The sequence below is a fragment of the Paenibacillus sp. LRG-1 genome (genome assembly GCF_057220305.1).
In genome coordinates, this window is sequence record NZ_CM170126.1 from 445,001 (window position 1) to 906,373 (window position 461,373).

Annotated in this window: 404 protein-coding genes, 2 tRNA genes, 5 rRNA genes, 2 pseudogenes and 5 riboswitches (1 of these 418 running past the window's edge); of the genes and pseudogenes, 281 read left to right on the forward strand and 132 right to left on the reverse strand. The window is 46.1% G+C overall.

Translation table 11 applies throughout. The annotated features are described in order from the left end of the window. Together ACUUJN_RS02000 and rrf (ACUUJN_RS02005) are read left to right on the forward strand one after the other, a co-directional pair. Positions 1–1,329 (forward strand): 23S ribosomal RNA (locus ACUUJN_RS02000); it begins 1,597 nt to the left of the window's first position. Between the two features lie 150 nt (positions 1,330–1,479). After that, positions 1,480–1,596: ribosomal RNA gene (gene rrf, locus ACUUJN_RS02005) — 5S ribosomal RNA — on the forward strand. Between the two features lie 178 nt (positions 1,597–1,774). Here the strand turns inward: rrf (ACUUJN_RS02005) and ACUUJN_RS02010 are convergent. Continuing rightward, positions 1,775–1,933, reverse strand: coding sequence for a hypothetical protein (locus ACUUJN_RS02010; protein WP_179085475.1), 159 nt, complete (start codon positions 1,931–1,933; stop codon positions 1,775–1,777). A 294-nt stretch (positions 1,934–2,227) separates the two neighbouring features. On the opposite strand from ACUUJN_RS02010, the gene ACUUJN_RS02015 reads away from it, so the two are divergent. The 5 genes from ACUUJN_RS02015 (at position 2,228) to ACUUJN_RS02035 (ending at position 8,509) form a co-directional block, all read left to right on the forward strand. Then, positions 2,228–3,559: an extracellular solute-binding protein gene (locus ACUUJN_RS02015; protein ID WP_023986661.1), complete on the forward strand. Its 1,332-nt coding sequence runs from the start codon at positions 2,228–2,230 to the stop codon at positions 3,557–3,559. A 228-nt stretch (positions 3,560–3,787) separates the two neighbouring features. After that, positions 3,788–4,678, forward strand: coding sequence for a carbohydrate ABC transporter permease (locus tag ACUUJN_RS02020; RefSeq protein ID WP_023986662.1), 891 nt, complete (start codon positions 3,788–3,790; stop codon positions 4,676–4,678). Positions 4,679–4,683: 5 nt separating this feature from the next. After that, a complete protein-coding gene (locus tag ACUUJN_RS02025) occupies positions 4,684–5,517 on the forward strand; it encodes a carbohydrate ABC transporter permease (protein ID WP_370671150.1) in 834 nt (277 codons plus the stop codon). 30 nt (positions 5,518–5,547) lie between these two features. Further along, positions 5,548–7,344: a sensor histidine kinase gene (locus ACUUJN_RS02030; RefSeq protein ID WP_023986664.1), complete on the forward strand. Its 1,797-nt coding sequence runs from the start codon at positions 5,548–5,550 to the stop codon at positions 7,342–7,344. Beyond that, a complete protein-coding gene (locus ACUUJN_RS02035) occupies positions 7,325–8,509 on the forward strand; it encodes a response regulator (protein ID WP_023986665.1) in 1,185 nt (394 codons plus the stop codon). Before ACUUJN_RS02030 ends, ACUUJN_RS02035 begins: the two co-directional genes overlap by 20 nt. A gap of 72 nt (positions 8,510–8,581) precedes the next feature. On the opposite strand, the gene ACUUJN_RS02040 is transcribed toward ACUUJN_RS02035, so the two are convergent. Next, positions 8,582–9,487: a LysR family transcriptional regulator gene (locus ACUUJN_RS02040; RefSeq protein ID WP_053324464.1), complete on the reverse strand. Its 906-nt coding sequence runs from the start codon at positions 9,485–9,487 to the stop codon at positions 8,582–8,584. 160 nt (positions 9,488–9,647) lie between these two features. Between ACUUJN_RS02040 and ACUUJN_RS02045 the strand changes: the two genes are divergently transcribed. The 6 genes from ACUUJN_RS02045 to ACUUJN_RS02070 all read left to right on the forward strand — a co-directional run bounded on the left by ACUUJN_RS02045 (position 9,648) and on the right by ACUUJN_RS02070 (position 16,361). Beyond that, positions 9,648–10,238: a UbiX family flavin prenyltransferase gene (locus tag ACUUJN_RS02045; RefSeq protein ID WP_339201318.1), complete on the forward strand. Its 591-nt coding sequence runs from the start codon at positions 9,648–9,650 to the stop codon at positions 10,236–10,238. A gap of 28 nt (positions 10,239–10,266) precedes the next feature. After that, entirely contained in the window at positions 10,267–11,685 is a 1,419-nt protein-coding gene (locus tag ACUUJN_RS02050; protein WP_484669211.1) for a non-oxidative hydroxyarylic acid decarboxylases subunit C, read from the forward strand. A 41-nt stretch (positions 11,686–11,726) separates the two neighbouring features. Beyond that, on the forward strand, positions 11,727–11,951 hold the full coding sequence (locus ACUUJN_RS02055) for a non-oxidative hydroxyarylic acid decarboxylases subunit D (RefSeq protein WP_053324466.1): 225 nt from the start codon (positions 11,727–11,729) through the stop codon (positions 11,949–11,951). Positions 11,952–12,022: 71 nt separating this feature from the next. Beyond that, a complete protein-coding gene (locus ACUUJN_RS02060; RefSeq protein ID WP_075153601.1) occupies positions 12,023–12,484 on the forward strand; it encodes a pyridoxamine 5'-phosphate oxidase family protein in 462 nt (153 codons plus the stop codon). A 164-nt stretch (positions 12,485–12,648) separates the two neighbouring features. After that, positions 12,649–13,809, forward strand: a complete 1,161-nt coding sequence (locus ACUUJN_RS02065) for a serine hydrolase domain-containing protein (RefSeq protein WP_209940841.1) — start codon at positions 12,649–12,651, stop codon at positions 13,807–13,809. Between the two features lie 215 nt (positions 13,810–14,024). Continuing rightward, positions 14,025–16,361 carry an Ig-like domain-containing protein gene (locus ACUUJN_RS02070; protein WP_484669212.1) on the forward strand — a complete coding sequence of 779 codons (2,337 nt, stop codon included), beginning with the start codon at positions 14,025–14,027 and terminating at the stop codon, positions 16,359–16,361. Between the two features lie 70 nt (positions 16,362–16,431). Here the strand turns inward: ACUUJN_RS02070 and sdaAA are convergent, their stop codons facing one another. After that, on the reverse strand, positions 16,432–17,331 hold the full coding sequence (gene sdaAA / locus ACUUJN_RS02075) for an L-serine ammonia-lyase, iron-sulfur-dependent, subunit alpha (RefSeq protein WP_264454269.1): 900 nt from the start codon (positions 17,329–17,331) through the stop codon (positions 16,432–16,434). Beyond that, positions 17,321–18,010, reverse strand: coding sequence for an L-serine ammonia-lyase, iron-sulfur-dependent subunit beta (gene sdaAB, locus ACUUJN_RS02080; RefSeq protein ID WP_013308430.1), 690 nt, complete (start codon positions 18,008–18,010; stop codon positions 17,321–17,323). Before sdaAB ends, sdaAA begins: the two co-directional genes overlap by 11 nt. Before the next feature lie 211 nt (positions 18,011–18,221). Then, positions 18,222–18,337, reverse strand: a riboswitch (glycine riboswitch). 214 nt (positions 18,338–18,551) lie between these two features. Here sdaAB and ACUUJN_RS02085 point away from each other — a divergent pair. The 8 genes and pseudogenes from ACUUJN_RS02085 (at position 18,552) to ACUUJN_RS02120 (ending at position 27,187) form a co-directional block, all read left to right on the forward strand. Beyond that, on the forward strand, positions 18,552–20,141 hold the full coding sequence (locus ACUUJN_RS02085; protein WP_053324470.1) for a DUF6359 domain-containing protein: 1,590 nt from the start codon (positions 18,552–18,554) through the stop codon (positions 20,139–20,141). 325 nt (positions 20,142–20,466) lie between these two features. Continuing rightward, complete coding sequence (locus ACUUJN_RS02090) at positions 20,467–21,498, forward strand: ABC transporter ATP-binding protein (RefSeq protein ID WP_053324471.1); 1,032 nt, start codon at positions 20,467–20,469, stop codon at positions 21,496–21,498. After that, a complete protein-coding gene (locus tag ACUUJN_RS02095; RefSeq protein WP_028541233.1) occupies positions 21,476–22,402 on the forward strand; it encodes an ABC transporter ATP-binding protein in 927 nt (308 codons plus the stop codon). Before ACUUJN_RS02090 ends, ACUUJN_RS02095 begins: the two co-directional genes overlap by 23 nt. 13 nt (positions 22,403–22,415) lie before the next feature. Then, the gene (gene opp4B / locus ACUUJN_RS02100) at positions 22,416–23,384 is read left to right on the forward strand and encodes an oligopeptide ABC transporter permease (RefSeq protein WP_068941018.1); all 969 of its coding nucleotides are present in this window, start codon (positions 22,416–22,418) and stop codon (positions 23,382–23,384) included. A gap of 28 nt (positions 23,385–23,412) precedes the next feature. Continuing rightward, positions 23,413–24,321, forward strand: coding sequence for an ABC transporter permease (locus ACUUJN_RS02105; RefSeq protein ID WP_023986676.1), 909 nt, complete (start codon positions 23,413–23,415; stop codon positions 24,319–24,321). Positions 24,322–24,363: 42 nt separating this feature from the next. Next, positions 24,364–26,184 (forward strand): oligopeptide ABC transporter substrate-binding protein, encoded by a 1,821-nt coding sequence (gene opp4A / locus ACUUJN_RS02110; protein ID WP_484669213.1) that lies wholly within the window; start codon positions 24,364–24,366, stop codon positions 26,182–26,184. Between the two features lie 160 nt (positions 26,185–26,344). Beyond that, a pseudogene (locus ACUUJN_RS02115) lies at positions 26,345–26,425 on the forward strand (LysR family transcriptional regulator); the annotation flags it as partial. A gap of 6 nt (positions 26,426–26,431) precedes the next feature. After that, positions 26,432–27,187, forward strand: coding sequence for a LysR family transcriptional regulator substrate-binding protein (locus ACUUJN_RS02120; RefSeq protein ID WP_254664456.1), 756 nt, complete (start codon positions 26,432–26,434; stop codon positions 27,185–27,187). A 27-nt stretch (positions 27,188–27,214) separates the two neighbouring features. On the opposite strand, the gene ACUUJN_RS02125 is transcribed toward ACUUJN_RS02120, so the two are convergent. The 4 genes from ACUUJN_RS02125 to ACUUJN_RS02140 all read right to left on the reverse strand — a co-directional run bounded on the left by ACUUJN_RS02125 (position 27,215) and on the right by ACUUJN_RS02140 (position 30,220). Beyond that, a complete protein-coding gene (locus ACUUJN_RS02125) occupies positions 27,215–27,865 on the reverse strand; it encodes an amino acid ABC transporter permease (RefSeq protein WP_028541230.1) in 651 nt (216 codons plus the stop codon). Positions 27,866–27,879: 14 nt separating this feature from the next. Further along, a complete protein-coding gene (locus ACUUJN_RS02130) occupies positions 27,880–28,539 on the reverse strand; it encodes an amino acid ABC transporter permease (RefSeq protein ID WP_023986681.1) in 660 nt (219 codons plus the stop codon). A 71-nt stretch (positions 28,540–28,610) separates the two neighbouring features. Next, positions 28,611–29,441 carry a transporter substrate-binding domain-containing protein gene (locus ACUUJN_RS02135; RefSeq protein ID WP_028541229.1) on the reverse strand — a complete coding sequence of 277 codons (831 nt, stop codon included), beginning with the start codon at positions 29,439–29,441 and terminating at the stop codon, positions 28,611–28,613. Positions 29,442–29,482: 41 nt separating this feature from the next. Then, complete coding sequence (locus ACUUJN_RS02140) at positions 29,483–30,220, reverse strand: amino acid ABC transporter ATP-binding protein (RefSeq protein WP_028541228.1); 738 nt, start codon at positions 30,218–30,220, stop codon at positions 29,483–29,485. A 327-nt stretch (positions 30,221–30,547) separates the two neighbouring features. Between ACUUJN_RS02140 and ACUUJN_RS02145 the strand changes: the two genes are divergently transcribed. Then, the gene (locus ACUUJN_RS02145) at positions 30,548–31,015 is read left to right on the forward strand and encodes a cupin domain-containing protein (protein WP_013308442.1); all 468 of its coding nucleotides are present in this window, start codon (positions 30,548–30,550) and stop codon (positions 31,013–31,015) included. 89 nt (positions 31,016–31,104) lie between these two features. Here ACUUJN_RS02145 and ACUUJN_RS02150 read toward each other — a convergent pair whose 3' ends face one another. The 4 genes from ACUUJN_RS02150 to ACUUJN_RS02165 all read right to left on the reverse strand — a co-directional run bounded on the left by ACUUJN_RS02150 (position 31,105) and on the right by ACUUJN_RS02165 (position 36,601). Continuing rightward, entirely contained in the window at positions 31,105–31,620 is a 516-nt protein-coding gene (locus ACUUJN_RS02150) for a class D sortase (protein ID WP_484669214.1), read from the reverse strand. Continuing rightward, positions 31,512–31,769 (reverse strand): hypothetical protein, encoded by a 258-nt coding sequence (locus ACUUJN_RS02155; protein ID WP_484669779.1) that lies wholly within the window; start codon positions 31,767–31,769, stop codon positions 31,512–31,514. Before ACUUJN_RS02155 ends, ACUUJN_RS02150 begins: the two co-directional genes overlap by 109 nt. A 110-nt stretch (positions 31,770–31,879) precedes the next feature. Beyond that, positions 31,880–35,395 carry a collagen binding domain-containing protein gene (locus ACUUJN_RS02160; RefSeq protein WP_484669215.1) on the reverse strand — a complete coding sequence of 1,172 codons (3,516 nt, stop codon included), beginning with the start codon at positions 35,393–35,395 and terminating at the stop codon, positions 31,880–31,882. A gap of 193 nt (positions 35,396–35,588) precedes the next feature. After that, positions 35,589–35,669, reverse strand: a riboswitch (cyclic di-GMP riboswitch). Positions 35,670–35,719: 50 nt separating this feature from the next. After that, positions 35,720–36,601 (reverse strand): AraC family transcriptional regulator, encoded by an 882-nt coding sequence (locus tag ACUUJN_RS02165; protein ID WP_023986686.1) that lies wholly within the window; start codon positions 36,599–36,601, stop codon positions 35,720–35,722. Between the two features lie 593 nt (positions 36,602–37,194). Here ACUUJN_RS02165 and ACUUJN_RS02170 point away from each other — a divergent pair. After that, positions 37,195–38,451, forward strand: a complete 1,257-nt coding sequence (locus ACUUJN_RS02170) for a DUF445 domain-containing protein (RefSeq protein ID WP_068941032.1) — start codon at positions 37,195–37,197, stop codon at positions 38,449–38,451. A gap of 33 nt (positions 38,452–38,484) precedes the next feature. Next, positions 38,485–38,865: a TIGR02328 family protein gene (locus ACUUJN_RS02175; protein WP_023986688.1), complete on the forward strand. Its 381-nt coding sequence runs from the start codon at positions 38,485–38,487 to the stop codon at positions 38,863–38,865. 104 nt (positions 38,866–38,969) lie between these two features. Here the strand turns inward: ACUUJN_RS02175 and ACUUJN_RS02180 are convergent, their stop codons facing one another. After that, the gene (locus ACUUJN_RS02180) at positions 38,970–39,644 is read right to left on the reverse strand and encodes an NAD(P)H-dependent oxidoreductase (protein ID WP_028541224.1); all 675 of its coding nucleotides are present in this window, start codon (positions 39,642–39,644) and stop codon (positions 38,970–38,972) included. A gap of 189 nt (positions 39,645–39,833) precedes the next feature. On the opposite strand from ACUUJN_RS02180, the gene ACUUJN_RS02185 reads away from it, so the two are divergent. Next, positions 39,834–40,217: a winged helix-turn-helix transcriptional regulator gene (locus ACUUJN_RS02185; protein ID WP_023986690.1), complete on the forward strand. Its 384-nt coding sequence runs from the start codon at positions 39,834–39,836 to the stop codon at positions 40,215–40,217. A gap of 98 nt (positions 40,218–40,315) precedes the next feature. Here ACUUJN_RS02185 and ACUUJN_RS02190 read toward each other — a convergent pair whose 3' ends face one another. From ACUUJN_RS02190 to ACUUJN_RS02210, 5 genes are all read right to left on the reverse strand, one after another. Further along, the gene (locus ACUUJN_RS02190; RefSeq protein WP_023986691.1) at positions 40,316–41,563 is read right to left on the reverse strand and encodes a stalk domain-containing protein; all 1,248 of its coding nucleotides are present in this window, start codon (positions 41,561–41,563) and stop codon (positions 40,316–40,318) included. A gap of 236 nt (positions 41,564–41,799) precedes the next feature. Next, positions 41,800–42,543, reverse strand: coding sequence for a YcnI family copper-binding membrane protein (locus ACUUJN_RS02195; RefSeq protein ID WP_069080870.1), 744 nt, complete (start codon positions 42,541–42,543; stop codon positions 41,800–41,802). A 31-nt stretch (positions 42,544–42,574) separates the two neighbouring features. Continuing rightward, on the reverse strand, positions 42,575–44,293 hold the full coding sequence (locus ACUUJN_RS02200; protein WP_484669216.1) for a copper resistance CopC/CopD family protein: 1,719 nt from the start codon (positions 44,291–44,293) through the stop codon (positions 42,575–42,577). Positions 44,294–44,547: 254 nt separating this feature from the next. After that, positions 44,548–46,398: a bifunctional diguanylate cyclase/phosphohydrolase gene (locus tag ACUUJN_RS02205; protein ID WP_484669217.1), complete on the reverse strand. Its 1,851-nt coding sequence runs from the start codon at positions 46,396–46,398 to the stop codon at positions 44,548–44,550. 282 nt (positions 46,399–46,680) lie between these two features. After that, positions 46,681–47,274 (reverse strand): DUF5317 domain-containing protein, encoded by a 594-nt coding sequence (locus tag ACUUJN_RS02210; RefSeq protein ID WP_025723384.1) that lies wholly within the window; start codon positions 47,272–47,274, stop codon positions 46,681–46,683. Between the two features lie 202 nt (positions 47,275–47,476). Between ACUUJN_RS02210 and ACUUJN_RS02215 the strand changes: the two genes are divergently transcribed. The 5 genes from ACUUJN_RS02215 to nfsA all read left to right on the forward strand — a co-directional run bounded on the left by ACUUJN_RS02215 (position 47,477) and on the right by nfsA (position 53,023). Then, on the forward strand, positions 47,477–48,706 hold the full coding sequence (locus tag ACUUJN_RS02215) for a multidrug effflux MFS transporter (RefSeq protein WP_023986696.1): 1,230 nt from the start codon (positions 47,477–47,479) through the stop codon (positions 48,704–48,706). A 116-nt stretch (positions 48,707–48,822) separates the two neighbouring features. Beyond that, the gene (locus tag ACUUJN_RS02220; RefSeq protein WP_013308456.1) at positions 48,823–49,173 is read left to right on the forward strand and encodes a metal-sensitive transcriptional regulator; all 351 of its coding nucleotides are present in this window, start codon (positions 48,823–48,825) and stop codon (positions 49,171–49,173) included. 55 nt (positions 49,174–49,228) lie between these two features. After that, entirely contained in the window at positions 49,229–49,429 is a 201-nt protein-coding gene (locus ACUUJN_RS02225; RefSeq protein WP_013308457.1) for a copper ion binding protein, read from the forward strand. 113 nt (positions 49,430–49,542) lie between these two features. Then, complete coding sequence (locus tag ACUUJN_RS02230; protein ID WP_484669218.1) at positions 49,543–51,999, forward strand: heavy metal translocating P-type ATPase; 2,457 nt, start codon at positions 49,543–49,545, stop codon at positions 51,997–51,999. 280 nt (positions 52,000–52,279) lie between these two features. After that, positions 52,280–53,023, forward strand: a complete 744-nt coding sequence (gene nfsA / locus ACUUJN_RS02235; protein WP_023986699.1) for an oxygen-insensitive NADPH nitroreductase — start codon at positions 52,280–52,282, stop codon at positions 53,021–53,023. A 182-nt stretch (positions 53,024–53,205) separates the two neighbouring features. On the opposite strand, the gene ACUUJN_RS02240 is transcribed toward nfsA, so the two are convergent. From ACUUJN_RS02240 to ACUUJN_RS02260, 5 genes are all read right to left on the reverse strand, one after another. Continuing rightward, positions 53,206–54,078: a TatD family hydrolase gene (locus ACUUJN_RS02240; protein ID WP_075153605.1), complete on the reverse strand. Its 873-nt coding sequence runs from the start codon at positions 54,076–54,078 to the stop codon at positions 53,206–53,208. After that, the gene (locus tag ACUUJN_RS02245) at positions 54,071–55,021 is read right to left on the reverse strand and encodes an ABC transporter ATP-binding protein (RefSeq protein ID WP_053326524.1); all 951 of its coding nucleotides are present in this window, start codon (positions 55,019–55,021) and stop codon (positions 54,071–54,073) included. Before ACUUJN_RS02245 ends, ACUUJN_RS02240 begins: the two co-directional genes overlap by 8 nt. Positions 55,022–55,065: 44 nt before the next feature. Further along, a complete protein-coding gene (locus ACUUJN_RS02250; RefSeq protein WP_023986702.1) occupies positions 55,066–55,842 on the reverse strand; it encodes an ABC transporter permease in 777 nt (258 codons plus the stop codon). After that, on the reverse strand, positions 55,839–56,132 hold the full coding sequence (locus ACUUJN_RS02255) for an MTH1187 family thiamine-binding protein (RefSeq protein WP_016818835.1): 294 nt from the start codon (positions 56,130–56,132) through the stop codon (positions 55,839–55,841). The genes ACUUJN_RS02250 and ACUUJN_RS02255 overlap by 4 nt, the downstream gene beginning before the upstream one ends. Positions 56,133–56,550: 418 nt before the next feature. Next, positions 56,551–57,594 carry an ABC transporter substrate-binding protein gene (locus ACUUJN_RS02260; RefSeq protein ID WP_023986704.1) on the reverse strand — a complete coding sequence of 348 codons (1,044 nt, stop codon included), beginning with the start codon at positions 57,592–57,594 and terminating at the stop codon, positions 56,551–56,553. A gap of 191 nt (positions 57,595–57,785) precedes the next feature. After that, positions 57,786–57,895, reverse strand: a riboswitch (TPP riboswitch). Positions 57,896–58,165: 270 nt separating this feature from the next. Between ACUUJN_RS02260 and ACUUJN_RS02265 the strand changes: the two genes are divergently transcribed. The 6 genes from ACUUJN_RS02265 (at position 58,166) to ACUUJN_RS02290 (ending at position 65,786) form a co-directional block, all read left to right on the forward strand. Then, positions 58,166–58,600 (forward strand): pyridoxamine 5'-phosphate oxidase family protein, encoded by a 435-nt coding sequence (locus ACUUJN_RS02265; protein ID WP_028541212.1) that lies wholly within the window; start codon positions 58,166–58,168, stop codon positions 58,598–58,600. 219 nt (positions 58,601–58,819) lie between these two features. Further along, a complete protein-coding gene (locus ACUUJN_RS02270) occupies positions 58,820–60,922 on the forward strand; it encodes a bifunctional 2',3'-cyclic-nucleotide 2'-phosphodiesterase/3'-nucleotidase (protein WP_028541211.1) in 2,103 nt (700 codons plus the stop codon). Positions 60,923–61,196: 274 nt separating this feature from the next. Next, a complete protein-coding gene (locus tag ACUUJN_RS02275; RefSeq protein WP_028541210.1) occupies positions 61,197–62,258 on the forward strand; it encodes an EAL domain-containing protein in 1,062 nt (353 codons plus the stop codon). A gap of 396 nt (positions 62,259–62,654) precedes the next feature. Beyond that, entirely contained in the window at positions 62,655–63,668 is a 1,014-nt protein-coding gene (locus tag ACUUJN_RS02280) for a zinc-dependent alcohol dehydrogenase family protein (RefSeq protein WP_484669219.1), read from the forward strand. Positions 63,669–63,821: 153 nt separating this feature from the next. Continuing rightward, complete coding sequence (locus ACUUJN_RS02285; protein ID WP_484669220.1) at positions 63,822–64,979, forward strand: SMP-30/gluconolactonase/LRE family protein; 1,158 nt, start codon at positions 63,822–63,824, stop codon at positions 64,977–64,979. A gap of 18 nt (positions 64,980–64,997) precedes the next feature. Beyond that, positions 64,998–65,786, forward strand: coding sequence for an SDR family oxidoreductase (locus ACUUJN_RS02290; protein WP_430179541.1), 789 nt, complete (start codon positions 64,998–65,000; stop codon positions 65,784–65,786). A gap of 309 nt (positions 65,787–66,095) precedes the next feature. On the opposite strand, the gene ACUUJN_RS02295 is transcribed toward ACUUJN_RS02290, so the two are convergent. Next, entirely contained in the window at positions 66,096–67,187 is a 1,092-nt protein-coding gene (locus ACUUJN_RS02295; protein ID WP_068941051.1) for a hypothetical protein, read from the reverse strand. Positions 67,188–67,459: 272 nt separating this feature from the next. On the opposite strand from ACUUJN_RS02295, the gene ACUUJN_RS02300 reads away from it, so the two are divergent. Then, complete coding sequence (locus tag ACUUJN_RS02300) at positions 67,460–69,157, forward strand: glycoside hydrolase family 13 protein (RefSeq protein ID WP_484669221.1); 1,698 nt, start codon at positions 67,460–67,462, stop codon at positions 69,155–69,157. Between the two features lie 71 nt (positions 69,158–69,228). Here ACUUJN_RS02300 and ACUUJN_RS02305 read toward each other — a convergent pair whose 3' ends face one another. Continuing rightward, positions 69,229–69,996: an HAD-IIB family hydrolase gene (locus ACUUJN_RS02305; protein WP_053324493.1), complete on the reverse strand. Its 768-nt coding sequence runs from the start codon at positions 69,994–69,996 to the stop codon at positions 69,229–69,231. A 161-nt stretch (positions 69,997–70,157) separates the two neighbouring features. Continuing rightward, complete coding sequence (gene pdaA, locus ACUUJN_RS02310) at positions 70,158–70,955, reverse strand: delta-lactam-biosynthetic de-N-acetylase (RefSeq protein WP_028541204.1); 798 nt, start codon at positions 70,953–70,955, stop codon at positions 70,158–70,160. Between the two features lie 262 nt (positions 70,956–71,217). On the opposite strand from pdaA, the gene ACUUJN_RS02315 reads away from it, so the two are divergent. Both ACUUJN_RS02315 and ACUUJN_RS02320 read left to right on the forward strand, forming a co-directional pair. Next, positions 71,218–72,240 carry a methionine ABC transporter ATP-binding protein gene (locus tag ACUUJN_RS02315; protein WP_023986715.1) on the forward strand — a complete coding sequence of 341 codons (1,023 nt, stop codon included), beginning with the start codon at positions 71,218–71,220 and terminating at the stop codon, positions 72,238–72,240. Next, complete coding sequence (locus ACUUJN_RS02320; RefSeq protein ID WP_023986716.1) at positions 72,237–72,902, forward strand: methionine ABC transporter permease; 666 nt, start codon at positions 72,237–72,239, stop codon at positions 72,900–72,902. Before ACUUJN_RS02315 ends, ACUUJN_RS02320 begins: the two co-directional genes overlap by 4 nt. Here the strand turns inward: ACUUJN_RS02320 and ACUUJN_RS02325 are convergent. Both ACUUJN_RS02325 and ACUUJN_RS02330 read right to left on the reverse strand, forming a co-directional pair. Beyond that, the gene (locus ACUUJN_RS02325) at positions 72,899–73,273 is read right to left on the reverse strand and encodes a MerR family transcriptional regulator (protein ID WP_023986717.1); all 375 of its coding nucleotides are present in this window, start codon (positions 73,271–73,273) and stop codon (positions 72,899–72,901) included. The two genes, ACUUJN_RS02320 and ACUUJN_RS02325, sit on opposite strands and share 4 nt — an antisense overlap. Positions 73,274–73,372: 99 nt before the next feature. Then, the gene (locus tag ACUUJN_RS02330; RefSeq protein WP_068941055.1) at positions 73,373–74,353 is read right to left on the reverse strand and encodes an aldo/keto reductase; all 981 of its coding nucleotides are present in this window, start codon (positions 74,351–74,353) and stop codon (positions 73,373–73,375) included. Positions 74,354–74,628: 275 nt separating this feature from the next. On the opposite strand from ACUUJN_RS02330, the gene ACUUJN_RS02335 reads away from it, so the two are divergent. The 4 genes from ACUUJN_RS02335 to ACUUJN_RS02350 all read left to right on the forward strand — a co-directional run bounded on the left by ACUUJN_RS02335 (position 74,629) and on the right by ACUUJN_RS02350 (position 82,997). Next, positions 74,629–77,991 (forward strand): S-layer homology domain-containing protein, encoded by a 3,363-nt coding sequence (locus ACUUJN_RS02335; protein WP_484669222.1) that lies wholly within the window; start codon positions 74,629–74,631, stop codon positions 77,989–77,991. A 162-nt stretch (positions 77,992–78,153) separates the two neighbouring features. Next, on the forward strand, positions 78,154–81,297 hold the full coding sequence (locus ACUUJN_RS02340) for an ATP-binding protein (protein ID WP_484669223.1): 3,144 nt from the start codon (positions 78,154–78,156) through the stop codon (positions 81,295–81,297). 155 nt (positions 81,298–81,452) lie between these two features. Next, a complete protein-coding gene (locus tag ACUUJN_RS02345; RefSeq protein WP_076159093.1) occupies positions 81,453–82,604 on the forward strand; it encodes a response regulator in 1,152 nt (383 codons plus the stop codon). A 240-nt stretch (positions 82,605–82,844) separates the two neighbouring features. Next, entirely contained in the window at positions 82,845–82,997 is a 153-nt protein-coding gene (locus ACUUJN_RS02350) for a hypothetical protein (protein WP_167348614.1), read from the forward strand. A 162-nt stretch (positions 82,998–83,159) separates the two neighbouring features. Here ACUUJN_RS02350 and ACUUJN_RS02355 read toward each other — a convergent pair whose 3' ends face one another. Further along, the gene (locus ACUUJN_RS02355) at positions 83,160–84,929 is read right to left on the reverse strand and encodes an alpha-glycosidase (protein WP_484669224.1); all 1,770 of its coding nucleotides are present in this window, start codon (positions 84,927–84,929) and stop codon (positions 83,160–83,162) included. A gap of 151 nt (positions 84,930–85,080) precedes the next feature. Between ACUUJN_RS02355 and ACUUJN_RS02360 the strand changes: the two genes are divergently transcribed. The 5 genes from ACUUJN_RS02360 to ACUUJN_RS02380 are packed head-to-tail and all read left to right on the forward strand — an operon-like array spanning position 85,081 to position 89,603. After that, positions 85,081–85,755, forward strand: a complete 675-nt coding sequence (locus ACUUJN_RS02360) for a response regulator transcription factor (RefSeq protein WP_023986723.1) — start codon at positions 85,081–85,083, stop codon at positions 85,753–85,755. Then, positions 85,755–87,185, forward strand: coding sequence for a sensor histidine kinase (locus tag ACUUJN_RS02365; protein ID WP_484669225.1), 1,431 nt, complete (start codon positions 85,755–85,757; stop codon positions 87,183–87,185). Before ACUUJN_RS02360 ends, ACUUJN_RS02365 begins: the two co-directional genes overlap by 1 nt. Before the next feature lie 59 nt (positions 87,186–87,244). Then, positions 87,245–88,162, forward strand: a complete 918-nt coding sequence (locus tag ACUUJN_RS02370; protein WP_023986725.1) for an ABC transporter ATP-binding protein — start codon at positions 87,245–87,247, stop codon at positions 88,160–88,162. Beyond that, a complete protein-coding gene (locus ACUUJN_RS02375; RefSeq protein WP_023986726.1) occupies positions 88,159–88,875 on the forward strand; it encodes an ABC transporter permease in 717 nt (238 codons plus the stop codon). Before ACUUJN_RS02370 ends, ACUUJN_RS02375 begins: the two co-directional genes overlap by 4 nt. Beyond that, positions 88,875–89,603 (forward strand): ABC transporter permease, encoded by a 729-nt coding sequence (locus ACUUJN_RS02380; RefSeq protein WP_075153614.1) that lies wholly within the window; start codon positions 88,875–88,877, stop codon positions 89,601–89,603. The genes ACUUJN_RS02375 and ACUUJN_RS02380 overlap by 1 nt, the downstream gene beginning before the upstream one ends. A gap of 72 nt (positions 89,604–89,675) precedes the next feature. On the opposite strand, the gene ACUUJN_RS02385 is transcribed toward ACUUJN_RS02380, so the two are convergent. Beyond that, a complete protein-coding gene (locus ACUUJN_RS02385; RefSeq protein ID WP_023986728.1) occupies positions 89,676–90,632 on the reverse strand; it encodes an L-lactate dehydrogenase in 957 nt (318 codons plus the stop codon). Between the two features lie 537 nt (positions 90,633–91,169). Between ACUUJN_RS02385 and ACUUJN_RS02390 the strand changes: the two genes are divergently transcribed. The 3 genes from ACUUJN_RS02390 to ACUUJN_RS02400 all read left to right on the forward strand — a co-directional run bounded on the left by ACUUJN_RS02390 (position 91,170) and on the right by ACUUJN_RS02400 (position 93,194). Beyond that, positions 91,170–91,994, forward strand: a complete 825-nt coding sequence (locus tag ACUUJN_RS02390) for a MerR family transcriptional regulator (protein ID WP_069080456.1) — start codon at positions 91,170–91,172, stop codon at positions 91,992–91,994. A 144-nt stretch (positions 91,995–92,138) separates the two neighbouring features. Next, the gene (locus tag ACUUJN_RS02395) at positions 92,139–92,960 is read left to right on the forward strand and encodes a serine/threonine protein kinase (RefSeq protein ID WP_484669226.1); all 822 of its coding nucleotides are present in this window, start codon (positions 92,139–92,141) and stop codon (positions 92,958–92,960) included. Between the two features lie 114 nt (positions 92,961–93,074). Continuing rightward, positions 93,075–93,194, forward strand: a complete 120-nt coding sequence (locus ACUUJN_RS02400; RefSeq protein WP_013369112.1) for a hypothetical protein — start codon at positions 93,075–93,077, stop codon at positions 93,192–93,194. 179 nt (positions 93,195–93,373) lie between these two features. Here ACUUJN_RS02400 and ACUUJN_RS02405 read toward each other — a convergent pair whose 3' ends face one another. The 4 genes from ACUUJN_RS02405 to ACUUJN_RS02420 all read right to left on the reverse strand — a co-directional run bounded on the left by ACUUJN_RS02405 (position 93,374) and on the right by ACUUJN_RS02420 (position 97,431). After that, positions 93,374–93,559, reverse strand: coding sequence for a hypothetical protein (locus tag ACUUJN_RS02405; protein WP_071559410.1), 186 nt, complete (start codon positions 93,557–93,559; stop codon positions 93,374–93,376). A 92-nt stretch (positions 93,560–93,651) separates the two neighbouring features. Further along, positions 93,652–95,199: a gluconokinase gene (gntK, locus tag ACUUJN_RS02410; RefSeq protein WP_028541194.1), complete on the reverse strand. Its 1,548-nt coding sequence runs from the start codon at positions 95,197–95,199 to the stop codon at positions 93,652–93,654. Positions 95,200–95,241: 42 nt separating this feature from the next. Further along, positions 95,242–96,603, reverse strand: coding sequence for a GntP family permease (locus ACUUJN_RS02415; RefSeq protein WP_028541193.1), 1,362 nt, complete (start codon positions 96,601–96,603; stop codon positions 95,242–95,244). 132 nt (positions 96,604–96,735) lie between these two features. Next, a complete protein-coding gene (locus ACUUJN_RS02420) occupies positions 96,736–97,431 on the reverse strand; it encodes a GntR family transcriptional regulator (RefSeq protein ID WP_484669227.1) in 696 nt (231 codons plus the stop codon). Positions 97,432–97,624: 193 nt separating this feature from the next. On the opposite strand from ACUUJN_RS02420, the gene map (ACUUJN_RS02425) reads away from it, so the two are divergent. Beyond that, entirely contained in the window at positions 97,625–98,371 is a 747-nt protein-coding gene (map, locus tag ACUUJN_RS02425; protein ID WP_013308498.1) for a type I methionyl aminopeptidase, read from the forward strand. A gap of 328 nt (positions 98,372–98,699) precedes the next feature. Here the strand turns inward: map (ACUUJN_RS02425) and ACUUJN_RS02430 are convergent, their stop codons facing one another. The 3 genes from ACUUJN_RS02430 to ACUUJN_RS02440 all read right to left on the reverse strand — a co-directional run bounded on the left by ACUUJN_RS02430 (position 98,700) and on the right by ACUUJN_RS02440 (position 99,975). Continuing rightward, positions 98,700–99,197 (reverse strand): CcdC family protein, encoded by a 498-nt coding sequence (locus ACUUJN_RS02430; RefSeq protein WP_023986735.1) that lies wholly within the window; start codon positions 99,195–99,197, stop codon positions 98,700–98,702. A 165-nt stretch (positions 99,198–99,362) separates the two neighbouring features. Next, positions 99,363–99,839 carry a disulfide oxidoreductase gene (locus ACUUJN_RS02435; RefSeq protein WP_053324504.1) on the reverse strand — a complete coding sequence of 159 codons (477 nt, stop codon included), beginning with the start codon at positions 99,837–99,839 and terminating at the stop codon, positions 99,363–99,365. Beyond that, positions 99,823–99,975, reverse strand: a complete 153-nt coding sequence (locus ACUUJN_RS02440) for a hypothetical protein (RefSeq protein WP_023986737.1) — start codon at positions 99,973–99,975, stop codon at positions 99,823–99,825. The genes ACUUJN_RS02435 and ACUUJN_RS02440 overlap by 17 nt, the downstream gene beginning before the upstream one ends. A gap of 99 nt (positions 99,976–100,074) precedes the next feature. Here ACUUJN_RS02440 and ACUUJN_RS02445 point away from each other — a divergent pair, with 99 nt between their 5' ends. Next, positions 100,075–100,701 carry a nitroreductase family protein gene (locus ACUUJN_RS02445; protein ID WP_023986738.1) on the forward strand — a complete coding sequence of 209 codons (627 nt, stop codon included), beginning with the start codon at positions 100,075–100,077 and terminating at the stop codon, positions 100,699–100,701. Between the two features lie 106 nt (positions 100,702–100,807). Here the strand turns inward: ACUUJN_RS02445 and mprF are convergent, their stop codons facing one another. Beyond that, positions 100,808–103,450, reverse strand: a complete 2,643-nt coding sequence (gene mprF, locus ACUUJN_RS02450) for a bifunctional lysylphosphatidylglycerol flippase/synthetase MprF (protein WP_023986739.1) — start codon at positions 103,448–103,450, stop codon at positions 100,808–100,810. 212 nt (positions 103,451–103,662) lie between these two features. Here mprF and ACUUJN_RS02455 point away from each other — a divergent pair, with 212 nt between their 5' ends. From ACUUJN_RS02455 to ACUUJN_RS02465, 3 genes are all read left to right on the forward strand, one after another. Beyond that, a complete protein-coding gene (locus tag ACUUJN_RS02455) occupies positions 103,663–104,424 on the forward strand; it encodes an AAA family ATPase (protein ID WP_023986740.1) in 762 nt (253 codons plus the stop codon). A gap of 247 nt (positions 104,425–104,671) precedes the next feature. After that, positions 104,672–105,874, forward strand: coding sequence for an MFS transporter (locus ACUUJN_RS02460; RefSeq protein ID WP_028541191.1), 1,203 nt, complete (start codon positions 104,672–104,674; stop codon positions 105,872–105,874). A gap of 221 nt (positions 105,875–106,095) precedes the next feature. Continuing rightward, the gene (locus ACUUJN_RS02465; RefSeq protein WP_160788593.1) at positions 106,096–107,148 is read left to right on the forward strand and encodes a lactonase family protein; all 1,053 of its coding nucleotides are present in this window, start codon (positions 106,096–106,098) and stop codon (positions 107,146–107,148) included. 119 nt (positions 107,149–107,267) lie between these two features. Here ACUUJN_RS02465 and ACUUJN_RS02470 read toward each other — a convergent pair whose 3' ends face one another. Then, a complete protein-coding gene (locus ACUUJN_RS02470) occupies positions 107,268–108,224 on the reverse strand; it encodes an ArsR/SmtB family transcription factor (protein ID WP_023986743.1) in 957 nt (318 codons plus the stop codon). A 271-nt stretch (positions 108,225–108,495) separates the two neighbouring features. Then, positions 108,496–109,461: a hypothetical protein gene (locus ACUUJN_RS02475; protein WP_264454256.1), complete on the reverse strand. Its 966-nt coding sequence runs from the start codon at positions 109,459–109,461 to the stop codon at positions 108,496–108,498. A 273-nt stretch (positions 109,462–109,734) separates the two neighbouring features. Here ACUUJN_RS02475 and ACUUJN_RS02480 point away from each other — a divergent pair, with 273 nt between their 5' ends. Continuing rightward, a complete protein-coding gene (locus tag ACUUJN_RS02480) occupies positions 109,735–110,367 on the forward strand; it encodes an NAD(P)-dependent oxidoreductase (RefSeq protein WP_023986745.1) in 633 nt (210 codons plus the stop codon). Between the two features lie 33 nt (positions 110,368–110,400). Next, positions 110,401–112,116, forward strand: coding sequence for an NAD(P)H-hydrate dehydratase (locus ACUUJN_RS02485; protein WP_484669228.1), 1,716 nt, complete (start codon positions 110,401–110,403; stop codon positions 112,114–112,116). Here the strand turns inward: ACUUJN_RS02485 and ACUUJN_RS02490 are convergent. Next, positions 112,100–112,594: a hypothetical protein gene (locus tag ACUUJN_RS02490; RefSeq protein ID WP_484669229.1), complete on the reverse strand. Its 495-nt coding sequence runs from the start codon at positions 112,592–112,594 to the stop codon at positions 112,100–112,102. The two genes, ACUUJN_RS02485 and ACUUJN_RS02490, sit on opposite strands and share 17 nt — an antisense overlap. 170 nt (positions 112,595–112,764) lie before the next feature. Here ACUUJN_RS02490 and ACUUJN_RS02495 point away from each other — a divergent pair, with 170 nt between their 5' ends. Beyond that, positions 112,765–113,601, forward strand: a complete 837-nt coding sequence (locus tag ACUUJN_RS02495) for an HAD hydrolase-like protein (protein ID WP_484669230.1) — start codon at positions 112,765–112,767, stop codon at positions 113,599–113,601. Between the two features lie 171 nt (positions 113,602–113,772). On the opposite strand, the gene ACUUJN_RS02500 is transcribed toward ACUUJN_RS02495, so the two are convergent. Continuing rightward, positions 113,773–114,723, reverse strand: a complete 951-nt coding sequence (locus ACUUJN_RS02500; protein ID WP_025723691.1) for a beta-ketoacyl-ACP synthase III — start codon at positions 114,721–114,723, stop codon at positions 113,773–113,775. Between the two features lie 245 nt (positions 114,724–114,968). Between ACUUJN_RS02500 and ACUUJN_RS02505 the strand changes: the two genes are divergently transcribed. Together ACUUJN_RS02505 and ACUUJN_RS02510 are read left to right on the forward strand one after the other, a co-directional pair. Continuing rightward, complete coding sequence (locus ACUUJN_RS02505) at positions 114,969–115,649, forward strand: LexA family transcriptional regulator (RefSeq protein ID WP_025723692.1); 681 nt, start codon at positions 114,969–114,971, stop codon at positions 115,647–115,649. 115 nt (positions 115,650–115,764) lie between these two features. Then, the gene (locus ACUUJN_RS02510; RefSeq protein WP_075153623.1) at positions 115,765–116,571 is read left to right on the forward strand and encodes a patatin-like phospholipase family protein; all 807 of its coding nucleotides are present in this window, start codon (positions 115,765–115,767) and stop codon (positions 116,569–116,571) included. 180 nt (positions 116,572–116,751) lie between these two features. On the opposite strand, the gene ACUUJN_RS02515 is transcribed toward ACUUJN_RS02510, so the two are convergent. From ACUUJN_RS02515 to ACUUJN_RS02525, 3 genes are all read right to left on the reverse strand, one after another. After that, entirely contained in the window at positions 116,752–118,503 is a 1,752-nt protein-coding gene (locus ACUUJN_RS02515; protein WP_023986749.1) for a methyl-accepting chemotaxis protein, read from the reverse strand. 166 nt (positions 118,504–118,669) lie between these two features. Continuing rightward, positions 118,670–119,701 carry a ribonucleotide-diphosphate reductase subunit beta gene (locus tag ACUUJN_RS02520; RefSeq protein ID WP_023986750.1) on the reverse strand — a complete coding sequence of 344 codons (1,032 nt, stop codon included), beginning with the start codon at positions 119,699–119,701 and terminating at the stop codon, positions 118,670–118,672. A 20-nt stretch (positions 119,702–119,721) separates the two neighbouring features. After that, entirely contained in the window at positions 119,722–122,055 is a 2,334-nt protein-coding gene (locus tag ACUUJN_RS02525; protein ID WP_028541188.1) for a ribonucleoside-diphosphate reductase subunit alpha, read from the reverse strand. A 525-nt stretch (positions 122,056–122,580) separates the two neighbouring features. Between ACUUJN_RS02525 and ACUUJN_RS02530 the strand changes: the two genes are divergently transcribed. From ACUUJN_RS02530 to ACUUJN_RS02540, 3 genes are all read left to right on the forward strand, one after another. Then, positions 122,581–122,928 (forward strand): MTH1187 family thiamine-binding protein, encoded by a 348-nt coding sequence (locus ACUUJN_RS02530; protein WP_013308518.1) that lies wholly within the window; start codon positions 122,581–122,583, stop codon positions 122,926–122,928. A 73-nt stretch (positions 122,929–123,001) separates the two neighbouring features. After that, positions 123,002–123,073: transfer RNA gene (locus ACUUJN_RS02535), tRNA-Thr, on the forward strand. A gap of 256 nt (positions 123,074–123,329) precedes the next feature. Continuing rightward, positions 123,330–124,751, forward strand: coding sequence for a transcriptional regulator (locus ACUUJN_RS02540; protein ID WP_071559401.1), 1,422 nt, complete (start codon positions 123,330–123,332; stop codon positions 124,749–124,751). 318 nt (positions 124,752–125,069) lie between these two features. On the opposite strand, the gene ACUUJN_RS02545 is transcribed toward ACUUJN_RS02540, so the two are convergent. Together ACUUJN_RS02545 and ACUUJN_RS02550 are read right to left on the reverse strand one after the other, a co-directional pair. Then, positions 125,070–126,245 (reverse strand): MFS transporter, encoded by a 1,176-nt coding sequence (locus ACUUJN_RS02545; protein ID WP_071559400.1) that lies wholly within the window; start codon positions 126,243–126,245, stop codon positions 125,070–125,072. 24 nt (positions 126,246–126,269) lie between these two features. Beyond that, entirely contained in the window at positions 126,270–127,088 is an 819-nt protein-coding gene (locus ACUUJN_RS02550; RefSeq protein WP_484669231.1) for a MerR family transcriptional regulator, read from the reverse strand. A gap of 310 nt (positions 127,089–127,398) precedes the next feature. Here ACUUJN_RS02550 and ACUUJN_RS02555 point away from each other — a divergent pair. Continuing rightward, positions 127,399–127,459, forward strand: a tRNA-Thr gene (locus ACUUJN_RS02555). Between the two features lie 297 nt (positions 127,460–127,756). Here the strand turns inward: ACUUJN_RS02555 and ACUUJN_RS02560 are convergent. Then, positions 127,757–128,275, reverse strand: coding sequence for a DUF3231 family protein (locus ACUUJN_RS02560; protein ID WP_023986755.1), 519 nt, complete (start codon positions 128,273–128,275; stop codon positions 127,757–127,759). A gap of 293 nt (positions 128,276–128,568) precedes the next feature. On the opposite strand from ACUUJN_RS02560, the gene ACUUJN_RS02565 reads away from it, so the two are divergent. The 3 genes from ACUUJN_RS02565 to ACUUJN_RS02575 all read left to right on the forward strand — a co-directional run bounded on the left by ACUUJN_RS02565 (position 128,569) and on the right by ACUUJN_RS02575 (position 130,844). Then, a complete protein-coding gene (locus tag ACUUJN_RS02565; RefSeq protein WP_338533165.1) occupies positions 128,569–129,219 on the forward strand; it encodes a glycosyltransferase in 651 nt (216 codons plus the stop codon). Positions 129,220–129,709: 490 nt separating this feature from the next. Then, positions 129,710–130,591: a glycosyltransferase family 2 protein gene (locus tag ACUUJN_RS02570; RefSeq protein ID WP_484669232.1), complete on the forward strand. Its 882-nt coding sequence runs from the start codon at positions 129,710–129,712 to the stop codon at positions 130,589–130,591. Positions 130,592–130,736: 145 nt separating this feature from the next. Further along, a complete protein-coding gene (locus tag ACUUJN_RS02575) occupies positions 130,737–130,844 on the forward strand; it encodes a hypothetical protein (RefSeq protein ID WP_023986758.1) in 108 nt (35 codons plus the stop codon). 276 nt (positions 130,845–131,120) lie between these two features. Here the strand turns inward: ACUUJN_RS02575 and ACUUJN_RS02580 are convergent, their stop codons facing one another. Both ACUUJN_RS02580 and ACUUJN_RS02585 read right to left on the reverse strand, forming a co-directional pair. After that, positions 131,121–132,242, reverse strand: coding sequence for an SPRY domain-containing protein (locus ACUUJN_RS02580; RefSeq protein WP_053324515.1), 1,122 nt, complete (start codon positions 132,240–132,242; stop codon positions 131,121–131,123). A gap of 184 nt (positions 132,243–132,426) precedes the next feature. Then, on the reverse strand, positions 132,427–133,068 hold the full coding sequence (locus ACUUJN_RS02585) for a hypothetical protein (protein ID WP_023986760.1): 642 nt from the start codon (positions 133,066–133,068) through the stop codon (positions 132,427–132,429). Positions 133,069–133,491: 423 nt separating this feature from the next. On the opposite strand from ACUUJN_RS02585, the gene ACUUJN_RS02590 reads away from it, so the two are divergent. Then, positions 133,492–134,547, forward strand: coding sequence for an acyltransferase family protein (locus tag ACUUJN_RS02590; RefSeq protein ID WP_484669233.1), 1,056 nt, complete (start codon positions 133,492–133,494; stop codon positions 134,545–134,547). Between the two features lie 252 nt (positions 134,548–134,799). Here the strand turns inward: ACUUJN_RS02590 and ACUUJN_RS02595 are convergent, their stop codons facing one another. Continuing rightward, positions 134,800–135,807 (reverse strand): SPRY domain-containing protein, encoded by a 1,008-nt coding sequence (locus tag ACUUJN_RS02595; RefSeq protein WP_484669234.1) that lies wholly within the window; start codon positions 135,805–135,807, stop codon positions 134,800–134,802. Between the two features lie 376 nt (positions 135,808–136,183). Here ACUUJN_RS02595 and ACUUJN_RS02600 point away from each other — a divergent pair, with 376 nt between their 5' ends. Then, on the forward strand, positions 136,184–136,999 hold the full coding sequence (locus tag ACUUJN_RS02600) for a DUF2935 domain-containing protein (RefSeq protein WP_076158829.1): 816 nt from the start codon (positions 136,184–136,186) through the stop codon (positions 136,997–136,999). A gap of 134 nt (positions 137,000–137,133) precedes the next feature. Here ACUUJN_RS02600 and ACUUJN_RS02605 read toward each other — a convergent pair whose 3' ends face one another. The 3 genes from ACUUJN_RS02605 to ACUUJN_RS02615 all read right to left on the reverse strand — a co-directional run bounded on the left by ACUUJN_RS02605 (position 137,134) and on the right by ACUUJN_RS02615 (position 139,036). After that, on the reverse strand, positions 137,134–138,033 hold the full coding sequence (locus tag ACUUJN_RS02605; protein ID WP_071559398.1) for an alpha/beta hydrolase family protein: 900 nt from the start codon (positions 138,031–138,033) through the stop codon (positions 137,134–137,136). 77 nt (positions 138,034–138,110) lie between these two features. Continuing rightward, a complete protein-coding gene (locus ACUUJN_RS02610; RefSeq protein WP_484669235.1) occupies positions 138,111–138,476 on the reverse strand; it encodes a cupin domain-containing protein in 366 nt (121 codons plus the stop codon). A gap of 17 nt (positions 138,477–138,493) precedes the next feature. Then, on the reverse strand, positions 138,494–139,036 hold the full coding sequence (locus ACUUJN_RS02615; RefSeq protein ID WP_023986768.1) for a GNAT family N-acetyltransferase: 543 nt from the start codon (positions 139,034–139,036) through the stop codon (positions 138,494–138,496). Positions 139,037–139,196: 160 nt separating this feature from the next. On the opposite strand from ACUUJN_RS02615, the gene ACUUJN_RS02620 reads away from it, so the two are divergent. The 3 genes from ACUUJN_RS02620 to ACUUJN_RS02630 all read left to right on the forward strand — a co-directional run bounded on the left by ACUUJN_RS02620 (position 139,197) and on the right by ACUUJN_RS02630 (position 141,841). Then, the gene (locus tag ACUUJN_RS02620) at positions 139,197–140,051 is read left to right on the forward strand and encodes an aminoglycoside 6-adenylyltransferase (protein WP_254348743.1); all 855 of its coding nucleotides are present in this window, start codon (positions 139,197–139,199) and stop codon (positions 140,049–140,051) included. Next, positions 140,035–140,628, forward strand: a complete 594-nt coding sequence (locus ACUUJN_RS02625) for a dienelactone hydrolase family protein (RefSeq protein ID WP_254348744.1) — start codon at positions 140,035–140,037, stop codon at positions 140,626–140,628. The genes ACUUJN_RS02620 and ACUUJN_RS02625 overlap by 17 nt, the downstream gene beginning before the upstream one ends. 109 nt (positions 140,629–140,737) lie before the next feature. Continuing rightward, on the forward strand, positions 140,738–141,841 hold the full coding sequence (locus ACUUJN_RS02630) for a hypothetical protein (RefSeq protein WP_254348779.1): 1,104 nt from the start codon (positions 140,738–140,740) through the stop codon (positions 141,839–141,841). Positions 141,842–141,864: 23 nt separating this feature from the next. Here the strand turns inward: ACUUJN_RS02630 and ACUUJN_RS02635 are convergent, their stop codons facing one another. Then, positions 141,865–142,554: an ArsR/SmtB family transcription factor gene (locus tag ACUUJN_RS02635; RefSeq protein WP_023986772.1), complete on the reverse strand. Its 690-nt coding sequence runs from the start codon at positions 142,552–142,554 to the stop codon at positions 141,865–141,867. 125 nt (positions 142,555–142,679) lie between these two features. Here ACUUJN_RS02635 and ACUUJN_RS02640 point away from each other — a divergent pair, with 125 nt between their 5' ends. The 9 genes from ACUUJN_RS02640 (at position 142,680) to ACUUJN_RS02680 (ending at position 152,598) form a co-directional block, all read left to right on the forward strand. Beyond that, positions 142,680–143,300 (forward strand): flavin reductase family protein, encoded by a 621-nt coding sequence (locus ACUUJN_RS02640; protein ID WP_484669729.1) that lies wholly within the window; start codon positions 142,680–142,682, stop codon positions 143,298–143,300. A 152-nt stretch (positions 143,301–143,452) separates the two neighbouring features. Continuing rightward, on the forward strand, positions 143,453–144,745 hold the full coding sequence (locus ACUUJN_RS02645; RefSeq protein WP_264454245.1) for a homocysteine synthase: 1,293 nt from the start codon (positions 143,453–143,455) through the stop codon (positions 144,743–144,745). 191 nt (positions 144,746–144,936) lie between these two features. Continuing rightward, on the forward strand, positions 144,937–146,589 hold the full coding sequence (locus ACUUJN_RS02650; RefSeq protein WP_338533168.1) for a CoA-disulfide reductase: 1,653 nt from the start codon (positions 144,937–144,939) through the stop codon (positions 146,587–146,589). A 137-nt stretch (positions 146,590–146,726) separates the two neighbouring features. Continuing rightward, positions 146,727–147,056, forward strand: a complete 330-nt coding sequence (locus ACUUJN_RS02655; RefSeq protein WP_023986776.1) for a hypothetical protein — start codon at positions 146,727–146,729, stop codon at positions 147,054–147,056. Between the two features lie 339 nt (positions 147,057–147,395). Beyond that, positions 147,396–147,518, forward strand: coding sequence for a hypothetical protein (locus ACUUJN_RS02660; protein ID WP_023986778.1), 123 nt, complete (start codon positions 147,396–147,398; stop codon positions 147,516–147,518). A 100-nt stretch (positions 147,519–147,618) separates the two neighbouring features. Then, complete coding sequence (locus ACUUJN_RS02665) at positions 147,619–147,927, forward strand: hypothetical protein (protein WP_484669236.1); 309 nt, start codon at positions 147,619–147,621, stop codon at positions 147,925–147,927. Positions 147,928–148,711: 784 nt separating this feature from the next. Then, complete coding sequence (locus ACUUJN_RS02670) at positions 148,712–150,214, forward strand: HD-GYP domain-containing protein (protein ID WP_023986780.1); 1,503 nt, start codon at positions 148,712–148,714, stop codon at positions 150,212–150,214. A gap of 172 nt (positions 150,215–150,386) precedes the next feature. Beyond that, positions 150,387–151,832 (forward strand): ATP-binding protein, encoded by a 1,446-nt coding sequence (locus tag ACUUJN_RS02675; protein WP_028541154.1) that lies wholly within the window; start codon positions 150,387–150,389, stop codon positions 151,830–151,832. A gap of 46 nt (positions 151,833–151,878) precedes the next feature. Then, positions 151,879–152,598, forward strand: coding sequence for an NAD(P)H-binding protein (locus ACUUJN_RS02680; protein WP_069079818.1), 720 nt, complete (start codon positions 151,879–151,881; stop codon positions 152,596–152,598). 75 nt (positions 152,599–152,673) lie between these two features. Here the strand turns inward: ACUUJN_RS02680 and ACUUJN_RS02685 are convergent, their stop codons facing one another. Beyond that, positions 152,674–153,948: a DUF4179 domain-containing protein gene (locus ACUUJN_RS02685; protein ID WP_484669237.1), complete on the reverse strand. Its 1,275-nt coding sequence runs from the start codon at positions 153,946–153,948 to the stop codon at positions 152,674–152,676. Continuing rightward, positions 153,945–154,472, reverse strand: a complete 528-nt coding sequence (locus ACUUJN_RS02690) for a sigma-70 family RNA polymerase sigma factor (RefSeq protein ID WP_484669238.1) — start codon at positions 154,470–154,472, stop codon at positions 153,945–153,947. Before ACUUJN_RS02690 ends, ACUUJN_RS02685 begins: the two co-directional genes overlap by 4 nt. A gap of 262 nt (positions 154,473–154,734) precedes the next feature. On the opposite strand from ACUUJN_RS02690, the gene ACUUJN_RS02695 reads away from it, so the two are divergent. Both ACUUJN_RS02695 and ACUUJN_RS02700 read left to right on the forward strand, forming a co-directional pair. Continuing rightward, entirely contained in the window at positions 154,735–155,115 is a 381-nt protein-coding gene (locus ACUUJN_RS02695) for a RidA family protein (protein WP_013308546.1), read from the forward strand. A gap of 124 nt (positions 155,116–155,239) precedes the next feature. Continuing rightward, on the forward strand, positions 155,240–156,304 hold the full coding sequence (locus ACUUJN_RS02700) for an undecaprenyldiphospho-muramoylpentapeptide beta-N-acetylglucosaminyltransferase (protein WP_160788614.1): 1,065 nt from the start codon (positions 155,240–155,242) through the stop codon (positions 156,302–156,304). 98 nt (positions 156,305–156,402) lie between these two features. Here the strand turns inward: ACUUJN_RS02700 and ACUUJN_RS02705 are convergent, their stop codons facing one another. Next, positions 156,403–157,158 carry a TspO/MBR family protein gene (locus ACUUJN_RS02705; RefSeq protein WP_053324525.1) on the reverse strand — a complete coding sequence of 252 codons (756 nt, stop codon included), beginning with the start codon at positions 157,156–157,158 and terminating at the stop codon, positions 156,403–156,405. Positions 157,159–157,402: 244 nt separating this feature from the next. Between ACUUJN_RS02705 and ACUUJN_RS02710 the strand changes: the two genes are divergently transcribed. The 3 genes from ACUUJN_RS02710 to ACUUJN_RS02720 all read left to right on the forward strand — a co-directional run bounded on the left by ACUUJN_RS02710 (position 157,403) and on the right by ACUUJN_RS02720 (position 160,428). Further along, entirely contained in the window at positions 157,403–158,353 is a 951-nt protein-coding gene (locus tag ACUUJN_RS02710) for a bile acid:sodium symporter family protein (protein ID WP_023986785.1), read from the forward strand. A 250-nt stretch (positions 158,354–158,603) separates the two neighbouring features. Then, complete coding sequence (locus tag ACUUJN_RS02715; RefSeq protein ID WP_023986786.1) at positions 158,604–159,728, forward strand: NADH-dependent flavin oxidoreductase; 1,125 nt, start codon at positions 158,604–158,606, stop codon at positions 159,726–159,728. Between the two features lie 112 nt (positions 159,729–159,840). Continuing rightward, on the forward strand, positions 159,841–160,428 hold the full coding sequence (locus ACUUJN_RS02720) for a GNAT family N-acetyltransferase (protein ID WP_071559390.1): 588 nt from the start codon (positions 159,841–159,843) through the stop codon (positions 160,426–160,428). On the opposite strand, the gene ACUUJN_RS02725 is transcribed toward ACUUJN_RS02720, so the two are convergent. Together ACUUJN_RS02725 and ACUUJN_RS02730 are read right to left on the reverse strand one after the other, a co-directional pair. After that, positions 160,394–162,019 (reverse strand): response regulator transcription factor, encoded by a 1,626-nt coding sequence (locus ACUUJN_RS02725; RefSeq protein ID WP_484669239.1) that lies wholly within the window; start codon positions 162,017–162,019, stop codon positions 160,394–160,396. The genes ACUUJN_RS02720 and ACUUJN_RS02725 overlap by 35 nt on opposite strands. A 7-nt stretch (positions 162,020–162,026) precedes the next feature. Further along, a complete protein-coding gene (locus ACUUJN_RS02730) occupies positions 162,027–163,841 on the reverse strand; it encodes a sensor histidine kinase (RefSeq protein WP_340981590.1) in 1,815 nt (604 codons plus the stop codon). A gap of 208 nt (positions 163,842–164,049) precedes the next feature. On the opposite strand from ACUUJN_RS02730, the gene ACUUJN_RS02735 reads away from it, so the two are divergent. The 3 genes from ACUUJN_RS02735 to ACUUJN_RS02745 all read left to right on the forward strand — a co-directional run bounded on the left by ACUUJN_RS02735 (position 164,050) and on the right by ACUUJN_RS02745 (position 167,291). Further along, on the forward strand, positions 164,050–164,931 hold the full coding sequence (locus ACUUJN_RS02735; RefSeq protein WP_023986790.1) for a carbohydrate ABC transporter permease: 882 nt from the start codon (positions 164,050–164,052) through the stop codon (positions 164,929–164,931). Further along, a complete protein-coding gene (locus tag ACUUJN_RS02740; RefSeq protein WP_025721894.1) occupies positions 164,932–165,768 on the forward strand; it encodes a carbohydrate ABC transporter permease in 837 nt (278 codons plus the stop codon). It abuts the gene before it with no gap. Between the two features lie 227 nt (positions 165,769–165,995). Beyond that, positions 165,996–167,291, forward strand: a complete 1,296-nt coding sequence (locus ACUUJN_RS02745; protein WP_264454239.1) for an ABC transporter substrate-binding protein — start codon at positions 165,996–165,998, stop codon at positions 167,289–167,291. A gap of 82 nt (positions 167,292–167,373) precedes the next feature. Here ACUUJN_RS02745 and ACUUJN_RS02750 read toward each other — a convergent pair whose 3' ends face one another. Next, the gene (locus ACUUJN_RS02750; RefSeq protein ID WP_023986793.1) at positions 167,374–167,913 is read right to left on the reverse strand and encodes a dihydrofolate reductase family protein; all 540 of its coding nucleotides are present in this window, start codon (positions 167,911–167,913) and stop codon (positions 167,374–167,376) included. A 106-nt stretch (positions 167,914–168,019) separates the two neighbouring features. Between ACUUJN_RS02750 and ACUUJN_RS02755 the strand changes: the two genes are divergently transcribed. The 9 genes from ACUUJN_RS02755 (at position 168,020) to ACUUJN_RS02795 (ending at position 178,292) form a co-directional block, all read left to right on the forward strand. Then, entirely contained in the window at positions 168,020–168,973 is a 954-nt protein-coding gene (locus ACUUJN_RS02755) for a helix-turn-helix transcriptional regulator (RefSeq protein WP_340981589.1), read from the forward strand. Positions 168,974–169,130: 157 nt separating this feature from the next. Next, positions 169,131–172,256, forward strand: coding sequence for a DEAD/DEAH box helicase (locus ACUUJN_RS02760; protein WP_340981588.1), 3,126 nt, complete (start codon positions 169,131–169,133; stop codon positions 172,254–172,256). Positions 172,257–172,276: 20 nt separating this feature from the next. Continuing rightward, positions 172,277–173,002, forward strand: coding sequence for a phosphoribosylglycinamide synthetase (locus ACUUJN_RS02765; protein ID WP_484669240.1), 726 nt, complete (start codon positions 172,277–172,279; stop codon positions 173,000–173,002). 151 nt (positions 173,003–173,153) lie between these two features. After that, complete coding sequence (locus ACUUJN_RS02770) at positions 173,154–174,059, forward strand: M15 family metallopeptidase (RefSeq protein WP_023986797.1); 906 nt, start codon at positions 173,154–173,156, stop codon at positions 174,057–174,059. A gap of 90 nt (positions 174,060–174,149) precedes the next feature. Beyond that, a complete protein-coding gene (locus tag ACUUJN_RS02775; RefSeq protein WP_226887799.1) occupies positions 174,150–174,707 on the forward strand; it encodes a hypothetical protein in 558 nt (185 codons plus the stop codon). Continuing rightward, complete coding sequence (locus ACUUJN_RS02780) at positions 174,707–175,045, forward strand: hypothetical protein (RefSeq protein ID WP_023986799.1); 339 nt, start codon at positions 174,707–174,709, stop codon at positions 175,043–175,045. The genes ACUUJN_RS02775 and ACUUJN_RS02780 overlap by 1 nt, the downstream gene beginning before the upstream one ends. Position 175,046: 1 nt before the next feature. Continuing rightward, positions 175,047–176,480: a glutathionylspermidine synthase family protein gene (locus ACUUJN_RS02785; protein ID WP_340859059.1), complete on the forward strand. Its 1,434-nt coding sequence runs from the start codon at positions 175,047–175,049 to the stop codon at positions 176,478–176,480. 94 nt (positions 176,481–176,574) lie between these two features. Next, positions 176,575–176,988 carry a DUF350 domain-containing protein gene (locus tag ACUUJN_RS02790; RefSeq protein ID WP_053324534.1) on the forward strand — a complete coding sequence of 138 codons (414 nt, stop codon included), beginning with the start codon at positions 176,575–176,577 and terminating at the stop codon, positions 176,986–176,988. Between the two features lie 227 nt (positions 176,989–177,215). Beyond that, positions 177,216–178,292: a Gfo/Idh/MocA family protein gene (locus tag ACUUJN_RS02795; protein ID WP_053324535.1), complete on the forward strand. Its 1,077-nt coding sequence runs from the start codon at positions 177,216–177,218 to the stop codon at positions 178,290–178,292. A gap of 166 nt (positions 178,293–178,458) precedes the next feature. Here the strand turns inward: ACUUJN_RS02795 and ACUUJN_RS02800 are convergent, their stop codons facing one another. Next, positions 178,459–178,959, reverse strand: coding sequence for an NAD(+) diphosphatase (locus tag ACUUJN_RS02800; protein ID WP_028541137.1), 501 nt, complete (start codon positions 178,957–178,959; stop codon positions 178,459–178,461). Between the two features lie 135 nt (positions 178,960–179,094). Beyond that, a complete protein-coding gene (locus tag ACUUJN_RS02805) occupies positions 179,095–180,564 on the reverse strand; it encodes an MFS transporter (RefSeq protein WP_068941241.1) in 1,470 nt (489 codons plus the stop codon). 164 nt (positions 180,565–180,728) lie between these two features. Here ACUUJN_RS02805 and ACUUJN_RS02810 point away from each other — a divergent pair, with 164 nt between their 5' ends. Further along, the gene (locus ACUUJN_RS02810; protein WP_023986805.1) at positions 180,729–181,154 is read left to right on the forward strand and encodes a MarR family winged helix-turn-helix transcriptional regulator; all 426 of its coding nucleotides are present in this window, start codon (positions 180,729–180,731) and stop codon (positions 181,152–181,154) included. 94 nt (positions 181,155–181,248) lie between these two features. Here ACUUJN_RS02810 and ACUUJN_RS02815 read toward each other — a convergent pair whose 3' ends face one another. Further along, a complete protein-coding gene (locus tag ACUUJN_RS02815; protein WP_023986806.1) occupies positions 181,249–181,827 on the reverse strand; it encodes a TetR/AcrR family transcriptional regulator in 579 nt (192 codons plus the stop codon). 188 nt (positions 181,828–182,015) lie between these two features. Between ACUUJN_RS02815 and ACUUJN_RS02820 the strand changes: the two genes are divergently transcribed. After that, entirely contained in the window at positions 182,016–183,239 is a 1,224-nt protein-coding gene (locus ACUUJN_RS02820; RefSeq protein ID WP_254348751.1) for an MFS transporter, read from the forward strand. 17 nt (positions 183,240–183,256) lie between these two features. On the opposite strand, the gene ACUUJN_RS02825 is transcribed toward ACUUJN_RS02820, so the two are convergent. Both ACUUJN_RS02825 and ACUUJN_RS02830 read right to left on the reverse strand, forming a co-directional pair. Then, a complete protein-coding gene (locus tag ACUUJN_RS02825; protein WP_071559378.1) occupies positions 183,257–183,685 on the reverse strand; it encodes a DUF3995 domain-containing protein in 429 nt (142 codons plus the stop codon). 21 nt (positions 183,686–183,706) lie between these two features. Further along, positions 183,707–184,261, reverse strand: a complete 555-nt coding sequence (locus ACUUJN_RS02830) for a TetR/AcrR family transcriptional regulator (protein WP_068941247.1) — start codon at positions 184,259–184,261, stop codon at positions 183,707–183,709. 555 nt (positions 184,262–184,816) lie between these two features. Between ACUUJN_RS02830 and thrS the strand changes: the two genes are divergently transcribed. Then, entirely contained in the window at positions 184,817–186,730 is a 1,914-nt protein-coding gene (thrS, locus tag ACUUJN_RS02835; protein WP_160788622.1) for a threonine--tRNA ligase, read from the forward strand. Between the two features lie 159 nt (positions 186,731–186,889). On the opposite strand, the gene ACUUJN_RS02840 is transcribed toward thrS, so the two are convergent. Next, the gene (locus ACUUJN_RS02840) at positions 186,890–187,690 is read right to left on the reverse strand and encodes a GTP pyrophosphokinase (RefSeq protein ID WP_076158742.1); all 801 of its coding nucleotides are present in this window, start codon (positions 187,688–187,690) and stop codon (positions 186,890–186,892) included. Between the two features lie 276 nt (positions 187,691–187,966). On the opposite strand from ACUUJN_RS02840, the gene ACUUJN_RS02845 reads away from it, so the two are divergent. The 3 genes from ACUUJN_RS02845 to ACUUJN_RS02855 are packed head-to-tail and all read left to right on the forward strand — an operon-like array spanning position 187,967 to position 190,114. Then, positions 187,967–188,428, forward strand: coding sequence for an S-ribosylhomocysteine lyase (locus ACUUJN_RS02845; protein WP_007428584.1), 462 nt, complete (start codon positions 187,967–187,969; stop codon positions 188,426–188,428). A gap of 5 nt (positions 188,429–188,433) precedes the next feature. After that, positions 188,434–189,204 (forward strand): SDR family NAD(P)-dependent oxidoreductase, encoded by a 771-nt coding sequence (locus ACUUJN_RS02850; protein WP_023986813.1) that lies wholly within the window; start codon positions 188,434–188,436, stop codon positions 189,202–189,204. A gap of 25 nt (positions 189,205–189,229) precedes the next feature. Then, entirely contained in the window at positions 189,230–190,114 is an 885-nt protein-coding gene (locus tag ACUUJN_RS02855) for a MetQ/NlpA family ABC transporter substrate-binding protein (RefSeq protein ID WP_023986814.1), read from the forward strand. A 166-nt stretch (positions 190,115–190,280) separates the two neighbouring features. Here the strand turns inward: ACUUJN_RS02855 and ACUUJN_RS02860 are convergent, their stop codons facing one another. Further along, on the reverse strand, positions 190,281–191,120 hold the full coding sequence (locus tag ACUUJN_RS02860; protein ID WP_028541133.1) for an AraC family transcriptional regulator: 840 nt from the start codon (positions 191,118–191,120) through the stop codon (positions 190,281–190,283). 238 nt (positions 191,121–191,358) lie between these two features. On the opposite strand from ACUUJN_RS02860, the gene ACUUJN_RS02865 reads away from it, so the two are divergent. Next, on the forward strand, positions 191,359–193,542 hold the full coding sequence (locus ACUUJN_RS02865; protein WP_484669241.1) for an alpha-galactosidase: 2,184 nt from the start codon (positions 191,359–191,361) through the stop codon (positions 193,540–193,542). 242 nt (positions 193,543–193,784) lie between these two features. Here the strand turns inward: ACUUJN_RS02865 and ACUUJN_RS02870 are convergent, their stop codons facing one another. Next, positions 193,785–194,678 carry an AraC family transcriptional regulator gene (locus ACUUJN_RS02870; protein ID WP_028541131.1) on the reverse strand — a complete coding sequence of 298 codons (894 nt, stop codon included), beginning with the start codon at positions 194,676–194,678 and terminating at the stop codon, positions 193,785–193,787. Positions 194,679–194,835: 157 nt separating this feature from the next. Between ACUUJN_RS02870 and ACUUJN_RS02875 the strand changes: the two genes are divergently transcribed. Then, positions 194,836–195,741 (forward strand): DMT family transporter, encoded by a 906-nt coding sequence (locus ACUUJN_RS02875; protein ID WP_484669242.1) that lies wholly within the window; start codon positions 194,836–194,838, stop codon positions 195,739–195,741. Positions 195,742–195,797: 56 nt separating this feature from the next. Further along, positions 195,798–196,130, forward strand: a complete 333-nt coding sequence (gene csaA / locus ACUUJN_RS02880; RefSeq protein ID WP_053324545.1) for a chaperone CsaA — start codon at positions 195,798–195,800, stop codon at positions 196,128–196,130. Between the two features lie 267 nt (positions 196,131–196,397). Here the strand turns inward: csaA and ACUUJN_RS02885 are convergent, their stop codons facing one another. Then, positions 196,398–198,824 carry a UvrD-helicase domain-containing protein gene (locus tag ACUUJN_RS02885; protein WP_053324546.1) on the reverse strand — a complete coding sequence of 809 codons (2,427 nt, stop codon included), beginning with the start codon at positions 198,822–198,824 and terminating at the stop codon, positions 196,398–196,400. A gap of 311 nt (positions 198,825–199,135) precedes the next feature. Here ACUUJN_RS02885 and ACUUJN_RS02890 point away from each other — a divergent pair, with 311 nt between their 5' ends. Together ACUUJN_RS02890 and ACUUJN_RS02895 are read left to right on the forward strand one after the other, a co-directional pair. Beyond that, positions 199,136–199,987, forward strand: a complete 852-nt coding sequence (locus tag ACUUJN_RS02890) for a zinc ribbon domain-containing protein (protein ID WP_028541128.1) — start codon at positions 199,136–199,138, stop codon at positions 199,985–199,987. A 65-nt stretch (positions 199,988–200,052) separates the two neighbouring features. Next, complete coding sequence (locus tag ACUUJN_RS02895) at positions 200,053–200,841, forward strand: TrmB family transcriptional regulator (protein ID WP_053326527.1); 789 nt, start codon at positions 200,053–200,055, stop codon at positions 200,839–200,841. Between the two features lie 7 nt (positions 200,842–200,848). Here the strand turns inward: ACUUJN_RS02895 and ACUUJN_RS02900 are convergent, their stop codons facing one another. After that, complete coding sequence (locus ACUUJN_RS02900) at positions 200,849–201,481, reverse strand: NUDIX hydrolase (protein ID WP_053324547.1); 633 nt, start codon at positions 201,479–201,481, stop codon at positions 200,849–200,851. Between the two features lie 172 nt (positions 201,482–201,653). Here ACUUJN_RS02900 and ACUUJN_RS02905 point away from each other — a divergent pair, with 172 nt between their 5' ends. Both ACUUJN_RS02905 and ACUUJN_RS02910 read left to right on the forward strand, forming a co-directional pair. Then, positions 201,654–201,947: a hypothetical protein gene (locus ACUUJN_RS02905; RefSeq protein WP_023986824.1), complete on the forward strand. Its 294-nt coding sequence runs from the start codon at positions 201,654–201,656 to the stop codon at positions 201,945–201,947. 72 nt (positions 201,948–202,019) lie between these two features. Beyond that, the gene (locus ACUUJN_RS02910) at positions 202,020–202,721 is read left to right on the forward strand and encodes a histidine phosphatase family protein (RefSeq protein ID WP_023986825.1); all 702 of its coding nucleotides are present in this window, start codon (positions 202,020–202,022) and stop codon (positions 202,719–202,721) included. Between the two features lie 85 nt (positions 202,722–202,806). Here ACUUJN_RS02910 and mscL read toward each other — a convergent pair whose 3' ends face one another. Next, complete coding sequence (gene mscL / locus ACUUJN_RS02915) at positions 202,807–203,301, reverse strand: large conductance mechanosensitive channel protein MscL (RefSeq protein WP_023986826.1); 495 nt, start codon at positions 203,299–203,301, stop codon at positions 202,807–202,809. 151 nt (positions 203,302–203,452) lie between these two features. Between mscL and ACUUJN_RS02920 the strand changes: the two genes are divergently transcribed. Both ACUUJN_RS02920 and ACUUJN_RS02925 read left to right on the forward strand, forming a co-directional pair. Continuing rightward, on the forward strand, positions 203,453–203,896 hold the full coding sequence (locus ACUUJN_RS02920) for a carboxymuconolactone decarboxylase family protein (RefSeq protein ID WP_053324548.1): 444 nt from the start codon (positions 203,453–203,455) through the stop codon (positions 203,894–203,896). A gap of 18 nt (positions 203,897–203,914) precedes the next feature. After that, positions 203,915–204,874 (forward strand): sigma-70 family RNA polymerase sigma factor, encoded by a 960-nt coding sequence (locus tag ACUUJN_RS02925; protein ID WP_028541124.1) that lies wholly within the window; start codon positions 203,915–203,917, stop codon positions 204,872–204,874. Between the two features lie 56 nt (positions 204,875–204,930). On the opposite strand, the gene ACUUJN_RS02930 is transcribed toward ACUUJN_RS02925, so the two are convergent. The 4 genes from ACUUJN_RS02930 to ACUUJN_RS02945 form a co-directional block, all read right to left on the reverse strand. Beyond that, the gene (locus ACUUJN_RS02930) at positions 204,931–205,269 is read right to left on the reverse strand and encodes a DUF4870 domain-containing protein (RefSeq protein WP_023986829.1); all 339 of its coding nucleotides are present in this window, start codon (positions 205,267–205,269) and stop codon (positions 204,931–204,933) included. Between the two features lie 348 nt (positions 205,270–205,617). Beyond that, positions 205,618–205,899, reverse strand: coding sequence for a hypothetical protein (locus ACUUJN_RS02935; protein WP_023986830.1), 282 nt, complete (start codon positions 205,897–205,899; stop codon positions 205,618–205,620). Between the two features lie 31 nt (positions 205,900–205,930). Then, entirely contained in the window at positions 205,931–207,082 is a 1,152-nt protein-coding gene (locus ACUUJN_RS02940; protein WP_028541123.1) for an MGDG synthase family glycosyltransferase, read from the reverse strand. Positions 207,083–207,125: 43 nt separating this feature from the next. Then, positions 207,126–208,163 (reverse strand): serine hydrolase domain-containing protein, encoded by a 1,038-nt coding sequence (locus ACUUJN_RS02945; RefSeq protein WP_484669243.1) that lies wholly within the window; start codon positions 208,161–208,163, stop codon positions 207,126–207,128. A 365-nt stretch (positions 208,164–208,528) separates the two neighbouring features. Here ACUUJN_RS02945 and ACUUJN_RS02950 point away from each other — a divergent pair, with 365 nt between their 5' ends. After that, a complete protein-coding gene (locus ACUUJN_RS02950) occupies positions 208,529–208,717 on the forward strand; it encodes a hypothetical protein (RefSeq protein ID WP_007428354.1) in 189 nt (62 codons plus the stop codon). A gap of 105 nt (positions 208,718–208,822) precedes the next feature. Beyond that, on the forward strand, positions 208,823–209,605 hold the full coding sequence (map, locus tag ACUUJN_RS02955) for a type I methionyl aminopeptidase (protein ID WP_080751590.1): 783 nt from the start codon (positions 208,823–208,825) through the stop codon (positions 209,603–209,605). Positions 209,606–209,671: 66 nt separating this feature from the next. On the opposite strand, the gene ACUUJN_RS02960 is transcribed toward map (ACUUJN_RS02955), so the two are convergent. Next, on the reverse strand, positions 209,672–210,958 hold the full coding sequence (locus ACUUJN_RS02960) for a hypothetical protein (RefSeq protein ID WP_023986834.1): 1,287 nt from the start codon (positions 210,956–210,958) through the stop codon (positions 209,672–209,674). Between the two features lie 147 nt (positions 210,959–211,105). Between ACUUJN_RS02960 and ACUUJN_RS02965 the strand changes: the two genes are divergently transcribed. Further along, on the forward strand, positions 211,106–211,618 hold the full coding sequence (locus ACUUJN_RS02965; protein WP_071559369.1) for a GNAT family N-acetyltransferase: 513 nt from the start codon (positions 211,106–211,108) through the stop codon (positions 211,616–211,618). Here ACUUJN_RS02965 and ACUUJN_RS02970 read toward each other — a convergent pair. Both ACUUJN_RS02970 and ACUUJN_RS02975 read right to left on the reverse strand, forming a co-directional pair. Continuing rightward, positions 211,607–212,866 (reverse strand): DUF438 domain-containing protein, encoded by a 1,260-nt coding sequence (locus tag ACUUJN_RS02970; protein WP_075153692.1) that lies wholly within the window; start codon positions 212,864–212,866, stop codon positions 211,607–211,609. The two genes, ACUUJN_RS02965 and ACUUJN_RS02970, sit on opposite strands and share 12 nt — an antisense overlap. A 14-nt stretch (positions 212,867–212,880) precedes the next feature. Next, positions 212,881–213,108: a DUF1858 domain-containing protein gene (locus ACUUJN_RS02975; RefSeq protein WP_160788823.1), complete on the reverse strand. Its 228-nt coding sequence runs from the start codon at positions 213,106–213,108 to the stop codon at positions 212,881–212,883. A 235-nt stretch (positions 213,109–213,343) separates the two neighbouring features. On the opposite strand from ACUUJN_RS02975, the gene ACUUJN_RS02980 reads away from it, so the two are divergent. The 18 genes from ACUUJN_RS02980 to ACUUJN_RS03065 all read left to right on the forward strand — a co-directional run bounded on the left by ACUUJN_RS02980 (position 213,344) and on the right by ACUUJN_RS03065 (position 232,759). Further along, the gene (locus tag ACUUJN_RS02980; RefSeq protein ID WP_053324551.1) at positions 213,344–214,063 is read left to right on the forward strand and encodes a hypothetical protein; all 720 of its coding nucleotides are present in this window, start codon (positions 213,344–213,346) and stop codon (positions 214,061–214,063) included. Positions 214,064–214,104: 41 nt separating this feature from the next. Further along, positions 214,105–214,506 carry a GntR family transcriptional regulator gene (locus tag ACUUJN_RS02985; RefSeq protein ID WP_023986839.1) on the forward strand — a complete coding sequence of 134 codons (402 nt, stop codon included), beginning with the start codon at positions 214,105–214,107 and terminating at the stop codon, positions 214,504–214,506. Positions 214,507–214,547: 41 nt separating this feature from the next. Further along, complete coding sequence (locus ACUUJN_RS02990) at positions 214,548–215,483, forward strand: ATP-binding cassette domain-containing protein (RefSeq protein ID WP_034095140.1); 936 nt, start codon at positions 214,548–214,550, stop codon at positions 215,481–215,483. A gap of 2 nt (positions 215,484–215,485) precedes the next feature. After that, on the forward strand, positions 215,486–216,388 hold the full coding sequence (locus ACUUJN_RS02995; RefSeq protein WP_023986841.1) for an ABC transporter ATP-binding protein: 903 nt from the start codon (positions 215,486–215,488) through the stop codon (positions 216,386–216,388). Continuing rightward, a complete protein-coding gene (locus tag ACUUJN_RS03000) occupies positions 216,381–217,700 on the forward strand; it encodes an ABC transporter permease (RefSeq protein WP_209940907.1) in 1,320 nt (439 codons plus the stop codon). Before ACUUJN_RS02995 ends, ACUUJN_RS03000 begins: the two co-directional genes overlap by 8 nt. A 1,367-nt stretch (positions 217,701–219,067) precedes the next feature. Then, complete coding sequence (locus tag ACUUJN_RS03005; RefSeq protein ID WP_484669244.1) at positions 219,068–220,105, forward strand: hypothetical protein; 1,038 nt, start codon at positions 219,068–219,070, stop codon at positions 220,103–220,105. Between the two features lie 985 nt (positions 220,106–221,090). Further along, complete coding sequence (locus ACUUJN_RS03010; RefSeq protein WP_484669245.1) at positions 221,091–222,239, forward strand: pentapeptide repeat-containing protein; 1,149 nt, start codon at positions 221,091–221,093, stop codon at positions 222,237–222,239. A 39-nt stretch (positions 222,240–222,278) separates the two neighbouring features. After that, positions 222,279–222,803: a hypothetical protein gene (locus ACUUJN_RS03015; protein WP_316243258.1), complete on the forward strand. Its 525-nt coding sequence runs from the start codon at positions 222,279–222,281 to the stop codon at positions 222,801–222,803. A gap of 20 nt (positions 222,804–222,823) precedes the next feature. Further along, complete coding sequence (locus ACUUJN_RS03020) at positions 222,824–223,492, forward strand: hypothetical protein (RefSeq protein ID WP_484669246.1); 669 nt, start codon at positions 222,824–222,826, stop codon at positions 223,490–223,492. Then, on the forward strand, positions 223,479–224,903 hold the full coding sequence (locus tag ACUUJN_RS03025; RefSeq protein WP_484669247.1) for a phage baseplate assembly protein V: 1,425 nt from the start codon (positions 223,479–223,481) through the stop codon (positions 224,901–224,903). The genes ACUUJN_RS03020 and ACUUJN_RS03025 overlap by 14 nt, the downstream gene beginning before the upstream one ends. 27 nt (positions 224,904–224,930) lie before the next feature. Next, positions 224,931–225,365 carry a DUF4280 domain-containing protein gene (locus ACUUJN_RS03030; RefSeq protein ID WP_068941311.1) on the forward strand — a complete coding sequence of 145 codons (435 nt, stop codon included), beginning with the start codon at positions 224,931–224,933 and terminating at the stop codon, positions 225,363–225,365. 11 nt (positions 225,366–225,376) lie between these two features. Next, positions 225,377–228,460, forward strand: coding sequence for a phage baseplate assembly protein V (locus ACUUJN_RS03035; protein ID WP_484669248.1), 3,084 nt, complete (start codon positions 225,377–225,379; stop codon positions 228,458–228,460). 23 nt (positions 228,461–228,483) lie between these two features. Further along, complete coding sequence (locus tag ACUUJN_RS03040) at positions 228,484–228,939, forward strand: contact-dependent growth inhibition system immunity protein (RefSeq protein WP_146032465.1); 456 nt, start codon at positions 228,484–228,486, stop codon at positions 228,937–228,939. 211 nt (positions 228,940–229,150) lie between these two features. Continuing rightward, positions 229,151–229,555, forward strand: coding sequence for a hypothetical protein (locus tag ACUUJN_RS03045; protein WP_484669249.1), 405 nt, complete (start codon positions 229,151–229,153; stop codon positions 229,553–229,555). A gap of 11 nt (positions 229,556–229,566) precedes the next feature. Then, positions 229,567–230,169, forward strand: a complete 603-nt coding sequence (locus ACUUJN_RS03050) for a pentapeptide repeat-containing protein (protein ID WP_442435213.1) — start codon at positions 229,567–229,569, stop codon at positions 230,167–230,169. A 505-nt stretch (positions 230,170–230,674) separates the two neighbouring features. After that, entirely contained in the window at positions 230,675–230,953 is a 279-nt protein-coding gene (locus ACUUJN_RS03055) for a hypothetical protein (RefSeq protein WP_484669250.1), read from the forward strand. A 298-nt stretch (positions 230,954–231,251) separates the two neighbouring features. After that, positions 231,252–231,971 (forward strand): hypothetical protein, encoded by a 720-nt coding sequence (locus ACUUJN_RS03060; protein ID WP_484669251.1) that lies wholly within the window; start codon positions 231,252–231,254, stop codon positions 231,969–231,971. 362 nt (positions 231,972–232,333) lie between these two features. Further along, complete coding sequence (locus tag ACUUJN_RS03065; RefSeq protein WP_025719952.1) at positions 232,334–232,759, forward strand: MarR family winged helix-turn-helix transcriptional regulator; 426 nt, start codon at positions 232,334–232,336, stop codon at positions 232,757–232,759. Between the two features lie 266 nt (positions 232,760–233,025). On the opposite strand, the gene ACUUJN_RS03070 is transcribed toward ACUUJN_RS03065, so the two are convergent. Both ACUUJN_RS03070 and ACUUJN_RS03075 read right to left on the reverse strand, forming a co-directional pair. Then, positions 233,026–234,000: a bile acid:sodium symporter family protein gene (locus ACUUJN_RS03070; protein WP_484669252.1), complete on the reverse strand. Its 975-nt coding sequence runs from the start codon at positions 233,998–234,000 to the stop codon at positions 233,026–233,028. 115 nt (positions 234,001–234,115) lie between these two features. Beyond that, positions 234,116–234,997 (reverse strand): AraC family transcriptional regulator, encoded by an 882-nt coding sequence (locus ACUUJN_RS03075; RefSeq protein ID WP_484669253.1) that lies wholly within the window; start codon positions 234,995–234,997, stop codon positions 234,116–234,118. A gap of 136 nt (positions 234,998–235,133) precedes the next feature. Here ACUUJN_RS03075 and ACUUJN_RS03080 point away from each other — a divergent pair, with 136 nt between their 5' ends. Genes ACUUJN_RS03080 through ACUUJN_RS03090 form a run of 3 tightly spaced genes read left to right on the forward strand, consistent with a single transcriptional unit; the run spans position 235,134 to position 242,148 of the window. Then, positions 235,134–238,490: a DUF5107 domain-containing protein gene (locus tag ACUUJN_RS03080; protein ID WP_484669254.1), complete on the forward strand. Its 3,357-nt coding sequence runs from the start codon at positions 235,134–235,136 to the stop codon at positions 238,488–238,490. Then, positions 238,483–239,769 (forward strand): cellulase-like family protein, encoded by a 1,287-nt coding sequence (locus ACUUJN_RS03085; protein ID WP_028541090.1) that lies wholly within the window; start codon positions 238,483–238,485, stop codon positions 239,767–239,769. Before ACUUJN_RS03080 ends, ACUUJN_RS03085 begins: the two co-directional genes overlap by 8 nt. 21 nt (positions 239,770–239,790) lie before the next feature. Then, on the forward strand, positions 239,791–242,148 hold the full coding sequence (locus ACUUJN_RS03090) for a beta-galactosidase (RefSeq protein WP_341063484.1): 2,358 nt from the start codon (positions 239,791–239,793) through the stop codon (positions 242,146–242,148). 96 nt (positions 242,149–242,244) lie between these two features. Here the strand turns inward: ACUUJN_RS03090 and ACUUJN_RS03095 are convergent, their stop codons facing one another. After that, positions 242,245–243,228, reverse strand: a complete 984-nt coding sequence (locus tag ACUUJN_RS03095) for a glycoside hydrolase family 5 protein (RefSeq protein WP_053324578.1) — start codon at positions 243,226–243,228, stop codon at positions 242,245–242,247. A 473-nt stretch (positions 243,229–243,701) separates the two neighbouring features. Here ACUUJN_RS03095 and ACUUJN_RS03100 point away from each other — a divergent pair, with 473 nt between their 5' ends. The 5 genes from ACUUJN_RS03100 to ACUUJN_RS03120 all read left to right on the forward strand — a co-directional run bounded on the left by ACUUJN_RS03100 (position 243,702) and on the right by ACUUJN_RS03120 (position 249,654). Next, the gene (locus tag ACUUJN_RS03100; protein ID WP_023986876.1) at positions 243,702–244,268 is read left to right on the forward strand and encodes a 5' nucleotidase, NT5C type; all 567 of its coding nucleotides are present in this window, start codon (positions 243,702–243,704) and stop codon (positions 244,266–244,268) included. 121 nt (positions 244,269–244,389) lie between these two features. Beyond that, a complete protein-coding gene (locus tag ACUUJN_RS03105) occupies positions 244,390–245,184 on the forward strand; it encodes a Nif3-like dinuclear metal center hexameric protein (protein ID WP_053324579.1) in 795 nt (264 codons plus the stop codon). Between the two features lie 79 nt (positions 245,185–245,263). Further along, the gene (locus tag ACUUJN_RS03110) at positions 245,264–247,618 is read left to right on the forward strand and encodes a glycoside hydrolase family 2 TIM barrel-domain containing protein (protein WP_484669730.1); all 2,355 of its coding nucleotides are present in this window, start codon (positions 245,264–245,266) and stop codon (positions 247,616–247,618) included. Positions 247,619–247,856: 238 nt separating this feature from the next. Next, entirely contained in the window at positions 247,857–249,071 is a 1,215-nt protein-coding gene (locus ACUUJN_RS03115; RefSeq protein WP_445671566.1) for an MFS transporter, read from the forward strand. Positions 249,072–249,084: 13 nt separating this feature from the next. Beyond that, positions 249,085–249,654 (forward strand): sugar O-acetyltransferase, encoded by a 570-nt coding sequence (locus tag ACUUJN_RS03120; protein WP_028541083.1) that lies wholly within the window; start codon positions 249,085–249,087, stop codon positions 249,652–249,654. A 116-nt stretch (positions 249,655–249,770) separates the two neighbouring features. Here the strand turns inward: ACUUJN_RS03120 and ACUUJN_RS03125 are convergent, their stop codons facing one another. Beyond that, positions 249,771–250,322, reverse strand: coding sequence for a helix-turn-helix domain-containing protein (locus ACUUJN_RS03125; protein ID WP_023986881.1), 552 nt, complete (start codon positions 250,320–250,322; stop codon positions 249,771–249,773). Positions 250,323–250,435: 113 nt separating this feature from the next. Here ACUUJN_RS03125 and ACUUJN_RS03130 point away from each other — a divergent pair, with 113 nt between their 5' ends. The 7 genes from ACUUJN_RS03130 (at position 250,436) to ACUUJN_RS03160 (ending at position 260,324) form a co-directional block, all read left to right on the forward strand. Further along, positions 250,436–251,017 (forward strand): LysE family transporter, encoded by a 582-nt coding sequence (locus tag ACUUJN_RS03130; RefSeq protein WP_023986882.1) that lies wholly within the window; start codon positions 250,436–250,438, stop codon positions 251,015–251,017. A gap of 272 nt (positions 251,018–251,289) precedes the next feature. Continuing rightward, positions 251,290–253,029 carry an alpha,alpha-phosphotrehalase gene (gene treC / locus ACUUJN_RS03135; protein WP_484669255.1) on the forward strand — a complete coding sequence of 580 codons (1,740 nt, stop codon included), beginning with the start codon at positions 251,290–251,292 and terminating at the stop codon, positions 253,027–253,029. Positions 253,030–253,126: 97 nt separating this feature from the next. Beyond that, positions 253,127–255,085 (forward strand): PTS system trehalose-specific EIIBC component, encoded by a 1,959-nt coding sequence (gene treP / locus ACUUJN_RS03140; RefSeq protein ID WP_053324583.1) that lies wholly within the window; start codon positions 253,127–253,129, stop codon positions 255,083–255,085. A gap of 73 nt (positions 255,086–255,158) precedes the next feature. After that, entirely contained in the window at positions 255,159–255,908 is a 750-nt protein-coding gene (gene treR / locus ACUUJN_RS03145) for a trehalose operon repressor (protein ID WP_028541078.1), read from the forward strand. Between the two features lie 211 nt (positions 255,909–256,119). Further along, entirely contained in the window at positions 256,120–256,860 is a 741-nt protein-coding gene (locus tag ACUUJN_RS03150; RefSeq protein ID WP_071559341.1) for a LytR/AlgR family response regulator transcription factor, read from the forward strand. Position 256,861: 1 nt separating this feature from the next. Then, entirely contained in the window at positions 256,862–258,163 is a 1,302-nt protein-coding gene (locus ACUUJN_RS03155) for a GHKL domain-containing protein (RefSeq protein WP_484669256.1), read from the forward strand. Between the two features lie 121 nt (positions 258,164–258,284). Continuing rightward, positions 258,285–260,324, forward strand: a complete 2,040-nt coding sequence (locus ACUUJN_RS03160) for a serine hydrolase domain-containing protein (protein WP_484669257.1) — start codon at positions 258,285–258,287, stop codon at positions 260,322–260,324. A gap of 113 nt (positions 260,325–260,437) precedes the next feature. Here ACUUJN_RS03160 and ACUUJN_RS03165 read toward each other — a convergent pair whose 3' ends face one another. From ACUUJN_RS03165 to ACUUJN_RS03175, 3 genes are read right to left on the reverse strand one after another with little or no spacing between them, the layout of a single operon-like run. Next, positions 260,438–261,631, reverse strand: a complete 1,194-nt coding sequence (locus ACUUJN_RS03165) for a Ger(x)C family spore germination protein (protein ID WP_023986889.1) — start codon at positions 261,629–261,631, stop codon at positions 260,438–260,440. Continuing rightward, positions 261,624–262,727 (reverse strand): GerAB/ArcD/ProY family transporter, encoded by a 1,104-nt coding sequence (locus tag ACUUJN_RS03170; protein WP_484669258.1) that lies wholly within the window; start codon positions 262,725–262,727, stop codon positions 261,624–261,626. The genes ACUUJN_RS03165 and ACUUJN_RS03170 overlap by 8 nt, the downstream gene beginning before the upstream one ends. 24 nt (positions 262,728–262,751) lie before the next feature. After that, on the reverse strand, positions 262,752–264,431 hold the full coding sequence (locus ACUUJN_RS03175) for a spore germination protein (RefSeq protein WP_484669259.1): 1,680 nt from the start codon (positions 264,429–264,431) through the stop codon (positions 262,752–262,754). Between the two features lie 233 nt (positions 264,432–264,664). On the opposite strand from ACUUJN_RS03175, the gene ACUUJN_RS03180 reads away from it, so the two are divergent. From ACUUJN_RS03180 to nirD, 8 genes are all read left to right on the forward strand, one after another. Next, positions 264,665–265,675 (forward strand): LacI family DNA-binding transcriptional regulator, encoded by a 1,011-nt coding sequence (locus ACUUJN_RS03180; RefSeq protein WP_028541072.1) that lies wholly within the window; start codon positions 264,665–264,667, stop codon positions 265,673–265,675. Positions 265,676–266,088: 413 nt separating this feature from the next. Further along, positions 266,089–266,745, forward strand: a complete 657-nt coding sequence (gene rpe, locus ACUUJN_RS03185) for a ribulose-phosphate 3-epimerase (RefSeq protein ID WP_069079782.1) — start codon at positions 266,089–266,091, stop codon at positions 266,743–266,745. Positions 266,746–266,764: 19 nt separating this feature from the next. Then, positions 266,765–267,214 carry a ribose 5-phosphate isomerase B gene (gene rpiB / locus ACUUJN_RS03190; RefSeq protein WP_023986894.1) on the forward strand — a complete coding sequence of 150 codons (450 nt, stop codon included), beginning with the start codon at positions 266,765–266,767 and terminating at the stop codon, positions 267,212–267,214. 42 nt (positions 267,215–267,256) lie between these two features. Next, positions 267,257–268,216, forward strand: coding sequence for a DUF7916 family protein (locus ACUUJN_RS03195; RefSeq protein WP_023986895.1), 960 nt, complete (start codon positions 267,257–267,259; stop codon positions 268,214–268,216). Between the two features lie 141 nt (positions 268,217–268,357). Next, positions 268,358–270,217, forward strand: coding sequence for a beta-glucoside-specific PTS transporter subunit IIABC (locus ACUUJN_RS03200; protein ID WP_076295385.1), 1,860 nt, complete (start codon positions 268,358–268,360; stop codon positions 270,215–270,217). Beyond that, complete coding sequence (locus tag ACUUJN_RS03205) at positions 270,214–270,885, forward strand: DUF4867 family protein (RefSeq protein ID WP_023986897.1); 672 nt, start codon at positions 270,214–270,216, stop codon at positions 270,883–270,885. Before ACUUJN_RS03200 ends, ACUUJN_RS03205 begins: the two co-directional genes overlap by 4 nt. Positions 270,886–271,144: 259 nt before the next feature. Next, the gene (gene nirB, locus ACUUJN_RS03210) at positions 271,145–273,574 is read left to right on the forward strand and encodes a nitrite reductase large subunit NirB (protein WP_023986898.1); all 2,430 of its coding nucleotides are present in this window, start codon (positions 271,145–271,147) and stop codon (positions 273,572–273,574) included. A 39-nt stretch (positions 273,575–273,613) separates the two neighbouring features. Beyond that, a complete protein-coding gene (gene nirD / locus ACUUJN_RS03215; protein ID WP_023986899.1) occupies positions 273,614–273,943 on the forward strand; it encodes a nitrite reductase small subunit NirD in 330 nt (109 codons plus the stop codon). Positions 273,944–274,014: 71 nt separating this feature from the next. On the opposite strand, the gene ACUUJN_RS03220 is transcribed toward nirD, so the two are convergent. The 3 genes from ACUUJN_RS03220 to ACUUJN_RS03230 all read right to left on the reverse strand — a co-directional run bounded on the left by ACUUJN_RS03220 (position 274,015) and on the right by ACUUJN_RS03230 (position 279,794). Further along, positions 274,015–275,280: an exosporium glycoprotein BclB-related protein gene (locus ACUUJN_RS03220; RefSeq protein ID WP_341063473.1), complete on the reverse strand. Its 1,266-nt coding sequence runs from the start codon at positions 275,278–275,280 to the stop codon at positions 274,015–274,017. A 235-nt stretch (positions 275,281–275,515) separates the two neighbouring features. Beyond that, positions 275,516–279,406, reverse strand: coding sequence for an immunoglobulin-like domain-containing protein (locus ACUUJN_RS03225; RefSeq protein ID WP_484669260.1), 3,891 nt, complete (start codon positions 279,404–279,406; stop codon positions 275,516–275,518). 46 nt (positions 279,407–279,452) lie between these two features. Continuing rightward, positions 279,453–279,794, reverse strand: a complete 342-nt coding sequence (locus tag ACUUJN_RS03230; protein ID WP_023986902.1) for a phage tail protein — start codon at positions 279,792–279,794, stop codon at positions 279,453–279,455. Positions 279,795–280,032: 238 nt separating this feature from the next. On the opposite strand from ACUUJN_RS03230, the gene ACUUJN_RS03235 reads away from it, so the two are divergent. From ACUUJN_RS03235 to ACUUJN_RS03245, 3 genes are read left to right on the forward strand one after another with little or no spacing between them, the layout of a single operon-like run. After that, positions 280,033–281,733, forward strand: a complete 1,701-nt coding sequence (locus tag ACUUJN_RS03235; RefSeq protein ID WP_254349259.1) for a spore germination protein — start codon at positions 280,033–280,035, stop codon at positions 281,731–281,733. A 25-nt stretch (positions 281,734–281,758) separates the two neighbouring features. After that, positions 281,759–282,853 (forward strand): GerAB/ArcD/ProY family transporter, encoded by a 1,095-nt coding sequence (locus ACUUJN_RS03240; protein ID WP_028541065.1) that lies wholly within the window; start codon positions 281,759–281,761, stop codon positions 282,851–282,853. Further along, the gene (locus ACUUJN_RS03245) at positions 282,850–284,049 is read left to right on the forward strand and encodes a Ger(x)C family spore germination protein (protein WP_028541064.1); all 1,200 of its coding nucleotides are present in this window, start codon (positions 282,850–282,852) and stop codon (positions 284,047–284,049) included. Before ACUUJN_RS03240 ends, ACUUJN_RS03245 begins: the two co-directional genes overlap by 4 nt. A gap of 63 nt (positions 284,050–284,112) precedes the next feature. Here the strand turns inward: ACUUJN_RS03245 and ACUUJN_RS03250 are convergent, their stop codons facing one another. Beyond that, complete coding sequence (locus tag ACUUJN_RS03250; RefSeq protein WP_068941356.1) at positions 284,113–284,661, reverse strand: PadR family transcriptional regulator; 549 nt, start codon at positions 284,659–284,661, stop codon at positions 284,113–284,115. 166 nt (positions 284,662–284,827) lie between these two features. On the opposite strand from ACUUJN_RS03250, the gene ACUUJN_RS03255 reads away from it, so the two are divergent. After that, complete coding sequence (locus ACUUJN_RS03255) at positions 284,828–285,319, forward strand: phenolic acid decarboxylase (protein WP_013308656.1); 492 nt, start codon at positions 284,828–284,830, stop codon at positions 285,317–285,319. 103 nt (positions 285,320–285,422) lie between these two features. On the opposite strand, the gene ACUUJN_RS03260 is transcribed toward ACUUJN_RS03255, so the two are convergent. The 3 genes from ACUUJN_RS03260 to ACUUJN_RS03270 all read right to left on the reverse strand — a co-directional run bounded on the left by ACUUJN_RS03260 (position 285,423) and on the right by ACUUJN_RS03270 (position 288,036). Continuing rightward, positions 285,423–285,869, reverse strand: a complete 447-nt coding sequence (locus ACUUJN_RS03260; protein WP_023986907.1) for a hypothetical protein — start codon at positions 285,867–285,869, stop codon at positions 285,423–285,425. Positions 285,870–286,140: 271 nt separating this feature from the next. Further along, positions 286,141–286,530 carry a winged helix-turn-helix transcriptional regulator gene (locus tag ACUUJN_RS03265; protein ID WP_023986908.1) on the reverse strand — a complete coding sequence of 130 codons (390 nt, stop codon included), beginning with the start codon at positions 286,528–286,530 and terminating at the stop codon, positions 286,141–286,143. Between the two features lie 162 nt (positions 286,531–286,692). Next, a complete protein-coding gene (locus ACUUJN_RS03270) occupies positions 286,693–288,036 on the reverse strand; it encodes a glycoside hydrolase family 30 protein (protein WP_484669261.1) in 1,344 nt (447 codons plus the stop codon). A 210-nt stretch (positions 288,037–288,246) separates the two neighbouring features. Between ACUUJN_RS03270 and ACUUJN_RS03275 the strand changes: the two genes are divergently transcribed. The 7 genes from ACUUJN_RS03275 (at position 288,247) to ACUUJN_RS03305 (ending at position 294,110) form a co-directional block, all read left to right on the forward strand. Further along, positions 288,247–288,927, forward strand: coding sequence for a response regulator transcription factor (locus ACUUJN_RS03275; protein ID WP_028541060.1), 681 nt, complete (start codon positions 288,247–288,249; stop codon positions 288,925–288,927). Beyond that, positions 288,924–290,693 carry a sensor histidine kinase gene (locus ACUUJN_RS03280; RefSeq protein ID WP_028541059.1) on the forward strand — a complete coding sequence of 590 codons (1,770 nt, stop codon included), beginning with the start codon at positions 288,924–288,926 and terminating at the stop codon, positions 290,691–290,693. The genes ACUUJN_RS03275 and ACUUJN_RS03280 overlap by 4 nt, the downstream gene beginning before the upstream one ends. Before the next feature lie 24 nt (positions 290,694–290,717). After that, positions 290,718–291,227, forward strand: a complete 510-nt coding sequence (gene pssA, locus ACUUJN_RS03285) for a CDP-diacylglycerol--serine O-phosphatidyltransferase (protein WP_023986912.1) — start codon at positions 290,718–290,720, stop codon at positions 291,225–291,227. Positions 291,228–291,249: 22 nt separating this feature from the next. Continuing rightward, positions 291,250–291,744, forward strand: coding sequence for a DedA family protein (locus tag ACUUJN_RS03290; protein WP_013308662.1), 495 nt, complete (start codon positions 291,250–291,252; stop codon positions 291,742–291,744). A gap of 87 nt (positions 291,745–291,831) precedes the next feature. After that, entirely contained in the window at positions 291,832–292,248 is a 417-nt protein-coding gene (gene psiE, locus ACUUJN_RS03295; protein ID WP_025723919.1) for a phosphate-starvation-inducible protein PsiE, read from the forward strand. A gap of 54 nt (positions 292,249–292,302) precedes the next feature. Next, the gene (locus ACUUJN_RS03300) at positions 292,303–293,310 is read left to right on the forward strand and encodes an AI-2E family transporter (protein WP_023986914.1); all 1,008 of its coding nucleotides are present in this window, start codon (positions 292,303–292,305) and stop codon (positions 293,308–293,310) included. 242 nt (positions 293,311–293,552) lie between these two features. Then, a complete protein-coding gene (locus ACUUJN_RS03305) occupies positions 293,553–294,110 on the forward strand; it encodes an NADPH-dependent FMN reductase (RefSeq protein WP_264454199.1) in 558 nt (185 codons plus the stop codon). Positions 294,111–294,211: 101 nt separating this feature from the next. Here ACUUJN_RS03305 and ACUUJN_RS03310 read toward each other — a convergent pair whose 3' ends face one another. Together ACUUJN_RS03310 and panB are read right to left on the reverse strand one after the other, a co-directional pair. Then, a complete protein-coding gene (locus ACUUJN_RS03310) occupies positions 294,212–295,135 on the reverse strand; it encodes a ketopantoate reductase family protein (RefSeq protein WP_053324600.1) in 924 nt (307 codons plus the stop codon). Continuing rightward, positions 295,135–296,007 carry a 3-methyl-2-oxobutanoate hydroxymethyltransferase gene (gene panB / locus ACUUJN_RS03315; protein ID WP_068941424.1) on the reverse strand — a complete coding sequence of 291 codons (873 nt, stop codon included), beginning with the start codon at positions 296,005–296,007 and terminating at the stop codon, positions 295,135–295,137. Before panB ends, ACUUJN_RS03310 begins: the two co-directional genes overlap by 1 nt. 531 nt (positions 296,008–296,538) lie before the next feature. Between panB and ACUUJN_RS03320 the strand changes: the two genes are divergently transcribed. The 3 genes from ACUUJN_RS03320 (at position 296,539) to ACUUJN_RS03330 (ending at position 298,683) form a co-directional block, all read left to right on the forward strand. Next, entirely contained in the window at positions 296,539–296,910 is a 372-nt protein-coding gene (locus tag ACUUJN_RS03320; RefSeq protein ID WP_023986918.1) for an MmcQ/YjbR family DNA-binding protein, read from the forward strand. A gap of 140 nt (positions 296,911–297,050) precedes the next feature. Beyond that, positions 297,051–297,677, forward strand: a complete 627-nt coding sequence (locus ACUUJN_RS03325; RefSeq protein ID WP_023986919.1) for a nitroreductase family protein — start codon at positions 297,051–297,053, stop codon at positions 297,675–297,677. Between the two features lie 55 nt (positions 297,678–297,732). Next, the gene (locus ACUUJN_RS03330; RefSeq protein WP_340859135.1) at positions 297,733–298,683 is read left to right on the forward strand and encodes a ring-cleaving dioxygenase; all 951 of its coding nucleotides are present in this window, start codon (positions 297,733–297,735) and stop codon (positions 298,681–298,683) included. 128 nt (positions 298,684–298,811) lie between these two features. Here the strand turns inward: ACUUJN_RS03330 and ACUUJN_RS03335 are convergent, their stop codons facing one another. Both ACUUJN_RS03335 and ACUUJN_RS03340 read right to left on the reverse strand, forming a co-directional pair. Beyond that, a complete protein-coding gene (locus ACUUJN_RS03335) occupies positions 298,812–302,177 on the reverse strand; it encodes a DEAD/DEAH box helicase (protein WP_340859138.1) in 3,366 nt (1,121 codons plus the stop codon). A 166-nt stretch (positions 302,178–302,343) separates the two neighbouring features. Then, positions 302,344–303,294 carry a macrolide 2'-phosphotransferase gene (locus ACUUJN_RS03340; protein WP_340859139.1) on the reverse strand — a complete coding sequence of 317 codons (951 nt, stop codon included), beginning with the start codon at positions 303,292–303,294 and terminating at the stop codon, positions 302,344–302,346. 333 nt (positions 303,295–303,627) lie between these two features. On the opposite strand from ACUUJN_RS03340, the gene ACUUJN_RS03345 reads away from it, so the two are divergent. Next, positions 303,628–304,716, forward strand: a complete 1,089-nt coding sequence (locus ACUUJN_RS03345) for a site-2 protease family protein (protein ID WP_316243280.1) — start codon at positions 303,628–303,630, stop codon at positions 304,714–304,716. Between the two features lie 160 nt (positions 304,717–304,876). On the opposite strand, the gene ACUUJN_RS03350 is transcribed toward ACUUJN_RS03345, so the two are convergent. Next, entirely contained in the window at positions 304,877–305,791 is a 915-nt protein-coding gene (locus ACUUJN_RS03350) for an AraC family transcriptional regulator (protein WP_023986924.1), read from the reverse strand. A gap of 174 nt (positions 305,792–305,965) precedes the next feature. Here ACUUJN_RS03350 and ACUUJN_RS03355 point away from each other — a divergent pair, with 174 nt between their 5' ends. The 7 genes from ACUUJN_RS03355 (at position 305,966) to ACUUJN_RS03385 (ending at position 315,668) form a co-directional block, all read left to right on the forward strand. Beyond that, entirely contained in the window at positions 305,966–307,360 is a 1,395-nt protein-coding gene (locus ACUUJN_RS03355; protein WP_023986925.1) for an MFS transporter, read from the forward strand. A gap of 57 nt (positions 307,361–307,417) precedes the next feature. Next, complete coding sequence (locus ACUUJN_RS03360) at positions 307,418–309,424, forward strand: beta-galactosidase (RefSeq protein WP_484669262.1); 2,007 nt, start codon at positions 307,418–307,420, stop codon at positions 309,422–309,424. A 133-nt stretch (positions 309,425–309,557) separates the two neighbouring features. Continuing rightward, positions 309,558–311,357 (forward strand): sensor histidine kinase, encoded by a 1,800-nt coding sequence (locus ACUUJN_RS03365; RefSeq protein ID WP_484669263.1) that lies wholly within the window; start codon positions 309,558–309,560, stop codon positions 311,355–311,357. Further along, a complete protein-coding gene (locus ACUUJN_RS03370; protein ID WP_069079771.1) occupies positions 311,354–312,421 on the forward strand; it encodes a response regulator transcription factor in 1,068 nt (355 codons plus the stop codon). Before ACUUJN_RS03365 ends, ACUUJN_RS03370 begins: the two co-directional genes overlap by 4 nt. Before the next feature lie 219 nt (positions 312,422–312,640). Continuing rightward, positions 312,641–313,921 (forward strand): ABC transporter substrate-binding protein, encoded by a 1,281-nt coding sequence (locus ACUUJN_RS03375; protein ID WP_023986929.1) that lies wholly within the window; start codon positions 312,641–312,643, stop codon positions 313,919–313,921. Between the two features lie 38 nt (positions 313,922–313,959). Beyond that, positions 313,960–314,844, forward strand: a complete 885-nt coding sequence (locus ACUUJN_RS03380) for a carbohydrate ABC transporter permease (RefSeq protein WP_023986930.1) — start codon at positions 313,960–313,962, stop codon at positions 314,842–314,844. Next, entirely contained in the window at positions 314,841–315,668 is an 828-nt protein-coding gene (locus tag ACUUJN_RS03385; protein WP_013308681.1) for a carbohydrate ABC transporter permease, read from the forward strand. Before ACUUJN_RS03380 ends, ACUUJN_RS03385 begins: the two co-directional genes overlap by 4 nt. 235 nt (positions 315,669–315,903) lie before the next feature. On the opposite strand, the gene ACUUJN_RS03390 is transcribed toward ACUUJN_RS03385, so the two are convergent. Beyond that, a complete protein-coding gene (locus ACUUJN_RS03390; RefSeq protein WP_484669264.1) occupies positions 315,904–316,302 on the reverse strand; it encodes a hypothetical protein in 399 nt (132 codons plus the stop codon). A 173-nt stretch (positions 316,303–316,475) separates the two neighbouring features. On the opposite strand from ACUUJN_RS03390, the gene ACUUJN_RS03395 reads away from it, so the two are divergent. Beyond that, entirely contained in the window at positions 316,476–317,522 is a 1,047-nt protein-coding gene (locus ACUUJN_RS03395; protein WP_484669265.1) for a hypothetical protein, read from the forward strand. A gap of 261 nt (positions 317,523–317,783) precedes the next feature. Here ACUUJN_RS03395 and ACUUJN_RS03400 read toward each other — a convergent pair whose 3' ends face one another. Continuing rightward, complete coding sequence (locus ACUUJN_RS03400; RefSeq protein ID WP_484669266.1) at positions 317,784–321,083, reverse strand: DUF5695 domain-containing protein; 3,300 nt, start codon at positions 321,081–321,083, stop codon at positions 317,784–317,786. A 151-nt stretch (positions 321,084–321,234) separates the two neighbouring features. On the opposite strand from ACUUJN_RS03400, the pseudogene ACUUJN_RS03405 reads away from it, so the two are divergent. Beyond that, a pseudogene (locus ACUUJN_RS03405) lies at positions 321,235–321,872 on the forward strand (pentapeptide repeat-containing protein). A gap of 9 nt (positions 321,873–321,881) precedes the next feature. Here the strand turns inward: ACUUJN_RS03405 and pdxR are convergent. Continuing rightward, positions 321,882–323,396 carry a MocR-like pyridoxine biosynthesis transcription factor PdxR gene (gene pdxR / locus ACUUJN_RS03410; protein WP_484669267.1) on the reverse strand — a complete coding sequence of 505 codons (1,515 nt, stop codon included), beginning with the start codon at positions 323,394–323,396 and terminating at the stop codon, positions 321,882–321,884. Positions 323,397–323,511: 115 nt separating this feature from the next. Here pdxR and ACUUJN_RS03415 point away from each other — a divergent pair, with 115 nt between their 5' ends. The 7 genes from ACUUJN_RS03415 (at position 323,512) to ACUUJN_RS03445 (ending at position 329,144) form a co-directional block, all read left to right on the forward strand. Continuing rightward, entirely contained in the window at positions 323,512–324,123 is a 612-nt protein-coding gene (locus ACUUJN_RS03415) for a pyridoxamine 5'-phosphate oxidase family protein (RefSeq protein ID WP_484669268.1), read from the forward strand. A gap of 254 nt (positions 324,124–324,377) precedes the next feature. Further along, a complete protein-coding gene (locus ACUUJN_RS03420) occupies positions 324,378–324,962 on the forward strand; it encodes a TetR/AcrR family transcriptional regulator (protein WP_023986940.1) in 585 nt (194 codons plus the stop codon). A gap of 113 nt (positions 324,963–325,075) precedes the next feature. After that, positions 325,076–325,177, forward strand: coding sequence for a hypothetical protein (locus tag ACUUJN_RS03425; protein WP_023986941.1), 102 nt, complete (start codon positions 325,076–325,078; stop codon positions 325,175–325,177). A gap of 342 nt (positions 325,178–325,519) precedes the next feature. After that, positions 325,520–325,975: a MerR family transcriptional regulator gene (locus tag ACUUJN_RS03430; RefSeq protein ID WP_023986943.1), complete on the forward strand. Its 456-nt coding sequence runs from the start codon at positions 325,520–325,522 to the stop codon at positions 325,973–325,975. Between the two features lie 40 nt (positions 325,976–326,015). Then, positions 326,016–327,227 (forward strand): MFS transporter, encoded by a 1,212-nt coding sequence (locus tag ACUUJN_RS03435; protein ID WP_023986944.1) that lies wholly within the window; start codon positions 326,016–326,018, stop codon positions 327,225–327,227. 27 nt (positions 327,228–327,254) lie between these two features. Further along, positions 327,255–327,683 carry a universal stress protein gene (locus ACUUJN_RS03440; protein ID WP_023986945.1) on the forward strand — a complete coding sequence of 143 codons (429 nt, stop codon included), beginning with the start codon at positions 327,255–327,257 and terminating at the stop codon, positions 327,681–327,683. 42 nt (positions 327,684–327,725) lie between these two features. Beyond that, positions 327,726–329,144 carry an aldehyde dehydrogenase family protein gene (locus ACUUJN_RS03445; RefSeq protein WP_053324612.1) on the forward strand — a complete coding sequence of 473 codons (1,419 nt, stop codon included), beginning with the start codon at positions 327,726–327,728 and terminating at the stop codon, positions 329,142–329,144. A 112-nt stretch (positions 329,145–329,256) separates the two neighbouring features. Here the strand turns inward: ACUUJN_RS03445 and ACUUJN_RS03450 are convergent, their stop codons facing one another. The 3 genes from ACUUJN_RS03450 to ACUUJN_RS03460 form a co-directional block, all read right to left on the reverse strand. After that, on the reverse strand, positions 329,257–330,051 hold the full coding sequence (locus ACUUJN_RS03450; protein ID WP_076265259.1) for an SDR family oxidoreductase: 795 nt from the start codon (positions 330,049–330,051) through the stop codon (positions 329,257–329,259). Between the two features lie 162 nt (positions 330,052–330,213). Beyond that, the gene (locus ACUUJN_RS03455; RefSeq protein WP_023986948.1) at positions 330,214–330,564 is read right to left on the reverse strand and encodes a nuclear transport factor 2 family protein; all 351 of its coding nucleotides are present in this window, start codon (positions 330,562–330,564) and stop codon (positions 330,214–330,216) included. Positions 330,565–330,652: 88 nt separating this feature from the next. Further along, positions 330,653–331,564, reverse strand: coding sequence for a helix-turn-helix transcriptional regulator (locus ACUUJN_RS03460; protein WP_023986949.1), 912 nt, complete (start codon positions 331,562–331,564; stop codon positions 330,653–330,655). A 422-nt stretch (positions 331,565–331,986) separates the two neighbouring features. On the opposite strand from ACUUJN_RS03460, the gene ACUUJN_RS03465 reads away from it, so the two are divergent. After that, complete coding sequence (locus ACUUJN_RS03465) at positions 331,987–332,553, forward strand: NAD(P)H-dependent oxidoreductase (protein WP_484669269.1); 567 nt, start codon at positions 331,987–331,989, stop codon at positions 332,551–332,553. A gap of 178 nt (positions 332,554–332,731) precedes the next feature. On the opposite strand, the gene ACUUJN_RS03470 is transcribed toward ACUUJN_RS03465, so the two are convergent. The 3 genes from ACUUJN_RS03470 to ACUUJN_RS03480 all read right to left on the reverse strand — a co-directional run bounded on the left by ACUUJN_RS03470 (position 332,732) and on the right by ACUUJN_RS03480 (position 334,811). Further along, entirely contained in the window at positions 332,732–333,100 is a 369-nt protein-coding gene (locus ACUUJN_RS03470; protein ID WP_484669270.1) for a hypothetical protein, read from the reverse strand. Between the two features lie 321 nt (positions 333,101–333,421). Next, positions 333,422–333,928, reverse strand: a complete 507-nt coding sequence (locus tag ACUUJN_RS03475) for a hypothetical protein (protein WP_053324615.1) — start codon at positions 333,926–333,928, stop codon at positions 333,422–333,424. Positions 333,929–334,346: 418 nt separating this feature from the next. Then, positions 334,347–334,811, reverse strand: coding sequence for an AbrB/MazE/SpoVT family DNA-binding domain-containing protein (locus ACUUJN_RS03480; protein WP_023986953.1), 465 nt, complete (start codon positions 334,809–334,811; stop codon positions 334,347–334,349). A gap of 248 nt (positions 334,812–335,059) precedes the next feature. Between ACUUJN_RS03480 and ACUUJN_RS03485 the strand changes: the two genes are divergently transcribed. Then, entirely contained in the window at positions 335,060–335,974 is a 915-nt protein-coding gene (locus ACUUJN_RS03485; protein WP_484669271.1) for a transcriptional regulator, read from the forward strand. A gap of 115 nt (positions 335,975–336,089) precedes the next feature. After that, positions 336,090–336,461, forward strand: a complete 372-nt coding sequence (locus ACUUJN_RS03490) for a MerR family transcriptional regulator (protein WP_013308707.1) — start codon at positions 336,090–336,092, stop codon at positions 336,459–336,461. A 76-nt stretch (positions 336,462–336,537) separates the two neighbouring features. Here ACUUJN_RS03490 and ACUUJN_RS03495 read toward each other — a convergent pair whose 3' ends face one another. After that, complete coding sequence (locus tag ACUUJN_RS03495; protein ID WP_053324616.1) at positions 336,538–338,538, reverse strand: oxidoreductase; 2,001 nt, start codon at positions 338,536–338,538, stop codon at positions 336,538–336,540. A 207-nt stretch (positions 338,539–338,745) separates the two neighbouring features. Here ACUUJN_RS03495 and ACUUJN_RS03500 point away from each other — a divergent pair, with 207 nt between their 5' ends. Then, the gene (locus ACUUJN_RS03500; RefSeq protein ID WP_069080927.1) at positions 338,746–339,339 is read left to right on the forward strand and encodes a TetR/AcrR family transcriptional regulator; all 594 of its coding nucleotides are present in this window, start codon (positions 338,746–338,748) and stop codon (positions 339,337–339,339) included. Positions 339,340–339,472: 133 nt separating this feature from the next. Then, positions 339,473–340,237, forward strand: a complete 765-nt coding sequence (locus tag ACUUJN_RS03505; RefSeq protein ID WP_053324617.1) for a MerR family transcriptional regulator — start codon at positions 339,473–339,475, stop codon at positions 340,235–340,237. A gap of 98 nt (positions 340,238–340,335) precedes the next feature. Here the strand turns inward: ACUUJN_RS03505 and ACUUJN_RS03510 are convergent, their stop codons facing one another. Next, positions 340,336–340,812, reverse strand: coding sequence for a hypothetical protein (locus tag ACUUJN_RS03510; protein WP_023986958.1), 477 nt, complete (start codon positions 340,810–340,812; stop codon positions 340,336–340,338). A gap of 89 nt (positions 340,813–340,901) precedes the next feature. Beyond that, positions 340,902–341,381, reverse strand: coding sequence for a GAF domain-containing protein (locus tag ACUUJN_RS03515; RefSeq protein ID WP_023986959.1), 480 nt, complete (start codon positions 341,379–341,381; stop codon positions 340,902–340,904). Between the two features lie 341 nt (positions 341,382–341,722). Between ACUUJN_RS03515 and ACUUJN_RS03520 the strand changes: the two genes are divergently transcribed. The 8 genes from ACUUJN_RS03520 to ACUUJN_RS03555 all read left to right on the forward strand — a co-directional run bounded on the left by ACUUJN_RS03520 (position 341,723) and on the right by ACUUJN_RS03555 (position 351,444). Continuing rightward, the gene (locus ACUUJN_RS03520; protein WP_023986960.1) at positions 341,723–342,028 is read left to right on the forward strand and encodes a hypothetical protein; all 306 of its coding nucleotides are present in this window, start codon (positions 341,723–341,725) and stop codon (positions 342,026–342,028) included. A 218-nt stretch (positions 342,029–342,246) separates the two neighbouring features. After that, a complete protein-coding gene (locus ACUUJN_RS03525) occupies positions 342,247–342,843 on the forward strand; it encodes a GNAT family N-acetyltransferase (RefSeq protein ID WP_023986961.1) in 597 nt (198 codons plus the stop codon). Then, a complete protein-coding gene (locus ACUUJN_RS03530) occupies positions 342,827–343,585 on the forward strand; it encodes an energy-coupling factor transporter transmembrane component T family protein (protein WP_023986962.1) in 759 nt (252 codons plus the stop codon). The genes ACUUJN_RS03525 and ACUUJN_RS03530 overlap by 17 nt, the downstream gene beginning before the upstream one ends. A 157-nt stretch (positions 343,586–343,742) precedes the next feature. Beyond that, positions 343,743–344,330: an ECF transporter S component gene (locus tag ACUUJN_RS03535; protein WP_023986963.1), complete on the forward strand. Its 588-nt coding sequence runs from the start codon at positions 343,743–343,745 to the stop codon at positions 344,328–344,330. A gap of 56 nt (positions 344,331–344,386) precedes the next feature. Continuing rightward, positions 344,387–345,946, forward strand: a complete 1,560-nt coding sequence (locus ACUUJN_RS03540) for an ABC transporter ATP-binding protein (RefSeq protein ID WP_069080925.1) — start codon at positions 344,387–344,389, stop codon at positions 345,944–345,946. Between the two features lie 175 nt (positions 345,947–346,121). Beyond that, positions 346,122–347,636 carry an MDR family MFS transporter gene (locus ACUUJN_RS03545; RefSeq protein ID WP_069080924.1) on the forward strand — a complete coding sequence of 505 codons (1,515 nt, stop codon included), beginning with the start codon at positions 346,122–346,124 and terminating at the stop codon, positions 347,634–347,636. A 609-nt stretch (positions 347,637–348,245) separates the two neighbouring features. After that, positions 348,246–349,745 (forward strand): glycoside hydrolase family 68 protein, encoded by a 1,500-nt coding sequence (locus tag ACUUJN_RS03550; RefSeq protein WP_023986966.1) that lies wholly within the window; start codon positions 348,246–348,248, stop codon positions 349,743–349,745. Between the two features lie 106 nt (positions 349,746–349,851). Then, a complete protein-coding gene (locus ACUUJN_RS03555; protein ID WP_484669272.1) occupies positions 349,852–351,444 on the forward strand; it encodes a glycoside hydrolase family 32 protein in 1,593 nt (530 codons plus the stop codon). 175 nt (positions 351,445–351,619) lie between these two features. Here the strand turns inward: ACUUJN_RS03555 and ACUUJN_RS03560 are convergent, their stop codons facing one another. Beyond that, the gene (locus ACUUJN_RS03560) at positions 351,620–352,084 is read right to left on the reverse strand and encodes a MarR family winged helix-turn-helix transcriptional regulator (RefSeq protein ID WP_013369372.1); all 465 of its coding nucleotides are present in this window, start codon (positions 352,082–352,084) and stop codon (positions 351,620–351,622) included. 291 nt (positions 352,085–352,375) lie between these two features. Between ACUUJN_RS03560 and ACUUJN_RS03565 the strand changes: the two genes are divergently transcribed. Together ACUUJN_RS03565 and ACUUJN_RS03570 are read left to right on the forward strand one after the other, a co-directional pair. Next, positions 352,376–352,810: a hypothetical protein gene (locus ACUUJN_RS03565; protein ID WP_053324623.1), complete on the forward strand. Its 435-nt coding sequence runs from the start codon at positions 352,376–352,378 to the stop codon at positions 352,808–352,810. Between the two features lie 207 nt (positions 352,811–353,017). Then, the gene (locus tag ACUUJN_RS03570; protein ID WP_484669273.1) at positions 353,018–354,355 is read left to right on the forward strand and encodes an amino acid permease; all 1,338 of its coding nucleotides are present in this window, start codon (positions 353,018–353,020) and stop codon (positions 354,353–354,355) included. Between the two features lie 21 nt (positions 354,356–354,376). On the opposite strand, the gene ACUUJN_RS03575 is transcribed toward ACUUJN_RS03570, so the two are convergent. Next, the gene (locus ACUUJN_RS03575; protein ID WP_081047444.1) at positions 354,377–355,009 is read right to left on the reverse strand and encodes a LysE family transporter; all 633 of its coding nucleotides are present in this window, start codon (positions 355,007–355,009) and stop codon (positions 354,377–354,379) included. 317 nt (positions 355,010–355,326) lie between these two features. Here ACUUJN_RS03575 and ACUUJN_RS03580 point away from each other — a divergent pair, with 317 nt between their 5' ends. The 6 genes from ACUUJN_RS03580 to ACUUJN_RS03605 all read left to right on the forward strand — a co-directional run bounded on the left by ACUUJN_RS03580 (position 355,327) and on the right by ACUUJN_RS03605 (position 362,881). After that, positions 355,327–356,295 (forward strand): SIS domain-containing protein, encoded by a 969-nt coding sequence (locus ACUUJN_RS03580; RefSeq protein WP_053324625.1) that lies wholly within the window; start codon positions 355,327–355,329, stop codon positions 356,293–356,295. A 28-nt stretch (positions 356,296–356,323) separates the two neighbouring features. Continuing rightward, complete coding sequence (locus ACUUJN_RS03585) at positions 356,324–357,136, forward strand: PfkB family carbohydrate kinase (protein WP_028541027.1); 813 nt, start codon at positions 356,324–356,326, stop codon at positions 357,134–357,136. Positions 357,137–357,232: 96 nt separating this feature from the next. Next, positions 357,233–357,946, forward strand: a complete 714-nt coding sequence (locus tag ACUUJN_RS03590) for a GntR family transcriptional regulator (RefSeq protein WP_028541026.1) — start codon at positions 357,233–357,235, stop codon at positions 357,944–357,946. 135 nt (positions 357,947–358,081) lie between these two features. After that, a complete protein-coding gene (locus tag ACUUJN_RS03595) occupies positions 358,082–359,665 on the forward strand; it encodes an amidohydrolase (RefSeq protein WP_053324626.1) in 1,584 nt (527 codons plus the stop codon). A 2-nt stretch (positions 359,666–359,667) separates the two neighbouring features. Beyond that, a complete protein-coding gene (locus ACUUJN_RS03600; protein ID WP_340859195.1) occupies positions 359,668–361,098 on the forward strand; it encodes a YfcC family protein in 1,431 nt (476 codons plus the stop codon). Positions 361,099–361,210: 112 nt separating this feature from the next. Then, positions 361,211–362,881: a ribonuclease J gene (locus ACUUJN_RS03605; protein WP_484669731.1), complete on the forward strand. Its 1,671-nt coding sequence runs from the start codon at positions 361,211–361,213 to the stop codon at positions 362,879–362,881. Between the two features lie 282 nt (positions 362,882–363,163). Here ACUUJN_RS03605 and ACUUJN_RS03610 read toward each other — a convergent pair whose 3' ends face one another. Next, a complete protein-coding gene (locus ACUUJN_RS03610; protein ID WP_340859197.1) occupies positions 363,164–364,423 on the reverse strand; it encodes a BaiN/RdsA family NAD(P)/FAD-dependent oxidoreductase in 1,260 nt (419 codons plus the stop codon). 290 nt (positions 364,424–364,713) lie between these two features. On the opposite strand from ACUUJN_RS03610, the gene ACUUJN_RS03615 reads away from it, so the two are divergent. From ACUUJN_RS03615 to nadE, 3 genes are all read left to right on the forward strand, one after another. After that, on the forward strand, positions 364,714–366,453 hold the full coding sequence (locus ACUUJN_RS03615; protein WP_028541021.1) for a two-component system sensor histidine kinase NtrB: 1,740 nt from the start codon (positions 364,714–364,716) through the stop codon (positions 366,451–366,453). Positions 366,454–366,594: 141 nt separating this feature from the next. Continuing rightward, complete coding sequence (locus ACUUJN_RS03620) at positions 366,595–367,029, forward strand: BrxA/BrxB family bacilliredoxin (protein ID WP_023986978.1); 435 nt, start codon at positions 366,595–366,597, stop codon at positions 367,027–367,029. A 101-nt stretch (positions 367,030–367,130) separates the two neighbouring features. Further along, positions 367,131–367,940 carry an ammonia-dependent NAD(+) synthetase gene (nadE, locus tag ACUUJN_RS03625; protein ID WP_025722646.1) on the forward strand — a complete coding sequence of 270 codons (810 nt, stop codon included), beginning with the start codon at positions 367,131–367,133 and terminating at the stop codon, positions 367,938–367,940. A 211-nt stretch (positions 367,941–368,151) separates the two neighbouring features. Here the strand turns inward: nadE and ACUUJN_RS03630 are convergent, their stop codons facing one another. Further along, positions 368,152–368,979 carry an alpha/beta hydrolase family protein gene (locus tag ACUUJN_RS03630; protein WP_069080781.1) on the reverse strand — a complete coding sequence of 276 codons (828 nt, stop codon included), beginning with the start codon at positions 368,977–368,979 and terminating at the stop codon, positions 368,152–368,154. A 184-nt stretch (positions 368,980–369,163) separates the two neighbouring features. On the opposite strand from ACUUJN_RS03630, the gene acpS reads away from it, so the two are divergent. Both acpS and mutY read left to right on the forward strand, forming a co-directional pair. Then, on the forward strand, positions 369,164–369,568 hold the full coding sequence (gene acpS / locus ACUUJN_RS03635) for a holo-ACP synthase (RefSeq protein ID WP_023986981.1): 405 nt from the start codon (positions 369,164–369,166) through the stop codon (positions 369,566–369,568). 4 nt (positions 369,569–369,572) lie between these two features. Further along, positions 369,573–370,805: an A/G-specific adenine glycosylase gene (mutY, locus tag ACUUJN_RS03640; protein ID WP_340859204.1), complete on the forward strand. Its 1,233-nt coding sequence runs from the start codon at positions 369,573–369,575 to the stop codon at positions 370,803–370,805. Positions 370,806–371,055: 250 nt separating this feature from the next. Here mutY and ACUUJN_RS03645 read toward each other — a convergent pair whose 3' ends face one another. Further along, positions 371,056–371,949, reverse strand: a complete 894-nt coding sequence (locus tag ACUUJN_RS03645; protein WP_029515796.1) for a TetR/AcrR family transcriptional regulator — start codon at positions 371,947–371,949, stop codon at positions 371,056–371,058. Between the two features lie 125 nt (positions 371,950–372,074). Between ACUUJN_RS03645 and ACUUJN_RS03650 the strand changes: the two genes are divergently transcribed. After that, positions 372,075–372,653, forward strand: a complete 579-nt coding sequence (locus ACUUJN_RS03650; RefSeq protein WP_029515795.1) for a hydrolase — start codon at positions 372,075–372,077, stop codon at positions 372,651–372,653. A gap of 604 nt (positions 372,654–373,257) precedes the next feature. Here the strand turns inward: ACUUJN_RS03650 and ACUUJN_RS03655 are convergent. Continuing rightward, entirely contained in the window at positions 373,258–374,079 is an 822-nt protein-coding gene (locus tag ACUUJN_RS03655) for an AraC family transcriptional regulator (protein WP_348624361.1), read from the reverse strand. Positions 374,080–374,253: 174 nt separating this feature from the next. Between ACUUJN_RS03655 and ACUUJN_RS03660 the strand changes: the two genes are divergently transcribed. Together ACUUJN_RS03660 and ACUUJN_RS03665 are read left to right on the forward strand one after the other, a co-directional pair. Continuing rightward, positions 374,254–376,446, forward strand: coding sequence for an alpha-galactosidase (locus ACUUJN_RS03660; RefSeq protein WP_340859209.1), 2,193 nt, complete (start codon positions 374,254–374,256; stop codon positions 376,444–376,446). Between the two features lie 24 nt (positions 376,447–376,470). Continuing rightward, positions 376,471–377,904 carry a PTS transporter subunit EIIC gene (locus ACUUJN_RS03665; protein WP_340859211.1) on the forward strand — a complete coding sequence of 478 codons (1,434 nt, stop codon included), beginning with the start codon at positions 376,471–376,473 and terminating at the stop codon, positions 377,902–377,904. 192 nt (positions 377,905–378,096) lie between these two features. Here the strand turns inward: ACUUJN_RS03665 and ACUUJN_RS03670 are convergent, their stop codons facing one another. After that, entirely contained in the window at positions 378,097–378,588 is a 492-nt protein-coding gene (locus ACUUJN_RS03670) for a DinB family protein (protein WP_028541012.1), read from the reverse strand. Between the two features lie 134 nt (positions 378,589–378,722). Then, positions 378,723–379,337: a superoxide dismutase gene (locus ACUUJN_RS03675; RefSeq protein ID WP_023986992.1), complete on the reverse strand. Its 615-nt coding sequence runs from the start codon at positions 379,335–379,337 to the stop codon at positions 378,723–378,725. Between the two features lie 521 nt (positions 379,338–379,858). Here ACUUJN_RS03675 and ACUUJN_RS03680 point away from each other — a divergent pair. The 7 genes from ACUUJN_RS03680 to ACUUJN_RS03710 all read left to right on the forward strand — a co-directional run bounded on the left by ACUUJN_RS03680 (position 379,859) and on the right by ACUUJN_RS03710 (position 385,394). Then, positions 379,859–380,284, forward strand: a complete 426-nt coding sequence (locus ACUUJN_RS03680; protein ID WP_023986994.1) for a GNAT family N-acetyltransferase — start codon at positions 379,859–379,861, stop codon at positions 380,282–380,284. Between the two features lie 131 nt (positions 380,285–380,415). Continuing rightward, positions 380,416–381,000: a signal peptidase I gene (lepB, locus tag ACUUJN_RS03685; protein ID WP_068939422.1), complete on the forward strand. Its 585-nt coding sequence runs from the start codon at positions 380,416–380,418 to the stop codon at positions 380,998–381,000. Between the two features lie 93 nt (positions 381,001–381,093). Then, complete coding sequence (gene rnhA / locus ACUUJN_RS03690; RefSeq protein WP_023986996.1) at positions 381,094–381,531, forward strand: ribonuclease HI; 438 nt, start codon at positions 381,094–381,096, stop codon at positions 381,529–381,531. Positions 381,532–381,626: 95 nt separating this feature from the next. Continuing rightward, on the forward strand, positions 381,627–383,375 hold the full coding sequence (gene queG, locus ACUUJN_RS03695; protein WP_068939420.1) for a tRNA epoxyqueuosine(34) reductase QueG: 1,749 nt from the start codon (positions 381,627–381,629) through the stop codon (positions 383,373–383,375). A gap of 105 nt (positions 383,376–383,480) precedes the next feature. After that, the gene (locus ACUUJN_RS03700; RefSeq protein WP_013308742.1) at positions 383,481–383,735 is read left to right on the forward strand and encodes a YneF family protein; all 255 of its coding nucleotides are present in this window, start codon (positions 383,481–383,483) and stop codon (positions 383,733–383,735) included. Positions 383,736–383,789: 54 nt separating this feature from the next. After that, a complete protein-coding gene (folE, locus tag ACUUJN_RS03705) occupies positions 383,790–384,383 on the forward strand; it encodes a GTP cyclohydrolase I FolE (RefSeq protein ID WP_013308743.1) in 594 nt (197 codons plus the stop codon). A gap of 165 nt (positions 384,384–384,548) precedes the next feature. After that, positions 384,549–385,394, forward strand: a complete 846-nt coding sequence (locus tag ACUUJN_RS03710; RefSeq protein WP_023986999.1) for a lipoate--protein ligase family protein — start codon at positions 384,549–384,551, stop codon at positions 385,392–385,394. A gap of 20 nt (positions 385,395–385,414) precedes the next feature. On the opposite strand, the gene ACUUJN_RS03715 is transcribed toward ACUUJN_RS03710, so the two are convergent. After that, positions 385,415–386,794 carry a Fe-Mn family superoxide dismutase gene (locus ACUUJN_RS03715; protein ID WP_023987000.1) on the reverse strand — a complete coding sequence of 460 codons (1,380 nt, stop codon included), beginning with the start codon at positions 386,792–386,794 and terminating at the stop codon, positions 385,415–385,417. Positions 386,795–387,046: 252 nt separating this feature from the next. Continuing rightward, positions 387,047–388,084, reverse strand: a complete 1,038-nt coding sequence (locus tag ACUUJN_RS03720) for an alpha/beta hydrolase (RefSeq protein WP_023987001.1) — start codon at positions 388,082–388,084, stop codon at positions 387,047–387,049. Between the two features lie 298 nt (positions 388,085–388,382). On the opposite strand from ACUUJN_RS03720, the gene ACUUJN_RS03725 reads away from it, so the two are divergent. Beyond that, a complete protein-coding gene (locus ACUUJN_RS03725; RefSeq protein ID WP_023987002.1) occupies positions 388,383–389,126 on the forward strand; it encodes an IclR family transcriptional regulator in 744 nt (247 codons plus the stop codon). Between the two features lie 155 nt (positions 389,127–389,281). Further along, a riboswitch (TPP riboswitch) is annotated at positions 389,282–389,394 on the forward strand. Positions 389,395–389,581: 187 nt separating this feature from the next. Continuing rightward, on the forward strand, positions 389,582–391,426 hold the full coding sequence (thiC, locus tag ACUUJN_RS03730) for a phosphomethylpyrimidine synthase ThiC (RefSeq protein WP_484669274.1): 1,845 nt from the start codon (positions 389,582–389,584) through the stop codon (positions 391,424–391,426). Between the two features lie 123 nt (positions 391,427–391,549). Here thiC and ACUUJN_RS03735 read toward each other — a convergent pair whose 3' ends face one another. Next, positions 391,550–391,702, reverse strand: a complete 153-nt coding sequence (locus ACUUJN_RS03735; RefSeq protein WP_010348453.1) for a hypothetical protein — start codon at positions 391,700–391,702, stop codon at positions 391,550–391,552. A 506-nt stretch (positions 391,703–392,208) separates the two neighbouring features. Between ACUUJN_RS03735 and ACUUJN_RS03740 the strand changes: the two genes are divergently transcribed. Continuing rightward, positions 392,209–393,045, forward strand: coding sequence for a YitT family protein (locus ACUUJN_RS03740; protein WP_023987004.1), 837 nt, complete (start codon positions 392,209–392,211; stop codon positions 393,043–393,045). A gap of 266 nt (positions 393,046–393,311) precedes the next feature. Here the strand turns inward: ACUUJN_RS03740 and acnA are convergent, their stop codons facing one another. Next, on the reverse strand, positions 393,312–396,023 hold the full coding sequence (acnA, locus tag ACUUJN_RS03745; protein WP_023987005.1) for an aconitate hydratase AcnA: 2,712 nt from the start codon (positions 396,021–396,023) through the stop codon (positions 393,312–393,314). A 420-nt stretch (positions 396,024–396,443) separates the two neighbouring features. Between acnA and ACUUJN_RS03750 the strand changes: the two genes are divergently transcribed. The 14 genes from ACUUJN_RS03750 (at position 396,444) to ACUUJN_RS03815 (ending at position 411,135) form a co-directional block, all read left to right on the forward strand. Then, a complete protein-coding gene (locus ACUUJN_RS03750; protein WP_023987006.1) occupies positions 396,444–397,439 on the forward strand; it encodes an amidase domain-containing protein in 996 nt (331 codons plus the stop codon). A 72-nt stretch (positions 397,440–397,511) separates the two neighbouring features. Further along, positions 397,512–398,600 (forward strand): D-alanine--D-alanine ligase, encoded by a 1,089-nt coding sequence (locus tag ACUUJN_RS03755; RefSeq protein ID WP_068939418.1) that lies wholly within the window; start codon positions 397,512–397,514, stop codon positions 398,598–398,600. Positions 398,601–398,701: 101 nt separating this feature from the next. Beyond that, complete coding sequence (locus tag ACUUJN_RS03760) at positions 398,702–399,025, forward strand: hypothetical protein (protein ID WP_023987008.1); 324 nt, start codon at positions 398,702–398,704, stop codon at positions 399,023–399,025. A 138-nt stretch (positions 399,026–399,163) separates the two neighbouring features. Continuing rightward, on the forward strand, positions 399,164–400,165 hold the full coding sequence (uvsE, locus tag ACUUJN_RS03765; protein WP_254349235.1) for a UV DNA damage repair endonuclease UvsE: 1,002 nt from the start codon (positions 399,164–399,166) through the stop codon (positions 400,163–400,165). Between the two features lie 174 nt (positions 400,166–400,339). Beyond that, positions 400,340–401,206: an inositol monophosphatase family protein gene (locus tag ACUUJN_RS03770; protein ID WP_023987010.1), complete on the forward strand. Its 867-nt coding sequence runs from the start codon at positions 400,340–400,342 to the stop codon at positions 401,204–401,206. Between the two features lie 37 nt (positions 401,207–401,243). Then, positions 401,244–401,486, forward strand: coding sequence for a hypothetical protein (locus ACUUJN_RS03775; protein WP_076293115.1), 243 nt, complete (start codon positions 401,244–401,246; stop codon positions 401,484–401,486). A 124-nt stretch (positions 401,487–401,610) separates the two neighbouring features. After that, a complete protein-coding gene (locus ACUUJN_RS03780; protein ID WP_023987012.1) occupies positions 401,611–403,341 on the forward strand; it encodes a sensor histidine kinase in 1,731 nt (576 codons plus the stop codon). Further along, the gene (locus ACUUJN_RS03785; protein ID WP_023987013.1) at positions 403,319–404,878 is read left to right on the forward strand and encodes a response regulator transcription factor; all 1,560 of its coding nucleotides are present in this window, start codon (positions 403,319–403,321) and stop codon (positions 404,876–404,878) included. The genes ACUUJN_RS03780 and ACUUJN_RS03785 overlap by 23 nt, the downstream gene beginning before the upstream one ends. A gap of 175 nt (positions 404,879–405,053) precedes the next feature. Continuing rightward, positions 405,054–406,343, forward strand: coding sequence for an ABC transporter substrate-binding protein (locus tag ACUUJN_RS03790; RefSeq protein WP_484669275.1), 1,290 nt, complete (start codon positions 405,054–405,056; stop codon positions 406,341–406,343). A 238-nt stretch (positions 406,344–406,581) separates the two neighbouring features. Continuing rightward, positions 406,582–407,490: a carbohydrate ABC transporter permease gene (locus ACUUJN_RS03795; RefSeq protein ID WP_023987015.1), complete on the forward strand. Its 909-nt coding sequence runs from the start codon at positions 406,582–406,584 to the stop codon at positions 407,488–407,490. A gap of 5 nt (positions 407,491–407,495) precedes the next feature. Further along, a complete protein-coding gene (locus ACUUJN_RS03800) occupies positions 407,496–408,335 on the forward strand; it encodes a carbohydrate ABC transporter permease (protein WP_023987016.1) in 840 nt (279 codons plus the stop codon). A gap of 113 nt (positions 408,336–408,448) precedes the next feature. Then, positions 408,449–409,561 (forward strand): rhamnogalacturonan acetylesterase, encoded by a 1,113-nt coding sequence (locus ACUUJN_RS03805; protein ID WP_340859404.1) that lies wholly within the window; start codon positions 408,449–408,451, stop codon positions 409,559–409,561. A gap of 72 nt (positions 409,562–409,633) precedes the next feature. Continuing rightward, the gene (locus ACUUJN_RS03810; protein WP_484669732.1) at positions 409,634–410,668 is read left to right on the forward strand and encodes a glycoside hydrolase family 88/105 protein; all 1,035 of its coding nucleotides are present in this window, start codon (positions 409,634–409,636) and stop codon (positions 410,666–410,668) included. Positions 410,669–410,721: 53 nt separating this feature from the next. After that, entirely contained in the window at positions 410,722–411,135 is a 414-nt protein-coding gene (locus ACUUJN_RS03815) for a sensory rhodopsin transducer (protein WP_023987019.1), read from the forward strand. A gap of 94 nt (positions 411,136–411,229) precedes the next feature. Here ACUUJN_RS03815 and ACUUJN_RS03820 read toward each other — a convergent pair whose 3' ends face one another. The 3 genes from ACUUJN_RS03820 to ACUUJN_RS03830 form a co-directional block, all read right to left on the reverse strand. Then, on the reverse strand, positions 411,230–412,189 hold the full coding sequence (locus ACUUJN_RS03820; protein ID WP_071559300.1) for a DMT family transporter: 960 nt from the start codon (positions 412,187–412,189) through the stop codon (positions 411,230–411,232). Between the two features lie 207 nt (positions 412,190–412,396). Then, positions 412,397–413,713: a glutamate-1-semialdehyde 2,1-aminomutase gene (locus ACUUJN_RS03825; RefSeq protein WP_269465967.1), complete on the reverse strand. Its 1,317-nt coding sequence runs from the start codon at positions 413,711–413,713 to the stop codon at positions 412,397–412,399. A gap of 83 nt (positions 413,714–413,796) precedes the next feature. After that, positions 413,797–414,918, reverse strand: a complete 1,122-nt coding sequence (locus ACUUJN_RS03830; RefSeq protein WP_484669276.1) for an LCP family protein — start codon at positions 414,916–414,918, stop codon at positions 413,797–413,799. Positions 414,919–415,021: 103 nt separating this feature from the next. On the opposite strand from ACUUJN_RS03830, the gene ACUUJN_RS03835 reads away from it, so the two are divergent. Genes ACUUJN_RS03835 through bcp form a run of 4 tightly spaced genes read left to right on the forward strand, consistent with a single transcriptional unit; the run spans position 415,022 to position 418,161 of the window. Further along, positions 415,022–416,062 (forward strand): ABC transporter ATP-binding protein, encoded by a 1,041-nt coding sequence (locus tag ACUUJN_RS03835; RefSeq protein WP_075153730.1) that lies wholly within the window; start codon positions 415,022–415,024, stop codon positions 416,060–416,062. Beyond that, positions 416,055–416,849 carry an ABC transporter permease gene (locus tag ACUUJN_RS03840; protein ID WP_053324641.1) on the forward strand — a complete coding sequence of 265 codons (795 nt, stop codon included), beginning with the start codon at positions 416,055–416,057 and terminating at the stop codon, positions 416,847–416,849. Before ACUUJN_RS03835 ends, ACUUJN_RS03840 begins: the two co-directional genes overlap by 8 nt. A 4-nt stretch (positions 416,850–416,853) precedes the next feature. Continuing rightward, complete coding sequence (locus tag ACUUJN_RS03845) at positions 416,854–417,642, forward strand: ABC transporter permease (RefSeq protein WP_028540996.1); 789 nt, start codon at positions 416,854–416,856, stop codon at positions 417,640–417,642. Between the two features lie 42 nt (positions 417,643–417,684). Next, positions 417,685–418,161, forward strand: coding sequence for a thioredoxin-dependent thiol peroxidase (bcp, locus tag ACUUJN_RS03850; protein WP_076295350.1), 477 nt, complete (start codon positions 417,685–417,687; stop codon positions 418,159–418,161). Between the two features lie 206 nt (positions 418,162–418,367). On the opposite strand, the gene ACUUJN_RS03855 is transcribed toward bcp, so the two are convergent. Next, entirely contained in the window at positions 418,368–418,721 is a 354-nt protein-coding gene (locus ACUUJN_RS03855; protein ID WP_068939403.1) for a spore germination protein, read from the reverse strand. A gap of 156 nt (positions 418,722–418,877) precedes the next feature. Here ACUUJN_RS03855 and ACUUJN_RS03860 point away from each other — a divergent pair, with 156 nt between their 5' ends. After that, the gene (locus ACUUJN_RS03860) at positions 418,878–420,110 is read left to right on the forward strand and encodes an MFS transporter (protein ID WP_264454178.1); all 1,233 of its coding nucleotides are present in this window, start codon (positions 418,878–418,880) and stop codon (positions 420,108–420,110) included. On the opposite strand, the gene ACUUJN_RS03865 is transcribed toward ACUUJN_RS03860, so the two are convergent. After that, positions 420,111–420,767 (reverse strand): DedA family protein, encoded by a 657-nt coding sequence (locus ACUUJN_RS03865; protein WP_264454177.1) that lies wholly within the window; start codon positions 420,765–420,767, stop codon positions 420,111–420,113. It abuts the gene before it with no gap. Between the two features lie 145 nt (positions 420,768–420,912). On the opposite strand from ACUUJN_RS03865, the gene guaA reads away from it, so the two are divergent. After that, a complete protein-coding gene (guaA, locus tag ACUUJN_RS03870; protein WP_023987031.1) occupies positions 420,913–422,451 on the forward strand; it encodes a glutamine-hydrolyzing GMP synthase in 1,539 nt (512 codons plus the stop codon). A 474-nt stretch (positions 422,452–422,925) separates the two neighbouring features. After that, positions 422,926–423,543, forward strand: a complete 618-nt coding sequence (locus ACUUJN_RS03875; protein ID WP_053324644.1) for a Type 1 glutamine amidotransferase-like domain-containing protein — start codon at positions 422,926–422,928, stop codon at positions 423,541–423,543. A gap of 70 nt (positions 423,544–423,613) precedes the next feature. Here the strand turns inward: ACUUJN_RS03875 and ACUUJN_RS03880 are convergent, their stop codons facing one another. Then, a complete protein-coding gene (locus ACUUJN_RS03880; protein ID WP_076160657.1) occupies positions 423,614–424,744 on the reverse strand; it encodes a Gfo/Idh/MocA family protein in 1,131 nt (376 codons plus the stop codon). A 131-nt stretch (positions 424,745–424,875) separates the two neighbouring features. Here ACUUJN_RS03880 and ACUUJN_RS03885 point away from each other — a divergent pair, with 131 nt between their 5' ends. The 12 genes from ACUUJN_RS03885 to ACUUJN_RS03940 all read left to right on the forward strand — a co-directional run bounded on the left by ACUUJN_RS03885 (position 424,876) and on the right by ACUUJN_RS03940 (position 439,279). Then, positions 424,876–425,721 carry a LysR family transcriptional regulator gene (locus tag ACUUJN_RS03885; protein ID WP_076265274.1) on the forward strand — a complete coding sequence of 282 codons (846 nt, stop codon included), beginning with the start codon at positions 424,876–424,878 and terminating at the stop codon, positions 425,719–425,721. Between the two features lie 19 nt (positions 425,722–425,740). Continuing rightward, positions 425,741–426,412: an SGNH/GDSL hydrolase family protein gene (locus tag ACUUJN_RS03890; protein ID WP_338533237.1), complete on the forward strand. Its 672-nt coding sequence runs from the start codon at positions 425,741–425,743 to the stop codon at positions 426,410–426,412. Between the two features lie 159 nt (positions 426,413–426,571). Beyond that, positions 426,572–427,042, forward strand: a complete 471-nt coding sequence (locus tag ACUUJN_RS03895; protein ID WP_484669277.1) for a MarR family winged helix-turn-helix transcriptional regulator — start codon at positions 426,572–426,574, stop codon at positions 427,040–427,042. 21 nt (positions 427,043–427,063) lie between these two features. Further along, positions 427,064–428,002, forward strand: a complete 939-nt coding sequence (locus ACUUJN_RS03900; protein ID WP_053324647.1) for an NADP-dependent oxidoreductase — start codon at positions 427,064–427,066, stop codon at positions 428,000–428,002. A 40-nt stretch (positions 428,003–428,042) separates the two neighbouring features. Continuing rightward, positions 428,043–428,432 carry a nuclear transport factor 2 family protein gene (locus ACUUJN_RS03905; protein WP_076295347.1) on the forward strand — a complete coding sequence of 130 codons (390 nt, stop codon included), beginning with the start codon at positions 428,043–428,045 and terminating at the stop codon, positions 428,430–428,432. A gap of 223 nt (positions 428,433–428,655) precedes the next feature. Then, on the forward strand, positions 428,656–430,026 hold the full coding sequence (locus ACUUJN_RS03910; protein ID WP_023987039.1) for an NCS2 family permease: 1,371 nt from the start codon (positions 428,656–428,658) through the stop codon (positions 430,024–430,026). A gap of 449 nt (positions 430,027–430,475) precedes the next feature. Next, a 16S ribosomal RNA gene (locus tag ACUUJN_RS03915) occupies positions 430,476–432,031 on the forward strand. Between the two features lie 353 nt (positions 432,032–432,384). Then, positions 432,385–435,310: ribosomal RNA gene (locus ACUUJN_RS03920) — 23S ribosomal RNA — on the forward strand. A gap of 144 nt (positions 435,311–435,454) precedes the next feature. Next, positions 435,455–435,571, forward strand: a 5S ribosomal RNA gene (gene rrf, locus ACUUJN_RS03925). Together the 16S, 23S and 5S rRNA genes form the textbook arrangement of a ribosomal RNA operon. 214 nt (positions 435,572–435,785) lie before the next feature. Beyond that, the gene (locus ACUUJN_RS03930) at positions 435,786–436,778 is read left to right on the forward strand and encodes a ketoacyl-ACP synthase III (protein ID WP_076265178.1); all 993 of its coding nucleotides are present in this window, start codon (positions 435,786–435,788) and stop codon (positions 436,776–436,778) included. A gap of 129 nt (positions 436,779–436,907) precedes the next feature. Then, the gene (locus tag ACUUJN_RS03935) at positions 436,908–439,043 is read left to right on the forward strand and encodes a DNA topoisomerase III (protein WP_068938534.1); all 2,136 of its coding nucleotides are present in this window, start codon (positions 436,908–436,910) and stop codon (positions 439,041–439,043) included. 98 nt (positions 439,044–439,141) lie between these two features. Continuing rightward, entirely contained in the window at positions 439,142–439,279 is a 138-nt protein-coding gene (locus tag ACUUJN_RS03940) for a hypothetical protein (protein WP_023987042.1), read from the forward strand. A 184-nt stretch (positions 439,280–439,463) separates the two neighbouring features. On the opposite strand, the gene ACUUJN_RS03945 is transcribed toward ACUUJN_RS03940, so the two are convergent. Both ACUUJN_RS03945 and ACUUJN_RS03950 read right to left on the reverse strand, forming a co-directional pair. After that, entirely contained in the window at positions 439,464–440,624 is a 1,161-nt protein-coding gene (locus tag ACUUJN_RS03945; RefSeq protein WP_339201454.1) for a type II asparaginase, read from the reverse strand. 344 nt (positions 440,625–440,968) lie between these two features. Further along, complete coding sequence (locus ACUUJN_RS03950) at positions 440,969–441,097, reverse strand: DUF4023 family protein (RefSeq protein ID WP_023987044.1); 129 nt, start codon at positions 441,095–441,097, stop codon at positions 440,969–440,971. Between the two features lie 191 nt (positions 441,098–441,288). On the opposite strand from ACUUJN_RS03950, the gene ACUUJN_RS03955 reads away from it, so the two are divergent. The 5 genes from ACUUJN_RS03955 to purB all read left to right on the forward strand — a co-directional run bounded on the left by ACUUJN_RS03955 (position 441,289) and on the right by purB (position 445,693). Continuing rightward, positions 441,289–441,552, forward strand: a complete 264-nt coding sequence (locus tag ACUUJN_RS03955; protein WP_484669278.1) for a DUF1294 domain-containing protein — start codon at positions 441,289–441,291, stop codon at positions 441,550–441,552. A gap of 147 nt (positions 441,553–441,699) precedes the next feature. Then, the gene (locus ACUUJN_RS03960) at positions 441,700–442,134 is read left to right on the forward strand and encodes a universal stress protein (protein ID WP_023987046.1); all 435 of its coding nucleotides are present in this window, start codon (positions 441,700–441,702) and stop codon (positions 442,132–442,134) included. A 350-nt stretch (positions 442,135–442,484) separates the two neighbouring features. Next, a riboswitch (purine riboswitch) is annotated at positions 442,485–442,586 on the forward strand. A 148-nt stretch (positions 442,587–442,734) separates the two neighbouring features. Further along, positions 442,735–443,220, forward strand: coding sequence for a 5-(carboxyamino)imidazole ribonucleotide mutase (purE, locus tag ACUUJN_RS03965; protein ID WP_023987047.1), 486 nt, complete (start codon positions 442,735–442,737; stop codon positions 443,218–443,220). Then, positions 443,217–444,392, forward strand: coding sequence for a 5-(carboxyamino)imidazole ribonucleotide synthase (gene purK, locus ACUUJN_RS03970; protein WP_484669279.1), 1,176 nt, complete (start codon positions 443,217–443,219; stop codon positions 444,390–444,392). Before purE ends, purK begins: the two co-directional genes overlap by 4 nt. Positions 444,393–444,394: 2 nt before the next feature. Next, complete coding sequence (purB, locus tag ACUUJN_RS03975; protein ID WP_484669280.1) at positions 444,395–445,693, forward strand: adenylosuccinate lyase; 1,299 nt, start codon at positions 444,395–444,397, stop codon at positions 445,691–445,693. Positions 445,694–446,238: 545 nt separating this feature from the next. On the opposite strand, the gene ACUUJN_RS03980 is transcribed toward purB, so the two are convergent. Beyond that, positions 446,239–446,376, reverse strand: a complete 138-nt coding sequence (locus ACUUJN_RS03980) for a hypothetical protein (protein ID WP_264454174.1) — start codon at positions 446,374–446,376, stop codon at positions 446,239–446,241. A 114-nt stretch (positions 446,377–446,490) separates the two neighbouring features. Between ACUUJN_RS03980 and ACUUJN_RS03985 the strand changes: the two genes are divergently transcribed. Genes ACUUJN_RS03985 through ACUUJN_RS04010 form a run of 6 tightly spaced genes read left to right on the forward strand, consistent with a single transcriptional unit; the run spans position 446,491 to position 452,317 of the window. Further along, positions 446,491–447,372, forward strand: a complete 882-nt coding sequence (locus ACUUJN_RS03985) for a phosphoribosylaminoimidazolesuccinocarboxamide synthase (protein ID WP_025719826.1) — start codon at positions 446,491–446,493, stop codon at positions 447,370–447,372. A gap of 58 nt (positions 447,373–447,430) precedes the next feature. Beyond that, positions 447,431–447,676 carry a phosphoribosylformylglycinamidine synthase subunit PurS gene (gene purS, locus ACUUJN_RS03990; RefSeq protein WP_013308797.1) on the forward strand — a complete coding sequence of 82 codons (246 nt, stop codon included), beginning with the start codon at positions 447,431–447,433 and terminating at the stop codon, positions 447,674–447,676. A gap of 4 nt (positions 447,677–447,680) precedes the next feature. Continuing rightward, on the forward strand, positions 447,681–448,370 hold the full coding sequence (gene purQ / locus ACUUJN_RS03995) for a phosphoribosylformylglycinamidine synthase subunit PurQ (protein WP_023987050.1): 690 nt from the start codon (positions 447,681–447,683) through the stop codon (positions 448,368–448,370). Then, positions 448,348–450,591, forward strand: coding sequence for a phosphoribosylformylglycinamidine synthase subunit PurL (purL, locus tag ACUUJN_RS04000; RefSeq protein WP_076295800.1), 2,244 nt, complete (start codon positions 448,348–448,350; stop codon positions 450,589–450,591). The genes purQ and purL overlap by 23 nt, the downstream gene beginning before the upstream one ends. Further along, on the forward strand, positions 450,576–452,057 hold the full coding sequence (purF, locus tag ACUUJN_RS04005; RefSeq protein ID WP_484669281.1) for an amidophosphoribosyltransferase: 1,482 nt from the start codon (positions 450,576–450,578) through the stop codon (positions 452,055–452,057). The genes purL and purF overlap by 16 nt, the downstream gene beginning before the upstream one ends. Positions 452,058–452,083: 26 nt before the next feature. Then, a complete protein-coding gene (locus ACUUJN_RS04010; RefSeq protein ID WP_484669282.1) occupies positions 452,084–452,317 on the forward strand; it encodes a hypothetical protein in 234 nt (77 codons plus the stop codon). 143 nt (positions 452,318–452,460) lie between these two features. Here ACUUJN_RS04010 and ACUUJN_RS04015 read toward each other — a convergent pair whose 3' ends face one another. Further along, positions 452,461–452,646: a hypothetical protein gene (locus ACUUJN_RS04015; RefSeq protein WP_143757184.1), complete on the reverse strand. Its 186-nt coding sequence runs from the start codon at positions 452,644–452,646 to the stop codon at positions 452,461–452,463. A gap of 138 nt (positions 452,647–452,784) precedes the next feature. Between ACUUJN_RS04015 and purM the strand changes: the two genes are divergently transcribed. From purM to ACUUJN_RS04060, 9 genes are all read left to right on the forward strand, one after another. Next, on the forward strand, positions 452,785–453,825 hold the full coding sequence (gene purM / locus ACUUJN_RS04020; RefSeq protein ID WP_053324651.1) for a phosphoribosylformylglycinamidine cyclo-ligase: 1,041 nt from the start codon (positions 452,785–452,787) through the stop codon (positions 453,823–453,825). Next, the gene (purN, locus tag ACUUJN_RS04025; protein WP_484669283.1) at positions 453,825–454,439 is read left to right on the forward strand and encodes a phosphoribosylglycinamide formyltransferase; all 615 of its coding nucleotides are present in this window, start codon (positions 453,825–453,827) and stop codon (positions 454,437–454,439) included. The genes purM and purN overlap by 1 nt, the downstream gene beginning before the upstream one ends. 130 nt (positions 454,440–454,569) lie before the next feature. Continuing rightward, positions 454,570–456,117 (forward strand): bifunctional phosphoribosylaminoimidazolecarboxamide formyltransferase/IMP cyclohydrolase, encoded by a 1,548-nt coding sequence (gene purH, locus ACUUJN_RS04030; protein WP_075153734.1) that lies wholly within the window; start codon positions 454,570–454,572, stop codon positions 456,115–456,117. 70 nt (positions 456,118–456,187) lie between these two features. Next, positions 456,188–457,453: a phosphoribosylamine--glycine ligase gene (purD, locus tag ACUUJN_RS04035; RefSeq protein WP_023987055.1), complete on the forward strand. Its 1,266-nt coding sequence runs from the start codon at positions 456,188–456,190 to the stop codon at positions 457,451–457,453. 125 nt (positions 457,454–457,578) lie between these two features. Then, on the forward strand, positions 457,579–458,256 hold the full coding sequence (locus ACUUJN_RS04040) for a TetR/AcrR family transcriptional regulator (protein ID WP_075153736.1): 678 nt from the start codon (positions 457,579–457,581) through the stop codon (positions 458,254–458,256). A gap of 99 nt (positions 458,257–458,355) precedes the next feature. After that, positions 458,356–459,213 carry a substrate-binding periplasmic protein gene (locus ACUUJN_RS04045; RefSeq protein ID WP_025723274.1) on the forward strand — a complete coding sequence of 286 codons (858 nt, stop codon included), beginning with the start codon at positions 458,356–458,358 and terminating at the stop codon, positions 459,211–459,213. Positions 459,214–459,298: 85 nt separating this feature from the next. After that, on the forward strand, positions 459,299–459,946 hold the full coding sequence (locus ACUUJN_RS04050; RefSeq protein ID WP_023987058.1) for an amino acid ABC transporter permease: 648 nt from the start codon (positions 459,299–459,301) through the stop codon (positions 459,944–459,946). A gap of 14 nt (positions 459,947–459,960) precedes the next feature. Beyond that, positions 459,961–460,710, forward strand: coding sequence for an amino acid ABC transporter ATP-binding protein (locus ACUUJN_RS04055; RefSeq protein ID WP_080751596.1), 750 nt, complete (start codon positions 459,961–459,963; stop codon positions 460,708–460,710). A gap of 54 nt (positions 460,711–460,764) precedes the next feature. After that, positions 460,765–461,190, forward strand: a complete 426-nt coding sequence (locus ACUUJN_RS04060; protein WP_023987060.1) for an OsmC family protein — start codon at positions 460,765–460,767, stop codon at positions 461,188–461,190. Positions 461,191–461,373: the final 183 nt, after the last annotated feature.

Genomic DNA, 461,373 nt, shown 5'->3' on the forward strand with positions numbered 1-461,373 from the left:
GGTCATGATCTCAGACTGCCAAGAAAAGCCTCTAGCCAGGAGAAGGTGCCCGTACCGCAAACCGACACAGGTAGGCGAGAAGAGAATTCTAAGGCGCGCGGAAGAACTCTCGTTAAGGAACTCGGCAAAATGACCCCGTAACTTCGGGAGAAGGGGTGCCTCGGTAGGGTGAATAGCCCGAGGGGGCCGCAGTGAAAAGGCCCAAGCGACTGTTTAGCAAAAACACAGGTCTGTGCGAAGCCGCAAGGCGAAGTATACGGGCTGACGCCTGCCCGGTGCTGGAAGGTTAAGGGGAGTGGTAAGCCTTCGGGCGAAGCTATGAACCGAAGCCCCAGTAAACGGCGGCCGTAACTATAACGGTCCTAAGGTAGCGAAATTCCTTGTCAGGTAAATTCTGACCCGCACGAATGGCGTAACGACTTGGGCGCTGTCTCAACGAGAGATCCGGTGAAATTTTAATACCTGTGAAGATGCAGGTTACCCGCGACAAGACGGAAAGACCCCATGGAGCTTTACTGCAGCTTGATATTGAATTTGGGTACGATCTGTACAGGATAGGTGGGAGCCGTAGAACTTTGAGCGCCAGCTTGAAGGGAGGCATCCTTGGGATACCACCCTGATCGTATCTAGGTTCTAACTTGGTACCGTAATCCGGTGCGAGGACAGTGTCAGGTGGGCAGTTTGACTGGGGCGGTCGCCTCCTAAAGAGTAACGGAGGCGCCCCAAGGTTCCCTCAGAATGGTTGGAAATCATTCGAAGAGTGCAAAGGCAGAAGGGAGCTTGACTGCGAGACCTACAAGTCGAGCAGGGACGAAAGTCGGGCTTAGTGATCCGGTGGTACCGCATGGAAGGGCCATCGCTCAACGGATAAAAGCTACCCTGGGGATAACAGGCTTATCTCCCCCAAGAGTCCACATCGACGGGGAGGTTTGGCACCTCGATGTCGGCTCATCGCATCCTGGGGCTGAAGTAGGTCCCAAGGGTTGGGCTGTTCGCCCATTAAAGCGGTACGCGAGCTGGGTTCAGAACGTCGTGAGACAGTTCGGTCCCTATCTGTCGTGGGCGTAGGAAATTTGAGAGGAGCTGTCCTTAGTACGAGAGGACCGGGATGGACGTACCGCTGGTGTACCAGTTGTTCCGCCAGGAGCACCGCTGGGTAGCTATGTACGGAAGGGATAAGCGCTGAAAGCATCTAAGCGTGAAGCCCCCCTCAAGATGAGATTTCCCAATTAGTAAGACCCCTTGAAGACGACGAGGTAGATAGGTTGGGGGTGGAAGTGCAGTAATGCATGGAGCTGACCAATACTAATCGGTCGAGGGCTTATCCTAAATAAAACGCAAATGAGTTTCGGATCCAGTTTTCAGGGTGTAACCTTGAAAGTATGTACAAGTGACATACAATAAGCGCATGGCTATTCATTCACACGATAAGTGATGAACCGAATAACCATACGGTAGAATTTACGATGTGAATTCATGTTTGGTGGCGATAGCGGAGGGGTTCCACACGTACCCATCCCGAACACGACCGTTAAGCCCTCCAGCGCCGATGGTACTTGGACCGCAGGGTCCTGGGAGAGTAGGACGTCGCCAAGCAGATAAAAGAGCACAGCCTTAACGGGCTGTGCTCTTTTTCCTATAACCGATTCATTTATCATTCACATGAAAGATCATTATCGTGGATTCGGTCAAAAGTTGTATGGTATCCTGGTTGTCCTTTGTATAGTGGTGCTTAGTCAGCATTTTTAACTGAGGACAGTATTAACTGGGGAAGTTAATCTATTTCAACCTGTTCTGTCTGAAGGACACTCAAGGCTTGAAGTTTACGGGTAATTTCTTTTTGCCACTTTGTATCTCCGACTTGTACGGCAAGATTGAGAAGATCCAAATAATCATCAATATGCAGGGAGGTTTTATTAAAAGTTTCTTTCACTGCGGTCCTGCCTCCTTTAAAGTCTATGTGTATTTATCATTTAATAATGATAATCATTATCAAACTATGATCTTATTCATATTATGCCTGTGTTCTAGATAAATTGCAAGTTATGATATGAATGAATTTTGAAGCACGCAAATGAGGGCTTGAAAAAACAAACCCTTCTCCTTAAGTTCACGCATTGTTCACGTCTTTTCTATGGAACATAATGAAAAGAACAAGCGGGCATTGAGTGTCCACCAATAAGGAGGGCAAATTGCGCAATGCTTCAACAAGAGGAGGAAAAAGACCATGAGCAGAACAAAAATGAAAGCGTTTGCCATTGTGATGGCGAGCGCCTTGGCATTGACGCTGGCAGCTTGTAATAACGGACAAAGCGCAAGTCCGGGAAATTCAGGAGAACCGAGCAGAGGCACCGCAACGAAAGATGTTACGATTACCTTTCAGAACATTAATCCTGATCCGAGCACCCCTTCGTACAAAATGATTAAGCAAATTGTAGGTCAATACGAGCAGGATCATCCTCATGTCAAAATTGAATTGGATTCGCTAAATACAGATCAACAAAAGCTTAAGCTGAAAACACAGGCAGCGGCGAAGGAAGTACCTGATATCACGATTGTAAACCCGGCTGCACAGATGAAGCCATTCGTAGATGCTGGGCTGCTGGCTCCATTAAACGATGTGGCTGATAAAGAGGGGTTAAAAGATACGTTTCAGAATGGACTTCTTAATTACTATAGCTTCGACGATAAGCTCTATGCTTTTCCGGACGGTAACAATATAGAAGTGGTGTTTTACAATAAAGAACTGTTCAAGCAGGCGGGAATCCAGAAGTTGCCGACCACCTTTGACGAGCTGATTACGACGGTCAAGACGTTGAAGGCGAAGGGAATTACTCCGATTGCCATTGGGGAAAAGGATTCATGGACGGGTTCCCTCCTTTTTATGAATATTTTGTTGCGTACAAATGAAGGGCCGAATTTTCTCAATGATGTACTGGACGGTAAAAAGACGTTTAACGACCCAGCTTTTGTGGAAGCGGTGGATGCATTTCAGGAATTGGTGCAGGCAGGAGCTTTCCCGGATGGAGCTACATCTATTGACTACAATGCAGGTGGTAATATTTTTAAAACAGGAAAAGCCGCGATGTATATCATGGGTACATGGGAAACGGGGTCTATTGATGCTTCTTCGGTAGCGGGTAAGGTAGGAGCGTTTCAATTCCCTACGGTGAATGGCAAGGGTGATGTGAATGAGTATGTAATTGCGCCGGGCAGCGCATTTGCGGTATCTGCGAACAGTGAACATTTACAGGAGACGAAGGATTTTCTGCACTATTTTATTACGGAGATGCCCAAAATTCAGTTTGATCTGAAAAATGCGATTGGCAGTGGTCAGAAAATGAAAGGTGATCTGAAGGAAGCGGGCTACTCCGAGTTAGCGATTAGTCTTAATGAGCTGTTCAAGAATGTAAAAGGGGGCGATCTCGCTTTTGATAATACGATGAATCCGGCTATTGCGCAGGCGCATCTGAGTAGCATTCAAAACCTGTTCGTGCAAAAAGAAGACTCTGCACAAGTTGCCAAGGAACATCAGAACACTTTTGAAGCGAATAAATAAGTGAGGATTTTGCAAAAATCCAATAAGCGACTCCCAATGAACAATATATAGATCGAAATGGCCTAGTTCGTCTAGATATTGCACTTTGGAGCGACTGGAATCGAATTTTGCAAAATCCTGAAGTAGCTGACACTAGGGAGGGAGCGGCAGGCTCCTTCCCTGATTGGAAATCATGTAGGTTGTGCATCCTCAGAAGATGTTCAGAATCAACACAAAGGAGATTAGAGCATGAATGTACTGAAGGTGCCAGCACGTACCATTGCCGTTTTCGTGCTACCCTGCCTGTTGTTGTATACCTGTATGGTATTTGTTCCGATTCTGGTGTCGGTGTATTGCGGATTGCTGGATTGGAACGGAATCGCCGAGGCAAAGTTCGTGGGGCTGGCTAATTTTGAACGGATTTTTACAGCAGATTCAGTGTTCTGGCCGTCCGTGAAACGGACTATGATGTTCGCTGTGTTTTCCATGCTGGAAATTCCGTTTTGTCTGTTGCTGGCGATCTTGCTTAATCGTTATGTGCGTAAGGCCAATACGCTGGTTACGATGTATTTTCTGCCGGTTATTCTATCGGTGGTCATTATCGGGCAGCTGTGGAAGACGATCTATAATCCAGCTTCGATGGGTGGAATGCTGAACGGTATTTTGCTGGCGATTGGGCTGGAAAGCTGGACGCGCTCATGGCTGACGGAACCGCAGATAGCGATGTACGCCCTCTATTTTGTATCGTTGTGGCAGTATTTTGGCTATCATTTACTTATCCAGTTTACCGGTGTACAAAATATACCGAATGAGCTGTACGAAGCAGCCAAAATTGATGGAGCTGAAGGATTCAAAGCAGACCGCTATATTACGCTGCCGCTCATTGTACCTATTTTCAAGATATCAATTGTATTAGCATTTATCGGCTCCCTGCAATCGTTTGATTTGATCTGGGTGATGACGGGTGGAGGACCAGCTCATGCAACGGATACAGTATCTACGTATATGTACAATATGTCCTTTTTATCGATGAAATACGGATATGGCAGCGCATTAGCTTCAATTCTCGTAGTGATTTGCTTGTCATTTACAATTGTGATAAATTTTGTTTTCAAACGAATCGAAAATAAGGTAAGCTAAAGGAGATGGAACTGTTGAATGCCTTAAAAAAAACGGGAGTCTTTTCCTTATTGGCAATCTTAATTGTCACGCAGCTGTATCCACTCTTTTGGCTGCTGACCTATTCGTTGAAGACGAATGAAGAGATATTGAGCTCAAGCTTCTTTGCACTCCCTCAAGTGCCCCAGTGGCACAACTATCAGGAAGCCTATGAATCAGGGAGCTACTTGCGTTATTTAGGAAACAGTGTACTGGTGACTGGGGTTACGATGATTTTCGTCATTTTGTTAAGCTCAATGGCTGCTTATGCGATTACACGTTTTCGTTGGCGCTTCGGGGCTGTTGTGCTGACTTTGTTTCTGATCGGGATGATGATCCCGATGCAAGCTACGCTGCTGCCGCTGATGGTGATGTTTAAAAACGTCCATATTCTGAATACGTATTTCTCACTGATTTTACCCTACATTGCTTTTCAGACACCGATTGCGGTCTTCATCCTATCCGGCTTTATGCGGTCCATTCCCCACGAAATTGAAGAATCCGCTTACATTGACGGAGCAAGCATTTATCGTATTTTCCGCAGTGTAATCTTACCCATCTCGATTCCGCCTATCATGACGGTATGTATTTTAACTTTCATTAACATCTGGAATGAATACATTATGGCTGCCACCTTTATCTCGTCCGAGAAGCTCAAAACTCTCCCTTTCGGCGTATATACGTTCGTCAGCCAGTATTCTGTGAACTACGGTAATATTGGTGCTTTTCTAGTCATGGGTGCCTTACCGGTCATTATTATTTATTTTGTTCTGTCCGAAAATATCACCAAGGGCATGGTTGCGGGAGCGGTTAAAGGATAGGCGGCCGATGCGAAAGGAGCGCACGGAGGTATGCTGCGCCGTTTTCAATCCATTCAATACCGCTTGTTTGTTCTGTTCCTGTTGAGCATGTCCGGCATTGTGCTGGCGGTCAGTCTATTATTTTACAACCGTACTACGGTGCAGTTCCATGATAAGGTCAGCGAGCTGGCGCGTAAAAATGTATCCCAGACGGCAGGCCTGTTCGAATTGCTACTCGGCAGCTATAACAGTCTCTCCAAATCGATCAGCAACAATATGGATTTGGTTCGTCTGTTGACGACGGATAGTAGTGATTTACCTGCTGTCAATTACATCAACGAACGTACGATTACGAATATTCTGGGCGCTATCTATTATTCGCGTGAGGATCTGATTGGCATCCATGTCATCACAGACACAGGCAAGGTATATAACTATGGCAATTATATGAATGTCATTGATACTCATTACGAACATACGGAATGGTATAAGGAAATTCGAAAGTCGGCGGGCAAAATTGCATGGCTGGGCGTGTATCCTCACTCTGTCATTGATCAGGTGGAAACCAGACCCGTGTTTGCGTTTGGACGGCAGCTCTATGATCTGGATGAACACAAGCCGATTGGTATTGTCCTGTTTGAGGCTGAGCCGCGTTCTGTTTTGTCCGCTCTCCACAATTTGCGGTTAGGCACCAATAGTCAGGTATATTTGTTGGGTCATGAAAATCGAATTGTGTCGGCCACTTCCTCTGATCCGCCACCGGATTTGCAAAATCTAGAGCAGCAGGTACCGGAGGAGGATGTTATTGTAAATCGAAGTAATGAAAGAGTTGTAATCGCTTCCAAGTTGCCGTTTGCCGACTGGTCTGTGATTAGTGTGACACCTAGTGAGGATCTGAACGTGGAGTTGGTGCAAAATCAAAGGTACTTATTTATCGTGGCACCTATACTTATTATTGTGTCGGCGTTAATTGCATCTATCGTCTCCAGAGGCATTTCCCTTCCACTCAAGCGAGTCATTCGGGAAATGAAGCGGGTAGAGACAGGAAATTTCCGTCATACGGTAAACACCAAATCCTATGAAGAAATTAATCAGCTAGCTACTTCTTTTAACCATATGGTAAGACGGATTGCAGAGCTGATTGAGCTGGTGCGTATATCATCGGTCAGCGAAAAAAATGCGGAGCTGCACGCGCTTCAGACGCAGGTCAATCCACATTTTCTGTATAATACGCTGGATATGATCTATTGGATGCTGGATGAAAAGGGACAAGATCAGCTCGGAGAGGTGGTTCTCTCCTTATCCCATATGTTCCGTTACAGCAGCCATTGGGAAGAGGGGGCCGATGTAAGCCTTCGTGAAGAAGTGGAGCAGGTTGGGCACTATCTCACCATTATTCAAACTCGGCTGGAGGGTAGGGTATCTGTAGACATTAGCATTGATGAACGATGGATGGATATCCGCCTGCCGAAAATGACCTTACAGCCATTGATTGAAAATGCAGTGAAGCACGGACTGGAGCCTCTTCATGCGGATACAGGTGGCAAGCTGCTCGTCAGAGCGGAGGAATATGACGGTGTATTGAGCCTGCACATCATCGACAACGGTGCAGGGATGGAGTACGAACGATGGGAGGTGGTCCAGGTCGCTTTGGCAGAACCCGGCAAACAGGCGGGCAGCGGGCAGGCGGGAGGCATCGGCCTGCAAAACCTAAATTTACGGCTACGGCACATGTTCGGAGAAGAGTACGGCCTACGGATCTCTAGCGCACCTGGGGCCGGAACAACAGCCACTGTAAGTGTGCCTCTGCCACAGAAGGAGGAGAAACATGAATATTCTGATAGCTGACGATGAAAATATGATTCGGCAGGGGATTCGGCGTACCATTGGCCAAGCTCTACCAACCTGCGGCATTCATCTCGCTGCTTCCACCGAGGAGGCAGCAGGCATTCTGGCGGAGCATCCTGTAGATATTGTATTAACTGATATCCTGATGCCCGGTATGGATGGTCTGGAATTCATGCGTATTTCTAAGCGAAAGCATCCTCATCTGCAGTGGGTTGTCATCTCGGCCCATTCCGACTTCCATTATGCACAAAGAGCAGTAAAGCTGGGTGCCAAAGACTACCTGTTAAAGCCGATTGGTAAAAAAAAGCTGCTGGAATGCATTGAAATACTGGCAGCCGAAGCGCTTGTGGCCTCGCAGCAGGCGAACGAGGGTAGGCTTCTCAAATCCAATATGGTCTATTTGCGTGAAGCCGTTTTCCAACGCTATGCCCTTGGACTGGATACGGGCAAGCTGGATATACAGCCTTTTGTCGAAAATTATCCGGAATTCCATCTCTTCATGGTTCGTATGGAACCTGATCACAAGCAGACACATCTGGAGCATTTTATGATTGAAAATGTACTGTCCGAGCTCATTGAGGCAGGAGGCAGCGGCTTTGTCGTCAGTCTAGACCGCCATAGTCTGCTGGGCATTGCAAGGGTAAGAGATGAGGCAGAGGCCGCACGGCTAGAGACGTTGCTCGAATCCCATTTGAAGCGTTATGTGAAGGTGCCCCTACAAATTACACGTTCGGGTGTTCATCACAATTTTGCCTCCATACCTGAAGAGGTGGCGCGACTAAGACGTACGCCAGAGGAGATTGCAGCCGCAGCAGCGGATACAGGAGAATGTCTCCGCAAAGGAATGCATACGGTAGATGTGGCATTGCAATACATTCGGGCTCACTTTACAGAGGAGCTGTCGCTGGAGAAGGTGGCTTCAATCGTATTTTTGAATCCGGTGTATTTCAGCCAGTTATTCAAGCAAAAGACGGGACAAGGCTACAAGGATTACGTCATTTGCTTGCGTATGGAGGAGGCGAAGCGGCTGCTCAGTGATCCTCATCTGCGGCTGGCTGATATTTCAGAGCGGATCGGTTATCAGGATATGAGGCATTTTACACAGGTATTCCGGCGCAAATGTGGAATGACTCCAACCGAGTATCGACATCAGGGAGTCAAATAAGGCGGTATCAACGACCGAATGAAGGAAGTTCTTCAAGCATCAGACTGTTTCAGGAGTAGAGCGGTAGAGCATCTACTCGGGAACAGTCTTTTTCGTGTCTCCAGCTTGTAGCAGTTCAACAAATTTGCGAGCTGCATTGGATAAATAACGATCCTTGCGCCATACGACGGCAGGCTGTGTGAAGGGGAATGGCTCCTTAATGGAGAGTGTGCGAAATCTGTCCCCGTATTCTTGTCCCAAGCCAGCGTCTGGAATAATGGTAATTCCCATGCCTGTGGAAACGAGCGAGAGAATGGTCGATATTTCTGGACAGTCCAGTACGACGTGCGGAATAAGATGGTGTTCCTGAAATTTGCGGATGACGGTTTCGTATAGTCCGTGTCCTTCTGTTCGACGTCCCAACAAGAGGTCATAGCTGGCAGCTTCCTGTAAGGTAATTTCCCCACTGGGATGGCGATCTGCCCATTCACACGGAAGAACCGCAACAAAAGAAACGCCCTCCAGTTCAATCGTATGGTACGATTTGTCATCTACCGGAAGCAGCAGCAGGGCCAGATCCACTTTATTTTGGTGCAGCAGTTCTTCCAGATGATGTGTGTCTCCGTGTCCTATTTTAACGTATACCTCTGGAAAATCCTGATGAAAGCGGCTGAGTTGTTCAGTAATCAGAGACATACAGGCGGATGACGTGCCTATGGAAAGTGTACCAGTTACTTTGTTTTCAAACTCCCCAATTTCTCTACAGGTGTCCTCCATTTCAGCCAATAATCGCTTGGCGCGTGTATACAGTGTATATCCGGCCTCGGTTACCTCCCACTTCTTTCCTTCACGGTAAATCAGCTTTACGCCAAGCTCGTCCTCCATATTTTTGAGTTGTTGACTCAGCGGAGGCTGGGCCATGTTGAGCGTTCTGGCGGCCTTGGTGATTTGCCCTTCCTCCACGATGACGCAAAAGTAATGCAGATGCTTCATGTCCATTGGGATTCCTCCTTATTTCTAAACAACGCTTCAATTTGAATACTTTTAAAGTATGTATTCCATATATTATATATATTTTTCGTGTGCAAGGAACGGGCGTATAATTTTTGACAGTAATGCATGGGTGAACATAAAACGATGGGATGGAAGGAGGGGACATATGAAGAAAATCATTGTAGGAATATCGGGAGCGACAGGGTCGATCTTTGGTATCCGTATATTACAACAATTACGAGAGGCTGGAGTCCAAAGCCATCTGGTGCTATCCCCGTGGGCTATTGCGAACATTCCCTATGAGACAGGCTACACGGTGAAGGAAGTGGAGGCAATGGCGGATGCAGTCTACTCGTATAAGGATCAGGCTGCGCGTATTTCCAGCGGCTCCTTTCGAGTAGACGGCATGGTCGTCGCTCCTTGCAGCATGAAGACCCTTGCCTCTATTCGTATAGGTATGGCGGACAACCTGCTTACCCGATCAGCGGATGTGATGCTGAAGGAGCGAAAGAAGCTGCTGCTCATGACCAGGGAAACACCATTAAGCAGTATCCATCTGGAAAATATGCTGGAGCTGTCACGTATGGGCGTGATGATCCTGCCGCCGATGCCTGCCTTTTATAATCATCCTGCAAGTATCGAGGAATTGGTGGATCATATTGTTTTTCGCGCATTGGATCAGTTCGGTATTGTCACAACTGCAGCCAAACGTTGGGATGGAATGAAGCAGACTGACTCCAGTCTGCACCAGAATTGAGAAATCGAAAGACGAAGGAGAATGAAGGATGGCTTATAAAGACTTTCGCGATTTTCTACACACCTTGGAAAAGGAGGGACAATTACTCACGATCAGCGATGAGGTAAAGCCGGAGCCGGACCTCGCAGCAGCTAACAGAGCATTAAACAATCTTGGAGATAAGACGCCTGCTCTCTTTTTCAACAACATCTATGGATATACGGATGCTCGTATTGCAATGAATGTGATGGGCTCCTGGCCCAATCATGCCCTCATGATGGGAATGCCCAAAAACACGCCGCTCAAGGAGCAGTTTTTTGAATTTGCCAGACGCTATGAACAATTTCCGGTGCCCGTGAAGCGGGAAGAAACCGCTCCTTTTCATGAAGTCGAGATTACAGAGGATATTAATTTGTTTGATATTTTGCCGTTGTTTCGTTTGAATCAGGGGGACGGAGGGTTTTATCTGGATAAAGCAATTCTAGTTTCACGCGATCTGGATGACCCGGACACCTACGGTAAGCAAAATGTCGGTTTGTACCGGATGCAGGTAAAAGGCAAGAACCGTTTGGGCATCCAGCCTGTACCACAGCATGATATTGCGATCCATATCCGTCAGGCTGAGGAGCGCGGCGAAAATCTGAAGGTGGCTATTGCCCTCGGATGTGAGCCTGTGATTACAACGGCTGCTTCTACGCCGCTGCTGTACGATCAATCCGAATATGAGATGGCGGGCGCCATTCAGGGTGAGCCTTATCGTGTGGTCAAAGCGAAGAATGCAGATCTGGATCTGCCTTGGGGAGCCGAGGTCATTTTGGAAGGCGAAGTGTTAGCAGGTGAACGTGAGTATGAAGGTCCATTCGGTGAATTCACAGGTCACTATTCCGGCGGTCGCGCGATGCCAGTCATTCAGATTAATCGTGTATATCACCGCAAACAGCCTATCTTTGAGCATCTGTACATCGGGATGCCTTGGACGGAAACGGATTATATGATCGGTGTGAATACAAGTGTACCGTTGTTTCAGCAGCTTAAGGATGCTTTTCCTAATGAAATCGTAGCCGTTAATGCCATGTATACGCATGGGCTGGTCGCTATTATTTCCACGAAAACCCGGTATGGCGGCTTTGCAAAGGCTGTGGGAATGCGTGCGTTAACGACTCCGCATGGATTAGGGTATTGCAAGCTGGTCATTGTGGTGGATGAGGATGTCGATCCGTTCAATCTGCCGCAGGTCATGTGGGCTTTATCCACCAAGCTTCATCCAAAGCATGATACTGTCATAGTCCCAGGCTTGTCTATTTTACCGCTTGACCCCGGTTCTGACCCGGCAGGTATGACGCACAAAATGATATTGGATGCGACGACACCTGTAGCACCGGATATTAGAGGACATTACTCGCAGTCGCTCGATTCCCCGTTGGGTGTAGCAGAATGGGAGAAAAAGTTGAGCCAAATGCTTCGCTAAATATTTTTAAAAACAAAAAAAGATTAAAGGAGTGCTGACAGATGCATATTTGTCCCCGTTGTGAATCTAATCGTTCGGAGGTTGTTACCCGCTCGCCAGTTAAAGGCGCCTGGGAGGTTTTGTTGTGCCCTGTATGCCTGTTCACATGGCGGACCTCAGAACCGGATAGCATTACTGATCCAGCAAAGTATAAATCGGCGTTCAAGGTAAACCCCAAAGATATTCCGAATGCTGCTCATGTTCCTCCTATTCCAGAGCGGATATAGGGTCGTTCGTAAGCAGCCGTAAATTATGGTACTTTGAAGTTATAGGCCAAATGTAAAGGGGATTATACTTCATGCAGACACCAAGGATCGGTAAGGAACTGTTCACGCTACTGGACGGTAAGGTATTGGAGGACAAGCAGCATGAAGCAATGATGCTGCTGACGGTCACGGAAGATCAGTGGCCGCACATAGCGATGATTAGTGTGGGCGAAGTTGTAGCGCTGGACGAGGGGAATTTGCGTCTGGCACTATGGCCAGGCACGACCACGACGGGCAACATGATTCGTACCGGGAAGGCGACGCTTGCGGTGTTTACCGGGGGGAAGGCGCATTATGTGCGGTTGTCGCTGGAACATCTGCCTGCTTTGCCCGAAGCCAAGCATGTACGTGAGCGATTTGCGGCTCATGTTTTTGCAGCCAGAGAAGATTCGGCCCAATATGCGGATATCTTGACAGGTGTCACGGTCCGTCTCAAGGAACCGGAATTGGTGATCCATCGCTGGAAGGAAACGGTGGCCGAGCTGTTAATGTAAAGCCATCTGATTATGACAAATAATCTATGTATTTACCAAGTTTACCGTTAAAATAAATGCGGGGAATAAGCGCTTACAAGGGATCGCGCTGAGCTTGTTAGAACAGGAAATTAGAGCGCGAGGGGAAGGTTGTTTCTTTTGAAGTAAAAATAGGAGGGATGAATATGTCTCGTTTTGACAAGGTAGATCAGCTATTGAAACATTTCGTAGCAAATGGGCCAGCAGGTTGCGGTTGTGCCATTGCCCAGAATGGTCAAGTGTTGTATGAAGGATATCATGGATATGCTGATCTGGAAGCCCGAAAGCCAATCACTGAGGATACAGTGTATCGCTTGTTTTCCATGACAAAAGTTGTTGTCTGTGCGGCTGCACTTATGCTGTACGAACGCGGGGAATTTTTGTTGAATGAGCCTTTGTATGAATATTTTCCCGAATATCGTAATGCGCATGTATTCAAAACCGCTCCTAACGGATACACCTATGTGGATAAGGCGGAGAATCCCATTTTAATTAAGCATATATTCAATATGAGTGTGGGTCTTCCTTACGCTTCCGAGTCTTCAGAGACAGGACGGGCAATGCAAAAGGTCCTTAGAACGTTAAAGGAAAAGCAGGGGAAATATGATCTGCGCACAGAAATTAAAGCGCTTTCTGATATTCCACTTTCATTTGAGCCGGGAACACGCTGGTTATATGGATATGGACATGACCTGGTTGCAGGTCTTATTGAAGTGATTTCAGGTAAATCATTGGGGCAATTCCTAAAGGATGAAATATTTGATCCGCTTGGAATGAACAATACAGGTTACCGATATCGTGGAGATATTGAATCGCGAATGGCCTCCTTTTACCAACGAACAGACGCCGGAGAGCTAGAAAAAATAGAGGGTTTCTTGGATGAGTATCATCAACCAGATGCTATATATGAAAGTGGGGGCGCAGGTCTGTATTCGACAGTTAAGGAGTACCTTACATTTTCACAAATGCTGTCGAATGGAGGTATGGTAGATGGTGTGAGGCTATTAGGGAGAAAAACTATTGATTTAATGCGCACCAATCATCTGAATACAGATCAATTATTGGATTTTACTAATTCTTATCATACAGGTTATGGTTACGGACTGGGCGTGCGCACGTTAATTGATAAAGCGGCTGGGCATGCAAATAGTTCTATTGGAGAATTTGGCTGGACGGGAGTAGCAGGCACTTGGGTTTCTATAGATCCAAGCGAACAATTCTCCGTCGTTTATATGCACCAACTGGCTCCTAATATGGAAGAATACCATCATTTGAGAGTTCGCGCAGCAGCTTATAGCTGTTTGTAAATGCGAGGTTGTGGGTCTGTTGGGTAAACTCTTCACTATGGCTCTGAAGCTACACAAATTGTAATGTCTAATCTTTATCAGAAATGATCTAGTTAATAAGGACCAAATTTCCTTCGAAGCCTAAACTATTCTTTTCCATATGACGACATAAAACGTAGGTGTAAGGATTTTGCGAAATCCTTAATTTAAGTTTTGGAATGGGAGGGAATTAGATTTTGAAGAATAGATGGTCCGGTTTTCTGGCGTTGGTCATCCTGATTTCAAGTTTTACATCATATGCAGGGTTTGCATCTGCTGCGGATGCGGTGCTTTCCAAGATTGTCCTTTCCTCTAACGAGGTAACTTTGCAGCAGGGAGATACGGCTGCGTTGACGGCTACTGCTGTTTTTAGCGATGGGACAACCTCGAATGTAACCGTAAGCACGGATTGGAAAAGTGATAATACAGCTATTGCTACTGTGTATAACGGTACAGTTTCGGCCAAGGCTGAAGGGGAAGCCACCGTGGTTGCGACCTATAAAGAGAAGGTGCAATCGGTTCAGGTACATGTAACGAAAAAGGTTAAGGCGCTGACATCCAGTGTACAAAGCCTGAACTTGCGTTCAAGCGGTACAGGACAGGTTGATTTGACAGCGACATACAGTGATAATACAACAGCTCAGGTTTCGGGTGATGCTATTTGGACCTCCGATAATCAAAAGGTAGCCACAGTAGTTAACGGATTGGTTACCGCTCAGGGAGCAGGTACAGCCAATATTAAGGCCGTATATGGTCAACAGACCGTAACCATTGCTGTGCAGGTGGAGCAGGTTAAACGTCTCGATGTCAGTTCATCAGAGGTTTCTCTTTTGTTGAAGGATACTGAGAAGGTTAAACTTACGGCGACGTTCCCGGATGGATCGGTACAGGACGTAACAGAGTCCGCTGAATGGAGCTCCAGCAATGCAGCTGTGGCGGATGTACTGAAAGGCACCATTACCGGCTACAGCGCGGGAAAGGCGACAATTACAGGTAAATATGGCACGATGTCCGCTACGATTTCGGTAGATGTCGATCAAACGAATAAGCTGAAAGCCAGCGAATCCAATATTTTTCTCCGTCTGGATGAATCTAAAAAAATACAAGTTTCTGCCGTTTATCCGGATGGGACGGTAACGGATATCACAGATAAAGCTACTTGGACATCAAGCGATGAAAAAATTGCGACTGTGAATAAGGGAACGATTATGGCCATTGGAGCGGGTTCGGCTACGGTGACCGCTAAGTATGGAGATAAGACTGTTTCGATCAAGACAGATGTCGAAACCTCCAGATATTTGGATTTGAGTGAGGACAAGCTGAGCCTGAATGCCAAGGAATCCAAAAAGCTCAAGCTGACCGCAACGTATGTAACAGGTACGGAAGAAGATATCACAAGTAAGGCAGAGTGGAAGTCCAGCAATGAAGATATCGCTTTTGTCAGTGCGGGAGAAGTCACGGGTTATAAAACAGGTGAGGCTACGATCACCGCTTCTTATGGTGGCAAAACAGTTACAGCTACGGTATCCGTAAATGTACCCGGTGATCTGTCTCTGTCCTCCAAAACGGCAACGATTGATATTGATGAGGACTATACTGCAACTTTGACGGCTACTTATGCGGATGGGCGTAAGGAAGATGTAACACAGGATGCAGAATGGGCTTCAAGCGCGGAAGATATTGCTTCTGTGTCCAAAGGAACGATTACGGGTAAATCCGCTGGTAAAGCGGTTATTACAGCGACCTATAATGGCAAAAAACTGACGATTAACGTACAAGTAGGCCTTGTAGACCGTCTGGAAACAGACTCGCGTGTAATTGCGCTTGGTGCTCAGGAAACGAAGCAGCTGAAAGTAACAGGAGTTAAGAGTGGCGGTACAAAAACAGATGTAACCAAGGACGCCACCTGGACAACGAGCAATGTAAAAGTGGTTGAAGTTAGCGAAGGTTTGATCAAAGCGAATGGTAGCGGTAAGGCAACGGTGACTGCTTCATATGGCAAGCAAAACATTACGTTTACGGTAGAAGTGGACGTAGCGCAAAAGATTGAAGCGGATGCAATCGCGTTGTCACTTAAATCCGGAGATCAAAAAAACATCGCGATTGTGGTTAAATCGAGTGATGGTAAAGAAAAGGACGTTACGGCCCAAGCTGAATGGAAAACGTCTAATTATAAGGTAGCCACTGTTAAAAAGGGTCAGGTTACTGCGGTTAGCTACGGTAAAGCTAACATTCAGGCGAAGTTTGGCGGGAAGGTAATCAGCGTACCCGTGGATGTTGATACGCTTAAATATCTGCAAACAGACGAAGTTGCTTTGAATTTGAAGGCAGGACAGCTGGCCAAGGTTACGGCTACAGCCACGTATAAGGATGAGTCGGAGAAGGATGTTTCCAAACCGGCTGTCTGGTCCTCGTCCAGAATTGTTGTTGCGACCGTCAAAGACGGTAACATTAAGGCACAGGGCAAGGGCAAAGCAGTAATTACTGTGAAATATGCAGGTAAAATGACGAAGATACAGGTAACCGTTCAGTAAAAAAGAGAGCAAGCATACGTCCAAGGACGACATGCTTGCTCTTTTTTTTAAGGAGGCTACCGCTTATAAATTATGACTTATCCTTCTTGGTCGGTGTGTTGCGTGTAAGTGATTCAGTCAAACGCTTGCCAGTCGGCGTCTGGGCCAAGCCGCCTTTGGCGGTCTCGCGGTGCTTCGACGGCATCGCACTGCCGACTTCAAGCATCACGTCAATGACTTCGTCAGACGGAATAGCGCTGCGCACACCCGCCAAAGCCATATCCGCTGCGGCAAGCGCAGTCACGGCTCCCAGCCCGTTGCGCACGATGCACGGAATCTCCACGAGTCCGGCGACGGGATCGCAAATCAGGCCGAGCGTGTTCTTAAGAGCGAGGCCCACGGCGTGAACAGCCTGTTCAGGCGTACCACCACGCAGCTCGACCATAGCGCCAGCAGCCATCCCGATAGCTGAACCAATCTCAGCCTGACAGCCTCCCTCCGCGCCAGAAATGAAGGAGTTGTTGGCGATCACGTAGCCAATGGCTCCAGCGGCGAACAGGCCGTTCACCATATGCTCATCATCCCAGCCGAACCGCTCCTGCGCACTGATGAACACACCAGGGATAACCCCACATGAGCCTGCGGTAGGCGTGGCGACAATACGACCCATGGATGCATTTACCTCCGACACAGAGAGGGCATAAGCCATGGCGAGCGCGGAGGCATCGCCGGAGCAGGTTTCCCCTGACCGCAGATACTCGGCTAGGCGCTTGCCGTCACCGCCCGTCAATCCACTGCGGGATACGGTGTCTTGTGTCTGACCGCGATGAACGGCTTCCTTCATGACTTCATAATAATCAGACATTTGGCGAAAGATTTCTTCCTCCGTTGTATTCGTCTCTTGTACCTGCTCTTGAATCATCAAGCGGCTAATTGTGGTGGATTCTTCAGCGCATAAAGCGCTGATTTCATGCAGATGGCTAAACCGCATCGGATTCAGCTCCTTTTTTCAAATTAATCATCTTAATTTCATACATATGAGGTAAAGAACGCAGTTCCGCAATCAGTTCAGCTGGAGCAGAACTGTCCGTTTCAATGGCGGTGAGTGCTTCACCATCCCGGCCTTTGCGATCTACGTGCATATAGGCAATGTTAATGTGGGCCGCGCCCAGCGCTGAAGTTATCGCGCCCAATGTACCGGGCTTATCCGAGTGGAGAAGCACCAGCGTAGGCAGCTCCCCGGTCAGATTGACCCGGAATTCGTTAAGCTGCTGGACATGGATGCTGCCGCCGCCGATGGAGGAGCCCAGCAGTGTGCGCTGATCCTCGCCCTTCCACAGCTCGAAACGGACAGTGTTCGGATGAGGCGCGGGGAGTCCGCTGACGGCGAATTCCACGGCCATCCCGGCTTGCTCTGCCCATTGCTCGGCATCCGGAATCCGGTGATCGTCCGTATCGTAATTAAGCAGCCCTGCGATGAGCGCCAGGTCTGTACCGTGTCCTTTATACGTGTCGGCAAAGGAGCCGTACAGTGTCATGCGGGCACGGTCAGGCTGCGTCCCGAGCCAGTGCCGGGCAACGCGTGCGAGCCGCACCGCGCCTGCGGTGTGTGAACTGGAAGGTCCGGTCATGGCCGGACCGATAATAGAAAATACATCTTTGAAACGCATGGTGTGGCCCCCTGTATGTTCTAATACCATACTATATGGTATTTCCGCGTCTTTGCGCGGTTATGACGGTTCCTAATGCTGACGCACAATGTGAGCACAAAAAAGGACAGGATAAGGAAGTTTCCCTTATCTCTGTCCTCGTTACCTGAGAGTTTCGTGCGGTGTTCTTACCGCCTTACCCCTTGGGTGGCTTGCGCTCTCTCCAGAGTTGCGTCAGATGACGATACATGGACCTGAGAGATTATCCGTCAGCCGGGTGCTGACGTCTTGCTCCTTCGGTGCCGCCAGAGTGTAGGCTCCCTGGACAGACTCTCCCGTCATCTTCATTCGCGTATACCGTTCTACATGTCTTCCTTAGCGTAATGTATGCCGTGCACGGTGTCAATCACAGGTTTAATTTTTACATAAACAGGTGCGTTTCCAATAAAAAAGATTAAAATTTACATAATTATGGATGAAACCAGGAAGGAATTAGAAGATTGGCGGCTAATCTGATAAAGGACAAGTATATTTATGGAAATCATAGGAGGGATATTGACGTATGGTAAAAGGCTTGCGATTCACAGGTTCACGCTTAAAAGGGATGTTGCATCTAGCAGCGATCGTATCACTGCTGATTGGGATCTTCGTTCCATTCGGTCAGGTCAAGGCGGAGGGAGCATTGACAGTAGCCGAAGCACTTCAGCGCCAAAGCAGTGGAGGTACGGTGACGGTGGAAGGTTACATCGTCGGACATGCTACCGGATCGAAAACGGCTAACTTTTCTTCCCCGTTCGCGAATGATTTTAACGTACTGATTGCCGATCAGGCAAATGAACGTAATACGTCTAATCTGTTGGATGTACAGCTGACTTCAGCGTACAGAGGGCAATATGGGCTATCAGGCCATCCTGAGCTGATCGGCAGCAAAATTCGTGTGACGGGTACACTCGGCGCCTACAATAATTTTGGTGGAGTGAAAAGCCCAAGCGCTGTTGAACTGGTAAGCGGAAGCGAGCCGGGGGAACCAGGCGAACCTGGCAACCCGGGTCAACCCGGTACTACACTGCCGGATGGAAAAGGCAAAAAGGTGCTGTTCGATAATACGCACGCACAGACTGCTGGTGCAGCAGATTGGGTCATTGAAGGCGCCTTCTCCGACTTTGCTAATGGACTGCGTAATGTAGGCTTTACGGTAGACCAATTGAATCGTCCTATTCCTTTTACTTATGGAGAGCAGGCCATAACATATGACAAGCTGCGCCAATATGATGTGTTCATTATTGGTGAAGCGAATGTTGCCTTTAAGGCATCCGAGCAGGCTGCCCTGCTGCAATACGTGAATAGCGGGGGGAGCGTCTTCTTCATCTCCGATCATTATAATGCGGACCGTAACAAAAACCGTTGGGATTCCTCCGAGGTTATGAATGGTTACCGTCGTGGAGCCTATACTAATCCGGCCAAGGGCATGACTGCAGAAGAAGCTGCATCACCGGCGATGCAAGGATTAACAAGCTCCGATTGGCTGGCGGCCAACTTTGGCGTTCGTTTCCGTTACAATGCGCTGGGTGATGTGAATGCTACCGACATTGTAGCCGCAGATCAATCTTTCGGCATTACCAAGGGTGTGCGCTCGATTGCAATGCATGCAGGATCTACGCTGGCTATTATTGATCCTACCAAGGCTAAAGGCATTGCTTATATCCCTTCAGGCACGAAAAAATGGGGTAATGCGGTAGACCAGGGAGTTTATAACGGCGGGGGCCGTGCGGAAGGACCTTATGCCGCTATCTCCAAGGTAGGTCAAGGCAAGGCAGCGTTCATCGGTGATTCTTCCCCTGTAGAAGATGCTACACCGAAATATGTGCGTGAGGAAAACGGACAGTCGAAGAAGACATATGATGGTTTTAAAGAAGTGGATGATTCCACCTTCCTGGTGCAAACGGTTCAATGGCTTGCATGGAAGCAGGACTACACGAAATTGTCTGATGTGGCAGGTTTGACTCTGGATCAGCCAACGAAGCTTCTACCATTTGAGGAGCCTGCGGCTTCCACAGAACCGCAGCCTGAGCCTTGGTCTGCTCCAGCAGCAGGCTACAAATGGTACGATCCTAGAACGTTCAAGTCTGGCTCCTATGGAGCGGCTTCATAATTATCGCCAGAAGCTCAATGTGAGCTGGTATTAGTTAGTCGTTTGATCCCTGCAGAGGGATCAGGCGACTTTTTTTGTGATGAAAATTAACCTGTGGTTGGTTATTTCATTACATTTTGTGCCAGAAAGGCCGCGCTACTGCTGGATCATTGATTTTTTAAATGATGTTGATAGCATAATCTTAATTGATATATCCATATACTGGTGATAGGATGTATTCAAATTATTCCGACAAAAACGGTATGTAATGTTCATGAGAGGTTTTAAACATCAAACATGGTGAGAATAAGCGGGACAAGACCATGGAGAATGGAGGAAGCGCGCATTGAATACCGGACCCGTGTTGGAAATTAAAGGATTATCCGTATCTTTTCGCATCAAGGATCAATATCACCCCGCAGTCGACCATCTGGATCTGACGGTCAACCCCAATGAAGTGCTGGCTGTAGTCGGAGAATCCGGCTGTGGCAAAAGCGCGCTGGCGCTTTCGATCGCACAACTGCATGACATGGAACGCACGCGTGTAGAGGGAGAGGTCCTTTTTAAAGGCACGGACCTGAACCGTCTTTCTTCAGGGCAAATGAATAAAATCCGCGGAGCGGGCATTGGCATGATCTTTCAGGACCCGCTGACAGCACTCAACCCGTTAATGAGCATTGGTAAGCAGATTGAGGAAAATCTTGATTATCATACGTCACTATCTACGAAGCAAAAAAGGGAACGTGTGCTGGAGCTGCTGGAAAGCGTAGATATACCGAATCCTGTGCGTGTGTATGAGCAGTATCCGCATGAACTGTCAGGAGGGATGCGTCAGCGTGTGATGATCGCGATTGCCATAGCTTGCCGACCTTCTCTTATTATCGCAGATGAACCAACTACTGCGCTCGATGTAACGATCCAATCGCAAATTCTCGACTTGCTCAAACAGCTTCAACAGGAGAGTGGGAGCGGAATTATCTTGATTACGCATGATCTTGGTGTTGTGGCAGAAGTAGCCGACCGCGTGGTGGTCATGTATGCCGGAGAAATCGTGGAGAGCGCTGATGTTTTTGAATTATTCAGGCATCCACAGCATCCGTACACGCGTTCTTTGCTTGCTTCCATGCCGGGATCGCATACCAAGGGGGAATCACTGCATGTCATCGGCGGCATTGTTCCCTCATTACAAGATATTCCCCGCAATAGCTGTCGCTTTGCCCCGCGTATTCCCTGGATTCAGCAGGGAGTGCATGAAGACCATCCCCAACTAAATGAAATTTCCCCTGGACATTGGGTCCGTTGTACATGTTACCAGCATTTTCATTTTGAAGACGAGGCAAAGGGGGAAGCTGCTCATGGCACTACTGGAGTTAAATGATTTGAGGGTCCACTATCCGGTGCGCGGTGGTTTCTTCCAGCGTGTTATCGATCAGGTGAAAGCAGTGGATGGCGTGTCGATCAGCATTGAGGCAGGCCAGACATACGGGCTGGTGGGAGAATCCGGCTGTGGAAAAACGACGACAGGCAGGACGATCATCGGTCTAAATAAGCTGACGAGCGGACGGATTCTTTTTAAGGGAAAGGACCTTGCGGCTCTGAGCCGTAACAACCGTCATCCGCTGCGTAGAGACATTCAGATGATTTTTCAGGACCCCTACTCTTCGCTCAACCCGCGCAAGCGCGTATTGGATGTCATTGCTGAACCGCTGCGAAATTTTGAAAGGCTGAGCAGTGAGGAGGAACGGAGGAAAGTACAGACGTTGCTGGAAAAGGTCGGCTTGAACGCCGATGCAGCCTACAAATATCCGCATGAATTTTCCGGGGGGCAACGGCAACGGATCGGGATCGCGCGTGCGCTGACATTAAACCCCAAGCTGATCATTGCTGATGAGCCGGTGTCGGCACTGGACGTTTCCGTGCAGGCACAGGTGCTGAATTTTATGAAGGATGTGCAACGGGAATTTAATTTGACGTATTTGTTCATCAGTCATGACTTGGGTATTATCCGCCATATGTGCGACCAAATCGGTATTATGTATCGAGGCCGTCTAGTGGAGCAGGGGAGCGAGCAAGACATTTATGAGCGTCCACAGCATCTGTATACCCAGCGCCTCATTGCAACCATTCCCAATATTGATCCTACAAAACGGCTGGAAAATGCCCAAAAAAGGCGAATGCTTTTATCCTCCTACAAAACAGAGCTGCCCAAACATCTAGACGTGAGTGGAAAGCCGTTTGCACTAAAATCAGTAAGTCCATCCCATCAAGTCGCGCTACCATAAGGGGGGTACAGAAATGTGGAAATTTACACTGCGTCGGCTGCTGGTTATGATCCCTCAACTTTTTGCACTGAGCGTGCTTATATTTTTCCTGGCTAAGGCTATGCCGGGGGATGCACTGACAGGACTTATTACTTCGACACCCAATCTGAATCCGGCCGCACTGGAAGAACAGCGACAAAGACTGGGACTGAATGACCCGGTGTGGGTGCAGTATGGGAACTGGCTCGTCCAGCTTGCTCACGGGGATCTGGGCAAATCTTATGTACATAAAATTAGCGTTACCGATCTGATTGGCAGCCGTCTGGGAAACACGTTCTTTCTGGGCGTAGTAATTCTGGTTCTGACGTATCTGATCGCCATTCCGCTCGGCGTACTCAGCGGTCGTTATCAGCATAGTCTGCTGGACAAAACCGTAGTGGGCTATACCTATCTCAGCTTTGCGACACCTCTATTTATACTCGCGTTGTTGCTGCTGTACGTATTCGGATTCAGGCTCGGCTGGTTTCCAACCAGCGGCAGTGTGGATGTAGGCGTGGAGCCGGGGACATGGTCATATTACGTGAACAAGTCGTATCATCTCATTTTACCGGCGGTTACAGGCGCATTGCTCAGTACAACGGCTACGATTCAGTATTTGCGCAATGAGGTCATTGACACACGACTGAAGGATTTTGTGAAAACAGCGCGTTCCAAAGGGGTGCCCGAAGGTAAAATTTATTCCCGCCATATTTTCAAAAACTCTCTATTGCCGATTGCTGCCTTTTTGGGCTATGACCTAACGGGAGTAATTGCAGGCAATATTTTTCTTGAATCTATTTTCGGTTATCCGGGGTTAGGCCAATTATTTCTCCAGTCCATCACTCAACGGGATTTTTCAGTCGTGAACGCACTGGTCATGGTCTCCGGCTTCTTGGCGCTATTAGGGACCCTTTTATCTGATGTCATCCTAAGTAAAGTTGATCCCCGCATTCGAATCGAATAGCGAACAAGTCTAGAGAAAGGGAGGGATTATGGTGTCTATTCAGGTGGAGGAGGTCTTCACGCCGGAAATCATTCGTAAATCACCATCCAGTTGGTCTGTACTGCGTCGTGAGCTGGTGCGTGACAAAATGGCCTTGGTTTCCATTGGCTTTGTAATTCTGTTCTTGATCTTTATATATGCCTCTGTCCTGTTTGTAAATCAGGATGTAGTCACGACGGTGGATTTGGGCGCAATCCGTGAAGCTCCCGGCTCAGTGCATTGGCTGGGCACAGATCGAGCGGGCAGGGATATTTTTGGCCAGCTGGTCATTGGAGCCCGCAATTCCTTCACCATCGGCTTTACGATTACATTGTTATCCGCCGCTATTGGCTTAACGTTAGGTTTGCTGGCTGGTTTTTATGGGGGACTGGTCGATAACATCATCATGCGGATCATTGATTTTATTCTGGTGCTTCCGTTTTTGATGTTGGTCATCGTATTTGTCAGCATTGTACCCAAAAGCGGCATAGGGTCCTTTATTTTCATTATGACTGCCTTTTTATGGATTGGAAAAGCACGTCTGATCCGGGCCAAGGTGTTGTCGGAGCGCGAACTGGATTATGTGCAGGCTTCCAAAACCCTTGGCACACCCAATTGGAAAATCATCTGGTTTGGCGTGCTGCCTAATCTTAGCTCAGTCGTGATCGTCAATCTGACCCTCAGCCTCGCGGGAAATATCGGGATTGAGACGGGGCTTTCTTATCTCGGCTTTGGCTTACCGGAATCTACTCCAAGCTTGGGTACACTGGTGAGTTATGCGAATGACCCGGATGTTTTGCAGAATAGCTGGTGGATGTGGTTGCCTGCCTCACTGCTTATTTTGGTGCTAATGCTGGCGATTAACTTCATTGGCCAGGCGCTCAAACGCGCCACGGATGCCAGACAACGATTGGGTTAACTGAAGTTCAAGGATAAGGACAATGACAAGGAGGGATTTACAATGGTTAAACACTGGAAAAAAGGAATTCTGCCTGTTCTATCTACAATTTTGGTGCTTTCTCTGGCCGCATGCAGCGGTTCGCCTTCCGCTTCGAATGGAGGGAAATCGTCTGACGGTACAGGCGGCACAGGGTCCGACAGCAAGCAGGTGAATGCCACAGCGCTGGAGAAGGCGATCAAGAACGATAAGGCCCCGATTAAGGGTGGCATCATCAATTATGCACTCGTGTCTGATACCCCTTTTGAAGGTATTCTGAATCCTGTATTTTATGAAGGCAATCCTGATTTTGAAGTCTTCCAGTTTTTCTACCCTTCTATGTTTTCGATTGACTCCAATCTAAATATTGACAATAAAGGAGCGGCGACGATTTCCTTTTCCCCAGACAATAAGGCGGTGACTGTAAAAATTGATCCCAAACTGAACTGGACAGATGGTAATCCCGTAACGGCGGAGGACTATGCTTTTTCCTATGAAGTGATCGGTCATAAAGACTACGAAGGTCCGCGTTATGATAGCTTTATGACCAACATTGTGGGCATGGAGGATTATCACGCGGGTAAGGCCAAAACCATTTCTGGCATCAAGGTGCTGAATGAGAAAGAGGTTACCATTCACTTCAAGGAACCTAATCCTTCGGTGAAATCGGGACTTTGGTCTACGCCACTGGAGAAAAAGGTATTTCAGAATATCCCCGTGAAAGATATGGCCGGATCTGATCCTGTCCGTAAAAATCCGATTGGCTATGGACCGTTCAAAATTAAATCTATGGTCACAGGTGAATCTGTGGAATTCGTCAAAAATGGATATTATTTCCACGGTGAGCCCAAGTTAGATGGCCTTCATCTGAAGGTGGTGAACCCGAATGTCATTACCGAGGCGCTGAAAAGTGGAGAAGTCGATTGGGCCAGCTATCCAACCACCCGTTACAATGAGGCCAGTAATCCGAAAAATGTACAGTTTCTCGGTCAGGAGGAATTATCTTATAGCTATGTGGGCTTTAAGATGGGCAAATTCGATCAGGCCAAGAATCTAAATATCATGGACCCGAACGCCAAGCTGGCGAACAAGTCATTGCGTCAGGCCCTCGGCTATGCGCTGAATAATGAGCAGGTCGGCAAGCAGCTCTATCATGGACTTCGGATTCCAGCAACATCCCTGATTCCGCCTGCCTTTAAGGGATATCATGATATAAATGCAAAGGGCATCGCGTATGACCCGGACAAGGCGAAAAAGCTGCTGGACGAGGCAGGCTATGTGGACACCAATGGAGATGGATACCGTGAGGACCCTAAGGGCAAGGAACTGGTGCTCCATTATGCGGCAATGAGCGGAGATGCGACAGCTGAATCGCTGGCAAAGTTTTATTTGCAAAACTGGAAGGATGTCGGACTTCATGTCGAGCTGGTGGACGGTCGTCTGCTTGAGTTCAATTCTTTCTATGATCGTGTGCAGAAGGATGACCCCGGCATTGATATTTTTGGCGGCGCATGGAGTACAGGTACAGATGTAAACCCTAGTGGGCTGTATGGACGCGGAGCCAGCTTTAACTACTCGCGCTTTACCAGTGAAGAGAATGATAAGCTGTTGCAGGAAGGGGTGTCTGTGAAAGCCTTTGACGACAATTATCGTAAAGATATATACAATCAGTGGCAGGCGTATATGAGCGAGGAGGCGCCAATCGTGCCGACGTTATTCCGTTACTCGTTGGAGGCAGTGAATAATCGGGTAGCCAATTACGATATTACCCGTGGCAAGGAGTATGATGCAGACACGTTTGCGAATATTACGTTGACTGCGGAAAAAGCCGAAGTAGCCCAATAATCTAAAAAAGCGCAACAACCTGAAGAAGAAGCGCGAACCGGATGGATCCGATTTTGCGCTTCTTTTGACCTTTTAATGCAATCATTCTGGGGATTCTCGAAGGGAGAGAAGGAAGACGGAAATACGTCAGCTTCAATACTTCATTGCCGTATGCGAGGAACTGCATTTTACGAAAGCTTCGGAAAAGATCGGAATCTCCCAACCCACGCTTAGCTTGCAAATTAAGGCGTTGGAAGAGGAATTGGGCATGACGCTTTTTGACCGTGCAGGCAAGAAAATAAAAATGACAGATGCCGGGAAATTGTTGCTGCAACATAGTGCACATGCGCTCAAGGATTTACAGCAAGCGAAGGCTTCCATTGAGGAGTTGCGCACCGAGCAACGCGGGAGTTTGCGGATTGGTATCGCATTACCGGAGCTGGAGGAACCATTGCAAGAAATGCTTATCCATTTTCATCAGTCATTTCCTAAAGTCAGCCTGCACATCCATCCATCATTTGATGTAACAGAACAGCTGCTGGATAACCGAGTGGATGTTGGCATTACGCTGCATTCGGGTACGGATGAAAGGCTTGTCCAGCTTCCTCTTCGTACGGAGAAATACTGTCTTGTTGTTCCGGTAGAGCATGTGTTTTCCAACCGTACTTCCATTACGCTGGACGAATTGAGGCATGTACCCTGGGCGATGCAGCCAGAGTGTCATCCCGGCAGGAAACTGATTGAGAAGTGCTTCCGTGATCGCGGGTATCCCTTTGCAACCGTCTTGGAGACAAATTCCATACCTTCAATCCTGCGCTGGGTACAGGAGGGACTTGCCGTAACCCTACAGACGGAGTCCCTTGCGGCAGAATTGGATCGCTCACAATTTTGCACTGTACCTATTTTGTGCGGCGTGCTCCAGGGTCAGCTAGAGTTGATTTATCAGTCTGGCCGTTATCAGGGAGAAGCGTTGAAGCGATTGATTGAAAAGATACAAGCTGTACTAACAGTGCGTTCCAACTAGTGGCAACCCTGATGAGTATCAGGAGCTTTAATGTGTACGAACTTCCAGCCTGCGTGCAATCAGTGACATACTGTAATTGACAGCAAAGTACAGGAAAGCTGCGAACAGCAGGGCTGGAATGACAAAAGATTGATTTTGCCCACCGACAATCTGAATGTTATGCGTCAGCTCCGGCAAACTGATAATGACAGCCAGTGAGGTATCCTTGAATAGGGAAATGAACTGGCTGACAATCGGGGGCACCATGCGACGAAGCGCTTGGGGCAGAATGATATGCCATAAGGTTTGAGAATAGCTTAAACCGGAGGAACGTGCGGCTTCCACCTGTCCTTTATGGACCGAATTCAGACCGCTGCGCACAATCTCGGCGATCATGGCTCCCTCGAAGATCGACAGGCCTGTAATGGCTGCCCACTTGAGGGAAATCGAAATTCCGATGGATGGTAAAACCATGCCGATGAAGAAAATAATGAGCAATAATGGAAGATTGCGAATGAGATCAATGATAAAGGCTGCAACCTGTGAAATAACAGGTAAGCGGGTATAGCGCAGAATGCCGAATAAGATACCAAGAACGAAGCTGAACACGATAGAGTAAATAGCAACCTCCAGTGTGAGCAGGAAGCCCTCCAGTATAAAACGCACATTAGGCCACACAAACAATCCACCGAAATCCATACGGGCTTCCCTCCTTAGGATGTTTTGGACAGACGCCGTTCCATATAAAGTACAAGAAAGCTAAGCGGAACCGTCAAGATAAGATACAACAGCGCCGTGATGGCGTAGACTGTGATGGGCAGGAAGGTATCCGAGTTAATGAGGTCCGAGTAATACATTAGGTCCAGTCCGGCCACAATAGCCAGCACGGAAGAGTTTTTGACCAGATTAATGAATTGGTTGCCGATCGCAGGCAGTACAATTTTGATGGCTTGCGGTAAAATAATGCTGATCATCGTCTGGTTGTAACTCAACCCGGAGGACCTTGCCGCTTCAAATTGCCCCTTGGGCACAGATTGAATGCCGGCACGTATGGCTTCAGCAATAAAGGAGGCTGTGTATACAGTCAATCCGAGCGTTCCAGATACGAATCCGTCCAAAGGGATGCCCAAAGTAGGAAGCCCGAGATAAAAAAACAGTACGACGATCAGCAATGGGATATTGCGGATGACCTCTACATAGACGGTACCAATCCAGTTCAGCCATTTAAAAGGCGCAATTCGGAGGATGGCAATAATAGCCCCCAGAATAAAGCTTCCGATCAAGGCAATGACACTAGCTTGAACGGTATGAAGCAAGCCTTCTCTGAAACGGTCGCTATGATCGAAAAGTACGTTGATATCAAAAGTAAGCATCTGCGAATTTACCTCCTTATCCAGACTTAAGAAAGGAAGGAGCTCGCAATCGCGGCTCCTTCACAAGAATACTATTCGGGTTTAACCCCAAGCCATTGCTCGTGGAGCTTATTGTATTCACCGTTGCTTTTCAGTTCCTTGAGCGTATCATTAATAGCTTGTAGCAGTTCGGTTTGCCCCTTCTTCACTGCAATGCCGTAAGGTTCCTCTGTGAAGTTCCCGCCTACAAGAGTATAATTCGGGTCTTGCTGCTGCATGCCGAGCAGAATAGAGTTATCCGTAGTCAAGGCTTCTCCTTTACCTGCTTTGAGGGCGTTGAAAGCATCCTGATAGTTTTCGAATTCCAATATCGTTGCTTCAGGTGCTTTTTCACGGATATTTTTGGCGGAAGTAGAGCCCTTCACGGCGAGCACCTTGGTATTCGGGGTCAGAGACTCCAGCCCGGTGATGGGGCTCCCCTTTTTCACAAGCAGAGATTGCCCGGCGTTAAAATAGACGTCGCTGAAATCAACCTGCTTTTTACGTTCATCCGAAATGGTCATCGTCGCGATAATGGCGTCAATGTCCCCGTTTTGCAATAAGGTGATTCGTGTTTTGGACGTGACTTCTTTTAGTTCAAGTTTGGTTTCATCGCCAAAAATATGTTTGGCTACAGCCTTAGCGATGTCGATATCAAAGCCCTCTACTTTTCCGCTAGCCGGGTCTTTCAGTCCGAACAGCTTGGTATCGTATTTCACACCAACGACCAGTTTGCCACGCTGTTTGATCGCTTCCAGCCCGTTGGCTGCTGCCGGCTCATTCCCCGACGTTGCCGCTCCTTCTTTGCCTCCACAGCCTGCCAAGACGAGCAGACAAGATAAAGCTACCAGCACCAAAGTACTCCATTGAAATCTTTTTCTCATCAGAACATTCCCCTTTCGATTTACGCTACATTGGTAGTCTATTAATGATGAATCAGACGGCTCAGGAACAGGCGAGCCCGTTCTTCACCCGGATTCTGAAAAAATTCGACAGGTTGGCTGTCTTCCAAAATTTGTCCTTTGTCCATAAAAATCACGCGGTCCGCCACTTCACGTGCAAAGCCCATTTCATGAGTGACAATGACCATTGTGATGCCCTGATGGGCGAGCGAGCGCATAACATCCAGTACCTCTCCGATCGTTTCGGGATCAAGTGCTGAAGTAGGCTCGTCAAACAACATAATTTTTGGATTCATCGCGAGCCCACGGGCGATCGCGACCCGCTGCTGCTGTCCACCGGACAATTGGGCGGGGTAGCTCTGTGCCTTTTCTTCGATTCCGACGCGCTTTAGATAGGTGATGGCTGTTTGAGTAGCTTCTTCTTTCGAGATGCCCAGTACCTTCATAGGTGCCAGTACAATGTTTTCAATCACCTTTTTGTGGGGATACAGATTGAAATGTTGGAACACCATCCCGATATTGCGGCGGAAGGCATTAATATCAATCTTTTTGTCATGTACAGGGATCTCGTTAACGATCAGCTCCCCATCCGATATCGTTTCCAGACGATTGATGCAGCGAAGCAGGGTGCTTTTACCCGAGCCGGAGGGACCGATGATTACGACGACCTCGCCCTCCTTAATCTGAAGATTAATGTCTTTGAGTACATGGAAGTGACCGTAATGCTTGTTGACGTTGCGAAACTGGATCAGAGAGCTCACCCCTTTTTAGGCTTGGATACATAGCTTAGTAGACGGATTGACATGATCAAGCTCTATTAGAATTTAAAAATTTCTCTCATGATACTATAAGCTTACAATAAAAAACAAGATTTTATGTCACTAAACTTTACGTGTAATGTATTTTGGTGTGTTTTTTGCTAGTAAACTGTTATTTATATGTTGAAAACGAATAAATATCCGTAATTTTATGTTATTAAATTTGACATAAACTATTGATCCTCGACATGCCAAGGGAGAAACGTGACAAAAGCAACGCTATGTTTTACAGTAGGGAAGAAGGAATTTAGGGTAAAGGAAGGTTAGACAATGACGAAAGCTATTTCACCGCTAGTAACGGCATTGGGCATGGAGCCCCATCCAGAAGGCGGCTGGTACAAAGAGATGTGGAAGGCCCATTTCCAAATTCCGAAGCCTGTACTGCCGGATGTGTATTCCGGTCCGCGCTTTGCAGCTTCGTCTACGTATTTCTTGCTGCATCCGGGTGAGTTCTCCGAGTGGCATGTGGTCCATTCTGATGAGCTGTGGTTATATCATAGCGGAAGCCCTGTAGAGTTGAAATTGGGTGGAAGTGGAGAAGAGCCTGGTGAAGAAACTGTGATTATCGTCGGTGCGGATGTGGAGGCAGGACAGCATCCACAAGCACTCGTTCCAGGAGCAGTATGGCAAACGGCACGTCCGCTTGGGGATGAGCCCGTGCTGGTAACCTGTGTGGTTGCACCAGGATTCCACTTTGATGATTTCAAGCTGATTGCCAAGAATCCAACTGAATCATGATGTGAGCATTGGCGGGTGTATTTCTGTAATGAACAGGAATGGCCCGCCTGATTTATGTTTACTCATAGAAATAGGGCTTTAAAATAGCTTTAGGTGCTTAGTTTCGCCTGAACAATGAGACGATGGGTGGGGTTTACGAGAGGGTCACATGTAATCAGTGTAAGCAGCTTTTGTTTTTTGAAGCTTTTCAGAACAGACACGTCCGTAGGATCGACCACCTTCAGGCTATAAACGCTATATACATATTGGTTACCCCGAGCGTTAACAACAATCTTATCCCCGATCTTCAATTCATTTAGACGATTAAATAAACGTCCAGAGGTACGGGCTCGATGAGCAGCAATGGCGGCATTCCCTGCTTGTCCCAGCGTCCCCGTTTCCGGCATATGTACAGCCGCGTGTCTCATATTTATCCTCGTTGCGCCTTCCAATACAGGGAGCTTTAAAGCAATACGACTTATACTAATAGTGGCTATGGGAGTTTGTTCATTAGCGCTTACCATGGGAGCAGGGGATGGGGAAGTATTTTGTCGTGCTTCACTAACCGGAACTTCTGTAAGACGAGTGGACAAGCGAGCATAGCTGTCCGTAAGACTGGGGGCCATAGCGCGTCGCTTTTTCCAGATGGTAGCTCTGCTGCTTTTAATAGCTTGCTTTGTTCCTGATCCTCATTCCATTCCATCGCTTTAGGAAACAAAATAAAAAGTAAGCCTAACACAATAAATACGTAGGAAAGTTTACGCAGACTCAGCAATCTCGCCTCCCCTAAGCAAAGTACGGATTATACATATTTTTTGAAAAATGCCCCATTCCCGACTCATTCCAATCGGGAATGAGTCGGGAGATCAGGGCAGGTGATCGGTTTTATTTTTTGTTTGTTCGTGTGAATTTCAAAAATACGCCCCATATAACCATCGCTATGCCTGTCAAATAGAACGGAACGGGGCTGCCTTCACCTGTTTGGGGCAATTGGTGTACCGCAGGTGTATCCTCCGGATCTTCAGGTTCTTTTCCCGGAACCTTGAGACGGATCTTAGGTTCGGGATCGTCTTTCGAATCCACCGGAGGAGGAGGATCTTGATGAGGCATGACGGCTGGCGGCTCCGGCTCCGGCGGTATAGGCGCAGGTTCCTCCTGTGGAGGGACTATGTCCTCCGGAGACTTTGGCAATGACGGAGGAACGGTTATAGACGGAGTATCGGGTATTTCCGGATCTTTGTCATGTTTTTTACCTGAGCCTCCGGACGGGGGTGAAGGGTCTGGATGAGTAGGCGTTCCTGGTTCGTTTTTCTTTTCTTTACGATTGGTGATCACAACCCTCTTTACACCAGAGCTTTGTCGCAGTGTTGCGTCTATTTTGATCTCGAGCTTGCCCTCGGTGACTTTATAGCCCTCCGGTGCTGCCAATTCTTCCAAGATATAATCGTCATGAAGCAAGGAGGAAAAGATGATTTTGCCTTCCGCATTGGTGGTCTGAATGAGCGGGGCTCTTTTTTGACCTTTATCATAGAGCGCAAACTGTGCGCCAGGCAGTACCTTGTCAGGCATATCCTGATCTACCTTGGTCAGCTCAAGACTTTCGGTCACACCCCCGCCAGAACCGGAGCCGGAAGACGTTCGTACGATGATTTCCTGGCTGGTTTCCCGCATCTCTGTCGTCAAGCGATCCCCCTCAAAGGCAACCTTATTACTCACCTTGGCTTTGTCTTCAGCATGAATGAACGATTGGTATTCAAGTATAAAAGCAGTGGAAATATCCTTGGCAAAAGTAACTTCAAAAGTTTGCTGGCCTTGAGCGTCTGTCTTGATATACAGCTTGTAATCTTGGTTTCTAATCAACTCGGTGCTTTTGGTGGTATTTCCGTTGGCAGCGATTATTGTAGAGTACAAATGAAAGGAATCCTCAATTAGGATTTGATTGTTGCTAGGCTGATCTATAATTTTAGCGTTGGATACATGGGACTGTCCTTCATTGATGCGGATGCTCCAATCGATCTTATTTCCATTTTGTGTACCGACTTTAGATACATATTCTCCGCCATGAGGTACCGCGACTTGCGCTGCCCATTCAGAGACTGTTTTTTGTCCATCCAGTAGAAGGGCTTGATTGTGGATTTCTTTTTCAATCAGTTCTCCTTCCAATGAAGTTTGAAAGGTAATCCAGTAGGGAGTCTGTATTTGCTCCTTGAACTGGATACGCAATTCATTACCATTTTGCTCGGAGGGAGGAATAATGGTGTATTGATCTGCTGGGATTTCAGCCCCTTTTTGTACGCCATCCCCCCATCCCAGCAAGGTCATATCGTATACTTTTACGGAGGCGGGCAGTAACTTCTGACCTTGCAACAAGGGGTCTCTCACTTCCGCGTGATTCAGAATCTTGCGATTGTAGTTAGCTTTAATGTCCCAGGTAATGAGCTTGGAGGTTGCATTATAGCTTCCTTGCTTGGCACCGTTTCGTTGTGTCATAAAGTCCGGCCAGATCGGGCACTCCACTCCTTGCGATGATCTTTCTCCGTCTTCAAACTGGTATTCTATATGGGATTTATTACGAAACTCGGGCTTCGTCGTATCCGTTTTCCAGTCATTATTATAGGTGGTTGAATACTTGATTGTATAAGCCTTCTGAATGGCTTTATGAAAAATGAGCGTAAATCCTTGTTTATAGTCCTGTGATAGCGGAACCAGCTCATAATCCGTGGGCGCACGTAGCTCCGTTGTTCCGTCAACACTTTGAATTTTCAGGGTGTCCGGTAACAAAGCCAAGCCCCCGTTTGGAAACACATCCTGAATGACAATATTTTTCATGATGTACAAGTCTGTATTGATGGTAATCACCCAAGGTATGATTTTGGTGTTGTAATTGGGTGTGTCATACATTTTAGTCATAACTCCGCTTATGATTTCCGTCGATACAATCTTCTGCGTTCCATCCGAGGTTATGATGTTTATAACTTTTCCATTATCATAGACACGGCCTCTGGCTTGAGTCTGGTATCGGATGGTATAGGCTGAATCTACGTCGAAGTTGAATTGAAGTTTGAAGCCGTTGCGGTCCGGATAATCAACTGGGATGACAGTATACGCCCACGATGGGAGCTCCTCCAGTGTGTTTCCCTTAAATACTTTCAAAGAACCGGGCAGCAATTCTTGAGTTTTATTGAAATGATCAATTAAAAGAGCTTTGGCTTCGGGGATTTTTGTCTCGCTAAAGTTATATCTTATGGCCCACGAGAGTGTTTGTGTGGCATAATCATATTTTTCAACCTTTTTGGACAAAAATTCACCACGTTCCACCTGAACAGTAGCGGTAGCAACAACGTTCTCTATCGCATCTCCTGAAAGCGTTGCTGTGTTGGAGAAACGAGTTTTATCGCCAATAATACGCGTGGAATATTGAATCTGATAGGCCGTGTTAATGCTATCGTCTTGAAAACGAATCACAAACCCTGTCCCGGCTTGATCTGCTTCAATGGCATATTCACTTGCATTCACTAGGTCTCGAACAACGGTCGAGCCGTCGATATTGACTTGTAGATGATAGAGCCGGATAGAGTCTCTTCTGAGTTCCAGCCCTGAAGGAATTGGATCGGTGATGAGGGCATGCTTTACGGTGTTTAGTTGTTTGTTCACATCAATGGTCCAGTCGATCTGATTGGTGCCCTCTATTTTCCCTTGTTTGCTTAGGGTTGGCCCTGACTGGGGTTTTACATTCACGATGACCGTTTGTACCCCGCCTTTGATCGGAATCGCAATGATGATCTCTGTACTGCCTTTCACCGTTTCTTTCGTAAACTCGGTTTTAACTTGTAGTTTGCCGCTGACATTGGAGTGATTCTCTACATATTGGTTAAAGGTCATGATAACCTTGCCCTGACGATCTACTGTGAAGTATCCCACGGTTCCATCGGTAGTGACTAACGGAGATGAGATATCAGTGTAGATGACAAACTGTTCTGGTAAATGAAAGGTGAAGGTGTCCCCTGACTTATAGGTATTGTCAGGAAGCTCCCATTCATAGCCTAGTTGGATGGCTGATCCGATGTCGAATTGGCTGTCTGGACTATATACCGCATCAATGACACGCCCTGCTTCGTCGGTCAGGCTCAACTTCGTTAATATGCTCTGCGGAGCTGCATCATGTTGAGACTTTGAACTGACTGCTCCTTGAACGAAGGGGACCGTGTTTGAAGGAATCTCCCCAGGAGGTTCAAGGTTTGGGACAACGTATACAGCATCTGTAACGGTAGGTGTAGGATCAGATACAGCACTCTGCGGCAGTTCTGGGGCTGGAGCATCTGCGTAAGCCAGCGTTGCGCTGAAAAAGCTTTGGACAATGAGCAATAAGGCAATGATCATTACATTTATTTTTGTTCTCATGCTCCAAGTGATTCTCCTATTCATCGTAATATGGTAATGCTTCGTTCGAAATTAGTATATTCAGCATGCTAGGCTGACATGACTATCCCAATAGAAAAAAAGCCCTGATCATAGCGATCAGGGCTTTCTTCGAGAGAGGCATAGCAATTTGTGATGGATCTATGTAAAAAAGACATAATAAAAAGCTCGTTCATCTGGTAGCTGGCTGCCATCCGGATAGGAAGGCCCTATAGTTTTGCGTCACTGCCTTTCGACAGTTTTGCCATTAACTTGAATAGCTTGTGCGTCTATCATCTATCAAACTGATTTCATGTAACCTCTCATTTACAACTTGGAACGGTTCCCCCATTTTTTGCGGAAGGAATGAGGTGTTTCTCCTACATGCTCCTTGAATAGGTTAATAAAATGGCTCGTATTGGGAATCCCTACGTACCTTGCGATATCCACAATGGACATGTCACTGGTTTTAAGCCAGCTTTGAGCGGCTGTGATACGGACATTAATGAGATAATCAATCGGAGAGAAACCGATCTGCTTTTTGAAATTTTTAGCCAGATTAAACTTGTTTAATTCAAACATGTCTGCCAGCGAGTCCAGTGTTATTCGCTCACAGTAGGACTGATCCAAATATTGCTGTACCCGGCGTACTTCGCTGAGGGTTTCAGCATTCACATGCGGATGATCATAGGGATGTTGCAAAATGCACATTAGTATTTCACCAATGAGCCTGGACGTTAGCAGCTCAGCGGAAAGACTTCTGTCAGACTGCCCGCAAATCAGAGCATGGAGCTTATCCAATATAATATGCGGATTATGCATGGAAATGACCGGTTTATTATGCTTGGCAAATTGTTCGTAAAAATTTTCGATCAGGTTGCCATACAGGTACAGGCTGATATACTCCCAGGATTCATGACCGGAGGTGCTGTATTGAACATATTCCTCGCAATTAATAAAGAACAAATCTTGAGGTTTTATGATATATTTCTTGTCCCGGTACAGTAATTCTCCCTTACCAGACAACGTAAAGACAAGCAAAAAAGAGGCAAGTTCTTTCCTTTCCATCGTAAAAGCAGAAGTTTTTTGAAAGTAGCCTAATTCCTGGATATATAAAAGGGATTGCTTGGCAAAAGCGGAGGGAGTGCGTACAATTACGACCGGATCGCCATTCCAGAGGCCCACGTTGTTTTTTTGGTCTGTTGTCATATTCAATTCCTTTACAAAAAAGCAATTTTATCTAGCATATCTTGGTTTGATTTACCAATATATAATGGCTGATTAAACATGATTTCCTATTTATAAAAGTTTATTTTATCACAACAAATATGTCTATATATCAAATTATGTGTGTGAGCTTTATGGGAGTCTCGCTTTTTATGGATATTTAATCTGATAATCCATATGAAAAAGTCGAATGCTGTTGAAAGAATCTGGGGTTATCATGGATTCAAATCCTTTCTGAGGTCAAATACCAAAATGGTACTGAAAAAAGGTATCTTATGCCCATTCAACTTTCTTGTTCACTTCTCCTTTCGGTTTAAAAAAATTGGGACTTGGTTTTGTTAAAATGGTTCGTAAGGCTTATTATTGAAAATAAGAGTTTGGGCCCAGTGCTGTGATTTTGTTCACAAACATGAATGTAAAAAAGAGAGATATATGCATAAAAAATTACGCAAAAAGTGCCCTTGCGCGTTTCATCAAAAGTGCTTTCAACTTTGGAAATGACACGGGCAATGATATGATGGGTAATACAGGTATAGTGCTTTACTTACTCGACAGTCAGTTTGGAGGATTACAGGATGGGAAAACCAAAAAGTACGAAAACCGCAGCGGCTTGGTCGCTCGTTATTCTAGGGGCAGGCTTTGCAGCCACATTGCCCTTCCAGCAATATGGCTGGGCTCGTTTATTAGCCGGAGCTTTTGAGGCAGGACTTGTAGGGGGACTGGCAGACTGGTTCGCTGTCACTGCTTTGTTCCGTCATCCGCTAGGCATTCCGATACCACATACGGCGCTGCTTCCTAAAAATAGGGACAAGCTCACGAATGCATTGGTGAGTACCGTGGAAAATAACCTGCTAAACAAAGACAGCATTGCGTCTAAAATTGCAGATATTCGTTTGGCCGATTTGGTACTGGGCGGTGTGGAAAAAGGAATGCGCACGCCGGAGGCGGCGGCATCCATAGATGTTCTTGCCAAGCGTCTCGTCCAGTCGCTCCCGCTCGCGGAATTGGCTCCGGTCATCGTGGCAGAGCTCAAGCGGCAGGTGACTGACTTTGACACCGGACCGCTGCTAGAGGCGCTTGCTCGTCAGACCAGCGAGAAGGGCTATGATCGCCGCGCACTGGATTACACGCTGGAGCAAGCAGAGTCCTGGCTTTTGCGACCCGAAACGGGTTATACGCTGGGCACCTTAGGGATGCAGGCTGTTAGTGGTTTGCAGGTGAGCGGGCTGATGCAGTTTGCCTTGAACGCATTCCTCGGCTATCTGAACGAAGAGCGTATGGGTGAAATGATTCGTCATTTCCTGCTGGATCAGGTAGCAGAACTGCAAAGGGAAGAGCACCCGCGCCGCCAGGCCGTGCTGGATGGTCTGAGAACACAGGTGACCCGATTGGCGACGAAAGATACGGTTCAGGAAGGGTTGAACGGCTGGAAGGATAGCCTTGTTGAAGCCTGGGAAGGCGATGCGTCAGTGCTGGGCAAAATGGAAGAACTGCGTATACGCTTATTGGACTACATGGAAGACGGAAGCTATGTGCAGACCTATATTTTACCGCTATTGGATCGGATGCTGACTGATTTAAGAGGGAATACCGAGCTGCTGGACAAGATCAATGTGCGAATTGTGGAAGGTATTACTGGACTGGTGGAAGCCAACCATAGTCGAATTGGTAACTTGGTACGCGAAAATGTAGACAAAATGGATAACAAATCCCTGATTGCACTGATGGAGGACAAACTGGGACAGGATTTGCAGTGGATACGTATTAACGGCGCAGTTACAGGCTTCCTGATCGGCATTGTGCTGACAGGTATCCGTATGCTAATCCAATAGACCAGAAAAAGCTACAGATAGGGTTGTGGAAGCATGAGGCTTTGGCATGAACATTTAATCGACAGGTTACCCCGTCCGCAACTGTTGGGGCAACATCGTGAGTGCTGTGCCCTGCGCGGGAATGGGTGGGGCAAGCCACACGCCACCGTGAATTATGTGTTCGATTATCACCCAATGCTGCTGGTGCGCTATCATAGGCTCATTATGGACGAAATGAAAAGCAGAGGGTACAATGTTGATCCACTATGGGAACAGCCGTTGTATCGCGGTAAGCAGTGTGAGCCTTGGGAGGCGGAGCTGGGTGAGGAACTGGCAGGCGCGGGTGCATATGTGGAGCATGACGATGAGTATATGAAGGAGTGCCTGGATAACCTGGCTTCCAAGGGTATTTTAATAGAGATTGAAGTGACCTAAAAAAGACGGGCTGCGGTATGTTCATCATTCAGATGAAGTGCCGCAAGCCCGCTTTTTTGATGCTTCAGTGTTCAGTGCTTGGGGGAGAGACTCGGGATATTAGATTACAGAATCCAGCGGGTGACCTTTTCCAGCGGTTGTCTGGATTTTTCCCGCTTGGGTTCATGAGCGCGATAACCGAAGGCAGCAATGACTGAAATATCGAGCAGCCCGTTTTCTAGCAGTCCTTCTTCCTCCAAAATGGCATGCACCTGATCGTAGTTAAAGCCCTCAATTGGACAGGAATCAATACCGATCTGAGCCGCCGCTGTCATCATATTGCCTAAGGCAATGTAGGTTTGCTTGGAAGCCCAGTCAAATAACGTACGTTCGTTTTCCAGTAAGCGTTGATTTTCACCCTGGAAAATCTTATAGCGGCCTGGCAGTGAGGCAAAGTCCTCCTCAGACATACCTTTAACCTCTTTATACATATACTCCACGTAAGGAGAATCATAACGAACATCCTTGCGCGCCAAAATCAGGACGACGTGGCTAGCCGCAGGAATCTGCTTTTGACCGCCGCTGGAAACTGCAGCCAGCTTTTCTCTCAATGCCTGATTTTGTACAACTACAAACTGCCATGGTTCAAAACCAACGGAGCTTGGAGAAAGTCGCCCGGTTTCGAGAATGAACTGAAAATCCTCTTCTGGTATGATGCGATTGGGATCGAATTCTTTCGTGGCGTGCCTGAACAGAAAGGCGTCCAGAATTTCCTGTTTTTTAGCTGATGTATTAGACATAAAATGTACTCCTTTTGATATGGGTTTAGTTGGTACTCTATGGGTTTTCTGCTACTATAATGAGAGCTGATATCGAATATATAGTTATCATATAGAAAGCTTTTGCAGGGAACAAGTACGCACATATTTGTTCCTTGTCATACGTCTGGGGCTATTGGTTTACACATTCTACAGAAAGAAGGGGTATACATGGCACAGGAGATGGAACATGCAGTTAGCGTTAATTTTGGATGTCCGGTAGCGAAAACCGTCGGGGTTATAGGCGGCAAGTGGAAGGGAGTCATCTTGTATCATTTGACGACAGGACCGCGGCGCTATAACGAAATTCGACGGACCTTGCCTAATATTACACAGCGGATGCTAACCTTGCAGTTGCGTGAACTGGAGAGAGATGGCATTGTGCACCGTGAAATTTATAATGAGAACCCACCGCGTGTGGAATACTCGCTTACCCCGTTGGGAGATACGTTAAGGCCGTTGCTGGATTTTATGAGAGACTGGGGGATCTTCTATGGAGAACAGGGTTGCGAGCCTGTGACGACAACTTCCAAATCAGGCAAGCACTTTTGTTAAAGGGCATAAAGAAAGCCCGCCAAATGATTTCATAGAAGACGCATAAGAAATCATTAGCGGGCGGAATAAGGTCTGGGTTATTTAGATAAAATGTGCACTTATTTAAACTCGATGGCTTCGTTCATCTGCGCCCAAGCCGTTTCTCCAATGATGCCCAAGCGCCAGATAGCGATTCCTTTGAGGTCATAACGTTTGGCTAAACCGATCTTGGCGTTAACGGTGCTATCTTTTTCACTACCCATCGAAATCCCCAAAATGAGCTTGTCGCGCGAGGTTTCCTTCAAGGCCAGTTGTATGGCTTCATCCACTTTATCCAAAGGCTCAGGCGTAGCCTTTTGTCCGTAATCATAGGCCATGATGATCAGATCGTCCGCCAGATTGCCCAGCGTTTTGTAGTCATAGCCAGAGTAAGAGCTGTTCAGCGGATGTAGAACGACGGTGAGCTTGAGTCCAGCCTGATGCGCTTTGGCCGATAACTTTTGAATAAAGGCGTTGTAGTCTGAACGCGCTTTAGCTTTATCGCCGCTCCAGCCCAATCCTTCCAGATCTAGCGTAATGCCTTTAAATTGTTTGTCGGTGGCGGTACTGACGATTTGGGAAATGGTTTGTTCTTGAAGCTGCGCATTTTCCAAAACCTTGGTCAGTTCGTGATTGCCATCTCCGGAATAGACCATCAGGTAAGGGGAAGTCCCCTGGCTGTCTGCCTCCTGCACAATGGACTCCGGCGTTACGGTTCCAGCGGCTTGAGGCCATTTGTATTCCTTGCCGTTTGTCGTAAATTGTCCGTTCGTATCAATTCGACTCCAGCCGAAGGCAACTGCGTTAAAATCCGGTATTTTGGATTTTTGGTCAAAGGAAGACAGCGCATAGAAGCCTACTGTATACATAGCTTCACGTGGCGATGTAATGGAGACCGTCCGTGTTCCCTGGTTCCAGTTCACCGTGGCTCCAAACTGCTGCCCGAAAAAGCCCAGCGGAATCATGGTGCTGCCGTGCACGGTTTGCGGAGCGGCTGTTAGTTGAACCGTTTGTCCGTCCACTGTGGCATTGCGGCTACCCATCTTTAGAACCACCTGTTTGGTAGCAGAGCCTTGCGCTTTGGTAGCAGTGATGCTTTGGCTGGCTTGATCCCATTTCACTGTAATGCCGAGAGCCTCAGAAATAGCGCGAAAGGGAACCATGGTCGTGCCGTTCATCATGGCAGGTTGTACGGGGAACGGTAATGGATATCCGTCCAGCATAATGCTGATCTTGCCGGTCTCGGCTTGTGCCAAGGGGCTATAGATGCCCGCTGCGGTACTCAGGAAAATAGCGCTAGATAACAGAGCCTTATTTACGATTTTCATCCTATGATCTCCTATGCTCAATAGATTGCAATGCTATCATGTTAGAATCGTGAGGTATCTACCATTTTACCAAAAAAATGATAGAAAGGTGAATGTGAAATAATAGGATGAGATGAATTTGAATATGTATTAAAGCTGAATATTAATCGTGTTCTTTCATACAAAAAAGCTGACCCCTTTAACTAGGTGTCAGCTTTTTCTTTTTAAAACGATCTTAACTTCATTCGTAACCCAGATTACTTGCGGCGCTTGAGTGCAATGCCGACAGCTGCGGCACCAAGAACGACTGCAATGATCGAGAGGACGAGTGCTGTCGTTTGTGCAGTAGAGCTGGCAGGAGCAGAAGCAGCAGGGGCAGCTTCTACAGCATTGTTCGAAGCAGGTGCGGGACTGCTGCTATCTTTAGTCGTATCTGTGCTCGCGTGGCCTGCTGCCATACCCGCTGAATCGTGTCCGCTGTCTGCGGCAGGGGTTGCGGACGTGGCTTCCGCCGTGATTTCGGTAATGGAATGAGGGTTGTTACTTCCTTCGTCGCCTGTCCATTCCACAATACTTCCGTCACTATAATATTGGAAGGCGTCCCAGGCTGCTGCGGTATTCTGGTCTGCATTTTGCGCTACAAAGCTGAAACGCTGATACTGACCCGCTTGAATGCCGTCTTTTTCAGTCGTCCAGGTCACGGTGGTTACTTTGCCAGAGCTGTCTTTTTCGGTGGCTACCTTCCAATTCGGTACAGGCTCGTATTGTTTGAAAACGACCTCTTTCGGAATTTTCAAGGCGACTTTGGTGGTTGGAATGTTTTTTTCCACGGGTACTTTCAATGTGTACGTTTCCCATGCATTAGGTTGTGAAATAGAAGGCTTAACTGTCACATGTGCACTGGCCATGCCTGCAAAAAGTAAGGCACCCGCCGCAATTAGACCCACAGAGGTTGCAAACCTGGAAAATCTGGATTTTGCTGTTTGAATCGTTGTATTCATATTCATTTCGCTCCTTTTAAGTATAAAATAATTATTTTTTACCGCCTACATACAGGGTAAATTCAGCATCAACCGCATCGAGTGATGCCGTCAGAGCATGTACTTTTACCGCCCATGTTCCTTCGGAGGTCATCAATTCCTGACTGCGGAATGGTTGTTGCTGCTTTACGGGCAGAACAAATTCCTGTTGATCTTGGTCAGGGTCTGCTGGAGTGAGCGTTAACGTGACCTGCTGGATTCCCGAAACGGCAGCACCCTTGCTATCCTGAACGGATACCTTAAATTCATTGCTGCCCACAGCATTGGGGCTGACTGCCAGTGTAACGTTATATTCGCCCGTAGTGCGAGTCTCCTCAAACGGTACAGCAGGTGCCTGGCCGGGTGACAGGTGAGTGAGCACCGCGGTCAACAGCATCACGAGCAGGCCGACGGACAACTCGGCACGCAATCCCCCAGCGGCTCGCTTACTCGCCGCCGCTTGCCGTGCGCTGCGGAACTGGCTGGCCGCGAAGACCAGCATGACTAGCAGCAGCGCTGCTTTGCCGAGCAGAACGAGTCCATAGGACGTGTTCAGCAGCATGGAGGGAGCCGGAATGTACAGCACGGCTCCATATATACCGGTGGCGAGTAACGCTGCCACCATCGCAATGCCCCAGCCGGCGAAGCGGCGCAAGGCGGCTTGTCGCAGAGTTGCCCGCTCGGATACGGGCAACTCTGCTCCGGCAACCGGCAGGCACACGACCATGACGGCAAGTGAGCCGATCCAAAAGGCTGCTGCCGCGAGATGGACGAAGTCCGCCGCAATGGCTGGAGCTGGATGCGTAGCCGCTGCCGGATGGCCGACAAAGGCCTTGGACAGCATGAGGCATAGCGTTAGGAGAGCTGAGCTGTAGCCCCAAAGACGGCGCTGGCGATTCGAAATGCTGTGATCCAGCGCGTAAATCAGCGTTACGCTTAGGAGTAGCACGAGAATCATCTGGATAAACCAAATTTGTCCGGCTCCAGTAAACTGGAGAGCTTCTCCCAGAATCGGGAATGAGAAGCCCTTCCTGATGGAAACCCCGGCATCCCATGAAGCCTGAAGTGGCAGGCTGATCAGAATGGCGGCAGACGTTATGCCGTAGCCGCTCCATAGCAGCTTAGTCCAGCGGGGCAATGTTTCAAAGGGCCGCTGATTTTGCTTATGCTGTTCACTTCGATTCTTGTCTTGGCTTATGCTTGGTGAGATGAACAGCCGGAAACAAATCGCTCCAAAAAGCAGCGATAGTCCTATGTAAAGAAACCAACGGACAGCGATTAAGTCGATTCGTGATGTCCCTGAGCCTTCAGATGCGGTAGCTTGATGGGTAGGCGCATTGGAACCACTGCCCACTTGGAATGGAATAACTCCATTAACCGGATGTCCGTCTGCGGATAAAGCTCTCCAATTGACGGAGTAAATTCCATTTTTCATCCCTGGAATCAATTGAATTTCCATGGTGGCTTTGTGATTCGGGTCAAGCTGTGCTTTTCCTGTGTCGACCCGCTTGCCTGTTTCGTCGGTCACTTTGATCGACATGAAGGCAGATTGCAAATCTTCATTGAAGGTGATGGTCACCTGAGAAGGCGACTTGTCCAAAACCTGATTTTCGGTCGGACTGGATTCAATGACAAATGCATGAGCCCACGAAGAGTGAGGAAACAGGATCAGAAGGGGGAGACACAGCAATAAAAGACAAGCCACACGGGCTGGTCTGGACAGGTACAACATGCCTGTGAAGTCACCTTCTCTCGATTACTTGAAGCGAGGATATCCCCATTTGTAACATTTTATACGGACAAACCCCTTCCTATCTTAATCATAGTGCATATAGCGTGAATAGATGGAGCGAATTATGACATTTATATGAAATTTGAAATAATAAGCATTATACAAAATGCCAATCATATGAAAACCCCTAGCGTGGTTGAATTCAGGACGATTTCAACCACGCTAGGGGCAAAGAGGAAGAGCCTATGAAGGAACTAGAGCCCTGTTTCCATGAGATCCGTGAAAGCAGATTGCTTATGTTGAATATAATGGATAAAAATAGCCGTTAGTTTGGGATCGAATTGGCTACCCGAGCAGGCACGTAGTTCTTCAATGGCCTCCTCGAACGTTTTGGTGGGTTGATAGGGGCGCTCGGTTGTCATCGCGTCAAAAGAGTCGATGATCGTCAGCATCCGACATAAACGTGGAATTTGCTCGCCCTTAAAGCCAAACGGATAGCCTCCTCCGTCATAACGTTCATGATGCAGCTCCACAAAAGGAACCAAATCTATGAATCGTTCGTTGGCTTCGACAATACGTTTGCCCCACATGACATGCGCTTGCACCATCTGCCATTCCTCACCGGAGAGCTTCTCTTTTTTATTGAGGATATTCCAGGGAATCTCCAGTTTACCAATGTCATGAATGAGGGCACCTAGTATGAAACGCCGCTTATCCTCTGGTCCAAGCTGAAGCACATCGCTCATGTCTGCTGCATATCTGAATACCCGCTTGGAATGCTTGAAAGTGTTAATATCCTTGTACAAGAACAAATTAAGCTGCTGCTCGAGATCGCGAATATCCTGCCCCAGATCGACCTCGCGCTCCACTTCATTTAAACTTCCGTGCGTATGAACGATGTTTTTGCCCTGTTTCTTGGCGTAGTACAGGGCTTTATCCGCCAGATCGACCAGCTGTGACTTGTCGTAGATGTCAATGCGGCTTTGTGCAATACCTGCGGAGAAGGACAGACAGCCATGCGGAAAAATTTCAACACCCTCATAACGAGAATCATTTAATCTTTTTCGAATAGCATTGACTGTTTCATAAGCTTGTTCAGCGGTATGATCGGGCATAAGCAGGGTAAATTCTTCTCCACCATAGCGGGATACGGTGATGTGGGTGCCGGAGGTTTCCTTCTTAAGAAACTCACCGAGAAATCCCAGTAGCTGATCGCCTTTAAGATGACCGAAATGATCATTGTATTTTTTGAAATCATCAATATCAATCAGCGCCAGACTGAGAGGAGTATTCTCGGATCGGGATATATTCAATTCAGCTTCAAGTGTATTTTCAAAGTAGCTGTGATTGTATAGCCCTGTTCTGCGATCCATGTTCGCTTTTTCTTCGATTTCCCGATACAGCGTGAACATTTGCTTGAATGCGTGAGACAGGAGCATGCTTAGCCCAAGGAACAGCAAAAGTCCTAAAATGCCGTTGTTATAAATCAGTGTAGTCAATACCAAAGACAGAATGAGTGTACATAAGTATACGAGCAGGGATTCAGCCAAAAAAGCCTGTTTAAGCTCATTGAAGGACCCTTTGTATGCGATATAAAAGTAGATGCCCAGTGTGATGGTGTTCACCGCAAAGTAGCAAATCAACGCCAGCAGGTAGGAAGCGAAATGATCTTGGTTTAAAGCTCCCTGCGTTCCGCCGCTTAGTTCAAATACTGTTGAAGACAGGAAAATGGAAAGGGCGTAAATGGAAAAATTGACGGTATGCTTCCACCAGGACAGCTCTGTGTGCCGGAACATGGCAATGATTACATTTAACAACAAAATCAGAATAGCAATTTCGGTGCCATGCACAAAAATACAAGCCAGATACACGGAGGAATCCATGGACTGCTTGTTACTGGCCGGTGGTAGCTGGAATGTAAAATGCTCCAGAATCAGAACTGCTCCCAATAGGGAATAGATCGTGACCCACTCTGTTGTCGTATAGTGCAAAAAGGACCATTGGTTCGTATACAGGAGGACGATCACGCCTGCCAAACATATGAAAAACACATATATTCCCGTCGCGGTAACCCGTTCTTGCAGCTTTTTTATTATACTCATCATTTCTTCTCCTGCCTTGTCGTATCTTGATGTCAAAGCTACCAGGGGTGAATGGGATAATTTACAATTTTGTAATCGAAAATTTCACATGAAAAAACAGGCCGGAATCCAGCCTGTTTTGTTGAGCCTGTGCTTCCTTTTTTTCTTATCGGTGACTAGCCCCCGATTTTGTAACCGGAAGTCAAAGCAATTATGACAGAAGCTACGATAATAGCATTGATAATCACACGGGAGTATTTCAAGTTTTTCATAGGGTTCCCTCCCTTCCTTGGAATAAGGTGTGCACTAGGCGTGGCGGGGATTGGTTTCTTGCTGCTTATCCTTAGTTCTCTTCACGACCATAATGCTTTGGATAAACAGGAACATCCCGAAATTCATGACAACATCTCCAATACTAATTACCTGCGTGCGGGGATAGGGCTTGGAGAGAGGAATAATGTCACCAAGCAATGATAGACGCGTGCTCGCATCCATCATGTAATGTTTCGAGATGACACTTCCGGATTTAAGCATATCTGTATAATAGGGACCCAGCACCTCCGAAGCGCTCAACGAGACCGGCATCCTGCCGCCATTCACCGCCATAACGATAAAATTCATCAATACGCCGATTATAATAAGCTTGAATCCCTTATGATGTCTGTTCAACCAGAGAAATATCAATCCAACCACGTAGACTCCCATAAATAGATACCCGTTAATGGCTGCCAGCCAAGCCCACTTTTCCTGGAAATAAAAAATAATGAATTGTACCAGCAGCAGCACGGGGAACATCCAGCCGGCTATAAGGCGAATTTGACTGAAACGGATCAGACCTTGCCGCCAGCCTCCTCTGAACAGACCTACAATGAGACCTAGTAGCACTCCATCATAGACCATTATCATTCTCCAGATTCCACAAATTTTTTGTTTTGGTTACCGTATAATTCGACCTGAAATTGGTAAATTCCTGCCTGATATATAGCAGTTTTGAAAAAAAATTGCGGATTAGCGTGTAATTATTCGAAGCCAGACGAAATGAGTGATATCATGATACATTGAAGTAATTATTTATATTTTTTTGAAAAGGATGATTATTATTATGAACCGGTTATCCAATACTGTTATGGTTGCCGCAGATATGACCAAATCGCGAATATTATGGATCGCCTTTGTCCTGGGTGCATTGAGTGCTTTCGGGCCGTTGTCCATAGATATGTATTTGCCGTCGCTGCCTACATTAGCGAACAATTTGCATACGACCACTTCGCTGGCGCAGCTTAGTTTAACCGCCTGTCTGTTGGGACTGGCCGTTGGCCAGATCGTTGCTGGTCCGCTTAGCGACGTAAGGGGTCGCAGAGGACCGCTGGTGATCTCGCTCATTCTGTACGCTGCTGCTTCGCTGTTATGTGTGTTTGCGCCGAATATCGGTATGCTCATTGTGCTTCGCTTTATTCAAGGGCTTACGGGGTCGGCGGGGATCGTGATTTCCAGAGCTGTAGCCCGTGATCTATACTCGGGCAAAGAGTTGACACGTTTTTTCTCACTACTTATGCTGGTGAACGGCGTGGCCCCCATCGCTGCACCAGTACTGGGCGGTGTCATTTTGAACTTTGTTTCCTGGCGTGGTGTATTCATGGTGCTTTGTGTAGTCGGCGTGGCTATGCTGATTGCCGTCGTATTGGGTTTGCCAGAAACGTTGCCAACTAACCGCCGCTCATCCGGTGGCTTGAAGCAGACGCTAGGAACACTCGGTCACTTGTTTGCCGATCGACGCTTTATGGGCTATGCCTTCTCACAGGCGCTGATTACAGGAGCGATGTTCGCGTATATCGCTGGCTCACCATTCGTGCTTCAGGATATTTTCGGGGTTTCTCCTCAGACGTATAGCATCATTTTTGCAGTGAATGGTTTGGGGATTGTACTGTTTTCGCAGTTGACGGGTAGACTCGTGGGTCGCTTCAGCGAACGACAGTTACTCTTGTCGGGTCTGGTAATTGCGGCTGTAGCCGGAATTAGCTTGCTTACTGTAGCCTTTACCGGAGGCCAATTGTTTGCTGTTTTAGTTCCTCTGTTTTTTGTCGTTTCCTGCGTAGGGATTGTGAGTACAACGACGACTTCATTGGCAATGCAGAGTCAGCAGCGCTCCGCAGGCAGTGCGTCCGCCATGCTTGGTTTGTTGCCTCTATTACTTGGCTCCATCGCTTCACCGCTAGTAGGCTTGGGGAGTGGAACAACCCCCGTACCGATGGCGGTCGTTATAGCTATAGCCGAGGTTGGAGCGCTATTAAGCTTTGTCGTACTTGCTAAGGAAGCACGCGCGAAGGCTTAAAATAGGGCGAAAAAGTGACATTTTTCTGGAATGTTGACATACCCCACTGGGGTATATTATGATAGGGATATAACAAATGCATAAATGCATGTATACACCACACAGGAGGCTGATGTATGGCTGAGGAGCAACCTGTTTCCCACACTGAAGTCCATGAGAATCACTGTGGAACAGACGGGGAAAAGACAGTTAGAAAAAGTCATCATTCGGCAGAGTTCAAGAACAGCCTCGTATCCCGGTTGAACCGTATTGAAGGTCAGGTTCGCGGAATTAAGGGCTTGATTGAGAAGGATACCTACTGTGACGATGTACTGAACCAGATTGCGGCTGTCCAGTCCGCGCTGAATGGTGTTGGTAAGCTGCTGCTGGAAGGGCATATGAAAAGCTGTGTCATTGAGCGCATGCAGGCAGGAGAGCAGGAAGTGATTGACGAGCTGCTGGTTACGGTCAAGAAGCTAATCCGTTAAGAGTACTATTCATACACATTATGGGTACGGAAGTACCCCTGAGGAGGAAAAGAAAATGGCACAAGTTACATTGAACGTAGAAGGCATGAGCTGCAATCATTGCGTGAAAGCAGTAGAAGGGGCTTTGGAGAAAGTTGGCGCTACCGGCAAGGTCAGCCTCGAAACGAAGCAAGTGAATGTAGAATATGACGAGTCCAAGCTGAACGTTGAGGCTCTGAAAACAGCCATTGAAGACCAGGGCTATGATGTTGTTTAAGCTGAAGATGCTTTATGTGTGAACAGACTTGTTTCGAAGGAGAAGCTTCCATATTAGAAGCTTTTTCTTTTTGGATATGATATACCCCACTGGGGTATAGGAGGAGGATTACCATGGAAAACCGTGCGACCGACGGTGACAAGCAGACAACGCTTCATATTACGGGGATGTCTTGTGCCGCTTGCGCAAGCCGTATTGAGAAAGGTTTAAATCGAATAGACGGTGTGGCACAGGCTAATGTGAATTTGGCTTTGGAGCAGGCGTCGATATCCTATGATCCCAAGCAGGTGGAGATCCCTGAGTTTCGCGATAAAATTGCTTCTCTTGGGTTTGGAACTGTAAGTGAAGAAGCCAATCTGAATGTGACGGGCATGACTTGCGCGGCCTGTGCAACCCGGATTGAAAAGGGATTGAATCGGATGCCTAGTGTAACAGGTGCCACGGTAAATTTGGCGATGGAAACAGCTCATGTGGAATATGCAGCTGGGAGTATTGCGGTTGGTGATCTGGTGAGCAAGATTGAACAGCTAGGCTACGGAGCGATTCCGCAGAGCGCTGAGGACAATATTGCGGATGTGCGCAGTAAGGATATCCATCGTAAAAAATGGAAGTGGATTGTGTCTGCAGTGCTGTCATTTCCGTTGTTGTGGGCAATGGTGGCTCATTTTTCCTTTACATCATGGATTTATGTGCCAGAACTGTTCTTGAATCCATGGTTCCAACTAGTGCTGACAACGCCGATTCAGTTCGTCATTGGTTGGCAGTTTTATGTGGGCGCGTACAAAGCGCTTCGTAACGGCAGTTCGAATATGGATGTGTTAGTTGCACTGGGTACATCTGCGGCTTATTTTTACAGCTTGTACCTTACTCTGCGTCCGTCTGATGTCATGGAGGGAATGGCGGGAATGCCTGTCATGACCATGCCAGAGCTGTATTACGAGACAAGCGCGGTGCTAATTACGCTTATTTTGGTTGGTAAATGGTTCGAAGCGGTAGCCAAAGGGCGTTCGTCCGAGGCGATCAAGAGCCTGATGAGTCTACAGGCAACGACGGCACGTGTAGTACGTGATGAACAAGAGCTTGATATACCAATCGAACAGGTACGTGTGAAGGATATCTTTATTGTACGACCCGGCGAGAAAATTCCTGTCGATGGTGTGGTCGTGGACGGACGTTCGGCAGTGGACGAATCTATGTTAAGTGGTGAGAGTCTTCCGGTTGAAAAAGAAGCAGGTTCCGCAGTTACAGGGGCGACGCTCAATAAAAACGGGGTACTACGTATCCAGGCTGAGCGTGTGGGTGGTGATACGGCGTTGGCCCGTATTATTAAGGTCGTGGAAGATGCGCAAAACTCCAAGGCTCCGATTCAGCGGATTGCGGATCAGATTTCCGGTATTTTTGTCCCCATTGTTGTTGTTATCGCTGTGTTGGCCTTTATCGTCTGGTTTTTCCTTGTGACGCCGACTGATTTTGCAGGCTCACTGGAGAAAATGATTGCAGTTCTCGTCATTGCTTGCCCTTGTGCGCTCGGATTGGCAACCCCAACGTCTATTATGGCAGGATCGGGACGTGCCGCTGAATACGGTATTCTGTTCAAGGGCGGCGAGCATTTGGAGATGACCCGTTCAGTCAACGCAGTGGTATTGGATAAGACAGGTACAGTTACGAATGGCAAGCCAGAGCTGACGGATGTTATGGTTGGAGCAAGCGGCTTGGCTGAAAAGGATTTGCTGCGTTTGCTCGGTGCGGCAGAAAAAAGCTCGGAGCATCCGCTGGCGGAAGCCATTGTAAAGGGGATTGCAGATCGAGGCATTGAGCTGGTAGGACCGACAGATTTTGAAAATATTCCGGGTTATGGTGTGAAAGCGCATGTGGAAGGTAAGCAGGTATTGGCGGGTACACGCCGATTGATGAGCAGGGAAGGCATCGCGATAGATGACTCAGCTGAGCAGCATATGAATGAGCTGGAAAGCGCAGGGAAAACCGCGATGCTTGTTGCTGTGGATGGTGCCTATGCTGGATTGGTGGCCGTGGCGGATACGATTAAAGAAACGTCACGGGAGGCAGTTACCCGTCTGCGCGCGATGAACATTGAAGTGATCATGATTACGGGTGACAATGAACGGACTGCGCGGGCTGTTGCCACCGAGGCTGGAATTGAACGAGTGCTGGCGGAGGTGCTGCCTGAAGGAAAGGCTGAAGAAGTGAAACGGCTTCAGGAGCAGGGCATGATCGTAGCTATGGTTGGGGATGGTATTAACGATGCGCCTGCGCTGGCTACTGCTAATATTGGGATGGCGATGGGCACGGGAACGGATGTGGCAATGGAGGCGGCGGATATTACCCTCATGCGTGGCAACCTGAACAGCATTCCTGATGCGATCGAAATGAGCCGCCGGACCATGACAAACATACGGCAAAATCTGTTTTGGGCGCTCGGTTATAACGTGATCGGTATTCCGATTGCCGCTTTGGGCTTCCTTGCCCCATGGTTGGCGGGAGCAGCTATGGCATTTAGCTCTGTTTCGGTCGTGCTGAATGCACTGCGTCTCCAACGGGTGAAGCTGTAAATGTATGGATGTATTAGCAGGATAGCGTACTGTCGGACATCTGTTGCGAGATAAAGTTATTATCAGAGTATAGAGCAAGTACGCACAATTGGTGCGTACTTGCTTTTTGTTGCGTTTGTTTTTTTAAACCATTCAACTTTCATCACGTCAGGTTGCTTATCATTCGCGAAAGTTCCATAATATTTGTAGGAGTGCCAAGCAAGCATGCAAGAACTTCTTCGTATACTCACAGCTTGAAGTAGATAAAGAGCTTATATTATGGATTAGGAGTGAAGCAGTCATGAATGATACGATTTCCTTGTTGATGAACCACCGGTCTGTGCGAAAATTCAAGTCAGACCCCATTACCGACGAGCAGCTCGCAGCTATTGTGGCAGCTGGCCAAATGGCTTCCTCGTCCAGTAATGTGCAGGCATATACCGTTATTGCCGTTACCGAGCCTTCTTTAAAAACAAAACTGGCCGAGTTGGCAGGAGGACAGGCTTACGTTGAGCAATGCCCCGCGTTTCTGGTATGGTGCGCAGATCTGTACCGTCTGAAGCAGGTCACACTACACCATCAGCCAGGTCAGCCTTCCTATGAAGGTTCTGTTGAAAATTATACGGTTGCGACCATTGATGCCGCGTTAGCCGCACAAAATGCAGCGGTAGCCGCTGAATCACTGGGCCTGGGCATCGTCTACATCGGCGGCATTCGTACTAAAATAGCAGAGGTATCTGAGTTGTTAGGGTTGCCAGAGCTGGTGTATCCAGTGTTCGGTATGTGTATTGGTGTACCGGATCAGGAAACGGGCTTGCGTCCACGTCTTCCACTGTCCGGTGTTTTGCATATGAACGGTTACGACAAAAATCAGACGATGAAAGCTGTAGAGGTATACGATCACACATCAGCGGAATATTTGAAGGAACGTACAGGCGGTCAACGCTCTACGCCATGGTCTGAGCAAATGGCTGCGAGACTGACCGAGCCAGCGCGCTTGCAGTTGAAGCCATTTTTGGAACAGAAGGGTTTCTTGAAGCAATAAAAGCTGAGTGGCGACAAAAAACTCTGCAAAATACAAGTAGTATTTGAGCTATATACGTTTGAAAATACAAGAACCTCCTTATTTACGTATGATGAAGTCCCGCGTAAATAAGGAGGTTCTTTGCTTTGGTTGCATGTTGTGGTTGTAAACCTTCCAGTCAGTAAATAGCTGGTATGCCTTTATCAATCAGATAGTGAGTAAAAGCGTCTCGTATTTTCATAAAATAATTGACGGACGGCAGATTCATCTTGATGGGTCAGTTTGCTGTACGCACGAATGACGTCGGCAGTCATCCGGGGATGTGTCTCTTGTCCAGTAAAAGGTCCCTCGAACGGCCAAGGACCATCTGTCTCTGCCATGATCTGATCAGACGGATACTGTCTTGCCAAACTGCGGATCTCTTCTTCGTACAAGAGATCCGGTGTGAAGGAGACATAATAGCCGTTCCGGGCCATACGTTCGATCGTGGCGGTAGAGCCCTTGAACCAGTGAAAATGCGCCTGTGTGATGCCATGACGTTCCAAAAGGTCACAGGCGATGTCTGCGTCCTCATAAACGGCGTGCAGGACAATGGGCTTGTTATGCTTGCTTGCAAACTGGATAAAGCGCTCTAGTAGCACTATGTAGGGAGCGAGGTCAAAAGGTGAACCGCTCTGTGAGGCTTCCAGCCGATTGTAATAGGGCAAGCCGACTTCACCCACGGCGACCATCTGCTGTACATGTTCGTCCATCCAGTTGAACAAGAGTTCAAGCTCAGCTTGCGGTGGAAGAGCCTGTTCGGGATGAAAGCCAAAGGCTGGTCGTACCAGCCCGGGGTAACGCTTGGCTAACTGCAGATTGGCTCGGCTGGAGCCCAGATGCATCGACACGGCTATCACGGCTTGGACGCTGCTATTGGCAAGTGAAGCGAGCAATAATTCCTGTTGTTCGGGCGGGTAGCTGTCTACATGAATATGCGCGTCGATCAATGGAGCGGGTCCAATTGCGGTCAAATCCAAGCCTGGCTTTGTTTGGCTGTTCCATTTCAATGCACATCGAACTTTTACGTCACTCATGTCGATTCAATCCATCTTCTGGGATATTCTTGTGGACGCTCTGAGCATTGTCCATGTCGCCGTCCAGTTTATGTTTTTCCTCGCGCATCCAGCTGGTCATGGTCCGCTTCCATTCAATAAAGAGCGGATCGAGGGTGATTTCTTCCCTACGCGGGCGGGGAAAAGGGACATCTACGACATGCACCACTGAAGCAGGTCGCGCCGACAGCACATAGATGCGGTCGGAGAGCAGCAACGCTTCTTCAATGCTGTGGGTAATAAACAGCACAGAACGGCGGTTCTTTTCCCACATCCGTAATAACCATTGCTGCATGTCTGCACGTGTCAGCGCATCGAGTGCGCTGAACGGCTCATCCAGCAGCATTAATTCCTGTGGGCTGAGCAGTGCGCGAAGAAAGGCTGCGCGCTGTTGCATTCCACCAGACAGCGTATGTGGATACGCCTTGGCGAATTTACCAAGTCCAACCTGTTCGAGCCATTGCAAGGCTTCTTTGCGACGCTCGCGTTCACTGGCGTACTGAGGGGGTACTGCTGTATTTTTACGTGGAGCATTTTCCTGCCCAAGCAGTACGTTGTCCAGCGTGGTACGCCACGGGAAAAGGGCGGGCTGCTGCGGCATATAGCTGATATGCCCACGTTCACCAGTCATGTCCCGTCCGTGCATACGGATACGTCCCTGCTGTGGTTTGAGTAGCCCGCCGATGATGTGAAACAGCGTGCTTTTGCCGCTGCCTGACGGACCAATGAGGGAAACGAATTCTCCTGGCTTGACTGTGAGGGATACATCCTGCAGTACGGGCAGTAGGCTTCGCTTTTCGCGGAAGGCGAGGCTGATCCCGTCCAATTCCAAAGCAGGAGGAGCGGTTGAAGGACTCTGCTGTTCCCCGGTTCGTTGTTCATTAGCCACGTTGTATGATGATAAGTCAGTCGGATGCAGACTCATACGCGCCACGTCCTTTCTTTGCTGTATGTAATTCAAGGAGGAAGCTACTCTCGATCGGGTTTCCAGCGAACCAGCCATTTCTCCAGTAGTAAAATAACCACAAACATGAGTAAGCTGAGTGCAACAATAATGCCGATGGCGGCAAAAATGAGGTCCGTGCGATAGGCCGATTTTTGCAGCAGCATATAATATCCAATTCCTTCACTAGCTCCGATCCATTCCGCAATGATCGCGCCCATCACACTATAGGTAGCAGCAATTTTAACGCCAGAAAAGACTTGCGGCAGGGAATGTGGCAGCTCCAGCTTCATAAAAATAGCCATGCGGCTTGCACCCGACATCCGCATATAGTTCATCATCGTACGGTCTGTTCGAGTCAGCCCGTCCATGGCAGCTACAGCCACAGGAAAAAAGCATACTAGGGTAATGACCATCAGCTTGGGCAGCACCCCAAAACCAAACCACACCATGAGCAGCGGTCCCAGGGCGATGATTGGAATGTTTTGGCTCAGGATAAGCAGCGGATACAGGGCGGATTTGAGAAAAGGAATCGTATGAAGAACGATGGCGATCAACAGTCCCGTTGCTGTCCCTATCGCGAATCCCGCAAGTGTCAGACGAATCGTAGCCCATGTATGGGCACCAAGCAGCGCTGTCTGGGCTATGCCCTCTTGTACGATGAGGGATGGAGCAGGCAGCAGCCAGGATTCAACATGCAAATAGGAAACCGCCCCCTGCCAGGCCGCTAAAAAGAAGAGGACCGCCACAAAGGGCGGCCATACGCTTTTCCACCAGGATGCGTTCTTGCCTTTCGGATTCATGGGCGATATTTCTCGGTCAGCTTGTTCATGCTGATGCCTTGTGGGTTATGTGCGATTTTGATCTGTGAAATGACGCTGGGACTGCCCGCTTCCGTCAAAGCTTCGTGCATTTCTTTAACCACTTTCAGCAACTCGTCGAGCTCGCCCTCCATGGTCGTATCCAATGGATTCACCTGATGTTTGACACCGGAGCGCTGAATGACCTCAATCGCCTTATCTACATACGGGTAAGAGTCCTCGTTATTAGGAGTTTTAGGGATTACTTGAATACTGAGCAGTGTGTTAGCCATGCAAATTCACCTGTCCTTTATTTGGAGTGTTATTAAAAAAATATGGTGGTTTAAGGCGGGGAGACCGCTTCGCGTTTCATTTGATCTTACGATCGCTGCGCTTCTCCAGATTCAAATGAACCACTACGCTGCCAACCGCCTTAAAAGCACCCTATTTTTAAAGCTGGTTTGTGTGGCATTTTTAACACACAAGCGCACCTACTTAGCGCTTAGATAATATGAAAAGCTAAAGAATAAACCAAGTAGAACGAGAACGAAGTGGGCGGAATGGTGCTGTACAAGCGTTAGCGTTCGCCTTTGTACCCAGATATTCATAAAAGAAATCTGGGTACAGCAGCGATGGGAAGCACCATCCGACTGCGTAGTGGCGCTTTGTTCACTTCTCTAGATCAGTCTTATTTAGCGTTTTAACAAATGATCAACGCTTGGGCAGGAAACCGTTTGTGAAGGCTTTATCGACTTCCAAAGGCTTGCTGAGCAGCTTGCGTTCGTACATCCAGTCCGAATAGTTTTGCCATACCTCCGGTTTTTGCACACCCCATTGCGCGGCATCGTCCTGATAACGCGGGCTTAGCCATTTTTGGCTGGCAAGCACCAGTTTTTTATCCAGCTCCGGTACAGCTTTGCTTAAGATGTCTGCGGCTTCTTCCGGATGAGCGATAGTGTATTCATAGCCTTGTGCGGTAGCGTCCATGAACGCTTTGACCAGCTCGGGATCATTTTTTATTGTCTGTTCGTTGCTCACAATTACAGGTGTATAGTAATCGAGGCTTTTGGAATAATCTTTTACATACAGCATATCCAATGGCTCACCTCGAAGCTGGGCCTCGATTCCGGTCCATGCGTAGAAAATCCAGGCAAAGTCGATATCCCGCTTCACGGCTGTAAAATAGTCTGCATTGCCCATGTTGATGATCTTCACTTTGCTCACATCGCCTTTGTCTGAATCCATGATGGATTTCATGACCGCTTCTTCTACGGGAGAGCCCCAACCGCCGTATTTTTTACCTTCAAAATCTTTCGGGCTCTTAATTCCACGATCTACCGGGGCTGCGAAGCCTGAGGTATTATGCTGAATCACCGCAGCGATGGATACAAGCGGCACGCCTTGCGTACGAGCCTGTGTGACGCCTTCTTGGTAGCTGATACCAAAAGGTGCAGCATTAGAAGCAACCATTTGATCAGCTCCGCCTGAACCAGGTTGAACAATTTGGACATTCAAACCCGCTTTTTCGTAAAATCCTTTGTCCTTAGCGACATAGAGTCCCGTATGATTCGTATTGGGTGTCCAGTCGAGCACGACTTTAACATCTTTGAGCCCCTTTGCCGGAGTAGACGTTTGAGTGTCGGTAGCGGGAGCCGCTTCTTGGGATGTGGGGGGACTTCCACCGCAAGCGGTCAGGGTCAGGGCCATGAGCCACAGACTGATCAGTCCCAGGCTTAATATTTTCATGCGCTTCATCGTTGTGTTCTCTCCTTTAATTACCCGTTATCCGTCCAATCAGACAGCTTAAGTTCCCCATTTTCTAAAAATAACATCTGCCGGACGCGATCTTTCCAACAACATAATCTTCAACAAAAAAAGCGCCCCGAGTTTCCGGGACGCTTGCGCTTGTATATACCAAAGTAAGGGATGGTCCTATGTAAAAAAGGCACATCTTGCTTAAGCATTCCTACGCTGGCATTACCCAGATCAGGTTGTAAGGGTCAGTGTCTTGGGACACACTCTCAGCCGGCCGATTCCAGCACCCCTGGCATTGTATGGTTTAATGGGTTCATTTATTCGGGTTTACTACGACGATTATATGCCTTGAATGCGGGTCTGTCCAGCATGAAGGGAGAGATGACGGTTCATTTGCCGAACCACAGGGTACACTTTTACTGTGAGCTTTGATCTGAAAATGAGCATGAATCAATTCGATTCGATCCGGTCATGTTATTTTCAGAACAGCTACGCAAGTAGGTTCAGATGGGCTGGTGCCCAATGGCGTGGCCGTAGAGAATTCTAATTCGTGAAAAGGAGTTGTTGTACTGTGGGTAAAACGGAAACATTGGATCGCAACCAACTGGAACAAGCCATTGTGAAGGCTTTGGATAACAACAAATTTTGCTCGTTAGGTACGGTAGAGGGTGGCAAACCGAAAGTACGCTATATGGCCCTTTTTAACGATGGAATGAACATTCATCTGGCGACAGATCGCAAAACTCATAAAGTGGATGAGCTAAAGGACAATCCGAATGCTTATCTGCTGCTGGGTTATGAAGTTGGCGGTACGAAGGAAGTCGTAGAAGTGGAGGCTACCGTCCAGATCACAGCTGATGAGGGGCTGCGCAAACAAGTGTGGAACGATTCCTTGAAGGAATGGTTTTCCGGACCGGATGATCCCGATTATGTCATTCTGGACGTGAATCCGACACGCATTGAGTATGTGGGTCAGCAAACTGAGCGCCAAGTGTGGAATAAATAATAAGAATATAAATGGACAAACCAGTAAATCTCCGAGTTTTTTAGGAGGTTTGCTGGTTTTTATTTTTGAGAAAATTAATTATTTTTTCATAAATAATTTAAGTAAATGACTACTCTTTTATCTGGCGTTGGATTAAAATAGAAATGGTGGGTTCAAGGCTTACATATATGTGCAAAAGTATGTATATGAGGCATACACCTTAATGAGGAGGGGTATATTTTGTTATTTCGTAAAAATTGGTTTAAAGGGTTTACAGCAGCAGTTGTGGCTTGTAGCATGCTGGTGTTTTCGGCCGCTCCATCCTGGGCAGCTAGCGATTCTCGCGATAGCGCTACGGTGAATTTGCGGATCATGGAAACAACGGATATTCATGCGTCGCTGATGAACTATGATTACTATTCAGACAAAGAAACCAACGAATATGGCTTGATTAGCACAGCTGGTTTGATCCAACAGGCGCGTAGTGAAACAAGAAACAGCATGCTGTTCGATAACGGTGATTTGTTACAGGGCAATCCATTAGGCGATTATATGGCCAGAAACAAAACCTATGAAAAAGAAGGCGGTGTCCATCCAGTCTACAAGATGATGAACTTGATGGGCTATGATGCGGCGACAGTGGGTAACCACGAATTCAACTACGGTCTCGATTTTCTGGAGAAATCGCTCAAGGGAGCCGATTTTCCTTACGTAAATGCGAATGTTTATGTTGACAAGGGGGGGCAAGCTACTAAAAATTATTTTACCCCTTATCGAATTCTTGATAAAACGGTAACGGACGAGAAGGGCCAAGAGCACATCCTTAGAGTGGGCGTCATCGGTTTGGTCACACCACAAATTATGCAGTGGGATGAAGCCAATTTGAAGGATAAAGTCGTTACGAAGGATATTGTGGAAACGGCGAAAAAGTTTATTCCTCAAATGAAGACGGAAGGTGCTGACATTATTGTCGTGCTTGCGCACACAGGTTATGAGGATGTGCCGCAAACGCCAATGATGGAGAATGCCGTTAAATATTTAAGCCAGGTGGACGGAATTAACGCTATTTTGTTTGGGCATGCTCATAAATCTTTCCCCGGCCCTGATTTTAAAGAAATGAAGGGTGTAGATCTAGATAAAGGAACCATTAACGGCGTACCGGCTGTGGAGGCTTCCTCATGGGGCAAGGAGCTGGGTATTATTGACCTGAGCCTGGAAAAGAGAAACCGCGAGTGGAACGTAACTAACTCTCAGTCTGAAGTACGTCCGGTTGTGAGTACCACTAACCAGGCTGTGCAGTTTACTCCTGACTACAAACTGACAGATTCGATCAAGGAAGAGCATCAAGGAACGCTGGATTATGTTCGCCAACCTGTTGGAACAACGACTGCACCGATTAACAGTTATTTTGCATTAGTGCAGGATGACCCTTCCATTCAAATTGTGACGAATGCACAGAAATGGTATGTTCAAAACCATCTTAAAGGGACCGAATACGAAAATCTTCCCGTATTGTCGGCAGGCGCTCCATTCAAGGCCGGTGGTCGAAACGGAGCCGAGTATTACACCAACATTCCTGAAGGTACGATAGCGATTAAAAACGTGTCCGACCTGTATGTGTATCCGAACACGGTTCATGCTGTAGAAGTGACCGGTGCTGAAATTCAGGAGTGGCTGGAGTGGTCTGCAGGTCAGTTCAACCGCATTGATCCAAAGCAAACTGAGGAGCAATCGCTGATCAACAAAGATTTCCCAACCTACAATTTTGATGTCATTGACGGTGTGAATTACCAGATTGATGTAACTCAGCCTGCACGATATGATGCCAAGGGAACTATTATTGATTCTTCAGCTCATCGTATCATTGATCTGCAATACAATGGGAAGGCTATTGATCCTGCGCAGAAATTTATCGTAGCCACCAATAACTATCGTGCTTCCTCATCCAAACTGGCCAACCCAGATGGCAAACGAATTGTGATGGCAGCACCGGATGAAAGTCGCCAGGTCATTATTGACTATATCCGTACGAACGGAACGATTAATCCATCGGCGGATGGCAATTGGTCTATAGCTCCTTTTGGTCAGGCAAAGGTTACTTTCGAGTCCTCTCCTGATGCCAAAGACGTGCTGGCAGGAAATCAACAAATTTCATACTTGAGCAGCGCGGCAGACGGCTTTGCCAAATACAGCTTAAAAGCTGGCGCTAAGCCTAGTGCAGCAACGACTCCTGTAAAGGAAGCTGTGGCTCCCGCGAAAGCAACAGCAAAACCAGCTGTTAAAACGACCAAACCTGCAGCTGTTAAACCAGCTAAAACAACGAAGCCGAAGGCGTCCAAATAACTTCGGATTTTAGTTTCCACTCAATATCAGAATGAAGCAGCAAGTCTCTTTAACCAAGAGATTTGCTGCTTTTTTGATACCAAAAACAACAGCTCCGAATTTATCATGATTGCAAAAAGTTTTCTGATTTTTGTCGAATATATACTTAAGTCCTAAGTTGTCGTTAAGAATAAGCTACTTTTTTGTAAAAACACGTAATTATATAGTGCTTTTGTTCTAGTTATTTGTGATATAATGGTGAAAAAACCGGAAAATTGTTCCGAGGAGGACCATTATGACATGCAGCAATTGCAGCATCATATTACCTATTAAGGATCAAGGATTGCTCAGAATTAGGCATTCCAGGGTGTCGCTTACTCCAGCATTAGATGGTTTGGGTATGCTATCGGAACAACTGAAGCAGGAACATGGGCGTGAGGGCAGCATAGAGTTTCGCTTTGACAGCCGTTCAGAGCTGGAACAGTTGGTTAACGGACTGGCTCATCTGCCGCAGGAATACCTGAACCATATGCAAGTTGTGGTAACGGGCTTGCATTATATCGAAGGATATGAGGACTGGCTTTTATTTAGTCAATTGCAAGCCAGACTGCAACATCCAGATATCGTGAGTATTATTAAGGATCAAAGTTTTTCCAGCCATATGCAGCCTATTGTTGATCACAAGCTGGATATTATCGGGTTTGAGTTTTTGCTGCGTCCGTCACATGCAGAGAGACCTTTTCAGCCTTTCCGGCTGTTTGAAATCGCCCGTGAAGCTGGCTTGCATGCTCATCTGGATCGCTCGGCTCGTATTTCCGCTATTGAAAAAAGTGCAACATGCCTTCCGGCGGGAATTAAACGTTTTATTAACTTTCTCCCTTCCACCATTTATAATCCGGCTTATTGCTTGAATCACACCTTTGAGACGATTGATCGGTTATCCATGAGTACGAAGGATTTTGTATTTGAGGTCGTAGAAACGGAAGAGATAGACGACCTTAATTTTTTACATCATATCTTTGATCAATATCGAAATCGAGGAGTTTCGGTAGCCCTGGACGATGTGGGGGCAGGTTATTCTACGACAGAGCTTATGAATTGCCTTCAGCCGGATTATGTTAAAATTGACCGCAGTATAATTGACGGCTGTCATAGTAACAGTGATCAGAAGCGGCAAATTACAGGGATTGTAGAATCGGCTTTTCGTTTTGGAGGCCAAGTGTTGGCTGAAGGCGTAGAGCAGATGGAGGATTTTGAATTTTGTCGTGAAGCAGGTGTGTCACTGGCTCAGGGTTATTTGTTTGGCAAGCCGGAGCCTGGTCCGCCCTCCAATTTTATGCTTAGTAGCGTAATATAGTCAGGAACAAATTTAAGTAGACGTAGTTTATAAAAATTGGAGCTTAAATAAGGCTGTGGCATAAGCAAATTCCAATTCTATTGGACAGCGCTTTATCACCATTAATGTAAAAAACGCGAGTTGCAGAGGTTATTTCACCCCTGCAACTCGCGTTTTTTGGTCTGCTTGCCCACCTGAGTAAGTTCTGGACAAGCGAAGCCACTTAGTCTCCAATTTTACTTGGTAAGGAACGTTAAAAGCCCGGAGGCAGTTTACGACCGTTTTTATTTTTAAAGTAAAGATTGACGTCTTGAAGACAATTGGATACAGTGTATTGTATAAGAAACAGTGTTTCTTTCGTAATACACCGTATCCATACTAGGTAAAAAGTTTAACATTACAGGGAGGACAACCAAAATGAAAGCAGTGCAACTGAAAGACGGTTTTGGCTTTGAAGAGTTAACCTTGACGGAACTTGACATACCGGTGCCGGGACGGCTGGAAGTTCTGATCCGCATAAGGGCAGCGTCCCTGAATTACCGGGATTTGGTGATTATCAACGGGCTAATGCCGATCGGCATTCAATTTCCCTTCATTCCGTTATCCGATGGAGCGGGTGAAATTGTAGCTGTGGGCGAAGGGGTGACAAAATTTCAGATTGGACAAAGGGTAGCGGCAAATTTACAACAGAAATTCATTGGCGGGAGCACGAGAGCGGAGGTATTAAAGGACAGTCTGGGAGGCCCGCTCAGTGGAGTGGCGTCTGAATATATCGTTCTGCATGAAGAAGGGGTCGTCGCCATTCCGGGTCACCTTTCTTGGGAGGAGGCTTCCACCTTGCCGATTGCAGCATTAACCGCATGGAGCATGCTGATGGAATCCGGTGGGCTGCGAGCGGGGGATACGGTGCTCTTGCAAGGAACAGGCGGTGTTTCCATCTTTGGACTTCAATTCTCTCTGATGGCGGGAGCAAGGATAATTATCACATCGAGCAGCAATGACAAGCTGGAACGGGCAAAGGATCTCGGCGCATGGCAGACAATCAACTATTCGGAAGTTCCCGAGTGGGATAAGGTGGTTCTGGAGCTGACAGACGGCGGAGTAGACCATGTCCTGGATGTAGGGGGAGCGGCAACAATGGCGCAATCCATCAATGCACTTCGTACCGGAGGGACTGTGAACATGGTCGGCTTCTTATCGGGCTTGACTATTCCTGAGTTTGATGTCACCAGCATTTTGCAGAAGGCTGCGACGATTCGCGGCAGCCAAGTCGGTAACCGGGAACATTTCGAAAACATGAATCGTGCCATTTCCCGCCATCGTTTACATCCTGTCATTGACCGGGTATTCCCGCTCAGCCGAATCGGCGAAGCCTTCGCACTTTTGGCTGAAGGAAAACAGTATTTCGGTAAAATCGTCGTTCAAATATAAATGAGCATTTTGCATAAATCCCAAGAGCGATTTCAAATCAGCAATATATAGATCGAAACGGTTTAGTTCGTCTATATAGTGTACTTTCGAGCGTTGGGAATCGAATTATGCAAAATGCTGAAATATTATTCACATCACATAGGAGGCACTCTAATGCCCAGTAAACCCGATTTATCTGTCAAAGATTCTCAAGGAAGAAAGACTAAGAAACCGCGTAAATGGGTACGCAGAACCGGATTATCGCTGTTGGCGGTAATCCTTCTGGGAGTGGTTATTTTTATGCTCATCCCTTCCCCTGTCCAGCCTGCAAAATGGCTTGCACCTTCGGCCCCCTCTTTTGAACAAGCGGGTCCATGGCAACAAAACAACAAACTCAGCTCCGCAGAGCTTGTTACAATTGCTCCTAAGTTTCCGGAATTTATCACCTTTGACAAGGAAGGAAATTTATATACGGGAGACTCCGATGGGAAAATTTATAAGGTTGCCTTTGATACAAAGGGCAATCCGCAAAAGGCCCAGCTATATGCAGATACCAAAGGAACGCCCAATGGACTTATGTTTGACGCAAGTGGAAATCTGATCGTTACGGATGTTAAGAAGGGGCTGCTGTCGGTAGATCCTTCCGGAAACGTGACGGTGTTGGCCAATCAAGTCGACGGCACACCGATCTATTTGGCCAACGAGCTGGATATTGCCAAAGATGGTACCATTTATTTTTCTGACACCTCCAATTATGGCAGTGTAGTCTTCAAAGAAATCGCCGAGAACAAGCCACATGGACGTTTGCTGAAATATGATCCGGCGACCAAGCAGACGACAGTTCTGTTAGAAGGCCTTTATTTTGCGAACGGGGTTGCCTTGTCTGCGGACGAAGATTTTGTGCTTGTGGCAGAGTCGTATCACTACCAATTGACCCGATATTGGCTCAAAGGGCCGAAGAAGGGAACTTCGGATATTTTTGCGGATAATCTCGCCGGTTTTCCGGATAACATTACGCGTGATGATCAAGGCCATTTCTGGGTCGGTCTCTTCACAACACGTATTCCCTTTGTAGATCAGATGCATGGAAGCCCATGGCTGGCTGGAATGATGGCCAAATTGCCTCAATCGCTGCTCAGCGGTGCAAGCGCACCTGTGAAGCATGGGCTTGCTGTGGAGCTTAATCCGCAGGGTAAACTCATCGGAAGCTGGCATGATCCTGAAGGCTCGCTTTATGGGGTAACCACGGCTGTAAACCATGACGGATATTTATATATAGGTACAGCTCCTGGAGGCAGCCAGGGTGTTCATCGTGTGCTTTTAACCAAATAAGCTTGGGGAGGGTATAACATGATATTGGATGAATTGAGATTATCCTGGAAAGCGAAGGAAAGCCTGGCCGGGAAAGTAGCTTTGGTAACAGGCGCAAGCAGCGGCATTGGGGCATCGATTGCCAAAAAACTGGCAAAGCGAGGCGCGTATGTAGCTGTATTGGCACGCCGTCAGGAACGATTGGATGAATTGGTTCGCGACTTGCACCAAGAGGAATTGTACGAGGTCATGGCAATACCTGCCGATATCCAAAAAGCTGAAGACGTACAGCAGGCGGTCCACGCCATTCTTGAACGCTGGGGACGGCTTGACATTATCGTTGCCAATGCCGGCTTCGGGTATCGAAGCCCGCTGGCAGAAGTGGAACTGGAAAGATGGGAGGAGCTTTACAAGACGAATGTGCACGGTCTTGTCCTGACACTGAAGTACGGACTTCAGCCAATGAGGGAACAGGCCAAGGGGGATGTTGTCATTATCTCCTCTATTGCAGCGAAGGAAGTGGTTGCCGGAGGAGGACTATACAGCGCTACCAAGTACGGCGTTAGTGCCATAGCCTCTGCATTGCGTTTGGAGACCAGTACGCAAGGAATTCGTGTAACTGCGATTCACCCCGGGGCGGTGGCGACGGAATTTTCGCAGGTGGCCGGATATCCCGAGCAGGAAATTCGGGCGTTTGCTTCGAGCGTTTTGCCGCTGCATCCCGATGATGTTGCAGAAGCTGCCCTTTATGCACTAGAGCAGCCGGAGCATGTCAATATTCCAGAGTTGACCATTATGCCTTCGAGGCAGGTCCAGCGGTTCAAATAGAGCGATATTTATTCTGACACAAACCGGGTAACCGGGTATGGTCATCGCCGATGCCGGGTATGGCGGCGAAGAGGACTACGTGCCTTCGTTTGACCATAACCTGCTCAAATGGGTGAGCATGAACCAAAAAGCGCGAGCTACAGGGGGATAATAACCCTTGCACTCGCGCTTTTTTTATACTAATGACGAAGCGTGACTGTCCAATAAAGTTTAAAACCAGCTTTGGGACAGCTCCATTTACTATAGAGCAGACCATATTCTGTGAAAATTTTGGCTCCACGTTCGCTCATTCAGTCATCGTGAGCACAGCTATAGTGTAATGACGTATAGTCCCAAGGGTGTGGTTGCGCTCCCTGCAACCATGAAGCTGAGATCATAGCTAGATATGCCGGGAGGGACGCTGATATCAGCCAATCGGCATACCTTGGTATTATCTCGTAGCAGAGGGATACCATATACACGATCATCCACACGCACAGACCCGGCGAACGCGCCCCCACGTGGATTGGCATAGATTCGTACGATACGTACCTCGTCACTGTCATTAACGATGGGAATCGTCGCGTTGTATATGGTTCCGAATTGTCCGCGATTATCTAGCGCAGGCCCCAGCTCGCTGCGTGCCCCGGTAAACAGCAGATCGGCAGGAGTCTCGCCGTTCAGCTTTTTGGTGGCACACGCCCGGTAGTTGGCGCTTTGCCCCACCACGTACTCTGGCATCCGCGCATTCGTTTCGGAAAAGGACCACACCCCTCGTGGATGCGCCTGTGGTGGAGGTACGGGAGGAAGCGCATCCATATGAATCTGGCGCAGATCCGTCTGCGTATCCTTGCTGATCACGGTGCGAATCACATAATCCAGCGTACCGTGGCCTTCAGCAAATTCTACTGTGAGGTCATAGATGAATCCGGCCAGTGATCCTTCGGGCAGCTCAAATTCCTCCAGCAGGGCGGTGCCTTTGCCGAATTTATGACGGTCTGCTGGCTTCAGACGTTCCATCGTACCCGCCAAACAGCTTTTGGCAATAGACTGCCCGACATCTATAATCCAGTTGCCATCCTCAGGCACAATCTTAAGGGCACGTTCAATATGACGTACTTCTAGTTTAGCAGCGCTTCTGTTCTCTACGGTGATGCCCAGTTTAACAGCGCTGCCGATTTTGTTATAATGCCAGCCGAAAATGCGATGCTTGACCGTCCGCGTTGTGGTGCGAACCACATCATGCCACAGGGTGGCTTGCTCGGTAGGTACCGTCACATGGGTAAGCGTCTCCGGGTTATCGCTAAGCATCAGGCGGCGTGTTCCCCCCTCAGTGGCTGACTCCACGTCCACATGGATATTGGGCGGGATCACAGCAGTTTCCACAATTAGATCCTTTGGCTCCTTGGGTCGATGGTTCATGTAAATTCCTCCTTTTATTCAAAAGTGGCACCGCTTTGAGTACATATATATGGGTAGTTCATAAATATAGGTAACGCCAGGTCCACTTTTACAACCTGTTTTGCAAAATATTTTTTTAAAATAAATCTCCGTAGGTTATAGCGGCTCTGCTAATGCGTCGAAGCAAGCTTACAAGACTCTTGTTCCCCTACACCAACGATTCGCAGACAGGTATTGCGTGTATGTTAAGAGCATAAGCTATTGGATGTACAGAGAAGCTACAGGAGGGAAACATGCCTAGAAAAATATGGTGGAAGGAAGCCGTTGTATATCAGATTTACCCGATCAGTTTTCAGGATTCTGACGGAGACGGTAAAGGAGACTTGCGAGGCATTTTGTCCAGGCTGGATTATTTGTGTGAGCTGGGTATTGATGTAATCTGGATTTGTCCGGTATATAAATCGCCTAATCACGATAACGGATATGATATTAGCGATTATTATGCCATTATGGATGAGTTTGGAACAATGGAGGATTTTGACGAACTGCTTCACCGGGCGCATGAACGAGGCATCAAAATCATGATGGATTTGGTATTAAACCATACATCGGATGAGCATCCGTGGTTTACGGAGTCACGCTCGTCCAAGGATAATCCGAAGCGGGACTACTACATATGGCGAACAGGCAAAAATGGCGGATATCCGAACAACTGGGAATCGTATTTTTCCGGTTCAGTGTGGAAATATGACAAGCTTACAGACGAATATTACATGCATCTATATTCCGAGCATCAGCCAGATCTGAACTGGGAAAATGAAGAGATGGTGAGCGAACTCTACCGCATGGTGGAATGGTGGCTGAAAAAGGGAGTCGATGGCTTCCGTTTTGACGCCATTGCCCATATTGTCAAAGCGGAGGGACTGCCGGATGCCGATAATCCTGACAAACGAACCTTGGTACGTGCCTATCAGCTCTTTTCCAATCTGGAACAGGTACATGTACTTCTACGGATGCTGAATGAAAAATTACTGGAGCGTTATCCCTTAATGACAGTTGGCGAAACGTCTGGTTTAGGACCGGAACAGGCGCTTGATTATGTGGGGGACCAGCGGCATGAGCTGAATATGGTTTTCCAGTTTGAACACATGTTTATTGATGCACAAGGGCTAGGGACGGAAAAATGGAAATCCAAGCCGTGGACACTGGTGGAGCTAAAAAAAATAATGAGCAGCTGGCAGACAGTGCTTCATGAGGAAGGATGGAATGCCAATTATCTGAACAATCATGATCAGCCGCGAGCCCTCTCGCGATTTGCTAATGATGGACAATATCGCGTAGAGTCAGCCAAAATGCTGGCAACCTTCACACATATGTTAGAGGGTACGCCTTATATTTATCAAGGTGAAGAAATTGGCATGACCAATATCGCATTCCCGTCAATTGATGATTACCGGGATGTGGAAACATTGAATTATTATGAGCAGCAACGGAAGATCGGTGAGTCTGAGGAACAGATTATGGCGGAGATCTGGCGGAAAAGTCGGGATAATGCGCGTACTCCCATGCAATGGAATGCTGGCCCTTCAGCCGGATTTACCGATGGAGAGCCGTGGATGAAGATTAATGATAACTACACGCACATTAATGCAGAGGCAGAAAGAAATAATCCGGACTCGATTTTCCACTATTATCGCAAGTTGATTGCTCTGCGCAAACAACATGAGGTCATAGTCTATGGCGAATACAAGCTGCTGTTGCCGCTAGATACGGAGCTGTATGTATTCACTCGTTTGCTGGGAGAAGAGCGTTTGCTGGTCATTTTGAATTTCTTTGATCGTGATCCGGTGTACCACTGGCCCGAGGAGGACTTTCCTGTTGCTAAGGCGGAGTTGCTGCTGTCCAACTACGAGCCGGTACAAGGGGAACAACTGCATGCCTTGAAGCTGCGCCCCTATGAAGCCCGAGTGTATAAGCTAAGCGTGCAATAGGCGTTGCTATCTGTAGAATGGTAAAAGGAAGGGAAGGTTCATAGAGAGACCTTCCCTTTCTTGGCGTTTGGCTAAATGGTAACTGTTTCAGCCAACTCACGTATTTTGGCGATAATCAGGTCTTCTTGATTTTCCCCCTCATTAGGGATCGATTCAGTCGCGAAGGCAGCCAGTTCAGCATGTTGATGAATCATGACAGCATGGTGTGCCTCCCTGAACATCGGTATATCATTCGCATCATTGCCGAAGGCGATAAATTGACGGGGCTGCACACCAAGCTTCTGAAGTGCGTTCCATTTATGGATATTTTGCGGGCTGATGTCCAGCACTTGTTCATTACGGTGTTGATGGATGACCACGCCGAGCGGCGAAAGCTTGGCGGCCAGCTCATCCATATCGTCAGCAGTTAAAATGAGCATTTTTACGATGGATTTCAGGGAAGCCAAAGGCAGCTTTTGCGCCAACTTGCTGATATCCACATTGTTGAGTATAGGATGATCAGCTGCACCCGTATATGCATAATCCCACTCGCTGTCAATCAGGTAGGTGGTTTGGTGTTCCTCCAGTAGTGCGAGCAGGGCATTCTTCACATCTGGTAAAAAGGATTCCACGTGAGTTATACTGCCTTGTTGGGAGATCATAGAGCCGTTGCCACCAATCAGAGCATAGGTGTGAAAGCGTTTAGGAAGTACGGGTAACATGTCGCGAATCGGCCGTGCCGAGGCAAAAATGACTTCATGTCCCGATCGGGACAATTGTTCCAGACAGCTTGCAATCTTATCCGACACACACTGACCCTTAAAGCAAATCGTTCCATCCAGATCAAATACAAAATGCATGATATACCTCCAAAAAATAGTGCTTTCCAATTCATTTCTTACAGTCATTATATCCATTACCTTCCTTGGTCGTAAACTAAAAAGCCCGATTCACACTGGCTGCCATGGGCAGGTGTAGATCGGGCTCATTATGATATCGACTCATTAAATTCAATTACTATTTAGTGATAATGTTTCACCTTAAGGTCGTCTAGACTTTTAAACTCATACCCTTGCTTGCGAGCCTCGTCGATGATAGAAGCAAGCGCCTCGGCATTGTCCTTGGATACGGAATGGAGCAGAATGACCGCACCAGGGTGGAGCTGACGCATGACTTGACGATAGGCATAGTCCGTTCCTTGCTGAATATTTGTGTCCCAGTCCTTGTAAGCTACAGACCAGAATACGCTCGTATATCCGGCTTCTCGACAGGAAGCCAATGCTTTTTCACTAAAAATGCCGCGAGGCGGTCGGACATATTTCATTTCTTTTTGCCCGGTTAGCTCTGCCGATGCATTTCGTACCCGATCCAGCTCAGACCGGATCTCTGCCGAAGAAATGGTGCTCATATCAGGATGGCTCCATGAATGGTTTCCGATAATATGACCCTCACTTGCCATGCGTCGCATCAAAGCAGGCTGGTCTTTTACAAAATGCCCTGTCACAAAGAAGGCGGCTGGGACCTTTTTGGCCTTCAATACATCCAGCACTTTCGGAGTATACCCATTCTCATAGCCGTTGTCGAAAGTGAGAAATAATTCTTTTTTAGTCGTATCCCCCAGAAAGATGCCACCTTGTCTTTTGATCAGGTGCATAAAGCCTTCTTGTGCGATAGAAGGCAGCTCCCCTCCCTTACTTTTTTTAAATCCAAAATGATAAGGCTGTCCGTCAACAGTCTGAGTAGCCCATGCGGGTTCCGCCGTAACTGCCAACATCCCCATAACTGCAACGCATAGCCACAAGGTAAATATTCGCTTCATCTATGTTCCTCCGCTTCCGTCCCGTACGGGTAAGGTGTGTATGCTTCGGCATATTCCATACCATCTGCAATACCATGCTGATTTATGCAAGGACATGGACTAACCAGACTCAAAACACATATTGACATGAATATTAAATCGAAGTAGTATACTTTATAAAACTTACTAGAATACTCGGATTTAATTCGATCGTTCATGCCAAAGAAAAGCAATCAGCTCAGAACATTTTACATACTTGTGAGAACGGAAGGAGTTAGGACTCATGATTGAACTTAGGAATGTATCCAAAACCTACGTGAGAAAAGGCCTAAGTATTGAAGCGTTAAAAAATATAAATATCAAAGTGGATAAAGGAGATATCTTCGGGTTTATCGGATTCAGTGGCGCAGGGAAAAGTACGCTGATCCGTTTGGTCAATCGTCTCGAGAAAGTAACCAGCGGAGAGGTTCTTGTTGAGGGGGAGCAGTTAAATACCTACTCGACCTCTGGGCTTCGGAAGGTAAGGAAGAAGATCGGAATGATTTTTCAGCATTTTAATCTTCTGGAATCGAAAACAGTGTTCGACAACATTGCAATTCCGTTGGTGCTGCTTAAGCGCAACAAACGGGAAATAGAGGGGCGTGTAAAAGAGCTTTTGGCGTTCATAGGATTGTCCGACAAGGCGAATAGCTATCCCAACGAGCTTTCCGGCGGACAAAAGCAGCGTGTAGGGATTGCACGGGCGCTTGCGAGCAACCCGTCCATTTTGCTCTGTGATGAGGCAACCTCGGCACTTGATCCGCAGACCACACAGTCAATTCTCGACTTGCTTCGCAAAATCAATAAGGAATACAAGATCACCATTTTGATCATCACCCATGAGATGTCGGTGATTCAGCGAATTTGCAATAAGGTAGCCGTAATGGAAAAGGGGGAAATCATCGAGCAGGGCAATGTCCTGGAGGTATTCGGGCAGCCGCAGCACCCAACGACACAGAGCTTTGTACGCACGGTCATTCACGATACGGTACCCGAGAGTGTGCTGCAAACGTTCGAACAGCAAGAATCGCAGCGAATATACAAGCTGGAATTTATAGGGCAGGTTGCTTCTGATCCGGTGGTTCATGAATTGATTCGGCAGCATGATATCCACGTGAACATTTTGTTTGCCAACATGACGGAGATTCAAGAAACGACAATTGGCTATATGACGATCCAACTGCGCGGCGGACAGCATGCCGTTCAGCAGGCTGTTGATTTTCTCAAGAGCAAAGGAGTCCATATTCAGGAGGTAGAGAGTCTATGATGATTACAGGAACTACGATCACCTGGGATCAACTGTGGGAAGCTTTGTATGAATCCGTGCTTATGGTCAGCATATCATTATTCATTGGTGCCCTGATCGGTATCCCTATCGGTATTTTACTCGTCATCACCCGTCCGGGCGGAATTCTCGAGAACAAATGGCTGCACAATATTTTGAATCCAATCATAAACATTGTTCGCTCCTTACCCTTTATTATCTTGCTGATTGCAATCATTCCGTTAACCCGTCTGATTGTGAATACATCCATTGGGACCAGTGCGGCAATTGTCCCCTTGATTGTATATATTGCGCCATATATCGGCAGGCTGGTCGAAAACTCGCTGTTGGAGGTGAATCCGGGGATACTGGAGGCAGCAGATGCGATGGGGGCGACTCCATTCCAGGTCATTCGATACTTTTTGCTTCCTGAGGCATTCAGTTCTCTGATTTTGTCGTTAACGACAGCATCCATTGGTCTGATTGGTGCTACTGCTATGGCTGGTGCGGTCGGTGGAGGCGGAATTGGCGATCTGGCGATCGCGTATGGCTATCAACGTTTTGATACGCTGGTTATGCTGATTACCGTCATCATTCTAGTCTTGTTTGTTCAAGGTGTTCAGTCCTTGGGGAACCTGCTCTCCCGCAAAGCACGTAGGGGTTAAATTAGATGTTTTTCTTTTTTACCTATTGTCTGTTCATAGCTTGTAATTTTATAATCCATGCGTTCCAATACGTTGTTCATATCTGCCATTTTTGCAATGAGCTGCTTACGCTGCTCCATTAGGAGTTCTTTTCTAGCATTTATCGTTTCATCACCCTGCTGGAACAACCTAACGTACTCAATCAAAATTTCAATGGGAAGCCCTACGCCTCGCATGCATTTGATATATTCAACCCATCTGCAGTCTTCTTCCGTGTAATCCCTGATTCCACTTTTATTACGGTTCACACGCGGAATAAGTCCGATGCGTTCATAATAGCGGAGTGTATCCTGAGATAGTTCGAATTTTTTGCTTACTTCTGCGATCAACATGCAGACTTCACCTCCTGATTTCTGATCAAGAAACGCCCTATGTAAATGGATAGGGCGTTCTTGTTGTTTCTTATTTCGAAACTTTCATTTCATCCATATTTACTGAGCGCCAACTACCGGATGAGGAACATATGGCTCTTCCAGCAATGCAATTTCTTCAGGTGTTAACGTAATCGAAAGAGCAGCTACTGCATCTTCGAGATGAGACGTTTTCGTAGCACCGATAATGGGAGCTGTTACCGGTTCTTTCTGTAGCAACCAGGCAAGTGCGATTTGAACGCGAGGAACTCCACGTTTTTCTGCGATGGCCGCAACCTGCTCCACGATCAATCGATCGGTATCGGCAGTCGCATCGTATTTAGATTTCGCAACCTGATCGGTTTCGGAACGATGTGTTGTTTCCTGCACATCACGCGTCAATCTTCCACCTGCAAGCGGGCTGTATGGAATCACACCGATTTTTTCTTCTTTACAAAGCGGCAGCATCTCTCTTTCCTCTTCACGATATAAGAGATTTAAATGATTCTGCATTGATACAAATTGGGTCCATCCATTCTTTTCAGCAACATGTAACGCCTTCAGAAACTGCCATGCGTACATGGCAGAAGCACCAATATATCTTGCCTTCCCGGCCTTCACAACATCATGTAAAGCTTCCATCGTCTCTTCAATAGGGGTATTGTAATCCCAGCGATGGATTTGGTACAGATCCACATAATCTGTCCCCAGTCGCTTAAGGCTCTTATCTATTTCACTCATGATAGCCTTTCGGGAAAGTCCCGCACCATTCGGGCCTTGATGCATACGGAAATGAACCTTTGTCGCGAGGACAATTTCATCTCGATTCGCATAATCCTTTAAAGCCCGTCCAACAATTTCTTCGCTAGTTCCATCTGAATATACATTCGCGGTATCAAAAAAATTAATACCTAGCTCCAGGGCATTTTTTATAATTGGACGACTGCGCTCTTCATCTAGTATCCATGGGTGAATCCACCGTTCTGCAACCCCAAAGCCCATACACCCAAGACAAAGCCGGGATACATCCAAACCGGTATTTCCAAGTTTCACATAGTCCATTTAATTATACCTCGCTTTCCTAGATATTGTTTTCTTCAAATGTAGTCTACTCCAGCTACTTACACCGGATATTATTACATTTGGAGTTCACTCCAAGTCAAGCGATTTTGTTGCGTGATGCCATCATATAGGTCTTATTGTTCAGAATTGGTTCAGTGGAACTTCGTATAATTCTCTTAGCATAGTTCCTTGGTTGCATGATCCGTAGAACTAAACATGACTAAAGACTTTGATAAAGCAGGATATATGCCAATAAATAGCGTCTAGGAGTGGAAATGTTGAAACTTGTAAAACGAAATAAATGGATTGCATCTGCGATGGTATTAGGTATTGCTTCAGGCTCAATCGTATCTCTGCCTTGGATGGGCGGCGCTCAGACTGCTTATGCAGCAACAGCAGATACGCAAAGCGAAACTGGATTTGTAGCACAAGCTCGCACCTTGGGTTTGATGACAGGCGGTAAGCAGGGCGATTTTATGGCGCAAAAGAATTTGACCCGCGCAGAGGCGGCTAAAATTTTGTGCAGTCTGTTCCAGTTGGAAGTTAACAATCAGCCGCAAACTTCTTTTATGGATGTATCGTCCGATGCATGGGACGCTCCCTATATTGAGGCTGTACGTGCAGCCGGGTATATGACAGGCAACGGGGAACTGTTCCGTCCGGGGGATGCCATTACCAAGGAAGAACTGATCGTATCGCTAGTACGTGCAATGGACTTACAGGATGCCAGCACAGCGAATGCACAGCAAAATGCAGTTCAGGTTGCCCGCTCTTACGGTCTGTTATCAGAGGATGCTTCTGCAACGGATTTGAAAAATCCATTGAACCGGGAGAGTGGTGCAGAAGTATTCGTCAGCCTGCTGGATCATCCGGTAGGAGAAGTGAAATCAGAGGGCAATACCGTTCGCATCGGAAATATCCCTTACCAGTTGGAAGGGTCTTTGCAAGGTTTGTTCGGTGAAAATAACAAAGCTGTATTAAAAGGGGCGAAATTCGACCTTAACCGTAACTTGCGTACACTGACAGGTGTGAATAAGCTGGAAATTAACGCAGACGGTGGCGTTTTTGACGGCAAGGGTGTGTCTTTTGAGGGGCGCCTGATCGTTAATGGCTCGGTAACCTTGAAGAACATGTCCTCCACAGGGGTATTGGAAATCAAAGGTACAGGGAATCAGCCTGTATCGGCCATTTTAGAAAATACGGCATGGTCCGGTGTGGAGCTGGGCTCTAAGGATGCCAAGCTGACAGCAACCGGGACAACGAAGATTGACAACCTGACGCTGAAAGATGATGCATCGATCGTGACCGAAGGAAATGCCGCGATTAGCCGCGTTTCTTTGCAACAGGGACTGGGCAAGCTGTTGGTTAGCGGTAGTATTGGTTTGCTGGATGCATCACAATATGTGGGCGTTCCTTTTATTACGCTGGCTAAGGGAGCTGCAATCAACCAGCTTAACCTGCCGGAACAAAAACAGCCGCAGGATGTTATCATTAACTATGATGCGATGAAAGAAGCTGTTAGTCTCGTAAATGGTACGAAGAACTCATCCTCTGCTGGATCGGTTGTCACGGACACAGATAGCAAAGATAAGAAAAAACACGATAGTGACATTATCAGCGTAGACCGCAGTCAGCTGGAGACAGAAGTCCATGCAGCCAAAGAACTACTGGAGCGTGCAGGTGAGGGTGGAACAGATCAGGCGCTTTACACGGCCGCAGCGAAGGAAAGCCTGTCCATAGCAATCAATCAAGCTATGCTGGTACTGAACAATACAGCAGCTACACAGGCAGAGGTAGATCAAGCGCTCAGCACATTGAAGCACGATGTTTCTGTGTACACAGCCTCAGCCACAGAACCAGTGATTGGGACACAGGAATTAACTAGACTGATTCAGGTAGCTTCGACTACCCTTGAACAAAACCGAATGATTGGCGACGAATTCCCGCCTCTTTGGGATGAATCACTAAGTCAAGCTATTCAATTTGGCAACAATGTGCTGGAAGGGAATGCTCCTCAAAATATTGTGGATCGGGAAGTAGTAAGCTTGCGTCGAGTAATTGAAGTCTACAATGCATCAGTAAAACTCAGAGATACCTATCTGCATTTTCTCGATGTAACGGATCGTGTGGAGAATATGAAAACTGACAAAGCGCGTTACAAGTCCTTAGTGAGGGAAGGATTAAGTGTATATATGAACCCATTAGCTACAACTGAGCAGTTGGACGAATGGACACGAAAAATAAAAGATACAACAGAAGCATTTCTGGCATTGCAAGCAGCAGACTTTTCAGTGCTTAAAAATACTTTACAAGAAGCGCAGGTTATCTACGATCAGAGTGGCTCTCAAAATGTTGAACTGGGCAACCTCATTCAGGAATATACAGAGAAGATGCACACCGCTATGACGCAGCAGGACGTATTGACCTTGAACATGGAGCTGAGTCAAAGACTTGCGGAATTCACTGCTCCAGTGCCTGCTACAATTCGGGAAAAACTGCAGCAGCTGGTTCAAGATATTCATCTAAAACTACTGTCTAACCCTGTAGCTCGTAATTACTTGAATACGGAAATGCTGTCTTTAGAGCAACAAACAGCACAAGCCAACTTTGCACTCATTATGCCGTTTACTCCTGAGGAGCAATTGGTGATCTCTTATAATCAATTAAGTCAGGCTAAAGGGACCTATATTGAAAAATATAACGAGAAAAGACTACAATTGAGAGCCGAAATCATTGAAATGCAGGCATCGATCAATGGAATTTTGGTGCAAAATTCAGGCGCATTAAGCGCTGAAGCCCAGCAAGCCTTGTCTTCTGCATCAGAGCATGCCTCCATTTTCTTAGGTCTGCCTAGATTTGAATTGCAAGACGTGGTTCCTGTATACGAGGAGTTGCAACAGGTACAGAGCCAGTATGCTGTACCAATAGCAGTGGATACTACGTTGTTAAGTTTCAACATAAATTTAGCTAATAATGAAGTTCAGACGTTCGGCCGTCATTATACCGAACAAGATAACGAGGAACTTCAAGGGCAAATTAATCAGGCAAGCCTTGTGCTTAATACTCCGGATAGCACACAGCTGCAGGTAGACCAGGCTAACACGGATTTGATTACAGCGTTTGCGAACTACCAATCCAAATGGATAGTAACTGATTATGATATCAATGAGCTCAAGACCATTGCGAACAATCTGCTCACAGCAAATGGTACAGATCCTACGACGGTCTACTTTCACAGAGTAGTGGATGCATTCAATCGTCTGGACCAGTATTATCCTATGCCGGAAATTAAGAAAAATTATATGAATCTGGAAGATGCGATTCAGGAGTATAAAGATTTTGTAGCCAGCCAGCAACAAAACAGCGGAACAGGAAGCAGCGACAGCAGTGGTGGAGCAACACCGCCAAGCGATAGTAGCGGAACAGGAAGCAGTGACAGTAGTGGTGGAGCAACACCGCCAAGCGATAGCAGCGGAACAGGAAGCGGCGACAGTAGTGGTGGAGCAACGCCGCCAAGCGATAGCAGCGGAACTGGAAGCAGTGACAGCAACGGTCGAGAAACACCACCAAGCGATAACAGCGGAGACGATTCAGGCTCGATTCCTGGCGGTGGTAATGATGAAGGCATGATTCCTTAATAAGGGAAATACAGGAAGTGCAAGGATGTATAGAAGGGGACGATTCCGCACAGATTTTTGTCTGCGGCGGGCGTCCCTTTTTGCATGGGGGGCGCTTCTAATACAGCTGGTTAGAATAACCGATACTAAAAGATAGACGATATTGAAAAGAGCGGGGGATTTATGAAAAAACAGGGTGTTTTATTTTTTATTATACTTCTGCTTGCGGTTGCGTTGCCTGTGTATCCGTTGGTGTCGGGTGTATTATCTGGAAACAGTCATTGGAAAGCTCATAACGGCGTTATAAATTTGCGTAATTGGCATCCCGAAAAGGAAGGCCCTATACAGCTGGGAGGGGAGTGGGAATTTTACCCCAACCAGCTTGTGCAACCTTCAGCCTTTCATGAATTGCAAGATAAGGATTGGGTAAATCATCAGAGTTCTTCAGAGTTGGGGATGGAAACGGGATATTCTACCAAGATTGTGGATGTGCCTGGTAGATGGAATCAGTGGATGCCTGAGGGACAGGCGACCGGATATGGAACCTATCATATTCGTATCCTGTTGCCTGAAAAAGCGGAAAATCTGTACGGCATCTATATGCAAAACATTCGGAGTTCCAGCCGAGTATGGATTGACGGAGCAGAGGTAGGAGCGAGTGGTATTCCCTCTGTTTCTGCCGACAAAGGCAAGCAGGGCAATGCTCCTTATGTTGGATTTGCAGCGGTAGATGGACAATCGGTAGATATTACCGTGCATGTGGCTAATTATAGTTATTCCTCCGGTGGGATCATTTACCCATTGTTATTTGGGGATTACGAGAGTATTACGCATAGCCGGGAAGTTGCAATGGCAGAGGACACCGTACTGATAGCGGGTTTTTTTATGCCTACCGTATTTTTTATCATGCTGTATCTTTTACGTAAAAAGGAGAAGGCATTGCTTTACTTAGGATGCTTTTGCATCGCGGCTTTATTTTACATTCTGACACATGGAGAAAAGCTGCTGGTCTGGGGAATACCGGACTTACCTTATGAATGGATACTGAAAATACAGTCGTTCTCTTCAACGCTGTTCTACTATTTTTTGATCCGGTATGTTCATCTTTCGACGCAGATTGTTATGAATCGGATCGTGCTGCGCCTCTATAATATTACAACCGCACTGATGCTAGGTATGGGGCTAATGTTGCCTACACTGATACTCTCATCCTTTGAAGCGTTTATTCTTCTTTTTGGCGTAGTTAGTGTGGGATATGTATTACTGATCTTGATTCGTGGACTTCTTCAACGGACGGATGACGCTGCACTGCTAGTCATTAGTATTATGAGCATACTTATGATTGTAGTGACTAGTTTTGTGTATATTTTGGGCTGGGGAGATGTGCGCGGGGTGACAGCCTATGAAATGCTCATATTCGTATTGGCTCAAACGCTTCTGCTGGCCAAACGTTTTGTACATTCGTTTATGGAGGTTGAGAACCTGTCACGACGGTTGCTAACACTGGATGGGTTAAAGGACGAATTCCTGGCGAACACGTCACATGAGTTGCGCACTCCTCTACATGGAATTATTAATATCGCTCAATCCATGCTAGACCGTTACGGGGCACAATTCAATGAGCCGCAAAAGCACAACTTGTCCTTGATTGCGAATGTAGGACGCAGACTTTCTTATTTAATTAACGATATTCTGGATTTTTCTAATTTGAAAAATGGCAGATTAGCCTTAAATCGTCGGCCTGTTAATGTACAGGCAGCTGTAAATTCCGTGCTGGAGGTATTGGGTCATACGGTGGGTAAGAAAAAGCTGCAATTCGTCAAAGAATGGCCCAATTCGTTACCCAAGGTGGATGCGGATGAGGATCGGCTGATTCAGATTTTGTACAATTTGTTGGGTAATGCGGTGAAATTTACGGAGGAAGGCGAAATCGTAATCTCTGCCAAAGCGGGGAACCGCGAAATGGAAATCAGTGTGAAGGATACCGGGTCCGGTATTGCCCAGGAGCATCTTTCGCATATATTTGAACCTTTTAACCGAGGGGCGAATGCTGAGGATGAAGGATACAGTGGAACAGGGCTTGGATTAGGCATAGTCCGTCGTCTAGTGGAGCTGCATGGTGGTCATATCCGGGTAGAATCTAGATTGGGCAAGGGTTCGACCTTTTATTTTACACTACCCTTGGCGCAGACCGGAACGTTGGCACATGAAGCTCAAAAAGATGTTTCGTCTGCGGTTATATTGCAGCCTGGCGTGACGTCGGGTCAGAATGTGATTCCGCATGAAGAGGATGCCCAAGAGCAAGTTCAGACTGTTCCCTACAAAGTGCTGGCTGTGGATGATGATGAGGTTAATCTTCGGGTGCTGGAGGAGCTATTATATACCACAGGTTGTAGCGTGGTGGCAGTGGATCATGCCGAGGAGGCACTTCACATGCTGAATGGCCGTACCCGATTTGACCTAGTCATTACGGATTGGATGATGCCGGAAATGTCCGGTATTGAGCTGTGCCGACGGATACGGGAACGGTATTCCCTGTCCGAGCTACCAGTGTTGCTGCTGACGGCACGCGACCTGCCCGGCGATATCCGCGCGGGTTTTATGGCGGGAGCTAATGATTTTCTACGTAAGCCTGTTGATGCTGAGGAATTAAAGGCGCGTGTGCGCACGCTGTTGAACATGCGTCATTCGGCGGAGGAAGCGGTGCGTTCGGAAATGGCCTTTTTACAGGCACAAATTAAGCCGCATTTTCTGTACAATGCATTGAATGTTATTGTATCGACCGTAGCCGTAGACCCGGATAAAGCAGCGGAGCTGCTCATGGAGCTGAGTCAGTATTTGCGGGGCAGTTTTGATTTTCAGAACAGGGAGAATACGGTACCGTTATCCAAGGAGCTGGAATTGGTAGAATCGTATGTGGCACTGGAAAAAGCACGATTTGAAGAACGTTTGCAGGTGACCGTAGAGGTAGGAAGGAACATCCGGTTGCTTATCCCGCCATTAAGCATTCAGCCTATCGTGGAAAATGCGATACGACATGGTGTGATGCAACGGGCAACAGGTGGAACCGTGCGAGTGGTTGTGCAGGAGGATGGAACCGATTTTGTAGTCAGCGTGACCGATGACGGCGTAGGGATTCCGTCCGAGCGACTGGAACAGCTGTTGTCGGAGGATCATGTATCTTCCAGCGTGGGACTGCGGAATATCCATCGCCGTCTTATCCATATGTATGGAGAAGGATTGCGGATTGAAAGTAATTCAATGCAAGGGACGACGGTAAGCTTCCGTGTGCCGGAAACGATCTCGCCCCGGAATACCGATGAATAAAAAAGTACAGTACATTTGTCGGAAAAGCTAATGTCGCGTCCGCGATGATACGATATATAAAATATAAGGAATTAAAAATTGTAAGGATAAAGCAGATAGCATGTAAATAGAGCATCATGATGGATGGTTGCAGCAGGAAGGGAGTACAGACACAAATGAAGGCGATTTTGATTGATGATGAGCGGTCGGCATTAACCTACTTGGAACGGTTGCTGGAGGCGGACGGACGGTTAACGGTAATGGGCAAATATACGTCTGCACAAGCGGGGCTGGATCATCTGGCGGCAGAACGTGCGGATATTGTTTTTATAGATATCGGAATGCCAGAGATGAACGGTCTGGAGGCCGCCGAGTGGATTCAACAGCTGGATTCCCATATTCATATCGTCTTTGTGACCGCGTACTCGGAATATGCTATTGAAGCGTTCGAGCTGCAAGCACTGGATTATTTGCTAAAGCCCGTTCATGCCCGGCGGCTATCCAAAACGTTAGATCGGATTGCAGCCACGCTGGCTGATCCCCGTTCTTCCAGCTTGGGAGTTGCAGCAGAGCAATCCCCCAAGGTACGTTGTTTTCAAAAGCTTGAAATTTTGGAGGATGGACAGGAAGCCGTAGGAGCGAAACCCTTCAAATGGCGCACATTAAAGTCACAGGAGCTATTTTCCTTTTTACTACACCATGAAGGGGAATGGGTGAGCAAAGAACAATTGCTGGATGCGCTATGGCCTGAATATCATTTGGACAAGGCTGTTGTTCACCTGCACACGTCCATTTACCAAATCCGCAAGGCATTGAAAGAACGGATGCAAGATACGAAGCTGGAATACAATCTGGATCGCTACCGCTTGAACCGCAATGGCTGGATTACAGATGTGGAGCTATTCGAGCGGGGAATATCCGAATGGGCTGCATCCGGTAGCGGCGGTACGCCGCGTATTGAGAGCCTGTTGGCTCTATACCGTGGCAACTATCTGGAGGAGTACGATTACCCGTGGGCGTATGCAAAAAGGGAGAAGCTGCGCAGTATGTATCTGGCATGTGCTTCTGAGCTGGCGAGAGACGAGCTTCGCTCAGGTCGTACCCGGCAGTCTGTTCAGCGCTTACTCAGCCTCCAGCAACGGGAGCCGTACTCAGACGATATCTGCGGTCTGCTGCTGACCGCCTATGCCCAACTGGGCGATTATATCGCTGCGCAAAAGCATTATGAAAGCTTCGTCAGAATACTGGAAGATGAGTTGGGTATTGAGCCGCAGCAGGTGACGCACCAGTTGTACGTGCAATTGAAAACACAGACGCTACCTGCGTAAACTGCTGTACTGGCTCAGGTAGCGCTAAAAAACCGCTTCAAGGTATCTCCTTGGAGCGGTTTTTTGCATGGATGGAAATTTCGTTTTTTTGTGTGAATCACCGAGCCTCTTTTCTCTATGATCCGATATTCGCCGCTACCTGTTTTCTACAGTGGCATATTCATATAGCATATCTCTTCACGGTTGAGTCGTAATTGAGAGGTTTAAGGAACTCACGTATATATTTAAGGAGGTATTGCATTGGGGAGAACAAGACGAACTGGATTTAAGAATAAAAGAGTTTCGGTGGTCGTCAGACAATCTTCTTCAGCTCAGACAGGACAAGGCGGTAACCCCATTTCGATCAATGCTTCGGATGTTGGGGTAGTAAGAACAGATGTTAAAAATAAATAAACGGCTTGGATAGAAGTTCTTATTCGACGTAAAGAGACCATCAGGAACAAGTAAACATCTTGTTCCCGGTGGTTTCGCTTTTTTTGCCGTATTCGGCAGGTACCTTCATCAGCATCCGCCTATATAGGCGGATGCCTTGCTTCCCGCCTTGACATCGTCCTCTTAAGCAGGATTTACTGACCGAGCAGGTGCTGCCTTCAGTACAGCGTATCCGTAGGGTGGAAGCTTGGCGTGCAACCCCTTCGCTCCTTTGGACAACTGGCTTTCGCCAAAAGCTAATTGCCATTCCTGCTCAGGAATGTCCAGTTCAAAAACGTGATCCTCATCGGAACGATTGAGCAGCACGAGCATTACTTCTTCCTCGCTGCGGCGCTCGTAGGCAAGTGAGGTACCCTCTGGCTGTGCCTCCAGAAAGGTGATGCTTCCCTGATCACGGAGGACCGGGTGCCCCTTACGAAGCGCAATCAGTTCGCGGTAAAAGTCGAACAGCTCGCGGTCCTGCTTGTCGGTGTCCCACTCCATGCACTTGCGGCAGCCTGGATCGGCATCTCCATCCAGACCGATCTCATCGCCGTAATAGATGCAGGGTGCGCCCATGTACGTGAACTGGAACAGGGCGGCCAGTCGCATCAGCCGCTTGTCATCCCCGCACAGTGTCAGCAGGCGTGGTGTGTCGTGGCTATCCAGCAGATTGAAGGCAACCTCGGATGCTTGCTGCGGATAGCGGGCCAGCTGTCGTCCGATGGCGAAGGCAAAGCTTTGGGCATCGGTCACTTTCTTGACGAAAAAATCATTCACCGCGTAGGTGAACGGATAATTCATCGTTGCATCGAATTGGTCCCCCTGAAGCCATTCAGACGATTCATTCCACATTTCACCCAAAATGTACGCATCCGGATTGGCCTGCTTGACCGTAGTGCGGAATTCCCGCCAAAAGGCGTGATCCACCTCGTCTGCCACATCCAACCGCCAACCATCGATGCCGATTTCTTCGATCCAATGCTTTGCCACATCCAGCAGGTACTTTTTCACCTCAGGATGTTCGGTGTTCAGCTTGGGCATCATTGGTTCCAGCCCGAATGTATCGTACGTCGGTGTGCCATCCACCACTTCCAAGGGAAAGCTATGTACATGGAACCAGTCCTTGTAAGGCGAGGCTTCGCCTTTTTCCTGCACGTCAACGAACGGTTTAAACGTACGCCCTGAATGGTTGAATACCGCATCAAGCAGCACACGAATTCCTCGTTCGTGGCAGGCATCGACCAGTTTTTTTAATGTCTTTTTGTCCCCGAAATGCGGGTCCACCTCCATATAATCCTCTGTATCATATTTATGATTGGTCGTTGCCTTGAAGACAGGGGTCATATATATGGCGTTAATCCCTAGCTCGTTCAAGTGATCCAGGTGATCCAGAATCCCCTGTAGATCGCCACCGAAAAAATTGTCTCTTTGTGGCGTTCCGCCCCATGTCTCTGCACCTTCTGGGCTGATGGAGGGGTCACCGTTCGCAAAACGTTCCGGGAAAATCTGATAAAATACAGCATCCTTCACCCATGCAGGTGGCTTCAGAATATCAATCGGGTTCAAAAACGGATATTGGAACAGACTGTCTGCGTTTTGAGGTTCCTGGGTGGTGAAGTCGTCCTCGTTCATCCAAATACGTTCCTCACCGTCTTCTAGCAAAAATCCATATTTCAGCCGACGGTGAGTAGGTTTTACGCTGCATTCATAGTAATCAAATCTGCCATCGGTAGCGAATTTGGACATCGGAACAAGCTGTCGGGTGCGGTCCCAATCGTATTTATCTCCGGTGAGAGCATGAACGGTATTCAGGTCATTTTTCTTCGCACGTAGCCGTAGAAATATCGTTTCATCATTATAACCAAAAGCCCAATTGCGTTTCGGGTGATGGTATATCGCTTCCAGCAGCATCGGGTAGGCCTCCTTTTTTCACGAGCATTCAAATTTGAAAATGTGAAGCGTATGTCGTATAAGGTAGTTATTAACCTTTTTAAGTGGGTCATGTACCATAAATGCTATAATGCCCATTACATAAAAGAAAAACGATAAGTAGGTGCCCATGATGAAAACAAATGTGTTATACATCGAAGATGACCAGGATATTGGTGCTTGGACGCATCAGTATTTGGAAGAGCGGAATTACGCTGTAGTATGGCTTCGCAGCGGGGAGGGGGCTGTGGAAGCAGCCCGTACGTGCCAACTCGTGATTTTGGATGTGATGTTACCCGGTCTGGACGGATTCACCATGGGGAAGCGGCTCAAGAAAGAGTACCCGGAGCTTCCCATTCTCATGTTGTCTGCCCGTACATCCATTGACGATAAGCTGCAAGGACTGGATTTCGCCGACGATTATGTAACCAAGCCCTTTCACCCGGACGAGCTCATAGCACGTATGGAGATTTTGCTGCGCCGATCGGGAACCGTGCCGGAAGAATCCTTACAACTGGGGCATCTCTCTGTCTTCTCTCCTGATAACCGTATTGTGAACCGTGATACCGGGGAGGAAATTACACTGACAGGTAAGCAATATCACATCTTTGCTTATTTGCTGCGGCATTTGGGCCAAATTATGACAAAAGAGCAAATGTATGAAGCGGTGTGGGGAGATCCATATATCGACGGAGACAAAACTTTAATGGTCCACATCCGACACCTTCGCGAAAAGCTGGAGATTGATCCTGCGACACCCCGCATCATTGAGACGATCCGTGGTGTAGGATATCGGGTGAAAGCATAATGAGCAGGACGCGCAAGGATTGGAGGAGGCTACACCCCAGCTCTAGGTCGGGTCAGGGAGGTCGGTTTCGCAGTTCACTGTTGTTCCGTTATCTGGTCATTATTGTGGTTGCTATGATGCTGTTGCCCATTGTGTTGCCTGCTACAGCCTTGATATATAGCGTGTTATTGAATTGGGGGACGGAGCTCAAGCCTAAAAACACTTACTATCCCTCTACTACCCATACCGAAAATAGCTGGCATCGCGAAGCTGTAGCTTTGAAGGGAGCCACACCAGAGCAAATCTCAGCCCATCTGCGCAAAATACAACAAGATATGTTCCCTAACTCACAAATATTTTGGGTGGATCCCGCAGGTAGAACAAGGTTGGAGTTACCGACACAACCTAACATGCCAAAACAATGGAACGCTGCGCAGGCTATAGCTTTTATGAAGCAAGCAAGCTATGAGGGGCCGTTTACGGTAGTAGCCTTTATTGGCGGGGGCAAGAATGATGTGAATCAGGGCTATATGGTGTTAAAAGTGCCTCGTTCGTTCTTTGAACAGCCACCTACAGATAGTAGCATGTTGATGTACTATCTCTTTTTTATCGTATTGATTCTGGGCACTTTTATATTCGTATCTCTTCTGTTTTTTGGAGGCATTCGGCGAAGACTGTTGCAGCTTCAGGCCGCCATGTCGCAGCGAGGAGAGGATGGCTTGCCTATTCTTGTTACCACTGGACGCCCGGATGAAATCGGCAAGCTGGAGGAAGCATTTAATCAGATGGTCGAGCAGTTGGCCGAGAGTCGGGGACGTGAGCGTCAGGAGGAAGAGCTGCGGAAGAGACTGGTCGCGGATCTGTCACACGATATTCGAACACCGCTTACGGTCGTGCGTAGCCATCTGTATACACTAGATGGTGAAAATCTGAGCAGCAGAGGGAAACAGTCGATTACACTGATGGAAAACAAGCTAAAAGACCTTGGGAGTCTGATCGATAATCTGCTCACCTATAATCTGCTAGCTAGTGGAAAATACACTATGAATAACACACCGCGTGATATCCTGCGGCTAGTGCGGGAGTGTGTAGCCAGCTGGTATCCGGTGTGGGAAAAGGAGGGCTTTGAAGTGGATATCGACCTGCCCGAACATAGCATGGTGTGGAATGTCGATGAGCAAGGCTTCCGTCGTCTGCTGGACAATCTCTTTCAAAATGTAGTTCGCCATGCTGCCTCAGGCCGATATATCGGTGTTCAAGTACAGAAAGATAATGGGACAGAGGCATTGGTTATCACAGATAAAGGGCCCGGTATGGAGCAACAGTCCAGTGAAAAAGGGGCAGGGATTGGTTTGGCGATTACAGAACTGCTGGCTCGCGAAATGAATTTGGAGAGGGAGATTTTCAGTTCATCAGCCGGGACAAGAATTCGTTTTTTAAACAAAACTTAAACTCAGAGTTCCCTTGGCTTTAAACTTGGCACGTTACGATAGGTGTCGAGGTGAGGAACTTGAACGAATACATTATTGAAACGAACAGTCTCAGCAAAATATACAAAGGCCGCGCGGCGGTTAATCAGCTGGACCTGAAAATAGCTCGAGGAGATATTTACGGATTTCTGGGTCCCAATGGAGCGGGGAAAACGACAACGATCCGCATGCTGCTTGGACTTATTCGCCCAACTCGAGGAACGATCCGTATATTCGGCAAAGATATTCGCAGACATAAGCTCGATATCTTGCGTAAAGTCGGCTCGTTGGTGGAGTATCCTTCGTATTATGGTCATTTGAACGCAATTGAAAATCTGGAGGCCATTCGCCGTATTTTGAATGTACCCAAGCAAAACATTGCCGAAGTGTTGGAGGTCGTCCGACTGACCAAGCATGCCAAACGTCCAGTCAAAGGCTACTCCCTGGGTATGAAGCAGAGACTTGGCATTGCAGCAGCCCTGCTTGGGAATCCCGAAGTGCTCATTTTGGATGAGCCTACGAATGGTTTGGACCCGGAGGGTATTCAGGAAATGCGCACATTGATTCAGGCGATGCCCAAGCAACGGGGGATCACCGTGCTGGTATCCAGCCATCTGTTGAGCGAGGTAGAGCATATGGCGAATACTGTGGGTATTATCCGTGAAGGAGAGTTGGTCTTTCAAAATACGATTCATAATCTCCGTCAGGAATCTGCGGGAGGAATTCGGATCGTAGTGTCGGAACCGGAAGCAGCCCAGTTGATTGCGCGTGAGCAGGGCTACCATTCAGTGAAGGACGGATCGGCGCTGGATTTCGAGAACATGAATGATGCGGCTGTTGCGCTGCTGGTCAGAAGATTGGTCGAAAATACGCATGCCGTATACCGTGTGGAGGAACGCCGCAAATCGCTGGAGGATATGTTCATGCAAGTGGTGGGCAAAGGAGGAACTTCCTTATGATGCTGCGGGCGCTCACGGCGGATCTGCTCAAAGCACGCAGAAAGGGAATCTGGTTCCTGGTGTTTCTCGGTCCCCTTGGGCTGGTGGCGATGCAGGCGCTGAACTTTGGACTCCGCTATGACTATCTGATTCCGCGATACAAGGGCCATTTGTGGGAATCCTTGATGGATAACATCGCTATGTTTGTCCCCCTTGCGCTGGTGTTAGGAGCCACCATGGTCGCTTCCATGTTGGCGAATGTGGAGCATATGTCTAATTCCTGGAAGCAGCTACTGGCCTTGCCTATATCCAAATTCAGCGTCTATATGGCCAAGCTGACGCTGGCGATCGGGATGCTGTGTGTGTCCTGTGTACTCCTGACGGTAGGGACGTGGGTGTTGGGCATGCTACTCGGCTTCGGGGGAGAGCCGGCGCCGATTGGAGAATTACTGCGGCTTGGATTTTGGCCTTTAGGCGGTACGCTGCCTATGCTCGTATTATTGTTGTGGTTAACGGTCACGTTCCATAACCAAGCGCTGCCTGTAACACTGGGGATTACGTTAGGTATCGGCAGCCTGTTTGCTTCACAGCTGTCCGAATGGTTTCCGTTGGCCTGGCCGCAATTCGCATGGGTTGCACCTCAAGCGTGGATGTTTGCGTCCGTCGGGTGCGGAACGGGTGTGCTTCTCAGCCTGCTGACAGCGGCCCATTTTAGCCGAAAGGATGTGGCGTAATGTTCGGAGGATATGTACGGCTGCTTTCTGTTGAACGTATGAAAATGGCGAAATCGCCCGTCTGGCTCCTTGCGCTCGTCAGCCCGGCGATTGCCGTCCTGATTGGTTTGCTGGCAAACCCGGGAGGGAATTGGCAGGTGTTGTTGTCTGCCATGCTTACAGTTCATGCGCTGCTGTTCATGCCGATGCTGACCGCCGTATTTGCATCTCTGGTCTGCCGATTCGAGCATGGGGGCGGCGGTTGGAAGCAGTTGATGTCATTGCCATTGTCCCGCACGAGTCTGTATGCGGCCAAGCTGACCATCATTATGGCCTTGGTCGGATTGACCCAGCTACTGTTCGGAGGAGCGTTGCTGGGTGTTGGAGTTGTGCAGGACATGAACGGACCGATTCCATGGGCCGTGATCGCTCAAAGTTTGCTCGCCGGCTGGGTAGCCTGCCTGCCGCTGGCTGCGTTGCAGTTGATGGTGTCCTTCCTGTGGTCCAGCTTTGCCGCACCGCTTGCGTTGAATTTCGTCTTCACCGTGCCGAATATTCTGGTCGCCAATTCTCAAACCTACGGTCCGTACTATCCATGGACACAGCCTTTATTGGCGATGATGCCGAGTGGAAGAGACAACTTCGGGGCGTTCATGGTGCCAACGGATACACTGTTGACGGTTATAATAGGTAGCTTTGTCGTATTTACGTTGGCGGGACTGACAGTATTTCGTTATAAAGAGATATAGGGCGAAATACGGGGATTGCAAAAACTCCTTATCCTCAATGAGGGTAAGGAGTTTTTTTACTGTGCTATTGGTTTACACTAGGCCTGAAATGGCACGAATATTATTGCTGATAAGGTGGCAAGAGGCGTCGAACTTCGCTTGTTCCTCCGGACTTAGCTCCAGCTCGATGACCTCTTGAATTCCTCTGCTGCCGATAATTGCCGGAACGCCCGTGCAGACATCGGTGTGCCCGTACTCGCCGTCCAATACAGCAGAGACCGCTATAATTTTACCATCATCATTTAAAATGGAACGTGTAATGTATGCCAGCGCATTGGCAATACCAAAATAAGTGGCGCCTTTGCGGGTGAAGATCTCCCAGCCTGCATCCCGAGTTTTACGGGCAATGTCGTCCAGATCGACGTGGCTGAATCGTTCTTTATGCTGACGCAAAATGTGCAAGAGTGGCTTACCACCAATCGTGACGTGTGACCAGGCAACGAATTGGGATTCGCCATGCTCGCCAAGCGCATATCCTTGTACGCTGCGCGGATCTATGGAAAACACCTCAGAAAGCAACGTCTTGAGTCGCGATGAGTCAATGGAGGTGCCCGTGCCGATCACCTTGTTGCGTGGCAGACCGGATATACTTTGTACCATATACGTTACAATGTCGACAGGATTAGCGGCAATGACGAATATACCGTCGAAGCCACCCTCCATAATCGCGGTTACAATCTCTCTGGTAATAAGCACTGCGTCATCCAGCACAGATAGGCGGTCTTGACCCGGTTTAGGGTTGGCTCCAGCCGTTATAATCACAACGTCCATATCCGTGCAGTCTGCATACGTGCCTGCACGTACCTTGGTACGTGTGGACGTAAAATCCATACAATGGGACAGATCCAGTGCATGGGCCAAAGCCCGATCATACGTGCGGTCAATCATCATGATCTCATCACAAATGGACTGATTAACCATTGAGTAGGCACAGCTCGAACCGACCATTCCCGCGCCGACAATAGCTACTTTCCTTGCCTTCCCCTTCATCTATGTTGCCTCCTCGTTCCAGCGAACGTTAATATGCTACAAATTATGCCTGAAATCCATTTTACGTTACATAACATAACATATTGCTGATCTTTTGAAAATATCCATTTTTTTGTCTCCATTCTGGAAAATTAAAAATGAACTGTAAATAGAGGTGTCTTTCTAGGATTAATTGTAGAATGAACGTAAATTATCAATACTTTTACTGGAAGGTAGGAGAGGACGTTTCAATTTATATTTAAGGTGACCGCTGTATAAATTATAACATGGACCATGTTGATGGAAGGAATGGTGCCATAGAAATCATGAAAGTGTGACATTTATGTGACGCTCTTTAAAGAGTCTGAAGGGTACATAAAACGAAAGTATTCTCTTACAATGTCGTTTCTTGTATTTCTACAAATATTCCGTTATGACAAAGGTTCTTAGCAGTCTGCAATATTAGAACATTTTTGCCAAAGGGTTTCCAATGGATTTCGCGAATTCTACATATACAAGCTAATTTCTTTCCATACCATCCGGGGAGGTAATGATTAAATGGAAGAAAGCAAATCGACGACGGAAGCAGCAAAGCAGTTGGGAATCGGGGCGAGTACCCTTCGTAAATATGCAGCGGCGCTGGAGGAGCAAGGGTATGTGTTTCAGCGTTCCGCGAATCAATCGAGAATGTTCAGTGCTGAGGATGTTGAGTGCTTGAAGGTGATGCGGTGGGCATTGCGTGAACAGCATATGACGATGGAGCAGGCGGTTCAGGTGGTGCTTGAGAGAGTGACCGCTCCCTTTCAAATGGAGGATGAGGAATTCCGCTTGCCCCCCATCTCGGATGCTGAGTCACTGACCGCAACCTGGGAAGAAATAATGGCGGCGGCTGAGGGCAGGGAAGAGACGGTCATGCAGGCGCAAGCTGCTGCTACGGTTGAACTGACAGAGTTACAGGATGAAATGAATGCTCAGGAACTGTCAGAGGAACCCATGATGCAGCTACAGTCGCAGGAGGAGTTCCAGACTTTGGCATCTACCATTGAGTATAGATTGGAGCAAGCACCTGTATCCGTACAAACGCAGGAGTCCGTAGAGCCGCAAGAACTGGCGCAGATGCAGGACATGGTGCAAAACGCTTTGTTGGAAATGCGGAGCCGTTTGGAGGAGCTGGAAGCAGAGCACAGCCGTTTGGTGGAAAAGAATATCAGCCTGTCTAACCAACTGGAGGATCAAAAACGCTGGATGAAAGAAAAGGTTGACGAGGAACGAGACCGGCAGTTAATTACGAATTTGCGTACCTACCAGGGCAGGCAACGCAAATCGCGCGGTTCGTTGTTGTCCTGGCTTGGTCTGACACCGCGCAGACGCAGAGAGGCATAACCAGCATCTTTTTTGATAAAGACCATCAGACCTTCCCGGTTCTGATGGTCTTTTATCGTGGATGGTATAATAACGGAATATAAGAATACGAGAACAAGCCGCATAAGAAACGTTGCTGCGGCATGTAGAGGAAAGGATATAAATATGTTTGCTTGGTTGCGGAACGCATATGAATCATGTATGGATTATCCGAAACAGCCTGGCGATTTACTGAGCGGACGTTATGATGTTCGTTCGCTTTTAGGCATGGGGAGCTATGGTCTAACCTACCTCTGTCTGGATCGGCACAGCGGACAAGAGGTGGCAGTGAAAATGCCCAGACCGAGCAAACGGGCGAAGGCAGTTCAGCTATTGCAGCGCGAGGCTCATATTATGCGGCAGATGGAACACCCCTATATTCCGAAGCTGCTCGAAATTGTCGAGCATTCGAACGGAATAGTTGTGGTCATGGAATACATCTCTGGCATGACGCTGGAGGAGCTTATATTTGAACAGGAGCGTTCCTTTACAGAACAGGAATGCGTTGTCTACATTTTGGAGTTAATGGAGCGAGTTCTGCATGTGCATGAACGGGGCTATATCCATCGGGATATCCGCATTCCCAATGTGATTCACCGCGAGGGGAAGCCTTACCTGATCGACTTTGGTCTTGCTCTGGCGATGGGAGAGCGACAGGAGGATGTATTTACCGAATCCATGCTGGAAAAGCGCGCACCTGAGCGACAAGACGTCGCCGTCTACAGCGATTTGTACGATGTCGGACATTTAATGCTTTTTATGCTGTATAGCAGTTACGAGCCTCAGCCAGATCAACCGCCAGCAAGCTGGCAGGAAGAATTGAAACTGAGTTCACCTGTGCGTCAAATGCTGGAGCGTCTTTTTCAGATTCGGCCACGTTATGAGAATAGCCGACAGTTTATGCAAGAGCTGGAGGAAGCATTGTTGCTGCTTGAGATTAACCCATAGATAGTCCCTAAAAATAAACAGGCATTCGCCGCAAAAATGGGGGAATGCCCCCCTTACGCATTTGACCAGGTCTACATACAATGATTCTGTAAATGAGCGAAGGGAGTGTTGTAAATGAGTCATATGTGTGGAGTAGGCGGTATGGGTTGCGGCGTAGGAGCATGGACCTCTGTAGGAGCGATTCTTGTTCTGTTTATTTTGCTGGTGATCATCTCTAAAACCCTGTTTCTGTAATTTCGGTCATAACCGATTTCCTGTAAAATGCACAGATGTTGCCCTGCATAACGAAGGGCGCACAACAATAAAGCGAAGGCCCTTGAGATGAGAAGGGTCTTCGCTTTATAGGGTTTGAAGGAGCCTGTGGCATGCTTCTTGTGGTACGCTCTATTCCGTCGCTACTTCTTGTTGTTTGGCTAAGAACTGGAGTAATGACGGCGTTTATCTTTGTAATATCGGTGCCCATTGTGGCTATTCTTGTAACCGTCTGAAGAAGAATGGTGTTTACGTTCACGTTCGTAATAACGGTCTGAGCTGCTGTATCGCCGCTTATGAGAATGAGAGGTGGAATGTAGCAGGCGGTGCAGTAATTGTTTAAGCATCGTCTAATCCTCCTTCTTACCCTGCCCAACTGACATAGACAGGTTTTTATAAAAAGGTAATACGCAGCAGCGTTAGAACAGGTTCCACTAATTTAAGATTGTAGGGACTTGGCCTGAAATTCCGCAATATCCTTGAACTCTTCTTCGAATTTACGTGAAATGCGGATATAAATCGGTAGTAAATCGCGATAAATATCCACGTGTTCTGCTACAGGTTTGTGCTGGTGAGTGGTACCGATCATACCGGACACAGCATCCAGCGAATCAATCCGTCCCAGCGCGTACAAGCCCAGAATAGCTGCGCCCAGACATGAGCTTTCCAGACTTTCGGGGATAATGACTTCCTGATCGAAAATATCCGCCATGAGCTGTCTCCATAGCTCCGAGCGTGCAAATCCACCAGTGGCGTGAATGACTGACGGTCTGTCGATGACTTCTTCCATGGCGAGCATGACGGTATACAAATTGAACAGCACACCCTCCAGAGCGGCGCGAATCATATGCTCTTTTTTGTGACGCAGGGACAGACCGAAGAAGGAGCCGCGAGCATTTGGGTCCCACAGGGGCGCACGTTCACCGGATAAGTACGGAAGAAAGAGCAGACCGTCGGAGCCAGGACGTACCTGTTCCGCAATTTGGGTCAGCACATGATATGGATCAAGTCCCAGTCGTTTGGCCGTTTCCACCTCGGAGGCTGCAAATTCATCCCGGATCCAGCGGAAGACTATACCTCCATTGTTCACCGGGCCGCCGATGACCCACAGCTTTTCGGTTAAGGCGTAACAGAAAAAGCGCCCTTTGGCATCCGTGAGCGGCTTATCAACTACGGTACGGATGGCTCCGCTGGTGCCGATGGTAACCGCGACAACTCCAGGTTTGATCGCATTCACACCGAGGTTGGACAAGACACCGTCGCTGGCCCCGATCACAAAAGGAGTCGTCTTCAGTAGACCCATGTCATGCGCATAGGTCTCATCCAGCCCTTTGAGCACATGAGTTGTCGGCACCAGCTCGGATAGCTGCTCCTTCGTCACACCTGCAATGTGCAGTGCTTCCTCATCCCAGTCCAGCTGCTGCAAATTCATAAGTCCGGTTGCAGAGGCAATCGAGTGGTCCACGACATATTGGTGGAATAACCGGGCAAAAACGTACTCCTTAATGGAAATGAATTTATACGTCTGGGCCGCAATATCCGGTAAATCCCGTGTAATCCACATCAGTTTCGTTAGCGGTGACATGGGATGAATGGGCGTTCCGGTACGTAAGTAAATGTCGTGTCCGTTGTATTCATGTTTGAGCGCTTCGGCCCATTTGGCGCTACGGTTATCTGCCCAAGTGATGGAGGCGGTCAGCGGTTTGCCGTTCTTATCCACCGCCAGTACACTGTGCATGGCCGAACTAAAGGAGACGAACAGCACATGCTCGGCTGACACTCCGCTTTGTTTCATGATCTCTTGCACCGTCGTTACGACAGCTTTGAAAATATCTTCCGGGTCCTGTTCTGCCGCATCCGGCTCAGGTGTATGGAGCGGATAGCCCACATGGTGCTGGGCGGCAATATTGCCGTTTTCTTCGAAAAGCACCGCTTTGGTACTGGTTGTGCCGATATCGACGCCGATCATATATCGGGTGTCTGTCATATTCAATCTCCCCCTTCACTTACCGTTATTAGCTCATTATCGTTAAATTAACACACTCAGCAGCATAATCAAACCGAAAGCGACCAGGGAGAGGATGGTTTCCATAACGGTCCATGATTTTAGAGTCTGCGGAACCGTCATATTGAAAAACTCTTTAATCATCCAAAAACCGGCGTCATTCACATGAGACAAGATCAGCGACCCGGCTCCTGTAGCAAGGACGACCAGTTCGACATTCGCGCCGGGAGTAAGTGCCAGCACAGGTGCGACAATACCGGAGCCTGTCGTCATCGCGACTGTCGCTGATCCAGTGGCTACACGAATGAGCGCAGCGACCAGAAAAGCAAATACAATCACATTCATATGGGCTCCTGTAGCGACCGCTGCAATGGCCTGACCTACACCGCTGTCGATCAATACCGTTTTAAATGCACCGCCGCTCCCGATAATTAAGATAATAGAGGCTGTTGGTGCCAGACATTCACTGGTAAAACGGGACAAGTCCTCTTTCTTTAGACCACGTGCATAGCCTAGCGAGAAAAAAGAGAACACAGCCGCAATCAGCAATGCCATAACCTCATCACCAATGAATTTGAAAAATACAGTGAGCGGATGTGTATTGGCCGGGTCTACGATTTCAGCGACTGATCCGCTAAGCATTAGAATAACAGGCAACAAAATGGTGAACAAAGTAATCCAAAAAGGAGGCAACGACCGTCCCGTCGTATTTCTGAACTGCTCGTCCAGCCTCTCGGAAGGTCTGACCATGATTCTTTTGCCAATCCAAGCGCCGAAGACCGGGCCTGCAATAATGGCGGATGGAATGCCCACGATGAGTGCATATCCTATCGTGCGTCCAATATTGGCGTTAAAGGCTTCAATCGCGATCATCGGAGCCGGGTGGGGCGGTAAAAGGCCGTGTACCGTCGATAGTCCTGCCAGCATTGGAATACCGATTTTCAGCAGAGACATATTCATTTTACGGGCAACCGTGAACAGGATGGGAATTAATAAAATAATACCAACCTCAAAAAATACTGGAATACCCACGATAAAGCCTACGATCATCATCGCCCAATGAACGCGTTTTTCACCAAAACGATCCATCAGTGTGGTCGCGATGCGTTCGGCACCCCCGGATTCTGCCATCATTTTACCGAGCATGGTGCCTAAACCGATCACGATGGCGATGGAGCCTAGCGTACTGCCGAGCCCCTTGGTAATGGAGGCAGTAACTTCATGTCCCGGCATCCCGTTAACCAGTCCGAGAAATACCGACGAAAGCAGCAGTGAAACGAAGGGATTCCATTTGAATTTGGCAATCAGCAAAATCAAAAGAATGACGGTAACTAGCGCCCATATGAGCAGGGACGCGTTATGGCTTAAGCCGAATAATGTGTTCATGAAGGTATGCCTCCTTATTCTTATATGTGTAGTTAAATGTATACTTGTCGACAACTTTAATGTAAAAGAGAACCGCGCCAGCAAGAAACGCATGAAGCGCGGTACATCGGCTCTTTGTCACGCATGTTGCGGCTAGGACGATGTCTTTCTGTAGGGAGACAGGACGCTGTCGTTAACCGCGTTGCGGGTATCTCGGTAATGATCCTCAATAAATCCCGACAACTCCTGAGCATTCCCTTGATTTAAAGCGTTTGCAAAGGTTCGATGTTTGTGAATCGTGACTTGTGATTCTTCGATGTTGGACGCAAATCGTTGTTCTGTCGCAGCTAACATGACCGTCAGGGTTAACTGTCTCATACCGTTCCAGGTATGAAGAATACGGGTATGGCCTGCTTCCAGAACCAGAGCCTCATGAAAATTAAAATCCTGAAGAGAAAATTCAACAACATCTCTGTACTTGAGAGCGACTTCCATTTTGTCAATCATCTGATTCAGAACAGTCACCAATGTGGCATTATCACTATGTACATACCTTTGTACAACAAAATGCTCAATCAGCATTCGCACATCGAATAGCTCCTCCATATCACCGGGTGTCATGCCGACGACAACTGCCCCCATGCGCTCCAAACGGATCAGTCCTTCGCCCGAGAGTGCCTTCAAGGCTTCACGCACCGGAGAACGACTGGTACCAAAATCGGCAGCAATCTGATTCTCAGATAGCACAGTACCTGGCGTCTGAATGCCCCGTATAATCTGAAGCCGAAGTTCACAAGCAATCCTTTCCCCAAGCGATGCGCCCTGTAACCAGGTTGTTGGATATTTCATAGGATACTCCTATCTTGGAAATAATTTTGCATACTGGTATACAAGTTATGGAGTATTATATACCCCGTTTAAGATCCTTGTAAACGGTGTCAGTTGACATCGGTTCCATTTCGCTGCTTTTAGCGTTACAATAGAAGCAGAAAAAAGAAGCAGTGAAAAGTGGAACGAACACGGAAAAGAAGGAGATCGTTTAATGATTATCATTAAAACCAAAGAACAAATTGAAAATATGAAAAAAGCTGGAGACATTTTGGCTGCTTGCCACCGGGAAATTGCCAAAATGATCAAGCCAGGCATTACGACACTGGAAATCGACGCTTTTGCAGAATCCTTTATGAAGAAGCATGGCGCAACACCGGAGCAAAAGGGCTATAACGGCTACCAGTTTGCAACATGTGGCTCACCTAACGATGTGATTTGCCACGGCTTTCCGAATAAGACACCGTTGAAGGACGGGGACATCGTGACGATCGACATGGTTGTGAACCTGAATGGCTGGCTGGCAGATTCCGCTTGGTCGTATGCGGTAGGTAATGTGTCTGAGCAGGCGCAAAAGCTGCTGGACGTTACCAAGGAATCACTGTATAAAGGGATTGAGCAAGCTGTTATCGGTAACCGGATCGGAGATATTTCCCATGCGATACAAACCTACGCGGAAGCGGAAGGCTTCTCGGTCGTACGCGAATTTATTGGGCACGGCATCGGGGAAGAGATGCATGAGCAACCGCAGGTTCCACATTACGGACCGCCGCACCGTGGACCACGCTTAAAAGAGGGCATGGTCATTACAATTGAGCCGATGCTTAACACAGGCACATACCGCAGTAAAATTGATGCGGACGGCTGGACCGCACGTACGTTGGACGGCGGCTTGTCTGCGCAATACGAGCATACGCTGGCCATTACAGCAGAGGGTCCGATCATTTTGACCCAGCAATAAAAGCAGGCATTCATCGGTGACATACAGACTAACGGGTTGAATGAGCTAGACATGTTACAGAAAAAGGGGCTGTCCAGAGGACGGTCTCTTTTGCTATAAGCATCCGCTGCATGTCCGTTCCAGTCCCAGGCATGTTCAGGCAGATCGAATGCTGTACACTGCGAAGACAGAGGGACGCAATCGAGTAGCTCCTTTTTCCGGAATGCATAATGTAGACCTGATAGACCAAAAAGACCTAAAAGACCAAAAAGACACGGCTCCTGTTAGGAGAACGTGTCTTTTTGGTCTATACAGCAACATGCGAGCATGCATGTTAAAAACCTGTTTGTCAGATGCGAACTTCCGCCTCGTTCGGAACGAACTGACGATATTGGAAATACATACGAAGCCGCCAGTGTAACAAGGTCCCGAAGGCTAGGATGAAAAATAGCCCTGCTGTCTGCGGAATGGTAATGTAATGCTGAATAAATTCATGCAACAGCAATCGGATGATCAGCAGGCTGATCAGGATAAAAAAGAAGGTACGTGAGCGTTGCACGAAAACCAGCCCTTCTTGCAATTCAAATTTGGTGCTGCGGATCAACGGGTAAGAAAAAATAAACCAGCCGACCAGAAAAGCGCCCAGCGCCCAAAGCCAGGGAACCCGTACCTCTGGCACCACAAACATCATAAACCCGGTGCTCATGCCGAGCGGAGGAATGATGATTTTTTTGGCATTAATCGGGCGATGACCTGTCTTCATACGGATGAAAATAGCCGATATAGCGATTAAGATCATACCGAAGGTTGCGCCATATTGCAGCAATGGGGTGCTAATATGAAACATGGACTGGCCCCCTCTATAAGGAATATAAGCGTTATTGGACAGACTGCAAACCTTTTACATTATAGCACATATGCAATGGATATATTTAGTTACAGTCTTTCCTTGGGCAAGCGGATTATACGCCTCTTGGTGGTAACGGGTCCTATAATTAGGTCTCTTTCATACTTATGCGAGTTCCTTTGCTTGTACCTCTCCTTGAGCTGATTTTTTCTCCTGACGCATGATATAACCCATGGCTGCAATAATAAGGATAAAGGCGATCAGTGCGAGAAAAGGAATGGTGATAAAATCGAACCAGTTCAGGTAATCCTGTTCACAGGATACTCTGCCGCAGGAAGTTGAAGTTTGCGCAGCTGCTTTGGCGGCTGCATGGATGCGCTGAATGATAAAATGATAGGCCGAAATCGCGCCTCCAATGATAGCCAACGGCATGACGTAACGACGTATCCCCGAATCTCCTCGAAAATATGCAATTCCGAGCAGAAGGGTCAGGGGATACATCAGAATGCGCTGAAACCAGCACAGCTTACAAGGCTCATACCCCAAAATCTCGCTGAGATACAGACTGCCCAAAGTTGCCACACAAGCTACAACCCAGGCGGCAAACAAAGCAATATCCGTTTTTTTAAACGATCCAATCATAGTAACGCTCCTTTTTTAATTCAAATGAGAACAAAATGAACTCACCCGTGTCTTGTCCCATCGGCAGGCATATGCCGATATGCATGTCTTTATCCGTATTGTACTGTATTTTGAGTGCAGGGTCATACTTAAACATATTGACATCATTCACTATCATTTTTATAATTGCAGTAGTTTGGGAAGTTAATGAGGATTCAAGTTAGATATATATTAAGAAATTAGGAGAGTGCCTAGAATGTCGAGCAGTCCAAAAAATGAAACTCTATCTACTATCAGTGAAAGACACGCGGTAAAGAGCTATGTTAAGGATTTTAAATTGCCAGAGGAAGATTTGGAGGCTATTTTGACTGCCGCGATAGAAGCTCCTTCCGCTTGGAACCTTCAACATTGGAAATTCCTTGTCATCGAAAGCGAAGCGGACAAGCAAAAATTGCTACCTATCGCCTACAATCAGGGTCAAGTAGTGGAAAGTTCCGTTACGATTGCTGTATTGGGTGATTTGGAAGCAAACCGTAACACCGTCATTTATGATCAAGCGGTAGAAGCAGGCGCACTGCCAGCGGAAATCCGTGACGCATTGGTAGGTCAAATCAACGGCGCGTACCAAAACCCGCAAGTAGCTCGCGATGCCGCCATCCTGAACTCTGCTTTTGCAGCACAAAATATTATGCTGGCTGCTAAATCTCTGGGCTACGACACTTGCGCAATGGGCGGTTTCATTCCAGCACAATTGATCGAGCAATTCAATATTCCGGCACGTTACCTGCCAACCCTGCTTATTAGCGTAGGTAAGGCACAAGTACCAGCACGTCCATCAGGACGTTTCCCACTGTCTGAAGTTGTTGTAAAAGGTAGCTTCTAAGAAGATTTGTGAATGTAAAAGGGTGTTCCTGCAACCGTTCGTGGTTGGGGAACACCCTTTTTTACGTCGTGTTAGGCTGTCAAAAGCCTTTTGGTTAGCCCTTTGTTTAGTCCGAGCGTTTGGACACGAGATATACCAGCTCCAGCGTCAGGATCGGTAGAAAGACAGAAGCCGGATAGGCCAGATAACGCGGCTCCCATTGCGGCTTGAACTTATCCTTAAAGCGCCGAAGCCCCTGAAAGCCGTAAAAATGTCCCCCGTATTGAAAAACAAGTCGAGCCAACTTTTCCTCGCGCAATGCCTTTTCACTTTGTCCTACCTGGGACAGCGGTGCCATTCCCAGATTAAATGTCGTATATCCACTCTCCTTGGCCCACTCAATGACCCGTGTGAATAAATAATCCATCGTGCCATTTGGTGTGTCAGGCAAGTGGCGCATTAGGTCAATGGAGACCGTCCGTCCATGATCATAGGCAGGGGCCATCGTAGCGAAAGCGATGACTTTTCCTTCAGAGTCCTTTAGCAATGCAATCGGCGCCAACTGAAGATAGGGCTCTTTGAACCAGCCGAGTGAATATCCCTTCTCCTTGCGCCCGTCCAGCCAAATATTCGAAACATGTCGCATCTCCTCAATCAGTGACGCCTCTAGAGGCGGTTGGATGATTTCGAACGAGTAGCCATCGCGGTCAAAGCGGTTTTTGGCGCTGCGTAGCGCTTGATTGCTTTTGCCCGTCAGTGTAAAGGATTCCAGCGGCACCAGTGCTTCCTCGCCCAGTTTGAAAAAGCGATAGCCGTTCTCGTGATAGATGGACAAATACTCCGGTGATGCCTGATAAAATACAGCCGTTAACGCATACCGATCTGCGAACCGCTGAAATTCCTGAATCGCTTCACTCACGCGTTCTTTTGGACCGAGTGGGTCACCTAATACAATCAGTTTGTCCCGACTGCGAGCATAGGGAATGACGACCTGTTCATTTTTGGTCCAATACAGATATTTATCGCCCAGAAAAAGCATGTGGGAAACGAGATTACCACCCTGTCGTTCCAAAAATTCTTTTAGCTTATCGAGCTCCTGTGCGTCGGGTAGATTGCTGATACCACGCTGAGGTCGAAGAAAGAAATACACCGTCAGGAAAACCCATGCCAAAATCAGACTAAACACGGCAGTAACTCCGTAATCGCTGCGGTTCATAAAAAAGTCCAGATGGACCTTGGCGTGCAAATGGCGCATAAACGGAGTATTGGAGCCTGCCCCAATGATAAAATAAGCCCCGGTTACGAGTAGAGATAATCCGCCCCATATTAAAATATTGTGCCGATTCAGTGGTGCACTGACCCGATAAAACCGCGAGCGCGAGATCCATAGCATTAACGCCACGAATAGTAGGAATAAGGCTTCTTCAAAATCCAGACCTTTAATGAAGGTGAAAATGGCGCCGGCCAGCAGCAGTATCAATGTCAGTCGTAATGCTCTGCGAATACGCAGAGAGATTCCATGGGACAGGACGACAAGCATAATCCCGATGATGACTGAGATTTCATGCGACAAGCGCATGACGGGCAGGCTGAGCAAATGCTCAGCAAAACGGAGCCGATATAACAGACCTGGCGTAGCTGCCGACAAAAGAAGCACCACGCCGGAGATGAGTACCAGCTTACCAAGCGCCCATACTCCTAGATCTGCCAAAAACCGGAATTGACCAGGCCAGCCCCATACCTTCTGCCACGCATTAAGGGAGTAGTCCCAGCCCGTCTCAGCTAGCTGATTCAGGCGCTCGTTACGCGGAATCATTTCCAGCGCGGCTAATACCAAGCCGATGAGCCACGGGATGATGTAATAAAAGACACGAAAGACCAGCAGCACAGCCAGTGCCCGATCTGAGTTGGCTCCCGCCATTTGCAGCCCGAGCAGGGCAATGATGTCGAATGCCCCGACCCCTCCGGGTGCAAGACTGATCAACCCGGCAATCGCGGCTATTACATAAATGCCGAACACAGCATGCATCGGCAATTCATGGAGCAAGTGCGAGCCGATCCATGCAAAGGTAAGGCCAGCCAGCAGCCATTCCAGCAGGGAAGCACTGATGGAAGCGGAGATGGTGGACCAGGAAAGCTGTCCTTCTCCCTTGTTGAACCATGTGGAGTACCGTTTGGAGCGCTGCATGATCAGAAATAGCGGCAGGTACAATGCCATTCCCCACAGCGCCCAATGAAGCCACGGATGAGCATCCAGTACAGGCTGTACCGGATACAGATGGACAATGGCTCCCCAAGCCAGCAAAGATAGTCCGGTAATGACGACTGGCGAAAGAAATACGACCGCAGAGGTGATGACACCCAACGGCACCCCGCTTTTTTTATACAGCACTGTGCGAAGTCCCGCTCCTGTAAAGCCTGCAAACCCAAAGACATTATTGAAGGTATTGGAGATCCAGGCATAGCGAAATGTCGTTCCAGGCTTGACCTGAAGCTTGAAATGATGCCTGATTACGTAATCGTATGCGCTCATAGCCGCCACGGCAGCTAGTGAGAACAAGCCAATCTCGATCAGAAAGGTGGCATCCATTCGCCGCAGCTCATGAAGCATACGCGCCAGATTAAAGTCTTTTAGTTCTCGTCCGGCCTCCCATATAATAAAAGCCAGTACAGCCAGTGGTAGCAGAATACGTGTCAATCGTTGCCTGTAGACGGTCATCACGAACTGTACGATTTTAAAGGATTGAATCGGTTTGTGATTAGATTTCATAGATTCACCTGCTTGGAAAAGAATGAGATGTACACGGAATGAAGTGCTTAGATTTCATGCCCGATGAACATTACTATATATTATACCTGTAATAATCGTTTGAATAACAACAGAAGGGTTACGAAATGGGGTTTCAGTTTGATTGCTGTAAATAATTCCAATATAATGATGGAAAACCTAGTGAATTGCTTGGCAATGGAGCTGAACTGGACATGAGTATATGGGATCGTAATCTTTTTATACGTCGCCTGGAGCTGATATGGCCTCCAGATGCTGACAAGAGCCAATATCCGTTTAACTTAAAAGCCTTACACCAGTGGAATGAACTTAAATTCCATCCTTCCGTTACCTATATTATTGGAGAAAACGGTGTAGGTAAATCGACGCTTATGGAGGCAATCGCGGTCGCGTGGGGATTTAATCCAGAGGGCGGTACTAAAAATTTTAATTTTTCTACACAAGCCACGCATTCCTCACTGCATGAGCATATCCGGCTGGTGAGAGGGATAGAAAAGCCGAGGGATGGCTTCTTTTTCCGGGCGGAAAGCTACTATAATGTGGCGACTCATATCGACGAGCTGGATCGCGAAGGTGGAGGCCCACCTATTCGAAACTCCTACGGAGGCAAATCGCTGCATGAGCAGTCGCATGGCGAGTCTTTTTTTGCTGCCTTTGTGCATCGGTTTGGAGGACAAGGATTGTATATTTTGGATGAACCGGAGGCTGCGTTATCTCCTTTGCGCCAGATGGCCATGCTTGCACGGATTCACGAGCTGGTGCAGCAGGGATCACAGTTTATCATTTCTACTCATTCCCCCATTTTGATGGCGTATCCAGATTCCATCTTGTATCATCTGACACATGAAGGGATCGACATCCGGACACTGGAGGAAACCGATCATTTTATCATCACCAAGCAATTTCTGAATAACAAGGAAAAGATGATACAGGAGCTATTCGAAGATCCACAATAGGGATCGTAGGGACCGCCAGACCGTTCCAGAAATTCACCCTGGTCGTTCGTATGAGAGGGACAACATCGCCATTTCAGGCTGTTCCTTTTTGCTGTCCTGTCAAAGGAAAGATTCAGGGTTATCGGAAGTATTTTATGATTGTTATTTGTCTCTCGCTCTATTAATATAATGAAGAGTTTTGCTGAAATGGTTGCAAAATAAGATTTTCGTATACGAAATAAAGAACCTGAGGAGGACAAAACGCAACATGTCAGATTCACAACAGTTGAAAATGGGACCGCTGGTCATTTTGATGATTAATATGTTTATTGCCATGCTGGGAATTGGCCTCATTATTCCGATCCTCCCTAAGTTTATGAGCTCCTTGGGAGGCAGTGGTGAAACGGGTGGTTATTTGGTTGCTGTGTTTGGCTTAACCCAATTCCTGTTTTCGCCGCTAGCGGGAGAATGGTCCGATAAATACGGACGTAAAAAAATGATTATTATCGGTTTGGTAATCATGACGGCTTCTTCTGTATTGTTTGCTATTGGGGAATCGTTGACCACATTGTATATCTCCCGTTTACTGGGTGGTGCAGGGGCAGCCTTTATGATTCCTCCGATGATGGCCTATATTGCTGACATTACAACGGTCCACAATCGCGGTAGAGGAATGGGGCTGTTGGGTGCCGCCATGTCTCTTGGCTTTGTGATCGGTCCTGGTGTGGGCGGTTTGCTGGCAGATATCTCGATTCGTACGCCCTTGTATGTTTCGGCGGCCGTATCGGGCGTAGCTGCACTGATTTCCTTGATTATGCTACCCGAAACCTTATCGCTGGAAAAACAGTTGAAGTTTCGGAATGTCAAGGCCAAACGGGACAATGTGATTAAACAGTTTGCCCTTTCTTTCCGCAAGCCTTACTTTATGCTGCTGATTATGATATTCACGTTAACCTTTGGACTGACACATTTTGAAACGATGTTTCCTTTCTTTGTGACGGGGAAGTTTCATTATAATGAGCGTGATATTGCTATCATTATTACCGTAGGTGCACTGGTCGGAACCGTGATTCAAGCTGTGGTAATCAGTCCGATGTTAAACCGTTTTGGCGAAAAAGGTGTCATCATCGGTTCCTTTCTGTTTTCGGCGATTTCCCTTGTGCTTATGCTGCTCTCTGGCAACTTTTATTATGTACTCGGGGTATCGCTCATCTTCTTTACCGCTACGTCGTTGCTTCGGCCAGCCATTAATACTGCTTTATCCAAAATGGCGGGGGATGAACAGGGAGTTGCAGCTGGCATGAACAATGCTTATATGAGTATTGGTAATATTCTAGGACCTGCGCTTGCGGGTACATTGTTCGAGGTGCATATCAATTTGCCATACATTTTTGGGGCAGCCATTCTCATTCTTAGTTTGGGTCTGGCTGTAAAATGGAAAAGCAGAGATACGCAAACCACAGCGGTTTAATGTTGTTCTTTTCGTGAAATTAGTCTCTTTTGGTGTGAACTGTGACGTTCTTGTGAACCGCAGATGGCGCCGAAGGAGGCTATTTTTTTTGCATACATCGCGAAACGTTAATGAAACGACAGAATCTTGGGTAATAATGCATGATGAGTTTACAACAAGACAAAAGTAGAGCTAAAAGCCAGATAATATGTAAAAAAACAGCTAGAAGGAGATGAGAGCCGATGGAAGAGCGGAAAGAGCAGTTGTTTTATACAGGAACTTATGCGTCTCGTCAGGAAAGAGGAATATATGTATGTGCTTTGCGTGTGACCAATGGTGATCTGCGCATTGTTGGAGGTGTGGAAGGAATGGAGAGGCCTTCTTTTCTCGCTCTACACCCGGATGGGACGAAGCTGTATGCTGCCAGTGAAACAGAAGGAGGCGAGCTGTATGCGTATCAGGTGAATGCCCAGACGGGGGAATTACATCCTTTGGATCGAAAAGGGACGGAGGGAGCGCATACTTGTTATGTTTCCGTAACAACCGATGGACGATATGTGCTGGCTTCTAACTATTCAGGCGGCAATGCCGTTGTGTTCCCTGCGACGGAAGCTGGAGGATTAGGAGACATGTCGGGACAAGTTCAGCATACCGGCTCAGGTATTCGCCAGGACCGCCAGGATGCGGCACATCCGCATTCGATTATTCCAGATCCTTCAGGACAGTATGCCATGGTATGTGATCTGGGACTGGACCAGATTGTGGTATACCGTTTGACGGAGGATGGAAAACTGGTGACCCATCGTGAGACAGATTTGCCACCCGGTTCTGGACCGCGTCATCTGGTTTTTCATCCTTCGCGTCCATATGCTTTTGTCGCCAATGAGTTGAACAATACAGTCGCTGTGTTTAGTTATAACGAACGTAATGGTGAGCTTACATTGCTGCAAAGCCTGTCCACACTGCCAGAAGGCATTATAGATGTAGAAAATACAGCAGCCGATATTCGGATTACGCCCTGTGGACGCTTTTTGTATGTGTCAAACCGCGGCCATGACAGCATCGTGCTATACCATGTCGATCTGGACAGCGGCAAGCTGAAGACGGTTGAATGGGTGGAAACCTTCGGCAGCACACCCCGTAACTTCAACATCCTGTCCGGTTATCTGGTAGTAGCGAATCAGGATGGAAACAACATCGTATCCTTTGCCGTCCATAGTGAGGATGGACGGCTGACCCGAACGGGATATGTGCTGGAGGTTCCTTCACCTGTATGTATTGAACCTGTTCGCTAATCGGATAGCATGTGGCAAAAGAGTACAATATAAGTGGATGAAAAATAAAACACGGCGCTTTGTTTCCCATGAAAGGCATGGGCAAAACGCCGTGTTCAGGTCTTGAAGTGGTCTAAAAGCTACTTACTGCTATCGCCAGCTTCTACCGCTACTGTTTTGGCATGATTTTCTGTATGTTTGTAGTACAAACGGAACAGGATGTCCTGATTGTAGTTACCGAATCCGGTACCGAACAGGGTAACCCCTCCAACATGCTGGGCATCATCCAATATGGCAATGCGGAATTTCCATTGCTTCTGATCAATTAGCACTTGGCTTAAAGTCACGTCGGATATCTGTTTGCCATCCATAAAGGTGCCTTCAGAGGTAACGCGAAGTCTTTTAAGGAGACCATATTGATTAATAAAATCAGGCCACCATGCAGGTGTGTATTTACCACGGTTATCCCCGAAATCCCCTGGACTGGTCCATGTACCCAAATTCACATCATTTAGGAAAAAAGTGATATCTGAAGGCCAATTATCATTGGTAAAAGGGGCCTCGGATGATAGTTCCATCGAAATTTCCAGTTCCTCAGCTTTTTGGCTGGACAGTAGGAAATTCGGCACCTTATAATCCATATAACCTTGGCTGAACCATAGAATTTTGGAATTGAAGCGCTCAGGGTCCAAGAATGAACGAGGCTCATCGAATTCACCAATGATCTTTTCGACGGTAGCCAGTCCGCAGGTCGCCTGTATTTCAAAATCTGTAAAGTGTCCGACAGAAATCTCCGTCTGATGGAATTGTCGTACATCCTGCTGGTAGCGTGGCATGGCGATTTCAATTTTGTCTGTAGCCAGTGAGCACACTTTCTGTACCCCGCCTCGTCCAGGCAGCATTTTGGTCGAAATAATGGACGCTCTCTCCAGTTTCTTGACATGCATCGTCATAATCGCACTGCTGAGCCCCAACGCTTCCGCCAGCTCACGTATATTCATAGGCTTCTCCGCAAGCAGAACAATCATGTTTAGCCGAACCTCACTGGCCAGCGCTTCATAAACGGGAAGTGATTTTTCAGAAATGTCCAGTTGCATAGTTCCTCCAATTCTAACGCACATCATAAATTGATGGTAGTTTAACATATATGGATTTTTTTCAATAATCATACATAAAAAACGATATGATTTACATTTATATAAACAATATACCCTTTCCTTGATCACTGGCACAAGCCTAACCCCTCAAAAAGCCGGAAATTGTTCAAAAAACAGGACACCCCATGAACTCTTTCTTTGTTGTTGGGATGTCCTGTGATGGTATGTGATTTGCAGGGTGGATATGGGATAGAGTCATGTGCCATTAGTGTTAGGACCGGATATGTTCTTCTGCCAAAGAAGAGGCAGCTGTTTTATCTTTATCTGCTGCGTGTACATCCTGATGTTGAGAAGCATCTGCCTTGATCAAGCCGGGGTGACCAACATAAGGACGATCACTGCGCGAGCGGCCTCGGGTAAGTCGGAAGCCAATCAAGAACAGCACAAGCTGCACAGCCAGTATGTAGGGAGACGCTTCCGGTCCGATCCATTGAAACAGAGCGACAGCGGCGATCACCATGCACAACAGGCTTGTTGGAAAATGGGATGCCGTCACGTCCAGATCATTTTGCCTGCGCAGGGTCATCAGCCGGTATACATACAGTAGGGCGATCAAGCCGGAAACGAACCTCATCCATGCACACCCTATGAGCCATGAGGCAGATTGTACAGTGTCGGGCAGACTAACATCGACATGGCTGGAGGCTATCAGTTCCACAACCAGCCTTGAGACCAACCAGACGATTCCTGCCAGCGCCAACGGACCAGCTGCTGGACGTAATAGCTTCCACAATGCTGTTCCCCAGCCCGGAGCATGAGATTCCAGCAGAACCAGACGCCGTTCCTCGATGAGTTTGTTCATTTCACGCTCCAGTGATTTGAGAAGCAATTCTCTGCGGAACGTATCACATTCCCGAAGGGATGCTTGAACCTGCTCTTGAAGGTGAGGGGTCAAATAGGGAGCAGCTTTGGCTTCCTGAAGAGCGTGGATGAGTCCGTTCTGGTACTGCTTTTCGCTGTTATTGAACCCATTCTGGGTAGCGGTTTGGAGACAACCAGCTAATCGTCCATAGATACGCAGCGATTCCTGTAATTCTTCCAGCCGCTGCTGACGCGAATTTCGAAGCTGGGCTGCACTGTGAACATACAGCCATACCAGCAAAGATAACGCCAGCAGGAAGGCAATCAGACCGGGTGAGATATATGCGGCTAACGCCGCGAAGTCCGTCGGGGACACCCGCAATCCCTCCTTCCATTGTTCTTTCTACACTATTGCACAGACTACACAGGCATTTCAAGGGCTTGTATACCTTTGACCAGGATATATGAAGTATTTTTTGGTAAAATAGACAAGATACAAGCAGGAGGGTAGATTCGGTATGGATAAAAATATAAAAATTGCAACAGAAGATCATGAGACATCGAATCGATATCTTGCACGGGTTTAAGCTGGAGATAAAACGGATAAATAACAGTAAGTAAATTATAGACAGGAAGAAGGCATATTTATATGAAAGTTATTATTTTTGGAGCAACTGGAACCATTGGTCAAGCGTTAGTAAAGGAAGCAATCAAGCGCAAGTATGAAGTGACAGCAGCGGTCCGCGACCCCCAACGTGTGACGGAGCGAAGTGAATACTTGACGGTGGTTCAAGCAGATATTCTAAATCCGAATTCCGTTACGGAAGTGGCCAAAGGGCACGATGCTATCATTAGCGCGTACGGTCCCAAGTTTGGAGAAGAGGAAGAACTGCTCGAAGCGACTCGTTCTTTGCTGGAAGGAACCCGGCGTTCCGGCGCGGAGCGCATACTTGTCGTTGGCGGAGCGGGAAGTCTGAAAACAGAAAACGGTGAACGCCTCATGGATACCGCCGAGTTTCCGGAGGAAGTGAAGCCACTGGCGGCTGCCCATGCAGATGCACTGGAGCTGTACCGCGCTGCGGATGTAGACTGGACCTATTGTAGTCCTGCCGGAATGATTGAATCGGGAAAACGTACAGGACAGTTCCGTATTGGCTTGGATCATTTGGTGGTTGACGAATTAGGCCATAGCCGTATCTCGGTCGAAGATTATGCGGTAGCCCTGATTGATGAGTTAGTAGAAGGGGAATTTGTCAATTCCCGTTTTACAGTCGGGTATTAATAAGCAGGGATAGCCATATGGGAGGCGAAAAGCATGTATATGGTGACCGCCGAAGAAATGCGGCAATTGGATCGGTACACAATTGACAGGCTGGGTATCCCGGCCCTTACGTTGATGGAAAATGCCGGGTGCGCGGTAGCTGACGAGGTATTTAAGCTATGTGCCGAGAGAAGTGGGAAGAGCAATGGCGGCTTCTCAGTAGGCACTTCTGATCTAACACGTGGGATTGAGCGTGCTGAAGTGTTAGGGCCGCAGTGGGCAGAAGAGGTTACACATACAGGGCCGGGGGATATACCGGGACATGGCGGTGTTATACGGACAGAGTCGTGGAGTCAAGGACGACATGACTTACGGGAACGAGAATACTGGTATATCCTCGTAGGTAAAGGCAACAACGGTGGTGACGGACTGGTAGTAGCCCGCCATCTAACGGATGCAGGGCTGCGCGTCACCGTTGTGTACGTCGAGCCGCCAGACACGCTGCGCGGTGAAGCGGCTGCGCAGCGCGACATCATCGTGGCTCTGGGTATCCCGGTGATCCTCTATGGCCGGGATACCCTGGACCTGCGCGGCGCCTCCGGCATCGTCGATGCCCTGCTGGGCACGGGCACGCAAGGCCCGCCGCGCGAACCCTACGCCTCGCTGATCCGCGAGGCCAATGCCAGCGGCGTGCCGCTCGTGTCGGTAGACGTGCCTAGCGGCCTCGACGCCGACACAGGTACGCTGCACGAGCCGTGCATTCGTGCGCGCGTCACCGTATGCCTCGCCTACTTGAAGCGTGGGCTCGTCCAATATCCGGGCGCCGGGACTGCAGGCGATGTGGTGGTACGCTACATCGGTATTCCACCCGGCCTTGCACGTGAGTGTGGCGTGCAGCTGCGGCTCTTGACCCGTGACACGCTGCGCGCTGCACTGGATGTGGATGTAAGCCGCAGCCGCGTGCCGGACGGGCACAAGGGCACCTACGGCCATGTTCTCGTCGCGGCCGGAAGCCTGCGCATGAGCGGCGCGGGCTTGCTGGCCGCACGTGCCGCTCTGCGCATCGGCAGCGGCCTTGTCACGTGGGCGGTGCCCGAGGCGTTGTTGCCGCGCGTCATTGGCGCCGCGCCGGAACTGATGCTCGCTGCCGCAGCAGCAGGCGGAGACGGCGAATGGAATGCCGACTCCGCAGACGAGCTGCTACAGCTCGCGCAGGTACGTGATGTACTGGCCGTCGGCCCCGGCCTCGGCCGCTTTGCAGGAGACACTGGCTGGCTGCGCCGCCTGTGGGAGGAATACGGCGGTCCGCTCGTGCTTGATGCGGACGCCTTGAACATCCTCGCCTCGGCGGGGCCTGAGCTGGAGGCTTGGAAGCCGAGAAGTGCGGCGGTCGTACTAACGCCGCACCCCGGTGAAATGGCTCGTCTGCTGGGCATACCGACAGCAGAGGTGCAGCGTGACCGCATCACCCATGCCCGGGAGTACGCCCGAACACGTGGGGTCACGCTGGTGCTCAAAGGAGCGCGCACTGTCATCGCTTGTCCCGACGGAACAGCCTACGTCAATACCACAGGCCATGCTGGGATGGCGACAGGCGGTGCGGGCGATGTGCTGACAGGCATCATCGCAGGTTTGCTGGCCCAGGGTCTGAATGCTGCGCAGGCAGCAGCCTTTGGCGTGTATCTGCATGGTGCGGCTGGAGAAACAGCCGCACGTCATCGCCAGCATCCTGCCTCTGTGATAGCTGGCGACATTATTGAAGCCCTATAGGCCATAGCAGCAGTGGCAGGAGGAAGGCCAGCATGATCTGTAATCCATATTCACGGTTCAGCCAGTACCTTCCTCCATAATACAGGAGTGTAATCCCTGCACCTGCTATGCCGTTGCTCCATGAAATGCCCGTTCCGGCAGGCGACATCAAAGAACCTAGCAGGAGAAAGACACTGAATCCTGCAGCGAGGTATAGGGTGAGCTGCTCGGGCTTACGAAGCCAGGGTAAAAGATCGCGTAGCGCATCAGCGGCAAGAGCGGCAGGAAGGGCAAAACCATAGGCCCACAGCTGCGCGGTCAGTTCACCACTATTGCCTGCTATAGTCAGAGGAATTCCTGTTATTCCCTCTGTCAGATAGCAGTAGACCCATAAGAGACCAAAAACCAATCCTCCACAGGCCAGTTTATTCAGCGCATAACAACCAAGCTCCATCCGCCAAGGCATTTTGGAATTAAATTCATTCCAAGGCTGTCTCATGTTGCGACTCCTCCTCTTATCACACTCGGTATTCATAACCAATCAAGGAATTTATTTTCAATTACAATCCGCTTACCGTTTACGACACTTCAGTTTACGTTAGCTGTGTATCATGTTCCTAAGCAAAATAAAGATTGCGGATAGCCGCGGTACGGAAAGGCGGGGATTGCATGATACAGGCGGTTATTTTTAATCTCGAAAGTACATTGTTAGACCCCGGAGGACGAGGCTTAACCCAGGGAATGCGTGACATTTTCAGATGGAAAGGTATACAGGTAACTGAAGAACAGGTATCTCATGGGCGAGGAATGCCGATCCGGGATCATATTGCGAATGTGCTGGGACTTTCAGAGGTTCGGAAAAAATGGCTGGAGTGCTTTGGTGCGCATCCTGGCAGAGCGGATATTGAGCATATTTATCTTGAGCTTGTCCCTGTTCTCCGCTCCTTGATCCAAGGGGCTGAGCCTGCTATCGGTATAGACAGGGCGCTGCAGGAGTTGCAGGATCGTCGCATTCAGTCAGGCGCCACTGCATCCTGTCCGATGGAAATACTCAGTCACAAGTTTACGCCTGCACAGTCACCCTATACGTTGGATTGTATGGTAGCCCCTTGTGAAGTTTCGCAGGGGAGGCCTTATCCGTGGATGATCTATGAAATTGCACATCGCTTGCAGGTATTCCCACTTAGCGATATTGTGAAAGTAGGAGATACAGTAGCCGATATGCAAGAGGGACGGAACGCCGGTGTATGGACGATTGGTGTGTTGAACCATAACGAAAGCGTGACGACCGCAGCTCAAACGACCAGCCATGAAGCGGATGACAGAGTGGCTGAGGAACGGCGCAGACAGAGTGTATATGGTTTGAAAAGGGCAGGAGCCCACATCGTGATGAACTCGGTCGCTGACTTGCCGCGTATTTTGCGTGAAATCGAAATGCTCCAGCATACGGGAGGCTATCCTTCTTATACGAAACAGGTGAAAACAGCCGCGCTACCTCCATCATAAGAACAGGTATGAGTCTGGAGTGCTTGAATACACACTTCTAGGTTATATGTATGCACCTACTCGGATAAAGGTGAACTCTGCTTGGCTTTCAAAACATAAAAATGGAGCACTCGCTACGTTTGCGAATGCTCCATTTTAGTTTACTCCTTTTTGTCTGTTGAACTGAAGAATTTATGCGATCTGAATAACTTGAACACCCCAGGCTAATCCTGCGCCGAAGCCAGCCAGGACGACAATATCACCAGCTTGAATTCGCTGCTGTTCCATAGCTTCCGCGAGCGCAATGGGAATAGAAGCAGCTGACGTATTTCCGTATTTTTCGATATTTATAAAGAACTTATCCAGTGGAATTTTCAACTTAACTGCCGCATGTTCAATGATTCGGATATTGGCCTGATGCGGAATGATCAAAGCAATATCATCTATGCTTAATCTTAATTCCTCCATAACTTTAGTCAGCATAGATTCCAGAATGCGCACCCCAAACTTGAAAACCTCTCGTCCATGCATTGTAATAGGCCCTGTGACGGGGGAGATCAGCATGTCTGCTCCACGTTCTTCCGAGCCAAGCAAGGAAAAAGACGAGAAAGCACCGGGATGAGATTGAAGGACAACAGCACCTGCTCCATCTCCAAATAAAACGGCGGTATTACGGTCCTGCCAATCTACGATTTTGGAGAACTTGTCTGCTCCAATCACCAGGACGTTGTGGTATGCACCCGCCTTCATCATGTCACTGCTGATCGAGAGGGCATATACAAAACCGGAGCAGGCTGCCGATAAGTCGAATGCAGGTGCGCGGCTTCCTAGCTTTTGCTTGACCAACATGGCCGTGGAAGGGAAAGCATAGTCAGGGGTGGACGTTGCCACTACAATAAGATCCACATCTTCCGATGATAATTGAGCACGGTGTAAAGCATGAGTTGCAGCCAGGACGGCAAGATCAGAGGTTTCTGCGGATGCTTCTGCGATATATCGCTGACGGATACCTGTTCGCTGAGTGATCCATTCATCGGATGTATCCAGAGATGCGGCTAATTCCAAATTGGTGAATAGTGATGCCGGTACATAGAATCCTGCACCCGTAATAGTAATGCCGTTGGGCTTGAGAGCTGATTGCATGAACGTTTCCCTCCAATAAAATAATCACACAAAAGACCGTAAAGACCAAAAAAACCAAAAAACAATATGGATAAAAATATAACACAAGCCAATTAAAAAGGAAATATGTAAAAGAGCAGCCCGCTGTGTGAGAATCAATAATCATTATGAGGCTTGCTTATATGGGTATTCAGTGCTAATATTTAGACACAAAAAACCCAAAAACGAATTCATAGAGAATTACACAGGGAGGTTACAACGCTATCGTGTCACTTACTAAACGCCGACTGCAATTTTTGCATACATTAGTGGAACTGTACCAAAAAACAAAACTACCTATTCATTATGAGGCCTTGGCTAAATCATTAGGGGTTAGTAAGTGGACGGCCTATGACATGCTGAAAGAAATTGAAAAGCTCGGGTTTATTACGCGCAGCTATGAGGTGAATACCAAGGTAACCGGACGTTCACAGGTTGTATTTGTACCTACAGATAAAGCTTCGGATTTGTTCAACCAGTCCCGGAATGAATTAGTGGATCTGGTGGATTGGAAAAAAACCGTCGAGAATATCTCGGGACTGCTCAAGGATTTGAACAATACAGGTCCCAATGAGGCGGTCCGAAAAATTTGGGCTGAAATTCCTGAAGCCAGTGTCAGAATCAATTTTTGCGCCTATATTATAGGGCTGCTTTTGATGTACTTGAAGAAGCTGGGAGGTAAAAGAGGTCCCTGGATTCAGCGGATTGTCCTTACAGCGCCAAGCAAGGAAATGGGCATGACCATGTTTGTTGGCACTGTGTTGGGTATGGCCTTACAAACGATGAACGATGAACTAGGCCTTGAAATTACGGAGCTGGTTTCCCGTTTTCTGCAATCCATTTCGGATCTTTCTGACGAGGAAAAAGGGTTGCTTTCCGATTTTCTAAGCGAGGCTTTTCATTTTTGAATATAACAGGAATGAGTCATTTGTGAGGAGAGGAAGCTGGCCTCCTTACGTTTAGTTTTTGGGTCTTTTGTGTGTTTGGACGCATGCAGTAAATACATGTAAAGGGGTTGCGTATATGCCGAAGGTAGGATTGGTTTTGGGTGGGGGAGCAGTCAGAGGACTTGCTCATTTGGGGGTACTGAGAGCGTTCGAAAGACACGGGATTCAGGTCGATTGTATCATCGGTACGAGTATGGGCGGCATTGTTGGCGGACTTTATGCGGCGGGTGTTCCTACGGATGCTCTATTGGATTGTATTAAAAAGACACCTAAATACCGCCTGTTGGATATCGGCATACGCCATCGTGGTTTAATTGGCGGTAACAGCATGAATACGGTGGTGAATGAGCTACTGCAGCAGTATGGACAGCATACGCAGAAGATTGAGGATCTTCTTATCCGTTTTGAAGCTGTTTCTGTCGATTTACTGGAAGGCAAGCAATTCATTTTTGAACAAGGTGATTTGGTGACAGCACTGCGGGCTACGATGGCGTTTCCTGGCTTATTCGCTCCTGTGATGCATGAAGGCAAGATGCTGGTCGACGGAGGGGTATTAAACAATTTGCCTGTAGAAGAGATGAGTCGGGAAGCAGATTGTTTAGTAATTGCTGTTGATGTGGCACGGGGACATGAAAAGAAGCCGCCGCGAAATATGGTGGAAGTTGTATACCGCTCTTACAGCTTGATGACCGCCGAACGAAAGCATAATAGTCTCCGGCTAGCAGACGTTGTTATTCGCCCTGAAGTCGGACATATTGCGGCGTTTGATTTTACAAAATGGCCTGAATGCGTCGAGGCTGGCGAGGAAGCGGCTGAATGCATCATGGATGAACTGAAGCCGCAAATAGCCAATCATGGGCAATCAGCACAGATGCATGTTTAGTATGTAAAGAAAAGAAGTGCCTCTTAGTCGACACGCACGCATAGATCATCTGCCACTGATCCGCTCCAGACACATCTTGTATTCATCTGTTGAAAACGCAAATGACCCGTAAAAGAAACGCTTTTTCAAAGGTTCATCTTACGAGTCACAATTCATCATGCATGGGTAATCCCTTTTTTACTATTCAGCGTTTTTCACCCGGAACTGGTCAGCATGTCGCTGCAGATTGTTTGATAGTGTGGTCAGATTGCGGGCTACTTCGGATAGTTCTTTTACCGCTAGGGCCTGCTTCTGAGCGCTTGCTGATACATCTTCTGTCATTCCGGCAGTCTGCTGTGCCGCGCTGGCTGTGTGATTTAAATGTTGATCTACGCTGTGACGTACCTCTTGCATCTCTGCCGTCAATTGAGCCAGATGTGCAGCTAACTCCTGAACTTCCTGTGAAACCTGGGTGACTTTGTCAACAGACTGTAGACATACCGAAATTTGTACTTCTTGTTCATTGACGGTCTTTATGTTTTCATCAAATTGATCACCCATTTGCTCAATTTGCTCAACAAAGCTTCTTAAGATTTCATCGATTTCACGAATCGATATGGCGGATTGCTGGGCAAGTTGTCCCATTTCATGAGCGACCACAGAAAAACCCTTGCCAGCTTCGCCTGCACGTGAGGCTTCAATAGAGGCATTAAAGGACAAAATCTGCGTCTGCTTTACGATGCCCTGTACCTGCTGACCGATGTTAGCCGCCTCGCGGGATTTTTCGGTTAACGCGTGTGACATGCGCTGCATCTGCTTGATACGCAAGGCGCTTTCTCGTCCTTTCTCTAATAACAGTTCATGCTCACTAGCTACCTGATTACGAACCTCATTGAGATGATGGGCCGTATCCGTAAATTGTTGCACATGGCTTCCGACTTCATCCAGCGTTTGTCCTAATCGATCAGATTGTTGAACCGATTCCACCGCTTGATCCGCTTGGTTAATAGAGACATCGGCAATTTGCTGGAGTGTACGGGACAGTTCCTCAGTCTGGTGGAGTGTTCCTTCCGTTGTCACGACGATATTCTCCGATGCGTGCTGGAGTGTGCTTGAACTGCTTTGAATATCCACAATCATATTCGACATGGCTTCCACCATTTTGTTCGTCAATTTGCTGATTTCGCCTAACTGATCATATGTTACTTGCGACGATGTAACCGTAAGGTTGCCGTCGGCTACTTGCTCCAGTGTATTTTTAATAAATCTCACCTGACGCAGTATCCGTCGGGTTACCAGCATCATAGCCGCAATTGAGATGATCAGAATGATGGAGATAACAGGGATAACTAATCGGTAGGCCTCGGGCAAGGTATGTTCGTATACTTCAGTCACAGAGGACAGGGATCTGTCGATTCCCAAATATCCAATGATGGTTCCATCGGTATCCTTAATGGGAGTAAAGGAGGAAAACATCGTCCCCCACTCAGGGTCCGTTGTAATATCTGTAGTTACCGTTTCCCCTTGTTTTAATTTCTCTTCCGTTTCTTTAAGGGTAAAACTTACAGGAGTTCCGAATGGACTGTAGTCTTTGTCGTCCCATGCGGCTCCATCCACTGTAATTTTCCACTCATTTCCAACCCGATTGTACATATAGATGTACAGGATTCCAGTTTGCAACCTGAGCGTATTTAACTCGTTCCGAAGCTGCTTATACTCGCTGCTTTGCTCAGATGAATTAGTGTTTAAGCTCTTGACTGCGGACTTGTCCAGTAACTGTGCCGTGTTCTTTGCCAGCGTTTCATTGTTTAGCTGCATGGTTGATAGAGAAGCATTTTGGATAGATTGATTGGTCGTCCACAGAACAATAACGCCAATCACTATTAAAGGAATGAGCAAGATGAAGTAGAGTTTGGATTGTAATCCCATTCTTTTTTTAACGCTGCTTTTCATAATATGCTCCTTACTATATTTTTTTCACCTTCATATATATCGTGTACAAATAGGAAAATATGAATAGTAATTCAGATGTTTCATGATTTTTTTTGCGTATTTGCGTAAATTCTCATGAAAAAAGCCTTAGCCCGGTAAGTACCGAGTTAAGGCTGTATCTTATGACTTACAAATCGTCAAATCCGTTGTCATCTCCGACCTTGCCATAATTGCGTGATTTTGCTTCAAAAAAGTCCGTTTTTGTCGCATTCAGCGCTTCGTCTGAGAATGGTTTAATCCAAGGCATACAGTTTACATCTACGCCTTCGTATGCTTTGTCCATACCAAGCAATCTCAGGCGCATATTTGCCATGTATTTGATATAATCGCTCAGCTCGTTCAAGTCGATGCCGCGAACCTCTTTGAGCGTATAATGCGCCCAATTCGTTTCCAGCTCCACAGCGCGGTTAATCATACGATAGACATAGTCCGTATTTTCCTTGGTGTTCAGCTCAGGGAAATCGGACAATAGCTGCTTGAACACTTCGGCAAAGAAGTAGCAATGCTGATTTTCATCACGCTGAATATACGAGATCATTTGGCTGGTTGCCATCATTTTCTGATCACGGGCCAAATTGTAGAAGAAAGCAAATGTGCTGTAAAAGAAAATGCCCTCCAAAATCAAATCGGCTACCATCGCTTGGAAAAAGGTTTGCGGGTTCTGCTCATCGCGGAACTCCTGGTAAATATCCGAGATGAATGTGTTACGCTCCAGCAGGACAGGATCGTTTTTCCAGTATTCAAAAATTTCCTTCTGTTCCTGATCTGACACCAAAGAAGACAGAACGTAGGAGTAGGACTGGTTATGCACCACTTCCTGCTGCCCGATAATCGCCGAAATAGCTTCCAGCGATGAATCGGTAAAATAGCGTTTTACATCCCCGACAAACATCGTTTGCATGGAATCCAGCACAGCCAGCAAGCCGATGTTAATTTTGAAGGTGCGCTGTTCTTCGGCATCCAGCACAGGGAACTGGGACGCGTCCTTGGACATCGGAATTTCATCTGGAATCCAGTGGTTCAGCAGCAGTACTTTATACAGTTTGTACATATGCGGCATCCGAATATCGTTCCAATTCAAAATACCGGAGCTTTCGCCTTCAATAATACGGGTAGAGCGATTTGGCGCTTCCGTGTTAAAAATCTTCTGTAACTGCATGAGAGCTTCTCTCCTTTAGTTTAGGATGCGCAGCTATCACATTCTTCAATCGTCAGTGCGCGGCTGCGTACATAATAGGTCGATTTCATACCTGATTTCCAGGCATGGATGTGCAGCTCTAAAAATTCAGTTGCTTTAATATCAGGCCGTACATACAGGTTAAAGCTTTGGCCTTGGTCAATATGACGCTGACGTGCAGAAGCCATGTTGATCGAAGCGTGTTGATCCAGCAAGAAAGCTGTCTTGTAGTACCAGATGGTTTTCTCGTTCAAGTCCGGTGCTGGGTTAGCGATCTTGTAAGTTGTTTTCTCTTCATAGGAAAGCAACTCATACAATGGATCAATGCTGGCGGTAGAGCCTGCGATGATAGACGTGGAACCGTTAGGCGCGATGGCGAACAGCCATGCGTTGCGGACACCATTTTGTTTGACTTCTTCTGCAAGCTCGCTCCACTCGGACGTAGTGACAAATTTGCCTTCACGTGTACCGTCCGTATAGCCACGGGAAGTGAAATAGTGCCCGCTAGACCAGTCAGAACCCTCGAATTTCGCATAACGGCCTTTTTCTTTCGCTAGCTCCATGCTGGATTTGACTGCCAGGTAGTTAATCTTTTCATACAAATGATCGTTATAGGTTACCGCTTCATCGGATTCCCAACGGATACCTTCCAGTGCGAGTAGATGATGCAGTCCAAATGTACCTAGACCGACAGCGCGATATTGGCTGTTCGTATATTGTGCTTGCAGCACTTCAATGTTGTTGATATCAATAACATTATCCAGCATACGTACCTGAATCGGTACGAGGCGATCCAGCACACCTGCCGGAACCGCACGAGCCAGATGGATGGAGTTCAGGTTGCAAACAACAAAGTCGCCAGGAATTTTGGAAATAACAATGCGTGTTTGTCCGTCCTTGGTGACCAGTTCTTCTTTTTCCACTACAGTTGCAGATTGGTTTTGCATAATTTCCGTACACAGGTTGGAGGAATATACCATACCATGGGCGCGGTTCGGGTTGGCCCGGTTTACCGTATCACGATAGAACATGTACGGTGTACCTGTTTCCAGTTGTGATTTCATCAGGCGCTTCATGATGTCGATGGCAGGCACTGTAATACGAGAGAGAATGGGATGCTGTGACGCCTCCTCATACTTTTCGCGGAAGGTACCTGAACCGAAGGTTTCATCATAAAAATCTTCCAGGCCCAGTGGACGACCCTTGTCATCTTTCCAGCCCATCACCTTCTTCACTTCATGCGGACAGAACAGATTCCATTCGCCCCGTGCTTCGACCCGCTCCATGAACAGATCGGGTAGACATACGCCGTGGAACACGTCATGTGCACGCATCCGCTCGTCACCGTTGTTCAGCTTCAGGTCAAGGAACGCGAGGATGTCCTTATGGAATACGTCCAGATATACGGCAATTGCACCTTTGCGAGTACCCAATTGGTCTACGCTAACAGCTGTATTGTTCAGCTGACGAATCCACGGAATGACGCCAGAACTTGTATTTTTATGTCCACGGATATCGGACCCGCGCGCCCGTACTTTACCGAGGTACACGCCGATGCCGCCGCCCATTTTGCTAAGACGGGCTACATCCGTATTGGAGTCGAAAATACCTTCCAGGGAGTCGTCTACGGTGTCGATAAAGCAGCTGGAGAGCTGTCCGGCCACCTTTTTTCCGGCATTGGACATGGTTGGTGTAGCTGCCGTCATGTACATGTTGCTCATCGCCCAGTATGCTTCCTTGACCAGCTCCATACGCTTGTCGGCAGGCTCTTGGTGCATCAGGTACATCGCGATGATCATGTAGCGTTCTTGCGGCAGTTCCATTACGCGTCCATCAAAATCATTGGCCAAATAGCGCTCAGACAGCGTTAATAGCCCGATATAATCGAACAGCAGGTCATTTTTCGGCAATATGGAATCGCCCAGCTCATCAATCTGCTCCTTGGTATAGTAGTCGAGCAGTTCTTGACGGTAAATTCCTTTTTGGACCAAATCGGTAATCAGCGGATAAAAAGCGCCGTAAGGCTCGTCCGCATAGGATTTGTAACGTCGGTGAGTAGCAGCTTTTTTATACAAGGAAGTGAGCAAAGCACGTGCAGCGGCAAATTTCCAGTCCGGTTCTTCCTTACTAACCAATTCAAGGGCAGCCATCGCAAACGCGTTGCTGATGTCATCCCCCGTGACTTCGTCCCGGCGCAGCTTGCTAGTTACACCGCGAATGAGACGATCTTTATCCAGCTTGTCCAGCCCGCTGAGTACACGGTCGGCATATACGGAAATGCGTATTTCATCAAAAGCCAACTGGCGATTGTTTGGTTTGGTTACGAGTTGTGGCATAGGATTAATTCCTCGCTTTCCTGATTTGGAATCATACTTGGGAATAGCATGAAAATGATCATGATGAGAAGATAATGGCGAAAAAAGCGATGGTCAGACAGCATTTGGGGGCTGTATGTAATCCAATAACATAGAAATAGCGATGCACCTGCCAATGAAGGGGGAAAAGATGGTTCCCGTACGATTTATCGGCTACATCACTATATTTAGACGTGTTATGAATATTTAACCCAACATATTGTGTGTATAAACTTAAAATTTCAAATAAGTGCAAGGAGTATTATAGCAACATTCGAAGCCATACGTAAAGGAAAAGGAATGGAAAATCAAAATATGCAGAGAAGTCGCGGGCTGTATTTGAATTGAGGCAGTTTGAACGGTACAATGAATGATAAAGATGTTTCCTACAGAAACAAGCAGCATACATATGAACTTTTTTTGTGAAATAAGGTTCTCGTTCTATCGGACTGAGGTTTTAGATTTTTAAAGAAGTGACGATTTTAAATTAAAAGGAGGAACTTGGCGATGGCTATTGCAGAAGTGACAGTGATCCCGATTGGAACGGGGAGTACAAGCCTGAGCGACTACGTTGCCCAGATGCAAAAAGTGTTGAAGACTCAAAAAGGAATTACCTATGAGCTTACCTCCATGAGTACGATTATTGAAGGTTCGTTGGACGATGTGTTCACCGCCATTGCTGCGCTGCACGAAGCGCCATTCCTGTCTGGAGCTAAGCGTGTTTCCACCTCGGTCAAAATTGATGATCGCCGTGACAAGCCTTCCTCCAGCCACCAAAAGCTCCGTTCCGTCGCAGAGAAACTATCGGGCACCGCGACAGGAAATGTTACCGAACTAAATCCAAATCCTAGTTGAAAAAGTTGATGTAAGTGATTGATTTTTATGTAACTAAGAGTATAATAGTTTTTGTTGTCAGTTACACTGACCTGCTGGTGTAGCTCAGGGGTAGAGCAACGCACTCGTAATGCGTAGGCCGGGGGTTCAATTCCCTTCACCAGCATAGCTATCAACTCAAGCACAGCGCGGCTTCCAAGCTTTTGGAGGGCGCGCTTTTTTGTGATTCAGGACAATCTTCTACGCTGAGGTCTTTTTAGTAGGATTATTATGCTATATATAATTAGTTCTTTGTTTTGTTTCATGCTAAAAATCGAATTCTTACATTAGTTGCATAGTATATTGACAGGTGGTTAATTTTGGTGAAAAATGAAGTATGTTTTTAAAAATTATGGAAAGTTTATGCGAAGGGTGGCTATGGCATGAAGCATACACCTACGATACGAGCAGAATTAGACAGATACTTAAAACAAGAGAGCATGAGTCTAACGCAATTCGGGCATATAGCAGGCATGAATAGGGGAATAGTAAGTGCTATTGTGACGGGGAATAAGTCTATGTCTGTTAACCAGCTTGACCTAATTACTGAAGCTATGGATTTACCGGAGGGCTACTTTTACGACTTATTTATAGAAAACTACATCATCGACACTCCCCCGAATATGAGACGAATCGAGCCGTTTTTGTTTCGCTGTGCGGAGTTGGACAAGCTGGATGCGATCCGTCGAGTGGTGGGAAGCATTATGGACAACGTACTCTATTCGCCTAAACTATTTGATATAGCAGAAGTACTATTAGCACAGGGACGACATGAGGCTGCATTGCTGCTCTATGAGGGCGTAGCTGAAGCGGAGAAGTACCAACATTCTGAACGTTTAGCCATCTGTCAATATCGTATATTCACGATTCAAGTTGGAGACGATCAAAGTCGCAATCTCAGTGCAGCTACGATATTTGAAGCTTTTATTGAACGCCTAGATGAAATAGACCAGCTTGATGCATTGAAGGACTTGGCTAATGTGTACAGGTCTTTGCGTAAATGGAACAAGGTAGATGAAGCGGCGAAAAAAATGAAGCAGAAGGCGAAAGCTCAATATTCGCTAAAACATCAACAAGAGAGTCGAGAGCGTGATGAGTCTGCCAAGAAGCTAAGTCGCCCGTTGTTTGTATATATTTCATATGCCGATTTATTGTGTGCAAGTGTCTGTGAAGCCCAAGGCGACTATCAACAAGCTCTAGATTATACATACACCTACGCTAATCTAGATTGGGTCAAAGAGACTGACGACGACACTCAACACTGGGTTAGCTTGTTTAAAAGTTGGGCAGAAGGTAATACTTACGTATATAAACTGTTGTCAGGAGATATAAGTGTGCTTCAAGATTATGTTGAATATATTGCAGTGACATCAGCCACTAACGAGAATGAGAAAATCTCAAAACTGTTGAATGTTATAATTTCAGCAAACCAATATAACATAGATGTGGAAGGTATACTTCAACAATTTGAAGCCGAAATAAACGCTTTTGCACAACAGCAACCATCATCAGATGATATGTATACCCAACAGGTGATACCGGATTATATCGCGTGGTTTGGTTACGAGTTAGCTTATTATTATTTACATCGAGGCTCTTACATTGATGGTTTTAAACATTTGATGTATGCAATGGTAAGTTATCATACATTAAATAATGAGACTAATTTTATAAACTGTATGGGTTTGTTTTTACATTTTCGGGATTATGCAGTTTCAGAAACTAAAGCAGCATTTTTAAATTTCATTGAAAAGGTGTGGATGACCAATGTTAAAAAAAATGGTACTGCTGATCATCGCGGCTAGCTTTTTGTTTATTGTTACTGTGCCGGATCAAGCCCTTAACCACCACAATAGTATTCAGCCTTACGTTACCATTGGAGGTGCTTAAACGTAAGCAAAGCAAATCCCCGCTAACCTTAACTGGTCGGCGGGGATTTTTGTTGAAGGAATTACTACATCGTTCACCGAATGAATTATCAAGGTGATCAGCATGAATCATACATATAAAGTGTCAAAATCGGATATAGAACTGTTTGCAGCTACATTAAGCTAGGATCTGTATTTTAAGACGATATATACCATCTTTGAAATTGCACTGGATGTGGGTGTCCAGTCCATTTCTTATTTAGTAACAATAGGGGTTCCAGTCCTACTGCTCATTTTTTTAAATAGTAAGATGGCAAGAAGTAAAGCTATGCTTACAGCGGCAAAACCCAGCCAATTCAAATATAGGACAGATGTACGACTGATGACTAGCCCGCCTAATCCAGATCCCAGTGCAAAACCAAATTGGATGAACGAAGTATTTACGCTAAGAGCAATGTCCGGATTTCGAGGCGCCAGAGTAACCAGATAAAGTTGCTGGGCCGGGGAAATACTCCAAGTTGCTAACATAAAAATCATTAAAACCAAGATTAATACCAAGAGATTGACTCCGGCTAGAGCGAATAAAAGAAGAGTCGCCCCTTGTAACATGAGCCCGAGACAAATGGTAAATTTCGATCCCTTTGCATCTGCCAATTGTCCGCCCACTCTTGATCCGACAAAGCTGCAAATGCCCGCCAGGAACAGAACACCGCTAATTTCTGTCATGGAAAGAGAGGACGTGGCTTGCAAGAAAGGCGTAATATAAGTAAACAGTGTAGAATAGCCGCCGACATAAAATAACGTAATAACCAAGGCCATCAGAATGGTTGGATTTCTTAAAATAGAGAGCTGCATTCTTAGGGTAACCTTTTCTTCTTCTTTGATTGCCGGAACTTTTTTATAGATGATAAGTAATGGAAGAACACTTAATAATCCGATTAAAACAAATAGCACTCTCCATCCAAACATCTCACTAAAAAATGTGCCCATGGGAACACCAAGCACTAGCGAACTGCTAAGCCCCATCAAAATGATACCGATGGCATTGCCCCTTTTTTCTTTTTCAACGAGTCGTGTCGCTACTGCCATGGCTACAACGGTAGCGATTCCTCCGCTAGCCCCTTGGATAATTCGTATCCATAGTACTGTTTCATAAGCAAGATCTACAAACATAAGTCCGTTGCTGGCAATAAACACACCAAGGGTGGTCATTAGTAGTTTCTTGCGATCTGCATTGATCGTTAATGCAATCAAAATCGGAGCGACAATGGCCGCGGCGAGAGCAAACACAGTCACCAATAACCCAGCTTCTGAAGTAGATACTCCCAAGTCCACAGCGATCATCTCAATGACTCCCGTAATAATATATTCAATGGTTCCAATCAGAAAAACAGCCAGTGCCAGGACATAGATGATCCGTTTATTTTTCAATTTACCCCACTCCACCTTCTTCAGTTATCTATTTATAATGGGAATTTGTATTTCTATGAATTGTGCATCTCGTTCTGGAGTTAACGGTAAATATAGTTCCCTACCTAATTCGTTTTCCTTGATCTGATAGTTATTTTTCTCAATCCATTTAGCTAAATGAACACAGGCCGCACCATCAAATTTTGAATTTGAATGAAAAGCCATTGTAGCCATCATCGGTTCAGGAGGAAGAGTCCGTAGCCGAAACGGTTCTGGAAATGACCGCAGCTCACAGGTTAAAAAATAACCGACTTCAAACTCAAACTCATCCTCTTTTCCGTCGATGTCTTTCCACAAAACAACCTGAGGGCCTTGGATCAGCTGGCGAATTTCCGTTGTTAATAACTGATCAAATTGACGAAACAAATCCGGAATGTCCTCTTCTTTCCCGCATGTTTTCTGATAAAAAAACGATTGAGCACCATCTGCTTTGACTCTGACTTCTTGACCCGTTTCGAATTGCCCCTCTTTTTCTATAAGCTGCATACGCTCCTCAATCCTGACGAGTTTGGCTTGTTCCGTATCGATGATATGCTGGATTTCACTTCTTTTCAGCTTAAACATGCCTTGAATATTCTCCAATGAAATATCTTCCTGAAGCAGCTGTTTAATTTGGGGCAATGTAAAACCCAATTCCTTATAGATTAAGATTCGGTTGAGCTCAAGAAGCTGATCTGCGGAATAGTAACGGTAGCCCGTATCGTAATCCACTTTTCTTGGCTTAAGTATGCTAATCTGGTCGTAATAACGCAGTGTTTTTAAGGAGACCTTGCTTAGCCTGGAAAATGCACTGATTTTGAACAAAATATCATCTCCAATCTATAACATAATGTGAGTATACAGTTTCCCGTGCAGGGGAAAGTCAAGGATGTGAATGCTTTTCCTTTTTATAGCTAAGATCGACTGCCATCCTTGTCACCACTCTATGGATTTTGTTGGTTCAAGCCTTAGTAATTGAGTTAATCTATCTATTGAAAAATACTTCCAAAAGATGCTTTAATTTATTTGAGAAATTTCTCTCATGCCGATTGTAGCACTAGCTATGGCCTAACTGTCCTTTAGCGAACAAAAGGATGCCACTTATCACGGCATCCTCTAGATATTCATTAATCTATCCTGAACTGTACCGGAACGCACTCGTAATGCGTAGGGCGGGGGTTCAATTCCCTTCACCAGCATAGCTAAAAACTCAAGCACAGCGTGGCTTCCAAACTTTTGGAGGACGTGCTTTTTTGTTGGAGGGAGCATTCTTCTCCCAATCAATTCATATTATAACTACAATTGCATGCGCCCTTAACTTTAGGATTGTTATCTCCTTATACCTTACAAAGGAGACATCTACTCAAAATATCAAACGGTCAAGTTAAGTAAATACTCTAAATAAGATTAAATCCCCGCAAACCTTAACTGGTCGGCGGGGATTTTTGTTAAACAATCTAAGGAACGGTGTGTTGAAGAATCGTACAGGAAATTTAGGCTTTAACTGGTTCAGGTCTTTTTAATTGAAGAGGAGGAGGTATTAGCCAACCCTTTTCTTTGTTCATTTTTAGAATACGGACTCCCAAAGCAGTCTTAGTTAGATGATATTTCGCAAATAAAGCCCCGATGTCTTCTCTAATGGATTGACCCATAGCTTGGCTGCAAGATGTCAATCCCACAGAGGTATCTAATGCGATTTTAGCTGCAATTTCGGGATCAGTAAACCTTGCACCAACCGGGATATCCTCAAGTTTCACAGGGGGTCTTTCAGGCAAAATAGGAGCTGGGGCAATACCATTATCAGTAAGCATTGCGTCGCATTCTTGGATTTCCAGTTTAGCTTGATCAATAAGATCATCCAGTATTTTTTTGAGTTCCTTGTCTCCTGCGTGGTTTAAACATGCTTGGTAAAATGAAACGCTGCCTTTCGCTAACGCTGACAACTGCCACACACTATAAATTTCTCCGTAATGCATGGGCTCGTCTTTTGGATTCCCGCTTAGGATACCCATTATAAAAACCACTCCTTATTTATTTTAATGATGTACAAATTTATGATTCCCAGTAGTGAAGAATTAATGTGTGTATATGAAATAAGTTCTACTGGGCATGCTAAATACGTATGTTGAAAAAAATGAAGATAATGGTTGTTGTTGCATTAATGATTTCATGTTTTGAAGCGTATATAAAGTCGCTCTGCTGGCTAATCACCGGCAGGCTTTTTTTGTGTTTTGAATTAAAAACGGATATTTCAACCATAATAAGACAGCCTGTTTTATTCCAAAAGTACAGAGGAGCAGATGAATTGAAAAACAAATGGCTGTTGGCATTGCCGTTAACCTTGGCGCTCGTTTTTAGCATGACTCCGTTAGTAGTCGCGCAAGCGAAGGTAGGGGAGGAGAAGGATTCTACTTGCCTAAGTTCCAAAATGGTGCAACTGAAAGGCGATATGCAGAAGGTATGGATCGACCATACGATATGGACGAGGAACTATATTGTCAGCGCCATATCTAATCTTCAAGATCAGAAGGACGTATTGGACCGGCTTTTACGGAACCAGCAAGATATAGGCAATGTGATCAAGCCTTATTATGGGGAAGCCGCTGGTAATAAGCTGGCTGATCTTCTGAGGGAGCATATTCTAATCGCAGGGAAAATTGTAGCGGCTGCTAAAGCGGGTAATCAGGCGGATGTGAAAAAGCTAGAGGCGGATTGGCGTACAAACGCCGATGATATCGCCAAATTTTTAAGTGCAGCGAATCCGAACTGGCAGTTTAAAAAACTACAAGATATGCTGTATACGCACCTTCAGTTGATTACGGAATTAGTCCTTGACTATATCAAAGGAGATTGGAAAGCGGGTATTGCATCAACCGATAAAAACGAGATCCATATGATTCATTTAGCGGACATCCTGACAGAAGGCATTGTCAAACAGTTCCCTGGAAAATTTTAAGCGCTATAGCTGCAAAGCAGATTAGCTTTCTATAATCACCCCAAAGGGTGGTATAGAAAGCTTTTTTATCGGTTTAATGAATCGTTAATACAACTATGAATGCAGTCGGTATGTCGAACCGAAATACGTTCTCCCACAAGCTCAGTTCTATTGATTCTATTACGAAGCACTCGTAATGCGTAGGCCGGGGGTTGAATTTCCTTCACCAGCATACTATGAAACTCAAGCACAGCGCGGCTTCCAAGCTTTTGGGGACCGCGCTTTTTTGTTCGAGTAAGGATTATTAAACGATAAATCAAACCAGAGTAAGAGTTTGAAGATTTCACTTTATTAGGACCTTTTTTACCAAGAAGCCGCCTCGAAACGTATTCCAATACATATACTTAGAACATGAATATATGAAGAACTAGTTTTCGAGAAAAATAGGGAAGTTGCTTTTATGTAAAATAATATTTTCTTAATTTAAAATGTAGAATGGAGGGAACTTCTTGTGCCACGAGCTTCAGTTATACTGCCAGTTTATAATACTGTGGCTTTTGTTTGGGAAGCAATCCACAGTATTTTAGTTCAAACCTATTCCGATTTTGAATTAATTATTATTGATGATGGCTCAATAGATGGATCTGCTTTTCTTATTTCACAGATAACAGATCCTAGAGTGGTTAAAATCTTTCATAGTACCAATCAAGGTTTGGTCGCTACTTTAAACGAGGGATTCAATAGGGCAACTGGTGAATATATCGTTCGTATGGATAGCGATGATATTTCTACGCCAGATCGATTGGATGTGCAAATATCATTTATGGATCAAAATCCCTTAATTGATGTATGCGGTGCTGCTTTTACTACTTCTAGTGGAGGAGTACTTAAGGTGAATCCGGCCAGTCATGAAGAAATTAAAACATGGTTGTTATTTCATTGCTGTATCTGCCATCCTGTCACAATAATACGCAATAGCATGATACATCGGCTAAACATTCAATATGATAGTAATTATCCTCATGCCGAAGACTACGAAATGTGGAACCGATTAGCTTCACAGGTACAAATAGCGAACCTCCCCATAAACTTATTGTATTATCGTCAACATAAAGGACAAGTGTCCAATCAACACAAAGCAATACAAGACGCCACTGCTCGGAGAATTCGACAAAGACAGTTTAGCCAGTTGGGTTTGGAATTATCAGATGAAGAGAATCAGATTATGCTGGATATTCTTGAGTTTAAAATTAATCCCTATGATTATAATTGCTACACTAAAGCTGTAGGATTTGCGAATTGGGTGTTGGATCAAAACTGTAAGTATCAGATTTACAATCAGGAACTATTAAGCATGGCTTTTTCACGGTGTATATCCCATCTCCCATATTAACAAAGATATCAGCAAGCGATTGGAAAGTATCCTAATATTCCGCTGGCGTGTGTAAATGGGGTGTTTTATGTTTACCTGAATGCCCGGTCATAAAACATATTTACACATATATTAAAATGACGACAAATAAAGGAGGGCTAAAGCTATGAGCGGATGTGCAGGTGCAGCTGTTTGCGGTGTGTGGACTTCTACAGCGGCCATTTTGGTGCTCTATATCCTCTTGGTTATCATCCTTAAATCATGTTGGGTTTAATTTTGTGAAAAGAATTGTATGATAATGACCCATCAATCAAATTCAACGACTTCTTTCTTTCATAATCTACCCGAAATTAGATTAGATAAAAAGCTCTGCTAACCTTATGGGTCGGCAGAGCTTTTTTCTTTTGAACAACTTCCTAATCACTTTAAATATATCAAACATGCTGCGATTGTACACCTTATTGTAAGCAACCTTGCGTGGGTTTCTGATCCACTTAAGCCGCGAGGCATCTTGAGTCCTGCACAGTGGACAGTCTACCTCTCTTGTTGTTTATTTCGTTGAATACTCGCTTACTTCAAATGTAAGGATTTTATTGAATATTACGTAGTCCTTACGGTTACTGAATGGACCTTTGTTATTATTATGCTTATCAATGGCAAAGAAAGAAGCACCTCTACCGGCATCTTTAGCATCATACCAAGCGACAAAGGCATTCAGTTCTTTTTTACTCAGATCGAATTCCTTATCCAATCCATTGTCCATCGTTACAATCAAGATGGCACGGTCACCACTAGGTTGTTCTGGTTCGGTTGGATCAGACGGATCGGGCGTGGATTTCTTTACAATAGCATTTGCTTCATTGGATACAACTTGATCCATGGAGATATTCGCAGAAACTACGTAATAATAGGTAGTGTTTTCTTCAACTTTATTATCAGTATAAGAAGTACCAGAAATATCTGAGGCAATTTCTTCATACGGACCCCCAGGGGCTAGTGCTCTTTCAATTTTATAAGTAGTGACTCCTGTTATTTCATTCCACTGCAATTGAATATTTTCTTCATTCCCTGTTGCATTAAGAGTTAATGAATTTTCAGGTTGTTGGTAGGGGAGGAACCCTTCGGGAATACTGTGCGTGAATGGAGTCGCACCAAAATTTGTGTCAAACGAAAAGCTGCCAGCTGAACCACCTGTGATCGAAGGAGTCACAATCTCTCCTGGAAGATCGCTTGGTTTAAAGGTACTTGTATAAACGAATACACCATTCTTATACCAGCTTATCTTGTCATCATCCATATTCAAAGCCACACCAATAACGTCCTTTAATGTGTAGGTCTTTCCAGAAGAAACGATCCCCGGAAAAGTGTTTCCGTTTGCAGCATAATACATCCAGTTCTGAAGAGCTCCTGCACCTGGTCCATTGTATTGCTTACCTTCACCGACGATACCAATGCCAGTTGTGGTACTTGCTTGAGCTGTTACTGTGACTTCCCAATACCATTTTCCTTTGGTTTTTCCCACACTTGCTTTAGTTCCACTTGAATCTACGGTGGCCGAAACAGACTGGCTCTTTTCCCACACTACGTTTTTTGTAGCAGCGTATGTCGAGGAACTAAAACATATTAGAGTAATAAATCCCAGTAGCAATAATGACGAAATAACTCGTTTCAAAATAATCTCTCCTTATTTATGTATTATTTATGCGAGTTTAGCAGTTTCAATATGTATCGTCTAAACATTTTAATGCATATATTAAATAATAAGTAAAATAATAACTTTTTAACAATGAAACGTAACAGTTTAATTCTGTTTTTGCTTAAAAGAAAAAGCCCCGAAGGGCTTACATGATTAACATTTATTGATTTTCTTTCGCGAGAAAGGAAGCTGCTAACAGTGTAGTATTCGTATAGCCACCTGAAACATTTTCATATGAAAAATTAGCGATAGGAACTCCAATAACTGTAGCAACGTCTCCTTCAAAAATTTCTCCACTTGCTCCCGGATAAACTGCCATTACTGTATTATCATTTTCATCACTAATATAAACGATAGCCGTTGTCCCTATAGGAATGTTATCTTCTTCTATATCTATTACATCCCCGCTTATTTTTACAAATTTGTTTAAGTATAAGTTTAAATTTTTATTTAAGTGTTTTGTTGTTACGGATTTGTCTACTAGATTAATGACTTTGCTTTTATCTGTGGAAGGAAATAAGTCACTGTTTTTAGCAATGAAGTCATAAGAGGTTTGTTCCATAGAAGCTTGATCTTCTGTTAACACGGGTGTTCCATCTTTCAAGAATTCAGCAAATAAATATTGTTTATCTGTGACCTCATTTGTAGAAGCTTGCTGAGCAGTATTTTCATTGCTTACTGTTTGTTCAGTAGCAAAGGACGTGCTTGAAGCCCCAGACCTTGTCGTTGTTTCTTTAAAATTGCTTCCACAAGCTGTTAGAGCTACAGAAAGTAGAGCAATGGATAGAATTTTTTTTAACATGATGAATTCTCCTGTGAGTGTCCTCATCGGTTGAGGTAGTTGCTCATTTTATCTTGTTACCTTTATTATCGAATATTAATGTTGAATACATAATACTTTTAAGTTTTAACAACAAGGATAATAAACAGTGGCTTTTTCTATTCTAGAGGCTTTTCATTAATATGTGAAATCGGACGCACTGAATTGCTAAAAATTGTATAAATTACTCATTATATCAAATTAGGCAATGTCGCAAAGGCGGGGGGTTATCCCTTCACCAATAACTTACAAACTCAGGCACAGCGTGGTTCCTAGGCTTTTGGAGACCGCATTTTTTTGTATAAAAATGGAGGGTGTAATGGTATTAAAAAAAATAAATATTCTATATTTTTTGTTTGTGCTAATATATCTCTATTCAAGTACAACTAGAAATGAGGATATTGTGTGCACAATGATAAGGAATTAAAGCTTGCAGAAACAAATATTGCAAAAGGTATTGCTGTAATACTCCTTTTGATTCATCATCTTTTTGCTTTTCCTGACAGATTAAAGTACGACTATGTTTCATTATTTAGTTTATTTCATGAAAGAGGGGAATTTTATGTAGGGCATTTTGGACAAATAGCAATATCCATTTTTTTGTTTCTAAGTGGTTATGGTTTATATAAGAGCAATGTTCAAAATCCACATCATTTAATGCAGAAGAGCTTTACAAGATTAAGCAAAATAATGATAAATTACTGGGTTGTTTTTTTGCTTTTTATTCCAGCTGGTCTATACTTTTTTGGAAATTCTGATAGATTTCAAAATAATTCAATAATGGATTTTTTGAGGAATTTTATAGCCCTATCCAGTTCATATAATGGTGAGTGGTGGTTTTTATATGATTATATTCTGCTGCTATTAATTTTTCCGGTCACCTTTCAAGCCTTTCAACGTAACGCATGGGTAACTCTACTCATTTCCGGTCTTGTTTTTTATAATTCATATTCACAAGGAAATTATTACAGTATTATGTATTGGCAGTTGCCGTTTATGATAGGGTTGTTCTTTGCTAAATATAATTTGTATTCATGGATGAGTAAGATTTATAATTCCATCATATTTAATAACATACTTTTTGATATTATAATAATTGTAGTGCTATTTCACTTTCGTACCACGAGTCAATTATTTGAGAAGACAACGATTGATATGATAATAGCTCCTGTACTTATCCTCGTCAGTATTCATTTAATGAATAAATTAAAACTAGCCAGACCTTTCGCTTACTTAGGTAAAAATTCAATGAATATTTGGTTAACTCACACCTTTTTTTGTTATTATTATTTTCAGAGTATTGTTTTCTTTCCCAAGGTATCTATCTTGATCTTATTGTGGCTAACGTTGTTAACGGTACTTACATCAATTGTAGTTAACAGCATCATTAGTCTTATTAATAACAAAGTGTACACTAAAAATATTGATCTAAGTACAAACAAAGTCGGGGGCCAAGTGTAGGGCTCTTGCTATCTGTTTGAAAAAGACTACTAAATTGTATTTTACGGACACTCATTCGAGAGTATTTAAGCACAGCTTCCAGTTTTTTTGGAAGCCGTGCTTTTTTTTTGTTGAAATAAAACGATTTGCTAACTTTTAGTCTAGAAATAATGTGTCATCCAGTATAGCAATTTAGGCGTGATTTCGAGATTAGAATTAATGTAAAGAAGGACCTCACTGGCATGTTAGCCGATATGAAGTCCTTCATCATGTTTATTTAGTTGAATATTCGCTTACTTCAAATGTGAGAATTTTGTTGAAGATTACGTAGTCTTTGCGATTGCTGAATGGACCTTTGTTGTTATTGTGCTTGTCAATGGCAAAGAAAGAAGCACCTCTACCAGCATCTTTAGCGTCATACCAAGCGATGAAGGCATTCAGCTCTTTTTTACTCAGATCGAATTCTTTATCAAATCCATTGTCCATCGTTACAGTCAGAATAGCACGGTCACCAGCTGGTTGGGAGGCCCCATCGGTATCTGACGAATCCGGTGTTGTAGACGGATCTGGTGTAGTAGATGGATCAGGCTTTGTAGACGGATCTGGTGTAGTAGATGGATCAGGCTTTGTAGACGGATCCGGTGTAGTAGATGGATCTGGTGTAGTAGACGGGTCTGGTGTTGTAGATGTACCCGATTCTTGATAAGGCAAAAATCCTTCAGGAATAGGATATTTAAAGTCACTTGCTCCAAAATTAGCAGTATATACAACAGAACCATTTAATTGATCGTTTCTTATGTAGGGATATACAGTATCGCCTAATAAAGAAGGAGTGTACTTAGAAACACCTTGTGAAACTCCATTTTTGTAAAAAATAATTGTATTATTACTTAGATCTAAAGCGACCGAAATGACATCATTTACTGTATAAACGGCCCCGTAATCATAATTTCCTGTACCAAAAGATTGGCTGGTAGGACCATGACCACCTCCATGATAACCAGTGTACCTGATTTGTTTTTTCTTGTCTGAATTTGCGACTCCAATATCGCCGCTTCCTTTATTAAGGGTTACTTCCCAATACCATTTTCCTGAGCTTTTACCTACATTAGTAATATCGGTTTGATTCCATTCAGGAATTGTTTTTGTTAAAGATCCATCTGACCAGGTCACATTTGTAGTCTCAGCTTTTGTAACGGTAGGGAACAACGAGAACACCGAAGCTCCAATGAGAAGAGCTAACACTATTGTTCTTAGTTTTTTGAATATAATATTGTTCATGACTTCCTCCTAAATATATGTAATAACAAGTGAATTATAGAACTAGATTGGGAGAATTGTCCAAACATTAAATGATATATATTCAAATATGAGTATTATTATGGAATTTATTTTTTTTAGGGAAACGTAGGTCGTCGAAAGTATAAAGGCCCTAGTCATTAGATTAGAGGTTTTGAAATGACAATAACTCCGACGGTCAATAGCTAGTACAGAGAAATATTTCACGTACATAAATAAGGTAACAGAGTTACGAGTCTCAATAGCTCAACTTCGGAATTAGATTAGTATGAGGCGTAGGATTCGATATTCATAATGACAAGGCATATTCCATATGACTAAGTAAGTGCTTTTTTGCTCACATAGAGGAGGGATATGATTGGATGCATTCGTTTCACGCTCATTAGATGAAATACGATTTTGGTCCAGGATCATGAAGGAGCATTCCTTTTTTCTGGGGTTAGGTTTTAGAGCGGAAGATACTCAACTTAAAACAGAAGCCAATCGGTTCTACGCCATTTTTGAGGATATTGAGAAAAGGTCGAATGAATTTAATACCGAGACAGATCCTTATACAATCAAAGAGTTTAATACGGAGGTTCAGAATGCGGCGACGAATATTTGGGCATTTAAGAGAATGGTATTGGGCCTTATATTACAATGCAAGCTTCCTGGACAAACCAATTTTCCTTTACTGGTAGATCACATAAGCCGGGAAGCCAATTATTTCAGAAACCGTTTAGGAGAACTCAATTCAGGAAAGCTCGAACCATTACCCGATGCAATTATTGATGAAAATGTTTTTTTCTTAAAAATCATGGCCGATCACGCAAAATTTATAGGCCATTTACTTGATCCATCCGAACGTAAACTAGTTGAACAAGCTAGGGAGTTTAGTAATGATTTTGATATGCTGATGTTTCAAGCAATTGACCTAAGTCATATGCGGCCACAGTCACAAACCGTTCCACTCCTGAGTCAATTTGTTGATGAGAACCGTATCTCTGTGAAGTCTTTGCGTGATTTTAAGAAAACAGCGCGTGATTTAATCGACGAGTGCCGAATAAAAAGCATTATCCATCCTTTATTGGCCGATCATGTATTTCGTGAAGCGGAGAGGTTCCTTTTTATTCTCGATATGTTTGATCAATCCTTATCAGGTGTTAAGGTAAATAAGAAAGAAATTATGCACTGAGAGAGCCCTGGAAAAAGAATACAGTTTCTGTAAAATATCCAGTGGAAATAAAGCTTTAGACTGAACAAAAATCAAACAGCGGCAGACCAAGACCTGAAAAATAAAGTTCTTAGACAGCCGCTGTTGTCATCCAACTAACGTGTATGAGTACATAGAAAATCCAATATGTCAGCATTAAGCATCCTATGGAAATGTTCGCGATCAAAGCCGGGAGGGTCTTGCGATGGGAGAAAGGCCGGAGTCCTCATCGATTCCGGGAAAGGACTCAGAAAGGAGAAATGCCCGGCGTTTTTTACTGTTTTGTATTGTACCTTCTTAGGATCTGGCACGCCATCCAATATTAAACGAGCGTGTAAAGAAGGAGTGTACTGATCCTTCTCTGCATCCACCATTAAGATAGGTAGATTAACTGCACGCAAGCTACCTTCAGCTCGAAACCAGACCGACGCTGGCGCTAGTAAAACGAGACATTTTACTCGGTAATTTGGTGTAACCTCTATAAGCTGGGGCTTTCCGTCCGAGGTCTCGTGAGGCAAAGAAGTCGGCACGCCACCCGCCGCCGCTAATGCCGTGTAACCGCCCATGGAATGTCCGATGAGAGACACAGCATTCTGTATTAATTTGTCCTTGAACAGCATACTATCGAAAAACCAGTCGGTGACCATATTAAGGTGTCTAGGTCTATAGGTAAGATTCTGTGCTGTTCCTTCCAAACTATTGTCATTTCGATTGTTAAATGGATGCTCTGGAATGCCGACAATAAAACCATTGCGTGCTAAATGCTGCGCCAAAATCCGATACACAAGCGGCGTACTGCCAGTACCGTGAGAGATGATAACCAAAGGGAATCTTCCTTCTGATAGATCTGCCTCTCTCGCCAACTCTAACTGGTATGGACCCAATCGCTCTATTTGTTCGGGTTCGTCCGCTGGATACATTACCATCATGGGAAATGTAATGCCTAGGGAGGAATCCTTTATTTCTACTTCTCGCCATCCTGCATAACTATTCTTAAATTCTGCGTTTCTTATCATCCACCATACCTTTCCTTTCTCGAATTAGCACAAAATACGTATGTTTATTCTGTATTAAAGCTCGTCATTATTGCATTTTAAATCCAAATATCATTGACTGCCGTTAATTCTGACTCTGCTCCTCCAGTATTTACTACACCTCTCGGCTCTACTAGCATGATATGGCACTCCTGATGTGCGAATGGCTTGTGTTCGACCCCCTTAGGTACAATAAACATTTCTCCCTGAGAAACCTGTACCCGTCCATCTCTAAAATCAATGAACATCTCGCCCTCAAGTACAATAAAGACCTCGTCGGTATCTTGATGATCGTGCCATATAAAATCCCCAACTATTTTCACCAATTTAAATTGATAGTCATTCATTTCACCAATAACTTTCGGAGACCAATGATCACTAAACTTAGATAACTTTTCATGTAGTTTGATGGATTGATACTTCATAATACCCTCCTTTTAAACTAGATATCCTCTGACGGATTTATAATCGCCAGAACCTGGTGATCCTCCCACTTTCCGTTGATCTTTACGTTGCTTCGAGAGATGCCTTCTTTGTGAAAGCCAGCCTTCTCAAGCACACGGATGGATCCTGGATTCCGAGGAGAGGCTTCCCCGAAGATCCGGTGAAACTTTAGCTCATCGAAAGCATAGCGAACCACCTGCTTCACCGCCTCCGTCGTATAACCCTTGCCGTTATATGCTTGGTCTAGGCTGTATCCGATCATACAGCTCTGAAGCGGCCCCCTCACCACAAAAGATAAATTTATGCTGCCTATAATCCGGTCGTTCTCCTTGTGACATACCACGAAGGAATATTTCCGGTCCTCCATCATGTCGGCCTTGCTCTTAATAATCGTCTGGAGCTGGTGCTCCTCCGTATAGTACTTCTCTTGGGTGTTTGGCGAAAACTCCTCAAAGAATTCCCGATTGCGCTTGTACATTGCTGTCAATTCTGCGGCGTCCGTCTCCTCAGAGAACCGGATGTATACTCGCTGCTCCGACATCTGCACCATCCTTCCAAACTGTAATATTGAAAGAATTATATCACAGGCTGAAGATTGGGAAATTGATTTGATGAATGGTGTATATCAATGTTAACTAAAAAATATATACCGTAATTATTGGATTAGATATAATGTTTTCTAAAAAAGGAGGATATATCGTATGAATAATGCTTACGAAGTGCTTGAGGAGCGTATATCCGAATGGGGAATCTCTAATGAAGAAATTATTGCGGTTTATATCGTTGGGTCCCGGGCAAGAGAGGACAAACCTTTTGATGAGTTTTCTGACTTGGATGTAGTCGTCTTTTCAACGAATCCAGATTACTATCTTCAAAATGATCAATGGTTACTAAACATTGGCAAGGTTTGGACCAGCTTTATGTTTCGAACGGCAAAAGGAGATCCAGAAAAACTAGTTCTCTTTGACCAAGGGGCTGAGGTTGATTTTCTATTCCGTCATACATCCGATCTGGATCATATAATCAAAAATGGGCGTATTCCTGAAGGGTTTCAGCGGGGGGTTAGGATGCTGTTCGATAAGATGGGAAATGGAAACCAAATCATCCCTCAAACCACTACGATCCCGGTTACTCCTCCGATATCTGAAGATGCTTATCTACAGGTTGTTAATATGTATTGCTTCGCCTCTCTATATGTAGCTAAACAAATTTTGCGCAATGATCTGTGGGTAGCTAAGCAAAGAGATACGGACTGTAAACAATTATTGCTGCAAATGATAGAGTGGCATGCAAAAGCTGTACATGGATCGGAATATGATACTTGGCATGCAGGGAAATTCATAAATGAATGGGCTGATCAAGATGTGTTTGCTGATTTGAAAAAATCTTTTGGGGAATACGACCCCAATCATAGTTGGGAAGCACTGATCGTATCCTTGGAGTTGTTCAAACGGTTATCCTCGGAAGTAGCAGCTAAGTATAAATACGCGCATCCGAATGAATTATTTTCCCATATTCAAGCCTGGTTAGGGGGACAATATGATAAGCATAGATAAAAAGTCGGACACCCTAATTGTTGTGCTGCATGAGATTTATGGGATTAACCAGCATATACAAAATTTTTGCAGCCTATTATCGGATCAGGGTTATGACGTCATTTGTCCAAATTTACTAGGCAAGGAAACACCTTATGACTATTCGCAAGAGGAAACTGCCTACACCAATTTTATGGATAATATAGGATTTGACCGCGCTTTCTATCATATCGAAAGTTTATTATTAAGTATTCGAGCTCGCTATAAAAAGGTATTTATCGTCGGATTTAGCATAGGGGCAACGATTGCCTGGCTGTGTAGTAAAGAAAGGTACGTTGATGGAATCGTAGGATACTATGGCTCTCGTATTCGAAATTATTTAGAAATAGCTCCACATTGTCCAACATTGCTTTTTTTCCCACAGGAAGAATCATCATTTAATGTGGATGAGCTCATTTCAATTTTAGACAACCGTAATATCCAGGTACATAAATTCAGTGGACAGCACGGATTCAGTGACCCGTACTCTCCCCGATATAACGTACACTCAGCTCAGCAATCATTTAAAGAAATGGTAGAGTTCTTCAAGGAAGGTTGATCAATGAACAGTTCATCTAGCCCACACCTTTTTCATTGTTCTGGGGAAACGCACAGTCAGGATGTGCGGATTAGTCATATGTATATACATCATTGACTATGAAAAGGGGATGTATGTGGCTTTGGCTACCTTTTATCAAGCCTTCAAATTGAAAAGTCGGATTTGGCGAACGATGCTAAAGCGGAACGGAGTAACAGGGATTGGCGTAGGTTATGCTGATCCCAATAGACCGGCAAAGGGCGCGGCGATTGTGTTATATACCTTGAGAAATCTTTCGGCTGTGACGCAAACCAAATTGCAAGCAGTAACAAAAGATATAAGTCGAGCTTCTGCGGTACCTATCCGAATTTTAGGTGTGGGTTCCTTCAAAAGGGAAGCGGCGGCTCCTACCCAAACGAACCCTCGCCAAAGATGGCGCCCTGTGCCCGGTGCGGTCAGTGTAGGAACGACGGTTCCCACCACTGCGGGAGGGACCGGTGGGCTCATTGTCATTAAGAATAATACACTGTTTATTTTGAGTAATGCCCATGTTCTAGTCCCGACGAATACAAACCAATTTCACAATACCATTCAGCCTTCTCCGGCAGATGGGGGCAGAACGGCGGATCAGATCGGGAGAGCTTTTCAATTTGTCCCGCTTACTACGACAGGGGTTAACTTTCAGGACTCCGCCATCGCTATTGCCAATTCAAACAGTCTGCTTAACCCAAGGTATCTGATTAACCAAAGTGGTGGCCTCATTACCGTACCCGGGCACTTATTAAGCTACCGTCTGGGAATGACGTTTAAAAGAATGGCAAAAACCAACGGCTTCGCCAGAGGGGTCGTGGAGGCGATTGGCGTGGAACAAAGGGTGAGAGGCGATTCGGGAATTAAGATTTTCCGTGATCAAACCGTCATTCGTTTTACCCAGGGACGAACTGGGCCTGGAGATTCGGGTTCCGTATGGCTGAATGACAGTAACGATCGGTTGAATAACTATGCGGCCGCGGTCCATTTTGCCGGATCTACCGACGGAACGCGTTCCGTATCTTTCCCGATTGAACGTGCGATGAGAACGTACGGAACCTTGGTCGCCGTCCCGGCTGGAGCTGGAAGATATAAAGCAGGTGTGACAAAAGGAAAGGCTCCAAAAAACAATTATGCCTATGTCCGTCCGATGACGAGAAAACAACTGGCCTTGTCTCCAATCATAAAATCCGACGCGGATTAAGAAATGATTAGAACTATGATGATCTAGTCGACCTCTATCGAAAATATCTCTTTAAAACCTCTTTTACCATCGGCTGTAACACGTATCGCTCGGGTTGTAGGCAGACGCTCGATCCAATTTAATTCGAATAATCTGTCCAGAACAGCATTTCCTAAAGCACCTGCAAGGTGATGGCGTCGTTCACTCCAATCCAGGCATTTATGTGAGAAGGAGCGGCGCTTGTGTCTTGTTTGTGTAAGGTCAATCTGAAAGTCAGTGAAGAAAGTCTCTCCTTGTTCCGTGATATGAAGCCCGTCCTGATCTTCGGAAAGAATCCCCTTTTGAATGAAAAAACTCATGAGCTGCACGCCTAATTGACCCGCAACATGATCGTAGCAAGTTCTTGCCAACCGTAGGGCCTCGTTTTCGGAGGCATGTTTGAATGAATGAATGGGAACAGGTGGAGCTATGGATAAAAGTGACTCCATCACCTGGGCAACTTCGGGGTCTTGAATGCCAAAGTAACGGTGCCGCCCCTGTTTTTCCACAGTAACGACTTGTGCCTCGGTCATTTTAGCCAGATGGAAGCTGGCCGTTTGCGGTTTGATGCCTGCCATATGGGCCAATTCACTTGCCGTGTGGAACCTGCCGTCTAATAAAGCGGTGAGTATAGCTGCACGGGAAGGCTCGCTAACAAGAGAAGCAATCATGGCTACATTTGACTTGGTGCTCATGGCACGGTTATCCCCCTTTGTAATCCATACTTCGATGAAGGTTGAAATATTTATATTTTACAATAGAGAGGCGGATCTGAATAGAAGGAGAAAAGATAATGAATCACATAAATCACATAAATCACATGGATGAGATGAATCATAGCCCAGACGTTAAAACGATTAATCCTAGCATTTTATATTACGGAACCCCTGTGATTTTACTCAATACGCTGAATGAGGATGGAACAACCAATATTAGCCCCATTTCCTCCTCGTGGGCATTAGGAGATTGTGTGGTACTAGGCATTGGAACAGGTGGCAAAGCATTAGAAAATATGGAGCGGCATTCCGAATGTGTAATCAACGTCCCGGGGCCTTCAATGTGGGAAAATGTAGAACGTTTAGCCCCTTATACAGGCAAGAATCCTGTTCCAGCGGAAAAGAAGGAACATGGATTTATGTACCATAAAGATAAGTATGAGATCAGCGGACTAACTTCGATTGAGTCGAATAGGGTCAAGCTCGCCCGAATCAGGGAGTGCCCTATTCAAATTGAAGCTAAGGTGAAGGATGTGAGAATCCCTAACCATTCTTCTTATTTTGCGATCGTCGAAACTCAAGCCATACAGGTGCATGTTCATCAGGATATCATCCTCGGTGAGAACCATATTGATCCGACAAAGTGGAGCCCACTCATCTATAATTTCCGTCATTATTTTGGTTTGGGGGAGCATTTGGGCAAAACCTTCCGATCTGAAACCTGATATTACAATAAAATTATAATATCCTACCTGAATAATGAGAATTATCTTCCCAAATCGTTCTTTTTGTGCGAGAATGATTGAAAAATCATCCATGAGTACGCATACAGGAAGAGACGATTCATACAGCACGTATAACAAGGGAGGAAATAACCATGTCAGAAGAACGCAAGCTGTCATTCGAAACTCTCGCTGTCCATGCCGGACAACAAATTGATCCTACTACCTTTGCCCGCGCCGTTCCATTGTATCAAACCACTTCATACGGATTTCGGGATGCGGAGCATGCGGCTGATTTGTTCTCGCTGAAAGAATTCGGCAACATTTATACGCGTCTGATGAATCCGACCACGGATGTATTCGAGCAACGTATCGCCGCGTTGGAAGGCGGGGCTGGCGCGTTGGCAACGGCTTCGGGAGCGGCGGCGATTTCCTTCTCCATCCTGAACATTGCGGGAGCTGGGGATGAAATTGTGTCGGCCTCCAGTCTGTATGGCGGTACATATAATCTATTTTCTACAACACTGCCGAAATTGGGCATTAAAGTACATTTTGTCGATTCGGATGATCCAGAGAACTTCCGTAATGCCATTACGGATAAGACGAAGGCATTATTTGCCGAAACGATTGGCAACCCACAGGGCAATGTGCTGGATGTGGAAGCTGTAGCGGCGATTGCGCACGAATATGGTATTCCGCTGATTGTGGATAACACGTTCCCAAGTCCTTACTTGTTGCGTCCTATTGAATACGGAGCGGACATTGTCGTGCATTCTGCAACGAAGTTTATTGGCGGACACGGTACGTCTATTGGTGGGGTGATCGTGGACAGCGGCAAGTTTGACTGGAAAGCGAGTGGTCGTTTCCCAGGACTGACTGAGCCGGACCCGAGCTACCACGGAGTTGTTTACACCGAGGCGGTGGGACCTATCGCATATATTATCAAGGCACGGGTCCAATTGCTGCGGGACTTGGGAGCGGCCATTTCTCCGTTTAATTCATGGCTGCTGCTTCAGGGCTTGGAGACACTTCATCTGCGGTTGGAAAGACATAGTCAAAATGCCTTGAAGGTAGCGCAATATCTCGAAGGCCACAAGGATGTGGAGTGGGTCAGCTACACCGGGTTGCCGAGCCATCCGTCCTATGAATTAGCTCAAAAGTATTTGCCGAAAGGACAAGGAGCAATCCTGACCTTTGGTATTAAAGGTGGAAGCCAGGCGGGAAGCAAGCTAATTGCGAATGTAAAGCTATTTTCTCATTTGGCGAATGTAGGTGATTCCAAGTCTTTGATTATTCACCCGGCAAGCACAACGCACCAGCAGTTGAATGTGGAAGAACAGGTTGCTGCCGGAGTCAAACCAGAGCTGTTACGCCTATCTGTCGGGACAGAAGCGATAGACGATATATTGTACGATCTGGAGCAGGCGATCACAGCCAGCCAGCAGTAGTAGTAGTCGAACACTTCTTAGACCAAGTGTGACAGAGCATTCGTGTAGCATTCGCAAGTGATTTTTCGACCCAGATCAGTATTCGTTCAATGTTTATCAGGCGGGGGGCAACCTCCGTCTTTTTTTCGTATTGACAACATACCCCCATAGGTATATATTATACCCCGTAGGGTATATGAGGAGGGGAAGAAATGGGTAGGAAAATAGTTATTATTGGCGGGGTAGCAGGTGGAGCCTCTGCTGCTGCGAGATTACGTAGATGGAATGAGGAAGACGAGATTATTCTGTTTGAACGCGGAGAGCATGTTTCTTTTGCAAACTGTGGCCTTCCCTACTATATTGGCGGGGCAATCCATGCGCGGGAGAAGCTGTTTCTCCAGACACCTCAAGGGATAAGAGACCGTTTTAATATAGATGTGCGGGTACTGAAAGAAGTGATACAAATAGACCGAGAGCAGAAGCTCGTCCATTTCCGCGATATGATTACAGGGGAAACAGATGAGCAGCCGTACGATATTGTGGTATTGTCGCCGGGAGCCAAACCGATGATACCGGACATTCCTGGATTACATGAAGCTATGAATTTATTTACATTAAGAAATATTCATGACACGGACGTTATTAAGGCATATGTAGATGAAAGGCATCCAAAGCATGTCACGGTGATCGGGGCCGGATTTATTGGGCTGGAGATGGCCGAGAATTTGCGGGAGCGTGGACTTGCAGTAACCATTATTGATATGGGACAACAATTATTGAATCCGCTGGACCCTGAAATGGCCAAATGGGTAGAACAGCATATGAGGCTGAACGGGGTGGAGGTGCGTTTAGAGGAAGGAGTCACGGCTTTTGAAGGGCAGGGTACACAACTTCGTTTGACTTCCGGGGGTGTGCTTCAGACGGACATGGTTATTCTGGCGATCGGTGTTGTTCCTGAAAATGAGTTGGCCAAGCAAAGCGGATTGGAACTTGGTTTTCGCGGCGCTATTCAGGTGAACGCCCAACTGCAAACCAGCGATCCGGCCATTTATGCGGTGGGGGATGCCATTCAGGTCAAAGACCGCAATCATGGGTTTGCAACGATGGTATCGCTAGCCTGGGGAGCCAATCGTCAGGGGCGTTTGGTAGCGGATCATATTAACGGTCAAGCAATTTCTTATGATGGGGCGCTTGGAACATCCGTAATTAAGACCTTTGCATTGACTTCAGCTTCTACAGGTAATAATGAAAAAACATTACAGCGGCTGGGCGTTCCTTATCAGGCTGTTCATATTCATCCTGGTTCACATGCCGGCTATTACCCTGGCGCATCACCCATTGCTATGAAGCTGCTCTTTAATCCCGAAAACGGGATGATCTATGGGGCGCAGGCTGTTGGAGCTGATGGAGCAGACAAAAGGATTGATGTCATTGCGACGGCTATTCGTGGCCATTTGAACGTCCGTGAACTGGCTGATATTGAACTTGCTTATGCACCTCCTTATTCTTCAGCAAAAGACCCTGTGAATATGGCGGGTTACGTGGCTTCGAATATCATGGATGGGCTGGTCCAAACGATACAGTGGCATGAAGTTGATGATTTTCACCGCAATGGTGGTCTTATTATTGATGTTAGGGATGCGGTGGAGCTACAGGCAGGGGCCATTCCAGGTTCGATTCATATTCCTCTGGCCGAGATTAGAGAGCGGATGGCAGAAATCCCTAGTGATCTAGAGATCGCGGTATCCTGCCAAGTCGGTCTGCGAGGCTATATTGCTGCCCGAATTTTGACTCAATACGGTTATCGGGTGAGGAACGTTGATGGTGGCTATAAGACGTATTCGGTTATGGCTGAACGTGAGTGAACATTTCCTTTCATGTCTTTGGTGTAGGATCGCTACTGTACATTATTTACGTTATCCGCAGGGTTTACCCCTTTTCTGATCAAATTATGGCTTGGTTCACTGTGTGACGTCTGTTACAATAGAAGAGGCATATACGAATGGATAGAAAAGAGGTTGAGCAGGTGGGCACTTCAGTGATTTGGGAAGCAGTTATATATTGGGTGATCTTGGTGATTTCCGCTCTGTGCGTGATCGCAGTATCTGGTACTCGGAAGACAGCAAGCACGATTATTTTAGCGCCCGTTGTTTTGTTCTGTACCATATTTATGATGCAGGGATCAGTGTTTACTGCCATGAATCACCCGACGATGGGGTCTAATGTCGGTTTGGGTATGGCATTTCTGACAACATGGGTGGTCAGCGGAATATTGTTTGCTGTAGCTCTTGTAATTGCTTTTATTAAATATAACAAGAAGAACAAGGCGTAATTTAGCCTTAACCTCAGATGAATAAAGGCTTTCGGTGATGTACCGAAAGCCCTTTTTGTATTCCTTTTTAACCATGCAGGATGTCTCCGCTTATCTGCGTCTTCTCATAAGCAACACAACGATCAGCACGACGATGATCACGATCAATAGGAATTTCATATTCGATAACCTCCTTGGTCTGTCTCATATTTGGTATTAACCACTTTTAGTTAGTATGCACCGATGGATCTCAAGCAAGTATCTATTGTCGAGTTTTTGGGGAAATTTAGAATGTGGGACTAAAAAGAGGTTTACAGGCTTAGCTGGAAAGTGTATACATAAAGTAAGGAGGCGATTGCCATGAGTGATCGTGCATTTCATTTGTTCTATATTATTTTCTTAACGGTTCTGGCACTTGGAAGTGTGGGTGGAATCGCTTGGTGGCTGCGCTCTGTCGGTCGTCAGGAGAAGGAAAAAAACTAAATTCAACATGGGCATACAAGCCCGAATGCATCTTCCAGTAGGAGGGTGCATTTTTATATGTTATAATGGGAACGTATGTTCTTTTCAGGGGGGGAAGACGATGTTGCCAGATTTGGAACGAAAGCTGTTACGTATTTTGTATAATTATTTCGCCCAGCATCGCCACATGCCCACAATGGCGGAATTGACCGTAAAAACGGGCAAGCGAGATGCTGAAATTACAGTCGCCTTGCGACATATGGAACAGGAGCGCTACATCACTTGGGAAAACAATTCGGGTACCCAGCATGTTGTTTTACTGGAAGGGTGGGAGCGTCCCTCGACCCAAAGGCGCACCCAAGCGGAAACAAGACGTTCCACTACGCAAACGATGCCGCCCAATGGTACAGAATACTGGACGAATTATTAGAAGGTATATAAAACTGGAAAATTAATGAGTTTTTAAGGTGCATATCATTTAGTTTTAAGAAAGCGAGACTATAATGACCCTATTAACCCCTTTTTGATCAAGCTATAGGCCCTGCCGATGTATCGGCAGGGCCACTTTTTTGTTCATAGATACGCTTTCCGTATATGAAAAATCCCCCGGGGATCATCCGGAGGATGGTGCAGTTTGCATATACTGCACGGCCTGCTCAAACTTCATCGTTTGATGGCAAAATATATATTCAACCCCTGCTACCTTGCATTATATGGTCAGCATGTTCATAAGGGGCAGTGTGATTCCACTGTTCATTTTCCAAACGACAAAAGCCCTACCTCTCTTTCGTCCTTGCGGCTCCGATGACCGCGCCAGTGTGAATGTGAAAATCTTCGGCAAAAGCTCAAAATTCTACATTAGGGTTATACATAAAATTAGGAGAAGCTCCATACGGTGATTAGGAGTAATAGCTTGTTGCGTGGAATCTTATGGGGTAATACATACTCCAATAGTATAGCAAGAATGATTATAAAACACAAGTCATTTTTGGCTTTTTGATTATAGACTGGAAAAAATGTTGGCTAAAATGCTCTTCCCTCGAGAGTTTCTTAATTAAGAATAAGATGATTTCCCATCTATAAATTGCAGATTAAAAGCCATCCTCGTATTTATGTAAAATGCTCGAGCAAGAAGGTAAACTTTTGATGGTTGGACTCCGATATTGAATACACAAGATATTTTAGAGTGTACGGATGAAAAGAGGGGTAGCAATTTGCCGACCTATAAGCGCTTTATTCAGCATGTTATCCTGAACTATATTATAGGTTCGTTTATCGCTGTATTGTTGGTAGGTATGATTTTTGTATTTTCCACGTTAAATGTAGCCCACTATGAAATTCTGGGTCTTGTTAAAATTATTGCATTTTCCAGCGTCATTATGATTGCTTGTGAAACCATAGTGTTTCGAATGCATTTGAGACCGGTTCATCGTTTTTTTTACGGCAATCAGGAAACACTCAAGGATGTAGAAGCGGTGTATATCCGGGTTCATCATCTGCCTAATTTGTCAGTTTTACGTATTGTTGGACCGCATTTGTTGGGTTTCTCTATCCCGGCAGCCGTCATTGCCTTATGGATGATACATACTGGACAACTTACCTTTCCCTTGTATTATGTAGGAATCGCCTGTATAGGAGCTTGTCTGGTTGCTTCGATGCACGCACTGGTTGAATTTTTCCTGACAATGAGAGCAATCAAGCCGCTGCTGGAGGAAATCCGTGATCGAACCTATCAGCAATATGGATTAAACCTGTCCCTGCGAGGACGAGTCCTACTATCGCTTCGGCATAAATTTCAGTTAAGCGCGACGCTCATTGGTGCTTTTCCTCTGTTTTTATTTTGTTTAGCTACACAGATTCGCCTGGAACGTTTGGAGGCGACGGATTCGAGTTCCTATTGGGCATGGGCGGGTACGATTTTAATTTTTGGTGTAGCCTTTGCTTATCTGGGAGGAAGGTTGTTGACCCGTGAGATCGAACAGCCGATCCACCACCTGCTGGAAAAAATGAATGCAGTGAGGGAAGGCCGCCTGAACAGTAATGCCAGCGACTTGTACTCCGACGAATTTGCCGAGCTGGTTGAAGGCTTTAACATGATGATCGAGGGCCTGAAGGAACGGGAAGAAAAGAACGGTCAGCTATTGGACAGTTACTTCGCCACCTTGGCGGCAGCGCTGGATGCGCGAGATGCCTATACCGCAGGACATTCTTTGCGTGTGGCTGAATACTCCGTACTCATTGGGCGCAAGGGAGGTTTGAATGAGACAGACCTCGACTTGCTGCGCAAAACAGCTTTGCTGCATGATATCGGTAAAATCGGCGTGGCTGACGCTGTTCTGCTCAAGGACGGCAAGCTGACGGACGAGGAGTTTGATCAGATTAAAATGCACCCGGTTATGGGAGAGAGTATTCTCCGGCAAGTTGAACCAGCTTATGCTATGGCCCCTTATTTGCCCGGCGTGCGATCGCACCATGAACGTTATGATGGCAAGGGATACCCTGACCAGCTCGCTGGGGAAGATATCCCCTTATTTGGGCGAATCATTGCTGTAGCGGATGCTTATGATGCGATGACGTCTGATCGTCCCTATCGGCAAGGTATGAAGGAAGAGAAGGCGGTTATGATATTGGAAGAGGGAAAGGGAACCCAATGGGACCCTTATTTTGCCGAATTATTTGTCAAGGAGTGGCGCCGGAACAAAGGCATCACAAGCTGACTCTGTATATATCAGCACAACAGGGCGAGCCATTGAGGTTCGCTTTTTTATATAGGAATGTAAGCATCTTTTATGTCGAAAGATGGGGCTTCATGTTATGATGTACAAGAAAGGCAAACGCGGTTAACATAGGCCTGGCATCCAATTTTTTGCGCTATGGGAGTGTGAGTCCATGCAATTTTCAATGATGTTTTTAATGAATTTAGGGATGCTGATTGCCGTTGCCTATGTGGCGAACGTGATTTATAAATATGGTTTGAGTCGTACCTCTTCGCGGTTCAAATATGTCAGCTCGGTGCTGCTAGTGATATTTGGCGGATGGGTCAGCTCTTGTTTTGGTTTTAACTTTAGTGAAACGGTTATTTTTGATTTGCGTTTTGTACCGCTGATTATCGCGGCATTGGTGTATCCCCGCTCCTATACGCTTATTATTATTGGGGTCGCAATCGGACTAACGAGATTTACCTTCGGTCTGCATATGGCGGCGTGGGTCGGCTTTTTGAATATGAGCATTCTGGGCGTCCTGTGCGCCGGATTGAACTACTGGATGCGCCGTTCCACCTGGCGTTTGATTATTAAGGCATCGGTGACCATTTTAGCGGTTAATATCGTAAATACGTTAAATATTGCCTGTCTGGGCGTCATTCCCTGGCGCTATTATGTAGCGGAGGTTGTTCCTCTTACACTGCCAATCGGCATCGTCCTCAGTTTTTTATTTGCTCTGATTTTAAGGGACTTTCAGATGGAACAACAGCGGAATCATCAGATTAAGCAGGCGAATGAGTTGTTATCAGAGCAGCGAGATGAGTTGCAGAAGGCAAAGGTCATTCTAGAGGAACGTGCCAAGCAACTGATGATGGCTTCCCAATATAAATCGGATTTTATGGCAACGATGTCGCATGAGTTACGTACACCTCTTAACAGCATCATTAATCTGGCGCAGATTATCAACGAGCAGGGAAAAGAACTGGATGAGGACGAGTTATACCAATACAGCGATCTCATCTATGCCTCGGGGCATGATTTGCTCCAAATGATTAACGACATTTTGGACTTGTCCAAGGTCGAGGCTGGGCACATGGAAATCGTAAGTGAGCCAGTCAATGTGCGTGAGATTGCGCAGGTGATGATGATGCATTTTGAAGTCACTGCGAAGGATAAAAACCTGGAATTCAGCTTAAAGGAGCATGAGCCTATACCGAATGAAATTCGGTCCGATTCTAAACGTGTACAGCAAATTTTGCGTAATCTGTTATCCAACGCCTTTAAGTTCACTCATGAAGGACGTGTATTGCTAGAAATGAGTACACAGCATCTGGATCGAAAGGGACAGGAGGGAGATTGGGTTGTATTTGCTGTAAAAGATACGGGCATCGGTATTTCCAAGCTTCAGCAACACGTTATTTTTGAGGCATTCCAGCAGGCGAACGGTTCCATTAATCGTAAATATGGAGGAACCGGGTTGGGATTGTCCATCAGCCGTGATTTTTCCCGCTTGTTGGGCGGGTTTATCCGTTTAGAAAGTGAGGAGGGTAAGGGAAGTACGTTTTCCTTGTACCTACCCATGTGTCCGTCCGTAAGCAAGGAGGCGGACGAACAACCCTTTAAATTAACCTAATCGCAATTGTAGGAGCAGGAGCGCTATGGCACAAAGGAGGTCTATCATGGAACGTAAAGCGGTCGTTGTGGGTGCAACAGGGCTTGTCGGGGGTTATGTTGTACGAGAGCTGCTGGTGCAAAAGGAATACAACCGCGTCATGGTTATGGGCAGACGTCCGTTGGACATCAAGCATCCCAAGCTGGAACAGGCGCTCATCGATTGGGAACAGCCACAGAAAGCGGCGTTCGCCTTCGAAGGGGTGGATGATGTTTTTTGCTGCCTTGGGACAACGATGAAAAAAGCTGGCACCAAGGAGCAGTTTCGTCAGGTGGATCTGGACTATCCGGTGCTGGCTGCCCAGTTGGGCAAAGAGGCTGGTGCTGTACAGATGCTAGCTATCTCAGCGATGGGGGCCGATCCAGATTCACGTGTGTTTTATAACCGCACCAAGGGTGAGGCTGAAGAGGCGCTTGCCGCTATCGGGCTGCCTGCGCTGCATTTGTTCCGTCCGTCGCTGATTTTGGGCGCGAGACCTGAACGACGTATGGGCGAAGCCGCTGCCGCTGTTGTCATGAAAGCGCTGGACGGTCTGATGACGGGCAAGCTCGCTTCCTACCGCGCTATCCCGGCTTCGGTCATCGCACGAGCCATGGTACGAATCGCTCTTGCGCAGGCGAGCGGCGTACATATTTATCCGAACGACATCATTCGGGTCATTGGTGCAGAGCTAACATCCGATGATGAGGAACCTGTTACAGGAACGGCTCCTGATGAGAACGTGTAAAACCACGGCAGGATTAAAATGACAATAACGCCGCTGCTGCCCGATGATTCGGGCAGCAGCGGCGTTATTTGTGTTTTATTGGTGGTTTGTATTTTGCGGCACATCTATCGTAATCTCTAATTCATCAATGTAATGGCGTGTCCAGTTGCCATTAGCATCGAGCAGGGCACTACCTCCTGGTTGTGTTGGCAATATATAAGGCTTGAAATTGATCTTCTGGGGAGTGTCCACAAAAGGAGTAAACAGGGTGATCATTTTGCTATCACGTTCTTTGGTAAGGGGAACTCCAGAGCCGCTCAGGAGCTGGAGTTCTCTTCCCTGCTCGTCGAATATAGCATACTCAAGCATATCCAATTCCTTTTTGGTGTACTGGATCGTGTGGCCGTTTTTGTTGTACTTGTATTCTCGCTCCACGGTGTAATCATCCGGCATATGTGCAATATCGGTCAGCATTTTGAACGACGTTGTGATCTTGGTCGTGATGGGTGTAAGTTCTACCTTTTCTGCCGTAAATGCAAGATACGGATTAGACTTGCTCATTTGCAGCTGAAGTATCTTATTATTTATTTTAGTTTTGTGAACCGTGGTTTGTATGCGAAACGGCTCGGCTATACCTTTTAACTTTGCATATACCTCTAGCTCAAACTGATCTGATAAGGCGGGTTTACCACTGGCAGGGTCACGCATATACGCAATCAGCATAGAATTACTGTCTTTACCTGGGCGGCCATACATGAAATTAAAGGCGCCATTATTGCTATTGACCGATGTCCCATTGATGAACAGGTCCACTTTCTCCAGAATGTCCTCCTCGGGCTGTCCTTGCGTTTGGATGGCCGGATATAGGGTTTGATGTTGTGAATCTCCACCGCTCTTTTCCAACGCCACGACCAAGCGTGTCCCGTCAAATATGATTTGTGGTACCTTTAATGTAATGCCGCTATGGGTAATACTGAGATTCGAGGAAGTTGCCAACCCTTTCTGATCAGCGGTTTGTAGCCCGAGATCCCCAGCAAGCTTGAACACACTATCTACAAGGGGAACCTGTTTCAATGATTCTGCCATTGTAGGCGAAACAAAGGCGCTACCAATGATCATAACGCTAATGGCAGCCGCAGAAGCAGCGACAATTGCGGTTCCCCGAAGAAATCTTTTGACCGGTCCATGTAAGGAAGAGGAAGGAGACTTGGATAACGGCTCCACATCCGATTCCATTTGTATGTAAAATGCATCTAAGCGTTCTCTTACCAAATCGGGAATCATTACCGTGTCTGCTTCCAAGTTTTCTTTTTCTGATTGTAATTTCTGGTCCAGCTCTTGATTCTGTTTCTCAAACTCTGAAGGGCTCATTGAAAGGTCACCTTCCTTTCTCCGCGATTTTGTAGCAGGTCCATTAATGTTCTGCGAGCACGGTGTAATCGTGTTTTGACGGCCCCCTCTGATACATCCAGTACCTCTGATATTTCTCTGATCGGCATATCCCGCAAATAGTGCAGGGAAATCACAGTTCGCATGGACTCCTCCAAGTGGTCGATGGCCTCGCGCAGTTCGATTTTTTCATATCCGCCCGAAATGGAGGGTTCCTTTATAAATTCCGCCACGGGTACGATCCGTTTTTGCTTGCGGATAATGAGATGGCACTCATTAATGAGGATGCGAAGCAGCCATGTTTTAAAATAGCGAGGTTCACGCAGCTCACCCAGAGACTGGTATGCCTTGAGCATCGCCTCTTGCATCGCGTCCGCGCAATCTTCATTGCTGCGAAGAATGGAACGCGCCATGCCATACATATCGGATTCCATATGTTTCATCAAGGCGACGAATGCCTTGCGGTCCCCCTGCCTTGCTTGGTGTAAGTTTATTTCGAGATTCAAAGGATGGTGCTCCTTTCCCGTCTATACTGGCTATGATCATTGTACCTGTATCTGTATTTGTAGAATTTATTTTGTAGCAGGTTATAGGAGTTAGATGATACATAGGCGCTAAAGGTTACAGCGGATATAAAAAAATATAGCACCATCGCAAGGGATGGCTTAAAAGAAGCCCATTGCGTTAATCCGTCGCACGGAATAGTGGCTTTGGACTTCACATGCTATAATACGGTGAACCAGTATCAGGAAGGAGAATCCAACCCATATGAAAAAAACAATTGCTACTGAAAAAGCACCCGGTGCTATCGGCCCTTATAGCCAAGCGGTAGAGGCAGGCGGGTTTATTTACACCTCGGGACAGCTTGGACTAAATCCGGCAACAGGTGAGTTCGGTAAGGATGTACAGGAGCAGGCACGCCTGTCCTTGAGCAACGTACAAGCCATTCTGGAAGCGGCAGGCAGCAACATGAACCAGGTTGTGAAAGCGACTGTATTCCTGAAGGACATGAACGATTTTGTCAGCGTCAATGAGGTGTACAGTTCTTTCTTTGAACAACCCTATCCAGCACGCAGTGCGGTGGAGGTAGCTCGTCTGCCTAAGGATGCACTGGTGGAGATTGAAGTCATTGCATTGAAGGGCGAATAGTCTGAAAGGTCCGTTCATAAAATAAAAAGTTTGTATGGCAACCGGGTGTCCCTATTAAATAGAGGCACCCGGTTGCTCAAATTTAATGTGTTTTGTTTTTTTTGAATACAGAGTGGAGGTGGAGATGATTAAAAAAATAATTTTCACTGGTGGAGGCTCTTCAGGACATGTAGCAGTAAACCTAGCTTTGATTCCTCACTTACTGGAACAACATTGGAGTGTCCAATACATAGGCTCTGAACAAGGGATTGAAAGAAAATTGATTTCTGGACTAGAAGATGTGTGTTATTTCAGTATCTCAACTGGGAAATTACGCAGATATTTTGATTGGAATAATTTTAAGGACCCTTTTAAAGTGCTGAAGGGGATTTCTCAAGCGTACCGGATTATAAGAAAAGAAAAACCGGATATTATTTTTTCAAAAGGCGGGTTTGTTTCGGTTCCTGTGGTATTGGCTGGGTGGTTGAATAAAGTCCCTGTAATCATTCATGAATCAGATATTACCCCTGGATTAGCTAATAAGATTTCCAGCATATTTGCTACAGAAATTTGTACTACCTTTCCTGAAACCACTCAGTACTTTCGCTCTAAGCATACCCGGTATGTAGGTGCTATTGTGAGAGATGAACTAAAAGATGGGGAGGCAGCCAAAGGTTTGACCTATTGCGGATTTACTCGAAATAAGCCGATCATTCTGATCATGGGTGGGAGTTTAGGTTCCAAGAAGATCAATGAGATGGTCTGGATGAATTTAGAGGCTTTGCTCGTTCATTTTCAAATCGTCCATATTTGTGGTAAAGACCAAGTGAATCATTCCATTCATATGTATGGCTACAAGCAGTTTGAATACATAAATGATGAACTGGCGGATGTTATGGCGATGGCAAATATGGTTGTTTCTAGGGCGGGTTCAAATTCCATTTTTGAATTCTTGACGCTGCGGAAGCCGATGCTATTGATCCCTCTTTCAAAGGCGGTTAGCCGGGGAGATCAAATTCTAAATGCCAAATCATTTAAAGCGCAAGGCTTTTGTGAGTTTTTAGAAGAAGAGGAGTTGGAATCTGAACGATTTGTCGACATGATTCTTCGTTTGTATGAAAAAAGGTCGGATTATATTATCAATATGAAGAAAATGAATGCAGATCACTCGACAAGCAAGCTTATAGATTTGATTAAAGTCTATACCTAATCACATGGTTAAAATGAATAAACAAAGCAAGCGAGCTTGGGCTAGATGATTCAGACCCAAGCTCGCTTGTTCTGGCTAGGAGATCATATTCGTTTTCTTTAATCCCGTTCTCGATTACGGGCAAAGAATAGCCATAGCGCGTACACCAGAATGATTGCCGCCAAGATCAATGCAGCCAGCCGTACATTTTCATTGTTCGGATGCTCGACGGCGATGGCGACATAGGCCCATACAAATACGAGAGGATAAATGCTGTCGCGATAAGGGAAGCTGACCATGATGGCCAATACGGTGCCGATGAGCAGGATAATGATCGCCCATGTCGTATCGCTGAGTCCCCAGCCACTCCATTCATTCTTTTCCAGTGCCACTGCAATATTGATAATAGTAGCAACAGATACCCAACCGAGGTTCAGGCTGAACGGTAGCTTGACGAACCACATTTCTCCGCGGGTTGGCTGCGGCGTGCGGGTACGTACATACACGACGCTCAAGGAAAGCAAGTATAGAATAATGACGATGACGCACAGCTCTACGTATACATACTGCCAGAGGAAAATCCAGATGATATTGAAGAGACAGCTTAGAATAAAAAAAATACCGATGGACTGAACGCTTGTCTTGGCTTGCCCTGTAGGTGTAGCTTGGTACACGACAAAGCAGGCGAGCAGTACGTAGATGACCGACCAGATGGAAAAAGCGTAACCCGCTGGGGTGATCAAGGTTGGGTACATGTTGGATACAGCAGCAGTGCTTCTGCCACCGATAGGAAGTGTAGAAGCCAGAACGTTAACGAGAACGACAGCGATAAATGCAATAATATTCCACCATTTATACGGATGGCTTCGTGACATAGGGATATCTCCTCCACAACGAATGATGATCCAAAAATGACCGACTGGTCACAAGCTTCTATTATGAATATACCCACTTTGCTTTCGAATATGTCCTAACCGGAAAAAGTTTCTTGATCCCGGTAAAATCATAAAAAGTTGTATGTATATGCAGTCATATGTAGTACAATGGTGAAAATTTTAAGCACTATATAAGCTGAATTTCCTCAAATTCAAATTATATAGAAGTAAGGAGATAAGTAGAATGAATGGCTTGGAGAAAGTAGGGAAATTTGTAGGAGGAACCTTTTCCATCTGGGTACTTTTATTTGCATGCTTGGGATTTTTCTTTCCTGCGGCGTTTACAGGGTTGAAAGGATACATACAGTTATTTTTGGGCATTGTCATGTTCGGGATGGGGCTGACTTTATCTGCGGCTGACTTTCGTGAAGTATTCCGGCGTCCAGTGGATGTGGCTATTGGCGTGGTCGGACATTATCTGATTATGCCGTTTCTGGCCTTTGGATTGGCATTAGTATTGCAGCTGCCACCGGATATTGCGGTAGGTGTCATTTTGGTAGGCTGTTGCCCGAGTGGAACCGCGTCCAACGTAATGACGCTCTTATCCAAAGGCGATGTGGCGTTGGGCGTGTCGATTGCTTCAGTATCGACGCTGATTGCTCCACTAGCTACCCCGGCCATGATTAACCTGCTTGCTGGACGTTGGATGAATATTGATGCGAAGTCACTGATCATGGATATTCTCATCGTGGTTATTGTCCCCATTGTGTTGGGTGTTATCGTCAAATCGCTATTTCGCAAACAGGCAGAAGCCAGTGTCCAGGCGCTGCCGCTCATATCAACACTGGTGATTATGCTCATCGTGGCTATTGTGATTGCAGGCAGCAAAGGCAAGATTTTGGAGACAGGTCCGATTATTTTTGGTGTGGTTATTTTGCATAACGGTATCGGGTTCCTGCTCGGATATTGGTTTGCCAAGCTATTCGGTATGAATCTTTCCAAGCGTAAAGCTGTTACTCTGGAAACGGGAATGCAGAATTCCGGACTGGGCGCTGCGCTGGCAGCAGCTCATTTTAATCCGATTGCTGCTGTACCGAGTGCGATTTTTAGCGTGTGGCATAATATTTCCGGCTCGTTGCTCGCGACCTGGTTTTCCCGCCGGGAGGAGAAGAACAGCACATCCGGGAACCATTAAGCTTTGTCAGTGGCTTGTGACAAGTGGCTGCGGTTCAGCTTTTTCGAACAGTTTGGGGAAGGTCAGAAAGGATAGATTTGACTTTATAGTTGCGGATCATTATACTGTGGTTGTTACAACCACTGTATTTAAGTAAGCAACAGTAGTTTGAGTTCGTTATGGAAGGAAAACTGCATCCAATTCATATTCGGCTTCATGCTTAACAGCCTTATATTATCTGATCTGATTTAAACTGAAGGAGAGAGAACGAATGAACCCAAAATATAATTCTCTATTTGAAGCTTTTACCCTGCCATCCGGTGTTACGTTGAAGAACCGTATTACCATGGCACCTATGACTAACTTTGCTTCCCACGAAAATGGTGAAGTCAGTGACGAGGAACTGGCATACTACCGTGAACGCTCCGGTGGTGTGGGCGCGGTTATTACCGCTTGTGTGTATGTAACTCCAGATGGTAAAGGATTTGTTAATGAGTTTGGTGCGGACAAGGATGAAATGATTCCTAGCCTGCGCCGTCTGGCAGATACGATTCATCAGGAGGGCGCGAAAGCGATCCTGCAAATTTATCATGGTGGCCGCCTGTGTCCACCGGATCAAATTCCAGATGGACAGCCGATCAGTGCAAGCGCAGTAGCCGAGGAAAAAGAAGGCGCGCCTGTGCCGCGTGAAATGACATCCGACGATATCCACCGCGTCATTCGTGCCTATGGCGAAGCGACTCGCCGCGCGATTGAAGCAGGCTATGATGGTGTGGAGCTTCACGGAGCGAACGGTTACCTGGTGCAGCAGTTCTTCTCCCCGCATTCCAACATTCGTACTGATGAATGGGGAGGAAGCCTTGAGAAACGCTTGGCCTTTCCGCTGGCGATTGTTCACGAAGTGAAGAAAGTGATCGCAGAGCATGCGAAGCGTCCATTCATATTCGGCTACCGCTTGTCTCCTGAGGAAGGACACACGCCAGGCATTACGCTGGATGATACGATGGTGCTTGTAGACCGTCTGGCGGATCAAGGGTTGGATTACCTGCACATTTCCGTAAATCATTTCTTTGGTGGTTCGTTCCGTGACCGTAGTGACGAACGGTCACGTACCGTTCTCATCCATGAGAAGGTAGGTAACCGTGTGCCGATTATGGGAGTCGGGTCGCTGAATACACCGGACGAGGCGCTTGCAGCACTGGAGACAGGTGTACCGCTTGTATCGCTGGGACGTCCGCTTTTGATGGAGCCGCAATGGGTTCAGAAGGTGCAAAACGGCACAGAAGATACCATTCGCACGACATTATCCAAACAAGCTCAGCAGGAGCTAGTCATTCCTGACTATTTGTGGAATGTATTGACGACCCTTCCAGGCTGGATGCCTGTTACGGACTAAATTTTGAATGATGGAGATACCCTAGGCTGCTCTCATGCACCTGGGGTATTTTCCTGTCTCATGACCATGAACACAATATTATAGGAATAACTGAGAAAGAAGGAAACTGACAATGTTGCATGAAGCTAATGGCGTAATTTTGATTAAGTCTACCCATCCGGGGCTACAGATTCGACTGTTACAAGTAAATGATGCAGAACGTTTATTAGAGATCAGACGTGAAAATTTTGATTTCTTCAAACCGTTCGAGCCAGAACGACCTGAAATTTACTTTACGCTGGAAGAACAGGCGCGTCTGATTTCCAACGGTTTGGAAGCGGCACAAGCCGGACAGGGATATACGTTTGGACTTTTTTTGCCGGAAAATGATAAGCTGATTGGCAGAATGGAGCTGTCGGGTATCGCTAGAGGCCCCTTTCAAAACGCCAATCTGGGCTACTTTGTAGATCCTGCATACCACGGACAAGGCTATGCCACTTCCGCAGTGAAGGATATTGTACGCTACGCCTTGAACGAGTTGGAATTACACCGTATTCAAGCTGGAGTGATGCCAAGAAATACGCCTTCCAATCGAGTGATGGAAAAGGCAGGATTTCGCCGCGAAGGGCTGGCTCTCAACTATTTGAAGATTAATGGTGTGTGGGAAGATCACGTGCTGTATGCGGTCACGGCTGAGGATTTGCAGAATGGCGTCTTCTGAATTCGCCAGGCGTGACCCCCTCCAGTTTTTTGAACACCTTGCCAAAATATTTTTCATCCTGATACCCGACCATACCGGCAATATGATGAAGGCGCAGCTTGTCATTTAGCAGCAATAGCTTTGCCTTGCTCATCCTGATCTGACACAAATAGTCTGACAGATTAACCCCGTACTCCTGCTTGAATTTACGAGAAATATATTCCCGACTGAGATAAAAGCGGCTCGCCATATCCTGTAGAGAAATGTCCTCGTTATAGTGTGCATCCAGATAGCGGGCAATATCACGGATGGTCGGGTTGTTTGGGCTATGGCTTGGTGTAAGCGCCTGACCGGCTGCCAGCAGTCGGTTTTCAACCTGTCTTTGCCATAAGGGCAGGGAAAGCATGCCACGGTTGTCGACCGGCAATGCATGAATGGAGCCGGACTCATCTGCCAGTTCCTCGCCATCGGTATCTCCAGGTCTGTCATTCAGCCAGCGGGCCAGCATCCAGTCCAACTCCTGATTCCAACTGGCTAGCTGCTCTGCTGTCACCGAAGGCAACTCGGCTACGGCTGCTATCCAATGGCCTACCGCTATCGACACACGATTGGCATTACAGCTGAGCGCACTAAGCCGCAGTTCCTCTTCCATCTCAGGCAACTGGGGAAGACGAATGCTCTGCCGTGTCTGGGAACTCTGGTGCATCCAGTCGGCGGTTTGCAACACATCCCGTTTCCACAACGCTTGCCGTGCCTCTTGGTAGGCAGTGGCTGCCGCTATGGGAAAAGCGCCAAAAGAGCCAACCCCGATGTGCATGTAACACCGCAAAGCCGTTTTGATCCCTGTGTGAATATCCTGCAAGAGCAGCGGCCAACGAGATGGCTCGCCCCAATACAGCAGAATAATTTCGTCCATACGCTCCAGATGACGGAATGCAACTCCGGTTTGAGAAGTTCCGAGAAATTCGTTACAGATGTTAATGAGGGAAAAGCTCAAAAGCGCACGGCGCGTTTTATATTTGTCCAGTATATCGGCATCCAGCTGAGTGGTACTCATCACAGCTGCATTACATATCTGAATAGCTGCAGGAAGACGTAGCTCCTCACGTAAGGGCGTAATGGATAGAGGGGTATTCGCTATACCGGAAACGATTTCAGTCAGGAGCTTATCAGCATAGTGCGGCCTCATCCGATTGACCTCCATGGCCTGCATCGTCTGCCTATTCCGGTCTTGCTCCGCCGTCCGCCAGGCTTGAGTGGCTTTATTTAGAGCCTCGTTAATCTCCACTGGATCCACGGGCTTAAGAATATAGTCCATGCCTCCCCGGCGGATGACCTGTCGAACCAAGTCAAAATCATCATAGCCACTGACCACCACGACTCGGGTTGCTGGGGAATTGACTTGAATCCACTCCATCAGTGCTACTCCATCCTTGCCGGGCATCCGCATATCCGTGAGTACAACAGGTGGGGAAAGGGCGGTAATGACCTCAATCGCCTGATCGCCCGACTCAGCCTCAATCACCTCGCTCACACCGCAAGCTTCCCAATGTACGAGCATCCGTATGGCATGGCGTACATGCTTCTCATCATCTACAATCAGGACTTTCATTGACAGATCACTCTCCCTTAATATGAATTTCCGTAGGGACTTCAGTACGAATTTCGAGTGTATAACGGACGCCATGAGGCAGAATATTGTCTACGCACAGGGTGTTAGAACCATCCTCCGAGTGAAGCTGAATACGCAATAGAACATTACGAAGGCCAATGGAGTCCTGCTCACTAGTGTCCGGCTCCTCGTAGGCTTTCAGCGGACGTTTTAACATATGCTGGAGCTGCTCCAAATCGGCCTGTGGAATGGAAATTCCGTTATTTTCCACTGTTATTTTCACAATGCCTTCCCGGATTCGGCTGCCTGTAATGCGAATTTCACCGGGCCCCAGCCGGGGATCGGCACCGTGTTTAAAGTAGTTTTCCACCAACGGTTGGAGAATCATTTTTGGCACCCGATCATTTAGCACCTCATCTTCCCACTGGTAAGTGACCTCTAATTGCTCACCGAAGCGTTCCTTTTGTAAATCAAGATATTGTTTTACATGTTCGGCTTCTTCCTTGAGTGTAACGACCGTATGGTCCCGCATGTTATAACGCAGCATTTTGGCAAGGGAAGAGAGCAGAGAATAAATTCGCGGCACCTCATGCTGTAGGGCCAGGGTTCCAATAGACTGTAGCGTATTATATAAAAAGTGAGGATTAATCTGTGCTTGAAGCGCTTTCAATTGATGTGTCTTGTTAGCCAGCTCCAGCTTGTATTCCCGCAAAATGAGGTTATTGATGGTATCCATCATCTGTCTGAAACGGCGCGACAGTACTCCGATCTCATCGTTACTCATGGCCCGAATGTCTACATCCAGTTGACCGGACTGAATCTGGTTTATGTAGCGAGTCAGTCGCTTAATAGGTTCCGTGATTTTTATCGAAATCCATAACGTGGCAACAATGACAAGTAGCAACGCTGCGCCTGTAATGACCGCATTAATCTGAGTCAGGCGGGTAGCCCGTAAATACAGCGTACGATGTGGAATTTTCTTGACGAGCGTCCAGCCTGACAGATTGGCATCCAGCTTGCCGTACACGTGCAGTGCTGTATCATCCTCAATCACTCCGTGCTCGCCTTCTTTAGAAATTCGATTGAGCAGGCCAGATTCCTTCCAGTGTGTTCCAATCGATGCTTCTTTTCCGCTATATACGATCGTTCCGTTCCGATCGATCAAAAACAGCTCCTCTGTATCCGCATCATACAATTGACGGCAAATACTGCGCAGCGGCTCCAGATCAACATCTATAGCGAGTACCCCAAGCGTCTCTGAGGCAGGAATGTTCCGAATCGCCCGATGAAGTGTAAATACCTGCCGCTTTGTGCTGTGCTCCGCATAGGAAACCGCCGAAAAGCCGTACAAATGCTTCATGTGCGAAGGCTGTATGAATAGTCCGGAAGGGCCGTAATGAATAGAACCAGTAAAGGGCTCCAGTCGGAATTCCCGTAGCGGGACTGTACTGGTAATCAACGTGGATTGCCCCGCGTCAAAAGAATGCAAATACACTTGGTCAATGCCTGACGAAGCATTCATCATCGTTTGCAGTGTGGTGTAAATTTCAGCGACGGCCCGGTAATCATCCGGAATTTTGGCGAGATTACGCAGAAAATGGGGGTCATTATAAACTCCGATGGACGCGCGATTCAGTCCCTGTAAATAGTTATCCAGATTCGTAATTCCCTGAAAAATAAGCCGTTCATTTTCTTGTGTGGCCTGCTCCCGCAAGGATTGCTTGGTGAGAACAAAGGTCATAGTCATCGACAGCAGCAGCGGCAGAGTGACCGCAATGAGCAAAAACCAGATCAGGCGGGAACGAATACTGTGAAATTTCATGCAGTGAGCTCCTTTCACAATTCAAGGCGAGCCAGAGGTCAATATTTTCCCCCCTAATGGTTCACGATCCTACGTGTTTTCCAGAGCGCTTATTCGACATAATGAACATGTGAATCGCATATCCGTACGGCCCAAGCATTATGCTGCTGAAAGAAAGCCGTAAGGGAGCGTTCCAGACACCAACAGACAACAAAAGGGGGGGATCGGATTGAATCGCGCCAAGTCGTCGCAATGGCTCCAGCAATGGATTTTTGTAGGGCCGTCGACGTTATTTTTCGTTATCATTATTGTAATCCCTTTTATGCTCGGAATGTACTATTCTTTTACAGAGTGGAATGGGGTAGCCAATGAGGCAAAGTGGGTCGGGCTGGATAATTTCAGTCACATTTTATGGAATGATGACAAATTTGGGACAGCGTTCTGGTTTACGGTCCGTTTTACGGTGGTAGGAGTGGTGGCTGCGAATATTTTTGGCTTTCTGCTGGCGTACTTTCTAACCAAACCGCTGAAAACAAAAAATGTACTGAGGACCATCTTTTTTATGCCTAATGTGATCGGAGGTCTGTTGCTGGGCTTTATCTGGCAGTTTATTTTCGTCAAGGGATTTGCAGCAATCGGAGAGAGCACGAACTGGTCCTTCTTCAACCTGTCCTGGTTGGGAGATGAGATCACGGCCTTCTGGGGCATTGTCATCGTGTTTATCTGGCAAACTGCCGGGTATTTGATGGTTATTTATATCTCTTCCCTGACCAATGTGCCCCGCGATATGCTGGAAGCAGCCGAAATTGACGGAGCAAGCCGGATGCAAATTTTGCGGTCGATTATACTTCCTTTGATCATGCCTGCCGTTACAGTTTGTCTTTTCCTGGCGATATCATGGTCATTCAAAATGTTCGATCTCAATTTGTCACTGACCAAAGGCGGTCCCTTCGGGTCCACAGAGTCGGTTGCACTCAATATTTACAATGAAGCGTTTGTGAATAATCGATATGGGCTGGGAACAGCTAAAGCACTCATTTTCTTTATCATTGTTGCTCTGGTTACGAGCCTTCAGGTACGACTGACGAAAAGTCGGGAGGTGGAAGCGTAAATGGAAACAAGCAAGCGCTACCGCTTTGGAACATGGGCGACCGAGATGGTGATGATCCTCGTCGCATTGTTATTCCTCGTCCCGTTTTACTTTTTATTCGTGAATTCGGTCAAAAGCTTTGGTGACCTGCTCACCGATTCTGCGGCCTGGCCACAAACCTTTGTATGGAGCAACTATGCTAGAGCGTGGAGCATCACGCGTTTTCCCGAAGCTTTATGGAATTCACTCGTGGTTACGGTAGTTAGTAATCTGCTGCTCGTACTGATCAGCTCAATGGCAGCTTACCGAATGGTCCGGCGTCCGACGCGTTATAATCGAGTGTTGTTCAGCCTGTTCGTAGCTGCCATGGTCATTCCTTTTCAATCGGTGATGATTCCTTTGGTCAAGGTTGTAAGTACATTGGATTTAATGAACAGTATAAGTGGTCTGGTAATCTGTTATCTGGGATTCGGAGCTCCAATGTCGATCTTTCTCTTTCATGGATTCGTCAAAGGTGTGCCAGTCGAGGTGGAAGAAGCAGCTACGGTGGACGGATGTACGCCTTACGGGGTGTTTTTCCGAATTGTGTATCCGTTGATGCTACCGATGATGGTAACTGTTATTATTTTAAATACGCTCTGGATTTGGAATGATTATCTCCTTCCTTCTCTGGTACTGCAAAAGGCTGAACTGCGCACGATTCCGATTGCTACCTATGCCTTTTTTGGACAATACACGAAGCAGTGGGATTTGGCTTTGCCTGCTCTGGTGCTGGGCATCTTGCCTGTCATCGTATTCTTTCTGGCCATGCAAAAATATATTATACAAGGTATTATGGCTGGTTCGGTCAAAGGTTGAGTGTGGGATGAGCTGAAAATGTACACGGTGGCCACTCCGCAAACGGATGGTGCTTACCATCGCTGTTGCCTCCAGATTCCCCTGAATAAACGAATAAAGGTGGGAATCTAGAGACAAAGGCGAGCGCTATCGCTTGTTCAGCACCATTCCGTTTTCCGTTTGCTCCGTTTCTACATGAATTTTTCGAGTTCATCTGATATGAATTTAGAATAGAAAGGAACATGAAAATGAAAACGCATACTTTTAAAAAGAAAGCTCAAGCACTAATCTTGCTCCTCGCGGCCTTTGCCCTGGTTTTGGCAGGTTGTAACAGCAGTGGCGGACAAAACGCAGGCAAAGAGGAAGTGAAGGAAAAAACAATTCACATTTTTCAGTTTAAGGTAGAGATTGCAGAAGCGCTGAATCGCATGAAGGCGGAATATGAAGCGTCTCATCCAGGGATCAAGCTCGACATTCAGACCGTGGGCGGGGGCAGTGACTATGGTGCGGCGTTAAAGGCGAAGTTCGCCTCCGGGGAGCAGCCGGATATTTTTAACGTAGGAGGTTACCGCGAGCTGGATACGTGGCTGGAATATTTGGAGGACCTGTCTGACCAGCCTTGGGTTGGCGATGTGGTGGATGTCGCCAAAGAGCCGATGACCAAAGACGGCAAGCTGTATGGCCAGCCGATGAATCTGGAGGGTTACGGCTTTATTTATAACAAGGATTTGTTCAAGAAGGCGGGGATTACGGAGACCCCTAAAACATTGTCCGAACTGGAGGGAGCTGCGCAAAAGCTCCAAGCTGCAGGGATTACTCCATTTTCTAATGGATATCAGGAGTTTTGGGTGTTAGGCAATCATTTGCTGAACGTGGCATTTGCCAATCAGCCAGACCCTTCGGCCTTCGTTAAGGGACTGAATGATGGAACTGCAAAGATTCCGGGCAACGCTGTATTCGCCGAGTGGGTTAAGCTGTTTGATCTGACAATGAAGTATGGCAATTCGAAGCCGCTCACGACCGATTACAACACGCAGGTAACGAACTTCGCCACTGGAAAGGCTGCCATGATGCAGCAAGGGAACTGGACTCAGGTCCAAATTGATGGTATTAATCCGAAGCTGAATTTGGGTATTTTGCCTATGCCGATTGGTGAAGACGCAACAGCCGGAGATAAGTTGTTTGTAGGTGTCGCCAACAACTGGGTGGTTAATAAAAATTCGTCTGTCAAACCCGAGGCGAAAGAGTTCTTAAACTGGATGGTGACATCCGAGCAGGGTAAAAAGTATATCACCAAGGAATTTAAGTTTATTCCAGCGTTCAAGAGCATCGAAGGGGCAGAGGCTGATATGGGCCAATTGGGTGCTGAAGTGGTGAAATACAGTAAGGAAAACAAACTGTTGGGCTGGTTCTTTAGCCGCTATCCTGAAGGAGCACAGCAAGAATTCGGAAGTCAGATGCAAGCCTATGTGGCAGGTAAATCGGATGCTGGGAAGCTATTCGAGGATTTCCAGAGAACATGGGATAATTTGAAGACCAAATAATGAACAAAAGCACGCGATAAAGCCTTCATATTTCAGGAAGATTGCATGATCCTGAAATATGAAGGCTTTTCTGTAAACAAAATTATAAATGGTAATGGAGCAGAGCGATATCCCCGCGGCGTTCTATTTCTTTAAGCTTAAACGTACTTGGCAGCGATCCTTCTGGAAATAACGGTATTCCTTGTCCAAGCACTTTGGGAATGATCGCAATGATAGCCTTCTCCAGCAGTCCAGCTTGTAAGAAGGCCTGGAGTAACTGGCCTCCACCGACTAGCCATACCGCACCTTCCGATTGTTCTTGTAGACGTGGAACCAGTTCAGTCAGAGCTTCGTCCGTAAATGTAACATGTGGCGCTTGCTGTTGCTCCGTTAATGCTCGTGTGAGCACATAGCATGGCTTGCCAGCATAAGGGAAATCATCTGAGAGCTTCAACACTTCCTCATACGTCAGCCTGCCCATCAGCACTGTACCTACGGTGTCGTAAAAGTCGGCATATCCATTGTCCCCGCCATCCCCTTTAACATCATACAGCCAGTCCACCGAACCGTCCGGCAAAGCTATATACCCGTCGAGACTCATGGCAATATACAGCACAACTGCGTTTGATTTCAAATCCTCCATAGTTCATTCACTCCTTTCTATTTCCTAATGTTACAATGTATTTATGACATCCTATGTCGTAGTTAAACGGTCATTTTAAATTAATTTTTGAATCGAGGGGTACCTTATGAACGAACGCAGGATTGCTCTTATGAGGATACTGGATTCCCGAAAAAAATATACGGCGCGTGAGCTGGCTGAACGTTTTGGTGTCTCCGTCAGGACGATACAAAGAGATCTCGACTATTTGCAGCAGACCGGGTTACCCCTTTATACCGAAATGGGTCCTCATGGCGGGTATCGGGCACTCCCCAATCGGCTTCTTCCTCCCCTTCATCTTGCTCGCGACGAGGCTCTGGGTCTTTTCCTCATGCTGCAACTGTTGGAGAACATTCCAGATATCCCTTTTGGCTCGGTTCGTGGACATTTATCCGAGCACTATTATGCCGAGCTTCCACAGGATGTGCAGGACAGTATTGATCAATTAAAGGAGTACATTTCTTTTCGTATGCTACCCACTCACGCAGAGTCACCCTACACCTCAATCATTTTGGAGGCTGCGTTGAATAAGCGCCGGGTGAACATGCATTACCGCTCCGCTTCCGGTGAAAAGTGGACTGAAGTATATCCGATTGGACTGTATTTTGATCACGGATATTGGTATATGCCAGCGCATAGCAGAGATCGCATCATTCTGTACCGTTCAGATCGGGTGATGACAATAACGGTGCTGGAGGAAACCTTGGACAGCCTTCCCACACTTCAGGAATGGTTGGCTTCGGAGGATTCTCGTATAGGAATTCCGTCCAAAATAAAATTTACCGCATTGGGTGCCAGGCTGGCCGGATCAGATGCCCTCTTCCAAAATGTTTCCCATCACGAAGGGAAGAGTCAGGAATGGCAGGGATATATTCCGGTCGAAGAGTTTAGATATGTGTCCCGACTTTTACTAAAATACGGGCCAGAGGCCGAGGTCGTATATCCCAAAGAACTGCGAGTACAGGTCAAGCAACTGTTGCAAGACAGCCTGAACCCTTATCTGAAGGATGCAAAAGCGGATGATGAAGAAAAAGACAATTAATCCTGTAAATTGATTCTCTTATTTATAGTTAACCACATGAATATTTAAGGTTATTAACTTATGACTTTCCATTTATTTTTGTGATAAAGTTTTGAAAAGAGCCCGTTTTCGTATATGATGAAGAGTAATAATTCAAAAGGCTGGACGGGAGACAGATATGAATCAACCGCTTTATGGAATATGGCTCGGAGATGTGTTTTTTTGCTTTTCTGGTGAGACGTCGGAACCACGTATCGATGCGTGGAGCAGTGTAATCCGCAGGCTGACGCTAAAGGGAGACCTTCGGCCGTTTCGGCAGGCTGCGTTGCGTCTTGCTGAGGTACGGATACCGAACACTGCTCGTGTGGAAACCGCGGGCAGAGGTGGCAAAAGACGTTCCATGCTGGGGCGTACATTGGAGGGTTTGGCGCTGGAACCGCGCGAGACGATGGCACTGTTGACCCGCATGGACGAGAAGGGCTGTGCGGCATCGGGCATTACGCTGGGCGAGGAAATGCAATATTGGCAAAAAGCTGCTTATTTCGCGCTAGAGCTGATGCAGCGGGGCGAAATTGCGCCATCGCTTACAGAGGCGCGTCCATCGGGACCGCGCCGTCGTGGTCCGGAAGCGGCTGTCGGGGTGTGGATTCCTCGACTGTGTCAAGAGGAGGACATACGCCGCTTTTATGAGCTGGCTGCTGCAATGCCGGCTGTTTGTATGGCGGCTCCGGCTGTTTTTGCGGGCAAGGAGCCTGAAACACGTGAGGATGCAGCCGGAATCGTGCTGTACTCCTTCTTGTGTGCGGTCATCCATGCGGAAACGACCGCGGTGCTGGCAGCCTCAGACCGTGAGCTGGGTCGATATCGCGCAGAGTATCGGCGCGGAGGATCGCCGCTGGCAGAGCTGTGGTGGAACAGTCTGCTGACAGGTTCCCGCCCGGTGGCGATTCAGGGAACGCCAGCGGAGATGGAGGAGCTGGTGCTTCAAGCGTCCTCTCTTGAGGGAAGCGCAATGCCTGTTACGGAACGGGAAGACAAGGAGCCGATAGAAGGGCAACTGCGGTTGTGCCTTCGTTTGGAGCCTTCGCTGGAAGAGAGTGTCAAGGATTGGCGCATTACCTTTTGGGCAGAAAGCGATGCTGAGCCGGGGTTGCGACTGCCTGCTCTGGCACTGTGGGCGCATCCTGAACGTGATCTGGTTCGAGGCGGAATTGTATATCGTCAAGTGCAGGCGCAACTGTTAATGAGGCTCGGACAGGCGGTTGAAGCGGCACCTATATTGCAGGAAGCGTTGAACCGTCCTTATCCCGAGGGGCTGACACTGGAGCCAGAGTTGTTCTTCCGCTTCCTGACGGAAGCCGTTCCTGCACTACAAAAGAACGGTATCACCGTGCAAATGCCTTCGCGCTGGAGCCGGGAGGGCCGAAGACGTGCAGGCTTGCGGCTCAAAATGCGTTCGACAGAGCAGGGTGCCAAGCCAGATGGTGTGATTGCCGATACATCGTCTGTCGGCATTAACCGCATGATTTCGTTTGATGCCGAGGCTGTGCTGGGTGATACGATTTTGACGATGGAGGAACTGGAAAGCATCGTCGCGGCCAATTTGCCGTATGTACGTCTCGGAGGGGAATGGATCGAGGTCGATCCCAAGGAAATCCGTCAGGTGCTGCGCTTTATCAAGCGCGGGGAAAACGGTGAGATGAGCTTGTCCGAATGGATGCATCTAGCTGCAGAAAATGAAAGTGCAGGCGAGGCCTCATGGAAGGGCTTGTCCATCTTTGGCGCGGAATCCGCCGGATTGCTTGCGTCCTTGGCTGAGGGCGGCGTACTCCGTTCGGTAGAGCCACGGCCTGTGCCGGAGACGCTGCATGGCGCATTACGGCCCTATCAAGAGCGCGGCTTTCAATGGCTGGCTGCGATGCGTGGATTGGGCTTTGGCGTCTGCCTTGCGGACGACATGGGACTTGGTAAAACGATTCAAGTCATCACCTGCCTGCTCGACGGTGGCATCGGCGCAGATGATCAACGTCCGGCGTTGATCATCTGTCCGACGTCCTTGCTTGGCAACTGGCAGCGCGAGTTGAAGCGCTTTTCACCGGATTTGTCACTGTATATTCACCATGGCAACCAGCGACTCCACGGCGAGCTGTTTCAGGAAAGTGTACGTGAGTATGATATCGTCCTCACTACCTATCATTTGGCGGGCCGGGACGGCAGCGATTTATCTGCGGTATACTGGTCGTCCATCGTGTTGGATGAGGCGCAATATATAAAAAATGCACGAACAAAGCAAGCACAAAGCGTCATGAAGCTGTCTGCTCCACATCGGATTGCCATGACGGGTACCCCGGTAGAGAATCGGCTGAGCGAGCTGTGGTCTATTTTTCAATTTCTGAATCCAGGTTACCTCGGTACGGCTTCTTCATTCCGCCAGCGTTACAGTCTGGCAGGAGAGGAGCGGGGGTCCGCGTTGCGTGAGCTTCATCGCCTCGTCTCCCCGTTCATGCTGCGTCGTCTCAAAAGCGACCCAGATATACGCAAGGATTTGCCAGAGAAGCTGGAGTTGAAATCCTACTGTGTACTGACACCAGAGCAGGCCGGATTGTATCGGGGCGTGGTGGATCAATTATTGGGAACACTGGATGGGCAGATCGGTATGGCTCGCAAAGGGCTTGTTCTATCTTCGCTGACCAAGTTGAAGCAGATTTGTGACCATCCGGGTCTGATCATTCCGGGCCGGGCTGATAGTGGTAAAACTGAAAACTCGGGCAAAATGGAGCGACTGCTGGAATTGGTAGAGACGATTCGCGAGAACGGCGAATCGGCGCTGATATTCACCCAATATGTGTCGATGGGAGAATTGCTGGTCTCTCGTTTGGCCAAAATCTTCGGGGAAGAGCCGTATTTTCTGCATGGAGGACTGGCGAAAACCAGACGTGATGAAATTGTTCACAACTTCCAGCAGGGAGAAGGACCGAATATATTCGTACTTTCCCTGCGTGCAGGTGGCGTGGGCCTGAACCTGACACGCGCCAGCCATGTCATTCACTATGACCGCTGGTGGAATCCTGCAGTGGAAAACCAGGCGACGGACCGCGTATTCCGTATTGGTCAAAGCCGCAATGTACAAGTGCACAAGCTGATTTGCCAAGGTACACTGGAGGAGCGGATCGACGAGCTGATCGAGAGCAAAAAGGCACTTTCCGAGCAGGTTGTCGGCTCCGGTGAACATTGGCTCACCGAAATGTCTGATGATGAATTGCGCGGTCTGATTGCGCTGCAAAATGATGTATGGATTGAGTGAGCAGAGAAAGGATGAAGGCGATGACGAGGCCGCGAGTGAAGCTAAAAGTAACTGACGGTCAATGGATAGCGGAATTAGACGGATTGGGGTTGGAAGGCGAATCAACGGGTGTACCTTCCACACATGCTGTCCAATGGACTGGCCCAGCGCCTGTACTAAACCCCGAACAGCGGAAGGCATGGCTGGAGCAGCTAAAAGCAGATCCTTTGGATATCTATCGTTTTTTGCAAGGGGAAACCTGTCTATCGCTGGATGAGATCGTTCAGCTAGCAGCTGAGACAGCCACTTCCAGCATGGAGGATGGCGTGGGTGTAGTCGACGATGTGAAGAAAGCTCTTCAAGCCGGTCTGGAAAGCGAGCCGCAGACCTGTCTGGAACTAATCGGAATGACGCGGGAAGAGCTGCTGGAGTCCGTATTTAGTGCTTGGGCCGGAGAGTTATCCCATGTGCAGGGGACATCCCCTGCGCTTGAGTCTACCTCACGGCAGGAAGGCGGACGCAGCGGATCGGCAGCGATTAGCGAATGGATTGCAGAGTCTGCGGCAGAAGGAGCATTGCATCGTCCCGGTGCGGGCTTTCATGCGATTGAGATTCGTCTGCCGCAGAAGCTTGCTCCTAAGAAGGAAGCGGATATTACGGCTTTGCTGCCGGGTTTACCCCGTGCGGAAGAGGCATTGAAACTCATACGTGAACGGGTAGCCGAGCGGGCCCGAGCTGCAATCCCGCAAAAACGTCATACTCCGTAACAATTCGGGTATATACTTCCTTTTTCGAGTCTATTCGCCTTCATCGAACAGGATAATGGCTTCGAAGAGTGCTAAAAGTTCAGTTACAATGGGGAAACGGAAAAGTGACGGCAAGTCATGCATCAATTGCAATATTGGAGGAGATACCAGCATGAAACGACATATACAACAGACGCGAGCATCTAAGCGCTGGACCAAAGCGCTCATTCCAGGGCTGATCCTGCCAGGGCTATTACTGGCAGCCTGCCAGCAGGGAGGATCAGGTGGACAGGAAAGCGAGCCGTTGAAGTCATCTACAGCGGTACAGGAGAATGTACAGCCTTCCGCCCAGCCGGATACGGGCAATGGCAGCACTAGCGCTGGACAAGCCTCTGCAGGTACAGAAAGTGGACAGGCCGACCCTGTGATGGCGTTGCGGAGCCAGAGTGCGCTGCAAGCCACGGTTAAGGAAGAGGATGGAACCGCGATCGTCACTAATGCGACTTCTGATACAGTCGTTGTGAACAAAAAGCGCAGCTTGCCTGTAGGCTATGTCCCCGATGACCTGGTGGAGCCGCAGGTGCCATTTTCCTTCGAGGGACCGCATGAAAAGCGGCATTTGCGTAAGGAAGCGGCAGAGGCACTGGAGAAGCTGTTCGACGGTGCGGAAAAAGACGGCATTGAGCTGCGTGCGGTATCGGGATACCGTTCCTATAAGCGTCAGGTATCTATTTTCAACAACAATGTAAAGACAAAGGGGCAGGAATATGCCTCTAAAGTTAGCGCTGTACCGGGTACGAGTGAGCATCAGACAGGATTGTCCATTGATGTATCCAGCCCAAGCGTAGGTAATGTGCTGGAGCAATCCTTCGGAGCTTCCAAGGAAGGCGAATGGCTGGAAAAACATGCACCGGAATACGGATTTATTATTCGTTATATGAAGGGTAAGGAAGATGTAACCGGCTATGTGTACGAGCCTTGGCATATCCGTTATGTGGGAATAGACATTGCGGAGGATGTAGCCAAGCAGGGGATGACGCTGGAGGAATATTTCGACGAGAACAATATCAAGCTGTAGCAGCTAAAATCAAGCCGTAATCCTAGGGATTGCGGCTTTTTGTCGTGTTTTTCTTCCAAATTGAACCTTTTCAAGGTAGAATCTCGTATAGTGAACGACGACAGAAGCGCTTTGATTTGTTGCAAACCTCATGACAGAAGCGTACAGGAAGGGAAGGGAATCATCATTTATTATTCATTAACGTATCGCGAATGGTCGGAAGACACTCAAAAGGAACTGCGCAGCCTGACACGGGAATCCGTATCGGGAGATGAGCTGTTTCTACGCAAGCTTGTAGACGCTACGCGTCTCCATGACAAACTATGGTCGCATATCTCGAATGAAAGTGAGGAACATACGGATCATTCCGTCTATGTGACTGAATTTACAGGGGAACGCGCAAAGCCTTACGGTGCCTCCATCACAGACCTCGTGCTTGCCAGTGAGGGAGGTTACACTTCCACATTCAGTGCAATGTACTGGATATGGCATGAACCTGCATTCCGTAGTATGGATCAGCGGGAAGGCTCGGTATTTACTTTGGAGTTGGCCCAACGACTATTAGATCACTATACAGTACTGGGTGGCAAAACATATGAATTTATATATTCGGTACTGGACCCTCAGCTGAAAAAGGTACATCTGTTTGTGAAGGAGGTCGATCTGTGATGGAGCATTCTTGGGAAAAAATGAAATCCAAGCCCGGCTCTCGTACACGGATGGCGGCCTTTGCCCTGATGTTGGCTGTCCCGGCTGCTCTGACGGGTTGCGGTGACGACGAGTATTATGACTGCGATGAGCTTCCTGTATCGGAACAAACGGCGTGTCGGGATTCAGGCAGCAGCGGGTATTACTATGGTGGATCGACATATTATAGTGGAGGCTCCTCCTACCATAGTAGTCGTTCATCTTCCAGTTCTTACCGCAAAAGCTCATCCTCATCTTCCAGCTCACACAGCGGTTTTGGCAGCAGCGGCTCACGCAGTGGCTTTTTCTCTGGGGGTTAAGATGAGCATGCGCACGATTCGGCAATTGCCTTATGAACATAATGAGCTTTTTAAGGGTGAAATCAGCCGTAGAATTCCGTATCATCGCATGTATGGTAAATCCTATTGCGTGCCGGCCTTAACGGTATATCGGGAAAGCGAGCTGGCAGAGCTTCAGACTGCTTCTGAGGCGGTACATCGTATTTATCGCAAGGTTCAGCAATTCGTCCAGCGCTATATGCCGGATGAATACCTGGTGGAACGGTTGGGGATTCATCCAGGCTTGCTGCGTGCTGCACGAATGGAGGCCGAGCCGGATGGGATAACCCGCCAGGACTGGATTGTGGGGGAAGCGGGTATCAAGTGCATAGAGAATAACACCGATACCCCAACCGGGATTCCCGAGGTGGCTTATCTCGAAGGAAAGCTGCTGGAGGTGCTGAGTAGGGATGGAATATCGGCGGATGACAATGCATTACATGGACCCTCATCTGGAATGGACGAGGCGATTCAGTCTGCCTTGACGGAGTTCATTCATTTTTATAGCAATAAGGGATTAGGAACAAAGGTGTATTTCACTTGCTATGACTGGCACATCGAGGATCAGACGAACACCAAATATATTATGCATTTATGTGAACAAGCCGGGTTTGAAGTGGTTTATGCGCCTTTGGAAGAACTGGAGATTATCCCGAATGAAGGATTGTATCACCGGGGAGAGCAGATCCACATTCTCTATCGCCTGTATCCGCTGGAATATCTAATTGATGACCGGGAGGAGGATACGGGGCTTGAGGTGGGGCAGGCGCTAATGGATATGGTGGCAGACGGGAAAATAGGATTAATCAACCCGCCGCAGCATATCATTACCCAGAGCAAAGGGTTCACCGCAACCGTGTGGTCGCTATATGAGCGCAATGAGCAGACACCAGAGTTTTGTGGTTTTCGTTTGTTTGACGATCGCGAGCTGGAGGTGATACGAACCTACCTGCTACCTACGTATTTTGAACCCTCGGTGTTTATGCAAAATAAAGAGCCTTATGTGGCCAAAGGTATATGGGGGCGGGAGGGTAAAGGGACGCACTTGATTGAACATCCTCAATCCGAAGAGATGCTGAAAGGTGCTTTGGGAGAGGTTGAACCTGCGCAGACTGACAACCCTGATCTGCTTCACCAAGCTGATGGTCCACGAACGCCTGAGCAGGAGGAAGCCGCACATATTGCCGCTTATTACGAGGGACAGCCTAAGATTTATCAGCGGCTGTGGCCGATGCAGAGCGCAGAGGTACAGACCGAGGAAGGGCTATTTCACGGCTATGTGCTGACAGGCATATTCGTGATCGGGGGGCGTTTTGCGGGTGTCCTGCCGCGAATCGGTGAAAAGGTAACAGGTGATATGGCCTACTATTGCGCCGCCGCCGTTGCCACCGTACCTCCTAATCCGCCCGTTATATAAGCTGAATTAAACAATGTACCATATTCGAACATATCTGTTATTTTCACAAGTGAGGATTTTGCAAAATCCTGAGGTATCATAAGGAGGAAGAAAATTGGACTCTCATATCAGTTTGGGCAACGCATTGGGCAATGTAGGCATCGGCCTGCTTATCCTGTTTGCCATCTTAATCGTAGGTTATTTTGTGTTCAGCTTGCTGACACGTTATAACGATAATCAAGAAATCGCACGCGGCAATGAGGCGGCAGGCATCTATATGGGTGCAAAGCTGCTAGGTCTGTGTATCATCGTGGGAATGGTGTCGTACAGCAGCCATTCATGGCTAGATATGCTGACCTGGTCGGCTGTGGGCATTGTAGTGCTGTGTCTGGTCTATGTGATTTTTGATCTGGTGACGCCGCGTACCAAAGTGTGCGAGGAGATTGCCAAAGGCAATGTGGCTCTGGCACAGCTGCTGCGCTCGGTCATCGTCGGGGTGTCTTTTGTGGTAGGTACATTTTTGATGTAGTCGATATAGAGAAGGAATACCAAGGATCTGCAACACCGGACAACGGAGCTGCAGATCCTTTTTTATGGAACATTGTATTCACTGCCCGGCATCAGACTGTTGAATTGAAGGTTGTGACGATCACTTCCTGTGGTGACTATTCTACAAAGCAACGGGTGATACTGCATAGCAAAAAGGAATTTGCTACAGAGTTCAAACCAAATTGAAGAGAAGGGAATTCTGAACATATGAGTACCTCCACCTCCCCAACCAAACAAGTTCGGATGGGTATCATTGGCCTGGGTCTGATCGCTGAATATCACATGAGATCACTGCACACCATCTCGGGGGTATCTATTGTGGCCGTTAGTGATGTGAATCCCAATCGCCTTCAAGCCATCGGAGAACAATTGCAACTACCTGCTTCCAAGCGGTACGCCCATTATGAAGCATTAATCCGTGACCCAGAGGTAGATGCGATTCTGTCGCTGACACCCAATGATGTGCATTTTGACATTATTCGTATTGCGCTGGAAGAACACAAAGCTGTACTGGCAGAAAAACCATTGACTCTCACATGGGAAGAAGCGGATCAGTTGAAAAAGCTATATACAGCGAATCCGGTGCCTTTGCTGGTTCACTATAAGCATCGCTACGGGGCGGCCTTCCAATATACCAAGCAACTGCTGGATGAGCAAAAGCTGGGTAAAATCTATAACATTCAATTTCGTTATCTAATGGATGCATTTGCGCCATATCGTCAGCATCCGTATACATGGCGTCACAATTTAGCCAAGGCTGGTTCTGGAGTAGTGGGGGATACAGCCTCACATATCATTGATCTGGCCCGTTTTTTGGTGGGTGAATTTAAAAGTGTCGCAGCGCTGCTACATACCATTACACCCGAGCGGTTCGATCCGATCACGGGTCTGCCTGTAAAAGTGGATGTGGAAGATCTCGCTGCCTTTCATGGCATCGTAGGCGACAATACCGTGGGAACCTTTATCACTCATAAAAATGCCATCGGCATACGGCACGATATCGAAGTCGATATCTATGGAGAACTTGGTACGCTGCACGCCAGCCTCAATAACCCGGAAAGTATCCGCATTGTGCTGCGTGACTTGGAACACCCGGGTACCGAATACGAGACTTGGGCTGTCCCTGTAATCTATAATCATACGGCTTATGAAGATTTTGTTGAGCTGGCAAGGGGAAAATCTGTGGATCGTGCTCCCATATTCGAGGACGGCTACAAAAATCAGTGGGTACTTGAAAAAATACTGCAATCCTGGAAAGAAAATGGACGTTTAGTAGAAATGTAGGGATGTGAGGGGAGTCGCTGAAATTCCAGCAATGACAAAGAGTATATACATGCTGTGACCCGCAAGAGGGTTCCTTGGAAAGAGCAGCCATCTTGCGGTTTAGCAATTCAATATATCTGTAAAGACATCTTTTTCTTCATTTTCGCATCGCCACGCTTATATCACTTCAAAATAAGCCTGCCTCAATCTTTTCAATAATGGTCAGCAAGAAGGATTCAGCTAAGCTGTTTTTCAAAATAGCTTGCTTGGCTTCCTCCAGTGTAAACCAACGTGCTTGATCTACCTCCGTACTAAGAACATCCAACTGATCGTCATTCACAATGGATACAAAATTCAGCATCAGTGTATTGCTTCGTTCAAAATACTCACTGCGCATATATTGATACTCATCGACTTGTAATCCTACTTCTTCCTTAACTTCACGCACCAATGTCTGCTCGGCGGATTCACCCTTGCTCACATAACCTGCCAATAAAATGAAGCCCTGAATATTGTACTGCTGTATGAGCAGCACCTTATTTCTCTGACTATTCAATACAGCGGTACTGATCGCAGTGCTGAATATCGGGAAACGAAAGACCTGGCATGTATGACAAAAGGGGATAGGGCCCTCGCCTTCACACTCCTTCACCATCAATTTTGTTCCGCATTCATAGCAATATTTCATGTAAGCGCCACCCTTGTATCACATTTTTAAAATTGTAAATGTTGCTTTTAATGCCGTGTTTGTACTGCAATACTCATCATCTTAATCCTACGATTATTGTTCTGTCTACGGACGCTTTATTTCTTCTCTTGGTCTTTATCCCTTTTCTTGCTGCGTTTTTGCCCGTCTAGCCCCAATCAGCCGCCAGCCTGTTAACAATGCCGCCACAAGACAGATGGACGCGGACGTCATAAAGACTACATGCATGCCTGCCAGAAAAATTTCTGGATGACCCGGGACCAAGCCGGTGACCCGATAACCAGCCTCTTTACTCATAATATAAAAGAGGATGGATGTGGCCAAAGTGATCCCCACAACCATACCGACGTTGCGAACCAGCGAATTGACACTCCCGGCTGAGCCGAGCTGTGTGCGGGGTACCGTGGACATAATCAGCGAGTTGTTCGGCGATTGGAATAAACCACTGCCAATGCCCAGCATGGCAATCCACAGACCCACGAGCGGGATGGAGCTGCCTGCATGCAGTTGGGCCAATCCAATTTGGGCAATGACCATAACGACCAGCCCGGCGAATGTAAGCAGTTCAGATCCGATTTTATCGGAAAGCGCACCGCTGAGAGGGGCCACAATAACCATCGAGATGGGGAGCAGCATCAGCAGGAAGCCGGCATGAAAAGGCGACAAGTTCAGCATATTCTGCGCATAGAAAGGCGAAATGATGTTAAAGCAAAAATTAGCGACGAACACCAGAAAAGCACACAAAATACTGAGCGAAAATAACGGATTTTTGAATAGCGCGAGCTGTAACAGCGGCCCAGGACGACGAAGTTCCAACCTAATGAACATGGCAAAAGCAACTACAGCCACCACCAGCGAAGCAACGATACGTTTGTCTCCATACCCGACCTGCTGTCCCAGCAACAATCCGACGAACAAAGTGAGAATAAAAATAGCAAACACCAAGCTACCGGGAACGTCAATTTTATCTTTCACCTTGATCAAATCCTTCGGCAAAAGCTTCCAGCCAAGAAAGACAGCGACCAGCCCTACCGGTACATTGACCCAGAAAATATACTGCCAGCCCAGCGACGAGACAATAATACCGCCCAAGCTTGGCCCGGCGATACTGCCCAGAGAAACGAAGGTTCCAATGAGGCCAAGTGCTTTGCCCCGTTCATTGGACGGGAAGATATCTGTCACGATCCCCTGGCTGTTCGCCATGGTCATGGACGCTCCAAACGCCTGAATAATACGGGAAATCAGCAGCATAGAGAGCGAAGAGCTAAGACCGCACAATAGGGAGCCAAGAATGAATACGATTGTGCCGATTTTGAATATTTTGATTTTACCAACGATATCTCCAAGCTTGCCAAAAAATAAGATAGCGGTACATATCGCCATTAAATAGGCGGTTGTCACCCATTCAATCTGTGCCACGGGTAAATGTAACGTGCGAGACAACACAGGAAGAGCGATATTGACGATGCTTCCATCCAATGTGGACATAAATGTAAACAGATTCAAAACAATTAAAATCAGCCAACGTTTCTTCTGGACGTCGATATTCTCTTGATAGGTTGTAGCCGTTATAGCAGTTGAACTCATCATTACACCTCGTTATCGTTAACAATTTCTATTTAGTTGCACGCGCAACTAAATGAACGGTTCTAGTGTACAGCAAATTAGTTGCGTGTGCAACAATATTATTGTAAACTTTGCTTTGGTCCCAACTGGGGATGTGTCATTTTTAAGCCAATGAGGTGTATTTGATGAGAAAAAAACAACCGATTGGAAAGCTAATTTCCCACCTGTACCGTCGTAATCAAAAAATATTGTCCAAAAAACTGACTCCTTACGGAATCGGCAGTGGAGGACAACACAGCTTTTTAAAGCTCATTTTGCAGCGGCCGGGCATTACACAAGAGCAGTTGACGAATGAACTTAAATTTGACAAGGCAACCACGGCACGCTCTGTGAAACAATTGGAGGAATCAGGCTACATTGAACGGAAAACAGACCCAAATGACCGCCGTTCCCATCTTTTGTCTCCTACGGCCAAGGCGCTAGAATTTTCCCCTGTCCTACAAGGAATATTGGACGAGTCCAATGTCAGCCTTGTCTACAATCTATCCGAAGAGGAAGAGGAGCTTCTTATCGATTTACTGCAAAAAATTAGTATAGACCCTGACGAATAAACAAATCAGGAGTTAGCCAGAGGATCGTGGCAGGTAAAAGAAAAAGCAGCCCTCACAGAGGATACTCTGTGAGAACTGCTTAATGCCACGTCATTCAGTCCAAGCCAATTCCTTTGAACGCATGTATGACTAATTGTCGCACATAGGAATCGTCTAATGGATAACCGGTTACCAACAATCGATAAAAAACCGGCCCATAAATGAGATCGATACATAATTCAATATCGAGATTTTCCTTCAATTCTCCGCGCTCTATTCCGCGCTCAATAAGAAGCCTAGCCTCAAGTCGCCGAGGGTGGAAATATCGGGTCCGGTATGCCTCTGACAATCCTGAATCAAGTTGCCCTTCGCCTATTAACTCTGTAATGATTTTACCCTCTCGGCTTATTAAGAACCGCACTAAATTCGTGGCATGAATGAGAATGTCATCTAATACACAACCCGTGTCGGGCACGGGCAATCTTGCTATGGTGGCTGACAGGAAGCCATCCATCACTACTGCAGCTTTGTTAGGCCACCATTTATAAATGGTGGCTTTGCTAACTTTCGCTCGCTCAGCAATTTTTTCTACCGTAACCGCCCCAAAGCCTTGCTCCAACAGTAGATCATAGGAAGCGTTAAGGATAGATTTTTGCGTCTCGACATTACGTGGACGTCCTCTTTTGCTCTGCACTGGAATGCTCACCTTCTTAACGGATATAAGTAAACGCGAAAAATAAACTATACGTTCAGTATATCAAATATTATGTGAAATAAAAAAGTTGATTTCGCCTATTTACAAAACGAAACGTTCAGTATATTATTTGATTATCGAATTAATGAACTATACGTTTAGTATTTAAATTAATGAGGAGGATTATCATGCAAAGAGAACAACAAGCCTTAGAAAGTAACCGTATCTCAAATTGGATGATGTTTTTGTTGGCAGCCGCATGCGGCCTTATTGTTGCCAACCTGTACTATGCTCAAACCCTTGTAGGACCTATTCACATTGCTATGGGTCTTTCTTCTACAGCAGCGGGCTTCATTGTCACCTTGACTCAAATCGGTTATGTGGTGGGATTGCTATTTATCGTACCGCTCAGCGACATTATTGAAAATCGACGGCTCATGGTCATATCGCTAATCATCACAGTCTGTGCATTGGTTGTTGCCGCTTTTGCCACCAATGCCCCGTTGTTCCTGACCGCATCCTTATTCATTGGAATTGGATCTGTGGTAGCCCAAATACTGGTGCCGTACGCCACCTATTTAGCATCCGAAGAGCAGCGCGGCCGCGTTGTTGGGAATGTCATGAGCGGACTCTTGCTAGGCATTATGTTCGCACGGCCAGTAGCAAGCTTTATCACCAGCATCTGGGGATGGCAAGCCGTATTTATTTTGTCAGCCATTGTCTTGACGCTGTTGACGATTCTGCTCTCGCGAGCTCTTCCAGAGCGCAAGCCTGTGCCTACGGTATCTTACAGTAAATTGATTTTCTCGTTAGGCACTCTTTTAAAACAAACGCCTGCATTGCGTCGCCGTGCCCTCTATCAAGCTTGCCTATTTGGGGCCTTCAGCCTATTTTGGACTGTTGTTCCTTTACGATTGGCGGATGATTTCGGAATGTCTCAACAAGGGATTGCATTGTTTGCTTTGGTAGGCGTAGGCGGTGCAGTAGCTGCTCCGATTGCTGGGAGATTGGCTGATAAAGGCTGGAGCAAAGGTTTAACCGGGTTAGCTATGATCATTGCAGCCTTGTCTTTTTTGCTCATCTATCTTTTTCAAAGTCATTCGACCGTTGCGCTCGTACTTCTCTTTATTTCAGCGATTACACTGGATATGGCTGTATCGGGAAACCTTGTACTTGGACAACGTGTGATTTACTCCTTGGGAAGTGAAGCGAGAGGGCGTTTGAACGGATTATTCATGTCTATTTTTTTCATAGGCGGAGCGATTGGATCATCATTAGGGGGTTGGTCGTATGCGTTAGGAGGTTGGAATTTCAGTTCTCTGATTGGAGTCGTCCTGCCTGTACTGGCTTTGCTGTACTTTTTCACTGAGAAAGAAACGAGTGGAGACGTGCGAAAGAGACAAATCACCTGATAGAGGTCAGCTTTAAGCTATGCCGTACGCAAAAACATAATGATTAAAATGGCTGTTCCCAAGAGAAAACAAAGGGGCGAGTAGAGCACAGTGTCCCACTTTGCAAAAACAGTTCCTTTTTTTCTCTTGAAAAGCCCTACCCATTTGAAATCTCCTATAGAACGTAAAATAAATACGCACGACAACAAGCCTGCACCGTAGGAATGAAAGGTACTGAAAAACAGGAATTGTGTAACTCCACCTAGTTCTAGTACGAACCAAGCGGCTAAAGCTAGTAGAATAGCTACAATTGATGTCCCTATCTTGGAGGGCTCAAAGAGCAAAGCCGTTCCTGTGCTTGGGATCGCTGCCTTTGCACCTTTTTGTCCGCCGAATACCCAATATAGATGCATGCCGCTCAGTACCCATAGAATTCCGCCAACTGCCCATGTAAGTAACTCCAACATGTGGCATCCTCCTTAATTGAATTAATTTGAAATCCACTCTGTCCAAATCATGTGAATATGCTGTTGAATGGCTTCGTCACTTAACGTCTCTTGCTTGTGACGCTCATACCAACCTAAGTAGTAATGGTACAACATCCATGATCTCTGAACGGCTTTCTCTGGTTGCATTCCCTTCTGTATTAAAAGCTGCTTCATAAACTCCATTCTCATCTGTTCGACTTCATTGAGTAGGGAATGGTAACTATCATCCTTCAATGACAGTTTTCGCAGATAAAACAGAAAATCTCCTCGTTTCGTCTTCCCGAACATCTGGGTTAACAACTCTCTGATCCGCTCATCTGCGGCAGCATGGATGATGGACGCTGCAATAACCTGTTGTGTCGTCTGTTCCTTCCATGTCTCCACAATCTGTCTAATGTAGCTGCTGCGATTGTTAAAATACCAATAAAAACTGCTCTTACTGCACCCTAATGCAACGGCCATTTTCTCAACAACAAGTTGATCAATCCCACCCTGTTCAAAACGTTCGATTCCTTTCTGAATCCATTGTTCTTCTGTGACAATAATTTTAGGCATCTCTCCCTCTCCCTCTCCCTTTCTGTACGGTATCGTCTAGATGAGTATATATTATAGTGTTTTTAGAGCTGTGTAAATATGGGCACATGAGCTCCCTGAGCCAGCTGATGCATAGGAGGCATGAACTTACATAAACGCCCACTTGAAATACCTGCGAATTTGATCTATAATGCTGTAGCATATAGTGATATTCAAGGCATTGACCAAAGACATGATTTCCTTGAAGGGCCGTTCAGAGAGAAAAGACGAGGCTGAGAGCTTTTCCGGCAACCGCATGTGAAGTTACCCCTTTGTAGCCGTGACGTTGAACATGTAGCTGTGTAATCTGGCAGTAACATTAGTAAGCGCCTACCGCTTTATCCCCGTTAACGGATACCAATGGAGGGTCACGCATGTCGTGCATGAAGCATGTTCCGATGAACATGAATGTACGCACAGGAGCGGGCCGAACTAGGGTGGAACCACGAGCTGAACGCACTCGTCCCTTGAGGGAGAGAGGCGTTTTTTTGCGTTCAATTTTGATATAGCACACAATTTGAAATGGAGGCTTTAATCGTGAGTATTCAAGTGAAATTGCCGGATGGAGCCGTACGCGAGTACGAGCAGGGCGTAACGATCGCCGACGTGGCGGGTTCGATCAGCTCCGGGCTGAAAAAGAACGCAGTAGCAGGTAAAGTGAACGGGAAGGCTGTAGATCTGAACACCGTTTTGGATCAGAACGTTGACCTTGAAATTATTACGCTGGACGGTGCAGACGGTCTGGAAATTTACCGCCACAGTACAGCGCATTTGCTCGCTCAGGCGCTCAAACGCATTTACGGTGAGAAAAACGTGAAGCTGGGTATCGGTCCGGTCATCGACAGCGGCTTCTACTATGACATTGATATCGAAAACCCATTGTCCGTTGACGACTTGGCCAAGATCGAGAAGGAAATGACGAAGATCGCACAGGAAAATCTGCCGATTACACGTCGTGTGGTTAGCCGTGAGGAAGCCACTCGTATTTTTGGAGAGTTGGAAGATCCACTGAAGCTGGAACTGATTCGTGATTTGCCGGAAGAAGCGGAAATTACAATCTATGATCAAGGCGAATTTTTTGACCTGTGTCGTGGCCCGCATTTGCCATCTACTGGCCGCATCAAAGCTTTTAAACTGTTGAGTGTAGCGGGCGCATACTGGAGAGGCGATTCCAACAACAAGATGCTGCAACGTATCTACGGAACAGCATTCCCGAAAAAAGCACAACTGGATGAGCACCTGCATTTGCTGGAAGAAGCGAAAAAACGCGACCATCGCAAGCTGGGTAAAGAGCTGGAACTGTTCATGTTCTCCGAAGAAGCACCGGGCATGCCGTTCTACCTGCCTAAAGGTATGGTTGTCCGCACTGCATTGGAAGATTACTCCCGTGACATTCAACGTCTGCATGGCTATGAGGAAGTACGTACACCGCTGATGATGAACAATCGTCTGTGGGAACAATCGGGACACTATGAGCATTACAAGGAAAACATGTACTTCTCCGAAGTGGATGAAACTACATTTGCTCTGAAACCGATGAACTGTCCAGGGCATATGCTTGTGTTTAAAAATGAGCTTCACTCCTACCGCGATCTGCCAATTCGTATAGCCGAATTTGGACAAGTGCATCGCCATGAGCTGTCCGGCGCGTTGAACGGTATGATGCGTGTTCGTACATTCTGCCAGGATGATGCGCATATTTTCGTCACACCAGGTCAGATTGAACAAGAAATTACAGACGTGATTAAGCTGATTAACGAAATGTATAGTGTGTTTGGCTTTGACTTCACAGTGGAATTGTCCACACGTCCAGATGACTTTATGGGCGAGCCAGTGCTGTGGGATCAAGCGGAACAAGCTCTGCAAAACGTGCTGGATCACCTGGGCATCAACTACCGTATTAATGCGGGAGATGGAGCATTTTACGGTCCAAAAATTGACTTCCACATTCTCGATGCGCTCAAACGCAGCTGGCAGTGCGGAACGATCCAATTGGACTTCCAAATGCCTGAAAAATTCGACCTCACTTATGTGGGCGAGGACAACCAGAAGCACCGTCCAGTCGTTATTCATCGTGCCATCTACGGTTCGATTGACCGCTTCATGGGCATCCTGACTGAGCATTTTACAGGTGCATTCCCATTGTGGTTGGCTCCTGTTCATGCGAAGCTGTTGCCAGTATCCGAGAACTATATCGAGACTGCTAATGAGATACAGGATGTGTTGCTGAAAGCAGGTCTGCGCGTCGAAGTGGATACTCGCAATGAGAAGCTTGGTTATAAAATCCGCGAGGCGCAATTGGAGAAGGTTCCATATATGTTCGTTATCGGGGAAAATGAAAAAACAACTGGTACTGTAGCGGTTCGTAAACGCGGCGAAGGCGATCTGGGATCACTCAGCATTGCGGACATCGTAGAGAAAATCAGCACAGAAATTCGCGAGAAGCAGTGATATTTGATCGAAAAAATGTGTAAAAGAGCCATCAAAACCATGATGAACGTGGTTTTGATGGCTCTTTATTTATACCTAATACATAAGAATCCAGCGTAAGAATGAACCATAGTTGTTGCAGCCTCGACTGAATTCTTAAGTTATCTTGTGCACAAAAACTTAGCAGGTTTGTGGCCGTGAAGTGGCGTGATCTGCAGGGAGGGAGAGTGTCTTCAAGGACGACTCTTCGGATTGTTTCGCCGGGGATTCTTCCGCATCCTGTTCCTTGCTAAGCGATAAAATTTCGCCGCGCAACTTCAGCATTTTCTGATCCAGCTCGTAGGTTGCACGTGCGGCTTCGGTCAATCCATTAACGACATGTTCAGGCACTTTCTTATCGAACTTATAGTACAAAATATGCTCCATACTGGCCCAGAAATCCATAGCCAATGTGCGCAATTGAATTTCAACCTTGATCCAGCGTGTGCCCTCAAACAGGATCAGCGGAATTTCCACAATGACATGCAGGCTCTGATAGCCGTTGGGCTTAGGATGGGCTATATAGTCCTTGACCTCCAGAATACGAATATCTTCCCGTGTGTGAAGATGATCCATCAGACGATAAATATCTTTCACAAAAGCGCATACCACGCGCATTCCCGCGATATCATGAATTTCACGCAATATATTGTCCAAGGTGACTTCATGCCCTTTGCGCCGAACCTTTTCCACGATGCTGTGGGGCTCTTTGATCCGGGTTTTAATATGCTCAATCGGGCTAAAACCGTCTAACAGCTTCCATTCCGTCTGGATTAGCTTAATTTTATTCTTTAATTCCTCCAGAGCCAGCTGATAAAGGACGGGAATCTTTCTCCACTCCTCTAGTTGCTTGGCGTTAACACTGTTTTGATCCAGCTGTAGCTGAAATTCCTGCAAGGGTAATGGGACAGCATTCAGGTGCTTCCAATCCGGTTCATTCACAGAGCATTCTCCTAAATGAGGCTTATGATGTCCTCGATCTTTTTCGTAAAAATGCATTATCGTATACATTGTACACTATGTCAAAACCTACAGGCAAAGGAGAGACGGTCAAAGAAAAAAGAAATACGACAAGAATTATGGTGGTAAAACCGAGTAATCCGATGTATAATTACAAAAATGCTGAATTGGAGCATTTAATTCTTTTGAAAAAATCACAAATGTAGAGTATCCATCATTAGATTAAAAATATAAATTACAGAAAAGAGGAAAAGAACAATGGCAAAAGTAGAAAGTTTTCAATTAGATCACACGATTGTAAAGGCTCCTTATGTAAGAGCAGCGGGAGTAGAGCATGACGAAAAAGGAAGCACAGTACAAAAGTATGACTTGAGATTTTTACAACCTAATGAAGACGCACTTCCGACAGCAGCTGTACATACGCTGGAGCACTTATTAGCGACGTACCTGAGAGATGAAATCAAAGGAATTATTGATATCTCTCCTATGGGATGCAGAACGGGGTTCTACTTGATTTTGTGGAATGAACATGAGCCTGAGGAAATTGCACTCGCTTTGGAAAAAACCTTGAAAAGAATTCTGGAGACGACAGAGGTTCCGGCTGTTACTGCTTTGGAATGCGGGAACTACAAGGACCACTCTCTTTTTTCAGCGCAGGAATATGTGAAGATTGTATTAGAGGCGGGTATTAGCCGCGATCCTTTCGAAAGAGTATTTTAAAATTTATGATTTCGATTGACCTATCTCATCAGACAGCGGTAGTGACAGGCGGCAAGTCAGGCATAGGCAAGGGAATTGTAGAGCTTTTCATTAAAAGCGGAGCTAAAGTGATTTCTGCTGATATTTCTTATGAAGAGCCGTATAGAGTGGTTAATCCACAGTTGGTTGAAACGCAATTGGACATATCCAAACCGGATGATATCGAAAGATGGTGCGATCTACTAATCAGCGAAGCGGGAGTTCCTGATATATTGGTGAACTGCGCTGGTACTTCTACGATGGATTATGTCATTGATAGTGAGTTGGCTGATTGGGAGAAAGTATTTTCGATCAATTCAACTGGATTATATGTAACGTCCAAACGTTTTGCCAAAGAAATGGTGGCCGCTCGTAAATCAGGACGAATTATTCAAATTGCTTCGCAGGCTGGAAAAAATGGATATCGGGCCATGGGCGGATATTGTGCTTCCAAACATGCGGTTCTCGGCTTGACCAAGGTAATGGCCATTGAGCTTGCCCGGCAAAATATTTTGGTAAATGCGGTCTGCCCCGGCATTGTAGAAACGCCGATGAAGCATCGTGAACGGATTGAAGGGGGCGTCATTCGCGGAATGACCGCTCAAGAAATATACGAAGAAGATTGTTCACAGGTACCTTTGGGGAGAACGGCCGAGGTGGAGGATGTCGCCAATGTGGTGCTATTTCTGGCAAGTCCACTCTCTGCATATATGACAGGACAAGCGATTAATGTTACAGGTGGAATGACGATGCACTAGCATACATGGTCTGGGGGAAAACAACATGAAGAAATCGTTCGTTTTACTATTAGGGATTAGTTTATTATTGGTTGCCGCAGGATGCGGTAATAAAAGTTCAGACAGCAATGGCTCCAGCGCCGCTTCCGGTTCGGAAACGCAAAAAGTAGTCATCGGCTCCATGGGCTCTGACGCCCAGATATGGAAGCATATTGCCCAGTCCCAGGCCGCCAAGGATGCCAAGCTGGACATTGAAGTGAAAGAAATTAACGGCGGAATCGAAACGAACAATGCGACCAAAGAAGGCGAAGTAGATGTGAATGCATTCCAATCGTGGGCGTACCTGGTTAGCTATAACAAAGAGAGCAAAGCCGATTTGAAGGCTATAGCCACAACCTACCTGGAGCCTATGGGGATTTATTCGCAAAAATTCAAAAGCATCGATGAAGTGACCGACGGGGCTCTGGTAGCTTTGGCAGATAACCCGGCCAATACAGCAAGAGGTTTAAAGTTATTGGAAGCCTCCGGTTTGATTAAGCTTAAGGCTGACTTTAATGATGCCTTGGGTACTGTCAATGATATTACTAGCAATCCTAAAAACCTGAAATTTGAACTAATTGATGACAAAACAGGACCACGAGTGATTCAAGATGTAGGCTTGGTGCTGATTGGGAATACAATTGCTTTAGAAGGGGGTCTGAATGTACTGAAAGATTCCTTGTTCCATGAGGAAATCAGTCAGGCAACCAAAAATAATATTAACGTCCTGGTTACTTCATCTGATAAGGCGAATGACAAAGGGCTGCAAAAGTTAGCGGATCTCTATCATAACGAGGATACTCAAAAATACATTAAAGATGAATTTGGCGGTACCAAAGTAGAGGTTAAAGAGCCGGTTTCTTATTTGGAAGGACAAACTACAACAAAATAAACTTATGAGATCAGCCAGTTTTTCTGGCTGATCTTTTTTGTTCGTAAGAGGCCTCTTACCAGTAGTCGGGTAGAACGTCATCTCTGCTCTTGGAGTCCATGCCGAATAGGTGACAAACATTGAGTTGATGTCGTCCCATCCTCCAAATGAGTCAGCGATTGTATTTTTAGTAGTCGGCTTGAGTTTGAGCATGGGTTTCAGTTCGATAATGTTTGGGGGAGAATCCCTTTACCTTTTTAAAAATTTTCGAGAAGAGTAAAGGGTCGTTATAGCCGACTGAACGGGAAATATCACCTATCGAAAGTTCGGCGTTTCCCATCATTTCACATGCTTTGTTGATCCTATAGCGAACCAAATAATCCTGAATGCTTGTGTTTACTTGTTGTTTGAATAACGAACATAAATAGCTTCGATTGAGTCCGATAAAATTTGCAATGTGCTCAATGGTAATTTTCTGAGCATAATTCATTTCAATAAAATCCTTCACTTTTTCCACGTAAATTTCCGCCCGGCTTTCCTTTTGTTCGGGGGGCGTTACCGGGCCGAACTCTATAAGCTCCGATAACATTAAGCATAGCAGACCGGTTAGTCTGGTTTCCCGAGCTTTATGGCATCCACTTGATTCATTCATTAGCTGCAAATATTGATAAATCAAATGGTCTCCTTCAAAGTAGAGGATTGGATGCGTCATCGTTAGGCCTGATTGCTTGAGGAGCGTTTCTGCCAGTGCTCCGTTAAAACCAAACCAGCAATAAGACCAAGGATTCACTGCATCGGCTTGATAAAAAGTGATGACCTGGGGGCAGATTAGAAACCACTGACCTTTCCGCAAGCGATAATTGGACCCACCGACCTCGAAGGTGCCTTCTCCGTCCAAAATATAATGGAGCAGATAGTGATCTCTTATCGCAGGTCCAAAAAAGTGCCCCGGTATGCATTCCTCCATGCCAAACTGAGTTAGATACAATTCAGAGTGCTGCTTACTACGTGGCAAATATTCTATCACGCTAAATCTCCTTATGTAAATTATCAAGCATTATAACATAAATAGTGAGTACCATGCCATGTACTTCATATCTTAGTTTAATATATCATTTCTGTAGAACCTATTGCGACTAATGAGGAGCTTATCAAGCTTTACACCATGTGAACTTAGTTGGTAGTGTTACAAAAAGGTTCTTCTATGTCCTTTTTTAGGTGCGGATTTCCGAGGGGTATGATCTAAAGGAAGGGGTTATTTTTCCATGGGTATCATTGTTCAAGAGCAAACGGGGCTGTTTCATCTACAGTCGTCGGGCATGAGTTATATTATTCAGATTGTGGATGGATTTCCTGTGCATGTATATTGGGGAGATAGGCTGAAGCACCGTGAATCAATGACCGATCTATTGCTTCACACTTCTGCGACGGCTGGATTGGATCGGCTACCGCAAGAGTACCCGCAGTATGGGAGTGGAGACTTCCGTAACCCGGCGTATCAAGTAGAACTTGAAGATGGAACTCGTATCACGGAGTTAAAGTACGATGGTTACCGGATCATCAAGGGAAAGCCATCATTAACCGGGCTTCCGGCCGTATATACCGAGAATGAAGACGAAGCGGATACGTTGGAACTGGAGTTAAAAGATGACTTTTCAGGTCTTAAAGTTGTTCTTCTTTACACCGTCTTCGCGGATCGAAACGTAATCGCTCGTTCGGCTCGTTTGAGTAATACGGGAGCCAAGAATCTTCGACTTCTCCGTGCTCTAAGTGCCAGTGTCGATTTTTCAGGTAAAAGCGATTTAGAGTTCATGTATCTTTCGGGAGCATGGGCTCGGGAGGGGAATATTACCCGCAAACCGATTCTTCAAGGTGAAACCCGAATTGATAGTAAAAGGGGCATGAGCAGCCATCAACTCAACCCTTTTGCTGCATTGGTCACTCGGGGAACAACGGAAAGCTATGGTGAGGTATTCGGCTTTAGCCTCGTGTACAGCGGGGGCTTTGAGGCGGGAGCAGAAATAGATTCATTCGGCTCTACACGGTTTAGCATCGGCGTGAACTCCTTTGATTTTTCGTGGTTACTGAGCCCAGGGGAGAGCTTCCAAACGCCAGAAGCCGTTATGGTTTTCTCCGGTCAAGGACTGGGAGATATGTCGCGGACGTATCATCGCTTGTATCGGACTCGACTTTGCCGAGGGAAATATCGGGATGAAGAACGCCCTATTCTGGTCAATAACTGGGAAGCTACCTATTTTGACTTCAATGCAGATAAGTTGGTATCGATAGCGAAAGAGGGGGCTGAGCTAGGCATCGAACTATTTGTCTTAGATGACGGTTGGTTCGGAAAACGGGATTCTGACAATTCGTCTCTCGGCGATTGGTACGAGGATCGTCGGAAGCTGCCAGACGGACTTGCGGATGTCGCGAACCGTATCAATCGGCTGGGGCTTAAATTCGGGCTCTGGTTTGAGCCAGAGATGATCTCTCCAGACAGCGAGTTGTACCGGGAGCATCCGGACTGGTGCCTTCACGTTCCGGGACGGAGGCGCAGCGAAGCCAGATGGCAGCTGGTGCTGGACTATACTCGCAAGGAAGTGCGCGATTTCATCTACGATTCGCTTTCGGCCATTTTCTCCAGCGTGCCAGTCTCTTATGTGAAATGGGATATGAACCGCTGTCTGACGGAAATCGGTTCCGCTGCTCTGCCGCCGGAACGACAATCCGAGACTGCTCATCGCTATGTTCTTGGATTGTATGAGCTGTTGGAGCGCATCACCACCGAATTTCCACATATTCTTTTCGAGAGCTGTTCAAGTGGCGGAGGACGCTTTGATCCAGGCATGCTTTACTACATGCCTCAAGTCTGGACTAGTGATAATACCGATGCGGTGGAACGCCTGAAGATTCAATATGGAACTAGCCTTGTCTATCCTGTAAGCGCAATCGGAGCGCATGTTTCGGCAGTTCCGAACCATCAAGTTGGACGCATAACGCCCCTTGATTTTCGAGGTGATGTCGCCATGTCCGGAAATTTTGGATATGAGCTTGATCTCACGAAATTCACCGATGAGGAAAAAGAGACGGTCAAACGCCAAATCGCAGTATACAAGCAGATACGTGGCTTAGTACAGAAAGGTGACTTGTATCGCTTAAAGAACCCGTTTGAAGATAACGAATCGGCTTGGATGTTTGTTTCTGAAGACCAAGAGGATGCCATCGTCTACTATTTCCAAGTGATGGCTGTTCCGAACGCGCCCTGGCGGGTTCTGCGCCTTGACGGACTTAATCCAGAGCTCGAATACGAAGTTCAGTCAGGAAATAGCGGAGAAAAGTCTATTAATGGGGGGGATAGGCTTATGAAGTTGGGCCTCCCTCTTGTCTACGGACAGAAAGACTATGAAAGTGGATGGTTCAGGCTCCGGGCAATAAGGTCCGGTAAGGCTTAAAGGACAGTACAACAGTACAACTGCTGAAAGAGAAAAGACAATCGATTGAGTTATGCCCCTTTTTGTATGAAAAGGGGCATTTTGCGTACAGCAGCTGTACTGATTGTGGAGGGGGAAGCCATTTTTTTATACGAATGATGAATGACATGAAACTGAGGAAGATGTAGGAGTTACATTTGAATGTTGATTGAAAACAGGATCATCAACAGAGTAAGTCGTTACGCTGACGGCTGCTTCATTCCTTAATTAATGAATTCATTTCTAAATTTACGGAATTCTTTAGGTGTTTTTTTATGATGTTTCTTAAAAGACTGAATGAAGTGATTTACATGATTGAACCCCACTCTGTGAGCTATTTCAGTTATTGTAGAATCTGTTGAAATTAATAACTCGCTGCTTTTCTTGATACGGTACTTAATTAAGTAGTCGTAAGGTGTCATATGAATGGTTCTCTTAAAACTACGAGTGCATTCCGAAATACTTAAATGTGCTATAGCAGCAATTTCTTGCAATGTTATATTGTCTGAGTAGTTTTGATGGATAAAACTGAGCATCAATTGAAGTCGCTCCTGTTGCAATTTCATGTATTTAGGTGCTTCCTCAGAAGACAGCGAAATATTAGATATTAAGACTAACCATAATTGTGCCGTTTTGATGGAAACCTCGTATTCCCAGCCCCATTTTTTTTTCATATCAAATTTCTGTTTCATATCCCAAAGCATTTGCAGTATTTGAATTTGCCATTCAGCATCTCCTTTGATTACTAATGACAATAAGAGAGAGTTTGTATAAGGCAGTACATAGTTTTTTTCCATCGCACTATCTGCATAAAAGGCCAGCAGCTTCTCAGGGAAATTAAAGCTGACATATTGACCGTTATGTGTAAGGTGTGTAGTAACGTGAAGAACACCTTTATTAATTAAAATGGCCTGACCTGTTTCTAATTCATGATCAATGCCGTTAACTTGTATCACTAGCTTTCCTTTGGTAACCAAAGTGATTTGCAGTTCCTCATGCCAATGTAAATCGTTGAATCCTCTACCTTCAGGACTACTTGCATGAATAGTATGGGTGTACATGATGTATGGAAATGAAACATCGGGATATAGAATGGTCTCATGCAATTGTTTTTCCATTTTAGCGAGGTCCTTTCTGATGACGATATTTCTATATAAATTAAAGATATAGTTACACAAATAAAATAAAAGTGGTGATATTATTATACCAGATCTTCGGCTTATCATTACAATCCTGTGCACAGGCGATTGGATAAGACATCTTGGAGGCGTATATGTGAAAATAAATCAATCGTCGTTACCGTTTCATCCGTATATTTTGCTTTTAATCAGCATACTGTCTGTTTCTATCTCATCTATCATGATAAAATCCTCAGATACTCCAACCTCTGTGGCTGGGATGTACAGATTGTATATGTCAGTACTCATAATGCTTCCCTTTGTACCTTGGAAAATGTTTCGTTCCTTAGAAATGAACAAAAAAGATTGGAGTACTGTTTTCATAGCTGGTCTTTTTCTCGGGTTATATTTCTTATTCTGGATGGAATCTTTAGTATATACCTCAGTTGCGAGTTCCATGGTCATCTTATCCTTACAGCCTTTATTTGTAATGATGGGTTCATACTTTATGTTCAGAGAACGAGCAAATATATTGACCATTCTTTGTTTGATCGCCGCTCTTGTCGGTTCAATCATTATAGCTTGGGGAGACATAGGGATTTCGAGAGAGGCATTAATCGGAGATGGATTATCTTTATTAGGAACAATCTTGGTTTCAGCATATATGTTGGCAGGACAGAAAGTAAGCCACAAAATAAATGCAAATTTATATAGTGTTATTGTTTTTTTTATTGGTGGCAGCGTCATGTTGGTCTACAATATGTTGAATCATTATTCCTTGATCGAATATGACTCGTCGGATTGGATGTATTTCTTTTTACTTGCAGTAATCCCAACTATTTTCGGACAATATATATTTAATTTGTTGTTGAAATCAATGGGTGCAACTACGGTCTCAGTTGGTATTATTGGAGAGCCTGTTCTTGCCATAATTCTCGCCTACTTATTCTTGGGAGAAATAATCTCTGCATTTCAATTCATAGGTGGAATCATGACTTTATTCGGTATGGGGATGTATTTTTGGGCAAAATCTTTAAAGTATACTACGGTTGCAAAATATTAAATTTGAAATTCATTATCGCGAAATTGAAGAAAACAATCGATGAGGAGAATGTTTAGATGGCAACGATTGATGATTTTTTGAAACTAGATATTCGAGTTGGAACCATAATTAAAGCTGAGTTTTTTGCAGAAGCAAAAGTACCTGCTATTAAACTTGAAATTGATTTTGGACAAGATATCGGAATAAAAGCTTCGAGTGCACAAATCACAAAAAGATATGTGGCTGAAGATATTATAGGGGAACAAATCATAGGTGTAGTCAACTTTCCACCTCGACGGATAGCAGGCTTTAAGTCAGAGGTGTTAGTCCTTGGAGGAATTCCCGAAAAGGGGGATGTGGTTTTATTGAAACCAGATATCAAACTACCTAATGGAACACCTATTGGATGATTGATCGGCTGTTTAATCAGTAAAATATATAACTTCACAACAGGCAGGACATTGAACCTAACGGGATACGATCCTTCAATAGCAAGTTGAAACAGATAGCGGCAGACTAGGACTTTATTTTCACGTCCTAGTCTGCCGCTTTTTCTTTTATTGGTCTGTCTAAAGCTTATTTGATTCATTAAAATCTGCAACAGTTAGGCTGGAAATCACGAGTGTCACCAATCCAGTAAAAGCACAGTTCTCCAATACCAGCTATACGCCTTATACCTATCTGGCTGGGATGCTGCGTGTCCCCTCTGTCATCGGGGAGGCGCAGAGCGGGCACACCGGCGGCGTGCCTGTGCTAGCCGCGCTTGTACGGCGTCCGCTTGTTGTGTCGCGCCGCATCCACGCTTTGCAGGCGCCGTCGGTGCATTTCCACACGGGCACGTTGATGCGTGGCTCCGCCTGAGACCCTGCCACCGACGAGGTCGTCCGTGTCGTAGCACTGCCTGGTCCTGGCCTGCTGCTCACGCGGGTCGCTGTGCCAGACGCTGGCGATCCAGCGCCAGCACGGCTGCTATACCCGGAAGCACCCTTCGGTTGGCCGAAGCTGCTGCTGCGTGTTTCTGGCTTGGAAGCCTCAGGGGTGACCCCATAGGCTTCCAGCAGGAAGCGTGACACGGCGGCAGGCTTGCCATGATTAGAGGCGGGAGAGGTGATGTACAGCAACTCCTTCGCCCGGGTGACGGCCACGTAAGCGAGGCGGCGCTCTTCTTCAAGCGCTGCATCGTTATCCACAGCCGTAGTCGGGGCGGCGCCTGCCCGCCGATCCTCCGGCAGCTCGCTGTGCAGCGCCGAGCTGTGCGGCAGAATGCCTTCGCTGGCTCCGATCCAATATACGCAAGGGAATTCCAGCCCCTTGGCGCGGTGGATCGTCATGAGCCGAACAGCATCGCTGTCTTCCTCTCTGCGCAGCGATTCCATTTGGCGGTGACGCTCGGAAAGCTCGTCCGCAAAGCTGACGAACGCCTCCACGGTGTCAAACCGCTTGGCTGCCGTTTCGAGCTCCTCCAGACTTTCTTGCATCGTTTCCTTATAATGAGTCCACGCGCCCGTATCTCCGCTTTCCAAATATTTATCATAAAAGATGCGCCGCATTTCTTGAATGGCATAGGCAGGCTTCATTGTAGTGAGACTGCGAATCAGACGAATACGCTCTTTCACCTGCTCACGCTGAAAATCACGTAGTCGATCCCAGCGGCTGAGATGAATCAGCGGGTATTTTTTAGCCTGCTGTTTCTCCTCGCGCATAATCCATTCCATACCCGCCTCACGGGAGACGTACAGCGGCCCAAGGGTGCTCGGAATGGATTCCATACGCCGGGGATTCAGCGACAAGCGCAGGTGATCCATTAAGGGACGAATCAGGGACTGATCATAAAATACAGCCCCTGCTCCATACTGAATAAATGGAACATCCCGCATAATTAATTGCTCAAAAATAGATCGGCTTCCGCTGGCTGTCCGGTGCAAAATAGCGATATCCCGGTAGCGCAGCCGACCTTCCTCTACCTGTCCGAGTAGATGGGTAACAATATGCCCCGCTTCTTCCTCGGGTCCGGATGGGGTGGCAAACTGCGGCGGCAAGCCTTCACGCCCGGCAGCCGAAAGACGTTTGGAGCGTCGATGAACATTTTTGGCGACAATGTTAGAGCCCAGCCCCAAAATCCGCGCATCGCTGCGATAATTAATATCCAGGGTAATGACCTTTGCATCCTTATAGACTTTGTCAAACTCCAGAATGGATTCCTGACGTGCCCCATTAAAGGTATAGATCGTCTGGTCATCATCCCCCACGACCATCAGATTGCGATGTCGGGCAGCCAATCGTTGCACCATCTCATATTGCAGGGCATTCGTATCCTGAAATTCATCGACCATGATATGTGAAAAACGCTGCTGAAGCGGCTTAAGCACATCCGGGTCACGCAGCAGTGCGGAGGCACGCAACAGAATATCGTCAAAATCCATTTTATTGCGCTCCTGTTTCCACGCTTCATAGGCGAGCATGGCACGCTTGGCATCCGATTCCTCGCGCACGGTTTCCGGTAGCTGGTCCGCGCTGCGGCCTTCCGCTTTCCAAGCGGAGAGAGCAGACAGCAGGCTTTCCGGCTGGAAAGCCTCGCTGAGCCCAAGCTGCCGCAGCATCATTTTCATGACGGTATGCTGGGCCTGCGTTTCACCGAACACTTCATCTTGCACGCCGCGATGACGCAGCATCGCCAAAGCGAATGAGTGAAACGTGCGAGCCTGAACTGCACGTGCAGCGGCAGGGCGCACACCGGGTAATCCCGCGATGCGCAGTTTCATTTCGGCAGCTGCCTTGCTGGTGAAGGTCACCAGCAGAATGGACGATGCAGGGACATCCCGCATCGCCATCAGGTAGCCTGCGCGGGCAGCCAGCACTGTGGTTTTGCCGCAGCCAGCCCCTGCAAGGGTCAGAAGGGGGCCTTTGCCGTGGCGGACGGCCTGGATCTGCGGGCGGTTCAGGTGAATGCCGGCGTTCTCTAAAGCACGAAAATAGGCCGAGTCTTGGTCGGTGTCGGGCACCAGCGTCATACTGGTATCCATGGAAGCACGACGTGCCTGAGGGCTCGACGTTGAATAAGGAACCCCGATGGGTCGGGGGTAAAAAGAAGGATTTGGGTCCATAATCCTGAAACCCCTTTCGTTCTTAAAATCTTCCATTTTCACAAATGGGGGTAGTTTTTGGTATGATAGAGTTCTAGTCAGCTTTAGCTGACGATAAGAACAAGGCGATGGACTAAAATAATGCTGAAATTCATGCGGATCTTGCCGGAGCGACAGAACGTCAATACGTTGACGCTAATGCCAATAGCCTTCAAACAGGCAATATGACCGCATTCCATTATACAGGAGTTCGAGGTTTGCCAACAGAAAAAAACTTTGGGATATACGGACGGTATAGTGAAATCCGGCTGGATAATGGGGAGGAAATAACGATGAAGCTGATTCAACGTATAAAGGAAGGCGCTAATCGCGCAACAGAAAAGGCGCAGCATGCTGTCGAGATTAGTAAGATCAATTCACAAATTACAACGATTCAGCAGGAAATGGATGTTCATTTCTTACGAATGGGTCAGATCTTTTACGAAGGTTACCGTGCATCCGACATGTCGGTGGCAGAAACCGAGATGACACAGCTATCCACTGCATGTGATGAGCTTCAGGATGAAATTGACGAGCTGCGCAGTAGAATTGCAGAATTGAAAAACGCTCATTTATGCACCTGTGGAGCGGTTGTGCCTCTGGATGCGAACTTTTGCCCCAAATGCGGACGCAAGCTCAATGAAGGACAGGCTGCTTCCAAACAAGTAGCTGCTGTGCGTGAAGAGGTGCCAACGGACGTCTATTCTTTTGATCTGCGCAAGCCAGAGGTAGTGAAGGATGCTGCGCCTGCTTACACGGAGTATGCAGAACAGGAAGTAGTCGATCGGCATGAACAGGAACAGGATGAGCGGTATGAAACACACGAACCAGCGGGACTAGACCGCGATTACACAGTATCTGATTTTACACCGGAAGAAAAAGCGGCATTCGACGCTGAGTGGGAGCGCCGTCGTCAGGAAGAACTGGAAAAAGAACACCGTCGTCTTGAAGAACTGGAACGCGAGCGTGAGCGCCAGGAGGAGCTGGACGAGCGAATCCGATATTGGAAGGCCAACAACTCCGGGGCCGAGAAGCCGGCAACGCCGTCTGCACAAGTACGTGAAAATGTAAAATGCCAAATCTGTACTGCAGAACTACCTAAAGGGTCCAAATGGTGCCCGCGTTGCGGAGCTGAACAGATTTGACGCAGCCGAACAGGCTGCTGCAGGACACAGACATAACGCCGGGCAGCATAGGGGGAACAGAATATATGGAGCGTTTGCTGCATCATCTGCGGAATCTGGGTTTTACGGAAATGGAAGCCAAGGTTATGGTCGAGCTTTCGAGGCAAAATGCGGCTTCCGGCTATGAAGTGGCTAAGCGTCTGGGTGCATCGCGCTCCAACGTGTACGCGGCTTTACAGCGTTTGGCCGGGCAGGGATATCTCAGAACCAGTGCTGGAGAGCCTGTACGTTACAGCATGCTGCCACCGGGTGAACTGACCCGGATGATCGAAGGACAAATGCAGGAGTCCCTACGCGCAGTGGAGAAAGAAATGCCACGAACAGAACCAACCAAGCCGACCTTTTATAATGCGGAAGGCGATCGGAAGGTGCTGGAAAGTCTGACACGTGAATTGGAACGGGCAAAGCATGAGATTGTGTTGGATTTGTGGCGCGAGGAAGCCGAACTGCTGCGGACAGAGTTGGAGAAAGCTGAGAGTCGAGGTGTGCGTCTGCTCTGGTCCTGCGATAACGGAGAAAGCATGATGGGACCGTGGTTACCGTCTGGGTCTGGTACAGACGGACAGGAACCAGCAGGGCGGAAGTTTTCTTTTGTTATTGATCGGCGTTGGTGCATGCTGGGTATGCGGGGAGAGAATTGCCCGACACAGGCGCTTATTACCGAGCATCCGGTAATGACAGGCCTGCTGCTTAATCATTTTGCTCAGGATCTTATTCTGTATGAGCTGGAGCATGATATGGGCAGAGAACTGTCGACCCGGTATGGCTGGCGGTATGAAGGCATTATCGGCAAATATATGTCAGCTGGAGAATAGCTAAAGATTACCGGGTAGGAAGTTCCATCAGTGCCCGGCATATAGATGTAATATAGCCCGCCTTATGAGGCACGAATTGATCCGATGTAATCAGGCGGCGGTTTTTTTCTGGATTTGGCCCCGACGTAATGCCATGGGCTTCGATAAAGGGAATATGGCCTTCAAAAAGGGCCAGTGCTTGGTCAAGATCTGCTTCGTACAGTCCGGCTACTTCTTCTTGCTGGAGGTGATAAGCTTCCAATGGCTGGTTCGATAGCAGTCCAAACACCGAGCTAACCTCCCGATCCCAAAAAGAGGTGCCCTGTGCGGTACCTTTGCTTTCATACCGAACGGTCATCAGCGGTGTTAATGAGGTAAAGGGAACATGAATGCCCAGTTCTTCCTCCAGCTCACGAGCCGCCTGAGACATATCTTCGCCTGCCGTCAAGTGACCGGCTGCTGTAATATCGTAGCATCCGGGGAAGGTGTCCTTCGTATCCTGACGCTGTTGGAACAGCAAGCGACGGCCTGTCGAAGTGTCTCGTGCTAGCCAGCAGTGAAAGGTATGGTGCCAGTATCCCTTGGCATGTGCGTCTTGTCGCGAGGCTGTGCCAAGAGGGTTGTCTTCATCATCGTAGATATCCAGAAGCTCGCTAGTCATCGTGGTTCCTCCTATAGTAAGCAGAAATCAAAGGTCTACTTTACAGTATAACGTGTTTTCTGTCCTGACGATATGAAGGCGGGTGTGGAATGTGGAGTGGCATTTGGGGTATGCTGGGAACATGAGGATTTGCAACATCACACAGATTTACGATTGAAAGGAGCGATTTTACATGGAATGTATAGTACATTTTCGAGTCATGCATCCGGAGGAACCCAAGGAACTGCGCGGGTTGATTATGCTGGAAAGCGGAGGCAAGCCGGGGATTGATCAAATCACGGATATGTTCAAAAATATGGGCTATGATGTCCGCCCAGACAATCCGGAGGAATTGATTTTTAAACCAGTCGATGTCAGAGCCAATTATACATATATCCGGGTTATTGAACTGGATACAGGTGAGGAAGTCTACCAGGAAGACAGGGATTTGCGCGCGATTTTGGAAAATTTGCTGAATAAACGTTAAAGATCAGGAGAACTAATCGATGGAATGAGATAAAGTGATCCTGTCGCCATTCATAGGAACGGAGAACCAATAATGAGATTGTATATTATCCGACACGCAGACCCCGATTACCCCAATAACACCATCACGCCGGAGGGGCATTTGGAAGCCCAGGCACTGGCCAAACGGCTTTCCAGTCACGGACTGGATCGAATTTATGCCTCTCCTTTGGGGCGGGCTTTGGATACAATGCGCTACACCGCCGACTCTCTGGGTATGACTCATGAAGTGGAACACTGGACACAGGAGCTGGCTCTAAAGCTGGAGGAAACTCCATACGGCCGTCTTTCCCATTGGGATTTGCCAGGTGAAGTGATCCGTTCCGAAATGCCCCTGCCGACTCATGACTCTTGGCAGGAGATTTCCTATTATCAGGGAACGCAGAGTCCCGAAACCTTCGAGCGGCTGAAGCTTCATTCCGATGAATTCCTGAAACGGCAAGGCTTTGAGCGGGTGGAGGGCAGGTACCGGATTCTGAAGCATACCGAAGATCAGGTGGCCGTATTTTGTCATGGCGGCTTCGGGCTGACCTGGCTTGCTCATCTGTTGGAGCTGCCATTGGCCTTGGTCTGGTCCGGCTTTTGGATGCCGCCTAGCTCCGTAACCACGATCTTGTTTGATGAGCGCTCCCAGGAATGGGCAGTTCCCCGTTGCATCGGCTTCGGTGATGTTTCCCATCTGTACGCTGAGGGCTTGCCCGTCAGACCCCGTGGCATTATCACCAATTTCAACTAATCAGATCTCTCACACCATACCAAAACGGCTTAAGACGGTACATCGTCTTAAGCCGTTTGTTGTAGTCATATAGGTGTGGGTTGAGTCAGCGTGCTTCGACGTACCCCTCCAGCTTGGAAGTGCAATGTGCGCAACGGGTAGCGGCTACAGGAATTTCGGATAGGCAATGTGGACATTCCTTGATCGTTTTTTCCTGAGGAGGTTTTTCTTCCTCTTTGCGTTTCAGCATGTTAATCCCTTTGACCAGCATGAACACACAGAAGGCTACGATCAGGAAGTCCAGCAGGACGTTAATGAACTGACCATAGGCGAGGACTGCAATCCCTGCTTCTTTGGCCTGTGCCAAAGTCATGCGTGTACCGTCAGCATTTAAAGGATCGGCAGCTCGTAAAGCTACATACAAGTCTGGAAAATTCATGCCGCCCAGAAGTTTACCAATCGGAGGCATGATAATATCGTTTACCACAGAAGTGACAATCTTGCCAAACGCTCCACCGATGATAACACCGACCGCGAGGTCAATCACGTTACCCCGTACAGCGAATTCTTTAAACTCTTTTATAATACCTTTTCCGCTCATATGAGTGCTCACCTTCTTTACATAAAATCATTTATCTATAATACATGCTATGTCAATGGAGGGCAATTCCCAATTGATGTATTGCACTTTGTCACAAAATCACATGTTCATTTGTCTTCTATATGTAAACCAATAATGGAGGCGATGTATCGTGAGTTTGAGATTCAATTACAGAGCAGTGAGTCCTAGCACATTCAAGGCAATGATGGAGATGGAAAAATATATTTCCGGTCGTTTTACAGACAAAGTATTGTACGAACTACTGAAAATTAGAGTATCCCAAATCAATGGATGTTCCTATTGTCTGGATATGCATGCGAAGGATTTGCTCAAGCTGGGGGATTATGCTGACCACATTTTGCAGCTAGCCTTATGGCGGGAGGTTCCTTTGTTCACGGAAAAAGAACGTGTTATGCTTGAATTAGCTGAAGCGGTCACCCGTATCTCTGAACAAGGGGTACCTACGGATTTGTACAATAGGGTCAGAGAACATTTTACAGAGGAAGAATACGTAGATTTGATAACCGCGGTTAACGTGATTAACAGTTGGAACCGGATTGCAATTGCAACGGGGATGTATCCGGGCATTCTTTAATGAACAGGGGGCTATGCTTTGTCTGGCAAAGAACACAGAATTGAACAAGAATCGGTGGATTTAAATCTGGAGGAGCTGTATCAAAGATATCGCAAATATTCTTTTGCCATTGCTTATCGCATGCTTGGAACGGTTACGGATGCCGAGGATGTAGTTCAAGACTGCTTTGTCGAGCTGAAGAATAAGCCCCTGGATGATATACACAATCCCAAAGCCTATGTAGCCAAAATGACGATGAATCGGTGTCTGAATCTGTTGAACTCTGCGCGCAAGCAAAGAGAGACATATGTAGGACAGTGGCTGCCGGAGCCGTTGGGTGAAAGCGCAGATCTCCCTGCGGATTGGTTAGAGCGTAAAGACATGATATCTTACGCTTTTCTGGTTTTGCTGGAGCAGCTAAAGCCGATAGAGCGGGCTGTTTTTGTGCTGAGGGAAGCTTTTCAATATGATTACAAAGATATTGCGGAATTGCTGGGGAAGACTGAGAGCAACTGTCGTCAGTTGTTCAGTCGCTCCCGTCGTATTCTATCTTCAGGAGAATCTGCTCTTGAGGCTCAGTCCAGTCGTAATATGAATAACTCATCCCGAATAAAACTACTAGAACGTTTTACAACCGCCTTTCTTGCCTACGATGTGACTGCTATGCTGGAACTACTGGCTGAACAACCTGTATTCGTGTCAGATGGCGGAGGTAATGTGCATACGGTGATGAGACCGATGGTTGTGCGCAAAGGCGTTCTTGCCCTGTTGACTTCTCGTCGGGTATTAACCGTTTTACGAGAAAGAGATGTGTTCCACACCGTCATCAATGGCGAGGTTCAGCTGGCATTTCTGGAAGATGGAAAAGTGAGAGAAACCTTATGCCTCAGACTGACACCAGACGGGGAGCATATTCAGAGTTTTTATTTAATGGTCAACCCAGATAAGCTGGGATACATTCATATAGGACAGAAGAAGCGAACATGCGATAAAAAGTAATCATCGAAACAGCAAAAACCTTGAATCCTGCTAAGGATCAAGGTTTTTTGTTGTCTTCACAACTGCCGGGCTTGATGAAGAGCCAGATCACCTACCCAGGGAAGCTTGAGCCACTTGCCTTGTCCCGCGCGAATTAACAGGATGACCCACAATACAAGGCCTGCCAGCGTTAGCAGGGAAGCGAGCAGAGGACCGAGCAGCGGAATGAATCCAACAAGCACATGCCCGATCATGAGGGTGACAAACAGAAATATGGATTGCAGCGCGTGAAATAATACAAATCGACTTTTCTTTTCCAGCATGACAAAGGCCAGTGCGCCAATAAATGCGAACAGATAGCACAGGACAGCTGCTATATTTTCATCCAATCCCGTGGAAGACTTATAGACTGACATGTCAGGCAAATCCCCCTTTATAAGTTATCCGTACTATACAAGCTATGAGGAAAGGAATTAAAGATATACCCGAAACGCCAGAAAAAGTTCAATCAGGGAATGTGTATAAAAACACGAAAAAGACTGAACGAAAAGGATTCGCTCAGTCATTCACAGGGTTATACACAGTTTTTGCACATGTTGTACGCATTTTATCCACTAAACCCTACTACTTGTCCACAAAATAAACATAGGTTATGCACAAATTGTGCACAAACTGTAGACAATATAGCGATTTAGCACACTTTGCACACAGATTGTCCACAAAATATCAACAGATTGGTATTAACCGTGGATAAGTTGTCTTATTTAGCGATCTCCGCGTTGTAAACGACGGCGTGGATGTGTGATTTTACCCTTTTTATCCTCATCGTCCTCTTTGGGGATAAGTCGTTCATCAGTACGTCCTTCATGATGATTATCAAAGGCGTATTCGGTCATTTTCCACTCGGAAGTACCCAGAACAACATCAGCGGGAAAATGCTGACCTCTGTGCAAATGCTGCTCATGTCCATCCTCATCAATATAAACACCATCCACTTCTACCTTTTCTCCTGTTAGTGGGAGCAAATCCTTCCCTTTGTGTTCCATAGGTATCCCCTCCGTCTGACTTTATTCTTCGTTAATTTGTCCGAACGGAAGGTCTTTTATCCACAAGCTGATGCAAAATATCCTCGGCAATCTGGTCTGCGGGATGAGGTTTACGAAGCAGCTCAATCGCCTGCATCATCTCTTCGGCAAGAGAGGGGGTGGAAATCAGGTCGAGACAATGCTGAATCAGCTCCTCCGTAGTGCGAGCAATACGGGCAGCTCCTTTTTGCTGCAAATACAGAGCATTATTTAGCTCCTGACCGGGTACGGGCTTGAACACAAGAATAGGTAAACCGGATGCAATGCTTTCCGAGAGTGTGATGCCGCCGGGCTTCGTAATCACCAGATTGCTCGCACGCATAAGTGCTGGAACAAAGTCCACGAATCCATAGGTGTAAATGTTTGGGTGGTCTGCATACAGCGCATCCACTTCTGCTTTCAGTTGCTGGTTACGTCCGCAGACGATCAGTAGCCGCAACTGAGGAAGCTGGCTTAATTGCCGACAGATATCCAGTATGCCGGATAGCACACCATAGGCGCCAGCCATAATGAGTAGCGTAGTAGTCTCAGACTGTAGTGATGGAATTACCTGTTCCTGAACAGGAATTTCGTCGGCAGACATGTTATAAAAAGAAGCGTGAATCGGAATACCCGTAGCGATAATGCGTTCAATAGGTATTCCCCGCTGGGCGGCTTCCTGCTGGATATCCTCAGTGGCTACATAGTAGCGGTCAATATCGGGATGCAGCCAGCGCCCATGCAGATCGAAATCTGTAACCACGTTGACAATAGGCAGACTCATTCCCATTTTGCGGCGTAACGCCGGGAGCGCGAGCTGCGGGAACGTATGTATCACGAGATCCGGCAACTCCTTTTTCAGAGTGAGCGTAAGTTGACGCATTCCGAATGAATGCAACACATGGCCGAAGGCCGATTTAGCCTGCATACCGCGCGTGATGTTATAGACCCAGCCGTAAAGCTGAGGAATGGTTTTGAAGCTTTGCATATATACAAATTTGGTCAGACCGTTCAACCAGGGATGAGATTCAGCCATCAGGTCGAGAAGTTGTACCTCGCAGCGTCCGAGTCTTCGCAAACTGTCCATAATTGCCCGAGCGGCCTGCACATGGCCTTCCCCGTAACTGGCGTATAATATTAGAATTTTTGGTGCTGAGACTTCCATGAGTGTTTAGCCCCCTATATTCAATAAGCACATGAAGCTCATATCAGGAACGTTCCAAGTTGAGGGAGGATACGGCTGGAAAAACGTAGCGCTCCAGCAGTGTTCGCGGATTTTTCCAACGGCTCACCTTGCTGTCTGCTGTAAATACCGCGACTGCGTTCGCTTCTGGCACAAGATAAATTTGCTGTCCTCCATGTCCGTGCGCACACGCGTAGTTGATGCCGTGGAGTCGTCCTGTCCACCATTGGAATCCGTAATCTCCGAATTCTGGATAGCCTTCAACCTGTCGCTGTGTCGCCTGATGCAGCCAATCGGCCGGAATCAATTCTTTTCCGTTCCAGCTGCCTTGATGAAGGCAGCAATCGCCGAATTTAGCCATGTCACGCGATGTCAGATATAGCCCGATGTGTCCCATGGTGTAGCCCTCTGGATCTTGTGCCCAACCACTTCTTCCAAAACCTAAGGGTTCGAACAGATGCTGGAGAGCGTACGTATAGGCCTCAATCCCACAGCATTGGGTCAGCAGCACGGACAACAGGTGAGAATCAACACTACGATATTGGAATACACCGAGTTGGTCCTCCTGTACAGGTAAACGTAGGGCAAAGGACGGCCAGCTTTTGCTGCGATGAAAACGGTGGATAAAAGCTTCTCCGAGCTTTTTGCCCGTCTGCCAATACAAGCCGGATGTCATGGTCAACAGATGGCGAATCGTAATCTGCTCTAGCAGTGTTTCCTTCCGCCTAGGTAAATACTCAGACAACAGCTTATGCACAGCCGTCTCTGGCCCGGGCATATCACCGCGAGCCATAGCTATGCCGATGAGCGTGGAAGTAAAGCTTTTGGTTGCGGATCGCAAATCGTTCAGAGAGCTTACTTCATGCCCATTATAATAGCGTTCCCAGATCAGTTTGCCGTGGCGCAGCAGCAGGAAGCTGTGCATTTTAGGAAACTTGGCTTGGATTTCACGGTCTGCCTGATCAAGTAGGGAGACATTGATGCCCTCCTCTTCACAAGTTCCTATGTTCAGGGCAGACATACGGGCAACAGGTGCAGTGAACAGCGGAGCATAGCGGCGCATCCTTTTCCCTCCTTGTTATGTTTATTTATTTTACCCCAAACACATACACTCCAAAAACCGATAAATAAGGTATACCTCCTGTGCAACAGCTGATTGAGTACCCCAAATGACATGATGCGTAAAAGATAGGTAAAATCAATGTAAATTTACTGGAAAGCTGAAAGCTGTATCTGAATATGTTATAATGGGGTAGTGATTCAGCCAAAAGAAAATCGGTTAATAATAGTGTCAGGTACATGCCTTGTATAAGGTGTTCCCGACCTAAGCTGCAATTAGACATACTACTTCACTGCATAAGGACATCAATACTTTTCGGCATTCTCTTCAACGGAGCACTTATTTTCAACGTTTTGGGAGGGAGTTACATGGCAACGAAAGGTCACAATGAAGTTAAGGAAAGTCTGCGGGAAATGACTCGAATTTTCCGGCCTAAGGATCCCAAAAAATTTGTAAAGGAATATGTGCGAAAATACCGGATTACAGGAGGGTATGAGGAAGAGTTGACCATGGTGGTGGAAAACGAACTCGGTCGCATAAATTCTTCAGTATCTTAAAGGGTTCGATTACCCGAAAAACTAGAAATACGACTTTTATAAACCGTCTATCCACAGAGGAGACGGTTTTTTTGTGTCCGCCGTGCATACAATGGGATAGGTTTAGTGAATTTGTATGCTCAAAGGAGGCGGATTCCAATAGAGATAGCGATACGAACACCGGAGGAAATCGGCTACATGAGGGAGGCCGGACGTATTTTGGCAGATTGCCATCGTGCGCTGGAAAGTCGTATTCTTCCGGGAATTACAACGCTTGAAATCGATGCTTGGGTGGAGCAGTTTTTAAGCAAGCGTGGAGCCACGCCTGAACAAAAGGGCTATAAAGGTTTCCCTTATGCCACCTGTGCTTCGGTCAACGAGGTGGTATGTCACGGTTTTCCCTCGGAGCGGGTGCTTCATGATGGGGATATTGTGACCATCGACATTGTGGTTAACAAAGATGGTTGGCTGGCTGACCGAGGATGGACTTATGCGGTAGGTAACATTAGCCGCCCGGTAGCACGACTGTTGCGGCAGACCCATAAGGCATTGGTACGGGGTATCGAGGTTGCCCGCCCGGGGAGGACGTTGGGGGATATCGGGCATGCTGTGGAAAAAACAGCAGGCTGGCGGCGGTTCGGCAACGTCAAGCCTCTGATCGGGCATGGCATTGGCCGCCAAATGCATGAGCCGCCAGAGGTTCTGCACTACGGTCGTCCCAAAACGGGATTACCACTGCGCGAAGGGATGGTGATTACCATTGAGCCGGTATTTACCCTCGGAACCGAGGGGGCCGTGCTCTGGGGGGACGATGGCTGGACCATCAGCACAGCAGATGGCAGTTGGGGAGCTCAATACGAGCACACGATTGCGATTACAAAGAACGGCCCTTATATTTTGACCTCATAAAAGAGAGTTGTGCCATAGGGAGTCAATGTGCGGGGCGTTTGCATAAGGCTCTCTAGGTAAGTTTTTTCAGGATGACACATTCATCGTGGTTGTAGAGATTTTTCGGTAAAGCAACAGATAAATACCCAGCTCGACAGGGGAGGAAACAGCCATCACAATTCCCGCCACTTTGCCGTCCAGTCCTGAAAAAAAGCAGATACACAGAATAAGCGCGAGAATCGCAAAGCTTACAGAAAACAGCCTGCCGATAAAGATAGGTTTGGTATTGCCGATCAATATCGAACGCCCAATAAAATATTCCACCCAAGGATAAAATGCGACATAGACAGCCAGTATGCGAAGCAATCCTCTGGTTTCTAGCAACAATTTTCCTTCCAATCCCAATACATTCCGTAACACAGGATCGCCAGCAAATCCGAAGGAAAGTAACAGTAGTAGCAGCGGCGACAGGATAGACAAAAAGCTCAAAAATATCAGCACTTCCCTGCGCTTGGACGTATAAAATTGAATCACAATTTGATGCAAAGAGCTGCAAAACCAGACCAATAGATTTAGGATTTGCAGTGCTACAGAAAAGGATGCCACGGCCAAAAGTGGATCAGTTGTATTGTTCAGCGCAGCTTGGATGGAAGGATTCAGGATAACCAGCACCAGCGCCGAATATAGCAAAGGAAGATAAAAAGGTAGAAGATGCTTCGCATGATGGATGGTTTGCTCCGCGTTGTCAGGAGGCAGCTTTCTTTTGAGAACCCGGCCTTCTAAAAAAGTAACGACCAGCTCTATGAGAATACCTGCAATAAAAATGGCAGCACCGACTCGTCCGTCATTCGTCCAGCCAGCACGGATCAAAAACCAGGAAGCAATTAGCATCACGATAATACGTATGGACGAGCTGAATGTCATCCATGCCGTTCGGTGCTTGTTAATAATAAGTCCCTGATATATGTTACGGACAGCTACCAATATGTATAGTAAAGTAAGAACCTGAAATACGTTCTTGGTGGGTTCGATCAATACTGGGGACACACCAAATACATATTGAAAGACCAGATTGCCTACGGGCGTCAACCCGATGCTCCAGCCTATGATCAATACAGCCACAGCGACGAACGTACATAAAATACCGATAGAATGAACGGACTTGCGATCATAACCGAATTTCGTGGTCATTTGCCGTACAGCGGTTAACGGAGTTTCCAACAGTAGGCACAGGCTGACGGCGACCGCATAGCTGCTTAATGTAAACGAAGGATGTTCCGAACGAGCAAGCACGGCATTGACGATGACATGCGTTAGTGCAGCAATTAATGACGAAATGCCAAGCGGCACATAAAATGAAACGATTTTATTCAAGTCGAATCCTCCAGTAATGAACGAGTAGTGTAGTGAACGGTTATCCTATCCAACTTCACTAAACAATGAATATTCTTATTATAGATCAAGATTTGGATCGTCGATATAATAGAGTGCATAATATTGGAAACTAGGAGTGGAACTCACATGAACATCAGGGAAGCAACGATATCAGATGCCGAGGGCATCGCCAAGGTGCACGTAGATTGCTGGAGGACGACGTACAAAGATATAATGCCTGCCCAGGTTCTGGAACAGCTTTCCTATGAGCAAAGAACAGAACTGTGGAATGCGAATCTATCCAGTGAAGACGGCCATCGGGTATACGTTGCTGAAAATGAGAAGGGGGAAATCATCGGATTTGTGAGTGGGGGTCCAGAAAAGTCAGGTGAATATCCCCCGTATGGGGGAGAAATAACGGCTATTTACGTTTTGAGTGAATACCATAGTTTAGGCTTGGGGAAGAGACTATTTTTACGTCTGCTTCAACATTTTAATAGTATGGATATTCACTCTGTAATCGTATGGGTGCTAGCAGATAATCCAGCATGTACTTTTTATGAAAGGCTGGGGGCCAAACTTATAGTAGAACAACATATTATAAATATGAGTGGCAAAAACCTGAACATGTTGGCTTACGGTTGGATACTATTCGGATAGAATACGCTTTTGTCCTTCCAAAGCACGAATCGGTGCAATATTTTGCGTAAATTCCAACGTTCCCAGATAGTGGCCCTCAGCATCACGGATGGCAAAATAACGGATGTAGACAAATTTGTCCTTGATTGGAATCCAAAAATCTTCAGCATCCTTGCGGCCTGCTTTAAAATCTTCCAGCAGCTTCTCAACGACGTGCACGCTTTGGGGCGGATGGCAATTCTGTACGGTACGACCAATGACGGCTTTCGTGCGCGCGAAGATTCGTTCCTTACCATGGGAAAAATAGCGAACAACATCATTTTCATCGATAAAAGTCAGGTCAACGGGTAGATGATTCAACAGCAATTCCAATTGTTGTACGGATATAATCCCCGTCTCGAATCTCACGAAGCCTTGCGGTGTTCCGGATGTGCCTTCCGTTTGCTCAAGGGCTTCTGCAGGTTCCTCTGCCCGTTCGGGTATCCATTCACGTTCGGGAGCGGTCAGGCAGAACCCGATTTCCTCGCTTTCCCGGGCTATTTTCAGCCACTCATCCTCTGTCAGCTTACTGAGTGCCATCGGTAGCAAAATATTTTCTTCCTTGAATATCATTTCATTCACTTCGCTCATGATATGGGCAAGTGCCTTCCCAATCTGTTCACGATCTCCGTTATATTCGGTGAGCAGACTCTTTGCCTCCTTAATCGCGGCACGAATACTGTCGTCCACACCCCACATAACTTTAGTTGGACCAAAAATCCCATAGCGTTCTAGATAAGGAAAGACCAGATTTTCTTTGCGGCTATAGTGCTTGTCGAGATCGAGCAGCAGACTTAAATCTTCCAGTAACTTGTAGATGATTTTGGGGCTGTCGTCCTTTTGAAATTGGTCCGCGTGCAATGACAACCTGAAGTTGACCAATCGTTCGATCTCTCGATTTTCCAGCTTGAAGGTATGAACGGGATGTCCCGGTTGTTCCTCTGGTCCTGAAGGACGGTGAATATCCTCAATGGAACCCTTGAATATCGATGTATGCACGGAACAAAGACGCTGCACTTCCGATACGGGAATTCCCTCCTCAGTCATCAATGCATGCTCCATAGCCGAAATTTCGGCTACGCTTACTCCGCCAACAGCCTCTGCGAAACGCGCTTTGACTTCCTCCACGCTTTTCCCGGCATGTAATTCTTTTATAATTTCCTTTAGCGTTTGTTGGCGTTCCGTTAATTCCTGTGCTGTATGTTCACGGTTGTTAATTAGCTCGCTCATGATCGTTAGCTCCTTTATTTTTGAATGGTAAAACCATGTTGCAAAAACGTGCGTTCCACGGTTTCCATAGCTACTTTTTTTAATGCAATACCTTTGGACAGTGTCATAAAACGACCTGCGGTTTGTAACATGCCAGGCTTGGCGATATCGTGAAAACCCAACTCTACCATAATGTCCTTCACTTCGGGATAACGGCTAACAAGGTTAAATATAGGCTCATCCCAGTGCAGTAGCTTATCCATTTGTTCATCCCCTTGATTGAGAACGTTTATCATTTACAGAGTAGCATAGGTCCTGGCGAGCTTTTGTGATTGTACGCACAATTTACATTCAGGTGTTGACAGTTGTAATTCATGGTTTATATACTGTGTATAAGGATATATACAGTAATAACACTGATTACTGTAATAACAACTTCGTATGAAGAGAGAATGAGGTCGTCATTACAGGCAGTGCAGAAGGGATCAGGATAAGAAAATGACAATCATCAAACAGGCATGGAAGATTACCCGGCACGATTTTCGCAACAATCCATATGTCATGCTGTGGACATTGCTGTTTATTGCGTATTTGGGATTTACCATGAGTTTTGCTGTAAGTGTGCATTGGGATGAGCGTGGAAACTTGAGTCCAGTAGCCGATTTTATCATGCTGGTGTTGATTCCGTTTCTCGGATTCATTTATAACCGTCGTGCATTTAAATATCTTCAGGAAGATTCCTATACGCATATGCTAGCCTTTTTCCGCACCTTGCCTATACCGATGAATGCGGTGATTATGAGTCGAATTCAACAGGCGCTTTTGGCGTTTGTTATGAATAGTGTAATATTTTTCACTCTCTTTTTTACGTTGTCAGCTACGTTTCGGGTATATGCGAGTACAGGTTTCTTTGTATCGTTTGCACTTACCTGGATAGGCTACGGCATGCTGATTCAAGCCATTTATATTCATTTGGAATTTCTTAAAAAAGGAAAATCCTACTTTTGGATATCCATTGTCATCATGCTTATTTGTGGGATAGTTACGATTATAGTTCGAGTATGTGGGGCCAATCTGGTATCGATAACGGCATTTTATAGCAAGGAATGGCAGCTGTTGTCTCCGGTAATGTGGGGAGCGCTGCTGGCAGGAGTTCTGGGTATGTGCGTGTCCTATAGGGTGACACAGCGTAGGCTTATGAAACGGGACTTAACTTAGCGGTATGTGTACAAAGATAGATAAAAAGGGGGGAGAAGCAGGTGAATATACCAGTGCAAATTGATGAGAATAGCGCGGAACCGCTGTATGCGCAGATTGAAAAGCAACTTCGTTCACTCATCGTAACCGGACAGATTGCAGCGGGAACGCTGCTTCCCTCCATTCGGGAGTTTGCAGGGACGCTCCGCTGCAGCGTCATCACCGTCCGGCGGGTCTATCAGGATTTGGAGAACGAGGGCTTGCTTCGTACCCGGCAGGGGACGGGCACCTTCGTAGCTCTGGTTGAGGACGATAAGCGCTCAGGTTACCGCCTTAAAGCAGTGACTGAGGCGTTGGAAACGGCGATTGACACAGGCATCGCTGTGCAGATGACAGAACAGGAATTGTGGGAGCTTTTCGCAGAAATGGTGAAGAGAAGATATGAAGTCCAAGTGAAGGAGTGACGCCCGTGAAGAACGATGTAAATCATCATGTGGAAGTTCCTATGGGGATACAGATAAAAACACCCATTATTGAGATGAGCGAGGTCTATAAAACCCGGGGTAACCGGGAAATTGGACCGATTAATCTAACCATTGAACCGGGATATGTAGTCGCTTTGGCTGGACATAACGGATCGGGCAAAAGTACATTGATTCACCTGCTGACTCAGCTTATCCACCCGGATTCCGGTGAAATCCGTTGGTTCGGTCAAGCGTATCCAGACGGCATGCCAGCAGATACACGACAATGGGTTGGGTATGTGTCAGAGCAGCCAACCCGTGAGGAAGATCGACTTACAGCAGAAGCAGCAGCGGCTTTTCGAGCCTTGTGGTATCCCGGCTGGGATGAAACACGTTTTCAGCGTCTGATGGAACGATTTCAGGTTCCTCAGCATACGAAATTATCGCGTATGTCCAAGGGAGAGCGCCGTAAGTTTGAGCTGGCTGCAGCCTTGGCGCCTCACCCCCGTTTGTTGCTGCTGGATGAGCCTTCGTCGGGTTTAGACCCTTTTGCCTGGAAAATCATGCTGGAAGAACTGCGGGATTGTATGGAGAACGGCAAAACGACGGTCATTATTGCTACTCATATTATAGACGAGATCAAGCGTTTGGCGGATTATATTGTTCTGATGCATGATGGCAGGCTGCTCGGCAAGCTGGAAAAAGACCATTTGCTCGAAAATAGCAAGGAAATGTGGTTTGAAGGCACGCCAGAGGAGGCATCGGAGCTTCCGGGAGTGGTAGAGACGGAGAGCGAAGGCGGATTGCAACGAATTGTAACGTTGGCAGCCGGAGAGACCAGCGCCATATTGGAACAAGCGGGCATTCGCCCCATCCGTGTGCGGCGTTTGGAACTGGATGATATTTTAGTACATTGGTCTGCGGGACAACTATCAGAAGATGCGGAGATATATACGCAGAAAAAAGGAGCGGAGTAATCATGAGCATGCTGCAATTGAAAGAGGTCGTGAAGCAATATGGGAACCACACGGCGGTGAACGGAATTTCGCTGAATGTGAACGGCGGGGAGATTTACGGACTACTGGGAGGCAATGGAGCAGGCAAAACGACAACGATGCGCATGGTGCTCGGCCTGATTTACCCTGATGGAGGAAACATTCAATATGAGGGCAAGCCCTACAGCAAGGAGCTCCAACGGACGATGGGTTATTTGCCTGAGGAGCGAGGGTTGTACCCCAAGGTGAAGGTGAGCGAGCAAATTAACTATTTGGGCAGGCTGCGCGGCATGTCGGCCAAGGAGGCGGACAAAAGTCTACGCTACTGGCTGGAGCGCTTTGGGGTGCCGGAATATTACGACAAGCGGATTGAGGAGCTATCCAAGGGGAATCAGCAGAAAATGGGTTTTATTGCTGCTGTAGTGCATCGCCCGACGCTGCTTATTTTGGATGAGGCCTTCAGTGGGCTTGATCCGGTGAACGTTGAATTGCTTAAGGATACGGTGAAAGAGCTGCGGGATGATGGGGCTGCGATTTTATTCTCGACCCACCGCATGGAGCATGTGGAGGAACTATGCCGCCATATTACGATTTTGCATCGCTCAAATACAGTTGTGCAGGGAAGTGTGCAGGAGATTAAGGGCCGTTACCCACGTGAAAAGGTTCGTCTCATTACTACAGGTGAAGTGAACGGACTGGAGCAGCTGCCCGGCGTGCGCCGTGCAGAGCCTATGGATCGCGGCTGGATGCTGCATATTGAGCAGCCGGATGCGGCGAAGTTGATTTTACAAACGGCGTTGGAGCAAACGGATGTGGAGCATTTTGAGATCAAGGAACCTACGCTGAACGAGATTTTCATAAGAGAGGTGGGTGATTCCCATGAATAGACTGGGTACGGTGATCGGTTTTACGTTTCGTCAGAAGGCGAGAACCAAATCTTTTATCATTACAACGCTGGTACTGGCCTTGCTCATTACAATTGGTATGAATCTGCCGTATTTGATTTCATTGTTTAAAGGAGATGGGGCAGGAGGTTCGGGCACAACGGCAGCCGAGCATCATCGCTTGGGACTGATTGCTGGGAGCCGGATAGAAGTGGCGAATCAGCTGGAGCAATTTACAAAGAAGCAATCCAACCCGGCAGCCATCTGGGTGCGTTATGAAAACGTACAAACGCTGGCAATGCAGCAAGCCTTGAAAAACGGGGAGCTGCAAGGTTACGTGCAGTTCACGGAGCCTGCCACTAAGGGAGACACGTTTCCTAAAGTGGAGTACGTCTCTGTAGAAAAAGAGCCATCTCCTGCTGTAATTACATTGTTGCAGACGGGACTTCAGGAAGCTAAGGTCAAAGCCATTATGGGCGGCAATGCATTGACCAGCGATCAAATTCGTGAAATTAGCACACCTGTAATGGTGGATAGCAGGGAAGTAGACGGTCCATCTGAGGCAGGAGGAGCTGTGGGGACAGAGGAAAAAGAGACCTCTATGATTAACTATGGTTTGGTCTATGTACTGATGATTTTATTCTTCACCTCCTCCATGATGACGGGGAATATGATTGCTGCAGAGGTGACATCGGAAAAAAGCTCACGTATCATGGAGATTCTCATCACAAGCGTATCGCCGTTGACCCAGATGTTCGGAAAAATTATCGGCATCTTCCTGGTCGGTCTACTGCAAATTGCTGTTTTTGCAGCCGTTGTATGTGCCAACCTTATGCTGCCGCATAATAATGTCATTCTTAGCTCAGCCGGGCTGGATCTGTCGCAACTGAATATCGCGGTGTTGGGTTATGGTCTGGTATTCTACATCCTCGGCTACTTTCTGTACGCAGTATTGTTCGCTGCGGTGGGCTCCATCGTTAGCCGTACCGAGGAGTTGGGACAGGCGATCATGCCGATTACCGTGCTGTCACTAGCAGCCTTTTATATCGGTATCTTCAATATCGCCGCACCTGATACGATTTTCGTTAAGGTGGCCGGGTACATCCCATTTTTCTCGCCGACTGTCATGCTGCTGCGGATTGGTCTGGAGCGGGCGAGCCTGCTGGAAATCTGGCTGTCCCTTGGTATTCTGGTCGCCTCCATTTTGTTGTTCGGTTGGCTGGCTGCCAAGATCTACCGTACGGGTGTCTTAATGTATGGTAAACGTCCTTCATTCAAAGAGTTAAGAAAAGCTATGAAGGCTTACAAGATTTAAATTTTTAGCAATACATGTTTGTTGTACACAGTCATATTTAATGAGAAAATTTTCAGATTAAACGAGAAATCATCGTAATTGACAAAGAAGAAGTTATACAAATTATTGATTGTATAAATACTCATTTTTAGAGTTGCGGATATTCTCATGAAATATGAAAATTAGGATAGATCTAATAACTTCGAGTCAATGAGTTCTCATTAATTATGAAAATGATCCTCAAATAATGCATGTATTCTGCTGTTGTTTTCTCATTAATTATGGAACCACACACTGTGTGTGGTTCCATAATTAGCGAGTAATGAATATTTATATATCAGTAAAAGTGATTAGACTAGTTTTAGCTTCTTAGAGTGTTTTTGTGAGTAATCATTATAGTTGAGACAAATGTAATTAATAAATGAGATTTTTTTCAACACATGTTTGAGATAGAGTGGAGGCCTTGATTCATCAGAAGTACTGATGGATCAAGGCTTAACTACTTTATATGGTGATGATTAATAATTGGTAGGTTTTGAGAGGAGAAGTTATTACGTAATAGAGATTATCTTCAATTTTATTGAGATTAGTCGTTGGGTAGTGAGCCTATTTGGGGGATTTCTGATGGTTTTAAAAATATTCAATAAAACAATGAGAGGGGAATAATTTAAGGCGTATTTAGCCATAGGCTAATTTATTCCCCACTAAAACTAAATACGCAATAAGTAAAATGTTTCATTTTAATCTGTATTCTCACGAGGTGGTATCCTTGTTATCTTTATCTAATTCATGACAATGAAGACAATAGTCGAATAAAGAGTGCTCGAAAATTAATAAGCTCAATCAAATTGAATTCTCATAAATAACCCCAATCATTGTGGATTATACCAATGACTATTTGGATATGGATCCTCAATCTACAGATAATGTTGATGAAAAAAGTCATTGGATAAAAGAATTGATTTGTTAATATTTGTCAAATTATTATGAAATGGCTCCATACGACATATGATACGATGGGAATTGATGTTACTACTATAACTGACAAGAACGTAAGCAATGCAGACATAATGCCCTACCAGATGAGCTGATGTATGCCCGAGTGAGAAATAAACCAGCACTGAACAAAAAAAGTGAAGTACATTTCCTTTAATGATGATGTGCTGGAGAAATAGAGCCAACACAAATTATGTTTGATATGGTGTTTTGTTCTTTGTTAAATGATTTTTTGGATCATTGTAGTATGATCATTACAAGAGTTTAAAGCCATAACACTTTGTAAGCTTTCATGATTCTAAGTCAAATGGGAATAGAAAATTTCTTAAAGGCTTTGTTGACTTAATCGAGATGAAAAGTAATGCTCTTAGAAATTAGTGAGGTGGATATGCATGGGTGGTAGAGATACTATTAAGGGAGTTAAGGCACAAGGAATGGTAGCGGTTTTAGAGTCACTCTTAAGAGACGACTGGAAAGTAGTACGTATTGAGCCTGAAATGGTTGGGGGAAAAGCAGATAAAATCGATATTCAATGGGATTTAATCGATGGTAAATGTAGAATTGCCCAAGTGAAAAGCTCTGAAAATCCGATACAGAAGAGCAGTTTGAAAACCTATCTAAATGAGCTTATTCAAGAGAACCCTTCAGCGGATGCATATGAATTGCATATTATCGGACCTTTAACTGCCAGCGTTCATGAGTTTGTTAATCAGGTTAACAATGGAACGTTGATTGAATCAGATTTGAATGGTTATCCTGCTTTAAACCAACAAAAAGCTTCATCTAAGATTATTGTCAGGGGATTCGATTTCGTAGCATTGGAAGCCATGGTATATAAACTACTACACAAATTTTATGATTGTAAAGGGATCGTGGGTAATGCGACTGAAATATCAGTGAGGACAAAAGCGCTGTTGAACGATTTTGATATTTTACCGATCTTGAATAAGGGTTTAACAAAAAAAGGTTTGGAGGATAAGTTAGTTGAATGGACAGATAAATTTGCTATTGGAAATCTTGATTTAAATGAACGACAGCTCATGAAGGAATCGTTTCAAAACCTAAAGGATCAGTTTAGGGTGCTGACAACAGGATTATACGGTTTTCCGCATGATACTCTTAGAGAAAAGGTATCTCGCTTAAATCATTATGATGCATATAGTAAGGCCTTTACAGTTCGTACAGTTCAAAGCCGATACCTTAAAATCTTAAATGAACTTGAAACGTATGAAAAAAAGAGAGAAAGTATGCTCAAATTAAAGGCTCAATATGAAGAAGCAAAACATTATGGGACTCGAAGCGATAACCTTAAGCATTTAGCAAATCTAATAGATAAATTGTCAGTGGAGATTGAGGAGGGAATGACAAATTCAAGATCATTTAAAGAATTTTTAGAGTTCTTAGAAGAGTTAAATCGAGAATTATATTAATTATAAATATGATGATCTCTCTTACGCATCTTATTCGAAGGTAGCTGGTCAATTGTAACCAAAATATATAGACGTTATTTTGTTGTTTTTCAAGAGTGTGCTCAATAGTGTTGATTTTTTCCTCGACTTCCTTCCATAATCGGAACCTCGTAAGTCCCCCGAAACAACCGCCAAAGGTTTGATAGATTAGAATGTAAGGTCATAGTGATAAGAACAGCTTTTCCAAAGATTACGCTTAGATTCTATTACTAGAGGGATTATATATGAGTAGAAGGAGAAACTATCATTTCGTAGAAGTAACTTCGGCTACAGACAAAAGTTGGGACACAGGAAAAGGCTGGTTGGGTAGAGATTCAGTTCTATTGCTAGTTATCCTAGCGATAACTTTAGTAGTTCTAGTAATTTGAGATCTGCTCAATTCTTCGATTCTTTACCCAATTGGCTGAGAGTTATGGTTGTTGTAATCGCCCTCTTTGGATTTAGGCTCAAAATAGTTCGAGGTTTAATGAGTAATTATATATCCCGTGTATAAATATACATTTCGTCTTTTGCGGATATTCTCATCAATTCTGAAAATCAGACCATATTCAGTAAGGTCAGGGTATAAGCATTCTCAATAATTCTGAAAGTGGACCTTGATAAATCAAGGTTTTCCGCCGCTGTTTTCTCACTAATTCTGACGCCACACAGTTTGTGTGTGGTGTCAGAAATAGTTATTCATTTATATACATTAAATAATATTTATTTTCTCTGAGTGGGTGGGTTCGATTGTGAACCCACCCATTTTCCATTGAACACAGCTATGGTTCCTTCTGTAAACAAAATCACTAATTTGTCCGATACATACATAAGGATGATTTACTGTTAAATATACCCTTGAAAATTATGATTTCACATATCATTAAAATTAGACTTCGGTTTAAGATAACCAACTACTTGAGACGTGCAGCCTATGTAAATGTGACGACTAGAAAGGAGATAGAGCGTGAATCGTGAAGAGGTTTTTCGACATTTTAAAAATGAGATCTATGAACCCCTAAAGCATCGAATGTTATTCGCATTGGAAGTCTATTTCCAAAATCATAAGCATGCCTTAGCTAAGGCATTTCGCAATTCACTAGAGCAGATATTTGAGAAAGTCAAGTTGATGCAGCGAGAAGGTAACAAACAGGCGTTGGGGTATATATCCTATTCCATGCTTCGTACCGAATTAGCAAATGGAAGGGCGACCTATTTGGTGGAGGCGATGGATAAGAGATGGTTTATGAACCGCCATAATTGTCGAGATACCTATAATGCAGATTGGGCATTTCGCTACTTGGACGAGTGGGAGACGAAATTAAGTAAGCACGCTAAGAAATACGGTGGAAGAATCGGATTAGATGATATTCAGAGGATGAAATTGCACGTGGCAGTACATGTTCATCAATATATCATTGCTTTGGCGCGTTTTAGTATCACAGAAGAATGGTTCGATGATATTCAGTTTGCTCATGAAATAGAGTTGGAAGATGTATTCGAACTGAGAGTCGGAGAATATTTAGATCGAAGTGAAGTCGTCTATAAACGAGATGTGCGTGTCAAAGATTCCATTGTGATTAAAGACTGGCTAGAGGAAAAAAAGCCCTACGACTACATACATGAAGTTTTCCGCAGGATCGATGGGTCTCAAGGAAATTATGAGGGAATACGTCTACAATATGCTGATTTGAGTGAAAGTTCCTTTATAAATAGTGATTTTACGGGAGGCAATTTGATTGGCTCCTGTTGGAATAAAGCATGTTTAATAGAAGCTGACTTTAGCGATTGTTTGATTCAAGAAGCCTGTTTTGAAAAAGCCAACTTAAGAGGAACGTCTTTTCGAGATGCAGTAGCTGTACCTGGAATATACCAGTCTGAACGATGGGAAAGACCTGGTTTTCAACCCGTAAGTTTTGCAGGAGCAGATCTTACAGGAGCCAAATTTCAGGGCGCTTACTTACAGAATGCTGATTTCACCGGGGCTATATTGCAGGGGGCCGACTTCATTGGTGCAGCTATAGAGGGGGCCTGTTTCAAAGGGGCGGTGCTGGATGGAACCCGATTTAGTTTAGGGATGCATCCAGTTGCCCGGGATCTAACTTCATTTGGATGAAACCATGTAGGACAGGCGCAATGGAAGGGACGTGGCATAGTGGAGTATTTTCTTTGTCAACATGATGATCGGATGTTGTATTCTGCTGTTCCCATATGGGATGAAGAGGCCAATGCAGAGATGGTAAATATTAATAATTGGACGGAATGGCCCCCTTCTTATGCCGCACAGTTTAAGGTGAAAGGTCACGATTATACGGTTTATCCTGATATTCTGATGGGTTCGAGGATGATGGTATCTGATTCTGTACATGAGTTGTTACAGGTCTATACGCCGAGCCTCTTCAGTCGTATGGCTTTGTTTCGGGATATGGAACGTTCTCAGCAAAAGTTGTACTGGATGATTCAGCCCCCTTTAGTGAACTGTGTAGGTGAGCTAAGTACATTTCATCCCGGAGGAACGTTGATGAAGTTGGTAGTAGATCGAGAGCGCACCGAGGGAAGGCCCTTATTGCTAGTTCAAGGTTTGCGTGAAACCTGTACATTAGTAAATTTGGCATTAGCAGAAAGTCTGTTGCGGAGGGGAACGAGTGGTATCTCCTTTCAGGAAGTCGATATGCAGTAACGAAATGGGAGGAGATATTTGTGGAACATCTGGATAAGAAAATTGTTTCTTTGCTCTATACGGTAACATCAGAAAATGCCGAAAATAATCCATCCTTAACTGAGGATGGAGCTTTAAGTCACGCACACGATAAGGAGCCGTTTGGGCAAACATTACAAACATTCATGCAGCTTGAAGGGGAAAGTCTGGTTTTTGCTCAGCGGTATTTAGTGGATGAACGCATCAGTATAACAATGCCAAAGAGCTTTCGGGATATGCCAATTGATGAGCAGCTATTAAAATATCCTTCTCACCATCGCCCAGATTTTATTTTCACTAATGAGGCAGGCACGATTAACTTAACCTTCAAGCATACCGAAAGCCCGTTGCAAATAGAAGAGTTGGAGGACTTTACGGATGAGATGGCTCAGGTGGTAAAACAAACCCAGAAGTTGACCGAATGGTTTGGCCATGAAGTGTTGGAGGTAGGAGAGAATCGAATAGGATACTGCGAATTCATGACGCCAGTATGGAATGCTCGTATGTATAATTTATCTTTTTTTACAGTATTGGAAGGACGGGCGCTAATGTGTGCGTTTAACTGTACGGAAGAAGAAATAGTGAGCTGGAAGCCCGTTGCCCGCAGTATGCTGCTAACATTGAAAATCGAACCCGAGCGAAAGGAAAGTAACTCTTATGACATTAACTAACATTACATATGATCGGCTGCAAATTACACCATTTGAATTGGTGAGTATTCAGGAATTGCGTATGACCAAGCGGTTGAATGAGCATACCCGGCTCTCTTTTACAGCTATTTTACCTGAAGAATTACAGGACAGTTATGTTCAATTGATCGAAGCCGATTCTCCGGTTTGTGTATCACAATTGGATGAGGCAGGAACACCGACACCGCTATTTAACGGAACGGTACTTCATATGGAAGTCAGAGCTGTCCGAGATGTGTATTACCTGGAGGTCGAGGCTATATCACACACGTATAAACTGGATATTCGCAAAAAAGACAGGTCCTTTCAAGATAAAAATATGAAGGTAGAGGAATTGCTGCGGGCTGTAGGTGGGAATTATCCCGGTTTTGACATTATTGATTCGGCTACAGGGGGAGCAGCTTTAGGTCGCATAGCGGTCCAATGTCGTGAAACAGATTGGGAGTTCCTAAAGCGGATCGCTTCGCGTTATCATACTTCACTCACGCCTGCCTCTGTGTTTGATGTGCCGAAGTGTTATTTTGGTGTTGAGGAGACCCCGTCAGGACTTGATTTAACGAATTATCATTATACCGTCAGTAAACGAGTTGCGGATTATCGTTATTTTAACGGCAATGATACAGCACATGTAAACGAGCATGATTTTATTGATTATCTGGTTGAGGCGGAGCAAGTTTTGGAGTTAGGCAGCACCGTTACCTTTAAAGGTAAAAGCTTGTACGTGTACAAGGTAGATACTCACATGCAAAAGGGTGTACTGCAGCACGTGTATACCTTAACCTCTCACAAGGGGTTGAGGCACAAGGAAGTCTTTAACGAACAGCTTATCGGTCTGTCTTTACCAGGTAAAGTCATTCAGGTAGAGCGAGATCGTATCAAATTACATTTGAATATAGATGCCGTTCAAGACCCTACGAAGGCCCACTGGTTCACGTATGTTTCTCCTTATACTGCGGAAGGACATAGCGGATGGTACGTGATGCCTGAGTTGGGAGATACCGTGCTACTCTATTTCCCCGCCCATCGGGAAGAAGAAGGCATGGCAAGTACATCTTTGCGCCAAAAGAATCAGAGTGTAGAGCAGCATGCTCTTGCTAATCCCGACATCAAATTGTTTCGGACCGCCCACGGCAAGGAAATCAAATTAACTCCCGATGAAATTGTAATCACCAGTAAGGAGGGGGCTGTGTATATTCAGTTAAATGAGAAAGATGGTATTCATATTGTAAGCGACAAACAGATTCATTTCTCCGCAGGAGGAAATATCTCCATTCATTCCGGCAGTAAAGTGAAAATCACGGCAGGGGATGAAATTCAAATGACTAGCAAAGGCAGCACCGTATCGCTGGGCGGAATGACAAATGTTCTGGGCAGTGAAGTAAAGACGAACTAAGAAAGGAATGAAAGGGGGAATAGAAGAATGGCAAATAAGTCTCATTCCGATAAGGAACCTATTCAAGCTGGACGGGGAAGTAAACAAGGATATGTTGTTGCTGGGGCGATCTTAAGCTGCAGCTTTGGTACGCAACCGACACGTCTCAAACGTCCGTTCAGTCACGGGGTATATGTAAAAGATAAAGCGCAAATGAACGTTACAGATTACTTGCCAGGAACCAATATCAGCAATTTCGGTCGTTGCTCCTGTCCAGCTAATCCAGCGGTCAAAAGCAGTGACATGGTGGATATCTACGGGGTGAAAAAAGCGAACTGTGTTCCGGTCATCACCGGACCCTGGATCGGCGGCAAAAGTGATGTGCTTGTGGAGGGAGAACCAGCCTTGCTGGATCAATGCTCGAATGCGTGCCTATACGGGGGAATGATTCGGATTACAGACGATGGCCAGACGCTGGAGTAAGGAGGTACAAGTTGAATCACACACAAACGATGTTAACGTATACGGAGTTGGAATGTACAGGTCCATATCCCCTTCAAACGATAAGCGAACTGCGTATTGAACGAAAATTAAATGACCATGCCCGGTTAAAGATCAGTGGATGGTTAGATGAAGAACAGAGAGATCAATACATAGAACAGGATCAGGATAACGAACCGGTCATTATCCGTACCAAAACAGAGAATGGTCAGCCTGAACGCATTTTGTTCCATGGTTTACTGGTCCATGCAGAAACACGGATGGTGCGTGGCATCTATTATGTGGAGCTTGAAGCCGTTTCTCATACGATTCAGTTGGATATCACACCTGTAACGCGGTCTTATCAGGATACCTTAATGCCCTACGGAAATTTGATCAAGCAAATCATTCAGAAGCACAATCAGGCCGATGTTATTGATAACATAACAGATAGTACTATCTTACATGAATTTACTTTACAATATCGAGAGACGGATTGGGCCTTTCTCAAACGGATGGCTTCCCGGTTTGGAACGGTGTTGATCCCAGAGATCTCATTGAATGGACCTAAATTCTGGTTTGGTATGCCTGAGGGGCAGTACGTTGAGATGAGGCATCCGGTTTACCGTACTCGACGTAGTTTTGATCCGAAAAGGATAGCGGAATTCAGCTATATGATGGAGAGTGAAACGCTTGCCAGGCCCGGAGACCTCACGAATTGGAATGGTGAGCAATGGATGGTGGCAGAAGTCACTTCTGAATTGCGGAAAGGGTTGCTATTACACGAATATGAACTGGTTCACGAACAGGGAATTCAGCAAACAGAGATTTTGTGCCCCCACCTCACAGGAGCTTCATTCGAAGGACGTGTAATAGAAGCCAAATCAGGCCGAATCCGTATTCATCTTACAGTGGATGAAAAACAAGACCGGGATAAGGCGTGGTGGTTTCCGTATGCCAGCAGTTATACCGCCGAAGGACATAGCGGTTGGTACGTCATGCCGGAACGAGGAGATACAGTATCTGTCCGCTTCCCTACAGAGCAGGAGGCGGATGGATATGCGGCAAGTTCCATACGACAAGGGCGAAGCTCGTCCCCCAAGCTCACTGATCCAGCCACCAAGTATTGGGGGACTCCTCATGGCAAGGACATCAAGCTGAGTGCCAGTGAATTGAAGGTGACGGCTAAATCGGAACAGGTTCACATTTCAATGAATGGTTCGGGTATTCAGGTCGTCAGTGAACATGAATTGTCATTGTCGGCAGGTAAGACGCTCTCCTTGCATGCAGACGGGGAGCTGAATATTCAAGCTGCCGAGGCTATTTATTTCAAAGCGGGCAGCAGTAGCTTGGTGTTGGATGGGGAAACGGATATACGGTCCGCTAAAGTACAGCTTGAAGGCACGGTTAAAAGATCGGTTTTTGTTGCTGATTTAGCACCGATTTGGGAACCACCACTAATGTCTATGAAAGCTTATGCGGAGGCGCAGGCGGCAAAAAGTGCAGCAAACAGCAGTACAGGGGGAAGCTCCAATTCAAGCGTTACATCGAAAGATGGGGGAGCCGTTAAGTCAGCCGTAAACACTCCAAATTCACCGAAGGCTAGTCTACTCGATGGCGTATTGGGATTAGCCCAGAAAGTATGTGATGTGGCTGCGTCTATTCCTGTATTGGGTGCCATACCGAAAGCAGCAAGTCAAAAAATAGCTTCGATTCGTTCCGAAGTGGCTTCCTCTGGACCGTCATCCATAGTTAAATATGCGGCAGCAGGATTGTCCATGATTGCCAGCGTCCCTTCCCATGGTTGGGGAGTGGTGTTGGGGAAGACGGCCAAGGTTGCTGCTCAAACCTTACATGCACACGCGGAGGAACAGAGGGCCCGTGAACGGCATGCGACGATGGATTTTCTCGGCAAGGTATGGACGAGTGCCAGAGGGTATGGAAAAGTACAATCCATACATGACTTCATCAACTATGTAAAGGGAGTCAATCAAGCTTCAGTACAAGCCTATAGCGATATTCCTTCTGATATACGGGAACGATGGTATCAAAGAAATATGGATCAACAGTTTGAAAATGCGCTGGATGCTTATTATAATAATCAAGATCTCTCCACAGATATAGTCGCATTAATGGAACATCAGCGGCAGACGGACAACCATTTTCGATATAGTGACAGAGCTTTGATGAGCTCCAAGTATCGGGATGATATGAAAGGATATACGACGGAACAGAAGAAATATCTAATTGATTTTCTGAATTCAATTGACGATTATAGAAAAGAGTATGGGCCGTATAGGGAAAGTCCTTTTATGAAAGACCTGGATGAGACTGAGCGGATTGTGCTCAATGAAATCAAAAACTCTGCTTATGAGAGTGTAGAAGCGACATGGGAACGAATACGTAATTTTCCTAATCTAGATATCCGTCAAATGGTGGCCGATAACTTCCAAGCAAAGCAAGACGTAGCAGATAACATCGTTAATGTCATAACGGATCCAGATGCTGCTTATGAAAAAACGATAAACAGATCCAAACAAGAAAATGCCCATTTGTTAGTAGATACAGCATTTGCGTTTATTGTTGGAATGAAAGGAAAGAAGCATTCTAAAGATGACGGTGCTTCACCAGGAGGATCGCATAATGATCATTCTTCTGAGGAGACGAATAATGGTGGTTCGGGCGGTAGTAGGACTAGAATAATTTCAAGTGCTGATGATTTATCAGACGGGGCAAGATCAAAAATAACGACTAGCCAACAAGCTACTTTAAATCTACACGACAGGGTCTATACTCATGTAACACCAGATGATTTATTAGGAGCTGAAAAGGAATTAAAGGGAATACCGCTCTTAAGAGAGGATGGTTCACTAGTATTGAGGGAAGATGGATTGCCATTTAACCATATGCAAGAAGTTTCAGACTCATATAGAGGATTGGAAAAGCTTAAAAAAAGCTATGAAGGAACTCTTAAAAATCCTAATTTAGATAGTGAATTGAGACAATTGTATACTAGTAAAATTAATGAGGTAAATGCTTCTATGAATAAAATAGAAGATATTTTTGCTCCATTTGGAGGAATATTACCTCCAAAATAATTATCAATAAGGCGGTGTTGAATGTGTTTGATAGAACTAAAAAACTTAGTTTGTTTATAACTAAAGAAGCATATGAAGAAGCAGTCCAAAATGCAATAGATAATCCTAATAGTCCTTTAGTCAAATGGTATCTAGATATTCTTGATAAAACGCTTGAAAACTTAGAAAATTTTGATCTTATACGATGTATAAGACAAAATATTTTTGTGGAAATGGTCGTTTTTGAAATTATTCAAAGGATTTTAAAGGATAATAACCCTTTTTTTGCAGAGATTGATACAGTAGAATTAACGGAAAAGTTATCATCTGTTGATCATAAAATCTTAGAAGCAAATAAAGAATCTTTAATTAAAATAATTAGTTTAATCATAGACAATGATCTAATTAATAAATCAGACATTTGGTTATACGAAGATGAGAAGGATGAGTATAGGACATATATAAATAAAATTAATAGAAAATTAAAAGTGGGCTATTGATAGTTTTTTGAACTGAATAATAGTTTCGGTAGGTATTGGCACAGACCGAATACAAGGCGGTGAGCCAAGCTTGGATTATAAAATGGGTGGTAACTGGTAAATAGTTGCCACCTTCTTTATGTCTATGTTTAAGATTACAACTTAGGGTACGGGAAAAGATAATCTTTACGATAAGGACGGTAAGTATAACGGAGGAAGAAATCAAGAAGAATTGGATGATTTAGCTCGAGATCCAGCAAGTAATGGGAAAATAGAACCTAAAAATATAAGGGAAAGGGAAGCTGGACTAGTAGTAGAAGAAAGAGGTGAATTAGGAAAGCTAGTACGTGATCCTCAAGCAGAAAATGGAGCAGAGTTTATTGATACTTCTTCAGGTTTAAAGTGGGACGTGAAAAGTTTTGAATCATACCCAAGTGGTGACAATGGAGTTCCTATAACAAATCCCAAAAAGGGTGCCTTTACTATCCAACAAGGTATGAAGAAGCTACAAAAAGAATTTGATAATGGGAACAACGTAATTATTGACATGAGAAAAATGGAGCCTGAGCATGTTGAACAACTGAAGAAAGCAATTGATGAAGCAGGAGTAACAGATAAAATAATATGGTATCCTTAAGGGGTGGGGAAATGGAAGGAAATCTTAGTAGGAAGTTTGAATTGCATAAAAAGTGGATTGATACAATTGGTAGAGAAGGTGAAATGTTAAGGTTAGATGGAGTGGATTTAAGAGGGTTTGATTTATCCGATAAATTGGTTGAACAAGCATATTTGATAGAATGTACTTTCGATGATCTTAAATTGGAAAACATCGATTTTCACACATCATTATTATGCTCATCGACTTTTAAAAATGCGTATTTAGATAAATCCGATTTTTATAAATCAGATCTTAGATATACAGATTTTTCTAACTGTGTCATTAAAAACTCAAGATTTAGTAAAGGTGATTGTTGGGAAGCGGTATTTAAAAATGCAATTTTAGTAAATTGTAATTTGATTAATGTACTTTTCTACCTCACTGATTTTAGTAACGCAAGACTAGAAAATGTAGATATAAGTGTAGCGACATTTGAAGAAACATTATTAAGCGGAGTAATATTGAAAAATATTAAAGGTATAGAAGAAGCTCATATTAAAAGTATTAATATTGGTACGTTGGAGAAACCTATTTTGTTGAAGTCAGAAGAAGCAAAGAAATGGATGTTAGAAAAATGTGAAGTAAGTGGTTAAGCGGATTGGCTACTAGTGCCGAATGAACCCATCATTTAACCAATAACACATCTAACCCATGTAATACCCGTATAAAGATTTCTCCATTTCTGTTGTACGCACATCAAATGCTTTAATTTTATAACCTAAATATCACTATTCCGTTACATCAAACAGGTTGATTATGGTCAGATACCACCATAATCAACCTGTTTTTTGTTATAGTCGCTTTCCCACAGTTTTTTGAAATCAATCGCAACTGTAAAATACGCCACGGCGATAGGGAAGATGAGATATATCGCATTTTCTAGGATGGATAGCACGACAATTAATAATAAGAGAGACTGTATTGAAAACATTTTTTGTTTTTCAGCAACAGAATGGCATGTTATTGCGATTGTTACTGTGAAGAAAAAACCTCTGGTGACGACCAGTTAACATATAACAGGCAGGGAACGTATAAGGCTAGCCACCTTCCCTCTAATTAAGCCTGAAATTCATGAAAAAAATCGCGAGGGTACGGCATATGAAAGGAGTAACGGTATCCATCGACCGTATTGTCATTGACTTTACAGACGTGTACTGGGACTTCTTCAATGAGTTCTATAAACGAATCTGTCACTACTACGGGGTCAATATGACGGTGGGGGGACGAGGATTTCAATATCGAATCAGAATCAATACAGGAGAACACTTCCTGCATATCTCCTACAAGTTGGTCTTTGCTCGGAAAACTCGAAAGAGCACGTTCGGGATAGAACCCTATCCGAAGTCGCTTGTTTACTTCCGTCATTGGCTAGAATAAATCCGAGAATATGCCAATCAAGTCTTGTTTGTGCGATGTGATGTAGCTTTTGATTTCGCCGTTCCTATAAATGACCTGTTCCGATGTCTACTATTGTAGAATTGCTTTTTTATTGCCAGTAATCTAAAGTCGTGTAAAAAGTTGAATTAAGTAACACTAACAATAGAAGGGGAGAAAGTCTGGTGGACGAGAAAGTTAAATATATTAATGAGCTGTTCAAATATCTAACACAAAATAATGATACAAAAGAATATCAACGTTTTTTGCTCTATTAAAAAATATAAAATATAATCCTAGCTTGCTAGAGTATTATGGAAAAGAATTTGTTGAACATATGATAGACCTTCTCCCGCATATAGAAGATAAGTATGATCAAGCTTCACTAATAGAAACGATCATTGAATGTTTGGATATTTACACATTTAGTGAAAACTACCTCAATAAAATTTTTGGTAAATATATATTATGTATAGCTGAAAAAGCTGTTAAGGTGAAAGGGATGTCAGCTTGTTTAATAGGATTTATACAAGCGGGGATTAGTGAAAAAGAAATAATTAAGAAGTTGGAGGAGAATTTAGAGAAAGAACACTTTATAAGTGTTCTTTCAAGAATGTACATCAATTATCTTGCTGATTCTGTAGAAGACAAATCTTACTTAATGAAGGAAGTACAAGAAGCCTATTATATAAGCCAGCGTTCTGGAATCGTCGCTCAATTTTTATTATTAGTGCATCCACACGTTCGGAAATATGCGGGAATAAGTCAGATCACTTTCTTATATGATTCATACAGAGGTGTGTATGAGGATTGCTGGCCAAGAGGGTTACTTCCTAATATGAAAGACACGCTTATTAAGTCAAAGGTGTTGTCATCAAAGGAAGTAAGTATTTTAGAAAAGTTGGATAGGTTAATCAACATACAAGGAGAAGAATTAGACTCGATGGAAGTCAGAAAATTGTATGAAGATTTTTTCGAAGGTAAAGATCCACTTGAAGTAATCTTTACTTTGCCAATGTAGGAAATTATGTAAAATGATTTCACCTAACCACTTGATAATATGTTCCTGTGGTTAAGCGGAGTTAGCCCACCTTATTTAGAAGATGTTGGTTTTGTAGTACATACCAATTTCGAGTGAACCCAACCATACGACCAATAACACATATAAACCATGTAATATCCGTGGACGATAGTTAAGGTGGATTACTGTCAATAAGTGGACGCTCTGAAACGAGAATCATTATGCTGCATTTGCATACTGGTTCGGTGACGACGGATTGTAATATTTAAAATATTGTAGGAGTTTTGACCATTCCATTTAAGCTTGATACAATAGGATAAACTAAGTGGAGATACTTCAATATAGAATGGTGTGGTCTAAACTTGCAACATGAAAACGAACTTTTGGATGTATGGTTGTCTTTGTCTCACATCCATTCCACTTTAAATGATAAGTTAGAACAAGCTCTGCTACAAAATTATGATTTATCCTTGAAGGAGTTTTACGTTTTGGGTTTTATATCGAATTCCGAGGAAAAAAAATTACGACTGCAGCAACTTCAAGAATTGGTGGGATTAAGTCAAAGTGCGACATCGAGACTCGTAGTGAGAATGGAAGCCAAAAACTGCGGGGCTTTACAAAGACATACATGCGAGGATGATCGGCGAGGTGTGTATACTCGGATTACGGAATTAGGTGAAAATAAATTCCAGCGTGCACTTCAAACCTTTAATCAGGTGTTACAATCAGAACTTCAGAAAGATGGAGTGAAGTCACAATTTCAAAATCTTACGCAAAAGCTATTTTAGACTTTGCAACCTGTGTATATCGTTCTTAGTTTCCTTAGGGTAATATGTGGCTTGAACGTTGTGCCACGAAAGGCTCTTTACAGGGGCTTAGTTTATTACCCTAGACGATTCAATAGAAATGTTATGATTGGAAAGTGAACATTTACATGATTGTGCATGCATGTTTTAATTAAGCTCCCAACCATGTGCGCATAGAAACGCCCTTCCGAAACTCCTCCTCATAAGGAGGAGTTTTATCGTCTGGAACCGCCGCCAGCCCCCTTTGCTTAAGAAACTGAGGCCGTATTGCGCTTTTCCTTGGCGTTGCCGCGGTCGCGACGACTTAGCAGAAATCCGACCAGAGATGCCGTGGATTGCTGGAAAATCATCCCGAGTACAACAGGCAGTGCTACCGGGGCCGGGAAATAGGTGATGGCCAGCACAGCTCCCGCGCTAATATTACGCATGCCGCCGTTAAAGACAAGCGCCGTACGGTCTGCATTATTCCACCGCATCAGCCCTGATATCAGATAACCGATCGCATATCCAGTGGAAGCAAGGACGACTATGGATAGGCATACTCCAACAAGCTTGAGATTAAAATCGACCAGATAAGGCGCGATGACAGATCCGTTAATCATGACGACAAGAGCCATAGCCAGCTTGGAGAATGGGCTCAGCCGAGGCCCCCATACCTGCTTGATCTTCCCTTTAGTCCATTCGTTCAATACCATGCCGATTAGCGAAGGAACGACAATCATCCAGAACAGACTCTGCATCATCGCCCAGGTATCGAGATGCACATCCGCTCCGATCAGCAGGGACATGATGCCCGGCACGGCGAATGGGGCCAAAATCGTATCAATTAGAATGATCGCCAATGTCAGCGCCGTGTTGCCTTTATAGATGTTGACCCACACGAAGCTGGAAATACCTGTAGGGATAGCTGCACCAAGAATAAGTCCAGTGATCGTATAAGGATCATTACTGAAGGCCAGATGCCCCAGCATCATGGCGAGAAGCGGCATGGCCAGGTGAAGAATAAACAGACAGGCGATGAGCGGACCAGGATGCTTTATCACATGGACAAAATCCTTAAACCCCATACTGATACTGCCCGCGAAGGTCATGAATGCAAACAGCCAGGGAGAGAGTTCGGTATATTGTGACAACGGCGTACCGATCAGGACGCCAATTAGAATACTGATTGGTGTAATTAGCGGCATAGCTGCATTTAGTCTTCGATTCAACGTGAGGAGCATACAAAACTTCCTTTTTTAACCTTAAGTATAGACCTTGCACCCCTGATTCGTAAATGATCTGTGACCTTGCGGTAGCCCGATAGAAGCAAATTTGAACGCTCCTGATGAACATAGATCAACCCTTCAAATTATTTCGATACTCCAAAGGAGAGCAACCCATTATTTTTTTGAATAGCCTGGAGAAGTAGTAAGGGTCCCTAAAACCGAGTTGTATGCTAATTTCTTTAATAGAAGCATTCGTCAAATCCAAAAGCTGATTGGCCCTCTGTATCTTCATTCTTAAATAGTAATCGACAGGAGAGTAGCCGGTGGATTGTTTGAATATCAAGTTCAGATGCTGCTTGGATACCTGAACATGCCGACTAAGCTCCTCAAGCGAAAGGGTGGATTCCAATTGTTCACTCATATAGCGTGTTGCCTTATCCACATGACTCTGGTACGTACTGTCTTCCTTGCGAAATGCAACGGATACAACAAAAATCAGCAGATAACGGACAGTTTGCGATACTTGAACTAAATGTATGATGGAGTATGGTTTGTTCAGTAAAAGGTCGTAACACTGATGAAATAGCTCCAGTAGTTTGACTTCATCACTGGCGGCCATCGAAATATACGTTTTAAAAGGCTCGAATAATGCCATAAAATCATCAGCTTGGTCCCCTTTAAGATGAAACCAGTAAATCGTCCAAGGATCTCCATCGTCAGCCCCATAAGCATGTGGCATGTCCCTGGGAATGTACGCAAAGCTTCGCTCCGTCATGTCAATCGTTAGGCCATCCTTTGTTCGTATCCAACCTTTTCCGCTGGCACAGTAGATGAATATATGAGAGTCACATCCGTGCATTCTTTCACGAAAATGATGGCGGGCATGGCTGAAGCAGCCTATGTCCGTAATATATAGATTTTTTGTAAGCGGATTCATATTTAATTTATCCAGCATATAGGGTGGAAGGACATATAACTTTTCACCCTCAAATCCATCAGCTTTCTTATTCATAATCTATCCATCTCCTAGCCTTAGGCGGCTCTAATGATGAAATACGTATATAATCCATCATAAACAGTGGATTGTCAATTGTCTGTAATGTCGCTTACTTGTAAGCTCTGAATATAAGAGCAACTATGAGGGAGTGATGGAATTGAGCATCTTCGACGCTAAGGCACGCGTGTGGGAGGAAACCGTGCAGATCCCCACATATGGAATTGGCAAACCCGACAAAAATCCAATGTTTCTGGAGAAACGTGTCTACCAGGGAAGTTCTGGTCGAGTGTACCCGCATCCGGTAATTGATAAAATTGAGGATGAGAAGAAACTTGAAAATTACCAAATTGTTTTTCTGGAAAATAAATACTTGCGCATTGAGATCATGCCAGAGCTGGGAGGCCGCATTTATCGTGCGGTCGACAAGACCAACGGTTACGATTTTGTTTATTATAACAGGGTCATCAAACCAGCGCTTGTGGGCTTATTGGGGCCGTGGATATCTGGAGGCATTGAGTTCAACTGGCCTCAGCATCACCGTCCCAACACTTACGGACCCGTTGAATACAAGTTGGAAGAACATGAGGACGGAAGCGCAACGGTATGGGTGAGCGAAATTGATCGTATGTTCGGCACGAAAGTAACAGCTGGATTTACACTCCAACCGGATAAAGCATACCTTAAAGTTGGGGCCCAGCTATACAACCGGACTGCCGAGCCTCAAACGTTTCTATGGTGGGCCAATCCAGCCGTTGCGGTACATGAGCACACACAATCTGTTTTTCCTCCAGACGTATCAGCCGTGTTCGACCATGGAAAGCGAGATGTATCCCGTTTCCCGATCGCTACAGGCACTTATTATAAAATGGATTATTCTGAAGGCGTAGATATCTCCCGATACAAAAATATTCCTGTCCCCACTTCATATATGGCCTATAAATCGGATTACAATTTCATAGGTGGTTACGACCATATGAAACAAGCCGGGCTTTTGCATGTGGCTAACCATCACATCTCTCCCGGAAAAAAGCAATGGACATGGGGAAATGGCGAATTCGGCCAAGCATGGGGCCGGAATCTAACAGACGAAGACGGCCCCTACATCGAGTTGATGACGGGGGTATTTACCGATAACCAACCAGATTTCACTTGGCTTCAGCCGTATGAAGAAAAATCGTTCTCGCAGTATTTTATGCCTTACAAACATATTGGTATGGTCAAAAACGCTTCAATTGACGCAGCCGTTAATTTGGAATTAAATCGCAGCGAAGGGACAGCACAGATTGGAGTCTATGTAACTTCGTCATTTCGTGACGCTGTTGTGGAATTAAGTAGTCAGCGGAAAGTTTATATCCAAGAAACCTTAGATCTGACACCTAATAAGGCCTTTATGCAGAAGACAGTTATTTTGGCTGAGGATGAGGATTATGAACTATGCTTAACCGTCAAAGACGCGACCGGAAGGGAGTTGATTAGCTATCAACCGAAGAAAAAGGAAGTTGAACAGATGCCGGCTGCTGCCGCCCCCCTGCCAGAACCGGAGGAATTAAGAACGAACGAAGAATTGTATTTAGCAGGACAACACTTGGAGCAATACCGTCATGCTACCTTTGAACCCGAGGCGTATTATCTTGAAGGCCTGAAAAGAGATAAAAATGATAGCCGCATAAATGTGGCATATGGTACGTTGCTTCTTCGTAGAGGATTGTATTCAGAAAGTGAAGAGTGCTTTCGTAAAGCTATCTCGCGGGTAACCTGGCGTAACTCTAATCCCTATGATGGTGAGGCCTACTACCAGCTTGGTTTGTCGCTAAAACACCAAGAGCGGATGGATGAGGCGTTTGCTGCATTTTATAAATCAGTATGGAGTGCGGCATGGCAAGACAGCGGGTACTTCTCACTGGCACAGATTGCGACAGAAAAAGGGAACTATGAAGAAGCGTTGGAACTCGTGGAGCGCTCGATAATCCGAAATGCTCGCAACTACAAAGCACGCAACCTGAAGTCGGCTATTCTTCGTAAGCTTGGCAGCTACGAAGCGGCAATAGCCTATTCCAAGGAAACAATTAAGCTCGATATCGCCGATTTTGGAGCTTACCGTGAGCAAGCATTATCATTAGAGGCTCTCGGGTTACGAGATGATGCTAAAACGGTCTTCGAAGAGCTGCAAAAATGGATGCGTGGAGATGTGCATAATTATATAGCGGTAGCATCGGACTATGCGGCGGCGGGACTCTATGAGGATGCAGCATGTGTGCTGGAAGAAGCTCCAGAGCAGGCGAAAACATACCCTATGCTGTATTACGTTCAGGCCTTCTGCTATGCTAAAATCGGCAAGCATGAGCAGGCGAATAATGCTCTCGCGCAGGCCGCAGTTGCAGTTCCAGACTACTGCTTTCCTAACAGTCTGTTTGAGTTGGATGTGTTACAATTTGCAATTCGAACGAGACCGGGGGATGGAAAGGCGCATTATTACTTAGGTAATTTACTCTATGATAAGAAACGGCATTGGGATGCCATTTCCAGCTGGGAAACGTCTCGTTCCATTGACGATACTTACCCCGTTGTTCACCGTAATCTTGCTCTTGGATATTTTAACAAACAAGGCCAAGTAAAGAAGGCTCGCCATTCGTTAGAGCAGGCCTTTGCGTGCAATACTTCAGACGCACGTGTTCTTTATGAGCTTGACCAGCTGTATAAGAAGCAGAACATCAAGCCCAACGACAGATTGAACCTAATGGAGAGTTATCTGGGAATCATAAAGCTTCGCGATGATCTGTTTTTGGAATATGTAACCGTTCACAATACGATGAAGCAGCATAAAATAGCGTTGTCCTTGCTGACAGGGAGAATATTTCATCCATGGGAGGGTGGAGAGGGGAAGGTAACTGGACAGTATAGGCTTGCCAAGGTAGAGCTTGCGAAGTCCGACCTGAGGTATGGGCAGATTGAGCAGGCTGTAAAAGGGCTGCGGGAGGCTTTAGTGTATCCAGAGAATCTTGGCGAAGGTAAGCTAGAGGGTTCCCAAGATAACGATATCTACTATTATTTGGGCTGTGCGTATGAGCTATTGAAATTAACAGATGAGGCAAGGCAGGCTTTTTCCACGGCCTCTCAAGGACAGGGGGAACCCATTAACGCCATGTATTATAACGATCAACAGCCGGATATGATATTTTACCAAGGATTGGCCTGGCAGAAACTTGGTTATGCGAAGGAAGGCAATCGTCGATTCAACAAGCTCATTGATTACGCCGAAAGGCACTTGTTCGAACCCGTGAAAATGGATTATTTTGCGGTTTCGTTACCCGACTTTCTCATCTTTGAAGATGACCTGAATAATCGTAATCAGGTTCATTGTACTTATATGAAAGCACTTGGTTTGCTTGGATTAGGACGACAGGACGAAGCTATCTTGCATTTTGAATCGGTGCTTAAGCTGGAAGCTAACCATCAAGGAGCATTGAACCATATGGACTGGAGCTGGGAGGGGAAATCAAATGAGTAATCTCATGAGAAATGTACCGCGCAAATTGACGATCACCATGTGGGACTTTTCTTGGTATACAATGACGCAAGAAGGTGAGCCCTACAGCGATCTTGAAGCCCGTTTTAAAGAAGCGGTCGAAAGAGGGTACAATACGATCCGAATATGTGCTATGCCATTCATGTTGTTTACAGCGGATGGCAAACGTCCTGGACCCTTGGAGTTTGCTAACCTTGGGGAAGTAGGTCAGCGTACGCGTTGGTATAACTGTCGTGGCGGCGCAGTGCTGGACGGGCATGCTCATTTACTTGAACTGTTTAAACAAGCAAAGGCTCATAACTGTTACATTATGTTATCCTCTTGGGAATATCAGCAGAGTCCCAGCTTTCTGGCTCATGCTGAGCTTAGAGATGAATTAGCTGCAATACCTCCTAAGGAGAGATTCATGGCCATTGCAAAATCAATGGATCAGTTGATCCGTTTCGTCACAGCAGAAGGCTATAGGAACCAGATCATCTATACAGAGTTGCATAACGAAGTGGAATTTGGGCAGTTAAACGCTGTTGGGACGTCTGAAGGCATAGCCGAAACGAATGTACCAGCGCTTATTGAAGCCATGCAGCCCTATGTAGAAGAAGCGATTGAATATCTTCGCCAATGTCATCCCGATATTATGATGACGGCAAGCTATACGTTAAATGAAGCCTACCCTAAAGCTTACGTCGCGCGCAATATGCAGGTTGCCCATTTTCATCTTTATATTAAAGGGGTGCTCAATGAGCTTATGGAAGCGGCAGGGCTTTATGATGAGTTGGCGCCGTTCCCCAATCCATTCGTACAATCCCTATTAAGAGAAGATGCTCCTCCATTTGCAAAGTGGACCCTGCCTCCGGAGCAGAATTGGCGGATGGAAGGCAATCCAGTCGGCATGAGGCTTATTTATTTACACGACTGGGTAGATCCCGACCAATGGGATTTATTTTTGTACGATCGGTATGGAGACCATAAAATTGCCATGTTGCAGAAGGCCGACACCCGTTTAGAAGAAATTCATGAATGGACTCGTCATTCCGGTATTCCAATAGTCATAGGAGAAGGTTATGTAGGCTACACGCCGCTGTATGCCCAATTTGAAGAAGGCCCAGTCGGCAAATTTATCGCTGAATATGTGTTGCGAAAAGGAATGGCACTTGGGTTCTGGGGAATGACCCTCTGCTCTAACTGTGCTCCCCATCATCCATTCTGGAATGATATCGCTTGGCAGCGCAAATGGAATCAATTTATCTTGAATTCAGATTAACGAGTGAGGGGAGTGAACTCCATGAGAAACTATCGGGTTACAGTCAAAGACGATCAAAAGCATATTGTTAAAGGACATATCAAACTTGGCGGCACCAATCCCAAAGGAGAGAAAATCGGATTCACCAACTATTTTATGGAGAAGGATGGAGAGCCCTTTTTCGGTATTTGTGGTGAATTCCATTATGCCCGTTATGATGAACGCTATTGGGAAGACGAAATTATTAAAATAAAAATGGGCGGCGTAAACATCATTGCCACTTATATTTTTTGGAACCTACATGAAGAAGTTGAAGGTATTTTTGATTGGAGTGGGAACAAAAATCTTCGTCGTTTCATCGAGTTGTGCGGCAAGCATCAGGTATACTCCATGATTCGGATCGGACCCTTTGATCATGGGGAAATTCGAAACGGCGGTATGCCGGATTGGTTATTCGGTCGACCATTTGAGGTTCGTTCTAATGATGAGGGGTATCTGTTCTATACAAGAAGAATGTATAACGAAATCGGTACCCAGGTTAAAGGGTTGTTATATAAGGAGGGGGGGCCAATTATCGGCACCCAAATCGAAAATGAACATAATCATTCATCTGCCCAGTGGGCCTTGACTGTAGGAATTAATGATATGTGGTTAAACAGTGGAAGTGACGGCAACTCGCATATGTTAAAACTTAAAGAAATAGCTCTGGAAGCAGGGATTGATACTCCGATCTATACGTGCACAGGATGGGGAGGAGCGACAACTCCTGTACCTGATATGCTGCCATTATGGGGCGGGTATGCCTATTGGCCATGGATCTACTACGAAGAGGGACGGATGGAGGGGATGAACGAGCATCCTGCGACACCGGAATACATTTTCCGAGACAAGCATAATAACAAGATTCCAAAGAGCTACAATTTTGAGCCTCAATACGCGCCTGAAGACTATCCGTACGCTTGCTGTGAAATGGGTGGCGGCATGGTTCAGTTTTATAAATACCGGTTCGCATTTCCCTACCGTAGTGTTCCAGCGATGACTGTCATGAAGGTTGCAGAAGGCTGTAACCTGATCGGATACTACATGTATCATGGGGGTTCCAATCCTCGAGGTAAGGTTAACCCGTTCACAAATGATCTAGCCACTCCTAAAATATCCTATGATTTCAACGCTATGATCGGCGAATTCGGCCAAGTAAGGGAATCATACCAAAGAACAAAGCTGCAGCATTACTTTTTTTCAACGTTCCAAAAGCAATTCTCACTAACAAAGACAATTCTGCCAGGGGATACGTCCCAGATGGACCCTTATGATGTGGATACGTTACGATATGCAGTGCGATCCAGTGCCGGATCGGGTTACCTGTTTCTAAATAATTTTCAAGACCATGTCGAAAATTACGACCTGTGCGATTTTAATGTGAGTATTGAGCTACCCGAGGAAACAATTGTAATCCCTAGCCAAGGTGAACTGACGTTAGGACGTGATAGTTTTGCCATATTGCCATTTAACTTCAATTTAGATGGAATGAAGCTCAAATATGCTACGGCACAGCTGATAACAAGGATAGAAGAGGATGGAGAAGCATATTATTTTTTCTTTGTACCAGAGGGTATGAAAGGAACGTATGTAATGGAGTCAAAAGATATAATCAGTGCCACAATCGACAAAGGTTCGATAGAGCAATTAGATGGGAACACGATCATTAAGGTTGCTGAAGAGGAGGATAGTCTCATCCATCTGGTATCTGAAAGTGGTCAAAAAGTTGCCATCTACACGATGACTGATGAGCAAAGTCTTACATTTTGGAAGGTAAACATGCAAGGCCGGGACAGAGTCATTTTGACAAATGCCAATCTACTTGTATCTGAGGGCAATCTAAGGCTGGAATCAACGGACCAAGAAATGGTAACCCTGAGTGTATTCCCGGATTTTGACGCCTCATTCACATCGATTTCCGGTGGAGAACTGCTTGAAATAACAGAAAACAATGTATTCAAAACATATCGTTTAAAGGCTCCTAAGAAAGAAATTCATTTCAATTTGAAAAGGATAAATAACGATAAATTTACCCTTGATTTCGAATTAGATGCCTTTCACGGAATCAAGGAAGCTCTGCTGCGTATCCATTATACTGGAGATATCGGTTATGCTTTTATTGATGGCGAACTGATCAACGATAATTTCTGCAACCATACGACCTGGGAAATAGGTTTGAAAGCATTTGAGCATCGGCTCATCGAGCAAGGGTTGTACGTATATGTTTCTTCCATTCGAAAAGGTAAGGTTCTCAATAGCAATACGACCATGGCTGGCTGGAAAGAGACGACAAAGGAAAGTATTGTAGATATCGGTTCGGTTAGCCTTGTGCCTGTATATGAAATCAAAATCACCATATAACCCAGAAGGTTACATGGTGATTCCTTTCCAGACTAATTTCACATAAAGTAAGGGGCCAGTGAATACATGAGTATTTTTTATTTTCTTAATGTGTTTTTAGTAGATACCGGCTTTTTTCGATGTTTGTTTGATCCCGTTGCTTCCGTTAACTACAGTTTTTCCCCAATCCGTCAGATTGCCATTAGGTCCTGTTACAAGATCAAGGTAGGAAAGGTTGGAACTATTACCATACCAGGACCAGGCTAACCAGCCTACTCCTTTGGATTGGCCATATCTCATGATTTCTGTCTCGTCGACGTCTGCTCCCTGGTGGTAACCGCCAAATTCACCAATAATCAGAGGAAGTCCTTGATTCAGAACGTTATCAATATTGGTTCGAACAGTTTGAACATCTTTACCCGCGAACTCATACATATGGATGGAGAATACCGTATTCTTCAAAGAATCAGCTGCAAATACAGATTTACCAAAGTCATTGATAGACTGAGGATATTGTCCCCATCCGGCACAATCGACGATGAGCGTATTTTTGATACCTGCGTTTCTCAACTTGGGAATCGCTTGCTTGTATCCATCAGCCCAACCACTTCCATTCCAAGAACCATACCATTCGTTCGCAATGTTTACGATAACCCGGTCTTCCTTGCCGATCAGAGCATCCTTTATGCTAATCCAGTAGTTCACAGCTGCATCCAAAGACGCATAGTCGTCTTTGCCTGTAGCATCATGAACTTCAAGTACAGCAATCATTTTATGGTTGGAGACAAGAGAGATAATATTTTTCACGGAATTAATGTCATCCTTGGTGTACTGGTTTCCGTTAGAAAGGACAATTCGGACGGTATTAGCACCTGTCTGGGCAATTGCCGGGATAGCTGTATAAAGATCATTTTTGTACCATGTGTGAGCATGATTGACGCCTCTCATAACAAATGGCTTGCCTGTAGAATCATACAATTTGGTACCGCTTACATAAAATCCTGAAGCAGCTTCTACCTTGGAGAAAACTCCTCCTAAACCAATCATGATGAGCAAGCCGACCAGTCCAGACAATAATGCTTTTCTTAACAATACCTTCATTTTTATTCCTCCCTAAATATATTATTCAACTTCCTGCTATACAGAGATGAAGTAGGTATGTAAGTGTGTAAATAGCAGTAAGCTAAACACAAATTAATCGTTTTCAATTTGGAGAAAAGTTATTTTTGTTATTCTATCATTTGAGTTTTTGTTATTCAATTGATTTTTTTAGTTATTTTTTGTGTTTTCTAATCATAAACACATAGATTTATTATTTAAGTGTGATTTTCTATGGTTTGATTGTATTTATTGCTTATAATTGTTTGAAATTTAGTTTATTTTAATAAAACTAACCTAACTTTTTTTCTTTAATATATCTGATTTATGTAGATAAACCTAACGTTGTACTTGGCTAATTATCTTGAATAAAGGCGAGATCTAATCGGCCAGCAATACCTAAGCTTCACCGCGATATTAAATTATAGTATGATATTCTTGTGAAAAATTTTACCAGAGTGAATAGGGGCAAGCTGATGAGAAAACCAATCATTGCAGTCGATATGGACGATACCATCTGTCATCTCGTCAAACGAGCCATATACCATAACAATAGTGAATTTCCCACTCATACGCTTCGGTATGAAGAAATGTTAGATTGGAACACCGATCATCTACGTCATCCCAAGAGCACGCATGATGTATTTTATGGGCGACCGGGTTTGTTTGAGGAACTTGAACTGTATGACGAGTATGTTGTAGAAGAGATGGAGAAGCTTTGCAATGCTTTTGATGTCATTATTGTGACAGCGGCAGAACCCAAGACCGTCGTAGAGAAATGGAACTGGCTTCAAAGACATATGCCATTCATTCCGATTGAGAACTTTTTCCCATGTAAACGAAAGAACCTGATTAACTATGATCTCCTGATTGATGATGGTCCTCATAATTTAGTGCCTGCGCTAGAGGAGGGGAAAAAGGTGCTTTGCATTCCTCATCCATGGAATCTGAGAGTAAGAGAGCAATATGAGTTCCCCGTCATGACATCCTGGCAAGGAGCAAAAGAACGAATCGACTCCATTTTAGGAGTTCTGTATAAATAATAGAACCATTCGTAAAACAGCTGGCTCCTTTGGAACTGGCTATTTTGCTAGAAAGAATAGCACTTATGATTGAAATAAAATGGTACAATTGATATGCATTATCCATGAGGAGGGAACGTGTATGACCATGACTATGGGTCAGATTGTGAATCATCTGACCAAGGGAATAAGCATACCCAACACCACCGTAGATCTACTGGACCCAGGATATATAGATACTGAGGTGCAAGGAATTGTAACCGCTTTCTCCGCTTCGCAGTATGTGATAGAACAAGCTATTTCTCTAGGTGCAAATTTTATCATTACGCATGAAGGCATCTTTTATAGTCATCAGAGAATGCATGAATGTTTACTACATGATCCTGTTTTTTTGCAAAAATCTCGCCTCATTGCCGATGCAGGTATAGGCATTTATCGGTTTCATGACGCCATACATCGTTATCAACCGGATGGAGTGATGGTTGGGCTTCTTCAGGCGCTTAGCTGGCACAACTACATTGTGAAACAGCAGCCGACGGCCGCCATTTTGACTATTCCGGCTATGGAGGTTAAGGAGATCGCTGAATATATCAAAGCCAAACTACATATTCGTTATGTACGGGTGGCTGGCGAGGTTTCCATGCCATGTGAACGAGTGGGAATCTCAGTAGGATACAGGGGAGGTGGTGAACTAGCCATTCCATTATTTCTAAATGAAAATGTGGATTTAGTCATTGCCGGTGAGGGCCCAGAATGGGAAACACCAGAATATGTTAAAGATGCTGTCTATCAAGGGCAAAGTAAAGCACTTATCATGCTGGGACATGCTGAAAGTGAAGCACCTGGGATGAAGTATCTCGCAGATGTACTTTCCGCCCAATTTCCAATGCTCCCCGTACACTTTATAGAAGATCGCCCGGTGTATCAAATATTGTAATGAGAACACGTCTTTTGTGATGGTCATCCCGCACTGTTGTTATATCCGTTCATCCACTTTATGAAATGGAGGCAAGATGATGGGAAGCAGAGTGATTATGCCATTCAAAATAGATTGGAAATTTATAGAAGGTAATTATGCAGGTGCTGAGAAAATGGACTATAACGATGAGCATTGGCGGCTCCTTCATGTCCCTCATGATTGGAGCATTGAAAAGTCCTTTGATCCACATATGCTGTATGGTGGCAATCAAGCTTATTTGCCGAGATGGTCTGTCGGATGGTACAGAAAGCATTTTAATGTGAAGCCCTCCTCTCCAAAACAGCGTGTATACATACAATTTGATGGCATTCACAGTAACAGTGAGGTTTGGATCAATGGGCATTTTGTGGGCAAGCGACCCTATGGATATGTTAGCTTTCAATATGATTTGACTCCATATATTCGGTGGGATGAGGAGAATGTGCTTGCCGTCAAAGTGGACAATACGATTCTTTCACCTGACAGATGGTATTCGGGGGCCGGTATTTATCGTAATGTTTGGCTGATTTGTACGGATTATATTCATATAACCGAATGGGGGACTTACATTACCACACCTGAAATTTCGCCAGATGAAGCCAAGGTGACTGCCAGAATCCAGGTCACTAATCATCACGCGCATGCCGTAGAGTGTACGATTATGACTGAAATGCTGGACTCACAGGGACAGATCAAAGGAAAAGTGGAAAACCGAGTAACTCTTTTGGGCTGTGAAACGAGGGAAATAGAGCAAAAAGCGCAAGTTTTAGAGCCAGAACTATGGTCACCGGACAACCCAGTGCTCTACGAAGCCCAGACGACGATCTATTGCGACAATACAGAGGTGGATCGTTATTGTACTCCTTTTGGTATAAGAGAAGTGAAGCTGGACACTCAAAAAGGTTTATTGCTGAATGGGCACAGCTTAAAGCTAAAGGGAGTGTGCATTCACCATGATTTAGGCTGTCTGGGGGCTGCTTACCATGATACAGCCATGAAGAGAAGGCTGCAGAGGCTGAAAGAAATGGGCTGTAACTCGATTCGTTTTGCTCATAACCCGATGGCGCCCGAATTATTAGATTTATGTGATCAGATGGGGTTCTTGGTGGTTGATGAAGCTTTTGACAAATGGAAGTCTCTTTTCTATGAGCATTTATATGATGAGTGGTGGGAAAAAGATCTGGAAGCAATGTTGCTCAGAGACAGGAACCATCCCAGTGTTTTCATGTGGAGCGTTGGGAATGAAGTGGAGAATCAAGGTCAGCCATCCATGCTCAAAATGTTGGAGCAACTTGTGGGTTTCTGCCATGAAAAAGACCCGACTCGACCAGTTACATGTGCACTTGAGCCGCATAATACACCAATCAGCTTGCGTGAGGGTTCGATTGAGGCCAAAGTGGAGCATACCAAACAGCTGGCACAACGAGTGGATGTTCTGGGGGTAAACTATCAGGAGCAGTGGTATGAGCACTATAGAGCGGCCATGCCGGATACGCTTATCCTTGGAACAGAAACATTCCCATACTATCGGGGTAAGGATAACCGGGTTAAAGGTTATTTGCCTATGAATCCCTGGTTTGATGTCGCTAATCATGATTATGTGATCGGTCAATTTGTTTGGAGTGGAATTGACTATTTGGGAGAAACGAGCTATCCCTCCAAAGGGTGGTCTTCGGGTCTGATTGATACTTGCGGATTCCGCAAACCAGTATCTTATCTCCAACAAAGTTTATGGTCTGATCAGCCTATTGTGCACATAGCCGCATTTAACGAACATATGAAATCGGAATTTAATCCGACATGGACGATGCACTGGAAATCTCCGGCTATGGAAGATCACTGGACATTTCCTGAATACGGTGGAAAATTGATACGGTTGGTTACTTTCACTAATTGTGAGAGTGTGGAATTGATCGTGAATGATGAATCATACGGTGAGAGGAAGCTAGTGGATTACCCTAATCATTTAATCCTATGGGAGCTTCCCTATACACCGGGCAAAATCCGGGCTGTGGGTCGCAATGGAAACGAGAAGGTTTGTGAGCATGAACTGACCACTGCCGGGGCTCCTTATGCTCTAAAGTTGGAGGCCGATCGGACGGTTCTACCTGCTGATGGGCATGAGATATCTCATGTGGAAGTAACGGTCATAGACCCAAACGGGATCATCGTACCTAACCAGGATTTTGATGTAATCTTTAAACTGCAGGGAGATGGTCGTATCCTTGGAATAGACAATGGTGATCTCACCAGCGATGAATCCTTCAAGGGGAATGAGAGACGAACACACAGGGGAAGGTGTCTCGTTGTTATACAATCCGGTTATGTGGCTGGTGAGTTGTTGCTTCAGGCGTCAGCAGATGGAGGGTTGCTGGGAGAAACCAGACTGAAAATAGAAGAAGAGCACAAATGATAATTCAAGGCTGATTCAGTATAGAGCTTGTATGGTTTAACTAATAAGGTCTGAACAGGTGGTGAATGCTTATGCCCTACCTGCTCAGGCCCTTTTTAATATGTTTACAACTGACGGTCAATAGCGATCTATGACTATAATTCTCTTTTTGACAAATAGTTTGGATACGAATAGAATGACTAATTATAATATAACTTATTAAAAGGTTAATAAAAAGTGGTGATAAGGAGATAAGTGAATGCCAGTAGAACCATCCATGAATCCTCGGGTAATTCGTAATATTTTATTTTTGTTATTCGCTTTACCAGGTGTAGCTTTTGCTTCCTGGGTGTCTCGAACGCCTATTATACGGGATATTTTACATGTCTCGACTGCCGAAATGGGAATTATAATTTTTGGATTAGCCGCAGGTTCTTTAGTGGGACTACTTAGTGCAGGCAATATGATTTCTCGTATAGGTGGACGGGCGGTCATTTTGGTAAGTGCGATTTTGATTGTGATCGGTTTTGTCATTGTAGGGTTGGGAACTGCATTTTCGCTCACGAGCATCGTGTTTGCTGGTTTGGTCATCTTTGGAGGTGGCTATGGGACAGCAGAAGTAGCTCTTAATGTCGAAGGTTCTGCGGTAGAAAATCAATTGCAAAAAACGCTTTTGCCCGCTTTTCACGGTTCATTTAGTATGGGTACACTTGTAGGTGCGATCATTGGCTCTGGAGCAGCGGCGCTACATATACCTGTTGTGGTCCATTTTGGAGCTATGGCTATCATGATTGCAGCGGTAACCTTCTATTTTTATCGTTTTCTGCCCCGCGATACAGGTATAGAGAAAGAAGTTCCTACTCAAAAGGTCGGATCTAATCTCAAGGCGCAGCTTGCTGTATGGAAAGAAAGACGGATTTTACTAATCGGTATCATCGTGTTAGGTATGGCGTTTGCAGAAGGGTCTGCGAATGACTGGCTGCCGCTAACGATGGTAGATGGTTATGGCGTGGATTCTTTAACAGGTTCCTATATGTATGGACTATTTGTGGCAGCGATGACCATTGGACGTTTTACTGGCGGATTCATACTGGATAAATACGGCCGTGTCCCTGTGTTGAAAGGGAGTGCTGTCCTGGCTGCTATCGGTATCATTCTAGTGATCTGGGGACAGCATTACCTCATGGCCGGACTGGGCGTCGTATTATGGGGGTTTGGAGCCTCACTTGGTTTTCCTGTGGGCTTATCTGCTGCCGGAGACGATCCTCGTGGTGCAGCTATCCGGGTTGGAGCCGTAGCCACGATCGGTTACATTGCCTTTTTAGTAGGCCCTCCAAGCTTAGGGTTTTTAGGTGAACATGTTGGACTTCTACATGCCTTGATTGTAGTGCTTGTTGGCGTTATTGTTGCTGGCTTGATATCGGGCGCAGCCCAACCTATTGGGATGAAAGAAAAAAATCAGATTAAAATATAAAGGGGATTGTCCCATGACTATGAAAACGGAAAAACAAAAGATGATGAATGGAGAACTTTATGTAGCTGCTGATCCTCAATTAACAAATGAAAGAGAGTATGCGAGAAGATGTGTACGTCTCTTTAATCAGACGGCAGAGACGGATCGTGAGTACCGTGAAAAGTTACTTAAGGAGCTTTTCGGATCAACTGGTGAAAATATAGGTATGGAACCCAACATACGCTGTGACTACGGATACAATATCCATGTTGGGGAAAATTTCTACGCCAACTTTGACTGTACCATTTTGGATGTTTGCGAAGTGCGCATTGGAGATAATTGTTTCATGGCTCCAGGAGTCCATATTTACACAGCGACTCATCCCATAGATCCGTTTGAACGAATCGCTGGCCCAGAGTATGGGAAACCTGTAACGATTGGCAACAATGTATGGATCGGCGGTAGAGCAGTTATTAATCCCGGTGTTACGATAGGTAATAATGTCGTAGTAGCATCAGGAGCAGTAGTAACCAAGGATGTTCCAGATCATGTGGTTGTAGCTGGAAATCCAGCACGAGTGATAAAGCAAATTAAAATCTCCTAAACAGCATACAGGCAAATCATTTAATATTTGTACCGATGATCCTATTAAAAGCGCTCCTTATTTTAATAGGATCATTTAATTTAAAGACTTGTATACTTATGGTCTTCAAGATTGAACTATACAGAGTAATAAATAATCATATTCACCCGAACCAGGGTTTCTCCTAGATTATAGTAAATGTGTGGGCGGTCTGCTTTAAAGCGGATCGAATCTCCAGCTTTAACCGTGTATATTTCCTCACTGACTTTTACCACCATCTCACCCTCAAATACCGTAATAAATTCTTCTGTACCTTCACGATGCGGCGCTGAACTCAGTTCTCCGCCTGCTTCAATCTCTACGGTGTAGACCTCAAAATTTCTACTGCCTTCATAGGGGAAAAACGGATACAACCGATATTGATTATTTTCTTCAAGCACTTGTACTTTGCTTTTAGGAACGACTACTGCATCTGAAGGTGGTTCATTAATCAGAGCAGTGAAAGAGATTTTCAAGCCGTTCGCAATTTTCCATACGGTTGTAATCGAGGGATTAGATTCTCCGCGCTCAATCTGACCGAGCATCGTTTTACTGATCCCCGTCAGATCAGCTAATTTATCTAAACTTAATTTTCTTTCATTTCTTAGATGTTTCAAATTTTTACTTAAAATCAGATTAATATTCTCCATAATTCTTCGCTCCTATTGTGCTTTATAAAGAACATATTGTACAATCATAAAGTACAAATGTACGTCTCAACGTACATTTCATTCAATTATAACATACGGGAGTTGATTGTTGCATGCCGTTTATTCCGTTCCTTTCTTATGCACTTGTTAGCAGCTTTACGCCAGGTCCCAACAATATTATGTCTTTAGACAGTGCCAGGCGGTTGGGTTTGAAAAAAGCATTCCCATTCTTGCTGGGAGTAACAGCAGGTTGTTTCGCCATTATGCTGTTAGCCTGCTATTTTAATCTTGCTTTGTATCATTTTTTGCCACGGGTTAAGATCTGGATGAATGTTCTCGGCAGTCTGTATATGCTTTATCTGGCGGTGAAAATTGCAAAGAGCAAATCCTCTACGGAGGATAATGATCACAATGAGGGATATTCCTTCAAATCAGGACTGTTGCTACAATTTATCAATTTAAAAATCATTTTGTATGGTATTACGGTCATTTCAACGTTTGTAATGCCTTATGATGTATCGTATATAGAGCTTATTACGATTTCATTACTCCTGACTTGTATTGGTTTTGTAGCTGTAGTGAGCTGGGCGATTTTTGGCGCAGTGTTTCAACGTTTCTTGAATAAGCATGAGCGTTCCTTCAATATCATAATGTCCTTATTGCTCCTTTATAGTGCACTATCGATATGGATGTAAATGAGTACCTTATTCATCATAGAAAAGAAAGGTTCCTGACTATAGGCAGGAGCCTTTTTTCGTGTGAATTGAGCTTATTCTACGAGTCATAACATACAATCGGACAGAATGGATGAGTCTCCTGATCATTTAGCTGCAAAACGGGTATTACCTTAATAGATAAAGCTGTTGACAACTTGTATATACATGACTTAATCTTGTATATACAAGATGTTGAAAGCGTTATATTATTTTTTACGCTACTTCATTTCGCAAGAAAGGAATGAGCATGAATGGAAGCAATGAACAAGACTTTAATTCCTCAAGATAAGGACTGGTGGCGCAAATCAGTGGTCTATCAGGTTTATCCCAAAAGTTTTAACGATACAACGGGCAAAGGAACCGGTGATATAAGAGGACTGACGCAAAAGCTGGATTATTTAAAAAAACTGGGTGTGGATATTGTCTGGTTGCAGCCTGTATATGTCTCACCACAACGTGATAACGGGTATGATGTAGCCGATTATTGCCAGATTAATCCCGATTATGGAACAATGCAGGATTTTGAAGAATTGAGCGAGGGAATCCGGGCGCGTGGGATGTACCTAATGATCGACATCGTGGTTAACCATTCTTCCACAGAACATGCCTGGTTCCAGGAGGCACGGCTTTCTAAGGATAGTGAGTATAGGGACTACTATATCTGGCGTGATCCAGCACCCGATGGTGGACCTCCAAACAATTGGGTTTCCAAATTTGGTGGACCAGCTTGGCAATATGACGAGGCAACAGGCCAATATTTCCTGACACTGTTTGATAAGACTCAGGCGGATCTAAACTGGGAAAATCCCAAAGTCCGTCAAGAAGTTGTCAATCTGCTGGAATTTTGGGCTGAGAAGGGAGTCAGTGGTTTCCGACTGGATGTCATTAATTTGATTTCCAAGGATCAGCAATTCTCGGACGATGATAGAAGCACGGCTCCTGGCGACGGACGTAAGTATTATACGGACGGTCCACATGTGCATGAATACATCCATGAGTTACATGAGAAAGTATTTGCCAAACAGAATAGCGTCACTGTGGGTGAGATGTCCTCCACCTCACTGGATCACTGTATCCGTTATTCCAATCCAGAGAGAAAAGAATTGTCCATGACCTTTAATTTTCATCATTTGAAGGTGGATTATCCAAATGGACAAAAGTGGGAATTGATGCCATATGATTTTGAAATGCTGAAAAAGCTATTCTCGGATTGGCAAACGGGCATGCAACAGGGCGGTGGCTGGAGTGCATTGTTTTTTAATAATCATGATCAGCCAAGGGCAATCTCTCGCTTTTTGGATGATGGCGAATATCATGCGGAAAGCGCCAAGCTGCTGGCAACCACGCTACATGGTCTTCAAGGAACGCCTTATATATTTCAGGGTGAAGAGATTGGGATGGCCAACCCGCAGTGGGCAGACATTGAAGAGTTTCGGGATGTTGAATCTCTGAATATGTATCGTATCTTACAGGAGCAAGGCAAAAGTGCAGAAGAAGCATTGAATATCATTCGAGAGCGGTCTCGTGATAATTCGAGAACACCGATGCAGTGGGATGGCACTCGCAATGCGGGCTTCACTTCAGGTACTCCCTGGATTAAGGTAGATGAACGATATCCACAGATTAATGTTCAGGCTCAGTTAGAGGACCCGAACTCTATCTATCACCATTACCGTAAGCTAATTCATCTGCGTAAGACGGTGCAAGTCATTACCGATGGGAATTATCTACGCCTGGACGAAGCTCATCCTCAGGTCTATGCCTATCAACGCAGCAATGAAGAGGAGACTTTGATCGTCATCTCCAATTTTAGCGGACAGGATACGCAATTCCGTATACCGGATTCATTTTATTCATGTTTAGAAAATCAAGCGTTGGATGCGGCTGAGTTCTTAATTGGTAATACTCAGCACGCCCCGGAGCTAAAACAAGTGATCTCTTTGACCCCATATGCTTCATATATGTGGATTGTTTGTAGACTTAGTGAATAGTATGGAGACATCTAGTAGCACCCCGGGCACGGGCACGTTATCTTTGATAACCGGGGTTGCTGCTTTAAAATGAGCGAACGTTAAGGGAGTGGGCTAAATGGCGATTGAAAGATCACAGGTAGAAGACATTATAAAAGCCGTTGGTGGCAAAGACAACATAGAGGCCTCTACGCATTGCGTAACTCGTCTGCGATTTGCCCTTTATGATGATAAGCTGGTAGACAAAGATGCACTCGAACAAAATGATCTGGTCAAAGGCCAATTTTCTTCACAAGGACAGTATCAGGTCGTAATTGGCCCAGGTCTGGTGGATAAGGTATATGACGAAATGATCTCCATTACAGGAGGTAGTCGGGCTTCTAAAGACGATGTCAAAAATGCGGCAAGCAAAAAACAAAATCCAATTCAGCGTGCCATCAAGACGCTGGCAGATATTTTTATCCCTATCTTGCCCGCAATCGTGACTGCAGGCTTATTGCTTGGAATAAATAATATTTTGACTGGTAAGGGAATCTTCTTCGAAGGAATGGCTTTGGTTCAGGTCTATCCTCAATGGACCGACTTTGCTGCTATCATTAACACCATTGCCAGCACCGCATTTACATTTCTACCTGCCTTAATTGGATGGTCGGCCGTTGTCAGGTTTGGCGGCAGTCCTTTACTCGGGATCGTACTGGGTCTGATTCTGGTTCATCCGGATCTGCTAAGTGCATACGGTTATGCGGATGCGGTTACAAAGGGCACCGTTCCGGTTTGGAATTTGTTTGGGTGGGAAGTGAACAAGATTGGTTATCAAGGACAGGTTTTACCCGTTTTAGTATCCGCTTACGTGCTCGCCCACATTGAGAAATTCCTAAATAAGAAGATAGCGGATTCATTTAAGCTGTTACTCGTAGCACCGATTACATTATTAATAACGGGATTTCTGGCTTTTACAGTGATCGGTCCGGTTACTTTTATGATTGGTAATGCCATTACGTCTGGTCTTGTATACGTTTTCGATTTGGCTCCTGCGCTGGGAGGCCTGATTTATGGAGGCTTGTACTCCTTGCTCGTGATTACGGGAATGCACCATACTTTCCTGGCGGTGGACGTGCAATTAATTGGTACGCAGGGTGGAACATTCCTTTGGCCGATGCTGGCGCTGTCCAATATCGCTCAGGGTGCCGGAGCACTGGCAATGATGCTGGTATTGAAGGAGCAAAAGGGAAAAGGATTGGCTCTTACCTCTTCAGTGTCTGCATTTCTGGGTGTAACCGAGCCTGCCATATTCGGAGTGAATATCCGATATAAATATCCGTTTGTATTCGCAATGATCGGTTCCGGTATTGCAGGTATATTGCTCACCGTAAATCATGTGATGGCTTCTTCCATTGGTGTGGGCGGGATTCCAGGCTTCTTGTCTATTTTCCCAAACAACTGGGGTGTATTCTTCATCGGGATGGCGATCGTGTTAATTGTGCCGTTTGCTTTAACTTTAATGTATGGCAAGTTGTTAACTAAGCGCCGTCAGGCTGCACCAGCCAATGATTCCGTAAGGAAAGACTCGCTTCCGCAAAATACCGCACTAGATGTGCTTGAAGTGAGGACTCCCGTACGAGGACGTGTTGTACCGTTAGAACAAGTTCCTGACCCGGCTTTTGCCGAACGGCAGATGGGTCAAGGTATAGCAGTGGAACCGAAGGATGGCAAAATTCTTGCCCCTTTCAGTGGGCAAGTCATTCACATCATGGTGAAAAGCAAGCATGCCTTGATCTTAGAGCATCCGACAGGTGTACAGATTCTGGTACATGTGGGAATTAACACGGTGTCCCTGAAGGGTGAGGGATTCACCATGCATGTGGAGACCAATCAAACCGTGGAGCAAGGGCAACTATTGATGGAATTTGACCGTGATCTGATTCAGAAATCCGGATATCCCGTCATTACACCAGTCATTGTCCCGGATGGTCAGAGTATGATTGAATCGGTTGAGGAACTGCCGGGTGAGGCAGACGATTTGCAGTATACCTTAATGAGAATTCATTTGAATTCTTCATCAGACAATACCAATTAAGTCAGATTCATCGCACAGCCTATTTTAGTGAATAGGAAGTGAAAGGATGCTACAATGAACGTGGTGATGAAAATTGACAAAGAATATATTTTTGCAAATTTATCAGGAGTACTCGGGACGAATCCAGACAGGCGAATTGGCTCCAGGCACGAAAATGCCATCTGAAAATGAACTGGCCCGAGAGTATAACACTTCTCGCGAAACCGTACGTAAGGCACTTCACTTGCTTGCACAAAATGGGTATATCCATAAAATAAAAGCTAAAGGATCTTTTGTTCTGGATATTGGACGGATGGATTTCCCTATAGGAGGCTTGGTCAGTTTCAAGGAAATGTCTGAACGGATTGGGCGTACATCACGAACAATTGTACATGAAAATCATTTAATTCCAGTTCCAGATGACATAGCTAATCATCTTGAGATTAACAAAGACAAGTATTTGGTCTGGAAAGTTATTCGTGCGCGTGAGATTGAGGGTGAATGCGTCATACTGGATAAAGATTACTTTCGATCAGACATTGTACCTGTGCTTACCGAGGAAATTAGTCGTGGGTCCATCTACGAATATTTGGAGGGAGAACTCCATCTTCAAATCAGTTATGCCAAAAAAGTGGTTTCCGTAGAAAATGCAGATGAAGAAGATCATAGGCTGATGGACCTTCAGAACTACACTCATGTGGTCGTAGTACGTAACTATGTTTATCTGGAGGACACCACCTTGTTCCAGTATACCGAGTCAAGGCATCGGTTGGACAAATTCCAATTTGTCGACTTTGCCAGACGTTCCCACGGTGAAGAGAAAAGAACTGATTTTTTTAAATAACGATCAATAAAACAGTTAAGAAACCCCGTCTTTTGAAGACGAGGGTTTCTTTTTTACCTTGGATGCAGCTGCTGAGCAGCTTGTATACTGGCATTTGAGGGATTTGAATTTGCGTTTTATCCAAAAGCTGTTTATAGAATATTAAAAGGTTATATACTGTTTAGAATACAATTCCATGATCAGTGCAATGGGAATGAGGTGTATGTTATTTATGTATAGAGTGGCTATCTGCGATGATGAGCACAAGCACAGAGAACTTGTTAAAAATATGCTGATTACTTTGTCGTTAAAGACCAATATAGAATTTAAAGTTGAATTATTCGACTCAGGAGAACAGCTGGTATCTCATTATCAAAACCATGAATCTCCATTCCATATCTTAATATTGGATGTTGAAATGAATGGCATAAACGGAATTCAAACCGCCCAAAAAATAAGGAATTTAAATCACCTGGATGAACAGATTGTTTTTTTAACGAGCTACCCTGAATATATGGTGGAAAGTTTTGACGTAGTTACATTTCAATATTTAATAAAACCGATTGCTCCCCATATCTTTGAGGAAAAAATGATAAAGCTGTGTAAATACTTTCAATCTCTCGATAAAAAATTCGTTATTATCAAGTCAGCTTATGAGGAAGTGCTTTTAAAATATGATGATATCATTAGTATTGAAGTGGTCAAAAGCTTAACCATAAAAAACAAACTGCATTTTGTAACCTCTACTCAAACCTATGATAGCAAAGGGATTCTTTCGGACTATGCTTCAGCATTAAAAGAACATAATTTTCTACAAATTCATCGTTCGATTATTATAAACTTAATTCATGTGAAAAAATTTGCTGGCGGTGATGTTTTGATGTCAAATGATGTGAAGTTACCTATTGGGCGTTCTAAAATAAAAGAAGTTAAAGATCTATATACCAAATTTATGATCATGAAGATGCATTAATATGATGGAATATAGCTACCTGCTTCTTAACCTATGTGTTGTACTGGTGATGTGCTTTCAAGTGAATTTTTACTTTAACTCGGTTTTTGATAAGTCCAATCGAAAGCCAAATAGATTCATATATTTCATTATTTTCGGGTTGCTGAACATCTTATATTTAAGTGTTTATCTGTCTCCTACGCTATCCTCGATTTTGGCATTACTTGTCATATTTAGTTTAGCGCAATCTTATACAGTGGAAATAAAGACAAAGATCATTTTTTCTATCCTTTATGCTGTATTGATAACCATCGTTAATTTTATATCTCTTTATATTTTATATGCTGTATGCTCCGTTAAAATTAGCAACTTTAGCCATTTGGGTGGGCAAGATCACTTGATATCCTCTAAGGTTATGTTACTCAGCTGCATTATCATGTTTGCTGTCATTCAGATTATACGGCTATTTGCCAAACGCAGAACCTTCCCTTTGCAGCATCGTTACTATATTTTATTTTTAATCGTTCCCATCATAAGTTTATACCAGGTCAATGTTTTATCTGTTTATAGTGAAAAGAATATGTATTATTTTGGTTCTATTATTAGCTTTATTTTTTTAAATGTTTTTATCATATATATTTTCGATAATATCATTGAAAAATTTCAATTAATGCATGAAAATGCTCAATTACAACATCAGATGGACTACCAAGATGCTAACTACGAAAAAACGGTTTACAGCTTCAAAAATATGAAAAGAATCATTCATGATACACACCAACAGTTTTTGTATATTGAAGAATGTATCAAGAGAAATGAATTGGCTGAGGCGAGTGAACATATTAAGGTTACATTAAATAAAATCGAAGGAGCCTATCAAAGGGTTAATACCGGTAATCTGGTTATAGATGCTCTTGTCACAAATAGTCTTAATATTGCTCAGGCCAATGGCATCAAGGTAGATACTCAGCTTAACTTGTATTCACAAAAAGTAAATATTGAACGTTATGACTTGTGTATCGCTCTGGGCAATATGCTGGATAATGCCATAGAAGCATCTAAAAAGGTCAAGATTGCGGATGATAGGTACATTCTTATTAAAATACATTCCAATGAGTCCGCGCTTTTCATTCACATCCTGAATCATGTGGAGAATGAAGTGGCTCATTTGCATAGTCAAAAATCAAACCCGGATGTACATGGCATTGGCTTGACCAATATATCCAGAATATGTGACAAATACGGTGGGAATATGACCATTGAAACAAAAAATAAAGTATTCGATAATATGGCTTTATTGCCATTTTATAAGGACAATTCTTAGACATCTTGCTGTTTAGGGATTGTTTTTTTCGTTTCAGGGTGACTTTTTTATATAGAATCCTCGTTCATAGTATGATCAGTCCAGTAATAATCTGGGAACCCATAAGAGGAGGAAATATGGAATGAAGAAAATAATAGCTGTGTTCATTTCGGCTATGCTTTTTGTACTGCCGATGACGAATGCTTTTGCTCAAGACAATCCTGAACCCATTAAGGAAAAGGCTCGCAATCTGGCCTCGGAGCTGGTATCCAAATACGGTGCTAGCGGTGTGCAGTATGCCATTAGGGACCATGGAAACATCGTATTATCGGATAGCGTGGGTGTAAAGAATAAAGCAACCAACGAGCCAATCACCAAGGATACGATGTTCGGTATAGGCTCTACAAGCAAAATGTATGTATCTGCTGCAACGATGATGCTGGTGGATACCCATAAGGTAGATATTGATCAGCCGCTAACAACATACATTAAGGACTTTACAATGGCTGATGAAAGATACAAACAAATTACACCGCGTATGCTGTTAAATCATTCGTTGGGTCTTTACGGTGCCCACTATAAAAATAGTATGTTATTTAATGACAATGATACAGAAAATCATGATGAGCTATTGCTGAGATTACGATCAGAGACTTTAAAATCCAACCCCGGTGAATATTCTGTATATAGTAATGATAGTTTTCAATTGCTTGAAATATTGGTTGAACGGGTGAGTGGTCTAAGTTATACCGAATTTCTGGCAAAGCATATTAGTGCCCCTTTGGGTTTGAACTCTACGAAAACACCACTCGATCAGTTTGACAGACAAAAGCTGTCCAAAACTTATTTTCCTGCGATTGAGGGGGCCTTACCCGTTGAAAATGCCAATGTCATCGGGACAGGGGGCTTATACTCTACCGCAGAAGAGGTGGCTATGTTTTCAGAAGTATTAATGGGGAACAGACCCGATATTTTATCTGCACAATCGGCGAAGTCCATGCAAAGTCATGAATATCGAAAAGGAATATGGGTACCTGAAGAGACAAACAGCTTTAATTATGGGCTTGGCTGGGATGCGGTTCAGTTGGCACCGTTTAGTGATTACGGAATAACTGCGCTATCCAAGGGTGGGGATACTGTTTTGTATCACTCTACTTTGATCACCATACCAGAGCATCAAATTTCTATGGCTGTGCTTTCATCTGGAGGGTCTTCCATCTTAGATAGTATTTTTGCTTCTAACGTTTTATTGGAAGTTTTAAAAGATAAGGGCATCATTAAAGACATCATACCGGATAAAACATTTGAGGCTCCTGTAAAAGTGGAAATGCCATCTGATTTACTTTCTTATTCGGGATTATACGGTTCTGTGGGTACAACCATCAATGTAGAGATTAAAAACGGTGAGTTTGATTTACCTGCTTTTTTGGATGGATTCGTCCCGGCGCAAAAATATGTGTATACAGGTGATGGACAATTCAAAAGCAGTGATGGCAGTGTAGCCGTAAGCTTTGACAAACAAAAAAACGGGAAAACGTATATTAAGGCTAACATTTATTTAAACTTTCCGGGATTAGGACAAATGGTTATGGTGATTTATGAATATCAAAAGCTTGATGCCAATCCTCTAAATAATACAGTTAAAAAGGCATGGGAAAATAGAAACGGGAAAAATTATTATGCTTTGGACGAAAAGATATCTTCCATATTTTATCTGGCCCCCTCATTTATAACAAAAAAAATATCCGTTGATCATGATGGATACGCAAGTGGTACTAAAATTGTGGATGAGAATAAAGCAGTAAATGCCGTTGAGATTCCTGTTATGAGTGGAAGAGATGCATTTGATCTGAATTTTTATACCAAGGATGGTTCGGAGTATTTAACCATAGATGGACAATCCTATATCAGTGAAGATGCTGTTAAACCTATCTTGGGAGGAAAATCAGTGTACACCATACCATCTAATGGCCAAGCCACATGGTATAAAATAGATAAAAACTCAGCCAATAAAACGATGACCGTTGATTTTCCAAAAAGCGGAGGCTTCGCTGTCTATGATGAAAACGGTGCGGTTGTACAATTTTCAACTGCTAGCAATAACTCGGTTGTACTGCCCAAAGGTGGCTTGATCGTTTTAGGTGGCCATGCAGGGGATGTATTTAAAATCAATTTGAATTAAGCGTGTAGCCGCTTCTGGAAATTCAGGAGCGACCGTTGCAGTGTTGGATGGTTATGAAGACAACCGCGAATCTTAAGTCGAATTGGCTTTTATATAAGGCCAATTCGACTCTTTCATTCGGCAGATGAGCCTAAATCCGTAATAGATAATTTTATATCGAAGGTTACGGGTATTTTGCTGAATTTGTAATCCCAATCATCCTTTACTTTTTTCCACACTTGAGGCTGCTCAATATTTAAACGTTCGCCAAAACTGGCGACATCGACTTTATATTCTGATTGTAATTTGTGCATAAGAGACTTAATCCTTCTAGTCACTTCTTTTTCAAATTCTTTCTCAGCCTCTTTCATGTTTCGTGTCTCTGTCGGGTTCACTTTCTCATCCCAGTTTTCGATTAAACGTCCTTTGGATTCAATTTTTACGTGAAACGAGATATCGTTACCCTCGGTCACCTTCGCTGTTATTTTGCTTTTTACCGATTTGATCTCATAAGTTATAGCTTCATTCCGCTTGTCATACGTTTTGACAGCTCCGCCCTCAACATCACCTTTAATCCATGCAATGCTCTCTACGTCTTGTTGTCCCAAACTACCGATCCAGTGACCGGTGTCTCCTTTAATAACACCAGCACCCGAAAATTCTAATTCTCCATCGGATTCAGAAATGTTTTGCAATATATAGCTTTTTTTGGAGTGCATCAACCCATCCAACTCAGACAAATTGACTCCCCTCATCACCTTGCTGGTTCTGAAATGATTACGAAGCATATATAGAATATGAATGGATGGGACCTCGTCCTTATATTTGGTAACTAAGGTATCAGCTGCACGTTCCTTACTTAAGAAAACAAAACAACTCGGACGAATATCATTATCACGAAGCACAAAATCCATCAATTGCTGCATCGTCTGTTGTTCTGCCAATTTGGTGGAAACCACCATGACCTTTAGATGGTGACCAATAATCGGGCGATCCAGACGGAGGGATAATTGCCGGAAGATTTCAAGTAAAGAATCCCCGGTGGCAGCTATATTAATATAGTTTGGCCCTTGTCCACCACCTTGTTTTGCCGTGTTTCCAAAAGTCTTTTTGGGGACGATTTGCACAGTGGCAGTAATTTTATTTTTCTTGAAGTAACGGCTGCCTTCCTTTTCCAGGTCCTTTTCCACTGTGCTGGGCTCACCCTTATCCAGAGCCAGTCCTGTATACATGCTTAGTTCTTCTATTTCTCTGCTGCTCCAGCAACCGGCTTGAGTTACCAGGAGAATGAAGGCAAGCAGCAAAGATAGGATTTGTTGCCTATACATTTTGCTTCATTCCCTTCTTCCTGATCATGAAAACGATGGAGAGAAGTACCGGGACCAGAAAAAATAAAATGATTCCCATGTATCCGATCGCATCGCCTAGGCTAAACACTTCCATCATACGAACAGGAGTCATTGTGGAGATAAAGATAATTGGGATTAAGCCAAAAATCGCATAACGATATCTAAGGCCAAATACCTGTGAGACACCTAAGGATGCATTGAAGAAAAAACTGCAGAAATTACAAAACATTTGCATCATCCAGATTACCAGCAACGGAAACTCAAGACGTTCAAAAAGAAATCCGGAGATTTCAAAGCTGCGCATTAAATTAATGGTGGGCCAGGTACTTGTCATAGTAGAGTCCACCGATAACCCGCCGACTACCATAACTACTGTCAAAAAGTATAATACCCAAGGGATGCTGATTCCCACTACCATGGCCTTTATGGCTTTTTCAGGGTACTGCAAGAAAGCGACCAGTGTCATGATGACTTCACATCCAGTGAAAACAAGGACAGTCGACTTTAGCCCCTTAACTACTGGAAGAATACCGCTACTCAATACAGGACGAAGATGGTCAATTTCAAAGATCCTTAGGCTAAGGACAAAACAGATGAGTAAAAAGAAGAGACTGATCGGGAGTACAATCTGGTATAACCGCGCAATGGGATTAATACCTCCAAAAACCAGATAACTTCCCACCCATATGAATGGAATCACAATCGCCCATATGGGTGTCCCTTCAAGCAAAAAATAAATCGTCACTTCAGCTAAAACACGAATCTCAAAGCCAGCGATGATGATAAAGTATATGATTAATAATAGACTTAAAAATCCTCCTGGAATGATACCGACGATTCTCCTGGAGTATTGATACACAGTGTTTCCGGGAAATTGTTGGCTTAATTTTACCATGAGCAACACCACTAATATGACAATACATCCGCCAAGCAGGACAGAGAGCCATGCATCCGGAGTCTTTACCGTTTCAGTTACACCTCTCGGCAGTGTCAAAATCCCTGCGCCCAATACCGTATTGGTCAGGAATACTGCCGCCTGTTTGGATGTAATCTTATCATCAGAACGTCTAAACACAATCCTTCCTCCTTCCTCCGGGTGCTATGATTTGCGCTTGCTTTGCTGAGTTTTCATCATAACGGGTCTTCGTTTCATCAGAGATATAGGGGCTCGAATGTACACATCCTTCCAGTCGCTTGGACGCATAGGGGAGAAGGGAGTCACATACGGTACGCCAAAGCTTTTTAATTTCGTCAGATGGATACAAATTAACAGAAAGAACAATACGGTTCCAAACATGCCCAGGATTGCTGCAAATAGCATGCCGACGAAACGCAAAAGACGCAAGGTAATGCCCGCACTATATGTCGGTATCGAAAACGAAGAGATGGCAGTAACCGAAACCACAATCACCAGGAACGGGCTAACAATGCCCGCATTGACAGCAGCATCGCCGATGACTAAGCCTCCCACAATGCCCATGGCAGGACCGATAGGTTTGGGCAATCGTATGCCGGCTTCCCGCAGGATTTCGATAGAGATTTCCAGAATCATAACTTCTATGACAGATGGAAAAGGGACGCCTTGACGGGTCTCGATGATGCTAATAATCAGCTTGGTTGGAATCAAACCGGGATGAAACGATATGAAAGAGATATATAAAGCAGGACCCATAAGCGCTATAAAAGCTCCGCAAAATCGTAACACGCGTAAAAGTGTCCCTGGAATCCAGCGCTCATAATAGTCCTCGGGAGATTGGAGTAGCATACTGAAGGTCACCGGAACAATAAGTGCAAAGGGAGTACCATCCAGCAGAATCGCTACTCTTCCTTCCAACAAAGCACTTATGACACGGTCGGGGCGCTCAGTGTTGTGAGCCTGCTGGAACGGACTTAAATAATTGTCTTCAATAAGTTGCTCCACATAACCGGATTCAGCTAAAAAGTCCATGTCTATTTTTGAAATTCTGCTGTTTACTTCTTCGAGGAGATCCGGATTCACAATATCCTTGATGTACGCGACAACCAGATCTTTTTTGATTCGGCTTCCCACTTGGAATTTCTTCATTTCCAGACTTTTGTTTATGCCTTGGCGTCGAAGCATCGAAGTATTTTCACTTAATACCTCCGTAAAACCGATCCTGGGACCCCGAAGTAATGCTTCAGAGGTTGGTTCATTGACGGAGCGAATGGAGCCATTAGGCGAGCCTACCAGCAGTGCTCCCTTCATTCCTTCAATTAATAAGGCAGTATGCCCTAAAAGTATAGACTCTTGCAGGTCCTCCATATCAGCAACTTCACTAATTTGCGTAAGCGGCATCAAGCTTTCTTTTATAAAAGAGCTATTTATACTTTCCTGCTGTTCCTGTGGGGCCTGCTGGCCGTCAAACATCAAGACCTCCAATACCTGCTTGCTCATTAGCTTTTCATCCTGCATACCATCTATGAAGACTAAAACGGACCGTGCATGATATTTCTTTACTACAAACTCACGAAAATGCACATCACTATTTTCGCCTATAGCCTCTCGGATCGAATTTAAATCGGAATCGTAATTCCCTGTAATTTTGGAGCTTGGTTCATGCTGTTGATCAATGTGCCCTTCGTTATTTTCATCGGAGAGAGAACGACCAGAAGAATGCTTGGATTTCGCTCCCTTACTGCCAACAAACGAATAAATCGAGGTGTTTATATAATAAATCCCTAAAGGAATAATCAACGCGAGGCCTGCTTGAAAGAGTGTACTCCAGCTTGGAATATAAGAAATTATTTTAGACCACATGATGATCACCTCCATACGATTAATTCATTTTTCCTTAAGATACAAGTTGTTCCTAAAGTATTCCTTATAAAGGTTGTATTTACTCATTAAAATGGTATGTTGACTTGTGGTCTCTTCGTATTTTGGCGGAAAACTCTTTCTATGCTAGTGTGTCAGTTGACACCCATATTAGGATTATGTTAATCTCCAATCAGGAAAACGTTTACTCAATATAATTATTTGAGGGAAATAATATGAAAAAAAATCAAGTGTCCATAAAGGATATTGCCAGGTTAAGTGGAGTTTCTGTAGCTACGGTTTCCCGTGTGATTAACGAGAATGGTCGCTTCTCTGAGGAAACACGGCAGAAGGTTGTTGAAGTAATCCAAAAGTACCAATATGAGACTAACAGCATCGCCAAAAGCCTGCGGATGAGTAAATCACAGACGATTGGCGTTTTGGTGCCGGATATTAATAATGAATTTTTTTCAGTCATTGTACAAAAAGTGGAAAGCTTCTTTTTTAAACAAGGATATTCTACCATTATATGTAATACTGCTAAAGATGCGGAGAAGGAACGAGAATATTTGAAAACTTTGGATGGAAAAATGGTAGATGGTCTGATCTGCATTTCGGGTCAGGAGGAGCTTTCTGCGGAATTGCTTAAACGTCCCATTCCGATTGTATGTATTGACCGACGACCAAAGATTAATACGAACGTAGCTTTTATTGAGTCCAATCATTATGAGGGTGGATTTTTGGCGACAGAGGAGCTGATTAACAAAGGCTGCAAGGAAATTTTGCTGTTGACCAAGCAAAACAATCTATCCTCTGTTAATGAGCGTCTGTACGGGTATAAAGATGCTCTGCAAAAGCATGGACTGCATCCATCCGAGGACCACTTGGTTGCAGTTCGCAATGATGGGCCTACTCTGGAGACCGCACAGGCTGCTATTAAACATGTCTTGGAAAAAGGACTGCGGTTTGACGGTATTTTTGCAACTAATGACTGGTTGGCTTTGGGCGGATTACTGGCGTTACAGAAATTCGGAGTACAGGTCCCCGGTGAAGTCAAGATAGTGGGTTTTGATAATGACACAATTTCCCAATACTGTAATCCACCATTGACTACAATTGAACAGGATAAAGAAACACTTGCAGATAAAGCTTCCAGTATGCTGCTTCGTATGCTGAGTGGAGACAAGATGGAACAAGAGCAGCATTATTCCATCCCAGTACGATTGATACAACGCAGTACCACCTAGTTTCGTGGTCAGATATCATCTTGCATTAGCCAAGGGAGAGGTGAGCATAGGTACTGTTTTACCTCTCCAGAGTAAGATGGTTGAGCTGTGCTCTATTATGCTGTAAACTTTCCCGTTTAATATCCAACAAAAAAATGGTTTGACAACAATATCAGAAAATGATAACTTTAATTATGTTAAATGTAATCGTTTACCCAAGAGAGATCAGAATCCATATGATGTGTGAGAAACCAACAAGTGATGGAGTTCGAGCCATGAACTGTTGTTATTTTTTTCAATGGGTAAACGTTTTCTCTACTGATTTATTCAATACCAAAGGGCATAAAGATCAACTGCTGCTTTTTGGAAAATGTAAAACAGATTATGTCGTTTGAGTAATCGTTTACTCTATTTTAGAAGAAGGGTGATTATGAATGAGTATGCTATTATGTCCTTCCATGATGTGCGCTAATTTCAGCTCCTTGGAACATGAAGTAAACGCGCTGGAAGAAGCCAATGTGGATATTTATCATATTGATATTATGGATGGTAGATTTGTCCCTAATTTCGGAATGGGGCTTCAGGATCTGGAGTTTATCCGTAAACAAACTCAAAAAACAATGGATGTACATCTGATGATAGACAACCCTTCCGCCTACATTGATTTATTTGCTGATAAGGGTGCAGACATCATTTATTTTCACCCGGAGGCCGATATGCACCCGACGCGCACCATTGACCGAATTGTTGGAAGCGGGGTAAAAGCGGGAATCGCTCTTAATCCGGGGACAGCCATTGCTGCAGTAGAACCTTTACTTGGCATGGTTGACTATGTGTTGGTCATGACCGTAAATCCGGGTTTTGCAGGGCAAAAATATTTACCCTTCGTGAACGACAAGATTAAAGCGCTGCAAGCTTTTAAACGCGAAAAGGGATTGAATTATACAATCGTGGTTGATGGGGCTATCTCCGAAGAGAAGATCAACGAATTGGCACACTACGGGGTTGAAGGATTCGTACTGGGGACATCCACTTTGTTTGGTAAAGAAGAATCTTACAAAACCATCATTAACAGATTAAAAAATATCTAATTCGGGGAGGAATAAAGCCATGAAAATTGCCATCGGTAGCGACCATGTGGCTGTAGAGCTTAAAACGACGATTTCAACTTATCTTAATGAACTGGGTCATGAGGTCATGGACTATGGACCGCAAACTTCAGAAAGAACCGACTATCCGAAGTATGGAAAGCTCGTTGCAGAGGCTGTGGTCGGAAAGCAGGCTGACGCAGGCATTCTGATTTGCGGCACAGGCGTGGGAATATCCATCTCGGCCAACAAAGTCAAGGGAATTCGGGCTGTAGTATGCAGCGAGCCTTATTCTGCACAGTTGTCCAAGCAGCACAACAATACAAATGTTCTTGCATTCGGTGCACGTGTCGTCGGAAGCGAATTGGCGAAAATGATAGTGAAATCATGGCTGGAGGCTGAGTTTGAAGGAGGACGCCATGGCGACCGCATCAAGATGATATCCGACATCGAGGAACAGCATTTGTGCTGATGAACGACCACTTAAAACATAAATGACTTGGAGGAGATTACATTGGCAAAAAGATTAATCGCAAGCACGAAAACGGATATTTTGAAATTTAGCGCAGCAGATCTAAAAGAATCCATTCTGGCTTCTGAAGGGCGCGTCATTATGGGACAGCATCATGTGATGCTGAATTCCGGCCTGGTCGATGGCGTTACCAATGCGGAGATCCAAGCAGCTTACGGCGCAGATATGGTTATGCTGAATGGCTTTGATATGATCAAGGAAGAATCCAATATCGGATTGCGTGAAATGAAGCATGGCAAGCTGGCTGATAAGCCGTATAGCCTGAAGCAAATCAAGGAATGGGCCGGTGTTCCGCTCGGTATTTATTTTGAGTGTCCAAGCCCGGATGCTCAGGTTGCGGGAGAACAATATGTGGAGGCCAAAGAAGGAAGAATCGCTTCCAGAGAGAACTTCCTGCGTGCCTTAGAGATTGGAGCTGACTTTATCGTATTGGGAGGAAATCCTTCCGCAGGTACAACCTTTGAACGGATCATTGAGGCTACCAAGCTGGCAAAAGAAACACTGGGAGACAAAATCCTGATCTGCGCCGGAAAATGGGAAGACGGAACCATTGAGAAAGTATTGGGTGATCCACTGAGCGAGAGACCTTCCAATGAAATTATTAAGGACTTGATCGATTCTGGTGCTGACGTTATTACGTTGCCTGCACCTGGCTCCAGACATGGTATTACAGTGGAGCACGTCAGACAATGTGTAGAATTTGTCCATTCATATAAACCCGGAACGCTTGCTCTTTCTTTCCTGAACAGCTCAGTTGAAGGGGCAGATGTTCAAACGATTGCCTGGATCGCACTCATGATGAAACAGACGGGCGCGGATATTCATGCCATTGGAGATGGTGGTTATGCAGGAACACCTCTTCCTGAGAACGTATACCAGCTTGCGCTGTCCATTAAAGGACGCAGACATACAATCAAGAGAATGGTAGGAAGAAGCCGGTAACGATTGACCCCGTGTAATTCAGAGACTCTATATTCTTTTCGTACTCCTTGGAGTGCGCGTAGAGTCTTTGAATTACCACCATCCATGTAAACGTTTACTTTTATAGAAAAATGCCAAATGAGGATTAAAGGAGCGAGCAGTATGTCCAATGAAAAACTGGCAAAAGACATTTTAGCGTCCGTTGGCGGAGAAGGAAATGTCTCTAGCTTGGTGCATTGTGCCACTCGGTTAAGATTTAAATTAAATAGCAGGGATCAGGCCGACAAGAACCAAACACAAAATATTCCCGGGGTTATTACAGTTGTTGAAAACGGTGGACAATATCAAGTGGTCATTGGAAATACGGTAGGGGACGTATATAAAGACATTTTAAAGATCAGTAGCCTTGGAGATGACGACAAATCGAATGCATCCGCTGCTCCTGAAGGCAACTGGTTCAACAAAACGGTGGACATTATTTCCGGTATTTTTACACCATTTTTGGGGGCACTGGCAGCTTCGGGGATTTTGAAAGGGCTTTTATTAATGCTCGTCTCGTTAGGATGGCTCACCAAAACAGGTGGTGTCTATTCGATCTGGTTCGCTGCCGCAGACAGTATCTTTTATTTCCTGCCGATCGCGATTGCTGTGACCTCTTCGAAGAAATTTGGAGCCAATACCTTTGTTGCGCTTGCGGTAGCAGGGGCTCTGGTGTATCCGAATATTATTACTTTGTATAACGATAAAACGGATATTTCGTTCTTCAATATTCCTGTTGTTCTTATGAGTTATACTTCTTCGGTTATTCCAGTGATTATCGCGGTTTGGTTGCTATCCATTCTGGAGAAATTCCTGAATAGAGTAATTCATGATAGCGTGAAAAATTTTATAACGCCACTTATCTGTCTGATGGTCATTGTTCCCTTGACTCTGATTGCGGTTGGACCAATTGGAATATATGCGAGCTTGGGGCTGGCTAAGGGTTACACTTTCTTATACAATTTGAGTCCGATTGTAGCGGGAGTCATTGTAGGTGCCGGGTGGCAGATGTTAGTTGTTATGGGGCTCCACTGGGCGTTTATTCCTATCATGTACAATAACATTGCGGTATACGGTCATGATACTTTGAAACCATTATTTGCGCCTTCTAACTTTGCACAAGCAGGTGCGGCACTGGGTGTATTCCTTAAAACCAGAAATCCAAAAGTGAGAGCGATTGCCGGGCCTGCAGCGATAACAGGTTTGTTTGGCATCACGGAACCGATCATCTACGGGATTAGTATCCGCTACAAAAAACCGTTCGTATGGGCTATTATCGGGGGCGCTATCGCCGGGGCAATCACAGGTGCGGCGGGTTCCGTGGCAATTGCTCCAGGTATACCGGGCTTGGCATCCCTGCCGATATTCTTCGGCACAGGATTTGCCGGATTCGTAATTGCCATTATCGTAGCTTATATATTCACAGCCATTACCACGTATTTCTTTGGATTTAATGATTCCATGGAAACAGAAATGATTGCAGTCCATGAAGAGAAGAAAGAAGCTGCAACCCCAGCTCCTGCGCTAACGAACGAGAATATTTCCAGCCCGCTGACGGGTACTGTCAAACCGTTATCCGAGATATCTGATGAAGTGTTCTCTACTGGAGCCATGGGTAAAGGCGTTGCTATTGTGCCTGAGGATGGCAAACTGCTCTCTCCATTCAACGGAACTATAGCTAATGCCTTCCGTACAGGCCATGCGATTGGTATTGTATCGGATGGAGGAACGGAGATCTTGGTTCACATCGGTATGGACACCGTCAAGTTGAAAGGACAGCATTTTAAAACGCATATCTCAGAAGGGGATCGGGTTACCAAAGGTCAACTGCTGGTCGAGTTTGATATTGGAGCAATTAAAGCTCTGGGCTATGACATGACTACACCGATTATTGTGACGAATACAGCCGAATACTCTGACGTTAAGGTGCTGGGAAATAACCGAGTGTACACAGGAGATTCATTGCTGGAGGTCAAGCTATGAAGACTACGGAAAGACTAAATCAAATCAATGCACCTTTGGTTATTTATGAGGTAATGAGCGAAGCATTCCGCCCGTATGGAAGGCTGCTGCCTCATTTTAATACCACAGAGCTTATCAAGTATGCAAAAGAAACGACCAGCGTACCCGATCAGGGAAACCATTATGTACCTTCGGTCGCAGAACTCGAAGACTTCGGTGTAATTCACCGGATTCAAGATGAGGTGTACGGCCAACTTCCAATTCAGGCTGGTTTTTGCGCAGGTCAGAATACGGGTCTGACCGGGCTGGAATATCATCAGGGCAGCGAGGTGGTGATTGCCGCTACAGACTGTATTCATCTTGTCGGCAGAGTACAGGACATTGAGGACAATTCCTATGACAGTGCAAATGTTCAGGTGTTTTTTCAGCCTAAAAACACGGTTGTCGAGATATATTCAACGACACTTCATTATGCTCCCTGTAAAGTTGACAGTGAAGGATATTTGACGATTGTGATCCTTCCGGCAGGAACGAATATGCCACTTGAAGCGGGAGAAGGTAGCCGGGGGAACCTACTGCTGACTAAGAAAAATAAATTTCTTATGGTTCATAGTACACAGATGGAAAAAATCGCGGCTGGCGTCCATCCCGGGCTGCACGGGAAGTTGCTGAATATTTCTCCCATTTGAGTCAAAGTCCATCATTCATAAATTAAACTAAGGGACCAGCTAGCTGGTCCTTTTTTTTAACTCAATTTCAGCTGCTTACCTTTATCCCTTGAAGCAGAATAGGGAAATCCCTAAATATTTTTAATTTGAACTACATTGTGATTCTAATCACATATAGCTCTATCTGCTGCATTAAAATAGAAGCATAAGCAATATTCATAGGAACGTAGGAGATGTCGTCGGATAGGAAGCATCGTCGAATGAATGGAGGAACCGGTATATGATAAACAGTAAACAAAAACTTGTGGTTATAGGGAACGGGATGGCTGGTATCAATACGGTCGAACAAATTTTGAAATTAACGGATAAGTATGAAATTACGGTCCTGGGAAATGAGCCGCATCCGAACTATAACAGGATCATGCTCTCTTATGTGTTGGAAGGTAGTAAAACGATTGATGATATCATACTGAACGATTTGCAATGGTACGCGGATCAAGGGATTACTTTATATACAGGAAAAATGGTGAAAAGCATTGACGGTGAGAACAAGAAGATTCGCACCGAAGACGGACTGGAAATTGATTATGATGTAGCTTTGGTAGCTACTGGTTCACAATCATTTATTCTGCCTATTCCGGGTAAAGAATTACCGGGTGTCATCGGTTTCCGAGATATCGCCGATTGCTCGGCAATGCTTGAGGCAGCAAAGACCTTTAAAAAGGCAGCTGTCATTGGTGGAGGCCTATTGGGGCTGGAAGCAGCTAAAGGCTTGGTCAACCTGGGTATGGATGTTACGGTCGTTCATTTAATGGAGGATTTGATGGAACGCCAGCTGGACCGGGAAGCCTCTGCGATGCTGAAAACAGAACTAGAACGCCAGGGAATCAAGTTTGCTATGCAAATGCAAACTGCGGAGGTGTACGGTCAAGATCGGGTACAAGGACTGCGGTTTTCAGACGGAAGCGAGCTGGAAGCGGATTTGGTCGTTATGGCCGTCGGGATCAAACCTAATATTCAGGTGGCTGTGCAAAGTGGTATGGAAACGAACCGTGGTATTGTAGTCGATGATTTGATGAGAACCTCCGTGCCGGATGTATATGCTGTAGGGGAATGTGTTGAACACCGCGGAACCTGTTACGGCTTGGTAGCTCCGCTGTTTGAACAGGGGAGTGTAATTGCCAAACATTTGGCAGGTGCGGATACTGAAGGTTATATGGGATCGGTGGTTTCCACCAAGCTCAAAATTTCAGGAGTGGATGTTTTCTCAGCTGGCGAATTCATAACCCAGCCTGAACATACGGTGATTGTGGCAAAGGATGAGTGGAAGCGCACATACAAAAAAGTGCTGCTTCGTGAAAATAAGATTGTTGGAACTGTACTGTTTGGCGATGTGAGCGAATCTGCTAGCCTTCAAAAATATGTGCGTCAGCAAACGTTGATGACAGATGAGATATATGGACAGATCATGGGTACTGGATGCAGCAAGGACGGGGCGAAATCATTATCCGCTGAAACGATGGCTGATGATGAAATTGTCTGTGGCTGTAACGGTGTAACCAAAAAGACGATTGTGGATGCGATTAATGATAATGGACTGACCACAGTCGATGAAATTAAGGCATGTACCGGAGCAACGCGTTCCTGTGGAGGGTGTAAGCCGGTTGTAGAGCAAATTCTGCAGTACGTTCTTGGAGACAGCTTCAAGACGTCAGCCAAGCAAGGAATATGTGGCTGCACAACTTTGAGTCGGGACGAGATTGTGGAAGCGATCAAAACCAAAGGGCTGACAACAACGCGTGAAGTTATGAATGTACTGGGTTGGCATAATGATGAAGGATGCTCCAAATGTCGGCCAGCGCTGAATTACTATCTGGGAATGATTAACCCGGATACCTATGAAAATGAGGGAGATTCCCGTTTTGTAAATGAGCGATTGCACGCGAACATTCAAAAGGATGGAACGTTTACAGTTGTTCCTAGAATGTACGGTGGTGTAACGACCCCAGAAGATTTGAAGAAGATAGCAGATGTTTCTCTTAAATACAACGTTAAGGTCGTTAAAGTAACAGGAGGACAGCGGCTGGATTTGATCGGTGTCCGTAAAGAGGATCTGCCTAAAGTATGGGAAGAACTCGATATGCCGTCGGGATATGCCTACGCGAAGTCACTTCGTACAGTTAAAACCTGTGTTGGATCACAATTTTGCCGGTTTGGCACACAGGACTCGATGGGAATGGGAGAAGTGTTGGAACGGAAATTCGAACGACTGGATTTCCCGGCAAAATTCAAATTAGCGGTTAATGGATGTCCACGCAACTGTGCGGAATCATGTACCAAAGATATCGGAATCGTAGGTAATGATGGGGGCTGGGAGATCTTTATCGGTGGTAATGGCGGTATTAAAGCGCGGTTGGCTGATTCACTCTGTAAAGTAAAAACCGACGCCGAGTTGATTGATATTGTAGGAAGCGTAATGCAACTCTACCGGGAAACAGGACAATACCTGGAACGTACTTCGGAGTGGGTGGAACGGATCGGTCTGGAGGAGATTCAGAAGGCTGTCGTTCATGATACAGATCATCGACAAGCTTTAGTAGAACGCATCGAATTTGCATTACAACAGGTCGAAGACCCTTGGAAAAAGATCATCAATGATGAGGATTCACGCAAAAATTTATTCGAGGTTGTCACCCCGTCTATTGTGTAATTGTATCTAAAATGCCTGAGGAAGGGAGCGATCAAGCAAATGATCAAAAATGCCGAATGGCTTGTCGTCGGTCATAGTAAGGATTTTCCGATCAGAATAGGGCGTACCATCCATATCAAAGGTACTGAAATTGCTGTTTTCCGCACTTCGGAGAATGAGCTTTATGCCGTTGAAAATAGCAGTCCTCATCCCAAAGGAGGTCCTCTTACAGAGGCTATAGTATCTGGTCATTATATCTATGATCCTTTATATGACTGGAAAATTGATCTGCAGACGGGCATCGTTCAAGAGCCTGATCACGGACAAATTAAAACGTTCGCCGTTTGTGAAGAGGGAGAAGAAGTAAAAATATCGTTCGAAACGGTTTAGTTCGTCTGTTGGAATACAAATAAAAAGGGCTCGACAGGAACAATCCTGTGGGGCCCTTTTTTCGTCTTGGATCAGGTAATGGTAACGCCTGCGCTTGCATAACCTACGATAGTGTTTACGAGGGAAAGTCCCGTAGCTGTTGCAGAGAAGACAAGGAGCAGACGAGTCTGTGCGGTTACGGGGATAGCCAAACCAGTAGTAATGCCGCTAGAGGTCGTTCCCAAAGCAACAATGCCATTCAGTGGAGGGGCCAATGTAACGATAGCTCCCGGAACTGCTGTGAAAGTGTTATTAGGTGTTGGGGAACTAAACAGCTGGGCAGTAATTGTCGCAGTTGAACCCACGAGAGTTAATGCAGCTGTTGTACTGAAGTAACCAGTAATAGATGTAATTACGCCATCCCGTGGTACGGAAAAAGCAAAGTTAATCAGAGGTCCTACAAGTGTACCTGTCAGGTCTATGACCCCGCCTACGAGGCTAATACCTGTTGCTGAGCTCCCAAAGCCGATCAAACTTGTGGTTCCTACCACTCCGCCAAGAACAGTTGTCAGTATAGCAGGTCCTCCTGAAGCAAACGGGATGATGGCTCCCGAGCCGGTGGCTCCGGTAATCCCTGTAACGCCCGCAGCACCCGTGGCGCCGACAGGTCCGGCCGGGCCTTCCGGTCCAGCGGCCCCGATAGGCCCGGCGGCGCCAACAGGTCCAGCCGCTCCAATGGGCCCCGCAGGCCCCACGGGCCCGGCAGGGCCAACAGGTCCGGGTGCTCCGATAGGTCCAGCGGCGCCGATAGGTCCGGGAGGCCCTTGTGGCCCTGGTCCACCTGCGGGTCCAGGCGCACCGCCGGGTCCCACAGGTCCAGGAGGTCCTTGTGCACCGGACTCCCCTGACAAGTATGTTTCACCTAATACGTTGCTAACCGTCGTTCCAGCGATTCTGATCGCGCTGATTAAGCTGTCTTTAAGAGCAGGATCAAGGGATTCTTGTAAAACGATGGACAATAGGGCATCCAGCAATTGTTGCAGTGCAGTACCTACGCCGATCGGAGAGAAAGGTGTAGCTTCTAACGCAACAATAGCAAGCTCCAGCGCTGCCAGCAAGTCTGCCTTAACCCCGCCTCTAAGTCTTAAGCTTTTCGCCAGAGACAACAAACGTCTTAAAATCTGTTGCAAGGAAGATACATTAGCCGCAGAGGGGTTTGCGAATACGACGGGGATGATCGCGGTCAATTCATTAATCAGTCTGAGAAGAGCTTCGATACTTTTATTTACTCTTGTTGGTTTACAGTCTTCGTCTTTTTTTGAAGCACCACTGAACCTGAACGGTTTTTTATGTTTCATGCTCAAATATCTCCTCCTTATCATTCTTCCTACTGTAGAGGTGATAGGTGGTTCATCGCCCCGCTTCGCAGATATTCATAATATATTTACTGAAGCGAAAAGGGTGAATAAACAAGCAAAAATGATTGTTGGAGGCTTGTACATAAAATATACATAAAAAAATACGGCCCCCGAAAAGCTTGGAGGCCGCATTGTATTTGCTTATACTCATCTGATGTATGAAGCTTGAAAAGTCTTATTTAAGAATACGTACCAGCAGTTCAGCCATCTCACCTCTGCTGATGGCTGCTTTTGGCTTGAGTGTTCCATCTGGATAACCGCTGATCCAACCGGAGGATACTGCATTTTGAAATGCTGCGGAGGCCCATGCTGAAATCTGCTGCTCATCCTTGTAGGATTGCAGTGCAGTAGTGCTGGAAATGGATATCTGATTCTGCATCGCGTGTGACAGGATCACCATCGCCTGCTCACGGGTAAGACTCTCATCAGGTCCGAAAGTTTGAGCGGTTAGCCCTTGAATCCATCCCTGACGATGAGCAGAATCCACGGCTGATCCAGCCCAGTGTCCCTGCATATCTGTAAATGAGGTAGAAGGGCTCTCATCTCCAGCAGTTCCCAATGCTCTGGTCAGTATGGCTACAAATTCTGCACGGCTTACAGCGCGCTCAGGGCGTATGTTGCCGTCTTTATAGCCTTGTATCCAGCCTTTGTCTGCAAGAGATTGCAGGGACTTCGCTGCCCAATGGCCTTGTACATCCGGCCATACCTGAGCTAGCTCTTGCGAATCTGACGAATTGATTTGGTCATTTTGCACACTGGCATTATTGGTTTGAGACTTTGCGTCTGTGGCGACGACAAAGGTACCTAACCCGGTCGTATTGACACTCACACCCGACAAAATCCCTTTTGAATCCATTACAGCAGTCCCTTTTAGAATCTCACGCTCGCCATTCTCATGAATAACAAGAATGGAGAGCTGGGGCTCTGCATTGTGTAACTCACCTAAGGATTCGTTATCCAGCGGTAGAATGATCGACGAGGTTCCTGTCACATTGGCTTTGATGTCTGTAACCGGACCCATCAGCGTCAGGCTGGATTGTTGCTCAGCCCAATCACGGATCTGCTGTGCACGTTGTACATCTACCTGCTGGAATGACAATGTAACGTCCTGCTGGCCTGAGGCCATGCTGGTTAAGGTGTCACTGGATATCATCAGTGTTCCATATCGGGATATTACCGATGCACCAATCTTATCCCATTTATTCAGTAAAGAATGAGAAAGGATAACACGACTCAGTTGCTTCTCCTGCTCCAAACGAATGTCTGCGTATGCTTTGCCTTCGCGAAGTGCTTGCTGTATCTGCTCATCCAGGAATGCCGGCGAAGGAACAAAGAGGGAGAACTCTTTCCCTTGTTCGGAAATTCCGATCTGTGGTACGAAAGCAGATAGATCCTCATTCTTATCTTTGTTAGATTTGCCTGTGTTTGCAATTACCTTGGCAGGGACGGTGACTTCTATGGCTTGCGTCAACGCACGAGAACCATCGCTTACCCTCATAACATCCAGCATGATAGTTACAACGGAAGGAGTATCTGCTTGAACAATAGTTCCGTCTGTACGCACGATGTCTGGGTGGCTACTGCTGCTGATGGTCACACGGAAACCATCAGGTACAACAGGCAACCTGAGCAGTGTGTCACTTGTTGTAGGAGTTGTTATGCTTGTGATGGAATCCGCAACGCGCTGCGCGGTTAACCCTTGCGGATATACTAGCCCTGACGGGGCACTCTTCATACCATTTACGTTCTGTAGCACATAGTAGCTGGCTCCTTCAGGCACAGGTGTAAATGTATATTTTCCCTCTCCCGAAGCGATTCCTTCCGCTATAAGCTCCTGCTGGGCATTGTACAGTTCAAGCCGTGCGCCTGGTAAGGCACCTGTAACGACCACAGAGGCTATATCCCCATTGCCTGCTGCGGCTCTAACAGCACGGGGCAGCACGTTTATATGGCGCTCTGCTGGCTCCGCTGTCCAACCTCCATTGTCGCTATAAGCATAGTTCAATACATATACACCGGGTACATTTATATCGACATTCCCGTTACCTGAAAGCTCAGGGATCAGGATATTGCCGTATACGCTGTCCAGTACACTGGCTCCCGGATCAGTGAAGCTGTCACCGGCTTCCAGAACAATTGGATTACTGCCGTTCAATCGTACGTAAGGTGTATTCGGTAATGCCTTCAGCACTGTGATTGTGAATGTTCTTTGTACAGAAGCGGTACCTTTAGAAATAATGGCAATTAACTGTACATTCATATCACCGTCTGTATATTTAGGCCGATTCACCTGACCGCTATTGCTGAGGATATCTGGTTGATCCGAAGACCAGTCGATCTGGGTGTCAAATGCTCCTGTACGAGGCAGAGCGATGGAATCCTTAATCCCTTGCGGATAATCTAAATTCAGTGTATTAGCTGCCAAATTTACGGCTTCATCAGCGCTTACGGGCAGTGCAGGCACGAGCAGGCTGAATGTTTTTCGTAGCTCAACCCCGCCTCGTGACACAACTGCTTCCAGCGTGATGGTCTGATCGCCCTGCACATAGCTTGGGAATGTTACATGCCCAGTATGATCCAAGAACTGGGGCTGAGTCGATGACCATGACACCTGAACACCATGCAGAGCGTCTTTTGGCAAATATACGTCTCCGGTTACTGTAGTCATTGGCAGCTCAAGCGCCCTGTATGCTGCGTCAACGGCTTCTGTATCGCTCATGGGCAGACTGAGTACATGCGCAGTAAAGTTCTTTGTTTTCGTTAAGCCTGCAAGTTGCAGGGTAGCCGTTAGGGTAACATCCGTATCTCCACTATTATAAGAGGGTCTGGTGAGTGTTCCATCTGCTGCAATAATTAGTGGTTTGGCTGAGGACCATTCGATCTGCGCTCCACCATAACCGGATAAAGGGAGAGAAATATTTTCTGTTACCGCAGACAAATTGCCAAGCGAGAGGGTGTCTGCTGCTTGATCCAATGTATCTTGTGCAGTTATCTTCGGTACGGTAACTTCGAAAGTTTGAGTATCCGAGGCGCTTCCCTTCGCAATCGTAGCTGTCAGTTTTACTTTTCGGTCACCCAGATCGTACCGCGGGCGTGTGACAGCCCCCTCGTTCGTAATGACGTCAGGAGTATCCGAACTCCAGCTCACCGTCGTATCATTCAATCCAGCGAGTGGCAGTGTCAGCTTTTGGGATACGGAATCAACTGTATCTCCAGATGCGAAGCCTAATGCAAGAGCAGCCTTTGCCTGTGCAACTCTCTCGGCATCGGTAAGTATGTTCACTTTAACCTCTGAGGGAGTGCTCTCCCCCTTAGCATTCACGGCCTGAACCGTGTAAAGGGCTTCACCTGGCGGCAATGCTGAGGTGTCTATGAATTGGGTTAAGTTACCTGTATAGAGGGTTACACTATCTCGTATGACTTTGTATGAAGTTGCATAAGGAACGGCATCCCAGCTTAACTCCACTGTATTTCCATTTTTGGTTCCTGTAAAATGCCCCGGAGCCTGTGGAACGGGCAATCGCTCCCCATAAGCTGCGAATTCCATGATGGAAGCCCACTGATTGTTTCTTGTATTTCCTTGATCAATATATAATCGCAAGTATCGTGTAGTTACAGGGGCAATGTTCTTTTCAACATTAGAGCTCTCATTATTCTGGACGGTATCAACAGTCACCCAATTACTTCCGTTGCTGCTTGTTTGCAATCGGAAACTGTATGGATCACGTTGATCCTGCCACCCGTTATGGATTCCCATACCTGTAACAACGTATCGATCTACGATATACCAGTCTCTCAGATCTACCTGAATCCATTTTTCACCGTTGCTGGCTTGATACCAGCGGCTTGTTGGTTCGATTGACCCATCCACAGCTCTGGAGGGATCATAGGGCTGGCTGTAGCCACTGGATGTGGCTGGCTTGTTAAGCACCACATTTTCCCAACCGGCAGCGTGAACCTCATTCGTCCCTATGAGCAGGAACGTACCGCCGATAAATGGCAGCAATGGAACCAGCAAGCGATAGGGTTTCAATTTGTTGCGTGTGAAGTTATTGCCTTCGAGCACGCCATCACCTCTTCTTCATTAATTAGCCCACCGATGAACACATTCATTAAGGGCGGGATGGGTAAACCCCTTCGGTTGCGATATAGTAGTTTACATTCGGCAACGGGGAAGCCCCGCGCAAGTCGGGTAATGCAAATGTGCTCATTCCATCGCCGCCAAAATTAGTGCCCAGCAGACTGAACAGTGCTGTATTTTGCGAAATAGATAAGAGCTGACCCTCGCATTTTAGCCAACCTTTAGGAGCGAACATGTACGGGTACACCGTAATTTCCCCAATATAAGGCTCATAACCTGCATGTGCCTGTTTGGGACTGATCGCCGTTCCCCCTAACAAAATGACCGCTAACAAACTCAACACAGCGGCTTTCTTCCAAAAATGATTCTTCATACCTACAACTCCTTTTTAGTTTCGAATAATGGCCCACGAATTCAACAAATTTGTGACATTAGTCATAGAATGAATAGATATTATCATGTAATTCCACTTTTGGCACTACAGTTCATCTATCAAATTCACCTTTTTATTCCTTTTGTGAGTAAAGAAATTTATTCCATTGCCCATGCATCTTTTTTCTAATCCAGGTAAATCTATATACAAATCCTATGGAAGTGAAGGAGGAAAGAGTGTGTGGCAGGTCATCGGAACTCATATGCCTAAATGGAACGTATGGATGGAAGCTTTCTTTTTGTTCCTCATCCCTTTGATTATTTTTCTGACGGTACGACAAATTAGAGCGATGGATGGTCGAGAGAGCAGACGTATGGAACGATTAAAGCTTTTAGAAGAAGAAGACCGTTCGCAGCATGCAGATCGTAATCCGTCTGTAAGTGAGGCTGAGAAGGTAAAAGGGACCTTTACCGAAGATTATGAAGCCAATGTAGCAAAAATCAGACAAGCAGTTACGGATATGTCAGACGTGAACGAACGATCTATTTTTCTGGAAAAATTGAACGCTGTAGGCACACTTTTTTTTGTGGATGGATTAACGGACAAGGTTGGCATGGATCAGAATATTTTAAAGCCGTTGATGGATTGGGGCAGCTCCGGGCAAGAGGGGGAAGATCTCCCGAGAGGAGAAGAGCTTCGGGATATGTTTATTCGTCAGGTTATGCTGGTATCGGAGACAGAGCATACGTTAGAGGTGCAGTTCTCCTTGCAAAAGGTGCTGTTCGGTTCAGTCATACTCTTGATTCAGGGCATACCGGGTGCTTTCGTGCTGGGTACACCCAAAGGGAATACACGAGGGGTGGAAGACCCCATATCGGAATCGGTGCTGCGGGGACCGCGAGTCGGTTTTACAGAGATACTCAGCGATAATACAGCGATGCTGCGCAGGCATGGAGAAAGTACGGAACTAGCCATGTCGTCCTTTAAAGTCGGCAAAAGAGTGGAAAAGCAGCTGATGGTGGTGTATTTCAGAGACATTGCCGACCCGGAGCTTGTAGATGAGGTAAAACGGAGGGTCAAAACCATTGATATGGATGAGGTGCTGGAGTCGGGCTATGTGGAGCAACTTATTGAGGATAATTTTCTTAGCCCCTTTCTGCAAATTCAAAATACGGAGAGACCGGATCGGGTCATGGCTGCATTGCTGGAGGGACGTGTGGCGATTCTGCTGGACGGTACACCTTTTGCGCTCCTTATGCCTGTGACGTACGGGATGATGCTCCAGTCTCCCGAAGATTACTATGAACGATGGATACCGGGGTCGCTTATTCGATTTCTTCGATTTATGGCAACTACGATATCTCTGTTCGCCCCGGCGCTCTATATTTCCTTTATCTCGTTTCATCCCGGACTGATTCCAACCAAGTTGGTCATTTCCATTATCAGTGCGAGACAGGGAGTTCCGTTTTCGACGCTGATTGAGGCCCTGATTATGGAAATTTCCATCGAAATTTTACGCGAGGCAGGACTTCGGCTCCCCAAACCCATCGGTCCAGCGATGGGCATCGTCGGCGGTTTGATTATTGGACAGGCCGCTGTTGACGCCGGGATTGTGAGTCCGATTCTCGTTATTGTAGTAGCGGTCACGGCGATTTCTTCCTTTGCCTCACCTGTATACAGCGCCGGGATCTCTATGCGTGTTCTTCGTTTTGGGGCCATGTTCACGGCTGCTATCTTCGGTTTGTATGGAGTGATCATGTTTTTCCTGATGCTGAGCATTCATATGGCTAAATTACACAGCTTCGGCGTGCCATATCTTAGCTTAACGGCCCCCCGTTCATTGAAGGACTGGAAAGATTACTTTTTGCGAGCACCGTTACAATTTATGAAAAATAGACCCATTCTATTGAAGCATAAAGACCCTAAGCGACAAGGATGAGTTCAACAACACAGGAGGGAGCAAGATGGCCCGTGGGAAAAAAACGGATAAAATTACAACGTTACAGACGACGGAAATCGTGCTTTGCTTTATGCTGGCTGCCGGGTTGCTTACTCTTCCCAGAGTAGCCGTTGAAACTGCAAAAACACCGGATGTGTGGATGTCCGTCATTTTAGCAGGGGCTGCCACTTTCCTGTTCGGATGGATTATAGTCAAACTAAGTTCACGGTTTCCAGAAAGCACCTTTTACCAGTATGTTCAGCGGATAACTGGCAAAGCCATCGGCAAAGTGTTGGGCATCTTGTTCGTCATCTATTTTATTTGTATAGCTGCATACGAAATCCGAGCTGTGGAGGAAGTAACGTCGTTCTTTTTGCTTGAAGGAACTCCAGTATGGGCTATTTCAGCACCCTTTATGTGGATCTCTCTGTATCTCTGCTTGGGGGGGATAGGTACATTGGGTAAAATATGTCAAGTTATATTCCCGATTACGGCAGCTATCTTTTTATTGATATGTTTGCTGAGTTTGAATATTTTCGAATTGAATAATTTGCGTCCTGTTTTGTCCGAGGGTGTGATGCCAGTGATTAAAGCGCTCAAGACTACAACCCTGACCCTAACGGGGACAGAGTGCCTACTGTTTATTCTTTGTCGGATGGAAAAACCGGAGAAAGCAACTAAGGCGGTCGGACTGGCAATCGGGATCTCGACCATTTTTTATACAGCTACGCTGATCTTATGCATTGGCGCCTTTTCGGTGGAAGGAGTTATGACCAGAACCTGGCCTTTTTTAGACTTGGCCCGCTCCTTTGAAGTGGAGTATCTGTTATTGGAACGGTTCGAATCCCTATTGTTGTCCATTTGGATCATGCAAATTTTTGCTACATTCAGTATTGCTTTTTATTGCGCTTCGCTCGGAGTTTCTCAAATTTTGAATAGCTCTTATTCCAAGGCGCTGTTTATTTTGCTCCCGTTCATCTACGTCCTGTCCCAAATTCCCAAAAATCTGAATGAGTTATTTTCTTTTGGAACGATGATCGGGAATGCAGCTTTCGTTCTATTCGCTCTGCTTCCACTCCCTCTGCTGCTTATTTCTCATTGGAGAGGGGTGCGGTCATGAAGAGAGTCCAGTCAGGATTACTCGGAATGGTGGCTCTCCTGACATGCTGTACACTTTCAGGCTGCTGGAGCAGCTCTCCGGTGGAGGATCTAAATCTGGAGACGGGCATTGCTATGGATGTAGTGTCACAATCTTCACAAGAAGAACAAATTAAACGGAAAGGAGGAGACTATCCGAAAAAAGAGTTAATCACCGGAACCTTTCAATTTATCATCCCAGAGGAAAGCGGCGGCTCCAACAGCTCCTCCCCACAAGCTAAAAAGTTTTTTAATATTACGGAAACGGGGGATTCCGTTTTTGAAATGTTAAGAGAAATTTCATTGCGAACCAACCGACCGCCTATCGGACAACATTTGAAAACGATTATTATCAGCTCCAGTCTGCTTCGCAAAATTCCATTGTATGAGCTGCTGGACTTTTTCTTGGGGGATAATGACATTCGGCCCAGCGTCCAGCTGCTGATTAGTACAGACAAGGCGGGCAATGCGCTTCAGGAAAAAATTCCTGGTCAAATTCCTGCCTATATCTTAAAGGATATTTTCGAAAATCGTAAACGGAACGCGCGGTTGATAAAGCCCGTGGCTTTGGTTAAAGTGGTCGGGCCCATGAAGGGGAAAAGAAGCTTTATATTGCCCAATGTCATTACGGCGGAGAATGAAATCAAGCTCGCAGGTGCGGGAATCATCAAGGGAAAGACACAAACCTACGGTGGTTTTCTGAATGAGTCAGAGGTCGAGGGCCTCATGTGGATCAAAGGCCAATTGGTTGGAGGCGTGCTGAAAAGTAGTGATCCCCAAACCGGTAAAAATATAGCCTATGAGATCAAAGCGGTGAAAAGCAGGATCAAGGCCATCGTTCAGGGGGGCGACATTTCCTTCCAAGTAAAAATGACCTCAGAGGGACGCGTTTCCGAGGTTTTTAACAAGAAAGAAAATTTGCGTAGCAATGATGTGCTCGGACAAGAAGAGAGTATCTTTCAAGAGAGAGTGAATTCATTAACTGAACAAACTGTAGCCAAAATGCAAAAGCTGCAGGTTGATGTTGGAGGTTTCGGAGAAGCGTTGAGGATTCAGCATCCTAAAGTTTGGCGTAAGGTTAAAGAGGATTGGGATAACATTTTTAGTACCATTCCTGTACGTTTTAGCACAGATATCCATATTGAAGATTACGGCTCTTCGATTACGACGGCAGACTAGTTTGCACCTATTTAGAAAAACCTTCAATACCACGAATCTACGTGGCGTTGAAGGTTTTTTAGGCTATTCAAACAGGGACAGTGTTTCTTCCAGCCACGTAATATAGCTTTCTTCCCGATTAATGGCACGGCTCAGCACCAGATAATGCCCAAATTGATTAGAACCGGGGGCTTGAAGGTTCTCGTCCAGCTGTTGGAGGGATTTTTTACTTTCGTACAGATACTCCAGCTTCTCTTTACGTTTGGTTATCTGGTCCTCGAACAATCGCTTGTTCTCTTCCTTGGGGATGGCTGCTGAGAAATACAGCATGAGCATAAACTCATCCTTTTCCGTTTCCGGTAACTCTTTGGCGCTCAACAGCCATTCGGTCAGCTCTTGGGTTCCTTTGGGGGTGATGCAGTACAGCTTCTTTTCCAGCTTGGCTCCTGTAATGGAGGTGCGATATTCAATAAGCTCCTCTTCGGTCAGCCTTTTTAACTCAGGATAAATCTGACTGTGTTTGGCGCTCCAAAATTGTCCGATTTCCTTCTTGAATTGACTTGTAATATCGTAGCCACTCATTTCCTCTTTATGAACCAGGCCCAAAATGGCGTATTTTAATGTGCGCTTCAACGTAGTTCTCCTTGTCAAACATTATTTGACACTAGTATACCATAGTGCTACAATTTATATGTACTTAACAACATGTTTAACATTACATGTTTTGAATTGAATATTTTTATTTTTGGTCTCCTATTCAATTCATGAAAACTTATAATTTAGGAAAGAAGGATGCAAGATGGACAAGTTTATCGGCAGCCACATGATCTACACTTATGAGAATGGTTGGGAGTACGAAATATATATTAAAAATGAAGATACGATCGATTATCGCATTCATAGTGGTATGGTAGGCGGCCGCTGGGTACGTGATCAGAAGGTCAATCTGGTGAAGCTGGTGGAAAATGTGTATAAAGTATCGTGGACCGAACCGACAGGCACTGACGTGTCTCTGAATTTTATGCCTGAGGAAAAACGTATGCACGGCATTATTTTCTTTCCTAAATGGGTTCATGAGCATCCGGAAATCACTGTGCGCTATCAAAACGATTTTATTCCGCTGATGGAGGAATCGCGTGAAAAGTATGAAACATATCCGAAGTATGTGGTTCCTGAATTTGCAGATATTACATTCATCGAAAATGCAGGTGTGAACAACGAACAATTAATTTCCCAAGCACCTTATGCAGGAATGACAGACGATATTCGTGCAGGTAAACTGCAAGTGTAATCAACTCTGTGCTGAAAGTGTAAAAGCCTGGCCTGTGATAAACAGTCTCAGGCTTTTTTACGTGAACTGGAAAGTGGATTGCTAATGGAGTTGTGGACGATATTTAGAATGAATAGTAGACCAGACCATGCTCGATAAGATATGAACGACTAATCCGAGGGGGGAGTATGGTCGCTGATGGGGAGAGAATGTGCAGGTTCGCATGGGTAGTCAGATCGGATAAGGCAGATAGAGCTAGCTCTGTTTTATCAGGCCCCCAGTGATCAGCGTGGTGCTGAATATATTGCTCAGCCTCGGTTAAGGACAGACCCTTGAGCGAGGTAAACACGGAAGCCCAGCGGACGAGGTCAAAGGCGCCTTTAATTTCAGGCAGCTCATATTCCGCCAAACCTTGAGCGCCGTTACACGACATAGTAAGCAAGCCACAGCAATGGTGTTGATAAGGTTTTGAGTCAGAAAATTGACGATAGTCGTATTGAATCATTTCCATGGAACCAATACTTAATTGGGTCGCTTGGGATGTTGTGGGCTGGGCAAGCGTCATGCTCATGCTAGAACGGCCTCCTTCTCGGATTCACTGTAAATAGGGATGGAAGAATCATACGTCACAGCGGATGTAATGTAAATCACGAATACAAGCGTAAAATGAGGATATGTAGCGGAAAACGAGCTTTAATGCCAATGGAAACGGATACTTGCATCCATTTCTTTTATTATCTTGGGGAACGTCTTTATATCACAAAAAAAACAACCCCAGATCTCCCCAGGGTCGTCTCTACAAAAATATAGTTCAGCATTTTGCAAAATGCTTGTTTTGCTGGTCACACGGGTGTGACGTCCTGAATCGCTTCTTCTTCTTTCCAAATCACGTTCTCGCGATAGTTTGATCCCCAATCGTACATTGCTCTCAGTACCGGAATCAGGCTTTCGCCATGCTCCGTCAGTGAATATTCCACATGTGGAGGGACGACGGGATAGACTTTACGAAGAATGAGTTTATCTTCCTCCAGCTCGCGCAATTGGTTGGTCAGCATTTTTTGCGTAATATGGGGGATCAGCTTCTTCAATTCACCAAACCGCTTGGTGCCTTCCATACCGAGATGCCACAAAATAATCAGCTTCCATTTTCCACCGATGACCGCGAGAGTCAATTCCTTATCACAATTAATCAGCTTCAAATCAATCCGGTCTTTTACAGTAGTGATATTCATCGACCTCCTGTCCGTAGTTATTCCAAGTATACTATTTATAGCTACTATACGCAAAAGGATATACATCCATTTTGGAAACTATACATATGCTTGGACACTTATAGACCGGACAGGGGTACCTAATGATGTGTGCAAGCTGGAAGAGTCCAGAAATCTGTGGCGTTAAGAAGGAATCACGATAGTATTAAAGGACTCCGGCTCCAGCTCCAAGCGGTGTGTTGTTTCACCGAGAGACAGATTCAGCACACGCGATTCCTTGAACGGATTGGCGATGACCACCACCCTTTGCCCGTCTGTATTTTGAAAAGCAACTGCATTTCCAGTCCATGAGCCACGAAGTCCGATGCGTCGGGCACCTGGTAATACAAAATGAGAAAAATGCTTCATGACATAATACTCTGGATTCAGGACAGGTTTTCGATCCGCGGGATCAACGGTAATCATCGAATTTTGCTCCCAGCCCCATGTGCTCTTGCCTTTCGGTTCCAAAACCATATTCCAGTAAATATAAGCATTCACACCATTGCTGAAGTAGTGCTGGTACAGATTATATACATATTTGGCGTAGTCCCATGAATTTTCTCCGTTGCCGCATTCATTTTCTGTTTGCATGTAACGAAGCTCAGGATAACTGGCAACGGTGCGCTGAATGGCATTTTTGCCTGCCCACTGGTAGCCTACGCCTTTAATATATTTGTAGGCCTCGGGGTCACTCAATACGGTATGGGCATACTCATCGAATCCGGTAGAAGTCTTCTTCATTAATTCCTCCCACGGATCGGGAGCGTTAATGGTCCCCAGCCAAATTTCCGTATCTAGTCCGTGTTCCTCAAAAGCAGGGCCCAAATAGTCCCGAATAAATTCACGCAGCTGCTCCCCGGTCCATACACAGGAAGGGAACTTCTGATCGGCAATGACTTCATTTTGAACATGAATCTGATGGATCGTAATACCTGCCTCGCGGTAAGCCTGAACAAATTTGACAAAGTACAATGCATACGCTTTCAAAATATCCTTTTCCCAGCGCAGAGTGCCGTAATTGTAGGCTTTCGGTGATTTCATCCATGTCGGCGGGCTCCAGGGTGAAGCGAACAACTTCAGGTTAGGATTGAGTTGTAACGCTTTCCGAATAAAAGGAATGAGATATTGCTGATCACGCTCCATGGAAAAGTGCTTCATCTCCACGTCGCCGTCTGTTTCATTGTGGCTGTACCACTCCAGCGCGTAGTCACTCGCTCCAATAGGAAGTCGGCATATTGCAAATTTGTGCTCGCCCTCTGGATGAAAGAGAGAATGAAGCACCCGATCTCGTTCGTCCTTTTCCAAATGGTTCAGGGCTACATAACCCAATTCATTAAAACAGCCACCAAAACCTTCGACAAGCTGATGTGTTTCTCCCGTAAGGGTTAGGTTGGCACTATCTTGGGTATCGGTAAGATGATGAGCTTGGGATTGCCAAGCTTTAGCTTTAGAAGTGGAAAACCACTGAATGGTTTGATTACTCATGTATTACCCTCCTGTTCAGGCTTTTTGTATCTCTTCTTATTATAGGGTAGGATCACAGGAGATGAGATGGTCTGAGCCAAGACAAATTTGCCCTAATCCAAGGTCGAATTTGCTGATGAGAAGTTCTGCTGATAAGAGGTATCAAGAACACATAAAGTACACATGTCTTTGATATGCTGGTGTCCTAGAATGACGAAAGAGGGAAGTCGATTGAAGAAAAGGGTTCTTCTCGTGGAGGATGAAATACGTATTCGTGAAGTTATTGCTGATTATTTTAAACAAAATAATTGGGAAGTCTATGAAGCAGGTAATGGAAAAGATGCACTAATCTGGTTTGATTCGGTGCAGCCGGACCTGATTATACTCGATATTATGATGCCGGAGCTGGATGGTTGGGAGGTGTGCCGCCAGGTACGCAGCCGTTCAGGTGTGCCGATCATTTTGTTGACAGCCAAATCAGGTGATGATGATAAAATATTAGGCTTTGAACTGGGAGCCGATGATTATGTTACCAAACCTTTCAGCCCCAAGGTGTTGATCGCCCGCGCAAACGCGCTGATGAAGCGAGTGGAAGGACATGTGCAGCCGGAGTTGCATATTTTGCGATTCGGCACTGCCATTCTCAATACGATGGCTCATCGACTTGAGGTGGATCAGGCGGAAGTCGAGCTGACGCCCAAGGAGTATGAGTTGCTGCGGCTGCTTATACATAATAAAGGCATAGTCATTTCACGGGATGTGATACTGAACCGGGTGTGGGGCATCGACTTTGAAGGAGACACACGGGTTGTCGATACTCATATCAAAAAGCTGAGAAGTAAGCTAGGCCGTGAATCACGCCATATCCGCACGGTTTTTGGTACAGGCTACAGGTTTGAGGAGGAAGAATGAACAAACGGGGAGTTACCTTTAAGTTGTTCATTATGACGGTTGTGTTTTTCCTGTGTTTTTACGGTATGGTGATTTTAAGTCAATTTCTGTTTTTTGAAAATTTTTATCAGCAACAGAAGATTGGTCGTGTGGAAAGCCGTTTGAAAAGCTTCGGTCAAAGTTATGTCCAGGAGGCTTGGGGATCGGGCAGGGTTTCGCGAGAGGCAGCTCGCTTTATGCTTCAGAATAAGAACCAGTTGGCGATTGTTACCCTAGACGGCAAAGTAAAGCTGGATGATGCGTTTCATATCAGTCTCAGAACAGCAGATGGTAAAGTTGTTAAGATATCGCTGTCTCTGTTTATGAGCGAGTACGGAGATGAGTTGAGAGCTGCCCGGATTCAGCCCGGTGATACGGTAACGGTTGAAGGTGAGGTATTGGGGACTGACGGCATCACTTCCCCCAACTTAATTTATCCATTAGGCATTCAGAAGCCTGGTTTCAAAAATATAGGAACGACATCGCAAGCGGCTGGCACAGATGACAGTGTAAGGTTATCCGGTACGGTGACAGAGATTGCACTGCCAGATCTGAAAACATGGAGTCAGCGACAAGGATTACTGTTTGGTGCGCTGGAGGAATGGTTCCCTTTATCACAGGCGCATCTGGAGAAACTTAAGAATTTCGAAGTGTTGGAGGAAGATTGGACGGAACCTTGGACAGGGGTACGTAATGCAGTCATAGTCCATCCTGTCCGTCAGGACACAGGCGAGATCGACCTCCTGTTCACAGTGACATCGTTGCAGGAAATTAGTGAGACGAATGAAGCTCTGCGCTGGTTTTATCTGTACCTAGGGATCGGGGGATTTGCACTCATTCTGATTTTGTCCCTGTTCTATTCCCGGATGGTGACCCGTCCGCTCATTGCTTTGAATAATACCGCCAAGCGAATGGCTAAGCTCGATTTTACAGCCCATACACCAATCCGGCAGAATGATGAGCTGGGCAGCCTGTCCTACAGCATGTATACCCTGTCCCAGAACCTGGACACGGCTTTGCGCGAGCTTCAGGAGGTCAATCAACAATTGGTCGAGGACATGGAACAGAAACAGAGGATGGAGGCTGTGCAACAAGACTTTTTTGCCAACGCTTCTCATGAACTGAAAACCCCGCTGAGTATCATTAAAGGCTTCGCAGAAGGATTACAAGATGGGGTTAGCGCCGGGAAGCAGGATCATTATATGAAAGTCATTGTAGAGGAAGCGGACAAAATGGAGCGATTGGTCAAAGATATGCTGGACCTCGCCAAATTGGAATCGGGTACTCTCAAGCTCCGCAAGACGACCTTTATCTTGAGTGAGCTGGTGGAGGAAGTCGTGGACAAGCTATTCCATCTGTTGAAGGAGAAAAAGCTGGAAGTGGTCATTATCCCCGCCAATGAGATGCCGATTCATGCCGATGTAGGATGGATGGAACAGGTGATTATCAACTTTGTTGTCAATGCCATACGGCATGCTGAGGAAGGAAGCTCAATCACGATTCGTATCGAAGGCGCTGAGGAAATCCGTTTTTTTTCCATTGAAAATAAAGGTGAGACCATTCCTGACGATCAACTGGAGCAGATATGGGACCGTTTTTACCGGGCCGAGCTGTCACGTAGCCGCCAGACGGGTGGGACAGGACTGGGGCTGTCGATCGTCAAACGAATTTTAGATTTGCACGAATTCCGCTATAAGGTGGAGAATACCAAGGACGGCGTCCGTTTTGTTGTTATATTCGGAGGCTAAGCTACGGCAAAGGAGTTAAGGAGTATGAAATGGAATTGGTTGCCCTCACTATTCACGATTGCAAACCTGGGGGCAGGGGTCTTATCCCTGTATTTTACGATTCATGAGCAATACATGACCGCTTTTATTCTCGTGGTGGTGGCTGCTTTATGGGATGTATTAGACGGTTTGCTGGCAAGGCTGTTGCATTGCTCCAGTGATTTTGGCAAACAGCTCGACTCGCTGGCGGATGTTGTCTCATTTGGGGTTGCCCCTGCTTTCTTGATCTTGTTATACAAACTGGGAGATACCCATTGGATAGGACCGCTTGTGGCTGTTTTGTTTGTCATATGCGGTGCGGTAAGATTGGCAAGATTCAACCTAATGGCTTTTAGCAAAGGCTTTGTAGGTATGCCGATTACGGCGGCGGGTGTGATTTTGTCCTTTATGTTTTTATGGAGTGAGCATTTGAAGCCGGGGTTGTTGCTTGCATTAATGGTAGTGCTGTCGTTCCTGATGGTTAGCCGTATTCCCTTTCCGTCCTTCAAAAAATAATCGGTCAGGAGGTGGCTCTCCTATGGAATGGGTCATCAGCATGATTACACAATACGGATATATCGCTATTTTTGCTCTTCTTGCTCTTGGGATTATCGGTCTACCGGTTCCGGATGAAATTATTATGGTGTTTGTCGGCTATTTATCCTCTATCATGGTACTGAATTATTCGGTGTCTATATTAGTCAGCTTCATCGGTGCAATGACAGGGATGATGATCAGCTACACGCTAGGCAAAAAGCTGGGTCAGCCCTTGGTGGATAAGCACGGCAAGTGGGTTGGATTGACACCGAAGCGATTTGCAAGAGTTAAGGGGTGGTTTGCGCGTTTTGGGTTATGGACCATTTTGTTTGGTTATTTTATCCCAGGAGTCAGACATGCGACAAGCTATTTGTCGGGCATTAGTGCGATGCCTGTCCGAAAATATATGCTGGTGGCAAGCGCAGGTTCTCTGATATGGACGCTTATCTTTATCTCCATTGGTTATATTGCAGGGGCGAATATAAACTTTCATTAAGGTGACCTCAAAAGTAATGTAGCATTTTTCACGTATACCACCGATAATATAAATAAAGATACTGTACAACCAGTGAGGGGATCTGTATTGAATGCATTAATGAAGTATATTGAGAAGTTACCTAGTTTTCTGCAAATGATCTTGAATATCTCGCTGTTTCTGGTCGGGCTGATTTTAAGCTTCTTACTTCTAAAAGAAACATGGTCCATTTTTTCTTATGTTTTTTTGTACACAGAGGCCGACAAAAATTACTATGAATTCACGGAAGAGTTGCTTGTGTTTTTCTTGTATTTTGAATTCATAGCATTAATAGTTAAGTACTTTAAAACCAATTTTCATTTTCCATTACGTTATTTTATCTATATTGGGATCACGGCTGTCATCAGGCTCATTATTGTAGATCATGATGATGCTAAAAATACATTCTGGTGGTCTATTGCTATCTTAGTCATGGTAGGTTCTCTATTGATCGCTAACAGTAAATTGATAAAAAGAGAAAATTGATGCTCAGGAAGATTGCAAAGTTGACAGTCAAGTGGAAAGAGGGAATAAAGACGAATGGTAAGAAACTGGATGAATCATGCGGGCGTCAGGCGGGTAGCCGTCCTTGCGATAATCGTTTTGCTGTTGTTTATGTTAAGAAGCATGATGAATATTATGTTGTTAACACTGCTGCTTACGATCTTGATTGGTAGTATATATAACGGAGTGAATAAGCTGGTCAAGCGGTTCGTCAATGTGCCGTCAATGATCGTGCTGCTACTGGTGTATGGGCTGCTAATTCTGATTATGGTGTGGGGCGTTTACCGAATGGTGCCGCTAATCGTTGTACAGGTCAAGCAGGTGTATCTCATGATTCAGCAAGCGTATATGTATCCTGATCGTAATCAATGGAACGAAACGATTATCGAATTTATGGACACGCTGAATGTTCAGCGGCTATTTGAGCCTGGCCTGAGTGCAGTGATGAAGGTCAGTCAATTGGGAACACAGCTTCTGGTGTCGATTATTTTGAGCTTGTTCTTCCTGATGGAAAAATCATATATTACACGTTTTACAGCTACGTTTGTAGATAGCAAGCTGGGTTGGTTTTTCAAGGAAGTGGGTCATTTTGGCCGTATGTTTCTGGATACGTTCGGGAAGGTATTGGAGGCTCAACTGCTGATTTCACTTATTAACTGTATATTGACCACGATTGCACTCTGGATTATGGGCTTCCCTAATCTGCTTGGTCTTGCGCTCATCATTTTCGTACTTGGATTGGTTCCAGTGGCAGGTGTGTTTATCTCACTGGCACCGCTCGGCCTGATCGCTTTCAGTGTCGGCGGCATTCAATATGTGATTTATCTAGTTATTCTGATTGTGGTGATTCATGCGATTGAGGCCTATTTCTTAAATCCGAAGCTGATGTCATCCAAAACGAATTTACCGATCTTCTTTACCTTTGTCGTACTTATTTTCTCTGAGCATCTGATTGGAATTTGGGGCTTGATTGTAGGTATTCCGTTGTTTGTTTTCTTCCTTGATCTGATTGGGATAAAACGCAAGCAAGAGAAGGATACTTGATTCAGCACTACAGATTCCACCCTTGTATAGTGACTATTGATTCATCACGAATGCCTGCGAAGCCGCAGGCATTTTTTTATTGCCCTTTTGTTCATAGGAAAAAAATCGCTGACGCTCATCATCATGCAGAAGGTGTCCAACGGCATTATCAATGCATTCTCACTTGCTTTTTAATTCTCTTGTTAGTTATAGTACACTGAATATGCAAGATTAGATCAAGTTAAAAGAAATGAGATGATCGGATGGAACAGAAAATTAAGGTATTGGCTATATCGGGTAGCCTTCGTCAAAAGTCCTCCAATACAGCGCTTATGAAGGCTACTATTGGGCTGGCTCCTGAAAATATGATATTCACAGTCTATGATGGATTGGGGGATCTCCCGCATTTTAACCCTGACTTGGATGTAGATGAGGGGTCAGCTTCCGTAAAAGAGCTACGGGAGCAATTGAAACAAGTGGATGGAGTGCTGATCTGTACACCGGAATATGGGAATGGTGTGCCGGGTGCTTTGAAAAATGCCTTGGATTGGCTCGTATCTTCAGGTGAATTTGTAAATAAACCTACAGCGGTCATTAGCGCGTCACCGTCTCCTATGGGCGGCCATCTTGCGCATGCCTCGCTGCTGCTCACATTGCAAATGATCAATGCACAGATTGTGGAGAATGGAAAGGTCATTATTCCGCATATCACCTTGAAGCTAAATCAGGAAGGTGAAATTACAAACGCTGAAACTAGGCAGGAGCTAGAAGCATTACTTCAAGGGCTTGAGCAAGCATGCTCAAGCACAGGAACTCTTTAGATTTTTGAAGTTTAATAAAGGAAAAGCAGCGGCAGTCTAAGATTTCATTTTCACCTTCGAAGCTGCCGCTTCCTCTTTTAATTGATTTTAAAGTTTGAATTTTAGACAGTGTCCAATAAGCTCTCGTATACCTTTAATCGGGCATATACCGTTTCGAGTATGGGGTAAACAGTATTACTGGTTGCAGCCAATGCAAGCAGTGAACCATGTAGATGGCTGGCTTCAATCGGAAGCTTTTTAAGCATATCGCGTTGCATGGATGACATCATCTCTGGTCGTAAGGATTCCATCGTTTTCAGTGTATGAGCTTCCATCTCTGAATCAATCGGCATCCCCGCGTTGTGAGCAAGTGTGACAATCTCATGCAGCAGCTTTTCGTAAATAGCACGTGACTCTGCCGTGGCAAGTATAGTTCCAACCGAGGCATCCATCAGTGTTGTAATTGCACTCAAGCTGGCAACGAATATATATTTCTGCCAAACTTCACGCTGGATATCGTGGCTTCGTGCCACTGTGAAGCCTGCATGATCAAGATGATTCAGCAGCAATTGTGTACGCTCTGAGTGCACTCCGTTCCATTCACCGAAGACGATACGGTGGAACGGACTTGTCTGAACAACAGAACCATCATGATCCAGCGTAGTTTCAATATAACAAAGTCCGCCCAGCACTTTTTCAGAACCGAATTGCTTGCGCAAAAAGTCAAAATGTTCGTAACCATTAAGTAACGGAAGAATCATGGTATGATCACCGATATAAGGCTCAAGATCGAACTGCAATTGGGGAAGATGATACGCTTTGACCGAAATGATAATACAGTCGAACGGATCGGCGGCTTCACCATTTGTAATAGCACGGATTGGCGTCTGGAAATCTCCATGAACACTTCTAACAATCAGACCGACTTCTGCCAACTGAGATTTTTTTGAAGGGCGTACGAAGAAGGTCACGTCTTCTCCTTTTTGAACAAGAAGTCCCCCGAAATAGCCTCCAATCGCCCCTGCACCTACAATCAGAAATCGCATTATAGGGTCCCTGCCTTTACTTTTGCATTCCCGTATAATCCTTCTACTACGTTCTCATCTGCCTTAAAAACATGCTCCTCGCCTGGAAAAGAACGATTCTTCACGTCTTCGACATATTGCCCGATGCTGTTACGAATCAAAGCACCTATATCCGAATAGGTTTTTACGAACTTCTTCTCCCGGTAAGGAGCTGAGTATTGTAACATGTCATGATACACCAAAACCTGGCCATCACAGTATCTCCCCGCACCGATGCCTATGACCGGAATAGATATCTCTCGGGTGATGCTCTTCGCTACTTCCTCTGTCACCAGCTCTAACACGATGGCAAAAGCTCCCGCTTGCTCCAGGGCCCGGGCATCATTTAGAAGGCGCTCAGCGGCCTGTGAGTTTTTACCTTGAATGAAGTATCCGCCGATTTGATGCACAGACTGTGGTGTAAGTCCGATATGCCCCAGTAGTGGGACGCCGGATTGAACAATTCGCTTCACGGTGTCGCAAATTTCCATGCCCCCTTCTAATTTCACGGCATGGGCATGTCCCTCTTGCATGAGCCTGCGCACATTAGTAAGGGCTTCTTCACTACTCCCGTGGTACGTCATAAATGGCATATCAGCAACAATAAAAGTATGTTCCGCACCGCGCACGACAGACCGTGTATGATAGACCATATCATCCATAGTGACGGGCAGTGTGGAGTTATAATTAGATAACACATTACCTACGGAATCACCGACAAGGATGATATCGATCCCGGCTTCCTCAGCCAAACGAGCAGATGGATAGTCATACGCCGTAATCATACTTATAGGTGAACCTTCTCGTTTCATTTTCTTCAATTGCAAAATATTAAGTGCTTTCGAGGTTGCCATGGTTGCATTCAAATCCTTTCCTACCTTTATTTTAGATCACAAAAAAAACCTTTCAGCACATGGCTGAAAAGGTCCGAAAGGCAAAAAAAGAGTCAATTTGCGACCGTTCTTTTGTCTCGGTCCTTGCGGATCAGAGCAAAATCCAACGAGTTCACCTCCATAGGCTCACACATCTACATATTGAATTACAGTAACTAGAGTACCGTTCGAATGTATCGATACAGCCTCTCACGGAAGTATACCAAAATATAGGGCTGTTGCATAACATTCTCTACTATATGAACAAAACAAGCCCCTCCAACTTCCTATTCGGAAGTGAAGGGCTGTCAGCTTGCAGATACAGTATGTGAAATATTGCTAAATCATCAGGACGTGTATGAGGTCACGGACGGTCAATAAATTCATATAGAAAGGATTGACCCTCCCGATAGAATTCTAATTGTAGCATGGGACTATTGTATGTGGAGAGCGTGATATAATAGGGCACAAATCGTTTCATAGATGATGAATCAAGCAGAGGAGTGAAGGCTGGTGTATGAACAAATTGTAGCGTATGGTCTGAGCCAAAAAGAGGCTGTTAAGGATTATCCATTCGGTGCTGAAACGCTAGTACTGAAAGTTGGAGGCAAGATGTTTGCTCTATTATCTGAAAAGGACGGCATTAGCCACCTATCCTTGAAATGTGATCCGATCATTGCGGTAAATCTGCGTGAACAAAACAAGGCAATTAAGCCAGGCTATCATTTAAATAAAAAGCATTGGAATACGATTGAGGTTGACGCTACCTTCCCACTGGAGGATTTGTACAGCATGATCGACCATTCGTATGAGCTAGTCTTCAAGAGCTTAACCAAAGCGCAACGCGAAGCGATTACGATGAGAATACGGGCAACGGATTTGTAAAGGGCTGGTGAAGCCCTTAGGTTGTATCCAAAAATACTTACTAACATTATTATAGTTTTACTTGACAGAAAACACGAATAGATATATTCTTAATTTAAAGATAATTCATTTGAAAATAATATCAAGGAGTGGAACTTAACATGAGCGAACTGGTGAATATTATTCAAGAGAGAAGATCAGCTTCTAAATTTATTCCTGATGTTACTATAGATGCAAAAGAACTAGAAGAAATATTTCAGTTGGTGAAGTTTGCACCATCGGCTTTTAATTTACAGCATACGCGCTATATCGTAGTGCAGGATGCAGATACCAAACAAAGACTGCATGATGAGGCAAGTAAGCAGTATAAAATATTAACGGCTTCGGCGACCATTGTAGTGCTGGGGGATACAGAAGCTTATACCAAGGTAGCTGACCTCAACGAAGGCTTCCTGAATTTAGGTGTCCTGAGCAAGCAGGAATATGATAGTACAGTGGAGTCGGTAACTCAGTTTTATCGCGAGCGGGGACCTGTCTTCCAGAGAGAAGAAGCGATCCGTAATGCCAGCCTGTCGGCTATGCAATTGATGTTGATTGCCAAGGACAAAGGCTGGGATACTTGCCCGATGATCGGTTTTGATCCGGCGAAGGTGCAGGAAGTACTGAATATTCCAGAGCAATTTGTACCCGTGATGATGATTACCTTGGGTAAAGAGGACGAATCGGGTCAGCGGGCACGGGGATACCGCAAGCCGGTTGGACAATTTGTCAGCTACAATGGATTTTGAAATTTGTAAATCATTTGTGTAAATAAATCATCATGTTAATGAAGGAGTGATAAAGATGTCATTGAAAACCGCTGGAATTCACCATATCACGTCCTTTGCAGGAGACCCGCAGGGCAACGTTGATTTTTACGCAGGCGTACTTGGTTTGCGATTGATTAAAAAGACGATCAACTTTGATGCTCCAGAAGTATACCATTTGTACTTTGGTAATGAAGAGGGCAGCCCGGGAACGATCATTACCTTTTTTCCAGCTCCGGGTACACGCAAGGGTAAGATTGGAGGTGGACAGGTCGGGATTACGACGTATGTCGTGCCGTCCGGTGCTTTGGAATACTGGGAAAACCGTCTGCACAGCTTGAAGGTGTCTTTCACGAAGGCCACTCGTTTTGGCGAGTCATTCATCCAGTTCCGAGACAACGAGGGCTTGCATCTGGAGCTGGTGGAGCGGGAAGATGGCCCGGTGAACACGTGGACAGCTGGCGACGTGCCTACGGATAAAGCTATCAAGGGCTTTGGCGGGGCGGTACTGTACAGTGCGGATTCCAAGCATACGCAAGAGGTGTTGGAGAACGTCCTGGGGATGACTCCCATCGGAGAAGACGCAAATGCAGGCTACATCCGCTATCAGGCGACAGGTGATTTGGGCAACCTGATCGACATTCCGGTCAAAGATGTCCCGTGGGGGAATGGCGGCGCCGGTACGGTTCACCATATTGCCTGGCGCGCGCAGGACGATACGGAGCATCAGGCGTGGAACGAATGGGTTCATCAGCATGGTTTTGGGACCAGTGGTATTGTAGATCGCCAATACTTTAATGCCGTATACTTCCGCGAGCGGGGCGGTATTTTATTCGAGATCGCAACCGATCCACCCGGATTTACCGTGGATGAGGAATTGAATGAATTGGGGCACAAGCTGATGCTGCCTGAATGGTATGAGCCTCATCGCACCCAGATTGAGTCTAACTTGGTTCCCATTGAACCTAGAGTATTAAAACAGGATTAATCTGCTCGATCCAAACAATCATATTTAGAAGAAAAAAGGTCCAATGCGGGAAGATTTCTACCGTGATTGGACCTTTTTTTGCATGTGGAATTGTCATACTAACGTATAAATAAGCGTGGAAGAGTTGGCTAGATCATGAGCAGTTCACGAATCTCCAGCTCGGTCAGTGCCGAAAGGGTTTCTTGCCCCGGTTGAATGACCTGGTCGATCATGTTTTTCTTTTTTTGTTGCAGCTCATACATTTTATCCTCTACCGTGCCTTGGGCGACGAGACGAATAACCTGCACGACTTTTTTCTGACCCATTCGGTGTGCGCGGTTGGTAGCCTGCTCCTCTACAGCGGGATTCCACCACAGGTCATACAGAATGACTGTATCTGCTCCGGTGAGGTTCAGGCCAGTGCCTCCTGCCTTTAGGGAAATCAGGAACAGCTCGCGTTCTCCTTCGTTGAAGCGACTGCACAGCTCGACTCGTTCCGGAGCGGGAGTCTGCCCATCCAGGTAAAAGTAGGACACCCCTTCTCGAGCAAGCTCACGTCCGATCATTTGAAGCATCGTAGTGAACTGTGAAAAAATGAGTATCCGTTTCCCAGAGCTGAGACATTCCGTAATGATCTCCAACAGCTGTTCAAATTTGGCGGAGCTTCCCGTATATCCTTCGATGAACAAGCCTGGATGACAGCAGAGCTGACGAAGTCGGGTCAGACCTGCGAGAATTTTGATCCGATTTTTCTGAAATCCTTCCTCGTTGAGATGCTTCAATGTTTCATGCTGGAGCTTGGCCAGATAGGCTGTATACAGCTTTTTTTGATCTGGCAGAAGCCGGGATACCTGCACGGATTCGATTTTCTCCGGCAGCTCCTTGAGGACATCGCTCTTAAGACGGCGCAACAGAAACGGACGAACCCGCTTGGCAATCACATTTCGAGGCAGGTTGTGAAACACTCTTTTCCCACCGGGAAATAGCGCAGGAAATACAACGTCGAATATGGACCATAACTCTTCCAATGTATTTTCTATAGGCGTTCCTGTCAGGGCAAAACGGTAACGGGCTTTTACATCCTTAACAGCTTGTGCTGTCTGGGTGGCATGGTTCTTGAAAGCCTGCGCCTCGTCCAGTATGAGCGTATGAAACGATGGTTTGCTGTACACATCTGCATCGCGCCGTAGCAGCGGGTAGGACGTAATGACGACGTCATAACTGGCGGCATCCCGTATGATCCGGCCGCGTTCTTCCGGGCTGCCATCTGCGATAGTGATGCGGACGTGTGGAGCAAATTTCTCCAGCTCATTCCGCCAGTTGTACACCAGTGATGCAGGGGACACGATCATGGCTGGAAGCTGCTGGCTGCGAATCTCCGGCAATACTGAGACGAGAAAGGCGATACTTTGCAGCGTTTTACCCAGCCCCATATCATCTGCCAAAATGCCCCCAAAACGGTAATGCGCCAATGTCTTAAGCCATTGAAAGCCGTAAACCTGATAATCTCTCAAGATTGGAGCAAGCACGTCTGGAACTGGAAAGTCGAGATGGTCTGGGTTACGTATATTTTCCAGCAGCTGGCGAAAGGTTTTACCCAAAGTCAGGTTTTTCCCATGATCGTGAGGATCAATTAAGTACAGTCCTTGCGTGACGGGAACACGAATTTGCGCTGCATCCAGATCGCTTTTGCGGATACCTGTTTCATTCATGAACCGAATCAATTCCTTGTACTCCTCTGTTTCCAACGGCAGCAAGGCACCATTCGGCAGACGGTGATATCTCTGTTTTTCCTCTAACGATTTGAGCAGCTTGCGAATTTCCGGTTCCGGAATGCCCTCCATATCAAATTTAAATTCAAGCCAATCCGTACGTTCATCCCATTCCGCCCGTATCCTTGGGGTAGGCAGAGTATTGTTTATTTTCGCTTTGACTGCACCTGTAGCATAGACGTCCAGCAGCTTTTCCAGTTGAGGAACAGTATGGTACAAAAAATCATACTCTGCATCTTCATCTTCCATAAAATATCCGCTGTCTGTTCTGGCAAAGGAGCTATGCTCCATCAGTTCTAAAATCCGCTGCTCCTGTTCCCCATCACGTATCAGAATTCGGTCGTTACCAGGAGTTCGTGCATCTGTTTCCAGCGGGTTGATGATGATATCCCCATATTGGAACTCCAGCCCTGCCAGTAGCTTGTCTCTTACCCGGTCCAGATATAGCTTTGCCTTCAATGGCTGCTGTGTGACCCGATCTGAGACGGACCGAGTCATATGAACACGTCCGAGCTTCATTAACCCGGGTACAACCTTGTCCATAAAAGATTCCATCTGCTCTGGCGCAATCAGAACTTTTCGCCTGTGGTGTACCTCTACCATCCGTTTTAGCTCGGACAAACGCCGTAAGGGATCGGCCTTCTGTTTGACAAGCTTGCCATCGGCAATGACGACACCATAGTCCTCCATGATGGTCAAGTCATCCAATCCTTGTATGCTTAGCTGGTAGCCTTCGGTTATGGCCCCGGCCTCATCAAATTCAAATTGCAGTGGAAGCATCAGGTCGGACTGGGGAATACCCTCGCTCATGTTTCCGTGAATTTCAAAGTAGACGCCCTGTGCTGTTGTCAGCAAGGGGAGCAGCTTTTCCCAAGCCGCAGGCGGAATGAGGAGCATTCGCTCGCCGCTCATATGGCTACTGGAAGATGAATACGTGCCTGAGGTTTCCCGAATCATACGCTCATGGTGGCACACCTGGGATAATTGCTGGAGAATAGCGTCATGTTCAGGTCGGAAGCGGTACAACTCAGGCTCGTACGAGAAGCTTTTCGTGAACATGTAGCTATCCCCACGGTCAATACTATCCAGAAACGGACGAATTTTCTGGACGATATATAATCGTTTAGGGCCAGCTTTCATTTCTACACCAAACATATATTTTTGGTAACCGTAGGCAAAAGGCCGGATGACGAATTGAAAATCCAAGACTGCACGAGTATCCAGCAGGGTAGGCGTGCTGCGAAGCGGTCGCTTGCGGTCAAATAGTTTTAACATACTGTCGGTCAGCTGGAGATCCCCTTGTGTGATGTCAGAGGATCGTGCCGTTTTAGCAGTGTAATCATACGGAGCATCTGTAGATGTGTACATCCCGTCTGAATCCATGCTTCCTGCTGTATCTGGGGCGGTACCGGGATGAAGTCTGGAGGCATAGGAGCGCACAGACAGACTTTTTCCACGGCGTATATCATGGGCGTTAAGGAGAACAGCAGCGATATGTTTGCAATATCGTCCGGTGTTCTGAAATGTGCTACAGGTGCACTCTGCTCGGATACTTCCATTGGATCGGATCATCGCCGCAACAGCATAAAAGCTGCTTCCTTTGACCGTAGCTTCGTATACCCCTTCATCATGATCTATTTGTGTAAAGGCCACTCTTTTGGCCCGGTAATAGGCATCCCCGTCGTCATAAGCAGCTTGACTGCATAGTTGTCTGATGGCTCGCCGGGTAAGTTCAAAACTCATGATTCGTAATCCTTTCCTGAGTTATTCCGTTTTCTTACATGATAACAGAACAGACAGGAGGATGGACACTTGGGCGCGAAACGTAACTTTACAAAAAAAGGAGAGCAGAAAAAAACAGGCCTTGGTCAGTCATTGAACCAAAGCCTGCCAGGTGGCTACAGCTATATTATATGTCGGGCAGTCCTTCTTCTTGCTCATGGACACCCAGCGCGTTACGTGCCATCTCCATATATTCATCTAGCCCGGATTTGAGGGCGAATTCGGCGATAAGCACAGGGTAAGCCGCGGTCAGTTCAACGATATGTTCGCTCATACGCGGCCATACACGTCCGCCTGCTGCCTCGTAAAGCTTCAATAAACGAGTAAGCTCTACTTCTCCGAACAAAGTATAGTAACTCGTAAAATCAATCGCCGGATCAGCTACTTCGGCCTCGGTCCAGTCCAGCATTCCAGTAACCTCTGTATTCGAAGAGACTAAAATATGGCCTGGGTGCAAATCACCGTGTACAAGTACGGAATATTCCGGCCAGTAGCTATCGTCTGTCAGCCAGGTTTGCCATCGTTGCCATAGCTCGCCAGATACACCAAAGACGCTCCTTATTTCCTTCATCCGCTGGTCCATCAATTGCCGAACTTCGTCGTGTTGCCTTACGCGGACACCGAAATTTGCTGCCTGTTGGTGATCCGTCCGGTGCAACGCGGCTAGGGCTTTAGCGAGCGAAGCAACGAATCTTTCCGTCAGAGCCTCAGGATTGATGAACCATACGTAGCTTTTGGTTTCCATATCAATGGTAGCGGCAGGAGTGCCCTCCAGTTGAGGGTAGGCGATGAACTCTGGACGATACACTTGCCAATCCGGTACCGCTACAGGAAGAGTATCCCGAATCAACTGAAGCACTTTGTGCTCGTAAGCGGCTGATTGGACCACATCTGTTCGTCGCGGTGTACGTAGAACCCAAGGGGTACCCTGAATGTCTTTGGCGAATAGTGCCCGGAAATCTAGCCCGGACTCGTTGAGCTCTAATCCTTCATGTAGTATGTGAAGCCCGTTGCTTTTGGCAAGGGCCAATATATCACTAACGTCTTTTGAGTTAGTCAAGGAACGCTTTTCAGTCATATGAAACACACCTCATTGTTCAGATTTAGTTTAAAAAAAGGTAACTTAAACAAGCCTCAACCTTCCATATAAAAAAACGGGTTGAGCTTCATTGAAAAGCCTATCCTTTTATCTGAGACGCATGTAGTGAGTACACATGAAAGAGCAAACCTCCTTTACAAAATAGGGCATCTAACCCAGCACCAATATAACATCCTACATTGGAGGATGTCTACAATACGAGGAATAATATAAATGGCTGCCCCAGTTCGCTTATCTGTGGGTTAGAGAAGTTTTTACAAGCTGCACATAGCAGGATACAATGGAAGTGTTAAAGAAAGGAGGCGGATACTTTTGCAAAATGAAGAGAAAAAGAACGATTCCAAATCCGGCTCATCCAAATGGTACCTTGGTAGTGCAGCAGCATTGCTTCTTCTGAAAGGTAAGTCGTTACTTGCCCTTTTAAAATTCAGTAAATTTGGCGGTGCGCTGATATCTATGGCGATAACGATTGGCACATATGCGATCATTTACCCGTGGGGATTTGCGGTCGGATTCGTGTTGCTGTTGTTTGTGCATGAGCTGGGACATGTATTGGCCGCCAAGCGCAAGGGGCTTCCCGTGTCAGCACCGTTATTTATTCCTTTTCTCGGCGCGCTGATCACAATGAAACGGCAACCTTTGGATGCGCAGACAGAGGCTTATGTAGCCATGGGCGGCCCGTTACTGGGGACGGTTGGGGCTATGGCGGTATACGCAGGAGCCTATGCAACAGACAGTCCCCTGTTGTATGCGCTCTCGTATGTCGGCTTTTTCCTGAACCTGATCAACCTGCTGCCGATTCATCCGCTCGACGGAGGACGGATTTCCACGGCAGTGACGCGTTGGCTGTGGCTGGTGGGCCTATTGGGTGGAATTGTAGTCGTAGTATATTTAAAATCCTTTTTATTTTTCTTGATATGGGCGTTCTTTGCCTACGATTTGTACAAAAAATATGTTAAACGCAATAAAGAGGAGGTTAAGGTCCAATCCTTTTTGCAAAAGCCGCTGGTGAACGTACAGCATCTGTATGAGCAAGGATATCCGCTGCCCGGACCGGAGCACACGCGCAGATTATCTTTTAATACCTACTCGGATTTGGAGGGGCAACAGTATTTGACGGTGTATATGGAAAGTCTGGATGTGGAACAGACGCTTCTGCTGCCACAGCAGTGTCTTGTCCAGCATGTATGGCTGAACGGTGTGGAACATATACCGACGCCGGATGCGTACCAGCTTAGATTGCTGTGTGGGATTGATTACATTCCGTTTGAAAATGATAAATATTACGAAGTACCCGCATCATCGCGCTGGAAATTCGGCATCGGTTACTTGGCTTTGGCCGTATTTCTGATGGGGATGATGTATGTGGTGCACCAGCATATAGGGGATATTAGGCTGTGATTCGAATAATGAGAGCTTAGTCAAGATTTTAGATCATTAAGGCAACGGTAGAGCTTATAGAAAATAGAGTCAAAAGAGCGCGACAACCGCAATATTCGGTGTCACGCTCTTTTTTTTGTATGAATAGCAGGGTGGAGCCCTTGCTATCCGTCCTTATATCTTAAATCCTTTGTGCATCAGTAATCGGCTTTAACGTCTGTCGGTATTTAAGTGGGCTGGTGCCTGTCCAGCGCTTGAACTGTCTGCTGAAATGAGCCAGACTGGAGTATCCAAGCAGGGAAGCTACCTTGTTGAGTGGCAGATTGGGCTGCTGGATCAGCACCTTAGCCTCATGTAGCTTGGTCTCCGATAGATAGTGACGTGGAGAATAGCCGTATACCTTGCGGAACACTTCCTGGGCGTAGCCAGGACTGATCCCGAGGGAAGCCGCCACATCTTCAAGGCGGAACGCTTGCTCGCCAGATTCATCTTCCCGATAAGGCTTAAACCTTGATTGAATGGCTTCCATGATGGCCTTGGCATATTGAACGGATGAAGGCGCAATTCTGGGCTCCAAACCGGTAGATATCATTTGCGAGAATATCCCGAATAGCTCAAATAAGGCAATTTGCATACGAAAACGGTCTGCTGTCGTATATTCTCCGCTTTCCTGCACCATGCCAATCCAGCTATGGACGACCTTTTGCAGCTTGGTATTCGTTTCAGTACCCGCTGGGAAAAAGAGCTGATTGCTCTTAATCATTTCCTGACGGAACAATGGATCATCGACATTAAAATGAGAGCTAAAATAGTACATGCCGTTTGGGGAAACACACTGACTCACATGCTTGAAGCCAGGCGGAATGATTAAAATATCACCCTCCCCAACCGAATATACGTTATTTTCCATAATCGTTTCCTGACGACCTTCTAAAATAAGTGCAATTTCAAAACCGATATGAGATTCCTCAGGCATGCACCAATCCGCTTTGACCCGGTGAATATGGGCGCCAAAAAATTTCACATTCCAGTCAATAATGGGCAGCCATCGGCAATCATGGAATAGAGCTGGATCAACATCAGGATTTAATATCATCAGATCACCTTCGATTAGGGCAAATTTTACACCGCTTAGACAATCTCATTGTATCTAACATTTAACTATAATAAAAGAGCGTTTACAAATGCTATAGTATAAGCTTTTACATAAAAGAAAGCGCTTATATGTAGATTTTTTGAAAGCGATGCCATATTGTAATCAGGAGGAGCTATGGAAACAACATCGAAAGAACGTGTATCGTATTACGTTTACTTTTTGGGGAGCAACGCAATTCTCTGTCTGGTCGCCTCTTTTGCGATGCTATTTTATACGGATTATGTTGGCATATCTGTTTCTATTATCGGTACTTTATTCGTACTAGCCCGTATATGGGATGCACTTAGTGCTCCGATCTTCGGCGTGATCATTGACCGGGCCAATCTGAAGGGCGGCTTGTTCAAACCGTGGACGAATCTGGCTTCCATCATTTTGCCGATCCTTACTGTACTTATTTTTCTCGTTCCTAATGATGCGTCGCTTACCGCCAAGGTGATTTATATCGCCGTCACGTATCTGGCATGGGAAATGTGTTATACGATCAGTGATGCGCCTGGCTTTGGGTTGGCTACACTGATGACGAAAAATACGCATGAACGTGATCTGTTAATGTCCAGAGGCCGGACGATGGTCTTCTTGGGTTTTATGGTCATCTCCTCATCTTCGGTAGCTGTGGCCAATCAGATATCATGGCCAATTTTGGCACTGATTGTTGCCATAGCGGGTTTGATACTCATGAACTTTACTCGCTTTAATGTCAAAGAACGGTATTCCAACAAGGCGGAGAAGGTTACGCTCAAGCAAATTATGACGTATCCATTGCAAAACAAGCAGCTTTTATTTTACCTGATGTCGTTTATGATGCTGTCTATGACCAATCTGCAAGGGATTGTCGTCAGTTACTTTGCCTTATACAACCTGAAAAATCCTATTTATATTTCCATTCTCATGTTCATTTCCTTGGGTGTGCAGCTGCTCACTGCGTTGATTTTACCACCAATTATTAAAAGATTCGGCAAGTGGAAAGTGAATGTCGTCAGCTTGATTGGATTGTTTACTACGGGCTTATCTTTATTTGTAATCGGTTACAGTAACCCCGTTGTCGTATGTGTATTCGCGGTTCTTTTCGGTTTGTTCAGCTCTGCACCACAGCTCATGGTACCGATGTTTACGGCCGATTGTGTGGAATATGGCGCATTCAAAAAAGGCGTACGTGCCAGTGGTACCGCTTTTGCTACCCAAACGTTTGCAGGAAAACTGGGGGGAGCGGCAGCCAGTGGAATCGTCGCTTATGCGCTTGCCTTTGCAGGCTATGTCCCGAATGTACCGCAGACCGGACAGGTTCTCACATGGATATTCGCGCTCTATGCAGTAGTACCTGGAGTGGGGGCCTTAATTACGGCAGGTCTGTTTGCATGGCTGTACAAGATTAAAGAAAAAGACGTAGAAGGCTGGCTGGCAAGTGCGAAAAAAAATCTACAACAGGCAGATTCTGCGAAGCAGGGTGTAGCCGACAAGACGATATCCGTTCCATCCCTGAAAAAACCGCATAACAGCCACGGTGTTTGAAAATAACCTTATATAGCTCCACATACCCTATTACGAACCTAATTGGAGGACGACTTGATGAAAAAACTACTGTACGGTGTTGCCTATTATGATGAGTATATGCCATATGACCGTTTGGACCAGGATATCCAAATGATGAAGGATGCGGGCATCAACGTGGTGCGGATTGCCGAATCCACTTGGAGTACGCATGAACCGCAAAACGGCGTGTTTGATTTTACCTCTGTGGATCGGGTGCTGGACGCCATGCATAAGGCGGGCATCGAAGTCATTGTGGGGACGCCCACCTATGCCGTACCCACATGGCTAGTGAAGGAGCATCCTGATGTATTGGCAACAACGCCTCAAGGTCCGGGCAAATATGGAGCTCGCCAGATTATGGACATTACGAACCCGGTGTACCTGTTCCATGCTGAGCGAATCATACGCAAGCTGATCGGACGGGTGAGTCAGCATCCGGCGGTCATTGGCTTTCAGACGGATAACGAGACCAAGCATTACCACACGAGTGGGCCCAATGTGCAATTGCAATTTGTAAATTATTTGCGGGAGCGGTTCGAATCGCTGGAGGAGCTAAACCGCAAATTTGGTCTGGACTACTGGAGTAATCGCATCAATAGCTGGGAGGACTTTCCTTCGGTGGTCGGAACGATTAATGGAAGTTTGGGTGCAGCCTTTTCCCAATTCCAGCGCAAGCTGGTGACGGATTTCCTGGCATGGCAGGTCGCGCTGGTGAATGAATATAAGCGGGAAGACCAATTTGTTACGCAAAACTTTGATTTTGAATGGAGAGGTCATTCCTTTGGTGTTCAGCCAGACGTGGATCACTTTGCGGCATCGCAAGCCTTTGATGTGACTGGGGTGGATATTTACCATCCATCACAGGATGATCTGACCGGAATTGAAATTTCCTTCGGTGGCGATGTAGCGCGTTCGACGAAAAATAACAACTATCTAGTGCTGGAAACGGAAGCGCAGGCTTTTACCCACTGGGTTCCCTATCCGGGGCAATTGCGTCTGCAAGCGTTCAGCCATCTGGCTTCTGGAGCCAATATGGTGGCATACTGGCACTGGCATTCCATCCATAATTCCTTCGAAACCTACTGGAAGGGTCTGCTCAGCCATGATTTTGAACCGAATCCTGTGTATGAGGAAGCACAGACCATAGGGAAGGATTTTGCAAGATTGTCTCCGCATTTGGTCAACCTGAAAAAGAAAAATAAAACGGCGATTCTGGTCAGCAACGAAGCATTGACGTCGATTGACTGGTTTAAATTTAATATGAGCAGCCCGTTGAATTACAATGACATCGTACGCCGTTTGTATGACGAGTTGTATAAACTGAATATCGGGACGGATATTGTTCATCCAGGTACAGAATCGTTTGACGACTATGATCTCTTGATCGTCCCGGTCCTCTATTCTGCCCCAGACGCACTACTGGAGAAGCTGAACCGATATGTGGAGAAAGGTGGTCATATAGTATACACATTCCGAAGCGGATTTACTGACGAGCATGTGCAGGTGAGAACGTCCCGGCAGCCGGGCGTGATTAGCGAAGCCTGCGGCATTCATTACAGCTTGTTCGTGGAGCCGAAGAAGGTGACGCTCAAAAATAATCCTTTTGAGGTGGCACCAGAGGACAATCAGGTAGATACGTGGATGGAGCTGATTACCCCGACGACCGCCGAAGTGTTGGCCTATTACGATCACCCGCATTGGGGAAAATATGCCGCGATTACGCAAAACCGCTATGGTCAGGGAACAGCGACCTACATCGGCTGTATCGTCAGCCCGGCGGTCATCCGCGAACTATTCAGCTCTGTAGCCAAAAAGGCGGGAGTATGGGGAGTGGATCAGGAAACGTCTTATCCGATCATTGTTAAATCCGGCACGAATGAGCTGGGACGGACAATCCGGTACTATTTTAACTATTCCGAACAAGCAGGCTCAGTGGTATATCCACATGGAGACGGCAAGGAGTTAATCGGGGGGCGTACAGTTATCCAAGGACAAACGCTTCCATTAGAGCCTTGGGGTGTTATAATTATCGAAGAAGCGTAAATGATGAATAATGAGCTGAAACCAACTTACGAATAATATCATATAGGTATTCTCCGGGAGTATCCGGTAAATGAAGCGCCCCTGCGAATTGCGGGGCGTTTTCGCATATAGCTGAGTAGAGGAGTGCATCGCTATGCCAACCCGAGCAGTCCGCTGGTTCCGTGCGCTGACGGCCCCGTATCGACGCAGCATTCAGCTTAAGCTGATCTTGACGATGATTGTTCTATCTGTGCTGCCGGTCATTGCTGTCACGGTGCTGGCTGCGGAAAAAAGTAGAGCTTCCATGGAAACTGAAGTGGTAGAGACGAACATGTCCAATATGAAATGGACGGGGATCTATATCAGCGACCAGCTAGATCGTCTGAATCATCTGATTTACAGCATTCAGATCAGCCCTGATCTGAGCGATTATTTGAATGAGCGCGAGCCTGACAATCTTTCGAGCCAATTTAATGCCCAGCGAAAAATGCTGAATACGATGGCGAATGTGTATTATTCGGCCGGAAGTCATGTGATCGGCATCCAGCTTTATTTGAAGCAATCGCAGACCCTGTTTACCTTTAATAGCATGCAAAATGAAATTACGACAGTGAGCGGTATTCCCCCACAGTATGCCGAGATGTGGCAAGCGAATAAGGATTATTCGATTCGCCCAAGCTCTGCTGACCCGGAACGCTTTACTTTGACGCGCAGTATTCGGCGTTTTGAAGACCAGAAGCAGACGGGGGCTATTTCATTGGATGTATTGTGGTCGCAATTCGATCAGACGCTGGGCCTGCTGGGACGAGGGGATCAGCATCAGGTGCTAATTACAGATGCGGATGGCAGGGTCATGTATCCAGCACAGGCTCGGCAGTCGCCTCCACCTGCAGGTGTGCTGACAGCTCTTCGTGACGTTAAGCCAGGCCCTGGAGTGATTCAAACTGCTGAACATTATGTGTTCTATAATGATCTGGATGTAGTTGGGCTAAAGCTGGTCAAAATCGTACCCACTTCCTCCATTAACCACAGTGCCTTTTCAACCATGCTGTATGGTATTATCGTAGGCGTGATTTCAATCCTGGTTTCCATCTGCATTGCCGTTTTCATCGCATGGCGGACTGCACGTCCGATTGTTCATTTGGCGCGTTCCGTACAGGAGCTGGATATGATCAAAGGACCGATTGGACAGCCAAGTACACGCCCGGATGAGATTGGGCTGCTGGAAAGAAGTCTGCATGGGATGGCAGGCCGAATTCGCGAGCATATTCAGGCGGAATACAGTATAAATTTGCAAAAAAAGACGGCTGAATTGAAAGCGCTCCAAGCGCAGATTCATCCACATTTTCTGCAAAATACGCTGCAAATGATCGGAAGTATGGTATTTTCTCAAAAGCCGGAGGACACCTATGAAGTCATTCGGTCGCTGAGTGAGATGTTCCGTTACGTGGTACGGGAACCTCAGGATTTGGCCTCTTTACGCGCAGAGCTCGACCATGTGGGACACTATATGCGCATCCAGCAACGACGATTTCCACAAAGATTGGTGTTCCAGGTGGAGACGGAAGAACAGGCGATGGATATTCGACTGCCTAAGCTATCGCTTCAGCCATTGTTGGAAAATGCTTTTCAGCACGGTCTTGATCGAAAGGCGGGGGCATGGCAAATAGGGATTCGGGTGGAGATTATGAAACAAGATGTGTGTATTACGGTTTGCGATAATGGAAACGGCATGGCCCCGGACAAGCTGGAAAAACTACGGGCAAAGCTGGAAAACGCGTCGGAGGAACCGATCTGGGCGCAGGGTAGTCATATCGGATTGAGCAATGTGTCTTCACGCATACGGATGAATTTTGGAGTGCACTACGGAGTGACGATAGATAGTGAGCAGGGAGTCGGTACACGTGTCACCATCCGCATTCCATTCACCTCAGCAGAGGAGGGAAAAGTATGATCAGAGTATTAATTGTGGACGATGAGCCGTGGAACCGCGATATTCTGAAGACATTTGGCACATGGGAAAAACTTGGAATGTTGGTAGTGGGTGAGGCTGAAGACGGGGACGAGGCGTTCAGGCTGGTCGGAGAGTTAGCCCCCCATATTGTGATTACTGATATGCGCATGCCGGGTGCGGACGGAGTGGAGTTGCTGCAAGCACTAAATAACCATTGTCCTGATGTGAAAATCATTGTCGTGAGTGGATATGATGACTTTGCGTATGCCAAACATGCCATCCGTTATAAGGCCGTCGATTATTTGTTAAAGCCAGTCAATCCTGCAGAGCTGAATGCAGTGCTACTCAAATGCAAAAACGATCTGGAGGTCAAGGTGGCTGAACAGCAGCAAGAAGCGACAGAGCTGGATTATGAGTTTTTTCACAGGTTGACCCGGTATAAGCAACTGCTGCGTCTTTATTTTAATGAGCTGAACTGTGACGGGGTGAACTTAACCTGCAGGCAGGTTATGCAGGAGCTGGAGAGTTATGGAGCACCAAGTCCACATATGCTAGGCAGGCTGGTGCAGGAGCTTCTTTCCCTGCTGAAAGAGCTCGCAGCGGATAATGGGCTGGATAATTCTACGACAAAGGTAGGATTTCCACTGCCGCAGGATGCCGTGTCCTCTGTAGAACATGCGCTGGAATTCGTATCGTCGTGCTATGTTCAGGAACTGGATCAGCTCATTCGGCAGCGGAAATACAAAAACAAGCTGAATTTAGAAGAGGTACGGCGATATATCGATAGTCACTTTGCTGGGCCGATTACACTGGAGCAGTTGGCGAAAAACTTTTTTGTGAGCAAAGAGTATATGAGCAAGGTATTTAAGCAGGAGTATGGTCAAAATGTAACGGACTACATCGTAGAGCGAAGAATGGAAAAGGCGCGGGAATGGCTGGCCAATAAACAGATTTCAATTAAAGCAGTTGCGGAGATGGCAGGATATGAGGATGTGTCTTATTTCTATCGGGTATTTAAAAAGCATTTTGGCATGGCACCCGGTGAAATGAGGAAGGAAGTTTAAAAAAGTCCAATTCAATAAGCTAAGGGTGTCCAATGGCAGAAGTGACCTCCCACTCTATAATGAAAGCGTATACAAAACAAGCAGTACAAAGGAATTTGGCCTTTATGAAGTCCGCACAGAGCTGAATAGAGGTTGATGACCGGCGGCATAGCTGCTTTGAATAACAGCTGATTTGCCGATGGGTAACAGTTATTTTCAAAATAGGGGAGGTCATTTTTCATGAAAGTGTGGAAAGGTGTATTGAGCACGATGCTGGTTGGCACGTTATTGGCCGGGTGTGGAGCGAATTCTTCAGGCAGTGACAGCAGCGGTTCCGGTGGAGACGGCAAAACGGTGAATCTCAAAATGTTTATTGCTCAGCCCCGTTTGAAGGAGCACTACGATAAATACATTAATGCGTTCGTAGCGAAAGAGAAGAAAGATAAAAATATCGACGTTACGGTCCAACTGGAGATGCCGCCTGCTGACAACGCCGCACAAATTTTGAAGACAAGACTCGCATCCAACGATGCGCCGGACGTATTTGCATTGCACGCGGTGAATGAAATTCCTCCGTTTTATAAAGCGGGCTATTTGGAGGATTTGTCCGGTCAGCCTTTTGTTAACAAATTGATGGATAGTGTGAAGCCTTCGGTGACAACCAAAGACGGAAAGGTCGTAGCGGTTCCCTTGGAAACGATCTCATGGGGCTACTTGTACAATAAAAAGATATTTAAGGATTTGGATTTGCAGCCGCCGGGAACGTTGACCGAAATGAAGGCTGTGGTCGAGAAGCTGAAAGCGAATAATGTGAAACCGTTCCTGTTGTCCTACAAGGAATCCTGGATTCCACAGCTGTTTGTGCCACTTACGGCAGGTGCAATGATGAACACACAGAATAAGGATTTTATCGACCGGATGAATCAGGATAAAGGCTCTTTTTCCGAAATGAAGAGCATGTTCGATATTATTGATCTGGTGAATAGCAACGGTACTGACAAGGCGCTGGAAATCGGCGGGGATGATGGATCGGCTGCGTTTGCCTCGGGTAAAGCGGCGATGTGGATTCAAGGGCCGTGGTTTGCGGAAACGATTTTAAAATCGGATCCGAAGATGGATTTTGGGGTAGCACCGCTGCCGATCAATGACGATTCCAATGCGACATTGATTAATTTGTCCACTTCGACTTCGCTGGCTGTATCCTCTACAAGCAAGAATAAGGAGGTTGCGCTCGATTTTGTTAACTATGTGCTGGATGACAAGGATTCTAGCGCGTTCTATGAAGCATTGAAATTTAACCCGATCTCCAAAGTGCATACGTTTAAAAGCTATCCTTGGGTTAATGACGCTACCGAATACGTGAAAGCAGGCAAGTCGTACCAAGATCCATCTATCCCGCAAGCGGTTAAGGACGAGGCAGGCAAATCACTACAATCCTATTATGCTGGTCAGCTCTCGCAGGATGACGTAATTAAGGCGCTGGATAAGGCATGGAAATCGTATAACAAAGTGAACAAGTAACGGTAACCTACAGAATTACACCGGGAGGGAGAGACTCCATGCCTTTTAAAATCTATAAAAAATACGTCATGTTACTGGCGTTTACAGCCCCGGCGCTGATCTTTTATGCTATCTTCCTGCTCATTCCAACGATCAGCGGCATGTACTACAGCTTTACAGACTGGAACGGATTGAATCCTAATTACAGCTTTATCGGCTTGGGGAACTTTGTGGAATCGTTGAAGGAAGACCCCGATTTTCTCAATTCCCTTTGGTTTACCCTTAAATACGTATTGGTCATGATTGTGCTGCAAAATGTACTGGCACTGGCACTGGCAGTGTTGATTGAGTCGCGTACACGTACCAAAGGATTTTTTCGGACGATATTTTTTATGCCCAATATGATCAGTACCATTATTAGCGCATTTATGTGGACCTTCGTTTTTTCTTCCGTGCTGCCACAGATCGCCGAAAAGACGGCTATCGCCTTTTTGGGCCAATCGTGGCTGGGCGATCCGAAAGTATCTTTCTTCTCAATTATTATCGTGTCGCTCTGGAATGGTGTAGGTTATATGATGATCATCTATCTGGCTGCGCTTCAAGGTGTACCACAAAGCTTGAAGGAGGCTGCTATTATTGACGGGGCGAACGCATTTCAGACATTGCGAAGCGTAACGATGCCAATGATTACTCATGCGATTACGATCTGTTTCTTCCTGACGCTGAATGGTGCCTTCAAGGTGTATGAGGTCGTATACGGACTGACTGGCGGGGGGCCGGGGCGCAGTACACAGGTGATTACGATGAACATTTATGAGGAGGCGTTCTCCAACAACTTCCGTTATGGTTATGCGAGCGCCAAATCCGTTATTTTGTTCGCAATCGTTCTCATTTTCACCCTGATTCAGCTGCGTGTCATGAAGAAGAGGGAGGTGGAGGCATGAGGCTGAAGAAAGCCAATTCCTTGTTGATTACGCTGATTCTGTGCGTGGGCGCAGTCGTGTCCTTCTTCCCAATCTACATGGCGGTAATTAACTCGTTTAAAACACAGGGTGAGATGTTTGCATCCTTTACGGCGCTGCCGACGAAGCTTCACTTTGAAAATTACAGTCAGGCTTTTCATCAGACTCATTTGCTGAACAGCGCTCTTAATTCCACGATTATTTCTTTTATCGGCATTGGTGGCATTGTGATCTGTTCGGCACTGGCAGGCTACAAGCTGTCTCGTACACAGGGGAAATTGAGTAGTGCGATTTTCTTCCTGTTTGTCGCATCGATGCTGGTGCCGTTTCACTCTATTATGATACCGCTTACGCGAATGGCAAAAGATTTGTCCGTTCAGGGCAGTACGTACGGCTTGGCCCTGATCTATATCGGCTTGGGTGTGAATATGGCGATCTTTTTGTATCATGGATTCGTCAAATCCATCCCACGTGAGCTAGAAGAATCCGCGCAAATGGACGGCTGTAATGAGTTCCAAACGTTCTTTCGCATTATATTTCCATTGCTGCTACCAATCACAGTTACCATTGCGATTTTGGATTTTCTGTGGATTTGGAACGACTTTTTGCTTCCATTGTTAATGCTGACGGATGTGAACCATTACACCCTGATTCTCTCGACCAATATGCTGTTTGGAGAGTACAACAAGGATTGGTCGCTTATTCTGGCCGCACTTGTGCTGACCTCCATCCCGGTTATCCTGATCTACGCCTTCTTTCAGAAATTCATCATGGAGGGCATTGCGGAGGGAGCGGTTAAGGGATAACTGGAGACGGCGGGCAGTCAGATGGTACTTCCCATCGCCCTCACAACATAAAGATCAAAGCCTTCCTATAAACAAGGAAGGCTTTTGTTTTGGAACAACTGTACACCCAACTTTCACTTCGAGAAAATGCTGATAATAAGCATTTTGCATAAATCCAAAGAGCGTTTTCAAATCAGTAATATATAGATCGAAACGCTTTAGTTCGTCTATATATTGTACTTACGAGCGTTGGAAATCAATTATGCAAAATACTGATAATAAAAAATAAAAGCGAAATGATGATCAAAAATAGATATATACTAGAAATCCGTTTTCCGATTGTAGCTCCAAACTCCTTAGGATTTTTATATCCAATGATTAAACTGGGAATAAAAAAAATACTGGATAGAAAAATGGTGTAGTGAAACCTAGTATTATCAACACTGTTAGACCAGGCGGGCAATCCTAAAAAGGAAAGCAACTGGTCTCCCAATATGTAATTACCAAATTCGAAAGAAACAGCCATACCAAGAAGAGATAAAAGCAGTGAAAGTGATCCCCAGCCTATTTTTTTTCTGTTTTTTCTCAACAATTCAAAGATAATCAGTAAAATTACAATTGCTTGTATGCTGTATGTCAACATGATTGAAAACATAAAGTACCTCCTTGAACACCAGAATCAAATGATAAGATGTCAATTTCGGAAATGAGTATACCATTTTTTGGAATGTTTTCATATGCCTTTCAATACAGCGATCGTATGATCAAATGGAACGCGAAGCGGCCTTAGCCATACAATATTTCATCTGAATGTAAAAGGAGATGATTATGTTGGCTACCTTCTCGGCCGCGCTTCAAGTGAAAAAGCGGATGGCCAAGCGAGTTTTAAAAATGTCCGGTGTCCACGGCATTGGCGTTGGGTACAGGGACCCTGCTCATCCCAAAAGAGGAGCCGCTGTCATTGTGTACACGGACCGTTTAGCGTCGGCCTCTACTGGACTCCTGTCGGCCACCGCATTAGGAAAGAAAACGAACGTTCCAGTCCGAATTGTAAAGACTGGAAAGATCAGAGCCAATGCCACGGACTACAAAGTGCGCATACGCCCGGTCATCGCCGGCTACAGTGTCGGGAAGATTGAAGGCTCCGGTTCAACCGGACTCATCGTTGCCCCAACTGGAGCGCCGGCGACACGTTATCTTTTTAGCAATAACCATGTCCTCAATCCCTCCAATACAGACAATCGAGAGGCTACAATTCAGCCAGGCGGAGCCGATGGGGGGACGGTTGCCCAGGATCGTATAGGACGGCTTTATCGTTACGTACGCTTGAATCCCACCGGAACGAACCTGATTGATGCGGCGCTTTCGCTTCCGACCCGTAACAACTTGCTCAATCCGCGTTATGCTACAGTAGGAGCGATTCCGGGTCATGTGACCGCTTATCGCATAGGGGAAAGATTGAAGAAGGTAGGGCGTACGACCGGGCGGGTCAATGGCACGGTAGAGTCCGTCTATACGGACTTGCAAATCAATTATGGTGGAGAGTTGGGCTTACTGACCTTCGAAGATCAGACGGTTATTAGAGGTACGACTCCCGTATCACTACCTGGGGATTCCGGCTCTGTATGGCTCAGACAGTCAGATAATTATGCAGCTGCGGTCAACTATGCAGGCACGGCAGATGGTCGCTTATCCATAGCCTTTCCGGTGCAGTGGGCCATGCAGGTATTCAACACACGGGTAGCCCGCCCCAACGGGGCAGGCAGGGTGCTCAGGGTAGATACAGGATCTTCCCCTCGCTCTTATACTAGGCAGCTCACCAGTGAGGAACTGGTTCGCCTAAGACCAAGGACGACACGCATTAGACGGAGCTAAACGCCCTCCAGATGGAAAAGTTGCCGCTGATCGTCCCGGTAAGGCGGTCGCTTTAAATGCTTTCCATAGGGTGGCTCGCTCGGAAGCATCATCTCCCCGGATTTCTTCCCTGATTACAGACTTAACTTAAGAAATCCGGGGGTAGAGCTAATATAAGCAAGAATCATTCACGATACCAATCATTTACGACGCAAATGATTCACAGTACAAATCATTCACAATCTAAAACGTTAACGGCATGAATGAATGCGTAAATGTATTCTAATCTGCTCCTTCGGCATATGAACGGGCTCCCTCATCATGGGCTGTAATGGTGCTGCTTGCCGAGGCCAAGCCCCGGATTTCCTGAGCGGTCAGGGCTCTGTTGTAAATGATCAGTTCATCCACTGCACCGTTCAGATAGGGATCATCAAACTGGGATTTCCCAATATAGTTCCGGTCTGTCAGTCCAAGGCTGGAAGGCTTCAGCGTCATGTTGGTGTTACGCGTCGCCTCTACACCGTCCACATACATCATTCCAGTATTGCCTGACAAAGTCACGGCGACATGCTTCCAAACCCCAGTTGCCAGCTCTGGCGCATTCAACTGTTGTTCCTCTCCGTTCCCCGAGACGGTGATAGCAAAGCGCATGCCAGTTCCCTCGGCCTTGGGTGTCAAAAACATATACCGATCCGTGCCTGCTCCAAAATCAAACAGGCGTGCCCAGCCGTTATGCGTGTTCACCCGTACCCACGCGGCAATCGTAAAGTCATTTATGCTGCTAACGATACCACCGGGCAGGCTAGCATAGGCGTCTGTACCGTTAAAGTGCAGGGCATTACCTTTTCGTCCGGCGCCCCACGCGCCTCCACTTACACTGGCCTGCTGTCCATAACCTGACGAATCGGCTGCGGTAGATCCGGCCGTTTCGTCAAATTCATAACGGGCTACAATGTCTCCGGCGGGAGACGGGTTGTCTGTACTCGACTGGATACGGATATCATAGTTGGCTGCCGTACCAATATTCAGTCTGACCGTGGTCGCAGAGCTGTTAGCAGCCGTGACGGACCCGGTTTTTGTGCCATCTACAAGCACGTCATACGTACCTGCCGCGAGTCCGGTCAAGCTCATAACGGTGGTATGAGTCGTGCCTGGAGTCATATTTTTCAGTGTCAGACGGATGTTGTTCTTGGACTTGGACACGATGGCCAAGCTATATTGATCCCGATTCAGCTCCAAACTCAGCTTTTGGGTGATCAGATGCAGACGTTGGAATACACCGTCCTTTGGAGTAATCGCGTAGCTGTTACTGCTTTCTGTAACGTCACAGCCATAGCCGAACAAGCCGAATATTGGATCTACAGCAACATCCGAGCTTAGGATTTTAATGGCTCCAAACAGTCCCAGATCGGCTTCCCCGGACATGCCGCGCCATCCGTTAAAGAGAGGGCCGCCGTCCAGACCAAGTGCGCCATAATTGCCTTTGCCCGCCTGATATGTCCACGATACTGCCCCAATGTTGGCAGGATCAGAGCTGATCTGTCCCGAGTTAATCGCTCCGATGTTCGCCAGCTTGGCGGCATAGGATAGACGCTGATCCACTTCGGGCTTGGACGAATGCCGACGTGTCCAGTCATCCATCACATAGCCGGCAAGTGAGGTGGTGTACTGGAAGTTCCACCAATTCTCTCCGGTGATGGTGACCGGATCGGCGTAATAGTACCAGACAGGCATATGACCGCGTGCAGCACGCGTTTTGGCGTTGATTTTGCTCATCATCGTCGTGTTGTTGTTCATTTTGGCGAGTGTATATACGGCTTCTTCGCCTGTATTGTCATAGTTATACTCAGAGCCATAAGGATAGGTGGTGTTTTTGAAATTGTTGTACTTGGTAGCCATTTTGCCAATCAGGTCGTTAGCCTCGGTGGTCAAGCCTTCTTCCTGAAGCGCTTTAATCATATCAGGTGTAGTTAGCTCACCCATGAGTCCCGTGTTCCAGTTATAAGCAACAGGGCCTTCATACAACGCTTTAAAAATACGATAAGCACGTAGCAAATATGTGTTTTTGCTATTGCGATAGCTGATCAGGTTGGGATACAGCTTGGCAATTTTATACATGCTAAAAAACGTATTATAAATGTGCGGATAGGCATAGCCACGGTACGTTGGTGTCGTGTTAGGCTGCGGCATCAGGAAATCAGGGACCAGATAATCGGTATGATGGCCTTCCATCAAATTCGTCCAGATGGCTACTTCCAAATAATCATCGACTGCCTTGATCTCAGATGCCACGGGCTTCTGAACGTTTTTCTCCGCCAGAAACTGGCCGTGAGTTAGTCCCCAATCATCACCCCAGCCCCAGTAACCAGCAAAGCTGTTGCGTCTAGCCTTGTACTGCATCATCCAGTCATCAAAGACCTTGTCCCTCAGGTCGCCCGGCACGTTCCATTGGGTGCTGTTGACCATGAAGGTAGAGTGACGCTGAAGTGCAGCTTCGACTGGCTCGATGGCATAGAACTGGAGAACGGTTTTTTCGCCGTTACCATAGTTTACAGTAATATTGTTATGTCCCAGTCGTCCCAGTGTAAGTTCATATATTTTATGGTTTGTAGGGGCTGTTTCCAGATAGCTGATGGTCGTTTCAGACGGATATTGCGCTGTGACAGAGGTAATGGATTTGCTGGTATGCAGATCGAATTTGGCCTTGAGATTGGTCGGGAAAATCATGCCCGGAACCACGGTCACATCCACATGTCCCTCACTGTACAGCCTGTCCTTTACGGCCTGCTCGTCCGCTACCTTGTAAAATTTAAAGGCATACGTTTTGCTTTCACCAGGAGCCAGCGACAGACTGGTGCTTCCAAGATAGCCACGGTTGGTGCTCTTGATGACATTGGAATGGATATAGAACACATTCAGTCCTTCGGACCAGCCACCTTGCTCCATAGCCCATGTGCTGCCGGGATGCTCCTCAGTTCTCCAATGGTCCTGATATTCGAGACCAGCACCCGTTGAGGCATCAGGGATCAGCAGTACATACGGTTCGATGCCGCTAGGTCGTCCAGCGGTAATAAAGGAGCTGTTATGGCCTACAAAGGAGTGTGAGAGTACTCTGGTTTCATAAATTTGTTCATTATTGCCGCCGGACCAGTACTCGTTAAACGGAAGCGGCAGTCCCCAATCTCCGATTTCCAACGTTTGATTAGAGGTGTTCGTTACTTTCATTTGCCAGTGCAAATAATCGTTAACCAACGAATAAGTTTCATGTAAAATGAAATTACGTATTCCCTGATTGTTTGATGAATTCTGATAGGCTACCTGGACACTGTTTCCAGAAGAGGTGATCTGGCGCGCATCAGCAGAATTACTTGTCCATGCCCGAGTCCACGCTCCGTTGCCGAGACGATAGGTGAACATCAGTTCACCTAGCCACTGATGATCCGACGTATTCTGTTTAGGTGCGTTAGAGCTGTTCATGACATAGTTGGTATTAAAAGTGTCCCCTACCAGCCGCAAGGAAGAGAGATCCCCGTAATCTCCGACAGAAATAGAGAACACTTGATTAGACAGCTGTACTGCCATGCTATCAACCTCCTAACAAAGGTTCGTGAGCGTGCTCACAACGTTAATATATGTGTGAGAAATACTTTTGCTACCCTATGTATGAGAATTGATAGAAAATAGATTCATATAGATGTCCTAGAGGGCTCTCAATCGTGGAGGTAGAGTTATTATGAAAATTAAAATGGAGTTGCCAAAAATTCCTGTGGACTTGCCCGTACTAAACGAAGAAATGTATTCCTTACGGTCCAAGGCGAATATAGTATGGGGTCTGTAGAAGATATGATTTTGGATAATGTGGAAGCGGTTAAGGTTTCATTAGAGAAGATGACTTTTAAAAATGTAACGATCATGGAATCGTCATTACCGGAAAGTGAATGGACAGACGTCATTTTTGATAAATGCGATCTGTCTAATGTTCATTTTTCCGGTTCCTTTATCCATCGGGTAGAGTTCAAAAACTGCAAATTGCTTGGAACAGACTTTTCCAGAAGCAGACTCCAAAACGTTCGTTTTTCGGATTGCTTAGCGGATTATTCGATGTTCCGTTTTGCTAATTTTAAGCAAGTTGGTTTTGAGGATTGTTCTTTAATAAGTGCCGATCTGTATCATTTAACACTACAAAAAACCTTTTTTAACCGTTGCAATCTGGATCAAGCGATGCTATCGGGGTCCAAGCTCAACGGGATTGATCTGAGCGATTGTGAATTTGATGGGTTACAGGTGGATATAGAAGATTTGAATGGCTGCATCATCTCACCGCATCAAGCTTCATCATTTGTAGGGCTGTTGGGGCTAGTGATTAAATAAGGGAACTCCTCATTGATTTTTAATATGGTCCCAAGCCTGGCGCAGACGGTTAAACCCTTCAACAATTTGTTGCTCCGTTAAATGGGCAAAGATAAAGCAGGCTGATGGAGGTCCCGGTGTCAGTTGGTAATCGGCGGCATCACGCCATGTGACTCCGTAAAACTGTGTTGTCTGCATCAAATGATAATACTGGGCAGGCTCATGCTTCCAGATGGCATAGGCATGTAGTCCACAATCGTTCTGATGCCAGTGAAACAGTTCACTTAACTGCTGTATTTCACGTTGGAACACGTCGTAGCGTGATCTGTATATTCGAGTCATCCGTCGCACATGGCGAACGTAGTCGCCGCGCATCATAAAACGTGCCAGTGCGCGCTGTTCCAAGCGGGCAGGCGGCAGGGGATCGTATAGTCGTTTGGCAGCTGTCAGCGCTTGGGCTAATTCAACGGGCAAGATTGCAAACCCGAGTCGAAGGCTGCTGAACATGCTTTTGGAAAAGGAGCCGACATAGATGACACATTCTGTACGATCCAGTGCTTTTAATGGTTCAATGGGTCGTCCTGCCCAACGGAATTCACTGTCATAATCGTCCTCAATGATCCACGCTCCCTTGGATGCTGCCCATTGCAAAATATGTTGACGGCGTGTTAATGGCAACACTGCACCGGTTGGAAACTGTCGTCCAGGTGTAACAAATAGAAGTTTGGAATCCCAATCCTGTGGGACAATTCCATGTTGATCCATCTCAGTAGCATGTATCTGTCCGCCTGAGGCAGTAACTGCACGGTAGATGCCGGAATAACAGGGGTTTTCTAATACAATTCGATCTTGTTCATGAATAAGCAACTGACTTAATAACGTGATCACTTCCATGGAACCACTGCATAATACGACTTGATCCGGCGTGGCCGTAATTCCGCGTGTTCTGCCAACATGATGGCAAATCGCTTCACGCAGCCATTCATCACCGCTCACTGGTGCAGTCGTCGCGTCAGCCGAGGGCTTTTGCAGATCCTTTCCAGCGGCAGTCATTGCGCTTTTCCATGCGATCTGTGAACTGCCCTCCAATACAACTTCTCCTGCCTGAAAAGAAATCAAAGGCTGTTGCGCACTGTCTCTATTTGTAGCAGAAGCAGGAGACGGCTGTAAGTTTCGTTCCCTTTCGATCTGCATGATTCGTTGTCCCCAAGCTGATAGAGCAGGGGCTTTTTGTTTTACAACAGGTGAATTTTGGTTCTGCTGTTTGATTAAAGATTTGTCGGGCAGCACCGCTGTCTGTTCCATAACAAAGGTTCCTCTGCCTACTGCCGAATCTATATATCCTTCTGCCAACAACATATCATATGCCTCTTTAACGCTCCCTCGTGAAATTCCATACATCACAGCCAGATCACGAGTGGAAGGCAGACGCGTACCACTGGCAAGGGAACCATTGAGGATTCCCTCACGAAGAGCATGATACAATGCCAAATATTTTAAATGATATTTTTGAAGCGCACGCTGATAGGCAATCGTGATATCCATACTCTTCTCCTTCGATTGGGCCACTCATTTTCGTTCATATTGGATCTTTTTATGAATCCATTTTCAACATAATCTGAAATGTATCATTGGTCAATAGATGGAAGGAGAGTTCCCTGTGAGAAGAAAAGAATTTACGGTGGCAGAACTAGAGGAAATAGAGCAGTTTCTAAGCGAGGTCAGTTTCGGATTTTTAGGCATGAACAGCGAGGATGGTTTTCCGCGTGTGGTTCCCTTGAATTTCGCTTATGGAAATGGCGTTTTTTATATTCATGGCAGCCGTGCTGGAGAAAAGATGGAACGGATGAAAGAAGATAATCGAGTTACTTTTTCAGCCGTCAAAGAATATGCGCTCATTCCGTCTTATTTTACGGATGAACATATGGCATGTCCGGCGACTTCATTTTTTAAAAGTATTACCGTGCGTGGTCATGCGGAGCATGTAGTGGATTTGGAAGAAAAAGCATCGGCCTTTTCCATTTTTATGAGTAAGCTGCAACCGGAAGGCGGGTATGACACGATTGATGCCAGCGATTCTCGGTATGCTTCACGTTTAAAAGGGGTCGCTCTGATCAAAATTGTACCGGAGGAATGGACTGCCAAGTTTAAATTCGGTCAAAATGTTAAAGATCAGGAACGTCAGCAAATTATCGACGGCTTGCAACAACGGGGGTTGGATGATGATCTGACAACGATTGAGATGATGCGCAAATATTGTCCTCATCACTGATATATATCGAAAGTCAGGGTTGTGCAAAATCCTCAAGTATAAATATTTGAATTCCGCATAATAATTCCTGCTCGCTCACCGTCAGATTGGTTAATTATACCTTGTAGGGAGATGCCCTTGATTTTCCAAAACGTTCAGTCCTTCTGTATTAGGACTTTTGAAGGACAGGTATATATCATCCTCAAGCCCGTTGTTCTTACTGCAAAGGAACTTTATAATACGATAGATTTGTGGAGTAAGGGGGCAAGACCGTGATGAGAGCAGGAGTCAGAAGTCGGGAGAGTCGACGGTTGTTACTGGAAGCGGGGGCTGAAGAGTTTGCTCAGACGGGGTTTTATCAGACAAAGGTAAGTTCGATCGCGGCACGTGCAGGATTGACGCAGCCGGATTTTTATATTCATTTTGAAAGCAAGGAACAGTTATACGAGGAGCTTGTAGAGAGCTTCGGTACTTTGGTGAATGATACGGTACAAAGCATGAAGATAGGCCCAGACCTAAGCGAGGCTGAAATTTTGAGACGGGGACAAGTGTTTCTGGAAGCTATTTTTCGCGTGTTGTCTAATAATCCGGCGATCACTCGTGTCGGATTTTACCAGGCGACAGATTCGGTGCGTATTAAGGCGGAAATGGCTGAGCATATCAAAAAGCATCTGCTGGCGGCGCAACGATGGGGCTCCTGCCGTGAGGAACTGGACCCTGAACTGACAGCAGAATGCGTGATCGGCTTGATTGAACGGCTGACGTTAACTAAATTGCTGCCTGGACGTGAAAGTCCGTCTGTGCTTGCCAAGCAGGCACGAAACCTCCTGTATCACGGCATGCTCGGGTCCGAAGAATAACAGGACAGTACAACCCCAACCTAGATTTGGGCGGCAGGCGCGGCATTTGTCCCTATCATGGATGATGGCATAAGCATAAGATGCTCTTGTAAACCATGAAGGGAGGAATCACCATGTCTGGAGTAGGCGCTGGTTATGGAGCTTTTACATCTACAGGAGCGATTCTGGTACTTTTCATTCTGCTCGTTATTATTTCCAAAGCATTTATCATCTAATTCGTAGCTCAAGGATTTAAAATTCGGGAGATTTGCTGGAATCAGTAGGGAGGAGGAATACGAAATGGGTGAAGTAGATAGAGGTTGTGGCGGTTGTAACATGTTCACCTCCACTGGTGTTATTCTGGTTCTCTTCATTTTACTGGTTATCATCACTCGTACTTGTTTCATCTAAAGCTATATTCATGGGCTTGAGCACCGATGCTCGGGTCTATGACCGTACTAGTCAAAATAGGAACCGTCTCCAATTAGAGGCGGTTTTTTTTATATTGAAGTTTACGTTGACGTTAACGTTATAGAGGCGTAGTATTTATATATAATCTTTTTCATAAGGTGGGTGTCATGGTTACGTATAAAATTGATGAGGTCGCCAAACAAAGCGGATTAACCAAGCGAACCATTCGTTATTATGAGGAAATCGGCTTATTGCCCTCTCCGCAGCGCAGTGAAGGAAATATGCGCCTGTATACGCAGGAGGATGTGGACTTACTAAAAAAAATAGTGAGTGCCAAGGAAGTACTTGGATTCTCCTTGCAAGAGCTTCAGCGTTACATGTCCGCAGCGGAAATGCTTAAGGGTCAGCGGGAGGAATATCGCGAGCGAACGGAGCATTTGCAACCGAACGAGCGACGGGCCATGTTGGAGGATATGGAAAGTACATTGAACGAGCAGTTGGAATTAATGGAGGGAAAAATCAACAGCATCCGTATGCTCCAGACTGAGTTGGAGGAGTTACGGGTTAGGGTGCGTGAACGCAAGGTTCTTCTGGATGATGAACTTGATCACGACCCGTCATAACAAGAACATTTACATTCAGATGTGGAGGTAACATCATAATATGAGTTCACAACATGCATTACCTGAAGAGTTAAAAGAACGCTCAGGCTTGCTGTCTCAACCTAAAGCGGTATGGGCAGTCGCCTTTGCTTGTGTTATTTCATTTATGGGTCTGGGATTGGTCGATCCGATTCTTCCGGCCATTGCTGATCAGCTTCATGCTACGAAAAGCCAAGTGTCATTGCTGTTCACCAGCTATAATCTGGTAACAGGCGTTGCGATGCTGATTACAGGCGTTGTATCTAGTCGATTGGGTGTCAAATGGACACTACTAACCGGGATTTTATTTATTATTGTGTTTGCTGGACTGGGCGGCACAGCCAGTACAGTTGGCGGAATTGTGGGCTACCGGGCAGGCTGGGGTTTGGGGAACGCTTTGTTTATCGCAACAGCGTTGTCTGCGATTGTAGGTCTGTCCACTTCTGGAACAGCTAAAGCAATTATTTTGTATGAAGCGGCATTGGGCCTCGGGATTTCAGTGGGTCCGTTGCTGGGCGGTGAGTTAGGTTCCATTTCCTGGCGCGGTCCGTTTTTCGGTGTAGCCGGACTGATGGTAGTGGGATTTTTGTTCATTACGTTTATGCTGCCTTCCATTCCAAAGCCCAAAAAACGCGGTTCCATTGCCGATCCGTTCAAAGCGCTCAGTTATCCGGCTTTGCTCACGCTCGGTATTGTAGCGTTGTTATATAACTTTGGATTTTTTACGTTGATGGCGTATTCTCCATATGTAATGAATCTGGACGAGCATGGTTTGGGTTATGTGTTTTTTGGCTGGGGAATTATGCTGGCCTTTACCTCGGTGTTTGTAGCACCGAAGATTCAAGCACGCTTGAGCGTGGTATCTTCCATTAGTATCATGCTGACGCTGTTTGCCATTGATTTAGGTGTTATGGCGATCGGGACGGTAGCTGGTTCACCAACGACTGTCATTGTCGCCGTCATTGTGGCTGGTATTTTTCTGGGGATTAACAATACATTGATTACAACTGCTGTTATGCAGGCTGCTCCAGTGGAGCGCTCGACAGCATCTGCGGCCTACAGCTTCATGCGGTTTTTGGGCGGGGCAATTTCGCCGTGGCTTGCAGGGAAGCTGTCAGAGTGGTACTCAGCAGAAACCCCATTTTATTTTGGAGCATTGATGGTACTGATTGGCGTAGCTGTGCTGATCGTACGTCGTCGACATATGCAGGATATTCAGGTGGATGCACACTAAGATCGAACTTCTGAGGAGGAAAAGAGTATGAGCGAATACAAACATATTCTGGTCGCGATTGATGGTTCGGAACATGCTATGAATGCGTTGCAGACAGCCAAAACGTTGTCTAAGCAGCTTCAGGGGAATCCACATCTGACTGTATTACATGTAAACCCGGCTTTATCCATGAATGAGCCCCCGGTTGGGGTTGATGTGGATGAGCGAATCGAAGAGGAAGGTCGTCATATCTTGGAACCAGCATCCGACTATTTGAAGGACGAGGGTATTTCTTACCGTATGCTGGCGGGTCACGGTGATCCGGCGAGTGTCATTTGCGAAAGTGCAAAGCAGGAAAAGACGGATTTGATCATTATGGGAACGCGGGGCAAAGGACTTGTTTCTGAAATGATACTGGGTAGCGTGAGCCATCAGGTGATTCAGCATGCACCTTGTCCGGTGTTGACGGTAAAATAGATGGTAAAAGGAACGTTGATATCAAGAGAAGGAGGAAAAAGCATGCAGCAGCATTTATTTATCGGTGGAGAATGGAAAGCAGCTTCATCGTACACGACGTTGAAATCACCGTATTCCGGGGAAATCATTGCTGAGGTGGCAGAGGCCACAGCAGAGGATGCCAAGGCTGCTATTCAGGCGGCCTCTGATGCACGCTCGGAGATGCGGACCATGCCAGCGCACCAGCGGTCAGCCATTTTGGAGAAGCTGGCTGACCTGCTGGAAGAGCGGCGTGAGGATGCAGCGCGCATCATTGCACGTGAAGCATCCAAACCATGGAAGGCTGCGCTGGCGGAGGTTGACCGGACGGTGCAAACCTACAAGTTCGCAGCTGAAGAAGCCAAACGGATTCACGGGGAAACCATTCCGCTGGATGCCGCACCGGGCGGCGAGGGTCGTATGGCCTACACGCTCAAAGAACCTGTAGGGGTAGTAGGAGCTATCACACCATTTAACTTCCCGATGAATCTGGTTGCTCATAAAGTGGGTCCCGCGCTGGCAGCAGGCAATACGGTCGTATTGAAGCCTGCGGAGCAGACGCCGTTGTCGGCTTACTTGATTGCGGAGCTGCTGGAGCAGGCTGGATTGCCTGCGGGCGCTCTTAACGTGATCAGCGGCGATGGTAAAACCATTGGCGACGTACTTGTCACTGATCCACGCGTCAGCTATATCACTTTTACCGGTAGCCCGGCGGTCGGTACAGAAATTCGCTCCAAGGCTGGCTTGAAGCGGGTCACGCTGGAGCTGGGTTCCAACGCGGCCGTTATTATCGACCGTGATACGGATGTAGACGCGGTCATCGACCGTTGTGTGAGTGGAGCCTTTGCCAATCAGGGGCAGGTATGTATCTCAGTTCAACGTATTTACGTTGTCGATGAACTGTATGATACCTTTGTATCCCGATTTATAGAAGCAACTCAACGTTTAAAAATTGGAGATCCGCTAGAGCCGGACACGGATGTATCCGCGCTTATTTCAGCCAAGGATGTCGAACGTGTCCGTGAATGGCTGGAAGAAGCGGTTCAAGCAGGCGCAAGGATCGCTCTGGGGGGCCAAGCCAAGGGAGGTATTCTGGAGCCGACGGTTTTGCTTAATGTGGACCCTACTTCCAAGGTGTCCTGTCGTGAAGTGTTTGCCCCGCTTGTGCTGATTCATTCTGTTAGCTCTATAGATGAAGCCGTAAACCATGTAAATGATTCGATCTATGGCCTGCAGGCGGGAATTTACACTCGTAATATCACGACCGCGTTGGATGCAGCGGACAAGCTTGAGGTTGGCGGCGTGATGATCAATGACATTCCAAGCTTCCGTGTTGATCATATGCCGTATGGTGGTGTGAAGCAAAGTGGTACCGGACGCGAAGGCATAAAGTATGCCATGGAAGAAATGCTGGAAACAAAGCTGATCGTTATTAAACGGTAGTGGTTATTTAAAAGCCTATCTGATGAACATAGATAATACGTTTTGCGTATGTCTGCTCATTAGATAGGCTTTTTTGGCACCTTCTGCGTGATTGTCAGATGAAAATAAAGTTTTAGACCGTTGGAACTGTTCCACCGTCAATATTATATTCACTTCCTGTAATTGAAGCGGCCCGGTCGGATACCAGAAAAGCAACAAGCTCAGCGACTTCTTCTGGTAGTCCTGGACGACCAATTGGAATTCCTCCCAACGAGTCCATCAGTTGCTTTAATGCACTTTCTCGGTCACCTGTCGTCTCAGCAATCCGATCAATCAAACTTTGTGCTGCCTTCGTTTCGATAAAGCCTGGCGCAACTGTATTAATACGAATGCCTTGAGGTGAAAACTGCTTGGATAACCCTTTGCTGTAAGTAGTTAAAGCTGCTTTGGCCGCAGCATAAGCCAATGTTGCATCATATAGCGGCAAGCGACGTTGAATGGATGAAATATGAATAATAACACCGGAACCCTTTTCCACCATAGCCGGCAGCAGTCCACGGTCTAAACGGACGGCAGCAAACAGATTGGCGTTAAAAGTTTGCTGCCAATGCTCGTCTGTCAAGATAAGAGCTCCCCCAGATGGGGCTGACGAGCCTCCAACATTGTTGACAAGAATATCTACACCGCCTAGGCGCTCAAGAACACTGTTTACTACTTTATCTACACCTTCAGGCGTACTAATATCGGCTGGAATAAACAGGTCTGGATTTTCTAAATTAACTGGAGTCGTTCGAGCCGTAGTTATTACGGTAGCACCTGCAGCCGTAAGTCTCTTAGCAATAGCCTCTCCCATTCCTTTGGTACCGCCTGTGACCAAGGCCCTTTTGCCTTTAAACTCACTTAATATGCTTTCTAATTGAAAACTCATGCGAATAATTCCTCCTAAATTTTACAATGTGGTTGAGGAATACCTCTAGGTATCTCCACTCCGAGAATAGAGTTGGAGTTCAGTTTGATCGGCACTCTGTTCACGTATAAAAACAACATAAGCAGGCATATTCGTTTTCCCTTTCTTATTTTTTAAATTCCTTTATGGAAGTGTAATAATCAGTTCTTTAATTTTATTGTTGTTTACTAGAAATTGATGTTTAAGGAGGAGTGGGTCGGGAAGATTCGATTTATCAAAGTCTCCGTCTACTTTCGCAATTACGACGATGGTATTATTACTGTCATCCATATCCACGATCTCGAAGGTGACATTCGGCTCCAATATTTCTGCTTCACACCATGATTTTATGGCTTCCATACCTTTGATTTCGCGATGATTATCCAAGATCAACGCATCTTTATCGAAAGCGGAAGTAAATACTTCAAGCTGGGATTTGTTCGCTGATGTAAAGTAAGTTTCTACTGCCGGTGGCATGGTTTTATGTGGATTCATTAATCCTTCAACCTCCTATGGTGAGTATGTTGTGAGCGATAACTTCAAACTCATCATAGCAGTAATAATATGACTACATGGTGTCATATTATAGAGGATCATTTAAATTTCTTTTCATCGTTTCTAAATGAGACAATATTCTTGTACGTACTTGTTCGGGGCTAACCTCTATAAGGAGGGGACCAAAGGACAGCAGATAACTGTCCAGCCAATTGCCTACAGGAAATTGTGCCGTGACGGTATAAGAGCCGTCTTCCTTCTGAGTAATTGTTTTCTCGGCAAATTCATCGTATACGCGGTAAGCTCCTTGAGCAGAAATGTGAAGAGTTACTTCAATGGTATGAAGCAAGTCGTTCATCTTTGTATCTGTAGATGCTACGACCGTTCTTGGCTCATAACTAATTTCGGTAACTGCAATCTCTTTCATTCGGCTAATCTTAAATACACGATGACTTTCGGTATTTAAACAGTAACCTTCCACATACCAGGATTTATCTTTAAACAAGAGCTTGGCAGGTTCGACGCTACGATAACTCTGTTCCCCGGCGACGTTATAATAGCGGAACTTTATAACACGGTTTGTGATTATTGCGTTGCGTATAAGAGTGAATAGCTGTCTCTGGCTGTTTTGGCTTCCCCATGGCGAAAAATCTACTTCGATCCAGTTTCCCATGTCTTTTTTAAAAAGCCTACTCAACTTGTTTAGCACTTCTTCTACCTGTGGGATGGTAGCTGTAGCCACACTCTGAAGGGCCATTAAGATATCATCTTGTTCCTGCTCGGACAGTAAAGAGGTGTTAAAGACATAACCCTCCATCAATGATATTCCGCCACCCTTGCCTCTACTGCTGTAGATGGGAATCCCAGCTGCGCTTAAGGCATCTATGTCCCGATAAATCGTTCGTGTGGAAACCTCAAAATGCTCTGCCAATTCATCAGCAGTCACTTTTTTCTTATGGAGTAACATATAAACGATTTCAAAATGTCTGCTTAACGGCATACGCTTCACCTCTCTCAGTAGCATACAACTTATAATATGACATTATAAAGTCATATTAAGTGATTGCTTGACATCACACCATGATGGACATCAATCTGTTTAAAACCAACTGGGGGACTTTATTTACTTTGAACAGCGATAATAACACTGTTTTGGGATCAGACCTTTTTACAATCTTTTATATAAAGTTGAACAAAAAGCACTTGTAAAGTAAAAAGGAATATACTATACTGAGGCCAATCATTAGTAATTGATCAATCACTAACTAAGCAACGGAGGTGATATTTATGAGAGGATACCGCTCAAGTTTACTCAAACGTATCTTTATCGGAACTATGGATTGAGCATATTCAGTTGATTGAAGGAGTACGAAGTTAAGTAATTGATCAATCACTTATTTTAAAGTAAATGGAGGAGAGAACATGAAGCATCTTATTATTTACGCACATCCATCCGAGGGAAGCTTTAATCATGCAATTTTGACCACAGCAGTCGAGGGGCTAAAGCAAAAAGGACATGATGTGGTTGTTCGTGATCTATATGCAATCATCTTTCAACCTGTGATTAGCAGCAGCGAGGTCATTGAAGGAATCGGAGAAGATGTTGTACGGGAACAGGAATTTTTGCAATGGGCAGAGGTAATCACCTTTATTTATCCTATTTGGTGGACGGGGATGCCAGCCATTATGAAGGGGTATATAGACCGCGTATTCTCTTACGGATTTGCTTATAAATATGTAAATGGAGTGCAGATGGGACTGCTCAAAGGAAAGAAAGCCATTATCCTCAATACGCAAGGAAAATCACATGCGGAATATGCTAGTAATGGCATGGATCAGGCACTTCGCTTGACGTCCGACAAAGGTATATTTGAATACTGTGGGCTTGACGTCATGTATCATCTGTTCTTCGAGTCGGTACCCCAATCCGATGAGGATACACGTAAAGTGTGGCTTCGCCAGATTGCAGACATGGCCAGCAAAGCCTAATGGAAATATGTTTAGGAGCAGAGGATTAAGAATTAGGGGAATCGAAGTAGCCAGTGGCTAATCCAAAAGGCATCGCGTGCATTTGCAGGCGACGCCTTTTTGTTTGGTCCAATATTGAATGTGTTCCAATCGACACTCGCTCATGGCAAGCGGCAATTGCTACAATAAGGGTTGGATATTAGTTTTTCCGATTTTTCCGATTAGCGCTACGAGATCCACCGGAAGGCCACTGTGATCCACCACCTTGACCATGTTGAGGCCACCACTGTGATCCACCACCCTGACCGCCACCTTGACCATGTTGAGGCCACCACTGCGACCCACCGCCCTGACCATGTTGAGGCCACCACTGTGATCCACCACCTTGATGACCTCCCTGACCACTGCTTTGTCCTGGAATAGAAGGCATACTTGGATAAGGGCCTTGTGCCTGACTGATTTGAGTTACATCAATATATGATTGTGTACCATTAGGATATAGCACTAACATTGATTTGTTAGCGGGATCTACGCTTTTTACAAAAGCAACGATCTGTTGACCATTCACAGTAAATATTCCCCATAAATTAACGAAATTGCTCACTTCAGTAGTGGTCGCGAAATGTGGTTGTAACGGCCCCATCGAACGATGAGAAGAATGTTTAGACAAGGTGTGTATCTCTCCTTTAGATTGAATTTTGTGACATCATATGTGCAAACGTACTTGTTGGAATGGGCAATGTTGCTACAAGATATTTTTTTGGAAAAATTCATTGTCCCAAAAAAGTGTGCTTTTAGCGACTACTAAAAACATACCTTTACGAATGAAAAGCATTTGGTTTATAGCATCATGGATGAAATCGAGATAAATGCATCTTAGAGAATTTAGTTAATCAATTGAAACAATTTTCCATGCACCATCTTTATCTTTTTCTAAATAGAAGGTATATCGTATATCGGGTGAATATCCTTCTTCATTATTCAGCCGTTCCCCTACAATGGGTATCAATATCCGACTATTTTCTTTCATAGCTTCAGCAATACCAGTAAACTTCACCGGATGATCGAAGAGGTAATCGTGACCTGTTCCAACGTCTGGACCGAGCGCAGCATGGAATTGATCCAAATCTTTTGACACGAAGGCAGCTATTGCTGCTTTGAGTTTTGCTATCATGGCATCCTCAATTAGAGGGTCTTTAACATCATTCCATTTGATCTCGTCCAAGTTTTGCAGGGCGGCTGGTTGATCTGTTTCTTCTTTTACTACCGTTTCTGAGGTTGTTGGTATTGTTCCATTGGTAGATGTATCCGTTGTTTCCTGCTTTCCACAACCAGCAAACACACTTACACTTACGGAAAATATAAGAATAGAAATAATTTGAGCAGGTCTGTTCATATTAGATTCACCCATCCTTATTTACAACCATATGTAAAAACAGTTTTACTTTTTTTGTGATAAATCATAGTTGTAAAATTTTTTTACATTATTGGGGTTAAAGTGGATTAATTGAAAAATAACATTAGAAGTGTGTGGTGGTTTACTATAGAAAAATGAATAAATAAATGAAATGACCTTCTCTAATTAAAGAAGGTCATTTTTTAATTCAGGAACCATTATTAAATGTAGCACAGCCTTCTGCTTATAGGCGTTCTCGCTTGTAAGTCATTCACTAGTTCTTTATACCTAGTGTGGAATTTTCGTATGGACGTTCATGCGTTTTGTCGGTTAGCTATGATGCTGCGTATCACGGTTCAAAAGTAGCTGCACATGATGAAATCTCTGGTGTATATCTATGTAGGGTATCAAGCTGTAGTTAGAGCATTTTTTTGAGCTGGGATATACGGGCTTGGGAAACCTCAAGTATTTTGGCATATTCGTGCTGTGCTGCATTGGGGTGTTTTTGCATTAATTCTTTTAGACTTTCGATCATCTGTTGTGTCGATCGCCGCAGACGTTTGGACTCTTTATTAGATCGTTGTGAGTTGGATAAAGCTGACTTGGCTGGTCTTAGGATAGGGCTAAAATGTATTCCCTTTTTTAAACTTTCAATACATTCCCCGCAAATAAAGCTGTCTCTAAAATAAGTTAATTGTTCTGTTGAACCACACATTTTACACGTCACCCCAGTATATTTTCGAAAGGCGAGAATACCAGTTTCCTCATCTGCAAAAATCTCAACAGGATCACCCACATTATAATCCATGGAAATTCGCATTTCTTTGGGGATAACGATACGACCTAACGCATCTAGGGGACGTGTCATACCTGTACTTTTCAAATGATAACCTCCTTTTTTATATCCTTATAATACTAAATAGTTATGATAAAAAAGAATAGGCTTAGAGAAGCAATCGCATATATTTAGTAAACTGTTGAAAAGTATACAAGTAATTTCCAAAATATGTTTTATTATTGGAGAAAACGTGTTGAGGAGATTATAAAGAATTTCCGATATATATTCATAAAGAATATTCTAGTTGGCAATGAAATTGTTAGTAACACGGGATAAGGAGCTGTGAATTACATATGAGAATATTTCAGTTTTGGAAGAAGAATAAGAAAGCTGTAGTGGCAATCGATTTGGATACTGCTATTCCAGCAGCGATTATAAAGGTTGGCGGATTAATAGATCAACCAGAGGAATTTACCGCCGAGGCGAAGAAGTCTGCTGCTATGCTGGGGGAAGAGGCACTGGCTCTATTTCCACGTTATTTTTTTGGGACGGAGTTGCAGAAACCAGAGAGCTTGGCGGGAAAGTACGAAGGTTTGGGCGACTGGCTTCATATTCAACAGGATGCGATTTTTGAGATCATCTACTATTACAAGGAACAATCGATTCCCATGCTGTATGAGGTGGCGTTTGGTGTGTACGATTGGACCCAATATAAGGCGGTACGGGTACTAACTCGATTAGCACGTGAAGGTCTTCAGACCGACCAGATTGTGGACGATATTATCAGCCATGTCGACGATTTTCGTTATGAGGCACAGATGCCCACGTTCTATTTTCTGTCCGGACTGACGGGCAATAAGAAGGTTGCTTCGCTGCTGCAAAGGCATTTCCTTGAGAATCTGGAATACGATCCGATCGATGCCTTTGATATTTTCGAGAATTTGTACCGTTGTTCGCCGGATATTGCCATGAGACATGCCGATTTTCTCAAAGCAATTGCCCGCGGTGAAGGCCTAGAAGGCCGTTCCCCATTGCTGGATGGAGCTATAGGGACTACCGATGAGAATGGCAAGCAAGAGTACCACTGGCCCGACGATGAACCTGTCGAGGAGCATCACCAATTACGAGCTGCCATATTTTATTATCGACTGCACCCTCTGGATGAGGAGGTTAATCGGCTGTTAGATCATTGGGAAGTGAACCATCCTGAGGAGAATGTTAGGAGTTGTATTGGGAAATTGAGAGAAGAAGGACAGGGAGAGGGCTAGCTTTTCTGCTAGACGAATATCGGAATCTTAATTTTGCACTCTTTACTATGAAAACTTATACTTATCGTTAAAGCTGACTTGAAGAGAAAATAAAAGAACGAGGAGGGGAATAACCATGTACTCCATTAAAGAAGTTCAAATCAAGAGCGGATTGCCCGCATCCACCCTTCGTTATTATGAAAAAGAAGGCATATTACCTGATGTCGGTCGGGATGAAGGTGGAAGAAGGGTATATACCGAAAAACAAATCGATTGGATTAGGTTCCTTATGGCTATGAAAGATACAGGGATGACTATTGAAGAAATTAAGGCATACCTTGAGCTAAATGTAAAAGGAGAAGCTACAATCCAAGAGAGAAGAGATTTTCTTGTAGCCCACAAAAAGAAAGTGGAAGCACATGTGGCACAAACGCAGCACAATTTGGAGAAAATTATTCAAAAGATAGCTTTTTATGATCATGTGGTTATGGGGAAAAGCCTCTCTTAACTAAGCAATTGCTGCAAAGGTAAAAAAGCCAAAGCCGCCTGCTTACATAGTAAACGGCTTTGGAGGTAGCGGGGTACTATATATTTCTAGTAACCTCATAGGCGTCCCAGACAGCATACATAATATTTTGTACTTGCTTGGCATCGCCGATTAAGTAGGACTCGGAAACCTCATTTTGGATGTCTTCATAAAGCGATTGCTGAGGAGTATATCCTACAGCCAGAATCGCTGAATCTGCGTTTAGAATCGTTTCTTCACCATCTTTATTTTGAAGAACGAATTCTTGATCGTTGGCATCGACAATTTTGGCGTTGGTCAGGAGATGGATATCCTTGTATGCAACAAGGTCACGCAGCATATCTTCATTTGCATGGCACAGGGGGCCGCCGACGGTTAAAATATCTTCTTGCATTTCCACCAGCGTTACTTTTTTACCTTGATCAGCAAGCCAAAGTGCAGTTTCGCATCCCACAAGCCCACCTCCGACAATTACGGTGGAAGCACCGGGATCTTTTTTCCCAAGCAAAACTTCTTCTGCGGAATACACCTTAGTAGATGTACCAATGGAGAAGGTTTTGGGAGAGGAGCCGGTAGCAAAAATAACAACATCTGCTGCATATTCATTTACGGTAGTCCGATTAACCTCGGTATTCAATTGGACGTCAACTTTTAAATCCTTTAGCTCCCCTTCATACCAGGTCGCAAGTAAATGATCGTCTTCTTTGAAGTCTGGAATTCCACCCGGGATCAGATTACCTCCCAATCGGTTATTTTTATCGAATAAGGTAACGTGGTGTCCGCGAATAGCAGCTACACGGGCAGCTTCACATCCTGCGGGTCCTCCACCGATCACCAAGACTTTTTTGGACTGATCTGCTTTTCCGAGTGCATAGTCTTTTTCTCTGCCGCAAGCCGGATTAACGGCACATGAAATCGTTGCAAAAGATGCCAATCGACCCATGCAGCCCTCCTGGCAGGAGAGGCAAGGACGAATCTTTTCTATTTTCCCGGCCTTGATTTTGTTGGGGATGTCAGCATCAGCCAACAATGGCCGACCCAGTGCAATCATATCGGTTTTTCCTTCACGTATAGCCTTGCTGGCCAAGTCTGGATTATCCAATCTGCCAGCAGTAATGACAGGTACCTTTAGAATGGTTTTTAAAATTTTGTTATAAGGAAGATAGAGTCCTTTTTCCTGATACATTGGTGGATGTGCCCAATACCATGAATCGTACGAACCAACATCACCATTAAAAGCATCATATCCAGCTTCCTCTAATATTTTGGCCGCTTCAATTCCTTCTTCAATATCCCGTCCCTGTTCCTGAAACTCTTCGCCTGGCAATCCACCCTGACGCCAATCTTTAATAAAGCTTTTGATGCTGTACCGAAGAGATACCGGGAAATCCTGTCCACATTCGGCTTTGATGGCTTGGACGATCTCTATGGCAAATCTTAAGCGGTTTCTCAGATTTCCGCCGTATTGGTCTTTTCGATGGTTAAAGAAAGAAATCGCAAATTGATCCAGTAAATAGCCTTCATGAACCGCATGGATTTCAATACCGTCAAAGCCTGCCTTTTTGGCAATAGCCGCAGATTCCGCAAATTTTCTAACGTAGGTGTGAATTTCATCGATAGTTAGCTCACGACAGATTACATCGGGAAGCCAGCGATGAGGGATAGGAGAGGGAGCGACAGCCGTTTTACCTACAATTGAAGGGATGCTTACCCGTCCAAAGCCTGCGGATAATTGTAGAAATATTTTTGTGCCGTATGCATGAATCCGCTCCGTCATCATTTTACCCGTTTTAACAAAATTTAAGGGGTTTAGAGTAGGGCAGGGCATTGATGGCAGGGCACATTTCTCAATTTCATTCTCAACCATCGTTACACCTGTAATGAGCAGTCCTGTCCCGCCTTTTGCCCGTTCAACATAATATTCGACGCCGCGCTCATTAAAGGTGCCATCGGCATCACAAAGCCCACCAGGGCCCATGGGAGCCATGACAAACCGATTTTTAATTTCTAGTTTTCCAATTTTCATAGGCTCAAATAAAATTCGATGCTCTTCTTTCATAACAATGCCTCCTAATTATGAATCGACCATTTCAATGAATACATTCAGTGAATGAATTCATTGAATGGATTCAGTATAGGACGGTAGCGGACATTATTATGTGATTGTTTTCACAATTAAACAAAATAGCATTTCTTATTATAATTAAGTAACATGGACAAGGCATCGAGGATAGGAATGTTTAGAATAGAAAGGAAGAGTAGGTAAATGCCAAACCAACAATTGAGTGGACGAAAGCTGCAAAGCCTGCAGACTAAAAAAAATATATATAACAGTACATTAGAGCTAATGCATGAAAAGAGTCTGGAAAAAATTAAAATTGAGGATATCTGCCGGAGGGCCGGAGTGTCTGTGGGCTCATTTTATAATCATTTCAAGACTAAAAGTGATATTTTGGTGGAGATGTATGCGCAGGCGGATGGCTACTTTGAATTGAAATTTAAGAATGAACCACCTTCAGAAAGTATTGTGCAGGATATTATTCAATATTTTGAAGTTTATGCGGAATATAATCAGAATATTGGTTTAGAGACGGTGAAACAGTTATATACAACTAATAACAAGCTTTTCATTACTAAGGGTCGTGATATGCAAAATATACTTCAACAGATTATAGAGAGAGGACAAGCTGCAGGAGAGTTGGATCAAAGCATGACATCCGAAGAGATGACAGACTACTTATTTATTGCAGCTCGTGGGGTCATGTACAACTGGTGTCTTCATGATGGCGACTCGAATTTAATTGTAAATATGCGTGAATATATGAGTCGTCTGATCACGATCTTTAAACAAAAGAATTGATTGTATCCTTGTCACAGGGACGGTTCATCACACGCTTAACGGGTAAAAGTGTAGTACCAAGGTGGGCAAGTGGGGGTGTTGACTCTCACGCCACGTGAGACACTAGACTGTCAAGCAAGGGAGGTGAAGCGGAATGGCCTATACGGTAAAGGAAGTATCTAATCTGTCGGGAATCAGCGTACGAACTTTGCATTATTATGATGAAATCGGATTGCTGAAACCGCATCATATTGGAAATAATGGATATCGCTATTACGAACAGGAACAACTTTTGAGGCTTCAGCAAATCATGGTGTACAGGGAACTGGATTTGCCTTTATCTGAAATTGGAAAGGTGCTGGAGCAAACCAAGGAACAAAAAGCCGAGGTTTTACAGGAGCATCGAGCCAAGGTCGAGGCCAAAGTCTTCCGCTTGCATACTCTCCTACAGACCATCGACGAAACGGTGGCTCATTTGAAAGGGGAACAAGCAATGAAACCAGAGCACATGTACCAAGGGTTTAACCCGGAAAAGCAGGAAATGTACGAACGTGATTTGACAGACCGTTATGGTCAAGAGGCTCAGGAAACAATTCAGGAAAGCAAGACGGCGACAAAGAACTGGAGCAAAGAGGATTATTTGGATTCACAGGCAGAGGCTGATCAGATTCATCGGCAGCTGGCTGAAGCCATGAATAAAGGATTGAAGCATAATAGTGAAGAAGTACAGGCGCTGATCCGCCGTCATCTTCAATGGGTAAGCCGATTCTATACTCCTACAGCAGAAATTTATAGCGGGCTGGGAGACTTGTATGTGGAGCATGAGGATTTCAGTAAAATGTATGAAGGCTATCGCCCCGGACTAGCTGAGTATTTGCGAGACGGGATGAAAGTTCTAGCCGAACGGGAATTAAATTAACAAAGCGGGGAAGAAGGGCTGTAAAAGGTCTGAAAAAGAGGTGAACAACAAGCCAATTCCGATGGCCTGCTGTTCACCCTTTTTGTGTGTAGAGCAGTTTACATGCTGCTTTGTGTCGCTCTCATGCCTTGCTGGCTGTTGTTTCCGTACTGCTGCATGCCACTACCGCTTACATAATGCTGTCCAGTCGTCCCCATGTGTTGCGGGAAGCTGTGATTCATGTGGCTTCCTGCATTATAGGAGGATGGTTGCATACTGCGTGAGGCGTAGCTATCGCCAAATCCGGGCTGAGTCATTTGACTGCTGGAACGGATGGAGTTTTCCAACTGACTACACAGTTGAATAACTTGCTGGTACTGCTGCATAGCCTGCTGGTGATGCTGAATTGCAGTTTGGATCATTTGAGCTGCACTTCGTTCACGTTGCACCAGGCTTTCAAGACTGGATGCATTTTGTTGTTCCTGTTGCAGCAACTGCTGATACATGGCAGTTCCTTGCTGTGTTTGTTGTACCAATTGCTGCATGATTTGTTCACATTGATGAAGTTGTTGTTGTGGAGCCATGTTGTTGTACATGAATCATCAATCTCCTTCGCCGCATAATTTTGGGTTTCAGACCCTCATTTATTGTGGCGAAGGGAGACCATATATATGCACAATTTTGGTTACAAGCTAGACACCAGAATAGCCGTAAATTCCTCTAGGAATACACGATCTTCGTGATCAAAGCGGCCTTTTAGCGGGCTGTCAATGTCCAGCACTCCAATCAGTTCCCCATTCTTGACAAGGGGAATAACAATTTCACTATTGGAAGCAGCGTCACAGGCAATATGTCCTGGAAACGCATGCACATCATCTACAACAAGTGTTCGTTGCTCAGCTGCTGCGGTACCGCATACGCCACGTCCCAATGGAATCCGTATACATGCAGGTAAGCCCTGGAAAGGACCAAGTACAAGCTCAGTGCCATCATAAAGATAGAAGCCGCTCCAGTTAATATCTGGAAGGAAATGACCAAGTAGTGCTGAAGCATTCGCCAGATTGGCAATGGTATTGGATTCATCATGAATAAGTGCCCGGAGTTGTCCGAGAACCGATTCGAATTGTTCATGACGTGTGCCCTCGTAAGGTATAGTTTGAAACATGTAGAGTTCACGCTCCTAACATTAAATTTTTACATCAACTGTTGTATATATCGTCAAAAATAGGTAATTATGCAATTCGCTTTTACCATTGGTTAATTAATTTAAGATATAACGATTGTATATATTCAGTCAAGTGAAAAATCACTCTGTAACCTTTTGGTATCTCCGTACTCTAACCTCTGTACAGAATCATTTTGGGAAGGGGATAAGCTATACGTTTTAGCGGGGCAAACAGTATAGAAAGTAATCCAGCAAGGGTTGCCCTCATCTGTTTCCAGCTTATCCTCTATGGGTAAAAACAGTGTAACATGGTTGGCCTAGGCCAGGGAGGAGTTGCAATTATGCATGCAGATGTTCAGAACTTGTTTATCCGTATACAGATGCTTTCTTATGCACATCAGAACGATCTCACGGTAAGAGATATTCAACCTGTGTTGGAAGAACGCGGTTACCGTGTAGGAGAACGTGAGGTCAAGCAGGAGCTTGAAAACTTGACGCAGGAAAACTTTCTGACACCGCATGATGATATGTTTAGCATTACCGGTGCAGGGATCGATGAATTACAGGAAATTCAGTCGATGCTAGGCGTACTGTACAAGGATGTTGTGAAGAAACCGACTCGCACCACTACCCGAGTCTCTTCTTAAAGGCTTAGAGGCTCGATAATTTTGATTCGGAAGACAAGCTCGCACAGTTTAATCTCTTATAATATAGAAGATGCCCTTCTAATTCCTAATCCTAGGAACAGGAGGGCTATTTATATATTTAAGCTTCTCAGCTTTAAATAAGGTTGTGTTTGTTAAAGGTGTATGCTTAAATGTAGCGTATATTTATTGTCATTTTAATGTTGGAAGGATGATTGAACATGTGTGCATATGCATGTAAGGGGCATATACCACCGCTGGAAAGTCCGCGTCTTCGGCTGCGAAGGATGGAAAGCGGGGATGCGGCTACGATGTTCGCTTGCTGGTCTGACCCGGAGGTTCACCGTTATATGAACCTTTCTGGTATGTCAGGACGTGAGGATGCAGAGGATATGATTGAGTTGTTGAATGAGCTGGCGAAGACGGAGGATGCGCTGCGCTGGGGAATAGAACTGAAGGAGAATGGGAAGTTGATTGGAAGCTGTGGGTTTAATTATTGGCAGACGGAGGGAGCTTATAAAGCCGAGATTGGTTATGAGATAGCCAAGCCTTATTGGCGACAGGGTTACATGACCGAGGCGCTACGCTTGGTGCTGTCATTCGGGTATAACACGATTCGGTTGAATCGGATCGAAGCGCTGGTGGACCCGCGTAATACAGGCTCGCAAGCCCTGCTGTCCTCGATGGGCTGGACACAGGAAGGACTGTTGCGGCAGGTACAGCATACATCTACAGGCTTTAAGGATATGCTGATGTATTCTTTACTGCATGAAGAATGGCTCAGACTGGAGGCACAACGAAATGCTGTTTCAGTATAACGGCGGTTCGTCGCCGCTGCACAGGCTAGGGCCGTTAAGTAAGCTAATATGGGTGGGGTGCTTTAGCCTCCTGTCAATGGCTTGGGATTCGACGCTGCGGGAAGCAGCACTCTTGGCTGTACTGATTGCTGTGGCTGGCTTGGGCGCACGTTTGACCTTAGCACGCCAACTTCGGGCTATGTCGTTCCTGATTGGTTTAGGTATCCCGTATTTTATACTGTCTATCCTAGCGATTCGAGAAGGACATACCGTGGCTTCATGGGGACCCATTGTCATTACAGCAGAGGGACTGGATATCGCAGGGGCGTTAACGTTGCGGATTTTTGTGTTGTTTTTGGCATCTTATATCTATCTCTCGACGACGGATCCCCGAGATTTTGTGCAGGCATTGAATCTGCGCTTGCGTGTTCCTTATCGGTTTGCGTTCGGTATTTCAGTGGCACTGACGTTTCTCCCCTTATTGGAAGAAGAAGGGCGAACAATTATGGCAGCACGGCGTGTTCGTGGACAGGAACCACCACGAGGGTGGGGCAATCGGTTATCATGGTGGAGCGGGTATGCGGCTGCCGTGTTGGTGAATGCTGTAAGACGGGTTCAGCAGACGGCGCTGGCTATGGAGGGCAAAGGTTTCGGCGCTTATGCAGAACGGACATATCTTCGTACACTGAACAATGGGCGTGTAGGCAACTTATGTGCTGTGACTGCTGTATTAACTACGGCTGTTTTATGGTGGAGCTTATAAAGTGAAGCCTCTTATTTTTGTTCTTATTGTCAACCTGTAAAATATAATTAGGTTGACAATAAGGCTGCAAATGAATACATTTATACAGTAGCAGCTTGTACAAGGATCAGAGCTGTAATCTTATAGATTAGATAGGGAGAGGAGTCAAGAAATACATATGAAGGAATCTCGTATGTTTGCAAAGTTTACAACGCTGGATATCGTACTCATGGCGATGCTGGCCACGTTGAACGGCGTCATGACCGTGTATTTGTCGCTCATTAACAAAACATTAAACAGTCTGGGAGGGCCTATCGCAACTTCCGCTATTGTCGGGCTGTACATGATATACGGCTTGTTGGCCTATTATATTATTCGTAAGCCGGGTACGGCGGTTATTGCTTATGCATTTGGCGCGGTAGTGCAGTCTTTTATGGGCTCTGCCTATGGAATTGCTTCTATTATCGCGGCGGCTGTCTGCTATATGATTGCGGCTGAGTTGGTATTTGCCTTGTTGCGGTATCGGCGCTGGAACGCAGTTTCGCTGATGCTAGTGGGTGGGGCTATGGTTCCGCTGTGGTTTATTGTCGCAGCCAATATGTTTGGCTATATGCATTGGGGGTGGAAGGTGCTGACGATTGCACTGGTCGTTCGTATCCTGAGCGGCATTGTCCTGTGCGGTCTGCTGACGAAAGTGCTGGGCGATGCCTTAAATCGTACGGGACTGTTAAAACGGTTTGAACTGGGACGCGCTTCACGTGCATAGCCGTGGCTATGCACGTGGTTATATCTTCAACAATGGGGATCGAGGATATTTCAGTTATGATTGAACATAGCGATTATAATTCTAGCCGTAAAATAGCCGTATCCTTGAAGAATTTTGGCTACCGGTATGATGATCAGGTAGAGCCAGCGTTACATGGTCTGACACTGGACATTGCGGTGGGTGAGCATGTAGCCATTGTCGGAGCTAGTGGAAGTGGAAAGTCTACGCTATGTCAGCTGCTTCATGGCGGATTGTCCCGTTCCGGTGAGGGCGAACGAACAGGGGAGCTGACCGTGTACGGGATGGACCCCGATATCGCTGATCTGGCTACTGTCGCCACCACTGTCGGCGTCGTGCTTCAGGACCCGGATGCCCAGCTGGTGCAGGGAATCGTCGAAGATGAGATTGCTTTTGGGCCGGAGAACCTGCGCGTGCCTCCGGCAGAAATAGCGCAGCGCATTGCTGCTGCGCTGGAGGCCGTCGGCCTAGCTCCCGAGCGCGACTCCTTCGTGCGGCGCCTCTCGGGAGGCCAGCGCCAACGCACCGCGATTGCTGCGGTACTGGCGTTGGAAGCGCCGCTGGTCGTGTTCGACGACGCAGCTGCGCAGTTGGACCCGCCGGCTGTATGCGACTTCGTAGAGTTATGTCGGCGGCTCCATGCGGCGGGTCGGACGGTGGTTACCGCGTCCGGCCGCATAGACGATGGCGTGCGGGCAGCGCAGCGCGTCATCGTCTTGAAGGGCGGGACCGTGCAGCTGCAGGGTCCGCCCGAAACGCTGCTGCGCGAACATGGTGCGCAGCTGGCCGCTTTGGGGCTGCTCCCCTCTTCCGCAGGGAGGGGAGACATGCCGCGTGAGCCGGGGGTGAATCCCGGCTCAGCGGCGGACCGCGCTGGGCAGCCGTTGTTGGAGGTGAAGGGATTGACCTTCACCTATCCCGGTAGCCAGCGGGCAGCGCTAAAGGGCGTGAGCCTAGCTCTTGCGCCCGGTGAACGAGCCGTGTTGCTGGGTGAGAACGGCTCGGGTAAAACCACGCTCGGCAAGTTGCTCATGGGCCTGCTCCCAGCACCGAAGGGGTGCATGCGGTGGGAGGGGCTGGATATGGCGAAGCTGCCAATTCACCAGCTGGCTGCCGGAATCGGCTATGTGTTCCAGCAGCCAGAGCATCAGTTTGCAGCTGCAACGGTATGGGAGGAGTGCTTGTACAGCGTGCGCGCCAAGCTTGGTTTACGGACCGGGGAGCCGGTTCCCGCCGCATATGTGGAACGGGCGCAGCGCTTACTGGCCGCCGCCAGGCTGGAGCACAGACTGGATGCCTCCCCGTACCTACTAAGTGGAGGCGAAAAAAGACTGTTGAGCGTTGCGGCACAGTTCATCTTGCCCAAAAAGCTATACATTCTGGATGAGCCTACCGCAGGAACGGATTACGAAGGGGCGAGAATTCTGCTCCGTATGTGCACAGAGCAGTCTGCCGAAGGTGCGGCTTTTCTGGTCATCACCCACGATATGCAGGTGGCTGAAAGCTTTGCCAGCGATGTTCTGTGCATGGAAGAGGGTCATCTCTATAAAGTGGAAAATAGTGAGATTTATCATACGATTACAGTTGACAAAAATTAACGACATGTAGACAATAATATATATACATCGTACAAAACAGGCGGCCTATATAGGCCGCCTGTTTACGATTATGCAGTGCGGGTAATAATCCAATCTGGAAAGGCAAACCGCGCACAGATACAACACAGTTTTTATAAGGGAAGGATTTGTGATTTGCTTGGCAAACGATAAACCCATGAAGCGCGGACTCGTGCTGACAGGTGTTCTATTGGCCACTTTTCTGGCCGCAATTGAAGGAACGGTTATCGGTCCGGCGGGACCGACGATTGTTAGCGAGCTGGGCAGCGTGAATTTGCTCAGTTGGATTTTTACGGCATATTTGCTGACTATGGCTGTGACCACACCCATTTTCGGCAAGCTTAGCGATTTGTTTGGCCGAAAACCCATATTTTTAATCGGCTGTTCGTTGTTTGTACTTGGCTCTTTGCTTTGTATGCTGGCTGGTAGTATGGAGCAACTTATTATCTACCGGGCCATTCAGGGTATTGGTGCGGGTGGTGTCATTCCTGTTACTTTTACCATCATCGGTGATATCTACAAAATGGAGGAACGCGGCAAAGTCCAAGGCATGATTAGCTCCGTATGGGGGATTTCTTCCCTGATCGGGCCTCTCTTGGGTGGTTATGTGGTTACCTATTTTGGCTGGGAGTGGATTTTCGGTTTTAACGTTCCCTTTGGATTGCTGGCTATGTTCTTCATCGCCCGTTACTTGCGGGAACAGGTAAGCAAGCGTACTGCGCGTATCGACGTGCCGGGAGCGGTTACCTTTACCATCGGGATGACAGCCCTCTTGCTCGTATTGGCACTGGGCGGGCAGTATATCGGCTGGGCTTCTCCTGAATTGTTGGCCTTGGCTGCCGTAGCCATTTTGTTCCTGATTCTGTTTTTGGTTATCGAAAAACGCGCTCAGGAACCGATGGTGCCACTAAAGCTATTTCGGATACGGGATATCGCTTTTTCCTGTGCCGCAGCACTGCTAGTCAGCACCCTGCTGATCGGACTGACTAGCTATCTTCCACTATGGATTCAAGGTGTACACGGTGGAGATGCCGCTTCATCTGGTCTCGCGCTGGCTCCAATGTCCGTAGGCTGGCTATTTGGCTCCATGATCGGAGGACGCATTTTGCTGACCCTGGGCTCACGTCGAACCTCTTTGATTGGGCTGACCCTGATTGTATTGGGGGCCTTCGTCATGACCTTGATGGGCCAAATGGCTCCGATCTGGCTGCTATTCCTGTCTACATTGTTGTATGGACTGGGATTCGGCTTCTCGATGACTGTGTTTACGATTATTGCCCAGTCCTCAGTCGGGTTCCAGTTGCGTGGCGCGTCTACAGCTTTGAATACATTCCTGCGCACGTTGGGGCAAACGATCGGGGTTGCAGCCTTCGGTTCATGGCTGAATTATCGCATTGCTGCCCAGACAGCAGACGGACAGCTTACACAGCAAGGGGTAACGCAGGAGGATATTAACGGTCTGCTTGCACCTCATGCTTCACAGAGTCTAAGTGACAAGGTTGCCGGATTACTTCGTTCTGTATTGGAAAACAGTCTGCATTCTCTGTTCGTTATCATGGTCGTTATTGCGGTTATTAGCTGGTTTGTCGTCCTCGGACTGCGGAACCGTCCGCCGGGCACTGAAGAAGAGGCAGATCAGCGCGTAAAGACACCACAAAGAGAACATGCATAAAAAATAATATAAATCTTTCATGATAAAGAGACAGTCCGGTACACCAAATAAGGGTCCGGGCTGTCTCTTTATGCAATGGTCTCTCCTCCTACTGATTCAGCAAAATAGCCACCTCGTATAGGACCGATAAATTTCCCAGTATACAAAAAGGAGATAAAAACCCCCTAGAGTTGCTATATATTCATAGGGTATAGGTAACAAAATGGTAAAAAAGTCTTAAGAAATTGTAACAAAAAATATGCTTCTGAATTGAGCTGTAGGGTACTAAGGAACCATTTTTTTGAACCCGCTTACAAATCGGGCTTTGTATGATTTATTTTAGAACGATTTTGCATGTGAATGAAGCAACCAACCTAGCAAAATGGGACACGGAAAAAAATCAAGTAGCAAATTATTCTGAATGTAATAGGAATGAAAAAAAAGGAATTTTCAGAAAATTACTAGGAAAATATGAGGATGAAATTCATAGAGGAACCTGATTTCTTACCTCACATAATAGGGCTTTTCAGTCTATATCAATCGTTTGACATACCATATAAAATGGCCCTACCAACCAAAAAGTTGGGTTTCAAATCTAGAAGCACAATTAGATTAAGGGAGATGGAGTACTTGAAGTTTAACAAATGGTTCAGTAAAGCAGCCACTGCAACAGTAGCAACTACCTTGCTGTTAGGAGGCGGCGTTCAGGCTTTTGCCGAGGAAAATGATGCATCTGATCTCAAAACAGACAATGCATTTACGCAAATTACGCGTAATGACATGCTGAATATTTTCAAACAGCAAGGCAAAGAGAAATATGAGGTTCCGTCCTTCGATGCCTCTACAATTAAGAATATTCCTTCTGCTATTGGTCGCGACAGCTCAGGCAAGCTAATTGATTTCGATGTCTGGGACTCTTGGCCGTTACAAAATGCCGATGGCACAGTAGCCAATTACAAAGGGTATAATATCGTTTTTGGATTGGCAGGCGATCCTAAAAGAGGCGAGGATACATTCATATACCTGTTCTATCAAAAAGCGGGCAATACTTCACTGAGCGGCTGGAAAAATGCCGGCAGAGTATTTAAAGACAATGATAAATTGCTTGCCAACGATCCGATTCTAAAAAATCAGTCAGAAGAATGGTCAGGTTCAGCTACCTTAACCTCTGATGGACAAGTACGTTTATTTTATACCAGCAGACAGCCCTATGATCCGAATAACAAATTATACGGCAAGCAAACCTTGAGCACGGCTCAAATTAATGTCTCTCAGCCTGACGATAAGACACTGAAAGTAGATGGAGTCGAGGATTTGAAATCGATCTATGACGGTGGAGATGGGAAAACCTATCAAAATGTGCAGCAAAGCGTCGGAGTGGATATGGATAACCATACGTTTAGAGACCCTCACTATGTCGAGGATCAAGGCCACAAATATATTATATTTGAAGCCAATACAGGGACAGAGACAGGCTACCAAGGCGAAGATTCGCTTCAAAACTCAGCTTATTATGGCGGCAATAAGAAATTCTTCAGGGAAGAGCTTTCTAATCTGCAGCAAAGTCCTAAGAAAAAAGGAGCTGAGCTGGCGAACGGCGCACTGGGCATCGTTGAATTGAATGATGATTATACGTTGAAAAATGTAATGCCTCCTTTGATTGCTTCCAATCTGGTAACAGATGAAATTGAACGGGCGAATGTGTTCAAAATGAACGGTTTGTGGTATTTATTTACGAGTACGAGAGGTTCCAAGGTGACTGTAGATGCGATCGGAGACGATGATATTTACATGCTGGGTTATGTTTCTACTTCCTTGACAGGGCCTTATAAACCGTTGAATGGAACCGGTCTCGTTCTTCATCAGGATCTGGATCGTGATGATATTACCTGGACGTATGCCCATTTTGCTATCCCGCAAGGCAAAGGCAATAACGTAGTCGTTTCGAGTTATATGACTAATCGAGGGCTTTTCCCGGATCACAAATCTACTTTCGCGCCAAGCTTCCTGCTGAATATTAAAGGCTCGAAAACGTCTGTTGTGAAAAACGGTATTTTGGAGCAAGGGCAAATCACGGTTGATCCAACGAATGACAAAAAAGAATCTCCAAATGAGTATGGGAAGAAATAAGTAGGTATATGCAGTATGTCCGAAGGCGGCGGTTTGATAGCTTACCGATCTGCCGTCCGTCGGACGATACATAACAATGCAATGAGAGGTAAGGAGGATCGTCATAATGAGAAAAAAAGCTCCCAAGAGCATTTGGATACGATCCGTTGTAATCATCACAGGCTTAACTATATTTATAGCTATGGGATGGAGTATGTACCAACAGGATGCAGCCAAACCCCAAAAACCTGCTGCAATTCCCAAAAATCAAGCTAATCAAAGTAAGCATACAACACCGACCTATCGGGCATCCTATCATTTTACTGTTCCGGATAAGTGGAAGAATGATCCTCAACGGCCCATTTATTTTGATGGAAAATATCATTATTACTATTTGTATAATCGTGACTATCCCAAAAAGAACGGTACAGAATGGCGACATGCCACATCAACCGACCTGGTACATTGGAAAGATGAAGGGGTGGCGATTCCAAAATATACGAACCCAAATGGAGATCCTTGGTCCGGTTCGGTCGTGATCGATGATAATAATACCGCAGGTTTTGGAAAAGGCACGCTGGTAGCCATTGTGACACAGCCCTCCGCAGATGGCGGAAAGCAGGAACAATTTTTGTGGTACAGTAAGGACAAAGGCAAGACGTTTACTTCTTACCGCAACAAGCCTGTGATGTCCAACCCCGGTACAAAGGACTTCAGAGATCCCAAAATCATCCGAGATACTCAACGTAATCAATGGGTGATGGTCATGGCAGAGGGAACAAAGATTGGCTTTTATGAGTCTGATAATTTAAAGAATTGGCGGTATACGAGCGGCTTTCAAACGGAAAATATCGGGCTTGTGGAATGTCCTGACCTTTACCGGATGCGTGCGGATGATGGAACCTATCAATGGATTCTAGGCGTGAGCGCCAATAGCAAATCAACAGGCGGGCCCAACACGTATGCCTATTGGACGGGAGATTTTAATGGAGAAGCATTTCTCCCTGATCACAGTGAACCTGAGTGGCTGGATTATGGGTTTGACTGGTATGGTGCAGTTACGTTCGAGGAAGGAAAAGACAAAGATAAATATAGTCACCGTTATGCTCTGGCCTGGATGAACAATTGGGATTATGCCAATAACACGCCTACCCTAAAGGAAGGCTTTAATGGAATGGATTCGATTGTTCGCCAAATTCGACTGAAACATACGGCAGATGCTGGATATCGATTGGTTTCACAGCCGGTACCCAATTTGGAGCGATTCCAAACATCCAAAAAATCATTAGGAACGATTAAAGTAGAGGGTACTCACCGGCTTCCGGTAGCAGGCGATGCCTATCAGCTAGAGGCGGATGTCTCTTGGTCCACGTTAAAAAATGTAGGATTGAGGCTTCGAGAGTCGACGGATGGCAAGCGTCATGTCGATGTGGGTGTCTCAGTGGACGGTCAATACTCTTACGTAAACAGAGCGAACACGGGGCAGCCGGATCAGAGTGGAAAATATGTAGAGAGCAAGGCGCCTTTTGATCCCGATAAGAAAAAGGTCCACCTGAACATTCTCGTCGATAAAACCAGTATTGAAGTGTTTGTCGATGGTGGAGAAGTAGCTTATTCCTCTTTAATATTTCCACGGTTAGAGGATCAGAAAATCACTCTGTTTTCCGATGGCGGTCCAGCAATTTTTAATAATGTAGTGGTCAAACACTTTAGTCGATAGTAGGTACTTATGCTGCTCGTAAGCTTGGGCATATTTCGCTCTATTCAGGTATATGAAAAGTCCACCCATGAATATAAGGGTGGACTTTTCTGTGTAAATCTAAATTTTCGTTTAGCACAGCTATAAGATTGTTCGTTTATTCACAAACGATCAGTTGCTAAAATTACTATTCGTTCTATTTGTGATAAGGTGACAGGTTATCAGCGCTACGGCCCAATTTTTTAAGCAAGCCGATGAGTTGATCTCTTTCGGTTTCACTGATTCCGCTAAAGGCACGTTCAATCTGACGTGTATAATCAGGATAAATTTCGTCCATGACACGTTGTCCTTCGTCCGTCAATTCTGCATATATAATCCGACGATCTTGGTCGCACGGGTGACGGTGCAAATAACCGCGGCTTTCCAGCTTGTCAATAACATAAGTGACATTTCCGCTTTGCAGAAGCAGTTTTGCTCCAATTTGTTGGATTGGCTGCGCGCCCTTGTGATATAAAACTTCCATCACGGCGAAGGCCGTTGGGTTGAAGCCCACCGTTTTGATGCCAGCAACCGCATGTTCGTTTACACTTTTGAATGACTTGGCAAACACGCTATACAAATGCATAGATTGCTGTGTCACCAATGTTCGGTAATCTATCATCTTCATTCCGCCTTTATGTATGGATTTGGGCATCCTTTGACCGCTCGGCTCGGATGACCGGGCAACCATACCCTTGTTACTAGCATAAAGGGATTTACGTAGCGAAAACATGCGATTTGTCACAGTAGCTGCTTTTTTAACTATTTAATTTCAAAGCTTTAAAGTAAATTTTTGAAAAATAAAGGTTTTGAATGTAAAAATACTGTTCCGGTTGGTTATATTAAAAATAACATACCTAACCTAATGAACCCCAATTAACAAAATAAGCTACTTCAGAGGAGGATGAAACACATGGATACGGGTTCTTTCCGTTTTCAATTTCGTGATCCGCAGCAAGCTGCCCAAGCCTGTGAAACATTAAAGGAAATTGGATACTCTGCCAGCACAAATGGTGACACAGGACTCAGCGTTCATATTGAGAACCAGGATGTGCTGTCTGCATTGGAGATTTGCCAAGCCTACGAAGGAAGTATGATTGAGGCAGGGACTCTTTTCTCTAGACCGGATGCAATTCCCGATCTGCAAGGAAATGTCGGTGTACAAAATCCAGGTTATAGCCCGGAGGACTGGATTATCCCGGCGCACACGATCAACGAGGATTGGAGTGAAGCGTATAAAAACGGTTCCTCTCGAACGTACAGCAACACAACTGGGGAGCACAACGTCAGCTCTGATCAACAACCGGAAGACGAAGTGGATGGATTTTCTGGAAGCATCCATATTTGACCCAAATGATGACGCTATGTCGATTAGGCGGTTGTTTATGTTCCAAATGTTTTGTGAAGTAAAAAGCACCAGTAAACCTTGAGCGGGTTAGCTGGTGCTTTTTTATTGATAAAGAAGAGTCATTCATTCACATGAAATATATTGGAGAGGGCAATCTAAAGAATGGAGAGATCTGTCTCAAAATTCAGGAGTAGGGTGATTTTTTAAATGGACAAACCGTCTGATATGCAAAAAGAACAAAAACTAAAATGGTGGCAACTTAGCTTGTTAGGAGTTGCAGGTACTATCGGTACAGGATATTTTCTGGGGTCCGGCTTAGCGATTTCTATTGGCGGTCCAGCCGTACTGATTGCGTACTTTTTGGCAGCGGTTGGAACATATGTAGTGTTTGATGCTCTTTCACGAATGACGGCAGATCATCCTGAACAGGGTTCTTTCCGTTCCTATGCCCAAAAAGCATTTGGAAGTTGGGCAGGATTCGGCAGTGGCTGGGTATATTGGTTTTCGGAACTCCTTATTAATGGGAGCCAGTTAACTGCGTTGTCTATATTCTCACGTTTTTGGTTTCCTCAGGTACCGATGTGGATCTTTGCAGCAGGCTTCGGGATTTTAGGGCTTGTGATTGTTTTTTTTGGCAATAAGGGTTTTGATCGAGTTGAAAATGTATTGGCCATCATTAAGATGGCAGCTATTGTTATGTTTCTGGTCTTGGCCGTTGCTCTTTTGGCAGGCTGGATCGGAGGAGGAAAATATAATCCAAAGCTCCCCAACAGTTACAAAGAGTTTTTCCCTACCGGCGGTATAGGATTGTGGTCATCTTTTATTTTTGCCTTTTATGCATACGGAGGTATTGAAGTGCTCGGAATTATGTCAAATCGGCTTCAAAAACCGGAGGATGCACCTAAAGCAGGAAAAGTAATGCTGGTTACACTGGTTGCAGTGTATGTGCTTTCGATTGGTCTGGCTGTGTCTATGGTGCCATTAAGTGCCTTTAACCCGAAAGAAAGTCCTTTTGTGCTTGCGCTCAGCAGCGATCATCTGGTTTTTATGCCCCATTTATTTAATGGAGTGCTTATTATTGCAGGGTTCTCAACAATGACAGCATCCCTATATGCAGAGACATCTATGATGATTACACTCGCACAGGAAGGAGATGCACCCACATTATTTTCACGGAAGTGGAAGGGTAAATATCCTCTATATGCACTTAGTTTGATCTCCGTTGGATTAATCTCAGCCATCGTAATGTCGTTGCTACTACCGGGAAAAGTATATGAATATATCACTACTGCAGCGGGTTTAATGCTGTTGTATAATTGGTGCTTTATTTTGCTGTCTTCAGGTAAGCTACTGGAATCGAGTAGATCAAACCATATTAAACGTTGGATTGGATTATTGTTGATAGCTATGGCTGTGGTCGGATCATTTTTTCATAAGCTTAGCCGCCCGGGAGTTTACATCAGCTTATTGCTTGTCTTGTTAATTGCAATATGTGACCTTATCGTACAATGGATTCGCCGAAAACATACGAAGGTATCTCGGTAATTTTGCCAAGAAGCCAAAGAGTTAGTGTAAAAAAAGTAATTGAAATGCTTGTACACCAAAATAAAAGCCAAAACCGATAAGAGATAATCCAGACATCCAAGAGATGGTTTTAAGCAATCCGGTTTTTAGAAACCTACGGAAAATACTTGAAGCGGCTGCCATAGTCACATCCCAGAGTAGCACACCTAATACAATCGCTCCGCTAAAGATCATTAGCTGTTGTACTGGATATGTATTAGCGACGTTTGCGAGTATGGACCCGTAAATCCCAAGCCAGAACAGGATGGAGAGGGGATTGAATAATGACATCAGGAAGCCCGCTAGAAATGAGTTGGTTAGGGTATTACCGTTTCCCCTTAATTCAGACTCTGAAATCACACCTGCATTTTTGATGCTTTCAACACCTGTATACACAAGTACGAAAAAACCAAACATCCATAAAAAAGCTTTGACAAACGGGGCATTAAGAAGGTGGATCATTCCCAAATAAACAAGCAACATATAGATTATATCTGCGGTTATTGCACCAAGCCCAATAAACCAGGCGTGCCAAAACCCATTCTTAATACCTCGATCCAACTGTGCGGCATTAATCGGTCCAATGGGAGCGGAAAGTGACAAACCAAGAAAAATATAACTGATAAAAGTATTAATGTCCTTTTTCCTCCTTGAGTAATATTGGATGTTATGTATTTGTCTATTTAAGTTTATTCGGACAAACTCATCTGTAAGACCATTTTTTTGTACGTATATTGCAGGAGTAGCCTCGTTATTGCCAACCACTATCAATGAATTAAAACTAAAAAAGGAGCTCTAATCCCTTACATAAAAGGATTAGAGCTTTTTTAATGACAGGTTATAAAAAAAGTCTATTTGATCGAATAATTGGGCTTGACACTTTTATTGAAAGCGCTTATATTTATCTCGTAAACAATACGTTATATAACGTTATATAAAAGGGAGAGATAACAATGAATGTACATCAGACGGTTCAAACGATTTATGAACAAGCGAGTGGGAAGATTTCAGAGGTTTATTTAGTAGCCTGCGGGGGCTCATTAGTCGATATGTATCCCTCAAAATATTTTCTGGATAGTGAAGCAAAGAAGCTGGTAGCAGGCATGTATACGGCGAATGAGTTTGTGCACGCGCTGCCAAAACGTTTAGGTAAAAACGCAGTAGTCATCGTTTGCTCCCATGGTGGAAACACGCCGGAATCGGTTGCGGCTGCTAAATCAGCCAAAGAGAAAGGCGCTTACACCATCGGCTTAACCCACAATAGTGAAGCGACACTGCTCAATTATTCCGATTATTCATTCCTCTACGAATGGGGAGATGAGAGCGATGTCAAAAATAACCCGATGGCTATTATTTTGGAGCTTACTGTTGAGCTGCTTCAGATCGCTGAAGGCTATGTGCATTATCAAGCTTTCCAGAACGGCTTGGGAGCAATCAATGGAATTATTAACCGGGCAAAAATACAAGTTGAACCCCGTGCCAGTGTATTTGCTGACAAATATCGCAATGAAGACCTTTTCTATATCCTGACCAGCGGAGCTTCTTATGGACATGCCTACGGATTTGCTATCTGTTCTCTGATGGAAATGCAATGGCTCCATGCGGCTTCAATCCATTCCGGTGAATTTTTCCACGGTCCGTTTGAAGTAACGGATAAAGAAACTCCATTTATTCTGATGATCAACGAAGGACGCACACGGGCACTGGATGAGCGGGCACGGACTTTCCTAAGTCAATATGCCGAGAAAGTGGAAGTGATCGATGCGAAGGAGCTTGGAATCGGAACCATTGCCGACGAGGTCGTCGAGTTTTTTAACCCGGTTTTATTTTACAGCATTGTATGTGTTTATCGTGAAGCACTCGCAAATGTACGCAATCACCCACTGGAAACTCGCCGTTATATGGGCAAAGTAGCTTACTAAGCGCTCTTACCAACAGGAGGAAACCATCATGAAAGTTCTAGGCATTGGCGATAATGTGGTAGATAAATATGTTCATCTGCACATGATGTATCCTGGCGGCAATGCGCTTAATTTCAGTGTATTTGCCAAAAAAGCGGGAGTAGATGCAGCCTTTATAGGAGTATTCGGAGATGATAACGAAGCGCAGCATGTAGAACACATTCTCCGTGAGCTGGAAATTGACATTTCACGGTGCAGATATCACAGCGGTGAGAACGGCTGCGCACGTGTAACCCTGGAAGACGGAGACAGAGTATTTCTGGGCAGCAATGAGGGAGGAGTTACACGTCTCCATCCGCTGGAGCTGAGTGAAGAAGACAAGGCCTATGTTGGCGGGTTCGACCTTATACACACCGGCTTGTACAGTCATACAGGGCACTTGCTGCCTGAATTGGAGACACTGGGAATCCCTCTTTCTTTTGACTTTTCGGATGATTTCGTAGATGCACAAGTGGAGAAATATATTGCGTATGCCGATTTCGCTTTCTTCTCTTGCAGCCATATGACGGATGAAGAGACACAGAACTATATCCGCTCCAATCGAAAAAAAGAGGGGCAAATCCTGGTAGCCACACGCGGCGGAGATAGATCTATTGCCTATGATGGTACTAAGTTCTATTTTCAAATGCCTGATTCCGTTGACGCTGTGGATACGATGGGGGCAGGAGACTCTTATATAACCGCCTTTTTACTGAGTTTTTTAAAAAATAGCAACATTCAGGACGCTATGGCAGAAGGCTCGAGGGTTGCCGCCCAGAGCTGTCTGGTAGAAGGTTCTTTCGGATACGGCGTCCGCTACTAATAAAATATTTTCAAATATCTTCACTTGTAAGAATATGTAACATTTGATACTCTAAGTGGGAGTAATATAACGTTATATGACAAGTGAGGGCACATTATGTTGAATTCAGACCAAGCAGAGCCATTATATATTCAATTACAAAAAGCAGTCAAAACCGCTATTCATAATGGAACATTTACGCAGGGAAGTCGTATACCTACCGAAACTGAGCTAAGCGAGACCTACAATGTAAGTCGAATTACCGTAAGAAAAGCAATTGCCGAATTGGTTCATGAAGGTTATCTGACCAAACGTCAAGGAAAAGGTACCTTTGTCAATGTACCCAAAATTGGGCGGAAGATTGAACATATCATCAGCTTTACAGCTGCCTGCAAATCCAACGGCCTCTCTTCACACAGTGTGGTCACAGAACGTGAAATCATAGAAGCAGATGAGGAAATTGCACATCAGTTGCAGCTGCCACAAGGAGAAAAAGTGTTATTTATTCAGCGCAAGAGATACGCCGGTGATCGACCGCTAATGCTGGAGAATAATCTTTATCCTTATGACCGATTTTCTTTTCTAATGGAAGAACAGTTGGAGGGCTCTGTATACGAACTGCTGCGTCATAAATACAGCATCGATCCTAACCAACCGGGAGAGACGATATTACAAATCGCTTTGGCGGATGAATACCAAGCAAAGCTGCTGGAGACGGCCATCGGACAGGCGTTGTTCTACATGCACACGATTATTTATGATCAGCATGGAAGCCCCGTTCATGTAGGTAAGCAGTACATCATTGGAGACCGTTATCAATTCTCAATATAAATCCGTTGCCTGTTAGGTAATGTTATTCAGGTACGGCGCAGCTTCTGCTTCCACTTCATAAGAGAAGCAGAAGCAATATTATAACGTTATATTACGTTATGTTATAGGACGGATAAATAATGAGGGGGTGAAATTGTGCAAGGGAAGAATGACACATTAGCGGACAAAGTTTTACTGTCAAATGCTATTTTTAATGGCTTAGAAAATGAAGCCTCGCCTGGGTTTATTGCACTGCGAGGAGAATGTATTGCAGCAGTGGGGCGTCCCGAGGAAGCACAAGCTTGGATAGGAGCGGGAACGGTTGTCTGTGATTTGGGTGATGCTTTTATCATGCCAGGAGTTCATGACAACCATGTATTTTTTACCGGATATATGTCGATGCATCGGGGCGTGGATTTGACTCATGCAGCCTCGATTGAAGAAGCAGTGGAATCAATGCTACAAGCGGCAAACAATCTTCTGCCAGGGAAAGATGTAACCGCTTACGGTTGGAGCGAGGAAGGATGGGGCAAGCTGCCTGAGCAAAGCTTGTTGGACGAGCTGTTCCCTGATCGGGCGGTAATTGCCATTAACCTAAATAAAAGCTACTGCTGGATGAACCGACTGGCTCAGGAGAAATATCAATTTTTGCCGGATCAATGCAGTGCTGAGGCACGCGCTTTGCTGCTCCAAGCTATGATGCAGGACCACAGTCTTGTCAAACAAGAGTTTATGGAGTTTTGCCGCATACTAGCTGCACGAGGAGTTACTTCCATAAAAGATATTGGCTTTGACCGGCATAGCGAGTTGCTGCCGATTCTAGAAGAATTGAAAGAAACAGGGGAACTGCCACTCCGATTTCATTTCTCGCTTGAACCCGTTGTTGAATCGCTTGATATTGCCACCGGTATGAAGTATAAAGCACTTTATAATGGAGACCTTATTCGTTTCCAAGGATACAAGCTGATGCTTGACGGTGTCGTAGCAGATCATACGGGGGACATGCTGGAACCTTACGCAGATATGCCCGGAGTAACGACTTTGAGGACGGTTGACTACAAAAAGATTGAAGCCTCTGTGCTGGAAGCAGACAGCCAAGGTATCAAATGTTGTCTAACTGCAGAAGGTGATGCTGCGATTCGCCAAGCGGTATCCATGATTGAAAAATGCCGCGAACAACAAGGTAATAACCTTATCAGACATTCTATCAGTGATCTAGAGTATCCTCATCCAGATGATCTGATCAGAATGGGCGAAAACGAAATTTTTGCCGAAGTCTACGCTCAAATCCTGCTACTGAATCCAACCTATGAAGAGGCCTATATGCCTGTTGTGGTAGGCAAAGGTAATGAAAATCGGTTTTATAATTATAAATCTATGCTGGAGGCTAATGTGCCAATAACCATTGGGACTGATCTGCCCTTATTTATCACGAGTGTTCCCGATTCACTGTACTCAGCTTCTCATCGGTTATTTCCGGACGGATCACCTGCTGGAGGCTGGTATCCCGATCGGGGGATGCCGCCATCCGAAGTTTTAAAGGCATGGACCATTAATGGAGCCAAACATTGTTATATGGAAGAGGTTACAGGCACGCTAGAGGCTGGAAAATATGCTGACATCGCCGTTTTTGATCGCGACCTCCTTAACGCATCCGCTGGTGACATCAGGGACGCCCAAGTGATATTGACCATTATGGGAGGGAAGGTTACGTATAACCATTCTTGGAATGAGGGATAAACATGAACATCAAGAATATGAAATGGAAATTATCCTTGCCCCATAGCTATACTTTAATATTTTTGATTATTATTACAGTCGCCGCATTGACATGGATTGTGCCCAGCGGACAATTTGAGCGTCATGAAGTGACAGTAAACGGCGTGACCAAAACGGCGATCGTTTCGGGAACCTATCACACTGTACCCAAAACTGGTGAGAACGGTGATTTAAGACAAGGACTCCCTCAAATCCTAAGCGCTCCTATTGAGGGGATTATCAATGCCGCGGATGTCGTCTCTTTTGTCCTTATTGTGGGCGGCTCCTTCGGGATTATACTGCAGACGGGAGCCATCGATCGTGCCCTGACAGCTCTTGCCAGACGGCTGAAGAATAAGGGGATTCTGCTTATTCCAATTGCCATGGTTATATTCAGTCTCGGAGGCTCTACCTTTGGGATGAGCGAAGAAATTATTCCGCTTTATGCGATTTTTATTCCGTTAATGTTTGCCCTAGGCTTCGATTCTATGACTGCTATTCTCATTCTATTTCTGGGAACGCAAATTGGCTATGTTGGTTCGACTGTTAATCCATTTTCAGTATTGATTGCCCAGGGGATCGCAGGAGTGGAGGGGAATCCTCAGCTCTGGCTGAGATTTATTGAATGGCTTGTATTTACTATGATTTCTATTGCCTTTACGATGTGGTATGCGCATCGTGTTAAGAGAAATCCGCAGAAATCCATTGTTTTTCAGAGTGATATTATAAATCGTGAGCAATTTATAAAAGAAAATACAGGTGAGGACGTCGTCTTCACGTTTCGAGACAAATTAATAATAGGTGGATTTATTGTAACGCTTGGAGCAATTGTCTGGGGAATTTTGGCTAAAGGTTGGTATATGACTGAAATTGGTGCCCTTTTCTTCGCACTCGGTCTTTTTGTCGGGGTAGTTACTAAAATGAGCCAGAAGGAAATAGCTGAGAATTTTGTAAAAGGGTGTGGAGAATTCATCTACGCTGCAGTGATCATAGGTCTCGCCCGCGGAATTCTGATCATCGCCGAGCAGGGTATGATCATCGATACCGTATTGAATGCACTCGCAAGCATTCTGGAAGGATTGCCAAGTTACTTGTTCACTACCATTATGTTGGTTGCACATAATATTATTACTTTCCTGGTCCCATCTTCTTCGGGGGAAGCAGCACTAACCATGCCTGTACTTGCACCGCTTGGCGATCTTGTAGGTATCAATCGTGAAGCAGTAGTCACAGCGTACCAATTCGGTAACGGGTTAACCAATCTAATTTCACCGACAGGCGGAGTACTGCTGGCGGGATTGGCCATTGCCCGGATCAGCTTTGGACAGTGGCTGAAGGTAATCTTCAAGCTATTCCCGATCCTGTGGTTAGTTGCTGCTATTTTTGCTGCTATTTCGGCTGCGGTGGGTATCTAATAAATCAAGTGAGAGCCCCTGTCTTTTAGAGACAAGGGTTTCTTTTTGTGCATAAGTTTACGTGGAAAATGAATAATATGGATAGCATTTTCCTAAGGAGGAAATAAAATTGATGCATGCTGATAATAGATTACTCATTGCTGCTCTAGGCGGTGTTAATGAAATCGGGAAAAACATGTATTTTATCCAATACGATCAGGATATTGTCGTTATCGATTGTGGTTCCAAGTTTCCTGATGAGAACTTGCCTGGTATTGACCTCATTGTGCCGGATGTCACCTATCTGCTGGAAAATCAGGATAAAGTCAGAGCGCTCATTGTGACTCATGGGCATGAGGATCACATCGGAGGTATTCCCTATCTGCTGAAGCAGATTAATATGCCCGTTTATGGAACAAAGCTCACCATCGAATTAATTAAAATTAAGTTAAGGGAGCACAACCTTTTACGTGATGCTGAGCTTCATCTTATAGATGCGGATTCAACCGTTCAAGCGGGAACGATTCAGGCATCCTTTTTCACTACCGTCCACAGTATCCCGGATTGCCTGGGTGTCTTTTTTCAGACACCGGAAGGAAATGTGGTCCATACCGGGGATTTCAAATTCGATATGTCTCCCGTCAGTGGACCTTTCCCCGATCTTCATCGCATGGCTGAAATAGGAAAGAAGGGGGTAAAAGTGCTGCTCTCCGAAAGTACAAATGCCGAAAGGCCAGGATTTACTCCTTCAGAGCGTTTGGTTGGCGGACATATTTTGGATGCTTTTGCCAGAGCCAAACAGCAAGTATTTATTTCTACGTTTGCATCCAATGTGAACCGTGTCCAACAAGTCATTGACGCGGCTGTAGAAACAGGCAGAAAACTCGTTCTACTGGGTCGCAGCATGATAAATGTGGTGTCAGTGGCTAAGGAGCTGGGTTTCTTGCACATGCCTGAGGACTTGTTGATTGAGGCGGGAGAAACAGAACGGTTTCCTGCAGAAGAAATTGCTATTTTATGTACAGGAAGTCAGGGTGAGCCAATGGCTGCACTGTCCCGTCTAGCCAATTCCCTGCATCCCAGAATCGAAATTTTGCCTGGTGATACTGTAATCATTGCTGCAGGAGCCATACCCGGGAATGAACGGAATCTTTCCCAGGTCATTGATAACCTGTACGTACTGGGCGCCAACGTTATTTATGGATCAGGCAGCACCACAGGGATGCACGTGTCCGGTCATGGCAGCCAGGAAGAATTAAAATTAATGATGACCCTGATGAAACCCGAGTTTTTAATTCCCATACACGGCGAATTCAGGATGTTGTATCAGCATCGTCAGCTAGCGGAGTCTGTGGGGATTCCGATGGAGAATGTATTTATCGTCCATAACGGTGACACTGTTCAAATCGAAGAGGGAAGGGCATCTCTGGGGCCCAAAGTATCAGCCGGCAATAGCTTGGTAGACGGATTGGTGACAGGGGACGTAGGTAATATTGTACTGCGAGACCGTAAAAAGCTTTCATCAGACGGAATGCTGATTATTGTGATGACGTTGAGTAAAAACGAGAAGCAAATGCTCGCAACACCAGAGGTCATATCAAGAGGGTTTGTATATGTTAAGGATTCCGAAGAGCTCATGAGTCAGATCCACGACACGATTATGTCCACAGTGAACGAGTTAACAGAAATCGAAATGAGTCAGTGGGGACTGATTAAGCAGATGTTAAAAGATGATGTTGGCCGGTTTATTTACAGTCAGACGAAGAGAAGACCCATGATTTTACCTATCATTATTGAGGTATAGAATAGCGGCAAATGTCAAAACAAGATGGAGCTTGTTCTTTACGCCATTTTAAAAAAAAGGCTTAAATCAGTAACATGACTGATTTAAGCCTTTTTGATTTCCTTCCTACTTTTCCTATAAGAATGCGGATGTAATGGCGGTTTGCAGCGCAGCGGAGGATTTGAATCTGGAGAAGCGACAGCGTTCGCCTTTGCCACGGAATTCTTACCCTTAAATGTTTTATATAATCAAGAGAATCCCGTGGCAACAGCGATCGTAAGATCAAATCCTACGCGCAGCGTCTTAATCGCTTACGGCCGCTTGGGTTCCTGCTGTATGCCCTGTCGTAAACGCCGCTGTAATATTATAACCTCCAGTGTAACCGTGAATATCGAGAATCTCACCGCAGAAGAACAATCCAGGCATCAGCTTGGACTCCATTGTTTTCGGATTAATTTCCTTCAAATTCACACCGCCCCCGGTAACAAATGCTTCCTTCAGAGAGAGCGTACCGTTCACACGGATTGGAAACGCCTTAATGCGATGAGCAAGTTCTTGCCACTGCTGCTTGGGAATATGATCATAGGTCAAGTCCTCACGCAGTTCGGCTTGCTGGAGCAACAATGGAATTAAGCGTTCCGGTAAATAAGGCTTAAGCACGTTTTTGATCGCTTTTTTAGCATCGACCGATGCCAATTCCAGCGTCTCACGGTAGACTTCATCGGCATGTTTGTGAGGCTGCAAATCGAGAGTCAACAACACCGTGTTCACCTTATCCTTTTTCATTCCCTTGACGACAAACTGACTGCACCGCAAAGCAGTCGGGCCAGATAGACCAAAATGTGTAAAAATCATATCTCCTTCATGGACGACAACTTTCTTTTGCTTCGCATTCCATACGGTCAGACTGATGTCGCGTAAGGATAGTCCCTGAAGCTCTTTCGTCTGGATAAACGTCTCGCCTGAGGTCAACGGCACCTCTGTTGGATATAGCTCCGTAATGGTATGCCCTGCTTGTTCTGCCCATGCATAGCCGTCACCTTCCGAGCCTGTATGCGGGACGGATTTGCCACCAACGGCTACAATGACATTACGGCTATGTAGGATTTTACCGGAACGCAGTCGCACCCCAGCTGTATGACCTTCAGTGTAAATAACCTCTTGAACAGGACTGCTTGTCCGAATCTCGACTCCTTGAGAGCGTACCTTGTTGATCAGAGCATCGACAACTGTTTTGGCTTTGTCCGTCACTGGAAACATACGCCCGTTGTCTTCTTCCTTTAAGGCTATACCCAACTGTTCAAAAAAGGCGATGATATCCCGATTGCCGAAAGCCGCCAGTGCACTGTGCAGAAATCGGCCATTGCCGGGAATGTGCCGAATGAGTTCGTCCAGCTCTTTGGCATTCGTGACATTGCAACGGCCTCCACCAGAGATCCCCAGCTTACGCCCGAGTTTATTTCCCTTTTCCAGCAAAATCACCTTGGCACCTTCACCGCTGGCAGCAGCAGCAGCCATTAATCCGGCTGAGCCGCCTCCGATCACAATAACGTCGTAAGTCATTAACCTCTTCCTTTTCGTCGACAAATTTTCAAAATCATTCAGAACGGCGTAACCGATTGTTCATCATAACGTAATACCGTCACTTTAGATAGTTTTCGAGTACAGTAACGCGTATATCTTTCAATTGTAGGGATATGGATTGCGTAAAAACGCTCCTCTTATAAACATCTAGTATTTAGCAAATTTTGTCGTTCTACACCGGGATTTTAACACATATATTGTAATATATTGTAGCCTGTGCTTTAATTCAACTAACGGCGTCAAGGAAAGATGATGAGGGGGAGAAGTCCTTGTTAATTGCGTTGAAGGAAAGTGTGCTCCAAGTTCTCCTTGCCGTTATATCGGCGGGTTTTTTCTCTATATTAACGGATTATGGGGATAAGAAAAAGGTTTGGGGTGGCAATCTGCTTCCTGGACCCAATCAAGGAATACTGTATTTGTGTTGCTTGCCAGCCATATTGCTATGTACACTCTTTCAATATCAGTCTCCATATGGTCTACCTTCCAATCTCGGTATTATTCCCCTTGCAGTTGGCATCATGTACGGTAGACGTCGCACTGCCTTCGTGCTCGCCGCTTCCGCACTGATGGGAGTCCTAATTATAGCCCAGTCGACAGAAATGTCCCCGATGTATGTGGGCACGGGTTTTATCCTTTTTCCTTTTATGCTCCTGCATGTCAAGTTTTTTCAAAGAGGAACAATGTTGGACAAAAAGCTCCTGATCTCCGCATATGTTGTGGCTGATATGCTGTTTAAGGCGATATTTCCGCTACTGTGGGGCAAACAGGATATTGCGGTATACATTCCTGACTTACTTACAACGTTTTGGAATATTGGTGCAGGGGTACTGGCAAGTTTTACGGTCGTGAGCCTGATGCATAATGCCTTTGAGAAGCTGGCGTTACGGCGTGATGTGACTGAGTTTACGAGCAAATATTTAATTGAAGTGGATAAGCTGCGTCAAGTTATGGATTTGATGCCGTTATCTCTTGTTACTTTGGACAGCGAAGAACGAGTTATACATATGAACAAAACGATGCTGGAACTCTATCGGGACTACGATCCCTACATTACGCTGCCTGAGGTAGTAGGTCGTCCATTCACCTCGTTATATGGTTTTAGCGCTTTGCCTGCGGTTAACGAACGAGTTGCGAAAGCGTTGGAAGGAGAGGCGGGGGCTGATTTTATAAATGTTACCCCAAAAGTATTCTTCTCAAGTTTCCTTCCTATTCGGGATAAACATGCAAACCAAACGACAGGTGTCATTATCGCCTTGCAAGATATTACAGAGCTGGAGACGCTGCGTAGTGAGCTAGGCAATTTTGAAAGGCTCAGTCTGGTTGGACAGATGGCAGCAGGCATTACTCATGAAATACGTAATCCGATGGCGGTTGTGCGTGGTTTTTTACAGCTTATGCGTGAGAAAAGCCCAGAATCCCTCAACCATTATTACCGCATTGTGATGGAGGAACTTGACCGGGCGAACGGGATTATTAACGATTTTCTTTCACTGGCCCAGAATCGAATTGTTGAGAAGGAGCAATGTCATCTGCATGATATTATTCGCGAACTGACGCCTTTATTGTGGGCAGATGCGAATCTGAGGGGACAGACGATTGAGCTAAAGTTAGAGGATCATGTGACGATGCTGCATTTGAACCCTAAGGAAATGAAGCAATTGCTGCTTAATTTATCGCGTAATGCGATGGAAGCTATGGGGGAAAAGGGAGTGCTGACCATTTCGACTCATGAGGAAGGGGATTTCGTGGAAATGGAAGTAAAGGATACAGGTCCGGGAATTCCGCAAAAGCAGCTTGAAAAGCTGTTCCAACCTTTTTACACGACCAAAACGAAAGGTACAGGTCTGGGTCTGGCCTTATGTCAAAGTATAGTGGAGCGTCATCACGGTACAATTGCCGTAGATTCGGTGGAGGGAATGGGCACGCAGTTTAAAGTTCGATTGCGTAGAACCGTTCCGACTTACCGGGATCATTCTGAGTTTCCTGTCATGAATTCGATACAGAAATAATCGTGCAAATATATAGCCGGATTTTTGCAAATTACGTGAAAAAGATTGTATAATGAAGTTTAGATGTCCATGCCTTTACTACGGCAAAGGATGAAATTAGAAACGTAGTATACATGATTTTTGGAAAAGGAGTGAAAGAATATGTCTATGTCTTTCGATCAATATATGAGAGATTCAGTTCAGCCAATGCGTGATGAACTGACGAATCTTGGGATTCAGGAACTGCGTACTTCTGAAGATGTGGAGGCCAAGCTGCCTAATGCTAAAGGTACAGTGCTGGTTGTTGTGAACTCGGTATGTGGTTGTGCCGCAGGCCAATGCCGCCCAGGTGTGGCTGAAGCACTGAAGCATGATCTTACGCCAGATCATCTGTATTCGGTTTTTGCCGGACAGGACAAGGAAGCAACAGCAAAGGCTCGCGAATTTTTCGCGCCTTACCCACCGTCTTCCCCTTCTATCGCGCTGTTGAAAGACGGCGAGCTGGTTCACTTCATCGAGCGTCATCAGGTGGAGGATCGTTCGGCAGATCAGATCGCTGCTGATTTGACCAGTGCATTTGATCGTTTTTGCCGGTAAGACTGCTCAAGCTATGCCCCGCATTTTTCGCCTGCGAAACTTGCCGGGGCTTTTGCATGTTGGCTTGTGAAGGAAATTCCTAAAAAAGAGGTGCTTATCTGATGAGTTTGCAGGAACAGATTATTGCTGAATTGGGAGTACAACCTACGATTAACGTAGAAGCGGAGGTCCGCAAGCGTGTGGATTTCCTCAAGTCGTATGTAACGAAAACGGGAAGCAAAGGGCTGTTGATCGCCATCAGTGGCGGGATTGACAGTGCCGTAGCAGCCGCTTTGTGCAAGCGGGCTACAGATGAATTGACGCAGGAGCAAGGGGACGAATACAAAACGCTGGGTGTATTCCAGCCATATGGCCAACAGGAAGATATCGAGCATAGCTACGCGGTAGCCAAAGCGTTCGACCTGAAATATGCTGGGGAAACGAACATTAAGGAAGCCGTGGACAAGGTTGCCGTGGAAGTGGAGCATACGTTAAAGGATATCGGTCTGGAGCGTTCCATTACTCCGCAAGTGAGAGGGAATGTAAAGGCAAGAACACGTATGGTGGTTCAGTACGCACTCGCGAATGAGCTGAATCTGCTCGTCGTTGGCACAGATCACGCTTCAGAAGCCATCACAGGCTTTTATACCAAATGGGGCGATGGAGCGGTCGATATTACGCCACTTAGCACGCTTAACAAACGTCAGGTGCGCTTGCTGGCCAGCTATCTCGGAGTTCCGCAGGCCATTTTGGACAAAGCGCCTACAGCAGGATTGTGGGAAGGCCAGACGGATGAAAAAGAACTGGGGATCTCCTACGAAGCAAACAGCGACTACCTAGAAGGCAAGGAAATTGACCCCGCGGCACGCGAAAAGCTGGAAAGCTTCTTTACACGTACAGCGCATAAGCGGACAAGCATCCCAGGAGTGTAAGCATTAATCATTATGGAATTGTAAAATGCTCAAGTGAGGATTTTGCAAAAATCCAATAAGCGATTTTCAATAAATAATATATAGATCGAAATGGTCTAGTTCGTCTATATATTGCACTTGGAGCGAATGGAATCGAATTTTGCAAAATCCTGAAGTAAATAAATGCGGCGATCCGCCCGGCGGATCGCCGTTTGTATTGAAGGGGCAATAATTAATTGGCGATCCACTCAATGAAGCGGCGAGTTTCGGTAATCGCTTGATCGAGTGGAAGACTGCCTCCCTGGAATGGATGAACGGTATTAAAGGTATGAGTGCCGCCTTGAATTTGTACCCATTCGATGTCGGGACGAACGGAAGTGAGCAGGGCAGAGCCTTCCCGTAGACGTTTGGAATCTTCGGTTCCCTGGATCAGTACAGCTGGGAGCTGGCTGTTGGCAAGTCTGTCTACAATGGCAAAACGCTGGCGATTTTGTTCCAGGTCTTCCAGAATGACAGCATCCAGCGGAAGCTGTTGTCCGGTTCTGGCGTTTTCCACATAGCTGCGCCCCTTGGCGCGCATTTCTTCTTTTTGCGGTAAAGTAAACAGATCAAGATCTGTCACGCCATTCCATGAAATGACGCCAGCAATCTCACCGGGATGATCTAGAGCATATACAAAGCAGCTCCCCGCGCCTCGGCTATGTCCTAACAGAAACAACGGCAATTCTCTGAACTCATGACGTGCTCTCAGATTGGATAGCAATAGTTCCAAATCCTCTTGTTCGCGGCTATAGGTGTTGCGTGCGAACTTTTCCAGCTCGGTAAAATTCTCTAGATCCTCACCTATGCCATTATGTGAAAAGTTGAAGGTCACAACATGGTTATCCGTACTCAATGCTTCTGCTATATAGGGGAACATGCCCCAATCCTTAAATCCTTTGTAGCCGTGAGCGATGATGAGCAGGCTTTTGGCTGTATTTTTAGCGGGAAACCAGGAAGCCCGGATCACCGCATCTGTTCCTGCTTCGGTACCTGCTTCAACAATAATGGTTTCTGACATCCAATCCTTCCTTTCTACGGGAATTTTTTTAAATGGGCATATCAGCTGAATTTCAAAACATTCACCTATAGCCTTTCTTATTTTAACATATTTTGGTGCCGGTTTTACGCCTTTGTGACTCGCCAGGGTGTGGACGCACTGTTACAATAGATCCAGTAAAGTAAAAAGGACGGGGAATACCCAAATGATCTACGGAATTGGACATGATGTGCTGGAAATAAACCGTATGGCTAATATTTTGGCAGGTAAATATGCAGATTCGTTTTTGAATCGGGTGCTGACCCCGGCAGAACGTGAGCTTGCTGTGGAACGCAAGGGTAGACTAACGGAGTTCGTAGCAGGGCGCTTTGCCGCCAAGGAAGCGATAACGAAAGCCTTCGGTTGTGGAATTGGGCAAATCATCGGGTTCGGCGATATGGATATTTTACCGGAACCTGGGGGGAAGCCAGTAGTTTATTTGTCTTCATCCGCGTGGGATAGACTGAGGTTGCCGTCTACAGGTGACTCGAATTACAGCATTCACTTGAGTATTACACATCAGCCTAACATTGCCTCTGCTTTTGTGATTGTCGAATATAAGGAGATGTGATGTGATGACTACAAATACATTGGAACAAAAGCGTTATTTCAGCTTTGAACTGTTGAATTGGTATACACGTAACAAACGCGATTTGCCGTGGCGCCGCCATCGGAATCCTTTTTATATCTGGATCTCGGAAATTATGCTTCAGCAGACGCGTGTGGATACGGTCATTCCGTATTTTAACCGCTTTATTGCACGTTTTCCTACAATTGAAGCGCTGGCGGAAGCACCCGAAGAGGATGTGCTTAAGCTGTGGGAAGGGCTGGGTTATTATTCGCGGGCCCGGAATTTGCAAACTGCGGCAAAACAAGTAGTTGAGCTTCACGGCGGGCAGGTACCGGATGATACACAAGCTGTCGCTGCACTGAAAGGAGTAGGCCCATATACGACGGGGGCGATTATGAGTATCGCCTTTAACCGACCAGAGCCTGCTGTGGACGGGAATGTGATGCGTGTGCTGTCGCGTTATTTTCTCATTGAAGAGGATATTATGAAGGGTAGCACGCGGGCGCATATGGAAAGTCTGGTACGGGAGCTGATTCCCGAAGGAAGAGCCTCTGATTTTAATCAGGCTCTGATGGAGCTGGGGGCGCTGGTCTGCACGCCGAAGTCGCCTCATTGTCTGACCTGCCCGGTCATGGAGCATTGCTCGGGCAGATTGGCAGGTCGCGAGGAGACACTGCCAGTCAAGACCAAGGCGAAGCCGCCGCGGCTGGAGCCGCGCTCCGTCGCTCTCATCGAGGGCAGCGGAGCGAACGCCGGCCGCCTGCTCGTACGGCAGCGCCCGGCCAAGGGCCTGTTGGCCCGCATGTGGGAGCTGCCGCATGAGCTTGCCGGGCCGGAGGGCTACAACGGCCCGGTGCCGGATGAGCCCGCCATGGACCATTTGGCGGCTCATTTGCTGGCAGAGGGCGTGCTTGCGCGCCCGGTGCGGTTTGTACGTGAGGCGGAGCACACGTTCAGCCACATTCACTGGAACCTACGTGTGTTCCAGTGTGAAGAGGTCGCCGCCCCTGCCGGGGAGGCGGGAGGACAACCGCTGGCTGCCGAGCAGCGGGCCAGCTACAGTACCGGAGCGAAGCCGGGGGCGTTGATTACGCTGGCAGAGCAGGCGGAGTACACGCGCAATGTGCTGCCAGCGGGGTACCGCTGGATCAGCGAGGCGGATATGGCCACCTTGGCATTTCCCAAGGTGTTCCTTGATCTGATCACCGAGTATTATGCGAATCAAAAAGAGAACTGATGTTAATTGAATAGCTGTCAGCAAAAAATAAAGTATTAGACTGAGCCTAGAAAATGGAAACAGTGACAACCAAGGACGAGAAAATAAAGTACGAGACTGTCGCTGTTTCCATTGAACTAACGTTTCCCGTTAGCGGAATGCTCGCTAACCGTAACAACATTAGACGTACCTTTCTCGCGTATTGTTCTCTCCCCCCCTAGAGTCTTCACTCTTGTCCCCGATGGGGTTAGATTTGATTTCACATAACAAGCTATCTCCCCCTACCTGAATAAATAATATTCCTTAACTGGATGACCTGACTTTTAAGCTCTTTCTCTCTCTCCAAAAAGTAGAGCGAAGCTTGCAGCAACGGGAAGTTCGGTTCCGCTTTACGAGTTTCGTTCTGGATAAAATGGTAAACCTCTTTCAACTCCGAACGATGTTTTGCGCCGGATGGAAGAACATTAAGGGCCGAATCCATCTCCCGGAACAGCTCGGTAAGGAACTGCTCTCTCTCCCCTTGGCGGTCCTCGAGCCCCCAGCTTAAATACCTCTCGAACGAAGCCTGTTTCAGCAGAGGCTTCAGGTTAGAGGCCATCATATGCTTAACGAGCACATTGAGCTTATCCAAAATGAACCTTGCCGTTTCCTCAAGCGATAGAGACTTTTCTTCATAAACGATCCAAAATAAGTACTCCTTCAGAATCGCACGATAGATGGAAACCAAATCCCACAGGAACGGATAAATTTCTTCGCCATAAACCTGTATCAAGCACTCTTTATGCCATCGGATGAGCCGCCCTCTAACCTTGTGTCTAAGCGGCTGGAACTTGGGATCCTGTTGGATGGGGAGCTCCGTGAATTCGACCAGAATATGCTTGTATTCCATAAAATAACGGAATCGCAGAATGATCTGCTGCAGAAACTGCTCTTCTGGCGAGAGTTCGGGAAAGCGTTTCAGTTCATCGACTTGATCAAAATAGGCGTTATGGCATTGATCAAACACCTCGCTGAAGAGGTCTTCCTTGGAAGGGAAATATTTATAGACTGATCCTTTGGCAATACCGCAATCCTCGGCAATATCCTGTATCGTCGTCGAAAGAAACCCATGTTCCTTAAAAAGCTTCATCGCCGATTTTAAAACCTCTTCCCTTGTCACACTCATAAGAAAAATCTCCCCCTTGACTATTCATGAATGATAGTACAAAATACGAAACATGAAGTCAAATGACTATATGTTCGCGTAATTAAACATACGGTCAAATCGAAGAGATGAGGAGAACATACAGAATGGAACGATTATGGGATCCACAAAAAACAGCGTTGGTTGTTATTGACTTGCAAAAGTGGATAGGAAATCAATACGCCCCTTATTCTGCTGAGCAGGTAGTGTCTAACGCCGCAGCCTTGGCAGATACTTTCCGTGAGCAAAGCTCAATGGTTGCACTGGTCCGGGTATCTAGTAAAGATTTGAAGGATATCCCGCGTCCTAAGTTGGATTCGCCTGGACCACCCCTGAATCTGCCTGAAGGATGGGATCAAATCGTCCCGGAAATGCGGGTCACCGAGACAGACCATATCATCACGAAGAAGCAATGGGGGGCTTTTTACGGAACGGAGCTCGACCTTCAGTTGCGCCGCCGGGGAATTGATACCATCGTCTTATGCGGCATCGCTACTGAGTTGGGCGTTGATACGACTGCGCGGGAGGCGTTTATGCATGGGTATCAGCTGATTTTGGCGATTGATGCTATGACTGGATTTTCCGAAACCGGGCATGATTACGTAAAAAATTTCATTTTTCCACGCATCGGGCGTACCCGGACAACACAGGAAATCCTCTCTGCCCTTTCAGGCAACTGTTTATAGTTGAAAAAATGACTTTCCCATTCCCCGTGTATTATTTGACCGAATACACGAAGAACGCCACTGCTTGAAACTCGCTTTGCGTTTGCTGGGAATCTCATCTGGCCATACTTAAAGGACGATTATGTGTTCTCAGGGTGCACATATTGGCTGACGGCATGGGATACGACCTGCTGCACCAAATATACAAAGTAACCGCTGAATGATATAGAGCGAACGGCTCGTCGCAATTGGCACGCGCTTCTTGTATAGCAACCAGCATGAGTTCCGCAGTGCCCAATGGGACGAGTACGCCTAGTGGCGCAGCGCTAATGCTAATAAATTTGCATAATTGCCAGTGGAATTGGTGGTGCTCTTTTAAACGGTCTTTTCCAATCATGAGCTGCGCTTTTATTGTCTTTCGTAAGGCCATACGATTTATCGAAAGCTTTAAACTATCCTGCCCGTTAGCTTAATGAAGCAACGTCAGTCTAATACTTTAATTTTCAGTCTAGAACTTTATTTTCTTTTGACAATAGCGGCAGTATGGACATGAGGTTGATCCATGCTGCCGCTATTTTTCTGTTTTTGGAATGAATATGCCTAATTTAGTTGCGAACGAAGCGTGTTATTCCTGGGGATTTTTTCGGTATTCGGATGGAGTCACCTTGTTGACCGTTTTGAACATTTTGGAGAATAGGAGTACATCTTTATACCCTACAGACCGCGCAATATCTCCGATTTTAAGGGAAGTATTTCTTAATAGGGAGCACGATTTTTCAATCCTCAAATGTAATAAAAATTCCTGCGGTGACTTATTTAGTTGCTGTTTAAATAAACGATGCAAATACGAACGGTCAATTGAAATGTACTTGGCAATGTCACTTACGGTAATGAAGTGTGAATAGTTTTGCTGAATGAAGAGAAGCGCTTCTTTAATATACCGCTGCTGTCTTACCTCATGGTTGACTTCCTGATTAGGGTAATGTTCAAACATCAAATACAGAAATTCATATAGCTTGGATGCAAGCAGTAGGTCTTTGTTGGATTTCAGTGTAGAAGAAACGACGATGCTCTCCATACAGCGGGCAAGGCTGCCCTCTGCTTCAAACCGGAAAATGGGATTGTCCCTATTGATACAGGTCCGGCTTAGATATTCTTTTGCTTGCACCCCATTAAAACCAATCCAGGCATATTCCCATGGGTCGACTTCGTCCGCTTCGTAGTAAATTAAAACCTTCGGCTCAATGAAGAAAGCATCGTTTTTCTCCAAATGATAGATTTTATCGTTGACTTTAAAGATCCCTTTTCCTTTTAAAATATAATGCACCATATACCCGCTTCGAATGGCTGGACCATAAGAGTGCTTGCTGGTACAGCTTTCTTTGCCACATGTGTATAAATTGAGATCCAGGTTGTTATAGGAATGATTGGAAAAGTGCGAACTCATTTGTTTTCACCCCTTAATTCATCTCTGTATATTATCACACCGTTTCATATAGAGTCTACATTATTCCATATAATTATTAAAACTATTCAATTATTATTAGGATGTAAACAATAAGAAAACAACATAATTTATAATTTTGAAAAAACGTACTATTGGCGCTATAAGGGGGTTGCTATGACTATACACATCGATAAAGAGAATCTTTTATTCCATTTACAAGGCAGCAATACGAGTTATGTCATGCAGGTTATACGAGATGGTTATTTAGCCCATCTGTATTGGGGAAAGAAAATTCAGAACTATCGGGGAAGCAATAAAATCATCTTTATGGATAGAGGATTTTCACCCAATCCGGATGGCTCGGATCGAGCCTTTTCACTGGATAACATCCCACAAGAATATCCGTCATTTGGAAATAGTGATTTCAGGATTCCTGCGTATCAGCTTCAATTGGAGAATGGTTCTACCGTGACAGACTTTCGGTATAAAGAACATCAGGTTTACCAAGGCAAGCCAAAATTGAAAGGGCTTCCTTCTACTTATGCAGAGGATGATGGCGAAGTAGAAACTCTGGAAATCGTCCTTGAAGACCCATTAATTGATGTAAAGGTTGTACTATCCTATAGCCTATATCAAAAGTGGGATGTCATCACCCGTTCAGTCCGGTTCGATAATGAAGGTCGGCAGCAGCTAAAACTGCTTAAAGCGTTAAGTGCTAGTGTGGATTTTCGTGATGATGAATACGAACTAATTACCTTGTACGGTGCGCATAATAATGAAAAAAATATAGCAAGGCGAAAAATTTTACCCGGAATTCAAATGGTAGACAGCTGCCGTGGAGCCAGCAGCCCTCAACAGGCACCCTTTATGGCACTTGTAAGAGAAGGAACAGATGAAGAACAGGGTGAAGTGTACGCCTTTAATCTGGTGTACAGCGGGAACTTTACGGCACAGGCTCAGGTAGATTCCTATCGGAACACAAGAGTCGCGATGGGGATTAATCCTTTTGATTTTACATGGCTGCTTGAACCGGAGGAATCCTTCCAAACGCCAGAAGTGGTCATGGTATACACCGAAAATGGATTGGGCGGCATGTCGAGAATTTATCATGAATTATACAGGAGCAGATTATGTCGTGGGCCTTTTCGTGACAAGGAGCGGCCGATCCTGATTAATAACTGGGAAGCCACCTACTTTAACTTTGATGCCGACAAGATTGAGCAGTTGGCGAAGGAGGCTCAAAGTGTAGGAGTGGAGCTGTTTGTACTGGATGATGGGTGGTTTGGAAAACGGGATGATGACAATACTTCATTAGGCGATTGGGTGGTGGATCGTCGCAAACTTCCAGATGGATTGCCGGATCTTGCAAACCGCATACGAAATCTGGGTATGGAGTTTGGTTTGTGGTTTGAACCTGAAATGGTATCCATAGACAGCAATTTATACAGAAAGCATCCAGATTGGTGTATCCATGTCCCTGATCGTCCGTATACGTTGGGAAGAAATCAACTGATGTTGGATTTATCGAGGAAGGAAGTGTGTGAGTACATTATTAAGTCGGTTTCCGATATTTTATCGGACGTTCCAATTACTTATGTAAAATGGGACATGAATCGTCACATGACGGATGTGGGTTCGGCAGCCTTGCCGCCTGAGAGACAAAGGGAGACTGCGCATCGTTATATCCTGGGACTCTATAATATTATGGAAGAGCTTACATCAAAGTTTCCCCATGTCTTATTCGAGAGCTGTTCTAGTGGAGGAGGCCGTTTTGATGCCGGTATGCTCTATTACATGCCTCAGACCTGGACGAGTGACAATACGGATGCCATTTGCCGACTGAAAATTCAATGGGGAACAAGTCTTGTCTACCCTCCAATTACCATGGGGGCACACGTCTCCACAGTACCCAACCATCAAGTGGGCAGAATAACTCCCTTGGAGACAAGAGGTTATGTCGCCATGGCCGGGAATTTTGGATATGAGCTAGATTTGACGACATTAACCGTTGAGGAAAAAGAAATAGTAAAAAAACAGATAGCTCTATATAAAGAAATGAGATCGCTCATTCAATTTGGGAAGTTTTACAGAATAATTAATCCGTTTGATGAAAATGAAGCCGCATGGAGCTTTGTATCAGAGGATCAAATGGAAATGGCGGCCAGCTATTTCAAGATTTTATCCCAACCTGCTGCCGCGATTAAAACATTAAAATTTAAAGGTCTGAATCCAGACTACGTTTATAGAAATGTAGAAACCGGTGAGCTGTTCGGCGGTGATGAATTAATGCATGTCGGCATAACACTTGCCAGGGTAAAGCAGGACTTTTTAGGCATGTTCTGGAGATTTGTTAAAGAAGACATCTGACTCAGCTAGAGGAGGTTTTACTAGATGGAAGCAAAAGAAAAGCAGTATAAGCAAATTTCTCAAGAAATTTTAAAATATATCGGTGGTGAAGAGAACATTATCGGTGTGGCCCATTGTGCCACAAGATTAAGAATTGTACTTGAGGACAATGAAAAAGCGGAATTAAAAAAGATTGAAGATATTGATCTGGTTAAAGGCGTTTTCATAGCGGGGGACCAACTGCAGATCATTTTTGGAGCAGGGTTGGTCAATAACATCTATGCCGTGTTCTCCAAACTGACCGGAACAGAAGATATGTCATTAAGTGATGTCAAATCGAAGTCCGCACAAAAGCAAAATCCTTTTCAAAAGGCCATTAAATCGCTGTCAGATGTCTTCATTGAGATCATGCCGGGAATTCTTGCTGCCGCATTGTTAATGGGGATAACCGGGCTGTTAGGTCAGAAGGGGTTATTCGGTCCTAAGTCAATTGTGGAGATGTATCCAATTTTTCAAGGGATCAATCGCTTCGTTCAAATCGTTTCCACGGGTATTTTTACAATCCTGCCGCTGCTTGTTGTTTATTCCGCAACCAAGAGATACGGCGGTCGTCCTATTCTGGGGCTTGTGCTGGGTGCGATTATGCTTCATCCGGCACTGGCAGATGCTTTTGAGGTAGCTAAAGGGAGTCAAAATCCGGAATCGATCAGTCTTTTCGGCCTTCCCGTACAGTTGGTTGGATTTCAGGGCGGTATTATTATTGCTCTAATGATGGGATATGTGGTAGCCAAGTTGGATCAGTTTTTTAACAAAAAGGTTCCAGACATGATTAAACTATTTTTGGCTCCGTTGCTGACGGTCTTTATTTCTTCCCTGCTATTGTTTACGATTATCGGCCCTCTTGGGCGAGAGCTAGCCAGTCTGGTCACCGTTTCGCTGCTTTGGATGACGCAAAACCTTGGGATATTCGGTTTTATGTTTTTTGCAGGCATTCAGCAGATCATTGTTATTACAGGCTTACATCATGTTATGGGTGCGGTAGAAGCGCAGCTGTTAACCGATACAGGCAGAAATTTTATCAACCCATTGGCATCAGTAGCTTTGATGGCTCAAGGGGGCGCCGTTTTGGGGTATATTCTTTTGAATCGCAAAGACACCAAGGTTAAAGAAATGGGTTACTCTGCATTCGGGTCTGTACTTTTTGGAATCTCCGAACCAGCGATCTTCGGGGTCACTTTAAAGTATAAGTTCCCCTTGGTTGCTGGATGCCTTGGAGGAATGATTGCGGGAGCATATGTATATTTAAGCAAGCTGACAGCCATAGGATTCGGAACCACGGCTCTTCCTGGCTTTGCAATTGCAGCGTCAGAGAACCATGGTCATATGAATTATCTTATCGCTCATCTTATTGCCCTGTTATGTGGAGCATTATTTACATTGGCTTACGGTGCTATCAAGAGCAAGAGGTCAACACTCTGAACCAAGAGAGTATTGATAAGTTGAATAACTTAATCAGTTACAATCAGGCTTTATGAAAACGGTTAAAAGAAGAGAATATGCGTGGAATGGACAAGAGAGTATAGATGAAAAAGTAAAAGAGCCGTCCTCAGTCGTTAAAAAAGACCGAGGACGGCTCTGAGTCACATGAATATACTTGTATGTTCGTTAAAGCTAATCGATGCCACCATCGCTTTCAATCAGCCCTTTGCCGATTACATTGGCCGAAACCGGAGGCTTGCCTAGCTCCCGAGACCATATGGACAACTGCCCAATATGGTGGATTTGGTGGGCGATGACATGACGCATCACCTCGCCCCAGGCATCAATTACAATCCTGCCGTCTGGGAGGTGATCTTCAAACCTTTTCCGTTCCAGACCATCATGCCAGGCGAGCACGAACGGCTCGACATCGAGTCGAAACTTTGCATCCAGCTCACGGACTTTGTCGAGCGTATCATACAGAGAGAAGTCCTCCTGAAAGTCGGGTTTGCCCTGAATCGTTTGAATCCAGCTCCACTCCACATCAACGATATGAAAGAGTGTCTTTAGAATGCTGCCGACTCCGCCGACGCGTTGTTTCAGTAATTCCTCCTGCGACACCTCTTCACACCAGCGGTACCATTGTTCCCGAATCATCCAGTTGTAACGAAAAAAAGTCTGCATCCATCAACCTCCAGAGCTGTATTCGAGAATCATCTCCACCAGTTTACCATGGTATGCCAAAAGGGCTGTCTCATTCGTAGAAAATCTACTTTTGAGACAGCCCTTTATTATAGGATAGAGATGTTGTTACTGGCTTATTTCTTTGCAGCCGCGTAACGTTTGTTTACTTCATCCCAGTTGATTACATTGTAGAATGCTGCAATGTAGTCTGGGCGTTTGTTTTGATATTTCAGGTAGTAAGCATGCTCCCAAACGTCCAGTCCAAGTACCGGAGTCAGACCTTCGGACAGCGGGCTATCCTGGTTTGGAGTGCTAGTGATCGCCAGTTTGCCGTCTTTGCCGACAACCAACCAAGCCCAGCCGCTACCAAAACGTGTTGTAGCTGCTTTAGTGAAGTCTTCTTTAAATTTGTCGTAGCCGCCCAGCTCGTTGCTGATTGCTTCAGCAATAGCACCTGTCGGTTGTCCACCGCCGTTAGGACCGATAACTTCCCAGAACAGGCTGTGGTTGTGGTGTCCACCACCGTTGTTGCGAACCGCAGTGCGGATGCTTTCAGGAACGCTGTCCAGATTGGAGATCAGATCCTCCAGGCTTTTGCTTTGCAGTTCAGGAGCGCTCTCCAGAGCTGCGTTTAAGTTCGTTACATATGTGTTATGGTGACGATCATGGTGAATTTCTACTGTCAGTGCATCAATGTGCGGTTCCAGTGCGTCTTTTGCGTAAGGAAGTTCTGGTAATTGAAATGCCATAGTAAAATCCCTCCTGGTTATATGGTTGGGTAAGTGTTCCTATGTAATAATACCCTCGACAGTTATATTAAACCGCATTCAGCCTATTTAATCAACATTTTTGTTTGTAAAATAGCAAACTGGGCAATACGGCCTGGTAGCTAGCATGTCCAAAAACCCGATTTGAATACATAATACCTAGGTAATAAGAGGTAAATTGTGAACATTAAAATGTAAACGCTTTATATACAGCGCTTACATGAGAAAAAGGGATGTATTCCATCAAAAAGTATGGTTTAATGGTCAAGGAAGCAGAAATTTCGGCTTTTTTGTCGTCTGCTATAATCTGTCATGTCTATGACATGACGAACTTGAGGGCATACACCCTTTTCCTGTTCTTCATTTCATATATAGCAGATCGTATGCATTTTTATCATAATGCCTTGTGATTAACACCATGATAAGAAATTTAAGGATTTATGTAAAAATGACGGTGCTGTCTCAATTTTTTTATTATGCTTACGAAAAGGGAGATATTACTTATGCACGTTCGTTCCTTTCAATTAAGTGATGTGAACTCAGTAACGGAACTCATGCAAATTGCCTTGTCAGAGGAGTGCTACAAAGAGACGGTGAGTGCGTTTGCCCGTCAGCTTTCGTGGGATTCCGGTTTGATCATCGTTGCAGAAGAAGAGGGTGAGATCGTTGGTGCTTTGATCGGCACGATCGATCAGAATGATGGTTGTTACTATCGTATCGCTATTCATCCGGATCGTCGTCGGATGGGAATCGGCAAATCGCTTGTGGAATCCATGGAGCAGCGTTTTCAGCAACGTAAGGTTAGCCGTATTTGGGTAGCAGGGGACAAGCATAACAGTGCGGCCATGCCTTTGTACGAAGCGATGGGCTATGGAGCAAGCCAGATTTTACAGGCTTTTCAGAAGCTGAGTATTTTGGCGCCTCATTAATCGGGAATCGAAATAAAGAGAATTGAATAACATTAAGTATAATATTTACATTTAGAGCATATCTGAGTAACCGTTGCAATCGGGTACGGGATATGCTTTTCTATTTATAACAGGGTTGAGGAGGTTTAATTATGGACGCTTTGGCTCCTTCGTCAGGCCCACTTCCCTCGCCGGAAACGTCCAAACCAGCAGGTCGCTCTGGTTACATACGCGATTGGTTAGTCACCCTTCTGATTGCCATGGTCGTCTTGCTGCTTCTGAACCTGTTTGTATTTAACTTGTCCACGGTCAGAGGACATTCGATGCAGCCGACGTTAATGGAAAGTCAGCATTTGTTCGTCAACAAGCTGGTTTATAATTTTCATGATCCGGGCAGGGGGGACATTGTGATTTTAAAAGATCCCGATTCCAAGCTGTCGAGTCCAAGATTTTTAGTGAAAAGAGTCATAGGTATTCCCGGAGATGTAATCCGAGTTGAACATAATCATTTGTATGTGAACGGTGAACTGCTAAATGAACCTTACACCAACTCTGACGTGGAGGATGGTGATTATGGTCCTTTTACGGTGGAGCAGGAGCACTTTTTTGTCATGGGAGATAATCGCCATACTGCAGCAAGCAAGGATAGCCGCTATTTTGGCAGCATTAAATCTCAAGATTTACTGGGACGTGCAGAATTTATATTTTGGCCGATATCTGAGTGGAAATGGCTATAGAGCAACTAAAGTCTGAAATTAATGCGGAACACGTCCGAACCGATCTGGACCATGACGGAGCAGGAGGTTACCGATGAGGAAAGGAAGAGGATGATGAAAGAAGTGATGGTATATACCGACGGTGCTTGTTCGGGAAATCCGGGTCCTGGGGGCTGGGGGATTGTTTTGCTGTATGGGGAACATCGTAAAGAGCTGTCAGGTGCCGAGAAAATGACGACAAACAACCGTATGGAGATCAAGTCCGTGATTGAAGCACTGAAGCTGCTCAAGGAGCCTTGCCATGTGAAAGTACATAGTGACTCTGCCTATGTGGTCAATTGCTTCAAACAGGGCTGGATTAAGAACTGGCTTCGTAATGGCTGGCGCAACAGTAAAAATCAGCCAGTGGAGAACAAGGAACTATGGGAAGAACTGTGGGAACTGATGGGTAAGCATGAGGTTGAATATGTGAAGGTTAAGGGGCACAGTGACAATGAACTGAATAATCGCTGTGATTTTCTGGCGACCAGTGCTGTTAAAAATTTACGGTAGCATCTGCTGCTGTTTTCTGTTGAAATTTGAGATATGAGAATTTTGCAAATCCTCATATCTGTAATGATGAAAAGTGGAAGAGAGGTGAGTATCGGATGCAACGCGGATTGACTCAGGCGGCTGCCGGAACCGCTTCGACTTGGGCTTCGCTCAAGCAGGAAATTATTGAGGCAGCTCCAGGGCTGGGTATCGACTCCATCGGGTTCGCATCCGCCGACCCCTTTCTGTCTCTGAAAGCTATATTGGAAGAGCATCGTGCGAAAGGCTATGAATCCGGCTTTGAGGAGCCAGATATTGATAAGCGGATCTACCCGGAGCTGTATGGCTCACAGCCTGCATCTCTGATTGCTATTGCGGTGGCGTACCCTTCCAAAATGAAGGACCCGCCGAAGTCGGACAAGGGGAAGTACCGTGGTATTTTGGCACGTTCAGCCTGGGGGAAAGATTATCATCTGGTACTACGCGAAGCGATGGAAAAGCTTGAGGCTTTTATAAGTGAGCGGGTACCTGATGCCATATTGAAAAACATGGTGGATACCGGAGAATTGTCGGATCGAGCCGTTGCGGAACGCGCAGGGATTGGCTTTAGCGGCAAAAATACGATGATGATTTCACCGACGCTGGGATCATGGATTTATCTAGGTGAGCTGTTGACGAACATTCCTTTCCAGCCAGATGAACCGGTAACGGATGGTTGCGGCGAGTGTACCAAATGTTTGGATGCCTGTCCTACGGGCGCGCTTGTGGGTCCTGGACAGCTGAATGCCCAGCGGTGTGTGTCCTTTTTGACGCAAACGAAGGGCTTTCTGGATGAGGAGTTTATGCGGAAGATAGGGAATCGGCTATACGGATGTGATACCTGCCAAATGGTATGCCCCAAAAATCGGGGTCTCAACTGGGATCACCATCCCGAGCTTACACCCGATCCTGAAATTGTGAAGCCGTTGCTGCTGCCGTTATTGGATTTGAGCAACCGTGAATTCAAAGACCAATTTGGACAAAGTGCGGCGGCTTGGCGGGGGAAGAAGCCCATTCAACGCAATGCAGTCATTGGACTGGGCAATTTCAAGGATATCAGCGCGGTGCCCAAGTTAACGGAGGTTTTATTGGATGATCCGCGTCCCGAGCTACGAGGCACGGCGGCGTGGGCTTTGAGTCGAATAGGAGGGGAGAACGCTATGACAGCGATCAAGCAAGCATCAGAGAAGGAACAACATGAGCAAGTACGCGAAATGATCGCGCAAGCGCATTCCAAACTAGAGGAACAAGAGCAGGCAGAACAGCAAAAGGCGTCTGAATTACCAAAATCAGAAGTAACGGCCGGAGATTCACAGGGTCCAACCACCATTTATTATGATGAGATGGAGACACCTGTGGGCACGTTGACGCTGTGCGCTACGGATCGGGGGCTGTGCCGAATAGACTATGGCGTTTTTCATGCAAAGGAAGCACTGCTTCAGCAATGGGCCCGAACATGGATTGGGGAATATGTCTATGTGCAGGAGCCGGAAAAACTGCGCGAAGCCGCGGACCAACTGCGTGAATATTTTGCGGGAGAACGACGGGAATTCAGTATAGCCTATGATTTGAGGGGCACTCCTTTTCAAGAGCAGGTATGGCGTGCATTACAAAATATTCCGTACGGACAAAGTGTGTCCTACAAAGATATTGCAGAATCGATCGGACGAGCCAAGGCGGTACGTGCTGTGGGTGGAGCCAATAACAAAAATCCGTTACCCATTCTGTTTCCATGTCACCGGGTATCGGGTGCAAACGGAAGTTTGGTCGGTTATGCTGGAGGCTTACCAGTCAAGACGAAGCTGCTGGATTTGGAGAAACAATAAGGACATATGTTTGCAAAAAGTGATTTGCTAGCTGTCCCATGTTTTGCTATGATAGGTTCGTGCAATTCAAGATGTTTCATATAAATATACAGAGGTGACGACTTCGTGGTGTGGAATATTGTCATTCCGATTATTACCCTGATTGCTGGTTTGGTTGGGGGATTTTTCATCGGTGCTTATTATCTTCGTAAACAGCTTGAAAAGATGCAAAACGACCCTGAAACGCTGCAAAAAATGGCCAAACAGATGGGTTACAACCTGAATGGGAAACAAATGCAAAAAGCCCAGCAGATGATGAAGAACCAACAGTTCTCCAAAAATCAGCCTGGTCCGCGTAAAAATCAGGGCCGTCGGAAATAATGAGCAACGTGAGCACGGATGCCGCATGAGGTTGCTGCATAGAGGAGGATTACTGTGGCTGGCGTAAAAGATTATATTAACCGCAAAGCTGCGGATAACCGGGATAAAATCGAGTACCATGTGGAGCAGATTTTACAACTGATCGGTGAGGACCCCAAGCGTGAAGGGTTGTTGGAAACACCGGCACGCGTTGCGCGCATGTATGAGGAAATATTTGCGGGTTATGAGGTTGATCCCCGGGATGCGTTGGGTGTGACATTTGACGAGAATCACGAGGAGCTTGTGATCGTGAAGGACATCGTCTATTACAGCCAGTGTGAGCACCATATGGCTCCTTTCTTCGGAAAAGTGCATATCGGCTATGTACCCAGCGGCAAAATTGTAGGACTGAGCAAGCTTGCACGCCTGGTAGAGGCAGTGACCCGCCGATTGCAGGTACAGGAGCGTATTACATCACAGATCGCTGATATTTTAAATGAAGCGGTCTCCGCTCACGGGGTTATGGTGGTCGTGGAAGGTGAGCACCTGTGCATGTGTGCAAGAGGTGTCAAAAAGCCTGGTAGCAAAACGGTAACGTCTGCGGTACGCGGTACGTTTCGTGATGATGCAGCGCAGCGCGCAGAGTTTTTGTCGCTGCTCAAGGATTGATCGAACATCGCAAGACGTTTATGTGATGAACAAAAAAAGGGTGGTTTACGCATAGGCGTAGCCACCTTTTTTTGTTAACATCAGAAATAGAGACGACGGGATAGCTGCCTTAAAATTACGATTTGCCTATGGATAACAGTTATTTTTATAGATAGGGGATAACGTATGGAGAATGTACATAGATCAACGGAAAAAACAACAGCTTTGCCTGAGTTACAGTGGTTTGAAACGCCACTCGCGGCCACTCAGGAGAATGTTTTGTCTCCGCTGGCTTGGGAGGAGCTGGCTTGTCGGCAAGTAGGGAAAGGAGCTACACCCATTTTGCATCTATGGCGGCATCCGTCAGCGCTTGTGATCGGTCACCGGGACCGCAGGCTTCCCTACGCCCCACAGGCGATGGAACGAGTGCGCAACGCGGGAACCTCGGTATGCGTACGCCCCTCGGGTGGAGCAGCCGTCATGCTGGACAGAGGGGTACTGAACCTGTCCTTAATCCTGCCGAATCCACAGCGGGCCATCAGCCTACATGAGGATTTTCGGCTCATGGCAGCGCTAATTGCCGATGCGCTGGTTCCGTGGTCTGGCGAGGCGCAGACCGGAGAAATCCTCGGGTCCTTCTGTCCCGGGGATTACGATGTCAGCGTCCGGGGCCGCAAGTTTTGCGGCATTGCACAGCGGCGCCAAGCCAAGGCGTATATCATCACAGCCTTCGTGATGATTGAGGGCAGCGGTGCAGAGCGTGCACAGGCGGTGCAGCATTTCTATACAGAGGCAGCCGGGGACACATCGGCAGGCGTGCAGCAGCAGGATTACCCCCGGGTGAATCCAGCAACGATGGGTAGCCTGGCAGAACTGGCTGGAGTGCCGTCTGTTGAGGCGTACACGGCATCTCTGCGCCGTGTCGTTGAGAGCCGGACAGCCATTTTACCTGCCGATGGCTGGTTGGTACAACTGGAAGGATTGACCGAACAAATGGCAGCGCTCAGAGAGCGATACGATTTGCAGGTGTAGTTTTTCTTTAGCTTAGAAGCTTAGAAGGGTTGCCATCTCAGTTTGGAGGCTTGATCGTAGCGCGCTTCCACTTCAGGCCAGTTAACGACATGCCACCAATCCTCAATGTATTTGTTACGCTCATTTTGATGCTTTAAGTAATATGCATGTTCCCATACATCTATCGCCAGCAGCGGAATGGACTCCCATTGAGTCAGATTCTGGTGCTTTTCGGCCTGCAAAATTTCAAGCCGGCCCGCGCGTGGACTCCATACCAGGATAGCCCAGCCGCCACCCTCGACCTTTTCGGCTGCCGAGCTGAATTGCTTTTTGAACGCATCGTAGCTGCCAAAATCCTTTTTAATCTGTTCAGCCAGCGGTCCGCTTGGGTTTCCACCACCTTTAGGACTCATGATCGTCCAAAAAAGAGTATGCAGATAATGGCCTGCGCCGTTGAATGCCAGTTCACGTTCCCAATGTTTTACGAGGTCAAAATCACCTGTTTTTCGGGCTTCTTCCAGCTTCTTTTCCGCTTTATTCAGGTCATTCACATAGCTCAAATGATGCTTATCATGGTGAATACGCATCGTTTTCTCATCAATATACGGTTCAAGCGCATTATAGGGGTAAGGGAGCGGCGGTAGGCGATGTCCCCCAATAGGAACCGAGCGGCCGATTGAGGTTTTTTCCGTTGCCGAAGGTTGTGCCTGGCTGGATTTGACGCTTTTAGTCGTCCATGCGCCTTCTCCCCTTATGCCTGCCTGCCGTTCTCGAAACGCTTCCTCTGGGTAATTCTCACCCTCTGCCGCTACATGATACAACCTAGCAGCCCTTGCGATGGAGCCAGGTTCTTGAAAGGGGGTTGTCGAGATTAGGAAATATTGGCTTTCATGTGCCGCGTGTAATACAACTCCGGCAGATTTTGGCTGCTGACGCAATGCATGACTGTGCTCGCTCAGCAGACCGAGCTGTCGTACATACTCCTGTGACTGACGGTTTGCGGTTTGCAGCAAATCGTCCAGTCGACGATTTAATTCTTGTGAGTCAGGCTGAGAGTTTAAGGCTGACTCTGACAATGGCATCTTTACAGATGATGATGCGTCTAATCCCCTTGACTGTTTTGAATGTCCAGTGAATTCGTGTGTATGTGCTTGTGGAGCAGCCGACATCTGTTTCCATTCCTGATGCCACGCCTGATCTGCCGGATCGAGTACGCTCCGTTGCTCTTCTAGCAACTCTATGGCGGTGCGTTCCGTCTGTTCGAATACAGTCCGCCAATCATCCAGCAACCGTACATAAGTTGGCTCCAATCCCTCGGTAGCGGATTTAATCACTTCCACATGCCAACTTTCCTGCTGCTTCCAATGCCGAATTTCCTCCAGCACACGTAAGGGCAGGAAAGACCCATAAGTACTCAGCATCGTTTTTTACCTCCCGTATCCTACTATGGCTATCCGGCGGATCTGGCAGATCTGCCCTGGATGCATACGTACCCAGTATATTCGCTGTCTCATCAGGAATATGTCTATGAACTCCCTTAATCCGGTCACATCTGTTACGTAAAACAATGAATACCCATGGAAAACGAAAAAGAAGCCCAGCTACGGCACGGGTTAAGTGTCCATAGGCAGGCTTCTTCCAGGCGAAGAATAGAATACAGTTCTTCGAAAAATTTACTTCGTAGTCGTTTGTTTGTGGGCATCAGCGATGGTTTTCTTGTCCTCCAGCTCCTGTACACTGCTTAGAAACGTCGATACCCGTCGCAAATATTCACGAGGGTGCTCTCTGAAAATAAGCTCATGTATCCCGTTTTTAACAATCCATACACTGGAAAGCGGGTTGGTTTGATTGGCAGCGAGCTTTTCCGCAATAGGATAAGGAGCTTTTTCATCCTGTGTACCATGCACAAACATGATCGGGAACGGATAGTTTTCCTTTTTAACTTCCTGATATGGAATTTGATGCAAGCTGGTTCCGTTCAAGACTGGAAACAGCAACTCCAGAATTTCCAAAGACGGATGTCTTGGCAGATTAATTTGATTGTGAATGTTATGGTACAGCGTATCTGGCTCCAGCAGGAAGGTGCTGTCCAAAATCATTGCGTCCACATCCTTGGTTTGCAAGCCCGCCTGAAGAGCGGTTCCTGCCCCCATGGAGAAGCCCCATACGATAATCTCCGACGAGCCGCGTTGCTTCGCAAGCTGAATTGCTCCGAGGAGCTGTTGGGATTCTGCTTTGCCTCCGGTTGCGACTGCTTTGCTGTTTTGTGACGCAAATCCATAATCGAACATGACCACATTAAAGTTCAAACTGTGGGCATAATGCGCCAGATCATACATGGGAATCCAGCTTTCTTCGCGGTTAGCCCCATAGCCATGACTGAAAATAATCGTTTTCCGCGATTGGTCCGCCGGGATATACCAGCCTTGTACCATGCGGCTACCATCCTTGGCAGGGAAGCTGACTTCCTCATAAGGCATGCTTTTAGCCTGCATCGGATTAGAGTACAGTGGTGCAACGGTGGGATTCGTAAGTACCCATGCGATGTAAGCATGCAAGGCAATAAAACAAAACAACAGAAAAAAGACGACCGACAGCAGCAGAGCAATCACAACGTGCTTGAACCGCAGCAGACGGGGATTAAAGAGTGGGGTGGACGGCTCCTGAACAGCGGTCTGTAGCTGAGCGTTGCGCTGGGATGTCGAAATCATGTAAGAGCCTCCTTATATAAAATTGATCTTCGTTTCATAGAATTTAGGTATAATTCCACTTGAAAATAGTAGTGTAGATCCGTATAGATACCTATTATCGTATGATGGGGATTATCCAAAGTCAACGCCTGAACCGGAAAAGTAAAAATGATGCAAAGAATTGTCGATGTTTGTTCTCGTTCTGTAATATGGTTGTCACAAAAACATCGGTTTACAGTAGCCGCGACTATTCTATATAATTTATGTAACCATGTTTCATAGTGTGAAACGAATATGGATACAAGAGGAGCGGTTCACGATGGAAGACCGTAAATTAACCGTTCGCGCTGTAGAGCGTGCACTTGATATACTGCTGTGTTTTACCGCAGATTCGGATCTTGGCCTGACGGAGATTGCCTCCAAAATTGGTCTACATAAAAGCACGGTTCATCGGCTGCTGACTACGTTGGAGGATCGGGGCTTTGTCGTTCGGAATGCCGAAACGGAAAAATATCGACTTGGCTTCCGCATTTGGGAGCTATCCACGCACTTGTCCCAAAGCGACGAGCCGGCGGTGTTGTTACAGCCTGCAATGGAAGGACTACGTGATCGTCTGGGCGAGACGGTCAGCTTGTACTTACGGGACGGCAGCATGCGTATTCGCATACAAGCCGTGCAGAGCAATCAGGCGATCCGCAGGGTTGCGCCTGTAGGTGCGCGTATGCCGCTGGCTGTAGGGGCCTCCAGCAAAGTGCTGGCAGCCTTTATGCCGCCGCAGGAGCTGGAAGCCCTGCTAAGCGGGGATGAATGGCCGTCCTCAGTAGACCCGGAGGTCTATAAAGCCCAGCTGCAGGACATTCGCGAGAAGGGCTATGCGACCAGCTATGAAGAACGGGAGCCAGGGGCTGCTGCTGTGGCTGCCCCAATTGTAAACCGGAAGGGACAGGTCACTGCGGCTTTATCTGTATCCGGTCCGGTCAGTCGGCTTGCACCCGAGACGCTACATGACTTTGCTCCGATTTTGATTGAAGCGGCGAAGGAAATGGGGCTTATGCTTCCGTAACAAGAATGAACACAGTTGAAGCAAGCAGAGTGATTTGATGGGGAGCGTCTCCTTGGTAAAGGGAACCTAGAAGGGTTGCCAAAGCCATAAATTTAAAGTAGTCTGGTAAGGATGGCGGGATATCTGTTATAGCCGCCTCATGTGAATAGAAGTATCACAGTTACTGGGGGAGCCTGTAATGCCGGGCTGAGATGGAATCGTGCAAGATTCCGGACCCTTTGCACCTGATCTGGATCATACCAGCGTAGGGAAGTAATCGGCCATTGAAATGTATACGCGGCTGCTGTCTACGGTGACGCATTGGAATAGGATTATTCCACATGCGTACTGTCTGGATAGCTGCCTCGTTAGATTAGCCGGTTCCCTGGGGAACCGGCTTTTTTGCATAGATCAGCGCCACCCTGGGAATGGTTCCGGATCGGTGTGTCATTTCATCGAAACGGGAGGAATGGACAATGAAGCCGACAGAAGTAGAAGGAACAAAAGGAACAGAATTGAAATCAACAGAAGTAAGATTGGTAGGAACAAAAGAAGTTGAGGTAGAGAAGACAAACGGGGAGCAAGCCAGAGGGGTAACGCCCTTTCCAGGGAGCCGTAAGGTATATATTCAAGGCTCACGGCCGGACATTGCCGTGCCAGAGCGCGAAATTGCTCTTCATCCTACACATACGCCGCAGGGCACGGAGCATCATGAGCCATTGCGTGTGTACGATACGAGCGGTCCCATGACCGACGAAGCCTATCAGGTCGATATCCGTCAGGGCCTGCCTCCATTACGGCGAGCTTGGGCCCTGGAACGGGGCGATGTGGAGGCTTACGAGGGACGCGCCGTCAAACCGGAGGATAATGGACTGAAACCTGGCTCCAAACGGGAGACAGTTGAATTTCCCGGCGTGACCAACCGTCCGCTTCGTGCTTCGCAAGGTCGTACAGTGACGCAAATGCATTATGCGCGGCAAGGGATCATTACGCCCGAAATGGAATTTGCGGCGATCCGCGAAGGGGTGGAGCCTGAGTTTGTACGGCAGGAGTTGGCGGCTGGACGAGCCATTTTGCCTTCGAATATCAATCACCCGGAAAGTGAGCCAATGGTCATTGGGCGTCATTTTCACGTGAAGATCAATGCGAACATTGGTAATTCTGCGGTTACCTCCTCCATCGAGGAGGAAGTGGAGAAAATGACCTGGGCTGTGCGTTGGGGCTCGGATACAGTTATGGACCTGTCCACAGGCCGTAATATCCATACAACACGTGAATGGATCATTCGGAATTCTCCTGTACCGATTGGGACTGTACCGCTGTATCAGGCACTTGAAAAGGTGAACGGCGAAGCAGAAGCGCTGACGTGGGAGCTGTATCGCGATACGCTGATTGAGCAGGCGGAGCAGGGAGTGGACTATTTTACAATTCATGCGGGTGTATTGCTGCGGTATATACCGATGACGGCGAATAGAATGACGGGAATTGTATCCCGTGGTGGGTCGATCATGGCAGCCTGGTGCCTTGCGCACCATCAGGAGAATTTTTTGTATACGCATTTTGAAGAAATCTGCGAAATTATGAAAGCTTATGATGTGGCCTTTTCTCTCGGAGATGGTCTACGTCCGGGTAGCATCTATGATGCGAATGATGAAGCACAGTTTGCAGAGCTGGAAACGTTGGGCGAGCTAACGCAAATCGCCTGGAAGCATGATGTTCAGGTCATGATTGAAGGGCCAGGACATGTCCCTATGCATAAAATCAAAGAGAATGTGGATTTACAAATGGAGATTTGTAAGGAAGCTCCTTTCTATACCTTGGGGCCACTCACGACGGATATTGCCCCCGGATATGATCATATTACCTCAGCCATCGGGGCGGCGATGATCGGTTGGTTCGGGACGTCCATGCTGTGCTATGTTACGCCTAAAGAGCATTTGGGTCTGCCGAATAAGGATGATGTCCGCGAGGGTGTCATTACTTACAAAATTGCGGCACATGCTGCCGATCTGGCGAAGGGTCATCCACGGGCACAGCAGCGGGATGATGCTTTGTCCAGAGCACGCTTTGAGTTCCGCTGGCGGGACCAGTTCAATCTGTCGCTTGATCCCGAGCGGGCCTTGTCCTACCATGATGAAACGCTACCGGCAGAGGGCGCCAAGGAAGCACATTTTTGCTCGATGTGTGGTCCCAAATTTTGTAGTATGCGCATCACGCAGGACATTCGCGCTTATGCAGCGGATAAGGGGCTGAACACTCAAGAAGCAGTAGCTGCCGGGATGCGTGAGAAGGCAGAGCAGTATCGGGATGGCGGTCAGTAAAACGAACGTGTGAGTTTAGGAACAAATGAACTAAAAAAAGCCGTGGTTCTCTACAGTCGATGTAGGAAACTACGGCTTTTTAGCTTATGTAAAGTGGGATATTGCAACCGGATAAACGGCGCCTTATTTTTTACCCATTTTTTCATTCAAAATGTCCTGAAAGCTGAGCTTCTTCTCCGAGCTATCTTCTTTCTTCTGCATACTCACCGCGTTGGCACGTTGGTATTGGTGGTGAAAGGGCATCAGGGTGTGGACGGTTAAGTTCATTGTATTCATGTAGGTCATTCCTCCAATTCCATATTGTCAAATTCAGATTGAGTTGCTTAGAACGTCTGTATAGGACTATTTGTATGTACTTGATGTCGTGATGCTATGTAGGTTGCTTGGTAATGTTTCAATCATTATACCCACATTTTTTCAAAGTAAAACGCTTTTGACATAAAACAGGAAGATGGTCATATGTGTCCAAAATGTCGATTAGGAGGATGGTCGTTTTAGAGGAAAATGTGCCTAGGTCTAAAACAAGGGCTAGAGGCCCGTTTTCTTAGTTTAGTAGTCGGGATTGTGTTATTTTGTCGAATAACCTTGTAAAAGGAGAATTTTGCGGAATCCAAGTCAGGATTGAGGCAGTCTGGTGGCGAATTAAAGTGTCAAAGTTGTATTGACTTTATGTTTGGTAGTAGATACCATGAACTGGTTGTCAGCGTATTTTGGCAACAAGAGTCAGCCAATCCATCTGGCGATTCATCCTTTGAAATGTTAGAGAAAGGATTAGAGTATATATGAAAAAAAGTATTGCAGATATCGCATTTATTATTCTGGGTGCGTTTTTTTTCGCGCTAGCTGTTAATCTGTTTGTGATCCCGAATGAGTTTGGTGAGGGGGGCGTTACAGGGGTTACGATCATTTTGTACTATCTGTTTCAGTGGTCTCCCTCGATCGTCAATCTGGTGATCAATGGCTTGCTGTTGATTGTCGGATATAAATTTTTGGACAAGAGAACGACCCTGTACACTATAATTGCGGTCGCTTTTAACTCGCTGTTTCTACATTTAACGGTCAACTGGCGGATTGATTCGCATGAGCCGACGATTAATGCTGTATTTGCCGGAGTTTTGGTGGGGGTCGGCATTGGCTTAATTGTACGGGTAGGCGGCACTACGGCGGGAACGGTCATTTTAGCCCGAATTGCCAACAAGTATCTGGATTGGAATATCAGCTATGGCCTGCTGTTTTTTGATTTGATTGTCGCGTTCTCTTCCTATTTTATTATTGGTCCAGAAAAATTGATGCTAACTATCGTTATTTTGTACGTTGGTACGAAGGTGATGGACTTCATGATCGAAGGACTAAACCCTAAAAAAGCGGTCATGATCATTTCGGAGCACCAAGATAAAATTGCCGAGATGGTTATTACGAAAATGGATCGTGGAGTTACCGTCCTGTCAGGCCACGGATATTACACTAAAAATCCAAAAGAAGTGCTGTATATCGTCATTAGTAAACAAGAGGTATCAGCGCTTAAAAAGATAGTGAAAGCCATCGACACAGCAGCATTTATCACCATTCATGACGTGCGGGATGTGTTCGGAGAGGGCTTTTTGGATATTTCGAAGTAACTCGCGTGCGAAGGTAAGGTTATAAGAGAACGTGGCTAGAAGTCGGTCCTGAGGGATCGACTTTTTTGTTTTATATAAATAAGATGAACTTGAAAAATGAACATCAAAACGGAGTAGGCGGAATGGTGCTGTACAAGCGAAGCACCATCCGACTGCGCAGTGGCGCTATAGGTAACTCTTAAGTTCGGTTTATATAAATAAAAAAATACCCCCGATTGCAGCTTTATCTGCAAAACGGGGGTTCTTCACATATGAAGTTCATAAACTTAGCTTTCGATCATTTGACGCAATACGGTTTGCAGAATACCACCGTTGTGGTAGTAGTCGATATCGACAGTGCTGTCCAGACGGGCAATTACCGGGAATTCGAACTTCGTGCCATCCTCGCGTTTAGCCACAACCGTAAGCTCTTGACCAGGCTTCACGTCATTGTCGATGCCAAGAATGTCAAACGTTTCACGACCGTTCAGACCCAGGCTGGACCAGCCATAGCCTTCCTGGAATTGCAGAGGCAGCACGCCCATGCCGACCAGGTTACTGCGGTGAATTCGCTCGAAGCTTTCGGCAATGACGGCTTTAACGCCCAGCAGAAGCGTACCTTTGGCCGCCCAGTCACGGGAGCTGCCTGTGCCGTATTCCTTACCAGCAATGACGATCAGGTTCTGATCGGCTGCCTGATATTTCATGGACGCATCATAGATGGACATTTCCTCATCCGTTGGCAAGTATTTGGTCACGCCGCCTTCAGTACCTGGAGCCACATTGTTGCGGATACGGATGTTGGCGAATGTACCGCGCATCATGACCTCGTGGTTACCGCGACGGGAGCCGTAGGAGTTGAAGTCCTTGCGTTCCACGCCATGCTCCTTCAAGTACAGTCCTGCCGGGCTGGAAGGAGCAATGTTGCCTGCTGGTGAGATATGGTCTGTCGTGACCGAATCATTCAACAGGGCAAGCACACGGGCATTACGGATTTCCTTGATATCCTGCACGCCATCCTGAAGTTTTTCAAAGAATGGTGGATTTTGAATATAAGTTGATTTTTCATCCCATTCATATAGTTCGCCTTCAGGAACCGGAATGGAGTTCCATTTTTCGTTGGCAGTAAATACATTCTCATATTTACGACGGAACATATCCGGGCTGAGAGACAGGCTGATGGCTTCCTTGATCTCCTCGGAGGTTGGCCAGATATCTTTCAGGTAGACAGGCTGATTGTCCTGATCGTAACCGAGCGGATCATTCACCAAATCAATGTTCACTGTGCCTGCCAGCGCATAAGCGACAACCAGTGGCGGTGAGCCGAGATAGTTGGCTTTTACTTGCGCATGCACACGACCTTCAAAGTTCCGGTTGCCGGAAATAACTGCGCCAACCGTCAAATCATTGTCTGTGATGGCTTGACTCACTTCGTCAGGAAGTGGGCCGGAGTTACCGATACAGGTCGCGCAGCCGTAACCTGCCACATGGAAGCCGAGGGCTTCGAGCGGTCCGATCAGTCCGGCTTTTTGCAGGTACTCCGTCACGACGAGGGAGCCTGGTGTCAAGCTTGTTTTAACATAGCCTGGTTTTTTGAGCCCGCGCTGCACTGCTTTTTTGGCCAGCAAGCCCGCACCGAGCATAACGCTTGGATTGGAGGTATTCGTGCAGCTTGTGATAGCTGCAATAACGACTGCTCCTGTACCCAACTCGCTGGTGGAGCCGTCCGGATGGGTCAGAGGAATCTTCTGTGCGATTTTTTCATCGCTCAGTCCATAGCCGCCCTTGTCCACCGGGGTACGGATAATGCCTTCAAACGTTTCTTTCATGCGGCTAAGCTCAACACGGTCCTGCGGACGTTTGGGTCCCGCGAGACTCGGTACAACCGAAGCCAGATCCAGCTCAATGGTATCGCTGAATACAGGGTCCGGCGTATCGGATGTGCGGAACATGCCTTGCGCCTTGTAATATTCCTCTACGAGGCTTACTTGCTCATCGGAACGTCCGGTGCTGCGCAGGTAGGCCAGCGTTTCCGCATCGACCGGGAAGAAGCCAATCGTTGCGCCGTATTCCGGTGCCATGTTGGCAACTGTCGCACGGTCAGCCAAGCTGATGTTAGCCAGACCAGGCCCGTAAAATTCCACGAATTTGCCGACTACGCCTTTTTTACGCAGCATTTGCGTTACAGTGAGCGCCAGATCGGTGGCGGTAGAGCCTTCCGTCAGACTGCCTGTCAGCTTGAAGCCAATCACATCGGGAGTGACAAAATACAGCGGTTGCCCCAGCATACCCGCCTCTGCCTCAATCCCGCCGACACCCCAGCCAACAACACCAAGGCCGTTAATCATTGTGGTATGGGAGTCTGTTCCCACGAGGGAATCCGGGAAGACGACTGTTTCGCCGTCAATGGTTTTGGTGGCGGCCACGGAGGCGAGATACTCCAGATTGACCTGATGGACGATACCGGTGGATGGCGGAACGGCGCGGAAGTTGTTGAACGCCGTTTGCGCCCAACGCAGAAAACGGTACCGCTCCTCGTTGCGTTCAAACTCTACATTAATATTGTAATCCAGCGCATCACTGGTACCGAAAGCATCGACCATGACCGAGTGGTCGATAACGAGATCGACAGGGACGAGCGGATTGATTTGTTTCGGATCACCGCCCGCTTTTTTCACCGTATCACGCATAGCTGCCAAATCGACAACCACTGGGACACCGGTAAAATCCTGAAGCACGATGCGTGCAGGAATGAACGGAATCTCCTTGTTGGTGTCACGATCCTCAGCCCATCCTGTCAGCTGTTGCACATGTTCTTCTGTAATGGCGCGTCCGTCAAATTGGCGAACCGCGGCTTCCAGCAACACTTTAATGGAGAAAGGCAGCTTGGCAATACCGCTCTTTCCTTGTTCCTCCAGTGCCTTAAGACTATAGTAGCGATAAGGCTTACCGTTAACTTCGAGACTACGGGCAATGGAGAATTGATCTTTTCCTGACATAAGTATTACCTCCTTGAAGTGGATGCTTGGGGGAAAATAGGGATGTCGTTTTTTCGACGTCTTGCACAGTTGGTTTAAATTGGTTGCGTTCTCAATTACATCTTCAGTGGTTCATTACGTGTTAGAGGTTGCGATCAATGTAATTTGTTTCATTAGATGAAACGTGATTTCAAAATGATTGCTTTTGGATTAAGTATACCGTTTTCAGACGGTTCCGTAAAGTTTTTTTGGCCTAAATGATGCGTTGCAGATTGGAAAATAAAACGTTCCGCTCCCTCGCGTTTCGATGTTCATACCAAGCTTTAGAGATTCATACTTATAGATAGAGAGCATTTCAGACCAGAGAGGGAAGAAAGGAAGTTATACATCATTCCGGTTATCCCCGGAAAAGGATAGCGGGACGAATATGGAGGGATTGGGATGGGGGAGCGGGAATGGAAACAGGCCCTTTTTGCTTACGTGAATCAATACAATCGCAGTGAAGTGAATGGTGTACCGCAGCCAGATGAGTATCTGGAGGTGGGGCAGCGGATGGAACGAGCAGCACGTGCGGCCAGATTGGAGCAGTGGTACAACGAACGGGACGCTGTTCCCCTACGCAGCGAGACACGCGCCAAGCCGCTACGAATGGTGCAGGATACCCCGGATGAGGCTGTGGTAGATGTACAACTGCATGTCCGACTCTTTTATGAGAAGGGCGGGATGACTCACCGGGAGGATCGGATTGAACGGGAGCGTCTGACGTTCACACGCGAGGGTGAAGCCTGGCAGGTAGCGAGAATTGAGCGCGATCCGGCAGAAAGGAAGCCAGCGGGGGGAGAGGTTCCTTTTGAACAGGCTTCGTTTAATCAAGGAGGAAATCTGCCGCTGCTGAATCGCGGTGTGCTGGGCTTCGGTTCATCAGCACGTCCCAGCCGATATCGCCGCGAAGAAGCAGCGGCCTATGCAGATCAGTGGTGGGATAGCTTCAATCCAGAGTTTGAAGGTTTTGATGTGGATTGCACCAATTATATCTCGCAATGCCTCTTTGCAGGGGGAGCACCGATCCACTATACTGGTAAAAGAGAATCGGGCTGGTGGTATAAAGGACGGGTTGCCGGACGTGAGCTGTGGAGCTACAGTTGGGCAGTTTCCAACAGTCTAGAGCGGTATTTGGGCTCCAGCTCATGGGGGTTGACCGCTGAGCAAGTGAGTCGCCCAGAGCAGCTCATGCTGGGGGACGTCATTTTTTACGATTGGGATGGTGACGGAACCTTCCAGCACAGCACGGTGGTCACGGCCTTTGATGCGGGCGGCATGCCGCTAGTCAATGCACATACGGTAAGCTCCAGACATCGTTATTGGGACTATAAAAATTCGTATGCGTGGACCGACAACACGGTATATCGCTTTTATCACATCGCCGACTATTTTTAAATGAGATGATGGATAACAGGTACAGTGATGCAAATCAGTCACATGACGAAAGCAGGAAAGCGGAGGATAGGCATGGCAAATCAAAAATTGACCGTAGGGCTGGTGTACGGTGGCAAATCGGGTGAACATGAGGTTTCGCTGCAAACGGCGTATGCGGTAATGAACGCTTTTAACTATGAGAAATACGAGATTATTCCTTTTTATATTACGAAGGCTGGCGATTGGCGTAGAGGGGCGCTATTAAGCGCTCCTCTGGCTTCTGTAGAGCAATTGAAGCTGGAACGCGCAGAGGGTGGCACCAAGGCGGCATTAGATACATTGTTCGGCAAGCTGTACGGAGAGCAGACGCTGGATGTGCTATTTCCGTTGCTGCACGGTACCTTTGGCGAGGACGGAACGATTCAGGGTCTGTTCGAAATGGCGGATATGCCTTATGTCGGTGCAGGAGTGCTGGCTTCGGCAGCAGGTATGGATAAAGGCGTCATGAAGAAGCTGTTTGAGCATGCAGGATTGCCGCAAGTGAAATACTGTTATTTTAATAGTACACAGTGGGCCCAAACCAGTCATGATCTGGTACGTAACATGGAAACCGAGCTAGGTTATCCTTGCTTTGTCAAACCAGCCAATCTGGGATCAAGTGTCGGTATTTCCAAAGCCAGCAACCGAGAAGAGCTGGAAAAGGCTGTAGATCTGGCTTTGCAATTTGACCTAAAGGTGATTGTCGAGGAGTACGTCGATGCCCGTGAGATTGAGGTCAGCGTACTGGGCAATGATGAGCCGATTGCCTCGGTACCGGGTGAAATTGTATCGGCGAGTGATTATTACGATTACGCTGCCAAATATACGGATGGCCAATCGGAAATGCTTATTCCGGCACCGTTGGATGAGGAAGTGGCAGATCGTATTCGTGAAGCCGCATTGCAAGCATTCCGCGCTCTAGAAGGCTGCGGGATTTCCCGTGCCGATTTCTTCGTCAGACGCTCGGACGGACATATCCTTATTAATGAAGTGAATACAATGCCTGGTTTTACACCGTTCAGTATGTATCCATTACTGTGGAGAGAAACAGGCGTATCCTATGCAAGTCTGCTGGACCGCATGATTGCCCTTGCACTGGAGCGTTATGAGCGCAGGTCGGCACTGCACTACGAGAACTCATAAACGAAACAAAGGGGAGCTGATCACTCTCCTTTTTGTTCATATAAATGGCATATCTTTGAGCACAACACTAAACCCTTAATCATGAAAGGTGGCGGCTACACATGGGCTTCCAAACTGAATTTAACTCAGTGTGCAAATTCAAGAGCGAACAAGAACTTTACGAACTCCTGGAATACGGACGTGGCAAAATGGTTAAATCCGGACTGCGTGTGTTTCCGACAGGCCAGAAGGTCATCGCATACAGCGTGGATAACGTGGCAGTAGCCATCGTGCAGATTGTGGGCTGTATCGCCGAAATTAATTTCCAGGGCGATGAAGTGACCGAAGTTGAAATGATTCTCATTCGTAAGCTGAATGAAGAGGAAGCGAGAATTCAGACCGCATTGGCGGATGAAATGTTTTTTGGAGCACAGCAGCAATCCTAGCTGTTTCCTTCTTGCAATTTGTGCGATAACACCGAATCAGCAGGTGCTTTTCCGGGTATGATCAGTAGAAAAGGGTTTTAGGTCACAGAACGAAAGCGGCCTTACCATCTACTGCGACTGCTGAAAGGAAGACACCCTATGATCGTAAGGTTCGGTTATGTAGCCATGTCGGTTACCGTGCAAAATGCATCCCCCTCTAAAACCATGACAATGAGCAGCTTTACCAAGATTGGAGACCGAGAAGCTGCGATCCGCAAGCTAGAACGGATAGCAGCCGAAAATCTCCATAATACTTTGAGGCTGCTGCGCCATAATCGCGCGAGTGATATCCAGGTCTATCGTTTCTCATCTAAGCTGATTCCGCTCGCGACCCATCAGGATCTGCGGGATTGGGACCCGTTTCAGGCGCTTGCTGCTGATTTTGCAGAGGTAGGGAACTATGTCAAGGCGAATAGGATGAGGGTATCGTTTCACCCTGACCATTTTACAGTGTTAAGCACTCCCCGTCCTGAGGTGTTGCAGAGCTCCATTAATGATCTGAAGTACCACAAAGCGATGCTGGAGGCCATGGGGCTCGGTGCCGAAGCCAAGAACAACATTCATATTGGTGGTGCATACGGAGATAAGGTGACCTCAGGTCAGCGTTTTGTAGAGCAGGTTAGTGCGCTGGATCTTTCGTTAAGAGAACGGTTAACGCTGGAAAATGATGATAAAACGTTCAATGCGGTGGAAACGCTGGAGGCTTGCAAATTGACGGGGTTGCCGATGGTTCTCGATATTCATCATCAATGGGTGAATAATGAGGGGGAAAAGCCGTGGGAGCTATGGCCGGGTATTTTGGATACTTGGAAAGGGGAGTTGGCCCAAGCCGGATCTTCTGCTGATTATCCATTGCCGCCCAAAATTCATGCGTCCAGTCCCAAAAGTGAAAAAGATCCCCGGGGCCATGCGGAGGGTGTTCTAGTGGAGCCGTTGCTTACCTTTTTGCGCAATATTGCCGGATATACGGATCGAATTGATGTCATGCTTGAAGCCAAGCTTAAGGATGAAGCGTTATTCGGATTGATGAATGAACTGCGCCTTCAGGAAGACAATGGGGTTAAAGTGCTGGATGGGGCTTCCGTAGAAATTATGCCTTAGAAAGTGGCATTTCGCGGATAAAGCTCCCATTTAGAGAAACTTTATGCAGTTTATTGTGTATACTAGAATGTGTAAACTAGCAAACTTGTAATGAAACAGAGATGGTTAAGAGACTGTGCTGTAGGGCAGCTTCGTAAACCACGTAACAATGATATAGAAAGTAGAGTGAACACGTTGAACGAACATGAAAACGAAAAGGTTCCCTATATCGTATCAGGAAAAAGCTATACTGCCGTGGCTATTAACGCGGCATCCAAAGCCGGGGAATGGATTAAGAGCAGACTGGGAACTGTTGAACATTTGAATACTAAACAGTCTCCTACGGATCTGGTGACCGAGGTAGATAAAGGTGCAGAGCAGATGATTCGCAGACTGATTCTGACCCATTTTCCCGATCATGCTATTTTGGGTGAAGAGAGTGTAGAGCCGGGAGCCGAAGCTTCGGCCCGCGCATTAGAGGCTGCCCGTGAAGAGGAATATTTATGGATTATTGATCCGGTAGATGGCACTACCAATTTTGTACACAGTCTGCCGTATTACAGTGTGTCTATTGCCTTGGCCCATCGTGGCGAGGTGATTGTCGGGGTCATTTATGATCCGTCCCGTGATGAAATGTTTGTAGCGGAAAAAGGAAAAGGCGCGTATGTGCATGGCAATCGCATGCAAGCATCGAGAGAAGAAACACTGGGAGATAGTCTGGTCTGCATCGGCTTCCCACCGGACCGTACGTATGCACAACCGCTAAATATGAAAATTACGCAGGTTCTTACACCTCAAGTACGTGGCATTCGGGCGCTGGGATCGGCAGCATTGCATCTGGCTTATGTAGCGTCAGGACGGCTGTCGGCTTATTGCGAAATTGGTTTGAATGCGTGGGATGTAGCAGCGGGCGCTTTGCTGGTACAGGAATCAGGCGGTACCATCACCGATACATTGGGCAGACCTTATGACCTGAGTGTACGGCATATTGCAGCTACGAATACAGCTATTCATTCTCAACTTATTCAAGTGCTGAAAGAAGCAGACGCAACCGGGTTATAATTCTACGTAGACCATCATCCTGAAGGAGGAAATCGCGATGAGCCAATCCGAAGAATTGGAACGCCAGCTCAGTGAACTGCTGACGGAAGGCGAAATTCGTGAGAATGAGGCCAAAAAGCGGGAACGGCTCAGCCCTAAATATGAGGTGCGGGTTCAGACTCATATCGATCCCATTGTTGAGGAGACGCGTAAATACCGGAGTATGGCACGTGAACTTGATGACCGATACGACGAATATATGAGCAAGGCGGACAAATCGAAACCAACCGATCAACGCTAAGCAAATACAAATACCTCTTGCCGAATGACCAAGGCATGGGGTATTTTGTATGTTATAAAGGAGGCGACATTCACTGATTACCTACTTTAAAAGCGCTTACAAAAATGCTGGAATCCATCATAAAATGGTACTACTGATTACGGTGCTTATGCTGGTTAATTTTGCAGTAGTTGCAGTCATACTTAAGTACGTATTTCATATTTATGATAATCAAATGTACAAAAAAACATCCGAAGTACTCAATATTTCTTCAATCGGTATAGAAAATGAGTTGAAGGATGTGGAAAAAGTTACTTTCAAGGTAACAACGGACGAGCAGCTTCAACGTTATTTGCTGCAATTGGAAAAGGAAACGTCACCTTATGCCAAAATGGTGCTGCGTAAAAAAATAACGAATAGGCTCGTCGCCTTTGCCGGCTCTGAGACCTATGTCTATTCTATGATAGTGATCGATAAAGAGGGACAGGTCATGAGTGCGGGCAACCGCGAAGGTATTCCCCAAGAACTTCGATCCACCCTGTCGGAGCTGGCAGACGAACATGACGGTTCCAATGCATGGTATGCGGCAGGCCATTCCTCCTTGCTGGCAGCTCGGCAGTTCAAATCCTTTACCGATTCCAATTTTACGCTGAATGGGCTCGGAACGCTTGCGATTCGTGTGCGAATTGACCGGATTGTAGCGGACCGCGTGCAAACCTCCGGCCGTGACGGACAACTGATGATTACAGATGGAAGGCGGATGATTTATCCCGAAACACCACTATTGAGTGAGAGTGATATTCAGGCCGAGCTTGGTCGGAAGCAGCCTTACGGGATTGCGACCTACTCAGGAGGAACCTTTTTCGCTGCTCAAATCAAATCCTCTTATACGGGTTGGACGTATTTGCATATGACCCCCTTCGATGATATGTTTCGCAGCATTACGATCATTAAAGAAGTTGTAAGCGCTATTTTTGTCATTATGCTTCTTATTGCATTGGCACTGGGAGCTAGGTTGTCAGGCAGCATTACCAAACCGATCGTTCAATTAATCCAGAACATGCGTAAAATAGAAAAAGGCGATCTCGACCGTTTGGAGGAAGAAGCACTTGGCGCGGTCCCCCTTTCCACACAGGACGAGGTAGGCTTGCTACATCGGACATATAAGAAAATGATTCGCCGCATTCGTGAGCTCATTAATGAAAATGTTGCCAAGCAGCTATTACTGAGGGAAACAGAGCTAAAGGCACTACAAGCACAGATTAATCCACATTTTTTATACAACACGCTGGAATCCGTGAACTGGCTCGCCAAGGCCAACAAGCAGGATCGGATTTCAGAGATGGTGGAAGCACTTGCTTTTCTATTGCGTAGTGCGGTCAGTTTTGAAGAGCAACTGATTCCGCTTCGAAAAGAACTGGATATTGTAAGGAGCTACGTAACGATCCAAACAACACGTTTTGATGAGCGTCTCGTTTTCCATCTGGATGTCCCGGAAGAACTGATGGATGCGCAAATTCCGAAGCTAACGCTTCAGCCTTTGGTGGAGAATGCCATCCATTATGCGTTGGAGCCGCGAATTGAACCCTGTCGGATTGCTATTATTGCGAGAGAAAGCGAGGGGGCTCTATTTCTGCGAGTTGAAGATGACGGACCGGGAATGACGCCGGATTTCTTGGAAAAACTGCGGAGCGGGCAGGTCACGACCCGTGGGCAGGGCATTGGACTTACGAATATTCAAGAACGGATTAACCTGACATTTGGTACACCTTGGGGGATAGAGCTGCATAGCGAGTCAGGAACAGGAACGTCGATTCATGTCTGTATTCCATATGTGAAAGGGGATCAGGGTCGTGTACAAGGTGCTACTGGTTGATGATGAGCGTATGATTTTGGAAGGCATATCGCAGGTGGTTGATTGGGGTAAAGCGGGAACGAGATTGGTGGGTACGGCACGTAACGGGATTGAGGCTTATGATCAGATTCAGGCCAGCCCGCCTGACTTTGTGATTAGCGACATCTCTATGCCTGGACTAGACGGTATCGGACTGGTTGCCAAAACGACGGAGCACTTTCCAGACGTTCGTTTCATTCTGTTGTCTGGTTACAAAGATTTCGACTATGCCTGTCGGGCCATGCAATACGGGGTGAAGCACTACTTGTTGAAGCCATGCAATGAGCGGCAAATTCATGAGGCTCTGACCGAGTTGGGGCAGGAGCGGGAGGAGCAGGAAGAACGCAAGCAGTTTGTAAACCGGATGAAGCTAGATTTTCAGCGTATGCTGCCTCATGTGAAGGAACACTTTTTGAAGGAGTTTATTTCCTATAAAACTTACGGTAGCCGCGATATCGCATTTTATGAGCGGTTATTCGGACTTGAATTGCAAGATAAGCAGGTTCGAATGCTACTGCTGCGGGTGGAGGAATCACATGAGCCGGAGCATTTGTTTGCATTGCAAAATATAGCGGCAGATTTGATGGATGATGTCTTGCTCAGTACGACCATGCAGGGGCAATTGCTCATCGTGCTGGAAAGTGAGGATGACACGTCACGGTTTATGAAACAGATTGAAGCGGTACGTGCGACATTTCATCGCTTTTACAAGCTGGAGGTAACGGTCGCAGTTAGTGAGTCGGATAGTATGCAGCATTCACGGGGGATGTATCGGGAGACACTGCATTGTATGAATCACCGGTTTTACACCGGGGAAGGCAGTCTGATTACGAAGGAGGATTTAGCGGCTGAGGATACCCGGGAGATGGCAGATTTGGAGCTGGACGAGGAGAAGTTCGGTCTGCTGATCAAGGCTGGAAATACGGTGGAGGTTGCACAGGAAGTGGATCGGTTGTTCGGTATTCTGTCCCGTATGAAGCTGGAAATTTCCGTGACCCGCTCCTATGTGCTTCAGCTCTATGCCGCTATGATCCGTATATGCCCCGAAGAAGAGCGTGCGGCGTTTACGAGCCGAATGGTGGTGCTGGCAGAGCAAAAAACGCTGGCATGTCTCAAATCTTTTGTACAGGAAGCTGCCGAACGAATGACCGCAATCTATTATAAAAGTAATGTGTATCGCCAATCTTCCACCGTTGATAAAATGATCACTATTATTGAGCAAAACTACAGAAAATCCGATTTGTCGCTGAACGGAGTGGCAGGTCAAATGCTGTATATGAATTCCGACTACTTAGGGAAGATATTCAAAAAGGTGACGGGCGAAAACTTCTCACACTACGTCAATCGTTATCGGATCGAACGTGCGGCTGAGCATATTCGGGAGACAGGAGACGTGAAGGTGTTTGAGCTGGCGGAATGGTTCGGCTTCGGTGGGAACGCACAATATTTTAGCCAGGTGTTCAAAAAGTGGGCGGGTATGACGCCTTCCGAGTACATTAAATCACATGAACGGGGATGAGCGTATGGAGTCCCACTGTTTTTTAAACCCAGGAAACCTGATTTGTGTATTCCAATGTTTCTCGGCTTTTGGGAAAATAACAACAGGAGCTAATGTAAACGCTATCAAAATTGCGAAAGTGCGTTGTCACTCGTAATTTGGCTCCTTTCTAGAACAGCGAAAAGGGGAGAGATAGGTGGGCAAAAAGGGATGGTTTCTGATCATAGCTATGCTGCTCGTTTTGACGACGGCATGTAGCGGAGCGGGCGGCGGCAATTCGGGCACAAGTGCAGACGGGAAAGTAAAGTTACGTATCGCTTGGTGGGGATCGGATACGCGTCATGAATACACGCAAAAGGTCGTTGATTTGTATAAGCAGAAAAATCCAAATGTAACGATTGATGTGGAATATGCCTCTTTCGATGACTATTGGAAAAAACTCGCTCCGCAGGCTGCGGCTAATCAGTTGCCGGATATCGTGCAAATGGACATTTCGTACATTAGCCAATATGCAAAAAATGGTCAACTGGAGGATCTCGCGCCCTACTTGAATCAAAAAATTCAGGTTGCTGATGTGACCGAAAATGTACTCAAAAGCGGCGTAATTGCTGGAAAGCAATATGGTATCCCAACCGGTGTTAATGTTCTGGGTTTCCAGTATGACCCGGCGTTGCTCAAAAAAGCGGGTATAGACAAAATTCCTGACAACTGGACATGGGATCAATACAAAGAAATGGCTTTAAAGGCTGGTTCCAATAAAGTATACTTTGACAGCTCGATGGCTGCCGATATTTTCTTCCACTACTATTTGCGTACTCAAGGAAAGACTCTCTACAATGCGGAAGGAACAGGATTGGGGTATGACGACGATAAGCTGTTTGTTGACTTCTTCAGCGGATTGGCTGATCTGATTAAGAAGGGAGCGACCCCGCCTCCTGAAATCATGAACCAGACTAAGGGGATTCTTGAGGAATCCGATATCGTAAAAGGAACAGGCATCGGTATTTGGCAGTGGTCCAATCAGTATGTGGGCTTACAGCAGGTCGTTAACCGCCCAATGGCACTGGCTCCGATGTTTGGGCCGAATATGGAAAAAGGCGTATATATGCAGCCTACGATGTACTGGACGGTTGCTTCCCGTTCACAGGTGAAGGATGAAGCCGCTAAGTTTATTGATTTCTGGATGAACGATGTAGAAGCGAATAAATTGATTAAAGGCGAACGGGGCGTGCCGATTTCCGCCAAAATCAAGGAAGCTGTTGCACCAGAGTTGAGCGAGCCTACGAAGCAGGTGTTTGAATTTGTAGCTTCCATGGAGCCGAAGGCTTCTCCAATGAGCCCGCCGCCACCAGTCGGATCGCCGGAAGTGATTGCGACTCTGACCGATTATATTGAGCAGGTCAATTTCGGACAGATGACGGCTGAAGACGCAGCGACCAAATTCCGGGCTGATGCGAATACCATCCTTGCGAATAACAAGCAATAATAAGCGTAATGAGACCTTTAGGATATCTGACAACGTTTTAGCATAAGAATCGATAGGATCGAAGGAACATTTCGTTAAGTTAACCGTGCGTAGTCCAAAGCATGATTGCGCACGGTTGATTCGACGAAGCAACTGCATAAGCACCCTTTGCAGACATCACGATATTATTCTCATAACAACGAATTATTGACATCATAAAGTTTTACTAATTCTTTAAATGCAACAGAAGGGAGGCTTGATGAGCTTGCGAAATCATCAGAGCTTGAAAGCCAATATGACCGGATATGCGTTTATCAGCCCTTTTATTGTGGGCTTTCTGGCGTTTACGTTAATTCCAATGTTTATTTCGCTGTATCTGTCCTTTACCACCTACAACCTGTTCACCCCGCCCAAATGGATTGGTCTGGGTAACTTCGAAAAGATGTTCACAGGCGACCCGAAATACTGGAATTCGATCAGGGTCACGTTTACGTATGTATTGGTCGGTGTACCGTTGCGACTGATTTTCGCGCTGTTTGTGGCTATGATTTTGAATACCAAATCGCGCATGGTCGGCACCTATCGGACGATGTACTATCTGCCATCCATTATCGGAGGTAGCGTTGCGGTATCGATTATGTGGCGGAACATTTTCAGTAATAACGGCATAGTGAACAGCCTGCTTTCGACTCTAGGGGCGACCCCGGTGAAATGGTTTGGTGATCCGGATGCTTCGCTTACGATGCTGATCACCCTGTCCGTATGGCAATTTGGCTCCTCTATGCTGATTTTTCTGGCAGGTTTGAAGAACATTCCTGTTGAATTGTACGAGGCGTCCAGTGTAGATGGCGCTAAGCCAGTACGAAAATTTTTCAGTATTACGCTGCCGTTGCTTAGCCCCATTATTCTATTTAATCTGATTATGCAGACGATCAGCGCCTTTATGACCTTCGTCCCGGCTTATGTTATTTCTAAGGGCGAAGGAGGCCCGATGGATGGAACGATGCTGCATTCACTGTATCTGTTCCGGCAGGCGTTTATGTTCAGCAACATGGGATATGCGGCAGCCATGGCTTGGGTCATGCTCATTATGATTGGGATACTGACAGCGATTTTATTTATAACCTCCAGATACTGGGTATTTTATGAAACGGAAAAGGGGCGCTGATACTGATGGCATGGAAAACGGTCAAATGGCCAATTTATCACATACTGGTTGCTGCACTGGCGCTCCTGATGCTGTATCCCGTTTTTTGGATGCTGTTCAGCTCGTTTAAAGAAAGTCGGACGATATTCGTCACGGCATCCTCGCTTTTCCCTACAGAATGGATCTGGCAAAACTATGTAACAGGCTGGAAAGGGACGACTGGCTACAACTTTGGCACGTACATTCTGAACTCGCTCACGATCGTGGTGATTTCAACGATTGGAGCTGTGCTTTCCTCCTCATTGATCGCATTTGGCTTCGCACGCTTGAAATTCAAAGGGCGTAACTTGTGGTTTGCTTTGATGATGGTGACGCTTATGCTACCAGGAGATGTGGTACTGGTACCGCAATATATTATTTTCACCAAGCTCGGTTGGATCAATACGATCTTACCGTTGGTGGTACCCTCCTTTTTCGGGATGCCGTTCTTCATCTTTCTGATGGTGCAGTTTATACGGACGATTCCAGCAGAGCTGGATGAGGCGGCGACGATTGACGGATGCGGCAAGTTCCGGCTGTATTTCAGAATTATTTTACCCTTACTTAAATCGTCGTTGGCTACAGCGGCAATCTTCTCTTTCTACTGGAAGTGGGAGGATTTGCTTGGTCCGGTACTGTATCTGAATTCGCCAGAGAAATATACCGTATCTATTGCACTCAAGATGTTCCTCGACAGCGAGTCGGCTTCCAACTGGGGAGGAATGTTCGCGATGTCTATCCTAAGCCTGCTTCCAGTTATCGCTGTATTCTTCGCATTCCAGAAGCAAATTGTAGAAGGAATGAGTACGAGTGGTTTGAAGGGGTAAGATCCAAAATCCATAGCGTGAGGATATGAAGCTTACGTGTGGAAATGGAAGGCATCCGGGATTGTACGATTGAATGGACGGGATTTGAGGGCGATGGCTGAGAGGTGAGTAAATTGTGGAAGTTTGATTTTGGTCCGGGGGAGCCTGCGGATGGCTACAAGGGAGTGTCTCCGGATTGCTTATATACAACTGAACAGGGCTATGGCTTTGAGACTACGGAGCATGTGTACGGTCGGAAAAGGCAGAGTGCAGCCAAGGATGCACGCACGCGGCTGCGAAGCAGCTTTTGTATTCCACTAAACGCTGCATTTGTTGTAGATGTGCCAGACGGGCTGTATCTTGTCACTATACTGGTTGGCGATTCGCAGGCGGAAACGCTCACGCGACTCAAGGCTGGTGAAGGCAAGCACATGCTTCCCCCAGTGCACACGCTGCCGGGCCAGTTCACCGAAGCCCTGTTTGCGGTGCCTGTCCGGGGTGGCAAACTGCGCCTCACCGTGTCAGGCACCGCGCCACGGCTCAATGCGCTGGAGATTGCGCCAGCGCCACAGACCCTCCGGCTATTCCTAGCCGGAGATTCCACGGTTACGGATCAGGACGCATCCGGCTATCCGTATACAGGCTGGGGTCAGGCTTTGCCCGCCTTGTTCAAGCATGATGTCTGCGTGGATAATCATGCCGTATCGGGGCGAAGCTCCAAAAGCTTCATGGACGAAGGACGGCTGGGTGTCATTTTGGGCGAAATAAAGGCAGGAGATTTCCTGTTCATCCAGTTCGGTCATAATGATCAGAAGCCTGATCCGGAGCGGGCTACAGAGCCTTTTACAACCTACAAGGAGCATCTTCGCCTCTATATCGACGGCGCAAGAAGCCATGGGGCAACCCCGGTACTGGTCACGCCCGTACATCGTCGCTATTTTAGCGAGGATGGTACGCTATCTGACACACATGGTGACTATGTAACAGCGGTTCGTGAGCTGGCGGAAGAAGCGAATGTACCGCTGATTGATTTGTCTGCCCGCACGCAGGAGTTATATGAGCAGCTGGGTCCCGAAGAGAGTAAAGAGCTTTTTATGTGGTTGCTGCCTGGTGAATACATGAACTTTTCCGGCGGCTTAGAGGATAACACGCATTTTCATGAGAATGGCGCGGTTCGTATTGCAGACATGGTGGTGGATGCTGTGAAGGAACTGGATTTGCAACCGCTGCGCATGTATTTACGTTGAAGGACGACCTTTTCATGTACGGGCGTCAAGGAGGTAACTCACGTGAAACTTACCAAAGGGGGAGACGTGGAAATGCCTGCATTGATTTTTGATGAAGAACAAGTTAAGCAGGTGATCGACCGGGTAGTAGAACGCACCTTTCAAATGCACTACAGCTGGGATTGGCCGGGCGGAGTAGCCTTTTACGGAGTATGCGAAGCGTATGAAGCGACAGGGAACGAAAAGTATCTGACCAAGCTAAAAGAATGGGTAGACGAAAATATCGAGGATGGGCTTCCGTCTCTCTCGGTGAACGGCGTTTCTGTCGGGCACTGTTTGTTGACGCTTTATCAGGCCACAGGTGAGCAAAAATACCTTGATATTGCCATCGAGATGGCAGAATTTTTGGCCAAAAAAGCGGAGCGGTTTGCCGACGGCATTTTCCAGCATACGGTGAATTCACTTCATGATGTATTTCCGCAGCAAGCATGGGTGGATACGATGTTTATGGCCGGTTATTATTTGCTGCGCATTGGTCATCTGTTAGGCAACAAGGAGTATTGGGAGGATGGAATTCGTCAATATCACGGGCATGAAGAATTTTTGCAGGACCCGGATACGAATCTGTATTATCACGGATGGGATCATGCGAATCAAAGCCGGATGTCAGGAATATATTGGGCGCGCGGCAATTCATGGACAGCCCTCACGATGGCAAAAGCGCTGAAACTTGTGGAGGTGCAGCATCCATCTTATATGATCATCGACGGCTCGCTGCGTGACCAGCTCAATGCACTGGTGCGGCTGCAATCCCCAGAAGGGCTGTGGCATACGGTGCTGAACGATGATACCTCTTATCTGGAAACCTCGGGCTCGGCAGGAATTGCGACCGCCTTGCTTATGCAAGGAAGATTGTTTAACAAATACACCCAAAAGGCGATCGAAGGTATTCTTTCCCGCATTAAGGACGACGGCACAGTAACGGGTGTATCCGCGGGAACTGCTGTGATGAACGATATTGACGGCTATCGAAACGTTCCATATAAACGCATTCAGGGATGGGGTCAGGGATTGGCGCTTGCTTTTCTGGCCCAACTGTTGCGTACCAAGGAGAATCCGTACGGCTAGAAGAAGGGACATAGGGAAACGAAAGTATTCATAGGTCAAAGGAGGCCGATAGCATGGGAGATACTGAACTTTCTCAGGAGCTTTCTCATGAAAAAGTAGCTAATCAGCCGCGAGGCAGCCTATTCTGGGTCATCCCCGATGGGTATATTCCACCGGAAAGCCGGGGTGAGCTGCTCAGTCATGAGAGTATATGCGTGCTGAATTGTGGGAGCCGTGTGGCAAATCTGAGTATAGACATCTATTTTGAAGACCGCGAGCCATTGGAGGGATTGATCGAGGTGGTGGAAGGAAGACGAACCCGTCATATCCGAACAGCCTCGTTGGAGAAATCCGGCGAGCAGATTCCGGTAGGTATTCCTTACGCAATTACGGTCACTAGCGATGTGCCCATAATCGTACAATATAGCAGATTGGACACGACACAGCCGGAATTGGCGTTAATGAGTGTCATGGCGTACCCTATCTAATGCGACGAAGACTAAGAAATGAAAAAAGAAATCTCTCCGCTGGAATTGCGCAGCCTGGAGATTTCTTTTTTTGCAGGCAAATGAGTGTCTATTTTTAGCCCGTTTTTTGTGATTTTGCCGAAGTTGTTTTGATTGGCGTGAAGTTTTTTCGTCCTCCGAAATTGGTACCCAACACGCCGATAATGATCATCACAGCCCCAATAATGTGATAGTAGGCGAGCTGCTCCTTCAAAATGTAAGCACCGGCAATCATGGAAATGAGGGTGGATAAATTGCCGATCACACTCATTTTGGAGGCTTCGATCCACTTCAAGGCAAAGCTCGATAACAGCGAGGTGACGAGGGTAGACAGAATGCCTAGATAAATCAGTGCCATCCAATAACCAGGCTTCACCAGTGGAGCGGTATAGGCGCTCATGGAGCCGTCTATGGCATGATATCCCAGTGCCACCACGTTAAAAACGATACATCCCAAAATAGAGGTAACGTAGGTCAATTCCATTGGGTTGTACTTTTGTGTTAATGGTCGTGCCAGTACGTTATAGCCGGATAGGCATATCGCAGAGAGCACGAGCAGAAGAATACCCCCATAGCTATTGGATGCTAGCGGTGCTCCGCTTTTCATCACAAATATAAAAACCACGCCAAAGACAGAGAGCAGTAAGGAAATCTTCTGGACTACCGTTGTACGCTCTTTAATAAAATAGGAAGCTAACAGCAGCGTAAAGATGGGAACGGTTGCTTGGATAATTCCACCTTCCGATGAAGAAGTGCTCATCAGCCCGAAGGCTTGCAGTGGAAAATACACTAATGGCGAGAGCAGCGCCAGTGGTAAAATGCGCAGAATGTCACGCATCTTGATGTTGATCTTGATCCAACCGAGCAACACGGGAATGGTCAAAGCGATAAAAGACAGCGCAAAGCGGTGGGCGATCACATCCAGCGGGCTCGCCTCTGTGACTGTCAATTTTACAAATAAAAATGAAAATCCAAGTATAGCTGCATAGCTGAGAGCTGCCAGATAGGCGGCTCCATTTCTAGAACGACTGTTCATAATAAACCTCCGTAATAATGACCTTAACCTGTGGTTCTCTCAATATACCCGGATGGCATAACCTGATACAATCCATAAAATCTGCAACTGTACGGGTACAGTTGTGAAATGAAAAAAAGCCGGAACGAAGTCCCAGAGGTCGGATTCCCATCCCTAAGACTACTTCCAGCTCTTATCCTATTCATATTCTATCACTTACTGCTTGTTTTACTTACCTTGTGACATCGCCCGGAACGAATCGTCCGCCGCTTCCAGCGTAGCATCTACATCTTCGTCCGTATGCGCTGTTGTGAGAAACCAGGCTTCGTACTTGGATGGTGCCAGATGAATACCGCGATCCAGCATATGACGGAAGAAGGATGCAAACGCTTCGCTATCCGTATCCTGCGCCTGCGCGTAATTCGTGATCGGATGATCACAGAAATGCGTCGAGAACGCTCCACGAATTCGGTTGATCGTCAATGGCACGCCGTAGCGTTCGGCAGAGGACTGGATACCGTCCGTCAGCCTCACAGCCAGACGTTCCATCTCTTCATACACGCCTTCCCCTTGAAGGACTTCAAGGCAGGCGATGCCTGACGAGATGGACGCTGGGTTGCCCGCCATCGTACCCGCCTGATAAGCTGGGCCGAGTGGGGCAACCTGCTCCATGATGTGCTTGCTGCCGCCGTAGGCACCAATCGGCAGACCACCGCCCATGATTTTGCCCAGCGCGGTCAAATCTGGCTGAATCGCATCATGGTTGTCCAAACCTGCATACGTTTGGGTGGAACCGAAGTGGAATCGGAATGCGGTAATGACCTCGTCATAAATGACGAGTGAGCCGTTCGCACGCGCCATGGAGCACAACCCTTCCAAATAACCGGGTTGCGGCATGACCATGCCAAAATTACCGACAATGGGCTCGACCATGACTGCCGCCACATCGTCGCTCCAACGCTCCAAGGCTTGGCGTAACGCGTCGAGATCATTGAATGGTACGGTAATAACCTCGCTCGCAATGTTGGTCGTAATGCCTGCACTGTCAGGTATGCCTAGCGTGGAAGGGCCGGACCCTGCGGCAACAAGTACCAGATCCGAGTGACCGTGGTAGCAGCCGGCAAATTTGATGATCTTGTTCCGCCCAGTATAGGCCCGTGCAACACGAATCGTTGTCATAACCGCTTCTGTGCCAGAATTCACAAACCGGACCTTGTCCATAGAAGGAATTGCTTCCTTCAGCATCTTGGCCAGTTTGATTTCCAATACCGTTGAGGTTCCGTATAATACGCCGTTCGCGGCCGCTTCGCTGATAGCCTTAGTAATATGGGGATGGGCATGTCCAGTAATAATAGGGCCATAAGCCGCCAAATAGTCGATATACCGATTATCATCCTCATCCCAGAAATGAGCACCTTTAGCGCGTTTCATGAATACTGGAGCGCCGCCGCCCACAGCTTTAAAGGAGCGTGAAGGGCTGTTAACGCCCCCGACAATATGCTCCAGGGCTTCTTTATATAGTGCTTCGGAGTTTTCCCGTTTCATCATCAAAAACTTCCTTTCCGTTCATTAAAATAGGGTATACACACGCCAAAGGGCAGCGTTCACGGCTGCCCCTGCATACATCATTATAGCTCTTTTTGTCCTGTCTTTGTTGTTGATTGTGTGGAAGCATCCTCATTACTGTTTTTACTGCCCCCTGTAAAAGAAGCTTTATCCTTCTTGGTAGACGATGCACTGTCTGGCTGTTTCGTTTCATTCTGATCCTTATTTTGTTCCTGTGTTTGTGCGGGTGGATTATTAAATATATCCTGCACATACGTTTTCAGTTCTTCCGGATCGCGGACAGTAAGAACTGCCGCGCCGCCCACATTCTCTTCTCCGAGCATCTTCATCGGTGGAACCTGTTCGCTGCCTGCAAAGTTGCTTTGGTACCCCACATTTGCCAGCTTCCACATATCGTTAACACTGAGATTCGTGTCAATGAACGGGTTAACCTGCTCTAAAATATTTGGCAAGTTAGCGATGGAAGTCGTGGTCTGCATTTTCTGGGCTATTGCCTCCAAAAATGCGCGTTGCCGTCCTGATCGGGAGAAGTCGGACATTGCATCGTGGCGGAACCGCACATATTGAAGTGCCGTGTTGCCATCTAGATGCTGCATGCCCTTTTTCAAATCAATATCGTACTGATGTTTATCCGCATTACTTGTATAATGCATATCCTTTTCCACTTCAAAATCAATCCCGCCTACGGCATCCACCAGTTTGATAAAGCCCTGGAAATCCGTGTACACATAATATTGCACCGGGATGCCTAACAGATCGCCAGCCGTCTTCATGGCTGTGTTGGGTCCGTGAGTAATGGCGGTGTTAATTCGATTTTTTCCATAGCCGGGAATATCCACGTACGTATCACGCAAAATAGAGAACAGGTGGATTTTTTTCTTAACGGGGTCCAGCGATACGACCATCATACTGTCTGATCGGGGAACTTCCCCTTTCTGGATACCGCGCCCATCGACACCCATCAGCAAAATGTTAACCATATCGGTACCTTCCCACTTGGGCGGTTCTGGCGTACGAACCTGATCGACCTGCTTTACATTTTTGAAGGGGGAGTTAGCGCCCTCTTTATGCAGATTATCCAGCTGATTATAAATGGATGTAAAATAGTACACGGCAAAGCCGACAATCGCGACGATTACCACGGCTAGAACCGACCATATCGTCCTTTTGGTTCTGCTTGTCATGGATGCTCTCCCTTTCGCTTTTCAGTTCATTACATTATAATTTCTTTTTGGAGCACAATCAATTTAACTATGGATTTTACAAATCCTGATTGAGAGGTATAACATGCTGGCAATTGATGTGCAGGATCTGCGCAAAACATTTAAGGTTCAAAAAAATCGCGAGGGCTTAAAAGGTGCCTTCCTTGATTTATTCGCCCGCGAATACAACGAGGTAGCCGCGGTCAAAGATATATCCTTCCGTATTCCGCAAGGAGAAATATGCGGTTATATCGGTGAGAACGGCGCCGGAAAGTCCACCACGATTAAGATGCTGACAGGCATTCTCGTGCCGACATCGGGACATCTCAAGGTGGGCGGTTATGTCCCCTATGAGGAACGCGAGAAATTTGTAGGCAACATTGGTGTTGTTTTCGGTCAGCGCAGCCAGCTTTGGTGGGACATCGGTGTGATCGAGTCTTTTCAACTACTGCGGAAAGTATATCAGGTTCCGGCCACGGACTTCAAACGTAGGCTGGATGAGCTGGTAGAGAGACTGCAATTGCAGGATCTGCTAAGCCGCCCGGTACGCAAGCTTAGTCTCGGGCAACGGATGCGCTGTGAGTTAGTAGCAGCCTTGCTGCACAATCCGTCCATTGTTTTTCTGGACGAGCCGACCATTGGCCTCGATATTATGGTAAAGTCCGAAATCCGCGAGTTTCTAAAGGACATGAACCGGGATTATGGTACGACTATTTTGCTGACAACCCATGATTTGCAGGATATTGAAGCGCTGTGCTCGCGCGTCATTATGCTGGATGATGGGAATATCATCTATGATGGTGGTCTGGAGGATCTGAAGGCACGTTGGGGTACAGGTCGAGAAGTACGGTTTCAGTTCGGCACACCGACCCAACTGGAGCAATTACAGGCATGGACTGCTGATATGCCACTGGCTTGGACGGCGGATAACGATTTGGCTGCCAAGGTATGGATTCCTCTTCATATTAATGTATCGGATGTTCTCGCTTGCGTAGTCGGTCGCACGGATATTACGGATATCAAAATCATTGAAACCAACACGGATGATATCGTCCGCAGTATCTATCAGTCTGGTTCGGCTGAACGCCAGGGCAATCCGATAGTGGAGGCCAAAGTTCATGCTTAGCGTATACACCGATTTTATTCGTATCCGATTTCTCACGATGCTTGCGTATCGTGTGAACTATTATTCAGGAATCCTTATTTATTGCATGAATATTGGCGTATATTATTTCACATACAAAGCGATATATGGCGATGCGGGTAGCATTGGAGGTTTTACCGCTGCTCAGATGACGACGTATGTAGCAGTATCGTGGATGGCGAGAGCCTTTTATTTTAACAATCTGGATCGTGAAATCTCGACGGATATACGTGATGGAAGCATTGCAATTCAGATGATCCGACCTTATAACTATGTACTTGTTAAATTTATGCAAGGACTCGGCGAGGGAATGTTCCGTTTTCTGCTGTTTATGATTCCAGGCATGGCGATTGCGATGCTGCTATTTCCGGTAAAGCTTCCCACGGATCCGGTAGCCTGGGTTGGTTTTCTGGTCATGCTGTTTTTTAGCTTTATGATCAACACTCAGATCAATATTATTACGGGGTTAACGGCCTTTTTTATCGAAAATAATGAGGGCATGATGCGTATGAAGCGCGTAGTTGTAGATCTGTTTTCTGGGTTGATTTTGCCAATCAGTTTGTTTCCAGGCTGGCTGGCGACGATCGCCCAATGGATGCCGTTTCAGGCGATTACCTATTTGCCGGGCTCTGTATTTACGGGACGTGTAAAAGGCGTTGGCATCTGGAATGTACTGGGTATCCAAATCATTTGGCTGGTCGTTCTGCTCGTGCCGATGATCATCATTTGGCGACTGGCGCGCAGACGTCTGTTCGTGCAGGGAGGGTAAGCCGATGATGTACTATTTGGGTCTCATTAGCGAATATTTAAAAAATTACATGAAGTCACGGCTCACCTATCGGGCCGACTTTTGGGTAGAAGTGATTTCAGACCTGCTGTTTCAGGCCACAAATCTTATTTTTATCCTGGTTATTTTTATGCATACAGACAGTTTGGGCGGCTGGAGTGAAAATGAAGTCGTGTTCGTTTATGGATTTTTCATGGTTCCATACGGACTATTCAGTTGTTTTGTAAATCTTTGGAACTTTAGCGAGCGTTACATTGTGAAAGGTGAACTCGACCGGGTAATGACCCGTCCCGCGTATAATCTGTTCCAGATTTTCCTTGAAAATGTGGATCCGCCTGCGCTGGTGGGTTCTGTGATTGGCCTGATTATCATGGGGATCAGCGGGGCACAGATGGACTTGGCTATGGAGTGGTGGTTCGTACCGGCGCTGATCATTTTGAGCCTAAGTGCCGTGGCGATCTATACGGGCATCTACACCATATTGACATCCCTTTCGTTTTTTTCGGATGCGCCGACAGGAATTATCCCGCTCATGTACAATATTCAGGGCTACGGACGTTATCCAGTGACGATCTATAACCGTGCTATTCAGGTTGTGCTAACTTGGATACTGCCTTTTGCTTTTGTTGGTGTATATCCAGCCTCCCTGTTCCTTCACCGAGAGGATATGCGCCATATGGCCCTGTTAACTCCTGTGATGGGAATTGTCTTTCTGACTTTGGGTTTACTGGCATGGAACTGGGGAGTTCGCCGTTACAGAGGGGCAGGCTCATAGGGCGGATCACATAAGAACTCCCACAAGATAGGAGATGATGAGATGTCCACGACATCTACCATTATTGGACAAGAGGCACCGGATTTTGAATTGCCTGGGAGTGAGGGAAAGCATGTTAAGCTGTCTGATTATCGAGGCAGTAGGGTATTGTTGTATTTCTATCCCAAGGATTTGACCTCTAGTTGCTCGACTCAGGCTTGTGATTTTCGGGATAAACATACGGAGTTTGAAGGCTTGAACACGGTGATTCTGGGGGTAAGCCCTGATCCACTCAAGCAGCATGACAAGTTTATTGCAAAGTACGGACTCCCTTTTCAGTTGTTATCTGATGAAGAGCATCAGGTGGCTGAGACGTATGGTGTATGGCAGCAAAAACAGATGTACGGCAAGCAGTACATGGGTATTGTTCGGTCTACGTTCCTTATTGATGAAAATGGAATTTTAGTTCATGAATGGCGTGGTTTAAGAGTAAAAGGACATATTGATGCTGCGCTGGCATACATTCAGGATATGGCGTAAGTGAAGAACCAAAGAAAACCTTTTGAAACCGGATCGTGCTTTCAGGCGTGTCGGTTTCAAAAGGTTTTTTTTAATTTTTAGATATATTTTGCCGCTGCTTCCACTTTTGCTTGCAGAGATAAACACCCCATAATAGAAGCGGAATGATCAAGCCGTTACCACAGAAAATGAATACATATACAGATAACAGCATCTCACTAACGCGACTAAAAGCCTCTATTCCCGATAGTACAGTAAACACCAGTAATATCCATTTCCTCCAAACTACCTGAGTTACCAGCAATCAATACTTGATCCTTTAAATAGTCGAATGGTTCCGCGCCCTCTGGTACATGATGTTCGTTTTCCCGCATTAATGAACGCAGAACGGAATCATGGAGTAATTGAGTGTTAATCAGACCATTGATATAAAACAAAGCCGCTGGCCATTTTTGCATCCATAATAGCTCTTTAATGATTAAATCTCCGCTGTTTCCAAAGGAGCTTTCAATATGGTTTACATTATCCCTCAAGTTAGAGGACACATGAGTAACTGGACAACTTTTATTCTGATTTGGCATACGTAAAATCCTCCGATATTGGAGTTTCTTGGCTTAGTATGCTCTGAATATATGGATTTATGCCTTGACGGTTGTATAGTAAACTTATAAATTAGACAAATAACTAATTAGATTTATATATAATAAAAGAATTCTATCGATATGGAGCTGTTTAAAATGTTAGACAGGCAATACAGGAAGTTATTTGCCGCAGGCATCATTAACGGAATTGGAGACCGTTTCTGTCAGATCGCTTTGTTGGCTTTGATTTATCGGCTTACTAGTTCAGGATTCAGCGTAGGTATCATGCTGGGATTGCGAGTGATTCCTTTTTTAGTCCTGTCACCTGCGGCGGGTGTGCTTATTACCCGCATATCCCGGCGTACACTTATGATGACCACGGATCTATTCAGAGGCTTGGTAGCCCTTGGTTTTTTAAGTGTTCATAGTCCTGAGGATATATGGATCATTTATGGGGTTAGTACCCTTCTAGCTTGCGGAGAAGCGGTGTATGCTCCTGCTCGTAAATCATCCATCCCGCTGCTTGTTCGTCCGTCGGAGTTATTGAAAGTGAACAGTCTTGAGCAAGTGATGAGTGGGCTGGTGCTGGTCGTTGGTGCTGCTGCCGGAGGCATCATATCTGCTCTCTTTGGACCACAAGCCGCATTTATACTGAACGCAGCAAGTTTTTTTGCCGCAGGTCTGATCGTTCGCAATATTGCATTCCCACCTGTCATGAAGGAGAAAATAAACAGGGAGGATTCCTGTGTTAAACCACATAAAAGCCCTTCGTTGTTAGATCATCCAAACCGGAGCAGATCGCGAATGTTGGACTGTATTCGTGCATCCGTTCCTCTCCAAGTCGTTGTTGCATTTGAGTTGCTGGTTCCCATGCTCAATGGCATTGATAATGTTCTGATCAGTGTATATGCAGTGCAGGAATTCAGGCTGGGCGATGCCGGGATCGGATTGTTTTACGCCGCTTTGGGCGCGGGTCTGGTTGCCAGCTATGCAATAGGGCGTTTATTCAGTCGTTCTTTGTTGAAGGGAGGACTGGTGTGCCTTTTGTTGGAAGGGATTTTACTTATGGGATTAAGCGGTATTTATCACGTATGGGCGGCGGTTGCCATTTACTTCTTAATTTCGTTGGCTGGCGGGGTGGGGGCGATTTGTCTGGATACATTATTAATGCAGGAGACCCCATTGTATTTACAGGGTCCATTGTTGGGCATGCTGACGGCGTGGAGCCAAGGTATCATCGGACTGTCTATGTTTGGAGCAGGGGTGGCGATTGAAATGATGGAGCCGCGTATGTTGGGCTTGGGTGGAGGCGCGGGGTTTGTTGTGATATCTATCGTGATTTCAATGTATTATGCAAGGACTCGTAACCGTAAGGCAGCAGGAGTTTGACTACTTCAAGTCATCCTTGTTGCTGGTTTTCACTGATTTTTCGGATTTGCGTAGCGAGCTAAACAGGAAGCTTCTCCACCGGTAAATAATATACAGCAGGATCATGAACCCAACGGCTCCCGCAATTCGCAGTGCATACAGCTCTACCAAATGGAAAATGACATCCCATTGGGGACCAAACAGCTTGCCGATGCTTAGAAAGAGGATGACCCAGAATAAAGCGCCGCTGTAAGCATACAAGACAAATTTACGGAAAGAAAGAGCAATAATCCCGGCAAAATAACCGGTAAAATGCCTGACACCGGGGATGAAATATCCAAGGAAAATAAGCCAGTATCCATATCGTTGAAACCATTTTTGTGTTTTCTGAAGCTTGTCCGGCGATAACAAAACCCATTTACCATATTTCTGAATAAAGGGGAGTCCAGCCCACTTTCCGATAAAGTAGGTAATAGTCATACCGATGGTTGTGCCCAAGAAAGCTAGTAGCACCAGTTTACCGTAATCCAGGGTACCGGCATAGGAAAGATATCCCGCATAAGCCATTGTGGTTTCCCCGGGAAAAGGTAAAGCAATAAACTCAAGCAGCAAGCCGAAAAAAAGGACGCCGTAGCCGTATTCTTCGAACAATTGCGCGATCCACTTCAGCACATCCATCGTTTACACTCCTACGAACAGATTGAGTATTTTAGAATCAATTCATTTTAACAATCTTTTCATGCCCACTCAACTCCGGTTGATTTCTTGACGTCTTGTTTTATCGTTGCGTATAATGAAACGAACAATTGAGGGAGGCACGGTAATGAATAAGCCTAATGAAATCGTTGTAGTTCTCGATTTTGGAGGACAATACAACCAGTTAATCGCAAGAAGAATTCGGGATCTCGGTGTATATAGCGAGCTCCTTCCATACAATACGCCTGCGGAGAAGCTGAGAGAGCTGGCGCCAAAAGGGATTGTTTTCTCAGGCGGACCTTCCAGCGTATATACAGACAATGCTCCTCAGGTGGATCGGGCAATTTATGATCTTGGCATCCCTATCTTTGGTATTTGTTATGGCATGCAACTGATGGCTCACCAACTGGATGGTAAGGTAGAACGTGCGGGCAAGCGTGAGTATGGCAAAGCAGACGTGCAATTCAATCAGGATGCCCGCTTGGCTAAAGGACTGGATTCTCGTCAAACCGTATGGATGAGCCATGGGGATCACGTTACAGATCTGCCAACCGGATTTACACTAGATGCAGGAACAGAGAGTGCGCCGATTGCCGCGATGAGTAACCTGGAGCGGAATCTGTATGCGGTGCAATTCCATCCAGAGGTACGTCATTCCGTTCAAGGTAACGAGATGATCAGCAACTTCCTTTATGAAGTGTGCGGTTGTGAAGGCAACTGGACCATGGAATCGTTCATTGAAGATCAAATTCGTGAGATTCGTCAACAGGTTGGCGACAAGAAAGTATTGTGTGCCTTAAGCGGTGGCGTGGATTCTTCTGTTGTAGCGATGCTTATTCACAAAGCGATCGGTGACCAACTGACGTGTATGTTCATTGACCATGGATTGCTGCGCAAAGGTGAAGCCGAAAGTGTAATGGAGACGTTCGTTGGTAAATTTGATATGAAAGTTGTCAAAATTGACGCACGTGAGCGCTTCTTGTCCAAGCTGGCAGGAGTTGATGATCCGGAACAAAAACGTAAAATCATCGGTAACGAGTTTATCTATGTGTTCGAGGAAGAATCTTCTCAATTCGACGATTTTACTTTCCTGGCACAAGGTACACTGTATACGGATATTGTAGAGAGCGGAACAGCAACGGCACAGACCATTAAATCCCATCATAATGTGGGTGGTTTGCCGGAGAACATGAAGTTCAAGCTGATCGAGCCGTTGAATGCCCTGTTCAAGGACGAAGTGCGTAAAGTCGGCGAAGAATGCGGACTGCCACCTGAGATTGTATGGCGTCAGCCGTTCCCAGGTCCGGGTCTTGCCATTCGTGTGCTGGGTGAAGTGACAGAGGACAAGCTAACCATTGTTCGTGAGTCGGATTACATTTTGCGCGAGGAGATTGCTAAAGCCGGTCTGGACCGGGAAATCTGGCAATACTTCACCGCTTTGCCGAATATGAAGAGTGTTGGCGTTATGGGCGATGCTCGTACGTATTCTTACACTGTAGGTATTCGTGCAGTAACCTCCATCGACGGTATGACCGCCGACTGGGCACGTATCCCTTGGGATGTGCTGGAGAAAATTTCGGTACGTATCGTAAACGAAGTGGATAACGTGAATCGCATCGTGTATGATATCACCTCCAAACCACCAGCAACGATTGAGTGGGAATAAACGCGGAGACTCCCGCGCCGTAACCATCAATCCTTTAAGATTTACCAATACAACATCAGGACTCCTCCGTATCGGCGAAATATCGCTATGCGGTTGGAGTCTTTTTTACGGGTGCCAGGTCGAACCTTTGCTCGGGAAAGTTTACTGTACGGCAACCTCAATCGACGGGGGTTAGCTAAAGGCGAACAGCATTGCCTCATGCGGCGGAGATATGAAGTCATTTATTGTTGCAAAACGGAATATGAAGCTGAAAAAAGGAGATATTATTCAATGGTAATGTCTCCTTTTTTTATATGGTTTTATTAGATTCAAGCTATAAATAGCTTAAATCAAGTATGAAATTAAACTTTCACTTCTTTTTCATGTCATGCTCTAATGGTGTCATGTTTTGCTACTAATATATTTTATAATGTACCTAGATTAAAGTGTTGCATATCTCGTTTTATTAAACGCTGTTCTAAGGAGAATAAAGAGATGAAAAAATTATTTCTGTCGTCCTCATTTAAGGATGTTGCACCATGCTTAGTCCATTTCGCTGGTGAAAACTTAGAAGGAAAAAAAGTCACCTTCATCCCAACCGCAAGTATTCCAGAGAAAGTTAAGTTTTATGTGGATTCAGGGAAAAAAGCATTAGAGAATTTAGGATTAGTCGTGGATGAAATCGAAATCGGCACAGCAACATTGAACGAAATAGAGAGTAAAATTAGAGAAAATGACTATATTTATATTACCGGAGGCAACACATTTTATTTACTTCAAGAGTTGAGAAGAACCGGGGCTGACAAAATCATTGCTGATGAAGTTAATGCAGGGAAGTTATATATAGGCGAATCGGCAGGTTCGATGATTTTATCACCGAATATCGAATATGCCCGACTTATGGACAATGTGGAGGAGGCGCCTGCTTTGGATTCCTTTATTGCGCTCGGGATAATTGAATTCTATCCAGTCCCCCACCATACGAACATCCCGTTTAAAAAAGCGGTGGAGAGCATCATTGAGGAATTTGGCAGCCAATTAAATTTATATCCAATCAGCAACGCGGAAGTTATTTTGGTTGAAAATGACAGTATAAAGGTCGAGAATGCATGATTTTAAAAGATCAAGAACCTTTAACTCCACATCTATCGTGGTGTTAAAGGTTCTTTTTTATAATACTACCTTACCATACGATCTTTTTCCCAGTTGCAGCCGATTCCTCAATGCGGTCCAGTAGCTGATGCAGCTTTAAGGCATGGTTGAAATCGGGAGCGAGACGGGTGTGTGTCAAAATATCCTCGGCAAAAACATAATGAGCCTTGGCTACATTTAGGGTTACCCCTTCTCTTGGGAAATCCAGGCTTATATTAGGCTCTCTAGTTATACTTATTTGTTCAAAAGCACCATTAGGACCATGACTCTGCGTACTGCTTGGATCGTACACAAGTTTTTCGAGCGTTAGATTCCCGAATTGAACATGCCCAAGCGAAGGATTCTGTGACAAACGCAAAATGCCCTTTTTTCCTTGAATCTCTATCTCAAACTTAGAACTCACTCCACCTTGAATGTGAACGGATACCGGTGCTCCTTTTTCCAATATTCCGTGAATCAGAATCTGATCGGCTGTATCCTTGGAAATGACTTCACCCGTTTCCTGAATAGTGGCTTCGTGATAACGAGATGATGTGATGGCCGATAGCTCGCGGAATTCGCCAACGATGTATTGCAGCGCATCCAAGGAATGCCCGCCATTAATCGTGAGCAGATTAGCCCCATTGGCTCTATTCAGCAGATAAGCAGTGTCCTGATTTACTTGTCCTCCTTTGCCGGGAGTAGCTACTTGCATATGACAGGATATAATTTCACCAATCTCTCCGCCCTCCACGAGCTTTTTCATCGTTTGCACTTCAAGATCCTGCCGTGCCTGCAAGCCGACGGTATGATGAATGCCTGCCAGTTCCGCCGCTTTGGCCATTTCAGCAGCTTCCGCAGTGTTTGCCCCCAAGGGCCATTCACAAAAAATATGCTTTCTCTCTTGAATTGCCGCCATCACCGCCTCGTAATGATGGGGAACTTTTACGCTCACCACGACCATGTCCACATCCTCGGAAGCTGCGAGCTTTTTGGAATCATCAAAAGCTAGTGCCGCACCTACTTCTTCTGCGCTTTGTCGCGCACTCTCCATACGAGAGGTACCGACGGCAGTGATATCCAGGTTCGAGTGCTTGAGCAAAGCCGGAATATGCGTTTGACTGGCCCATTTATTATTCATCGAACCTCCTACGATACCTACACGAATCTTCTTTTTGATCATGTTGCCATACCTCCTGATTTTTAAAATGAGGGTGGAAAATAGCATCCAAGGCCAATATAATACACTTAACTCATAAATAATAATGCTTGTTTATGATACAGGTATCATTTTATTTGATGGGAGGTGAAGGGATGGATATTGAAAATATGCAGGCATTTGTTTCGGTGGCAGAGCTGAGAAGCCTGACAGAAGCAGCACAAAAGTTGAATCACCTGCAATCGAATATGACGGCCAAAATAAAGAAGCTGGAGGCCCATTACGGCACAGCGTTATTTTACCGAAAGCCCCGTGGTATGGAGCTGACACCCGCAGGAGAAACCTTGTATGCTCAGTTCAAGCAAATGTTGTTGCTATGGCAAGACACGGAGATGAAAATGAGACCGCAGGAGGAAAAGCTGCGCATCGGTACCATGCAGTCCATCGTGGCGGGCGAAACAACGAGGGCGCTCACGAAGGTATATGAGCTGTATCCGCAGGCTTCGGTTACATTAAAAACCGGAACCACGACGGAAATGGAGCGATTGATCCTTGACGGCGAACTCGATATTGCTTTTGTTACAGGGTATCCCGCCAACCCGTATATTCATTATCAAAAAATATGCCGTGAAGAACTGGTGCTGGTGGGGAAAGGCATACATGAAGGCTCGGATCTCAAACAGGTACTCCAAGGAGCGTCTATTATCATATTGTCGGATGGCTGCCTGTATCTCACGTATTTAGAGAAGATGTATCAGGACATGCAATTGACCCATGGCGAGGTGGTGGAGGTCGGTGTGTTTGATACGATGGTGCAATTTTCCTTGATGGGAATGGGAATCACCCTCATGTCCAAAAAGCTGGCGCGGCAATTTAAAGTAACATCCTATTTGCCCGCTCCCCCAACCTTCGGCTATATGGATACATATTTAATAACCCGGTCAAATCACGAAATGACAGCGATTGAACATAAATTTATCGAAATCAACAATACGATCTAATAGATAGGAGAGATATCGAATGACAATCAATCAAGGCAAATACCAAGGCAGCCATGCTGTATTTCTGGGCGATAGCATTACGTTTGGATATGAATTGCGTGATGGAGAAAAGCCTTACCCCCACCTTATGAGCGACGCACTGGGATTCCTAACCTTTGAGAATCACGGCATATCCGGCAGCAGTGTAGCCAGCGGCGGTTTTGAACCGATGTGTGAGCGTTATGAGAAAATGAACCCTCATGCAGACGTGATCTTTTTTATGGGGGGAAGAAACGATTTTTCGATGGGAGAAATACCGTTCGGTAGCTTGGATACGCCATCGACAGAAACGCGTACGTTTTATGGTGCGCTCAAGCATATTGCCGAAGGACTAATTAACCGTTACCCGGACAAGCTGATCGTCTTTTTGACTCCGCCTCACGGATCAAGTGATACGGTTCCTGAGCATCTGCCTAATGCCATTACTGGTCAAGTCTATAGCGCGTATGCACAGGCCGTGAGAGAAGTGGCCTCACTTTATTCTTTCCCGTGCTGCGATCTGTGGAATATCGCCGGAATTCAACCACTATTGCCTGTACATAAACAGATGTACTTTACAGGGGAAAATGGTGTTCCTGACGGCCTGCACCCGAATCAGGCAGGCCACGAGCGGATGGCGGCCCGTATTATCGGATTTATGAATACACTGTAATTTGGACCATTTCATCGTTTTATCGAATGACCCTACTAACTACAAATTCTAGATTGCTCAGGCTTATTCGTTTAGCTTGAGCATTTTTTTGTGATTGTAGGATTTGTATATATAGACTTGTCTCAGGGCTTGTTTATTTTTAGAGGGGGTGTATAATACTTGATATATCAATTGATAGGCCAAGTATTAGGAGGAGGGTTTGTCATCGAACATTGCTCTGAAAAAAGCCAGTTGTTTTATCGCATGCATCTTTTGTGTAAAGAAATGAATAACGCCTTTGAAGCACAGTTAAAAACCAGCTTTACCAAGGTTGAAATTTTGTATCATATTGATCATCATCAGGAACTAAGTCAGCTGGAACTCCAACATCTGCTCGTTCTGGATGGTGCAGCAGTAACCCGACATCTGAGAAGGCTGGAAGAGGAAGGTCTGATTTTACGTAGTAAAAAAGAGCAGGATAAGCGTGTGACCTATATATGTTTGACCGAATTAGGGGTTCAAGAGCTGCAAGTTTTGTCAGAGCAAAGACAAGCCTTTCAGGAAAAGCTGCTATGTAAGTTTACAGATGAGGAAATTGTGGCTTTGACAGATGTGCTACAGCGTATGTCTAGCAATGTAAAGAATATGTAAATGTGCGAGGAGGAAATGAATATGAAAGCCATCGTTATAGATCAGTATGGAAGCAAGGATGAATTGAAAGAAAGAGAAGTGGCTACTCCTACACCACAGGCTCATCAGGTTGTAGTCAAAGTAGCGGCTACCTCCATCAATCCAATTGACTGGAAGCTGCGTGAAGGTTACTTAAAACAAATGATGGATTGGGAGTTCCCGATTATTTTAGGCTGGGATGTAGCCGGCACTATTTCGGAAGTAGGCAGCGAGGTCACCGATTGGAAAGTGGGAGATGAAGTGTTTGCACGCCCGGACACCACACGGTTCGGTACCTATGCCGAGTATACCTTGGTGGATGATCACCTGCTGGCACGTAAACCTGCCACAATTTCTTGGGAGGAAGCCGCTTCTGTACCTTTGGCGGGGTTGACTGCTTGGCAGGCGCTCTTTACACATGGTCAACTGACCAAAGGGGAGAAAGTATTAATCCACGCAGGTGCAGGTGGCGTAGGCATGTTTGCTATCCAGTTTGCCAAACAGGCCGGAGCCTATGTCATTACTACAGCCAGTGAGCGTAATCATGAATTGCTTGCTTCATTGGGAGCCGACCAAATCATTGACTATCGTACAACTCGTTTTGAGGAAGTTTTATCTGATGTGGACGTGGTGTTCGATACGATGGGTGGGGATGTTCAGAAGAATAGCTTTAAGGTAATGAAAAGGGATACCGGACGGATCATATCCATTGTCAGCAATTTTGACGAAGAGCTGGTGAAGGAGTACAACGTAACGGCCAAAAATATATGGCTGGAGCCCAACGGACAGCAACTACAGGAAATTGCCGATCTGTTGGAGCAAAAGAAAGTAAGATCGGTAGTAGGAGCTACGTTTCCTTTTTCACAAAAAGGTTTGTATGACGCACACGCTTTAAGCGAAACTCACCACGCTGTCGGTAAAATTGCAATAACCTTCTCATAAGGACGCATACACATATACAGCACGAAAGGAATTGCACACGATGAAGATTTTAGAAGAATATTTTCACTACTATGATTTAGCAAAAGATGACGAGAAGAGTAGAGAACGATTAATTAGCCTTTTTTCTGAGAAGATTGAGTTTGTATTGAATGGTGATCGAAAACAAGGTATGAGCAGTTGGAAAAGCTTCTTGAATATGTTCTTTGAGGGATCGCTCGAAATCAAGCATATGTATGAAGGTTGGAAACCTGTACCCAGAGAACCTGATACCTATCAAACCAAATGGGCAGTGTGTGGTAAAAAAGCAACAGGCGAAGTTTATACACTTACTGGAGTGGACAAGGCCCGGCTAGATGCGGAAGGTAAGATCGTTTATCTGGAAAATATACCAGACACAGCGAATGCCTTTGATAAGTACAAAAATCTCTGATTCCTCTAAATCATAACCCGTCAGCTGCATAATAGCTTGCGGGTTTTCTGTTTTCCGAACAATACATATGTGTTCAATTTGTAACATTCGCTTTTTCTGTTGACAAGCAGTAGGTGAGAGCCTAAAATAACGAATGTAATAATATAGCGCATATGAATGCGAATATTACTTCAAACGAACGATAACAATACGAGTATGCTTTGCGTAGGAGGAATTACGACTCATGGAGCGTTTCTTTAAATTAAAGGAACATGGCACGAACGTCCGCACAGAGATTATTGCGGGGATTACTACTTTTATGACCATGGCTTATATTCTGGTGGTCAACAATACTTTTTTAGGTCCGACTGGAGCAGGTATGCCCAGTGAAGCTGTCTTTTTTGCTACGGCGGTAGGTGCAGGTTTGGTTACCATACTGATGGGTTTATTCGTTAATGTGCCGATCGGCATGGCGCCGGGTATGGGCTTGAATGCTTATTTTATGACTGTAGTCCTGAGTTCGAATGGCATGATTACTTGGCAAGCGGCACTTGGCGCTGTATTTATATCCGGTATCGTCTTTCTGATTTTAACCGTGACACGAGTAAGACAGATGCTGCTTGTTGCGGTTCCGGAAAATTTAAAGACAGCCATTACAGTGGGTATCGGCTTGTTTATTACGATTGTCGGCTTCAAGCTTTGTAATCTGGTTATGGTGAGCATCGTTCCAGGGACAGATGTTGGTCAGCCGGTTCCGGGTCATGCTTTTAATTTGATTCTGGGAAGTCTGGTACATCAAAAGGATGCACTGCTGGCGCTAATCGGATTGCTTATTATCGCAGCACTGATGGTCGTTCGGGTCAAAGGTGCATTGCTGATTGGGATCGTAGCTACTACATTAATCGGTATTCCGATGGGAGTAACAAATCTGAGTAGCTTGACAACAGGCAACTGGATTCCTGATTTCAGTAATTTGGCTGTAGGTCAGTTAGACTTGAAAGCAGCTTTGCATATTGGTCTGTTTGATATCATTTTCATTTTCACATTTGTAGAGTTGTTTGATACGTTCGGTACCTTGGTAGGTACAGCTACACGCGCGGGTATAATGAAAGATAAGAAAAAAGGCGAGAAAATTATCGGTAAAGCGATGCTGGTGGATGCTGTTGGCGTAAGTACCGGCGCAGTATTGGGTACAAGTACGATTACAGCATTCGTAGAAAGCTCCGCAGGGGTAGAAGAAGGCGGACGTACCGGACTGACTGCTGTAACGACAGGTGTTCTGTTCTTGTTGGCCCTGTTTATTGCACCATTGGCTCTGGTTGTGCCTTCTGCCGCTACTGCTCCAGCTCTGATTATCGTTGGGGTCCTAATGATGAGTCAGGTTCGCAACATCGACTGGGATAACTTCCTGTTGGCATTTCCTGCATTTTTGACCATCGTGCTAATGCCTTTCACAGGTGGAATCGCGAATGGTATCTCTGCTGGTATTCTGTCTTACGTTGTGCTGGCTGTGTTCAGTAATCTGTTTACCAGCAATAAAGTTAAAATTCACTGGCTCATGTGGGTGCTTGCTATTATTGTAGTGATCCGCTTTGCCTTTATGGGCTCCGAATAATCAGTAGATATAGAACACAGAACCTCTTTCCTGTTGCTTAAGGGAAGAGGTTCTTTTTTTGTAGTTAGACGCAGATAGATACAAAGAAGCTATTATATAGAGGGAAAACGAATAATAAATAAAGCATTGTGAAATCTTATCTAATAAATGCTTGCAATAGGGATATGCATATGGTATATTCTAATTCCGGCCAAGAAATACAATGTTGCGAGCGAGTGTTACAAAAAAAGATTTCAAAAAAATGCTTGCAAAGTTGGTTCGGACATGATATGATATAAGAGTTGATGAAGTGACAAGCTAAATCAACGAAAAAGAATGTTTGATCTTTGAAAACTGAACAACGAGTGAGTAAAATGATTTTGTTCGCAAAATCAAACAAGAGATATTTTTATCTCGTCAGTTTCAAAATGAGCTTATCGCTCTTTCTATAAACCAACTTCGGTTGGTCTTTAATGGAGAGTTTGATCCTGGCTCAGGACGAACGCTGGCGGCGTGCCTAATACATGCAAGTCGAGCGGGGTTATGTAGAAGCTTGCTTCTACATAACCTAGCGGCGGACGGGTGAGTAACACGTAGGCAACCTGCCCACAAGACAGGGATAACTACCGGAAACGGTAGCTAATACCCGATACATCCTTTTCCTGCATGGGAGAAGGAGGAAAGACGGAGCAATCTGTCACTTGTGGATGGGCCTGCGGCGCATTAGCTAGTTGGTGGGGTAAAGGCCTACCAAGGCGACGATGCGTAGCCGACCTGAGAGGGTGATCGGCCACACTGGGACTGAGACACGGCCCAGACTCCTACGGGAGGCAGCAGTAGGGAATCTTCCGCAATGGGCGAAAGCCTGACGGAGCAACGCCGCGTGAGTGATGAAGGTTTTCGGATCGTAAAGCTCTGTTGCCAGGGAAGAACGTCTTGTAGAGTAACTGCTACAAGAGTGACGGTACCTGAGAAGAAAGCCCCGGCTAACTACGTGCCAGCAGCCGCGGTAATACGTAGGGGGCAAGCGTTGTCCGGAATTATTGGGCGTAAAGCGCGCGCAGGCGGCTCTTTAAGTCTGGTGTTTAATCCCGAGGCTCAACTTCGGGTCGCACTGGAAACTGGGGAGCTTGAGTGCAGAAGAGGAGAGTGGAATTCCACGTGTAGCGGTGAAATGCGTAGATATGTGGAGGAACACCAGTGGCGAAGGCGACTCTCTGGGCTGTAACTGACGCTGAGGCGCGAAAGCGTGGGGAGCAAACAGGATTAGATACCCTGGTAGTCCACGCCGTAAACGATGAATGCTAGGTGTTAGGGGTTTCGATACCCTTGGTGCCGAAGTTAACACATTAAGCATTCCGCCTGGGGAGTACGGTCGCAAGACTGAAACTCAAAGGAATTGACGGGGACCCGCACAAGCAGTGGAGTATGTGGTTTAATTCGAAGCAACGCGAAGAACCTTACCAGGTCTTGACATCCCTCTGACCGGTCTAGAGATAGACCTTTCCTTCGGGACAGAGGAGACAGGTGGTGCATGGTTGTCGTCAGCTCGTGTCGTGAGATGTTGGGTTAAGTCCCGCAACGAGCGCAACCCTTATGCTTAGTTGCCAGCAGGTCAAGCTGGGCACTCTAAGCAGACTGCCGGTGACAAACCGGAGGAAGGTGGGGATGACGTCAAATCATCATGCCCCTTATGACCTGGGCTACACACGTACTACAATGGCCGGTACAACGGGAAGCGAAATCGCGAGGTGGAGCCAATCCTAGAAAAGCCGGTCTCAGTTCGGATTGTAGGCTGCAACTCGCCTACATGAAGTCGGAATTGCTAGTAATCGCGGATCAGCATGCCGCGGTGAATACGTTCCCGGGTCTTGTACACACCGCCCGTCACACCACGAGAGTTTACAACACCCGAAGTCGGTGGGGTAACCCGCAAGGGAGCCAGCCGCCGAAGGTGGGGTAGATGATTGGGGTGAAGTCGTAACAAGGTAGCCGTATCGGAAGGTGCGGCTGGATCACCTCCTTTCTATGGAGAATCGTTTCCTGCAACGGAAACATTCAAATATGAAGCGTAAGCTTCAAAACTCAGGTTTAGGCCTGTTACTCACTCGTTGCTCAGTTTTGAGAGCTCAAACTCTCAAGCTTCGACGAATGTTTCATTCACACATGCGTGTGGAAGCGAAATATTCATCGGGTTTCGCTTCGAAGAAGCGAATTGCACCTTGAAAACTGGATACCGAAACGAAATTGCGTTTTAGAATATTCCTTTAAGCTGATCTTGTGTAAACAAGTGAAATAAAGGTAGCAGCCTTGAATTTCATTCACACGTAAGTGTTGAACCGAAATTCAAAGCGAATCGTATTTACCATGTAAATACTAGGTTAAGCTACAAAGAGCACACGGAGGATGCCTAGGCGCCAGGAGCCGACGAAGGACGTGGCGAACAACGATAAAGCCTCGGGGAGCTGTAAGCAAGCTTTGATCCGGGGATGTCCGAATGGGGAAACCCGGCTGTCTTCATCGACAGTCACTTTCTGCTGAATACATAGGCAGAATAGAGGCAGACCAGGGGAACTGAAACATCTAAGTACCCTGAGGAAGAGAAAACAATAGTGATTCCGTCAGTAGCGGCGAGCGAACGCGGATTAGCCCAAACCAAGGAGCTTGCTCCTTGGGGTTGTGGGACGTCTCACATGGAGTTACAAAGGAACCGGTTAGATGAAGAGGTCTGGAAAGGCCCGCCAGAGAAGGTAAAAGCCCTGTAGTTCAAAACTTGTTCTCTCCGAGACGGATCCCGAGTAGTGCGGGGCACGTGAAACCCCGTATGAATCCGGCAGGACCATCTGCCAAGGCTAAATACTCCCTGGCGACCGATAGTGAAGCAGTACCGTGAGGGAAAGGTGAAAAGCACCCCGGAAGGGGAGTGAAATAGATCCTGAAACCGTGTGCTTACAAGAAGTCAGAGCCCGATCTATGGGTGATGGCGTGCCTTTTGTAGAATGAACCGGCGAGTTACGTTCCCGTGCAAGGTTAAGGTGAAGAGCTGAAGCCGCAGCGAAAGCGAGTCTGAATAGGGCGACTTGAGTACGTGGACGTAGACCCGAAACCGGGTGATCTACCCCTGTCCAGGGTGAAGGTGCGGTAACACGCACTGGAGGCCCGAACCCACGCATGTTGAAAAATGCGGGGATGAGGTGGGGGTAGCGGAGAAATTCCAATCGAACCCGGAGATAGCTGGTTCTCCCCGAAATAGCTTTAGGGCTAGCCTCGGAAAAAAGAATCGTGGAGGTAGAGCACTGATTGGGTGCGGGGCCCGCAAGGGTTACCAAGCTCAGTCAAACTCCGAATGCCATAGATTTAGTTCCGGGAGTCAGACAGTGAGTGCTAAGATCCATTGTCGAAAGGGAAACAGCCCAGACCATCAGCTAAGGTCCCCAAGTGTGTGTTAAGTGGGAAAGGATGTGGAGTTGCACAGACAACCAGGATGTTGGCTTAGAAGCAGCCACCATTGAAAGAGTGCGTAATAGCTCACTGGTCGAGTGACTCTGCGCCGAAAATGTAACGGGGCTAAACACACCACCGAAGCTATGGCTTGATGCTTGCATCAGGGGTAGGGGAGCGTTGAATGCGGGTTGAAGGTGTACCGTAAGGAGCGCTGGACTGCATTCAAGTGAGAATGCCGGTATGAGTAACGAAAAGATCTGTGAGAATCAGATCCGCCGAAAGCCTAAGGGTTCCTGAGGAAGGTTCGTCCGCTCAGGGTAAGTCGGGACCTAAGGCGAGGCCGATAGGCGTAGTCGAAGGACAACAGGTCGAAATTCCTGTACCACCGTAATCCGTTATGAGCGATGGGGTGACGCAGTAGGGTAGTGACGCGGACTGATGGATGTCCGTCTAAGCAGTGAGGCTGGTGTGTAGGCAAATCCGCACATCGTAAGGCTGGGCTGTGATGGGGAGCGAAAATTGTAGTAGCGAAGGTCATGATCTCAGACTGCCAAGAAAAGCCTCTAGCCAGGAGAAGGTGCCCGTACCGCAAACCGACACAGGTAGGCGAGAAGAGAATTCTAAGGCGCGCGGAAGAACTCTCGTTAAGGAACTCGGCAAAATGACCCCGTAACTTCGGGAGAAGGGGTGCCTCGGTAGGGTGAATAGCCCGAGGGGGCCGCAGTGAAAAGGCCCAAGCGACTGTTTAGCAAAAACACAGGTCTGTGCGAAGCCGCAAGGCGAAGTATACGGGCTGACGCCTGCCCGGTGCTGGAAGGTTAAGGGGAGTGGTAAGCCTTCGGGCGAAGCTATGAACCGAAGCCCCAGTAAACGGCGGCCGTAACTATAACGGTCCTAAGGTAGCGAAATTCCTTGTCAGGTAAATTCTGACCCGCACGAATGGCGTAACGACTTGGGCGCTGTCTCAACGAGAGATCCGGTGAAATTTTAATACCTGTGAAGATGCAGGTTACCCGCGACAAGACGGAAAGACCCCATGGAGCTTTACTGCAGCTTGATATTGAATTTGGGTACGATCTGTACAGGATAGGTGGGAGCCGTAGAACTTTGAGCGCCAGCTTGAGAGGAGGCATCCTTGGGATACCACCCTGATCGTATCTAGGTTCTAACTTGGTACCGTAATCCGGTGCGAGGACAGTGTCAGGTGGGCAGTTTGACTGGGGCGGTCGCCTCCTAAAGAGTAACGGAGGCGCCCCAAGGTTCCCTCAGAATGGTTGGAAATCATTCGAAGAGTGCAAAGGCAGAAGGGAGCTTGACTGCGAGACCTACAAGTCGAGCAGGGACGAAAGTCGGGCTTAGTGATCCGGTGGTACCGCATGGAAGGGCCATCGCTCAACGGATAAAAGCTACCCTGGGGATAACAGGCTTATCTCCCCCAAGAGTCCACATCGACGGGGAGGTTTGGCACCTCGATGTCGGCTCATCGCATCCTGGGGCTGAAGTAGGTCCCAAGGGTTGGGCTGTTCGCCCATTAAAGCGGTACGCGAGCTGGGTTCAGAACGTCGTGAGACAGTTCGGTCCCTATCTGTCGTGGGCGTAGGAAATTTGAGAGGAGCTGTCCTTAGTACGAGAGGACCGGGATGGACGTACCGCTGGTGTACCAGTTGTTCCGCCAGGAGCACCGCTGGGTAGCTATGTACGGAAGGGATAAGCGCTGAAAGCATCTAAGCGTGAAGCCCCCCTCAAGATGAGATTTCCCAGTATGTAAGACCCCTTGAAGACGACGAGGTAGATAGGTTGGGGGTGGAAGTGCAGTAATGCATGGAGCTGACCAATACTAATCGGTCGAGGGCTTATCCTAAATAAAACGCAAATAAGTTTCGGATCCAGTTTTCAGGGTGTAAGTTTTGTATTGTATAAGCTCAAGTAGCTTATATGAAACAAGCGAACACACAGCATTTGGCGATGCTGATTCCTGTTAAAGAATTTACAATGTAAATTCATGTTTGGTGGCGATAGCGGAGGGGTTCCACACGTACCCATCCCGAACACGACCGTTAAGCCCTCCAGCGCCGATGGTACTTGGACCGCAGGGTCCTGGGAGAGTAGGACGTCGCCAAGCAACAAACAAAAGAGACCATGATCTTCTGAAGATCATGGTCTCTTTTTTGCGTTAAAAGGCAGAGGGATTTTATTTAAAGTGAGTTTGTTATAAGTTCAACTGGATAAGTGGATATTAACTAGTAAATAAGAAAACGTTTTTAAAATAATTTAGTACCAGGTATTAGTATCTGGTGTTATAATGTGAATAAGGATTACAAAGGAGAGTGATCAAATTGTTGAATTCAAAAGCAAAGCTTACGGCCTTTGGCACTTATGTGCCTGAACGCATTTTGACAAACGCCGATTTGGAGAAGCTTGTGGACACTAGTGACGAGTGGATTGTACAAAGAACGGGTATGCGTGAAAGACGAATTGCGGCTGAAGATCAATATGTATCTGATTTATGTATACAAGCTATTACACGTATGATTAACCTGTATGACGTAAATATAAACGATGTTGAGATGATCATTGTAGCGACTAGTACACCTGATTACTACTTTCCAAGCACGGCTTCACGTATTCAGGCTCATTTTGATATTCCGAACACGGGGTCAATGGATATTAGTGCAGCATGTGCAGGTTTTTCCTATGGACTTCATTTGGCAAATGGCCTTATTACGAGTGGTCTGCATCGTAAGGTGCTAGTAGTGGGAGCCGAAACGTTGTCCAAAATTACAGATTATACGGATCGGACAACGTGTATACTTTTTGGAGATGGTGCAGGAGTTGCACTTGTTGAATATGACGAGGATGAAGGATCATTTTTAACTTCTGATATAGGTACTTATGGGCAAGGGGGAGCGCATCTTTACCGTGTGGGATTATCTGATCATTTGGATGGAGAGAAGCTGCAAGACCATGGATTTATTGCTCAAAATGGACGCGAGGTTTATAAATGGGCTGTTCGCTCTGTTCCAACGGGAATCGAACGATTATTGGATAAGGCAAATATGAAGAGGGAGGATCTTGACTGGTTTGTCCCTCATAGCGCTAATTTGAGAATGATCGAGTCCATATGTGAAAGAAGTACAGTACCTTTGGAAAAAACGCTGACCAGCGTAGAGTTGTATGGTAATACATCGGCGGCATCCATCCCGTTGGCTTTGCAGTGTGGTTTGGATGATGGACGTTTACGGTATGGACAACATGTATTGTTATATGGTTTTGGGGGAGGACTCACCTATGCGGGTCTGCTATTAAAATGGAGTGTGCCTGATTTGTAAGTTATCCTAACTGATGTAGAAGCAATAGCAATAGTATGTAGGATCATGTTAATAAGAGCCGTTGGCATTAGAATTTATCGTAAGATGGCAGGATGGTATAATTAACACTATGAGAGAAAGGAGCGTAACATGAAGGTATTGGTATTGGCAGAAAAACCGTCCGTGGCCAGAGAGATTGCACGTGTGATGGGTAGCCGCGAGAAGCATAAAAGTTATATAGAAGGACCCCAGTACGTGGTGACGTGGGCACTGGGACATTTGGTCGGCTTAGCAGAGCCGGAGGATTACGATTCTAAGTATGCGACCTGGAATTTGGAGGACCTGCCTATTCTTCCGAAGAGTTCAAAGTTAAAGGTGCTGCGCGAAAGTAACCATCAGTTCAAAGCTGTGCAGCAGCTCATGAAGCGGCAGGACATTGGAGAGCTTATCGTGGCAACAGATGCTGCTCGTGAAGGAGAATTGTTGGCACGCTGGATCATCCAAATGGCAAACTGGAAAAAGCCCTTCCGGCGCTTATGGATCTCCTCGCAGACGGACAAGGCGATTAAGGCAGGTTTTGCAAAGCTATTGCCTGGTCAGCAGTTTGATCGTTTATATGAATCGGCTCGCTGTAGAGCTGAAGCAGACTGGATGATTGGTCTCAATGTAACTCGCGCGTTGACTTGTCGTTATAACGCCCAACTTTCGGCTGGAAGAGTGCAGACGCCAACGCTGGGGATGATTATGGAGCGTGAGAAAGAAATTACCGAATTCCGTTCTCAGGAATATGATACTTTGACGGCGGATTTCGGCGATTTTCAGGCAACTTGGCGGGCAGAGAGCGGGGATTCACGCATGTTTGACCGCACTCAAGCAGAGGCTTTGCGCCGCAGGCTTGAGGGGGCCAAAGGCACAGTTGCGAGTGTTAAAAAGAGCGAAAAGAACGAGCCTCACCCGCTAGCGTATGATTTAACGGAGCTGCAAAGAGATGCTAATCAGCGCTATGGCTTTTCGGCTAAACAAACGTCTAATCTGCTTCAGCGTCTGTATGAACAGCATAAGCTGGTGACCTATCCACGTACGGACAGCCGTTATCTGACATCCGATATGGTGGATACACTTAAGGAAAGGCTCAGTAGTGTAGCAGTAGGTCCATATGCTTCCTTGGCACGTCCGCTATTGCGTAACAACCTACCAATCACAAAGCGAATTGTGGATGACAGTAAAGTCACGGATCATCATGCGATTATTCCTACTGAGCAGACATTATTGCTTAATCAGTTGAGCCCAGAGGAACGTAAACTGTATGATCTGATTGCACGACGTTTTATCAGTCTATTCTATCCACCTGCACGTTATGATGCTGTAGCCGTATCAGTAACGGTGGAGCAGGAGACGTTTCAGGTAAAAGGCACAACGGTAAAAGATAGCGGATGGCGTGCTGTATATGACGCGAACCATTATGATATGGATGATGAAGAAGCAGAGGATCGGGAAAACAATGGACAAGGCGTTATTTTACCTGAGCTGCAAAAAGGAGATTCAGTCCGGTTACAGCGTTGTCTTGTACGAGCTGGGCGAACGATGCCGCCGAAGCGGTATACAGAAGCAGCCCTGCTCGCTCAGATGGAAAAGCATGGACTGGGTACTCCTGCTACCCGTGCCGATCTGATTGAGAAGCTTGTCAGCTCGGATACGATTGAGCGTCAGGGGAACGTGATGCATCCCACAGGGAAAGGTAAGCAACTGATTGAACTGGCGGCTCCACAGCTTAGAACGCCCGAACTGACGGCACGTTGGGAAGCGGAGCTGGAACGGATTGCTCGTGGTCAAGGACAACCGGAACCGTTTTTGAATTCTATTCGTGCTATGGCGAAAGAGTTGGTTTCCACTGTAAAAAATAGCAGTGCGGAGTACAAGCCCCACAACGTGACGAATAGTCATTGTCCTGATTGTGGTACAAAGCTGTTGGAGAAGAAGGGCAAGAAAGGAAAGTTCCTTGTATGTCCAAGTGCGGATTGCGGTTACCGTCGTTCAGGGGAAAAACGTTTGTCCAATCGACGTTGTCCGCAGTGTCATAAGAAAATGGAAATGAAAGAGGGCAAGGCAGGGCTATATGTAAGATGCCTGCCCTGCGGCATTACTGAGACGTTGGATAATGACAAGCAGCGGGTAAACAAACGGGAACAGCAAAAGCTAGTAAGACAATTTGAAAAGCAGGAATCTTTTGGCTCCAGTTTGGGTGATTTGCTAAAAGCAGCGATGGAACAAAAGCAGGGCAAATAACGGATGACCAAAAGTGCTGTAGTCAACATAATCAGCAGGTATACGTCGGTATAAAAACGATCACTCCTTGGCATGGTAATCCGAGGAGGTGAGTATTTATGCCCAAGCATAAGTCGCTTAAAATCAATAATCAGCAAAATAAATCAAGTATTCTGGAGGAAGAAATCGCTCCTCATCCAGAGAAGCAAGCGAAATATCCTCCAAGCTTGAATGGGATTCCCAAACAGCAGTCTTGATGCTACATGGGAGGAACAACGAATTACTGTATAAGACCAAGACGATTGGATATCAGATGAAATAGTTACTAATGCTAGACTTGTCTAGCAAAAAAAAGAAGCAGCAGTTACGGTGGTCAACCGTAATCGCTGCTTCTTTTTCATAATAAAGATGATCTATTTATTTGATTTGGGATGACTGCTTTTAGTATTCATTAAAAAAGGATTGAATTTGGTTAACATCGTGTGTTTGGGTCAAAGCAAGCATGAGCAAAATCCGTGCTTTTTGCGGATTAAGCGAATCGGTCGACACAAAGTTCGATGCCGCGTCTTTTGTTGACGGGGACACAACTCCACTTCCCACGCGGCTGGAGCGGGCAATGATCACTCCTTTTTTACCTGCGGCCTCTGCGCCCTCTGAGGAGGTCTTGGACAAGGAACCATTACCGGAACCAGCTACGACAATACCCTTGGCACCAGCTGCTACGGCTGCATCATATAGATAGCGACCATTGTTTTGATACTCGTATAAAATATCTACTTGCGGCAGTTGAGTCAGGTTAGAGATGTCGAATACAGAAGAAGTCGTATGCTTGTGCGTGGATTTGTTGTAGTAGTACACTTGATCACCCACAACAGCTCCAAGGTATCCCTGCTCCACAGACTTGAACGTATCGACTGCTGTTGTGTTTGTTTTAGTAATATATCTTGCTGCACCGATACGGTCGTTCAGCAGGACGAGTACACCCTGACCTTTAGAGGCCGAAGCCCCGGCGACTTTCACTGCATTATACAGGTTGAAGGGACCATCGGCACTGATGGCAGTAGCTGGACGCATAGAGCCAACGACAACTACTGGCTTATCGCTTTTGATAACAAGATTGAGGAAATAAGCGGTTTCTTCTAATGTATCTGTGCCATGTGTAATGACAATGCCGTCTACATCGTCTCTGGCAAGCAGTTCATTGGTGCGTTTGGCAAGTTTTAAGAGGATCTCATTATTAACGTCGGGGCTACCTACATTAACAACTTGCTCACCACTGACATTTGCAATACTTTTCATCTCAGGAACGGCATTGATCAGAGTTTCCACACCTAACGCTCCTGCTTTGTAGCCGGTCGTATCAGTATTGACGGAAGATGATCCTGCAATGGTCCCTCCCGTGGCAAGTATTTTAATATTGGGTAAATGATTGGTTTGAGGATTTGCGGATTTGTCCGACGTTGTAGTGGCAGAAGTAGGTGCAGTTGTGCTGGTTGTAGCTGCTGCCGCAGCGTTGGCGGTAAATCCACCACTCCACAAGGTACTTCCGAGAATAAAGCTAGCCAACAGGGGAATCATCGTCATTTTTTTCATGTTAGTCATATAAAGCTCCTCTCCAATCTTAAACCTCAAATATTAATGATAGATTAACTGACAAATAATTTGTCGAATTACGTTAATATCACGAATTATAGGGTGTAAAATTGTTTTTAGTCAACACTTATGTTAGGAAATATGACTTTAGAGCTTGTTTATTATAAATGTAATCGATTTCAAAAAAATATTTGCAAAACAACAAGCAGATATCTCATAAGGAGTCTGCTTGCTGTTATTGTGGAAGCTAAACAACGGAGTTTACCTTGTACTCAATTCTCAGGAAAAGCTGCAAGGTTAAGTGATACTATACGTTAATAACGTGGCTATACAGCTTAATACAGATTCCTTGATCAAGGATTGTTGGTATGCTGTTTTGTCGGCAAGCTGGCGCTGGGAGTTCCTTTTCCTCGTTTGCGGTTGCGTTCTGCCTTTTTTGCATTTTCTCGCAGCTTTTCAACGTATTCATGGGTGCTTTCCATCGTAGTCCCTCCTTTAAGACGAAATAGATGCACTCGGGGATCGCCCTTATGCCACCTTACTATTTCCGCAAAAGCACTATCCAAGTCAGGGGAGGCGTTGTTTCTGTAAAAGGGGTGGGGTTATAATGAGGGGGGAGCGCTATATAAGGCCTAATCCTGAACTTGGTAGGTGTGCAAAAGGAGGAGAGACATTGCAGACAGGCTTGTTGGTATGGCTGCTGTTTATCAATGCAGTAGGCTATCTGGTAATGTCGGAAGATAAAAACAGAGCACGTAAACATCGCGATCGTGTACCTGAACGGACGTTGTTTTTCCTGGCCCTGATCGGGGGAGCATTAGGCGTTCTAATTGCCATGTACCGTAAACGCCATAAAACACGGCATATGAGCTTCAGATTAGGTATTCCTGCGTTGCTATTCATAAACGCATTGCTGTATGGGTATTTTTTGCGGTAAAGGGGAGGAGTTTAGGTTCTCATAGGGAAGTTTAATGATGAGTGAGAAGACTACTCCAGCCATCCAGTGATGACATGGCATGAACAACAACAGGAATACATATTTATGCTTTGAATCAACAAACTGAATGAGGAAGAGGTGCGTATTATGCTATTTTCAAAAATATTGCTTGCTTATGACGGTTCGGATGCATCCAACAAGGCTTTGTTGAAGGCGACTGAATTGGTCAAGGCATCACCGTCCTCGCAGCTTGAGGTGGTAACAGCATTTGATTTTCCACGGATTTTTATGGGCGAAGGTTTGGCTCCAATTCCAGCTTCGGTGAATAAAGAATATTACGATTTGGCCGAACAAACTACGGATGAAGTTAAAAAGCGGCTTGCTGAGCAAGGCGTAGATGCCAAGGTGGAGCTCATTCAAGGTTCGCCAGCCGAAGTCATTTTGGATTATGCCAATGAGAATGACTTCGATGTGATTGTGATCGGTAGCCGCGGTTTAGGTGGTATCCGTGAATTCGTATTGGGTAGCGTAAGCCACAATGTGGTACAGCATGCGCGTATTCCTGTGCTGGTCGTAAAATAACTGAATAAAAAAGTAAAAGTCGGTTTACTGCCTGTATAGGGAGTGCCGACTTTTATTTTTGTCAGTGAAATGCGGTGCACTCGCTGTTATCAGGATAGGTGAGAGATAGCTAAATGTAATACAATAGTCCTGACCTATGGGTATATAAGGGTGTTGATTTTGTTAAACACGAACATTCTATTGCATGGTTATTATAATGTTCGTTTTCAAGTTGACATAAGGTGTAGGGAATTGTTAAACTAGGAAGTGTATTGTCGATAAAAAATGAACTTTAGGTACAATTTAATAAGGTACACATGTTTGAGCCGAAACTGACCACGATCATACTTGTAAAGAATATCGTTGGGTATGGAATAGGCACAATGCTAACTCGTATAATGCCGGGGATATGGCCCGGAAGTTTCTACCTGGAAACCTTAAATTTCCGGACTACGGGAGACATACGGCTGAAGCCGCATTGGATGCGGTGGAAGAGGCTTGCTTTTGGCATGCCTTTAAGAGGCTCTGTCGTTTGTTTTTTCGTAGTCCGGTGTCTTGAAAATAACGTTATTTTCGAGTGCCGGATTTTTGGCGCTTATTGATAAACAGGGAGTGAAGGACATGTCAGTGCAGGTCGCTGTCATTATGGGCAGCACATCAGACTGGGACACCATGCAGCATGCATGTGCTGTGCTGGACGAGCTTGAAATCGGATATGAGAAAAAAGTAGTTTCAGCCCATCGTACACCGGATTTAATGTTTCGTTTTGCAGAAGAGGCCGCCGGGCGTGGACTAAAGGTCATTATTGCTGGAGCGGGTGGGGCTGCGCATCTGCCAGGGATGGTGGCTGCGAAGACATCCTTGCCGGTCATTGGTGTGCCTGTTCAGTCGAAGGCTCTGAACGGTCTGGACTCCCTGCTCTCCATTGTGCAGATGCCGGGTGGTATTCCGGTTGCCACTGTGGCAATCGGTAAGGCAGGTGCTACGAATGCAGGGCTGCTGGCAGCACAAATATTAGGCGCTTTTGACGAAAAGATAAGCCAGCGGGTTTTGGCGAGACGCGACCGTATCCGTGATGAGGTGCTGGAAGGCAGTGACTCGCTATGAATGGGGCATGTGAACCCACAGGCCGTATCCGACCTCCTGGTACAACGATTGGACTTTTGGGAGGCGGGCAATTAGGAAGAATGCTTGTACTGGCGGGAACCAATCTAGGATATCGCTTTGTGACACTGGACCCTACACCGGATAGCCCATGTGGACAGGTGTCAGAACAAATCCGCGCTGCCTATGATGATGAGCATGCAGCCAGAGAGCTGGCTGAGCGGTGCGATGTGATCACGTATGAGTTTGAAAATGTGGACGCGGGTGTGGCTGCACTTTTGGAACAGGAATCCAGCGTTCCGCAAGGCAGCAGTCTTTTGTACACAACCCAGCATCGTCTGAGAGAAAAGCGTTCTATTGAAGCTGCTGGTGTCCCTGTCGCTCCGTATCGTGAAATCAGCAGTCTTGCGGATATGGTTCAAGCGGTAGCTGAACTGGGTGTACCGTGTGTGCTCAAGACAACAGTCGGTGGTTATGATGGCAAGGGACAAGTGGTCATTCGCCAACCGGAGGAAGCCACGGCTGCCTACGAACAACTGGCAGGAGGCGGTGCGGAACTGGTATTGGAACAGTTCATCCGTTTTCGCTGCGAAATCTCGGTGATTGTAGCTCGCAGCACGAACGGTGAAGCCAAAGCCTTTCCACCTGCCGAAAACATTCACGTGAACAATATTTTGCACACGTCGATTGTGCCTGCGCGTGTGCCAGAACCTGTCCAGGAGGAAGCACGCAAGTTGGCGCTGGCTGTGGCAGAGTCGCTGGGTGCGGTGGGACTGCTCGCTGTGGAGATGTTTGTCACCGAAGATGGACAATTGTACGTTAATGAGTTGGCACCACGACCGCATAACTCCGGTCATTACACGATGGAGGGATGCGTGACGTCGCAATTCGAGCAGCACATACGTGCGATTTGCGGTTTACCCTTGGGCAGCACGAAGCTGCTGACTTCCGTCGTGATGGTCAATGTGTTAGGTGAGCATTTGGAGGACGTGGTTCGGCGGTTTGCGCAATCGGATGTTGAAGCTGAAAGATTGGATGTTGTACCCAAGCTGCATTTGTATGGAAAAAGTGAAGCCAAGCCAGGCCGAAAGATGGGACATATTAATCTATTGTGCCAGGATGCGGAACAAGCGCTGGAATGGATTGAACAAACCAATATTTGGGGGAATAAATAGTCATGATCGAACGCTATAGCAGACCGGAAATGAGAGCGATTTGGACGGAAGAAAATAAATTTAAAGCGTGGCTGGAAGTAGAGCTGTGTGCCTGTGAAGCTTGGGCGGAATTAGGGGTTATTCCAAAAGAGGATGCTGTGGCTCTGCGTAAGAATGCAAGTTTTGATATTGAACGGATCTATGAAATTGAGCAGGAGACAAGACATGATGTCATTGCTTTTACCCGCACGGTGTCCGAAAGTCTTGGAGACGAGCGCAAATGGGTACATTATGGTTTGACCTCCACAGACGTAGTTGATACGGCACTGGGCTACCTGTTAAAGCAGGCGAATGAAATCCTGGAGCGCGATATCTTGAATTTTATTGAAATTTTGAAGGAAAAGGCATTGGCTTACAAGCATACACCGATGATGGGACGTACACACGGAGTACATGCTGAGCCAACAACGTTTGGACTGAAGATGGGATTGTGGTACGAGGAAATGAAGCGCAATCTGGAACGCTTTCGTTTTGCGGCTGACCAAGTACAATACGGTAAAATGTCCGGTGCAGTGGGAACATATGCCAACATTGACCCGGCTGTAGAAGAATTTGTATGCCGCAAGCTGGGCACCAAGCCTGCACCGATTTCTACACAGACGCTACAGCGCGACCGTCATGCCGAATACATGGCAACATTGGCGTTGATCGCCACATCGTTGGACAAATTTGCTACAGAAGTCCGTGCTCTGCAAAAGAGTGAGTTCCGTGAGGTGGAAGAAGCCTTTGCCAAGGGTCAAAAAGGATCTTCCGCGATGCCGCATAAACGCAATCCGATCGGAAGTGAAAACATCTCCGGTCTGGCACGCGTGATTCGTGGGCATATGGTATCGGCGTATGAGAACGTAACCCTGTGGCATGAACGCGACATTTCGCATTCTTCCGTAGAACGCATCATTCTGCCGGATGCAACGATGCTGTTGAACTACATGCTGAACCGTTTTGGTAATATCGTAAAAAATCTGACGGTCTTCCCTGAAAATATGAAGCGCAATATGGCCCGTACGTACGGCGTACCGTTCTCCGGTCGTATTATGACCAAGCTGATCGACAAAGGCTTTAGTCGTGAAAAAGCTTACGATACTGTGCAGCCGCGTGCTATGCAGGCGTGGGAAGAGCAACGCCAATTCCGCGAAATCGTCGAGGCGACCCCGGAAATTACTGCCGTGCTCAGCGCAGACGAAATCGAGGACGCGTTCAACCCAGCCTGGCATCTGAAGAACGTGGATACGATCTTCAAAAAGCTGGGATTAGGGGAATAGGAGGGAATGTTGGTGCGTGGTGAGGCCGCTGCGCGAACGGATCATTCTTCCGATTGCTGTTGCCCCTGGATTCCTGGATTGGAATAAACCTGTAAAGGTTGGTATCCAGAGGCAAAGGCAAGCGCTAACGCTTCTCCAGAACGATTCCGTCCGCTCCGCTGCTTCCAGCACCAACCTTCATGAGGGAGCAGAACTAGGGGTGGTGCGGCACATAAGATGCCGCACCACCCCGAAGAACGATAGAAAAGCGTGTTCCACTGCTTTTCTATCGCAGGCAACGTTCTCGTGAGGGCTACCTAATTTGCGTAGCAAACAGCCCGCGGTCCTCACGAGCACGCGCAGGCTCAAGAAGCGAAGCCTTGAGCCACCGTATCCGTGCGCATGCGTAGCATATGCGCACAACAGGCGAAGCCCAATGCTCGCTGCACGGCATGCCGAGCTACGGCCACGGGCAGAATGGTTTGGCGGTATGTAGACGCTGAACCACGATCGAGCTGTAAGCGGCATAAAACTTGTCGCTTAGAGTCGGAAGCGTTAATACATTGTTAATACGTAAAAACGTCGATCTGTACTAACGTAAAAGCGTTGCTGGATGAGGGCTTGTGCCGACAAGCCTTCATCCAGCGGAACGCGCTCACTCCACCGTAGCTCCAGTAACCCGCCATCCCCTGCTCACTAGCCAACCCTTGCGGGAGTCCCGAGGGCAGCAGCCCTGGGGGTCCTCCCTGAGGGGAGGATTTAGGAGGGGCAAGGTTGATTTAGGAGGGGGAATACTCTTTTGAAAGAGGTGTAATGAAATGTCATTGTCTACTGCCGAAGGTCTGATCCATGCGCCGCTCTTGTACAAAGGCAAGGTGCGTGAACTGTATGATCTCGGAGAGCATTTTCTGATTGTCGTGACGGACCGAATTTCGGCTTTTGATTATGTGTTAGAGCCGCCCGTGCCCGAAAAGGGGAACGTGCTGAATAAGCTCAGCGCTTTCTGGTTTGAGCAGACGAAAGACTTGTTGGAAAACCATGTCGTGCACACCGATGTGAACAAGCTCGGGCATGTGATCGACGAACAGAATAAAGAGTTGCTGAAGGACCGTATCATGGTCACGCTGAAGGCTGAACGCATCGACATTGAGTGTGTGGTGCGCGGATATATTACCGGAGGCGGCTGGCGTCAGTATGAGCAGAACGGTGAGGTGAACGGCATTCCATTGCCAGAGGGACTGCGTAAAAATGAGCGCTTTCCCAAGCCTTTATTTACACCGGCTGCAAAAAATGATGTTGGACACGACGAGGACATTTCTCTCCATCAGATGAAAGAGCTGGTCGGGGTTGAATTGACAGGCGAGCTTGAAGAAAAAAGCCTGGCGTTGTACGAATTTGCACGTGCTTTCTGTGAGAAGCGGGGGATTATTTTAGCCGATTGCAAGTTTGAGTTTGGTCTTGTTAACGGTAAGGTGATTTTGATTGACGAAATTTTCACTCCAGATTCATCCCGTTTTTGGGCTCAGGAAAAGTATGAGCTGGATGTTGAGATTGACAGCATGGACAAGGAGCCGGTACGAAGCTATTTGGCATCATCCGGTTGGGACAAGAATAGCAAGCCCGATCCGTTGCCTGCTGAGGTCGTAGAAGAAACAACTGCAAGATATACGGATATTTGGCGGCGTCTGACGGCACAGTAAATAGTAATCATAATTCAACCAAAAGGATTCACTCATTCGGAGGAGGAACTGAAGGAACATGATGAAAGCAACAGTCTATGTCACGATTAAGCAAAGCGTTTTGGACCCGCAGGGGGTTGCGGTGCAAGGCGCACTGCATTCTATGGGTTTCGGAGAAGTGGACAGCGTCAGAATTGGTAAGTATATGGAATTGAATCTGGATACAACAGACCGCGAGAGTGCTGAAAAGCGCATCATTGAGATGTGCGAAAAGCTGTTGGCCAACACGGTCATTGAAGACTACCGCTACGAACTGGAGGGCTGATTCCATGAAATTTGCAGTTCTGGTTTTTCCGGGCTCCAACTGTGATATTGACTGCTATAAGGCGGTAGAGGACACGGTCGGTGAACCTGTCGATTATGTTTGGCATACTGCGACGGATCTGTCGCCTTATGATTGTATTCTTGTTCCAGGAGGCTTCTCTTACGGGGATTACCTGCGTTGCGGCGCGATTTCCCGGTTTGCTCCGGTGATGAAGGAAGTAGCCAAAGCGGCTGCTGAGGGGAAATACATTTTAGGTATCTGTAACGGTTTTCAAATTCTGACTGAAGCTGGGCTGTTGCCAGGCGCTTTGCGCCGTAATCTGTCGATGAAATTCCGTTGCCATGATACGGTGTTGAAGGTTGCGAATAACCAAACACCTTTTACAAAAGATTACGCTGCTGGTGAAGAGATCGTCATTCCGATCGCCCACGGCGAAGGCAACTATTACTGTGATGATGAGACGCTGGCTCGCTTGCAGGCGAATAACCAGATCGTATTTACGTATAGAGATAATCCAAACGGTTCCGTGACGGATATCGCAGGGATTTGTAATGAACAAGGAAACGTGCTGGGCATGATGCCTCATCCGGAACGCGCGGTGGACGCATTGCTCGGAACGGATGACGGCAAACGTATGTTTACATCTATTTTGAATGCTTGGAGGGATCGACATGGCGCAGCAAGTGTCCGCTAAGGAACCGACGGCAGAGCAGGTTGCCGAACATAAACTGTATCAGCAGATGGGTGTATCGGACAGTGAATATGCGTTGATCTGTGAATTCATGGGACGTCAGCCGAATTATACGGAGATTGGCGTATTCAGTGTCATGTGGTCAGAGCATTGTGCTTACAAAAACTCTAAGCCGTTGCTGCGTCGTTTTCCAACGAGCGGTCCGCGAGTTCTGATGGGACCCGGCGAGGGCGCAGGCATTGTAGATATCGGTGACAATCAAGCGGTTGTATTTAAAATCGAAAGTCATAACCATCCGTCGGCTGTGGAGCCTTTTCAAGGGGCAGCGACTGGGGTAGGCGGTATCATCCGTGATATTTTCTCCATGGGTGCAAGACCTGTCGCGGTGTTGAACTCTCTGCGTTTTGGGAAGCTGGAGAGCGACCGTGTGAAATATTTGTTCGAGCATGTGGTATCTGGTATTGCGGGATATGGGAACTGTATCGGTATTCCGACTGTAGGTGGCGAGGTTGTATTTGATGAAAGCTACGAAGGCAATCCGCTCGTTAATGCAATGTGTGTCGGACTGATTGACCATGATAAAATCCAGCGTGGTGTTGCTAAAGGGGTCGGTAACCCGGTGTTCTATGTGGGCCCGCCGACAGGTCGTGATGGGATTCACGGAGCGACATTCGCATCGGTTGAGCTGACAGAGGAATCTGAAGCGAACCGGACTGCGGTTCAAGTAGGCGATCCTTTTATGGAGAAGCTGGTTATGGAATCATGTCTGGAACTGATCGACAGCGGTATTGTGCTGGGTATTCAGGATATGGGTGCCGCAGGACTTACCTGCTCCAGCGCGGAGATGGCGAGTAAGGCTGGCAACGGCCTGGAGCTGTATCTGGATCAGGTACCGCAGCGTGAAGAGGGCATGACACCTTATGAAATGATGCTGTCCGAATCACAGGAACGGATGCTGTTCGTAGTAGAGCCTAAGGATGAAGCACAGGCACTGGAAATTTTCGAGCGTTGGGGTGTTATTTGTGCCAAGGTCGGTAAAGTGACGGATGACGGTCGTTTGCGTTTGTTCCATCACAATGAAGTGGTCGGAGATATGCCAGTGACGGCGCTGGTTGACGAGTGTCCGATTTATGACAAGCCTTCCGAAGTCCCTGCTTATTATGAGCAAAATGCTGCTATTGACACACTGCGTTACGCTGAAGTGACGGATTTGAACGGTGCGTTGAAAAAGGTGCTGTCTTCACCAAGTGTAGCCAGTAAGAAATGGGTATACGAGCAGTATGACTACATGGTTCGCACGAGTACAGCCGTTCGTCCGGGATCGGATGCAGCTGTAGTGACTGTGCGCGGAACTCGTAAGGGACTCGCCATGACGACAGATTGTAACGGACGTTATGTATACCTTGATCCAGAGGTAGGTGGACGGATTGCAGTCAGCGAAGCAGCGCGTAACATTGTATGCTCCGGCGGCGAGCCGTTGGCGATTACGGATAACCTGAACTTCGGTAACCCTGAAAAGCCGGATATTTTCTGGCAAATGGAAAAAGCCGTGGACGGTATGGCAGAGGCTTGCCGTGTACTGGATACACCTGTTATCGGGGGCAATGTCAGCTTGTACAATGAAAATGCTAAAGGCTCCATCTATCCGACGCCTGTTGTCGGTATGGTAGGTCTGGTACATGATACAGATCACATTACGACACAAGGCTTCAAAGCCGAAGGCGATGTGATTTTCCTCGTGGGGGAAACGAAGGCCGAGCTGGGAGGCAGTGAGTTCCAAGCTGTCGTACACGGTGTATCCGAGGGACGCCCGCCTGAGCTGGATTTGAACGTAGAGAAAAAACTGCTGACTGCGGTACTGGGAGCGATTCAGGGCGGATTGGTACAATCTGCGCATGATTTGGCAGAGGGCGGATTGGCTGTAGCGCTTGCAGAATCCGGGATTAGCGGCGGATTGGGAGCACAGGTCAACGTAGAAACGAGCTTGCGTCCTGACCATGCATTGTTTAGTGAAACTCAATCCCGTATTTTGTTATCTGCATCGCCGGATAAAGCGTCTGCTCTGGAAGCACATCTGCGTGGTTTGGAAGTGCCAGTTACCGTATTAGGAAAAGTTGAAGGATCACAATTGACAGTTGAGGTGAACGGACAACCCGCTTTGAACGAGGCAGTCGCCAGTTTGAAGCAAATCTGGGAGGATGTCATTCCATGTCTGATGAAATAACAGCACGGACGTTGTGGACTGGAGATTATTATAATGAAGGCTCTGGTAAAGAGGGGCTGTTTGATAAATTAAAAGAGGAATGCGGCGTGTTTGGAGTATATAGACACTCCGATGCCGCTTCCCTAGCATATTACGGATTGCATGCACTCCAGCATCGCGGGGAGGAAAGTGCGGGCATCTGTGTGAGCAGTGGCGACGAGTTCCATTATCATCGTGGAATGGGGCTTGTAAAAGAAGTATTCAATAAAGATTTGATGGCTTCGCTGACAGGCGATATTGCCATAGGACATGTGCGCTACTCGACAAGTGGAGACAGTAAGCTAACGAATGCACAGCCTTTGGTGTTTAAGTATCGTGATGGGGAACTAGCGGTAGCTACGAACGGGAATATCGTGAATGCTTTGCAAATCCGGCATGAGCTGGAGCAGGGCGGGTCTATTTTTCAAACGACCAGCGATACAGAAGTAGTGGCGCATTTGATCGCACGATCGTCCAAGGATTTGGTGGAGGCTGCCAAAGATGCATTGAAGCGTATTGTCGGCGGATTTGCTTTTCTTATTATGACCAACGATAAACTGCTGGTCGCTTCTGATCCCAATGGCTTGCGTCCGTTGACGATGGGCAGATTAGGTGATGCATATTTGTTTGCCTCCGAAACCTGTGCTTTGGAAACGATTGGAGCAGAGCTGTTGCGCGATATCGAGCCGGGTGAACTGTTGGTGTTGGACAAAAATGGTCTGCACGAAGACCGTTACAGTGAAGGCAAGCATCGTAAAGCACTGTGCGCGATGGAATATATTTATTTTGCCCGTCCTGACAGTGATTTGAATGGTTCTAATCTTCATGCTGCACGCAAAAGAATGGGAAGCCAGATGGCGCTGGAAGCTTTTGTCGATGCGGATCTGGTGACAGGAGTGCCGGATTCCAGTATTTCGGCTGCGATTGGTTATGCAGAGCAGACAGGTATTCCTTATGAGCTGGGTATGATTAAAAATAAATACACTGGACGTACCTTCATTCAGCCGAGTCAGGAGCTACGCGAGCAGGGTGTGAAAATGAAGCTGAGCGCTGTACGCCGTGTTGTTGAAGGTAAACGAGTCATTATGATCGACGATTCTATCGTCCGGGGCACTACATCCCGTCGAATCGTGAATATGCTGCGGGATGCAGGGGCACTGGAGGTACATGTACGTATTACCTCACCGCCTTTCAAAAACCCGTGCTTCTATGGCATCGACACGCCGGATCGCCGGGAACTGATCGCTTCGTCTAAAACCGTCGAGGAAATTCGTGAGGAAATTAACGCCGATTCGCTCTACTTTATGAGCGCTGAGGGTTTGATTGCCGCTGTAGGTGGATATAACGAACAGGATTACAAAGGCGGCTTGTGCCTAGCCTGTTTCGATAATGATTACCCGACTCAGGTAGATTTCAAAGGTGAAGAAAAGTTCGGATGTAGTTGTTGAGAAAAGGGAACAAAAGAGGCACAGTGGTGCATGGCAGGAATGGGGATGTCGGTTTTGAGGGGGCCACTCCGCGTGTGGAAGGTTCTTCCAATCGCTGTTGCCGCTGGACCTGGATTGGAATAACCCTTAGAGGGTTAGAATCCAGCGGCAAAGGCGAACGCTTCGCTTCTCCAGAATCCTTCCACCCGCTCCGTTCCTCAGGTATGCAGCATTTTGCAGCAGTGACTGTACCTCTTATGTTCCCACGGGGAAGAGGATAGGTAAGGCAGTTAAAAACTCATGGCATAACTATTTCATGCCATGAGTTTTTAACGGAGCGGTGACTCACAAAAAGTCACCCTGCTCTTATAAGGTTGAGCCAGCGAAGCGAAGCTCAACAGCAGGCAAGGCGAAGCTGCCTGCCTCAATGGTCAAATAAGTAAGCCGCCCGTTGGCGCTGCTCACTTATTTGACCGGCACGTCCCCGCCTTTGCGAAGCAAACAGCCCGGGACGTGCCCCGCCGCCACTGCATAGGCGGCCTTGCACTAAAGCGTGTCCTTTGTATTCGCGGGTATAGCCCACGAATACAAAGGACAACACGCGACTCACAGCACGAACCAACCACCAAGCAGCACCCAACCTTACACATCTGACCGACTCTTGAGGGGTCCAGGGGGAGCAGCCCCATGGAATCCTCCCTGCTAGGGAGGACTTAGGAGGGTCAATCATTTGAAGGAGTGTTCATGAATGTCCGAAGCATACAAAAACGCAGGGGTAGATATCGCTGCCGGTAATGAAGCAGTAGAACGGATGAAAAAGCACGTTAAACGTACCTTCCGTCCCGAAGTGCTGACGGACTTGGGCGGATTCGGTGCGTTGTTCGGCCTGAATAAGGATAAGTACGATGAGCCTGTACTCGTTTCCGGTACCGATGGTGTCGGCACGAAGCTGAAGCTTGCTTTCGCAATGGATCGTCATGACACCATTGGTATTGACGCGGTTGCGATGTGTGTAAACGACATTATCGTCGGGGGCGCGGAGCCACTCTTTTTTCTGGATTACCTCGCTTGTGACAAGGTTGTACCCGAGAAAATTGAAGCTATAGTCGCTGGAATCGCAGAGGGTTGCCATCAATCGGGCTGTGCGCTGGTCGGCGGTGAAACCGCAGAAATGCCAGGGATGTACAGCGAGGGTGAATATGATATTGCCGGATTCACGGTAGGGATTGTAGATAAAAGCAAAATCATCAACGGTAGCTCCATTGCTTCCGGAGATACAGTGATCGGACTGGCCTCCAGCGGAGTACACAGCAATGGCTTCTCACTGGTTCGCAAGCTGTTATTGGAACAGCAGGGGTATGATTTGCATGATGAAATCGAAGGCTTGAACGGCAAACTGGGCGATGTACTGCTGGAGCCGACGAAAATTTACGTGAAATCCGTTTTGGCATTGCTGGACAAGGTAAAAGTAAAAGGCATGGCGCATATCACAGGTGGCGGTTTTATTGAAAATATCCCTAGAGTGTTACCGGATCACGTCAATGTGGATATAGAATACGGCACTTGGCCGATTTTGCCAATCTTCCAGCTCATGCAGGAAAAAGGCGCAATCTCCAACAAAGACATGTTCACAACCTTTAATATGGGAATTGGAATGGTAATCGTTGTAGGCGAAGAGCATGCACAGACTGCACTGGAAGTTCTGAAGGAACAGGGCGAAGCTGCATATGTGATCGGAAAAGTAACGGAAGGCAGTTCTATCGTGACCTTTACGGGAGCCGAGGTGTAATGAACGAGTACCGGATTGCTGTTTTTGCATCAGGCGAGGGGACGAATTTTCAGTCATTGGTGGATGCGGCTGCACGAGGAGAACTGGGCGGCGCCTCGGTAGAACTGCTCATCTGTGACAAGCCTGCGGTTCCTGTCGTAGCTAGAGCACAGAAAGCTGGAATTGCGTGCCATACTTTTCGACCCAAGGAATATCCTTCTCGAGAAGACTATGAGCGTGAACTGGTGACTTTACTGGAGCAGAAATCGATTGATCTCATCGTGTTAGCTGGCTACATGCGTTTGCTATCCAGCGTCATGGTCGATGCCTACGCAGGAAAAATCATTAATATTCATCCGTCACTACTTCCGGCATTTCCAGGGAAAGATGCTGTTGGACAGGCATTGACCTATGGGGTCAAGGTAAGTGGCGTCACCGTTCATTTTGTGGACGGGGGCATGGATACGGGTGCCATTATTGCCCAGCGTTTCGTGGAAGTTGACGACCATGATACAGCGGAATCCTTATCCGCAGCCATTCAATCCGTGGAACGTCAGCTATATCCAGAAGTAGTTGGAAAATTGGCCCAAGGTAAAATCCAATTAAATGGTCGCAAAGTGATTTCACTTCTCTAAGAATGATTGTAATTTGTCATATCATTGTCATATCAAGGATGCTGTACAGGCATTTTCCGATATTTCTCGGGAAATAAAATGATAAAAGAGAATTTTGCAAAATTCTGAAAGAGCTAAAGGAGGAGACAGGGTGAGTATTAAAAGAGCGCTCGTCAGCGTATCGGATAAGCGGGGGATCGTGGAATTTTGCCGCGAGTTGTCCAAATTGGGTGTGGAGATCGTTTCGACAGGGGGAACGAGCAGCTTGTTGTCGAAGGAGGGCATTCCCGTCATCGGCATTTCAGAGGTAACGGGTTTTCCTGAAATTATGGATGGACGTGTTAAAACACTCCACCCTGCGGTACACAGCGGCTTGCTGGCTGTTCGGGATAATGAAGAGCATCAGCGTCAGATGAAAGAACTTGGATTGGGTTATATAGATCTGGTCGTTGTGAATCTGTATCCTTTTGCGGAAACGATTGCCAAACCCGGTGTAACTTATGAGGACGCGATTGAAAATATCGACATCGGCGGTCCAACGATGCTGCGTTCTGCGGCAAAAAATCATGCTTTTGTCAGTGTGGTAGTCGATGCTGATGACTATAGCACAGTGTTGGAGGAAATCCGTAAGGATGGCGATACGGAACTGAATACCCGTAAGCGTCTGGCCGCAAAAGTTTTCCGTCATACGGCGTCATACGACGCTTTGATATCCGATTATTTGTCGAATGTGACAGGCGAGCCGTTGCCTGAGCGATACACCGTAACCTATGAAAAAATTCAGGATTTGCGTTATGGCGAAAATCCGCATCAGCAGGCGGCATTTTACCGTGAGCCATTGGCGGCAAAGGGTACACTGACAACAGCGAAACAACTTCACGGCAAAGAGCTGTCTTACAATAACATCAATGATGCTAATGCTGCTTTGCAAATCGTTAAAGAATTCAGCGAACCTACAGTAGTAGCAGTTAAGCATATGAATCCTTGCGGTGTGGGAATTGGCGGCAGTATTTATGAAGCGTACAGCAAGGCGTATGCAGCTGATCCAACCTCGATTTTCGGTGGCATCGTAGCAGCTAACCGGATTATTGATGGTGATACAGCGAATAAGCTGAGTGAGATCTTTTTGGAAATTGTACTGGCACCGGGCTTTACGAAAGAAGCATTGGAGATTTTAACGAAAAAGAAAAATATTCGTTTGCTTGATCTGGGTGAGCTTTCCCAATCTGAACAGGCAGAGAGCCGTTTCGTCGTGACTTCCATTGAAGGCGGCATGGTAGTTCAGCAAAATGACATTCACGCTGTAGACTCGGATGCACTTACAGTTGTAACGGAGCGGGCACCATCCGAGGAAGAACTGAAACAGCTTTTGTTTAGCTGGAAAGTTGTTAAGCATGTGAAATCCAACGCCATCGTACTGGCGGCAGATAATATGACCATTGGCGTAGGCGCAGGACAAATGAACCGTGTCGGTGCGGCCAAGATTGCTATCGAGCAGGCCGGTGACAAAGCAAAAGGTGCCGTACTGGCATCCGATGCATTTTTCCCGATGGGCGATACGTTGGAGCTGGCAGCTAAAGCAGGCATCACAGCAGTTATTCAGCCGGGCGGCTCCATCAAAGACGAAGAGTCCATCAAGGTTGCTAACGAATACGGCATTGCCATGGTCTTTACAGGCGTACGTCATTTCAAGCACTAACTTGTATGAGTTGAGGATGCAGCAGCATTTTCACCTGAACAATCTAATGGGAGCGGGAGGAAACACCTGAATGGATATTTTGGTTATCGGAGGGGGCGGCCGTGAACATGCAATTGTATGGGCGCTGAAGAAAAGCCCCAAGGCCGGACAAATCTATTGTGCACCAGGCAATGCTGGTATCGGACAGTTAGCGGAGTGTGTGCCGATTCCGGTGAGTGACTTTGACGCGCTGACAGAGCTGGCGGAATCCAAAAAGGTAGGACTTGTCGTGGTTGGCCCCGATGATCCGCTGGCAGATGGCATTGTGGATGCATTTGAAGCGAAAGGCATTCCAGTCTTCGGACCGCGTAAAAATGCAGCTGAAATTGAAGGTAGCAAAATCTTCATGAAGGATTTGCTCCATAAATATCATATTCCGACAGCAACCTATCGCAAGTTTTATACTTACGAGGAAGCGCATGCATACTTGAAGGAGCAACCGATCCCAGTCGTCATCAAGGCAGACGGACTGGCGGCAGGCAAAGGGGTAACGGTCGCGTACTCGATGGAGGAAGCGGAAAAGGCTCTCTCTGACATTATGGTGGCCAAGGTGTTTGGTGAAGCCGGGGCACAAGTCGTGATCGAGGAGTTTCTGGCTGGTCAGGAAATGTCGATTCTCTCCTTTGTCGACGGTGAAACGGTTCGTCCGATGGCTGCGGCGCAAGACCACAAGCCAATTTTTGATGGTGACAAAGGGCCGAATACAGGTGGCATGGGTACGTATTCTCCGTTGCCTCACATAGCCAATTCCATTATTGAGGAAGCTATTGAGACGATTATTAAGCCGACGGCCAAGGCCATGGTTGCTGAAGGGCGTCCGTTCCGAGGTGTATTATTTGCTGGATTGATGATTTCGCCGGACGGCAAGCCAAAGACCATTGAGTTTAATGCACGTTTCGGTGATCCGGAAACTCAAGTGGTTCTGCCTCGTTTAAAATCCGATCTGCTCGATATATTTCTTGCTGCTGTAAATGGCACGCTGGATCAGGTGGAGATTGAGTGGAAGGATGAAGCGGCGGTGTGCGTGGTGCTGGCATCCGGAGGTTATCCTGCAGCTTACGCCAAAGGCGTACCTATCCACGGATTGGAACAGGTAGACGAAGCCATTGTGTTCCATGCTGGAACAGGCATCAACGAACAGGGTGAGTGGGTAACGAACGGCGGACGTGTATTAGGTGTGGTCGGCTTGGGACGTGATATTGCCGGGGCACGGAACAAAGCTTACGAACAGGCGGATCGTATTACCTTTGAAGGTAAACAAAACCGTACGGATATTGCGGCAAAAGCATTGCTGTAGCAGTAATATATAGGATAAAGAGGACCTCTGTGGAGGTTCTCTTTTTTCGTTTGACAAAAGTATACTTATCCTATAGGATTAAAAATACAAAACTGACTGACTGATCAATCGGGAGGAGGAAACCCATGCAGCCACGGAAGGCGAAGCAGTCCGAGACCGTCTCAAATGACCAACCTGCTGAGCACGCGGGAGAAGAAACAGACCGCAGAACACAGCTTCTTCACATTGCATTGAAGCGGTTCGCCGAGCAGGGTTACCATCAAACGAAGATTTCAGATATCGTGGTAGAGGCGGGAGTAGCCCAAGGCACGTTTTATTGGCATTTTAAAAGTAAAGAGGCACTGGCGCTGGAGATTATCGCTACTGGTCGTGAACAACTACTGTCAGCGATCGGACAGGGATATCGCCGTGACGCGGGAACGCTGGCTGATATGGTTAAGGCATCAGAGGCGCTGTTTGTTCGGTTATTTGATTTTGCATTGGAGAACCGCTATCTGATGGGTTTGCTGCTGATCGGCAGCGGTGTCGATGAACCGGTGCGCCAGAGTATCCGAGAGACAAGGGCCGCGATGGAGCTGGCATTCCGGCGCAATATGGAAAGAGCGATCGAGCTGAACATGTTGCCTGCTGAATTGGATGTCGAATTAAGGGCGGCACTACTCATGAGTATGATCGAAGGTGTCATTACACGCTGGCTATTCGGTTCAGAGGGAACACATGACCACATCACGCAGATAACTGCTAAAAGATTGGCAGCAGAGGCGGCTAATTTTGAGTTTTATGGACTATTAGGTCAAAGCTAGATGTGCAACATCGCATGAATGGGGCGTTGGCAACAAATAATATAGCCAAATCACATAGAAGAACTCAATCATTTACATCCAGACAGGAGAGAACGATACATGAAAACACGTAAAAAAGGGTTCTTGGTAACTACACTCATGGCTCTGGCATTGTTCAGCCTTGTGCTGAGCGCTTGCGGTACTAAGCCAGAAGCTTCTAATACTAGTAATGGAGCGGGTAGCAGTAATGTGGCAGCGAGTAACCAGCTCGAAGCAATCAAGAAGGCTGGTGTAATTAAGGTAGGCATGATGGGCACCTATCCGCCGTACAATTTTTTGAACGACAACAAGGAATTGGATGGATTTGATGTGGATATCGCCAAAGAATTGGCGAAGCGGATTGGAGTGAAACCGGAGTTCACGGCACAAGAATTCTCGGGACTGGTTCCAAGTTTGCAAAAGAAAAAATTCGATGCAGTGATTAGCCAGGTGACGATCACAGAGGATCGTAAGAAGGCCATTGACTTCACAGAACCTTATATCACAAACAATGTAAACATTATCGTAAACAGCAAAACAAATGATATTACCAAGCTGGAGGACTTTAAAGGCAAAACCATTGGTGTCGGCTTGGGAACGAATGATGAATCTTATCTGCGGAATGAAGTACTACCGAAGGTAGGCGATTTTGAGATTAAAACGTATGATGATGTCATTACTTCCTTAAAGGATTTAAACTCTGGCCGTATTGACGCAACCATTAACAATCTGTATGCTCTCAAGCCCATTATTGATAAAAACGGGTTCCAAATTAAAGCCGTAGGCGAGCCGATTAAATCGGACCAAGCGGGTGTAGCTATTAACCAGAAAACTCCTGAGCTCAAAGAAGCCTTGAACAAGGCTTTGAAGGAAATGAAGGAAGACGGCACTTACAAAACAATTTTCAAAAAATGGTTTGGCGAGGAGCCAAAAGAATAACGTAAGCCTGTTAGAGGCGTCTGGCTCCAGTCTTGGCTTTTATGCTGACATGGGGCCACTCGTCTGAAAGAAGGGAATATAACCGATGCTTGAATTAATGTGGGAGAACGTCCCTTTTTTATTAAAGGGTGCTTATTATACGCTTTATATCACGATTGTCTCTATGTTTTTTGGCCTAATCATTGGTTTGGTTGTTGCTGTGGCCCGGTTGAAGGGGAATCGACCCGCTCGATGGCTGGCGCGCATGTATGTATCGATCATTCGGGGGACGCCGGTTTTGGTGCAGATTGCGGTCATTTATTACGGACTGGATGATTATGGAATATCATTCGGATCGCTGACGGCTGCTTGTCTGGCACTCAGTATTAATACAGGGGCGTACTTATCGGAGACGTTCCGTGGAGCTATTTTAGCCGTACCCCAGGGACAGACCGAGGCAGCTTATGCGACGGGAATGTCGCCCGGTCAAACGATGTGGCGCATTATTCTTCCTCAGGCGGTACGCATTGCAATTGCACCGATGGGGAATACATTTGTAGGTATGCTTAAAGAAACGTCGCTGGTGTCGGTTATCGGGGTCAGTGAATTGATGCGACAGGCACAGCTTTTACAGGCACAGTATTTGCTCTACATGCCGTTTCTGCTCGAAATTGGCCTGATGTACTGGATTATGAGCATTGGATTCTCCGCTATACTGGAGCGGGTGGAAAAGCGTCTGGCTCGAGCTTATTAAGGTGGAGATGATAGATGATGATAACAACAAACGGATTAGGTAAACGATTCGGACAGGTAGAGGTTCTGAAAAGCATTGATTTTCAGGTTGCTGCTCGTGAAATCGTCGTATTACTCGGCCCGAGCGGCTCAGGTAAAAGTACCTTGCTGCGCTGCCTGAACGGTCTGGAAGAGCTGTCTTCCGGCAAGTTTGAGGTGAATGGGATTGAGGTAGATGCTACGGCTCCCGTTCGTGTCCGCCAAGCAGCCATTCGTGATATTCGCAAACAGACGGGGATGGTGTTTCAGCAATTCAATCTGTATCCGCACAAAACCGCAATCGGCAATGTCATTGAAGGACTGCTGACAGTAAAAAAAATGCCGCGCGACAAGGCTATGTCCATCGGACAACGGTTGTTGGAGCGGGTGGGGTTATCGGATAAGCAGGATGTACATCCTTCACGTCTGTCCGGTGGACAGCAGCAGCGGGTAGCCATTGCACGTGCGCTGGCGATGGACCCGGCGATTATGCTGTTCGACGAGCCGACATCGGCGCTTGATCCCGAGCTGGTAGGGGAGGTGCTGGGTGTTATGCGAGAGTTGGCTCAAGACGGAATGACGATGGTCGTCGTTACTCATGAGATGAAATTTGCTCGCGAGGTGGCAGACAAGGTTATATTTATGGCAGATGGTATCATTTTGGAGGAGGCAGCGCCACAGGAATTTTTTGACACTCCCCAGCATGAGAGAACACAGAAATTTTTACGCCAAATCAGTGAGTTTTAAAGTAAGATCGAGGATAAATCATAGATTATTAAGATGGAAAGAAGGCCTTTGAACATGAAAGTATCTACAACTTGGCACGGCAAACGCGCGTTTACTTCGGAGGGACCATCCGGTTATTCTGTAGGGATGGATGCTACGGCGGCTTATGGCGGTGATGGTAAAGGGATGACACCCATGGAACTGCTGTTGGCAGGTCTGGCAGGATGTATGGGGATCGATATCACAATGATTTTGGATCGTTTCTTGTCGGACATTACTCGTATTGATATTGACGCAGAAGGTACGCGCAAGGAAGAAATGCCGACAGGCTTTACAGCGATTGATCTGACATTCCATGTAGATGGAGATATTCCAGATTACCGCGTATGGAAAGCGATTCAGATGGGTAAGGAAAAATATTGTGCAGTATCCGACTCCTTAAAAGCGGAAATTCGGATGCACCTCATATTGAATGGAACCGAAGTACCCTATCCAGCATAAGTGTCGAAGGGTAATGAAAGAGAGTCAGCCTGTGTTATGTACAGGAGGCTCTCTTTTTTTATGTTATTTGAAAATATGACACGTAATGAAACTTTTTGTACTGTGTTTTCGTTTAAAATAGAAATTGAAATATAAAAATGGGAAAATAAACCTGTGTATGAAGTGTATACAGGGGGAGGTTAT

What these genes read in the sequence shown, in the direction of transcription:
- ACUUJN_RS02015 (WP_023986661.1), top strand. Translation starts at nt 2,228, where the DNA reads ATGAGCAGAACAAAAATGAAAGCGTTTGCCATTGTGATGGCGAGCGCC.
- ACUUJN_RS02020 (WP_023986662.1), top strand. Translation starts at nt 3,788, where the DNA reads ATGAATGTACTGAAGGTGCCAGCACGTACCATTGCCGTTTTCGTGCTA.
- ACUUJN_RS02025 (WP_370671150.1), top strand. Translation starts at nt 4,684, where the DNA reads ATGGAACTGTTGAATGCCTTAAAAAAAACGGGAGTCTTTTCCTTATTG.
- ACUUJN_RS02030 (WP_023986664.1), top strand. Translation starts at nt 5,548, where the DNA reads ATGCTGCGCCGTTTTCAATCCATTCAATACCGCTTGTTTGTTCTGTTC.
- ACUUJN_RS02035 (WP_023986665.1), top strand. Translation starts at nt 7,325, where the DNA reads ATGAATATTCTGATAGCTGACGATGAAAATATGATTCGGCAGGGGATT.
- ACUUJN_RS02040 (WP_053324464.1), bottom strand. Translation starts at nt 9,487, where the DNA reads ATGGACATGAAGCATCTGCATTACTTTTGCGTCATCGTGGAGGAAGGG.
- ACUUJN_RS02045 (WP_339201318.1), top strand. Translation starts at nt 9,648, where the DNA reads ATGAAGAAAATCATTGTAGGAATATCGGGAGCGACAGGGTCGATCTTT.
- ACUUJN_RS02050 (WP_484669211.1), top strand. Translation starts at nt 10,267, where the DNA reads ATGGCTTATAAAGACTTTCGCGATTTTCTACACACCTTGGAAAAGGAG.
- ACUUJN_RS02055 (WP_053324466.1), top strand. Translation starts at nt 11,727, where the DNA reads ATGCATATTTGTCCCCGTTGTGAATCTAATCGTTCGGAGGTTGTTACC.
- ACUUJN_RS02060 (WP_075153601.1), top strand. Translation starts at nt 12,023, where the DNA reads ATGCAGACACCAAGGATCGGTAAGGAACTGTTCACGCTACTGGACGGT.
- ACUUJN_RS02065 (WP_209940841.1), top strand. Translation starts at nt 12,649, where the DNA reads ATGTCTCGTTTTGACAAGGTAGATCAGCTATTGAAACATTTCGTAGCA.
- sdaAA (WP_264454269.1), bottom strand. Translation starts at nt 17,331, where the DNA reads ATGCGGTTTAGCCATCTGCATGAAATCAGCGCTTTATGCGCTGAAGAA.
- sdaAB (WP_013308430.1), bottom strand. Translation starts at nt 18,010, where the DNA reads ATGCGTTTCAAAGATGTATTTTCTATTATCGGTCCGGCCATGACCGGA.
- ACUUJN_RS02085 (WP_053324470.1), top strand. Translation starts at nt 18,552, where the DNA reads ATGGTAAAAGGCTTGCGATTCACAGGTTCACGCTTAAAAGGGATGTTG.
- ACUUJN_RS02095 (WP_028541233.1), top strand. Translation starts at nt 21,476, where the DNA reads ATGGCACTACTGGAGTTAAATGATTTGAGGGTCCACTATCCGGTGCGC.
- opp4B (WP_068941018.1), top strand. Translation starts at nt 22,416, where the DNA reads ATGTGGAAATTTACACTGCGTCGGCTGCTGGTTATGATCCCTCAACTT.
- ACUUJN_RS02105 (WP_023986676.1), top strand. Translation starts at nt 23,413, where the DNA reads ATGGTGTCTATTCAGGTGGAGGAGGTCTTCACGCCGGAAATCATTCGT.
- opp4A (WP_484669213.1), top strand. Translation starts at nt 24,364, where the DNA reads ATGGTTAAACACTGGAAAAAAGGAATTCTGCCTGTTCTATCTACAATT.
- ACUUJN_RS02120 (WP_254664456.1), top strand. Translation starts at nt 26,432, where the DNA reads ATGACGCTTTTTGACCGTGCAGGCAAGAAAATAAAAATGACAGATGCC.
- ACUUJN_RS02125 (WP_028541230.1), bottom strand. Translation starts at nt 27,865, where the DNA reads ATGGATTTCGGTGGATTGTTTGTGTGGCCTAATGTGCGTTTTATACTG.
- ACUUJN_RS02130 (WP_023986681.1), bottom strand. Translation starts at nt 28,539, where the DNA reads ATGCTTACTTTTGATATCAACGTACTTTTCGATCATAGCGACCGTTTC.
- ACUUJN_RS02135 (WP_028541229.1), bottom strand. Translation starts at nt 29,441, where the DNA reads ATGAGAAAAAGATTTCAATGGAGTACTTTGGTGCTGGTAGCTTTATCT.
- ACUUJN_RS02145 (WP_013308442.1), top strand. Translation starts at nt 30,548, where the DNA reads ATGACGAAAGCTATTTCACCGCTAGTAACGGCATTGGGCATGGAGCCC.
- ACUUJN_RS02150 (WP_484669214.1), bottom strand. Translation starts at nt 31,620, where the DNA reads ATGGCCCCCAGTCTTACGGACAGCTATGCTCGCTTGTCCACTCGTCTT.
- ACUUJN_RS02160 (WP_484669215.1), bottom strand. Translation starts at nt 35,395, where the DNA reads ATGAGAACAAAAATAAATGTAATGATCATTGCCTTATTGCTCATTGTC.
- ACUUJN_RS02165 (WP_023986686.1), bottom strand. Translation starts at nt 36,601, where the DNA reads ATGACAACAGACCAAAAAAACAACGTGGGCCTCTGGAATGGCGATCCG.
- ACUUJN_RS02170 (WP_068941032.1), top strand. Translation starts at nt 37,195, where the DNA reads ATGGGAAAACCAAAAAGTACGAAAACCGCAGCGGCTTGGTCGCTCGTT.
- ACUUJN_RS02175 (WP_023986688.1), top strand. Translation starts at nt 38,485, where the DNA reads ATGAGGCTTTGGCATGAACATTTAATCGACAGGTTACCCCGTCCGCAA.
- ACUUJN_RS02180 (WP_028541224.1), bottom strand. Translation starts at nt 39,644, where the DNA reads ATGTCTAATACATCAGCTAAAAAACAGGAAATTCTGGACGCCTTTCTG.
- ACUUJN_RS02185 (WP_023986690.1), top strand. Translation starts at nt 39,834, where the DNA reads ATGGCACAGGAGATGGAACATGCAGTTAGCGTTAATTTTGGATGTCCG.
- ACUUJN_RS02190 (WP_023986691.1), bottom strand. Translation starts at nt 41,563, where the DNA reads ATGAAAATCGTAAATAAGGCTCTGTTATCTAGCGCTATTTTCCTGAGT.
- ACUUJN_RS02195 (WP_069080870.1), bottom strand. Translation starts at nt 42,543, where the DNA reads ATGAATACAACGATTCAAACAGCAAAATCCAGATTTTCCAGGTTTGCA.
- ACUUJN_RS02200 (WP_484669216.1), bottom strand. Translation starts at nt 44,293, where the DNA reads ATGTTGTACCTGTCCAGACCAGCCCGTGTGGCTTGTCTTTTATTGCTG.
- ACUUJN_RS02205 (WP_484669217.1), bottom strand. Translation starts at nt 46,398, where the DNA reads ATGATGAGTATAATAAAAAAGCTGCAAGAACGGGTTACCGCGACGGGA.
- ACUUJN_RS02210 (WP_025723384.1), bottom strand. Translation starts at nt 47,274, where the DNA reads ATGGTCTATGATGGAGTGCTACTAGGTCTCATTGTAGGTCTGTTCAGA.
- ACUUJN_RS02215 (WP_023986696.1), top strand. Translation starts at nt 47,477, where the DNA reads ATGAACCGGTTATCCAATACTGTTATGGTTGCCGCAGATATGACCAAA.
- ACUUJN_RS02220 (WP_013308456.1), top strand. Translation starts at nt 48,823, where the DNA reads ATGGCTGAGGAGCAACCTGTTTCCCACACTGAAGTCCATGAGAATCAC.
- ACUUJN_RS02225 (WP_013308457.1), top strand. Translation starts at nt 49,229, where the DNA reads ATGGCACAAGTTACATTGAACGTAGAAGGCATGAGCTGCAATCATTGC.
- ACUUJN_RS02230 (WP_484669218.1), top strand. Translation starts at nt 49,543, where the DNA reads ATGGAAAACCGTGCGACCGACGGTGACAAGCAGACAACGCTTCATATT.
- nfsA (WP_023986699.1), top strand. Translation starts at nt 52,280, where the DNA reads ATGAATGATACGATTTCCTTGTTGATGAACCACCGGTCTGTGCGAAAA.
- ACUUJN_RS02240 (WP_075153605.1), bottom strand. Translation starts at nt 54,078, where the DNA reads ATGAGTGACGTAAAAGTTCGATGTGCATTGAAATGGAACAGCCAAACA.
- ACUUJN_RS02245 (WP_053326524.1), bottom strand. Translation starts at nt 55,021, where the DNA reads ATGAGTCTGCATCCGACTGACTTATCATCATACAACGTGGCTAATGAA.
- ACUUJN_RS02250 (WP_023986702.1), bottom strand. Translation starts at nt 55,842, where the DNA reads ATGAATCCGAAAGGCAAGAACGCATCCTGGTGGAAAAGCGTATGGCCG.
- ACUUJN_RS02255 (WP_016818835.1), bottom strand. Translation starts at nt 56,132, where the DNA reads ATGGCTAACACACTGCTCAGTATTCAAGTAATCCCTAAAACTCCTAAT.
- ACUUJN_RS02260 (WP_023986704.1), bottom strand. Translation starts at nt 57,594, where the DNA reads ATGAAGCGCATGAAAATATTAAGCCTGGGACTGATCAGTCTGTGGCTC.
- ACUUJN_RS02275 (WP_028541210.1), top strand. Translation starts at nt 61,197, where the DNA reads ATGACATGCAGCAATTGCAGCATCATATTACCTATTAAGGATCAAGGA.
- ACUUJN_RS02280 (WP_484669219.1), top strand. Translation starts at nt 62,655, where the DNA reads ATGAAAGCAGTGCAACTGAAAGACGGTTTTGGCTTTGAAGAGTTAACC.
- ACUUJN_RS02285 (WP_484669220.1), top strand. Translation starts at nt 63,822, where the DNA reads ATGCCCAGTAAACCCGATTTATCTGTCAAAGATTCTCAAGGAAGAAAG.
- ACUUJN_RS02290 (WP_430179541.1), top strand. Translation starts at nt 64,998, where the DNA reads ATGATATTGGATGAATTGAGATTATCCTGGAAAGCGAAGGAAAGCCTG.
- ACUUJN_RS02295 (WP_068941051.1), bottom strand. Translation starts at nt 67,187, where the DNA reads ATGAACCATCGACCCAAGGAGCCAAAGGATCTAATTGTGGAAACTGCT.
- ACUUJN_RS02300 (WP_484669221.1), top strand. Translation starts at nt 67,460, where the DNA reads ATGCCTAGAAAAATATGGTGGAAGGAAGCCGTTGTATATCAGATTTAC.
- ACUUJN_RS02305 (WP_053324493.1), bottom strand. Translation starts at nt 69,996, where the DNA reads ATGCATTTTGTATTTGATCTGGATGGAACGATTTGCTTTAAGGGTCAG.
- pdaA (WP_028541204.1), bottom strand. Translation starts at nt 70,955, where the DNA reads ATGAAGCGAATATTTACCTTGTGGCTATGCGTTGCAGTTATGGGGATG.
- ACUUJN_RS02315 (WP_023986715.1), top strand. Translation starts at nt 71,218, where the DNA reads ATGATTGAACTTAGGAATGTATCCAAAACCTACGTGAGAAAAGGCCTA.
- ACUUJN_RS02320 (WP_023986716.1), top strand. Translation starts at nt 72,237, where the DNA reads ATGATGATTACAGGAACTACGATCACCTGGGATCAACTGTGGGAAGCT.
- ACUUJN_RS02325 (WP_023986717.1), bottom strand. Translation starts at nt 73,273, where the DNA reads ATGTTGATCGCAGAAGTAAGCAAAAAATTCGAACTATCTCAGGATACA.
- ACUUJN_RS02330 (WP_068941055.1), bottom strand. Translation starts at nt 74,353, where the DNA reads ATGGACTATGTGAAACTTGGAAATACCGGTTTGGATGTATCCCGGCTT.
- ACUUJN_RS02335 (WP_484669222.1), top strand. Translation starts at nt 74,629, where the DNA reads ATGTTGAAACTTGTAAAACGAAATAAATGGATTGCATCTGCGATGGTA.
- ACUUJN_RS02340 (WP_484669223.1), top strand. Translation starts at nt 78,154, where the DNA reads ATGAAAAAACAGGGTGTTTTATTTTTTATTATACTTCTGCTTGCGGTT.
- ACUUJN_RS02345 (WP_076159093.1), top strand. Translation starts at nt 81,453, where the DNA reads ATGAAGGCGATTTTGATTGATGATGAGCGGTCGGCATTAACCTACTTG.
- ACUUJN_RS02355 (WP_484669224.1), bottom strand. Translation starts at nt 84,929, where the DNA reads ATGCTGCTGGAAGCGATATACCATCACCCGAAACGCAATTGGGCTTTT.
- ACUUJN_RS02360 (WP_023986723.1), top strand. Translation starts at nt 85,081, where the DNA reads ATGAAAACAAATGTGTTATACATCGAAGATGACCAGGATATTGGTGCT.
- ACUUJN_RS02365 (WP_484669225.1), top strand. Translation starts at nt 85,755, where the DNA reads ATGAGCAGGACGCGCAAGGATTGGAGGAGGCTACACCCCAGCTCTAGG.
- ACUUJN_RS02375 (WP_023986726.1), top strand. Translation starts at nt 88,159, where the DNA reads ATGATGCTGCGGGCGCTCACGGCGGATCTGCTCAAAGCACGCAGAAAG.
- ACUUJN_RS02380 (WP_075153614.1), top strand. Translation starts at nt 88,875, where the DNA reads ATGTTCGGAGGATATGTACGGCTGCTTTCTGTTGAACGTATGAAAATG.
- ACUUJN_RS02385 (WP_023986728.1), bottom strand. Translation starts at nt 90,632, where the DNA reads ATGAAGGGGAAGGCAAGGAAAGTAGCTATTGTCGGCGCGGGAATGGTC.
- ACUUJN_RS02390 (WP_069080456.1), top strand. Translation starts at nt 91,170, where the DNA reads ATGGAAGAAAGCAAATCGACGACGGAAGCAGCAAAGCAGTTGGGAATC.
- ACUUJN_RS02395 (WP_484669226.1), top strand. Translation starts at nt 92,139, where the DNA reads ATGTTTGCTTGGTTGCGGAACGCATATGAATCATGTATGGATTATCCG.
- ACUUJN_RS02400 (WP_013369112.1), top strand. Translation starts at nt 93,075, where the DNA reads ATGAGTCATATGTGTGGAGTAGGCGGTATGGGTTGCGGCGTAGGAGCA.
- ACUUJN_RS02405 (WP_071559410.1), bottom strand. Translation starts at nt 93,559, where the DNA reads ATGCTTAAACAATTACTGCACCGCCTGCTACATTCCACCTCTCATTCT.
- gntK (WP_028541194.1), bottom strand. Translation starts at nt 95,199, where the DNA reads ATGACAGACACCCGATATATGATCGGCGTCGATATCGGCACAACCAGT.
- ACUUJN_RS02415 (WP_028541193.1), bottom strand. Translation starts at nt 96,603, where the DNA reads ATGAACACATTATTCGGCTTAAGCCATAACGCGTCCCTGCTCATATGG.
- ACUUJN_RS02420 (WP_484669227.1), bottom strand. Translation starts at nt 97,431, where the DNA reads ATGAAATATCCAACAACCTGGTTACAGGGCGCATCGCTTGGGGAAAGG.
- map (WP_013308498.1), top strand. Translation starts at nt 97,625, where the DNA reads ATGATTATCATTAAAACCAAAGAACAAATTGAAAATATGAAAAAAGCT.
- ACUUJN_RS02430 (WP_023986735.1), bottom strand. Translation starts at nt 99,197, where the DNA reads ATGTTTCATATTAGCACCCCATTGCTGCAATATGGCGCAACCTTCGGT.
- ACUUJN_RS02435 (WP_053324504.1), bottom strand. Translation starts at nt 99,839, where the DNA reads ATGATTGGATCGTTTAAAAAAACGGATATTGCTTTGTTTGCCGCCTGG.
- ACUUJN_RS02440 (WP_023986737.1), bottom strand. Translation starts at nt 99,975, where the DNA reads ATGTTTAAGTATGACCCTGCACTCAAAATACAGTACAATACGGATAAA.
- ACUUJN_RS02445 (WP_023986738.1), top strand. Translation starts at nt 100,075, where the DNA reads ATGTCGAGCAGTCCAAAAAATGAAACTCTATCTACTATCAGTGAAAGA.
- mprF (WP_023986739.1), bottom strand. Translation starts at nt 103,450, where the DNA reads ATGAAATCTAATCACAAACCGATTCAATCCTTTAAAATCGTACAGTTC.
- ACUUJN_RS02455 (WP_023986740.1), top strand. Translation starts at nt 103,663, where the DNA reads ATGAGTATATGGGATCGTAATCTTTTTATACGTCGCCTGGAGCTGATA.
- ACUUJN_RS02460 (WP_028541191.1), top strand. Translation starts at nt 104,672, where the DNA reads ATGTCAGATTCACAACAGTTGAAAATGGGACCGCTGGTCATTTTGATG.
- ACUUJN_RS02465 (WP_160788593.1), top strand. Translation starts at nt 106,096, where the DNA reads ATGGAAGAGCGGAAAGAGCAGTTGTTTTATACAGGAACTTATGCGTCT.
- ACUUJN_RS02470 (WP_023986743.1), bottom strand. Translation starts at nt 108,224, where the DNA reads ATGCAACTGGACATTTCTGAAAAATCACTTCCCGTTTATGAAGCGCTG.
- ACUUJN_RS02480 (WP_023986745.1), top strand. Translation starts at nt 109,735, where the DNA reads ATGAAAGTTATTATTTTTGGAGCAACTGGAACCATTGGTCAAGCGTTA.
- ACUUJN_RS02485 (WP_484669228.1), top strand. Translation starts at nt 110,401, where the DNA reads ATGTATATGGTGACCGCCGAAGAAATGCGGCAATTGGATCGGTACACA.
- ACUUJN_RS02490 (WP_484669229.1), bottom strand. Translation starts at nt 112,594, where the DNA reads ATGAGACAGCCTTGGAATGAATTTAATTCCAAAATGCCTTGGCGGATG.
- ACUUJN_RS02495 (WP_484669230.1), top strand. Translation starts at nt 112,765, where the DNA reads ATGATACAGGCGGTTATTTTTAATCTCGAAAGTACATTGTTAGACCCC.
- ACUUJN_RS02500 (WP_025723691.1), bottom strand. Translation starts at nt 114,723, where the DNA reads ATGCAATCAGCTCTCAAGCCCAACGGCATTACTATTACGGGTGCAGGA.
- ACUUJN_RS02510 (WP_075153623.1), top strand. Translation starts at nt 115,765, where the DNA reads ATGCCGAAGGTAGGATTGGTTTTGGGTGGGGGAGCAGTCAGAGGACTT.
- ACUUJN_RS02515 (WP_023986749.1), bottom strand. Translation starts at nt 118,503, where the DNA reads ATGAAAAGCAGCGTTAAAAAAAGAATGGGATTACAATCCAAACTCTAC.
- ACUUJN_RS02520 (WP_023986750.1), bottom strand. Translation starts at nt 119,701, where the DNA reads ATGCAGTTACAGAAGATTTTTAACACGGAAGCGCCAAATCGCTCTACC.
- ACUUJN_RS02525 (WP_028541188.1), bottom strand. Translation starts at nt 122,055, where the DNA reads ATGCCACAACTCGTAACCAAACCAAACAATCGCCAGTTGGCTTTTGAT.
- ACUUJN_RS02530 (WP_013308518.1), top strand. Translation starts at nt 122,581, where the DNA reads ATGGCTATTGCAGAAGTGACAGTGATCCCGATTGGAACGGGGAGTACA.
- ACUUJN_RS02540 (WP_071559401.1), top strand. Translation starts at nt 123,330, where the DNA reads ATGAAGCATACACCTACGATACGAGCAGAATTAGACAGATACTTAAAA.
- ACUUJN_RS02560 (WP_023986755.1), bottom strand. Translation starts at nt 128,275, where the DNA reads ATGGGTATCCTAAGCGGGAATCCAAAAGACGAGCCCATGCATTACGGA.
- ACUUJN_RS02575 (WP_023986758.1), top strand. Translation starts at nt 130,737, where the DNA reads ATGAGCGGATGTGCAGGTGCAGCTGTTTGCGGTGTGTGGACTTCTACA.
- ACUUJN_RS02585 (WP_023986760.1), bottom strand. Translation starts at nt 133,068, where the DNA reads ATGTTAAAAAAAATTCTATCCATTGCTCTACTTTCTGTAGCTCTAACA.
- ACUUJN_RS02595 (WP_484669234.1), bottom strand. Translation starts at nt 135,807, where the DNA reads ATGAACAATATTATATTCAAAAAACTAAGAACAATAGTGTTAGCTCTT.
- ACUUJN_RS02605 (WP_071559398.1), bottom strand. Translation starts at nt 138,033, where the DNA reads ATGATAAGAAACGCAGAATTTAAGAATAGTTATGCAGGATGGCGAGAA.
- ACUUJN_RS02610 (WP_484669235.1), bottom strand. Translation starts at nt 138,476, where the DNA reads ATGAAGTATCAATCCATCAAACTACATGAAAAGTTATCTAAGTTTAGT.
- ACUUJN_RS02615 (WP_023986768.1), bottom strand. Translation starts at nt 139,036, where the DNA reads ATGTCGGAGCAGCGAGTATACATCCGGTTCTCTGAGGAGACGGACGCC.
- ACUUJN_RS02620 (WP_254348743.1), top strand. Translation starts at nt 139,197, where the DNA reads ATGAATAATGCTTACGAAGTGCTTGAGGAGCGTATATCCGAATGGGGA.
- ACUUJN_RS02625 (WP_254348744.1), top strand. Translation starts at nt 140,035, where the DNA reads ATGATAAGCATAGATAAAAAGTCGGACACCCTAATTGTTGTGCTGCAT.
- ACUUJN_RS02630 (WP_254348779.1), top strand. Translation starts at nt 140,738, where the DNA reads ATGTATGTGGCTTTGGCTACCTTTTATCAAGCCTTCAAATTGAAAAGT.
- ACUUJN_RS02635 (WP_023986772.1), bottom strand. Translation starts at nt 142,554, where the DNA reads ATGAGCACCAAGTCAAATGTAGCCATGATTGCTTCTCTTGTTAGCGAG.
- ACUUJN_RS02640 (WP_484669729.1), top strand. Translation starts at nt 142,680, where the DNA reads ATGGATGAGATGAATCATAGCCCAGACGTTAAAACGATTAATCCTAGC.
- ACUUJN_RS02645 (WP_264454245.1), top strand. Translation starts at nt 143,453, where the DNA reads ATGTCAGAAGAACGCAAGCTGTCATTCGAAACTCTCGCTGTCCATGCC.
- ACUUJN_RS02650 (WP_338533168.1), top strand. Translation starts at nt 144,937, where the DNA reads ATGGGTAGGAAAATAGTTATTATTGGCGGGGTAGCAGGTGGAGCCTCT.
- ACUUJN_RS02655 (WP_023986776.1), top strand. Translation starts at nt 146,727, where the DNA reads ATGGATAGAAAAGAGGTTGAGCAGGTGGGCACTTCAGTGATTTGGGAA.
- ACUUJN_RS02660 (WP_023986778.1), top strand. Translation starts at nt 147,396, where the DNA reads ATGAGTGATCGTGCATTTCATTTGTTCTATATTATTTTCTTAACGGTT.
- ACUUJN_RS02665 (WP_484669236.1), top strand. Translation starts at nt 147,619, where the DNA reads ATGTTGCCAGATTTGGAACGAAAGCTGTTACGTATTTTGTATAATTAT.
- ACUUJN_RS02675 (WP_028541154.1), top strand. Translation starts at nt 150,387, where the DNA reads ATGCAATTTTCAATGATGTTTTTAATGAATTTAGGGATGCTGATTGCC.
- ACUUJN_RS02680 (WP_069079818.1), top strand. Translation starts at nt 151,879, where the DNA reads ATGGAACGTAAAGCGGTCGTTGTGGGTGCAACAGGGCTTGTCGGGGGT.
- ACUUJN_RS02685 (WP_484669237.1), bottom strand. Translation starts at nt 153,948, where the DNA reads ATGAGCCCTTCAGAGTTTGAGAAACAGAATCAAGAGCTGGACCAGAAA.
- ACUUJN_RS02695 (WP_013308546.1), top strand. Translation starts at nt 154,735, where the DNA reads ATGAAAAAAACAATTGCTACTGAAAAAGCACCCGGTGCTATCGGCCCT.
- ACUUJN_RS02700 (WP_160788614.1), top strand. Translation starts at nt 155,240, where the DNA reads ATGATTAAAAAAATAATTTTCACTGGTGGAGGCTCTTCAGGACATGTA.
- ACUUJN_RS02705 (WP_053324525.1), bottom strand. Translation starts at nt 157,158, where the DNA reads ATGTCACGAAGCCATCCGTATAAATGGTGGAATATTATTGCATTTATC.
- ACUUJN_RS02710 (WP_023986785.1), top strand. Translation starts at nt 157,403, where the DNA reads ATGAATGGCTTGGAGAAAGTAGGGAAATTTGTAGGAGGAACCTTTTCC.
- ACUUJN_RS02715 (WP_023986786.1), top strand. Translation starts at nt 158,604, where the DNA reads ATGAACCCAAAATATAATTCTCTATTTGAAGCTTTTACCCTGCCATCC.
- ACUUJN_RS02720 (WP_071559390.1), top strand. Translation starts at nt 159,841, where the DNA reads ATGTTGCATGAAGCTAATGGCGTAATTTTGATTAAGTCTACCCATCCG.
- ACUUJN_RS02725 (WP_484669239.1), bottom strand. Translation starts at nt 162,019, where the DNA reads ATGAAAGTCCTGATTGTAGATGATGAGAAGCATGTACGCCATGCCATA.
- ACUUJN_RS02730 (WP_340981590.1), bottom strand. Translation starts at nt 163,841, where the DNA reads ATGAAATTTCACAGTATTCGTTCCCGCCTGATCTGGTTTTTGCTCATT.
- ACUUJN_RS02740 (WP_025721894.1), top strand. Translation starts at nt 164,932, where the DNA reads ATGGAAACAAGCAAGCGCTACCGCTTTGGAACATGGGCGACCGAGATG.
- ACUUJN_RS02745 (WP_264454239.1), top strand. Translation starts at nt 165,996, where the DNA reads ATGAAAACGCATACTTTTAAAAAGAAAGCTCAAGCACTAATCTTGCTC.
- ACUUJN_RS02750 (WP_023986793.1), bottom strand. Translation starts at nt 167,913, where the DNA reads ATGGAGGATTTGAAATCAAACGCAGTTGTGCTGTATATTGCCATGAGT.
- ACUUJN_RS02755 (WP_340981589.1), top strand. Translation starts at nt 168,020, where the DNA reads ATGAACGAACGCAGGATTGCTCTTATGAGGATACTGGATTCCCGAAAA.
- ACUUJN_RS02760 (WP_340981588.1), top strand. Translation starts at nt 169,131, where the DNA reads ATGAATCAACCGCTTTATGGAATATGGCTCGGAGATGTGTTTTTTTGC.
- ACUUJN_RS02765 (WP_484669240.1), top strand. Translation starts at nt 172,277, where the DNA reads ATGACGAGGCCGCGAGTGAAGCTAAAAGTAACTGACGGTCAATGGATA.
- ACUUJN_RS02770 (WP_023986797.1), top strand. Translation starts at nt 173,154, where the DNA reads ATGAAACGACATATACAACAGACGCGAGCATCTAAGCGCTGGACCAAA.
- ACUUJN_RS02780 (WP_023986799.1), top strand. Translation starts at nt 174,707, where the DNA reads ATGGAGCATTCTTGGGAAAAAATGAAATCCAAGCCCGGCTCTCGTACA.
- ACUUJN_RS02785 (WP_340859059.1), top strand. Translation starts at nt 175,047, where the DNA reads ATGAGCATGCGCACGATTCGGCAATTGCCTTATGAACATAATGAGCTT.
- ACUUJN_RS02795 (WP_053324535.1), top strand. Translation starts at nt 177,216, where the DNA reads ATGAGTACCTCCACCTCCCCAACCAAACAAGTTCGGATGGGTATCATT.
- ACUUJN_RS02800 (WP_028541137.1), bottom strand. Translation starts at nt 178,959, where the DNA reads ATGAAATATTGCTATGAATGCGGAACAAAATTGATGGTGAAGGAGTGT.
- ACUUJN_RS02805 (WP_068941241.1), bottom strand. Translation starts at nt 180,564, where the DNA reads ATGAGTTCAACTGCTATAACGGCTACAACCTATCAAGAGAATATCGAC.
- ACUUJN_RS02810 (WP_023986805.1), top strand. Translation starts at nt 180,729, where the DNA reads ATGAGAAAAAAACAACCGATTGGAAAGCTAATTTCCCACCTGTACCGT.
- ACUUJN_RS02820 (WP_254348751.1), top strand. Translation starts at nt 182,016, where the DNA reads ATGCAAAGAGAACAACAAGCCTTAGAAAGTAACCGTATCTCAAATTGG.
- ACUUJN_RS02825 (WP_071559378.1), bottom strand. Translation starts at nt 183,685, where the DNA reads ATGTTGGAGTTACTTACATGGGCAGTTGGCGGAATTCTATGGGTACTG.
- ACUUJN_RS02830 (WP_068941247.1), bottom strand. Translation starts at nt 184,261, where the DNA reads ATGCCTAAAATTATTGTCACAGAAGAACAATGGATTCAGAAAGGAATC.
- ACUUJN_RS02845 (WP_007428584.1), top strand. Translation starts at nt 187,967, where the DNA reads ATGGCAAAAGTAGAAAGTTTTCAATTAGATCACACGATTGTAAAGGCT.
- ACUUJN_RS02850 (WP_023986813.1), top strand. Translation starts at nt 188,434, where the DNA reads ATGATTTCGATTGACCTATCTCATCAGACAGCGGTAGTGACAGGCGGC.
- ACUUJN_RS02855 (WP_023986814.1), top strand. Translation starts at nt 189,230, where the DNA reads ATGAAGAAATCGTTCGTTTTACTATTAGGGATTAGTTTATTATTGGTT.
- ACUUJN_RS02865 (WP_484669241.1), top strand. Translation starts at nt 191,359, where the DNA reads ATGGGTATCATTGTTCAAGAGCAAACGGGGCTGTTTCATCTACAGTCG.
- ACUUJN_RS02870 (WP_028541131.1), bottom strand. Translation starts at nt 194,678, where the DNA reads ATGGAAAAACAATTGCATGAGACCATTCTATATCCCGATGTTTCATTT.
- csaA (WP_053324545.1), top strand. Translation starts at nt 195,798, where the DNA reads ATGGCAACGATTGATGATTTTTTGAAACTAGATATTCGAGTTGGAACC.
- ACUUJN_RS02885 (WP_053324546.1), bottom strand. Translation starts at nt 198,824, where the DNA reads ATGGACCCAAATCCTTCTTTTTACCCCCGACCCATCGGGGTTCCTTAT.
- ACUUJN_RS02890 (WP_028541128.1), top strand. Translation starts at nt 199,136, where the DNA reads ATGAAGCTGATTCAACGTATAAAGGAAGGCGCTAATCGCGCAACAGAA.
- ACUUJN_RS02895 (WP_053326527.1), top strand. Translation starts at nt 200,053, where the DNA reads ATGGAGCGTTTGCTGCATCATCTGCGGAATCTGGGTTTTACGGAAATG.
- ACUUJN_RS02900 (WP_053324547.1), bottom strand. Translation starts at nt 201,481, where the DNA reads ATGACTAGCGAGCTTCTGGATATCTACGATGATGAAGACAACCCTCTT.
- ACUUJN_RS02905 (WP_023986824.1), top strand. Translation starts at nt 201,654, where the DNA reads ATGGAATGTATAGTACATTTTCGAGTCATGCATCCGGAGGAACCCAAG.
- ACUUJN_RS02910 (WP_023986825.1), top strand. Translation starts at nt 202,020, where the DNA reads ATGAGATTGTATATTATCCGACACGCAGACCCCGATTACCCCAATAAC.
- mscL (WP_023986826.1), bottom strand. Translation starts at nt 203,301, where the DNA reads ATGAGCGGAAAAGGTATTATAAAAGAGTTTAAAGAATTCGCTGTACGG.
- ACUUJN_RS02930 (WP_023986829.1), bottom strand. Translation starts at nt 205,269, where the DNA reads ATGTCAGTCTATAAGTCTTCCACGGGATTGGATGAAAATATAGCAGCT.
- ACUUJN_RS02935 (WP_023986830.1), bottom strand. Translation starts at nt 205,899, where the DNA reads ATGGAACACAAAGGGAAGGATTTGCTCCCACTAACAGGAGAAAAGGTA.
- ACUUJN_RS02940 (WP_028541123.1), bottom strand. Translation starts at nt 207,082, where the DNA reads ATGGAAGTCTCAGCACCAAAAATTCTAATATTATACGCCAGTTACGGG.
- ACUUJN_RS02945 (WP_484669243.1), bottom strand. Translation starts at nt 208,163, where the DNA reads ATGCGCCGCTATGCTCCGCTGTTCACTGCACCTGTTGCCCGTATGTCT.
- ACUUJN_RS02950 (WP_007428354.1), top strand. Translation starts at nt 208,529, where the DNA reads ATGGCAACGAAAGGTCACAATGAAGTTAAGGAAAGTCTGCGGGAAATG.
- ACUUJN_RS02965 (WP_071559369.1), top strand. Translation starts at nt 211,106, where the DNA reads ATGAACATCAGGGAAGCAACGATATCAGATGCCGAGGGCATCGCCAAG.
- ACUUJN_RS02970 (WP_075153692.1), bottom strand. Translation starts at nt 212,866, where the DNA reads ATGAGCGAGCTAATTAACAACCGTGAACATACAGCACAGGAATTAACG.
- ACUUJN_RS02975 (WP_160788823.1), bottom strand. Translation starts at nt 213,108, where the DNA reads ATGGATAAGCTACTGCACTGGGATGAGCCTATATTTAACCTTGTTAGC.
- ACUUJN_RS02980 (WP_053324551.1), top strand. Translation starts at nt 213,344, where the DNA reads ATGACAATCATCAAACAGGCATGGAAGATTACCCGGCACGATTTTCGC.
- ACUUJN_RS02990 (WP_034095140.1), top strand. Translation starts at nt 214,548, where the DNA reads ATGGGGATACAGATAAAAACACCCATTATTGAGATGAGCGAGGTCTAT.
- ACUUJN_RS02995 (WP_023986841.1), top strand. Translation starts at nt 215,486, where the DNA reads ATGAGCATGCTGCAATTGAAAGAGGTCGTGAAGCAATATGGGAACCAC.
- ACUUJN_RS03000 (WP_209940907.1), top strand. Translation starts at nt 216,381, where the DNA reads ATGAATAGACTGGGTACGGTGATCGGTTTTACGTTTCGTCAGAAGGCG.
- ACUUJN_RS03005 (WP_484669244.1), top strand. Translation starts at nt 219,068, where the DNA reads ATGGGTGGTAGAGATACTATTAAGGGAGTTAAGGCACAAGGAATGGTA.
- ACUUJN_RS03025 (WP_484669247.1), top strand. Translation starts at nt 223,479, where the DNA reads ATGACATTAACTAACATTACATATGATCGGCTGCAAATTACACCATTT.
- ACUUJN_RS03030 (WP_068941311.1), top strand. Translation starts at nt 224,931, where the DNA reads ATGGCAAATAAGTCTCATTCCGATAAGGAACCTATTCAAGCTGGACGG.
- ACUUJN_RS03050 (WP_442435213.1), top strand. Translation starts at nt 229,567, where the DNA reads ATGGAAGGAAATCTTAGTAGGAAGTTTGAATTGCATAAAAAGTGGATT.
- ACUUJN_RS03055 (WP_484669250.1), top strand. Translation starts at nt 230,675, where the DNA reads ATGAAAGGAGTAACGGTATCCATCGACCGTATTGTCATTGACTTTACA.
- ACUUJN_RS03070 (WP_484669252.1), bottom strand. Translation starts at nt 234,000, where the DNA reads ATGCTCCTCACGTTGAATCGAAGACTAAATGCAGCTATGCCGCTAATT.
- ACUUJN_RS03075 (WP_484669253.1), bottom strand. Translation starts at nt 234,997, where the DNA reads ATGAATAAGAAAGCTGATGGATTTGAGGGTGAAAAGTTATATGTCCTT.
- ACUUJN_RS03080 (WP_484669254.1), top strand. Translation starts at nt 235,134, where the DNA reads ATGGAATTGAGCATCTTCGACGCTAAGGCACGCGTGTGGGAGGAAACC.
- ACUUJN_RS03085 (WP_028541090.1), top strand. Translation starts at nt 238,483, where the DNA reads ATGAGTAATCTCATGAGAAATGTACCGCGCAAATTGACGATCACCATG.
- ACUUJN_RS03090 (WP_341063484.1), top strand. Translation starts at nt 239,791, where the DNA reads ATGAGAAACTATCGGGTTACAGTCAAAGACGATCAAAAGCATATTGTT.
- ACUUJN_RS03095 (WP_053324578.1), bottom strand. Translation starts at nt 243,228, where the DNA reads ATGAAGGTATTGTTAAGAAAAGCATTATTGTCTGGACTGGTCGGCTTG.
- ACUUJN_RS03100 (WP_023986876.1), top strand. Translation starts at nt 243,702, where the DNA reads ATGAGAAAACCAATCATTGCAGTCGATATGGACGATACCATCTGTCAT.
- ACUUJN_RS03105 (WP_053324579.1), top strand. Translation starts at nt 244,390, where the DNA reads ATGACCATGACTATGGGTCAGATTGTGAATCATCTGACCAAGGGAATA.
- ACUUJN_RS03110 (WP_484669730.1), top strand. Translation starts at nt 245,264, where the DNA reads ATGGGAAGCAGAGTGATTATGCCATTCAAAATAGATTGGAAATTTATA.
- ACUUJN_RS03115 (WP_445671566.1), top strand. Translation starts at nt 247,857, where the DNA reads ATGCCAGTAGAACCATCCATGAATCCTCGGGTAATTCGTAATATTTTA.
- ACUUJN_RS03120 (WP_028541083.1), top strand. Translation starts at nt 249,085, where the DNA reads ATGACTATGAAAACGGAAAAACAAAAGATGATGAATGGAGAACTTTAT.
- ACUUJN_RS03125 (WP_023986881.1), bottom strand. Translation starts at nt 250,322, where the DNA reads ATGGAGAATATTAATCTGATTTTAAGTAAAAATTTGAAACATCTAAGA.
- ACUUJN_RS03130 (WP_023986882.1), top strand. Translation starts at nt 250,436, where the DNA reads ATGCCGTTTATTCCGTTCCTTTCTTATGCACTTGTTAGCAGCTTTACG.
- treC (WP_484669255.1), top strand. Translation starts at nt 251,290, where the DNA reads ATGGAAGCAATGAACAAGACTTTAATTCCTCAAGATAAGGACTGGTGG.
- treP (WP_053324583.1), top strand. Translation starts at nt 253,127, where the DNA reads ATGGCGATTGAAAGATCACAGGTAGAAGACATTATAAAAGCCGTTGGT.
- ACUUJN_RS03150 (WP_071559341.1), top strand. Translation starts at nt 256,120, where the DNA reads ATGTATAGAGTGGCTATCTGCGATGATGAGCACAAGCACAGAGAACTT.
- ACUUJN_RS03155 (WP_484669256.1), top strand. Translation starts at nt 256,862, where the DNA reads ATGATGGAATATAGCTACCTGCTTCTTAACCTATGTGTTGTACTGGTG.
- ACUUJN_RS03160 (WP_484669257.1), top strand. Translation starts at nt 258,285, where the DNA reads ATGAAGAAAATAATAGCTGTGTTCATTTCGGCTATGCTTTTTGTACTG.
- ACUUJN_RS03165 (WP_023986889.1), bottom strand. Translation starts at nt 261,631, where the DNA reads ATGTATAGGCAACAAATCCTATCTTTGCTGCTTGCCTTCATTCTCCTG.
- ACUUJN_RS03175 (WP_484669259.1), bottom strand. Translation starts at nt 264,431, where the DNA reads ATGTGGTCTAAAATAATTTCTTATATTCCAAGCTGGAGTACACTCTTT.
- ACUUJN_RS03180 (WP_028541072.1), top strand. Translation starts at nt 264,665, where the DNA reads ATGAAAAAAAATCAAGTGTCCATAAAGGATATTGCCAGGTTAAGTGGA.
- rpe (WP_069079782.1), top strand. Translation starts at nt 266,089, where the DNA reads ATGAGTATGCTATTATGTCCTTCCATGATGTGCGCTAATTTCAGCTCC.
- rpiB (WP_023986894.1), top strand. Translation starts at nt 266,765, where the DNA reads ATGAAAATTGCCATCGGTAGCGACCATGTGGCTGTAGAGCTTAAAACG.
- ACUUJN_RS03200 (WP_076295385.1), top strand. Translation starts at nt 268,358, where the DNA reads ATGTCCAATGAAAAACTGGCAAAAGACATTTTAGCGTCCGTTGGCGGA.
- ACUUJN_RS03205 (WP_023986897.1), top strand. Translation starts at nt 270,214, where the DNA reads ATGAAGACTACGGAAAGACTAAATCAAATCAATGCACCTTTGGTTATT.
- nirB (WP_023986898.1), top strand. Translation starts at nt 271,145, where the DNA reads ATGATAAACAGTAAACAAAAACTTGTGGTTATAGGGAACGGGATGGCT.
- nirD (WP_023986899.1), top strand. Translation starts at nt 273,614, where the DNA reads ATGATCAAAAATGCCGAATGGCTTGTCGTCGGTCATAGTAAGGATTTT.
- ACUUJN_RS03220 (WP_341063473.1), bottom strand. Translation starts at nt 275,280, where the DNA reads ATGAAACATAAAAAACCGTTCAGGTTCAGTGGTGCTTCAAAAAAAGAC.
- ACUUJN_RS03230 (WP_023986902.1), bottom strand. Translation starts at nt 279,794, where the DNA reads ATGAAGAATCATTTTTGGAAGAAAGCCGCTGTGTTGAGTTTGTTAGCG.
- ACUUJN_RS03240 (WP_028541065.1), top strand. Translation starts at nt 281,759, where the DNA reads ATGGCCCGTGGGAAAAAAACGGATAAAATTACAACGTTACAGACGACG.
- ACUUJN_RS03245 (WP_028541064.1), top strand. Translation starts at nt 282,850, where the DNA reads ATGAAGAGAGTCCAGTCAGGATTACTCGGAATGGTGGCTCTCCTGACA.
- ACUUJN_RS03255 (WP_013308656.1), top strand. Translation starts at nt 284,828, where the DNA reads ATGGACAAGTTTATCGGCAGCCACATGATCTACACTTATGAGAATGGT.
- ACUUJN_RS03260 (WP_023986907.1), bottom strand. Translation starts at nt 285,869, where the DNA reads ATGAGCATGACGCTTGCCCAGCCCACAACATCCCAAGCGACCCAATTA.
- ACUUJN_RS03265 (WP_023986908.1), bottom strand. Translation starts at nt 286,530, where the DNA reads ATGAATATCACTACTGTAAAAGACCGGATTGATTTGAAGCTGATTAAT.
- ACUUJN_RS03270 (WP_484669261.1), bottom strand. Translation starts at nt 288,036, where the DNA reads ATGAGTAATCAAACCATTCAGTGGTTTTCCACTTCTAAAGCTAAAGCT.
- ACUUJN_RS03280 (WP_028541059.1), top strand. Translation starts at nt 288,924, where the DNA reads ATGAACAAACGGGGAGTTACCTTTAAGTTGTTCATTATGACGGTTGTG.
- pssA (WP_023986912.1), top strand. Translation starts at nt 290,718, where the DNA reads ATGAAATGGAATTGGTTGCCCTCACTATTCACGATTGCAAACCTGGGG.
- ACUUJN_RS03290 (WP_013308662.1), top strand. Translation starts at nt 291,250, where the DNA reads ATGGAATGGGTCATCAGCATGATTACACAATACGGATATATCGCTATT.
- ACUUJN_RS03300 (WP_023986914.1), top strand. Translation starts at nt 292,303, where the DNA reads ATGGTAAGAAACTGGATGAATCATGCGGGCGTCAGGCGGGTAGCCGTC.
- ACUUJN_RS03305 (WP_264454199.1), top strand. Translation starts at nt 293,553, where the DNA reads ATGGAACAGAAAATTAAGGTATTGGCTATATCGGGTAGCCTTCGTCAA.
- ACUUJN_RS03310 (WP_053324600.1), bottom strand. Translation starts at nt 295,135, where the DNA reads ATGCGATTTCTGATTGTAGGTGCAGGGGCGATTGGAGGCTATTTCGGG.
- panB (WP_068941424.1), bottom strand. Translation starts at nt 296,007, where the DNA reads ATGGCAACCTCGAAAGCACTTAATATTTTGCAATTGAAGAAAATGAAA.
- ACUUJN_RS03325 (WP_023986919.1), top strand. Translation starts at nt 297,051, where the DNA reads ATGAGCGAACTGGTGAATATTATTCAAGAGAGAAGATCAGCTTCTAAA.
- ACUUJN_RS03330 (WP_340859135.1), top strand. Translation starts at nt 297,733, where the DNA reads ATGTCATTGAAAACCGCTGGAATTCACCATATCACGTCCTTTGCAGGA.
- ACUUJN_RS03335 (WP_340859138.1), bottom strand. Translation starts at nt 302,177, where the DNA reads ATGAGTTTTGAACTTACCCGGCGAGCCATCAGACAACTATGCAGTCAA.
- ACUUJN_RS03340 (WP_340859139.1), bottom strand. Translation starts at nt 303,294, where the DNA reads ATGACTGAAAAGCGTTCCTTGACTAACTCAAAAGACGTTAGTGATATA.
- ACUUJN_RS03350 (WP_023986924.1), bottom strand. Translation starts at nt 305,791, where the DNA reads ATGATATTAAATCCTGATGTTGATCCAGCTCTATTCCATGATTGCCGA.
- ACUUJN_RS03355 (WP_023986925.1), top strand. Translation starts at nt 305,966, where the DNA reads ATGGAAACAACATCGAAAGAACGTGTATCGTATTACGTTTACTTTTTG.
- ACUUJN_RS03360 (WP_484669262.1), top strand. Translation starts at nt 307,418, where the DNA reads ATGAAAAAACTACTGTACGGTGTTGCCTATTATGATGAGTATATGCCA.
- ACUUJN_RS03365 (WP_484669263.1), top strand. Translation starts at nt 309,558, where the DNA reads ATGCCAACCCGAGCAGTCCGCTGGTTCCGTGCGCTGACGGCCCCGTAT.
- ACUUJN_RS03370 (WP_069079771.1), top strand. Translation starts at nt 311,354, where the DNA reads ATGATCAGAGTATTAATTGTGGACGATGAGCCGTGGAACCGCGATATT.
- ACUUJN_RS03375 (WP_023986929.1), top strand. Translation starts at nt 312,641, where the DNA reads ATGAAAGTGTGGAAAGGTGTATTGAGCACGATGCTGGTTGGCACGTTA.
- ACUUJN_RS03380 (WP_023986930.1), top strand. Translation starts at nt 313,960, where the DNA reads ATGCCTTTTAAAATCTATAAAAAATACGTCATGTTACTGGCGTTTACA.
- ACUUJN_RS03385 (WP_013308681.1), top strand. Translation starts at nt 314,841, where the DNA reads ATGAGGCTGAAGAAAGCCAATTCCTTGTTGATTACGCTGATTCTGTGC.
- ACUUJN_RS03390 (WP_484669264.1), bottom strand. Translation starts at nt 316,302, where the DNA reads ATGTTTTCAATCATGTTGACATACAGCATACAAGCAATTGTAATTTTA.
- ACUUJN_RS03395 (WP_484669265.1), top strand. Translation starts at nt 316,476, where the DNA reads ATGTTGGCTACCTTCTCGGCCGCGCTTCAAGTGAAAAAGCGGATGGCC.
- ACUUJN_RS03400 (WP_484669266.1), bottom strand. Translation starts at nt 321,083, where the DNA reads ATGGCAGTACAGCTGTCTAATCAAGTGTTCTCTATTTCTGTCGGAGAT.
- pdxR (WP_484669267.1), bottom strand. Translation starts at nt 323,396, where the DNA reads ATGGATATCACGATTGCCTATCAGCGTGCGCTTCAAAAATATCATTTA.
- ACUUJN_RS03420 (WP_023986940.1), top strand. Translation starts at nt 324,378, where the DNA reads ATGAGAGCAGGAGTCAGAAGTCGGGAGAGTCGACGGTTGTTACTGGAA.
- ACUUJN_RS03425 (WP_023986941.1), top strand. Translation starts at nt 325,076, where the DNA reads ATGTCTGGAGTAGGCGCTGGTTATGGAGCTTTTACATCTACAGGAGCG.
- ACUUJN_RS03430 (WP_023986943.1), top strand. Translation starts at nt 325,520, where the DNA reads ATGGTTACGTATAAAATTGATGAGGTCGCCAAACAAAGCGGATTAACC.
- ACUUJN_RS03435 (WP_023986944.1), top strand. Translation starts at nt 326,016, where the DNA reads ATGAGTTCACAACATGCATTACCTGAAGAGTTAAAAGAACGCTCAGGC.
- ACUUJN_RS03440 (WP_023986945.1), top strand. Translation starts at nt 327,255, where the DNA reads ATGAGCGAATACAAACATATTCTGGTCGCGATTGATGGTTCGGAACAT.
- ACUUJN_RS03445 (WP_053324612.1), top strand. Translation starts at nt 327,726, where the DNA reads ATGCAGCAGCATTTATTTATCGGTGGAGAATGGAAAGCAGCTTCATCG.
- ACUUJN_RS03450 (WP_076265259.1), bottom strand. Translation starts at nt 330,051, where the DNA reads ATGAGTTTTCAATTAGAAAGCATATTAAGTGAGTTTAAAGGCAAAAGG.
- ACUUJN_RS03455 (WP_023986948.1), bottom strand. Translation starts at nt 330,564, where the DNA reads ATGAATCCACATAAAACCATGCCACCGGCAGTAGAAACTTACTTTACA.
- ACUUJN_RS03460 (WP_023986949.1), bottom strand. Translation starts at nt 331,564, where the DNA reads ATGCCGTTAAGCAGACATTTTGAAATCGTTTATATGTTACTCCATAAG.
- ACUUJN_RS03465 (WP_484669269.1), top strand. Translation starts at nt 331,987, where the DNA reads ATGAAGCATCTTATTATTTACGCACATCCATCCGAGGGAAGCTTTAAT.
- ACUUJN_RS03475 (WP_053324615.1), bottom strand. Translation starts at nt 333,928, where the DNA reads ATGAACAGACCTGCTCAAATTATTTCTATTCTTATATTTTCCGTAAGT.
- ACUUJN_RS03485 (WP_484669271.1), top strand. Translation starts at nt 335,060, where the DNA reads ATGAGAATATTTCAGTTTTGGAAGAAGAATAAGAAAGCTGTAGTGGCA.
- ACUUJN_RS03490 (WP_013308707.1), top strand. Translation starts at nt 336,090, where the DNA reads ATGTACTCCATTAAAGAAGTTCAAATCAAGAGCGGATTGCCCGCATCC.
- ACUUJN_RS03495 (WP_053324616.1), bottom strand. Translation starts at nt 338,538, where the DNA reads ATGAAAGAAGAGCATCGAATTTTATTTGAGCCTATGAAAATTGGAAAA.
- ACUUJN_RS03500 (WP_069080927.1), top strand. Translation starts at nt 338,746, where the DNA reads ATGCCAAACCAACAATTGAGTGGACGAAAGCTGCAAAGCCTGCAGACT.
- ACUUJN_RS03505 (WP_053324617.1), top strand. Translation starts at nt 339,473, where the DNA reads ATGGCCTATACGGTAAAGGAAGTATCTAATCTGTCGGGAATCAGCGTA.
- ACUUJN_RS03510 (WP_023986958.1), bottom strand. Translation starts at nt 340,812, where the DNA reads ATGTACAACAACATGGCTCCACAACAACAACTTCATCAATGTGAACAA.
- ACUUJN_RS03515 (WP_023986959.1), bottom strand. Translation starts at nt 341,381, where the DNA reads ATGTTTCAAACTATACCTTACGAGGGCACACGTCATGAACAATTCGAA.
- ACUUJN_RS03520 (WP_023986960.1), top strand. Translation starts at nt 341,723, where the DNA reads ATGCATGCAGATGTTCAGAACTTGTTTATCCGTATACAGATGCTTTCT.
- ACUUJN_RS03525 (WP_023986961.1), top strand. Translation starts at nt 342,247, where the DNA reads ATGTGTGCATATGCATGTAAGGGGCATATACCACCGCTGGAAAGTCCG.
- ACUUJN_RS03530 (WP_023986962.1), top strand. Translation starts at nt 342,827, where the DNA reads ATGCTGTTTCAGTATAACGGCGGTTCGTCGCCGCTGCACAGGCTAGGG.
- ACUUJN_RS03535 (WP_023986963.1), top strand. Translation starts at nt 343,743, where the DNA reads ATGAAGGAATCTCGTATGTTTGCAAAGTTTACAACGCTGGATATCGTA.
- ACUUJN_RS03540 (WP_069080925.1), top strand. Translation starts at nt 344,387, where the DNA reads ATGATTGAACATAGCGATTATAATTCTAGCCGTAAAATAGCCGTATCC.
- ACUUJN_RS03545 (WP_069080924.1), top strand. Translation starts at nt 346,122, where the DNA reads ATGAAGCGCGGACTCGTGCTGACAGGTGTTCTATTGGCCACTTTTCTG.
- ACUUJN_RS03555 (WP_484669272.1), top strand. Translation starts at nt 349,852, where the DNA reads ATGAGAAAAAAAGCTCCCAAGAGCATTTGGATACGATCCGTTGTAATC.
- ACUUJN_RS03560 (WP_013369372.1), bottom strand. Translation starts at nt 352,084, where the DNA reads ATGATAGATTACCGAACATTGGTGACACAGCAATCTATGCATTTGTAT.
- ACUUJN_RS03565 (WP_053324623.1), top strand. Translation starts at nt 352,376, where the DNA reads ATGGATACGGGTTCTTTCCGTTTTCAATTTCGTGATCCGCAGCAAGCT.
- ACUUJN_RS03570 (WP_484669273.1), top strand. Translation starts at nt 353,018, where the DNA reads ATGGACAAACCGTCTGATATGCAAAAAGAACAAAAACTAAAATGGTGG.
- ACUUJN_RS03580 (WP_053324625.1), top strand. Translation starts at nt 355,327, where the DNA reads ATGAATGTACATCAGACGGTTCAAACGATTTATGAACAAGCGAGTGGG.
- ACUUJN_RS03585 (WP_028541027.1), top strand. Translation starts at nt 356,324, where the DNA reads ATGAAAGTTCTAGGCATTGGCGATAATGTGGTAGATAAATATGTTCAT.
- ACUUJN_RS03590 (WP_028541026.1), top strand. Translation starts at nt 357,233, where the DNA reads ATGTTGAATTCAGACCAAGCAGAGCCATTATATATTCAATTACAAAAA.
- ACUUJN_RS03600 (WP_340859195.1), top strand. Translation starts at nt 359,668, where the DNA reads ATGAACATCAAGAATATGAAATGGAAATTATCCTTGCCCCATAGCTAT.
- ACUUJN_RS03605 (WP_484669731.1), top strand. Translation starts at nt 361,211, where the DNA reads ATGCATGCTGATAATAGATTACTCATTGCTGCTCTAGGCGGTGTTAAT.
- ACUUJN_RS03610 (WP_340859197.1), bottom strand. Translation starts at nt 364,423, where the DNA reads ATGACTTACGACGTTATTGTGATCGGAGGCGGCTCAGCCGGATTAATG.
- ACUUJN_RS03620 (WP_023986978.1), top strand. Translation starts at nt 366,595, where the DNA reads ATGTCTATGTCTTTCGATCAATATATGAGAGATTCAGTTCAGCCAATG.
- nadE (WP_025722646.1), top strand. Translation starts at nt 367,131, where the DNA reads ATGAGTTTGCAGGAACAGATTATTGCTGAATTGGGAGTACAACCTACG.
- ACUUJN_RS03630 (WP_069080781.1), bottom strand. Translation starts at nt 368,979, where the DNA reads ATGTCAGAAACCATTATTGTTGAAGCAGGTACCGAAGCAGGAACAGAT.
- acpS (WP_023986981.1), top strand. Translation starts at nt 369,164, where the DNA reads ATGATCTACGGAATTGGACATGATGTGCTGGAAATAAACCGTATGGCT.
- mutY (WP_340859204.1), top strand. Translation starts at nt 369,573, where the DNA reads ATGACTACAAATACATTGGAACAAAAGCGTTATTTCAGCTTTGAACTG.
- ACUUJN_RS03645 (WP_029515796.1), bottom strand. Translation starts at nt 371,949, where the DNA reads ATGAGTGTGACAAGGGAAGAGGTTTTAAAATCGGCGATGAAGCTTTTT.
- ACUUJN_RS03650 (WP_029515795.1), top strand. Translation starts at nt 372,075, where the DNA reads ATGGAACGATTATGGGATCCACAAAAAACAGCGTTGGTTGTTATTGAC.
- ACUUJN_RS03655 (WP_348624361.1), bottom strand. Translation starts at nt 374,079, where the DNA reads ATGAGTTCGCACTTTTCCAATCATTCCTATAACAACCTGGATCTCAAT.
- ACUUJN_RS03660 (WP_340859209.1), top strand. Translation starts at nt 374,254, where the DNA reads ATGACTATACACATCGATAAAGAGAATCTTTTATTCCATTTACAAGGC.
- ACUUJN_RS03665 (WP_340859211.1), top strand. Translation starts at nt 376,471, where the DNA reads ATGGAAGCAAAAGAAAAGCAGTATAAGCAAATTTCTCAAGAAATTTTA.
- ACUUJN_RS03670 (WP_028541012.1), bottom strand. Translation starts at nt 378,588, where the DNA reads ATGCAGACTTTTTTTCGTTACAACTGGATGATTCGGGAACAATGGTAC.
- ACUUJN_RS03675 (WP_023986992.1), bottom strand. Translation starts at nt 379,337, where the DNA reads ATGGCATTTCAATTACCAGAACTTCCTTACGCAAAAGACGCACTGGAA.
- ACUUJN_RS03680 (WP_023986994.1), top strand. Translation starts at nt 379,859, where the DNA reads ATGCACGTTCGTTCCTTTCAATTAAGTGATGTGAACTCAGTAACGGAA.
- lepB (WP_068939422.1), top strand. Translation starts at nt 380,416, where the DNA reads ATGGACGCTTTGGCTCCTTCGTCAGGCCCACTTCCCTCGCCGGAAACG.
- rnhA (WP_023986996.1), top strand. Translation starts at nt 381,094, where the DNA reads ATGAAAGAAGTGATGGTATATACCGACGGTGCTTGTTCGGGAAATCCG.
- queG (WP_068939420.1), top strand. Translation starts at nt 381,627, where the DNA reads ATGCAACGCGGATTGACTCAGGCGGCTGCCGGAACCGCTTCGACTTGG.
- ACUUJN_RS03710 (WP_023986999.1), top strand. Translation starts at nt 384,549, where the DNA reads ATGGAGAATGTACATAGATCAACGGAAAAAACAACAGCTTTGCCTGAG.
- ACUUJN_RS03715 (WP_023987000.1), bottom strand. Translation starts at nt 386,794, where the DNA reads ATGCTGAGTACTTATGGGTCTTTCCTGCCCTTACGTGTGCTGGAGGAA.
- ACUUJN_RS03720 (WP_023987001.1), bottom strand. Translation starts at nt 388,084, where the DNA reads ATGATTTCGACATCCCAGCGCAACGCTCAGCTACAGACCGCTGTTCAG.
- ACUUJN_RS03725 (WP_023987002.1), top strand. Translation starts at nt 388,383, where the DNA reads ATGGAAGACCGTAAATTAACCGTTCGCGCTGTAGAGCGTGCACTTGAT.
- thiC (WP_484669274.1), top strand. Translation starts at nt 389,582, where the DNA reads ATGAAGCCGACAGAAGTAGAAGGAACAAAAGGAACAGAATTGAAATCA.
- ACUUJN_RS03735 (WP_010348453.1), bottom strand. Translation starts at nt 391,702, where the DNA reads ATGAATACAATGAACTTAACCGTCCACACCCTGATGCCCTTTCACCAC.
- ACUUJN_RS03740 (WP_023987004.1), top strand. Translation starts at nt 392,209, where the DNA reads ATGAAAAAAAGTATTGCAGATATCGCATTTATTATTCTGGGTGCGTTT.
- acnA (WP_023987005.1), bottom strand. Translation starts at nt 396,023, where the DNA reads ATGTCAGGAAAAGATCAATTCTCCATTGCCCGTAGTCTCGAAGTTAAC.
- ACUUJN_RS03750 (WP_023987006.1), top strand. Translation starts at nt 396,444, where the DNA reads ATGGGGGAGCGGGAATGGAAACAGGCCCTTTTTGCTTACGTGAATCAA.
- ACUUJN_RS03755 (WP_068939418.1), top strand. Translation starts at nt 397,512, where the DNA reads ATGGCAAATCAAAAATTGACCGTAGGGCTGGTGTACGGTGGCAAATCG.
- ACUUJN_RS03760 (WP_023987008.1), top strand. Translation starts at nt 398,702, where the DNA reads ATGGGCTTCCAAACTGAATTTAACTCAGTGTGCAAATTCAAGAGCGAA.
- uvsE (WP_254349235.1), top strand. Translation starts at nt 399,164, where the DNA reads ATGATCGTAAGGTTCGGTTATGTAGCCATGTCGGTTACCGTGCAAAAT.
- ACUUJN_RS03775 (WP_076293115.1), top strand. Translation starts at nt 401,244, where the DNA reads ATGAGCCAATCCGAAGAATTGGAACGCCAGCTCAGTGAACTGCTGACG.
- ACUUJN_RS03780 (WP_023987012.1), top strand. Translation starts at nt 401,611, where the DNA reads ATGGTACTACTGATTACGGTGCTTATGCTGGTTAATTTTGCAGTAGTT.
- ACUUJN_RS03795 (WP_023987015.1), top strand. Translation starts at nt 406,582, where the DNA reads ATGAGCTTGCGAAATCATCAGAGCTTGAAAGCCAATATGACCGGATAT.
- ACUUJN_RS03800 (WP_023987016.1), top strand. Translation starts at nt 407,496, where the DNA reads ATGGCATGGAAAACGGTCAAATGGCCAATTTATCACATACTGGTTGCT.
- ACUUJN_RS03810 (WP_484669732.1), top strand. Translation starts at nt 409,634, where the DNA reads ATGCCTGCATTGATTTTTGATGAAGAACAAGTTAAGCAGGTGATCGAC.
- ACUUJN_RS03815 (WP_023987019.1), top strand. Translation starts at nt 410,722, where the DNA reads ATGGGAGATACTGAACTTTCTCAGGAGCTTTCTCATGAAAAAGTAGCT.
- ACUUJN_RS03820 (WP_071559300.1), bottom strand. Translation starts at nt 412,189, where the DNA reads ATGAACAGTCGTTCTAGAAATGGAGCCGCCTATCTGGCAGCTCTCAGC.
- ACUUJN_RS03825 (WP_269465967.1), bottom strand. Translation starts at nt 413,713, where the DNA reads ATGAAACGGGAAAACTCCGAAGCACTATATAAAGAAGCCCTGGAGCAT.
- ACUUJN_RS03830 (WP_484669276.1), bottom strand. Translation starts at nt 414,918, where the DNA reads ATGACAAGCAGAACCAAAAGGACGATATGGTCGGTTCTAGCCGTGGTA.
- ACUUJN_RS03835 (WP_075153730.1), top strand. Translation starts at nt 415,022, where the DNA reads ATGCTGGCAATTGATGTGCAGGATCTGCGCAAAACATTTAAGGTTCAA.
- ACUUJN_RS03840 (WP_053324641.1), top strand. Translation starts at nt 416,055, where the DNA reads ATGCTTAGCGTATACACCGATTTTATTCGTATCCGATTTCTCACGATG.
- ACUUJN_RS03845 (WP_028540996.1), top strand. Translation starts at nt 416,854, where the DNA reads ATGATGTACTATTTGGGTCTCATTAGCGAATATTTAAAAAATTACATG.
- bcp (WP_076295350.1), top strand. Translation starts at nt 417,685, where the DNA reads ATGTCCACGACATCTACCATTATTGGACAAGAGGCACCGGATTTTGAA.
- ACUUJN_RS03855 (WP_068939403.1), bottom strand. Translation starts at nt 418,721, where the DNA reads ATGCCAAATCAGAATAAAAGTTGTCCAGTTACTCATGTGTCCTCTAAC.
- ACUUJN_RS03860 (WP_264454178.1), top strand. Translation starts at nt 418,878, where the DNA reads ATGTTAGACAGGCAATACAGGAAGTTATTTGCCGCAGGCATCATTAAC.
- ACUUJN_RS03865 (WP_264454177.1), bottom strand. Translation starts at nt 420,767, where the DNA reads ATGGATGTGCTGAAGTGGATCGCGCAATTGTTCGAAGAATACGGCTAC.
- guaA (WP_023987031.1), top strand. Translation starts at nt 420,913, where the DNA reads ATGAATAAGCCTAATGAAATCGTTGTAGTTCTCGATTTTGGAGGACAA.
- ACUUJN_RS03875 (WP_053324644.1), top strand. Translation starts at nt 422,926, where the DNA reads ATGAAAAAATTATTTCTGTCGTCCTCATTTAAGGATGTTGCACCATGC.
- ACUUJN_RS03880 (WP_076160657.1), bottom strand. Translation starts at nt 424,744, where the DNA reads ATGATCAAAAAGAAGATTCGTGTAGGTATCGTAGGAGGTTCGATGAAT.
- ACUUJN_RS03885 (WP_076265274.1), top strand. Translation starts at nt 424,876, where the DNA reads ATGGATATTGAAAATATGCAGGCATTTGTTTCGGTGGCAGAGCTGAGA.
- ACUUJN_RS03890 (WP_338533237.1), top strand. Translation starts at nt 425,741, where the DNA reads ATGACAATCAATCAAGGCAAATACCAAGGCAGCCATGCTGTATTTCTG.
- ACUUJN_RS03900 (WP_053324647.1), top strand. Translation starts at nt 427,064, where the DNA reads ATGAAAGCCATCGTTATAGATCAGTATGGAAGCAAGGATGAATTGAAA.
- ACUUJN_RS03905 (WP_076295347.1), top strand. Translation starts at nt 428,043, where the DNA reads ATGAAGATTTTAGAAGAATATTTTCACTACTATGATTTAGCAAAAGAT.
- ACUUJN_RS03910 (WP_023987039.1), top strand. Translation starts at nt 428,656, where the DNA reads ATGGAGCGTTTCTTTAAATTAAAGGAACATGGCACGAACGTCCGCACA.
- ACUUJN_RS03935 (WP_068938534.1), top strand. Translation starts at nt 436,908, where the DNA reads ATGAAGGTATTGGTATTGGCAGAAAAACCGTCCGTGGCCAGAGAGATT.
- ACUUJN_RS03940 (WP_023987042.1), top strand. Translation starts at nt 439,142, where the DNA reads ATGCCCAAGCATAAGTCGCTTAAAATCAATAATCAGCAAAATAAATCA.
- ACUUJN_RS03945 (WP_339201454.1), bottom strand. Translation starts at nt 440,624, where the DNA reads ATGACTAACATGAAAAAAATGACGATGATTCCCCTGTTGGCTAGCTTT.
- ACUUJN_RS03950 (WP_023987044.1), bottom strand. Translation starts at nt 441,097, where the DNA reads ATGGAAAGCACCCATGAATACGTTGAAAAGCTGCGAGAAAATGCAAAA.
- ACUUJN_RS03960 (WP_023987046.1), top strand. Translation starts at nt 441,700, where the DNA reads ATGCTATTTTCAAAAATATTGCTTGCTTATGACGGTTCGGATGCATCC.
- purE (WP_023987047.1), top strand. Translation starts at nt 442,735, where the DNA reads ATGTCAGTGCAGGTCGCTGTCATTATGGGCAGCACATCAGACTGGGAC.
- purK (WP_484669279.1), top strand. Translation starts at nt 443,217, where the DNA reads ATGAATGGGGCATGTGAACCCACAGGCCGTATCCGACCTCCTGGTACA.
- purB (WP_484669280.1), top strand. Translation starts at nt 444,395, where the DNA reads ATGATCGAACGCTATAGCAGACCGGAAATGAGAGCGATTTGGACGGAA.
- ACUUJN_RS03985 (WP_025719826.1), top strand. Translation starts at nt 446,491, where the DNA reads ATGTCATTGTCTACTGCCGAAGGTCTGATCCATGCGCCGCTCTTGTAC.
- purS (WP_013308797.1), top strand. Translation starts at nt 447,431, where the DNA reads ATGATGAAAGCAACAGTCTATGTCACGATTAAGCAAAGCGTTTTGGAC.
- purQ (WP_023987050.1), top strand. Translation starts at nt 447,681, where the DNA reads ATGAAATTTGCAGTTCTGGTTTTTCCGGGCTCCAACTGTGATATTGAC.
- purL (WP_076295800.1), top strand. Translation starts at nt 448,348, where the DNA reads ATGGCGCAGCAAGTGTCCGCTAAGGAACCGACGGCAGAGCAGGTTGCC.
- purF (WP_484669281.1), top strand. Translation starts at nt 450,576, where the DNA reads ATGTCTGATGAAATAACAGCACGGACGTTGTGGACTGGAGATTATTAT.
- purM (WP_053324651.1), top strand. Translation starts at nt 452,785, where the DNA reads ATGTCCGAAGCATACAAAAACGCAGGGGTAGATATCGCTGCCGGTAAT.
- purN (WP_484669283.1), top strand. Translation starts at nt 453,825, where the DNA reads ATGAACGAGTACCGGATTGCTGTTTTTGCATCAGGCGAGGGGACGAAT.
- purD (WP_023987055.1), top strand. Translation starts at nt 456,188, where the DNA reads ATGGATATTTTGGTTATCGGAGGGGGCGGCCGTGAACATGCAATTGTA.
- ACUUJN_RS04040 (WP_075153736.1), top strand. Translation starts at nt 457,579, where the DNA reads ATGCAGCCACGGAAGGCGAAGCAGTCCGAGACCGTCTCAAATGACCAA.
- ACUUJN_RS04045 (WP_025723274.1), top strand. Translation starts at nt 458,356, where the DNA reads ATGAAAACACGTAAAAAAGGGTTCTTGGTAACTACACTCATGGCTCTG.
- ACUUJN_RS04050 (WP_023987058.1), top strand. Translation starts at nt 459,299, where the DNA reads ATGCTTGAATTAATGTGGGAGAACGTCCCTTTTTTATTAAAGGGTGCT.
- ACUUJN_RS04055 (WP_080751596.1), top strand. Translation starts at nt 459,961, where the DNA reads ATGATGATAACAACAAACGGATTAGGTAAACGATTCGGACAGGTAGAG.
- ACUUJN_RS04060 (WP_023987060.1), top strand. Translation starts at nt 460,765, where the DNA reads ATGAAAGTATCTACAACTTGGCACGGCAAACGCGCGTTTACTTCGGAG.